The organism is Bradyrhizobium sp. AZCC 2289 (assembly GCF_036924615.1).
Taxonomy (GTDB): Bacteria; Pseudomonadota; Alphaproteobacteria; order Rhizobiales; family Xanthobacteraceae; genus Bradyrhizobium.
Genome location: NZ_JAZHRY010000001.1, coordinates 4408515 through 4869887, shown reverse-complemented (window position 1 = coordinate 4869887; position 461373 = coordinate 4408515). Strand labels below are relative to the sequence as shown.

At 61.3% G+C, this 461373-nt stretch carries 422 protein-coding genes, 4 tRNA genes and 15 pseudogenes (2 of these 441 running past the window's edge); 222 read left to right on the top strand and 219 right to left on the bottom strand.

Annotation, left to right across the window (positions count from 1 at the left end):
* Positions 1-356: the end of a DUF4365 domain-containing protein gene (locus V1289_RS23195; protein ID WP_334399101.1), read on the top strand. The gene continues 547 nt to the left of window position 1, outside the view; only the last 356 of its 903 coding nucleotides appear in the window; its start codon lies off the left edge, out of view; it ends in the stop codon at positions 354-356.
* Positions 357-438: 82 nt separating this feature from the next.
* On the opposite strand, the gene V1289_RS23190 is transcribed toward V1289_RS23195, so the two are convergent.
* The gene (locus V1289_RS23190) at positions 439-792 is read right to left on the bottom strand and encodes a hypothetical protein (protein WP_334399099.1); all 354 of its coding nucleotides are present in this window, start codon (positions 790-792) and stop codon (positions 439-441) included.
* Between the two features lie 124 nt (positions 793-916).
* On the opposite strand from V1289_RS23190, the gene V1289_RS23185 reads away from it, so the two are divergent.
* From V1289_RS23185 to V1289_RS23175, 3 genes are read left to right on the top strand one after another with little or no spacing between them, the layout of a single operon-like run.
* The gene (locus V1289_RS23185) at positions 917-2506 is read left to right on the top strand and encodes a recombinase family protein (protein WP_334399096.1); all 1590 of its coding nucleotides are present in this window, start codon (positions 917-919) and stop codon (positions 2504-2506) included.
* Positions 2490-3377 (top strand): plasmid partitioning protein RepB C-terminal domain-containing protein, encoded by an 888-nt coding sequence (locus V1289_RS23180; protein ID WP_334399094.1) that lies wholly within the window; start codon positions 2490-2492, stop codon positions 3375-3377. Before V1289_RS23185 ends, V1289_RS23180 begins: the two co-directional genes overlap by 17 nt.
* 2 nt (positions 3378-3379) lie before the next feature.
* Entirely contained in the window at positions 3380-4276 is an 897-nt protein-coding gene (locus V1289_RS23175) for a plasmid partitioning protein RepB C-terminal domain-containing protein (RefSeq protein WP_334399092.1), read from the top strand.
* Positions 4277-5233: 957 nt separating this feature from the next.
* Here V1289_RS23175 and V1289_RS23170 read toward each other — a convergent pair.
* Positions 5234-5392, bottom strand: coding sequence for a hypothetical protein (locus V1289_RS23170; protein ID WP_334399090.1), 159 nt, complete (start codon positions 5390-5392; stop codon positions 5234-5236).
* Positions 5393-5557: 165 nt separating this feature from the next.
* Here V1289_RS23170 and V1289_RS23165 point away from each other — a divergent pair, with 165 nt between their 5' ends.
* Positions 5558-7465 carry an ATP-binding domain-containing protein gene (locus V1289_RS23165; protein ID WP_334399088.1) on the top strand — a complete coding sequence of 636 codons (1908 nt, stop codon included), beginning with the start codon at positions 5558-5560 and terminating at the stop codon, positions 7463-7465.
* A 73-nt stretch (positions 7466-7538) separates the two neighbouring features.
* The gene (locus V1289_RS23160; RefSeq protein ID WP_334399086.1) at positions 7539-8231 is read left to right on the top strand and encodes a hypothetical protein; all 693 of its coding nucleotides are present in this window, start codon (positions 7539-7541) and stop codon (positions 8229-8231) included.
* Between the two features lie 204 nt (positions 8232-8435).
* Here V1289_RS23160 and V1289_RS23155 read toward each other — a convergent pair whose 3' ends face one another.
* Together V1289_RS23155 and V1289_RS23150 are read right to left on the bottom strand one after the other, a co-directional pair.
* Positions 8436-8978, bottom strand: a complete 543-nt coding sequence (locus V1289_RS23155; RefSeq protein WP_334399084.1) for a ParB/Srx family N-terminal domain-containing protein — start codon at positions 8976-8978, stop codon at positions 8436-8438.
* 84 nt (positions 8979-9062) lie between these two features.
* On the bottom strand, positions 9063-9239 hold the full coding sequence (locus V1289_RS23150) for a hypothetical protein (protein WP_334399083.1): 177 nt from the start codon (positions 9237-9239) through the stop codon (positions 9063-9065).
* Between the two features lie 104 nt (positions 9240-9343).
* Between V1289_RS23150 and V1289_RS23145 the strand changes: the two are divergent.
* The 4 genes and pseudogenes from V1289_RS23145 to V1289_RS23130 all read left to right on the top strand — a co-directional run.
* Positions 9344-9641 (top strand): annotated as a pseudogene (locus tag V1289_RS23145) (hypothetical protein).
* Positions 9642-9688: 47 nt separating this feature from the next.
* Positions 9689-10138: a hypothetical protein gene (locus V1289_RS23140; protein WP_334399081.1), complete on the top strand. Its 450-nt coding sequence runs from the start codon at positions 9689-9691 to the stop codon at positions 10136-10138.
* Positions 10139-10587: 449 nt separating this feature from the next.
* Positions 10588-11256, top strand: a complete 669-nt coding sequence (locus V1289_RS23135; RefSeq protein WP_334399080.1) for an SOS response-associated peptidase family protein — start codon at positions 10588-10590, stop codon at positions 11254-11256.
* Positions 11253-11833: pseudogene (locus V1289_RS23130) on the top strand (Y-family DNA polymerase); the annotation flags it as partial. The gene V1289_RS23135 and the pseudogene V1289_RS23130, both read left to right, overlap by 4 nt.
* A 46-nt stretch (positions 11834-11879) precedes the next feature.
* Here the strand turns inward: V1289_RS23130 and V1289_RS23125 are convergent.
* Positions 11880-12086, bottom strand: coding sequence for a DUF2188 domain-containing protein (locus V1289_RS23125; RefSeq protein ID WP_334399079.1), 207 nt, complete (start codon positions 12084-12086; stop codon positions 11880-11882).
* Positions 12087-12109: 23 nt separating this feature from the next.
* Complete coding sequence (locus tag V1289_RS23120) at positions 12110-12394, bottom strand: DUF3892 domain-containing protein (protein ID WP_334399077.1); 285 nt, start codon at positions 12392-12394, stop codon at positions 12110-12112.
* A 145-nt stretch (positions 12395-12539) separates the two neighbouring features.
* Here V1289_RS23120 and V1289_RS23115 point away from each other — a divergent pair, with 145 nt between their 5' ends.
* The 5 genes from V1289_RS23115 to V1289_RS23095 all read left to right on the top strand — a co-directional run bounded on the left by V1289_RS23115 (position 12540) and on the right by V1289_RS23095 (position 18271).
* Positions 12540-13100, top strand: a complete 561-nt coding sequence (locus V1289_RS23115; protein WP_334399075.1) for a hypothetical protein — start codon at positions 12540-12542, stop codon at positions 13098-13100.
* Positions 13097-13501 carry a hypothetical protein gene (locus V1289_RS23110; RefSeq protein ID WP_334399073.1) on the top strand — a complete coding sequence of 135 codons (405 nt, stop codon included), beginning with the start codon at positions 13097-13099 and terminating at the stop codon, positions 13499-13501. Before V1289_RS23115 ends, V1289_RS23110 begins: the two co-directional genes overlap by 4 nt.
* A 10-nt stretch (positions 13502-13511) precedes the next feature.
* On the top strand, positions 13512-14270 hold the full coding sequence (locus V1289_RS23105; RefSeq protein WP_334399071.1) for an ImmA/IrrE family metallo-endopeptidase: 759 nt from the start codon (positions 13512-13514) through the stop codon (positions 14268-14270).
* 63 nt (positions 14271-14333) lie between these two features.
* Positions 14334-15935 carry a hypothetical protein gene (locus tag V1289_RS23100; protein ID WP_334399069.1) on the top strand — a complete coding sequence of 534 codons (1602 nt, stop codon included), beginning with the start codon at positions 14334-14336 and terminating at the stop codon, positions 15933-15935.
* Positions 15932-18271, top strand: a complete 2340-nt coding sequence (locus V1289_RS23095) for a hypothetical protein (RefSeq protein ID WP_334399067.1) — start codon at positions 15932-15934, stop codon at positions 18269-18271. Before V1289_RS23100 ends, V1289_RS23095 begins: the two co-directional genes overlap by 4 nt.
* Before the next feature lie 38 nt (positions 18272-18309).
* On the opposite strand, the gene V1289_RS23090 is transcribed toward V1289_RS23095, so the two are convergent.
* The 22 genes from V1289_RS23090 to V1289_RS22980 all read right to left on the bottom strand — a co-directional run bounded on the left by V1289_RS23090 (position 18310) and on the right by V1289_RS22980 (position 40208).
* Positions 18310-19242 carry a hypothetical protein gene (locus tag V1289_RS23090; protein ID WP_334399065.1) on the bottom strand — a complete coding sequence of 311 codons (933 nt, stop codon included), beginning with the start codon at positions 19240-19242 and terminating at the stop codon, positions 18310-18312.
* A 282-nt stretch (positions 19243-19524) separates the two neighbouring features.
* Positions 19525-20313 (bottom strand): enoyl-CoA hydratase/isomerase family protein, encoded by a 789-nt coding sequence (locus V1289_RS23085; RefSeq protein WP_334399063.1) that lies wholly within the window; start codon positions 20311-20313, stop codon positions 19525-19527.
* 53 nt (positions 20314-20366) lie between these two features.
* Positions 20367-21251 (bottom strand): alpha/beta fold hydrolase, encoded by an 885-nt coding sequence (locus V1289_RS23080; RefSeq protein WP_334399061.1) that lies wholly within the window; start codon positions 21249-21251, stop codon positions 20367-20369.
* Between the two features lie 67 nt (positions 21252-21318).
* On the bottom strand, positions 21319-22092 hold the full coding sequence (locus V1289_RS23075; protein ID WP_334399059.1) for an SDR family NAD(P)-dependent oxidoreductase: 774 nt from the start codon (positions 22090-22092) through the stop codon (positions 21319-21321).
* Positions 22093-22100: 8 nt separating this feature from the next.
* Positions 22101-23084 carry an NAD-dependent epimerase/dehydratase family protein gene (locus V1289_RS23070; RefSeq protein ID WP_334399057.1) on the bottom strand — a complete coding sequence of 328 codons (984 nt, stop codon included), beginning with the start codon at positions 23082-23084 and terminating at the stop codon, positions 22101-22103.
* The gene (locus V1289_RS23065) at positions 23084-23920 is read right to left on the bottom strand and encodes a sugar phosphate isomerase/epimerase family protein (RefSeq protein ID WP_334399055.1); all 837 of its coding nucleotides are present in this window, start codon (positions 23918-23920) and stop codon (positions 23084-23086) included. Before V1289_RS23065 ends, V1289_RS23070 begins: the two co-directional genes overlap by 1 nt.
* A gap of 27 nt (positions 23921-23947) precedes the next feature.
* Complete coding sequence (locus tag V1289_RS23060; protein WP_334399053.1) at positions 23948-25087, bottom strand: ABC transporter ATP-binding protein; 1140 nt, start codon at positions 25085-25087, stop codon at positions 23948-23950.
* Complete coding sequence (locus V1289_RS23055; protein ID WP_334399051.1) at positions 25084-26199, bottom strand: ABC transporter substrate-binding protein; 1116 nt, start codon at positions 26197-26199, stop codon at positions 25084-25086. Before V1289_RS23055 ends, V1289_RS23060 begins: the two co-directional genes overlap by 4 nt.
* Positions 26200-26243: 44 nt before the next feature.
* Positions 26244-27080 carry an ABC transporter permease gene (locus tag V1289_RS23050; RefSeq protein ID WP_334399049.1) on the bottom strand — a complete coding sequence of 279 codons (837 nt, stop codon included), beginning with the start codon at positions 27078-27080 and terminating at the stop codon, positions 26244-26246.
* A gap of 1 nt (position 27081) precedes the next feature.
* The gene (locus tag V1289_RS23045) at positions 27082-27939 is read right to left on the bottom strand and encodes an ABC transporter permease (RefSeq protein ID WP_334399047.1); all 858 of its coding nucleotides are present in this window, start codon (positions 27937-27939) and stop codon (positions 27082-27084) included.
* Between the two features lie 32 nt (positions 27940-27971).
* Entirely contained in the window at positions 27972-29165 is a 1194-nt protein-coding gene (locus tag V1289_RS23040; RefSeq protein WP_334399045.1) for a CaiB/BaiF CoA transferase family protein, read from the bottom strand.
* Entirely contained in the window at positions 29162-30487 is a 1326-nt protein-coding gene (locus tag V1289_RS23035; protein ID WP_334399043.1) for an amidase, read from the bottom strand. The genes V1289_RS23040 and V1289_RS23035 overlap by 4 nt, the downstream gene beginning before the upstream one ends.
* Before the next feature lie 97 nt (positions 30488-30584).
* Positions 30585-31448, bottom strand: a complete 864-nt coding sequence (locus tag V1289_RS23030; protein ID WP_334407626.1) for a LysR family transcriptional regulator — start codon at positions 31446-31448, stop codon at positions 30585-30587.
* A gap of 403 nt (positions 31449-31851) precedes the next feature.
* Positions 31852-32223: a cyclic nucleotide-binding domain-containing protein gene (locus V1289_RS49810; RefSeq protein WP_442896062.1), complete on the bottom strand. Its 372-nt coding sequence runs from the start codon at positions 32221-32223 to the stop codon at positions 31852-31854.
* A 60-nt stretch (positions 32224-32283) separates the two neighbouring features.
* Positions 32284-33654, bottom strand: a complete 1371-nt coding sequence (locus V1289_RS23020) for a hypothetical protein (protein WP_334399040.1) — start codon at positions 33652-33654, stop codon at positions 32284-32286.
* Positions 33654-34145, bottom strand: a complete 492-nt coding sequence (locus V1289_RS23015) for a hypothetical protein (RefSeq protein WP_334399039.1) — start codon at positions 34143-34145, stop codon at positions 33654-33656. Before V1289_RS23015 ends, V1289_RS23020 begins: the two co-directional genes overlap by 1 nt.
* The gene (locus tag V1289_RS23010; protein ID WP_334399038.1) at positions 34132-34587 is read right to left on the bottom strand and encodes a DUF7665 family protein; all 456 of its coding nucleotides are present in this window, start codon (positions 34585-34587) and stop codon (positions 34132-34134) included. Before V1289_RS23010 ends, V1289_RS23015 begins: the two co-directional genes overlap by 14 nt.
* Positions 34587-35120: a hypothetical protein gene (locus tag V1289_RS23005; RefSeq protein ID WP_334399036.1), complete on the bottom strand. Its 534-nt coding sequence runs from the start codon at positions 35118-35120 to the stop codon at positions 34587-34589. Before V1289_RS23005 ends, V1289_RS23010 begins: the two co-directional genes overlap by 1 nt.
* 62 nt (positions 35121-35182) lie before the next feature.
* On the bottom strand, positions 35183-38557 hold the full coding sequence (locus tag V1289_RS23000; protein ID WP_442896194.1) for a UvrD-helicase domain-containing protein: 3375 nt from the start codon (positions 38555-38557) through the stop codon (positions 35183-35185).
* Between the two features lie 45 nt (positions 38558-38602).
* On the bottom strand, positions 38603-39193 hold the full coding sequence (locus V1289_RS22990) for a hypothetical protein (RefSeq protein ID WP_334399034.1): 591 nt from the start codon (positions 39191-39193) through the stop codon (positions 38603-38605).
* On the bottom strand, positions 39193-39888 hold the full coding sequence (locus V1289_RS22985) for a hypothetical protein (protein ID WP_334399032.1): 696 nt from the start codon (positions 39886-39888) through the stop codon (positions 39193-39195). The genes V1289_RS22990 and V1289_RS22985 overlap by 1 nt, the downstream gene beginning before the upstream one ends.
* A 179-nt stretch (positions 39889-40067) precedes the next feature.
* The gene (locus V1289_RS22980) at positions 40068-40208 is read right to left on the bottom strand and encodes a hypothetical protein (RefSeq protein WP_442896061.1); all 141 of its coding nucleotides are present in this window, start codon (positions 40206-40208) and stop codon (positions 40068-40070) included.
* Between the two features lie 38 nt (positions 40209-40246).
* Between V1289_RS22980 and V1289_RS22975 the strand changes: the two genes are divergently transcribed.
* From V1289_RS22975 to V1289_RS22960, 4 genes are all read left to right on the top strand, one after another.
* Complete coding sequence (locus tag V1289_RS22975; protein WP_334399030.1) at positions 40247-40423, top strand: hypothetical protein; 177 nt, start codon at positions 40247-40249, stop codon at positions 40421-40423.
* A gap of 926 nt (positions 40424-41349) precedes the next feature.
* Positions 41350-41847, top strand: coding sequence for a hypothetical protein (locus V1289_RS22970; RefSeq protein ID WP_334399028.1), 498 nt, complete (start codon positions 41350-41352; stop codon positions 41845-41847).
* A gap of 35 nt (positions 41848-41882) precedes the next feature.
* The gene (locus V1289_RS22965; protein ID WP_334399026.1) at positions 41883-42200 is read left to right on the top strand and encodes a hypothetical protein; all 318 of its coding nucleotides are present in this window, start codon (positions 41883-41885) and stop codon (positions 42198-42200) included.
* Positions 42201-42997: 797 nt separating this feature from the next.
* Positions 42998-43621, top strand: a complete 624-nt coding sequence (locus V1289_RS22960) for an AraC family transcriptional regulator (protein WP_334399024.1) — start codon at positions 42998-43000, stop codon at positions 43619-43621.
* A 714-nt stretch (positions 43622-44335) separates the two neighbouring features.
* Here the strand turns inward: V1289_RS22960 and V1289_RS22955 are convergent.
* The 5 genes from V1289_RS22955 to V1289_RS22935 form a co-directional block, all read right to left on the bottom strand.
* Positions 44336-44572: a hypothetical protein gene (locus tag V1289_RS22955; protein WP_334399023.1), complete on the bottom strand. Its 237-nt coding sequence runs from the start codon at positions 44570-44572 to the stop codon at positions 44336-44338.
* Between the two features lie 211 nt (positions 44573-44783).
* A complete protein-coding gene (locus V1289_RS22950) occupies positions 44784-45251 on the bottom strand; it encodes a phasin family protein (RefSeq protein ID WP_334399022.1) in 468 nt (155 codons plus the stop codon).
* 695 nt (positions 45252-45946) lie between these two features.
* A complete protein-coding gene (gene kdpF, locus V1289_RS22945) occupies positions 45947-46036 on the bottom strand; it encodes a K(+)-transporting ATPase subunit F (protein ID WP_074274950.1) in 90 nt (29 codons plus the stop codon).
* Between the two features lie 408 nt (positions 46037-46444).
* Complete coding sequence (locus tag V1289_RS22940) at positions 46445-46654, bottom strand: hypothetical protein (protein WP_334399019.1); 210 nt, start codon at positions 46652-46654, stop codon at positions 46445-46447.
* Between the two features lie 17 nt (positions 46655-46671).
* Entirely contained in the window at positions 46672-46848 is a 177-nt protein-coding gene (locus V1289_RS22935) for a hypothetical protein (protein ID WP_334399018.1), read from the bottom strand.
* Between the two features lie 513 nt (positions 46849-47361).
* On the opposite strand from V1289_RS22935, the gene V1289_RS22930 reads away from it, so the two are divergent.
* The 4 genes from V1289_RS22930 to V1289_RS22920 all read left to right on the top strand — a co-directional run bounded on the left by V1289_RS22930 (position 47362) and on the right by V1289_RS22920 (position 48607).
* Positions 47362-47532 (top strand): hypothetical protein, encoded by a 171-nt coding sequence (locus tag V1289_RS22930; protein WP_334399017.1) that lies wholly within the window; start codon positions 47362-47364, stop codon positions 47530-47532.
* A 174-nt stretch (positions 47533-47706) separates the two neighbouring features.
* The gene (locus V1289_RS49805) at positions 47707-48060 is read left to right on the top strand and encodes an ATP-dependent DNA ligase (RefSeq protein ID WP_442896060.1); all 354 of its coding nucleotides are present in this window, start codon (positions 47707-47709) and stop codon (positions 48058-48060) included.
* Positions 47981-48172: a hypothetical protein gene (locus V1289_RS22925; protein ID WP_334399016.1), complete on the top strand. Its 192-nt coding sequence runs from the start codon at positions 47981-47983 to the stop codon at positions 48170-48172. Before V1289_RS49805 ends, V1289_RS22925 begins: the two co-directional genes overlap by 80 nt.
* 276 nt (positions 48173-48448) lie before the next feature.
* Positions 48449-48607: a hypothetical protein gene (locus V1289_RS22920; RefSeq protein WP_334399015.1), complete on the top strand. Its 159-nt coding sequence runs from the start codon at positions 48449-48451 to the stop codon at positions 48605-48607.
* A gap of 265 nt (positions 48608-48872) precedes the next feature.
* On the opposite strand, the gene V1289_RS22915 is transcribed toward V1289_RS22920, so the two are convergent.
* Entirely contained in the window at positions 48873-49229 is a 357-nt protein-coding gene (locus tag V1289_RS22915; protein WP_334399013.1) for a hypothetical protein, read from the bottom strand.
* An 811-nt stretch (positions 49230-50040) separates the two neighbouring features.
* Here V1289_RS22915 and V1289_RS22910 point away from each other — a divergent pair.
* On the top strand, positions 50041-55488 hold the full coding sequence (locus V1289_RS22910; RefSeq protein ID WP_334399011.1) for a trifunctional serine/threonine-protein kinase/ATP-binding protein/sensor histidine kinase: 5448 nt from the start codon (positions 50041-50043) through the stop codon (positions 55486-55488).
* 105 nt (positions 55489-55593) lie between these two features.
* Here the strand turns inward: V1289_RS22910 and V1289_RS22905 are convergent, their stop codons facing one another.
* Complete coding sequence (locus V1289_RS22905; RefSeq protein WP_334407622.1) at positions 55594-56217, bottom strand: response regulator transcription factor; 624 nt, start codon at positions 56215-56217, stop codon at positions 55594-55596.
* Positions 56218-56646: 429 nt separating this feature from the next.
* On the opposite strand from V1289_RS22905, the gene V1289_RS22900 reads away from it, so the two are divergent.
* Entirely contained in the window at positions 56647-58161 is a 1515-nt protein-coding gene (locus tag V1289_RS22900; RefSeq protein ID WP_334399009.1) for an ATP-binding protein, read from the top strand.
* A gap of 345 nt (positions 58162-58506) precedes the next feature.
* Here V1289_RS22900 and V1289_RS22895 read toward each other — a convergent pair whose 3' ends face one another.
* Positions 58507-58656, bottom strand: a complete 150-nt coding sequence (locus V1289_RS22895) for a hypothetical protein (RefSeq protein ID WP_334399007.1) — start codon at positions 58654-58656, stop codon at positions 58507-58509.
* 276 nt (positions 58657-58932) lie between these two features.
* Between V1289_RS22895 and V1289_RS22890 the strand changes: the two genes are divergently transcribed.
* The gene (locus V1289_RS22890) at positions 58933-60723 is read left to right on the top strand and encodes an adenylate/guanylate cyclase domain-containing protein (RefSeq protein WP_334399005.1); all 1791 of its coding nucleotides are present in this window, start codon (positions 58933-58935) and stop codon (positions 60721-60723) included.
* A 259-nt stretch (positions 60724-60982) separates the two neighbouring features.
* On the opposite strand, the gene V1289_RS22885 is transcribed toward V1289_RS22890, so the two are convergent.
* Positions 60983-61660, bottom strand: coding sequence for a hypothetical protein (locus V1289_RS22885; protein ID WP_334399003.1), 678 nt, complete (start codon positions 61658-61660; stop codon positions 60983-60985).
* Between the two features lie 230 nt (positions 61661-61890).
* Between V1289_RS22885 and V1289_RS22880 the strand changes: the two genes are divergently transcribed.
* Both V1289_RS22880 and V1289_RS22875 read left to right on the top strand, forming a co-directional pair.
* Positions 61891-62955: an IS110 family transposase gene (locus V1289_RS22880; RefSeq protein WP_334399002.1), complete on the top strand. Its 1065-nt coding sequence runs from the start codon at positions 61891-61893 to the stop codon at positions 62953-62955.
* 691 nt (positions 62956-63646) lie between these two features.
* A complete protein-coding gene (locus V1289_RS22875) occupies positions 63647-64240 on the top strand; it encodes a hypothetical protein (protein WP_334399000.1) in 594 nt (197 codons plus the stop codon).
* Between the two features lie 370 nt (positions 64241-64610).
* Here the strand turns inward: V1289_RS22875 and V1289_RS22870 are convergent, their stop codons facing one another.
* Positions 64611-65573 (bottom strand): universal stress protein, encoded by a 963-nt coding sequence (locus tag V1289_RS22870; RefSeq protein ID WP_334398997.1) that lies wholly within the window; start codon positions 65571-65573, stop codon positions 64611-64613.
* Between the two features lie 167 nt (positions 65574-65740).
* Between V1289_RS22870 and V1289_RS22865 the strand changes: the two genes are divergently transcribed.
* A complete protein-coding gene (locus tag V1289_RS22865) occupies positions 65741-65965 on the top strand; it encodes a hypothetical protein (RefSeq protein ID WP_334398995.1) in 225 nt (74 codons plus the stop codon).
* Between the two features lie 182 nt (positions 65966-66147).
* On the opposite strand, the gene V1289_RS22860 is transcribed toward V1289_RS22865, so the two are convergent.
* From V1289_RS22860 to V1289_RS22850, 3 genes and pseudogenes are all read right to left on the bottom strand, one after another.
* Complete coding sequence (locus V1289_RS22860) at positions 66148-66363, bottom strand: dodecin family protein (protein WP_074278022.1); 216 nt, start codon at positions 66361-66363, stop codon at positions 66148-66150.
* A gap of 366 nt (positions 66364-66729) precedes the next feature.
* Positions 66730-67026 carry a hypothetical protein gene (locus V1289_RS22855; protein WP_334407620.1) on the bottom strand — a complete coding sequence of 99 codons (297 nt, stop codon included), beginning with the start codon at positions 67024-67026 and terminating at the stop codon, positions 66730-66732.
* Positions 67027-67136: 110 nt separating this feature from the next.
* Positions 67137-67235: pseudogene (locus V1289_RS22850) on the bottom strand (homocysteine S-methyltransferase family protein); the annotation flags it as partial.
* 102 nt (positions 67236-67337) lie between these two features.
* Between V1289_RS22850 and V1289_RS22845 the strand changes: the two are divergent.
* A complete protein-coding gene (locus V1289_RS22845; RefSeq protein WP_334408005.1) occupies positions 67338-67598 on the top strand; it encodes a hypothetical protein in 261 nt (86 codons plus the stop codon).
* Between the two features lie 136 nt (positions 67599-67734).
* Here the strand turns inward: V1289_RS22845 and V1289_RS22835 are convergent, their stop codons facing one another.
* From V1289_RS22835 to V1289_RS22820, 5 genes are all read right to left on the bottom strand, one after another.
* A complete protein-coding gene (locus V1289_RS22835; RefSeq protein ID WP_334395313.1) occupies positions 67735-67875 on the bottom strand; it encodes a hypothetical protein in 141 nt (46 codons plus the stop codon).
* A 70-nt stretch (positions 67876-67945) separates the two neighbouring features.
* Entirely contained in the window at positions 67946-68311 is a 366-nt protein-coding gene (locus V1289_RS22830; protein WP_334395314.1) for a hypothetical protein, read from the bottom strand.
* A 511-nt stretch (positions 68312-68822) separates the two neighbouring features.
* Positions 68823-69278: a group II intron maturase-specific domain-containing protein gene (locus tag V1289_RS49800; RefSeq protein ID WP_442896059.1), complete on the bottom strand. Its 456-nt coding sequence runs from the start codon at positions 69276-69278 to the stop codon at positions 68823-68825.
* Positions 69279-69565: 287 nt separating this feature from the next.
* Positions 69566-69781 carry a hypothetical protein gene (locus tag V1289_RS22825; RefSeq protein ID WP_334398990.1) on the bottom strand — a complete coding sequence of 72 codons (216 nt, stop codon included), beginning with the start codon at positions 69779-69781 and terminating at the stop codon, positions 69566-69568.
* Positions 69782-69932: 151 nt separating this feature from the next.
* Positions 69933-70331, bottom strand: a complete 399-nt coding sequence (locus V1289_RS22820; RefSeq protein ID WP_334398988.1) for a thioesterase family protein — start codon at positions 70329-70331, stop codon at positions 69933-69935.
* 345 nt (positions 70332-70676) lie between these two features.
* On the opposite strand from V1289_RS22820, the gene V1289_RS22815 reads away from it, so the two are divergent.
* Entirely contained in the window at positions 70677-71357 is a 681-nt protein-coding gene (locus tag V1289_RS22815) for a protein-L-isoaspartate(D-aspartate) O-methyltransferase (protein ID WP_334398986.1), read from the top strand.
* Positions 71358-71450: 93 nt separating this feature from the next.
* A complete protein-coding gene (locus V1289_RS22810; protein ID WP_334398984.1) occupies positions 71451-71777 on the top strand; it encodes a hypothetical protein in 327 nt (108 codons plus the stop codon).
* A 996-nt stretch (positions 71778-72773) separates the two neighbouring features.
* Here the strand turns inward: V1289_RS22810 and V1289_RS22805 are convergent.
* Positions 72774-73025: a hypothetical protein gene (locus V1289_RS22805; RefSeq protein WP_334398982.1), complete on the bottom strand. Its 252-nt coding sequence runs from the start codon at positions 73023-73025 to the stop codon at positions 72774-72776.
* 968 nt (positions 73026-73993) lie between these two features.
* Between V1289_RS22805 and V1289_RS22800 the strand changes: the two genes are divergently transcribed.
* The 5 genes from V1289_RS22800 to V1289_RS22780 all read left to right on the top strand — a co-directional run bounded on the left by V1289_RS22800 (position 73994) and on the right by V1289_RS22780 (position 79231).
* On the top strand, positions 73994-74269 hold the full coding sequence (locus tag V1289_RS22800) for a hypothetical protein (RefSeq protein ID WP_334396118.1): 276 nt from the start codon (positions 73994-73996) through the stop codon (positions 74267-74269).
* A 364-nt stretch (positions 74270-74633) separates the two neighbouring features.
* On the top strand, positions 74634-75584 hold the full coding sequence (locus tag V1289_RS22795; protein ID WP_334398980.1) for a M48 family metalloprotease: 951 nt from the start codon (positions 74634-74636) through the stop codon (positions 75582-75584).
* A 518-nt stretch (positions 75585-76102) separates the two neighbouring features.
* Positions 76103-76834, top strand: a complete 732-nt coding sequence (locus V1289_RS22790; protein WP_334398978.1) for a hypothetical protein — start codon at positions 76103-76105, stop codon at positions 76832-76834.
* A gap of 102 nt (positions 76835-76936) precedes the next feature.
* The gene (locus tag V1289_RS22785; protein WP_334398976.1) at positions 76937-77392 is read left to right on the top strand and encodes a hypothetical protein; all 456 of its coding nucleotides are present in this window, start codon (positions 76937-76939) and stop codon (positions 77390-77392) included.
* A gap of 18 nt (positions 77393-77410) precedes the next feature.
* The gene (locus tag V1289_RS22780; protein ID WP_334398974.1) at positions 77411-79231 is read left to right on the top strand and encodes a S8 family serine peptidase; all 1821 of its coding nucleotides are present in this window, start codon (positions 77411-77413) and stop codon (positions 79229-79231) included.
* Between the two features lie 251 nt (positions 79232-79482).
* Here V1289_RS22780 and V1289_RS22775 read toward each other — a convergent pair whose 3' ends face one another.
* Together V1289_RS22775 and V1289_RS22770 are read right to left on the bottom strand one after the other, a co-directional pair.
* The gene (locus V1289_RS22775) at positions 79483-80058 is read right to left on the bottom strand and encodes a LabA-like NYN domain-containing protein (RefSeq protein ID WP_334398972.1); all 576 of its coding nucleotides are present in this window, start codon (positions 80056-80058) and stop codon (positions 79483-79485) included.
* Positions 80059-80219: 161 nt separating this feature from the next.
* Positions 80220-80432: pseudogene (locus tag V1289_RS22770) on the bottom strand (antibiotic biosynthesis monooxygenase family protein); the annotation flags it as partial.
* A 180-nt stretch (positions 80433-80612) separates the two neighbouring features.
* Here V1289_RS22770 and V1289_RS22765 point away from each other — a divergent pair.
* Positions 80613-81467, top strand: a complete 855-nt coding sequence (locus V1289_RS22765) for a hypothetical protein (RefSeq protein ID WP_334398970.1) — start codon at positions 80613-80615, stop codon at positions 81465-81467.
* A gap of 487 nt (positions 81468-81954) precedes the next feature.
* Here the strand turns inward: V1289_RS22765 and V1289_RS22760 are convergent, their stop codons facing one another.
* A complete protein-coding gene (locus V1289_RS22760; RefSeq protein WP_334398968.1) occupies positions 81955-82698 on the bottom strand; it encodes a hypothetical protein in 744 nt (247 codons plus the stop codon).
* Between the two features lie 1306 nt (positions 82699-84004).
* Positions 84005-84154, bottom strand: a complete 150-nt coding sequence (locus V1289_RS22755) for a hypothetical protein (protein WP_334398966.1) — start codon at positions 84152-84154, stop codon at positions 84005-84007.
* Here V1289_RS22755 and V1289_RS22750 point away from each other — a divergent pair.
* A complete protein-coding gene (locus V1289_RS22750) occupies positions 84153-84932 on the top strand; it encodes a DUF3800 domain-containing protein (RefSeq protein WP_334398964.1) in 780 nt (259 codons plus the stop codon). The genes V1289_RS22755 and V1289_RS22750 overlap by 2 nt on opposite strands.
* A gap of 169 nt (positions 84933-85101) precedes the next feature.
* On the opposite strand, the pseudogene V1289_RS22745 reads toward V1289_RS22750, so the two are convergent.
* A pseudogene (locus V1289_RS22745) lies at positions 85102-85668 on the bottom strand (transposase); the annotation flags it as partial.
* 61 nt (positions 85669-85729) lie between these two features.
* Positions 85730-87436 carry a hypothetical protein gene (locus tag V1289_RS22740; protein WP_334398962.1) on the bottom strand — a complete coding sequence of 569 codons (1707 nt, stop codon included), beginning with the start codon at positions 87434-87436 and terminating at the stop codon, positions 85730-85732.
* Between the two features lie 160 nt (positions 87437-87596).
* Here V1289_RS22740 and V1289_RS22735 point away from each other — a divergent pair, with 160 nt between their 5' ends.
* Positions 87597-87806, top strand: a complete 210-nt coding sequence (locus tag V1289_RS22735; protein WP_334398960.1) for a helix-turn-helix domain-containing protein — start codon at positions 87597-87599, stop codon at positions 87804-87806.
* Between the two features lie 258 nt (positions 87807-88064).
* Positions 88065-88946 carry an ArdC family protein gene (locus tag V1289_RS22730; protein WP_334398958.1) on the top strand — a complete coding sequence of 294 codons (882 nt, stop codon included), beginning with the start codon at positions 88065-88067 and terminating at the stop codon, positions 88944-88946.
* 303 nt (positions 88947-89249) lie between these two features.
* Here the strand turns inward: V1289_RS22730 and V1289_RS22725 are convergent.
* Positions 89250-89339 (bottom strand) — tRNA-Ser (locus tag V1289_RS22725).
* 198 nt (positions 89340-89537) lie between these two features.
* Between V1289_RS22725 and V1289_RS22720 the strand changes: the two genes are divergently transcribed.
* Positions 89538-89882 carry a hypothetical protein gene (locus V1289_RS22720; protein ID WP_442896057.1) on the top strand — a complete coding sequence of 115 codons (345 nt, stop codon included), beginning with the start codon at positions 89538-89540 and terminating at the stop codon, positions 89880-89882.
* A gap of 383 nt (positions 89883-90265) precedes the next feature.
* Here the strand turns inward: V1289_RS22720 and V1289_RS22715 are convergent, their stop codons facing one another.
* The 3 genes from V1289_RS22715 to V1289_RS22705 all read right to left on the bottom strand — a co-directional run bounded on the left by V1289_RS22715 (position 90266) and on the right by V1289_RS22705 (position 94261).
* Positions 90266-91726 carry a trehalose-6-phosphate synthase gene (locus V1289_RS22715; protein WP_334398956.1) on the bottom strand — a complete coding sequence of 487 codons (1461 nt, stop codon included), beginning with the start codon at positions 91724-91726 and terminating at the stop codon, positions 90266-90268.
* Positions 91727-91930: 204 nt separating this feature from the next.
* Positions 91931-92767: a trehalose-phosphatase gene (otsB, locus tag V1289_RS22710; RefSeq protein ID WP_334398954.1), complete on the bottom strand. Its 837-nt coding sequence runs from the start codon at positions 92765-92767 to the stop codon at positions 91931-91933.
* A gap of 6 nt (positions 92768-92773) precedes the next feature.
* On the bottom strand, positions 92774-94261 hold the full coding sequence (locus V1289_RS22705; RefSeq protein WP_334398951.1) for an MFS transporter: 1488 nt from the start codon (positions 94259-94261) through the stop codon (positions 92774-92776).
* 185 nt (positions 94262-94446) lie between these two features.
* On the opposite strand from V1289_RS22705, the gene V1289_RS22700 reads away from it, so the two are divergent.
* The gene (locus tag V1289_RS22700; RefSeq protein WP_334398949.1) at positions 94447-94776 is read left to right on the top strand and encodes a DUF3175 domain-containing protein; all 330 of its coding nucleotides are present in this window, start codon (positions 94447-94449) and stop codon (positions 94774-94776) included.
* Positions 94777-94931: 155 nt separating this feature from the next.
* On the opposite strand, the gene V1289_RS22695 is transcribed toward V1289_RS22700, so the two are convergent.
* Complete coding sequence (locus V1289_RS22695; protein ID WP_334398948.1) at positions 94932-96965, bottom strand: methyl-accepting chemotaxis protein; 2034 nt, start codon at positions 96963-96965, stop codon at positions 94932-94934.
* 333 nt (positions 96966-97298) lie between these two features.
* On the opposite strand from V1289_RS22695, the gene V1289_RS22690 reads away from it, so the two are divergent.
* The 5 genes from V1289_RS22690 (at position 97299) to V1289_RS22670 (ending at position 103729) form a co-directional block, all read left to right on the top strand.
* Positions 97299-97784 (top strand): (2Fe-2S)-binding protein, encoded by a 486-nt coding sequence (locus tag V1289_RS22690; RefSeq protein WP_074271780.1) that lies wholly within the window; start codon positions 97299-97301, stop codon positions 97782-97784.
* An 87-nt stretch (positions 97785-97871) separates the two neighbouring features.
* Positions 97872-100211 (top strand): xanthine dehydrogenase family protein molybdopterin-binding subunit, encoded by a 2340-nt coding sequence (locus V1289_RS22685; protein ID WP_334398945.1) that lies wholly within the window; start codon positions 97872-97874, stop codon positions 100209-100211.
* 14 nt (positions 100212-100225) lie between these two features.
* Positions 100226-101026, top strand: coding sequence for an FAD binding domain-containing protein (locus V1289_RS22680; protein ID WP_334398943.1), 801 nt, complete (start codon positions 100226-100228; stop codon positions 101024-101026).
* Positions 101027-101274: 248 nt separating this feature from the next.
* On the top strand, positions 101275-102591 hold the full coding sequence (locus V1289_RS22675; protein ID WP_334398941.1) for an LLM class flavin-dependent oxidoreductase: 1317 nt from the start codon (positions 101275-101277) through the stop codon (positions 102589-102591).
* A gap of 25 nt (positions 102592-102616) precedes the next feature.
* Entirely contained in the window at positions 102617-103729 is a 1113-nt protein-coding gene (locus tag V1289_RS22670; protein ID WP_334398939.1) for a CaiB/BaiF CoA transferase family protein, read from the top strand.
* A 157-nt stretch (positions 103730-103886) separates the two neighbouring features.
* Here the strand turns inward: V1289_RS22670 and hppD are convergent, their stop codons facing one another.
* Complete coding sequence (gene hppD, locus V1289_RS22665; protein WP_334398937.1) at positions 103887-105005, bottom strand: 4-hydroxyphenylpyruvate dioxygenase; 1119 nt, start codon at positions 105003-105005, stop codon at positions 103887-103889.
* Between the two features lie 121 nt (positions 105006-105126).
* Between hppD and V1289_RS22660 the strand changes: the two genes are divergently transcribed.
* Both V1289_RS22660 and V1289_RS22655 read left to right on the top strand, forming a co-directional pair.
* On the top strand, positions 105127-105603 hold the full coding sequence (locus V1289_RS22660; RefSeq protein WP_334398935.1) for an Lrp/AsnC family transcriptional regulator: 477 nt from the start codon (positions 105127-105129) through the stop codon (positions 105601-105603).
* 94 nt (positions 105604-105697) lie between these two features.
* Positions 105698-106009, top strand: coding sequence for a DUF1272 domain-containing protein (locus tag V1289_RS22655; RefSeq protein WP_334398933.1), 312 nt, complete (start codon positions 105698-105700; stop codon positions 106007-106009).
* Positions 106010-106113: 104 nt separating this feature from the next.
* Here the strand turns inward: V1289_RS22655 and fahA are convergent, their stop codons facing one another.
* From fahA to V1289_RS22630, 5 genes are all read right to left on the bottom strand, one after another.
* The gene (fahA, locus tag V1289_RS22650) at positions 106114-107385 is read right to left on the bottom strand and encodes a fumarylacetoacetase (protein ID WP_334398932.1); all 1272 of its coding nucleotides are present in this window, start codon (positions 107383-107385) and stop codon (positions 106114-106116) included.
* A 155-nt stretch (positions 107386-107540) separates the two neighbouring features.
* Complete coding sequence (gene hmgA, locus V1289_RS22645) at positions 107541-108887, bottom strand: homogentisate 1,2-dioxygenase (RefSeq protein ID WP_334398931.1); 1347 nt, start codon at positions 108885-108887, stop codon at positions 107541-107543.
* Positions 108888-108889: 2 nt separating this feature from the next.
* Positions 108890-109846 (bottom strand): MBL fold metallo-hydrolase, encoded by a 957-nt coding sequence (locus tag V1289_RS22640; protein WP_334398930.1) that lies wholly within the window; start codon positions 109844-109846, stop codon positions 108890-108892.
* A 34-nt stretch (positions 109847-109880) separates the two neighbouring features.
* On the bottom strand, positions 109881-110108 hold the full coding sequence (locus V1289_RS22635) for a DUF2783 domain-containing protein (RefSeq protein ID WP_334398929.1): 228 nt from the start codon (positions 110106-110108) through the stop codon (positions 109881-109883).
* A gap of 10 nt (positions 110109-110118) precedes the next feature.
* The gene (locus V1289_RS22630; RefSeq protein ID WP_334398928.1) at positions 110119-111729 is read right to left on the bottom strand and encodes an FAD-dependent oxidoreductase; all 1611 of its coding nucleotides are present in this window, start codon (positions 111727-111729) and stop codon (positions 110119-110121) included.
* Between the two features lie 134 nt (positions 111730-111863).
* On the opposite strand from V1289_RS22630, the gene V1289_RS22625 reads away from it, so the two are divergent.
* On the top strand, positions 111864-112397 hold the full coding sequence (locus tag V1289_RS22625; protein ID WP_334398927.1) for a MarR family winged helix-turn-helix transcriptional regulator: 534 nt from the start codon (positions 111864-111866) through the stop codon (positions 112395-112397).
* 219 nt (positions 112398-112616) lie between these two features.
* Here the strand turns inward: V1289_RS22625 and V1289_RS22620 are convergent, their stop codons facing one another.
* Positions 112617-113498, bottom strand: a complete 882-nt coding sequence (locus tag V1289_RS22620) for an NAD(P)-dependent oxidoreductase (protein ID WP_334398926.1) — start codon at positions 113496-113498, stop codon at positions 112617-112619.
* Between the two features lie 12 nt (positions 113499-113510).
* Positions 113511-114317, bottom strand: coding sequence for an N-acyl homoserine lactonase family protein (locus V1289_RS22615; RefSeq protein ID WP_334398925.1), 807 nt, complete (start codon positions 114315-114317; stop codon positions 113511-113513).
* A gap of 377 nt (positions 114318-114694) precedes the next feature.
* Here V1289_RS22615 and V1289_RS22610 point away from each other — a divergent pair, with 377 nt between their 5' ends.
* The 4 genes from V1289_RS22610 (at position 114695) to V1289_RS22595 (ending at position 121202) form a co-directional block, all read left to right on the top strand.
* On the top strand, positions 114695-116131 hold the full coding sequence (locus V1289_RS22610; protein ID WP_334398924.1) for a caspase family protein: 1437 nt from the start codon (positions 114695-114697) through the stop codon (positions 116129-116131).
* Positions 116132-116280: 149 nt separating this feature from the next.
* Entirely contained in the window at positions 116281-116952 is a 672-nt protein-coding gene (locus tag V1289_RS22605; RefSeq protein WP_334398923.1) for an OmpA family protein, read from the top strand.
* A gap of 162 nt (positions 116953-117114) precedes the next feature.
* On the top strand, positions 117115-118035 hold the full coding sequence (locus tag V1289_RS22600) for an efflux RND transporter periplasmic adaptor subunit (protein ID WP_334398922.1): 921 nt from the start codon (positions 117115-117117) through the stop codon (positions 118033-118035).
* A complete protein-coding gene (locus V1289_RS22595; RefSeq protein ID WP_334398921.1) occupies positions 118035-121202 on the top strand; it encodes an efflux RND transporter permease subunit in 3168 nt (1055 codons plus the stop codon). The genes V1289_RS22600 and V1289_RS22595 overlap by 1 nt, the downstream gene beginning before the upstream one ends.
* Here the strand turns inward: V1289_RS22595 and V1289_RS49795 are convergent.
* Genes V1289_RS49795 through V1289_RS22585 form a run of 3 tightly spaced genes read right to left on the bottom strand, consistent with a single transcriptional unit; the run spans position 121095 to position 122459 of the window.
* Positions 121095-121511 (bottom strand): type II toxin-antitoxin system RelE/ParE family toxin, encoded by a 417-nt coding sequence (locus tag V1289_RS49795; protein ID WP_442896056.1) that lies wholly within the window; start codon positions 121509-121511, stop codon positions 121095-121097. The two genes, V1289_RS22595 and V1289_RS49795, sit on opposite strands and share 108 nt — an antisense overlap.
* Complete coding sequence (locus V1289_RS22590) at positions 121508-121735, bottom strand: hypothetical protein (protein WP_334398920.1); 228 nt, start codon at positions 121733-121735, stop codon at positions 121508-121510. Before V1289_RS22590 ends, V1289_RS49795 begins: the two co-directional genes overlap by 4 nt.
* Before the next feature lie 49 nt (positions 121736-121784).
* Positions 121785-122459: a Crp/Fnr family transcriptional regulator gene (locus V1289_RS22585; RefSeq protein ID WP_074271797.1), complete on the bottom strand. Its 675-nt coding sequence runs from the start codon at positions 122457-122459 to the stop codon at positions 121785-121787.
* Positions 122460-122689: 230 nt separating this feature from the next.
* Between V1289_RS22585 and V1289_RS22580 the strand changes: the two genes are divergently transcribed.
* Complete coding sequence (locus V1289_RS22580) at positions 122690-124753, top strand: AsmA family protein (RefSeq protein ID WP_334398918.1); 2064 nt, start codon at positions 122690-122692, stop codon at positions 124751-124753.
* 178 nt (positions 124754-124931) lie between these two features.
* The gene (locus V1289_RS22575) at positions 124932-127388 is read left to right on the top strand and encodes an adenylate/guanylate cyclase domain-containing protein (protein ID WP_334398917.1); all 2457 of its coding nucleotides are present in this window, start codon (positions 124932-124934) and stop codon (positions 127386-127388) included.
* A 14-nt stretch (positions 127389-127402) separates the two neighbouring features.
* Here V1289_RS22575 and V1289_RS22570 read toward each other — a convergent pair whose 3' ends face one another.
* Complete coding sequence (locus V1289_RS22570; RefSeq protein WP_334398916.1) at positions 127403-128968, bottom strand: winged helix-turn-helix domain-containing protein; 1566 nt, start codon at positions 128966-128968, stop codon at positions 127403-127405.
* A 421-nt stretch (positions 128969-129389) separates the two neighbouring features.
* Between V1289_RS22570 and V1289_RS22565 the strand changes: the two genes are divergently transcribed.
* The 4 genes from V1289_RS22565 (at position 129390) to V1289_RS22550 (ending at position 132712) form a co-directional block, all read left to right on the top strand.
* Entirely contained in the window at positions 129390-130235 is an 846-nt protein-coding gene (locus V1289_RS22565; RefSeq protein ID WP_334398915.1) for a class I SAM-dependent methyltransferase, read from the top strand.
* 102 nt (positions 130236-130337) lie between these two features.
* Positions 130338-131153 (top strand): alpha/beta fold hydrolase, encoded by an 816-nt coding sequence (locus tag V1289_RS22560; RefSeq protein WP_334398914.1) that lies wholly within the window; start codon positions 130338-130340, stop codon positions 131151-131153.
* 945 nt (positions 131154-132098) lie between these two features.
* Complete coding sequence (locus tag V1289_RS22555) at positions 132099-132395, top strand: type II toxin-antitoxin system RelE/ParE family toxin (RefSeq protein ID WP_334398913.1); 297 nt, start codon at positions 132099-132101, stop codon at positions 132393-132395.
* Between the two features lie 8 nt (positions 132396-132403).
* Positions 132404-132712, top strand: coding sequence for a HigA family addiction module antitoxin (locus V1289_RS22550; RefSeq protein WP_334398911.1), 309 nt, complete (start codon positions 132404-132406; stop codon positions 132710-132712).
* Positions 132713-133107: 395 nt separating this feature from the next.
* Here the strand turns inward: V1289_RS22550 and V1289_RS22545 are convergent, their stop codons facing one another.
* The 5 genes from V1289_RS22545 to V1289_RS49790 form a co-directional block, all read right to left on the bottom strand.
* On the bottom strand, positions 133108-133512 hold the full coding sequence (locus V1289_RS22545; RefSeq protein WP_334398909.1) for a PIN domain-containing protein: 405 nt from the start codon (positions 133510-133512) through the stop codon (positions 133108-133110).
* Positions 133509-133739 carry an AbrB/MazE/SpoVT family DNA-binding domain-containing protein gene (locus tag V1289_RS22540; RefSeq protein ID WP_334398908.1) on the bottom strand — a complete coding sequence of 77 codons (231 nt, stop codon included), beginning with the start codon at positions 133737-133739 and terminating at the stop codon, positions 133509-133511. Before V1289_RS22540 ends, V1289_RS22545 begins: the two co-directional genes overlap by 4 nt.
* Positions 133740-133830: 91 nt before the next feature.
* Positions 133831-134826, bottom strand: coding sequence for a type I restriction-modification enzyme R subunit C-terminal domain-containing protein (locus tag V1289_RS22535; RefSeq protein WP_334398907.1), 996 nt, complete (start codon positions 134824-134826; stop codon positions 133831-133833).
* A gap of 50 nt (positions 134827-134876) precedes the next feature.
* Complete coding sequence (locus V1289_RS22530; protein WP_334398906.1) at positions 134877-135014, bottom strand: hypothetical protein; 138 nt, start codon at positions 135012-135014, stop codon at positions 134877-134879.
* Positions 134971-135261, bottom strand: coding sequence for a type ISP restriction/modification enzyme (locus V1289_RS49790; protein WP_442896055.1), 291 nt, complete (start codon positions 135259-135261; stop codon positions 134971-134973). The genes V1289_RS22530 and V1289_RS49790 overlap by 44 nt, the downstream gene beginning before the upstream one ends.
* A 33-nt stretch (positions 135262-135294) precedes the next feature.
* Between V1289_RS49790 and V1289_RS22525 the strand changes: the two genes are divergently transcribed.
* The 3 genes from V1289_RS22525 to V1289_RS22515 all read left to right on the top strand — a co-directional run bounded on the left by V1289_RS22525 (position 135295) and on the right by V1289_RS22515 (position 137575).
* Positions 135295-135615 (top strand): transposase, encoded by a 321-nt coding sequence (locus tag V1289_RS22525; protein WP_334398905.1) that lies wholly within the window; start codon positions 135295-135297, stop codon positions 135613-135615.
* Positions 135612-136196, top strand: coding sequence for an IS3 family transposase (locus V1289_RS22520; RefSeq protein WP_334398904.1), 585 nt, complete (start codon positions 135612-135614; stop codon positions 136194-136196). The genes V1289_RS22525 and V1289_RS22520 overlap by 4 nt, the downstream gene beginning before the upstream one ends.
* 482 nt (positions 136197-136678) lie before the next feature.
* Positions 136679-137575, top strand: coding sequence for an efflux RND transporter periplasmic adaptor subunit (locus V1289_RS22515; protein ID WP_334398903.1), 897 nt, complete (start codon positions 136679-136681; stop codon positions 137573-137575).
* A gap of 104 nt (positions 137576-137679) precedes the next feature.
* Here the strand turns inward: V1289_RS22515 and V1289_RS22510 are convergent, their stop codons facing one another.
* Positions 137680-138519, bottom strand: coding sequence for a caspase family protein (locus tag V1289_RS22510; RefSeq protein ID WP_334398902.1), 840 nt, complete (start codon positions 138517-138519; stop codon positions 137680-137682).
* 410 nt (positions 138520-138929) lie between these two features.
* On the opposite strand from V1289_RS22510, the gene V1289_RS22505 reads away from it, so the two are divergent.
* From V1289_RS22505 to V1289_RS22475, 7 genes are all read left to right on the top strand, one after another.
* The gene (locus V1289_RS22505; RefSeq protein ID WP_334398901.1) at positions 138930-140663 is read left to right on the top strand and encodes a hypothetical protein; all 1734 of its coding nucleotides are present in this window, start codon (positions 138930-138932) and stop codon (positions 140661-140663) included.
* Positions 140664-140893: 230 nt separating this feature from the next.
* Positions 140894-141622 carry a thermonuclease family protein gene (locus V1289_RS22500; protein ID WP_334398900.1) on the top strand — a complete coding sequence of 243 codons (729 nt, stop codon included), beginning with the start codon at positions 140894-140896 and terminating at the stop codon, positions 141620-141622.
* A 199-nt stretch (positions 141623-141821) separates the two neighbouring features.
* Positions 141822-142661, top strand: coding sequence for an LssY C-terminal domain-containing protein (locus V1289_RS22495; RefSeq protein ID WP_334398899.1), 840 nt, complete (start codon positions 141822-141824; stop codon positions 142659-142661).
* A gap of 194 nt (positions 142662-142855) precedes the next feature.
* The gene (locus V1289_RS22490) at positions 142856-144040 is read left to right on the top strand and encodes a pyridoxal-phosphate-dependent aminotransferase family protein (RefSeq protein WP_334398898.1); all 1185 of its coding nucleotides are present in this window, start codon (positions 142856-142858) and stop codon (positions 144038-144040) included.
* A 300-nt stretch (positions 144041-144340) separates the two neighbouring features.
* Positions 144341-145402 (top strand): ABC transporter ATP-binding protein, encoded by a 1062-nt coding sequence (locus V1289_RS22485; RefSeq protein WP_334398897.1) that lies wholly within the window; start codon positions 144341-144343, stop codon positions 145400-145402.
* A 22-nt stretch (positions 145403-145424) separates the two neighbouring features.
* Complete coding sequence (locus V1289_RS22480; RefSeq protein ID WP_334398896.1) at positions 145425-146492, top strand: ABC transporter substrate-binding protein; 1068 nt, start codon at positions 145425-145427, stop codon at positions 146490-146492.
* 121 nt (positions 146493-146613) lie between these two features.
* Entirely contained in the window at positions 146614-148332 is a 1719-nt protein-coding gene (locus V1289_RS22475) for an ABC transporter permease (RefSeq protein ID WP_334398895.1), read from the top strand.
* Between the two features lie 120 nt (positions 148333-148452).
* Here V1289_RS22475 and V1289_RS22470 read toward each other — a convergent pair whose 3' ends face one another.
* Entirely contained in the window at positions 148453-149562 is a 1110-nt protein-coding gene (locus V1289_RS22470; RefSeq protein WP_334398893.1) for a hypothetical protein, read from the bottom strand.
* Positions 149562-150998: an MBOAT family O-acyltransferase gene (locus V1289_RS22465; RefSeq protein WP_334398892.1), complete on the bottom strand. Its 1437-nt coding sequence runs from the start codon at positions 150996-150998 to the stop codon at positions 149562-149564. The genes V1289_RS22470 and V1289_RS22465 overlap by 1 nt, the downstream gene beginning before the upstream one ends.
* A gap of 347 nt (positions 150999-151345) precedes the next feature.
* Between V1289_RS22465 and V1289_RS22460 the strand changes: the two genes are divergently transcribed.
* Positions 151346-153463 carry a S9 family peptidase gene (locus tag V1289_RS22460; RefSeq protein WP_334398891.1) on the top strand — a complete coding sequence of 706 codons (2118 nt, stop codon included), beginning with the start codon at positions 151346-151348 and terminating at the stop codon, positions 153461-153463.
* A 67-nt stretch (positions 153464-153530) separates the two neighbouring features.
* Here V1289_RS22460 and V1289_RS22455 read toward each other — a convergent pair whose 3' ends face one another.
* From V1289_RS22455 to V1289_RS22430, 6 genes are all read right to left on the bottom strand, one after another.
* On the bottom strand, positions 153531-154973 hold the full coding sequence (locus V1289_RS22455; RefSeq protein WP_334398890.1) for an aldehyde dehydrogenase family protein: 1443 nt from the start codon (positions 154971-154973) through the stop codon (positions 153531-153533).
* 56 nt (positions 154974-155029) lie between these two features.
* Positions 155030-155749 carry a ribonuclease activity regulator RraA gene (locus V1289_RS22450; RefSeq protein WP_334398889.1) on the bottom strand — a complete coding sequence of 240 codons (720 nt, stop codon included), beginning with the start codon at positions 155747-155749 and terminating at the stop codon, positions 155030-155032.
* Positions 155750-155852: 103 nt separating this feature from the next.
* Positions 155853-157592, bottom strand: coding sequence for an L-arabinonate dehydratase (araD, locus tag V1289_RS22445; RefSeq protein WP_334398888.1), 1740 nt, complete (start codon positions 157590-157592; stop codon positions 155853-155855).
* Complete coding sequence (locus V1289_RS22440) at positions 157589-158449, bottom strand: ABC transporter permease (protein WP_334398887.1); 861 nt, start codon at positions 158447-158449, stop codon at positions 157589-157591. Before V1289_RS22440 ends, araD begins: the two co-directional genes overlap by 4 nt.
* Before the next feature lie 10 nt (positions 158450-158459).
* Positions 158460-159224: an ABC transporter ATP-binding protein gene (locus V1289_RS22435; protein WP_334398886.1), complete on the bottom strand. Its 765-nt coding sequence runs from the start codon at positions 159222-159224 to the stop codon at positions 158460-158462.
* 5 nt (positions 159225-159229) lie between these two features.
* Positions 159230-160237 carry an ABC transporter substrate-binding protein gene (locus V1289_RS22430; protein ID WP_442896193.1) on the bottom strand — a complete coding sequence of 336 codons (1008 nt, stop codon included), beginning with the start codon at positions 160235-160237 and terminating at the stop codon, positions 159230-159232.
* 114 nt (positions 160238-160351) lie between these two features.
* Between V1289_RS22430 and V1289_RS22425 the strand changes: the two genes are divergently transcribed.
* From V1289_RS22425 to V1289_RS22415, 3 genes are all read left to right on the top strand, one after another.
* The gene (locus V1289_RS22425) at positions 160352-161071 is read left to right on the top strand and encodes a GntR family transcriptional regulator (RefSeq protein WP_334398884.1); all 720 of its coding nucleotides are present in this window, start codon (positions 160352-160354) and stop codon (positions 161069-161071) included.
* A 265-nt stretch (positions 161072-161336) separates the two neighbouring features.
* Entirely contained in the window at positions 161337-161765 is a 429-nt protein-coding gene (locus V1289_RS22420) for a response regulator (RefSeq protein WP_309181165.1), read from the top strand.
* A gap of 69 nt (positions 161766-161834) precedes the next feature.
* Positions 161835-166091 (top strand): PAS domain S-box protein, encoded by a 4257-nt coding sequence (locus tag V1289_RS22415; protein WP_334398882.1) that lies wholly within the window; start codon positions 161835-161837, stop codon positions 166089-166091.
* Positions 166092-166282: 191 nt separating this feature from the next.
* Here the strand turns inward: V1289_RS22415 and V1289_RS22410 are convergent, their stop codons facing one another.
* Positions 166283-166918, bottom strand: a complete 636-nt coding sequence (locus V1289_RS22410) for a response regulator transcription factor (protein WP_309181163.1) — start codon at positions 166916-166918, stop codon at positions 166283-166285.
* Positions 166919-167072: 154 nt separating this feature from the next.
* Between V1289_RS22410 and V1289_RS22405 the strand changes: the two genes are divergently transcribed.
* The gene (locus V1289_RS22405) at positions 167073-167417 is read left to right on the top strand and encodes a hypothetical protein (RefSeq protein WP_334398881.1); all 345 of its coding nucleotides are present in this window, start codon (positions 167073-167075) and stop codon (positions 167415-167417) included.
* Between the two features lie 126 nt (positions 167418-167543).
* Here V1289_RS22405 and V1289_RS22400 read toward each other — a convergent pair whose 3' ends face one another.
* The 7 genes and pseudogenes from V1289_RS22400 to V1289_RS22370 form a co-directional block, all read right to left on the bottom strand.
* Positions 167544-167864: a PilZ domain-containing protein gene (locus V1289_RS22400; protein WP_309181161.1), complete on the bottom strand. Its 321-nt coding sequence runs from the start codon at positions 167862-167864 to the stop codon at positions 167544-167546.
* 3 nt (positions 167865-167867) lie between these two features.
* The gene (locus V1289_RS22395) at positions 167868-168740 is read right to left on the bottom strand and encodes a CheR family methyltransferase (RefSeq protein WP_334398880.1); all 873 of its coding nucleotides are present in this window, start codon (positions 168738-168740) and stop codon (positions 167868-167870) included.
* A 32-nt stretch (positions 168741-168772) separates the two neighbouring features.
* The gene (locus V1289_RS22390) at positions 168773-169162 is read right to left on the bottom strand and encodes a response regulator (protein WP_334398879.1); all 390 of its coding nucleotides are present in this window, start codon (positions 169160-169162) and stop codon (positions 168773-168775) included.
* Between the two features lie 42 nt (positions 169163-169204).
* Positions 169205-169390, bottom strand: a pseudogene (locus tag V1289_RS22385) (chemotaxis protein CheW); the annotation flags it as partial.
* Between the two features lie 440 nt (positions 169391-169830).
* A complete protein-coding gene (locus V1289_RS22380; RefSeq protein ID WP_334398878.1) occupies positions 169831-171069 on the bottom strand; it encodes a flagellin N-terminal helical domain-containing protein in 1239 nt (412 codons plus the stop codon).
* A gap of 211 nt (positions 171070-171280) precedes the next feature.
* Positions 171281-172444, bottom strand: a complete 1164-nt coding sequence (locus tag V1289_RS22375; protein ID WP_334398877.1) for a flagellin N-terminal helical domain-containing protein — start codon at positions 172442-172444, stop codon at positions 171281-171283.
* Between the two features lie 231 nt (positions 172445-172675).
* On the bottom strand, positions 172676-173011 hold the full coding sequence (locus V1289_RS22370) for a response regulator (RefSeq protein WP_334398876.1): 336 nt from the start codon (positions 173009-173011) through the stop codon (positions 172676-172678).
* 63 nt (positions 173012-173074) lie between these two features.
* On the opposite strand from V1289_RS22370, the gene V1289_RS22365 reads away from it, so the two are divergent.
* From V1289_RS22365 to V1289_RS22350, 4 genes are all read left to right on the top strand, one after another.
* Positions 173075-173761 (top strand): Crp/Fnr family transcriptional regulator, encoded by a 687-nt coding sequence (locus V1289_RS22365; protein ID WP_334398875.1) that lies wholly within the window; start codon positions 173075-173077, stop codon positions 173759-173761.
* Positions 173762-173973: 212 nt separating this feature from the next.
* A complete protein-coding gene (locus V1289_RS22360) occupies positions 173974-174693 on the top strand; it encodes a Crp/Fnr family transcriptional regulator (protein WP_334398874.1) in 720 nt (239 codons plus the stop codon).
* A 297-nt stretch (positions 174694-174990) separates the two neighbouring features.
* Complete coding sequence (locus tag V1289_RS22355; protein ID WP_334398873.1) at positions 174991-175383, top strand: response regulator; 393 nt, start codon at positions 174991-174993, stop codon at positions 175381-175383.
* A gap of 138 nt (positions 175384-175521) precedes the next feature.
* The gene (locus V1289_RS22350) at positions 175522-175767 is read left to right on the top strand and encodes a hypothetical protein (protein ID WP_334398872.1); all 246 of its coding nucleotides are present in this window, start codon (positions 175522-175524) and stop codon (positions 175765-175767) included.
* 105 nt (positions 175768-175872) lie between these two features.
* Here V1289_RS22350 and V1289_RS22345 read toward each other — a convergent pair whose 3' ends face one another.
* Positions 175873-176493, bottom strand: a complete 621-nt coding sequence (locus tag V1289_RS22345; RefSeq protein ID WP_442896054.1) for a response regulator transcription factor — start codon at positions 176491-176493, stop codon at positions 175873-175875.
* Between the two features lie 588 nt (positions 176494-177081).
* On the opposite strand from V1289_RS22345, the pseudogene V1289_RS22340 reads away from it, so the two are divergent.
* Positions 177082-177485: pseudogene (locus V1289_RS22340) on the top strand (hypothetical protein).
* Here the strand turns inward: V1289_RS22340 and V1289_RS22335 are convergent.
* The 5 genes from V1289_RS22335 to V1289_RS22315 form a co-directional block, all read right to left on the bottom strand.
* Complete coding sequence (locus tag V1289_RS22335; RefSeq protein WP_074271834.1) at positions 177469-177675, bottom strand: hypothetical protein; 207 nt, start codon at positions 177673-177675, stop codon at positions 177469-177471. The pseudogene V1289_RS22340 and the gene V1289_RS22335 overlap by 17 nt on opposite strands.
* Positions 177676-177738: 63 nt before the next feature.
* A complete protein-coding gene (locus V1289_RS22330) occupies positions 177739-178743 on the bottom strand; it encodes a glycoside hydrolase family 3 N-terminal domain-containing protein (RefSeq protein ID WP_334398869.1) in 1005 nt (334 codons plus the stop codon).
* Positions 178744-178805: 62 nt separating this feature from the next.
* On the bottom strand, positions 178806-180374 hold the full coding sequence (locus V1289_RS22325) for a GMC family oxidoreductase (RefSeq protein ID WP_334398868.1): 1569 nt from the start codon (positions 180372-180374) through the stop codon (positions 178806-178808).
* 1 nt (position 180375) lies between these two features.
* Positions 180376-180936, bottom strand: coding sequence for a gluconate 2-dehydrogenase subunit 3 family protein (locus V1289_RS22320; protein WP_334398867.1), 561 nt, complete (start codon positions 180934-180936; stop codon positions 180376-180378).
* A 108-nt stretch (positions 180937-181044) separates the two neighbouring features.
* A complete protein-coding gene (locus V1289_RS22315; RefSeq protein ID WP_334398866.1) occupies positions 181045-181695 on the bottom strand; it encodes a TetR/AcrR family transcriptional regulator in 651 nt (216 codons plus the stop codon).
* Between the two features lie 98 nt (positions 181696-181793).
* Between V1289_RS22315 and V1289_RS22310 the strand changes: the two genes are divergently transcribed.
* Both V1289_RS22310 and V1289_RS22305 read left to right on the top strand, forming a co-directional pair.
* Positions 181794-183080, top strand: a complete 1287-nt coding sequence (locus V1289_RS22310) for an HlyD family secretion protein (protein WP_334398865.1) — start codon at positions 181794-181796, stop codon at positions 183078-183080.
* A complete protein-coding gene (locus V1289_RS22305; RefSeq protein WP_334398864.1) occupies positions 183019-184635 on the top strand; it encodes an MDR family MFS transporter in 1617 nt (538 codons plus the stop codon). The genes V1289_RS22310 and V1289_RS22305 overlap by 62 nt, the downstream gene beginning before the upstream one ends.
* Before the next feature lie 28 nt (positions 184636-184663).
* Here the strand turns inward: V1289_RS22305 and V1289_RS22300 are convergent, their stop codons facing one another.
* On the bottom strand, positions 184664-186037 hold the full coding sequence (locus V1289_RS22300) for a hypothetical protein (protein WP_334398863.1): 1374 nt from the start codon (positions 186035-186037) through the stop codon (positions 184664-184666).
* On the opposite strand from V1289_RS22300, the gene V1289_RS22295 reads away from it, so the two are divergent.
* From V1289_RS22295 to V1289_RS22275, 5 genes are all read left to right on the top strand, one after another.
* Positions 185991-186803 carry a nucleoside 2-deoxyribosyltransferase gene (locus V1289_RS22295; protein WP_334398862.1) on the top strand — a complete coding sequence of 271 codons (813 nt, stop codon included), beginning with the start codon at positions 185991-185993 and terminating at the stop codon, positions 186801-186803. The two genes, V1289_RS22300 and V1289_RS22295, sit on opposite strands and share 47 nt — an antisense overlap.
* Before the next feature lie 251 nt (positions 186804-187054).
* Positions 187055-188119, top strand: coding sequence for a tyrosine-type recombinase/integrase (locus tag V1289_RS22290; RefSeq protein ID WP_334398861.1), 1065 nt, complete (start codon positions 187055-187057; stop codon positions 188117-188119).
* 1005 nt (positions 188120-189124) lie between these two features.
* A complete protein-coding gene (locus tag V1289_RS22285) occupies positions 189125-189337 on the top strand; it encodes a helix-turn-helix domain-containing protein (protein WP_334398860.1) in 213 nt (70 codons plus the stop codon).
* Positions 189334-189735, top strand: coding sequence for a hypothetical protein (locus V1289_RS22280; protein WP_334398859.1), 402 nt, complete (start codon positions 189334-189336; stop codon positions 189733-189735). The genes V1289_RS22285 and V1289_RS22280 overlap by 4 nt, the downstream gene beginning before the upstream one ends.
* 75 nt (positions 189736-189810) lie before the next feature.
* Positions 189811-191385, top strand: a complete 1575-nt coding sequence (locus V1289_RS22275) for a DNA primase family protein (RefSeq protein WP_334398858.1) — start codon at positions 189811-189813, stop codon at positions 191383-191385.
* Positions 191386-191444: 59 nt separating this feature from the next.
* Here V1289_RS22275 and V1289_RS22270 read toward each other — a convergent pair whose 3' ends face one another.
* From V1289_RS22270 to V1289_RS22260, 4 genes and pseudogenes are all read right to left on the bottom strand, one after another.
* The gene (locus tag V1289_RS22270; protein WP_334398857.1) at positions 191445-191723 is read right to left on the bottom strand and encodes a hypothetical protein; all 279 of its coding nucleotides are present in this window, start codon (positions 191721-191723) and stop codon (positions 191445-191447) included.
* Positions 191724-192445: 722 nt separating this feature from the next.
* Complete coding sequence (locus tag V1289_RS22265; protein WP_334398856.1) at positions 192446-193000, bottom strand: WD40 repeat domain-containing protein; 555 nt, start codon at positions 192998-193000, stop codon at positions 192446-192448.
* Positions 192966-193655 carry a WD40 repeat domain-containing protein gene (locus tag V1289_RS49785; protein ID WP_442896053.1) on the bottom strand — a complete coding sequence of 230 codons (690 nt, stop codon included), beginning with the start codon at positions 193653-193655 and terminating at the stop codon, positions 192966-192968. The genes V1289_RS22265 and V1289_RS49785 overlap by 35 nt, the downstream gene beginning before the upstream one ends.
* Positions 193656-193771: 116 nt before the next feature.
* A pseudogene (locus V1289_RS22260) lies at positions 193772-194881 on the bottom strand (NB-ARC domain-containing protein); the annotation flags it as partial.
* 532 nt (positions 194882-195413) lie between these two features.
* Here V1289_RS22260 and V1289_RS22255 point away from each other — a divergent pair.
* Positions 195414-195659: a recombinase family protein gene (locus V1289_RS22255; protein ID WP_442896192.1), complete on the top strand. Its 246-nt coding sequence runs from the start codon at positions 195414-195416 to the stop codon at positions 195657-195659.
* 310 nt (positions 195660-195969) lie between these two features.
* Here the strand turns inward: V1289_RS22255 and V1289_RS22250 are convergent, their stop codons facing one another.
* The 3 genes and pseudogenes from V1289_RS22250 to V1289_RS22240 form a co-directional block, all read right to left on the bottom strand.
* Positions 195970-197316: a matrixin family metalloprotease gene (locus V1289_RS22250; RefSeq protein ID WP_334398852.1), complete on the bottom strand. Its 1347-nt coding sequence runs from the start codon at positions 197314-197316 to the stop codon at positions 195970-195972.
* A 154-nt stretch (positions 197317-197470) separates the two neighbouring features.
* Entirely contained in the window at positions 197471-198931 is a 1461-nt protein-coding gene (locus V1289_RS22245; RefSeq protein ID WP_334398851.1) for a clostripain-related cysteine peptidase, read from the bottom strand.
* Between the two features lie 2100 nt (positions 198932-201031).
* A pseudogene (locus V1289_RS22240) lies at positions 201032-201250 on the bottom strand (tripartite tricarboxylate transporter substrate-binding protein); the annotation flags it as partial.
* Between the two features lie 541 nt (positions 201251-201791).
* On the opposite strand from V1289_RS22240, the gene V1289_RS22235 reads away from it, so the two are divergent.
* The 8 genes from V1289_RS22235 to V1289_RS22200 all read left to right on the top strand — a co-directional run bounded on the left by V1289_RS22235 (position 201792) and on the right by V1289_RS22200 (position 211622).
* Positions 201792-202058 carry a hypothetical protein gene (locus V1289_RS22235; RefSeq protein ID WP_334398850.1) on the top strand — a complete coding sequence of 89 codons (267 nt, stop codon included), beginning with the start codon at positions 201792-201794 and terminating at the stop codon, positions 202056-202058.
* Between the two features lie 3 nt (positions 202059-202061).
* Positions 202062-202289: a hypothetical protein gene (locus V1289_RS22230; RefSeq protein ID WP_334398849.1), complete on the top strand. Its 228-nt coding sequence runs from the start codon at positions 202062-202064 to the stop codon at positions 202287-202289.
* Positions 202290-202396: 107 nt separating this feature from the next.
* Positions 202397-202813 (top strand): very short patch repair endonuclease, encoded by a 417-nt coding sequence (locus V1289_RS22225; protein ID WP_334398848.1) that lies wholly within the window; start codon positions 202397-202399, stop codon positions 202811-202813.
* Positions 202810-204306: a DNA cytosine methyltransferase gene (locus V1289_RS22220; protein ID WP_334398847.1), complete on the top strand. Its 1497-nt coding sequence runs from the start codon at positions 202810-202812 to the stop codon at positions 204304-204306. The genes V1289_RS22225 and V1289_RS22220 overlap by 4 nt, the downstream gene beginning before the upstream one ends.
* Positions 204307-204444: 138 nt before the next feature.
* The gene (locus tag V1289_RS22215; protein WP_334398846.1) at positions 204445-205803 is read left to right on the top strand and encodes an ATP-binding protein; all 1359 of its coding nucleotides are present in this window, start codon (positions 204445-204447) and stop codon (positions 205801-205803) included.
* Positions 205800-208574, top strand: a complete 2775-nt coding sequence (locus V1289_RS22210) for a Z1 domain-containing protein (RefSeq protein ID WP_334398845.1) — start codon at positions 205800-205802, stop codon at positions 208572-208574. The genes V1289_RS22215 and V1289_RS22210 overlap by 4 nt, the downstream gene beginning before the upstream one ends.
* Entirely contained in the window at positions 208571-209551 is a 981-nt protein-coding gene (locus V1289_RS22205; protein WP_334398844.1) for a PD-(D/E)XK motif protein, read from the top strand. Before V1289_RS22210 ends, V1289_RS22205 begins: the two co-directional genes overlap by 4 nt.
* Positions 209544-211622, top strand: a complete 2079-nt coding sequence (locus V1289_RS22200; RefSeq protein ID WP_334398843.1) for an AIPR family protein — start codon at positions 209544-209546, stop codon at positions 211620-211622. Before V1289_RS22205 ends, V1289_RS22200 begins: the two co-directional genes overlap by 8 nt.
* Here the strand turns inward: V1289_RS22200 and V1289_RS22195 are convergent.
* The 3 genes from V1289_RS22195 to V1289_RS22185 all read right to left on the bottom strand — a co-directional run bounded on the left by V1289_RS22195 (position 211619) and on the right by V1289_RS22185 (position 214354).
* Positions 211619-212797 (bottom strand): restriction endonuclease, encoded by a 1179-nt coding sequence (locus V1289_RS22195; RefSeq protein ID WP_334398842.1) that lies wholly within the window; start codon positions 212795-212797, stop codon positions 211619-211621. The genes V1289_RS22200 and V1289_RS22195 overlap by 4 nt on opposite strands.
* Positions 212798-213376: 579 nt before the next feature.
* The gene (locus tag V1289_RS22190; RefSeq protein ID WP_334398841.1) at positions 213377-213931 is read right to left on the bottom strand and encodes a hypothetical protein; all 555 of its coding nucleotides are present in this window, start codon (positions 213929-213931) and stop codon (positions 213377-213379) included.
* Positions 213932-214129: 198 nt separating this feature from the next.
* Positions 214130-214354, bottom strand: coding sequence for a hypothetical protein (locus V1289_RS22185; RefSeq protein ID WP_334398840.1), 225 nt, complete (start codon positions 214352-214354; stop codon positions 214130-214132).
* 241 nt (positions 214355-214595) lie between these two features.
* On the opposite strand from V1289_RS22185, the gene V1289_RS22180 reads away from it, so the two are divergent.
* The 8 genes from V1289_RS22180 to V1289_RS22145 all read left to right on the top strand — a co-directional run bounded on the left by V1289_RS22180 (position 214596) and on the right by V1289_RS22145 (position 221954).
* Positions 214596-215477, top strand: a complete 882-nt coding sequence (locus tag V1289_RS22180; protein WP_334398839.1) for an ArdC family protein — start codon at positions 214596-214598, stop codon at positions 215475-215477.
* 623 nt (positions 215478-216100) lie between these two features.
* Positions 216101-216607 carry an IS66 family insertion sequence element accessory protein TnpA gene (gene tnpA, locus V1289_RS22175; protein ID WP_334398838.1) on the top strand — a complete coding sequence of 169 codons (507 nt, stop codon included), beginning with the start codon at positions 216101-216103 and terminating at the stop codon, positions 216605-216607.
* The gene (gene tnpB / locus V1289_RS22170; RefSeq protein WP_334398837.1) at positions 216604-216957 is read left to right on the top strand and encodes an IS66 family insertion sequence element accessory protein TnpB; all 354 of its coding nucleotides are present in this window, start codon (positions 216604-216606) and stop codon (positions 216955-216957) included. The genes tnpA and tnpB overlap by 4 nt, the downstream gene beginning before the upstream one ends.
* A gap of 73 nt (positions 216958-217030) precedes the next feature.
* Complete coding sequence (gene tnpC / locus V1289_RS22165) at positions 217031-218566, top strand: IS66 family transposase (protein WP_334398836.1); 1536 nt, start codon at positions 217031-217033, stop codon at positions 218564-218566.
* 385 nt (positions 218567-218951) lie between these two features.
* Entirely contained in the window at positions 218952-219455 is a 504-nt protein-coding gene (locus V1289_RS22160) for a DUF5681 domain-containing protein (protein WP_334398835.1), read from the top strand.
* A gap of 104 nt (positions 219456-219559) precedes the next feature.
* On the top strand, positions 219560-219868 hold the full coding sequence (locus V1289_RS22155) for a hypothetical protein (protein ID WP_334398834.1): 309 nt from the start codon (positions 219560-219562) through the stop codon (positions 219866-219868).
* Positions 219869-220062: 194 nt separating this feature from the next.
* Positions 220063-220500, top strand: a complete 438-nt coding sequence (locus V1289_RS22150) for a hypothetical protein (RefSeq protein ID WP_334398833.1) — start codon at positions 220063-220065, stop codon at positions 220498-220500.
* 80 nt (positions 220501-220580) lie between these two features.
* A complete protein-coding gene (locus V1289_RS22145; protein ID WP_334398832.1) occupies positions 220581-221954 on the top strand; it encodes a site-specific DNA-methyltransferase in 1374 nt (457 codons plus the stop codon).
* A gap of 57 nt (positions 221955-222011) precedes the next feature.
* Here V1289_RS22145 and V1289_RS22140 read toward each other — a convergent pair whose 3' ends face one another.
* Positions 222012-223082: a restriction endonuclease gene (locus V1289_RS22140; protein WP_334398831.1), complete on the bottom strand. Its 1071-nt coding sequence runs from the start codon at positions 223080-223082 to the stop codon at positions 222012-222014.
* 39 nt (positions 223083-223121) lie between these two features.
* On the opposite strand from V1289_RS22140, the gene V1289_RS22135 reads away from it, so the two are divergent.
* The 3 genes from V1289_RS22135 to V1289_RS22125 all read left to right on the top strand — a co-directional run bounded on the left by V1289_RS22135 (position 223122) and on the right by V1289_RS22125 (position 224826).
* Entirely contained in the window at positions 223122-223484 is a 363-nt protein-coding gene (locus V1289_RS22135; protein ID WP_334398830.1) for a helix-turn-helix domain-containing protein, read from the top strand.
* Between the two features lie 533 nt (positions 223485-224017).
* On the top strand, positions 224018-224188 hold the full coding sequence (locus V1289_RS22130) for a hypothetical protein (protein WP_334398829.1): 171 nt from the start codon (positions 224018-224020) through the stop codon (positions 224186-224188).
* Positions 224185-224826 (top strand): hypothetical protein, encoded by a 642-nt coding sequence (locus V1289_RS22125; protein WP_334398828.1) that lies wholly within the window; start codon positions 224185-224187, stop codon positions 224824-224826. Before V1289_RS22130 ends, V1289_RS22125 begins: the two co-directional genes overlap by 4 nt.
* A 277-nt stretch (positions 224827-225103) precedes the next feature.
* Here V1289_RS22125 and V1289_RS22120 read toward each other — a convergent pair whose 3' ends face one another.
* From V1289_RS22120 to V1289_RS22100, 5 genes and pseudogenes are all read right to left on the bottom strand, one after another.
* Entirely contained in the window at positions 225104-225604 is a 501-nt protein-coding gene (locus V1289_RS22120; RefSeq protein WP_334398827.1) for a hypothetical protein, read from the bottom strand.
* A 70-nt stretch (positions 225605-225674) separates the two neighbouring features.
* Complete coding sequence (locus V1289_RS22115) at positions 225675-226583, bottom strand: alpha/beta hydrolase (RefSeq protein ID WP_334398826.1); 909 nt, start codon at positions 226581-226583, stop codon at positions 225675-225677.
* 612 nt (positions 226584-227195) lie between these two features.
* Entirely contained in the window at positions 227196-228728 is a 1533-nt protein-coding gene (locus V1289_RS22110; protein WP_334407614.1) for a tannase/feruloyl esterase family alpha/beta hydrolase, read from the bottom strand.
* A 605-nt stretch (positions 228729-229333) separates the two neighbouring features.
* Positions 229334-232258 (bottom strand): ATP-binding protein, encoded by a 2925-nt coding sequence (locus tag V1289_RS22105; RefSeq protein WP_334398825.1) that lies wholly within the window; start codon positions 232256-232258, stop codon positions 229334-229336.
* A 723-nt stretch (positions 232259-232981) separates the two neighbouring features.
* Positions 232982-233314, bottom strand: a pseudogene (locus V1289_RS22100) (transposase); the annotation flags it as partial.
* Here V1289_RS22100 and V1289_RS22095 point away from each other — a divergent pair.
* The 3 genes from V1289_RS22095 to V1289_RS22085 all read left to right on the top strand — a co-directional run bounded on the left by V1289_RS22095 (position 233262) and on the right by V1289_RS22085 (position 236331).
* Complete coding sequence (locus V1289_RS22095) at positions 233262-233933, top strand: group II intron maturase-specific domain-containing protein (RefSeq protein ID WP_334398824.1); 672 nt, start codon at positions 233262-233264, stop codon at positions 233931-233933. The pseudogene V1289_RS22100 and the gene V1289_RS22095 overlap by 53 nt on opposite strands.
* 285 nt (positions 233934-234218) lie before the next feature.
* Positions 234219-235511 carry a sensor histidine kinase gene (locus V1289_RS22090; RefSeq protein WP_334398823.1) on the top strand — a complete coding sequence of 431 codons (1293 nt, stop codon included), beginning with the start codon at positions 234219-234221 and terminating at the stop codon, positions 235509-235511.
* A gap of 325 nt (positions 235512-235836) precedes the next feature.
* Positions 235837-236331, top strand: coding sequence for a peptidoglycan-binding domain-containing protein (locus V1289_RS22085; protein ID WP_334398822.1), 495 nt, complete (start codon positions 235837-235839; stop codon positions 236329-236331).
* A gap of 185 nt (positions 236332-236516) precedes the next feature.
* Here V1289_RS22085 and V1289_RS22080 read toward each other — a convergent pair whose 3' ends face one another.
* A complete protein-coding gene (locus V1289_RS22080) occupies positions 236517-236774 on the bottom strand; it encodes a hypothetical protein (protein ID WP_074274865.1) in 258 nt (85 codons plus the stop codon).
* A gap of 341 nt (positions 236775-237115) precedes the next feature.
* On the opposite strand from V1289_RS22080, the gene V1289_RS22075 reads away from it, so the two are divergent.
* A complete protein-coding gene (locus V1289_RS22075; RefSeq protein WP_334398821.1) occupies positions 237116-237430 on the top strand; it encodes a hypothetical protein in 315 nt (104 codons plus the stop codon).
* A 187-nt stretch (positions 237431-237617) separates the two neighbouring features.
* Complete coding sequence (locus V1289_RS22070; protein ID WP_334407612.1) at positions 237618-237923, top strand: GlsB/YeaQ/YmgE family stress response membrane protein; 306 nt, start codon at positions 237618-237620, stop codon at positions 237921-237923.
* A 151-nt stretch (positions 237924-238074) separates the two neighbouring features.
* Here V1289_RS22070 and V1289_RS22065 read toward each other — a convergent pair whose 3' ends face one another.
* Positions 238075-238695, bottom strand: a complete 621-nt coding sequence (locus V1289_RS22065; RefSeq protein ID WP_334398820.1) for a hypothetical protein — start codon at positions 238693-238695, stop codon at positions 238075-238077.
* Between the two features lie 469 nt (positions 238696-239164).
* Between V1289_RS22065 and V1289_RS22060 the strand changes: the two genes are divergently transcribed.
* The gene (locus V1289_RS22060) at positions 239165-240727 is read left to right on the top strand and encodes a putative bifunctional diguanylate cyclase/phosphodiesterase (protein ID WP_334398819.1); all 1563 of its coding nucleotides are present in this window, start codon (positions 239165-239167) and stop codon (positions 240725-240727) included.
* A 1046-nt stretch (positions 240728-241773) separates the two neighbouring features.
* Here V1289_RS22060 and V1289_RS22055 read toward each other — a convergent pair.
* Positions 241774-244179, bottom strand: coding sequence for an EAL domain-containing protein (locus V1289_RS22055; RefSeq protein ID WP_334398818.1), 2406 nt, complete (start codon positions 244177-244179; stop codon positions 241774-241776).
* 412 nt (positions 244180-244591) lie between these two features.
* Between V1289_RS22055 and V1289_RS22050 the strand changes: the two genes are divergently transcribed.
* Positions 244592-245440, top strand: coding sequence for an amino acid ABC transporter substrate-binding protein (locus V1289_RS22050; protein WP_334407609.1), 849 nt, complete (start codon positions 244592-244594; stop codon positions 245438-245440).
* 478 nt (positions 245441-245918) lie between these two features.
* Positions 245919-246197 carry a DNA -binding domain-containing protein gene (locus V1289_RS22045; protein ID WP_334398817.1) on the top strand — a complete coding sequence of 93 codons (279 nt, stop codon included), beginning with the start codon at positions 245919-245921 and terminating at the stop codon, positions 246195-246197.
* 99 nt (positions 246198-246296) lie between these two features.
* Here the strand turns inward: V1289_RS22045 and V1289_RS22040 are convergent, their stop codons facing one another.
* Together V1289_RS22040 and V1289_RS22035 are read right to left on the bottom strand one after the other, a co-directional pair.
* The gene (locus tag V1289_RS22040; RefSeq protein WP_334398816.1) at positions 246297-246530 is read right to left on the bottom strand and encodes a hypothetical protein; all 234 of its coding nucleotides are present in this window, start codon (positions 246528-246530) and stop codon (positions 246297-246299) included.
* A 4-nt stretch (positions 246531-246534) separates the two neighbouring features.
* The gene (locus tag V1289_RS22035) at positions 246535-246864 is read right to left on the bottom strand and encodes a hypothetical protein (RefSeq protein WP_334398815.1); all 330 of its coding nucleotides are present in this window, start codon (positions 246862-246864) and stop codon (positions 246535-246537) included.
* A 208-nt stretch (positions 246865-247072) separates the two neighbouring features.
* Here V1289_RS22035 and V1289_RS22030 point away from each other — a divergent pair, with 208 nt between their 5' ends.
* From V1289_RS22030 to V1289_RS22015, 4 genes and pseudogenes are all read left to right on the top strand, one after another.
* Positions 247073-247936 (top strand): tyrosine-type recombinase/integrase, encoded by an 864-nt coding sequence (locus tag V1289_RS22030; protein ID WP_334398814.1) that lies wholly within the window; start codon positions 247073-247075, stop codon positions 247934-247936.
* 9 nt (positions 247937-247945) lie between these two features.
* Positions 247946-249149, top strand: a pseudogene (locus tag V1289_RS22025) (IS91 family transposase).
* A gap of 558 nt (positions 249150-249707) precedes the next feature.
* The gene (locus V1289_RS22020; protein ID WP_334398813.1) at positions 249708-250283 is read left to right on the top strand and encodes a DUF1349 domain-containing protein; all 576 of its coding nucleotides are present in this window, start codon (positions 249708-249710) and stop codon (positions 250281-250283) included.
* A 403-nt stretch (positions 250284-250686) separates the two neighbouring features.
* Positions 250687-256536: an AAA family ATPase gene (locus V1289_RS22015; RefSeq protein ID WP_334398812.1), complete on the top strand. Its 5850-nt coding sequence runs from the start codon at positions 250687-250689 to the stop codon at positions 256534-256536.
* 530 nt (positions 256537-257066) lie between these two features.
* On the opposite strand, the gene V1289_RS22010 is transcribed toward V1289_RS22015, so the two are convergent.
* Complete coding sequence (locus V1289_RS22010) at positions 257067-257252, bottom strand: hypothetical protein (protein ID WP_334398811.1); 186 nt, start codon at positions 257250-257252, stop codon at positions 257067-257069.
* Between the two features lie 203 nt (positions 257253-257455).
* Here V1289_RS22010 and V1289_RS22005 point away from each other — a divergent pair, with 203 nt between their 5' ends.
* The 5 genes from V1289_RS22005 to V1289_RS21985 all read left to right on the top strand — a co-directional run bounded on the left by V1289_RS22005 (position 257456) and on the right by V1289_RS21985 (position 261234).
* The gene (locus V1289_RS22005) at positions 257456-257704 is read left to right on the top strand and encodes a hypothetical protein (protein WP_334398810.1); all 249 of its coding nucleotides are present in this window, start codon (positions 257456-257458) and stop codon (positions 257702-257704) included.
* A gap of 100 nt (positions 257705-257804) precedes the next feature.
* Positions 257805-258470: a DUF3489 domain-containing protein gene (locus tag V1289_RS22000; RefSeq protein ID WP_334398809.1), complete on the top strand. Its 666-nt coding sequence runs from the start codon at positions 257805-257807 to the stop codon at positions 258468-258470.
* A 4-nt stretch (positions 258471-258474) separates the two neighbouring features.
* Complete coding sequence (locus V1289_RS21995) at positions 258475-259038, top strand: DUF2924 domain-containing protein (protein ID WP_334398808.1); 564 nt, start codon at positions 258475-258477, stop codon at positions 259036-259038.
* On the top strand, positions 259031-260761 hold the full coding sequence (locus V1289_RS21990; protein WP_334398807.1) for a recombinase family protein: 1731 nt from the start codon (positions 259031-259033) through the stop codon (positions 260759-260761). Before V1289_RS21995 ends, V1289_RS21990 begins: the two co-directional genes overlap by 8 nt.
* A gap of 161 nt (positions 260762-260922) precedes the next feature.
* Complete coding sequence (locus tag V1289_RS21985; protein ID WP_334398806.1) at positions 260923-261234, top strand: hypothetical protein; 312 nt, start codon at positions 260923-260925, stop codon at positions 261232-261234.
* Positions 261235-261393: 159 nt separating this feature from the next.
* Here V1289_RS21985 and V1289_RS21980 read toward each other — a convergent pair whose 3' ends face one another.
* Together V1289_RS21980 and V1289_RS21975 are read right to left on the bottom strand one after the other, a co-directional pair.
* Entirely contained in the window at positions 261394-262320 is a 927-nt protein-coding gene (locus tag V1289_RS21980) for a hypothetical protein (protein ID WP_334398805.1), read from the bottom strand.
* Positions 262313-264874, bottom strand: a complete 2562-nt coding sequence (locus V1289_RS21975; RefSeq protein WP_334398804.1) for a hypothetical protein — start codon at positions 264872-264874, stop codon at positions 262313-262315. The genes V1289_RS21980 and V1289_RS21975 overlap by 8 nt, the downstream gene beginning before the upstream one ends.
* Before the next feature lie 520 nt (positions 264875-265394).
* Here V1289_RS21975 and V1289_RS21970 point away from each other — a divergent pair.
* The gene (locus tag V1289_RS21970) at positions 265395-266156 is read left to right on the top strand and encodes a hypothetical protein (RefSeq protein ID WP_334398803.1); all 762 of its coding nucleotides are present in this window, start codon (positions 265395-265397) and stop codon (positions 266154-266156) included.
* On the opposite strand, the gene V1289_RS21965 is transcribed toward V1289_RS21970, so the two are convergent.
* From V1289_RS21965 to V1289_RS21935, 7 genes are all read right to left on the bottom strand, one after another.
* Positions 266153-266596, bottom strand: a complete 444-nt coding sequence (locus V1289_RS21965; RefSeq protein WP_334398802.1) for a hypothetical protein — start codon at positions 266594-266596, stop codon at positions 266153-266155. The genes V1289_RS21970 and V1289_RS21965 overlap by 4 nt on opposite strands.
* A gap of 160 nt (positions 266597-266756) precedes the next feature.
* Positions 266757-267497, bottom strand: coding sequence for a TIGR02391 family protein (locus tag V1289_RS21960; protein ID WP_334398801.1), 741 nt, complete (start codon positions 267495-267497; stop codon positions 266757-266759).
* A gap of 97 nt (positions 267498-267594) precedes the next feature.
* Entirely contained in the window at positions 267595-270735 is a 3141-nt protein-coding gene (locus tag V1289_RS21955; protein ID WP_334398800.1) for a type I restriction endonuclease subunit R, read from the bottom strand.
* Positions 270732-272066 carry a restriction endonuclease subunit S gene (locus V1289_RS21950; RefSeq protein ID WP_334398799.1) on the bottom strand — a complete coding sequence of 445 codons (1335 nt, stop codon included), beginning with the start codon at positions 272064-272066 and terminating at the stop codon, positions 270732-270734. Before V1289_RS21950 ends, V1289_RS21955 begins: the two co-directional genes overlap by 4 nt.
* Positions 272063-273886: a type I restriction-modification system subunit M gene (locus V1289_RS21945; RefSeq protein ID WP_334398798.1), complete on the bottom strand. Its 1824-nt coding sequence runs from the start codon at positions 273884-273886 to the stop codon at positions 272063-272065. Before V1289_RS21945 ends, V1289_RS21950 begins: the two co-directional genes overlap by 4 nt.
* An 882-nt stretch (positions 273887-274768) precedes the next feature.
* Positions 274769-275083, bottom strand: a complete 315-nt coding sequence (locus V1289_RS21940) for an amino acid kinase family protein (RefSeq protein ID WP_334398797.1) — start codon at positions 275081-275083, stop codon at positions 274769-274771.
* A gap of 305 nt (positions 275084-275388) precedes the next feature.
* Positions 275389-275478: transfer RNA gene (locus V1289_RS21935), tRNA-Ser, on the bottom strand.
* A 124-nt stretch (positions 275479-275602) separates the two neighbouring features.
* Between V1289_RS21935 and V1289_RS21930 the strand changes: the two genes are divergently transcribed.
* A complete protein-coding gene (locus V1289_RS21930) occupies positions 275603-276460 on the top strand; it encodes an alpha/beta fold hydrolase (protein WP_334398796.1) in 858 nt (285 codons plus the stop codon).
* Positions 276461-276901: 441 nt separating this feature from the next.
* Here V1289_RS21930 and V1289_RS21925 read toward each other — a convergent pair whose 3' ends face one another.
* Positions 276902-278014, bottom strand: coding sequence for an ROK family protein (locus V1289_RS21925; protein WP_334398795.1), 1113 nt, complete (start codon positions 278012-278014; stop codon positions 276902-276904).
* Positions 278015-278379: 365 nt separating this feature from the next.
* On the opposite strand from V1289_RS21925, the gene rplU reads away from it, so the two are divergent.
* From rplU to V1289_RS21910, 3 genes are all read left to right on the top strand, one after another.
* Complete coding sequence (rplU, locus tag V1289_RS21920; protein WP_334398794.1) at positions 278380-278847, top strand: 50S ribosomal protein L21; 468 nt, start codon at positions 278380-278382, stop codon at positions 278845-278847.
* A 92-nt stretch (positions 278848-278939) separates the two neighbouring features.
* Positions 278940-279209, top strand: a complete 270-nt coding sequence (gene rpmA, locus V1289_RS21915; RefSeq protein WP_074271888.1) for a 50S ribosomal protein L27 — start codon at positions 278940-278942, stop codon at positions 279207-279209.
* A 170-nt stretch (positions 279210-279379) separates the two neighbouring features.
* A complete protein-coding gene (locus tag V1289_RS21910; protein ID WP_334398793.1) occupies positions 279380-279976 on the top strand; it encodes a GNAT family N-acetyltransferase in 597 nt (198 codons plus the stop codon).
* A 192-nt stretch (positions 279977-280168) separates the two neighbouring features.
* Here V1289_RS21910 and V1289_RS21905 read toward each other — a convergent pair whose 3' ends face one another.
* Positions 280169-281083 (bottom strand): DMT family transporter, encoded by a 915-nt coding sequence (locus V1289_RS21905; RefSeq protein WP_334407606.1) that lies wholly within the window; start codon positions 281081-281083, stop codon positions 280169-280171.
* 224 nt (positions 281084-281307) lie between these two features.
* On the opposite strand from V1289_RS21905, the gene V1289_RS21900 reads away from it, so the two are divergent.
* Positions 281308-281787, top strand: coding sequence for a MaoC family dehydratase (locus V1289_RS21900; RefSeq protein ID WP_334398792.1), 480 nt, complete (start codon positions 281308-281310; stop codon positions 281785-281787).
* A gap of 141 nt (positions 281788-281928) precedes the next feature.
* On the opposite strand, the gene V1289_RS21895 is transcribed toward V1289_RS21900, so the two are convergent.
* Both V1289_RS21895 and V1289_RS21890 read right to left on the bottom strand, forming a co-directional pair.
* Positions 281929-282801, bottom strand: coding sequence for an ABC transporter substrate-binding protein (locus tag V1289_RS21895; RefSeq protein WP_334398791.1), 873 nt, complete (start codon positions 282799-282801; stop codon positions 281929-281931).
* Between the two features lie 122 nt (positions 282802-282923).
* Positions 282924-283919 (bottom strand): ABC transporter substrate-binding protein, encoded by a 996-nt coding sequence (locus V1289_RS21890; protein ID WP_334398790.1) that lies wholly within the window; start codon positions 283917-283919, stop codon positions 282924-282926.
* A gap of 166 nt (positions 283920-284085) precedes the next feature.
* Between V1289_RS21890 and obgE the strand changes: the two genes are divergently transcribed.
* The 12 genes from obgE (at position 284086) to V1289_RS21830 (ending at position 295261) form a co-directional block, all read left to right on the top strand.
* Positions 284086-285207, top strand: coding sequence for a GTPase ObgE (gene obgE, locus V1289_RS21885; RefSeq protein ID WP_334398789.1), 1122 nt, complete (start codon positions 284086-284088; stop codon positions 285205-285207).
* Positions 285204-285572 (top strand): VOC family protein, encoded by a 369-nt coding sequence (locus V1289_RS21880; RefSeq protein ID WP_074271894.1) that lies wholly within the window; start codon positions 285204-285206, stop codon positions 285570-285572. The genes obgE and V1289_RS21880 overlap by 4 nt, the downstream gene beginning before the upstream one ends.
* Before the next feature lie 92 nt (positions 285573-285664).
* On the top strand, positions 285665-286807 hold the full coding sequence (gene proB / locus V1289_RS21875) for a glutamate 5-kinase (protein WP_309181134.1): 1143 nt from the start codon (positions 285665-285667) through the stop codon (positions 286805-286807).
* Between the two features lie 111 nt (positions 286808-286918).
* Positions 286919-288211, top strand: a complete 1293-nt coding sequence (locus V1289_RS21870) for a glutamate-5-semialdehyde dehydrogenase (protein ID WP_334398788.1) — start codon at positions 286919-286921, stop codon at positions 288209-288211.
* Positions 288212-288301: 90 nt separating this feature from the next.
* Positions 288302-288943, top strand: coding sequence for a nicotinate-nucleotide adenylyltransferase (locus tag V1289_RS21865; protein ID WP_334398787.1), 642 nt, complete (start codon positions 288302-288304; stop codon positions 288941-288943).
* 183 nt (positions 288944-289126) lie between these two features.
* Complete coding sequence (gene rsfS, locus V1289_RS21860; protein WP_309181132.1) at positions 289127-289480, top strand: ribosome silencing factor; 354 nt, start codon at positions 289127-289129, stop codon at positions 289478-289480.
* 49 nt (positions 289481-289529) lie between these two features.
* A complete protein-coding gene (gene rlmH, locus V1289_RS21855; protein ID WP_309181131.1) occupies positions 289530-290012 on the top strand; it encodes a 23S rRNA (pseudouridine(1915)-N(3))-methyltransferase RlmH in 483 nt (160 codons plus the stop codon).
* Between the two features lie 39 nt (positions 290013-290051).
* Positions 290052-291449 (top strand): murein hydrolase activator EnvC family protein, encoded by a 1398-nt coding sequence (locus V1289_RS21850; RefSeq protein ID WP_334398786.1) that lies wholly within the window; start codon positions 290052-290054, stop codon positions 291447-291449.
* A complete protein-coding gene (locus V1289_RS21845; RefSeq protein ID WP_334398785.1) occupies positions 291446-292813 on the top strand; it encodes a S41 family peptidase in 1368 nt (455 codons plus the stop codon). The genes V1289_RS21850 and V1289_RS21845 overlap by 4 nt, the downstream gene beginning before the upstream one ends.
* Positions 292814-292976: 163 nt before the next feature.
* Entirely contained in the window at positions 292977-294176 is a 1200-nt protein-coding gene (locus V1289_RS21840) for a divergent polysaccharide deacetylase family protein (RefSeq protein ID WP_334398784.1), read from the top strand.
* A 78-nt stretch (positions 294177-294254) separates the two neighbouring features.
* On the top strand, positions 294255-294758 hold the full coding sequence (locus tag V1289_RS21835; protein ID WP_309181127.1) for an RNA pyrophosphohydrolase: 504 nt from the start codon (positions 294255-294257) through the stop codon (positions 294756-294758).
* 5 nt (positions 294759-294763) lie between these two features.
* On the top strand, positions 294764-295261 hold the full coding sequence (locus V1289_RS21830; RefSeq protein WP_442896052.1) for an RNA pyrophosphohydrolase: 498 nt from the start codon (positions 294764-294766) through the stop codon (positions 295259-295261).
* Here V1289_RS21830 and V1289_RS21825 read toward each other — a convergent pair.
* The 6 genes from V1289_RS21825 to V1289_RS21800 all read right to left on the bottom strand — a co-directional run bounded on the left by V1289_RS21825 (position 295258) and on the right by V1289_RS21800 (position 302288).
* A complete protein-coding gene (locus tag V1289_RS21825) occupies positions 295258-296892 on the bottom strand; it encodes an adenylate/guanylate cyclase domain-containing protein (protein ID WP_334398783.1) in 1635 nt (544 codons plus the stop codon). The genes V1289_RS21830 and V1289_RS21825 overlap by 4 nt on opposite strands.
* A gap of 195 nt (positions 296893-297087) precedes the next feature.
* Entirely contained in the window at positions 297088-297495 is a 408-nt protein-coding gene (locus tag V1289_RS21820; RefSeq protein WP_309181125.1) for a F0F1 ATP synthase subunit epsilon, read from the bottom strand.
* Positions 297496-297606: 111 nt separating this feature from the next.
* On the bottom strand, positions 297607-299049 hold the full coding sequence (atpD, locus tag V1289_RS21815) for a F0F1 ATP synthase subunit beta (RefSeq protein WP_334398782.1): 1443 nt from the start codon (positions 299047-299049) through the stop codon (positions 297607-297609).
* 59 nt (positions 299050-299108) lie between these two features.
* The gene (locus tag V1289_RS21810; RefSeq protein WP_334398781.1) at positions 299109-299987 is read right to left on the bottom strand and encodes a F0F1 ATP synthase subunit gamma; all 879 of its coding nucleotides are present in this window, start codon (positions 299985-299987) and stop codon (positions 299109-299111) included.
* Between the two features lie 211 nt (positions 299988-300198).
* Positions 300199-301728 (bottom strand): F0F1 ATP synthase subunit alpha, encoded by a 1530-nt coding sequence (gene atpA / locus V1289_RS21805; RefSeq protein ID WP_334398780.1) that lies wholly within the window; start codon positions 301726-301728, stop codon positions 300199-300201.
* Positions 301728-302288: a F0F1 ATP synthase subunit delta gene (locus tag V1289_RS21800; RefSeq protein ID WP_309181121.1), complete on the bottom strand. Its 561-nt coding sequence runs from the start codon at positions 302286-302288 to the stop codon at positions 301728-301730. Before V1289_RS21800 ends, atpA begins: the two co-directional genes overlap by 1 nt.
* Positions 302289-302983: 695 nt before the next feature.
* Between V1289_RS21800 and V1289_RS21795 the strand changes: the two genes are divergently transcribed.
* Positions 302984-303475 (top strand): septal ring lytic transglycosylase RlpA family protein, encoded by a 492-nt coding sequence (locus tag V1289_RS21795; protein WP_334398779.1) that lies wholly within the window; start codon positions 302984-302986, stop codon positions 303473-303475.
* A 270-nt stretch (positions 303476-303745) separates the two neighbouring features.
* Here the strand turns inward: V1289_RS21795 and V1289_RS21790 are convergent, their stop codons facing one another.
* Entirely contained in the window at positions 303746-305956 is a 2211-nt protein-coding gene (locus V1289_RS21790) for a primosomal protein N' (RefSeq protein WP_334398778.1), read from the bottom strand.
* A gap of 151 nt (positions 305957-306107) precedes the next feature.
* On the opposite strand from V1289_RS21790, the gene V1289_RS21785 reads away from it, so the two are divergent.
* The gene (locus tag V1289_RS21785; RefSeq protein WP_074271911.1) at positions 306108-307079 is read left to right on the top strand and encodes a tyrosine recombinase XerC; all 972 of its coding nucleotides are present in this window, start codon (positions 306108-306110) and stop codon (positions 307077-307079) included.
* A 105-nt stretch (positions 307080-307184) separates the two neighbouring features.
* Complete coding sequence (locus V1289_RS21780) at positions 307185-307772, top strand: DUF4337 domain-containing protein (RefSeq protein ID WP_334398777.1); 588 nt, start codon at positions 307185-307187, stop codon at positions 307770-307772.
* A gap of 183 nt (positions 307773-307955) precedes the next feature.
* On the opposite strand, the gene V1289_RS21775 is transcribed toward V1289_RS21780, so the two are convergent.
* The 12 genes from V1289_RS21775 to V1289_RS21720 form a co-directional block, all read right to left on the bottom strand.
* Positions 307956-308486 (bottom strand): hypothetical protein, encoded by a 531-nt coding sequence (locus V1289_RS21775; protein WP_334398776.1) that lies wholly within the window; start codon positions 308484-308486, stop codon positions 307956-307958.
* A gap of 36 nt (positions 308487-308522) precedes the next feature.
* Positions 308523-309923, bottom strand: coding sequence for a dihydrolipoyl dehydrogenase (lpdA, locus tag V1289_RS21770; protein WP_334398775.1), 1401 nt, complete (start codon positions 309921-309923; stop codon positions 308523-308525).
* Positions 309924-309959: 36 nt separating this feature from the next.
* On the bottom strand, positions 309960-310706 hold the full coding sequence (locus V1289_RS21765) for an SDR family oxidoreductase (protein WP_334398774.1): 747 nt from the start codon (positions 310704-310706) through the stop codon (positions 309960-309962).
* Positions 310707-310785: 79 nt separating this feature from the next.
* Positions 310786-312033 (bottom strand): 2-oxoglutarate dehydrogenase complex dihydrolipoyllysine-residue succinyltransferase, encoded by a 1248-nt coding sequence (gene odhB, locus V1289_RS21760; protein WP_334398773.1) that lies wholly within the window; start codon positions 312031-312033, stop codon positions 310786-310788.
* A 138-nt stretch (positions 312034-312171) separates the two neighbouring features.
* Entirely contained in the window at positions 312172-315129 is a 2958-nt protein-coding gene (locus V1289_RS21755) for a 2-oxoglutarate dehydrogenase E1 component (protein ID WP_334398772.1), read from the bottom strand.
* Between the two features lie 133 nt (positions 315130-315262).
* Positions 315263-316147, bottom strand: a complete 885-nt coding sequence (gene sucD, locus V1289_RS21750) for a succinate--CoA ligase subunit alpha (protein WP_334398771.1) — start codon at positions 316145-316147, stop codon at positions 315263-315265.
* A gap of 37 nt (positions 316148-316184) precedes the next feature.
* The gene (locus V1289_RS21745) at positions 316185-316664 is read right to left on the bottom strand and encodes a DUF1579 family protein (protein ID WP_334398770.1); all 480 of its coding nucleotides are present in this window, start codon (positions 316662-316664) and stop codon (positions 316185-316187) included.
* A gap of 4 nt (positions 316665-316668) precedes the next feature.
* Positions 316669-317865, bottom strand: coding sequence for an ADP-forming succinate--CoA ligase subunit beta (gene sucC, locus V1289_RS21740; RefSeq protein ID WP_309181108.1), 1197 nt, complete (start codon positions 317863-317865; stop codon positions 316669-316671).
* Between the two features lie 228 nt (positions 317866-318093).
* The gene (gene mdh, locus V1289_RS21735) at positions 318094-319062 is read right to left on the bottom strand and encodes a malate dehydrogenase (RefSeq protein ID WP_309181107.1); all 969 of its coding nucleotides are present in this window, start codon (positions 319060-319062) and stop codon (positions 318094-318096) included.
* Between the two features lie 251 nt (positions 319063-319313).
* Positions 319314-320498 carry a cell division protein ZapE gene (gene zapE, locus V1289_RS21730; protein WP_334398767.1) on the bottom strand — a complete coding sequence of 395 codons (1185 nt, stop codon included), beginning with the start codon at positions 320496-320498 and terminating at the stop codon, positions 319314-319316.
* Between the two features lie 258 nt (positions 320499-320756).
* Positions 320757-321293 carry an RNA 2',3'-cyclic phosphodiesterase gene (thpR, locus tag V1289_RS21725; RefSeq protein WP_334398766.1) on the bottom strand — a complete coding sequence of 179 codons (537 nt, stop codon included), beginning with the start codon at positions 321291-321293 and terminating at the stop codon, positions 320757-320759.
* Between the two features lie 134 nt (positions 321294-321427).
* The gene (locus V1289_RS21720; RefSeq protein ID WP_334398765.1) at positions 321428-322132 is read right to left on the bottom strand and encodes an arylesterase; all 705 of its coding nucleotides are present in this window, start codon (positions 322130-322132) and stop codon (positions 321428-321430) included.
* On the opposite strand from V1289_RS21720, the gene V1289_RS21715 reads away from it, so the two are divergent.
* The 4 genes and pseudogenes from V1289_RS21715 to V1289_RS21700 all read left to right on the top strand — a co-directional run bounded on the left by V1289_RS21715 (position 322131) and on the right by V1289_RS21700 (position 327083).
* Positions 322131-322850 (top strand): ABC transporter ATP-binding protein, encoded by a 720-nt coding sequence (locus V1289_RS21715; protein ID WP_334398764.1) that lies wholly within the window; start codon positions 322131-322133, stop codon positions 322848-322850. The two genes, V1289_RS21720 and V1289_RS21715, sit on opposite strands and share 2 nt — an antisense overlap.
* Positions 322847-325420 (top strand): ABC transporter permease, encoded by a 2574-nt coding sequence (locus V1289_RS21710; RefSeq protein ID WP_334398763.1) that lies wholly within the window; start codon positions 322847-322849, stop codon positions 325418-325420. Before V1289_RS21715 ends, V1289_RS21710 begins: the two co-directional genes overlap by 4 nt.
* A gap of 244 nt (positions 325421-325664) precedes the next feature.
* The gene (locus V1289_RS21705) at positions 325665-326456 is read left to right on the top strand and encodes a Bax inhibitor-1/YccA family protein (RefSeq protein WP_334398762.1); all 792 of its coding nucleotides are present in this window, start codon (positions 325665-325667) and stop codon (positions 326454-326456) included.
* 86 nt (positions 326457-326542) lie between these two features.
* Positions 326543-327083, top strand: a pseudogene (locus V1289_RS21700) (GNAT family N-acetyltransferase).
* Between the two features lie 124 nt (positions 327084-327207).
* Here the strand turns inward: V1289_RS21700 and V1289_RS21695 are convergent.
* The 3 genes from V1289_RS21695 to acnA form a co-directional block, all read right to left on the bottom strand.
* Positions 327208-327579 (bottom strand): DUF2794 domain-containing protein, encoded by a 372-nt coding sequence (locus V1289_RS21695; RefSeq protein WP_074271927.1) that lies wholly within the window; start codon positions 327577-327579, stop codon positions 327208-327210.
* Positions 327580-328107: 528 nt separating this feature from the next.
* Positions 328108-328869, bottom strand: coding sequence for a DUF1223 domain-containing protein (locus V1289_RS21690; protein ID WP_334398761.1), 762 nt, complete (start codon positions 328867-328869; stop codon positions 328108-328110).
* Between the two features lie 157 nt (positions 328870-329026).
* Positions 329027-331747, bottom strand: a complete 2721-nt coding sequence (acnA, locus tag V1289_RS21685) for an aconitate hydratase AcnA (protein WP_334398760.1) — start codon at positions 331745-331747, stop codon at positions 329027-329029.
* Between the two features lie 222 nt (positions 331748-331969).
* Here acnA and ccmA point away from each other — a divergent pair, with 222 nt between their 5' ends.
* The 6 genes from ccmA (at position 331970) to V1289_RS21655 (ending at position 335528) form a co-directional block, all read left to right on the top strand.
* Complete coding sequence (gene ccmA / locus V1289_RS21680) at positions 331970-332572, top strand: heme ABC exporter ATP-binding protein CcmA (RefSeq protein WP_334398759.1); 603 nt, start codon at positions 331970-331972, stop codon at positions 332570-332572.
* Positions 332569-333237 (top strand): heme exporter protein CcmB, encoded by a 669-nt coding sequence (ccmB, locus tag V1289_RS21675; protein WP_334398758.1) that lies wholly within the window; start codon positions 332569-332571, stop codon positions 333235-333237. The genes ccmA and ccmB overlap by 4 nt, the downstream gene beginning before the upstream one ends.
* Before the next feature lie 161 nt (positions 333238-333398).
* Positions 333399-334130 carry a heme ABC transporter permease gene (locus V1289_RS21670; RefSeq protein WP_074271932.1) on the top strand — a complete coding sequence of 244 codons (732 nt, stop codon included), beginning with the start codon at positions 333399-333401 and terminating at the stop codon, positions 334128-334130.
* 4 nt (positions 334131-334134) lie between these two features.
* Positions 334135-334311, top strand: coding sequence for a heme exporter protein CcmD (gene ccmD / locus V1289_RS21665; protein ID WP_334398757.1), 177 nt, complete (start codon positions 334135-334137; stop codon positions 334309-334311).
* On the top strand, positions 334311-334910 hold the full coding sequence (locus V1289_RS21660) for a DsbE family thiol:disulfide interchange protein (protein WP_334398756.1): 600 nt from the start codon (positions 334311-334313) through the stop codon (positions 334908-334910). Before ccmD ends, V1289_RS21660 begins: the two co-directional genes overlap by 1 nt.
* 255 nt (positions 334911-335165) lie before the next feature.
* A complete protein-coding gene (locus V1289_RS21655) occupies positions 335166-335528 on the top strand; it encodes a ComEA family DNA-binding protein (protein ID WP_334398755.1) in 363 nt (120 codons plus the stop codon).
* Between the two features lie 161 nt (positions 335529-335689).
* On the opposite strand, the gene V1289_RS21650 is transcribed toward V1289_RS21655, so the two are convergent.
* Both V1289_RS21650 and ftsY read right to left on the bottom strand, forming a co-directional pair.
* Positions 335690-336292, bottom strand: a complete 603-nt coding sequence (locus tag V1289_RS21650; protein WP_074271936.1) for a septation protein A — start codon at positions 336290-336292, stop codon at positions 335690-335692.
* A 133-nt stretch (positions 336293-336425) separates the two neighbouring features.
* Positions 336426-337370, bottom strand: coding sequence for a signal recognition particle-docking protein FtsY (gene ftsY / locus V1289_RS21645; protein WP_334398754.1), 945 nt, complete (start codon positions 337368-337370; stop codon positions 336426-336428).
* 28 nt (positions 337371-337398) lie between these two features.
* Here ftsY and V1289_RS21640 point away from each other — a divergent pair, with 28 nt between their 5' ends.
* Complete coding sequence (locus V1289_RS21640; RefSeq protein ID WP_334398753.1) at positions 337399-338121, top strand: RluA family pseudouridine synthase; 723 nt, start codon at positions 337399-337401, stop codon at positions 338119-338121.
* Positions 338122-338282: 161 nt separating this feature from the next.
* On the opposite strand, the gene mtaB is transcribed toward V1289_RS21640, so the two are convergent.
* Together mtaB and dapF are read right to left on the bottom strand one after the other, a co-directional pair.
* Entirely contained in the window at positions 338283-339566 is a 1284-nt protein-coding gene (gene mtaB, locus V1289_RS21635) for a tRNA (N(6)-L-threonylcarbamoyladenosine(37)-C(2))-methylthiotransferase MtaB (RefSeq protein WP_334398752.1), read from the bottom strand.
* 3 nt (positions 339567-339569) lie between these two features.
* Positions 339570-340442: a diaminopimelate epimerase gene (gene dapF, locus V1289_RS21630; protein WP_334398751.1), complete on the bottom strand. Its 873-nt coding sequence runs from the start codon at positions 340440-340442 to the stop codon at positions 339570-339572.
* Positions 340443-340634: 192 nt separating this feature from the next.
* On the opposite strand from dapF, the gene V1289_RS21625 reads away from it, so the two are divergent.
* Together V1289_RS21625 and V1289_RS21620 are read left to right on the top strand one after the other, a co-directional pair.
* On the top strand, positions 340635-341333 hold the full coding sequence (locus tag V1289_RS21625) for a GyrI-like domain-containing protein (RefSeq protein ID WP_334398750.1): 699 nt from the start codon (positions 340635-340637) through the stop codon (positions 341331-341333).
* Between the two features lie 5 nt (positions 341334-341338).
* Entirely contained in the window at positions 341339-342040 is a 702-nt protein-coding gene (locus V1289_RS21620) for an SIMPL domain-containing protein (protein WP_334398749.1), read from the top strand.
* Between the two features lie 92 nt (positions 342041-342132).
* Here V1289_RS21620 and V1289_RS21615 read toward each other — a convergent pair whose 3' ends face one another.
* Entirely contained in the window at positions 342133-343197 is a 1065-nt protein-coding gene (locus tag V1289_RS21615) for an MBL fold metallo-hydrolase (protein ID WP_334398748.1), read from the bottom strand.
* Positions 343198-343644: 447 nt separating this feature from the next.
* Here V1289_RS21615 and ffh point away from each other — a divergent pair, with 447 nt between their 5' ends.
* From ffh to V1289_RS21565, 10 genes and pseudogenes are all read left to right on the top strand, one after another.
* A complete protein-coding gene (ffh, locus tag V1289_RS21610) occupies positions 343645-345195 on the top strand; it encodes a signal recognition particle protein (protein WP_334398747.1) in 1551 nt (516 codons plus the stop codon).
* A 143-nt stretch (positions 345196-345338) separates the two neighbouring features.
* The gene (rpsP, locus tag V1289_RS21605; RefSeq protein WP_074271944.1) at positions 345339-345671 is read left to right on the top strand and encodes a 30S ribosomal protein S16; all 333 of its coding nucleotides are present in this window, start codon (positions 345339-345341) and stop codon (positions 345669-345671) included.
* A gap of 19 nt (positions 345672-345690) precedes the next feature.
* The gene (rimM, locus tag V1289_RS21600) at positions 345691-346236 is read left to right on the top strand and encodes a ribosome maturation factor RimM (RefSeq protein WP_334398746.1); all 546 of its coding nucleotides are present in this window, start codon (positions 345691-345693) and stop codon (positions 346234-346236) included.
* 133 nt (positions 346237-346369) lie between these two features.
* Entirely contained in the window at positions 346370-347452 is a 1083-nt protein-coding gene (locus V1289_RS21595; RefSeq protein ID WP_334398745.1) for a zinc-binding dehydrogenase, read from the top strand.
* 9 nt (positions 347453-347461) lie between these two features.
* A complete protein-coding gene (gene trmD / locus V1289_RS21590) occupies positions 347462-348208 on the top strand; it encodes a tRNA (guanosine(37)-N1)-methyltransferase TrmD (RefSeq protein WP_334398744.1) in 747 nt (248 codons plus the stop codon).
* A gap of 112 nt (positions 348209-348320) precedes the next feature.
* Positions 348321-348701 (top strand): 50S ribosomal protein L19, encoded by a 381-nt coding sequence (gene rplS / locus V1289_RS21585; RefSeq protein ID WP_074277826.1) that lies wholly within the window; start codon positions 348321-348323, stop codon positions 348699-348701.
* Between the two features lie 134 nt (positions 348702-348835).
* Positions 348836-348970, top strand: a complete 135-nt coding sequence (locus V1289_RS21580) for a hypothetical protein (RefSeq protein WP_334398743.1) — start codon at positions 348836-348838, stop codon at positions 348968-348970.
* Between the two features lie 79 nt (positions 348971-349049).
* The gene (gene leuC / locus V1289_RS21575) at positions 349050-350456 is read left to right on the top strand and encodes a 3-isopropylmalate dehydratase large subunit (protein WP_334398742.1); all 1407 of its coding nucleotides are present in this window, start codon (positions 349050-349052) and stop codon (positions 350454-350456) included.
* Positions 350457-350683: 227 nt separating this feature from the next.
* Positions 350684-350887 carry a hypothetical protein gene (locus V1289_RS21570; protein WP_334398741.1) on the top strand — a complete coding sequence of 68 codons (204 nt, stop codon included), beginning with the start codon at positions 350684-350686 and terminating at the stop codon, positions 350885-350887.
* 233 nt (positions 350888-351120) lie between these two features.
* Positions 351121-351285, top strand: a pseudogene (locus tag V1289_RS21565) (DUF1330 domain-containing protein); the annotation flags it as partial.
* Between the two features lie 191 nt (positions 351286-351476).
* On the opposite strand, the gene V1289_RS21560 reads toward V1289_RS21565, so the two are convergent.
* Positions 351477-351761: a hypothetical protein gene (locus V1289_RS21560; protein WP_334398740.1), complete on the bottom strand. Its 285-nt coding sequence runs from the start codon at positions 351759-351761 to the stop codon at positions 351477-351479.
* Positions 351762-351907: 146 nt separating this feature from the next.
* The gene (locus V1289_RS21555) at positions 351908-352120 is read right to left on the bottom strand and encodes a hypothetical protein (RefSeq protein WP_334398739.1); all 213 of its coding nucleotides are present in this window, start codon (positions 352118-352120) and stop codon (positions 351908-351910) included.
* A 249-nt stretch (positions 352121-352369) separates the two neighbouring features.
* On the opposite strand from V1289_RS21555, the gene V1289_RS21550 reads away from it, so the two are divergent.
* Positions 352370-352594, top strand: coding sequence for a hypothetical protein (locus V1289_RS21550; protein ID WP_334398738.1), 225 nt, complete (start codon positions 352370-352372; stop codon positions 352592-352594).
* Between the two features lie 120 nt (positions 352595-352714).
* On the opposite strand, the gene V1289_RS21545 is transcribed toward V1289_RS21550, so the two are convergent.
* Positions 352715-353041 carry a hypothetical protein gene (locus V1289_RS21545; protein ID WP_334398737.1) on the bottom strand — a complete coding sequence of 109 codons (327 nt, stop codon included), beginning with the start codon at positions 353039-353041 and terminating at the stop codon, positions 352715-352717.
* Positions 353042-353144: 103 nt separating this feature from the next.
* Here V1289_RS21545 and V1289_RS21540 point away from each other — a divergent pair, with 103 nt between their 5' ends.
* The 3 genes from V1289_RS21540 to V1289_RS21530 all read left to right on the top strand — a co-directional run bounded on the left by V1289_RS21540 (position 353145) and on the right by V1289_RS21530 (position 355108).
* Positions 353145-353543: a metallopeptidase family protein gene (locus V1289_RS21540; RefSeq protein WP_334398736.1), complete on the top strand. Its 399-nt coding sequence runs from the start codon at positions 353145-353147 to the stop codon at positions 353541-353543.
* A 144-nt stretch (positions 353544-353687) separates the two neighbouring features.
* Complete coding sequence (gene leuD, locus V1289_RS21535; protein WP_334398735.1) at positions 353688-354293, top strand: 3-isopropylmalate dehydratase small subunit; 606 nt, start codon at positions 353688-353690, stop codon at positions 354291-354293.
* A 29-nt stretch (positions 354294-354322) separates the two neighbouring features.
* Positions 354323-355108 carry a hypothetical protein gene (locus V1289_RS21530; protein WP_334398734.1) on the top strand — a complete coding sequence of 262 codons (786 nt, stop codon included), beginning with the start codon at positions 354323-354325 and terminating at the stop codon, positions 355106-355108.
* A gap of 55 nt (positions 355109-355163) precedes the next feature.
* Here V1289_RS21530 and V1289_RS21525 read toward each other — a convergent pair whose 3' ends face one another.
* Positions 355164-356042 (bottom strand): HpcH/HpaI aldolase/citrate lyase family protein, encoded by an 879-nt coding sequence (locus V1289_RS21525; protein ID WP_334398733.1) that lies wholly within the window; start codon positions 356040-356042, stop codon positions 355164-355166.
* A 153-nt stretch (positions 356043-356195) separates the two neighbouring features.
* Here V1289_RS21525 and V1289_RS21520 point away from each other — a divergent pair, with 153 nt between their 5' ends.
* Positions 356196-356852 (top strand): carbonic anhydrase, encoded by a 657-nt coding sequence (locus V1289_RS21520; protein WP_334407602.1) that lies wholly within the window; start codon positions 356196-356198, stop codon positions 356850-356852.
* 5 nt (positions 356853-356857) lie between these two features.
* Here V1289_RS21520 and V1289_RS21515 read toward each other — a convergent pair whose 3' ends face one another.
* Together V1289_RS21515 and V1289_RS21510 are read right to left on the bottom strand one after the other, a co-directional pair.
* Positions 356858-357412, bottom strand: a complete 555-nt coding sequence (locus V1289_RS21515) for a TIGR00645 family protein (protein WP_334398732.1) — start codon at positions 357410-357412, stop codon at positions 356858-356860.
* 147 nt (positions 357413-357559) lie between these two features.
* Positions 357560-358594 (bottom strand): aspartate-semialdehyde dehydrogenase, encoded by a 1035-nt coding sequence (locus V1289_RS21510; protein WP_334398731.1) that lies wholly within the window; start codon positions 358592-358594, stop codon positions 357560-357562.
* 117 nt (positions 358595-358711) lie between these two features.
* On the opposite strand from V1289_RS21510, the gene V1289_RS21505 reads away from it, so the two are divergent.
* Both V1289_RS21505 and V1289_RS21500 read left to right on the top strand, forming a co-directional pair.
* Entirely contained in the window at positions 358712-359515 is an 804-nt protein-coding gene (locus V1289_RS21505; protein ID WP_334398730.1) for a hypothetical protein, read from the top strand.
* A gap of 189 nt (positions 359516-359704) precedes the next feature.
* Complete coding sequence (locus V1289_RS21500) at positions 359705-360091, top strand: hypothetical protein (RefSeq protein ID WP_074271961.1); 387 nt, start codon at positions 359705-359707, stop codon at positions 360089-360091.
* 434 nt (positions 360092-360525) lie between these two features.
* On the opposite strand, the gene V1289_RS21495 is transcribed toward V1289_RS21500, so the two are convergent.
* Together V1289_RS21495 and leuB are read right to left on the bottom strand one after the other, a co-directional pair.
* Positions 360526-361680 (bottom strand): IS110 family transposase, encoded by a 1155-nt coding sequence (locus V1289_RS21495; RefSeq protein WP_334398367.1) that lies wholly within the window; start codon positions 361678-361680, stop codon positions 360526-360528.
* An 86-nt stretch (positions 361681-361766) separates the two neighbouring features.
* The gene (gene leuB, locus V1289_RS21490) at positions 361767-362879 is read right to left on the bottom strand and encodes a 3-isopropylmalate dehydrogenase (protein WP_334398729.1); all 1113 of its coding nucleotides are present in this window, start codon (positions 362877-362879) and stop codon (positions 361767-361769) included.
* A gap of 271 nt (positions 362880-363150) precedes the next feature.
* On the opposite strand from leuB, the gene V1289_RS21485 reads away from it, so the two are divergent.
* Together V1289_RS21485 and V1289_RS21480 are read left to right on the top strand one after the other, a co-directional pair.
* Positions 363151-364350, top strand: a complete 1200-nt coding sequence (locus V1289_RS21485; protein WP_334398728.1) for a YbfB/YjiJ family MFS transporter — start codon at positions 363151-363153, stop codon at positions 364348-364350.
* Positions 364351-364455: 105 nt separating this feature from the next.
* Complete coding sequence (locus V1289_RS21480) at positions 364456-364647, top strand: hypothetical protein (protein WP_442896048.1); 192 nt, start codon at positions 364456-364458, stop codon at positions 364645-364647.
* On the opposite strand, the gene V1289_RS21475 is transcribed toward V1289_RS21480, so the two are convergent.
* From V1289_RS21475 to V1289_RS21450, 6 genes are all read right to left on the bottom strand, one after another.
* Entirely contained in the window at positions 364623-365408 is a 786-nt protein-coding gene (locus V1289_RS21475) for a molybdopterin-dependent oxidoreductase (protein WP_334398727.1), read from the bottom strand. The two genes, V1289_RS21480 and V1289_RS21475, sit on opposite strands and share 25 nt — an antisense overlap.
* Positions 365409-365421: 13 nt before the next feature.
* Entirely contained in the window at positions 365422-366054 is a 633-nt protein-coding gene (locus V1289_RS21470) for a cytochrome b/b6 domain-containing protein (RefSeq protein WP_334398726.1), read from the bottom strand.
* 147 nt (positions 366055-366201) lie between these two features.
* The gene (locus V1289_RS21465) at positions 366202-366756 is read right to left on the bottom strand and encodes a fasciclin domain-containing protein (RefSeq protein ID WP_334398725.1); all 555 of its coding nucleotides are present in this window, start codon (positions 366754-366756) and stop codon (positions 366202-366204) included.
* 1364 nt (positions 366757-368120) lie between these two features.
* On the bottom strand, positions 368121-368876 hold the full coding sequence (locus V1289_RS21460) for a class I SAM-dependent methyltransferase (protein WP_334407600.1): 756 nt from the start codon (positions 368874-368876) through the stop codon (positions 368121-368123).
* A 159-nt stretch (positions 368877-369035) separates the two neighbouring features.
* The gene (locus V1289_RS21455) at positions 369036-369608 is read right to left on the bottom strand and encodes an OsmC family protein (protein WP_334398724.1); all 573 of its coding nucleotides are present in this window, start codon (positions 369606-369608) and stop codon (positions 369036-369038) included.
* A gap of 47 nt (positions 369609-369655) precedes the next feature.
* Positions 369656-370591 (bottom strand): hypothetical protein, encoded by a 936-nt coding sequence (locus tag V1289_RS21450; RefSeq protein ID WP_334398723.1) that lies wholly within the window; start codon positions 370589-370591, stop codon positions 369656-369658.
* Between the two features lie 114 nt (positions 370592-370705).
* Here V1289_RS21450 and V1289_RS21445 point away from each other — a divergent pair, with 114 nt between their 5' ends.
* Positions 370706-371704, top strand: a complete 999-nt coding sequence (locus V1289_RS21445) for an AraC family transcriptional regulator (protein WP_334398722.1) — start codon at positions 370706-370708, stop codon at positions 371702-371704.
* A gap of 58 nt (positions 371705-371762) precedes the next feature.
* Here the strand turns inward: V1289_RS21445 and V1289_RS21440 are convergent, their stop codons facing one another.
* Positions 371763-372524, bottom strand: a complete 762-nt coding sequence (locus tag V1289_RS21440; protein WP_334398721.1) for an SDR family oxidoreductase — start codon at positions 372522-372524, stop codon at positions 371763-371765.
* Between the two features lie 74 nt (positions 372525-372598).
* On the opposite strand from V1289_RS21440, the gene V1289_RS21435 reads away from it, so the two are divergent.
* On the top strand, positions 372599-374125 hold the full coding sequence (locus V1289_RS21435; RefSeq protein ID WP_334398720.1) for a malonate--CoA ligase: 1527 nt from the start codon (positions 372599-372601) through the stop codon (positions 374123-374125).
* Between the two features lie 39 nt (positions 374126-374164).
* Here the strand turns inward: V1289_RS21435 and V1289_RS21430 are convergent, their stop codons facing one another.
* From V1289_RS21430 to V1289_RS21415, 4 genes are read right to left on the bottom strand one after another with little or no spacing between them, the layout of a single operon-like run.
* Complete coding sequence (locus V1289_RS21430; RefSeq protein ID WP_334398719.1) at positions 374165-375145, bottom strand: ABC transporter substrate-binding protein; 981 nt, start codon at positions 375143-375145, stop codon at positions 374165-374167.
* The gene (locus tag V1289_RS21425; RefSeq protein WP_334398718.1) at positions 375142-376095 is read right to left on the bottom strand and encodes an ABC transporter substrate-binding protein; all 954 of its coding nucleotides are present in this window, start codon (positions 376093-376095) and stop codon (positions 375142-375144) included. The genes V1289_RS21430 and V1289_RS21425 overlap by 4 nt, the downstream gene beginning before the upstream one ends.
* Before the next feature lie 16 nt (positions 376096-376111).
* Positions 376112-376972, bottom strand: a complete 861-nt coding sequence (locus V1289_RS21420; RefSeq protein WP_334407598.1) for a sulfite exporter TauE/SafE family protein — start codon at positions 376970-376972, stop codon at positions 376112-376114.
* A gap of 40 nt (positions 376973-377012) precedes the next feature.
* The gene (locus V1289_RS21415; protein ID WP_334398717.1) at positions 377013-377249 is read right to left on the bottom strand and encodes a hypothetical protein; all 237 of its coding nucleotides are present in this window, start codon (positions 377247-377249) and stop codon (positions 377013-377015) included.
* Positions 377250-377355: 106 nt separating this feature from the next.
* Here V1289_RS21415 and V1289_RS21410 point away from each other — a divergent pair, with 106 nt between their 5' ends.
* From V1289_RS21410 to V1289_RS21390, 5 genes are all read left to right on the top strand, one after another.
* Entirely contained in the window at positions 377356-378285 is a 930-nt protein-coding gene (locus tag V1289_RS21410; protein ID WP_334398716.1) for a LysR family transcriptional regulator, read from the top strand.
* Between the two features lie 212 nt (positions 378286-378497).
* Positions 378498-378896 (top strand): succinate dehydrogenase, cytochrome b556 subunit, encoded by a 399-nt coding sequence (sdhC, locus tag V1289_RS21405; protein WP_334398715.1) that lies wholly within the window; start codon positions 378498-378500, stop codon positions 378894-378896.
* On the top strand, positions 378893-379291 hold the full coding sequence (gene sdhD, locus V1289_RS21400; protein WP_309181053.1) for a succinate dehydrogenase, hydrophobic membrane anchor protein: 399 nt from the start codon (positions 378893-378895) through the stop codon (positions 379289-379291). The genes sdhC and sdhD overlap by 4 nt, the downstream gene beginning before the upstream one ends.
* A gap of 3 nt (positions 379292-379294) precedes the next feature.
* A complete protein-coding gene (sdhA, locus tag V1289_RS21395; protein WP_074271978.1) occupies positions 379295-381139 on the top strand; it encodes a succinate dehydrogenase flavoprotein subunit in 1845 nt (614 codons plus the stop codon).
* Positions 381140-381275: 136 nt separating this feature from the next.
* A complete protein-coding gene (locus tag V1289_RS21390) occupies positions 381276-382058 on the top strand; it encodes a succinate dehydrogenase iron-sulfur subunit (protein WP_334398713.1) in 783 nt (260 codons plus the stop codon).
* A gap of 215 nt (positions 382059-382273) precedes the next feature.
* Here the strand turns inward: V1289_RS21390 and V1289_RS21385 are convergent, their stop codons facing one another.
* Both V1289_RS21385 and V1289_RS21380 read right to left on the bottom strand, forming a co-directional pair.
* Positions 382274-383587, bottom strand: a complete 1314-nt coding sequence (locus V1289_RS21385; protein WP_334398712.1) for an ATP-binding protein — start codon at positions 383585-383587, stop codon at positions 382274-382276.
* Positions 383584-384246 carry a response regulator transcription factor gene (locus V1289_RS21380; RefSeq protein WP_334398711.1) on the bottom strand — a complete coding sequence of 221 codons (663 nt, stop codon included), beginning with the start codon at positions 384244-384246 and terminating at the stop codon, positions 383584-383586. The genes V1289_RS21385 and V1289_RS21380 overlap by 4 nt, the downstream gene beginning before the upstream one ends.
* 321 nt (positions 384247-384567) lie before the next feature.
* Between V1289_RS21380 and V1289_RS21375 the strand changes: the two genes are divergently transcribed.
* The 4 genes from V1289_RS21375 to V1289_RS21360 all read left to right on the top strand — a co-directional run bounded on the left by V1289_RS21375 (position 384568) and on the right by V1289_RS21360 (position 387677).
* On the top strand, positions 384568-385353 hold the full coding sequence (locus V1289_RS21375; protein WP_442896191.1) for a COG4705 family protein: 786 nt from the start codon (positions 384568-384570) through the stop codon (positions 385351-385353).
* Positions 385354-385371: 18 nt separating this feature from the next.
* Entirely contained in the window at positions 385372-385776 is a 405-nt protein-coding gene (locus tag V1289_RS21370; protein ID WP_334398709.1) for a hypothetical protein, read from the top strand.
* A 90-nt stretch (positions 385777-385866) separates the two neighbouring features.
* Positions 385867-386640: a COG4705 family protein gene (locus tag V1289_RS21365; protein WP_334398708.1), complete on the top strand. Its 774-nt coding sequence runs from the start codon at positions 385867-385869 to the stop codon at positions 386638-386640.
* A gap of 107 nt (positions 386641-386747) precedes the next feature.
* Positions 386748-387677, top strand: coding sequence for a glutathione S-transferase family protein (locus tag V1289_RS21360; protein ID WP_334398707.1), 930 nt, complete (start codon positions 386748-386750; stop codon positions 387675-387677).
* A gap of 151 nt (positions 387678-387828) precedes the next feature.
* Here the strand turns inward: V1289_RS21360 and V1289_RS21355 are convergent, their stop codons facing one another.
* Complete coding sequence (locus tag V1289_RS21355; RefSeq protein ID WP_334396467.1) at positions 387829-389064, bottom strand: IS701 family transposase; 1236 nt, start codon at positions 389062-389064, stop codon at positions 387829-387831.
* Between the two features lie 252 nt (positions 389065-389316).
* The gene (locus V1289_RS21350) at positions 389317-390255 is read right to left on the bottom strand and encodes an AraC family transcriptional regulator (protein WP_334398706.1); all 939 of its coding nucleotides are present in this window, start codon (positions 390253-390255) and stop codon (positions 389317-389319) included.
* 141 nt (positions 390256-390396) lie between these two features.
* Between V1289_RS21350 and V1289_RS21345 the strand changes: the two genes are divergently transcribed.
* From V1289_RS21345 to V1289_RS21310, 8 genes are all read left to right on the top strand, one after another.
* Entirely contained in the window at positions 390397-390759 is a 363-nt protein-coding gene (locus tag V1289_RS21345) for a hypothetical protein (RefSeq protein ID WP_334398705.1), read from the top strand.
* Positions 390760-391029: 270 nt separating this feature from the next.
* Positions 391030-393171 (top strand): hybrid sensor histidine kinase/response regulator, encoded by a 2142-nt coding sequence (locus V1289_RS21340; RefSeq protein ID WP_334398704.1) that lies wholly within the window; start codon positions 391030-391032, stop codon positions 393169-393171.
* Between the two features lie 52 nt (positions 393172-393223).
* Complete coding sequence (locus V1289_RS21335; RefSeq protein ID WP_334398703.1) at positions 393224-395221, top strand: ABC transporter ATP-binding protein/permease; 1998 nt, start codon at positions 393224-393226, stop codon at positions 395219-395221.
* Between the two features lie 70 nt (positions 395222-395291).
* Entirely contained in the window at positions 395292-396119 is an 828-nt protein-coding gene (locus tag V1289_RS21330; protein ID WP_334398701.1) for an FkbM family methyltransferase, read from the top strand.
* A 174-nt stretch (positions 396120-396293) separates the two neighbouring features.
* Positions 396294-397988, top strand: a complete 1695-nt coding sequence (locus tag V1289_RS21325) for a S53 family peptidase (protein WP_334398700.1) — start codon at positions 396294-396296, stop codon at positions 397986-397988.
* Positions 397989-398007: 19 nt separating this feature from the next.
* Entirely contained in the window at positions 398008-398274 is a 267-nt protein-coding gene (locus V1289_RS49780; RefSeq protein WP_442896190.1) for a hypothetical protein, read from the top strand.
* 59 nt (positions 398275-398333) lie between these two features.
* Positions 398334-398627 carry a hypothetical protein gene (locus tag V1289_RS21315; RefSeq protein WP_334407594.1) on the top strand — a complete coding sequence of 98 codons (294 nt, stop codon included), beginning with the start codon at positions 398334-398336 and terminating at the stop codon, positions 398625-398627.
* Positions 398628-398837: 210 nt separating this feature from the next.
* Positions 398838-400676, top strand: a complete 1839-nt coding sequence (locus tag V1289_RS21310; protein ID WP_334398699.1) for an OmpA family protein — start codon at positions 398838-398840, stop codon at positions 400674-400676.
* Between the two features lie 161 nt (positions 400677-400837).
* Here the strand turns inward: V1289_RS21310 and argG are convergent, their stop codons facing one another.
* The 6 genes from argG to V1289_RS21280 form a co-directional block, all read right to left on the bottom strand.
* A complete protein-coding gene (gene argG / locus V1289_RS21305) occupies positions 400838-402175 on the bottom strand; it encodes an argininosuccinate synthase (RefSeq protein ID WP_334398698.1) in 1338 nt (445 codons plus the stop codon).
* A 96-nt stretch (positions 402176-402271) separates the two neighbouring features.
* A complete protein-coding gene (locus V1289_RS21300) occupies positions 402272-403027 on the bottom strand; it encodes a phosphatase PAP2 family protein (protein ID WP_334398697.1) in 756 nt (251 codons plus the stop codon).
* Positions 403028-403066: 39 nt separating this feature from the next.
* Entirely contained in the window at positions 403067-403549 is a 483-nt protein-coding gene (locus V1289_RS21295) for a hypothetical protein (protein WP_334407592.1), read from the bottom strand.
* 119 nt (positions 403550-403668) lie between these two features.
* Positions 403669-404883, bottom strand: a complete 1215-nt coding sequence (gene rlmN / locus V1289_RS21290; protein WP_309181034.1) for a 23S rRNA (adenine(2503)-C(2))-methyltransferase RlmN — start codon at positions 404881-404883, stop codon at positions 403669-403671.
* A 144-nt stretch (positions 404884-405027) separates the two neighbouring features.
* Complete coding sequence (locus tag V1289_RS21285; RefSeq protein ID WP_334407589.1) at positions 405028-405636, bottom strand: invasion associated locus B family protein; 609 nt, start codon at positions 405634-405636, stop codon at positions 405028-405030.
* A gap of 180 nt (positions 405637-405816) precedes the next feature.
* Positions 405817-406656, bottom strand: a complete 840-nt coding sequence (locus V1289_RS21280) for an SDR family oxidoreductase (protein ID WP_334398696.1) — start codon at positions 406654-406656, stop codon at positions 405817-405819.
* Positions 406657-406793: 137 nt separating this feature from the next.
* On the opposite strand from V1289_RS21280, the gene V1289_RS21275 reads away from it, so the two are divergent.
* The 3 genes from V1289_RS21275 to V1289_RS21265 all read left to right on the top strand — a co-directional run bounded on the left by V1289_RS21275 (position 406794) and on the right by V1289_RS21265 (position 410125).
* Positions 406794-407768, top strand: coding sequence for an NADPH:quinone oxidoreductase family protein (locus tag V1289_RS21275; RefSeq protein ID WP_334398695.1), 975 nt, complete (start codon positions 406794-406796; stop codon positions 407766-407768).
* A gap of 372 nt (positions 407769-408140) precedes the next feature.
* Positions 408141-408932: a hypothetical protein gene (locus V1289_RS21270; RefSeq protein ID WP_334398694.1), complete on the top strand. Its 792-nt coding sequence runs from the start codon at positions 408141-408143 to the stop codon at positions 408930-408932.
* 17 nt (positions 408933-408949) lie between these two features.
* Positions 408950-410125 carry a TAXI family TRAP transporter solute-binding subunit gene (locus V1289_RS21265; RefSeq protein ID WP_334398693.1) on the top strand — a complete coding sequence of 392 codons (1176 nt, stop codon included), beginning with the start codon at positions 408950-408952 and terminating at the stop codon, positions 410123-410125.
* A 174-nt stretch (positions 410126-410299) separates the two neighbouring features.
* On the opposite strand, the gene V1289_RS21260 is transcribed toward V1289_RS21265, so the two are convergent.
* Entirely contained in the window at positions 410300-410686 is a 387-nt protein-coding gene (locus V1289_RS21260) for a YkvA family protein (protein ID WP_334398692.1), read from the bottom strand.
* Between the two features lie 99 nt (positions 410687-410785).
* The gene (locus V1289_RS21255) at positions 410786-411091 is read right to left on the bottom strand and encodes a 4a-hydroxytetrahydrobiopterin dehydratase (protein WP_074271999.1); all 306 of its coding nucleotides are present in this window, start codon (positions 411089-411091) and stop codon (positions 410786-410788) included.
* Positions 411092-411376: 285 nt separating this feature from the next.
* On the opposite strand from V1289_RS21255, the gene V1289_RS21250 reads away from it, so the two are divergent.
* Both V1289_RS21250 and V1289_RS21245 read left to right on the top strand, forming a co-directional pair.
* Positions 411377-412798, top strand: a complete 1422-nt coding sequence (locus tag V1289_RS21250; RefSeq protein WP_334398691.1) for a TAXI family TRAP transporter solute-binding subunit — start codon at positions 411377-411379, stop codon at positions 412796-412798.
* Positions 412799-412981: 183 nt separating this feature from the next.
* Complete coding sequence (locus V1289_RS21245; protein ID WP_309181026.1) at positions 412982-414544, top strand: alkaline phosphatase D family protein; 1563 nt, start codon at positions 412982-412984, stop codon at positions 414542-414544.
* A gap of 3 nt (positions 414545-414547) precedes the next feature.
* On the opposite strand, the gene V1289_RS21240 is transcribed toward V1289_RS21245, so the two are convergent.
* A complete protein-coding gene (locus tag V1289_RS21240; RefSeq protein WP_334407587.1) occupies positions 414548-414934 on the bottom strand; it encodes a response regulator in 387 nt (128 codons plus the stop codon).
* Positions 414935-415132: 198 nt separating this feature from the next.
* On the opposite strand from V1289_RS21240, the gene V1289_RS21235 reads away from it, so the two are divergent.
* From V1289_RS21235 to V1289_RS21215, 5 genes are all read left to right on the top strand, one after another.
* On the top strand, positions 415133-415894 hold the full coding sequence (locus V1289_RS21235; RefSeq protein ID WP_334398690.1) for a Crp/Fnr family transcriptional regulator: 762 nt from the start codon (positions 415133-415135) through the stop codon (positions 415892-415894).
* 290 nt (positions 415895-416184) lie between these two features.
* Positions 416185-418011 carry a translational GTPase TypA gene (gene typA, locus V1289_RS21230; protein ID WP_334398689.1) on the top strand — a complete coding sequence of 609 codons (1827 nt, stop codon included), beginning with the start codon at positions 416185-416187 and terminating at the stop codon, positions 418009-418011.
* A 179-nt stretch (positions 418012-418190) separates the two neighbouring features.
* Positions 418191-419447, top strand: coding sequence for a flavin monoamine oxidase family protein (locus tag V1289_RS21225; RefSeq protein WP_334398688.1), 1257 nt, complete (start codon positions 418191-418193; stop codon positions 419445-419447).
* Positions 419448-419539: 92 nt separating this feature from the next.
* Positions 419540-419776, top strand: coding sequence for a hypothetical protein (locus V1289_RS21220; RefSeq protein ID WP_334398687.1), 237 nt, complete (start codon positions 419540-419542; stop codon positions 419774-419776).
* 35 nt (positions 419777-419811) lie between these two features.
* Complete coding sequence (locus V1289_RS21215) at positions 419812-420645, top strand: DUF3883 domain-containing protein (RefSeq protein WP_334398686.1); 834 nt, start codon at positions 419812-419814, stop codon at positions 420643-420645.
* Positions 420646-420692: 47 nt separating this feature from the next.
* On the opposite strand, the gene V1289_RS21210 is transcribed toward V1289_RS21215, so the two are convergent.
* The 4 genes from V1289_RS21210 to V1289_RS21195 are packed head-to-tail and all read right to left on the bottom strand — an operon-like array spanning position 420693 to position 423818.
* Complete coding sequence (locus V1289_RS21210) at positions 420693-421100, bottom strand: thiol-disulfide oxidoreductase DCC family protein (protein ID WP_334398685.1); 408 nt, start codon at positions 421098-421100, stop codon at positions 420693-420695.
* A 15-nt stretch (positions 421101-421115) separates the two neighbouring features.
* Positions 421116-422447, bottom strand: a complete 1332-nt coding sequence (locus V1289_RS21205; RefSeq protein WP_334398684.1) for an SDR family oxidoreductase — start codon at positions 422445-422447, stop codon at positions 421116-421118.
* 7 nt (positions 422448-422454) lie between these two features.
* The gene (locus V1289_RS21200; protein ID WP_334398683.1) at positions 422455-422922 is read right to left on the bottom strand and encodes a DUF2269 family protein; all 468 of its coding nucleotides are present in this window, start codon (positions 422920-422922) and stop codon (positions 422455-422457) included.
* Positions 422919-423818: a dienelactone hydrolase family protein gene (locus V1289_RS21195; RefSeq protein ID WP_334398682.1), complete on the bottom strand. Its 900-nt coding sequence runs from the start codon at positions 423816-423818 to the stop codon at positions 422919-422921. Before V1289_RS21195 ends, V1289_RS21200 begins: the two co-directional genes overlap by 4 nt.
* Positions 423819-424092: 274 nt before the next feature.
* On the opposite strand from V1289_RS21195, the gene V1289_RS21190 reads away from it, so the two are divergent.
* The 3 genes and pseudogenes from V1289_RS21190 (at position 424093) to V1289_RS21180 (ending at position 426912) form a co-directional block, all read left to right on the top strand.
* Positions 424093-424602 (top strand): GNAT family N-acetyltransferase, encoded by a 510-nt coding sequence (locus V1289_RS21190; RefSeq protein WP_309181016.1) that lies wholly within the window; start codon positions 424093-424095, stop codon positions 424600-424602.
* A 99-nt stretch (positions 424603-424701) separates the two neighbouring features.
* The gene (gene ppa, locus V1289_RS21185; RefSeq protein WP_334398681.1) at positions 424702-425232 is read left to right on the top strand and encodes an inorganic diphosphatase; all 531 of its coding nucleotides are present in this window, start codon (positions 424702-424704) and stop codon (positions 425230-425232) included.
* Positions 425233-425416: 184 nt separating this feature from the next.
* Positions 425417-426912, top strand: a pseudogene (locus tag V1289_RS21180) (M20 family peptidase).
* A gap of 116 nt (positions 426913-427028) precedes the next feature.
* Here V1289_RS21180 and folD read toward each other — a convergent pair.
* The 3 genes from folD to V1289_RS21165 are packed head-to-tail and all read right to left on the bottom strand — an operon-like array spanning position 427029 to position 428571.
* Positions 427029-427913, bottom strand: a complete 885-nt coding sequence (gene folD, locus V1289_RS21175; RefSeq protein WP_334398680.1) for a bifunctional methylenetetrahydrofolate dehydrogenase/methenyltetrahydrofolate cyclohydrolase FolD — start codon at positions 427911-427913, stop codon at positions 427029-427031.
* Between the two features lie 28 nt (positions 427914-427941).
* Positions 427942-428265 carry a DUF167 domain-containing protein gene (locus V1289_RS21170; RefSeq protein WP_334407585.1) on the bottom strand — a complete coding sequence of 108 codons (324 nt, stop codon included), beginning with the start codon at positions 428263-428265 and terminating at the stop codon, positions 427942-427944.
* Positions 428266-428280: 15 nt separating this feature from the next.
* Entirely contained in the window at positions 428281-428571 is a 291-nt protein-coding gene (locus V1289_RS21165; protein ID WP_334398679.1) for a YggT family protein, read from the bottom strand.
* 180 nt (positions 428572-428751) lie between these two features.
* Here V1289_RS21165 and V1289_RS21160 point away from each other — a divergent pair.
* Positions 428752-428827: transfer RNA gene (locus V1289_RS21160), tRNA-Ala, on the top strand.
* 109 nt (positions 428828-428936) lie between these two features.
* Here V1289_RS21160 and V1289_RS21155 read toward each other — a convergent pair.
* The 8 genes from V1289_RS21155 to V1289_RS21120 form a co-directional block, all read right to left on the bottom strand.
* Positions 428937-429749, bottom strand: a complete 813-nt coding sequence (locus V1289_RS21155; protein ID WP_334398678.1) for an enoyl-CoA hydratase — start codon at positions 429747-429749, stop codon at positions 428937-428939.
* Positions 429750-429773: 24 nt separating this feature from the next.
* Complete coding sequence (locus V1289_RS21150) at positions 429774-430280, bottom strand: nuclear transport factor 2 family protein (protein ID WP_334398677.1); 507 nt, start codon at positions 430278-430280, stop codon at positions 429774-429776.
* A 108-nt stretch (positions 430281-430388) separates the two neighbouring features.
* Entirely contained in the window at positions 430389-431180 is a 792-nt protein-coding gene (locus V1289_RS21145) for a glutamine amidotransferase (protein ID WP_334398676.1), read from the bottom strand.
* A gap of 143 nt (positions 431181-431323) precedes the next feature.
* Positions 431324-432103, bottom strand: a complete 780-nt coding sequence (locus V1289_RS21140) for an SDR family NAD(P)-dependent oxidoreductase (protein WP_334398675.1) — start codon at positions 432101-432103, stop codon at positions 431324-431326.
* A gap of 238 nt (positions 432104-432341) precedes the next feature.
* The gene (locus tag V1289_RS21135) at positions 432342-432845 is read right to left on the bottom strand and encodes a tellurite resistance TerB family protein (RefSeq protein WP_334398674.1); all 504 of its coding nucleotides are present in this window, start codon (positions 432843-432845) and stop codon (positions 432342-432344) included.
* A 159-nt stretch (positions 432846-433004) separates the two neighbouring features.
* Positions 433005-434414: an adenylate/guanylate cyclase domain-containing protein gene (locus V1289_RS21130; protein ID WP_334398673.1), complete on the bottom strand. Its 1410-nt coding sequence runs from the start codon at positions 434412-434414 to the stop codon at positions 433005-433007.
* Positions 434415-434478: 64 nt separating this feature from the next.
* Complete coding sequence (locus V1289_RS21125) at positions 434479-435864, bottom strand: cytochrome P450 (protein ID WP_334398672.1); 1386 nt, start codon at positions 435862-435864, stop codon at positions 434479-434481.
* A gap of 69 nt (positions 435865-435933) precedes the next feature.
* Entirely contained in the window at positions 435934-437307 is a 1374-nt protein-coding gene (locus V1289_RS21120; protein ID WP_334398671.1) for a hydrolase, read from the bottom strand.
* Between the two features lie 153 nt (positions 437308-437460).
* Here V1289_RS21120 and V1289_RS21115 point away from each other — a divergent pair, with 153 nt between their 5' ends.
* Positions 437461-439149, top strand: a complete 1689-nt coding sequence (locus tag V1289_RS21115; protein WP_334398670.1) for an MFS transporter — start codon at positions 437461-437463, stop codon at positions 439147-439149.
* A 122-nt stretch (positions 439150-439271) separates the two neighbouring features.
* Here V1289_RS21115 and V1289_RS21110 read toward each other — a convergent pair whose 3' ends face one another.
* A complete protein-coding gene (locus V1289_RS21110; RefSeq protein ID WP_074272020.1) occupies positions 439272-439484 on the bottom strand; it encodes a cysteine rich repeat-containing protein in 213 nt (70 codons plus the stop codon).
* 233 nt (positions 439485-439717) lie between these two features.
* Complete coding sequence (locus tag V1289_RS21105; RefSeq protein WP_334398669.1) at positions 439718-439996, bottom strand: hypothetical protein; 279 nt, start codon at positions 439994-439996, stop codon at positions 439718-439720.
* A 218-nt stretch (positions 439997-440214) separates the two neighbouring features.
* Here V1289_RS21105 and V1289_RS21100 point away from each other — a divergent pair, with 218 nt between their 5' ends.
* Positions 440215-441237 carry a polysaccharide deacetylase family protein gene (locus V1289_RS21100; RefSeq protein WP_334398668.1) on the top strand — a complete coding sequence of 341 codons (1023 nt, stop codon included), beginning with the start codon at positions 440215-440217 and terminating at the stop codon, positions 441235-441237.
* 603 nt (positions 441238-441840) lie between these two features.
* Here V1289_RS21100 and V1289_RS21095 read toward each other — a convergent pair.
* Positions 441841-443010 (bottom strand): annotated as a pseudogene (locus V1289_RS21095) (IS110 family transposase).
* A 127-nt stretch (positions 443011-443137) separates the two neighbouring features.
* A complete protein-coding gene (locus tag V1289_RS21090; protein ID WP_334398667.1) occupies positions 443138-443518 on the bottom strand; it encodes a hypothetical protein in 381 nt (126 codons plus the stop codon).
* Between the two features lie 92 nt (positions 443519-443610).
* Here V1289_RS21090 and V1289_RS21085 point away from each other — a divergent pair, with 92 nt between their 5' ends.
* A complete protein-coding gene (locus tag V1289_RS21085; RefSeq protein ID WP_334398666.1) occupies positions 443611-444987 on the top strand; it encodes a peptide MFS transporter in 1377 nt (458 codons plus the stop codon).
* Between the two features lie 28 nt (positions 444988-445015).
* Here V1289_RS21085 and V1289_RS21080 read toward each other — a convergent pair.
* The 4 genes from V1289_RS21080 to V1289_RS21065 form a co-directional block, all read right to left on the bottom strand.
* A tRNA-Thr gene (locus V1289_RS21080) sits at positions 445016-445091 on the bottom strand.
* 187 nt (positions 445092-445278) lie between these two features.
* The gene (locus tag V1289_RS21075) at positions 445279-447015 is read right to left on the bottom strand and encodes a heme biosynthesis protein HemY (RefSeq protein WP_334398664.1); all 1737 of its coding nucleotides are present in this window, start codon (positions 447013-447015) and stop codon (positions 445279-445281) included.
* Between the two features lie 8 nt (positions 447016-447023).
* Positions 447024-448211, bottom strand: a complete 1188-nt coding sequence (locus tag V1289_RS21070; RefSeq protein WP_334398663.1) for a COG4223 family protein — start codon at positions 448209-448211, stop codon at positions 447024-447026.
* A gap of 146 nt (positions 448212-448357) precedes the next feature.
* The gene (locus V1289_RS21065; RefSeq protein ID WP_334398662.1) at positions 448358-449095 is read right to left on the bottom strand and encodes a uroporphyrinogen-III synthase; all 738 of its coding nucleotides are present in this window, start codon (positions 449093-449095) and stop codon (positions 448358-448360) included.
* 269 nt (positions 449096-449364) lie between these two features.
* Between V1289_RS21065 and tsaD the strand changes: the two genes are divergently transcribed.
* From tsaD to V1289_RS21050, 3 genes are read left to right on the top strand one after another with little or no spacing between them, the layout of a single operon-like run.
* Positions 449365-450438, top strand: a complete 1074-nt coding sequence (gene tsaD / locus V1289_RS21060) for a tRNA (adenosine(37)-N6)-threonylcarbamoyltransferase complex transferase subunit TsaD (RefSeq protein WP_334407583.1) — start codon at positions 449365-449367, stop codon at positions 450436-450438.
* 15 nt (positions 450439-450453) lie between these two features.
* Positions 450454-451431 carry an NAD(P)H-dependent glycerol-3-phosphate dehydrogenase gene (locus V1289_RS21055; protein WP_334398661.1) on the top strand — a complete coding sequence of 326 codons (978 nt, stop codon included), beginning with the start codon at positions 450454-450456 and terminating at the stop codon, positions 451429-451431.
* A 2-nt stretch (positions 451432-451433) separates the two neighbouring features.
* Positions 451434-451847: an EVE domain-containing protein gene (locus V1289_RS21050; RefSeq protein ID WP_334398660.1), complete on the top strand. Its 414-nt coding sequence runs from the start codon at positions 451434-451436 to the stop codon at positions 451845-451847.
* A 128-nt stretch (positions 451848-451975) separates the two neighbouring features.
* Here V1289_RS21050 and V1289_RS21045 read toward each other — a convergent pair whose 3' ends face one another.
* On the bottom strand, positions 451976-453121 hold the full coding sequence (locus V1289_RS21045) for a DNA topoisomerase IB (RefSeq protein WP_334398659.1): 1146 nt from the start codon (positions 453119-453121) through the stop codon (positions 451976-451978).
* Positions 453122-453494: 373 nt separating this feature from the next.
* On the opposite strand from V1289_RS21045, the gene acs reads away from it, so the two are divergent.
* The 3 genes from acs to V1289_RS21030 all read left to right on the top strand — a co-directional run bounded on the left by acs (position 453495) and on the right by V1289_RS21030 (position 458397).
* Positions 453495-455447, top strand: coding sequence for an acetate--CoA ligase (gene acs, locus V1289_RS21040; RefSeq protein ID WP_334398658.1), 1953 nt, complete (start codon positions 453495-453497; stop codon positions 455445-455447).
* A gap of 363 nt (positions 455448-455810) precedes the next feature.
* Positions 455811-457472: a S53 family peptidase gene (locus tag V1289_RS21035; RefSeq protein WP_334398657.1), complete on the top strand. Its 1662-nt coding sequence runs from the start codon at positions 455811-455813 to the stop codon at positions 457470-457472.
* 412 nt (positions 457473-457884) lie between these two features.
* The gene (locus V1289_RS21030) at positions 457885-458397 is read left to right on the top strand and encodes a L,D-transpeptidase (RefSeq protein WP_334398656.1); all 513 of its coding nucleotides are present in this window, start codon (positions 457885-457887) and stop codon (positions 458395-458397) included.
* A gap of 149 nt (positions 458398-458546) precedes the next feature.
* On the opposite strand, the gene V1289_RS21025 is transcribed toward V1289_RS21030, so the two are convergent.
* Together V1289_RS21025 and V1289_RS21020 are read right to left on the bottom strand one after the other, a co-directional pair.
* Positions 458547-459137, bottom strand: coding sequence for a thermonuclease family protein (locus V1289_RS21025; RefSeq protein ID WP_334398655.1), 591 nt, complete (start codon positions 459135-459137; stop codon positions 458547-458549).
* A gap of 49 nt (positions 459138-459186) precedes the next feature.
* Entirely contained in the window at positions 459187-459393 is a 207-nt protein-coding gene (locus V1289_RS21020) for a DUF1674 domain-containing protein (RefSeq protein ID WP_334398654.1), read from the bottom strand.
* A gap of 189 nt (positions 459394-459582) precedes the next feature.
* Between V1289_RS21020 and V1289_RS21015 the strand changes: the two genes are divergently transcribed.
* Positions 459583-460929, top strand: coding sequence for an RsmB/NOP family class I SAM-dependent RNA methyltransferase (locus V1289_RS21015; protein ID WP_334398653.1), 1347 nt, complete (start codon positions 459583-459585; stop codon positions 460927-460929).
* A 116-nt stretch (positions 460930-461045) separates the two neighbouring features.
* A protein-coding gene (locus V1289_RS21010; RefSeq protein WP_334398652.1) for a heparinase II/III family protein crosses the window boundary here: on the top strand, positions 461046-461373 show its start. 1427 nt of this gene lie beyond the right edge of the window; 328 of the gene's 1755 nt are visible here — the first part of the coding sequence; the start codon lies at positions 461046-461048; its stop codon lies off the right edge, out of view.

Sequence of the window (461373 nt, the reverse complement as noted above, 5' to 3'; positions counted from 1 at the left end):
CGACGCCCCACGACTTCCTGTTTTTCGATGAACTGGCTCGCCTTGGAGATGACTTTCTGCTCGTCACCTATCTCTACAAGCCGACGGAATCGTTTGCAGCGTCTGACATACGCCACATCATGGACAAAGCGGAGGAATGCGCGGCGGCATGCGGCTGGAAGATGTATCCAACGAAGTACCGGGTATTAATCGCATTCGTCGGGCATAGCGCGGCGCAACTTGCCCTGCCGTTGGAAGTCGTCGAGGAAATAGCAAAGCACGCGACATTGGAGACGTTTCGCGCAGTTTGTGACTTCAAGTTTGGGGTCGACCTGACTGAAGTCGATCAAGCGGGGAATTTCATTGTTCGGCATTAACAACAGTTTCGGTCCTGAGGCCGTTGGGATGTTGCCTCACCCAAGCCACCGAGGGGAGGGATTTGTGACGATCGGATCGTCCTCACGACTGTCGTTCGATGTATTCTATCGTTTCCAACAGCATCCTGCGCAATTCCGCCACCTTCGCCGCGACCGCCATCGAGTTGCGATCCGCCGCGACTAGAAACACCTTGAGCACCTCATCGGAATGACGTGCCAGCGCGACGAGGTGTTCACCACTGGGCCCATGCGTTCCTGCGAACCAGTGCTTCACCGTCCGCTCGCTCGCCCCTGTCCAACGCATCGCGGTTTTAACCGCCTGATGCGTCGAGTTAAGTTCCGCCCGCAGGGCGCCGGCTATCAGCCTGATGAAATCTAAATCAGACCCGGAGCCAAGCGCCCCGCGGTGTAACTTCTTGCCCTTTTTCGGCAACATGTTTCCGGTGCTCCGCATCTACACTGAGATCGATGCGGTGATGGTAGGACTCAATTGCGCCATTACCCCGATCACGGTATCGCCACGCGTCTGCCCGGCGCCAGGCCGCCGAGGATGACGCATTGTGGCAGATTGGAACCAACATCGCGAGAACGATGCCGACGCGCTGCCGCCGAGGCCGATACGTGCTGCCGAATACGTCCGGATGTCGACCGACCACCAGCAATATTCAACCGAAAACCAAGCCAACGCCATCCGTCGGTATGCCCAAGAGCGCGGATTCGAGGTTGTCCGCACTTACGCGGACGAAGGCAAAAGCGGCCTCCAGATCGAAGGACGGATGGAGTTGAATCGGCTCGTTGAGGATGTCGAGAGCGGCCGTGCGGATTTCTCGGCGATCCTCATATACGACGTGAGTCGGTGGGGTCGGTTCCAGGACCCAGACGAGAGCGCCTATCACGAACTTCGCTGCAAGCTCGCCGGTGTAAACGTCCACTATTGCGCCGAGCAGTTTGAGAACGACGGCAGCCCGGTTTCTAACATCATCAAAAGCGTTAAGCGGATGATGGCCGGAGAGTACAGCAGAGAATTATCAGTCAAGGTTTTCGCGGGGCAACGTCGGTTGATCGAACTGGGGTTCCGGCAAGGCGGCGCAGCCGGGTTCGGGCTCAGGCGCCAATTGATCGATCATACCGGCGCTCGCAAGGGCGAACTCGCGCGCGGCGAGCAGAAGAGCATCCAGACCGATCGCGTCGTCCTTGTCGCCGGTCCGCGCGAGGAGGTGGATGTCGTTCGCAGCATTTATCGTGCATTCGTCGAGGAAAGCCTCCCCGAGCGTCGGATTGCAGAGATTTTGAATGAGCGTGGGATCGTGACGGATTTCGGCCGTCCTTGGACACGCGGCACTGTCCACCAAGTTCTGATCAATGAGAAGTATGTCGGAAATAATGTCTGGAATCGGCAGTCGTTCAAGCTGAAACAGGAGCGCGTGCATAACAGGCCAGAAGATTGGGTTCGGGCTAATGGCGTGTTCGAACCGATCATCGGAAGGCAGATCTTCGAGGCCGCACAGGCAACCATAAAGGCGCGATCTCATCGACTTTCCGATGGGGAAATGCTGGCCATCTTGCGCGAATTGCTCGTTAAGTGCGGCTTCCTGTCGGGCATCATCATCGACGAGGCAGATGATTGTCCCTCGAGCAGCACCTACCAGACTCGCTTCGGTAGCCTTATCCAAGCCTACCAGATGGTCGGCTTCACGCCCGATCGCGACTACCACTATATTGAAATCAACCGGGCGCTGCGGAGGATGCACCCTAGCGTCATTATTGAGACAATCGCCGGCATCGAGGCAGGCGGTGGATGGGTGAAGCAAGACCCCGTTTCGGATCTCATCACCGTCAACGAGGAGTTCTCAGCTTCGATCGTTATCGTCAGATGCCGTCAAACACCGAATGGATCGTTGCGCTGGCAAATCCGGTTGGACCGAGGGCTGTGCCCCGACCTAACGATTGCTGTCCGCATGGACACGACGAACGCAGCCGTGCGCGACTACTACATTCTGCCAAGTATTGATATGGACGCGCACCGTCTGCGGCTTTCCGAACACAATGGCATTTCGTTCGATGCCTATCGGTTCGATTCCTTAGATCAACTCTTCGGCATGGCCGCTCGAACCAACATAATGGAGATTTCGCATGGCCGGGCAGCCTGAACAGGCGGTCGAGCTGATACAGATCGACCGCATTACCATCGCGAATCCGCGTGTGCGGAACAAGCGAAGCTTCCGAGAGCTTGCCGACAGCATTTCAGAGCTCGGATTAAAAAAACCTATCACTGTTACGCTGCGTGATGGTTCCGACGGCCCGCGCTACGATCTCGTCTGTGGTCAGGGGCGGATGGAAGCCTATCAGGCTTTGGGACAGACGGAAATTCCTGCCTTTGTCATTGATGCTGAACCGGAAGACCGGATGGTAAAGAGCCTCGTTGAGAATTGTGCTCGTCGGCATCACGGGGCGATCGACCTTCTCCATGACATCGAAGGGATGAAGCAGCGTGGTCACGTCGAGGCGGATATCGCGCGGAAAACTGGCCTCTCGTTGGAATATGTTCGGGGCGTCACCAGTCTTCTCGAGAAGGGAGAGCAACGTCTGCTCAGGGCTGTTGAATCTGGCAACATGCCTGTAAGCGTTGCTGTCGCGATTGCCGATGCCGATGACAGCATGGTGCAAGATGCTCTGCAGCAAGCTTATGAACAGAAGCTTCTGCGCGGCCGGAAGCTCCTTATTGCCAAGAGACTAGTCGAAAATCGACGACGGCGGGGCAAGGGGTTGCGCGTCGCAATGCCCAAGCGCACAAAGACGCTTTCGTCTGGCGCGCTGGTGAGAGCGTATAAGGAGAGTACCGACCGCAAGCGCCTCCTGGTCCGGAAAGCCGATTCAACGCGAAGCCGACTGATTTTCATGACGGAGGCGTTCAGGAATTTGCTCGACGACGAGAACTTCGTGACGCTCTTGCGCGCGGAGAAGCTCGAAACGTTACCGAGGAATCTTGCTGATCGCATTCAGCGGGGAGAGGCCGCCTGACCATGGCCAGTAAAGAGCGTAGTCGCATCAAGATGGGATTTGAGGAGCGTAAGCTCCGAATCTCTATCGCCAGCATCCAACCGCTTCGACTCGTCGCGAGAGCGGTCGCGAAGACCCCGAAATATGCCCAGATTGCGGCATCGATCCGCGAGGTGGGCATCATAGAGCCTCCCGTTGTCGCGCGGGATCGGGCAGAGCGCGGGAAATACCTGCTGCTTGATGGACACTTGCGCATCGACATCCTCAAGGGTCTCGGCGAAACGGAGGTAGTTTGTCTGGTCGCGACCGACGATGAGGCCTTCACCTACAATAAGCGGGTTAGCAGACTCGCGATCATTCAAGAGCACAACATGATCCTGAAAGCGGTGGAGCAAGGCGTGCCGGAGGATCGAATAGCCAAGGCGCTCAACGTCGACGTCGGCAATATCCGACGTAAGCGTCGTCTTCTGGACGGAATCTGCCCCGAAGCGGCAGAACTCCTCAAGGATAAGCACGTAGCGATCCTCGCTTTCGGCGAGCTTAAGAAGATGTTGCCGGTCCGGCAGGTCGAGGCGGCGCAATTGATGGTAGCCATGAATAAGTACTCGATCAGCTACGCCAGATCGCTCCTTGGGGCGACCCCCCGCGCGCAGCTCGTCGATTGGGCTCAACCCAAGCGGCTGGAAGGCCTGAGTGATGATCAACTCGCTTTGATGGAGCAGGAATCTGCCCAACTCGATCGCGAATTCCGTCTTATCGAGCAGTCATACGGTGCCGACCATCTCGATCTGGTGATCGTCACAGGCTACCTGACGAAGTTGATCGAGAATGCGCGCGTGACGCGCTTTATGACCCAGCACTACCCGGAGCTACTGTCCGAATTTCAGAAGATCGCCGGGCATAGCGCGACTGCCGCCTGACCGTGTTCCGGAGGCACACCGGAGCGATGGTAGATCGCGTACATTAATATGGAGGCCCGGACCCCAGCGCGAGAACCGTCGGAGAAACTGCACGGCGGGACGGAGCGCGGCGACGCAGCGAACCCGGCGGAGCTCACCAAGCCGGCCCGGCCGCAGACGCCCGCGACAATCATGCGAATGATGGCGAAGATCTAGAACCGAACCGAAGAGTGGCGAAATCGTCCGGTCAAGATGCTGCAAAAGTCGAGATTGCGCGCGGCCACCCCCCGGTTGGAGACCCTCGAACATCGATGTGCGAAGGGCATTTTCCTCTCTTGCAACTTCGGGGCGAAAGGGTCTTCATAGAAGCGGGCGTTTGAGGGGGCTTGCGAATTGGATCTGGATGAGAGCCGACTGAAGGTACTGGCTGACCTTGGCGAGGAAATCCTCGCGGCGTTACACACGATATCGGATGCCGCGCATGACGCGCTTGCTTACGGACGCATCGGCCCTTCGCCGGAAACGCTCCTGAGGCAATCCAACATGATGGTCGGCGATGCCAAGCCCGAGCGATTCATCGGGGCTACCGTCTCGGAAGCCAAGGAGGCGCTCAGACGACTGAGTTCGGATCCGTTCGTCGCTCGCGTGGAAATCGACTGGAACGAAGGATCCGGCGGCAGGAGGGAAACCTACTACTTGGCTCGCGGCTCCACGTGCGGCTTCCTCACCAAGATACCAAAAGCCAATTTCATCACGTCACTGTCCGATCTCGGCGCCATCGCCGAGTTCGATGCCGGAGAAATTGCAGATATCACGGTCAATGGACGCGAGCGCAAGGGCCGCATCCTCAAGAAGACGGTCCTATCTCCGAAATTGCAGGAAGCGATCTGGGACGCGTTGATCGCGAGCTTCGAGATCGCGGGATGGGGGACCGTCTCCGAAATCGTGCGTGCGGATTCCTTGCGAGAGGCGCTGGAATCAATCAAAGCGCAGTTGGAGGGCGCGGGTGTCGACGACGACATCGTCGGCGGCCTGATGAAGCAGATCGGCGAAATCCACGCGGAGCGGAGCCGCGCCAGGCGCAAAGTCGTCGAACGCATCGCGCTGCGCGATCAGCCCATCCTCAACAGGTTTCAAGGCGAAGTCTTCCGGCTCCCGCTAAATCGGCAGGTCTTGCTGTTCGGACCGCCGGGATCGGGAAAGACGACGACGCTCATAAAGCGCTTGGCTCAAAAGCGCACGTCCGAAGCGTTGTCGGAGGAAGAGCGCCTATTGGTCTCGGAATATTCCCGTGACAGGTTCATGGGCGCGAACGCCTGGGCCATGTTCTGTCCGTCCGAACTGCTGAAGGCATATCTCGGACGCGCCTTCAACCGTGAGGGCGTTCCGGACGATCGTAACGTCCGCACGTGGGAAAAGGAGCGTCCGTATCTCGCGCGAGACGTCTTGAACATACTGCGATCGGGAAGCTCCGGCAGATTCCAGTTGGAGACCGATCGATCGGTCGTCGCCGACGAGACGAGCCTCGGGATCGTTCGATTGCACGACGAGTTCTCGCGACACGTGGAAAGCGTGTTGCTGGCGCGCTGCGAGGAAGCGCTCGCGGGATTGCTCTCGGTCGACGACAGCACCATCCAGCGCCAGGCGCTCGCGCTTCGGTCTTCGTTCGGAACGGCGGGCAAGCTCACCTTCGACGATTTATTGCGACTAGTCGATGGTGCCGACGATCTGCGCGGCGAGGTCAAGCGGATTGACGATCGGGTCACCACCGAGACCAGCGACATTCTGAATTCGGTTTTGAAGCGCAATCCCGAGGTATTCCGGGAGACCATCGACAAGCTCTCCCAATTGAAAGGCGAAGAAGACGACGGCGGGGAGGATGACGCAGAAGACGATGTCCTGTCGGGCGCGAGCTCCGATCCTCGGGCCGAGGCACTCGAATTGCTGATGAGAGCCATGCGGGACCGCGCCCGCGCGATCGTATTGGATAGACGCCTCGGCGGAAGATCCGCACGGGTCGTGGAACTGATCGGCACCCGGATGCCGGAACCGGCTCGGCTGAGGCGCTTGGGTGCCGATATCATCCTGCGTTCGAGAATACGGTCGCTGATTCAGGCCCCTCGATCGGCCGTGCTTGGTGTACCCACGATTTATTCCCGGTACCGTCGACAGGCTAGTCGGGAAGGCAGCCCGCACTTCAAGCCCGGCGCGGAAACGTCCGGCTTCATCGCGCGCAATCAGATCTCGGGGCACGAAACCGACATTCTATTATTCGTCATGCTTCGCAACGCGCGGCGCATCATCCGACACGCACGCGGCAGCAGGAACGATGCCATAGGCCGGAACGAGTGGCTGGCCCGCATCGAGAGCCGGTATCTGACACAGGTTTTCGTGGATGAGGCCACCGACCTTTCGGCGGTACAGCTCGCGTGCACCATCGAGTTGGCGGATCCGCGCCTGCGGTCATGGTTCGCTTGCGGAGACCTCCGCCAACGCATCACCGTACACGGCGTTTCGGCGCTATCCGAACTCGAGTGGTTGGACCGCTGGACAGACATACGCATCGACGTCCGCAAGATAGACGTGGGCTATCGGCAAAGCCGTCGATTGCGCGAGCTGTCGGACGACTTCGCGGCCCAGATCGACGCGTCTCCCATTGAGCCGACGAAGCCCTCGAAAGGAGATGACGAAGCCGACGTGCGGCCGCTGCTCGCGGAAGGCTTACAGGGAGAAGGTCTGGCGCGATGGCTCGCTGACCGGATCGTCGAGGTCGAAGCCGGGGTGGGATCCCTGCCCTCGATCGCCGTTTTCGTCGACGATGGCGCGTTGGTCGAGCCCTTGGCCGGTGCGGTTCGGGAACTCCTCAAGCAGCATAACATCGCGGTTATGGGTTACAAGGATGGCCTCGTCGTCGGCGACGAACGGGAGGTCCGCGTCTTCGATATCCGGCACGTGAAGGGGATGGAGTTCGAAGCGGTATTCTTCGTGGGCGTCGATGACATGGCCGCCCGAAATCCCGATATGTTCTACCGCTTCGTCTACGTCGGTATTACCCGGGCAGCGACCTATCTCGGTTTGACCTGCGCCAAGCGCCTGCCGCCCGTTCTCGAGCCAGTCAGATCTCATTTTTCCGACGGCTCATGGTCCGCCGGCGATGGCCAAGCCGATCAAAGTGCTCTCGGCGAGACAGAACCCGTGGCGCTGCGATGACGACGCCCTTCGGCGCCATTGACGACATCGGGGCGCGGGCGCTCTGGCCGACAAAATGCCGGAAACTTTAACAATGCGCTTTTTCAGAGGATTGACCGTCCCCGCCGCTAATGTCGATCAGGTTCTTTCGACCATCAGAAATCGAGGTTTAAGCCAAGGCAACCAGTGGAGCATCGAGTACCGGCACCCGGGACCGCTGGACGCGCTATTCGCCAAGCCCGACCTCTCCACGCAGGACACAAGGCCGCACAATCAGGCCGGTGATCCCGCGGTGTGCGCATGCAGCGAAGAAATGGGCGCGGCCTATTATGCGTGGCAGCACAACCGCACCAGCGAGAACGATACCCCGATTATCGTCGAGTTCGAGGCGGACCAAGATGCGGTCGCCATCGACGGGCGGGATTTTCTGGCTACCGTCTTTCAGTTCGGAGAGCCCGCGCTGGCACGCCCCGCTCTCGCGCGGACATGCGGAAACGCCGTTCTACCCTACGCTGAACGCGCATGGGCGACCGACAATCAAAATAGACGCATCGCCCTGTGCGATCTCGCACGTCACCATCCCGACGTGGTCAAGGCGCACCACGCCAACACCGTCGTTCTCGGCGGGCGGCATCACACGGTTTTCAGGAGTGCGTTCATCGTCAAGCTGCCCACTGCGCCGCAGTCCATCATCCGCGCGTGGTCGCCGATCGGGAGGCCGGTTCTGCCCGTTCCTGGAATCACGCTAAGCAGCTTGTTGATTGAATCGTATCGGCCCAAGGGTTGACAGGCGCTTCGGCCCTGCGGGCCGACCCTGGCCGCGCCCCAACGGGCGGCTTAGTTTCCGTCAAAGTTCTCAACCTTTCTGAGTCGATGTGGTCCCTCGTTCTGCCGAGCCTTCTTTGAGTTCTCTACGATCTCGAAAAGCCGGGAAGACTGCAAGGCCTGCCTCAGTGAGATAGGGGCTCCTGTGCTTGATGGTCCGGCCGTTCTACCCGCCTAGCTGCCCCGCAATGATGCTCGCGCGGGAAACTGATGCTCGCGCGGGAAAGAGACTAACGACGGCCGGTTCGTGCTTGTCATGAAAGATAATCGGAACCTCCGTTTCACCCTTGGCGCGAGCCACAGCTAAGCGGTGGTTTCCACCAACGAGACCAAGCTTACCGGGTGCCGTCGGACAGACCCAGACAGGTGAAAGCTTTCGTCCTTCGAAGCAGTGGACTATCACTTTTGCAGCCTTACGCTTGTCGCCTATCGACCAGACCTCCTCCGCCGTGCGCAAATTCCAAGCTTGCAGAACCGCATCAAGCTCGGAAAGCGTCACCCACATCAGGGTAACGTTTGAAACGTCGAGAGCTTCATAATCAACGCCGTCCTGTGAAAAATGATAAAACGATGGGTGCGTGTCCCATTTCACTGCGAACGGCGGCCACGCGTGGATCGGCTTCCCAGCAATCTTTTCTGCTTCTTCATTGATCCGTCTACGTTCTGCAATGCGCGCTTCAGCTTCTTCCTGCGTCGCGCCTCGGATCATCTCTAATGCGACTTCTGAGCTGACCGTTGCTGCCTCCCGCTTTCATCCCGCTCTACCCCATTAGGGCCGTGATACCAGTAAAATCTAGCCCCAGCCGCTCGGTCGTTTGAAGACGAATATCACTTTCTCACTCATGTTTGCGACGCTGACCAACTCCCACCCCTTAGGGCCAGCCTCATCGAGTACACCGTCGATATCGGATTGCTTATCGTCAGAATTGAACACGGTCGTGCTGTATTCCCACTGTTGACGTTCAGCCATTATCTCTCCCATTACCACTCGACAGCCCGCCAGTAATCAGACCGTCATTGTCGAAATAGGAGCTTAGAGGGGCGGCGCGTCCTAGTCGAGTATCCGTGCCCGCAATGGCTCCGGATGCGCCGCTTCCGGCCGAATATTGGGATTCGCTGCTCAAGGATCCTCGCGCTGGCGCCACCGGTGTCCAAATGCGGCAGCGACTGCTTTCGGAGATTCAGCGTCACGTGCTGCGGGTCTCCTGCCGGCGCTGCGAGCGGATCGTGGATTCAGACCGTCGATGCGGTCCGCCTGTACGGCGGGAAGGCCATTTGGAAGGACGTCGGGCAACGGCTTTTGGACGACACCTGTAAGCAGAGGACTGGCAGCCATGAGGACGACGGGTGCTGGCCGAATTTCGAGACATAAGCCGCCCCGGATTGCCGATCCGACCTCTCTGCGTTTGGATGAAACGGATGGCTCCGAAATATCACCCAACGCCCCTGTCGGGTGGCGACCGCAAGGCTCTGACGAAGGAGCTCGGCAAGGCGCGTGCGATGACCAAAATTTTCGCCTCGCAGTCGACCGATATGCGGGCCAAGGGCGAGGCGTTGATCCAGCAGGCCGACAGGCTGCTGTGCGAGAGTTGGAACGAGCGGATGTGGTCCGACGGCGAGCCGATCGATCCGTCACCGACCATCGACCAGGCCGTCAACGGCGGCTTTCCCTGGCTGGAAATCCGGTGCACAAGGTGCAAGACGCCAAGCGACGTCGACCTCGCGGCGATGAAGCATCCGCCGACCACCTTCGTGCACGACCTCGCCAGCCGGCTGCGCTGCCGGAAATGCGCCAAAGCAGGCCGTCGTCCAGCAGCGACCCTGTTACAATTGGCCTGGCAGCCACGTCATTCTCGAACCGAACCCTGAACCATGTGCAACCTCTATTATGCCGACTTCCAGATTATGCCGACCAGTGTCGGAGAACGAGCTTTCGTGGCGGTAACTGCCGCTATAACGTCGGCATAATCCAATCGAGCTGGTACATCTCGGACCGCTGAGAGCGATTGTCGGTTCCTCTGTTGGCGCGAAGCAAAACGGTGGGATAAGGCGAGATCGGGCCAAAAGCGGACCCGAAACTCCAACTCGTGACAGATCAATCGACATGAAAGCCTCCCCTCAATTGGCAAGAAGGAGATCATACGCTGTGAGATCAAACGGATTATGCCGACTCCGACGCAGCGATCACCGCCGCCCGAGCCCGTTCTGAGCCAATGGTCGGCATAATCCAGGGGTCGGCATAATAGAGATTATGCCGATGTCGGCATAATCTCTATTCGATCACGACCAACCAGGCCGCCATCATCGCGCTGTTTCGCGTGGTCAACCGATATGTTGGCAACCTTGCGCCGATGCCGGGTGTGTTTCCGGACTACAAGGCGCCGATCGTGCGCAACGGGGCCGAGGGCCGCGAGCTCGCGACCGCGCGGTGGGGAATGCCATCGTCGTCAAAGGCGCTGATGGATGCCACCAAAAAACGGACCGAAAAGCTGCAGGCCAAGGGCAAGCAGGTCGACTTTAAAGAACTGTTCCGGATGGAGCCCGACGGCGGAACGACCAACATCCGGAACGTGAAAAGCAAACACTGGACGAGATGGCTAGGCATTGAGAACCGCTGCGTGGTTCCGTTCAACTCCTTCAGCGAATTCAACAAGGCCGAAGGCGGCGACATTTGGTTTGCGCTCGATGAGAACCGCCCCCTCACCTGCTTCGCCGGCATCTGGACCAACTGGACGTCCGTCCGGAAGGTCAAGGAAGGCGAGACGACTAACGACCTCTTCGCATTTCTCACAACGGAGCCGAACGCCGAGGTCGGCGCCATTCACCCGAAGGCTATGCCGGTGATCCTGACGACGCCGGACGAAGTCGATGCCTGGATGATGGCGACTTCGGACGAGGCCCTGAAGCTGCAACGGCCGCTTCCGGACGGGGCGCTCAAGATCGTGGCCCGCGGCGTCAAGGAAGATCCGGCCGCGACGGCGCCATGACCGACGGGAACGACGACCAGGCGGAGCCCTCGCCCCGTCAGCGCAAGATTATCCACGTCGACATGGATGCCTTCTACGCGTCGGTCGAGCAGCGGGACAATCCGGATCTGCGCAGCAAGCCGGTCGCCGTCGGCGAATCCCGCGAACGCGGCGTCGTGGCTGCGGCCAGCTACGAAGCGCGCAAGTTCGGCGTGCGCTCAGCGATGCCGTCTGTAACGGCCAAGCGGCAGTGTCCGGACCTGATCTTCGTGAAGCCGCGCTTCGAGCTCTACAAGGTAGTCTCGCAGCAGATCCGTGAGATCTTCGCCGAACATACGCCGATCATCGAGCCGCTGTCGCTCGACGAGGCCTACCTCGACGTCACGGAAAACCTCCAGAACATTCCGCTGGCGCGCAATGTCGCTTTGGCGATCCGCGCCAAGATCAAGGAAGTCACCGGCCTGAACGCGTCCGCCGGCATCTCCTACAACAATCCCTGCCCGTCGGCAAATTCCACGGCATTGGCCCCGCCACCAGCGCGAAGATGAACGCCCTCGGGCTCTACACCGGCCTCGACATGCGCAATCAGTCGCTTGAACAGGCACGATGGGAACAACCTACATCCCAACTGCAGAATTGAACGTCTACGGCTTACGCCACTTGTCCGGATCGCCGACGTTCGTGTGCCGCACCCTTTCGACTAGCGGCTCATGGCCGGGATTGAGCTCCCGCGCGCGCTCGATCGCTTCCTGCTGAGTGGGCGACACCGCGCTGGCCCTCTCGGAGCCGCCGCGCCGCACGGCGTAATCGCCCTGCGGCCTGCGTTCGACAAACAATTGGTCCTTACTCACCATCTATCTCCTTCGGATTGAGTTCAGATCGGGCACCGATCCATCGCCAACAGGTTGTCGTTCCAGACGCCGTCGGCGTAGGTCCTTACATAAGCGGCCCTGCCGGTGGGACGCACGACGCCGACGTTGGCGCGCTTCCCGGTCCGCGGGTCGAGCGTGTAGAAGGTATTGTCCTTGGCATCGATGCTCGAAATGACCCGCTCGCGGGACCATTTCCAGTTCGCGCGCGGGTTTCCGAGCTCCGTGATGTGTTCGTGCGGGCTGCTCGGATGCGGTTTCGTGATACAAGTAACTAGAACATCGGCCATTGTATTCCCTTCTGGGTTGCGGCACATAATCGTGCCTAATGACCTATGCGGAGCCCGAGGGCCTCCACGGACATTCGAAAAAAATATTCCGGGCGTGTCCGCCGAGCTCGCGGCGCGCCGCATAGGCGTTTGAGGGGGCGAACGCTTGCCGGCCGACGACGAGAAGACATCTCGAACGCGCGATGACGTCGAGGCCGCCGTCCGGGCCTTCTCGGTCGCGGACTGGAGCCGGCTGCACAAGGTGGCCAAAGCCTTCTCGTTCAAGACGGGATGGGAGTTCGAGGACCTGCAGCAGGAAGCCATCATGAGAACGCTGCAGGGGACTAGGATTTGCCCCGTCGACGTCGACGTGATGAAGCATCTGATCGACACCATGAGCAGCATCGCTGACGGCGAGCGCGATAAGGCCCACAATCAGGCAACCCACTTGCCAACCGCGCAGCCGGGGATCGAGGATGCCGAGGATCCGGTTTCCCCGGAGTGGTCGGCCGAGGACAACCTTGCCTATGAAGGTGGACGGACGGAGATTCTGGCGATGTTCGATGATGATCCGGTAGCGAGGGACATGGTCGAAGGTATCCTGGCCGGTTTCGACACGGAACAACTCAAGGAGCTTACCGGCCTGCAAGGTACGGCCTACAATACTAAGCGCACTCTGGTGAGGCGTCGACTTCTGAAGCTCTCTCCGAAGGGGAGGATCCCATGACCGAACGCAAAGAAGCAAAGAAGCCCCTTCAGGGCCTCAGACAGGCCATGGCTGACGATATCATGGAGGCTTCGGACGAGGAGATTCTAGCCCAGTTCGCCCAGGACGTCGGCTCGCCGGAGGAAAATGCGGCCCGCATGCGGGCGTTGTTCGAGAAGACGGTGCTTCTCGCCAACAAGGGACGGCTCCAAGCCGCCCGGGCCGGCGCCGCGGCCAGTAAGGTCTCGCGCTCGGTCTCTCCCATCCCGATCGGCGAAGCGCGCGCTCGCCTGCGCCAGGTCCTCGACTCTCACGCTCACGACAAAAGCTTCACTCTGGCGGCCAGGAAGGAAAGCGAACTATCCGACGCCGACGTTCTGGACATGCTGGAAGCCATCCGCGAGCTCGGACTGCTGGAATGAGGGATCGGCCTTGACGCCTGCCGAAGCGCTCTTGCAGGAGCTCGGCATCACCGAGCCCGAAGAGATCGAACTTGAGGCGATCGCCTACCACGTCGGCGCCAAGGTCCGCTTTCGTGCTCTATGCGGCTGCGAAGCCCACATCCTCGGCTGCGACGGCCAGGCGATCATCACGGTCAAGCAGGACAGTTCGGCCCGGCGAAAGCGGTTTTCCATCGCCCACGAACTGGGACACTGGCGTTTCCACCGCGGCAAGACGTTGGTCTGTCGCGTGGACGAATATCGGCCGCGGGACGCCCAGTCACCCGAGAAGGTCGCAGACGGCTACGCTGCCGACCTGCTCATGCCGCGCTACCTGTTCGCCCCGAGGGCGGCGGCAATCGACCGGGTCTCGTTCAAATCGATCGGCCGGCTCGGCGAAGCCTTCAAGACGAGCTTGACCGCGACAGCGATCCGTCTATTCGATCTGGATCAATTTCCTGGTTTCGTCATAAGCCACACCCCCCGCGGCAGGAAATGGTTCACCCGCGCACCGAGCGTTCCCCGCCACTGGTTTCCTCGCGAAGATCTCGATGCGAAGAGCTCCGCGTTCGGTATTCAATTCGGCGGCCGTCCGGACGACGGCGCGCCCCGAAAGATCGGGGCGGATGCCTGGTTCGATCGTCAAGGCGCTGCGCGGTTCATGGTTCGCGAGCAGACGGTCCGCGTCGCCCGCGACGAGACCGTGAGCCTCGTCGTTCTCGATGACAAAGAAATGCTTGATGATCCTTAACGCCCGCTGCGCGACGCTGACCGGCCGCTGGATTGCCGTGCCTTACTTTTTAATAACAAGATCATGTCCTTTAGGGACTACATCTCGACGCATCAAACAGCTACAGCTTCTCGCGAGGAAGATGCCATTTTGGCAGCCGTCGACGATCGGGGCCACATGACCGCGTTGCCGCAATGGACAGAGCCCGCCGAGAAAAGGGGTCTAGATCCCCTTGGAATACAAAATAGCGGCGTCGTTCTATATCAAGCCTTGCTGCCGGGCATCAGCAACGTGACTCTGCGGATACGCTACTACGGATTCTACTGCTGGTTAAGCGATGCCTATGCGCACCACGAAGGCAGCACCAATCTTGAAGACTGGCGCCGCTGGGTACGAAGGGGCGAAGCGCTCTACGCCCTGGTTTCGTCCGCCGCAGGCGGTGAAGGCGGGGTAGGAGGAATCGACTGGGCGAACAGTCGCCTCTCGCTGAAGGAGACCGAAATCGACTTCGCCGAGGCGTCGTCGACCGATGCCAAGGTGAGCCGATACCTCAGACAATCAATGGGGGTTTTTGGGGGTGCCTATTATTCCCAAATGGTGGAAACGGGCCTGTTTGAGCGGGGCTCCCACGGTATCCCGAAAGCAACAATTGGTGCGGGTCTGAAGTCAGCCAATGCCTTCCGCGAAGCCGTCGGGCCCGACGTTGAAGATTTGCTCATTGCAAAGATCCAATCCGCTCGAGTTACATCGGATGAACTGATAGCACTTCGCGCCCTCACGCCTTCCAACATCTCCGATACCTCATCGGAGCGGGAATCTTACGAACAGATCCTGTTCCCCGTCGGAGATGGTGCGAAGGATCAAAGCCGCCGCGCGACTCTTCTCCTTTTACTCCGCGTTTCGGCGGCGCTCAGCAAGCGACCAGACCCCGACGATATTCGCTGGTATCTCTTTAAGAATGCCGACACCGGGTATTCCGATCCACTTGAAAGGCAGCGTCTTCGCTGGGAGACCTACCAGGTGCATGACCTGTTCCAGGTCGCAGCCGCTGGCCTGCTATCTTGGTCTATTGCATTGATGGCGGAGTTGGATGGAGGTCTGGAATTCGGCCAAATATCGGCGCTTGCAACAGACCGGCTGGAAGGTGCCGATCCCAGTTCTTCCCGCGGAAGCTGGAAGAATTTCAGTGACAGTCTGTCTTCGAAGGATGACGACTTTCAAGCCTGGTCGCAGTCCGTCGCGGGAAGGCGCCACGCGCCAGACAAAATCTGGGACGTCATAAAGCTCATAGCCGCCCTGTACGATCGCGTTAACAAACGGCGCGACCTTGCAGCAGAGGTTGACCGCAGCTTCCCGATTCACGCCCATTCCCGGTCGGTTCGGACCGAGCTAATTTGGTTTCGTGAGCGCGAAGACCAACCCCTTGTGGAAGTAATAGCTGATTACCTGATGCAACGCGTGGTTCGGCGCCACACTTGGGTCGCAATGCAAAAGCTCCGCCGACAGAAGGATTATACGTTTTTATTTGAGGTCCATGACGGGCGGCTGTCGCGTCGTGCTGACTACCTGCCCGTCCAAACTACTCCACGCCTTGCCCCTGCTGTTCAATTCCTGGCTGACATAAAGCTTCTTGCTGCTGATGGTCTGACAGCCAGAGGTCGCCGGTTATTAGAGGGCGTTCTGTGAAGCTGCCAGAACGCTTTGCTCGGCGAAAGGGGCGCGGCTTCCACAGTGCGATCGCGACAAGTTTCGCTGTCGAATTCGAGGCTGCCGAGGAAGTGATGCTGCCCCAGATTATGGCGAGTGGGGCGACAAACATACTCCTGATCGCAGACGCACGAATGACAGCGATTTCCCTGAGTGATGGCTCCAGCCTGCCCAAACAACTGGGTCGGGACTATGTGCTCTACGGCCCGCCCGCATCCTCAGGTCTATTTCATCCGAAAATTGTTCTGCAACTGGGCCGCGATGGTGGGCGCGCCTTCATTAACTCGGCGAACCTAACCGCAGCCGGCCTTAGCGGCAACGTCGAGGTTGCCACTGAAATTGAATGCTCTAATGAGACTGGACCCGAACAAGACTTTATCCATTCCGTCTGGAGATATTTGGAACACGTTACGGCCGAGGCGCAAGGCGCAGCTCGAGATGCCTTGCTATGGGCACGCGAACGGACGCCGTGGCTCATGGAAAATGTACCTGACACAGTTCAAACACTAGCCGACGGAAGCGCTATCGCCTTCTTGGCCGCGCCTTCGGATTCCGGGATACTCGAAAGATACGCGGGCCTCGTAAATGCGGCGCCCGTTGAAAGACTGATTATTGTCAGTCCTTATTGGGATGACGCTCTCCAATCAGTGGCCGACCTCCGTACAGCTCTTGCCCCGAAGCGAATCACAATACTTCTGGACACGCATCGGCATGATTTTCCGCGCGTTGTAGATATTCCGTCTGAGGTTGAACTGATTGATATTGGGGACTGGAGTAAGAGCCGATTTACGCACGCCAAGCTTTTCATTGCACTCACTTTCGAGCATGAGCACGTCCTGTCGGGAAGCGCAAATTGCACACCCGCAGCGCTAGGCCGTGCGGGATTCCAAGGGACTAATGCCGAGGCATGTGTCTACAGAAAACTTCCAACCGGAACGTCCATAGAAGCACTCGGGTTGAGCGAGTTGCTAAGCCGTCTGCCAACTCTACCGAACGAACTTCCCCCCATTAAGCATCGTGACCCGATCCCATTGGGACCCATTGCTAATCGGTACCCCGGGGTTTTTGAGGTCGATCACGACTTTCTACTGTGGACGCGTCCAGCCACTCCGGATTGGTCGGGGTACAATATTCAGCTTCTCGACCGCGACGGCAATGTTCTGCATGTCTCAGGCCCCGAAAAGCATGATCCCCGCGGAGATCGATATGCTGTTCTGTGCGACACTGACATCCTCGCTCAAGTCCATTTTGCCCGCGCTGCTGCGGGTGATTTCTCTTCGACTATTGCACCCGTTACCCACCGGGCCTTGGTAAAAGCCCGCCGACGCGAGCCTACGACCGGCCGCGTGGCAAGGTCAGCTTCGCTGTTTGATGACGGCACGGGAATTGAGTTATTTCTATTGGAGGCATTCGAAGACTTGTTCCGCGCTGATACCGGCGAGGACGACGTCAGGACTGAGCTCCATTCATCGCGTGATGGACGAACACGCACGGAGGTCGAACAGAAGCCCAGCCGCATACTCAGCTATGAGGAATTTATGAGGGAACGGGAGGGCCGTCCCGTTAGTGGCCGTAGAGGAGAGAATGCCCTTGCGGGGACGCACTGCGATGGGGTACGCGCTCTTCTGAATCGACTATCCGGAATTGTTGACAAAGAACAGAAGTCAGCCGGGGAAGAAAACGACGATTGGATGGATCTCGGCGACGAAACCGAGAGCACCGATGGTCCCGAGGGAAATGAAACTCCGGCGCCTAACCCGCTTCCTCCCGAGGCTCCCCAGCAGAAGCCGGCTGACCGCAAAGCATTCGAACGGGCCGTGACGAAATATGCTGAGGGGCTCACGAAAATCGCGCGGCCTGTTGGTGCGGCCGATGTCGTGAAACTCCGGCTTCTTTTGATGGCCATACTATGGAATGCGCAATGCGGCGCATTTCCGGGCGGTCTAACTTGCACAATCGACGAACAGGGTTGGCCGCGACTGGCCGTGAGAGCTATTTCCGCCTTCTTTTGGGGAAAACATCCTCCAGTCCGACGGCTGGTACTGGAAGGTGATTTTCAAGAGATGCCGATTGATTTCCTTGAATGCTGGACGACCACTATCTGGACGCTTGACGCAATCATAGTCGCGCTATTCAAGAACCCCAACCATCGTGAATTCATAAGTCGCCTCCCGCAGCTTCGTACCCATATCATCAGGCAACTTGGTCTTAGGGACACCGAACTTGCCGGTGAAGCAATGACAAAGCGGAAGCTTCAATTAGATCAAAGGATGGGCAGCCGTCTTGGGTTCGAATGGCTGCAAAATGTCTCTTAGTCTCCCGACATCTTGGGTCATTTCAGATTTTGAAATTTTTATCGCTGAACTTCATAGATGGGCTGTTGCCGAATGTGGCACGCTGCACTTGGCCTCGAATGCATCCAGGCTCTCACCCTGTCAATAATCTTCTTCGCATCGGGGGACATTTTGCGATGAGCCAGAAACTTCGCCGCTAAATGCCGAAATTGGGCAGTGATTCCCCCGCCCCGCTCCCCAAGGTATTGTGAAGCAATCTCGACCCGCCTCGCGGCCTCAACAGCAGCGCCAATGGTGGGTCTACCCTGCGATTGAGGCAGGTCGACTGACCCCGAGTCGATAAATTCTGTTCGATCACGGACATGGTCGACAACGTTTGCCTTCTCATGATATCTCCGGGCTTCATTGAACAGCGACTCCAGCACCGCCGATCGGGTCGGCGCCATTCTTGGATCTTCCTGACGAGCACGACAGGCGGCATCCAGACGATCGCTCTCGACCACGATCCGCACATCGTGGCGATGGCGCGTGAGAGCCACATAGGTTTCCCGGGCGTCGGCCGCGCTCGCAATATAGTGAACAGTCGCGGATGATGTGCGGCCTTGGACGGAATAGGCTGAACCAGCGACTGCATGAACAATCTTCGGAATGCCGGCATTGCCGCGCCGCCGTTGTTGTGCAAACCCGGACCATTCATCCTCGATCAGTCGACCATCTTCAAGACGGATCGAGACGCGAATGGACCCGCTTACACCACGGGCACATTTTTCGACATTCCCGCGGGTGCCGTTCCGGATCCTGTGCTGTGGCAACGTTTCCCCGAAACGAACCAGGTCGCCTGTTGCCAGCGGCAACAGACCTAAAGCCCCATCTCGATCGATGACGACCGGGCTGAGATCCGGACCATGAATGAGACCCTCTTCTCGGAGAACCTTACGAGCAGCGAGATTAAGGGCGACAGCATCTCTGTTTCGACGGGTCACGACAATCACGTCATCACCATGAGCCTTTCGAAGATTCCTCCACGCCTGGATGGTGTGTGCTTGGGCTGCTTCGCGACCCGCGACCAGAAGCACTGCCGCGCGCCCGGCATCGCGATCAATCTCAGCCGATGGCAGCACAGTTCCGGCTAAAACAGCATAACAAGGGCGCTACTTGGCATCTCCTTCATCGACAGTTGGGCCGCAGCTCGAAACAAGTCTCAAAATGCTAACAATCGAGCAGGGCGGCGAAAAGTGTGGGAGGCTACGAAGCCGCCCGGCTTTCGCCAGTCGTCAACACCCCTGAAATTGGGGAAGACGCTTTTCCAAAAAGGCTGCGCGGCCTTCCCTGTAGTCATTGCTGGCGTAGGCATTTGCTATCAGACGATCAATCTCGTCGTGCCGCGCAGCACTTGTTCCGCCTGCGATAGCTTCCAGAATGACCTTGCTCCCTGCGATGGTGAGAGGAGCATTGTCAACGAGCGTCTTGGCGAGTCGCCTCGCTTCCAGTAGCGCGCGGTCGGATGCGGGAAGGTCGACGAGACCAATGCGAACGCATTCTTCGAACTGAAGCGGCTTCCCCGAGAACAATATCCGCTTTGCACTAGCAAGGCCGACTTGACGATAGAGCAACTCGGTATCGAGCACGCTGTAAACAATCCCCAGTCGCGCCGCCGAGATGCCGACTTTTGCGGTCGAATCGGCAACACGAAAATCGCATGCGAGTGCGAGTCCACAACCACCGCCCATGGCGTAGCCGGATATGGCCGCAACAGTCGGTCCCGGCCAATCCCGGACTGCGAGCGTCGCAGCCTCAGTCGCGCTATCGTACTCTTTCACCGATTGCGGGTCGGACCGGACGGTGCCGAACTCCGAGATATCCGCTCCGGCGCAGAAATGGTCGCCCTCGCCAACAAGGATCGCGACCCGCGCATCGGACCGCTTAGCCAGGGAGTGGAATGTCTCGGCGAGCTGCATCCACATCGCCAGGCTCACAGCGTTTCGCTTTTCAGGACGATTTAACGTAACGACTGCAACTCCATCGCTTACTTCACTTGAAACGTATTTCATATCGACAGGCATTTAACGTCCACATTCTCGAGCAGTCACCCGATTCAAATCAAGTTTTATGGCTATCAATCCTTGATGCCTGTGATTGACTTGCTTTCCGCACGTGGATCGCGGGACGGCCACCTGCCACAGTCGACCTGAGTAAGGAAGTTCAACACAATGCGATTGAATTCGTCCGGCTCCTCGATATTGATCGTGTGGCCGGAGTTCGGGATCACCGCGAGTGCTGCAGTAGGTATGCTCTGCTTCATGAGGACGCCCGGAAGGAGACACGGCCAATCCTCGTCGCCCGTGACGATGAGGGACGGAACGCGGAGAGCTTTCATCTGGTCGACGAGCGAATAGAGCGACGGGCGTTCTCTTTGGACGCCCAGTTGGGTATTCGCCGATCCGACGTCGCTATGTCCGGAAAGCTGCTCCTCAAACTCGCGGAACCCCCGGGGGTCCTTGTTCTCGAACTGCACTCTCGTCGGACCGTAGGCATACCGCGTCGAGAAGATCTTCATGCCCTGCGTTCTGATTGCTGCCGCGACTGCGTCCGCTTCGCCCTTGAACTGGATTTGCTTGTCCGGTTCGGCTCCATATCCGCATCCTGCGATGCATAGTGAGCGCGCCCGTTTGGCATGTCGGAAGCCAAAATGGAGGGTGGCAAAGCCGCCCATGGAGAGCCCGACAACATGCGCGGTATCGATCGAAAGGTGGTCAAGGATCGCCGCAATATCGTCCGCTGCCCTGGCTTGGGAATAGGCTTCTACGCCTTCGGGAACGTCAGAGGGCGGATAGCCGCGTGCTGCGAACGAAATCGCACGAAAACGCCTGCCGAAATGCCGCATCTGAGGTTCCCAGCTGCGGTGGTCGCCGGCAAACTCATGAACAAATATGATGGGCGTACCGCTGCCAGTTTCCTCGAAGTACAGCTTGATACCGTCGTTTGTTGTCGTCTGTGGCATGTCTCACTCAGTCCTTTTTGTTTGGAACAGCAAGGTTGCAATTGAATGTTTTTGGAATTTGGGAGGGTCACATGGCGTTGTATCCACCATCGACCAGGAGATCCGATCCCGTCATGAAGCTGGATGCGTCGCTCAACAGAAAAAGAGCCGCGGTTGCGATCTCCATCGGCTGGCCAATGCGCCCCAAGGCGTGTTTGGGGCCATTATAGGCCTTGGCCGTTGCGAGATCACCGTGGCGCACCAACATCCGCCTGGTCTCGATAGCGCCAGGCGAAAGCGAGTTCACTCGAATGCCTTGATCGGCATGGTCGAGCGCCATCGCCTTAGCGAGTTGGATCAAGGCGCCTTTTGCCGCACAGTAGCCCGGCCTTCCCTTGGCAGCGACGTGCCCCATCTGCGATGCTACATGAACGATGCTGCCGGAACCCGCGCGCTGCATGAAGGGAATGGCCGCACGGCTCACAAGGAACGCGCCATTTACGTGCACCGCAAACGTCTGTTGCCAGTCATGGAGCGGCATATCGACGATGGTGGACGTTGGATCGTCGTTGGATGCGCCGTTGACCAAGCCGTAAATGCCGCCCCATTGGCCAGCCGCCATCGCAATCGCTTCGGCCACGCTGGCTTCGTCGGTCACATCGCACGCAACGGCAAGTGCGACGCCCCCGCTTGACCGGATATCGTCAACGAGTTCGGCCGGAGCAGACCGGTCCAAACACGCGACGCGGCCACCGGCTGTGGCCACTGCACGCGCGATGGCCGAGCAGATGCCGCCCGCCGCGCCCGTCACAACCACGACGCGCCCGTTAAGTCCAAACATTCCCTGGAGAGAATCGTCCATGCCGCACCTCAAAACCCTTGGTTGACCGTAGCCCGATGCCACTCGATGTAATCGTCAAAAGCGCTCGCTTCATCGTATGCCGCAGTGAACGCTGTCGCGCGTCGTATCCGTTCGACCGAGAACGGAGGGCGCGGCGAGGGAGCAGATGCTCCGATCGTCACCCGGCTCGCATCGGCAGTGACCTCGTATGTGAACCCCGGAAAAGCCGATTGCAGTCGATCGCACCATGACGGCACCGACCAGCGACGCCCCGTCGCCAGATGGTATACGGGCTCCCGCAAGTCGGGAGCGTCGAGAAGGGCAGCTACGGCGGAGGCAACGTCCGCGGCGTAGATCCAGTCGTCCGGGACCGTCGGCATGAAGCGCGCCACCTCACCTGCTGCAGCCGCCTTCAACAACTGGAGCGGAATGCTGAGCGTGTCACGGACGCCGGTATCGTACTCCCACTGACCGAACACCACGCCCAACCGTCCGACCGCGACGTCCAGGTTGCGTGTAGCCCGATAGCGCCGGGCAATACATTCGGCCGCATATTTCGTAATGCCGTAAAGGCTTTCTGGAGTCGGATTTTCGTCCTCATCGAGAAGGTCCAGACCCTGCGAGGGCCGTCCAAAAACGGAACCGGTGCCAAGCTGTACGACGCGGGTGAGGTGACATGCGAGAGTTGCCTCGAGTACTTCAATCGTTCCGATCGTGTTGACCATCGCAATGGTTCTCGCGTCCCGTTTTTCGCGATCGAGGCCGGCAGTTATTGCGGCTCCATGTACAGCTTTCGTAACCTTGTTCTCCTCCATCGCGGCGATCACTGCCTTCCGGTCGCACACGTCGCCGATCACAACGCGCAATTGGCCAGGTAGAGACGTCAAATGGCGGTGTGCTATCTCGGGCACCGCCGATCGGTCGAAAAGGACGACGGCATCCCCGCGGGCCAGAAGAACGCTCGCGATGTTTATGCCGACGAAGCCGGTCCCACCTGTTACGAGTACCGACATCATTCTGCCCCTGCGCTAGAGAGATTCGTGAAGTCTGCGACGGCCTGCCGGACCACATCCGACACTTCGCGTCCATCAAGTTCGTGCGAGAAAAGTTCAAACTCGAACGGTCCGTCATAGCCGTTTTCGCGAAGCAAACTGATCATGCCACCGGCGTCGAAGCACCCCTCGCGCATCGGGCAACGCGATGGAGCCATGGCCGGATTTTCGGAAAGTCGGACGCCCGACAACTGGACGCACGAAATGCGAGAAGCGTGTCGTTGAATGAAGGAATCGAGGTCCGGCTCCCACCAAGTATGAAAGGCATCAAGCATGACGGTGAGATCGCCGAAGCGCGAGAGCAACGCTTCTGTTTGAGACAGGGTATTCAATAGGGACTTGTTCGGCATACGGCTTGGATGCATCGGCTCGACCCCGAGCCGGACGCCCTTAATGTTGGCATCGTCGATGAGGGAAGGCAGGGACTTCACCACTCTGTCACGCAGCGTGTTCAAGCTAGTCCCGCTTGGCTCTCCGGCGTCCGTTAGTCCTCCGCCGATGGTCGTAAGCGCCGATGCCTCGAGCGCGCTGGATGCGTCGATCAGGAACGCGTTGACTTCTCGCTGCTTCCGGGATTTCTCCGGCGCGTCCCAAAGAAAGAAGCCGGCACTGTTGACGGATGTCACAGCAAGTTTTCGCTTCGAGAGGTGCTCCTTGATGGTGGCAACAGGCATCTCGTCGAGAGCCCGTTCAGTCAGGCCGACGCCGGTAGCGCCGGAGTCGGCGCAGTCGTCGAAGAATCGTTCAAGAGGATATCCGGTCGGCGCAATATAGTGGTTTATTGATAGGCCGCGCATTGAAGTCTTTCACAGGAAGTGGTGGCGTTACGACGCGGCGAGAACCGTCGGGCCGTCTATGCTCCATCTTACGCAGACACGGCTACCTACGCCCATCGGCGTCTGTCTCCCGTTATTGGCCGTGTCGGAAAGGATCGTTCCCAGCGCACCAAGGTCGACAGTGCGTTGAAGAGTCGGCCCAAGATAGTTTTCCTCCACGAGAGTGCCTTCGATCCCAGCGCACAACTCGCCGGCCGGTACGATCTCCACCCGCTCGTATCGGAGCGCGACGAATACCTTGCTTCCGACGTTGAATTCGGAAGGTATCCGACACGGAAAAGCGCAGCCATTGATAATGACCTCTCCCACGCCATCGGAAGTGCGGGATCCGACCTCTCCGTCATAAAAGTTCGAATGCCCCATGAATTCAGCGACAAAACGACTCGACGGGCGCTCGTAAACTTCACGCGGGGTGCCAATCTGCTGAATTCGGCCGTTACTCATGACGGCCAGCCGGTCGGACATCGTAATAGCTTCGCCCTGGTCGTGCGTAACGAATATGAACGTGCCGCCGATCTGCTTGTGAAGTCGCCTGAGCTCATCCTGCATCTGTAGGCGCAGCCGAAGGTCCAGTGCGCCTAGCGGTTCGTCGAGCAGGAGCACCTCGGGGTCGTTCACCAGTGCTCGCGCCATCGCTATTCGCTGACGTTGGCCGCCAGAGAGCTGATCGATCTTGCGCGATCCGAACTCGGTCAGACGAACGAGCTCAAGCGCCTCACCGACCTTTCGCTTGATCACGTCCCGCGGCTCGCGCTTCATTTCAAGGCCGAACGCGATGTTCTCGGCAACAGTCAGATGGGGAAACAACGCCCCATGCTGAAAGACCATGTTGGTGCGCCTTTCATAGGGCTGGAGACCGGTGACTGACCGGCCTGCAATGCTTACCTCGCCGGAGGTCGGCGTTTCGAAGCCGCCGATGATCCGGAGAAGAGTCGTCTTTCCGCACCCGGAAGGTCCGAGAAGTGAAAAAAACTCGCCTCTCTTTATGTCGAGTGTCACGGGTTCCAAAGCCGTGGTATCCCCGAACGTCTTTCCGATACCGCGCAAGGATACAGCAACCTCGCGTTCATCATCGGTCAAGGGAATCTCCTTGCTTTCAAACATGGTCTTGTGCGCCGCGAACGTCATGAGGAACTCTTCACTTTGCTCCAGGCCTCGATCCACATGTTCATGTTCGAGGGGAAGGCGAGCGGATAATGCTTCACCGAACCATCAAAGAGACCGTATCCGAAGCGCTTGCGCTGTTCGGGCGTCACGTCACTAAGACCAAAGTCAGTAACCGGCAGGTAGCCACTGCCGTCCGCGACTGCCCGCGAGTATCGCTCGCCGAGCATTGCGTTGATGGCTGCGTGTGCTCCGGCGACGTTCTTGCAATCCTTCGGGATGTACGAGGTGCTGATAAGGGACAGTACTCCTTCTTTCGGCCAAGCTCCGGTGATGTTGAAGCCACGCTTCTGAAGTTCGTTGCGCATCGGCGCAATGCCGTAGCAGACGTCGATCTCGCCGTTGCTCAAGAGATTTGAGCCCTGGGCGAACGTGCTGTAAAAGGTACGCACGTTCTTCTTCTTGGCGACGAGGAACTTGGTCACCTCGGCGAGCTGATTGCGATCCATCAGTTCGGGTTTGGCGTGCCCTAGATACAGACCCGCCGCCATCAGCATCTGGTGTGCGACGTCCCACCACCCGATCCGTCCCGCATACTTGTCTTCGAAAAGAAGCGACCATGACTGCGTGTAGGCGTCGTCATCCGGAACTACTGTGCGGTTGTAGAGGATGGAATCGAATCCCCAACTGTGAGGCACCATGTAGACCTTGCCGTCGCGCTGGCCGATCGCGACCTTTGAGGCATCGTTGATATGCTTCATATTTGGGATCAGGGACGTGTCGATCGCCTGCACGCGCTCCTGGCCAGAGCTGGCACCCATCACGACCGGCTGGGAAAAGGCGAACGAGCTGTTCATCAAGTCATAGCGTGCGCCGCCCGGGGCGGTGAGACGGGATACGGTATCCGTCCCGGACATGAAGGCACCTTCCGCGAAGCGGATCTTGGCTTCTTCCTCCACGATGGGCTTGAGCGTTGGCCCCACCATCGCATTCACCATGAGAGCAGTGACTTCCGACGTCTGCGATCGGGCAGACGTTCCAAAGCCGGCAGTCGCGGCTATGGCTACTGCGGCCGCTCCTTTCAGAACTGTGCGCCGAGCGATGAGAGTGTTCTGGTCAATACCATTTGCAGTCATTTTCGTCTCCGTTGCATGAATGTGGCCGAACGAGGTAGCTGCGGTCAGTAACTGCCGGTCGAATTGTTGCTTCGAGCGGACAGCGAAAATCCAATCAATGAAACAATCATTGAGATCATCATGATGATCACGCCCACTGCGGGCAAGAACGGTGCCATTTGGTCTGAGAGAAGCGACCAAAGATGCACAGGAATGGTACGTTGGCTGCCGATCGCGAAAAGCGTCCGGATAAACTCGTCAAACGACAACGTGAAGGCGAACATTGTCGTGGCCACCACGCCGGGCTTGATGATCGGAAGGATGATCCGAAAGAACACGGTCGAGGGTCGAGCGCCAAGATCTGCTGCAGCTTCTTCCAGACTTCGGTCAAGCCCATGCATCCGCGGAAACAAGGTTAGAAACGCGAACGGCAGCACCCAGGTGATGTGAACCGGCAACGCCGTCGTCCATAGGCCAAATGGAATCTGTCCGTAGCCGAAGAATATGAGATAGATCACGCCGCCGACGATTCCCGGAATGAGTACAGGCATCAGGATGATTTTCATCAGGAGGCCTTTGAGCGGGAATTCGTACCGGAAGCCGAGAGCCAGCAGCAGAGCGAGCGTCGTAGCAATCAAGGCGCTCAGGATTCCGAGGGCGACGCTGCTTCCGATCGCAAGCAGCATTTCGGTAGAATTGAAGACCTGAACGTACCAGCGCAGGGTGAGTGCTTTGAACGGCAAGCCGGTTATTTGCGAGTCGTTGAAGGAAAGAGCCACGAGGAGCAGTATGGGGACGTACAGGAAGGCGTAGAACGCCGCTGCGTAGACCAACAACGCCGTACGACGGAGCGAGAAGGAAGAAGTCTTCGTCGTATTTTCGGAAAATGGAATCGAACTCATGTCAACCTCCGATGAAGACGTCATTGAGACGAACTTTCCTGCCGAAGATCATGAGGCAGAGGGACACCACGAGTATGAGGACAACAGACAAGGCGCACCCCAAGGCCCAATTGTTCGTAACGGTGTATTGAGGGGCGATGATGTTGCCGAACATGATGCCCGATGTCCCGCCAAGCATCTGAGGGGTGACATAAGCGCCGCAGGCGAGAAGGAAGACCATGACGCAGCCGGACAGTACTCCCGGCATGGACAGAGGCAGAATAACGCGACGAAACGTGCGCCATGGCCCCGCGCCAAGATCGGCAGCAGCTTCAATCAGCTTCGGATCGAGTTTGTCCAGCGACAAGTAGATCGGCAGCGTCATAAAGAGCGTGTAGACGTAGACGAGTGCGATGTGGGTCGCACCTTCGTTGTAGAGGAGCCAGTCTAGCGGCGCATTGATGATGCCAAGCTTCATCAGAATCGAGTTCACCAGGCCCGACCGCCCCAGCATCGGGAGCCAGACGAAAGTACGAACGACGTAGCTCGACCAGAACGGCAGAAAAAGGAGAACCAGGAAAATGGCCTTGGTGGCTGATGGCCGCGTCGCAATGAAGTATGCCATCGGATAGGAGACGATCAGGGAGATCAGCGTTACGCTCGCCGAAATGCGTATCGTCTGAAACAGCACCTTGAAGTAGATCGGGTCGTCCAGAATGACCCGGTAATTGTCGAGAGTGAGATCCGTTGTTGTTCCGAAGATACTTGATGTCCAGAAGGACATCATGATCAGCAGGACGACGGGAGCTACCGAGAAGACAAGGAGCCAGACCGTGGCCGGCAGAACCAGCAGAATTCCCCGTAAATTCGTCGTCGTCATCCGTGCCCCCAATATCCTGCTCGACCCAACATTCAGATCTCCTGAGCTTTTCTCATGGAACTGATCTCGGTCTCGGCAATGCCGATTTCGCGAAGGATTGCGTTCGTGTGCTCGCCCATGGCCGGCGCTTGAGACCGGACCGATGGGGATGTGCGCGACAACGTCAACGGCGTGGCGACCAGCCGGATCGGTCCCAGCTCGGTATGCTGCAACGGCGCGGCGATCGCCAGATGTTCCACCTGCGGGTCCTTGAATACCTGCTCCATGTCGTTGATGGAGCCGGCGGGCACGTTCTCCACGGTCAATATTTCGATCCACTGTTCGGAGGTCCGAAGACGGAAAACCGCAGCCAGCTCCCCCATCAGTTCGGTGCGGTGCTTGAATCGCAGCTCCTGCACGGAGAAATGCGGATGGCTCTGAAGGTCGGGGCGCTCGATGGCACGACAGAATCCGGCCCATTGACCTTCACCGCCCACGCCGATGTTGATATGCCCGTCGGAAGTAGCCAGGACGCCCATCGGAGTTGAGTAAGGGTGATCGTTCCCTGCCGATCGTGGAACGCGTCCCTCCACCAAATAGCTTGCAGCCTGGAAGTCGGTCATGGCGATCATCGCTTGCAAAAGCGAGGTCTGAACCCATTGTCCCTGACCGCTTCGCTCACGTTCGGCCAAAGCAACCAATATGCCAATGGCTGCGTAATTCCCGGCGGATGAATCTGCGACGGCGATGCCTGCTCTCATCGGACCGCCGTCGAGTTCGCCGGTGACGCTCATCAGGCCGCCCATTCCCTGCGCGATTTGATCGAAGCCGGCACGCTTGGCGTAAGGGCCGGTCTGTCCGAATCCCGAAATCGAAGCGAGAATGATCCGCGGATTGACCTTGGCGAGTTCATCGTACGAGAAACCGAGCCGCTCCTTTACGTCGGGCCGGAAATTCTCAACGACGATGTCTGCCGTCTTGACGAGATCCATCAGCGCCTTGAGGCCGCGCGGCGACTTCAAGTTCAACGTGATCGATCTCTTGTTCCGGTGCAGGTTCTGGCTGTCGGCCGCAAGTCGTGATCCCAGGACGGTCGAATTGGGGTCGGCTCCAGCAGTTGCCTCGACCCGGATCACGTCCGCTCCGAAATCGGCAAAGATGCGGCAGCAGGTCGGTCCGGCTCGCACGCGAGTGAGATCGATTATCCGGAGATGACTGAGAGCGGACGATGAGTGGTTCGTATTCAAGCAGATTCTCCAAGGTCGGTCGCAGCGCAGATCGCCGGCGCCTGCTGCAACCATTTCGTATTTGATTGATAGAGATGCGCGAGCCTCAGGAGCGCGAATTCCGAATCCGGCCGCCCCACGATCTGCATCGACTGCGGGACGCCCCGTTCATCGAATCCGATCGGGACGGCGATCGCAGGCAGCCCAAGTGCATTTACGAACCGCGTCAGACCACTTAGCTCATACAGGGTTCTCGCCCTGAACTGAGCGGACTGAGGATCGACTTCAGTCGCGTCGGGAGGCGGCATCGCCATCACCGGCAGAATCGCCGCACCGCACCCTTGCCAGCTCGAAAGAACGGCTGTCAGCAGATCGTTCCGACGGCCCAACGCGGCGTCCATCTCTGCGTCGGATATCTCTCTTCCCTTGGCGATACGTCTCGAAAGTGCCGGGTCGCCGCCGCTCAGCGACGTGTCGTCATGTATCCGCGCGGCCTCGACTTGCATGATCGTCAATGCATCTCGGTCGGCCTGCGTGATAGCTCGAACGTCAGAAACTTCTCGCTCGCTTATGCCGAGATTTCTCAGTGTCCGGAGTGCCGCCCGTATGGCCGCGCAGACCGACGATGACGATTCAAGCAGTTCTGAGTAGACGGCCACCGATGAAATCGTCATGCCAGCATCGCTGCTCGGGGAGGCGACTTCCCAAACGCGGATGAGATCTTCGGCCCGCCGCGTTATGAAGCCGATGACATCAAGGCTCGGTGCGAGCGGCATTGCTCCGTCCGTTACGAGCTTTCCGTGTCCGGGCTTGAGCCCGACCACGCCACAGCACGCCGCCGGAATCCGGATCGAGCCGCCGGTATCAGAGCCGATACCGAGATATGCGCATCGAGCCGCGACCAAGGCGGCAGAGCCGCTGGATGAACCGCCACTGATGGCATCGGGGTGCCAAGGGTTCATGGTCCGACCGAGGTAGGCATTGTGGCCGGACGGCTCATAGGCAAGGGTCGTCATGCTGGAGACTGCGACCTGACGCGCTCCAGCGGCATCGAGAAGACGCAAAATAGCTGCGTCTGCGTTCGCGGGACCTGGGGATCGTGCACCGCCCCATTGGCCGCGCCTTGCGATGCGATCAAACACGTCTTTTGCGACGTACGGCATACCTCTCAGCGGGAGGTGAGCGACATTTTCGTCCTCATCACCGACGTGGTCTTCACAAACGTCGGTGATTGCATTGAGCTCGGCTCCGATCGACACCACGGCGGCCCGGCAACGGCGAAGTTCCCGCGGTCGAACTTCCTTGGGCAATCGGAACCAGCTATGGCAACTATTTGAAGGCATTATAACACCGCCGAAACCGTCTTTATGACGGTCTCACTCCTAGCGGCATCGATAAAGGCGAATTAGGACAAGCCTGCTTTCGAGTTTCTCGAATTGGTTACTTGTTGAGCAGAAAAGTCATCAATTTCTTCGCGGGTGGCTCCAAGTCAGGCACGGAGCGCACGCACAGCAAGAACTTTCGGCAAGCCCACGGCTCGTCAATTTCAATTCCTTTTAGGCCGTATGAGTTGACGAGCGGCACAAGTGCCGCCTCCGGTAGCATTCCGATCCCCAAACCCTTGCTCGCCATCAAAGCCATAACCTCAAAACTGTTGACCTGAACGCGAACATGCACCGTGGCGCCAAGCAGGCCTGCCTGCTCGAGCAGGATCTTCCGAACCGCCGTACCGTGACCTAGCGTCACGAAATCCTCGCCAACGAACTCCTGAAAGCGAATGCGATCGTGCTTCGCGAGGCTGTGGGTCTGAGGCACCGCAAGGATGAGGCGATCACCACCAAACGGAAATGTAACAAGCGAATGGGCTTCCGTGACACCGACAAACAAGCCGATATCGGCCTCCTTGTTGCGAACCATTTCAAGCGTTCCCTCGGTACCTCGTTCTTCCAGATCAATCTCGATATCGGGATGCATTTCCGCGAACTTCGACAAATCGGATGCAAGGCGCGCAAGCAGGACCGAACTCGACGATGCAACCCGAACATAGCCCCGGGTGCCGGCTTCGTGGCCGGTGAGCAAGTGATCGGCTCTGTCCAGCAAATGAAGGATATCGCGGGCAAAACGCAGGAATGTCTGGCCGGCCGCTGTGGGCAGTACTCCGTGAGGTCTGCGTTCGAGCAATGGCGTGCCCGCGTCATGCTCAAGGAGCTGAATTCGCCGGCTTGCCGCGGAAGAAGCCATGCCAAGCCGCTCCGCCGCGCGCGAGATGCTGCTCAACTCACAAGCGGCGGTGAAAAGCTGCAGCGTCCGGAAATCGTTGCGGTAAATGGCTGGAACCCCTGATTGAAAATGCTTGCGGGCTGCCGTCCGTCAACCCGCATTCCGTGATCCTACCTTTCATAGGTCAGCAACTCTAGGCCTGCGATCGATGAAGCGGGACTTGGCATTGATCTCTTGCCGTCTCTTGGCGATGCGCACGATGTCCAATCCGTGTGGGAGCCTTGGCTGGGAAGGGATGTCGAGCATTGAGCCTGCTTCCGGTCCGCTGGAGGGGCAGAGTCGGCGAGCAGCATGCGAAGCGTGAGGCGAGACAGAGCGGGGTGAGCGGCGAAGGGCCATCGATGAGCATTCACCTCACCTCGCGCCGGGCGGCGCTGCATGTTTTCGTCAACCACAACAAGCCAAGTGCGATGACAGGTTTTGTAATTCAGCTCGCATGCGGAGGGACGAGTGACCTGCAAAGAAAATGATCTCTATGCTTGATGATTTCGCCATTCGTGGCGTGGTCACGCAATCGCATTTGATGGAATCCCATGGATCTGAAAACTTTGTTGCGACGACATTGTCCAACGTGACAACCGCTGTTCACGGAAAGGGTAGCGTCCCAAAAAAGGGCGGCTGGTACCGCACTTCGGCAGATCCCTACGTCTACTGTGGCCGAACGGGGCCCGCCGTCGATCAAGGCGACCTCGCCGAAGTACTCACCCGGGCCGAGGGTAGCGAGGTTGACGCCTTTGCTCGAAACCTTAGCCTCTCCAGAGGAGATGATGAAGAAGGCGGCGCCGCCCGACCCCTCCATGATGACGGTCTCGCCCTTTGCAAAGCGCCGTTCCTTGAGCAGACGGGCGATCTGCTCGGACTAGCCACTTAGGGCCTGAAAGCCTGGATTGAACGTCCGCATCACTTCGTTCCGCACGGCTCGCCTCGACCGAACTGCCCGGAGGTCGAGATCGACAAGAGCATCGGCTTCGTCGCCCGAAAGGAGGCGAAGCACCTGGGCCAACATCAGGCAGCCTGCGACGGTGCCGACGAACGGAGCGCCGACCGCGGTCTCCGCCAGGCGCGTCAGCCCGCAGACGTCGCCCCCCGCTTCCGAGAGCCGGCGATAGCCGGGACGCCCAATGTTGGCCTTATCTTCTCTGGGGCTGCCGGGAAGCCACAGTTTGGCCGCCGCCTTCGATGCGGGAAAAGTATGGACACGCAGAGACCGGAAGTCCTGAGCGTTATCTCCGATACCGGCCTCCACTACCATCGGAAAGCCAGGATCCTCGATCTGCGAGCGAGCCAGCACGTTGTCCACCCCGCAGACGAGCACGGCAGGATCGTCAGCCTCCCTGCGCCGGAAGGCGCCATCGAACGGGCGCTCGATCAGCGTCGTACTGAATCCGTGACGCTCCAGCACGCCGGCGACTGCACGCGACTTCTTCATGCCCAGCATTCCCTTCTGCGTCAGGATCGACGTGCTGTCGGTCGAACCGGTCACCACGTCGATGTCCTGCAGGACGAGCCGCACGCCCGATCTGTCCCGATGCGGACACAACATCAGTGCCCACAGGAAGGCCTGGCCGAGGTGGCCTAGTCCGAGGATCCAAAGGTGATCGGGAAGGGCCTCGAGCGGCGGTCCGTCGCTCCCGGACCGGAGCCAATCGTAGGCGCGGTCAGGCCTCCAGAGCGAGAGCCCGACGGACCGATGGCCAGCCTCGGCCTCTCCGCGGATCATGGCGAACGCCTCCCCTGCTGCCAGCGCACCCGCAAGCACCGCCGCCGGGACCACCGTGGTCCGTTCGGACAATCTGGTTGCGCCCAGCCTCACCACGCCGCCGCGCCAACCTTCGAAAGTCACCGCGACCCCCTTGGCGGGAAGGACATCGGGCGTCCCGATCACGACGCCGGGAAGCGACGCGTCATGTCCGGAAAGCCTTCCGCCCTGCGCCTCGATTTCTCCCGCCAGCGAATTGCCGTCACCGCCCAAGACGAGCAGCGGCACGTCCACATTGCCCGACACGAAGACGCCTCCGAGCGCGTATCGTCGGGCGATGTTCACGACGGTAAGAAGCGCAGCCTGATGGGGCGCGCTTGCGGCGACCTCCGGCCCCACGACGACAGCCAGTCTATGGAGCAGCAGTCGGCCGACGGCCGTCTCGATGTCAGGCGCGGCGCCGCTATCGATGTCGATCTTGGCGATTCGGCTCAGCGAGTCCCTTATCGTGTCCAGGTCTGGCCCGTACATTAAGCACCTCGGATCTGGACGCAGAACCATCCGAACCGCGGCGGCGAGAGGATGTCCCAGCGCTTTGCGCCAAGGTAGTCGTAAACGCCGATCCCTGCGAGATCGAACGCACTGTCCGCAAAGCGGGGGGCAATGAGGGCCAGGTGGCCTCGCATGGCAACCATCGGATGGTCCTGATCGGAGCGGCTCTGGCTGGCACCCGCCGGATGGGTGTGGATGTCGGCGAGGACGATTTGGCCTTTGTCGGCGCAGATCTGCCACACCTCGTTCATGGAGTGCCCTGAGAGGCGGACGATGCCGGTCGACAGAGCACCCGAATCGACGTCGTCGTAGAAAACAAGCGATCTCACCTTCGCGGTGTCGCCCTGCCTCACGCCGAGAAGAAATGCCCCGCTCTCACGCACCCCGGCGCTGCGACGCCGCAGTTCGCGGAACAATTTCCACCAGAGCGCCAAGGAGCAAGTGACGACCGAGGATTCATGCTGCGCCATGGTAGCCTCGCGAATTCAAGTGGCGGTGGACCTCGGTGAGGTACTGGACGACCCCTCTCGCCGGCTCCCATGTCAGATGCGGGTGCGTGCTGGCCCAGTCCGGATGTCCCACCCGGGACAGCCGGTCCAACGGAAAGTACAGCGCTGACCCGGAGTGCCAGTCAGTCCGGAACGTACCGAGGAAGACTTCGTCCCCCCGCGGCCAGGATTGCGGCACCAGGATCGCATTCTGGGCCACGTCCCACAGCCCGCCGGTCGGAGGCTGGGTGGGATATCCGCTGCACTCCAGGCGGAGCGCGAATTCGCGCATATCCTTCGCCGTGACGCCGAAGATCGCGAACGGCCAAGCGACGGTGATCAGACGCCAACGCCGGCGGGCAACCCCCTCTAGGAAGGGGGCCGCCGCGACGTCGCGCTCCAGTTGGGCGAGATCGGGGGTCATCAGATGCCCCCGTTCACGCGGATCGTCGGCAGGAGGTCGAAGACTACCCGGCAATCGGGGCACTTCGCCAAGGAGCCGACATGGACCGTCTCGTCGGGACGGTCCGTGGTGCCCGACAGCTGGAGCGACAGCTCCGCAGCATCAACAGCTCCGATCCCGAACTCGCGTTCCGCCCAATCCTTGATGCGGGCGAGCGTCGAGCCCGGACCGAACGAACGCTCGGCGGGCCGTCCGGCGTAGCGCACGACGACGTGGACGTGGCGGCAACGGCTGTGATGCAGGATCCGCGAACCGTGAACGTCGCCGTGACCCCGGATCTCGTGTCCGTCGTGCAGCGGCTCGTCGCTGTCCTCATCGAAGAGGAAGATGCCGACCACCTCGCCGCCGCCGGCGAGATGGATCTTGAGGGCCTCCACGGTGATGCCCTCATGGACCTGATGGCGCGAAGGATCGCGTTCGTCCTCCCGGCGGATGAAGATGTCGATGTGAGTAGTCATTTTGGCGCTCCGTTCACGGCCCTGATGGCCGTTCATGGAGTCCATCGGCGCCACGCCGAAAAAACCTCCGGACTTGAATGTCCGGCCCCCGATCGGATTCAGATCGCGGGTCGAGCGCCCGTGCCCGGACATGAAACGAAGTGCCCGCACCGCATGCAGGTCTGGAGCTGCGGCTTCGGTTCGAGCCGACCGGCGCGGATCGCGTCCAAGATCGACGCCGCCTGTTCCAGATCGCCCGCCATTTCGGAATCCGTCCGCAAGATGGGCACGGTGCCGCCATCGGCTAGATGGGCGATTTCGGCGGCGACAGGCCTTCCAGCGGCGACCCTGGCGGCCGCAAGAAACAGACCCGCCGTCAATGCCCTGGCGTTCGCCGTGTCCCTTTTGCCGGACATCACCATGCGCGCCATGCGCCCTTTGGCCGGATCGGTGGAGAATATCGGCGGAGGCGCGAGCACGTGGCCGCCCCGGATGGGGAGGCGGACAGGAGCGTTGCCGGATCCGGCATGGGCCTCGATCAGGTTGTGCAGGCCGGAAAGGCTGCGTCGTCCGACCCGCTCGTAGTCCGCGGCCAGCGGATGGTCCGGCGACGGCCCGCGATCAGCCCACGCACGGGCGAACGCAGCGAGCAATGTTTTTTCCAACGCCGGCCCCGCGTCCGCGAGTTCGGAAGCCCTGTCGATCAACTCGTAGATGACGCCGCCGGTCATCAAATGGGGGCTCTCATGGCGCCGGCTTCGGATGGCGAGCTGATGCCGGTACGCCACGCGTAGAGGACATTTCTCGAAGTCGCGTATGTCGTGGAATGTGATTGAGTCGAGCTCGAACGGATCCACGCCGAACGACGGCCCCAAGAACGTGCGGCTCGGAACATCGAGCGTCTCGATCTCGAAGGATCCGAGTTCGGCGATGAACGGCGACGGCTCGCGCGCCTGCTTCTGCGCTCTGCAGGTATGGTAGAGGCGCAGGTGGTCCTCCGCCCTCGAGATCGCGACGAAGAAGCAGCACCGTTCTTCCTCCGCTTGCGCCGTCGCATGGTCCCGACCGTCGCCGATTCCCGGCGGCACCTGGCACTGGTCTGCGGCCGGGCTTTTCGGAAATCCCTTGTAGTGCAGACCGACCAGATGCACCGCGCCGAACTGCAAGCCCTTCGCTGCGTGCACGGTCATCAGCCGGACTGCGTCGACTTCCGGCCCAAGATCGGGCTCGCGCAAGTCACGATCGTCGGCGAGCAACATGACTGTGCGGACCCTGCGAAGCGCCGCCTTCGCCATGAGCGGCATTCCGTCGGGCTCGACCTGGTCGAGGAATTCCACAAGCTGCCTTACAGCCGAGCGGCTCATGTCCGCATCGATGCCGTAGTCCCCGGCAAGGTGACGCAGGTAATCGCTGCGGTCGAGTAGCCACGTGGCAGCCACCTCGAATGCGGGCGTCCACGGCCGCAGATTCTTCAAGCTGATGCCCAGCTTCACGAGCCCGATGCGGCCGCCAACCGACAGCCCCGCGACGTCGGCCGCATCGGGCATGGTCTCGGCAAGCGCCCGCCCGAGCTCGCGGGCGTGCCCGACCGCGCGGGCGACGTCGGCTCCAACGACGTCGATTCCTCGGAACGCCGCGACGCGCGACAACGCAGCCCCGTTCGGCTCGGCTACAATGGCGAGGATCGACAGGATGTCCCGGACCTCGTTCCGCTCGAAGAAGCTACCAAGATGCAGGACCGGGATGCCGTGCCGGGCGAGACGCGCGGCGAGAGTGTCCAGACGGGTGTTTGTCCGCGCCAGCACCGTCTGACGCCCGAAACTCACGCCGGCGCCACACAATCTCCGTATCTCGCCTTCGACCAAATCCGCTTCGCAATCGTCGTCCAGGCCGACGAGAACCCTGCACCGGCTGCCGACTTCCTCGCGCTTAGCTTCGGCCAGATATGGCAGAGTCTTGCCCTCTTCGACACCCGCGGCGCGCCGAAGGTCGTCCGTGACCTTGGCGAAGGTCCGGCAGAGCGCGGTCACATGCTCGGTGGAGCGGTAATTAAACTGGAGAGGACGGCGTGTGCCGCCAGGGAAGTCGCTTTCGAAGCGCTCCATGTTGAGGGCGGAAGCGCCGCGGAAGCGGTAGATGCTTTGCCGGGCGTCTCCCACGACCCAGATGCGGCCCGCGTCGCCCCAAAGCAGCTTGAGCATTTCGGCGCTGGCACGGTTCACGTCCTGGTATTCGTCGACAAGTATCTCACGGTGGCGCGAGCGCAGTTCGGCCAACACCTCGGGATCGCTCCGCATCAGCAGTGTGGGCATCATCACGAGGTCGGCAAAATCGACGAGCTTCCGCTCTCTGAGCATCTTGTCGTAGAATTCGTAGACTGCCGCCGCCTCGAGCGTCTTCTCGGCGACCTCGACGGGCTTCATGGCGGCTTTGGTCTTCTTGCGAAGAGCATCGTATTCGGCGTGCGCCCTATTCAATCCAAGTACCGCCAGTCGCCGGAATTCTTGCGGCCCTATGAGTTCGTCCTTCGCCCTGCTTATCGGCTTAAGGATCTCCTTGAGCTTCGCGCCGGGATTGCTGAGGTCGTGGAAATGGTCGAGCCCCAACAATGGGAGATGCTCCTCCAACATCTCGACAGCCTGCGAGGGGGAGACCAATCGGATCTTCGGATCCAACCCTAGGCGGTCGTAGTGCCGGCGCATGATCTCCAGCCCGAAGGCATGGAAGGTGCCGGTCCAGACTTCTACTACGTCGCCTCCCCGGTCTTCTACAACTCTTGAAGCGAGTTCGGCCGCCGCCTTGTTGGAGAAAGTCAGCGCAAGTATGTGCGAAGGATGGACCTTCGCCAAAAGCCAGTTGATGCGGGCGACCAACGTCTTGGTCTTGCCCGAGCCCGGGCCGGCCTCGACCAGTAGGGCACGTCCCTCATGCTCGACTGCCTTCGCCTGGCTAACGTCGAGCTTCACCGGTTCGCCCCGCGCCTTCACCGCTGGCGGCTCCACGGGGCTTTGCAGGAGCGCGTCGAAGAGTTGCTGGCGGACCATCTGCAGCGGAAGGACGAGAAGATCCGCGATCGCGGAAGCCGAACGTCGCTCTTCAAGGAAAAGCCTCCGGGCCAGATCGCGTGGAAGGAGAAATTCTCGGCCGTAGACGTTCGCCTGCAGCTCGCGGCGCTCACGCGGCCCGTATGCCTCGACCCTGGAAAGCGCCCTCGATCCTGCGGGGCGCAAGTCGGTGTTGTGGAGCTCGCATTCCTCGTTAGGCTTGTGCAAATCGAGATGCCCGAGCTCATGCGCCAAGTGTAGCGCCTTGTCGGCCGGCGAGGCGTCCTTCACTACATAGACAGCAGATGCTTCACGATAAAGTTTCGCGAAGCATCCACCGAGGATCGAGCCTTCGATGCTTTCTTCCAGTATCTGAAAACCCCCGGCGGCAAACGCGTGCTCCACCGCTTTGAGTCCCGAAGCTATCCCTGCAGGGACAAGCGCGCGCATCGCCCTGGCCTGGATCCGAGAGAGCCCGAACGCATCCATGCTCAGCTACTCCGAAAGCCAACGAGCACGAATATCCTCAGGAATATTGGCGCCCCGTACAGCCCCCGCAAAATCCTCGATCCCATCGTTCGCCGGCTTGCCGGAAGCCTTGTGTTCGGCGCCGACCACGCCGCGCGGCAAACCTTCCGAGAAGTGGTCTCGGACCTGCGCGAACGCGACGCCAAGCGCGTCAGCTGCGTAGCGCAGAAATCGGGCAGAGGGCGGCGTCACGTGACGTCCCGCAAGCTTGATGATGAAGGAAACGTCGTTGCCGAAGGCGGATTTGGCGGCGATCCACGTAGGTAGCCGCGAAAGGTCTTTCGGACGTGACGGCGGCGCGCGGCCTCTTTCAGCTTCATAATCAGCCTGGACGCGCGCAATCAGCGAGGCCGATGCAGCCCCATGGCCATCGTCCGTTCCCCTCTCCGAAGCAATGCCCGCAGCGTCACGCAGAGCGGCCCGCGCTGCGAGCCGGCTCAGAAATTCGGATTTGCGGTCGCCCAACATTTCGAGCGCAGCGCCGACTTCATCCCGGTTCGAACCGGCTTCGAAAATGCTATCAGCCAGGGTTCGCGGATCGATATCATCAGCGTTCATCACAGAAATTCCTTATCCAATGCCGCCTCTAGCTTTCGCTTGATGGCGGTCTTCTTCTCCCGCAGCGTTCCGGCCGGAATGTTGAACAAACGGACGAGGTCGATCGTTGCTTTCGCGCTGCTGATGGGAACGCTGCCCAGAAAGAAAGGGTAGAACAGCTCAAGTTCGTCCTTGTCCAGAATCTCCGCGAGCCGAGCGTGAAGGATTTCCTTGTCAATCATCGCCGTCGCCAATCGGCCGCCATCGTCCAGTTCGTCCGCCTGATCGCCGATGTCCGCGGTAGCAGTCTTGAGGCCCTTGTCGAACAGGCGTTGGTACAGGTCAGCCGCGGCATTCGTCAGGTTGTAGAAAAACCTTATCTCCCACCAGTCGATTCCCGCTTGCCGGGCGATCGCCCTCGTCACGCTCAGCATCAAATCCTGGGTCAAATCCTCCTGGTCCGCTACGGAAACCCCGGAATATCGGCGTTCCACCCAGCGGCTCACCCGCCCCAGAAGAGCAACGAGCACGACTCTTTCCAGCGCCGGATTCGTCTCGACGCTGCACCTACGGAGGAGCCTGACAAGTACCTCCGGAGGAACGGCTGGAGGACCGGTCGCGCTGACGGTCGCAAACAATTCGGCCTCGTTCAGCATACCATCGAGCCGAACCAGCTGGCGGTCAACATGATCGGGATGATAGAGGTCTTCGGCCATGACGTCCCATTCGGCGGAGACGCAGCGCCTCCCTACTTTATAGATCGGTCACGGATTGAAAAAAACCTCCGGTGCCGATTCGCAGCGTCAGTCTACCGACTCGGGTACGATTCGTCTTAGGGTTGTGGGCCTACAGCTAGGCATGTGTTTGAGATCAAACTCAGGGCTTTCCCGCGCTTTCATGGGAGCGCGGCGAAATCAGACCGCCTATACGGGTGGACCATTTTGCGGAGGGCTTTCGGAGCCAGCACCTCGACCTGGTCGCCCCATGTGTAAAGGTGCCAGCACATCTCCAAATGTCCGGCAGCCCTAAACCGCACGATCAGGGACGCGCACCAGAATTGATCCGAACCGGCGGATGGTCATCGAAGCGATCAAGGTATGGTCCCACAACGAGTCCGGCTACATGTTCGAACCCGGCGGCGACGACGACGAAGACCGCGACCTGGAGTTCGAGTCTTTGGAAGAGGCAAACAGGTATATCGACCGCAAGCGAAAGGAATACAAAGCTCGCTGGACCTGCGAGTACGTTTGAGGCCGATCCTGGCGCATATTGAAAAGCGTACGGCGCAGAAGCGGTTGGAGATGTTAATAAGCGTCCAAACGTGCCCCCTCCACCACTAGATGCAATAGCCTAGCCGAACAGGTATGGCGCCCGTCGCGCCGGCGCGGCTATGCCTGCCCACCAATTCGAGCGTGCCAAATTCGTTGAGATTCAGGATTGATCGATGCCAATCGATCGCGCCATCGCCGGGGATCGGGCCGTATCGTGACGCCATTTCCACCCGCGCGCCAGACTACCTTCTCACTGAAGCGCGTTTCGCTGTCGTTTTGCGGGGCGCTCGTTAAACTCGCACACCGCCTTACTTCTTGTTTTCTTTATTCAAGTGCAGGAAGAGCGGCTAGAGCATGGGTTTGTTGACGGTTCGCCGCGACGCCGCGACAGGACGCCATAACGGAACGGCAGGGCGACTATACACCACGTATTATCCACCCACACAGTTTTCTAAATCTCCCTGCTCTACCTGCTCTACCCGCTCTTCTGTTTGGAAAACAGCCAATTTGCACGAGCAAGTTGGGGGCGGGTGGAGCACCCCGGCTGCTAGGCCGCTCTCTCGAAGGTGACAGGGTCATACAGTCCAGATGCTCGTCCCCAACCTTGTAGACTTCTCAACACGCATCTTGTCACTGGGCTCTACCCGCGTGCGTGGCTGATGAAGCCCCCGTCGGTGGCGAGATTGATGGCTGCCATAGCCCCAGTCGAGTGCAGGGAGTGTGACACGGTCGCCGATGTTCGCTCTTGTTCGGCGCAACCGTTACACCTTTTTCTGTCACCGAGTGCCCGAGATTATTTGTACATTCTTAAGCTGTTGGACATAGACCGAACTAGACGGATGTCCCCCAAACATCACGCCAACTAGATCAACCAGCGGCATTGCCGATGCCAGACGGGGGGCAGGTATGACATCCGATCACGCTCTTGAGCAATGGATCTTCCGCCTCGAGCACAAAGACTTCGTCGAGGAGTTCATCGATCGCAACCAGGTGCACCTAGCGGACACGTTTGTGCCGTCCGCTAAATATGTTGCAGTTGGCAATCATGAACTCCTCTGGCTGGCTGATCCTATGACTTTCCGCTCCCGCACGCGGCGGTCCAGGAAATGGGTAAACTCCGGGAACAACGGTTCAGTTCAAACGCTTGCAGACGGTCATTTCCTTTGGGTCCACCCGGTCGTCGAAACAGGGATTGGCTCAAAGACACTTTGGTATATTGAGCGCCAACTCATGTGGCAGCAGCCCAGAGCCACCCATGAGGTGCTGGCCTTCAGGCAAGGACCAACTCCAATTGTCTTTCGCGACAGCAAACACGCGATGGCGCTCGTCAAATATTGTCATCCCGCCCCCCGCGATGAGGCAGACTGTATGTGCTGGATACCGATCAGTGGCACGATTGCCTAAGCTGCAATTCGTGACCAGTCCGGAAAGGAATAAGCATGTCATTCCTAGCGAAACTCAGGGCCGCCGAAGCTGAAGCCGTGCCACAGGACACCGATCCGTGGCGGCTACGGCTGGAGCGGCTGCGCGGCAAAGTCGACTTCGACGGCATCGAGCGTGTGTCCACGCAACACCTGTTGGACGTGCTTGAATTACCCCAGCGCGAACGTACAGCCGGTGCGTACCGGCACCTTGCCACGTTGATGCGCGAGTTGGGCTGGGCACCTTTGAGGGTCCGCGATTTCAACCGTTGCGGATTCTTAGAACAAGTTCGTGGCTACTGTCGTCGCGCTAGACTAGCTAACAAGTCGAATTGAGAACGCAAACCTGCCGATTGTGCAGTCGACCCTCATCAATTGGCGGCATGGAGAAAGACGATGACTGACAATTGCGCCCTAATCGAAGGTCCCGTGTGGGGCGATACTTCTATGGCCATTGGCTGTTGGCAGCTTCGAAAGCTAATGAGCTATGGACCGAAGCCCTCAATAATCCCCGGTTCAGTAAGCGGGTCGATAGGCTGTTGATTACTTATATCCCCGACTTCAATTTCTGTGCGACCGTTCTTCTTTCGCGCCTTGAGCAGAATTTCGCTTCCTTGGTGGTTAGCATGCAAAGGTGGCACGATCTCACATCTCAGAGGAGCCAAGCGCTGAGCGAACCCCTCTTATCGCGCGAAACTTGGATTTGACGTGCTTAGACAATTGTAACGGTGACAAGGTTTCACCTTTTTGCGATGTCCGCTCTTGAGCGCATATCGGACTCAAGTCGGACATCGCGTCATGTCCGTTTTGTGCCATGAGCCGACATGAGTTGCCGTGCCGACGACCCATCAGAGACCAAACATAAATTCGTTTTTAGTAGGAAGCGATGCAACGGATTTGTAGCTTCGCTCCACGGTATCTGCGCATGGCTGGTCTCTCTAGGACAGTTCAGTCGTGTCAACGGACGAATTTTGAATGGGTCGAACAGTGCGAGAGCCAAGCGGCGACTTGATGAGCGACATTCGCAGAGAGATCGATCGCCTTGGCGCAGTCGGTGTTGCGGCCGACAAGCTCTGGGGAGAGCGGACACAACGTTCGCTCGAGCATTCATTACGAAACATTAGAGAAAACGGATGGCAGATCTAGCTGCCGCCATTTCAACGTCGCTCAAGGCAGCATTGGAGGCTGAGGTCACAAGGACCAGAGGAACGACTGCGGACCAGTTCAACGACACTCCGTCGCCAACCGACCTGCAGCAGTTCGTCTATCTGGCGAACGACGTGGTCGACCTTCTTGAGACAGCGATGCGTGAGCTCGAGCGCGACCGCGAGGCGGCGAAGGCGTCGCTGGCCAAAGCGTCAATCATCCTGCAATCGGAGACCGCGCGTCGTTCAGGCGCTAACGGGTCGAAAGCGGGCGGGTTGGCGGGCTGGCAGATAGCGCGGGTTCAAGCTTTCATCGACGAGAATCTGCACTGCACCATCCACATACGGGATCTCAGCGCCGTAGCGCGGATAAGCGCAGCACATTTCTCGCGGTCCTTCAAACGAGCGGTCGGAGAACCACCGCATGCCCACCTGATGAGAAAGCGCCTGGAGAGAGCCTGCCACCTGATGATGACCGGTGCGGCATCACTGAGCGAAATAGCCTTCAGTGTAGGCTTTTCAGATCAAGCACATCTATGCAGGCTTTTCAAGCAGGCCTTTGGTCAAAGGCCGGCCGACTGGCGACGCGACTTTGAGAGCCGGCGCGGATGAGGACCATCCAATAATGGGCGCTCAGAGCAGGAAAAGTCACAGGAGGATATTGGTCTGCTAATGTGGGTCAATCGCTACCGAATCGGACTTTCGGGCCATGTCCGGTCTTCCCTCGGTAGCGACCGGATTGCGGGCATCCCGGATTGGCAGCTTCGTGCCGATATTGTTGCAAAAGTCTTTTTCGGGTGGCGAACGAAAATTCTTAGAGCCGCTGATGCGTCTTACGCGCGGCGATGTGAGGGACCTCATCGTTTCGCACAAAAACGATCACGGCCCTTCGTATCGACGCTACAGAGTGCTGCAGTGGTAGAGGCGTCTAAAAATCCGCTTTTGCGAGATTTTCTGTGTCTTTCGATTTTCGACTTTTGCAACAAAATCTGCCAAAAGCGGAAGTGGCAAGCCTTTTGATCGCTTCGTCCCCCTTATTCATCAACCGCGGCCTGCGTAGCAGCCGTCGTCATTCAGGCTTGCTCATCGCCTTAATTGGGTCTGCGTAGCCAACCAACTTCAATTTGTCGCCGCAGCTCGGGCACTCAAAATTGCGAAGCTCATAGCCCGGCCCTATTGGTTCGGCGATGCCGCACAACATTTCGACGCTGCACTTCGAACAGGTTGGCCGGTCGTCGATATTAGGGCTCATAGGCATCACCCCATAGGTGGATAGACATTTCAGTGAAGATTATGCATGTGCGCCATGGTGTTCCTCCATCGCGATCATCGATGAGCTGTGTGGACGATCAGGCCAGGGAGCCCCCGCTGGGACGCCGCGCCCGGGGCGCTCGTCTCGTCGACCCAGGCATCGCGCGCGAACCAGCTGTGATCGGTGTGGCAGATCAGGCAACGGGTGCGCGCGAAAAACACCGGGCTCTGCCGAAAGCTCTCGCGATCGGTCTTGATGCCGGTGGGGATCGCGTGTCCGGTTTGCGGACATTTGACCATGACCATACCCATGTGAGCCTCCCCTGAATTTGGTTTTGCAGCAAAAAAAAACGGCCGGTTGGATTTGCGCCTCTTGTCGGTGCGCCCACTTGGGGGGCATCGCGCACCTGTTGTTTGATCGAGCATCGGGTAGCTTGGGGTAGCTTGCTCGTGGCGGGGCTTATTCCAACCGGCCGGGTCCCCCTCCTGAACGAACGCTGGATATGAATTGAGCGCCCGCCTTCTAGTTGCCCTGGTGGAGAACCTTGGCGACGCGCTTCCTGATCGGCTCGCCGGTTTCGACCGCAAGCTTCTGGGCAAGCTCCCACAAGTCCTTGCTCTGGGCGGATGCGGTGTCGAAAGCCTTTTGCGCCTGGGTCGCCGACAAGCTGAAGGCATCCGTCACCGACTTGCTGCCCAAGAGATGGGCGAAGAAATCGATCGCGGAGGCGGTATTGGCGTTCGAGATCTCGATCACCTTGAGCCCGTAGTCGGTCGTGCTCCTGGCATTGCTCGAATAGGTCTCACGCAACGCCTCCGCCGTCTCCTCCGACGCGGCCTTGATCCTCTCGCAGGCTTCCTTTGCGCGGGCGACGCCCTGCTCGGAAAGCTCGCCGAACATGCTGGGCAACGCGATCTTCGGGAATCCGAACAACGGCATCGCGAAACCGTTCGTTCCGTTCAGTCCGGCTTTCACTTCAGCTTCACTCACGGCATCATCCCTCTTTGCAAGCGACATCTTTTCCCGCGACGCTGGCTAGCGTCACGAAAGCGGTGGAGGCGGAGGCTGTCCGCTTCCGGGTTCGATCAGTTTTGTTTGAGCTTCCATCCAGCCCGGATGCCACTATGTCCCGGCGAAAGGGCAGCTGTCCGTTCGCTTTGCGACTCTCGATTAAAAATTTTGCGAGGATGTCAATACATAAAAACGTCATACGAGATGGCGCAGTGCAGAATGGGGACATCGCGAGGGGCCGCATGATCGATAGTTATCGTTGAGGTTGAGAGAGCGCTTCTTGCCGCGTTTGTGCTGCCGCGCGGCGGAGTCCGATCTGGGTCAAAAACGGTCCTGACGCCCTTGAAATGGGATGTCTGTATTACCCCTGAAAGCAGACATCGTCAGCCAGACCGGCTATGTTCGAAAAGTGCCAAGAGGCGACATTCGAAATGAAGGACGGGCCAACCGAGGTGCCCTTACACGCGCCTGCTTAGGAACGAATGGCATAGAGCGTGGCCGCCACCACTCCAACGCCCAACAAAAGCCACGCGCTAACTCGCGACCGCTTGTCGCCATCGCCCGTCAACCATTGAGCTGCGGCAAGTAGGAATGGGCCGAGGATCGCAATTTTTAGCGCCATACTTCTACGCTCCGAGCAGTGAGGAGACAACAGATGCCGACCGAACGTTCGTTCAGAACCGCTCGGGATGCAGCAGCGCGAAAATCAGATAGCCCAGCAGGCCGAGGGCCACGAGCGCAGCGAGCGAATAATCAAAAACCATGGCTCAACCTCCTCATCTCTCTCCAATGGCATGGGCGTACGCAATCGCAAGTGCGAAGAGGCCGAGCGCGATCCCAATCATAAGAACGTCCATCATGGAGACCTCCCTTGTGCGCTTGATTGTTGCTATTGTTTCGCGCGCTCTTGGGTGACATTTGCGGTAGAGCCTCGGCGCAACGATCACTGACGCCACCCGCATTTCACTGGTTGATGCCTGCCACTCCACGCATAGGTTTTCCAGATGGTCACGGAGGCAATGTTATAGAAATCGCATATGGAGCTGTCCCTCTAAAGGTGCAGCGAAAGAAGTCGGCTCAGGGTCAAAAGGCGAAATGCTCGCTGCGAGCAGATGCTTTCCGCTGTTCACCCAACAACGGACATCGCTCAATAGCGTCGTGTTGTCGTTCCTCTAGATTGGTCGGTCCTTACCCGCCCCAGTGACGCTGCTCAACTTGCCATTTACGTCAAAGCCGAAGGTCACTCCCCAGACCGTAACAGAGCCGCCTCGAACGTCGATGACATCTTTGCTTACGTAGTTATGATCCCATTTCATTCCGCCGCTAACAGCATCGAGTTCGTTGTCTTCGACAACGCGAGTGTTGCTGGTAGGTGTGGCCATTGTCTTCTCCATCGTAGCTACTCCCCACCCTCTTCGGGATCTCCCCCTTTGCGAATCGTCGCAGCAAACTTAATAGCTGTTTCGTTAGCTAAACGGTAACCACCAGCTGCAGCGGCGAGTTCGTTATCATCCAACGGACGGACTTCCTCATTCTCCAACTTGATGGGGGCGGATTCAGTCTTGACTTTGGTCATCTGCTTTTCTCCTGGTTTGACCGGCAGCACCATCGCAGCCGGTGCTCGTTTTATTGCAGAGCGGATGGCGCGCCACTGTGCTGCACGTCACACAGAGGGAGTTTCTGCTAGGCGGCTCCCCGACTGCGGTGTGCGCGAACATCCCAATTCGGACAGATCGGGAAAACCGTTTGTTCCCAGCGGGGGATTTTTCGGCAGTTTGTCTGAGATGCATTGTCTCTGCGGAACGCGGGTTGCGCGACTGTTCAAAGGCCTTGGCGGATACTATTGCCGTCCCTGCTGTGGAAACCCGGTCTATGAGAGCCAGCGACGGAGCGAGAAGGCACGGGGCCTACCCCTGATAGCCGACATCTCGCGACGCTTCAGCCATTCGATGATCTCGTCTCCAACGCAATTCACCGTCGAGGCAAGGTACCTATCGGTGATCCGGGTCACAGTCGCGGCGAGAGTGTTGCACCACAGTGGCCCATCAGCCGCCGGATCGTCCGCGCTGGCTTGGATTGGGAGGATACAATGACCAGCAATACTCAGAGTAAGGACAATCGCATTGTGACAGACGAAGAGTTGGATGGCGTCTCGGGCGGTGTGCGAACCAATGGGGATAATCCGTTCGTGCAAGTGGCCATGTTGGCGACAAAGGAGGCCTTCTATAAGGGCATGTGGTATTCAAGCGAGGGTTGGTAGTCTTGAGCCTGTGATCTTATAGGGCGGATGGCGTTCGCACTGGCGTAACGCCGCCGCTGATGCGCCTGATCGCTCGGGCGATGGATCACAGGCCCGACGCCATCGTTGCCGCCGCCTGCGTCGGATGCCGACAAGCGTGCTTGAACCTCCCGTCCGCTGCCTTATCTTTCCGCCATGGTATCGCGTAAGAACACGTCCCGGCGTTCATCCGGGTTTGTCGAGCCGTGCCGACTGTCGAAGGCGGCGCGGCCTCCGTCCGGTCCCTTGTGGGTCCACGAAATCAAGCATGACGGCTTTCGGCTGATGGTGCGCCGCGAAGGGTCGCGGGTGCGTTGTTATACGAAGGGCGGTTACGACTGGGCCGACCGCTTCCCGGCTATTGTCGAAGCCGCCAGCCGCCGCAAGGCGTCATCGTTCCTGATCGATGGCGAGGCCGTGATCTGCCGGGATGACGGGCTATCGGATTTCAACGCGCTGCGGAGCCGACCTCGCGATCACGACGCCATACTGTTCGCTGATCGAGCATGAGGGCGACGATCTGCGCGACGTGCCGCTGATCGAGCGCAAGCAACGGCCGGCGAAGTTGCTGGGCAAGGCAAGTCACGCCATCCGGTTCAATGAGCATCTGGCAGCACGATGACGGCGCGAGTGTATTCGATCATGCCTGCCGCTTGGGGCTGGAGGGCATTGTCTCAAAGCGGCTGGATGCGCCTATCGCAGCGGCCCATCAAAGCTATGGCTCAATTCGAAGAACCCACTGAGCGAAGCGGTGCGGCGAGAGCGCGAGAAAGACTGGAATTGACGGCCCTGATGCCCGATCCCCTGCCGGGCTGAGCGAAGATGATATCGCGAGTGCACATCAATACGCTGAAAATAGCCGAGTGGCACTCGCCCGATATGATCGGAAGCGCGGAACATGAAATTCAAGGAAGATCGCCCTATCGCCAACCCGGAAGCCGCACTGGCGAAGCTGCTCGAAATTGTCACCGGGATTGAAGCCGATCACGCAGGCCGGATATCGGTCGGTGCGATCAACCATGCGTTCCTGAGCGCGGGCGGCAAAGTCGGCGCATAAGGCGCGGCGATGCATCGCGCGGTTGCCAATGGTTGGTTTGAGACTCATCCATCAGGTGCCTACGTGAAGCTGAAGCGGAAGGGCGCGGATAGGTTCGCTTAGTCGATGTCTGCTTTGCTGCGCATAACGGACTCAAGCCTGACATCGCGCCATGTCCGAAAAGTGCCGCAACCGGACTCATGCACCGCACTTGTGTTGCGCAGCTCAACCTATGAACGGCGCACGTTAAAGTTAGTGGGAGCTCCTGATCGCCCTGCGCTCGCGATCAGCCCATGCTCCCCAGCATGAAGCAGCGCGCCTTCGGATGACCATTTAGGTAGTAAGGCCAGACCATCGTACGGCCAGCGCGGTTCGGTCCATCCACGACAGCGTCGTTCGGAACATCAACCCACTCGCCATCAATGCGTACGCGATAGTGACCATCCTTAGCTTCCCAATCGGCGTCATCAACGCGCTTCGCATCACTGCCATCGCAGCAGGGCCCTTTGCCACTGTGCAAGCTCTCATACCAACTGTTCAACTCAGGGTGCTGATAATCGTGGGCGCGAGCGTGACTGATTGTAGAAGTCGGCAGCATGACAGTGAATACAGCAAGTGTTGCGTGCCAAAAGTGATTCTTCATCTCACACCCAATCCCGGACTCTCTGTGTAGTCAGGCAATTCATCTATGTCGGACGAGACCAAACTTGCCATCACAAACTGCGCATCGCGCGGCTCTGCCAGATCTAAGGCTTTCGAAGCAGTTCGGCATTGCAGTCTCCTCTTAACCGTCGCTGTTCGTCGATCATCCTTTTTTCACCGTCGCACTTGATGAGCCTGTGCGCTTTTCCAACGCATGCAGCCTATGACGATCGCGATCAGCCGCTCAATTGAACGTCGGTAAATCGTCTGGCATCCAAAGGGTTCACGGAACGATACGAAGGTTTATGGCGCTCGGTGCTAAAGCCGACCACTTCCGCAACGGGTCTTGGCTGTGTAACAACGCGTCGCTCCGAGGACTTGATAGAATAGATATTTCTCCGGGTCGCGATTAGGGACACGCGAGTTGTTGAGCGCGGTCGATTGTTATCGGTCCGAGGAAAATCATTCTCCTCGTTTTCCATCGCACGGTGTTTTCACACAGCCAGGGTCAATCGCGACGTTTCGACGGGAGGCCGATCCCTTCCGCTCTTGCCCAAATAGCAGACATTTCAGAGCTGGTCGGCATGTCTCAAAAGTGCCATCACCGGAAGTCAGTTGATTTCTCGATCACTTCGTCGGTACATTCCTCCTTGCCCAAGCATCTCGGCTCTATAAGCAAGAGGCCCGCGAGGTTCTCGTCTAGCCACAATATGGCACCGATCGCATTTTGGGTGCCTGCTTTTGGGTTGACAGTCAAAAGCAAACGTAACCTAATCAATGCCTTAAAGTAGTCCTCCTGCCGGGAGGCCTTTATGAACGAGTTCTCGGGCTACGTATTCTCGCCGCTGCGCGAGGGAGACATCGCTCTCCACCGTGGCTCCGGCAGCGGCTTGGCGCCGATCCTGCTTGTTGCCGCGGATGAAAGCTCGCCCGGTTGCGTCGAGCGGCTTGAAAACGAATATGCGCTCAAGTCCGAACTTGACGCCGACTGGGCGGCGCGACCCATCGCGCTTACGCACGATAACGGCCGTATGACGCTGGTGCTTGAGGATCCCGGCGGTACGCCGCTCGATCGGCTGCTTGGCCAGCCGCTGGAGGTATCGCATTTCCTGCGCATCGCGATCCCGCTCGCGGGCGCGCTCGGTCATGTGCATGAGCATGGCCTCATCCATAAGGACATCAAGCCGGCAAATATCCTGGTGGAATCGGCAAGCGGCGGCGTGTGGCTGACGGGGTTCGGCATTGCCTCGCGTCTGCCGCGCGAGCGCCAAGCCCCCGCCCCGCCAGAGGTGATCGCGGGGACGCTCGCCTACATGGCGCCGGAACAAACCGGCAGGATGAACCGCTCGGTGGACTCCCGCAGTGATCTCTACGCGCTGGGTGTCACCCTTTACGAGTTGTTGACCGGCGCGTTGCCCTTCACCGCAGCTGACCCGATCGAGTTGATCCACTGTCACATCGCGCGAGAGCCCGTCCCGCTGGGCGAGTTTGCAAGGGCGGTGCCGGCCCCACTTTCGATGATCGTCATGAAGCTTCTCGCGAAGACCGCCGAGGAGCGCTACCAGACCGCCGCGGGAGTCGAGGCAGATCTGCGCAGGTGCCTGACCGCCTGGGAGTCGGTCGGCCGGATCGAGCCGTTCCCGCTTGGTCTGCAGGACGCGTCGGAGCGGTTGATGATCCCGGAGAAGCTCTACGGACGCGAGGGCGAGATCGCCACCCTGCTTGCCGCCTTCGATCGCGTCGTGATGCATGGCCGCTCGGAGCTCGTTCTGGTCTCTGGCTACTCGGGCATCGGCAAGTCGTCGGTAGTCAACGAGCTGCACAAGGTCATCGTGCTGCCTCGCGGCATCTTCATTTCGGGAAAATTCGATCTGCGCCTCAGGGACACCCCCCACTCGACATTGGCTCAAGCGTTTCAGGGACTGATTCAACAGCTGCTTAACGGTCAGGCGGACGACATCGCCCGCTGGCGAGATGCGATCAAGGAGGCCGTCGGCCATCAGGGCCGCCTGCTGACCGACCTCATTCCCGACCTCGCTCAACTGATAGGCCCACAGCCGACCGTAGCAGTTCTCTCGCCGGTCGATGCCGAACTGCGGTTTCAGACCGTGTTCCAGCGGTTCGTCGGGGTGTTTGCGAGGGCGGAACACCCGCTCGTCATTTTCGTCGATGACCTGCAATGGCTCGATCCGGCCACGCTCACGCTCATCGAATATCTCCTCCTCCATCCGGACACGCGTCACCTGTTGCTCATCGGCGCATATCGCGACAATGAGGTCGACCCGGCCCATCCGCTGATGCTCAAGCTGGAGGCCTTGCGCCGAGCCGGCGCGAAAGTCGATCAGATCGTTCTCGGCCCGCTCTCGGTCGACAACGTCAACCAACTGCTGTGCGACACCTTGCGGCGTGCGCCCGACGAGATGCGGCCTTTCGCTGAACTGGTGCACAAGAGAAGCCGCGGCAATCCCTTTTTCGCCGGACAGTTCCTCACGAGCCTCGCCGAAGAACGGCTGATCGAGTTCGATCCGTCCTCACGGTCGTGGACGTGGAATTTGGACGCTATCGGCGACAAGAAGTTCAGCGACAATCCGGTGGACCTGATGATCGGCAGGTTGCGCCGTCTTGCTCCGGAGGCCCAGGAAGCGTTGAAACTGCTCGCCTGCCTGGGCAATCACGCTGACTTTGCGACTTTAGCAAAGCTGCGCAGCGAATCCGACAAAGCGATGCATGCAAGCTTTCGCGACGCGGTCCGCGCCGGCACCGCGGTCCCCCGGGAGGGAAGCTACCGGTTCTTCCATGATCGGGTTCAGGAAGCCGCCTATGCGCTGATTCCGACGGATGGTCGCGCCGAACTCCATTTGCGGATCGCACGTCTTCTTGTCGCGGAGACCGAGCAGGCGAGGATCGCGGAGAAGATCTACGACCTCGTCAACCAGCTTAACCTGGGCTCGGCGCTCATTTCCGAGTGGCCAGAGAAGGTGCGCACGGCCGAACTCAATTTTGTTGCAGGGCGGAAGGCGAAAGCTTCGACCGCCTATGCCTCGGCCTCCAATTACCTCGCAGCAGGCATCGCCATTCTGTCGGACGAAGGGTGGCAAAGATCCTACGACTTGATGTTGGGCCTGTTCCTGGAACGGGCAGAATGCGAGATCCTCAAACCGAACCTGGAACAGGCCGCGGGACTCGTCGAGGCGTTGCTGATCAAGGCGCGATCGAAGATCGATCAGGCCGAAATCTGTCGCCTGCGCATCATGCTTCAATTGAGGCAAGGCAACTACGCCCCGGCGGTGCGCACGGCGCTCGAATGCCTGCGAACGTTCGGCGTCGACCTGCCGGACTCGCCGACGCCGGAACAGATGCGAGCAGAATATGAAGAGATGCGGCGCGCCCTCGGCGATCGCCCGATCGAGAGCCTGGTTGACCTGCCGATGATGGACGACCCGGAGATGCGGGCGGTCATGAAGCTTTTCGGTGCATTGGGCGAACTGGCCTATCACGCCGACGGGGATCTGTTCCAGATGATTTCCTGCTGGATGGTCAAGCTGAGCTGTCGTCATGGCACAAGCGAGTACTCCACGATCGGCTACGGCGCGATCGCCGTGGTTCTTGGTCCGGCATTCCATCGCTTCGCAGACGGGGAGGCCTTTGCGCGGTTGGCGGTCGCAGTCGCCGAACGATACGGGTTCAGCGCGCAAAAGGCGGGCGCACATTTCCTCATGCAAATGGCGGTCCTCTGGACGCGTCCAATCGAAGATGCTCTGAGCTGCCTCGAGGCTGCGATCCGATCCGTCGGGGAAACCGGCGAGATGGTTTACGCCTGCTTCAACCGTCAGCATCGCCTCACCGATCTGATGGCGCGCGGCGATCCTCTCGACCAGGTGTGGCTCGAGTCGGTAGGCGCGCTGGATTTCGTCCGCAAATACAAGTTCGGCCAGTTGGTCATTTTGAGCATCCAGGGTTTCGTGCAAAGCCTTCGCGGCGGAGCGGGCAGCGGTGCGCCCCTCGACGAGGCGGCGCTCGAAGCGCGGGTGCTCCGGGGCGGCGTTCCTCTCGTTGCCTGCTTTCACTGGATCCTGCAATTGCAGCGGCACGTCTTATTGGGCAACGCGGAGAGAGCCCTTGAGTTTGCCGCCAAGGCGAAGCCGATCCTCTGGTCGGCGCGTCTCAATCTTCAGTCGATGGATTACTGCTTCTATCATTCTCTCGCCATCGCCGCGGTCTTTGAAGCGACCTCGCCCGAGAGACGGGCAGAGCTTCGCGAGGATCTCATCGAACACCTGGCATCGTTTCAGCGATGGGCGGAGAGCTGCCCGGCGACGTTCGCGCATAAACACGCCCTGGTCTCGGCGGAATGGGCGCGCCTGGAAGGACGAGACATCGAGGCCATGCAGCTGTACGAACAGGCAATTCGCTCGGCCGCGGAGCGCGGCTTCCTCCAGGACCGGGCGCTCGCGGGCGAATTGGCAGCTCGATTCTACCGCCTTCGTGGTCTCGACAAGGTGGCAGATATCTATCTGGACGAGGCCCGCGAGTGCTACGCCCGCTGGGGCGCCAAGGCAAAGGTCGCGCAGCTCGACAAGAGCCATCCCCGGATCCGACCACAGGCATCATTGGCCGCAAAGCCCACTATCGAGACGTCTGTCGAGCGGTTGGATCTGGCCACGGTCATCAAGATGTCCGAAGCCGTGGCCGGCGAGATCGTGCTCGAGAAGCTGATCGAGACGCTGATGGTGATTGCCGTCGAGCATGCCGGGGCCGACCGTGGCCTTCTGCTCCTTTCGCGCGGCAGCCGATACTGGATCGAGGCGGGAGCGACGAGCGGTCGCGATGGCGTCAGGGTCCGTCTTGTCGAAACGCCGGTGACGCCTTCGGATTTGCCCGTGCTGATCATTGAGCAAGTCATCCGCACTCAGAGCCAGGTGATCCTCGATGATGCCCGCGGACAGAGCATGTTTGCCGAAGATGAATACATGAGCCGCAAACGGGTACGGTCACTGCTTTGCCTGCCGTTGCTGAAACAGGCCGAGTTGATCGGCGTCCTCTATCTCGAGAACAGCCTGGTGTCGCATGTCTTCACGCCGGCGCGGATCGCGGTGCTGAAGCTACTCGCCTCACAGGCGGCGATCGCACTGGAAAACGCTCGTTTGTACCGCGACGTCGCGGAACGCGAGGCGAAAATCCGGCGCCTGGTCGACGCCAACATCATCGGGATCCTCATCTCGAGCCGGACGGGCGAAATCATCGAAGCCAACGACGCGTTTCTCAGGATGGTGGGATACGACCGGGAGGATCTCGCCGCGGGCGACATGCGCTGGACCGATTTGACGCCGCCGGAATGGCGCGCCAGCACCGCCAGCGCCCTTGAGGGGATGGACACGACCGGGGCGGTCCAACCCTATGAAAGCGAGTACGTGCGCAAGGACGGCAGCCGCGTGCCCGTGCTGATCGGCTCGGCCGGATTCGACGAAGAACAAGATCAGGGTGTGGCGTTCGTGCTCGATCTGACCGAGCGTAAGCGCGCCGAAGAGGCCTTCCGCAAGGTGGAGATGCAGCTGGCGCACGCCAACCGCGTCGCCACCATGGGTCAGCTCTCGGCCTCGATCACCCATGAAGTGAACCAGCCGATCACAGCGGCAGTCGCATACGCGTTAGCCGCTCGGCGCTGGCTAAGCGCGGAGCCGCCAAATTTTCGCGAGGTGGATGACGCGCTCTCTCTTATTGTCAAGGAGGGGAATCGCGCAGGCGAGGTCGTTGGGCGAATCCGCGCGCTCATTAAGAAGGCGCCCGCACGAAAGGACGCCTTAGCGATCAACGATGCCATCCTCGAGGTCATTGCTCTCACCCGTACGGAGGCCGCAAACAATAGCGTCTCGGTGCGGACGCAGTTGGCGGAGGGCTTGCCGCGTGTCCAGGGAGATCGGGTCCAGCTGCAACAGGTACTAGTTAACTTGATCATCAATGCCATCGAAGCGATGCGCGACGTCGGCGAAGAGGAGCGGGAATTGCTCATCAGCACCCGTAACGAACCGGATGGCGTGTCAGTCGAGGTGCGAGATTCAGGTTCAGGTTTCGCACCGCTGGATCTTGACCGCGTGTTTGAGGCTTTCTACACCACGAAACCGGGCGGTTTGGGACTTGGGCTGTCGATCTGCCGGTCGATTATCGAAGCGCATAATGGACGATTGTGGGCGAGCCCTAACGTGCCACGTGGCGCTATCTTTGGCTTCATCGCGCCGGCTCATCCGGCCGCCGCATCGTGAGTGGAGGATCCGCGAAGTAGCAGACGTCGAGTCTAGCAGGCACCCTGATCCGCCGTGGTGAGACGCAATGGGACCATTACGGAAGATGCAAGCTGAGCGTTTGCGCTAGGCAACGCGACCTGGGCTATGCGGCTTTGTCGGCGTCAGTTGCAATTGGTCGGCCATGCGCGCCAGGTCAGGCAAGGACGATGCCCGCATCTTACGCATTACTTGGCCACGATGAACTTTTACCGTAATTTCGCTTACGCCGAGATCGTGTGCGATCTGCTTGTTTAACCGCCCGGTCACCACGAACGCCATGACCTCGCGCTCCCGCGGCGTCAACGTTTCGAAACGAACTTTCAGCTCCGCCATAGCTCGTTCCTGCTCAAGCCGCGCTCGATCACGGGCATGACCGAGCTGAATCGCTTCAAGCAAATCCTGCTCTCGGAATGGCTTTGTCAGGAATTCGATCGCGCCACCCTTCATCGCCTGCACCGACATTGGAATGTCAGCATGTCCGGTAATGAAGATGATCGGCAGCTGTCTTTTGGCACCTGCCAGTTCGCGCTGCAGTTCGAGTCCGCTCTGGCCGGGAAGCCGCACGTCAAGCACCAGGCAAGCGGGTCCTTCTGGCCGGTCCGCTTCGAGAAATTCGCTCACCGAACCGAGTAGGCTGACCCGAAAGCCCGCCGATTGAAGCAGCTTGCCTAGTGAGTCCCGCACTCCCGGGTCATCGTCGATGACCATCACGGTTGGCGGTTGGTCTTTGGCCCGTTGCTCTACCACATGTGCCTCGTTGACATGCGCATTAGCTTTGCCAGTCCGCTATGGAGCATAGTGAGATTACCGCATGGGCGATAGAGGGAACCACCAGCCCAATTCGGCTCCGACGGATCGCAGCCATCGGCGAACTGGCCGGTTGAAGTCGGCCAGGTTCTGCGTCAGGCGCCAGCTGCCCACAAAGTCGAACCGACTAAGCTGGCAACGCACAACCTTCGTATAGTGCGCACATTCCTATTTGGTACTCGATCTTTCCGCTAGATCAATAGTGAGCGCCAATGCGTGCCGTTATGGTGAAGTTCTCCTCCCTCGAGGCCGATCACTCTCCGCGGCCTCCCTTGCCCCTCCAGCGCGGTCCAAGCTGGAGGGGCTCTTTGTGAGCTAACAGGGGCTAGGGTGATCCGTCGTTTGGCTGACACATGTCTGGCGCCGCTGTTTCATAGAAAGCTGAGGTTCGGCCGTTTCGAACTTTCGATTGGCGAGAGGGTGCTCCGGCACGACGGTCACGTGCTCCCCCTCGGCGGTCGGGCGCTAGATATTTTGATCTATCTTGCCGAGCGTCCGGGTGAGGTGATCGCAAAGAAGGAACTGATCGATCACGTCTGGCCCGATGTGACCGTCGAGGAGGGGAGCCTCCGGGTCCACGTGGCCGCAATCCGCAAGGCACTTGGTGACGGCCAGTTTGGCAACCGCTACATCGCAAACATCAAGGGACGGGGCTACTCGTTCGTCGGTACCGTTGTCCCTCTCGCTGGCGGCACGGAAAGCAGGAGCGATGAGTTCCGGCACCAAGGCAGGCTCCCCGTGCGACCGATCATGATGATTGGGCGCGAAACGGTCGTCAGCGAGGTTAGCGACAAGCTTCGAGACGAGCGGTTTTTAACACTGCTCGGCCCCGGCGGCATTGGCAAGACGACCATTGCCTTGGCTGTTGGCCGCGCCGTTGCCGAGGAGTTTGGCGGGAAAGTCTATCTTGTTGACTTGGAAAGCCTTACCGATTCGCGCCATGTTGCGGGGGCTGTCGCGACGTCCCTGGGACTTGCACTCAAATCGAAAGATCCCGGCTTGGAGCTGGTCGACCTCGTTCGTTCGCGAAAGCTTCTGATCATTCTCGATAGCTGTGAGCATGTGATCGAGGCGGTCGCCTCGCTTGCCGAGCAACTCTATCAGGAAACGGAGCAGGTCCATCTTCTGACCACGAGTCGCGAATTGCTGAAAGTAGAGGGCGAGCATTCCTGCCGAGTTCTTCCCCTTGATTTTCCACCAGCCGGCTCAGAGCAGACGGCAAACGCCGTGCTTCGATATCCGGCAGTGCAGTTGTTTGTACGACGCGTGGCGGCGAGGGCGGGAAGCTTCGTTCTCACCGACGAGGAGGCGCCGTTTGTCGCGGGAATGTGCCGAATGCTGGATGGCATACCGTTGGCAATCGAGTTGGTGGCGGGTCTGGTGGCCGCACTCGGCATAAAGAACACGGTTGCACGCCTGGTGTCTCGGCTGGAACTGCTGAGACTAAGCCATCGGACGGCCGTTCCCAGACACCGGACCCTTAAGGCGACATTGGATTGGAGCTACAATCTGCTGTCTGGCGGAGAGAGGATTGTTCTTCGACGCATTGCTCCTTTCGTCGGCCATTTCACCCTTGAGGGTGCGCGGTATGTCGCAGGCGAACTCGGCATAGGCACCGGAGAAATTTTTGACGCGATCGCCGGCCTGGTCGAGAAGTCATTGATCGCAACCCGGCTCAATGAGGGTCAGGCAGAGTACCGTTTGCTGGATACGACGCGGGCCTATGCACTCAAAAGACTGGAAGAACACGCAGAGCTTGATGCGGTCTCCCGGCGGCATGCTGAATACTTCACCGGGGTGCCTAGAATCACAAAGAGAGGCGCTATTGCCGTTGCCGCAGGCTGAACGAGTTGCAGCCCATTCGCGTCAGTTAAGCGATGTTCATGCGGCGCTGGAATGGAGCTTCGGGCCTCGCGGCGACGTTGAGATCGCGACGAGACTGGCCGTCCGAGCGATTGCGGGTCAGCTTAAGGTCCTTGCCGACACTACCAGCAGCGAGCTGAGAAAGCTTCGCATGTTGATGCGGCCAAAGCATTCGCTCGTTCGGCTGCTAACGCCGAAGGCGCGAGTGGCGTACATACTGATCCAGTCAGCGAGCAGCAGGACAAGGCACCGAAAGTCATCCGGCCAGCGGCGCCAATATCTGTCGATGGGCGCGCTCGCCTATTCTTGACGATGCGTCCGCGATGATCAGCGATTTTCGGAACAAAAAAGCGTCTTTCTAAGAGCTTTCAGTTGCGCCAGCGTGCCTTCTTCGTCGATCCCCATTAAGCGGCAAGAGCCCGCAACATCCGCCGCCAAAATAGCTGCCAGTCGCCGCTCTGCGTGCTCGCTACTCAAGATGCACCCCCATGCTTGGGGAAATTGAATGGTTATATAGCAGGATTGTGGGCCGATGTCCGGCTATGCTCATGTCCGAAACGGGTCATTCGCGACGTTTTGACCGTGCCCCGGCCACTTCCGGTCTTCCCCGGTAAGCAGACATGCCAAGCGGCTGCCGGGATGTCTCAAAGGTGTCAGCAACCGACATCAGCTTGGATGGGCATCCCATCAAAAAGAGGTTTGGCACTCCCCTCTGATCCGCCGTAGAGTGAGCTCTGGGTTGGATTGCATGCCATGGTGCAAGAGCGGCCAGTCCGGGTTGAGCGTAGGTTGGCGGCGATATTGGCAGCCGACGTGGCTGGCTATTCGCGGCTCATGCACCATGACGAAGAGACAACGCACGCCAAACTGACGGCGCTCCTCGCGGGCGGAGTCGAGCCCGCAATCGCGGAACACGGCGGTCGCATCGTGAAGAACGCTGGCGACGGGTTCTTAGCGGAGTTTCCGAGTGCGGTCGAGGCGGTTCGGGCTGCTGTGCAGTTCCAAACCAGCATCCACGAACTTACAACAGGCGACGCGGAAGACAGGCGCATTGCTTTCCGCGTGGGCGTCAATATCGGTGACATAATCGTCGAACCGCACGATATCTTTGGCGACGGAGTTAACATTGCGGCGCGCCTTGAGAGCATCGCAGAACCCGGCGGCATCTGCATCTCCTCCGCTGCTTACGATCAGGTCCGAGGCAAGGTCGGGGTTGAGTTTGCCGATCTGGGCGAGCAGAACCTCAAGAACATCGCCCTTCCAGTCCGAGCCTATTCCGTGGTCCGGGACGGGCCTAGCCTCGCGGCACAGCCTGAGCGCGCGAGGCCGGGTGCGGTTTCACCGCCTCGTCTTTCCATCGTTGTGCTGCCTTTCGCCAATCTCAGCGGTGATCTGAAGCAAGACTACTTCGTCGATGGCGTGACCGAGAGCCTGACCACGGACTTGTCACGCATCAGTGGTTCATTCGTCATTGGCCGACACACAGCATTTACCTACAAAAGCAAAGCGGTTGATCTCAAACAGATCGGCCGCGACTTGAACGTCCGCTATGTCCTTGAAGGCTCCGTGCAGCGTGGTGGCAAACGGCTTCGGGTAAATGTGCAATTGATCGACGCCGAAACCGGCAATCATCTCTGGGCTGAACGGTTTGACAAACCGATGGCCGATCTCTTCGACATGCAAGATGAAATCGTCTCGAGACTCGCCAGTACGTTGAATGCTCAGCTCATCGCGGCTGAGGCGAGGCGAGCCGAATACTCATTGCACCCCGACGCTCTAGACTTGTATTTCCAGGGGATGGCTCGTTGGAACAAGCGCTGGACCCCAGCACATATGACGCAGGCGCGGAGCTTCTTCGAACGCGCTCTGGAGCTCGATCCTGACAATGTCGAGGCGCTGGTGGGCATCGCTGCTGTCGATGCGGCAAGCGCCACCCTTTTTCTGGCCGATGACGCTGACGAGCGCCTTGCAGCGGCCGAAACGGCGTTGATCAAGGCGTTATCTTTGGCTCCGCAGCACGCCTTGGCTCACATGTTCCTGGGTATCGTCCAATTGGCTTCGAACCGTGCGGACCAGGGCATTGCTGAATGCGAGCACGCGTTGGCTTTGAACCGGAATCTAGCCGACGCACATGGTTCTATTGGTGCCGCCAAACTATTTGTCGGTCGCGCCACCGAAACGGAGGCCCATGTACAGGAAGCGTTGCGCTTGTCCCCTCGTGATGAGGGCGTACATCGGTGGATGAGTTATGTGGGTCTAGCTAAACTGCACCTCGAAGCCGATGCCGAAGCCGTTGAGTGGCTACGTCGCTGTTTGAAGGCCAATCCAAATTACCCCTTAGCACATTTTGAACTCGCCGCTGCGCTCGCGCTTCTCGGGAGGCTGGATGAGGCGCGAGCTGCTGCGAAAGCGGGACTTACCCTGGATCCAACTTTCACTATCCGTCGCTTGAAAGCGATTCCATATAGCGGCAATCCGAAGTTTCGTGCCGCAAGCAAGCGCATCCTTCAGGGGATGCGCATGGCCGGGATACCGGAGGGGTGAGGTCTGGCTGACCCGTGACCGAACGGATGAGGTGTCTGCCGTGTGGGCGCGTATGTCCGAGTTGGGTCAAAACCGGTCCTGACGAGCCTGAAACGGGACTTCCGAAATAGCCCAGAAAGCAGACATTGCCGGCGTCAGTCGGCATGTCTCAAACGTGCCAACAACGGACTTCCAATCTGGAAAGCCGTGACCTATTGCCGCTCAGTTTATCAGCCAGTTCACGTTGCGCAGGCCGCATGTATGACTGTCCCTCCGGAAATCACGAATTCTCCCCCACAAACATGTTGTACACGAGCTGAAATTGTCCCGATTTCGAGAGAGTACCTTTGCCCTCTTTTTGTAGACGCCGAAGCTCCGAGAACCAGGGCAACTTGTTCGGGATGTCTACCACTATTGGGTCTCTCGTGATTTCGACGAACGCCTCAGTGAAATGAGCAGTGGGGTCGAAAACACTCGCAACGTTTAAGAAAGTTACCTTCTGAGCCGATTTCATATCGGCCGGGTTCACAAACCACACCAACCGTGGGAGGTTAGACACAGAGAGATTGCGACGGCCAGTTAGGTGCGGGAGCGCCGGCAACTCTTCATTGGTACTGCGGTAGCCAAATGCGCTTGCACAAAGCCAGACCGCGTCGATAGCGCCATCTGGCGTTGGACTTATATTTTCGCCGCTGCGCAGCGTCGCGACGATAACCCCATGAGCGCCAAGATCGATTAAAGTTGCCGGTCCGCCCAAGCTCGGGGCACATCGGCCCAACCCAGCAATCTTCGGTCCGCAATCCCAAACGACTTCGATGACACTCGAGCCAGTGTAAATTTTCTCGTCAACCGCGATGGAAACTTGAAGGCGGTAGCGGTACGAATAGCTCGGGTAATTCACTTTATAGATCACTATCACCGCCACAGCGACCGCCAGCAATACCCCAAGCCACTTCATGTTGCGCTGCTCGCCTAGCGGAGTTCCAGACCACTTCATTCGCACAAAATGCGCGGGGTCAAATTCCGACGTTTCGTATTCAACCCTAACGGGTGAGTGTTTATAGATTGCTACTGAGTTCGTAACAGATTTCTCAACGGCCGAATGTCTGCTAATGGGATGGTCCGGCCGTGCTCCTGCCCCGCCAGCAAGCGAAGCTGGCAAGGGGCGCCAAAGACAAGGAGCACGCCATGTCTCAGACACCTAATACCGCGATCGCCGTGATCGGCATCGATATTGGCAAGAACTCGTTCCACGTCGTGGGCCAGGATGCGCGCGGCGCCATCGTGCTGCGGCAAAAGTGGTCGCGTGGCCAAGTGGAGGCGCGGCTCGCCAATAGACCGCCTTGCCTGATCGGCATGGAAGCCTGCGTCGGCGCACATCACCTGAGCCGCAAACTCGCATCGCTTGGTCACGATGCCAGGTTGATGCCGGCCAAATATGTCCGCCCCTATAGCAAGGGACAGAAGAACGACTTCAATGATGCCGAAGCGATTGCCGAAGCCGTGCAGCGCCCGACGATGAAGTTCGTGGCGACCAAGACCGCGGAGCAACTGGATCTGCAGGCGCTGCATCGGGTGCGCGAGCGGCTGGTGTCGCAACGCACCGGCATCATCAACCAGATTCGCGCCTTCATGCTGGAACGCGGGATCGCCGCGCGCCAGGGGATCGGCTTCCTGCGCACGGAACTGCCCACCATCCTTGCGACGCGCACCGATGCCCTGTCGCCCCGCCTGTTGCGTGCCATCGAGGAGTTGGCAGGCGACTGGCGCCGGCTGGACCAGCGCATCGATGGCCTCTCCGGCGAGATCGAAGCCCTGGCCCGTCAGGATCAGGCATGTTCGCGCCTGATGACGGTGCCCGGCATCGGGCCGATCATTTCGAGCGCCATGGTGGCCGCGATCGGCACTGGAGACGTATTCTCCAAAGGCCGCGACTTCGGCGCCTGGCTCGGACTGGTGCCCAAGCAGATCTCGACGGGAGACCGCACGATCCTCGGCAAAATCTCCAGGCGCGGCAATCGCTACCTGCGCGTTCTGTTCGTGCAGGCGGCATGGGTTGTGCTGGTCAGGATAAAGGACTGGGAACGTTACGGGCTCAAATCCTGGATCGAAGCCGCCAAGAGGCGGTTACACCACAACGTGCTGGCGATCGCGCTCGCCAACAAGCTTGCCCGGATCGCCTGGGCGGTGCTGGCCAAAGGACGCGCCTTCGAGCTGACGAGGACCGATGATGCAGGCGTCCGATCCGCTTGATCCTCGCGCCGCGCTCGGCGCGGTCAAGGCGCAGCCTGGCAACGCCGGCGCCCGCCGCAAGCCAAGCGCGACGGCCGGCCTTGACCGCCCCTGCGCGCGACGCGATCGACGTTCTGCGGGCCGGGACGAAGGAACGGCCCTTGGCTCGAACAAAGGAACTGCGCGACATTAGGAGCAAGCGATGACGTAACCCTATCAACAGTTTCCAGCCGAGGTCTGCGAGAGGATGAGACGAGATGGAGGTTCGGTCTTCCGAGCGCGTGCGAACACTGGTGACCCAAATGGCCCAATCGAGGCCTGTCCGCTAACGAGAACGCACGCGCGCTGATATCCATGATGGCCCGGAGCAAGTGCTCCAATCAAAGGCCGGACACATTGATGCAAGACCGCTCACCGCCAGCTCGGCGAAACCGCTTGCAACGCACGGTCGGACCATACATTGGGTCAAAAGCTGCCCTCACGACCCTGAAATGCGGCTTCCGCTCTTCCCCCGACAGCGGACATCACGCATCAGGGCTGCCACTTCCGAGATGTGCCACAAGCCGACATAGTCGACCTTCGGCCGATGCACCCGATTAACAATAAGTGAAAGCAAAACACCGAAAGGAGTTTGAAAAATGGGCAGTTAGACAACTTGTGCGAGATACACTGTAAGCACTGCAGCGCTAGGCAACTGACTTCGGATACTCCAGTGACCCAAGATCGCAGCTTCGCCGTAAATCGCCTCTGGCCGATCATCTACCTGACCGCGCTCTTGATCGTCATCCTGATATTTACCTTCATGTTCTTGGGACTCGGCGCCGCTTCGTTGATGGGCTTTGCCACGGAGTTCCCGCGCCGCATAGGCGAATCCGTCATGTCGCTTTTTGCGGCCGTCATCTGTGGCGCAATCCTTCTTTACGTGTGCGCGGTCGCTGGAAGCCTCTTCAAAACACTTAAAGTTGGCGGTCCTGCTTTGATGGTATCGTCTGAAGGGTTCAGATACCGCTTCGCTTCGGACGACTTAATTCCCTGGAAGGAGATCAAAGACATCTACATTGACCGTGGCTTGGGAATAAAGGTGGCGATCCGTTTCCAAATTGACTCTGGCTTTGCTGACACTTTGCGTTGGCGGAGTAGGATCGCAAATTCCTTCAAGCCAGAGTATATCGCAGTGCAATTCCGATTCATCAAAGCTCCAAAGGCAGAGGTTGAGGAGGCGCTACTCCGGCCGCTGCAATCGCAGTCCGTGCAAGCTTCGTCCGACTTACTCTCGAAGGCCGACCGACTGCTCGCGGGCCGGTAATGCGGCATGTTGCGTTTGAGTTACCAGTCGCATGCGCGGTTCGCCGTCAATGGCGGAAGTCCGTTAATGGAAATTCGGAAGTGGAGAACCACTCACGGGGAGTCCGCTTTACCCCGATGAACGGACATCGTCAGACCGGACCGACTGGTCCGTTTCGTGCCACAAACCGACATCCGATCAAATCGACCCGACCACGATCTGCCATAAGTGCCGAACTCGGGAGACCCAATTCGCCGGGGAGGAGGGTGATGCGTTTGGCAGCGTCGGTGCGTTAATCGCACGGCCCCCCAACCCGCCTTGGCGAGTGAGCAAGCCCGCCATAGCGTTGGCGTCAGCGGCAACCTGAACTGGGATTGCGCTCTGACGAGGGCTAATGCGCCAAGAGAACGGGGCGTGCCGAAGCGTTCTTAAGGATGTGGCGCGTGGCCCCGCCCAGAAGAATCTCGCGCAGGCGGCTATGGGAATAGGCGCCCATGATCAGCAGGCCGGCTTCATGCTCTGCCCCCTCCGCGAGCAGCGTATCGCCCACCGAGCGCAATTCCGGTGCAACCACCTGCGCGGTCGCACCGATGCCATGACAGCGTAAATAGGCAAGCACCTCCGCCTGCGAGGCTTGGCGATTGCTGGCGTCCCGGTCAACGCTTATGACCCGCACTGATTTGGCAAGTTGCATGAACGGTATGGCAGCCGAGACCGCGTGCCAGCATTCCGGGCTCTCGTCCCAGGCGATCATCACGCTGTCGGTCAGATCACTCTGCAGGCGAGCCGGCGCCAACAGCACGGGGCGACGGGTCCGCAGCAGCGATTGCTCGGCAATGGCCACGAGCGATTCCATCACGGTGGCGCTTGCGGCGACCATTAGGTCGAAGGCAGCGGCCCGTTGCACCGCGATTTCCACATACGATCCCTCGGCTTTGCGCCAGGATGCTGCGAGCGGGCTGCCGGGCTCGTCGTTCGCCGATAGCATCGGGATGCCGACTCGCGCGCAGGCCTGCACGAAAACCTCTCGCGCGTCCCGCGCTGTTCGCTCCCGTTCCTCGGCGTGCCAGTTTATCGATGGGGCGGTCACCGTTCGTCCCATTTCGGCGACCGTTAGGCCGCCAGGCGCACGCGTGACCGCCGGCGGTTGACTGATGAACAGTGCCTGGACGTGAGCCCCCAACGCCTTCGCGGCAGACAGGGCCATTTCAATTTGACCGGTGTGATTGGCTGAGCCGGGAAGTGGAACCAGGATTCGCTTGATACTCATGAGAGCCTCCTGCGATGCCGCCGTTGCGGCGACAGACGGCATATGGGTGTTGAGCCGAAAGCGAAATCGCGCAATACCGCCCAATTCATAACTCCCGGAATCACCCCAAAGTTCCGGAGACCCGCAGGTGTGCCGGTTGCCGACTTTGGTCGTCGATGTCCGGTCAATCGCGTCGTTTTGGCTGCTCACCGATCACTTCCGGTCCACCCCGCAGAACGGACATCGTCAGACCAGTCCAGTTGGTCCGGTTCGTGCCAAAAGGCGACAATCTGACTAACGTCGCACAAGAAAACGGACGCAGTTCATCGGTCAGCTTACTTCTTGCGGCGATAGGGCCCGGTAAAGCTTACCCCGGTCCCGCTGCAACCATTGTCCACTACCTTCAACTGCTGGCCGATGCGCTGCATCCGCACTTGGTATCCTTCTCCGCAGTTGATGCCGTCGTCAGCGGCTGCCCGCTGGTGAAGACGAATTAGTCTTCATTTTACTCTCCCCCTTCTCCCCGCTCGCAAGGTCGAGACGAGCGAAGCTCGCTCTTAGAGGGTTGGGGAGAGGGAGGACTCTCGACTAGCTCGCTCGCGGAGACTCCCCCTCACCCGAATTTCTCGCTGCGCGTAAATCCAACCTCGCCCCGCTTGCGGGGCGAGGTTACTTAAGCTCAGGAGCCCTCGAACTTGAACGACACATTAACCTTGGCGCGATAGGCCTCTACTTTTCCCTTGGCGTCCAGTTGCATATCGAGTTTGACGACCTCTGCGACGCGGAGTTCTCGGAGAGATTTTGCGGCTTGCTCGACCGCGTTGGCGGCGGCCTTTTCCCAGGATTCGTTGCTGGTACCGATCAGTTCAATGACCTTGTAGACGCTCTCGGGCATTTCGTCCTCCCGTTCGGTATGAAGCAGGTGCTCCCTGCCACCGTCCAACCTAGCATCACGATATCGGCGCTGAAAGGACGCTGCCTGATCGCAGGGTGGACCAGGCCAAGCTGCATACCACGGTTTTAATGTCGGCTGTTCCCGCTGCGGGTCATTTTCAACTTCGGCGCGGTCCTGAACAATGACCGCTTTATTTCCTCAACAGGCGACATCGCGCGTGCACTCCTCTGGCCAATTTTCTGAGTGAAGACTTGGCGTTCACGCGCAAAGGTCAAAGTGAACACAACTTTTCTTGTTGGCGAGCGCTACGGCCGCCTCTCGATGCCGTGCTTGCGCACCTAGCTGATGAGTAGCCTTTACGAACAATTACGCATCAGATTCTATATTCACCAAAACTTCCCCGGCGATGATTTCGGGGTCTCCAAGATTAAGGTCAAGCAGGCTTGCTTGAACAAACTCCAGTACCTTATCGTTCGCCGCATTGGCGCTCTCGCGGTCCTCGAATATCATCAGAGCGACACCGACGCCTTCGCCCCCATCCAGTACATAATAAGATCTGAACCCGTGCGATTCCCTTAGGATCTGACCGACGCCGCTTTTGGCGCGGCGGGCAGCATCCGCAACCGAACGAACTTTGGTGTACTTTCGAACGAACATGTACATAAGGCCACCCATGCGTCTCAGTTCCGGCCCCACGCATCAAAGCATATCGGGCCGCTGCCGGACTAGGGCTTACTTCCGAGATGGGTCAGGAACGGAAGTGGCCACAACCTTCATGTGCATGCATTACAGATGGCCACGATGTGTCGATGATCGGTCCCGCAGCATCCGCCAAGAACCGATAGTAGGGGCAGGCGCCTACGCAATTCCCGTTACAGTTGACCGAGTTCTTGCGCGGGTTGCCCGCTCGAGTTCTTATTTGAATCCCAAGCGATACCAGAGACGCAGCTAACCAGCTTAGTTAGGTGCGGACAATGATGAAATATCGAGACATCGAATATACGGTCGTTCAAGGCATCGGGCGGCACTTGTGGAAATGGTCCGCGTCGGTTGCGGACGTGGTGATCACGGGCCAAGCGCACAGTAAATCGGCGGCAGTGGTCGAAGCCGAGAAAGCGATTGACCGGGCACTCGCTCTAAAAAAAGGTGCGACTTGTGCCACCCAAGGGGGAAACGAATATGCCTTAGCCATTTGCTATTCACCCCTGAATGGCAAGCCGCGATTGAGGGCCTGATGCTGGTCGCGGAATTGGGAGGGCCAACGATGTTTGCGCGAATTGGCGTCATGAGAGCCTTGAACCGCCGCGTTGAACGTGTGTTCGACTCGTCGCGGAAGGACAAGCATTGGGGACGCCGGAAGCTGCCGCGGGATCAATGACGAAAGCAGGCGGCCATCGAGGCATCGACCCCGACGGCGTTGCCGAAACCGAGGCCGATCATTTCGGCAATTGCCCGATCTGCGGAGCGTTGCTCGACATGCGCGACCTGACTCAAGTGCTGGCGCATGTTCACGACGCCGAGATTGAGATCGGCGAAGGTCCGGAGCCGCGCGGGACGGTCCGCTTTTATGACAAGGGGGGCGTTAGCCGGTCCGACGCTCGTCGGCCTGTGGCGCTTCCGGCGGTGCGTTCAGCTGAACTCCGGCCCTCAGCACTTGTTGCTGATAGGCCTTCCCATCCTCCGCTAACAGTTCCATCTCTCGCGTGACCCAGTTCTGATATTCCCGGAGTATATCGGAGGGCGTCTCGGCATCGCCAATCTGTTTGGCCGTTTCAAGCGCCGCTTGCATGCCCTTATGACGCCGGGCAAACCAACCGTCCGCAAATTCCTTCAAGCCTTCGAGCGCGGTTTCTTGGTTCTCCCAGAACTTGACGCCTATCGGCGCATAGGCCTTCAAAGCAGCTGCTGGCTGCAAGATGTTCGGAAATAACGTCACGTTATCGCTCATGGTCATTCTCCGTTTGAGTTGACCTGCCCCATGAGTCTTATAGAGACTAATAAAATAACCATCCGCGTGTGACGCCCGATGTTCGATATCGCACAAGAAAAATTCGGCGTCGGGGCCTAGCCGGAAATCCGCTGTTACGCCCATTTAGATTTATCTACGCTTGCGCCTTATGTCGTAGTTGGATCAACTGCGCCCCTGATACAAACCGGAACACCACTGCCCCCTTTGGCGCATTCTACGCTTTGTTTGCCCAGGCTTTCATTACATCGGTGCGGCTATTGTGTGAAAGGGAAGTGCCCTTGACGTGAGGGTTCATCTCATTACGCGGCGTTACATTTTTCGCTTCCGATGTCCGAATTGGTAGAGTCGAGGATGGGCGCGGTAGCTTGGGGCCTATGGCCAACGCCCCGTTTCCCATCCCCGCTCATCAGTAGGGTCGAGGACTGGCGCGCCGGTTTAGGTCGAAGTTTGGGTTCCCTGTTGTCTCGCCCTTTCGTCTGCGAGTGTCCCACTATCTCGACCATGCCACGTCTCCAGCCCCCTCCACGTCGCACGCAACGTGCGGATTTCCCGCATTGCGCGCCCCCATTTGCTTCACGCCAAAGCTTATCGGACCTATCCTGCTGGGGCGACTTTCGGCCCGTCGCGTCGCACTCGATAGGCGTTGAACAGCCCTAGAGAGTGTCGTACAGCCACCGCCTTTTCCATCGTTCCCAGTCGAAGCCCTTTCGTTTCTGAGCATGCGCCAGATGGCGCCTGTGACCTTCTTCTCCACCCAGTCCTTGATGAAGCTGAAGCACTCGCTGGAATGCCCCACCGCGAAGTAGTTCACCCATCCCCGTAGCACCGGATTGATCAGGCCTATCACCCGTTCAATCGGTTGCGACCGGTGTCGGCGGAACACCTCTTTGAGCGCACGCACCAGCGCCGTCCGCTTTTTGAGCTTGGGCGTGTAACGCGGCCGCATCGCCCCGCTTAGACCGCGGAGGTAAGCAAACGAGCACCACAAGCAACATAAGAAGGTTTGCCTATCGGCCGTCGGAAGCAAACTTGTCGATGGCCCAAAAACAGATTGCTCCCACGACCACAATGATCAGAATGCCAATTAGAAGTGAAATGATCGCCCTGTCTCAGTCCTTGGGCATGCCTCTGGCAGGCGAGCATCCCGGGGCATCTGCCGCACGTCAAGGCCAAGCCGCTCTAAATTCGTTGAGTTGAGGCTACGAATTCCGAACTCCATGCTGGCTCGTGCCATCAGTCATCAATTAGCGTGCCGATAAGATTCAGCAGCGCTTGGTGTTCTGGGCCGTTGGCACCATCTCGGAGAAATTTACCGATATCCGTGTAGGATATCTGTCCACCAGAGCTAACGTTTGGCTCGTGTTTCACGGCGGGCATCTTCGAAACCGGGTCGCGCGTCAACAGCCAGGCGTCGCCATTGCTGCTTTGGTAGAGAACTCGTTCGCTCATTCCAATCTAATCGAGCTCGTGCTGTTCGGTTCCTGCTGCCGGTGCGGCATAGCCGCCTGGGTCTCGACAAACGGCACCACCGCACGGGCGACCGCCAGCCCTACTCCGGCTTGCTTCAGGCAGGGTTATTTGGTGTAGAGCCGGCGTCGAGCTAGAGTCTGCTCTTTTTGGCTAGGCGCTCGTTGAACGAACGAAGAACGATCACGACGCGCTCGTGAGTTCCGCTGCCGATCTCTTCTATGCCGTCGCTTGCCGCGACCTTAAAGTGTATTCGTTTTCCCTCAACCTTGACCACCTCGGCCGTCGCGGTCACGTCGCGACCTTCAGGCGTCGCGGCGAAATGTCGTACATCTACGGCCGCGCCGACCGCGCTCTCACCTGCATCCAAAAATGGCCTGATGGCGTTGAGCGCGGCGTTTTCCATGAGCAGAATCATCACGGGGGTCGCCAGCACTTGCGGCAATATGGCATCCTTGAAGCGGTTGGCGAGATGTTCCGGTTGTACATGTAATGTGAACGTTCCTTGAGTTCCCAACGGAATCTGGCGCATGCAATTATCCTCTCTCTGCGGCGCCGCGTTGCGTGCTTCCTCCGTCGCTTGCACCAAAGCATTCTGCGCTGCAGGAGCAGCGCGAGCCTGCGAAATGTAACTGGCATCGCAAGCAAAGGAACGGCGCCGGATTGAGCGTCAAAATGCATCCCGACAGCACGGTCGCTGCCCGCTCCGCCACGAAGATTTCGGCATGCCCCACTTCAAGGGCAGCTGGCGAGATTGTACAATCTTTCCAGGGCGTTTGAAGGCGTCTCGTTGTCCTCAAGGGACCTGCGATGTCGTCAGCGCGTCACGGGCGACCAAGTTCCACTTGAGGAACCTCGTCCGCATTGAAAGTTGCCAATGCGAGCAGAAGATCTTGAGGCCCTGCGCGAACACATGCTCGCGGTCATCGCCGCCGGCGCCTTTGCGCTGCGTGACACAATCGGCAAGAGTGCCTTTGACGAACGCGTCATGACGGCCATGGGCAAGGTGCCGCGGCATGAGTTTGTGCCAATCGAACTTCAGCCCTACGCGTATGCCAATTTTCCACTTCCAATCGGCTTCGCAAAGACGATCTCGCAGCCATTTATCGTCGCCTTAATGACCGATCTGCTCGACATCAAGGCCGACGACAGCGTTCTCGAAATCGGCACCGGTCTTGGCTATCAGGCCGCCATCCTCGCGCAGCTGGCCCGCACGGTATACTCCGTGGAAATCATCGAAGAGCTTGGCCAAGAGGCGAAACGACGACTCCGACAGCAGGGCTGCAGCAATGTCGAACTCAAGATTGCCAATGGCTATCACGGTTGGTCAGACCACGCCCCCTTTGACAAGGTGATCGTGACGGCCGCTCCCGATCTGATTCCTCCTTCGCTGATCCACCAATTGAAAGCGGGTGGGAAAATGGTGATACCGGCCGGCCTGCCCAATACGCAGCAGCTCATTGTGGCCGAGAAGCTCGCCAACGGCAGAATGACGATGAAAGAGATTCTGCCCGTCCGATTCTCTCAACTCGAGGGGACTGAACCCGGCTTATCATAAGCCCCGTGGCGCATCCGTAACGGAGCATAGATGACCACCTCGAAAACGATCGCCGGCCTGATCGGTCCTACCCTTGTCGCTATCGCTGCCGGCATGCTGCTGAACATTGGCTCGTTCCCGACATTGGCGGAACAGGTTTCCCGCGATCCCGCGCTCATCTTCGTGTCAGGCATCCTCTTGTTCGTCGCTGGGCTTGCCATTGTGCGCGTTCACAATCGCTGGACGAACGGATGGCCGGTACTTGTGACCGTCCTTGGCTGGCTGTTCGTCCTGGGTGGCCTTGCCCGAATGCTTTTTCCAACCGGACTCGCCGCGATTGCCGCCGGAATTGGCCAGATCACCGGCGCGATCATTGCAGGGGCCATCGTCCTCCTGGGACTCGGCGGCTTTCTTTCGTTCAAGGCATATCGACGTGATTGAGCACGCGCACCCTTCCCAGCGAGCGTTTTGATGACAGCTGTGGGTCAAACTGAGAAGAACTCAGTACGAGCATATGTTTTCCGTGTTGCCTCTCATAGCGGACATTGGTGCCGGCACTTGCACGATGAATGCCACGTCGCCCATGGCGTCACTCCGTCGCGTCCTTGGATAGCAAGGTGCAACGGCAGAACGCCCTCCACGCGCGATACCTGCACTTGTCGCACCATGACCGTTGCAGACATCCGGGCTGGGTCCGCTCTTCCGCCGATAGCAGACATGCGAGGATTGCGGCCGCAGGTCCGTTTCGTGCCAACGCACTAAATCGCTGCGCGATAGTTCGCCCGTTGAGGCGGTGCGGCTTGCCTGCGAGCATGGTGGCCGCGGGTAGAAACGTAGAACGTCCGCAAATTCCGCATCCGAGATGCGGAAGACCACATCTGCATCGTCAAGAATTTGAATGACGAACACCGTGCAATCGGAGAAGCAGTGATCATCTTGACGAGGAGGTTGAAACAGTTTCGGTTGGACAAAATTGAGGTTTGTTGCAGTCTTCAAAAATTGGTTCGCCCTATGATGCTCCATGGCTGTCGCAAGACTGATCGCGCAGAAGTTGTCGAACGTGACCTTTTTACAACGCCTAACTCTTTGAAATCACATAAGAGGCAAAAGGAGCTTTCCCCACTTGTGCAACACTCGTGCCATAACGCCAAAGTTGTGCATCCCTTCGAGGCCAGTACACTTCGAAAAATTACCCGGCACTCAAATCACGTACCGCGGTTAAATCTCCATAGCGCCCGCGGCACCGCCGGTGCCCCACTTCCCGCGATTTCGTGCCTTGGCGCTTTTCGGACGCCGGTCGTCGGAGCGCGTGGATAGCCTCGTCAAGCCGGCATCCGAAAACCTGCACAACAACGGAAGTGGCCAACCTATCCGATGGCAACTTATTCAGCGCCGCAAATTCCAACGCCAAAAACGGAGCACCACCCCCTAGCGCGGTTAATATACAGCATCGCGTTTAGGCGCTTGATCCGCCATCCGTGCCAGCACGATTGCTTCCTCCGCCGCTATCCGAAAATCCCGCGCCGCCTTCAGCGGGCGCCTAATGTTGGGATCTTCCGAGCTGCTGTCGAAAGTAATCAGCTTCATACAGTTTGGGCACTGCACCTGATAGCCGTTGCGGAGTCGCTGCGCCCGCTCGCCGAAAGTCTTGCGGCATTTGGAACACACAATCTTTATCCGGTCGGTCATGAAATTCTCCCGCAAGGAGAATATCAGGCTGTTTTTTAGGACTTGCTAATCAGTTACCTCAATTTGGAAACATTATTCCCGGCCCTTCAAAGGAGTGCCCGCTCTTACCTCAACAGCGGACATCCGTCCGTCCGCCTGTGAGTCCCGAAAAGTGCCGATTTTGTTGCAAAAGTCGAAAATCGGACGAGGCCGAAAATCTCGCAAAAGCTGATTTTTAGACGCCTCTACCGCTGCAACGCCTTGTAACGTCGATGCGAAGGGCCGTGATCCATTTTGTGCGAAACGATGAGGTCCCTCACATCGCCACAGACGAAACCCATCAGCGGGCCTAGGAAATTTCGTTCGTCACCCGAAAAAAACTTTTGCAACAATATCTGCCAGAAGCAGACTCTCAGGATAGCTGGACGTGTCGCTTTGAAGCCTTGAAAAGGTATCTTAGACCCGTTTGGCTGCTCGGCTCGAGCGGCGTTCGGAAATCTCCCGGTTTCTGAGTGACGCCCCGTGTCGGCCAGTTCTCAGGCGCGCGACGGCGCGTCCGTCAGGTCCTCTCGTCCCCGCTGGCCTCGGTCCGCTCTGCAGCGCACTCCGGACTTAAGGCGGACATCGCGTCAGGTACGATCAATGCCAAGACCTGAAATCTGCCCCAAGGCTAAACCGGTAGACGCGCCGTGCGTCTTCCGCTCGCGGAGGATTCGAGTTGTCGCTTGGCAGGGGCTTTGCGACCTCGCGAGCGCACTTGGAGAACAACAGCGTCAACCCGGCTGATCGACCGATGTCGCTCGACGGAGGAAGTTCCCATCAGTCGCAAGCCCCAGGTGGGCAGATCCTAAACCTAGGTATGCGGTTGTCAGCCAAATCTACCGTTACGGATCAACCTCTGTGCAATGGTTTGGTCCATCTCTTTGTGAGTACGCTTGGGCCGTAACTGCCGATGTGTCGAGCGGCGAGACAACAGGAGGAATTCACCGATGAGAATCATGGATGCAACCGCATTGTCAGGTTTTGCTCGCAAGGCGGCTGAGTCAGCCTCCGACTTCGCCAGCGTTGTTCACAACCTGATCATGGACGTGCGCGACAGCTACCGGCCCGAGCTGCACTACATGCGTGGCCCCGGCCCGAAATGGCGCGCCAAGCATCAGCCCTGGCTAAGATTCGGTTCTGAAGTCCTACCCCCGGCCGGGCAGCACCAGCTTTCGCCGGTTTATGGACGCCGTCGCGACACGGCTAACGCCGCCACCCGCTAGCCGGCTTACGGAATCATGCTCGTGATACGGATGTTCTTGTTTGCTGTCTCGCTCTCGATCGACCTGGCGACAATCTCGAGGGCTTTTCCGGATCATGCTCTAGGCAATCAACCGATGGCTTTCGCTGCAGTGGAACTCTTCGTGTTCATCCCGCAACAATTCTGTGTCTATGGCATGGATCTGGCATGACAAGGCGCAAGTTGATCCGTAACCTTTCGCGTTGGGCGTGGACCAGGGGGCAGGGACAGGGGTGTTTGACGCTGGCCTAAACTGGATGGCTTTGCGTGGTAGTCGGCCGGGGCGGGATGTCGTCGCCGGCCTCGCGCCAGGCATTTCACTCGCTTTGGTGCGCTGTGCGCCGCCGATGCAAATGCTGCGCGTTTCGCAGCACGACACCCTCGTCATCCCGGAAATCCATTGGCCGTCGGGAGAAGCGGGCGTTTTCCTCCGCTGCCGGCTCGAGTGGCAATCCCGGAACCAGGAGGTGCTGCGCCGCCGGCGGCTCGCCCATCAAACCGCGAACCATCAATCATCGGCGTTGGCGATTGTCGCAATGATGACGCTGCTTGCGGTATGCGGCTGGATCGTCGGCGGGCCCGAGGGGGTGCAGCGAGCGTTACAGGGAACCGCGCCCTGCCCCAATGGAACGGTCATCTCGCGCGAGAGCATGCATCGCTGGTTCGGCGCCCGGCTGCTGTCCCACGCCGAGGTGCCGGAGTTGTTCGCCATTCTGACGAAGGTTTGCAGCCGAGCCGGCTTGGCTCGAGTGCCGGATCTTTATTGTCTGCCGGCACCGGGCGATATGAATGCCTATGCACTCGGCGGACCGGAACGCAGCGCCATTGTCTTAACCGAGGGCCTGCTGCGCGGCATGACGCGCGAGGAAATCGCCGGGATATTGGCCCACGAAGTTGCGCATATCCGCAACAATGACGCCTGGACGATGAGCTGGACGACGGCGTTGCGTCGCGCGATCGATTGGACGTCGCTCGCTGGTCTCGCGCTGCTGCGAACGCGACACCATCACGGCAGCTTAGGCCGGCCATTGGCGATCCTACTGAGCGCAGCTCCTGCCCTCGGTCAGTTACTTGGCCTTGCACTGTCCCGCGTTCGCGAACTGGATGCGGATGCAACCGCGCTCGAACTGACCGGCGACTCACGGGCGCTCATCGCCGCACTCGACAAGCTGGAGCGCCATCACACCGGTTCTGCGCCAATGCCTGTGTCTGCATTCGGGCATGATCCGATGCGCTTGCTTCGCAGCCATCCCGCGACCTCCGAGCGCGTCGGTACTTTGCTCAACCTCGCCTATTAGCATTCGCGTAAGCAAAGCGGATGCACCTCGGCAAGAGCGCTGACTAGGCAAAGAGTGCTGACAAACACGACTTGGAATTTGCACCGAGTTGCCACGAAAATATCGCAGCGCCTTCGCGAAACTATTTCGGCTTGGACACGTTTCTTGGGTCCAATTCCTCTTGGGTCCAATTCCGAACGTTGAAGAATCGGAGGAGCGTCTGAGCGGACGTAGGTGGCTGGCCTTTTGGGGTGTGGCCAGCAAGAAACGACAACCCGCTTCCCGCACCTCTCAACGGCTTTTCTTTGCCGCCCAATGTTTTGCCGTTCGCTTGTTGCCCTTGAGGAACACAAACCCGCGCCTCAAACGGGGAGGCATCGCTTATCGCTTCGATTTCGCGTTGAGCATTTGAATTTGAAAAAAATGCAACGCCGTCACATCGCGTGACGGACCGCTGTCGCCACCGAAGGACCTCGAAGGCGGACCGTCTTCGTAGGGTTTTGGGCTGAGGGCACCAACCGTCGCAAGGAGAACGAGCGATGACCTACTATGACACCCCGCAACAGAACCTCGGGCACAGTTCGCAGTTTGGGCAGTTCGGTCCGCAACAATGGGGAGCGTTCGGATCGCAAGCCGGCCAACCGTACGGAGGAGGATTCGGACAAGCGGCCTACGGCCAGCAACACGGGCAATACGGCGGTCAGCAGCCTTTTGGCGCAGTTGGATATAATCCCGGCTGGGGCGGACAACCGATGGGTTGGGGTCAGCAGCAGTGGGGTGGCCAACAGCGCCAGCTGTCGCAACAGGATGTGAACGAGGTCGTGCGTCAACTAATACCGGCGCTGCCTCAAATCCTCGCGCAAGCACAAACTCCGATCGCAGGAATGGGCTACGCGGCCTACGGCCAAGGGCCACGGCAGCTAAGCCCGCAGGACGTGAATGAAGTCGTGCGGCAGATCCTGCCCATCGTTCCCCAGATGGTGGGAACGCTGCAGAGCCAGCAGCAACCTCACTATGCCGCCATGCAGGGCGGCCCCAGCTTGGGCCAATTCGGAGGTCTCGGCCAATTCGGCCTTGGCCATCCTGCGCAGACTTGGGGTACGCAGTTCGGCGCGCCGCAATTCCAGTCGGCGTTCGGCGCTCCTTCAGCCTTTGGCCAGCAGCGGCAACTAACACAACAGGACGTCGCTGACATCACCCGCCAGCTGGTCGGCATAATCCCTCAGGTCATCGCTAACCTTCAGGCCTATAGCCAGCAGCGGATGATCTGACCGCAAGTCAGAGCCGGTCCACACGGCAACCAGCGGCCGCCGCCGAAAGCGGCGGTCGCGCTTACTGCCGCCACGCACGCTTCCCTCCGGAGGAGAATACCCATGTCAGATTGGAATCCTTCTGCCACTACCGCATCACCGCCCCGCCCGTCAGACATTCAGCAGCTCGTAGGCCTGCTCGGTAATTTGATGCCGCTTCTCATGCGCCTGCAGTCGCAGGCTTTCGAGCAACCGTTCCAGACCATGCCCGGCGGCCTGCCGATACCGAACCCGGTACTCGATCGTCAGGCCGCTGAAAACATGATCGGAGACATGATTTCGGAATCGCTGCGCGCGCTTTCCGCCTTTCTCCAAGCCAACGCTGCGCAGCATGCCGGCCTGGAAAACTGTGTCCCGATCGTTACCCAAGCCGCGCACAGGTATGCCGCGCGGGATTATGCGCAGGCCTTCAACCTGATCTGGCTGACCTATCGCACCATCGAAACCATCCGCGCAGCCGACCCCCGCCTTCCGTTGCTGCGGCAGGGTTCGACCGAGACTCAATCCTCACTCCACTGAAAAATGGGAGGCGACGCCATGGCAGCAAGTCGAGATAATCCGCGCTCCACCTCGAGCAGGGACCGGCGCAAATCCGCGCGTGATCCGCGCCCAGCCCCGGGCGGCGATCGACGCAAACCGGCCCGCACCAGTCAGTACATGATCGCATCGGCGGGACCTGGCGTCAGCGGTCAAGCGCTCGCCGAGCGGCTCAACCAGTTCGGCAACATCGAGATCCTGCGGACACATGACAGGCGCGACGCCATTGCGCCGGCGATTGCGGTCGTGCGCATGTCGGACGATGCCACCGCCGCACTGCGCCGCTCCGCAACCGGCACCTTGATCATCGAGCCGGACGGTCACCTGCGAGCTGCATCATTCGTTGGCGCGTCATCGTTTTTCCCGGCGGCCGCGATGATGACTGCGCTCGGGCCGGATTTGAAGGTGACGATCCGGATCGTGAGCGAAGCCGGCACGCCCGTGGAGCAGGCGGCGGTGAGGCTCATTGGCGAGCAGGCGTCAATTCAGGGACTGACGGATAGCGACGGCAGAGTCGATCTGACGCTGCAGGGCGAGCTGCCGGAAACGGTCGCCGCCATATTCGTCAATGCGCGTTCAGGCTTTTGGGGCCTGTGGCAGGATCGGCCTTATCTCGAGACCGATGCGGTGAACACCTTCACCCTAAAACCCTTGTCGCTGCCGGAGGCGTTGGATTGGGGCGGCGCAGCCATGCAGTTCGATCGGATTCCGAACCAGTGCCGCGGCGCCGGAATCAGGATCGCCCTGATCGACAGCGGCGTTGCGACCAGCCACAAGCAATTGACCAGGATCGATCACGGTATCGATATCAGGAGCGCGGAAGGACAATCCTGGTCGAAGGACCCAATCGGCCACGGCACACCTTGCGCGGGCCTCATCAACGCCGCTCCCCAGACAGCTCACGGCATCCGCGGCTACGCCCCGGATAGCGAGCTGCATGTTTGCAAGCTTCCTCCCGATGCCCATTGCAGCGACCTGATCGCGGCGCTTGACTATTGCCTGCAGAACGGCATCGACGTGGCGTGCCTCGGTTTCGGGTGCGAGCGCGGCTCCGCTCTGGTTGAGCAGCGTATCGCGATGGCAAAACAGCAAGGCGTCAGCATCATCGCTGCCTCCGGCAATTCTGCCGGAGCGGTGTTGTTTCCGGCCTGCTCCCCGTGCGTCTTGGCGGTAGGCGCGGTCGGACAGATGGGAAGCTATCCGGAAGACAGTCCACAGGCGGCGCAGGCCGTGGTGGCCACCGCGGTCGCGGGCGGATTTGTGCCGACGTTTTCCTGTCGCGGGCCCGAACTCGACCTGTGCGCGCCCGGCGTCGCGGTCATTGCCTGTCAGTCGCCGGACACCTACGCGATCTGCGACAGCACCTCGCTCGCGGCGGCTCACGTCGCTGCTCTCGCAGCCTTGATCCTCGCCGACCACGGCGATTTCAAGGGAAGCTTCGCTGCCAAGGACTTTCAACGAGTCGAGCGGCTATTCCAGATTCTCAAGGATACTGCGCAGCCAATCGGACATCCATGGCAGACCGGCGCCGGGCTGCCGGACGCAGCCCAGGCGCTTGGCATCTGGTCGGAGCAACGGCCGCTGGTCGTGCCGCTAAATGTCGGCTTGCGCGAGATGCGCAACGCCATTCGGCAGCTCAACGAGATTCAGCTCGGCGCAAGCCAGGCGATGCCGTTCGAGCCGCTGCGCGGTCCGGCCAATGTGACTCGCCTGCCGCTGAATCCGGGACCTCTGCCGTTCCAGGCTGACGGCGGCGGCAAAGCAAGCATCCACGAACTCAAGGCAGCGATGGTGCTCGCAGGTTTGGCGGCAGGACCCTAGCTCGCGAGGGGCGGCATGATCGATAGGTATCGTTGAGGTTGAGAGAGCGCTTCTTGCCGCGTTTGTGCTGCCGCGGCGGAGTCCGATCTGGGTCATTCTCGACTGAAATGGGCAGTCTGCGCCATGTCCGGTTTACCCCCGTTAGCGACCGAACTGCGGACATCGCTGGTGGTCCGGTTCGTGCCATGGGCAGACATCCCCCATGAAGGCCGCACTTTAACTGGCCGCTTTCGGAGAGCCACCAATGCTACCTAGTCGTCTTTCAAGAATGTGGGCTCACGAGGAGTAGCACGTGGGGACGGATCGCGGCCGATTTTGGATTTTAGCTCGACTAAATCGGTGAACACGTCGGCCTGACGTCGTAACTCGTCGGCGATCATCGGCGGCTGGCTTGAGATTGTCGAGACCACGGTGACCCGGACACCGCGGCGCTGCACCGCTTCCACCACCGAGCGGAAATCGCCGTCGCCCGAAAACAGCACGATCTGGTCGACATGCTCCGCGAGCTCCATGGCATCGACCGCAAGCTCGATGTCCATATTGCCCTTCACCTTGCGGCGGCCGCTGGCGTCGATGAATTCCTTGGTCGCTTTGGTAACGACGGTGTAGCCGTTGTAATCGAGCCAATCGACCAAAGGCCGGATAGAGGAAAATTCCTGATCTTCAATGATCGCGGTGTAATAGAGCGCACGCACTAGCGTCCCGCGGCTCTGAAATTCCTTGAGCAGGCGTTTGTAGTCAATATCGAAACCGAGCGTCTTAGCCGTTGCGTAAAGGTTGGCTCCATCAATAAAAATCGCAATTTTGTTGGAGTTTTCATCCGGCATAAGCAATTCCTGTAAAATCAATTCGACAGAAGCAGTTACCGAAAAATGTTTTAAGTATCAAGCTTTGTCGGTCCGTTTCCTGGCGCAAGCCGCCACGTAGAAATACGTGGTGTGGACTTCTGCTGAAGGTGACGATTGTCACCCCCGCCGCATCCCGTGTGCTACTGCGGGTGATCCAGATACAGCGGCTTGTTGTCCCCTGCCCGACTATGCGCTGCCCGGAATGCCTCTGATTTAGTCCATGCCTAGAACGTAGCCCGGTTTTCCCACAGCCTTATGCGACGCAAAAAGCGCGTGATCCTCAGCCTCAGGGCCTTTGAGAAGGTGAAACTCTACAAGCCCGGCACCTTGTCGAGATGACTGTCACGCAACAACAAAGCTGCATAGCGACAAACGGTAGGCGAGCCCCATTTCAAACCCGACCGCCCTATTGGCGTCTCGAACCGAAATGGGGGGCTAAGTGATCAAAGAATTTTGATACTTTTCGAGACTATGCAAGAATCGACTGTCAAACACGAATCGACTGTCACGCTCCAAAAACAACGATGCAAACAATGAAAAATAGCTGGGCCCCTTCCAACCTTGATGGTTCGGGCGAGATCTTTGAGACTTTGCACTCGGGCTTAAAAGTGAAGTTAATCGCTACCCCTCGCAGCGATTTTAGAACCTGTCATGCAAATGAACACGTATCGGCTGTTCTTCGGCGAAACATAGACTCTTATGATTTCATCCCGGTTGTTAGTGACGGCGCAGGTGGCAGCCAACATATAATTGGATTATTTCATGCCGCAAATTACACGGACCATGAAGGCATCGGCGATCGTATTCAGGACCACTTCAACTCTTTATCCGAAGATTTTATAATTGGTGCAGATGCAAGCATTTTGGATTTCATCAAGGACGCGGATGCGAAGCCATGCCGTCTGGTTGTGTCCGGAAGCAATATCATCGGCCTTGTCAGCCTATCTGATCTCCAGAAATTACCTGTTCGCGCCGTGCTGTTTGCGCTCATAACAGGTTTCGAAATTACGATGATGGAGGCCATAAAACGCACATACAAAAGCGAGACGCATTGGATGAACTCTCTGAGCTTGGAAAGACGTCAGAATGTTGAATATCAAAAGAGCAAATCTGAGGAGGCCGATGCTATCGTCGACACCTTATTGTTCACACAGTTCGCCGATAAAAAAACTCTCGTGAAGAAGCAACTCCCCAAAACACGACCAAAAAAATCATTCGAGAAGGCGCTCAGAACGATTGAATCGTTGCGAAACAAAATAGCGCACGCAAACGAATATGCAAACACACCTACGCACGCACGTAGTGTTTGCAAAACGGTGCGAGAATTGCTGCAATTCAGATTAGAGATAGCGGGGCTTCAACCTAATATCCAAGCCCCGAAGCCGTGACTTCGGCAGGGAATGGCTTTTATCGTTCCGCTGCCACACCCAGAATTGTAAACACTTAGATGCGATCGGATCTTTAGGCGGGGCGTCCGTCAGTTCGTTAGCCGCGTGAGCTGCTCGGCCGCTCGCGGCTGGCGGTCGCTTCTCGCACTTCTAATCCACCGCTACTACCCTCTACCCAAGTCAAGAGTTCGGGTTTCTGCGAATCGGCCCGATGCCAGCCTGCTTCTTCGAGCAAGGTGGCCCGCAAAGACGAGGCGACGCTTCGGCACCGCAAACAAACGGAGACTTCTCCAATGCCTGCCAAGACGTTGAAAAGGTTCACGCGAGAAAGAATGGCTCGCCATGGATAAGCGGCTTTAGCCCCACCTCTCTGATGGGTTGTGGAAAATGCCACTTGGATTCTCAACCATCAGATGTACTGTCTGCTAAATGTTCTGGAAAGCATCTGGGGGCGACATGGGCGCGGGCAAGCTTACGCTATTGCCAATCAATAGCGTTGAACTAGATCGGACCAATCCGCGTAATCGTCGGCGGTCTTATCACCCTCTTCGACATAGACGCGCAATTTGCAATCATACGCGCGGGCTCGCTTAGCGGCTCGCTCGCAAATGACGGAAAATGCTGTTTGGCAGAGATTCCAAGTTTGCCTGCCGTACTTGTCTCGATAACGTTTGTTATATCCGGGCCTGTCCACAACTGCGGCATAGCCGATGACGGGGATTTTCGTAAGCATTGCACTCAGATCGCGCATAAATTGACCGCGATCTTCGACTGAAGCTGTTCTCAACCAAGAGAAACGCTTGTCCATCAAACGAATATCATAAGAGTGCAAGGGGTATTTGATGCCCCATTTCTCGCAAAACTCAGCGTGAAGGGTGCGAATAACACCGCCGTCTACTTCCTTCATAAGGAAGCCGCCAAGCGTGAACCAGTCCCGGTAAGTCAGATCCTCGACTACTTTCCTGTCCGGATTCCTTGTTCCAGAATCGTCCATATATAGGCACATTATCTTTGGCATGGCGGTCTCGTGGCAAAAAGACAGGCGCAGGGAGAGAAGTTCAAACAGGCCATTCGCGAGCCAGAAGCGAACGACAACGAAAAGAGCTTGGACGAGAAGCTGGGCAGAATCTCCGGTTGTGGGAAACAGACTCTCACAACTTAGCCGATTCTCATGCTCGCTCGAAGCGTTGGGTTTGTTAAGTGCCGGGTTACCGAAATCCCGGGCGATCAATCTTGATTTTCACCGAGTGAATTGTAACCGCGAGCAATCGCATTCGGCAGTGTCTCGCACACGAGAACAGCTCAGCTTAGTGCGGCTTTTCTTGTGCCGCGAATTCGCGAAGTCGCCGCTGACAAACGCTCGACCGTCCAAACCTTAACAATTTCTTAACGGCCCTTTTTGACCCAGCGATATTTCTCAGCCCCTTCTCGCGCGCGCGGTGACGGGGGGCCTGTCCATGCACCCCCGGGGGGTAGAATTGCGCCCAACCTAGAAGCCTTGCCCGACGCGGCTATGGCATGCGGCCGATGATGGTCGCGTCAACCATAACAGCGAGGCAAGCATGAAGCGTGATCTCTACGCCGAGGTATCGGCGCGCATTGTTGCAGAGTTAGAAGCCGGCGCCGCCGCGGTCTGAGGTTGGGCGCGAGGGTCTGCGGTGATGCGGCGCGGGATGGTTCTGGTGGTATCGTCAGCGTGGCTGTTCGCCAGATGGCTCGCCTACCGGTCCTTTTGCCACGAGCTACGCGGCGGATCGGCACGCGATGAATACAACGACCCAGACCTATTGATGCGCCACGGCCGATCCGCGATTTAACTGGCGCGAGGCGTGCTTGTCGGACCCCGCCAAGTGGATGTGCGAAGCGGCTGTTCACTCGCGGATCGGGATTATGCACTTTGCACACCCAAACAGTGGATAGCTTCGATTTATTAGTGAGATAGCGGAGTTCGACTCCGGGGAATTTCAGGAAATCTGGTATGAGTCCCTCTGGTTGTTACAACCTGATTCGATCAACCGGAGATTCCAATCGTGGGTGCAGATGCATATCTGGCCGCTAGGGCGGCCTTCGAGCGGGCAAACGCTAACGTAAGCAACTTGGGAACAAGGATTGCTAGGATCGGCGAAGCCCTGAAGATAAATCGCGGCTCATTCTGCTTTTCCAACGTGCAGGGTGGCTTCCCTGCCGATGTTGTCATGGGTCGCCAGTCTATTACGGATGACGGCAATACGTGGCCATCAGCTACCGCCATCAACGCTTCGCTAGTGGAATGGCATCAAGCCAAGCAAGCGATGCTCACTGCCTATGGGAGCATTCCGCAGGATCAGCGGTCGGGGGTAGTCCCTCCGGCTCAATAATTCTAATCGTGCCCGACTCCGTTTCGACGGATAGGGACAACGGTGTTCCGGTCACGGCATAGTGCAGCGCGGCGACGGCCTTAAAGGTCGTCACCGCTATTTCGCGGTCGGTCATAGTGGGGTCACCCTTGTGTCCATCGCGCCACGGCAGCTAACCAGCCGCCATTGGCAACGCACCGCCTACTTGGACTTTTTCTTAGGCGGCGGAGGCTTCTGCCGGGCGATCTTGCCCAGCCTCTCGTTGAAGCGCTTTTCGCTGTCGTCCGTTTCGAGTTCACGGGCGGCGGCTCTGAACTTAGCCACCTGACCAGAGGCTTTTTTAACTGCCATGACGTGTCGCCTGTTTATCGATGAGGTTGGCAATGATGATGTCAAAACTCCGGAAGAGCAATTCCTGAGCATTAGTGGCATCATTGCGAAGAAACGTGGCCACGATCATATCATTACGCCAGAGATCGAAAGGCTAAAGACGGACATTTTCAAGCACCATCCGACTACTAACCAGGTCATTCTACATCGTCGCGAAATTGTCCGGAAGGAACCGCCATTTGAAGCGCTTTGGGATCCCGCAATAAATACGGAATGGCAAATCAGGATTCTCGGCCTCATTGAGACTTTGCCGTATATTGCCCTGACTGTCCTAATCGATAAGCACGCCCATGTTCAGAGATATCCAGTTTGGCATTTCAATCCGTACCACTATTGCATGCGGGCAATCGTGGAGCGGTATGTCCTCTGGCTAAACCGCAAGGGTCTGACTGGCGATGTGGTTGCAGAGCCGCGCTTTAAGAAGGTCGATATGGCTCTGAAGAAATCGTTCGCCTACATCTACAACCACGGAACCGAAAATATCCCTCCGAAGATTATCCAGAAGTGTCTCACGTCCCACGAAATCAAATTCGATCCCAAGGTCAATAACGTCTGCGGTCTGCAACTTGTTGAGATGATCGCGCACCCGAGCCATCAGTCACTAAAGGCCGAAGTGACAGGCCATCCAATGATCGCCGAGTTTGGCCTTCGGGTTGTGCAAATCCTGAATCAGAGTCGGTACAGCCGAAATCCAAAGACTGGCGATATCGGTGGGTGGGGTCGGAAACGCTTGCCTTGAAAAAAGTGCGGGGGCCTTAAAGCCCCCGTCGAGGGCGAAACACCCTCTCCCTCCGTTGAAGAATCCTACGGGCCAGCCCCGGTTCAGAGTTCAACGGATTGGCCTTAATATAAGCGATTCTTTCTCAAGAATCAACATGTTAGCTAACCCGTTGTTTCAGAATCGCTTTTTACGAACGGGTCGCTTGGCTGTGATTAGGTGACTGCCGATAGGTAAGCCGCTTGCCAACCATTCCCTTAATGGCCTTATCGGCCCTGTCCTGATCGTCAACGCCAAGCGCAATCCGGTTGCTGTAGCGGAAATCGAACTCCGCCAGATAGCGGTGCAGATGCTTCTCGCTGCAATGCTGGTAGATGCCCTTCATGCCGCGCTTGAAGATCGAATAATAGCCTTCAACCGTATTGGTGGTGATGGTGGTGGTTTCAACAATCGGCTTGCCGTCAGGGCGCTTCTTGTCGGTGACTTCGTTCCAGTAACGAACGTATTGATCCTCGCCGTCGTTCACCGCATCATGGCTGGCATACTCGCGGCCAACTTCCATGTAGTGGCGCGCTTCGTCAGTCATCAGGCCGCTTTCCCGGCAGATATTGGTCCGCAGGATAGGCGCAATGTCCGCAATCGACGTGCTGTCGACATGGAAGCTGCGCGCGGAGCCACCGCGCTCCACCAAGGTAAGCACCACGTTCTTATGCGCCGTGCCACCACGGCGGTTTTTCTTCTGGCCCTGTAGGCGGCCGTTCGACGGTGTTACCCTCGCAGCTAATTGAACGAAGTCTCATCGGAGCCAAATTCGTCAACTACCGCTCTGTCTTTGCCTTCCAAGCGCGGGCCGACCGCAACGCTTCGTCTATTTGCGCTGGTGTCATGAGTTGTGCGACCAAGTTTCGATTTCTAATCGCTTCTTGATTATCCTGCTTCGCAGCCAAATTGTACCACATGTGTGCCGCGACATAGTTCTGCTGCACGCCGCGACCCTCGTCGTACATAAGTCCAAGATTGTACTGGGCTTGGGCGTCGCCTTGGTCTGCAGCCTTCCGCCACCATCTCACCGCCTCGGCATCGTTCTGCTGTAAGCCTCGGCCTTCGTAGTACATAAGCCCGAGACTGGTCTGGGACGCGGAGTTGGCTTGATCGGCAGCGAGCCTATACCACCTCACCGCTTCGGCGTCGTTCCGCGGCACGCCTTTGCCGTTGGCGTACATCCACCCGACATTGAACTGGGCAAGCGCGTTGCCTTGACCGGCAAGCGGACGAAAGAGCCGCAGGGCGGTCGTGTAGTAGCCTTTACCAAATGCAGCGTTGGCAACTTCGAACGATTCTGAGCTGGGCAAGTCATCGAACGACGGAACACCGGGCGGAACCGCTGTCCGCTGAGTATTGGCAAGCCAGACAGCGGCTGAGCCGACCAGGAAAAGGCCGAGCGCGCACGCGATCACCAGCACGGACCTCGATGGCTGCGGCAACATGCGCAGTCCAGTTCCTCCGATCCCTCGCGCCGATAGTGTCGGCGGCGCGGCTACTGCCGGCGTCCCCTGCACATACTCAAGCTGATTGGTGGCGGCTCCCGGCCGGCGCTGCTCGTCCTCCGCCTGTCGCTGAGCCTCCACTTGCCGGGCGGGGGCAACGTCTCGGCCGCAGTAACGGCAGACCTTCGCCGCGACTTTAATCGTTTCGGCGCAGTGTTCACAGACTTTGAAACGAGCAGCATTTCGGCGGAGAATCCGGCCAAACATCCAATAGGCAAGCGGGGAAAAAAATACTGCTGGAAGCAACGCCCCAAAAACAGATGCGATTGGGTGAGCGTTGAGGTTTGCCACCAATTGGAGATAATCATAATTGGAACGCGACGGATGCAAGGCCTCGTAGACCGCAAGCCCACCGACAACAAGCATGAACAGTGCGGTCATTATGATTTGCTGGCTTTGAATACGGTCTAACCTTACCCATTCCCTCCACTTTCCTGTCGCGTACGACATTGCTGAGAAGCTAATGGACCCGACTTCCGATGGCGAATTTGAGCTGATGCCGGCTTCATCGTGATCCAACCTTTGCGCCAGCAAGATCGCGATCGTTCGTGCGCCGAACGTAAGAACCAAACCCAATGCGAGATCACCGACTTGCGACCAAACTGCATGAAATGCTGAAGCCAGCATCCCAACCGGCACAATACCGACACCGGCCAACGTTAGGCCAACTAACACACCTGTCACGCCCCAGTGATCGAACGTCACTAAGAGACCCAAAATCCATGTCGACGCACCGAAAATCACGGACGAAATCAAGAAGCCATACGCAGAAAATTCTCGCGTGGAGCGGAACGACGCGAGCGGCAGAAGTACGAAAACGCAAGCTGCAACGGCAATTGCGGCGGCAACGTTTAAATAGTCGAGTACGTTTTTCGAAACCCACAAGAGCCCTGCAAAGTACACGGCCAGGAGAAATATGAACGCCGCGGCGCCCACAACCCCTGCGAAGATAATGCCCGCGCCCCTTAATGCTCGCATGGTGGTCCTGCCCGCGCTTGCTGTCGCTCTGATACACCGTCGCCGTTTGCGGCCGTGAGGAAGGGTCTGCGCAGCAACTGCCGATCCGTCGTCTCCGCGAAAAGGTCATAGGGACTATAATCCCTAGAGACTATATGCCCGATAGTGCCCCATCCTGCCAATGCAGGATTGGCGTGCCATATTGGGAAAAAACGTTCACCGCCTACGTGTCCAAAAAGGCATGACGCAGGAGGAGCTGGCGTTTGAGGCGGAGATTGACCTCACATACATGGGAGGTATCGAACGTGGGAAGCGAAACCCCAGCCTGCTGGTGATGGCCAGGATTGCGAAGGCGCTGTCGGCCCCGCTTGCGAAGCTACTGAGTGAATGATCTGAGACCTTGCCCGGACCGCCCTCCGCCTCATGGCACATCGGCCCGCTCATCGTTAGCACTTTGTTAACGATTTACTTTTGGCAGGTTCTATCTGCGGGGCACACCTCTTCGCGCGCGCGAGATGGGTGGCCTGTCCAAGCACCCCCGGGGGTAGAATTGCGCCGTTCAGCCTGACGCAAACCTGGAAGCCTTGCCCGACGCGGCTATGGCACGCGGCCGATCGTGGTCGCGTCAGCCATAACAGCGAGGCGGGCTATGAAACGTGATCTCTACGCTGAGGTATCAGCGCGCATTGTTGCAGAGTTAGAAGCCGGCGCCGCCCCTTGGGTTAAGCCATGGTCGGCAACCCCCGGCGCGAATACCCCGTGCAATGCCGTGAGCAACCGGCCCTACTCTGGCTGCAACGTCGTTCTGTTGTGGATGGCGCAGGCGGCCGGTTATCGCACGCCTCGCTTTCTCACATTTAAGCAGGCCTTGCAGTTGGGCGGCAACGTGCGCAAGGGCGAGCACGGCACGAAGGTGTATTTCGTGAAGCAACTCCAAGTTCGGGACGAGGGCGCGGACGATAGCTCCGGAACGCGCCTAGTCCCGATGATGCGCGAGTACACGGTTTTCAACGTCGACCAATGCGAAAACCTTCCCGACAAGGTTATCACCGGGAAGCCCATGCGCGTTCGCAATCCCGACACGCGTGACGAGCTTGCCGATGCATTCCTGCACTCAACGGGCGCAGACATCCGCGAGGGCCACGGCGAAGCCTTCTATGTGCCGAGCCGAGATTTTATCTCAATGCCGGCATTCGCAGGGTTCAAGGGGGCGGATCATTTCTACAACGTGGCATTCCACGAATTAACGCACTGGACGGCACACAAGTCCCGCCTTGATCGAGATTTGAAGAACCGGTTCGGGTCACGCAATTACGCGGCCGAGGAACTGATTGCGGAGTTAGGCGCCGCCTTCCTTTGTGCGGAATTTGGTTTTGATGGTGACGTTAGGAACGCGGGCTACATCGCCAACTGGATTGAGCTTTTGAAAGCCGACAAACGGGCATTCTTTACAGCCTGCAGCCATGCAGCCAAGGCTGCGGACTACCTGCGCGGCTTGGCTCTTGCCGAGCCTTCAGAGAGGGCCGCGTGATGGGCGCCGCCCGTTCGAACCCCAGCCAACGCGCACGCTGTGAGCCGCTCTTCGACGTCGACCCGCGGACCGGCGTCAGTATCGAGGTGTTCTATTCCGACCCCACGCTGGAAACATTCGGCAGGGGCGAGGCTGGTTGGTTTTGGTGGTCTTGCCGGCGCGGCTTCGCGCCAGACGGTTCGCTTCATGGCCCATTTGCTACGAGCTATGCAGCATATCGGCAAGCTTTGTGGGCCGCTTTGGGGACCAAGGTCGACACCCGCTCAAATTTCAAAGCTAAATCAGATGGTTAGTGCGGCTTGCTGGCGGAGAGAGTGGGATTCGAACCCACGGTACGGTTTCCCGCACACACGCTTTCCAAGCGTGCGCCTTAAGCCACTCGGCCATCTCTCCGGAGGCCCTCTCTTGAAGGGGCAGGCCGCATTTTGCAAGGGAGCGCGGGCGCGGGGATTGAAATTTCCCTAATTATTTGAATATGCTACGTAATTTAGAATGGCTGGCGGCCGCGGCCGGGGCGCCTCGTAAATCCATGAACCCGAATCCGGCTGATGCCGACGACCATTAAGGGCAAATCAATTGGCGGAGGGCGGCATGATCATAACCCGGACGATCGTTTTCGCGATTTGCGTGGCTGCGGCCACCGCCGGCGCGACCGGCCCGGCGATGGCGCAGGCCTGCACCAGGCAGGGCGTCGATGTGAACTGCGACGATGGCCGGCGCGGCATCTTCACGGGAGATGCGATCATCTGGGCCGACGGGACCCGCTCGAACCTGGCCTCGCCGCATCCGAGCGTCATCATCGGCAACAAGTCGTCAGTGGTCGTCGGACAGGGCGTGTTCGTCGGCCAGGGCAAGGGCGTCGTGCCGATGGAAAATCCAAGCGACCCGCGCAAGGCGCGTTGCCCGGTGCTCGATGGCGTGTCGTATTGTTACTAGGACGCGAAATCAGATCGAACCGACGAAAACTATCCCCGTCACCCCGGCCGTGTCATCCTTTGAGGCTCGCGGAGCCTGTGATCGGGCGCGCATTCGCGCGACCCGTTGGCTCGCACCTCCAGCGATGAGCGCAATTGCGCTCACGCGGGGATGACGGAGAGTACGAACCTCATCCTGACGAGCTTGCCAACGGGTCCGCGCGAAGCGCGGCCCGATGATAAACTCCGCAAGCGTCTGGAAGGATGCGCACAACACACAGACTCGCGGCCATCCTTCGAGACGCGGCGACGACGACGCTCCTCAGGATGAGGTCCGAGATAGCTTCAGAGCCTCTCAGGATGACGAGCTGAAAACCTGCCGATTCAACTCAAAACCGTTATGCTTCAGTGATATCGCGTGTTGCTATTGATCGAACGAAGCGGCCGTAGCGCCGGTTGCTCCGCCATAATCGGCCCGATCACGCTCCTGTCGGATTGGGTGTCCTGCAGCGCGTCGACGAAATCGGCAAACCAGTCCTGGATGGTATGGCTGCGTAGTTTCGTCATCATCGCTTCCCAGCGCATCCGCCGTTCGGTCAGCGGCATCGAGAGTGCGATCGCGATGGTGCGCGCCATGCCATCGATATCGTGGGGATTTACCAAAAGCGCGGTGTCGAGTTCGTTGGCGGCGCCGGCGAATTTCGACAGCACCAACACGCCGGGATCGGCGGCGTTTTGGGCGGCGACATATTCCTTCGCGACGAGATTCATGCCGTCCTGCAATGGCGTCACCACGCCGACCTGCGCCGTGCGATAGAGACCCGCGAGCACGGCCTGGCCGTAGCCCTTGTTAAGATAGCGGATCGGCGTCCAGTCGACCTCGCCATGGTTGCCGTTGACGTCGCTGACGAGTTTTGCCACCTCGCTCTGCAGATTGCCGTAAGCCTCGATCGCGCCGCGAGACGGGGTGGCGATCTGCAGCAGAGACACCGTGCGCTTGAGCTGTGGTTGCAAGGTCCACATCCGGTCGAATGCCCTGATGCGATTGACCAGGCCCTTGGAGTAGTCCAGCCGGTCGACGCCGATCGCAAGCTTCTCGCCATTCAGGCTCCGCCGCAACCGCGATACGTCCGGATGGGTCGACGCCTTGGCCGCCAGCTGGGCGAACTTCTCCGGATCGATGCCGATGGGGAATACCGCGGCGCGCGTCTTGCCATGACGCGAGGTGACGACACCGTCGTGCACGGCGAGATCAAGATCGCACTGAACGTAAGCCAGGAAATTCTCGCAGTCTTCCTCGGTCTGGAAGCCGATCAGATCATACGCCAGCATCGCTTCGATCAGGTCGCGATGATGCGGCACGCCGCCGATCACGGCGCGCGCAGGCCAGGGCGTATGCAGGAAGAAGCCAACCGGTTGGGTGATGCCGAGATCGCGGAGCTCCGCGCCAAGCGCGAGAAAATGATAATCCTGAACCCAGAACGCGGTGTCAGGTTTCTGGAATCGCAACAGCGCGCGCGCCATGAAGGCGTTCACCTCGCGATACGACAGATAGTCGTCGTGGCAGGCGTGGATCAGATCGGCGCGGGAGTGCAGCGCCGGCCACAGCGCCGAATTCGCAAAGCCTTCGTAATAGCCGCCGTAATGTGCGGCCGGCAGATCCAGCATCGCCAGCGCGCCGGCGCCCAAGGCTTCAATCTCGGCGAATGGTTCCTTCTGGTTCCCGTCGCGGACCCGTCCGCTGGAACCGACCCAGATCGCACCGGATTCCTCGACAACCGGCAGCAAAGCGGCCGCAAGCCCCCCCGTCATGGGCTCGTTGGCCTTGGCGCGCGAAACGCGGTTTGAAACGACGACGAGGTTCACAGGGTCCCCTCCTGTTGAGGCGCGCGTGTTAACAACCATTCATCAATATGGTTCCGCGTCACCCTTTCAACGAATTGAAACCAAAATCGGACCGGATGGAGCGGAACTCACCGGAACTCACGAAAAAGAAAATTTTGCGCGAGACATCGCCCGATACGCAAAGAAACCGCATTCGATTCGACGCGCGGGAAAATCCGGCGCCGATCATGGCAGCGGTACGTCCCTTTCATCATCGAGCAGATGCGCGAGAAATTCCCGCACATCGCTCGGTGCATCGAAATGCCCGGCTACGCCGTGCGCGCGGCGGCCGACGGAAAAGGCGAGACCATCGAGATCCGGCATGATCGCGAACACCGATTCGTCGGTGACGTCGTCGCCGATGAAAAACGGACGTCTGCCCTTGAACGGTTCGCGCGTCATCAATTCCCGTACGCCGCTCGCCTTGGTGAACCCGGAATGCTTGATCTCGAAGACGCATTTTCCGGGCAGCACTTCGATTGGCGCGTTCGGCAGATCGGCCCGGATCAGGGATATCGCTTCATAGATCGCCTTTTCCGCATGCGGCGCCAGGCGATAGTGCAGCGCGAGCGAATACCCCTTGTCTTCCAGCAATATTCCTGGGCTCAGCTTGGCAATCGCCGCGAGGCGCCGTTTCAATTCCTTGTCCATCGGCGGCGCATGGGCGCCCACCGCTTCGCTGTCGGGATCGAGGCGCATCTCCGCGCCATGGCCGCCGACGGCCGGATACTGATCCGGCGCAAAGATCAGGTCGATATCATTCAGCGAACGGCCGCTGACGAGCGCGAGCGCACCGCCCGTTCGCTGCAGCAACCGGTTGAGGGTTTTCGACAGGCCCGGCGGCACCCAGACTTCACGCGGGGTCGGCGCCAGATCGAGCAGCGTGCCGTCGATGTCGAGCAACACGGCGGTCTCGCTCAAATGCGGCACCAGCGAGCGCGGCACCGGAACGGTTTCCGGTGCCGCCTCGTCTTCGGGCGACAGTTCATCTTCCAACGGCATTGCAGCCAGATCCTGATTCATCTCATCTTACTCCACGAATGCGAGCGGCCGTGCGACTGATTCGAGCGACTTCCGCTCGGCCGCGATGGCGTATCGCCACGCGACGACGGCCGCCATGACCATCAGGGCCGACCCAAAGAGGTAGCCGGCGAACACCGAGTTGCGCGATCCGGTATCGATCAGCACGCCGAACAGCGCCGGACCGGCGACGCCGCCAATTCCCGTCCCGATCGCGTAGAACAGCGCAATCGCGAGCGCGCGCACTTCCAGCGGAAATGTTTCGCTGACGGTGAGATAGGCAGCGCTCGCGGCCGGCGATGCGAAGAAGAAAATCACCATCCATGCGATGGTCTGGGTCTGCGCGCTCAAGGCGCCGATCGAGAACAGATAGCCCGACAGCGCGAGCAGCGCGCCAGACACGCCATAGGTGAACACAATCATCGTACGGCGGCCCAGCGTATCGAACAGCCGGCCGAGCAGCAGCGGGCCCAGGAAGTTTCCGGCTGCGAACGGCAGAATGTACCAGCCGACATGGCTTGCCTGAATGCCGAAGAAGTCGGTCAGCACCAGCGCAAAGGTGAAGAAGATCGCATTGTAGAAGAACGCCTGCGCGATCATCAATACCAGTCCAACCAGCGAACGCCGGCGGTAGGCGAAAAACAGCGTGTGCGCCACTTCGCGCAGCGGCGTATGATGGCGCATCCGCAATTTGATCTTCGGCAGCGCCTGATTTTGCAGATGTCCCGTTACCGATTGCTCGATATCGGCAACGATCCTGTGCGCCTCATCCGGATGCCCGTGGATCATCAGCCAGCGCGGGCTTTCCGGTATCCACATCCGCATCACGAACACGACAAGGCCGAGAGCCGCACCGGTGAAATAGGCCAGCCGCCAGCCGAGATCGGGGCCGAGCAGCGCGGGATCGAGCAGGACGATGGCGCTGGTTGCGCCCATCGCCGCCCCGATCCAGAAACTGCCGTTGATGACGAGATCGGTCCAGCCGCGATAGCGCGCCGGCACCAGTTCCTGGATCGTCGAATTGATCGCGGTATATTCACCACCGATGCCGGCGCCGGTCAGAAACCGAAACAGCGCATAGCTTGCGACATTCCAGGACAGCGCCGTCGCGGCGGTTGCCGTGAGATAGAGCGCGAGCGTGATGAAGAATAACTTCTTGCGTCCAATACGGTCGGTAAGCCAGCCGAAGCCAAGCGCGCCGAGCACGGCCCCGGCCAGATAAGCGCTGTTGGAAAGTCCGACATCGAAATTCGAAAAGCGAAGCGTGGGACTTTCCTTCAGCGCTCCGGACAGCGCACCCGCGAGCGTCACCTCCAGCCCATCCAGAATCCAGGTGATCCCGAGCGCCAGCACCACGCGGGTATGGAAGCCGCTCCAGTGCAAATTATCGAGCCGCGCCGGAATGCTGGTTTCGATGATGAGGTCGTTGTCCTGCCGCACCGGCGCGAGAACGCCATGATGTAATGCAGAGCTGCGCCGTATCCGCTGCAAATCCATCGGACCAAATCAATGAGAAACACCCCGGGACACGCGGCGCCCCAAGGTTCCCATTCCCAAACTTGCGGCAAACGGAATGCCCGCCACATAAGACAACGCGTCGGCGAGGCAGGGGTTCCCGCATTGCGGGACAGGAACCGAACCGGAGCACTGTCGTTTTTGGCTCACAACGAAAGGAGTTGACGATGGCTGAACGCCGGAACAAGGCCAAAACGAGCCGCAAAACGACAAGCGTCGGGACGTTATCGAAGCGCTGGTCGCAGCGCGTGACGCAGGAAAGCGACGCGCTCGACCTGAAACAGGGTGTCTTCAAGCTGACGAGCGCGAAGAAGATCGCGGCATCGCTGAAGCGTTCGGCCGAGCAGAGTTCGCGCCGCAAGGCCGGCGCCTATCGCTCGGCGCTGTCGATGCTGACCTTCTATATCAACCGCGCCGGCAAGACGCTGCTTAAGACGCAACGTGCGCGGCTCGAACGCGCGAAGGTCGCGTTGAAACATCAGTTTGGCAGGGAGTGACGATTAAAATCTCCGTCGTCCCGGCCTTGAGCCGGAACCCATACTCCGCGGCCGTGGTAGAGGGCACGCGGTTAGTCGCCATTTCAAATAATTACATCGGTGGTTATGGGTCCCGTCTCCTGATGCGCAATTGCGCATATGGGCCGGGACGACAACTACGCCGCCCTGATGTTCGCCATGAAGCGGTCGAGTTCTTCGCGCAGGCGCGTGCTTTCACTGGACAGCGTGCGCGCCGAGTTCAGCACTTCTTCCGACGCCGAGCCGGTTTCGGTCGCGCCGCGATTGACCCGCATGACGCTGGCGGCGGCTTCCTGGGTTCCTTGGGCCACGTTCTGGACGCTGCGCGCGATTTCCTGCGTCGCCGAGCTCTGCTGCTCGACCGCGCTGGCGATGTTCGAGGCGATGTCCGAAATCTTCCCGATGGTGCCGCCGATCTCCTTGATCGCCGCAACCGATTCCTGCGTCGCGCCCTGCATGCCCGAGATATGGTTGGAAATCTCGTCGGTCGCCTTGGCGGTTTGGCTCGCCAGCGATTTCACCTCGGACGCGACGACGGCAAATCCCCGGCCGGCATCGCCGGCGCGGGCGGCTTCAATGGTGGCGTTCAGCGCCAGCAGATTGGTCTGCTCGGCGATCGCCGTGATCAGCTTGACCACGTCGCCGATCTGTTGCGCTGCGCGCGATAATTTGCCGATCCGGCTATCGGTCTGCTCGGCCTGACGCACGGCGGCCGCCGCGATCTGGCTGGATTCTTTCACGCGCCGTCCGATCTCGTCGACGGAGGCGGAAAGCTCTTCCGTCGCCGACGCCACTGATTGCATGTTGCTGGAGGCTTCTTCCGAGGCGCCCGCAACCTGGTTCGACAGGCTCTGGGTCGTCTCCGCCGTCCGCGTCAGCGTTCCCGCCGCCGCCTCGAGTTGCACCGCGGAGGCCGAGACGTTGGAGACGATGGCGCCGACCGCCGACTCGAACTCGTCGGCAAAACGAATCAGCTCAGTGCGGCGCGCGGCGCTCGCCGCCTTGTTCTGCGCCTCCTGCGTGGCGGCATCGTGCTCCGCCCTCGCGATCGCCTGCACCTTGAATTCTTCCACCGCACCCGCCATTTCGCCGAGTTCATCCCTGCGCCCGAGCCCCGGCAGCACGACGTCGAAATTACCGCCGGCGAGTTCACGCATCGCCCTGCACATCGCGGCAATCGGCCGCGAGATTCCCGTACCCAGCAGGAATGCCCAGACGACACCGAGCAGGAAGCCGCCGGCGGCCAGCATCAGGATCAGCTGCTCGGTCTCGCCGATGGCTGCATGCGACTCGGCTTCAAGCCGCTTCTGATCGGCAAACAGATCCGACTTCATCGCCCCCGAGCCGTGGTCGATGGCGGCCGCGGACTCGGTCATTTCGATGGTTAGTTCGTCGATCTCTTTGGAATTCTCGATCAGCTTGGTAAGCGCTTGCTGGTATTCCTCCAGCAGAGCGGAAGCTTCCTTCAACCCCTGCACGATCTTTTCTTCCTTGGACGAGATCGCGTGCATCGAGTTCTCGACAAACTTGAGCCGCGCCATTGCGCTGGCGGCGACCGCCTTGTCGGAATTGATCACGAAGGTATTGGCAAGCGCCGTCGCCGCCTGAAGCTGGTCGGACACTTTCTTGGCGCCGAACTGAATCGCCTGACGCTCTGAATCGTCGGCATTGCTGGGGAGATCGTCGAGCTTGTAACGCAGCGAGGTGGCGCTACGGGCGAGGCGGTTTTGCGCGATCATCGCGCTCTCTTCCTTCACCTTGAGGATATCGGCAAATATCTTGGTGAAGGCGCGGAATTCCCGCTCCAGTTTGGTGATCTGGTCGAGCCGCGCCGGGTTGGTCGTGCCCTTCATCGACTGGATGATGGCGTCCCTGAGGCTGGCTTCGGCCGCCAGCGCTGCCTTGCCGTCCTCTTCCTTGGCGGTGACGACATAATACCGCGCCAGCGAACGGTACGAGATCAGCTCGCGGTCGATGTTGCGGGCCAGGTCGGCTTCCGCGACGCTCTGGCGGTAGGACCCCACGCCCGCGGACACCCGCTCGAAGCCCATATAGGCAAAACCCATGCTGGCGGCCGAAATCGCCAGCGTAACGGCAAAGCCGAGCATGATCTTGGTGCGGAAACGAAGGGTTGGGAATTTGATCGATCGCGACCCGCTACGTCCTGACAATCCCACCGCAACCCCCGTCTTCGTTCTGAAAACCCAACGGATTCCGGAAGCTTGGCCCCCTGACCCGACGCGCAAAACTAAGGCAGAATGAATAAGGGTGCGTAAATATACCGTGGGTTTCGGGGGTTGTGGGCGCCCAAAATGTGCAGGGGGAGCTGGACACGAAGTCGACTTCACCTCCCCCTCCCCCGGAGGGGCAGGACGGACGCGCCGGCGACCTGGCGCGTGCCAATCACGTCATCACAATGACACCGGCGACCAAAATCCTAGTTGCAAGTTCCCTCGCCCCTGTTTCTAATTGGAATAATTACAAAACATCGGGAGGTATCACGCGTGTCTACAATCAAACTGACGGTGAACGGCAAGGCCGTCTCGGCCGATGTTGAGGACCGGACCCTCTTGGTCCATCTCTTGCGCGAAAATCTGAACCTGACCGGCACCCATGTCGGCTGCGACACCAGCCAGTGCGGCGCCTGTGTGGTCCATATCGACGGCAAAGCGGTCAAATCCTGTACCGTGCTGGCGGGACAGGCCGCAGGCTCCAATGTCACCACCATCGAGGGCATCGCCAAGGGCGACCAACTGCACCCGATGCAGGCCGCTTTCCGCGACAATCATGGCCTGCAATGCGGCTACTGCACCCCCGGCATGATCATGTCGGCGATCGACATCGTGCACCGCTACGGCGGCAAGCTCGACGAGGCGACCGTCCGGCACGAGCTGGAAGGTAATATCTGCCGCTGCACCGGCTACCATAACATCGTCAAATCGGTGCTCGATGCGGCCGGCCGCATGAACGTCTCGCAGGCGGCGGAATAGCCGCCGCAGGCAACCAATACCGAATTCAAGACCGCAGCGTTTCGATGGAAATGGCGGAAACAATAACTCCGGTTGGGAGGACAGGACATGGGCGTTGAAGGCATTGGCGCAAGCGTTGTGCGCAAGGAAGACCGACGTTTCACGACCGGCAAGGGCCGCTACGTCGACGACATCAAATTGATGGGCATGACCCATGCCCAATTCATCCGCAGCCCGCACGCTCATGCCAAGGTCAAGAGCATCGATACGTCGGCGGCGATGAAGATGCCCGGCGTGGTTGCCGTGCTCACCGGCCAGCAGATCGTCGACGACAAGGTCGGCAATCTGATTTGCGGCTGGGCCATTACCTCCAAGGACGGCACCCCGATGAAGATGGGCGCGTGGCCGGCGATGGCGCCGGAGACGGTGCGCTTTGTCGGACAGGCGGTCGCGGTGGTGATCGCCGAGACCAAGAACCAGGCCAAGGACGCCGCCGAAGCCGTCGTCGTCGACTACGAGGAACTCCCGGCCGCCGCCAACATTAGCGCGGCGATCAAGCCCGGCGCGCCGCAGCTTCACCCCGAGGCCCCCGGCAACGTGATCTACGACTGGACCATCGGCGACGAGGCCGCAACCGACGCGGCGTTCAAATCGGCCGCCAACGTGGTCTCGCTCGACATCACCAACAACCGGCTGGTGCCGAATGCGATGGAGCCGCGCGCGGCGATCGGCGACTACAACGAGGCCGAAGAGCATTTCACGCTGTACACGACGTCGCAGAATCCGCATGTCGCGCGTCTGGTGCTGTCGGCCTTCTACAACATCGCACCCGAGCACAAGCTGCGGGTGGTGGCGCCCGATGTCGGCGGCGGCTTCGGCTCGAAGATTTTCATATATCCTGAGGAAATGGTGGCGCTATGGGCCTCCAAGAAGGTGGGGCGCCCGGTGAAATGGACCGGCGATCGTTCCGAGGCCTTCCTGACCGACGCCCATGGCCGCGATCACCTGACCAAGGCCGAGCTCGCGCTCGACGCCGGCCACAAGATCACGGGGTTGCGGGTCAAGACCTACGCCAATCTCGGCGCCTATATGTCGCTGTTCTCCTCCTCGGTGCCGACCTATCTCTATGCGACGCTGCTGTCGGGTCAGTACAACATCCCCAACATCTTCGCCGAGGTGATCAGCGTTTACACCAACACCACCCCGGTCGACGCCTATCGCGGCGCGGGCCGGCCCGAAGCCAGTTTCGTGGTGGAGCGGCTGCTGGAGACCGCGGCGCGGCAATTGAAGGTCGATCCGGCGGAATTGCGCCGCAAGAATTTTATCACCACCTTCCCGCACCAGACGCCGGTGATCATGGCCTATGACATCGGCGATTTCGGCGCCTCGCTCGATGCTGCGATGAAGGCAATCGATTACGCCGGCTTCCCGGCCCGCAAGGCGAAAGCCAAGTCCGAAGGCAAGCTGCGCGGCCTCGGCCTGTCCTGCTACATCGAGGCCTGCGGCATCGCACCTTCGAAAGCGGTCGGCAGCCTCGGCGCCGGCGTCGGCTTGTGGGAATCCGCGGAAGTCCGCGTCAATCCGGTCGGCACCATCGAGATCCTGACCGGATCGCACAGCCACGGCCAGGGGCATGAAACGACCTTCTGCCAGCTGGTCGCGGAGCGCCTCGGTGTTCCCATCAGCCAGGTTCAGATCGTCCATGGCGACACCGACAAGGTGCAGTTCGGCATGGGCACCTATGGATCGCGTTCGGCCGCCGTCGGTTTGACGGCGATCCTCAAGGCGATGGAGAAGGTCGAGGCCAAGGCCAAGAAAATCGCCGCGCATCAGCTCGAGGCGTCCGAGAACGACATTGTCATCGAGGGCGGCATGTTCAAGGTCGCCGGCACCGACAAGTCGATCGCGCTGCCGATGGTGGCGCTCGCCGCCTATACCGCGCACAATCTGCCCGACGGCATGGAGCCGGGCCTGAAGGAAGGCGCGTTCTACGACCCGACCAACTTCACCTTCCCGGCCGGCGCCTATATCTGCGAACTCGAAGTCGACTCCGCGACCGGCAAGACCTCCTTCGTCAATTTCGTCGCGGCGGATGATTTCGGGCGGCTGATCAACCCGATGATCGTCGAAGGCCAGGTCCATGGCGGTCTCGCCCAGGGCATCGGCCAGGCACTGCTCGAAGGGGCGGTTTACGACGATAGCGGCCAGCTCGTGACGGCGTCGTTCATGGATTACACCATGCCGCGCGCTGACGACCTGCCGTCGTTCAAACTGAACCACACCACGACGCTGTGCCCAGGCAATCCGCTCGGCGTCAAAGGCTGCGGCGAGGCCGGCGCGATCGGCGCATCGGCGGCCGTGATCAACGCGATCACGGACGCGATCGGCAACAACAAACTGGAAATGCCGGCGACGCCCGATCGCGTCTGGCATGCCATTCACGGCTGAGAGGGAGCAAAACCATGTACGAGACCACTTATCATCGCCCCTCCTCGGTTGAAGAAGCGGCCGCGCTGTTCGCCAAGGGCTCGGAAGCAAAATATCTCGCCGGCGGCCACACCCTGATCCCCGTGATGAAGCAGCGGTTGGCGGCGCCATCCGACGTGATCGATCTCTGCAAGATCAAGGACCTGATCGGCGTCGACGTGTCATCCGATGCCGTGACAATCAAGGCCGCGACCACGCACAACGACGTGGCCCAGAGCGGCCCGGCGCAAAAGGCGATTCCCGCGCTCGCCTATCTCGCCACGTTGATCGGCGATCCCGCCGTGCGCCATCGCGGCACCATCGGCGGCTCGATCGCCAACAACGATCCGGCCGCGGACTATCCCGCCGCCGTGCTCGCGCTCGGCGCCACCGTCAAGACCAACAAGCGTTCGATCTCGGCGGACGATTTCTTCAAGGGCCTGTTCTCGACCGCATTGGCCGACGGAGAAATCATTACCGCCGTGTCGTTCCCGATTCCGGCCAAGGCGGGATATTCAAAATTCCCGCATCCGGCGTCGCGCTTTGCGCTGACCGGCGTGTTCGTGGTCAAGACCAAGGCGGGCGATGTCCGTGTCGCCGCCACCGGCGCCTCCCAGAATGGCGTGATGCGGGTGCCTGCGATTGAGGCGGCGCTGAAGGCCAATTGGTCGGCGGCCGCCCTCGACGGCGTCAATATTTCCGCTGACGGGCTGATGAGCGATATCCATGGCTCATCGGACTATCGCGCCAATCTGATCAAGGTGATGGCACAGCGCGCGGTGACCGCCGCGGGCTGATAGCGTCTAAACACAAAACCGATGCAAGCGGCGCCTGCGAGCCCGGTTCTGACGAACCGGGCTCGCGTCTTTGTTTTGACGCGTTTTCTTCACGCGAACCGGCGCCCACTTCGCTCAAAAACGCTATAGCGATGCGCGCCGCTCTGCATTTGGTCGGATTCTCGGCAAAAGCCGCTTGCCACGTCAGCCATAAGGCGAGACAATTTAGCTAATCAGCTAATTAAAAAATACCTCTCCCGGGAGCGCCCATGAAGTTCGGCATTTTCTACGAGCACCAATTGCCGCGGCCGTGGAACGACGGCGCCGAGCACAAGCTGTTCCAGGAGGCGCTCGACCAGGTCGAGTTGGCCGACAAGCTCGGCATCGATTACGCCTGGGAGGTCGAGCACCATTTCCTCGAGGAATATTCGCATTCCTCCGCGCCCGAGATTTTCCTCGCCGCCTGCTCGCAACGAACCAAGCGGATTCGCTTGGGCCATGGCATCTGCCTGATGCCGCCGAAATATAATCACCCCGCGCGCGTCGCCGAGCGTATCGCCACCCTCGATCTCGTTTCCAACGGCCGCGTCGAATTCGGCACCGGCGAGAGCGCGTCGCTGATGGAGCTCGGCGGCTTCAATGTCGGCTTCGATCCGGTCGAGAAGCGGCGGATGTGGACGGAGGCCGTCGAGCAATGCACCAACATGATGGTGATGGACCCCTATCCCGGCTTCAAGGGCGAATTCTTCGAAATGCCCTGCCGCAATGTGGTGCCCAAGCCGGTGCAGAAGCCGCATCCGCCGCTGTGGGTCGCCTGCTCCAACCGCGAAACCATCAAGCTGGCGGCGCGGCACGGCATCGGCGCGCTGACTTTTGCCTTTGTCGATCCGCGCGAGGCGCGGCAATGGGTCGATGATTACTACCGAATCTTCAAAGAGGAGTGCGTACCGATTGGGCATGCGGTCAATCCGAACGTTGCGATGGTGACCGGCTTCTCGCTGCATGCCGACGAGATGGAATCGCGCCGCCGCGGCGAAGATGGACTGCGCTTCTTCCGCTATGGCCTCGCCCATCACTATATCTTTGGCGAGCACAGGCCGGGCCGTACCGACATCTGGGCTAATTTCGAGAAGGCGCGCCATGCATTGCCGCCGGCTGGCGCCGATCACGGTATCGGCACGCCGGACCAGTTGCGCACGCATCTGCGGCATTTCGAGGAGTCGGGCGTCGACCAAACCGTGTTCATCCAGCAGGGCGGCCGTAACCAGCACGAGCATATCTGCGAGGCGCTCGAACTGTTCGCCAAAAACGTGATGCCGGAATTCCGGGCGCGCGAGATCGAGCGCGAACAGCAGAAGCAGGCCGAGCTCGCGCCCTACATTGAAAAGGCGATGGCGCGCAAAAAGGCCATGACGCCGATGCGCGACGAGGAAATTCCGGTCTACGTCGCACTCGGCCGCAAGGTCGCGGAGGAAGGCACCGGCACCGAGCGCCAGAAGCAGAACGCCAAATTATGGGCCGACGCGGCCAAGGTGACGCTCAGCGATCCCGCCCGCCACGGCAGCAAGACGCCGGTCAGCTCCTAGATTTCACCATAAATGGAAAAACAACGTGCTCGATAAACCAGCCCCCCAGTCCGCCACCCGCACCTCCGGCCCGCTCGCCGGCTTCCGCATTGTCGAATTCGCCGGGATCGGCCCCGGCCCGTTCGCCTGCATGATGCTGGCCGACATGGGCGCGGAGGTGGTGACGCTCGACCGCGTCGGCGCCAAGAAGAATCTGAAATCGGTCGCCGGCCGCGGCCGCAAGGTCGTCGAGCTTGATCTGAAGGACAAGGCCGCGATCGCGCAGGTGCTCGACCTGCTCGCCAACGCCGACGCGCTGATCGAGGGCTTTCGTCCCGGCGTGATGGAGCGACTGGGCCTCGGGCCCGACGTGGTGCTGGCGCGCAATCCGCGCCTCGTGTTCGGCCGCATGACCGGCTGGGGCCAGGAAGGCCCGCTGGCGCAGGCCGCCGGCCACGACATCAACTACATCTCGGTCACGGGCGCACTCGCCGCGATCGGCACCAGGGAGAAACCGGTGCCGCCGCTCAACCTGGTCGGCGATTTCGGCGGCGGCGCGCTTTATCTCGTGGTCGGCGTGCTCGCAGCACTTTTGGAGGCGTCGAAATCCGGCAAGGGCCAGGTGGTCGATGCCGCGATGTGCGATGGCGCGGCGTCGCTGATGTCGATGTTCTTCGACATGACGGCGATCGGCCGCTGGGTCGAAGGCCGCGAGCAGAACTTCCTCGACGGCGGCGCGCATTTCTACGGCATCTATGAATGCTCCTGCGGCAATTTCATTTCGATCGGCTCCATCGAGCCGCAGTTCTACGCGCTCCTGCGCCGGCATGCCGGCCTTACCGACGCCGATTTCGACGCCCAGATGGACCGCAAGGCCTGGCCGGCGCTGAAGGATAAGCTGACCAAGGTCTTCAAGAGCAAGACCCGCGAGGACTGGTGCAAGATCATGGAAGGCACCGACATCTGCTTCGCGCCGATCCTGACCATGGCGGAGGCGCCCAAGCATCCGCACAACGCCGCGCGAAAAATTTTCGTCGAGCGCCACGGCGTGACGCAGCCGGCACCGGCGCCGCGCTTTTCGCGGACACCATCGGCGATACGGGATGCGGAGACGGCGGATATCGGCGAATTGACGAGCGCGTGGAAGGCGGGAAGGTAATCTCCCCTCATCGTCCCGGCGAACGCCGGGACCCACACCGCGGCTCCTCGGCTAAGAACGGCTTTTCGACGACTTTCGTCTATCATGAACGTCGGTGATTATGGGTCCCGCCTCGCGCTTCGCTTGGCCGGGACGACGGGGTATTTTGACGAACCAACTACGCCGCGTTATCCACCTTCAGCACACCTCTGCGAATCTGATCCTCCTCGATCGATTCGAACAGCGCCTTGAAATTGCCTTCACCAAAGCCGTCGTCGCCCTTGCGCTGGATGAATTCGAAGAAGATCGGCCCGATCGCATTCGCCGAGAATATCTGCAACAGGACCTTGGTGTGGCCGCCATCGACGACGCCTTCGCCGTCGATCAATATGCCATCGCGCTGCAGGCGCGCGACGTCCTCGCCGTGTTCGGGCAAGCGCGCGTCGATCTTCTCAAAATAGGTCTCGGGCGGTGGCGGCATGAACGGCAGGCCGGCATCGCGCAAATTTTCGACCGTCGCGTAGATATCCCGCACGCCGCAGGCGATGTGCTGGATGCCCTCGCCGCGATAGATGTGGAGATATTCCTCGATCTGGCCGGAATCGCCGGCGTCCTCGTTGATCGGGATCCGGATCTTGCCGTCGGGGCTGGTCAGCGCCCGCGAGAACAGGCCGGAAGCACGCCCCTCGATATCGAAGAAACGGATCTGGCGGAAATTGAACAGTTTTTCGTAGAACCCGGTCCAGACATCCATGCGGCCACGATGGACGTTGTGGGTGAGATGATCGAGATAGAACAAGCCCGCGCCAACCGGCCGCGGATTCTGCGCGCCGAGCCATTCGAATTCGGCGTCATAGGCCGAACCCTTGGCGCCGTAACGATCGACGAAATAGAGCAGGCTGCCGCCAATGCCCTTGATGGCGGGAACGTCGAGCGTCTTCTGCGCCGATGAAATGTCTGCCGGTTCCGCGCCGAGCGAGAGTGCGCGTTCATAGGCCTGCCTGGCATCGACCACGCGAAACGCCATCGACGGCGCGCACGGGCCATGCGCGGCGACAAAGCCAAAACCGTGGGTGCCGGGCTCCTCGTTGACGAGATAATTGATGTCGCCCTGGCGATAGACCGTGATCTTCTTGGTCTTGTGACGCGCGACCGGCACATAGCCCATCAGCTTGAACAGCGCGTGCAACTCTTCCGGCCGGGGATGCGCGTATTCGACGAATTCGAACCCGTCGGTGCCCATCGGATTGTCGGCGCTGATGGTGGCGGCCGGCGCGTCGTGCGGAAATGGACCCATGGCGGAATCTCCCTGATCTGCTGCACGGAGTTTCCGCCACATCGGGCGCAAAGTGTATGCAAACTGGCCCGATATCGGCTAGAATGGCGCATACTTCGTGCATTAAATAGACAATTCACGCATGATCTCGGTAGACACCTTCGACCTCAAAATGCTGGCAGCGCTGCAGGACGACGGCCGGCTGACCAACCAGCAACTGGCCGATCTGGTCGGCCTGTCGGCGTCGCAATGCTCGCGGCGGCGGATGCGGCTGGAGGAAGCCAAGGTGATATCGGGTTACCACGCCGACCTTGCCAGCGAGGCGCTCGGCTTCAACCTGATCGCCTTCATTCACATCACGCTGGCGACCCATTCGCCGGACAACGCCAAGAAATTCCGCGCGCTGGTCAATCGCGTCGACGACATCCAGGAGGCCTATGCGCTGACCGGCGACGCCGATTATTTGCTGAAGGCCGTGCTGCGCGACCTCAAGAGCCTGTCCGACATCGTCAACAACGTGCTGATGCCGCACCAGAGCGTCGCGCATGTGCGCTCGTCGATCGTACTGGACCGGCTGAAGGAGAGCGCAAAACTGCCGCTGAAGGAATTGCAGCGGTGACGGACTGGCGCGTCCGAAATTGAGGGATATTCGTCATTCGAACCAAGCGTTCGATTTGCGATGATCGTTGCCAGGAAGACATCGCGAGACGACCATGGCGCTGCAACTTCGACCGAACTGCGAATATTGCGACAAGGACCTGCCGCCGAACGCGACGGAGGCGCGGATTTGTTCGTACGAATGCACGTTCTGCGCAGATTGCGTTGAGACCAAGCTTCACAATGTATGCCCGAACTGCGGCGGCGGTTTTGTGCCGCGGCCGATCAGACCCGCGACCGAGCGGCGGGCCGGGGTCTGCGTCACCAGGCAGTTGCCGTCGGACAAGCGCGTGCATCTGAAATACAGCCTCGAGGACATCACCGCGCATTCGGCGAGACTGCGGGATATTCCGCCGGAGGAGCGGTGAGCTGTCTCACATCGTCATTGCGAGGAGCGTAGCGACGAAGCAATCCACTCTTCGTTTCGCCAAGCCGCGAAATGGATTGCTTCGCTTCGCTCGCAATGACGGTGCTATTCAGCGGGAACAATCGTCCCCTCGACCTCGCCGAAGCCGACGCGATAGCCGTCGCCCTGGCACCAGCCGCGCATCACAAGCGAATCGCCGTCTTCGAGGAAGGTGCGCTTGACACCGCCGGGCAGTTCGAGCGGCTCCGTGCCGTTCCAGCTGATCTCCAAAAGGCTGCCGCGCTGGTTCTTTTCCGGGCCGGAGATGGTGCCGGATCCCAAGAGATCGCCGACATTCATGGCGCAGCCGGACGAGGCGTGGTGCACGAGCTGCTGCACCGACGACCAATACATGTATTTGAAATTGGTGCTTGAGATATTGGCGGCCTCGTTCATCGGCGCCGCGCGCAGGGCCACATCGAGCTGCATGTCGTAGTTGTTCGGCTGCGCCTGCCGCAGATAGGGCAGCGGCACTGGATCCTGGGCCGGACCGCGCATGCGGAACGGCTCCAGCGCCTCGCGGGTCACGATCCACGGGCTGATCGAGGTCGCAAAGGCTTTGGCCTGGAACGGGCCCAGCGGGACATATTCCCACTGCTGGATATCGCGCGCGCTCCAGTCGTTCAGGATCACGAAGCCGAAGATCATCTGTTCGGCCTGCTTCTCGGTCAGCATCTCGCCGATCGGCGATGGCTGCCCGACCACCACGCCCATCTCGAGCTCGAAATCGAGCCGCTTGCACGCCCCAAAGCTCGGCGCGTCGGCGGTCGGCGGTTTCAACTGGCCGCGCGGACGGCGGACGCTGGTGCCGCTGACGACGACGGTGGAGGCGCGGCCGTTATAGCCGATCGGCATGTGCAGCCAGTTCGGCTGCAGCGCGTTGTCCTTGCCGCGGAACATGACGCCGACATTGGTGGCGTGCTCCTTCGACGAATAGAAATCGGTGTAGCCGGCGACCGCGATCGGCAGATGCAGTTTCACATCCGCCATCGGCACCAGCGCGCGCCGGCGAAGCTCATCATTGTCGCGCAGTTCCGGATTGTCGTCGCGCAAGAGTTCGCTGATCCGCGCACGGGTGCGCGACCATACCTTCGGCCCCAGCGCCATGAAGGGATTGAGTGATGGCGCCGAGAACACGCCAAGCGGGCCGACATCCAGCCTGGAGTCCTGCTCGAGTTCCCAGAGATCGAGCACGTAATCGCCGATCGCAACGCCGACGCGGGGGGCGAGACCGTCTTTTGCCGAGAACACGCCGTAAGGGAGGTTCTGGATCGAGAAGTCGGATAAGGGATCGACTGTTATGAAGGAGCGGAGGGTGGGATCGTTGGGGTTGGTCAAAGCATTCTCCAATTCAACCATCGTCATGGCCGGGCTTGACCCGGCCATCCACGACTTTCTTTGCTAGCTCAAGACGTGGATGCCCGGGACATCTAGCGCGAAGACGCGCTTCGCGCTTTTGCCCGGGCATGACGAAACGTAGACAGCTCGAAGCCTCACGGCTTATTCGGATCGAAGCGTTTTTCCAGCCCGTTCCAGCAATCGGCATAATCGTCCTGCAGGGTCGACGACTTCGCCGCATGCGCGGTGACGCGCTGCGGGTATCGCGTCTCGAACATGAACGCCATGGTGCCGGTCAGCTTGACCGGCTTCAGCTCCGAATTGCTGGCGTGATTGAAGGCGTCGCGATCCGGGCCGTGCGGCAGCATCATGTTGTGCAGGCTGATGCCGCCGGGGGTAAAGCCCTGCGGCTTGGCGTCGTAGACGCCGTAGATCAGCCCCATGAACTCCGACATGATGTTCATGTGATACCAGGGCGGACGGAAGGTGTTTTCCGCCACCATCCAGCGCTCGGGAAAGATCACGAAATCGATATTCGCGGTGCCCGGCGTTTCCGAGGGCGCCGTCAGCACGGTGAAGATCGAGGGATCGGGATGGTCGAAGCCGACGGCGCCGACCGGCGAGAAGGTGCGCAGATCATACTTGTACGGCGCGTAATTGCCGTGCCATGCCACCACATCGATCGGCGAATGCGGCAGCGTGGTCTTGAACAGCGCGCCGCCCCATTTCACGAACAGTTCGGTCGGCGTGTCCTTGTCTTCATAGGCCGCGACGGGCGTGAGGAAGTCGCGGGAATTGGCCAGGCAATTGGCGCCGATCGGCCCGCGTTCCGGCAGCGTGAAGGCGCCGCCGTAGTTTTCGCAAGCGTAGCCGCGCGCAGGGCCGGAAGGAATCTCGACGCGGAACTTGACGCCGCGCGGGATCACCGCGATTTCGCCGGGCTCGATATCAATCCGGCCGAACTCGGTGACGAAGCGCAAATTGCCCTGCTGGGCTACGAACATCATCTCACCATCGGCATTGTAGAAATGCTGATCGACCATCGATTTCGTGATCAGATAGACGTGCGCGGCCATGCCGGCCTGGGTGTTGGCGTCGCCGGCGGTGGTCATGGTCTGCACGCCCTGCAGGAACGTCTGATCCTCCTTCGGGATCGGCGCCGGATCCCAGCGCAGCTGCGCGATCGGCAAATCATATTCAAGGCACGGCGCGGTGCGCCACAGTCCGGCGTCGACCTTCGCAAAACGCCCGGAATGTTTCACCGACGGCCGGATGCGATACAGCCACGAGCGCTCATTGGCGCCACGCGGCGCGGTGAATGGCGAGCCCGACAGCTGCTCGGCATAGAGCCCGTAAGCGCAGCGTTGCGGTGAATTGCGCCCCCTCGGCAGCGCGCCCGGCAGCGCCTCGGTTTCAAAGCTGTTGCCGAAGCCGGACAAGTAGCCCGGCGTGACGTTGACGGCATTGCGATTGATCGCATTAGGCGAGGTATTGATATTCATGGTCATCCTCCTCCTTGCAGGGCGGCCCACATTTCCTGGTCGCGCTGGTCGGTCCAGATCACGGGATCGTCGATTCCCGAGGCCTCGTCGAACGCGCGCGAGACGTTGAACGGCAGACAATGTTCGTAGATCGCGAAGCTGGAAAATTTGGGGTCCATCACCTCGCGCGTCGCCGCCATCGATTCCTTGAGATTGCGGCCCCTGGCGACCGATGTTTCGGCCGCGCCATAGAGCGAGGTGACGAAATCGCGCGTCATCGCGATCGCGTCGCGCCCGGTCGAAAGACCTTTCAGCGCGTCGCCACGGCCCGGCGCGATCGCCTTGGGATTGAAGGCGCGAATTTCGTTCAGCGTCGCCGGCCATTCGCGCAAATGCGCGTCGCCGCAATAGCAGGCCGAATGATATTCGATCAGATCGCCGGAGAACATCACCTCGGCGTCCGGCACCCAGGCGACGATATCGCCTGACGTGTGACCTGCGCCGAGCTGCATCAGCCGCACTTCGCGTTTTCCCAGATAGATCGACATCTCGCCTTCGAAGGTCAGCGTCGGCCAGGTCAGGCCAGGAATGCTCTGGGCGTCCTGGAACAGCCGCGGGAAGCGGCCGTATTCGGAATCCCAGTCCTGCTGGCCACGCTCTCCGACCAGCCGATAGGTCTCTTGAGAGGCGATCACCGCCTGCGCCTTGTAGGCGGAAGCCCCGAGCACGCGCACCGCATGATAGTGTGACAGCACCACATATTTGATCGGCTTGTCGGTGACAGTGCGCACCCGCTCGATCACTTTATGGGCCATCGCGGGCGTCGCCTGCGCGTCGAACACCAGGCAGCCGTCGTCGCCGACGATCACAGCGGAATTGGGATCGCCTTCGGCGGTGAATGCATAGAGATCGGTGCCAATCTCGGAGAAGGTGATTTTCTTCTCCGCCATGTCGGTCGTCGACGCGAAACCTTTAGCCATCAAATCAGTTCCTGACTTCGTTAAAGACCGTGATCTATTGTTGTTGCTGTTGTTGCTGCTGGCTGTCATCCAGCATCCGCCGCTTGGCGAGCACAATCGCCTCATTCAGCACGTCGAGATCGCCGATGTGGTTGGCGAGCACCAGCACCAGCGCCGCATCGAGATCAGCGCTTTGCGTGTCGCTCAATCCGCGATGCGCCTCGACGATGGCGCGAAATGCGTCGTCCGGCTTGGCGAAATTCGAACTGGTGGACAGCGTCATGGCAAAAGCCTCAATTCAACCCGGAAGCACGCGCCAGTGCGGCATCGAGTACAGGCCGCGTCGGATGCCGGAAGCGCGCCGCGACATAGCCGTCGGGCCGCAGCAGATAGGCTGTACCGGGCTCGGCATCGTACCGCGCACCGGCAAGGCCGGAGGAATCGACAAAGCCATCGTCGCCGATGCGGATCACGCCCAGGCTCTCCGGCGTATCCGCGGCCGCACCATTGCCGAATTCCAGCAGCGTGAACCGCGTTCCCTGCTTGATGAAGGCTTCGGTCAGGAACGTCGAATCGCCGGATCGTTCGGCGATCGGTGCGTCCAGCATCGACGCACCGGGTCGTGGACCGCCGCGCCAAATGTCATGGTCGGCGGTCGACAGCGGCGAGTCATAGACCGAAGGCACCGACAGCCGCCCGCCATTGACCATGCGCTTGCCGAATTCGGTTTCCTTTGCCAGCGACAGCACGGCCTTGCGCAGCCGCGCCTCCTGGTGGGAGGCGGGCGCCATGAAATCGGTCGAGCGGGTCGACTCCCGGATGTTTTCATCCGCCGCGGCGCTGCGCTCGGCGTGATAGCTCTGCAGCAGCGCCTCCGGCGACCGTCCGCGCAAGACGCGGTCGAGTTTCCAGGCGATGTTCTCGGCGTCCTCCAGGCCCGAATTGGCGCCACGGGCGCCGAACGGCGAAACCTGATGCGCGGCATCGCCGGCAAAAATCACCCTGCCATGGATGAACTTGTCCATCCGCCGGCACTGGAATTTGTACAGCGATATCCATTCGAAATCGAACTTGTCGTGACCCAGCATGCGCGCGATCCGCGGCCGCACGTTCTCCGGCTGCTTTTCGGACGCGGGATCCGCAAACCGGCTGAGTTGCAGGTCGATGCGCCAGATGTCGTCGGGCTGCTTGTGCAGCAGCGCCGAGCGGCCGGCATGGAACGGCGGATCGAACCAGAACCAACGCTCGGTCGGAAATTCCGCCGTCATCTTGACGTCGGCGATCAAAAACTGGTCCTCGAACACCTGGCCGGTGAATTCCGCACCCACCATCTTTCGCAGCGACGAGCGGGCGCCGTCGCAGGCGACGACAAACCTGGCGTGCAGCTTGTAAGGCCCATCCGGGGTCTCGACCTTCAAAACCGCGTGGTCGTTGCGCTGCTCGAGCCCGACCACCTTGTTGCGCCAGCGCAGGTCGATGGCAGCAAGCTCCCCGACGCGATCGACCAGATAGGCCTCGGCATAGAATTGCTGCAGGTTGATGAAGGCCGGCCGCTTGTGGCCCTGCTCCGGCAACAGATTGAACTGGTAAAGCTGCGACGCGCCGTGAAAGATCTTGCCGACGCTCCACACCACGCCCTTGTCGACCATGCGCTGGCCGATGCCGAGCCGGTCCCAGAACTCCAGCGAGCGTTTGGAAAAGCAGATCGCGCGCGAGCCCTCGCCGATCCGGTCGGCGTCGTCGAGCAGCACCACGCTTTGGCCACGCTGCGCCAGGTCGATCGCCAGCGACAGTCCGACCGGTCCGGCGCCGACCACGACGACGGGATATTCCGCAGCATTGCCGCCCGCCCGATCCTGATCGGGGTGGCGGCGATAACCGAACTGGGTCTTGGTCTGCGCCATGATCACCTTGCGACTAGCCAAGGGCGTGCGAACTTGCTAAATTAGTCGCATCTGCAACTATCTTAAACCCGCTGCGGGCCCCGGCGTCAACTCAAATTGGAGCGATTTTGGCAAAGACGTCTTCAGGCGAGAGCATGCCCCGGACCCGATCCGCGGTGGACGCGGATTCCCGCGAGGAAACCGCGGCCCGAAAGCGACGGCTCGACCTTTTCCATTTCGTGCCGTTTCGCCTGAACCGGCTGGCGGCCGAAGTCAGTTCCGCGCTGTCCGGCGAGTATCAGGCGCGGTACGGGCTCGACATCCCGGAATGGCGGGTGCTGGCGACGCTCGGTTTCCGCAATGACGCCTGCAGTGCACAATACATCGCCCACTGCACCCGGACCCATAAGTCGACCATCAGCCGCGCGGTTACGGCGCTGATGGAGCGGCAACTGGTCGAGCGCGTCGAGAATGCAGACGACCGCCGCGAATTCCGCCTGCGCCTGACGCGCAAGGGCAAGACGCTGTACGAGGAACTGATTCCGCGCCTGCTGCGCAAGGAACAGGAGATTCTGTCGTGCCTGTCCGCGCAGGAGCGAAAGGATTTTGCAGCACTGCTCGGCAAGATCGAGCAGAGCTTTGACCTCATCCAGACCAGCCAGGAGGCGGACGCGAAAGAGGCGTATTGAGGGTCGTGCTCTCCCTCCACGTCATTGCGAGGCGCCAACGGGTCCGGCCGTCGGCCGGCCCGATGATAAACTCCGCGACGACTTGTCCGCCGTAGCTCAACGAGCGAAGGCGGAAGCAATCCATTCTTTCTTTACGCGACGAGATGGATTGCTTCGCGGGGCCTGTCATCGGGCGGCGCTTTGCGCCGACCCGTTGGCTCGCAATGACGGATGAGGCGACTACGCCCGATCCAGATGCTTCGCGATCACCGGAAAATACGCCCCGCCCGACCCCGCATCGATCGCTTCCTGCAACACCTCGCCCATCAGTTCCGCGCCGCGGATCCTCAATCCGGCGTCAGCGGCCAGTTCCAGCGCGTAGGACAGATCCTTCAGCGCATATTCGGTCGAGAACGCGCGCTCGGGGAAATTGCCCGGCACGATCGCCTTCATGCCGTGATTGCGCAGCGCAAAGCTGTCGGCCGATCCCTTCGATAACGTATCGAGCAACAGCTTCGGATCGACGCCATTGTGTCTGGCCACCGCAACCGCTTCAGCCAGCGCGTTGACGGTCTCGAACAGCACCATGTTGTTGAGAATTTTGGTCACCTGCCCCGCACCGACCTCGCCGCAATGGGTGACATCGGTGGCGAAACAGCGGATTAGCGGTTCGATCGCGGCGTAAAGCGCGGGCGCCGCACCGACCATGACGCTGAGCGTGCCATCCTGCGCCGCCTGCCGCGTGCGCGCGATCGGCGCATCCGCCCATACTGCGCCCTTGGCCTGTAACTGCGTTGCGAAATCGCGGGTCTGGCTGACCGACGACGTGCCGAGATCGACCACGACCTGGCCGCGTCTGATGTTCTTCAGAATGCCGTCGCCCTCGAACACCGCGCGCACATGCTTGGCACTCGGCAGGCAGAGAAACAGCAGATCGCTCTGTTTGATGACTTCGGCAGCCGAGCCCGCAATTTCAGCGCCTTCCGCGCGCATGCGCGCCAAAGGCCCCGACGCGAGATCGAACACAACCACGCGCCTGCCGCTCTTCTTCACGAGATTACGGCAGATCGGCTCGCCCATCACGCCGAGGCCGATGAAGCCGACCGTCTTGTACTCTGACATGCCTATCTGAACCTACTTCACGAAAGAACGCGACGGCGCGAGATGCAGGGCGAACGCATCGACCTTGTCGCTCGCGCGCGGATAGATCTCGCTCACGATCGGGTCATGGCCGGGGATGAACCGGTCGGGATGACCGGCGAGACGCTCGACGATTTCCCAGCCCTGCACCATGTCGCCGACATTATAGACGATCGGAAACGGGCTGCGGCGCTGCAGATTGGCATAGTAGTGCGCCGCATCGGAGGCCAGCACCACCGGCCCGCGCGTGGTCTCGACCCGCACCACCTGCAGGCCGTCGGAATGGCCGCCGACCCGATGCACGGTCACGCCGGGCGCGATCTCGCCATCGCCGGAATGGAAGGTGACGCGCTCGCCGTAGACATGACGGACCATGGTCGTGACATGCTCGACCGAAAACGGATGCCGGATCGTGCTGTTGCACATGCAGCGTCCGGTCGCGTAGCTCATCTCGCGATCCTGCAGGTGAAACCGGGCGCCGGGGAAGCGATCGAGATTGCCGGCGTGGTCGTAGTGCAAATGGGTGACGACTACGTCCTTGATGCTCTCGGCCTTGACGCCAAAATTGGCCAGCGCGTCGACCGGGTTGAGCGTGAGCTTGCGGGAGCGCGCCTTCGCCTCATCGGCATTGAAGCCGGTATCGACCAGGATCTCGCGGCCATGCCCGCGGATCAGCCAGACGAAATAATCGAGGTCCTGCGCGGTGGTCTCGTGCGGATCTGGCACCAGGAAGTTCAAATGAGGGGTGCGCGGCGACATCGTCGCATAGCGCAAGGCATAGATTTCGTAAGCATTTCCCATCGGTGTCACTTTTCTTGTGGGTCGCGGTTGGCCGACGCCTGCACCAAGCCATCGTCATCCGGAAAGGTCAAACCCGCGGAACGCGCGTGACCGCGGCATGACGGCATGGCGCATTCTATGTGAGACGGGTCACATTGCGGGTCCTCCGTCATCGGCCGCGAGAGCGGGTGGCGACGGTCACGGCAAACCCGATTTATTCCCTCGCCTCCGCCTCGCCTCGTCGCGGTTAATTGTCGCAATTAACGACGGCCTTGCAAGCGGTTGACGGCCTGCAGGCGCGGTTTGATAATGCGGTTTGCGTAGCGTAAAGTCGCCGAGGCGCAAGCTGGGATCGGCGCTGTTTTGGCTGGACCGCCGTGATCTGGATTGCCGCGATTATGAAAATTCGTCTTGCATTGTTTGCTGCGTTGATATTTTCGGCGGCATCGATTGTCCCGTCGCTTGCGGCCGGCGACCGCTTTGCGCTGGTCATCGGCAACGCGAAATATCCGGATGCCGAGGCGCCGCTGAAGGAGCCGATCAACGACGCGCGCGACGTCGCCGACGAGCTCAAGCGCGACGGCTTCAACGTCGATATCGGCGAAAACCTGACCGGCGACGCGATGCGCCGCGCCTTCGACAAGCTCTATGGCAAGATCAAGCCCGGCTCGGTCGTGCTGATTTTTTTCTCTGGATTCGGCGTCCAGTCGAGCCGCCAGAGCTACATGATCCCGGTCGATGCGCAGATCTGGACCGAGCCGGATGTTCGCCGCGACGGCTTTAGCCTCGAAACCGTGCTGGGCGAGATCAACAGCCGCGGCGCCGGCGTCAAGATCGCCCTGATCGATGCCTCCAGGCGCAATCCGTTCGAGCGCCGGTTCCGCAGCTTTTCGGCTGGCCTTGCGCCGGTGATTGCGCCGAACGGCACGCTGGTGATGTATTCCGCCGCGCTCTCGTCGGTGATCTCCGACAATGGTACTGATCGCAGCCTGTTCGTGCGGGAACTGCTGAAGGAAATTCGCACCCCCGACCTGATGGCGGAGGAAACGCTCAACCGTACCAGGGTCGGCGTCACCCGCGCCTCGCGTCAGGAGCAGGTGCCGTGGATTTCATCGTCGCTGGCGGAGGATTTCTCGTTCATCCCCGGCGGCGCGGGCCCGCGGCCCGCGGCTCCCCCGCCCCCTCCGGCCCCGGCGCCGCAGGTGGCCGCTCCGGCGCCTGCGCCGGAACCGCCGCCTTTGCCGCCGCCGCCAAAGCAGGTTGAAGTCGTGATTCCGCCGCCGGCCCCGCCGGCGGTTCCGGCCAAGCCCGCGGAGACCCCGACCGTGCTGGCGCTGGCCGACGATCCGACCATCAAGAGCCTGACCGCCAAGCTCATCGACAATCCCGACGATGCGGCGGCGCTGTACCGGCGCGGACAGGTCTATGCCAGCAAGGGCGCCTACGACCTGGCGATCAAGGACTTCAACAATTCGCTGCGGGTGAACCCCAAGGACGTCGAAGCCTTTAACAACCGTTGCTGGGCCCGCACGGTGATCGGCGACCTGCAGGCCGCGCTAAAGGATTGCAACGAAGCCCTGCGGCTGCGCCCGAATTTCGTCGATGCCCTCGACAGCCGGGGCCTGGTCAACCTGAAGAGCGGGCAGACCAAGAACGCGATTGCCGATTTCGACGCCGCCCTCAAGATCAACCCGCGTTTGACCTCCTCGCTGTACGGGCGGGGGCTGGCCAAGAAGCGCAACGGCTCGATTTCGGAAGGCGATCTGGATATCAACAACGCCAAGGCCATGGACCCGAATATCGCGAAGGAATTCGCCGATTACGGGGTACAGTGACGATATTTCGAGGTGAAGGCCGGCGCCCCTCGAACCCCGGCGGGGCGTCGTAGACTAAAAGTTAAAGTAGTTAGCCCGGGACCGATGGTCCGGCAGTTTATTTGCATCACGTTTGGAACCGCGCGGAACGCGCGCAGGAGGGACTGGCAATGTCAAAGATCTCTGCAACCAAAGGTCTTACCGCGATCCTTTCGATCATGACCATCGGCGCCGCGCTTTCCGTCGGCACAGGAACCGCCCGCGCCGGCGACGACAACGTCACCGAGGATCAGATCGTCCGCGCACTCGCGCCGGCTGAAAAGAAGCCCCTGACCCGCGGCCTGTCGGTCGGCCCGCAGACCCAGACCGATCGGGCCGCAGCCGCCGCCGAAACCAAGTTCGTGCAGACCATCCGTGGCCGCAACACGCGTTCGCTGTCGATCACCGAGCGCGAAGAGATCGCGACCATCGTCAAGGACAAGCCCAAGATCGATCTGGAAATCAACTTCGACTATAATTCGGCCGATATCAGCGCCAAGTCGCTGCCCTCCGTGCAGGCGCTGGGGCGCGCATTGACCAATGCCGATTTGAAGGGCTCGACCTTCGTGGTCGCAGGCCACACCGACGCGGCCGGCGGCGAAGCCTATAACCAGGACCTGTCCGAGCGCCGTGCCGATTCGATCAAGCGCTACCTCGTCGACAAATACGGCATCAACGGCAGCGATCTGGTCACCGTCGGATACGGCAAGACCAAGCTCAAGGACCCGAGCCAGCCGATGGCGGAAGTGAACCGCCGGGTCCAGGTCGTGAACATGGAAAACAAGGCGACCGCGTCCAAGTAAAGCGCGATCAAGCAAACGGCGTGGCGCTGACCAAGATTTTCCGGCTACAATGCGTCCCGCAGCACCCTTGCGGGACGTATTCGTTTTGGGGTTCATTCAGAACTTCCCGGCCGGCCCAATGCGCCCCGCCTCATTTGACTTCAAGTCTGGATTGATCCGGCGATGAACCTCTCCGAATACCTCAAACCTGCGCTCGGAGTAGCGTTCTTTGTCGTCCTGGGCGCCGGATATTACTGGTTCGAGCACCGCTCCCACCCTGAGGAAAAGGAAACTCCGGGCCAGGCGCTGGTCATCGTGACCAAATCCACCAATGCCTGCTTCTCCGACATGGTGCGGGTCACCGGATTTATCGTGCCGCGCCGCGAGGCCCAGGTCGGCGTAGACCAGGAGGGTTCCAAGGTCACCGATCTCTTCGTCCACGAAGGCGACATGGTCACCGACAATCAGGAACTGGCGCGCCTGACCCCACCGCCGCAGCAACAGGGCGGCGGCGCAAGACCAACATCGATCTCGCTGCGCGCGCCCGGCCCCGGACTTGTTACGGAAGTGCGAACCGCGGTTGGCGCACCGGCCTCGCCGCAGGCCGGGCCGATGTTCCGGATTTCGATCAACAACGAAATCGAGCTGGACGCCGAGGTGCCGAGCATCCATCTGCTGAAACTCAATCCGGGCGCGACGGTGCGGATCAGCCGCGACGACGCGCCCGATCTCGTCGGCAAGGTCCGGCAGATCTCGCCGCAGATCGACCGCACCACCCAGCTCGGCCATGTCCGGATATCGCTGACCAACAATCCCTCGCTCAAGGTCGGCATGTTCGCCCGCGCCAATATCGACGCCAAGCGCAGTTGCGGCGTGGCCGTGCCGCGCACCGCGATTGACCGTCTCACCCTGCAGGTGGTCAAGGGCAACGTTGTCGAAACCCGAAAGGTGCGGGTCGGACTGACGTCGGATACGTCTACGGAAATTCTTGAAGGCCTCGACGTCGGCGAAACCGTCGTGGCCGACGCTGGCAGCTCGTTGCATGACGGCGACCAGATCAAGACCATGTTCGCCGACGAACTCGATCGCACGCGGACACGCTAATGGCTTTGAATATCTCGGCATGGTCGATCCGGAACCCGCTGCCCTCGATCGTCTTTTCGATCATCCTTCTGGTGCTGGGCTGGGTCAGCTTCACCAAGCTCGCGGTGACGCGGCTGCCCTCGGCCGACATTCCCGTGATTTCGGTCGCAGTCTCCCAATTCGGCGCCGCGCCGTCGGAATTGGAATCGCAGGTCACCAAGACCATCGAAGACGGCATCTCCGGCGTCGAGGGTGTGCGGCATATTTCCTCGTCGATCACCGACGGCCTGTCGGTGACGACGATCCAGTTTGCGCTTGAGACCAACACCGACCGCGCCCTGAACGACGTCAAGGACGCCGTCACGCGGGTTCGCGCCAACCTGCCGCAGAACGTCACCGAGCCGCTGATCCAGCGCGTCGACGTGATCGGCCTGCCGATCGTGACCTACGCCGCGATCTCGCCCGGCAAGACGCCGGAGCAACTGTCCTATTTCGTCGACGACGTCGTCAAACGCGCGCTGCAGGGCGTCCGCGGCGTTGCCCAGGTCGAGCGCATCGGCGGTGTCGAGCGCGAGATTTTGGTGTCGCTCGACCCTGATCGATTGCAGGCCGCGGGGCTGACCGCGGTCAATGTCAGCCAGATCCTGCGCGGCACCAATGTCGATCTCGCCGGCGGCCGCGCCGAAATCGGCAAGAACGACCAGGCCATCCGCACGCTGGCCGGCGCCAAGACGCTCAACGAACTCGCGGGGACCATGATCCCGCTGTTCGGCGGTGGCGAGGTCCGGCTCGACGATCTCGGCACCGTCACCGACACCATTGCCGACCGCCGCACCTTCGCCCGCTTCAACGGCGAGCCCGTGGTAGCGCTCGGCATCAAGCGCTCCAAGGGCGCCAGCGACGTTGTGGTCGCGGCCGCGGTCCAGAAGCGGATCGATGCGCTGAAGGTCGCCTATCCCGATGTCGACCTGAAACTGATCGACACCTCCGTTGAATTCACGAAGGGCAATTACGAAGCGGCGATCTCGACCCTGTTCGAAGGGGCGATTCTCGCTGTGATCGTCGTGCTGTTGTTCCTGCGCGACATCCGCGCCACCATTATCGCGGCGATCTCGCTGCCGCTGTCGATCTTCCCCGCGTTCTGGGCGATGGACCTGCTCGGCTTCTCGCTCAACCTCGTTAGCTTCCTCGCCATCACGCTGTCGACCGGCATCCTGGTAGACGACGCCATCGTCGAGATCGAGAACATCGTCCGCCATATGCGCATGGGCAAGACGCCCTATCGCGCGGCGCTGGAGGCCGCCGACGAAATCGGCCTCGCGGTGATCGCGATCTCGCTGACCATCATCGCGATCTTCGCGCCGGCCAGCTTCATGTCCGGCATCGCCGGGCAGTTCTTCAAGCAGTTCGGCATCACGGTTTCGGTGCAAGTGTTCTTCTCGCTGCTCGCCGCGCGCTTCGTCACGCCGGTGCTGGCCGCCTACTTCCTCAAAGACACTCACCACGAAGACCCGCCGCCCGGCCGCGTGCTGGCGACCTATACCAAACTCGTGACCTGGTCGGTGCGGCACTATTTGATCACGGTGCTGATCGGTTTTGGCATCTTCGCGGCCTCGATCTGGAGCATTACGCTGCTGCCGCAGGGTTTCCTGCCCGCGCAGGATACCGCGCGCTCGCTATTGGCGATGGAGCTGCCGCCAGGCTCGCAACTCGCCTACACCGAGAAGGTGACCGAGGAGATCGTCGCGCGCCTGCGCAAGCGCCCGGAGGTGCGAAGCGTGTTCGTCGACGGCGGCCGCGTGCCGCCGGGAACGCTGGAGGTGCGGCGCGCCGCGCTGATCATCAATTACACGCCGAAGACTGAGCGCGACAGCGCACACACGCAACGCCTGCTCGAACTCGACATCAGCAAGGAACTCGAGAACGTTCCCGACATCCGCTTCTGGTTCCTCGACGAAAACGGGCTTCGCGCGATCTCGCTGGTCGTCACCGGCACCGACAGCAACATCGTCAACAATGTCGCCAGCGAACTGGCGACCCAGATGAAGCGGATTCCGATCATCGCCAACGTGATCTCGGAAACCGCGCTGGACAGGCCCGAGCTTCGCATTCGGCCGCGCGCCGAACTGGCGGCACGGTTAGGGGTCTCCACCGAAAGCCTGTCGCAGACCATCCGCGTTGCCACCATCGGCGACGTCGGTCCGGCGCTCGCAAAATTCGACGCCGGCGACCGCCAGGTGCCGATCCGGGTCCAGCTCGAGGACAATGCCCGCGGCGACCTGCAGATGCTCGAACAATTGCGCGTGCCGCTGGGCCAGCGCGGCGAACGCGGCGGCGTGCCGCTATCCGTTGTCGCCGACATCCAGCTCGACCAGGGCCCGACCAGCATCAACCGCTACGACCGCGAACGACAGGCGACGGTCGCGGCCGACCTCGTCGGCACCGCAGCACTCGGCGACGCCACCAAGAAGATCTACGAGCTGCCTGTCATGAAAAGCCTGCCGAAGGGCGTCAAGGTCAGCCCGTCCGGCGACGCCGAAAGCCTGAACGAATTGTCGGAAGGCTTTGCCACCGCCATCACCGCCGGCCTGATGATGGTCTACGCGGTGCTGGTGCTGCTCTTCGGCACCTTCCTGCAGCCGATCACCATCCTGTTTTCGCTGCCGCTCTCGATCGGCGGCGCCATTGCCGCATTGCTGTTGACCGGCAAGCAGCTCACCACGCCGGTATGGATCGGCATCCTGATGCTGATGGGCATCGTCACCAAGAACGCCATCATGCTGGTGGAGTTCGCGGTCGAGGCGATCCGCGACGGCAAGCCGCGCGATGAAGCGATCATCGACGCCGGCATGAAGCGCGCGCGCCCGATCGTCATGACCACCATTGCCATGGCGGCCGGCATGATGCCGTCGGCACTGGCGTTCGGCGCCGGCGGCGAATTCCGTTCGCCGATGGCGCTCGCCGTGATCGGCGGCCTGCTGTTCTCGACGGTGCTGTCGCTGGTGTTCGTGCCGGCGATGTTCATGATGATGGACGATATCGGCGCATTTATCTGGCGCTTCGGCAAGATGCTGCTGGTTTCACACGGCGAGACCGAGCACGCGCCGTCCGATCATCACGCCGAGCCGCCGGCCAAGGAGCCGCCCGCGCCGCCGCCACCGGCCATTGTGTCGCCTGCGGCGGAGTAGTCGAGCTGGGCTTGAGCGATGCGAAACTAACCGTCGCGCTTCCATTCCCTTCGAGACGTGCCGAATGTGCAAAATCTCGACCACGTTCCGTACCCGATAGAAAATCTTGTAGGGATAGCGGGCAACGAATGTGACCCGCACATTTGGATCATCCGTCCGATAACCGCTATGCGGATGATCCTTTAGCTGCGCTACCGCCTCGCGAATGCTCGCCGCTACATTCCTCGCACCGGTCTCAGATCGTTCTCTTAAATATTCGAATATTCGCTCCCGATCGGAGAACGCTTCGGGCGTGTAGCGGACCCTCATCCTTCGTGGCGCTTGTCGGCTTCCGCAATCCGCTCGTCCGTCACGAATTCTCCGCGATCGGCCTCAGCCAATCCTTTGGCAACGGCTGCCCGCTCGTCGTCTGACATCGTGTAGATGCCTGTGCGGCGCGCCTCGATTTCCCGGGCGTACTCGGCAAGCTCCTCCTGATCCTCTTGAGGCCAGGTCGCGGCGTGCTCGATCACTTCTTTGAGTGTTCGGTTCATCTGGTCATTGTACCACAACAGGCGACGTCTGGCGACGCGGGAGGGTTCCCTACTCGTTCCGCGCCACCGCCGTCAGCTTGGTCAGGTTCTGCAGTAAAATCCGGCCGCGCTGCAGGTCGAGGATGCCGTCCTTGCGCCAGAGCTGGAGCTGACGGTTGACGCTTTCGCGCGCGGCGCCGACGAAGACGCCGAGTTGCTCCTGCGAGATGTGGACCTCGGAGCCGAAATCGGCCGCCAGCGCACAGAGCCGGCGCGCCAGCCGCACCGGCAGCGGCTGCAGCATGGATTCCTCCATCCGCTCGCTCTGCCAGCGGATGCGCTGGCACAGCAGCATGATGATCTTGATCGCCACCTTCGGCTCGCGTTCGAGATGCGACAGAAAATCCTGCCGCCGCAGCACGAACAGTTCGGTCGGCTCGCCCGCGGCGGCGTCCGCGGTGCGGCTCTGGCCGTCCAGGACCGCGACCTCGCCGAACAGGTCGCCCGGACCCATGAAGTTCAGCGTCAGCCGGCTGCCGTCGGAGGCGCCGGTCTCGATGCGGATCTGGCCGCGGCGAACCCCATACAAGGCGTCGCCGGGGTCCCCCTTCTGGAACAGCATTTCACCAACCCCAAGCTGCTGGGTGTGGCAAAGGCTGGAAATCCGCTGCAGTTCGTCGGTCCCCAAGTCCGCGAACATCGGGTTCATTTTCAGGATGACCGCAAATTCGGCCTGTTTACTCATTGTATTGCCTTCGTATTGCCTTCCAGATCGACCCCGACCCCCCGAGGACGGCGGTAGCAAGATTCAGCGCTCTGGAAGTGTGTCATAAGTCACATAACTTTGCAGTACCCTCGGATTATTTTTAGCCGCTTTGAGCGATATCCCCTTTCCGGGATAAGCTCGCGCAACCGCCCGCGCGCGCTTATGGCGCCGCCGAATTCGATGCCGCTTGCCCGGTCTGGAATGTCGAAATGAGAGCTTTGAAAATCGCCGGGGCCGCCATCGGCGCCGTGATCGTCGTCCTGGCGCTGCTGCTGGCGATCGGCGTCCCCTCCAGCTTCCTGACCTCGCAGATCCAGGAGCGGGTCGAACGCCAGACCGGATACAGGCTCGCCATCAACGGCGGAGCCAAAATAGGTCTCTGGCCGTCGCTCAACATCACCTTGAGCGACATCGCGCTGCAGGATCCGAACGACCGCGACATCAACAACCGTCTCACCGCCAGCAGCATCCAGGCGGATGTGACGCTGGCCAGCGTGTGGTCGGGCCGTCCCGAGATCACCGAACTCGTGATCGTTCGCCCGGTCCTGAACGTGCCGCTGCAACGCGAGCGGCTGAGGGACGCGAAGCCAGCTTCCAAACCTGCAGCGTCCGGCCCAGCCGGCGCTTTTTCAATCGAGCATGTCAGCGTCACCGGCGGCACCGTGGTGTTTTCCAATCTGCACGACCGCGTCGAAGATCGAGTCGAGACCATCAACGCCGACATCGCCGTCGCCGGCGACCGCAAGGTTCGGATTTCCGGCAATGCGCGCGCCGCCGAGCACGCGCTCAAATTCGACATCAAGGCCGCGCCGCCGGCCCCGCCGATCGAGCGGCAAAACATCCCGACCGAACTCACGTTTGAAGCGTCGGGCCTGTTGCAAGCGCCGTTGACGGCCAAGGCGGAGGTGCGGCTCAACGGCTCGGTGGTCATGATCAACGGCCTGACCGGCGCGCTGGGCGACGGCGCGTTCAACGGATGGGCCTCGGTGGATCTGGCGAGTAAGCCGCTGGTGAAGCTCGATCTCGACTTCCAGCGGCTGGATGTCGCGATGTCGCGTGGCGCCGCAGGCGCCGCTGCGCAGCCCTGGAGCAATGCATCGATCGACCTGAACGGCCTGAATTATGTCGATGCGCAGGCGCGGATTTCCGCGGCCGAGCTCAATCTCGGCGACGGTCATTTCGCGCCGGCCGCAATCGACGCCACGCTCGCAAGCGGCGTACTGAAATCCCAGATTTCCAATCTCGGAGCCTATGACGGCAATGCCAATGGCGACGTCACCATCGACGTCTCGACCGGCAATCCGGCCTTCGCGCTGCGGGCCGACCTCACCGGGGTGCGCGCCTTGCCGCTGCTGCGCAGCCTCGCCGATTTCGACAAGCTCGACGGCAAGATGCAGGCAAAGATCAGCGTGCGTTCCACAGGCACAAGCCAGCGCACCATCATGTCGAACCTGTCTGGAACGGCATTCGTGGTGTTCCAGGACGGCGCCATTCGCGGGCTCAACGTTGCCCAGATGATCCGCTCGCTGACATCGAGCACGCTGTCGGGGTGGCAGGAGAACAAGGAGCAGGCCACCGATCTCACGCAGCTTTCCGCCTCGTTCAAGATCGACAAGGGCCAGGCCCAAACCACCGACCTCAATCTGGTCGGCCCGCTGGTCAAGCTGACCGGCGTCGGCACCATCGACCTCGGCACCAAGCAGATCGGATTTCGGGTCGAGCCGAAGCTCGTGATGACGACCGAAGGCCAGGGCCGCGCCGGCGACCCGGTCGGACTCGGCATTCCCGTCATGATCGACGGTCCCTGGGCCGAGCCGCGCATTTATCCGGACATGCAGGGTATCCTGGACAATCCCGACGCCGCCTACGCCAAGCTGAAGGAGATGGGCAAGGGCCTGTTCGGCGCCAATGGCGCCGGGCTCGGCGGGCTGAGCGGGCTTGGCGGGTTGATCCCCGGACAAGGCCAGGGAACAGCCGGCGCGCCGGGCAGCGGCGGCAAGCCGGCCGATCCGCTCGGCGGCCAGCTAGGAGAGACCATCGGCAATCTGCTGCAGCAGGGATTGAACGGCGGTTTGGGCCAAGGCGGCGTAAATCAAGGCGGAACCGGTCAAGGCGCACGGACCGGGGGCGCGGGCCAGGGTCGCAACATTTCCCCCGCGCCTCCCGCTCAAGCGGCCCCGCCCGCCCCGTCGGCGCCGGCGCCGAACAATGCCTCACCGCAGCCGGACAACCAGCCCATGAACGAGGTTCTGCGGCAGCTTTTCAACCGCTGACCTACCCAAAATCGGGGCTAACCATGGTGGGCGTACCCCCGGCCTGCCGCCACCAAATTGTGCTAAGCAGATGATGGTTGAGACGGCCGCCATTGAACGCGGCTGCTGCGCCGTGGAGCCGTGCTCCGCGGCGATGACAGCGGATGCGCGCACCCGGAGGTGGCGCACGAGGGTCTGGATGAACGGGGTCAAGGACAAAATCTGGTTCCTGCGCGAAGGCCTGTTCGCCAAATACGTCATCGCGCTGGTCGGCCTCGTCGTGTTCGTGCTGGCCGTTAACGGCGCGCTGGAAACCTGGATCAGCTATCGCGGCATCAAGAGCACGCTGACGGATGCGATGTCGGAAAAGGCCGAGGCGACGGAACGGCGGATCGAGCAGTCGATGGCCGACCTCGAGCGGCAGATCGGCTGGGTGACGCGTGCCTCCACCACCAAGATCGAAGATCGCCGCGCCGACTATGCGCAGCTCTTGAGCCAGGTGCCGTGGGTCAGCCAGCTCTCCCAGATCAGCGGCAACGGCCGCGAAACGCTGCGGCTGTCGCGCCTGGGCGGCGTCTCGTACGGCAGCAATCTGGATTTTTCCCGCGATGCCACCTTCACCGAAACCCGCGCCCGCGGCACCAGTTTTGCGCCGGCCTATTTCCGGGACCAGCAGCCGTTCATGTCGATCGCGGTGTCGCATTCCGGCTTCAATGCCGGCATCACCGTCGCCGAAATCGACCTCCGCTTCCTGTCGGACTTTTTGGGCGATGCGCAGGTCGGCAAGGCCGCCTTCGCCTATATCGTCGATGCCAAGGGCCAGGTGCTTGCAAGCTCAACCAAGGGCCCCGAAATCGGCAAGGATCTCTCGGGCCTGCCGCAGGTCGCAGCCCTGCTGGCGCCTGATGGCGTGCCGCTGGCCTCGGGCACCGATGCCGATGGCCAGTCGGTGCTCACCACCTCGAGCGCGGTGCCGAAACTCGGCTGGAACGTGTTCTTCGAGCAGCCCACGGCGCAGGCGCTGTCGCCGATCCGCGATCAACTGGTGCGGATCGCGCTGTTGATCGGCCTCGGCCTCGTGGTCGCGATCATTGCAGGTTCCGTACTGGCGCGGCGGATGCTGGTGCCGATCACGGCGCTGCGCGCCGGCGCGCGGCGGCTCGGCGCCGGTGAATTCGACCACCGCATCGACGTGCACACTTCCGACGAACTGGAAGAGCTCGCCACCCAGTTCAACAGCATGGCCGGGCAGCTCGCCCAAACCTATTCCGACCTCGAATGGAAGGTGAAGGAGCGGACCCGGGATCTGGCGCAGTCGATCAACGAACTCAAAGTGCTCGAGGAAGTCGGCCGCGCGGTTTCCTCCTCGCTCGATCTCAACGCCGTGCTGCCGACGGTGGCGGCGCGCGCGCTCGAAATCACCCACGCCGACGCGGTGCTGATCTACGGCTATGACGCCGCCAACCATCAATTCAACCTGACCGAAGCGATCGGTATCGACAAATCGGCCGAAGGCGGGCACCTCGCCATCGACGAGGACGACAGCCCGCTCGGCGAGGCCGCCGCGCGCGCCGAGCCGATCGCGATCCCCAACCTCGACGCCAGCGCAGATCATCCGCTGCGCGAAGCGGCGGTGGCGGCCGGTTTCCATTCGGTGCTGGTGGTGCCGCTGGTCGACCAGAAGGGCGTGCTGGGATCGCTGGTGGTGCTGCGCAAGAATGCCGGCGAATTTTCCGAAAACCTGATCGGGCTGATGAAAACCTTCGCGCACCAATCGGTGCTGGCGATGCGCAACGCGCGGCTGTTCTCCGAGGTCGACCACAAAAGCCGGGAACTGGAGGCCGCGAACTCGACCGTGCGCCAGCAGGCCGACAAGCTGCAGGAGCAGACCGACCAGCTCAAGGACTGGAACAAATCGCTGGAGGAACGGGTCGAGACGCAATTGGGCGAAATCGAACGCATCCGCCGGCTCGAACGTTTCCTGGCGCCGCAGGTGGCGCATCTGATCGCCTCCTCCGACAGCCATGAAGGGCTGCTCGACAGCCACCGCCGCGAGGTGACGGTGGTGTTCTGCGACCTGCGCGGCTTCACCGCGTTCACCGAGCAGACCGAGCCGGAAGAGGCGATGAACGTCCTGCGCGAATATCACGCCGCCCTCGGCGAACTGATCTTCAAATATGAGGGCACGCTCGACAAATATGCCGGCGACGGCGTGATGATCCTGTTCAACGCGCCGATCCAGTTCGAGGACCACACCAAACGGGCGGTGAAGATGGCGGTGGAGATGCGCGACAGCATTGGCCCGCTGACCGAGCGCTGGCGCAACCGCGGCCACAATCTCGGCTTCGGCATCGGCATCGCGCTCGGCTATGCTACGCTCGGCCAGATCGGCTTCGAGCATCGGCTCGAATACGCCGCGATCGGCAGCGTCACCAACCTGGCCTCAAGGCTGTGCGACGAAGCCAAGGCCAACCAGATCGTGGTGAGCCGCCGCGTCCTCGGCATGGTCGAGGCGTTCGTCGAGGCCCGGCCGATCGACGATCTCAACCTGAAAGGTTTCAATCATCCGGTGCTCGCGGCGGAGATTCTGCGCTGGCGCGAGGTTGCGGACAATGTCGTCGCGGTCCCCGCCCGGGAACGCCGCCGAATACAGTGAGCGCGGCGCTATCGTCAGCTCAAGCCCGCGCGCCGGAATCCGCTTAAGTAATGCTGGCGCTCGGTATCGCATTGGAACGGCATTTCGCTGGCGATCCAGGCCAGCGAAATATTGGGCTGGGCGCGGCGCAGCTCCTGCAGTGCTGCTTTCGCCACATCATCCCGGCCCGCCAGCGCTGCCGCCGCGGTCAACACCCGGTGCGCGCCGACAAAATCGCTGCGCTGCCGCAGCGCCTCGCGCGACAGCCGGATGGCTTCCTCGTAATGACGGCCGACGAACTGCGAATAGGCCGCGACGCCGCAATAGATCGCGGCAAAGGGATCGCGCGGTGAGAACCGCAACGCCTGCCGCGCGGCGCGGTCGCCCTCCTCCCAGCGCCCGCAATAGGCAAGGGCCACGCCGTAATAGCCGCGGGCGGGCGAAAAATTGGGATTGAGCCGCAGCGCCAGCTCGAACTCAGCGAGCGAGTCCTCGAACCGGCGGTTGAACAGATAGACGCTGCCCAGCGCATAGTGCGCCCAGGCATCCTCGGAGTCGGCGCGAATCGCCGCCAATGCGGCGCGTTCCGCAATCGGGATCGCCTTCGGCATGGCCGCCCAGCCCATATGCGCGCTGAAGATGTGGCTGGCCGCGAGCAGGCCGAGCGCCTGGCCGTAGCCGGGATCGAAGTCGATGGCCTTTTCCAGCAGCGCCTGCGCCACCAGATTGTCCTGCCGCGTCACCCGCCAGTAATGCGACAGCGCGCGCATCACCAGGTCCCAGGCGTCCATATTGTCCGGCGCCTTGCGCCGGGCGCGAAAATTCTCGGCGGCGTAGAGTTGCGGCTCGATCGCGGCGACCACGGCCTGGGTGATCTCGTCCTGCACGGCGAACACATCGGCGAGATTGCGGTCGTAGCGCTCCGCCCAGATCTGACTGCCGGTGACGACGTCGTTGAGCTGCGCCGTGATCCGCACCTGGTCGCCGTCCTTGCGGACGCTGCCCTCGACGACATAGCCGACCCCGAGCTCTTCGCCGATCTGTTTCAGATGGACCGACTTTCCCTTGTAGATGAACGACGAATTGCGCGCGACCACGTAGAACCAGCGCAGTTTCGACAGCGCGGTGATCAGATCCTCGCTGATGCCTTCGGAAAAATAGGCCTGCTCGGGATCGTCGCTCAGATTGGCGAACGGCAGCACCGCGATCGCCCTGCGATCGAGCGGCGGCGCCGTTTCGGCCGGCTGCTCCGGCGGCTGAGGCGAATTGTCGCGCGTCACGAGCGCGCCCGGCTGCGGGCGCACCTCGCCGACGAAGCGAAAGCCTTTTCGCGCAATGGTGCGGATCACGCCCTGGTCCTTGCCGGTATCGCGGACCGCCCTGCGCGCCGCGTTGATCCGGGACGTCAGCGTCGATTCGGACACGATACGGCCGTTCCAGATCGTCGCAATCAGATCGTCCTTGGTGACGACGCGATCGCGATGTTCGACCAGATAGATCAGCAAATCGAACACCTGCGGCTCGACGGCCACGTGCTCGCCATCCCGGCGCAGCTCGCGGAGATCGACATCAAGCACATGGTTGGCGAACAAAAATTGCACTTCGTTATCCCGGTTGGAGCGCATTCCGCCTGGATGAAATCACGATCGACCATCCCGCGGCCTCATGGTTCGAGACGCGGCGAAGACGCCGCTCCTCACCATGAGGGTTCGAGACGCGCGGCTTTGCCGCGCTCCTCACCATGAAGATCTGAGACCTCATCCTGAGGAGCGGCGTATTCGCCGCGTCTCGAAGCCTCATCCTGAGGAGCCCGCGCGAGCGGGCGTCTCGAAGGATGAAGCCACCGAACTGGAAACCGCTCCTGTTACAGCTCCTATCACAATTGTCACATCTCATTGAAAAATCAGGCTGTCCTCAAGGTAAAATCGCCCCGCCCTCAGAGTCATTAGGTCTGCGCAGGCCCATGTTTGGTTCATCGCGGCCGCCCTCAAGGCCGCTTTGCGATCTCGAAAGGAGACACCCATGTCCAGCACGGCAGCCGCCGCTCAAGCAACCCCCGCTCCCGCCCCCGACCTTGCCGCGCTGAAAACGAAGCAGCAGGCGGCCTGGACGTCGGGCAATTACGCCATCATAGGCTCCACGCTGCAGATCGTCGGCGAGGAACTCTGCGAGGCGCTCGACCTCAAATCCGGCTCGAAAGTGCTGGACGTCGCCGCCGGCAACGGCATGGCGAGCCTCGCCGCAGCACGGCGCTGGTGCGAGGTCACTTCGACCGATTACGTGCCCGCGCTGCTCGAGCGCGGCCGCGCCCGCGCCGTCGCCGAAGGCATGGAAATCGAATTCCGCGAGGCGGACGCCGAGAACCTGCCGTTCGCCGATAACAGTTTCGACAGCGTGATCTCCACCTTCGGCGTCATGTTCACGCCGAACCAGGACAAGGCCGCCGCCGAGCTGCTGCGGGTCTGCAAGCCCAAAGGCAGCATCGGGCTCGCCAACTGGACGCCCGACGGCTTCATCGGCCAGGTGTTCAAGACGCTCGGCAAATATCTGCCGCCGCCCGCGGGCGCCAAATCGCCGGCGCTGTGGGGCACGCGCGACAGGCTCGGCGAAATGTTCGACGCCGGCGCAAGCTCGGTCAAGGCGCAACCCCGCCTGTTCAATTTCCGCTACCGCTCGCCGGATCATTTCCTCGAAATGTTCAAGACCTATTACGGCCCGGTGCTGAAGGCGTTCGCCGCCCTCGATGCCGGCAAGCAGGAAGAGCTGCGCAACGATTTGCATGCCCTGCTGGTGCGCATGAACCGCGCCACCAACGGCAGCCTCGTGGTGCCCAGCGAGTATCTCGAAGTCATCATCACCAAACGCTGAGACGCGCGTCGATCGCGACAGCGTCACCGATCCGGGCTGCGGCAATCGCCTGCGGCCCGGATCGTCACCATCAGGAACCATCCGATGACATCCGTGATTCAAATGCCTCATGCCGAGCGCGCCACCAGTTCCGTGATCGCGCTGCATTGCTCGCTCGGTTCGGGGCGGCAGTGGAGCAAGCTCGCGATCGAACTCGGCAGCCGCTATCAGGTCATCACGCCGGATATTGCCGGCTACGGCGACCATCGCGGCCCGGCCACGCTGCCGAGCACGCTGGCGCAGGAGGTCGAACTGCTGGCCCCGCGCCTCGATGAGGCCAAGGGGCCGATCCACCTGATCGGCCACTCCTATGGCGGCGCGGTGGCGTTCAAGATCGCAACCTGCTCGCCCTATGCGCGCCGCGTGCGCAGCCTGACCTTGATCGAGCCGGTGCTGCCGACGCTGCTGCGCGACGTGGCCGCGGACCGGCGGCTGCACGACCGCTTCGAGCACCTCATGCAGGAGGTGTGCGAGGACCTGTTCAATGGCCTCGCGATGGAGGCGATCGACAAGTTCACCTCGTTCTGGAACGGCTCCGGCCCGCCGGCGCAACTGTCCGACGATGCGCGGCTGCGCCTGATCGCGCACGCCGACAAGCTGCCGTTCGAATTCACCAGCCTGTTCGCCGAAGCCGACATATCTGCCGCGGCCGCCACGCTGCGGGTGCCGACGCTCTTGGTGTCGGGCGGCCTGTCGCCCTACCTCACCCAGCGCATTGTCGGCCGGCTCATGACCGGCATCGGCGGCGCCGAGATCCGGCATCTGACGGGCGCCGGCCACATGCTGCCCATGACGCACGCGGCGACCATCAATCCGGAGATCGTCGCGCATATCGCGCAGGCGGAGCAAGGCGCGGGGATGTCGCTGGCGGCGGGGTAGGATGAAAGCCGTCCAGAGCTCGGACACCGACCGGGCCTCATGGTTCGAGACGCGCGCAAGAGCGCGCTCCTCACCATGAGGGTTCGAAAGCCGGGTCCTGGGATCGGAGACCTCATCCTGAGGAGGCGCGAAGCGCCGTCTCGAAGGATGTAGCCCCGTGGCTCATCCTTCGAGGCTCGCTTCGCTCGCACCTCAGGATGACGGTTGAACACACACCTTCGCATTCCCGCGGCGCGATTCGCCCGAGTGCTGCCCCTGGTTTCGCGCCCTGAATAATCAGAGGGCGCAGGGAATGCCGGATGCGCGCTGCACCCGCGGTCTCGTGTGCAAGGCTGTGCGAAAAAACGCACACGAGCATACAGGTTCAGCGGAGGCACTCCGGCATTCCCTGCGCGATGGCTTTACGGCTTATGGCGCGCTCTCCCCGGCGACGAATTCGTCTTGCCACCGTCGTCGGCGAATTGGCGATCTTGCCGAACCCGGTCGGGCCAACAAAACCTCCGCCGACTTGACACCAGCAACGGGTGCCAGAACCACACGCTTTTGCCGTACGCAGCCACCCGTCTTCGCCAAAAGGCTTCGCCGGGCTTCGGCGCCGTCGTCAGCGCGCGGCCTGATCGCTCACGAACCCCTGACGGAGCCGCCCTGCGATTGCCTTGCGCGCCCAACGCTGCCGCGTCCACCGCATCCCATGCCCAACGTTCGTGACGATCATGATACGCCCCTCTGAGAGGGCCGGGATGGGGCGAGCTGGTAGCGCTGATTTGCCCGACGGGACAAGCGGGATATTTTTTCCGGCAGGTCTGGACAGCCCAAATCACGTTGAATTCCCTGGCTGATTTCGATTGTACGAGCAGGCGCTCAGGCCACGCTCGATCACCCCGTGCGGCTCGCCATTGCATGATGAGCTATAGCGTGGTACAGTATCTCATACGGGGTTGCGGCATGATTGTGAGCTTCCGGGACGACTGGTTGCGGGAGTTCTTCGTCAACGACGTCAGGTCGAAGAAAATCCCGTCCGACCTGGAAGACCGCCTGTTCCGCAAGATCCAGATGATCGACGATGCGGCGACGGATCGCGATTTGAGATCGCCGCCGAGCAACCATTTCGAGAAGCTGCGGGGCAATCTCGACGGCTTGCACTCGATCCGGGTCAACAAACGATGGCGGTTGGTTTTTCGATGGGATAGCGGCCGGGGTGAGGCGAAGGACGTATATCTGGACGACCACAGCTACGTATGAGGCAAGCCATGTTGATGACGAAACGCAAGCCGGCGACAATTGGCGAAATCCTGGTCGAGGAATTCATGAACCCGATCGGGCTGACGCAAGGCGCGCTGGCTGAAGCCATGGGCGTGCAGCGCAAGCACGTCAATGAGCTGTGCAACGATCGCCGCAATGTCACCGCGGCGACCGCGCTCATTCTCGCCCGCGTGTTCGGCAACGGCCCGGATTTCTGGCTCAATGTGCAGCGGCGAACCGATCTGTGGGAAGCGATGCATTCCCCACGCGAGCGCAAACGGATCGAACGCGCGCGGCCTCTGACAAAAGCGGCGTGAGTTCCGCCACCTCGTGCACGGCCGGGACATTCGGCGGCCCACGGCCCGGGTAGCGCCCCGCCGAAGCTTTTGCGAAATGGTTTTAGCGCCGTTCGTCAGCGCGCGGCCTGATCGCTCACGAACCCCTGACGGAGCCGCCCTGCGATTGCCTTGCGCGCCCAACGCTGCCGCGTCCACCGCATCCCATGCCCAACGTTCGTGACGATCATGATACGCCCCTCTGGGGGCCGGGATGGGGCGAGCTGGTAGCGCTGATTTGCCCGACGGCGAAAGCGAAATATTTTTTCCGACAGGTCTGGACAGCCCAAATCACGTTGAAGTTTCAGCAGAAAATCGTCCCTGCGCGCACGTCGTTTTGGGGCGAAAACGGTCGATCTGCACCAGGGTTTGGGCGCTCACGGTGCGCGTTCCAGAAACGGATTGACGATGGCGAGGCCTGCGATGGCTCGGCCATGCTGCATGTCTTCGCTATAGAGCGTGTCGCATCCTGCCTCGATTGCGGCGGCGACGATCAGTGCATCATAGAACGATAGTCCGTGCTCTCTGGCGAGCGATACGGCTGCAGTATGCGTGTTCAAAGTGACAGGCACGACGTCATCGAGCGAAGCACGGAACAAGCCAAGCGCCAGCTCAATCTGCGGCCAGTCATGGCGGAGCTTGCGTCGGGCGACGTGGACGAACTCGTTGAGCACCTGAACGCTGACGCAGCCGCCGCGAGCAAGGCAGTCAACCGCCTTTTGTTTCTTGGCGTCCGAGGTCGCGGTGTAGACGAGAATGTTGGTGTCGAAAAAGGCCTTCACCGCTCGTTCGCCTCGTCCCGATCGAATTTGTAATCGGGAGGGAGCGTCCAGTTGAGGGAGGCCAGACGTTCAAGCGCAGCCTTGCGCCGGTCTTCCTTCTGAACGATCAGCGTTCGTTCGGCCACATCGACGATGTTGAGTTCGTCGCCGGCATTCAAACCCATCTTCTCGACCAGGGCTTTGGGCAGCCTCACGGCCAGGCTGTCGCCCCATTTCGAAACCTGCATGGCAGTCTCCAAGGGTATATGTCAATATGATATCATTAATATGATATCATTTCAAGGTCGATTGGCCTCCCCGGCCTGTGACACATCAGCCTCATGCCACGGCGCTGTCGTTGATGGCCTGAATTTTCGTGAAAAGCCGCGTCACCTTTTCTTCATCGAAGAGCTTTTCCGGCCCGGTCGGCGCCAGGTCGGTGAACGGCGGTTCGTAAAGCAAGGCAGGGTCCATCACGCCCTGATCGGTCAGGTGCTCGATGACCATGTTGATGAACTCGATCTGGCTTGCGGTTGCCACACCGGCCGCGAGGAACTCGCCGAAGGCGTCACGAACCGCTGCGCGGTCGAGTCCGACGATCGAGCGAACGAAACGCCCAAAACCCTTGCTGGTCTCGCGTGCGCGCTCGATATCGCCGGCCTCGCCGATACCGGCGTCCAGCAACATCTTTTCGAGTTCGCTCAGGTCGGTTGGCGTGAGCGGTCTGCCCTGCCGCAGCTTGTGAAGCACGATGTGGTCCTCGTGCGCCTTCAGGAAATGCCGGGCATTCTGCTTGAAGCGGGCAAAGTCGGCCTCGCCGACCTGCGGCAGTTCGTGTTCGACGCCATCACCGATCTCGTCGGCAAAGTTCGAATAGACGATGGCCTTTCTCGACTTTTCGATATGCTGGACCAGATCGCGCAAACGCAATCGGACGAGTTCGAGCAGCGGAACGGTGACGCCTTCCCACCATTGATCGGTCTGAATCTCCTCGATCAGCACCGCCTGATGCGCGATAGCCGGGATGCCGGTCTGATCTTCCAGCGCGGAAGCAATCTCAAGGAGCTGCTTTTGCAAGGTGTCGAAACGCTTCGAACCTTTCATGAGTGCGAGTTGCAACGAAAACATCAGGAGATCGAAGCGCTTTGCTTCCTCGGTTCCGAAGCCGCGTTCGGACGGCAGCGGCGCGATCTCCTCGACCAGTTCCTTGCGCTTTTCATCGTTGATGCCGACCCACTCTTTCGGCTCTCGGTATTTCTCGACCGCACGGCGATGCTGGCGGACCAGAAAATTATCGAGGTTGAGGCCGATGACGGTGTCTTGCAACGTCTTCAATGCGCCTTCGCGGATCACGGCTTCGGCCGGCGGACGCCGCCAACCCTGCCTCACTGCTGAGCGGCGAAGCCAAGACAGACAAGATCGCGGTCGAGCACCGTATCTACTGCATGGTGGAGCAATGGATTGAAGGCCGCTCCGCGCTCATCTAGAAACGGACGCTCGTATAGTGAGCCGGTACTCTGCATCGATTTCTCCAAGAACGTGAATCGATTTGTTCAGAGCGCCGATTATCAACTGATAGTGCTTGATATCATCAAGGCTAAGGCACTCGCCTTTTCTGTCTCCCAACCACTTCTGAAGAGGAACGTATCCACCAACCCGCATAGACCATAGCGCTTCTGGCACATGATTGAAGTACTGCTCGCTGTTGATCCAGATTTTCTCGTCACTCCAGAGAATTCGACCGTGAACCTCCTCCGAATTGATGGACACCTGTAGTAGGCTCGAGGAGCCAGGAGGTGTCGGATGGAAGCACGTCAACGTCGGTCGTTTACGAACGATTACAAGCGGCAAGCAGTCGATCTGGTGGCTTCGAGCGGTCGCTCGATCGGATCGGTGGCCAAGGAACTTGGCCTGCGCGATTCCGTATTGCGGCGCTGGGTGGAGCAGCGTGGGGCTGGGCGGGAGCCGACGGCACCGGCGCGGCGCCCCACAACGCAGGCGACGGTGCCGTCGGCGGACCACGCGGCGGAGATCGCTCGTTTGCAGCGAGAGAACGAACGGCTGCGCATGGAGCGCGACATTTTAAAAAAGTCGATCGCGATCTTTGCTGGGACGCGGACATGAGATTCCGTTTCATTGAAGATCGCCGCGCTGACTACCCGGTGTCACTGATGTGCGACGTGCTCGGTGTCTCGCCGGCCGGCTACTATGCCTGGCGAGCGCGCCCGGAGAGCCGGCGATCCGCCGCCAATCGTGCGCTCGTCGACGACATCGAACGGGTCCACCGCGAGGCCTGCGGACGCTATGGCAGCCCGCGCATCCATGCCGAGCTGAAGGCCCAGGGCCGCGGGGCGAGCCGCGGTCGCATCGAGCGACTGATGCGCCGTCACGGGATCAGGGCCATCATGGCGCGGCCACGGCGGGTGCGCACCACCGACAGCCGTCACGACTTCCCGATTGCCCCGAATCTGCTCGAGCAGAACTTCACCGCCGCCGCGCCGAACCGGATCTGGCTCGCCGACATCACCTACGTCGAGACTGATCAGGGCTGGCTCTATCTGGCCACCGTCATGGACCTGTACAGCCGCAAGATCGTCGGCTGGGCGATGGCGGATCACTTGCGCGCCGACCTGCCATTGGCGGCTTTGCGGATGTCCTTTGCTTCGATGTATCCAACCGGAATATCGCCCTTCTCGAGGATATAGTCAGGCGCACCGCATTTCTGGCGCTTGGGCTCATTCGTTAGCTCAAATTCCACACCGAGCAAGGCATCAGATAGCGAGACAAACGAATCTCGATAAGTGTGCTCGGTCGCGTTGCCCTTTTCGAACTTCCGCGCAATATCCCTAACGTAGGCTGATACGTCCTTGTTCATCTCAAGCTCTTTAGAGGTTCAGGTCAGCGCACCCACGCGTTCGCCATCAAAATGATCTCGCGAAGATAGCGAGCCATTTATGAAAGCTCTCCTAGCAAAAACTCGCTCATGGCACCAACGCAAGGTTGTACTTGGCTTCTCGTCTCGGCTTACACTAAGCTCGTGCCAATTGCGACAGCGAGCGGATCAAGAGGCCGGCCAGACTTTTCGATCCCAACCTAACCCAAATGCCTGATCGCCATCCTGATGCCCGCTTTCCTCCCCCGCCACCCCTCTGCTATCCCTAATCCCGAAACCGGGAACGCACCGCCAATGCCCTCCTTCCCCCCTTCGCACCTCCCCACCCTGCTCCTCACCGGCCTGCTCACCCTCGCCGCCCAGCCCTCCCTCGCCGCCGACGACACCGAGGCCGCGCCCAAGGGTGCGGCGGTCACGGTGCTGAAGGCCACGAAGTCCTGTTTCGCCAATATCGTCGAGGTGACCGGCACCATCATTCCGCGCGAGGAGACCCAGGTGCGGCCCGAGCGCATGGGGCTGAAGGTCGCCGAGGTGCTGGCGGATGCCGGCGACACCGTCAGCGCCGGCCAGGTGCTGGCGCGGCTGACGCTGCCGGAAGGCGGCTCGGTCGCGGTGCAGGCGCCGGTCCCCGGCACCATCGCGGCCACGACGGCGGCGATCGGCGCCACGGCGTCGGGCAAGGGCGAGCCGCTGTTCTCGATCATCGCGCGCAGCGAGTTCGACCTGGTCGGCCTGGTGCCGACGCGCGATATCGCCAAGCTCGGGGCCAACCAGACGGCGCGGATCAAGATCATCGGCGCCGGCGATGTCGACGGCAAGGTGCGGCGCGTGTCGACCACGGTCGAGCCCAACAGCCAGCTCGGCCAGGTGTTCATCGGCATCACCACCAACCGGCGGCTGCTGGTTAATTCGTCCGGGCGGGCGCAGATCAAGACCGGGCAGAGCTGCGGCGTCGCGGTGCCGCTCACCGCGATCCTCTATTCCACCGCCGGCACCGTGGTGCAGGTGGTGCGGCACAACCGCATCGAGACGCGGCGGGTGGAAACCGGATTGATGTCGGCCGGGCAGGTCGAGATCACCGGCGGCGCCACCGGCGGCATCCAGGAAGGCGACATCGTGGTGGCGCGCGCCGGCGCCTTGTTGCGCGAGGGCGATCCGGTGCGGCCGGTGACGAGTGCGGAGGGGAAGTAGGGGGGCTGTCATTGCCGGGCTTGACCCGGCAATCCATCCTTCTTGAGAAGAAGTGCTTTTTTCCGATGGATGCGCGGGTCAAGCCCGCGCATGACGAGCGGAAATTACCCGCCGATGCGGACGTCTTCCAGCAGCGAGGACGACACCGACGGGACCTGCTCGCCTTCGCTGGCGCGGGAGATCGCGACGCGGGTTTTGTTAAAGGCGCTTTCGGCACCGGCCTGGGCGGTCAAATTATTCAGGAGCTCGGCGACCAGCACGCTGTACTGGCCCCTGGAATCGTCGGCCACCTTGCCCGGCGTTGCCGCGCTCAGCACAATCGTGTTTTCCGGCGGGCTGATCGGGGCCAGCCCGTGGGAGAACGAACGGAAGCGGCGCTCATAGGGGTTGCGGCGCGAGGCGTCGAGCACGACCAGTTTTGCTTTCGCGCCCTGCTCCATCATCGCGTCCAGCACGGACTCGACGCTGACGCCGTCGCGGCGGACATCGGCTTCCTTCCAGATCGCGGCATCGACCGGGATCATAAAACTCTCGCGGCCGACCTGGACGCCGTAGCCGCCGAAGAACAGCATCACCACCGTGTCCGGCCCGATCTTGCCCTTGAGGCGGCCGATGGCGCGGGCCATGTCGTCCCTGGTGGCGTCCTCGACCACGTCGACGTCGAAACCGTTGCCGCGCAGCGCCGCGCTCAGGCCATGGGCGTCATTGATCGGCTGCGCCAGCGGCGCGGACGCGTCGGGATAATGGCCGTTGCCGATCACCAGCGCGAGGCGGGAGGTCTTCCTGGCGGAATCGCTGTTCTGTTCGGTCGCGATCGCCTTGGCGGCGTCGAGCGAGCGCTTGTTCAGCGCGGCATGGGCGCCGATCGCCAGCGACACCATGCCGACCAGCGCGGTCGCAATGGCGACCGAGCGGCGGGAAATGCGGAGCTGCCTGACATTCATCGCGTTTCATTCCCAATCGTTATCCAGAGGCACTTCTCAAGACGCGCGCCAAGTTAGTCGCGCCAGTACCGTCCGGGGTTTTAGGGGTTGCAAAGTGTGTGCCGTCGAATTGTGAGCAATTTGCGGCATCGCAACAAACGAACCCTTAACCCCATCAGCCCCGGAGGGCAACACCGATCTGTATTTTTAAGTTAAGCTATTGATATTACTTGATAAAGATTGCCGCCAGCGAACCCCTGACGGGCCACTACACGCCAAAAACGGGGGGCTTTTCCGTGACCTCGATCACATTTGTATTTCCCTGCTGTTCGTATAATTTTTGAAGCGCTTGCAGGTTCCGAAAAGCCGGCACCGGTTCCCGGTCCGGCTTGGCGGGGGCGTGCGGAACGGCGAGTGCGGAATTTGACTTCATGGGCTTTCACACCATCGCCGGCGCCGCCTTTCGCGCGCTGACCGCCCGGAAGGACGGTCCCTCGCTGTACGACGTCTGCGATCCCCTGCTGCTGGACTACGGCGACGCCCATCTCGGCAAGTTCTACAAGACCGCGCTGGGCAATCCGGCGCTGCGGTCGCTGCTGCGCCGCACCGGCCTGCCGCAATTGCGCGACGAGGGGAGGCTGCAGCGGCTGCGCGCGGCGCTGCTTTCTGCCCGCGACGACGACGCGCCGGACTGGGCCGCGATCGGTCAGCCGGTGGCGGAACTGATGGACACGATCGATGTCCGGCACCCGCAGCCAAAGCCCGCGCCCGCGAACGGTCACGCACCTGATCTTGGCGAGATCGAAAAAATCATCCGGACCTGCGGGGCGCATCTGTTGCGGTCGTTCTCCAGGAACGGCTTCATCCCGACCTATGCCGCGTTCAACCTGATCGGCGATCCCGACATGGGCGGGCGCGAGATGGTGATGGCGCTGACGGGGCTGAATTCGCGCGGCTACAAGAACTCGACGCTGCTGTTCAATCTGGCGCGGATTTTCATCGCGCATTCGCCGGCCCGCGCCCTGATCAATCCGCCCTGGCGAGGGATTGCCGAGCCGATGTGGCAGCCGATGCAGATCCGCCATCGCTCGGCCTATTACGACGCGTTCTTCACCGAGGCGCTGCTCGGCTTTGTCGAAACCGGACTGGCCTCAGTGGATCAGGCCGGCGCCGCGCGCCGCGCGATATCGGAGATGGTGGATTTCTGCCTCAAGGTGAGCGCGGAAGCAGTGCCCTCGCATGACGGCTCGACCGTCAACGTCATCACCGCGCTGGCGCCGCTGCCGCATCCGCGGTTCTCGAAGTTCTTCTCCCAGATCAAGCAGGATCTGGGTTTTGGCATCTACGTGCCGGATTGCGACACCACGGCGTGCGCGTTCTCGGCCGCCACGCAAGCCGGCTCCGACGATCCGATCCTCGAACAGCCGCTGCTGGATTTCTACAGCGGCCTGCAGGTGCGCAAGGGCGCCAATGAGCCGCGCGTCACCGTGCCGCTGAACGACAATGTCGATTACGAGGGCGGCGTCGTCACCTGGATCGACAATCTCAGGGGCGACCGGCCCTATGGCAACGACCTCGATCCGACGCTCAATCTCGACATCCTCGAAGTCAGCTTCCGCAATCTCAGGCGCTGGAAAGTCATCGAGACCCCGCAGCGGCTGACGACCGTTCACCGCATCATCGGCTTCCAGAAGCGGTTGGTCGAAAGCGGCGCGTTCACAAATCCGCGCTCGCATATCTATTATCTGCCGGAATTGTATTCGGCCTATTTCGGCCGCTGCTATGCCGCCTTCATCGCGTTGCCGACGGCCGCGCGGCAGGCGATCGATCCCGACGGCACCTTCGAGTTCATCCGCATCCGGGTGCTGGCCTATGTGCAGACCGAGCTCATCACCCACGAGATGAACGCGTTCGACGCGGCGCTGGCGCTGATGGCGCTGGCGCATCTCGGCGCCGAGCTGGCGAGCTTTGCCGCGCCGCTCGCCTGCATCGTCGCGCAAACAGGCGAAGGCGGCCGCCATGGCCCCTACAAGGCCTATGAATGGAACAAGATGAAGACGCCGACGCGGATCCTGGTGGGCGGGCCCGAAGTGACCTCGGCCTTCGTGCTGATGGGGCTGGCGTTGGCAAGGGGCGTGATGATGCGGGGTGGGAGGGGCGGCTGAACCATCAGCCGTCATTCCGGGATGGTGCGCTAGCACCAGACCCGGAATCTCGAGATTCTCAGGTGCGCAATTGCGCACCTAGTTCGATGCTGTCGCATCGCCCCGGAATGACAACTCACTTACAATGACGGGAAGTTGAAAGCCGTGCGGCGGTCTGGCTCTGGCAAGACCGCCTCATTGTCCGCACAATTCGCCCAACACGTGTGCATTATCCTGTATCGGTATTGCCGATGAAACTGAAGACGCTGCTCACAGCCATTCTGCTCATGCTGCCGCCGGCTATCGCCGGCGCGGCCGATATCACCGGCGTGCCGAAGATCCGCGAGGGCGACCAGATCCAGATCGGCAACAGCCGCATCCGCCTCGGCGGCGTCGACGCGCCGTCGACCGACCAGCTTTGCCTCAACACCCATGGCGAACGCTGGACCTGCGGGGTTGCGGCGCGCGACGAGCTGATCAAGCATACCAGCGGCAAAAGCTGGACCTGCCATACCCGCACCACCGATCGGCGCGGCCGCATCGTCGCGCACTGCGAAGTTGACGGCGAGGACATCCAGAAATGGCTGGTGGCGAGCGGCTGGGCGCTGGCCTATGCGCGGTTTTCCCACGATTACGACGCCGACGAAAAGGCCGCGCGCGAGGCCAAGGCCGGGATGTGGCAGGGCGCGTTCATCGCGCCGTGGGACTGGCGCGCCCGCAACAAGAAGACGACGATTTTGGGCGCCGCCAAGCCGCCGGAAAATGCCTCGACGATCCTGCTGGCCTCGGCGTCCGGATCGGTCGCGCCGTCGCCCGATTGCACCATCAAGGGCAACGTGAACCGCTCCGGCGAATGCATCTACCATCAGCCGACCAGCCGCTGGTACGCCAAGATCGAGATGAAGATCAGCAAGGGCACACGCTGGTTCTGCTCGGTCGAAGAAGCCGAGGCCGCCGGCTGCCGCGAGACCAGGCGATAGCGCTGTCTGTGGCCTCATGGTTCGAGACGCGCGAAGACGCGCTCCTCACCATGAGGGTTTAATATCTGGTCCTGTGGGTAGAGGACCTCATCCTGAGGAGCGGCGTAAGCCGCGTCTCGAAGCCTCATCCTGAGGAGGCGCGCAGCGCCGTCTCGAAGGATGAAGCCCCCGCACTCAAAGAATGCGCTAATCTCCATTCATGAGCGACCTCTACGACGATCTGCTGGCCCCGCTACCTCCGGAACATTCGCGGCTGGAGCGCTTTCTGCTGGTCGCGCTCGGCGTCGTGCTGGCGTACACCCTGCTCGCCTATCTGGTGCTGCCATTGTTCTGGACCCACTACGAACACCAGAAAGGCCTTGAAAATCTGCCGATGGTGACGCGGACCGGGCAGGGCATTCCCGGCGACCCGATCAATGTCGGCCTGGTCGGCGATCAGCATGACGTGGTCTGCGCCATGCACGAAGCGGGCTGGTATCCGGCCGATCCGATCACGCTGAAATCGTCGATCGAGATCGTCGGCAGCGTGCTGCTCGATCGCCCCTACAAGGACGCGCCGGTCAGCAATCTCTATTATCTCGGCCGGCGGGAAGACCTCGCGTTCGAAAAGCCGATCGGCGCCAGCGCCGATCGCCGCAATCACGTCAGGTATTGGAAGGTGCTGGACCATGGCGCGGAGAAGCGCCCGGTATGGCTGGGCGCCGCGACCGAGGATCGCGGCGTCGGCGTCAGCAAATATACCGTCGCGGTGACGCATCATATCAACCCCGACCTCGATGCCGAACGCGCCGTGCTCACCGCCGACCTGGAAAACGCAAAAATGGTGGACGCGAAATATCAGGTGACCGGCATCGGCCCGACCCTGACCGGGCGCAACGGCGGCGGCGACCTCTATTATACCGACGGCGAGATCTGGGTGCTGCGGCTGGTCGAGGCCTGCCGCAAGCGCGACGGCCCCGCGGTGACGATCCCGAGCCCGCCGGCGACCGAGATCAAGGATCAGATCTGGCATGCGGTCGCCGAAGCGATGGGGAAATAGGGTGCTCTATCCCCGTCATTGCGAGGAGCGCAAGCGACGAAGCAATCCATAGGCCGTCATTTTGGCACAGATGGATTGCTTCGCTGCGCTCGCAATGACGGTCTCGATCCAATATGATGATGCTCTCACTTGAACCCTCGCAATTACCTCCAACCACCTAGCGTCCGCCTTCCACCGACTAAGGAATAATGAAAATGACCGTTCGCGCGGGCCGGGAGTTTCTGGCCATCCCCGGACCCACCACCATGCCCGACGAAGTGCTGCAGGCGATGCATCGTCCGGCGCTGGATATCTATTCCAGGGAGATGGTGGAGCTGACCGAAACCCTGCTCGCCGATCTCAGCAAACTGTTCGCCACCAAGGGACAGTCCTACATCTACATCGCCAACGGCCATGGCGCCTGGGAAGCAACCCTGAGCAACGTGCTGTCGCGCGGCGACAAGGTGCTGGTGCTGGAAAGCGGCCGCTTTGCGATCGGCTGGGGCAATGCCGCAACCGCGATGGGCGCCGATGTCGAAGTGCTGAAAGGCGACTGGCGCCGCGCGATCCGCCCGGCGGAAGTCGAGGCGCGCCTCAAGCAGGACAAGGATCACACCATCAAGGCGATCCTCGCGGTGCAGGTCGATACGGCCTCCGGCGCCTATAACGACATCGAAGCGATCGGCAAGGTCATCAAGGCATGCGGCCATCCCGCGCTGTTCATGGTCGACACCGTGGCGTCGCTGGGCTGCATGCCGTTCGAAATGGATAAATGGGGCATCGACGTCGCGATGTCCGGCTCGCAGAAGGGCCTGATGACGCCGCCGGGCCTCGGTTTCGTCGCCGCCAGTGACCGCGCCCGCGAGGTGCACAAGACGGCCAACATGCGCACGCCCTATTGGGACTGGACCGAACGCGAGGGCTCCGAGCACTACCGCAAATATGCCGGCACAGCACCAGTGCATCTGCTGTTCGCGCTGCGCCAGGCCGTCAATATGCTGTTCGCCGAAGGGCTGGAAAACGCCTTTCTGCGTCATCGCCTGCTCGCCGAAGCGGTGCGGCGCGCGGTCGCGGTCTGGGCCGAAGGCCAGGAGCTCGGCTTCAATATCGCGGAGCCGCATGAGCGCTCGAACACGGTCACGACGGTGGTGATGAACGGAAACGATCCGGTGTCGCTGCATAAATATTGCAAGGAAAAATGCGGCGTGGTGCTCGGCGTCGGGATCGGCGACCTGCAGGGCCAGGCGTTCCGGATCGCCCATATGGGCCACGTCAACGCCCCGATGATCCTGGGCACGCTCGGCGTGATCGAAACCGGCCTCAAGGCGCTCAACATTCCGCACGGCAAGGGCGGAACCGAGGCCGCGATCGATTTTCTCGGCGAAAGTGTCGGTGCGTGAGCGTTCCCCGCAGCCTGCGTCTTTCGTAGGATGGGTAGAGTGAAGCGAAACTCATCGAGAGCGTCCATGATGGTGATGGGTTTCGCAAGTGCTCTACCCATCCTGTACGCTGAAACCCGCCCTCTCTCACAATGTGAGAGATTCCCGAAATATCGCGCCGTTGCTCAGACTTTAGCAGTGCAAGCCTTTTCGGCGCGTCATTTTTAGTGCTTATATTGATCCTGCGATAAATAAGGCAGCCTGCAACGGCGCGCGCGTATTCATTAAAAATTGAGTGCGCGAATATAGGGAGTGACAGGATTGGCGTCCGTTGATTTGCGCGGCCTGACCAAGCGCTTTGGATCGCTTGCGGTGGTGGATAACGTCTCGCTGCGGATCGATCACGGACAGCTGGTCTGCCTGCTTGGGCCGTCCGGCTGCGGCAAGACCACGACGCTGCGGCTGATCGCGGGCTTTCTGGAACCCTCCGACGGCGAGATCAAGGTCGGCGATCGCCTGGTCTCGTCGAAAGCGCGGACGCTGCCGCCCGAGCAGCGCAGCATGTCGATGATCTTTCAGAGCTACGCGCTGTGGCCGCATATGACGGTCGCGGAAAACATCGTATACGGCCTGCGCCTGCGGAAGATGGACCGCGATACCATCGCGAAAAAACTCGCGGCCATCCTGGGCACGACCAAGCTTGAAGCGCTCGCGCAACGCTATCCCGGCGAACTGTCCGGCGGGCAGCAACAGCGCGTGGCGCTGGCGCGCGCGCTGATCGTCGAGCCCGAGACGCTGTTGCTCGACGAGCCGCTGTCCAATCTCGACGCCAATTTGCGCGAAGAGATGCGGTTCGAAATCCGCCGGCTGCATGACGAATATCGCTACACCACGGTTTACGTCACCCACGACCAATCGGAGGCGATGACTACGGCCGACCTGATCGCGGTGATGAATTCGGGCCGGATCGACCAGCTCGGCACGCCCGAAGACATCTACGCCCGGCCCGAGTCCGAATTCGTCGCGCGCTTCATCGGCGCCAGCAATGTCATCAAGGGCACTGCCTTGGACGAAAACCACGTTTCGTTTGCGGGTGCGACCCTGCAGGTGGTCGGCGCAAAACTTGCCGCCGGCCAGAGTGCGCCGGTGGCGATCCGCCAGCATGACGTCCAGCTCTCGACCCAGGCGCCGCCGTCGCCGCAGAACGTGGTCAAGGCCACCGTGACGCGCCAGGTCTATCTCGGCGCCGCGCGCGACTACATGGTCGAAACCGCCGACGGCACGGCCTTGCGCATCACCACACCGACCGAGACCGCGGTCGCCAAAGGCAGCGAGGTCTGGCTGACCTTGCCGCCCGACCGCTGCCGGGCGCTGAGCCGATAACAAGAAACGAACCGAGGACGCGATGAAAAGGCAAAGACCTTCCAGGCGGGACATTCTCAAAGGCGCGACCACGGTTGCGCTTGGCACCGTATTTGCGGCGCCGGTTCGGGCCGAGCCGCCCCCGCCGGTTGCGATCACGCCGCAACTGATCGAGGCCGCGAAGAAAGAAGCCAAGGTAATCCTGTATTCGTCGATGGACCTGCCGGTCGGCGAAAAGCTCGGCAAGGCGTTCGAGGCGGCCTATCCCGGCATATCCGTCCAGATCGAGCGCTCCGGCTCCGAGCGGCTGTTCCAGCGCGTTGCCCAGGAATTCGATAGCAACATCCGCGCCGCCGATATCATCAACTCTTCCGACGCATCGCATTTTATCTCCTGGAAGAAGAACGGCTGGCTGATGCCGTTCGTCCCCGAAGACGTCGCGCAGCATTTCCTCCCCCAGTTTCGCGATCCCGACGGCATGTCCGCGACGTCGCGAATCTATTTGTCGTCGATCGCCTACAACACCAACATGGTGAAGCCCGACGACGCGCCTCGGAGCTTTGCGGATTTGCTCGACCCGAAATGGGCCGGCAAGATGGTAAAAGGTCATCCCGCCTACAGCGGCACCATCATGACCGCGACCTTCCAGATCGTGCGCGAACTGGGATGGGAATACCTGGAGAAGCTGTCGAAGCAGCGCGTGATGCAGGTGCAGTCGTCGACCGACCCGCCGAAAAAGCTTGCGCTCGGCGAGCGCGCGGTGATGGCCGACGGCAACGAATATGGCGTGGTGCTGCTCAAGGAAGCAGGCCAGCCGGTCGAGCCGGTCTATCCGACCGAAGGTGCGCCGACCATATCGGGGCCGACCGGCATCTTTGCAACCGCGCCGCATCCGAATGCCGCGCGGCTGTTCCAGGCCTGGCTGCACACCCGCGAAACCCAGCAATTCTTCACCGACTACACAGCGCAGTATTCGGCGCATGCACAAGTGCAGTCGAAGCCCGGACGCCGCAAGCTTTCCGACATCAAGCTGATGAAGGAGGACGCCGCCGGGGTGGAAGCGATGACGGAAGAAATCAAGACGCGCTATGCGAAGCTGTTTCGGGTGTGAGAATGCGTTCGCCTAACCACAGTCGTCATTCCGGGATGGTCCGAAGGATCAGACCCGGAATCTCGAGATTCCGGGTTCGATGCTTCGCATCGCCCCGGAATGACGACGAGAAAGCTTTCACATGACCCTCGCCACCAGCATTGCCCCCAAACCGCGCATCGACTGGACCAGGCCGGTGCTGTGGCTGTTTGCGGCCGTGTTGATCGCGCTGATCGTGCTGCCGCTGTCGTGGCTGGCGGTCTATGCCTTCACCGACCGCGCGCGGCATCCGACGCTGCAAAATTTCGTCACCCTGTTCACCAATCCGGATTTCCTCGATCCGCTGTTGACCACGGCGATCATCGCCACCACGTCCGCCTTCATCTGCTGCATCGTCGCCGCCCCGATCGGATGGCTGGTATCGCGGACCGACATGCCCGGGCGTCAATTCATCCGCGCGCTGGTGACCGCCTCGTTCGTGACGCCGCCGTTTCTCGGCGCGGTCGCCTGGGAACTGCTGGCGGCGCCCAACAGCGGGCTGCTGAACCAGCTTTATCGTTTCATGACCGGCGCCGAATCGGATGCGCATCTGTTCGACATCTATTCGATGACCGGAATCATTTTCGTGATTTCCTGCTACACCTTTCCGTTCGTGTTCGTGCTGGTCGCCAACGCGCTCGACAACATGCCGGGCGAACTCGAGGATGCTTCCGCCATTCTCGGCGGCAAGGCCTGGACCACGGCGCGCCGCGTCACGATTCCTCTGGCACTGCCGGCGCTGGTCGCCGGCGCGCTAATCGCGTTCCTGCAGGCCATGACGCTGTTCGGATCGCCCGCGATCCTGGCGCTGCCCGCTGGTTTCCACACCATGACCACGAAAATCTGGAGCCTGTTCCAGTATCCGCCAAAACTGGAGCTCGCCGCCGCCGCCGCGGTGCCGCTGTTGCTGCTGACGATATTGCTGCTGCAGGGCCAGAAATTCCTGCTGGGACGCCGCGGCTATTCCGTGGTCGGCGGCAAATATGGCGCGCCGCGCAAGGTCGAATTGAAGGGCTGGCGCTGGGCGGCGCTGGCGCTGTGCCTCGTCGTGCTGCTCAACCCCGTGTTCCTGCCCTACTTCGCGCTGCTCAATGCGGCGTTTTCGCCGAACGCCACCACGCTGGTGACGCCCTCGACACTGACGCTGCATAACATCGTATTCGTGTTCACCGAATTGTCGTCGACCCAGCTCGCGCTCAAGAACACGGTGATCCTGGGCGCCTCGACCGCGACCATCGGCACCATCCTCGCGCTCGTCATCGCCTATGTAACGACCCGCCGCGTTATCGGAGGCTACCGCGTGCTCGGCTTTCTCGCGACCGCGCCGGTGGCGGTGCCCGGCATCGTGCTCGGCGTCGGCCTGTTCCTGAGCTACACAAGGCCGCCCTTTGTGCTGTATGGCACGCTGTGGATCCTCCTGATCGCGTTTCTCACCATCAATCTGCCGTCGGCCTATCAGCAATTGCAGGCGGCGTTCGCGACCATCCACCCCGAACTCGAAGACGCCAGCCGCATTCTCGGTGCGACCCGGCTGCAGTCGCTGCTGCAGATCACGGCACCCCTGCTGCGCACCGGCGTGATCGCGACCTGGTGCTTCATCTTCATCGGCGTGATGCGCGAACTGTCGGCGGCGATCGTGCTGTTCACCTCGCAGACCAAGGTGCTCAGCGTGCTGATCTACGATCTCAACGAAAGTGGCGATCTCGCCGCGATTTCGGTGCTGGGTATTGCGATGCTGGTCATCACCTTCGCGGTGGTGCTCGCGGTGAACCGGATCCCGATGTTCGGCGGCAACGCCAGCGCGCGGTTGCGGAATAGCTGACAATGTCTCCCCTCATGGTGAGGAGGCGCGTTAGCGCCGTCTCGAACCATGAAGCCACGATCTTTCCGCTCATCCTTCGAGACGCGCGCAAGAGCGCGCTCCTCAGGATGATGTCCGCTGTCAGGGCTTTTCCATCCTGTAAGCCTCGACCTGCGCCTTCAGCTGCTGCAGCGACGCCAGCGGCGCGGCGCGGTCGACGACATATTGCCCGCTCGCCAGCCACGACAGCACCTTCAGGTCGACCGCCGGTGAATGGTGGATCACGTCGCCGTAATTGCCGAGATCGTGAGTGACTTCCTTCACGACGCGGAAATCGTGCAGGGTGACGTTGAGAAACTGCGTCAGGCGTGGAAACGCATAGGCGCTGAAATCGTAGACGATCTTCAGCGTCGCCACTGAGGCGTCCCGCATCGCCACGAATTGCAGGATCGAGTAGGGCGGGAAATAGATATCGAATTTCACGTCCGGATTTTTCTCGATCAGGCCAATGGCGTCACGTTCGAACGTCTTCACCATCGCATCATAGTCGAAACCTTCGGCGAGGTAGGAACTGCGCACCGGATCGGTGATGCGCCTGAAGGCTGCGATCGACGCTTGCGCGTTGTAAAATCCCGCCGCGTCAAAATCGGGCCGGAGCGTATTGATGTCGTCAACCCGGGAGATCGGGAATTTGAATATGACGCCGTTGGTCAGCCGCGCGACAACAGGCTCAAGCGGCGGGATCGAGCGCGCCAGAATCCACAGCGATTCGCGCGCCATGGCGCCGCTGAAGAGATAGCTTGCGATGCCCTTGGCGTTGCGGCGATAGAGATCGGCCGGAAGAAAGATGTCCGCATCGATCTCCGGCGCATCGCGAAAGATCCAGTCGTCCATTTGCCAGATCACCCGCCTGGGGTGGCGCGCCATCGCCGCCGCCAGCACAAAGCTCTGCTCGTGCGAATTCGACCCAGTCATTGACAACTTCAGCGAGCGGCCGCCGACGATCCTGTCGATATCGCTTTGCCGGAAATGGATCGCCAGCGACGTCCCCATGAATATTGTGTCGAATGGCTGGCTCTGGATCAGGCCGGCGTCCTGCATGCGGCTATCCGGCGAATACATCGCGGCAAACAGCCGCGCGGGGCGGAAGTATTGCAGGGGATCGACGACGAAGTTGAGCGCCGCGGCCAGCAGAATAATCGCGACGGCCGCGCTCAAGAACTGGATCAGGCGCTTGGCTGAGGCGCTCATCAGAATCTGAAATAGATGAATTCGCTGTGCTGCTGGATTCCGAGAATCCCGAAAGCGAGCACCGCGGCGCTGGCATAGAGGAACAAGGGTCGCATCCGCAATCCGCGCAGCTTCTCACCAACGGTTCGCTTCGCGTGGTCGTAGCCCATGATCTCTTGCGTGTTGGGCGCGAACCAGACCACCATGGCGTAGATCGCGACGAACAACGCATAGGCCATCTCGCCCTTGCCGAATGCGATATGGGCGGGATCGGCCATTTTCGACAACACGTACTGCGCGGTGTCGATGCTGTCGGCCCGGAAGAACACCCAGGCGATGACGACGGCCAGGAACGTCAGAATGGACCCTGCGTATCTCGTCAAAGGCTCAAACCGGGGCGCGAGTTTGGGTCCATAATTGTTCCAGGCGTGATTGATACAGAGATAGGCGCCATGCAGTGCCCCCCAGGCGACGAAGGTCCAGGCGGCGCCGTGCCAGAGGCCGCCGAGCAGCATCGTGATGAGAAGGTTGACGTAGCGCAGGATGCGGCCGTGCCGGTTGCCGCCGAGCGGTATGTAGAGATAGTCGCGCAGGAACTGCGACAGCGTCATGTGCCAGCGCCGCCAGAAATCGATGATGTTTCGGGCCTTGTAGGGCGAGTTGAAATTCAGCGGCAGAAAGATGCCGAACATCAGCGATATTCCGATCGCCATGTCGGAATAGCCGGAGAAATCGAAATAGAGCTGGAAGGTGTAGGCCAGCGCGCCGATCCAGGCCTGATCGAAGCTCGGCGCGTTCGGGCCGAACGCGAGGCTGACCAGCGGTTGGATGCCGTCGGCGAGACAGGTCTTCTTGAACAGGCCGATCGCGAAGATGATCAGGCCGCACAGGATCAGATGGGCGTCCGGGCGCTTGGTCTCGGCGCGCTCGAATTGCGGGATCATATCCTTGTGATGGAGAATCGGTCCCGCGATCAGATGCGGAAAATAAGTGACGAACAGCGCGTAATGCGGCAACGCGTAGCGCGCGACGTTACCCCGGTAGGCGTCGACCAGAAACGCGATCTGCGTAAAGGTATAGAAGGAAATGCCGACCGGCAGCAGGATGTGGAGGGTGATCCCGGTGGAGAACAGCGCGTTGAAATTGGCGGCAAGAAAGCCGGCATATTTGAAGATGCCGAGCACGAGCAAATCGCCGGCGACCCCGGCCGTGAGCACCACGAAGCGCAGCGGCGGCCGCAACTTCCGTGCGATCAGCAAATATCCGATGCCGTAATTGAACGCGACCGAGCCGACCAGCAGCGCCACGAATTGCCAATTGCTGAACGAGTAGAACGCCAGCGACGCCAGCGCCAGCCAGATCACGGGGGCGAGATTGCCAAGCCGGCCCAGCGCGAAATAGCCAAGCAGGACGACCGGCAGGAACAGGAAGATAAAGGGATAGGAATTGAAGAGCATCAGGCCTTTCTCTGGCGTTCCCAAAAGCCTAACCATACAACGCGGCGGCCAACAACCCTGCGGTTTGGTAACCACGCTACATCTGGCAATCCGCGCATTCGAGCCGATATAAGCGACGACCGGCTCTTCTCGCTCGCCCCGCTTGCGGGGAGAGGGCATAGGCGGCCTCGGCCGCCGTTATTAACGAAGGACGCCGATGCGAAGCATCGGCTATGGTGAGGGGACTCTCCGCGAGCGTGACTCGTGGAGAGTCCCCCTCACCCGGCGCTTCGCGCCGACCTCTCCCCGCAAGCGGGGCGAGGTATCACGCGCACATTTCGATTCACGCGCATCAGAACGAGGATTGAGTGACCCAAGCAGCAACCAAGACGCCTTCAAAGCCCGTGCCGGTGGCCCCGCGCCGCCCGCATTCCTTCACCACCCACGGCATCACGGTGACGGACGATTATGCCTGGTTGAAGGACGCCAGATGGCAGGAGGTGCTGCGCGACCCCTCGATCCTGGACGCGGATATAAGAAAATATCTGGAAGCCGAAAACGACTACACCGAAAGCCTGCTCGGCCACACCGCATCGCTGCAGAAGAAGCTGGTCAAGGAGATGCGCGGGCGGATCAAGGAGGACGATTCCAGCGTCCCCGCGCCGGACGGCCCTTACGCCTATTTGCGCAAGTTCCGCGAGGGCGGGCAGCACGAACTGTTCGGCCGCTGCCCACGCGATGGCGGCGAGGCGACAATCGTGCTCGATGGCGACCAGCTTGCGGCCAGCCACGACTACTTCAAGTTCGGCGGCGCGCGCCATTCGCCGGATCACCGGCTGCATGCCTGGAGCGCCGACACCAAAGGCTCGGAATATTTTTCCATTCGCGTGCGCGACTGGGCCGATGGCACCGACCTTGGCGATCTCGTCGAGGAGACCGACGGCGGCGTGGTCTGGAGCACGGACGCAAAGAGCTTCTTCTACGTCAGGCTCGACGACAATCATCGTCCGATGCAGGTCTGGCGTCATCGGCTGGGCACCAAACAGGCCGACGACGTGCTGGTTTATGAGGAGCATGATTCCGGCTGGTTCACCCATCTGCATGAGAGTTCCAGCGGCCGGTTCTGCGTGATCGCGGGCGGCGACCATGAAACCTCGGAGCAGCGGCTGATCGACCTCGCCGATCCCGAGGCGCCGCCGCGCGTGGTCGCGGCGCGCGAGGAAGGCGTGCAATATTCGGTCAACGACCGCGGCGACCAATTGTTCATCCTGACCAACGCCGATGGCGCGATCGACTTCAAGGTGGCCACCGCGCCGCTGGCGTCGCCCGAGCGCGCCAACTGGCGCGATTTGATCCCCTATCGCGAAGGCATCTATCTGCTCGATGTCGAGCTTTACGCCGACCATATGGTGCGGCTGGAGCGCGCCAATGCGCTGCCCGCCATCATCATCCGCGACCTCAATTCGGGCGAAGAGCACGCCATCGCCTTCGACGAGGCGGCCTATTCGCTCGACACCATGGGCGGCTATGAATTCGAGACCACGAATTTGCGGTTTTCGTATTCGTCGATGACGACGCCGTCGGAAGTCTATGACTACGATATGGCGACGCGAACGCGGGTGTTGCGCAAGCGCCAGGAGATTCCCTCCGGCCACGACCCGGCCGATTACGTCACCACGCGGATCATGGCGACCGCGCATGACGGCGCAAAAGTCCCGGTCTCGATCCTGCACCGCAAGGACCTCGTGCGCGACGGCCGCGCGCCGCTCTTGCTCTATGGCTACGGCTCCTATGGCATGGCGATGCCTGCGTCGTTTGCCGCCAACCGGCTGTCGCTGGTCGATCGCGGCTTTGTGTATGCGATCGCGCATATCAGAGGCGGCGCGGACAAGGGGTGGGGCTGGTATCTCGACGGCAAGCGCGAGAAGAAGACGAACTCGTTCGATGATTTTGCCGCTGCCGGCCGTGCGCTGATCGAAGCCAAATACACCGGCGTGAAACGCATCGTCGGCCATGGCGGCAGCGCCGGCGGCATGCTGATGGGCGCGGTCGCCAACCGCGCCGGCGAATTATTCGCCGGCATCGTCGCCGAAGTACCGTTCGTCGACGTGCTCAACACCATGCTCGACGACACCCTGCCGCTGACGCCGCCGGAATGGCCGGAATGGGGCAACCCGATCGAGAGCGAAGCGGACTTTCGCACCATTTTGTCGTACTCGCCCTACGACAATGTCGCGGCGAAGGACTACCCGGCGATTCTGGCGATGGGCGGGCTGACCGATCCCCGCGTCACCTATTGGGAGCCGGCCAAATGGATCGCACGGTTGCGCGCGACTATGACCGGCGGCGGCCCGGTGCTGCTCCGGACCAACATGGGCGCCGGCCATGGCGGCGCGTCGGGCCGGTTCAATCGCCTCGACGAAGTCGCGATCGCCTATGCGTTCGCGCTGTGGGCGGTGGGATTGGCGGACAAAAGCGAGGTGTGAGCTGCCCCCTCGCCCCGCTCTTGCGGAGCGAGTTCACGAAGAGGGATTCGCGCAACGCTCCGGCAGGTTACGGCATCGTGTAGGCGGTCTTGATCGTCGTATAGAATTCCGCCGCGTATTTGCCCTGTTCGCGCGGTCCGAAGCTGGAGCCCTTTCGGCCGCCGAACGGCACGTGATAGTCGACGCCGGCGATCGGCAGATTGACCATCACCATGCCGGCTTCGGCGTTGCGCTTGAAGTCGCTGGCATATTTCAGGCTGGTGGTGCAGATGCCGGCGGACAGGCCGAACTCGGTGTCGTTGGCAATGGCCAATGCTTCCGCATAATCGTTGACGCGAATGACGGACGCGACCGGCCCGAAAATCTCCTCGCGCGCGATCCGCATATTGTAGGTCACCTCGGTGAATAGCGCCGGCTGCAGGTAGAAGCCGGGCGCGTCGCGCTTGAGGCGCTCGCCGCCGAAAGCGAGCTTGGCGCCCTCTTCCTTGCCGATCGCGAGGTATTTGAGGTCCTGATCGAGCTGGCTTTGATCGACCACCGGGCCGATGTCGGTGCCGGCTTTCACGGCGTCGTCGATCTTCAGCCCGCTGATGCGCTCGGCGAGCGCGGCGACAAATTTGTCGTGAATGCCCTTGGTGACGATCAGCCGCGAGGCGGCGGTGCAGCGCTGGCCGGTGGAGAAGAACGCGCTGTTGGCGGCGCATTCCACCGCGACCTTCAAATCGGCATCGTCGAGCACGACCAGTGGATTCTTGCCGCCCATCTCGAGCTGGAATTTCTTCATCGGCCGCGAGGCGACGCAGGAAGCGGCAACCTTGTGGCCGGTTGCGACCGAGCCCGTAAAGCTGATCGCGGCAACATCGGGATGCTCGAGCAGCGCAGCGCCGACCTCGGAGCCGCGGCCGATCACAAGGTTGAGCACACCCTTCGGCAGGCCTGAGCGATGCAGGATATCGACCAGCGCCCAGGTCGAGCCCGGCACCAGATCAGCAGGCTTGATCACGACGGTGTTGCCATAGGCCAGCGCCGGCGCGATCTTCCAGCCGGGAATGGCAATCGGAAAATTCCACGGCGTGATCAGCCCGACGACGCCGAGCCCCTCGCGGGTGATCTCGATGTCGATGCCGGGGCGCACCGAGGCCAGCTTCTCGCCGGCCATGCGCAGGCATTCGCCGGCGAAGAACGCAAAAATCTGTCCGGCACGCGCGACCTCGCCGATCCCCTCCGGCAGCGTCTTGCCTTCCTCGCGCGACAGCAGGCGGCCGAGTTCATCCTTGCGCGCCAGAATCTCGTCCGAGGCCTTTTTCAGGATGTCATAGCGGAGCTGCGGCGTCGCGCGCGACCATGCCGGGAATGCCGCCTTGGCGGCGGCGACCGCAGCATCGGCCTGCGAGCGGGTGCCGCGTATGGCCTGGCCTACAACGTCATTGGTATCCGACGGATTGACGTTGGGCGACCGCACGCCGTCCGAAATCCACTCGCCGTCGATCAGATTGTTGAACATCAGCATGGCGTGTTCCTTTATCGTTAGAGCGGTCTTGTACTTTTCGGCGTGTCCGGGGAATCTTATCGCTTGTTCGCCTTCCGCCAAGCTGCGAAATCGACCAGCGTCTGCGGATCGGTCGCGGGATAGAGCCCGAGAATGGAGCGGCCGCTCTGCACCTGCTCGGTGACGAAATCCTCGAACGCGGTCATCTCGACGGTCTCGTCGGCGATCTCGTCGGCAAGGTGCGCGGGGATCACGATCACGCCGTCGCTGTCGCCCAAAATGACGTCGCCGGGGAACACCGGCGCGTCGCCGCAGCCGATCGGCACGTTGATCTCGATCGCCTGATGCAGCGTCAGATTGGTCGGCGCGCTGGGCCGGTGGTGATAGGCGGGGAAGCCAAGCTTGGCGATCTCGGCGGAATCGCGAAAACCACCGTCGGTGATGACACCGGCGCAGCCGCGCTTCATCAATCGCGTCACCAGGATGGCGCCGGCGGAGGCCGCGCGGGCGTCTTTCCGGCTATCCATGACCAGCACCGCGCCAACCGGGCAATCCTCGATCGCTTTGCGCTGCGGATGGGCGCGGTCGCGGAATACGTCGATCTTGTTGAGGTCTTCGCGCGCCGGCATGTAGCGCAGCGTAAAGGCCTCGCCGACCAGGGTCGGCTGGTCGGGGCCGAGCGGATGCACATCCTGGATCATCTGGATGCGAAAGCCGCGCTTGAACAGCGCAGTCGCCACCGTCGCGGTGGAAACGGTCTTGAGCTTGTTGCGGGTTGCTTCGCTGAGTTTTGACATTGGTTTTATCCCGGTTTGTTTGTCATTCCGGGGCGCGCGAAGCGCGAACCCGGAATCTCGAGATTCCGGGTCTGGTCCTTCGGACCATCCCGGAATGACGGGGTCAATAAATCGACGGCTCGCCGACCGGCGCGCCGAAGCCGGTTTCGAGGAAATCGAAGTCGCAGCCTTCATTGGCTTGTTTGATATGCCTGGTGAACATCCAGCCATAGCCGCGCTCGAAGCGGCGCTCCGGCTGCTTCCATTCGGCGCGGCGTTTTGCCAGCTCGGCCTCCGGCACATCGAGATTGATGGTGCGCGCGGCGACATCGAGCGTGATGCGGTCGCCGTTGCGCACCAGCGCCAGCGGTCCGCCGATATAGGCTTCCGGCGACACGTGCAGGATGCAGGCGCCGTAGCTGGTACCGCTCATGCGCGCGTCCGACAGCCGCACCATGTCGCGCACGCCCTGCTTCACCAGTTTGGTCGGGATCGGCAGCATGCCCCATTCCGGCATGCCTGGACCGCCTTGCGGGCCGGCGTTGCGCAGGATCAGCACATGATCGGCGGTAACGTCGAGATCGGGATCGTCGATCGCCTTTTTCATCGAGGGATAATCGTCGAACACTAGGGCCTGCCCGGTGTGCTTGAGGAAGCGCGGCTCGCAGGCACTGGGTTTGATCACGCAGCCATCCGGCGCGAGATTGCCCCGGAGCACGGCGAGCGCACCCTCGGCATAGATCGGATTGTCGACCGTGCGGATCACGTCATCATTGTAGACTTCGGCGCGCGCGATGTTTTCGCCGAGCGTCTTGCCGGTCACGGTCATCGCATCGAGATGCAGATGCGGCTTGATCCGGCTCATCAGCGCCGGCAATCCGCCGGCATAGAAGAAATCCTCCATCAGATAGGTATCGCCACTGGGCCGCACATTGGCGATCACGGGCACCTTGCGGCTCGCAATCTCGAAATCGTCGAGCCCGATGTCCTGGCCGGCGCGGCGCGCCTGCGCGATCAGATGGATGATCGCATTGGTCGAACAGCCCATCGCCATCGCCACCGTGATGGCGTTCTCGAACGCCTTGCGGCTCTGGATCTTTTGCGGGGTCAGATCCTCCCACACCATCTCGACGATGCGCCGGCCGCATTCCGAGCTCATGCGGATGTGACCCGCGTCGGCGGCCGGAATCGACGACGCGCCCGGCAGCGTCATGCCGATCGATTCGGCGATCGCGGTCATGGTCGAGGCGGTGCCCATGGTCATGCAGGTGCCGTAGCTGCGGGCGATGCCGGCCTCGACATCGACCCAGTCCTTGTCGGAGATTTTCCCGGCGCGGCGCTCATCCCAGTATTTCCAGGCGTCCGAGCCGGAGCCCAGCGTCTTGCCCTTCCAGTTGCCGCGCAGCATCGGCCCCGCCGGAAGATAGATCGTCGGCAGGTTCATGCTGGTGGCCCCCAGCAACAGGCCCGGCGTGGTCTTGTCGCAGCCGCCCATCAGCACCACGCCATCGACGGGATGGCCGCGCAAAAGTTCCTCGGCGTCCATCGCCAGCAGATTGCGGTAGAGCATGGTGGTCGGCTTCTGCAGCGATTCCGACAGCGACAGCGCCGGCAATTCGACCGGAAAGCCGCCGGCCATCAGGATGCCGCGCTTGACGTCATCGACCCGGCTCTTGAAGTGCATGTGACAGGGCTGCACGTCCGACCAGGTATTGAGGATCGCGATCACGGGGCGGCCCTTCCACTCCTCCGGCGCATAGCCCATCTGCATCGCGCGCGAGCGGTGGCCGAAGGCGCGGAGATCGTCGGGCGCGAACCAGCGCGCGCTGCGGAGTTGATCGGGGGTCTTGTTCTTGCCGGTCATGACTGGGTGCCCCATTTCTGGACGGTATTGCGTTCGATGGTGCGGAAGATCAGGTTTTCGACGATCAGGCCGATCACGATCACCGTCAACAGGCCGGCGAACACGGCAGGAATGTCCAGCAGGTTGCGGTTCTCGAAGATGAACCAGCCGAGCCCGCCCTGCCCCGACGAAACGCCGAACACCAGTTCTGCGGCGATCAGCGTGCGCCAGGCGAATGCCCAGCCGATCTTCAGGCCGGTGAGGATCGAGCCGAACGCGGCCGGGATCAGGATCCGCGCGACATAGGGCAGCCCGCGCAGGCCGTAATTGCGGCCGACCATGCGCAGCGTATTCGATACGCTCTTGAAACCGGAATGGGTATTGAGCGCGACCGGCCACAGCACCGAATGGATCAGCACGAAGACGAGGCTGCCATTGCCGAGGCCGAACCAGATTAAGGCCAGCGGCAGCAGCGCGATCGCCGGCAGCGGATTGAACATCGCCGTGACGGTTTCGAGGAAATCAGTCCCGATCCGGGTGGAGATCGCCAGAATGGTGAAGATGGCGGCGAGCACGATCCCGGCGCCATACCCCATGAACAGCACTTTCAGCGACGCCCACGCCCGCAACGGAATGGTGCCGTCGCGCACCTTTTCGAACATCGTGATGATGGTGTCATGGAAGGTCGGGAACAGCAGCGGATTGTCGAGGAACGCGCCGTAGGCTTCCCATACCACCGCGAGAAAAATGATGATCGCGGCCTTGCGGACGAAGCCGTCGTTCCACACCAGCTCCAGCACAGCCAGCTTGCGCTCGACCTCCGCCGGAACCGCCGTTGCCGCGGCGTCGTCGCGCAGCAAAATTCTCGCTTCGCCCATCGCGCGCTCCCTAATGTGCGGTCGCCGTATCGGCGAACAGCAGATCGTGGATCTGCTTTTCCAGCCGGGCGGCGCTGCCGTCCTCACCCGAGATCTGATCGACATCGACGACCTCGGCCTTGACCCGGCCGGGATGCGGCGACAGCAGCAGAATCCGGTTGCCGATCTTGATCGCTTCCGCGATCGAATGGGTGACGAACAAGACGGTGAACTTGGTTTCGGCCCAGAGCTGCAGCAATTCGTCCTGGCAGGTCCGCCGCGTCAGCGCATCCAGCGCCGCGAACGGTTCGTCCATCAAGAGAATATCGGGCTCCATCGCCATGCCGCGCGCGATCGCGACGCGCTGCTTCATGCCGCCGGACAGCGTATGCGGATAGCTGTCGACGACGCGGGTGAGGCTGACTTTCTCGATATAGGCGCGGGCGCGGGCTTCGGCTTCCTTTTTCGGCAGCCGCCGCGTCATCAGCAGCGGAAACATCACGTTTTCCAGCACCGACTTCCACGGCAGCAGCTGGTCGAACTCCTGAAAGATCATCATCCGGTCGGCGCCGGGCTCTGATATCTCACGCCCCGAGATCCGCATCTTGCCTTCGCTCGGCGTCATGTAGCCACCGACCGCCTTCAACAAAGTCGACTTGCCGCAGCCGGAGGGACCGAGCAGCACGAAGCGATCGGAACGATCGACCGAGAAGGAGACCCGCTCGGTTGCGGTAACGACCGCGCTGGAAGTCTTGTAGCGCAGGGTCACGTCACTGACATCGAGGAGCGGCGCCATCTGCTTCAGCTGCCTTTCAGATCGTGTGCGACCGGCAGATAGTAATCCGTCCATGCCTTGGGTTGGGATTTCAGCGTCCCGGTCTTGAACAGATGGGTCGCGAACTTCATCGTGCCCTGCGGCTCGAGATTCCACTCCATCATGCCGGGTTCCTTGAGCCATGCCAACAGATCCTCGACGCTGGTCTTGTCGCCGGTAACTTCCTTGTAGATCTCGACCGCCGTCCTGGTGTCGTTGCGGATCAGGTCCTGCGCCTCCTTGGTGGCGTCGCGCACCGCCTGAATGATCTTCGGATTAGCGTCGGCGAATTTTGTCGTAGTGAAGAACTGCGCCTGGCTGAGCGGCCCGCCCATCACGTCGGGTGAGTTGAGCACCACATGGGCGCCGGGCACGTTCTTCATCTCGAGGAACGTGAACGGCGGGATCGAGAAGTGATTGTGGACCTCGTGCTTCGAATTCGACAGCGCCGCATAGGCATCGGGATGGCCGAGCTGCACGGTGTTGGCATCCAGCTTCGACCATTGGTCGGCGCCGAAGGCTTCGGCGGCCGCGATCTGCAATACGATCGCCTGGGTCGAAATCTTCACGGTCGGCACCGCGATCTTGTCGCCTGGGCCGAAATCCCTAATCGACTTGATGTTGGCGTCACGGCTGATCAGCGTCATCGGCTGCGCCGAGCAGGCGACGATGCCCTTGACGCCGCCGCGGGTGCGGTCCCACAGCAGCAGCAGATTGCCGGTCCCGGTGTTGAGGATATCGACGCCGCCGGCCAGCAGCGCATCGGTCTGCGCCCCGCCGCCGGAGAAGGTGATCCATTTGGTGGTGATGCCGGGCACGCCGAGCGCCGCCGCGTGCTTCTCGATCAGCTTCTGCTTCTCGATGATGTGGGTCGGCATGTAGAAAATGCCGGGCTGCCGCGACAGCGAGATTTCGGTCTTCTGCTGCGCCGACGCCGGCAAACCCGACAGCGCGACACCGAGTGCGGCGATGGCGCCTGCGCAACTGCGCCACATCATCCTGTTCATTGAGCTTCCTCCGGCGGTGGAACCTGTTGACTTGAGGTTTCGGAAATGCACTAATGCATTAGTGCATTTGATGCAAGTCCCTTTCGATCCGACGGCTGTTTGATGGACTCACCGCGCGTCGCCTCCCGCCGCACCGCCCAGCGCTCGCTCGGGCGACTCGACCGCGACCGCCAGGCCGCGCCGCAAGTATTCGAGCGCCTGCGCGGGATGATCATTTCACTCGAATTGCCGCCGGGATCGCCACTGTCGCGCGCCGCACTGGCGGAGCAGTTCGGAGTCAGCTCGACGCCGATCCGCGACGCGTTGATGCGGCTCGAGGAAGAGGGCCTGGTCGACGTCTTCCCGCAATACGCCACGGTGGTCAGCCGGGTCGATGTGCGGCTGGCCCAGCAGGCGCATTTCCTGCGGCAGGCCGTCGAGCTGGAAATCGTGCGCGGGCTCGCCATCAGCCATGATGCCGCGGTTGCCGCCGACCTCAACCGGACCATTGCGCTGCAGCAGCAATTCGCCAAGGCCGGCGACTTCGAAAAGTTCATGGCCGCCGACAACGAGTTTCATGCCCAGCTCTATGCGGCCTGCGACAAGCAGGACATCTGGGTGCTGGTGAAGAGCCGCAGCGGGCATATTGACCGGCTGCGCCGGCTTCATCTGCCGTCGCCCGGCAAGGCGCAGGATATCGTGCGGCATCACAAGCTGATTGCGAAAGCGATCGGCGCCGGCGAACCCGACGAGGCGCAGAAGTATCTGCGGACCCATCTGTCGGGCACGCTCAGCGAGCTCGCGCAGATTCGCGCGCGCCATCCGGAATATCTCAGCGATTGACCGAACTCAGTCGCGCCGCTTGCGAAGGCGGACCGGCGCACCTGTTGCAAGAATTTGCGCCTAATCCGATTTGCCGCTGCATCGCCCACGATCCCGTCTGCCCACAACCATGCATATGACGCGAATTTGACGTAGCGCTTTAACTGTTCCGACGGAACGCCTGTGGCAGGAACAGGTTGCACCTGAAGGTAGATTCGCAGAATCTGCCTTGGCGTGGTTCCTTGGCGTGGTTCCTTGGCGTGATTCCAGGCTGGAGAAGGCTGAGTTGGCGAAGATCCTGATTGTGGACGACGACAGCGCCGTGCAACTGACCATCCGCCTGCTGCTCGAACGCGCCGGGCACAGCGTTGTCACTGCCAGCGATGGCCGCAACGGGTTGGCGCAATTCGAATCCGGCGATTTCGACCTGCTGTTTCTCGACATCTTCATGCCGGGAATGGACGGGTTCGAGACGATGCGGCTGGTGCATCAGCACAAGCCGCTCACTCCGATCGTCGTGATCTCCGGCCGGCCGATGCCCTCGGATTCAGGCCCGGATTTCCTGACCATGGCAATGAAGCTCGGGGCTGTCTCGCAGTTGCAAAAGCCTTTCAAGCCGGCGGAGCTGCTGGCGGCCGTGGCGGGGTGCCTTGAAGCAGCAAAGCGTCTGTCGGCCTCATCCCGGCCCGCCAGTGGTGTTGCCTCCAGCCCCTAATGCGAAATAGCATTGTTGCGTTTCGTCCGGCTCATTGCCTGAGGCGAACGGGGGGCCGCCACAGCCAAAATGACGCTCACAACCAGGCTTGCCATCGCGATGATTGCGTTGGTCGCGATCGCGGTATCCGCGGTCGGATGGCTGAGCTATCGCAACCTGGAACAGGCGCTGCTGCCACGTGTGCTGGATCGGATCGAGACGCATTCGCGTTTCATCGCCGCCGAACTGGATTCCCACGTTCGCAGCGGCCACGGCGACATCACCACCTTTCAAGGCCTGGCGGCGGTCGCCGGCTTGATGCGCGCGCGTCTCAATGGCGGGATCGATCCCGTCGATCAAACCACCGAGGCGGTTTGGCGCGAACGGCTGGCGGGCCGGCTGGCCGCCCAGATGGCGCTCAAGCCGGCCTATTCGCTGCGCTTTATCGGGGTAGCGGACGGTCACAGGGAAATCGTTCGCGTCGACCGCTCCGGACCGAACGGCGCGGTGCGCATCGTCCCGGAAGCAGAGCTGAAGCGGGTCGGCGATGCGCCTTATTTCCGGGACACGATCAAGTTGGCCGCGGATGAAATATACGTCTCGCCGGTCAGCTTCAGCGAAGAGAACGGTGTCATCGAAACGCCGCACGCGGCGATATTGCGGATCGCCAAGCCGGTTCTGGCAGCCGACGGCAAGCCGTTCGGGATCGTCATCGTCAATGTCGACATGCGTCCCGCGCTCGACCGCGTCCGGTCATCGGTGCGGCCGGGCGAAAAAGTGTATGTCGTCGACGGCAGGGGCGACTATTTGGTTCACCCCGATCGCTCGCACGAATTCGGCTCGCAACTAGGCGCTCCGACCGACTGGCGGCGCGACATGCCGTATTTGGCTGCATCGCTGGGCGCGGCGCAAGGTTTCGCGCGCATCATACCCGATCAGGCCGCGCCGCCGAGCGCCGTGGCGTTCGCGCCAGCCGTGCTGTCCGGCAGCGAGTGGGTCGCGGTCATCGAAGCGGTGCCGAACGCCGCCTTCATGGCGCCGGCGGCGGCGATCCAGAATAGTTCGATACTTGTCGGGTTGATCGCGGTGCTCTGCGCCGCGGCGCTGGCGCTATTGATCGCGCGGTCGCTGACCCGGCCGATCGTCGAGTTGACCCGGGCTGTCGAAGCGGCCCCCCGGGATGGCATGGCCGCCATTCCCGTCGCCGCGGGCGGCGAGACCGGCGTACTCGCGCGCGCGTTCGCGCATGTGATGGAGGAAGCGAACGCCAAGACCGTCGCGCTCGAACGCGAAGTCGAGGAGCATCGTCGTACGGTCGCGGCACGCGACCACCATGCGGAGCGCGAGCGCCTTTTCAGCGCCGCGGTCGAATCATCCAACGACGCCATCATTACGATGTCGCTCGACGGCACGATAACCGGCTGGAACTCGGCCGCGGAACGCCTGTTCGGCTACGCCGCGGCAGAAGCGGCGGGCAAGAACATCAGCCTCATCATCCCCGCCGATCGGCTGTCGGAGGTGCAGGACACCGTGCGCCGGATCGGCTGGGGCGAAAGCATCGAGCACAACGAGACCGTGCGTTTGCGAAAGGACGGCAGTCTGGTCGAGGTCTCGCTCAGCATATCCCCGATCAAGGCCCCCTCGGGGGCGACCATCGGCATATCGAAGGTCGCCCGCGACATTACCGACAGCAACAAGACCAGACTGGCGCTCCGGCAACAGGCCGAGGAGCGCCGCCGGATCTTCGAGACCTCTCAGGATCTGATCCTGGTGATGGACGCCAGCGGCATTCTGGTTCAGGTGAGCCCCAGTTCCCAATCCATCCTGGGATACTTGCCGCAGGAAATGGTCGGTCGCGACGCGCTCGAATTCACCTATGTCGAGGATATCGCGAGGTCCAACGAGGAAGTCCGCGCGGAACGGCGCGGGCAACGAACGCGCAACTTCAGCTCGCGTTGCGTCCACAAGGACGGCAGAGTCGTAACGCTGTCATGGATGGGGGTGTGGTCCGAGCCGGTCAGGCGATTTTTCTATATCGGCCGCGACATGACCGAAAGCCAGCAGGCGCAGGAAACCTTGCGCGAGAGCGAACAACTGGCGCGCGGCATCATCAACAGCGCGATCGACGCCTTCGTCCAGGTCGATCAGCGCGGCATCATCCGGGACTGGAATCCGCAAGCCGAGATCATGCTCGGATGGCCGCGCGAGGACGTGCTTGGGAAGAATGTATTCGAATTGATGGGCCGGCAAGATGGGCCCGGCCCCGTGAGAGTAGCTCTGGAACGCTTCCTGCTTTCCGGGCGGGAGCAGGTCCAGCAGCCGCGCCGTGAAGTCCAGATCAAACGGCGCGACGGAACGGTATTTACCGCGGAATTGAGCATCACCGCGCTGAGGACCCGCGATGGTTTTGTGTTCAACGGGTTCATCCGCGACGTTACCGAACGAAACCGCACCCAGCAGACGCTGCGACAGCAAGCCGAAGAACTGCGGCGCATTTTCGAAACGTCGCAGGACCTGATCATGGTGATGGATTCAAGGGGGTCCCTGGTTCAGATCAGCCCGGGCTGTGAAACCATATTGGGCTATTCGCCAAATGAAATGATCGGCCGCACCGGGGTCGACTTCATCGATCCCGGCCACCTGGAGAACTCGCGCGAGGAGATGCGCGCCCTGCGGCGCGGGGAGCGTCCGAAGATTGCGGACACACGGTGCGTCCACAAGGACGGACGGAAGGTGTGGCTGTCCTGGCTCGGGGTCTGGTCCGAACCGGTGAAACGCTTCTTCTTTGTCGGCCGCGACATGACCGAAAGCCGGCTGGCGCAGGAGACGCTGCGCGAAAGCGAGCAGCTGGCGCGCGGCATCATCGATACCGCGCTCGACGCCTTCGTCCAGTTGGACGAGCAGGGCGCGATCCTGGACTGGAACTCCCAGGCGGAAAGGCTATTCGGGTGGTCGCGCACCGAAGCGGTGGGAGCGAAACTCGGCGAACTGATCATTCCGGAGATCAACCGCGACGCCCACAAGTCCGGCATGGAGCGCTTCCTGCGCACCGGAGAAGGCCCAATCCTCGGCCGCCGCTTCGAGGTCGAGGCGCTCAGGCGCGACGGAAAAGAAATCAAGGTCGAGCTGAGCGTCACCGAACTGAGGCGCCGCGACGGCTTCGTGTTCAACGGGTTCATCCGCGACCTCACCGACAAGATCGCCGCCGAGGACCGGATCAGACAATCCGAAAAGATGGAAGCCGTCGGCCAGCTCACCGGCGGCATCGCGCATGATTTCAACAATATCCTGACCGTCATCACCGGAACGATCGAAATCCTGGCCGATGCCGTCAAGGGCGAGCCGCAACTCGCCGCCATCACCCGGATGATCGACGAAGCCGCGACGCGCGGCGCGGATCTCACCCAGCATCTGCTGGCGTTCGCCCGCAAACAGCCGCTCGAGCCAAAGGAAACCGATGTCAACACGCTGATCATCGAGACCGCCAGACTGCTGCAGCGAACGCTCGGCGAGCAGGTCGAGATCGAATCGGTATTCGAAGACGAAGCCTGCCTGGCGATCGTCGATCCCAATCAGCTCGCCACCGCAATCCTCAATCTCGCCCTCAACGCCCGCGACGCCATGCCCGGTGGCGGCAAGCTGATCATCGAAACCGGCACGGTCGTGCTCGATGAGAACTACACCAGGACCCATGGCGACGTGCGGCCGGGCCCCTACGCCATGATCGCGGTCAGCGATACCGGCAGCGGCATTCCGGCGGCGATCCTCGACAAGGTGTTCAATCCGTTCTTCACCTCGAAGCGTCCCGGCAAGGGTACCGGCCTCGGCTTGAGTATGGTCTACGGCTTCATCAAGCAGTCGGCCGGCCACATCAAGATCTACAGCGAGGAGGGCCACGGAACCACGGTCAAGATGTATCTGCCGCCGGCCGCCGGCGAGTCAGCGCCGGTCGCGACGGCGCCGGCACCGACTATGGTGGGCGGACACGAAACGATCCTTGTCGTTGAGGACGACAAGCTGGTGCGGGACTACGTGCTGACGCAACTGCATTCGCTCGGCTATGTCACGCTCGACGCGGCGAATGCGACGGAGGCGATGGCGATTGTCAACGCCGGTCATGAATTCGATCTGCTCTTCACCGACGTCATCATGCCCGGCCTCAATGGCCGCCAGCTCGCCGACGAGATGTTGAAGGTCAAGCCCGCGTTGAACGTTCTGTTTACCTCCGGCTATACGGAAAACGCGATCATCCATCATGGCCGGCTCGACGAAGGCGTGCTGCTGCTCGCCAAGCCCTATCGCAAATCGGATATGGCCATCATGATCCGCAAAGCGCTCGCCGACTAGATTTCGTCGACCGTTTCGCTGCTTGTCGTCGCCCGGCAAGAGCGCGAAGCGCGTCTCAGCCCGGCAAGCGCGAAGCGCGTCTCACACTGGACGACCGGGCGATCCAGTACTCCGTGGCGCGCGTTTGTGTGAATAACGAGCGACATGGATTACTGGATGCCACGCTTGAAGCGGGGCATGACGGTGGAGGATCAGGCCTGGCGCGAGCTGGTCATCACGATCCGGACCAGATCGGCGGCATTCCGTGCCCCCAGCTTTTTCATGATGTTGGCGCGGTGATCCTCGATCGTGCGCGGGCTGATCCCGAGCTGGCGGCCGGCTTCCTTGTTGGAAGCGCCGGCGGTGAACTGTTCCAGCACCTCACGCTCGCGCCGCGTCAGCGGTTCACGTCCGGGAAAATGCAGCGACGCGATCCGGGACGCGGAGTCCTGCGCGTGCCGCCGGGCATAGGCCTCGATCGCCTCGTTCAGCCGGGTGACGATCTCGCTGCCGCGGAACGGCTTTTCAATGAAGTCCAGCGCGCCGTTCTTGATGGCGCTGACCGCCATGGTGATGTCGCCCTGGCCGGAGATCATGAAGATCGGAGCGGGATAGTCCTCGCCGTGAAGCTCCTTCAGAATGTCGAGGCCGGATTTTCCGGGGATATGGACATCGAGCAGGATACAGGACGGCGTCCGTGTCCTTGCCACCGCGAGCAATGCGGCACCGTCCGCAAAGCAGATCACCTCGTAGCCGCCGGCCGACAGCACCATCGAAAGCGTGTCGCGAACGGCGGGATCGTCGTCGACTACAAAGATCTCCCCGCGGGAGTCGGGCTTTTCAGCCATATGTCATCGTCCATGAGTGGTGAAACGTGACGCCCACCTGAATCAGGATACTTGACGCGATACCCGGATCAGAACGCACCCGTATTTGTACGGGACGACGGCTTAACGCACAAGTAGCAGCGCACACCTAAAAAGTAGAGTGAGGAGTGCACTTATGCAGAACGCAGCACGCGACGGCAGCGAAATTCGGCCCGGCGATCACGCCTACCGTTTGGTCCTGTCGGACCTTGTCTCCCTGCTCGGGCATGTCCAGGCGAGCCTGAAGCTGATCGAATTGGCGGTCGCCGGCGAAACCTCCCCCGGCAATCATGACGCTGCCCCCAACCTCATCGTGCCGGATGACGTGACGCCTTGCTACGCGCAGGCGAGCGCGGCTTTGAAAGCCTGCGACGCAAGCCTTGGCATGACCCTTCATTTCCTGCTTGATTCCGGGACATCGATGCACGTCGCGGAAGCGTTCGCGGCAAGCCCGCCGGCGCTTTCGGTGGTCCGTGCGTAAGCGGATAACGGCGCCCTGAGGGCGCATCGGCGTGCAACCGCTTTCTCGTTGAGGTCGGCCGACGGCTGGCGTCGGTTTGCGACGGGGCGTTCCTGGCGCGGCTGGGGGCGGACCGGCGCGATGGCCTCAGGCCGTCAACTCGTCTTTTTTTGACGCGGCGCGCGGCTTTTTGCCGTTCTTGCCCCTGAGGAACCGAATATCCATGTCCGTGCCATTGACGCGGACCAGTTCGCATCGGCGATAGGCCAGGCCCGTCGACGACAACAGAAGAAAGAACTCCTTGAGATTGAGGCCCTGGATCGAGCCTTCCACGGTCAGCGTTGCGTCGTTGTCCGAGATGGCGTTGAGCTGACAGTCCCGGCGCCAGGTTCCGTCGATGGCCATGATGCAAACGTCATAACCCCGGCTGAAGGTGACCCGTTCCGTTCCCTTGCTTTCCTCTGTCATCCCTCAATGTCCCGCCATCGCTGCGATCTTTGGCATCGCCAAAGCGCCCGCCCCGGATGCCGGCCGGGCGCCGCTTGGCTGGTAAAGACCGCGCTTGTCCGGAAACGGCTTGAACACATCCGTCAGACCGACGACCGTTTCCGCCGCACCCAGCACCAGGAAGCCGTCCGGCTCCATCGTCCTGGCGAGACGGTTGAAGATGTTGATCTTGGTCTCCTGGTCGAAATAGATCAGAACGTTGCGGCAAAAGATGACGTCGAAAACCCCGAGCTGGGAAAAGTCGTGCAGCAAATTCAGCTGCCGATGCTGAACCATGGCGCGGATGTCGGCGTTGATCTGCCAGAGCTCTCCGTTTTGCTTGAAATATTTGACAAGCATTTGAATCGGCAGGCCGCGCTGAACCTCGAATTGACTGTAGATACCTGCCTTGGATTTCTCGAGCACCTCCTGGGAGAGGTCGGTAGCGAGGATCTCGATGCGCCAGCCGGCGGTGGCCGCGCTCATTTCCTTCAGGCACATGGCCAGCGAATACGGCTCCTGTCCGGTCGAACCGGCAGCGCACCAGACCCGGATGCTCTTGCGAGCCGCCCTTGCCTTCAGCATCTCGGGCATGATCGAATCGCGGAAATGCTCGAACGGCACCTTGTCGCGAAAGAAGAAGGTCTCGTTGGTGGTCATGGCTTCGACCACCTGGGCGATGATGGAAGCCGAGCCGCCTTTCATTTTTTGCACGAGTTCGCTGATGCCGGGCAGCCCGCATTTGCGCGACAGCGGAAGCAGGCGGCTTTCGATCAGATATTGCTTGTCTGCGGACAGGTCGAGACCGGAATTATCCTTCAGGAGCTTACGCAGATACTCGTAGTCGGGCGGGTTCACTGGGGGCCTCTCAAGGGCAAGCGGACAAGATTCTAGACGGATGTCGGTTCTGCCAATTCGATCAGGCCGACTTCCTGGAATTTGGCAACGATGATATCCTTGTCGAATGGCTTCATGATGTATTCGTTGGCACCTCCGTCGATCGCGCGCGTGATATGGTCGATGCCGTTCTCGGTGGTGCAGAATACCACCTTGGGCACATCGCCGCCGGGCATACGGCGCAGATGACTAAGGAAGTGGTAGCCGTCCATCACGGGCATGTTCCAGTCGAGCAGCACCGCTTCCGGCATGGCACGTTTGCAGACGACCAGAGCATCCACACCGTCTTCGGCTTCGATGACCTGAAAATTGAGCCCTTCCAGGATACGGCGTGCGATTTTTCGCACTATGCTGGAATCATCGACAACGAGGCACGTTTTCATTTCCAGGCTCCTTCTTTGACGAGCGGCGGATGCCAATCGGAGTTATGCCGCGAGCGCGGTCTTGGGCACGATTTCGAGGACGCGATCGACATCGAGGACGACCATGAGCTGTCCGTCCAGTCTGTGGACACCGCCGGCCAGTTTGGCCATGCGGGGATCGAGATTGACGGGGTTTTCCTCGCGGCTGTCGTCGGGCAACCTGAGAGCCTCGCCGATGGGGTGAACCAGACGGAAGATGTTATCCGGAATCTTGGCGTCGCTGGGGTCCTGCTCGAACTTCACCAACTGATTGTCGACCGCATCCAGGCTCTCGTTGGTTTCCGTCTGGAACTCCCGCAGAAGATCATCCATCTGAGCACGCCTTCCAAATTCGTGTAACGGTCGCCCTCAAGGGATACCTTCAGGGCTTCACGACCTCGTTAATTTCGCTATCCGTGCTAATACGGAGAACGAACACGCCCGCTCGCCTCGCGGCCCGATACAGGATGATGATTGCAGAAGGTCACTTTCAGACAGGCGCGCGCAAGCGCGACCGTTCACGACGCCTTGGCAACGTCGTTCGTGCAGATGCGCGGCACGCAAGCCGCCATCCGGTGTTCAGGGATTTGGAATCGAGCGTGGCGGCGGGGTTTTCCCCGCCGCCTGGATCGTTGCCTTCGAAGCCGGGCTCAGCGCAGCAGCTGCAGCACGCTCTGCTGGCTCTGGTTGGACAGCGCAAGCGCCGACACCGCAATCGACTGCCGGGTGGACAGCGCCTGGCTGTTGGCCGCTTCTTCGTTGGTGTCAGCCAACGTCAGGTTGGCCGAGCCGGTCTGCAGCACGTTGATCAGGTTTTTGGCAAAGTCCTGGCGGATCTGCACGATCGACAGGTTAGAACCGAGCGCCGAGGCTTCCGACCGCAACTGGTCTGAAGCAGCGCTCACCTTGGCAATCACCGCGTTGGCCGAGCTGTTGTCCAGGAAATCGGTACCCGCGGTCAGCGGAGCAAGGCCGAGGCCGGCCGCATCGTAGGTGACGCCGGGGATGGTGAGCGTGGACTTGCCGGTTTCGTTGAAGGTCAGCTTCAGGTCGTCGCCGAACAGCAGGTTGATGCCGTTGAACGAAGCGTCCTGCGACGTCGTCGTGATCTGCGCGATGATGTTGTTGTACTGGTTCACCAGATTGGCACGCGTAACCTGCGAGTTCGCATCGGCAAGTGGCTGGCCCGCGGCGCCACCGGCCGGAGTGACAAGGGTCGCTGTATCGGTGCCGCCGATTGCAATGTTGTCCGCGGCTGCGGCTGCGCCCGTTGTCAGCGTCTGGCTTGCATTGTCGTTGACGGACGTGAGCGTGATGGAGCCGTCGCTGGCGAATGATGCCGTCAATCCAAGGCCGGCGGCGGACAACGCAGTATTGAAAGCATTGATTGAGTTGACGTTGCCGGCGCCGGTGCCGAGCGTGATCGTGGTGGCGGCGCCAGTGGCCGGCGTAAATATGAAGGTCTTGGCGTTGAGCGAATTCGTGCCGCCAACGGTCAAGTCTGCGGCAGTACCAACAACGCCCAACGCGCCTGCGCCGGCCGGCGCCAGGCTCGTCGCCGAAGACTTCACCGTATAGCCGGTGGTGGTCTGCAGGACCTGGTTGGCGATCGACTTGGCGGTATCGACCAGCTTCTGCAGCGAAGTGAGGCCGGTGTTGGCCGCTTGCAGCACCTGCACGCCGTTGCCGATGCTGTCGAGCAGGTTGTTGATGTCGCTGGCTCGGTTGTCGAGACCCTGCGCGGTGAAGAAGTTGGTCGGATTGTCGAGCGCGGTGTTGACCTTCTTGCCGCTAGCCAGACGGTTCTGGGTGCTGGAGAGAAGCTCCGCGGTAGACTGCAACGAGAGCAGGTTCTGGCGAACTGCCGCCGAAAGAACAATACCGGACATATCACTGACCCTTCCGTAATTTTACCTCCCCAGCACTACTCGGTTTCCTTTAAATTAAGGTTAATGCCGGCTTAAGTTGTTTGGTTAACGCGTTCTTACCCGAGGCGTGCCCACAACGTTTGCCACCAGGGGCTTCGCCTGATCGCGGCCCCACAACGAAAAAGCGGCGGGGTTTCCCCCGCCGCCTTGCTTGATAGTCTCTTTCGAAAGATCAGCGCAGCAGCTGCAGCACGCTCTGCTGCGAGGTGTTGGCCAGCGCCAGCGCGGACGTCGCGATCGACTGGCGGGTCGACAGCGCCTGGCTGTTGGCCGCTTCCTCGTTGGAATCGGCCAGCGTCAGGTTGGACGCGCCGGTCTGCAGCACGTTGATCAGGTTCTTGTTGAAGTCCTGACGCAACTGCACGACGGACAGGTTCGAACCCAAGGCCGACGCTTCGGTGCGGAGCGTGGTGCTGGCCGAGCTGAGCTTGGTGAGCGCCGCGTTGGCTGAGGCGTTGTCCAGGAAGTCCGTGCCCGTGGTCAGCGAACCAAGGCCGAGGCCGGCCGCGTCGTAGGTGACGCCGGTGATGTTGAGCGTGGACTTGCCGGTTTCGTCGAAGGTCAGCTTGAGGTTGTCACCATTCAGCAGGTTGATGCCGTTGAACGAGGAGTCCTGCGACGTCGTCGTGATCTGCGTGATGATGTTGTTGTACTGGCCCACCAGGCTGGCGCGAATGGCCTGCGAGGCCGCATCGGCGACCGGCGCGACTGCGGCTCCGAACGTCGTAGTACCGGGAGTTGAACCGACGGTAACCGCACCGATCGTTTGCCCGGCATAGTCGTTGGTTGTGGTGAGGACGAGCTTGTTGGAGCTGTCCAGGCTGGCTGTCACGCCGCCGGCCGCCAAAGCGGTGTTGAGCTGGTCGAGTGTCTCGGTGGCGCCGAAGGTGACGGTGACTGCCGGGAGTTCCCCGTTTGCGGCGACGCTGAGAGTCTGACCGCTCTTGATATCGGTGCCGTCAACCAGATTGGCCGCGGTGCCAGCGATGGCTGCTGCCGAAGTAACCGTCGACTTCGCCGTATAGCCGGCGGGCGCCTGCAGCACCTGGTTGGCGATCGACTTGGCGGTATCGACCAGCTTCTGCAGCGAGGTGAGGCCGGTGTTGGCCGCCTGCAGCACCTGCACGCCGTTACCGATGCTGTCGAGCAGGTTGTTGATGTCGCTGGCACGGTTGTTGAGGCCCTGCGCGGTGAAGAAGTTGGTGGGATTGTCGAGAGCCGAATTAACCTTGTTACCGGTGGCCAGACGATTCTGGGTGGTGGACAAGAGCGCGGCGGTGTCTTGCAGCGAGAGGAGGTTCTGACGAACCGACGCGGAGAGAACAATACCTGACATTTGGATTACCCTTCTGGATGAACACAACTGACGCAACGCCGCCACATTCGGGCGACGTGCCACCCTCTTCCTTACACGCTACCCATTCGTTAACTTGGTGCCTCGTAAAAATACTCGAACGCGATAATGCGGCCGCAAAAGCCCAATCGATGTGGTTATGGTGAACAGAGTCTTACCGGCGCCTGCGGCCGAGGCATATGCTCGGCTCCGCAACGGCTCTTGCGGTGCTCGCTATCTCGACGGCATGGCGTCTGCGTAACGCAATCGGCCTTCGGCAAGGCATTCGTTGACCACCGTCAGCAATGCGACCGGCGTGAACGGCTTGCACAGGCATCGCATCGCGCCGAGATCGAGAGCCATTCGCAGGAAGTCCGGCGCCGGCGCGTCGAGGTTTGCAAAGGCGTATCCCGACATCGCAACCAGCGGAATTCTCGGCGCGCGTTCGTGGAATATCCTGATCGACTCGAAGCCGCGCATGTGCGGCATGAAGATGTCGACAATCATCAGGTCGAAGAGGCTGTCCTCGAGTGCGCGAAGTCCGGCTTCGCCGCCATCGGCTATCGTCACTCCAAATCCGTGAGCGAGGGGACGCTGAGTCCAGTTGAGCTCCCGCCTTCGGTTGGAGAAGAAATGCCAGCGATATCGCGCCCTCCCAATCGCCTGTTGCAGGTTCTGCCTACGGCGGAATTCCTGTCATTGCATCCGCGTCTCGAAACCGTCGAGTTGGCCAACGAAGCCGTTCTGGTCGAAGCCGGCGCACCGGTACAACAGGTCTACCTGCCCCACAGCGGCGCCGTTGCGATGATGGTCAGCCCTTCGCAAGGGCAGGCGGTGGAAGTTGCGATGGTCGGCCGCGACAGCGTTGTCGGCGTCTCCGCAGCCCTCGATAGGGGAGTATCATTGACTAATGCCTCCGTTCTCAAAGCGGAGGATCTTCGGGTCGCCGCCGGCCGGAGCAGCACGCTTCGAAATCTCCTGGCTCGACATCAGCAGGCTCTGTCCGCGCACGCCCAGCAATCCGCGGCATGCAATGCCTCACATTCGGTCGAAGCGCGCTTGTCGCGCCTGCTGTTGCGCGCGCGCGGTTTGTGCGACAGCGAAGGGTTGCCGCTGACCCAGGAATTCCTCGCGCAAATGATCGGCGCGCGGCGTAACGCGGTTTCGATCGTGGCGCATGCGTTTCGGCAGGCGGGCATCGTCAACTACAGCGGCGGCCAAATCGAAATTACGGATATCGATGGTTTGCGGAAAACCTCCCGCGAATGTTACTGGGCAGTCCAGCGGCAATGCGACCGGTTGCTGCCGGCGAGAGCCTGACGCCTCACGGCTTCGCGCAATCAAGGTCATCGACCATCGAATCCTCGCACCTCGGCAAGCGTCGGACACAAGATGCTGATCGAATGCGTCTATTTGTCAGTTTTTCTTGCCAACAACCCGTGCCACAATCATCCTGCAATTCGGATAGTGGTTTCGCGTGCCAGGCGCCCAGAGACCGGCTTTGCCCATAAGAGCAGGAGACTGCTTTGGATATGGCTCCTCGTTCACCGAATGGCTTCCTGTCCTCGCTGACCGCGGACGATTTTGAATTGGTCCGCCCTCATCTGCGCACCGTCGAACTGCCCCAGGAACTGGTGCTCGTCGAAGTCGACGAACTACTCAAGCGCGCGTATCTGCCACATCGCGGCGTGATCTCGCTCGTCGTCAAGCTGGCGCGAGGCGAAAACGTGCAGATTGCGATGGTCGGCCGCGACAGCATCTTCGGATCGTTCTCCGCGCTCGGCGACGCCGTTGCACTGAACAGCGCGGTGGTGCTGGTACCCGGCATGGCTTCGACGATCGACATCGATCAGCTTCGGGCGGCCGCCGACCAGAGCCCGACGTTCCGCGCCACGCTGGCGCGGCATGGACTGGCGGTCTACGCGCAGATCCAGCAAACCGCCGGCTGCAACGCCTCGCATACGGTGGAGTCACGGCTGGCACGGTGTCTGTTGCAGACGCGTGATCTATCCGGCAGCGACAAGCTCGTGCTGACCCAGGAATCGATGGCGCAGATGATCGGCGCGCGCCGCAACAGCGTATCGCTGGTGGCCAACACGCTGCAGCAGGCGAATTTCATTCACTACAGCCGCGGGCATATCGAGATCACCAATCTGGATGGTCTCATCAAGACCTCCTGCGAATGCTACGCGACGGTCAAAGCCCAGTACAACAGGCTGCTTCACCCTCAGATACATTGCACGGCCGCCTGATCGCTTGCCGCGACCGGGTGACCGGTCTATCGCGGTAGTATTCCTAGGCATCGGGCGGCAATGCGCGCGCTGATTGCGCAAATTCGTCATTCGTGCCACGAAAATCTCCCCGTATAGTTACGGCCAATCGCGACACTGCGCAGGGTTTATTCGGCCCGGAGTTAACGCGCTGTTCAATGACCCCTGATAATTGTCACGGTGCTGACGGGTGCGGGTTCGAGAACAGCAGCGGAGACTTTCGTATGCTACGCGCGATCACCCTTGTTCGGCAATTTGCGAATCGCGCGGAGTTGATACATGGCTTTTGATTTGTCGATGCCGATCCTGGTGGTCGATGACTACAGCACCATGATCCGCATCATCCGCAATCTTCTCAAGCAGCTCGGATTCGAGAACGTCGACGATGCCGGCGACGGCTCGGCGGCGCTCGCCAAGCTGCAGGGCAAGCGATACGGCCTGGTGATCTCCGACTGGAACATGGAGCCGATGACCGGCTACGACCTGCTCAAGGAAGTCCGTGCGAGCCCCGAATTCTCGCAAACGCCTTTCATCATGATCACGGCGGAATCGAAGACCGAAAACGTCATCGCCGCGAAGAAAGCCGGCGTAAACAATTATATCGTCAAGCCGTTCAATGCGGCGACGTTGAAGGCCAAGATGGAAGCCGTGTTTCCCGGATCGGCCGAGTAATACTCGCCAGGGCAAAGAGCGCGGGAGCCGGCCCTGATTGAAGCAGAGCCCGGACGCCGGCCGTACTACTACGGTTGACGATTTTCATCGACCGATAATGTTGAATGGTGATAGTTGCGTGGACGAAGGAGTAGTCCCATGTTCACGTTTGAAACGAGCGATCAGAAAGTAGTGCGGCGATTCCGCATCGCCCAATTCAACGGCAGGACCGCAACCTTCCGGTCAGCCGACGCGGCGATCACCGGGCATGTTCGATCGATCGTGGAAAACAAGTCGAGCATTCCGGCTGCGTGGGTTATCACGATCATCCCGGAAGGGCCGAAGCCCGGCATCGCCCTGCGGCCAGCGCCTCGCGTTCGCGCATTCGCGGAAGATTATTTCTGAGCTGCAGAGTTGTCGGCCATCGCCGGCGCTTCCACCGACAAAGCCTGACGGCGCGGCGTTCGCCTGCGAAGCATCGGCGCCCGGGAAAAATTGCTGAAAGAGATCTCAGGCCGGCTGCAGCAGCGCCTTGCGGACAAGATCCGCGGTGTTGCGGGCGCCAAGCTTGCGCATGGCTTCGGCGCGATGGCTTTCGAAAGTCCTCGGGCTGATATTCATCCGCGAGGCGCCTTGCTTGTTGGAGCATCCTTCGCTGATCAGGCTGAGCACCTCGCGCTCGCGCTTGGTCAGCGGCTTGCGGCCGGATTCCGACGAAATCACCACGCCCGGCGCCCGACCACCATCCTTGGCGCAGTCAGCTTGACCTTCCGTTCCCTGTTTGCGATCGGAGGCAGGGCTTGCCTGAGGATGACTATCCGAAATCTGCTTCAGCATGGCGCAGACGCGTTCGGTTTGTTGAAACGCGTTCTCTACCACCTGCTGCAGGTAAGTGCGATTGCCCGATGCTTGCGAAAGCTGTTGGCTGTGCTGCTTGATCTCGTTCAGGTAGAGCAGCAACGCCGTCAACGGGCCGTTGAGCTGACGCGCGATTGCAGCTCCGGCCTCCTCCATCGCCCGGGCGCGAGCAAGGGACATCTGCACGATTTCAAGGTTGTCTTCGAGAGACGTGCTGTTTTCCATCCACTTCGAAAAGTGCGAATCACCGGCGCGATGTTCTTGCTGAGACATATAAGGTTTTTATCGGTTCCGGGCTGGTTCAAAGGTTAATTTTTCAGACGGTAAGAATACGGGGGGACCACAGCCACCCGGGGGCAGGAATTTCCGGACATCACCAGCAAATTTGCGAAATGCGACGGCGGCGGGCCAAGCCACCGTAGTTTTACGGATCGGAGAAATGCGCAGATCGAGGCGGGTCGGCTCACGATTTCACGGGGGACTTCATTTGCTTTCTTAATAGCTGACGTCCGTTTCTTTATGGCTGAGCGGACTTGCGGGAGGCAACCGTGATGCAGCGCAATGCCTGCCGGCCAATCGACCGCGATTGCTCGAACGTCATTCGGCGGAAGCCGTGAGCGGTGGTCGAAAATGGCCGCGACGGGTCAGGAGCGCCGCAGCGTCAGAAATTTTTCGAGGAATCGACCCGAAGTGACAAACCTGAACCACCAATATGCCAGCCGGCGCGTGTTCATCAGTCCCATCCTCGATCCCGAGATGGCCCCGCACGCCGTGATTAGCGCCGAAGCCGGCGCTCGCCTGTGACCTGCTTCACATTCGCTGCAGAAGCGTCGGGCGTTGACACGGGATTGATCGCGCCCCATGGCACAAACGGCGGCAGCGCCTGCGGAAAACGCCGCGCCCGCGGCCGACGATGCGGTGATGCTCACCGTGTTTTGAAGCACGACCAGTCGCGCCCGCTCGGCGAACTCAATGCCCAGTTCGAGCGGCAGGGTTCCTACAAGGCCTTCCCGCAAGCCCGCATCGAAGTCGTCAGCTGGTATGTGATGATGGGGATCGATCAGATGGTGACGCTGCGGCTGCGGGCGTCGCGGCTTCGCGAGGTCAACCGCCTGTTCGAAAACATGGCCTGCGGCGCCTATCGCACCGAGTTCTATCCGACCTATGATTGCAGGGCGGTCGGCATCGCCGCGCACGACAAGGCGCAACAGGCAGGCGCCGAGCCGTCAGAATGGCAATGGCGGCGGATCAGCCGAGCCGGCTGATCTGCTCCTCGGTCACGACGCGCTCGACGTTCTCGGTCTTGCTCTTGATGCGGTAGCGCGGGCGACCGTCCGCCTCAATCGGCAGACAGGTGACAATGGTGTAGACGCTCCGCTCCTTGACCGTCGCGCGGCCCTGCGGCCCCTGCAACTGATGATGAACGTCGTCATTGATCGCGAAGTTGTGGGCCATCGTCTGTCTTCCGGTTGAAAAAAGGCTTTTAGTCTCAATGGCCTCGTAAGGCAACAGCCGCAGCTAGGCAATTAGAAGCGCCTTTCGTTTCCGCACCCGCTCGATCGACGCTTCTGCGGCCGAAACACCCCAGGTTCCATCGTGCAGCGACTGTTGAATGGACGCCGCGACCCCGGCCATTTCCTGCTCCTGGTCGAGCAGATTGTTGCCGATGCACAGCATGTCCATGCCGGCTCTCAGCGATTGCAGGCTGGCCTCCCGGGTTCCAAGCGCCTTCTGCAATCCCTGCATCTGCATGTCGTCGGTGATCAGCAGCGTATCGGGCAGCCGCCGGCGCAAACGGCCGAGGCCTGCCGGCGACAGCGTCATCGGATGGTTGGGATCCCATTGCCGGACGATGGCGTGGCTGACCAGAACCGCGTCGCCGAACATTTTCGGCGCCAGCGAGTAGAACAGCGCTTCCTGTTCGGGGCGCATCGCGTCCGAAATGTCCATGAACTCCTGATGCGAATCCACCACCGCGCCGCCGATGCCGGGAAAATGCTTCAGGCAGAGGCCGATGCCGGCCTCGCGGGCGATTTCGCTCATCAGCAACGCATTGGCTTCGACTTCGCCAATGTCGGCGGAGAAGGCGCGCTTGATCTTGCCGATGTTGGGATTGTCCGGATTGTAATCGACATCGATCACCGGCGCGAAATCATAGTGGATGCCGAGTTGCCGCATCTCGGCAAAGCTGGCGGCCAGCGTTTTGCGCTTTTCGGCCGCGGCGAGACGATTGAATTCCCTGGCACTGGGAAGCGGCTTGAATCCAAGGCCCTCTTTGAGCCGCCGCACCAATCCGCCCTCCTGGTCGATGAACACCATCGGACCGGAAGGCAGCCGCGAGATCTGCTCGCACAGACCGCGCAACTGGTCGGGCGATTCGATGTTGTTGTCGTATTGCCGGGTCTGGCAGGAGTAATCGAACAGGATGACGCCGCCGAGACCGTAGCGGGCGGCAAATTGCTTCAGCCATTCCGGGATGACCTTGCCGAAGAAGCCGAGGATGAAGAGTTCGCCGATGGGCATCTGCTGCTCAGCAATGGAATGCCCTGATGTCGCCGGGCGGAGATCTATTAAACCCGATCGCGCTAGTTGGTCAGCGTGCTCCATTGCGACGCCATGTGCTCGGCGCCGCGCTGCGACAACGCAAATATCGTGAACGTCGGATTTGAGGCGCCCGCCGTCGGGAAAATGCTCGGCCCCGCGATCCAGAGATTCGGGATTTCATGGCTTTGACCAAAACTGTTGACCACGGAGTTGTCGGCCCTCGTCCCCATGATGGTGCCGCCCATCAGATGACTGGTCGGGATCGCGCCCCGCGCCGACCACGCCTCCCTGGCGCCGGCTGCCTTGGCCACTTTCAATCCCTCTTCGAGGTTGGCGTTCCAAAGCGCGACCGCATCTTCGTCGTAGCTGTGGAACAGCTTTCCAAGCGGCATACCGAATTCGTCTTTTTCGCCCGTCAGCTCGACGCGATTTTCCATCCTCGGCTGTTCCTCGCCGAAGGCCTTGATTCCCGCGAGATGGCGCGCCGCCTGCTTCATGTAATCGGCGAGTTCGGGCCCGAACAGATCGGCGCGGGAAACCGCGAGATCGGTGGTCTTCAGTGCGAAACCGGCGGTGATGAAGGAGCTTCCGAACGCGCCGGGATGGCTCGTCTTGGGGTAATGCTCGTAGGACATGTACTGCACGGCAATCGTGCCCATGTGGTTCTGGGTGTCTTCGTCGAACATGCCCCAGGTCGAGGCGACGTGATGCGACATCATGAACTTGCCGACCAGGCCGCTTGAGTTGCCGAGTCCTTTTGCATGCTTGTCGGTTGCGGAATTGAGCAGCAGCCGCGGATTTTGCGCCGACCAGGCCGCCAGCACGACGACGTTCGCTTCCTGAACCTGCTTGCCGTGCTTGTCGTCGTAATATTCGACGCCGGTGACGCGGGTGCCGGCCGGGTTGGTCAATATACGCGTCACCGTGGAAAGCGCGCGAACTTCGGCGCCGGCGCTGCGCGCATTGCCGAGATAGGTGATTTGCGGATTGGCCAGCGCGCCGATCGGACAGCCGACGTGACACCAGCCGTCATAAAGGCACGCGGGCCGCCCATGATACTCCACCGAATTCATTCCGACCGGCGCCGGCACCATGCGGATGCCGGCCGCGTCAAAACCCTTCAGCCAGATGTCGCCGTTCCTGAACGTCTTCATCGGCGGCATCGGATAGGCCTCGCCGGCCGGCCGCCATTTCTCTTCCGCCCTGGCATCGCCGGAGACGCCGGTGTCGCGCGCGACCTTGTCGTAGAACGGCGCGACGTCTTCGTAGGCGATCGGCCAGTCGTGGGCCCGGTTGTGCTCGCTCTTGACCCTGAAATCGGTCGGCAGCAGACGCGGAAAGTTCGCGAAATAGTGCAAGGCCGCGCCACCGACGCCCCAGCCGCCCTGGGCGGCGTAGGTCATCGGGTTCTTGCCTTCGAGAAGGATGGGTGCGCCGGCAGGCTTGATACGCCGCCCCCAGATCTCGGAACTGATGAGATCCGAGAGCTCCCAGTCCGGACCGGATTCCAGCAGCACGACTTTCTTGCCCGCTTTGGCCAGCACCGATGCATAGACCGAGCCGGACGCGCCGGCGCCAACGATGACGACGTCGACTTTTTCGTTGCTCATCTCACCACCTCTTCTCAGGTGGAATATGCGGCATATAGGGAATGCCGAGCGCTTCGTAGCCTTCCATCGTTCCGTAGACGACGTCGACCGCGTCGGCGCGCAGCACGGCGTAGACCAGCGCGCCCGGCCGTCCAGTCCAGCCTTCGACCTTGTTCTGGCGCATCAGATCGACGAAGGCGCGCTGATCGGCCGTCGAAAGCAGCACGAAGTCACGCCCGAACATCTTGTTGCTGCCGGCATCGACCGCCACGATCGCAGAGCGATAGAAATCCGCAAAGGGCGGACGGAAGTTGAAGATGCGCGCCTGCAGCAGCGATTCGGTCGGCGGCACCGAGAGTTGCTGATCGATGAAGTGGGCAATGCCGGCCTCGCGGGCGGAAGGCACCAGCGTCTCGCCGAGCGCTTCCAGGGCTTCGCCTTGATGACCGTCGAGCAGCCGGAGCGGAACGCCACGGGCCCTTGCCTCCTGGGCCGTCATGATGATTTCGACGCCACCGACCGCAAATGCCAGCGCGCCCACGGTCGCGCCTTTCACGAAGCCGCGCCGGCCAATGCCTGCCATCGCCATCTCCTCCCGGAGTGATCTTTTTGTTTTTCGCAAAGGTTGCAAAACCCTCGCGTCAATACTGGACGGCTTCAGCCCGGAGTCAAGCGATCGATGGCGAAACCATCATACCCGGCAGCCCCGCAAAAACAGTTTTGCGCAACGACGCAGCCTTGCTTCGGTCTGCGAACGCGGCGGCAGCGGCTGACCGCCGAAGATCGCAGCGCGTTGCGGTGCCGAAGTCGCCATGCCGAGCAGCATGCCGGCGGCCTCGTCGACATCGTCGAGAGCAATCAGCCCACGCTTCTGCTGCACCCGCAGCCAATCCGCCAGCGCGGTGAGCGTGCGCTGGGGGCCGTTCCGGTAAAACGTTGGCGCAATGTCGGGAAACTTGCCGGTCTCCTGCAGCACCATGCGCTGAAGCGCGACGACTTCCGGATCGAGCGCCAGATTGGCGCAAGCCATCAGTGCGGCATAAAGCGCCTCCTCGATATCGGCATGATCGACGGCGCGCAGATTGACGTCGGCGAGAAAGTGATCGAGCCGATCGGCGACCATGGCTTCGAACAATGCCGCCTTGTTCGGGAGCAGCCGATACAGCGTTTTCGTCGATACCCCGGCGCGGCGCGCGACCGTGTCCATGCTGGTCGCGGCATAGCCGTTGCCGGCGAATTCGTGCCGCGCCGCCTCGAAGATGATCTGGCGTGTCTCGTCGTCGGAGCGGACCTGCGGACGGCCCCGGCAGCGGCGTTCCCCGTTGGTGTCGATCTCAGCCATGCTTTTAGATGATGCCTGTCATTCTATTGACAGTCCCAAGGTAAGCTCTATTTTGGAAAATATCAAGTTTCCTAAATCGGACTGCAGGAGCAAGCGCCATGAACCAGCACTCCCCCACTTTCGAGATCGAGCGTCCCGTTGCCGCCGAAAACGTGGCGCGGGGCTTGCCGGGCCTGCTTGAAAAGGAGGGCGCCGAAGCACCGGCTCCCGCCCCGGCTCACGCGAAAAAGTTCAATTTTCGCAAGCTGTTGATGGCCAGCGCGGCGGCCGCTGTGCTGGCCGGCGCCGCCTGGTACGGCTGGGACTATTGGACGGTCGGGCGGTATCTGGTTTCGACCGACGACGCCTATGTCAAAGCGGACAACACCACCATCGCGCCGAAGGTTTCAGGTTACCTCCACCAGGTGCTGGTCGGTGACAACGAGCACGTCACCGCGGGCCAGATATTGGCACGGATCGACGACCGCGACTTCACGGTTGCGCTCGATCAGGCCAAGGCCGACGTAGCGTCGGCCGATGCCACGATCGCCAGCAAACAGGCCCAGCTCGGCGTTCAACAAGCTGTAATCGACGCAGCCAAGGCGACCATTGAGGTCGACAAAGCGACGTCGACTTTCGCTGCCCAGGAGAACAAGCGCTACACGGATCTTGCCAGCACCGGTTACGGCAGCGTGCAAAACGCTCAGCAGGCGCAATCGCGCAACGCCGGTGCCCAGGCCGTGATCGCGCGCGACACCGCCAGCCTTGCCTCTGCGCTGAAGCAGGTTGATCTGCTCAAGGCCGAGCTGGTTCAAGCAAAGGCAGCGCTTGCGCACGCGGAAGCGGCGCAGAGCCAGGCCGAACTCAATCTCGGTTACACCACCATCGTTGCGCCGATCGACGGCGTCGTCGGCAACCGTTCGCTGCGCACCGGACAATTCGTGCAGGCCGGCACCCAACTGATGTCGCTGGTCCCCGCCACCGACGCTTACGTCGTCGCCAACTTCAAGGAAACGCAGCTCACCGATGTCCGTCAGGGCCAGGCGGTCGATATCGCCGTCGACATGTTTCCCGGCCAGATCGTGCACGGCCACGTCGACAGCATTGCTCCTGCGAGCGGCCAGGAATTTGCGCTGCTGCCGCCGGACAACGCCACCGGCAATTTCACGAAAGTCGTGCAACGCATCCCGGTGAAGATCGCGCTCGACGGCAGCAATTCCCTGGTCGAACTGCGGCCGGGCATGTCGGTGATCCCGACCATCGAAACCCACTCGCAAACAGAGAACCGCCGCGCTGCGGTCGCCGCATCGAAAATATCAGCCACGGTTTCCGGAGTGTCATGCCATGTCAAATCCGATCCAGTCAGCCTCAATATCCGCGCTTCCGACCTCGCCCGCCAGATCTGAAGCGGCTTCCGTCGATCGCGCCAGCCTCACCACCTGGATCGCCGTGTTCGCCGCCATGATCGGCTCGTTCATGGCGATCCTGAACATCCAGATCACCAACGCCTCGCTGCTCAATATCGAGGGCGGCATCGGCACCGGGGTCGACAATGGTTCGTGGATATCGACCTCGTATTTGATCGGCGAGATCGTGGTGATCCCGCTGACCGACTATCTCAGCCGCGTGTTCTCGTTCCGCCGCTACATGCTGGCCAGCGCCGCGCTGTTCGCCCTGTTCTCGGTCGCCTGCGCCTTTACCCACGATCTGCCCTCCATGATTGCGATGCGCGGCCTGCAAGGCTTTGCCGGCGGCGTGCTGATCCCGATGGCGTTCACGCTGGTGCTGACCAAGCTGCCGAAACCGCAGCAACCGGTCGGGCTTGCGGTATTCGCGCTGTCCGTCACTTTCGCACCGGCGATCGGTCCCACCATCGGCGGCTATCTCACCGAAAATTACGGCTGGCGAACGATTTTTTTCGTCAACGTGATCCCGACCGCGGTCATGGTGAGCGCGCTCTATCTGACGCTGGAGCGGCAGCCGATGCAGCTCAAACTTCTCAAAGAGGGTGACTGGGCCGGCATTTTCACGATGGCGATCGGGCTGTCGGCGCTGCAGACCGTGCTCGAGGAAGGCAACAAGGACGACTGGTTCGCTTCCCCCTTCATCCAGCGCCTGGCGGTAATCGCGCTGGTCAGCCTGTCGCTGTTCATCTGGATCGAACTCACCACGGCAAAACCGCTGATCCGGCTACGGCTGCTGAAGCAGCGCAATTTCGGCTTCGGCACCATCGCCGTGACGCTGTTGGGCTTCGCGCTGTTCGGGTCGGTCTACATCCTGCCGGCCTATCTGGGCCAGGCGCAGGGTTACAATGCCGAGCAGATCGGCGAGGTGCTGGCCTGGACCGGCCTGCCGCAGTTGCTCCTGATTCCGCTGGTGCCGAAGCTGATGCAGCGCTTCGATTCGCGCTACATCGCGTTCACCGGGCTGATGATCTTCGCCTATAGCTGCTTCATGAACACGGCAATGTCGCCCGACTACGCCGGCGATCAGCTCTGGATTCCCAACATCGTGCGCGCGATCGGCCAGGCCATGGTGCTGACCCCGCTGACCTCGGTGACGACAGGCGACACCGCACCGCAGGACGCGGCGGCGGCGTCCGGCATCAGCAACATGCTGCGCAATCTCGGCGGCGCGATCGGCACTGCGGTGCTCGCGACCGTCATCACCAGGCGCGAGCAGTTTCATTCCAACATTATCGGCCAGTCCGTCACGCTCGGCCGCGAAGAGGTCCGCAACCGGATTGCGCAGACGACCGATTTCTTCATGGCTCACGGCGTACCGGACCCGGCGGCGGCGCATCAACAGGCGATCATCGCGCTCGGCAAGGCGGTGAAGCATCAGGCCCTGGTGATGGGTTTTAGCGATACGTTCGCCGTGATCGGCGTGGTTCTGGTGCTGGCCGCGATGGCGGTTACGCTGACGCGCAAGGCAAGAGGAAGTGCCGCCGGAGCGCATTGAGAGGCTCCGGAGGTCCGTCAGATGTCGCTCATTCCACCTTGCGCGACATCAGGCGCACATGCGTTGGTTCGTCGAGTTCCTGCCGCAGCGCCGGCGCGATGTCCTCGACCTTCAATTGGCTGAGCGTGCTCAACGACATCTGACTGCCGATCGAGCCACCCTTGAAGTTCAGCCTGCCCCACTCATTGGGTATCGCGCTCAGAACGGTACGCGTGCCGTCGTTGTTGATATCGGCCGACACTGTCGCAGTGTCGATAACGTTGCTCCGGTTCCAGTCGATGCTGCCAAACGCCGGCACTTCGACGAATGAACCGGCATTGACGTCGAAGAAGATCGTCGTCGATTGCGCCAGCAGCGGGTCGTGTCCCAGACCGTTCGGCTCGCTCAGTCGGTTCTCGTCCAGCGAGGGAAGCGCGAACGGCTGGTAGCTGAACACCCGGCGGCCGTTCAGCATGATGCCGATGGTCTGAAAGGAATAGTTCATGACGCTGAGGTGATTGGGTTTGTAATTCACGTCATCGACGCTGCCGTGGTGGAGGCCCAGATCGTGCCCGAGCTCATGGATGAAGGTTCCGATTTTCTGATCGTTGGTACCTCCGGCACCATTGTTCCACCTGCCGAGGGTGACGACGAAATCCGAATTGGGAATGTTGAGCGCATTGCCGCTCGATGTTCCCTGGTCGTAGCCGTTGGCCCAGATCATGTAGTGGAAGACCGGTGCCTGCTTGACGTCGAAACTCCCAGCTTTCACCGCGGCAAAGGCCTGCGCCAACGGAATCAGATCGTCCTGATAGTCGATCTTGTTCCCCGTCATCAAATGGATGGCGATCCCCGGCCGGCCGTCGGGATTTTGAACGGGAGCGGCCGCGAACGCAGCGGTGATTCCGGCCGTGACCACACTGTTGGGACCAAGCCCGTTGGTCGCGGTCGACCGCTCCATGTAGTCCATGACGACGAACAGATCCTTGTGCAGGGGGCTTGCGCCCAACGCGCGCAGGTCGATGCCGTTCACGCCATGGACCTCCCATCCGTCGGGCAGGCCATCGCCGTCGGTGTCGGGATTGTTGGGATCGGTGCCGAGCGCGCGCTCTTCCACATCGGTCAACCCGTCGCCGTCCGAATCCACATTGGCATCGGCTTTGGCCGCGTCCGATTGCAGCGTCTTGAGCTGGAATCCCTCAGGCAGTGCGAACAGACGGGCGCCCGATCCACCGCCCGGCGGCACGATAGTTCTATTCTCTAACTGACGCGCCGCCGGCTCCGAGATTCCCTGGGCCATCGCCGGGCCGCCGATCAGAGCCATCAGCGCGAAGCCGGTTGCGAGATATGGCGGGCGGAGATTTGGGAGACAGCGGATGTATCGGCCGTTCTCGTTCACGTGGAAAACAAGAGATGCAAGCATGCTCTTCCTCCATCGATGGCGCCGCGATCGGGCGGCGGCGACCTTTGGAATATCAACTTGCGCGGGTGCCGACAAGAGACTGACGACCAACGCCTATTGTTGGAAGCACCACAAAGGCTTTCGAGAAATCCGGCGTAGAAGCTGCCCGATGGCGCCGTTGTGCTTCGGACCGCCGGGTTTTCGCCTATGCTCGGCGGTGCGGATTCTTTTTGTGAGATTTGTCATGACAGCGATAGCCTATCTGGCCGGGCCCGATGTGTTTCTTCCCGACGCGGCCGCGCACGCCGCAAGGAAGGTGGAGATATGCCGGCGATCAGGCTTGCGCGGTCTGCCGCCCCTCAATGGGGACGTAGCGACGGCCGCGAAGCACCTGGAGGTCTGGCAAACGATTTATGAAAAGGACCTCGCGATGATGGAACGATGTGACATCATCATCGCCAACCTCACGCCGTTCGCAAGCACGTCCGCCGACGCCGGCACCTTGATCGAGGTCGGCTGGTTTCTCGGCAAGGGCAAGCCGATCTTCGGCTATTCGAACTCTCCGGAGAGTTTCGAGTCCCGGATGCGGCGGCAACTTGGCACGGGGCATGCGGAGTTGGGCATCGAAGGCTTCCATCTGCCGGACAATCTCATGATCGTCGGCGCGGTCCAGAGCGGCGGCTACCCGATCTTCGTTCCCTCGGATGGCAAGGCGCGCGGCCTCGAGGCGCTGGATGTGTTCGAGGCATGCGTGGAGGCGGCCGGGCGCGCCGCGCAGAAGTGCTAGCGAACGGGTGGCGGAGAGGGAGGCCGACGAACGACGGTCCAGATGCGTCCGTCCATGACCGCTAAGCTTCTAAATACATTAATAGTTTCTGGGGCGAAAGCGTCAACCTGTCCGTGGCCGTCTGGCGCTGTTCACCTCTAACCGCATCTTACTTGGGGACTGAATTGGGGACCGGGCTGTTCGACGCGGCAGAGGGGCGGACCTTTCATGAGCAGGCTCATCCAGACCTGGGGTCCGTATAGGACCCTGTCATGGCCGCCCACCTCACCGCTCGAAAAGTCGAAACTGCCAAGCCCGGAAAATACGGCGACGGCGCGAACCTTTACCTGGTTGTTTCCAAGACTGGCGCCAGGAAATGGGTACTAAGGTTCACCTGGCGCGGTCGGGCGAAGGAAATGGGCCTCGGAAGCGCCGCCAGCGTCACCCTCGCCGATGCCCGCGAGAAAGCCGCCAGCGCACGGCGCAAGATTGCTCAAGGCCTGAACCCCATTGACGAACGCAAGCGCGACGATGGCATTCCCACCTTCGGCGAGATGGCCGATGACGTGCGGGAAACGCTCTCTGCCGGTTTCCGGAACGAGAAGCACAGGGCTCAATGGAAATCCACGCTGGAGACCTACGCCGATCCGTTGCGCGCCAAGCCGGTGGACACCATCGCTACCGATGACGTGTTGGCAGTCCTAAAGCCGATCTGGACGACGAAAGCCGAAACCGCCTCGCGGGTGCGCGGGAGGATTGAAAAGGTTTTGGACGCGGCCAAGGCTAAAGGCTTCCGCGATGGCGAAAACCCCGCCCGCTGGCGTGGCCATCTAGACCACCTGTTACCGCGACAGTCGAAACTGGCACGCGGTCATCACGCCGCAATGCCGTATGAAAATGTTGCGGCCTTCATCGCAAAACTTCGGAAGCGGGAAGCATTAGCTGCGCTGGCGTTAGAGCTGTGCATCCTAACGGCGGCCCGGTCCGGCGAAATCCTGGGAATGCAATGGTTCGAAATCGACCTCGATAAGAAAATCTGGACCGTCCCCGCTGCCCGCATGAAGGCAGGCCGCGAACATCGCGTACCTTTGTCGCCGCGTGCCGGCGCGATCTTGTGCCAACTTGAAAAGCTTAGGGAAGGCGATTTTGTGTTTCCCGGACTGGCCCCGCAACAAGCCGCTTTCAAATATGTCCATGGAGATGGTCCTCCGCCGGATGAAGGTCGAAGACGCGACGGTGCACGGATTCCGCTCCAGCTTTCGCGATTGGGCTGGCAACGTTTCCAATTTCCCGCGCGAAGTGGTGGAGACGGCGTTGGCCCACGTCATCGGGGATAAGGCCGAACAGGCGTACCGCCGCAGCGACGCCTTGGAAAAGCGGCGAAAGCTGATGGACCAATGGGCTGCTTATTGCTCTACGCTCAGGACCGGCAAGGTCGTTGCGCTTCGGCGTTAACTCCGGCCCCCTGGGGGCTGGAGGATGATCGGGCTGCTAACCGGGCTTGGCGCCGCGCTTAAACTATCCGTAGCCGACATTTTTCAACGGATCGCATCGCAATCACACTTTGGTAACAAACCAAGTTAATCTCCGTTTAACACCCTGGATGCTCCATCCCTGCACGTACGCGGATGCGGACGTGTCCGCGAAGTTCGTGGAGGTCAATATGAGGTTTACGGCAGATCAAACAGTGTCATCAATGGTCGGCCATGCTGACGCGATGGCTTTGGTCGACTGGATCGAACCAATAAACACAATGGATGCAGGTCAAATTCTAATTAACCGACTTACGTCACGCGAAGCCGAGGTATTAGAGCGGCGCATTTACGACATACTTTCCGATCCTACCGGACTTCCAAACGGTAAGAATAGGCGCGAAAAGTTGACTGCAGTCGAAGTCCGAAAGTTTAAGTCGGCACTCATTTACGCGGTCGAACATGCTGCGGTTTGGGCTGCTCACGGACCACTACCCAATCGCTTGCAAGGGGCTGGAAGACCCCCGGACAACGCTGTCCTTCTATTAATTGATGACATTATTGATGCGTGCAAAGCGAGTGGCCTGAAACCCGGACTCCGCTACGTCGCGGGCTCGGAGAGCCTACCCGTGCATTTGTTCATTGAATTGGCCCCACTACTATGGCCGGGCTCCACAAGGGCTCCGCGCAAGCTTTTCGAGCGATGGCAGCGCGTGCGGCCGTCTCTGTTCCGCAGATAGCGGCATCGGACTGAGGTCCTTCGTTTGAGGTCAATCTGCCTTGGGAATTAGGTGCATCTATTCCGTCCGTCCCAACGTGTAGACACGCCTGTATCCGCCGGGATCACCCCGGCCAACGTAGGATATCATTATGGAAAGATCACTCGCATACAGCATCGCCGAGGCGTGCTCGCGATCTGGCATCGGTCGCACAGCAATCTACGACATGATTAATGCCGGGCAACTTACCGCCCGCAAACGCGGGCGCCGAACTCTGATACTCGCCGATGACTTACGGCGATGCTTGGAGTTGCTTCCCCCGATCAAGACAAAACCAGTCTGCGCGCGGGAGAAACAGTCATGACCCAATCAAAAATGAAACGCGAGATAGACGAGGCGGAGCGAGCTATGATCGCGACGGACCGCGCCGGCGAATATCTGTACCAGAACCACCGCGATCATGCCGCTGAGATCGCGATGAGGGTGATGTATAGGTTGGCCCTGATCTGGAAAATTGAAAGGGACTGTAGGCTCATTCGAGACCGAGACGATCCAAGACTCGCTTTCCACATCACCAACGAATACGTGCACAGGGTTCACAATAAGGTCGCCGAGCTTCCCTCACCATCGCAATCAGACGCCATTGCTGAATACCACGTTATGGCACTACTGGCTGAGTTTGAGCCTGACCGCGCCTGGTTAACTGCACACAATATTTACCATACCTCAGTGCGGTTTCCGCCCCACAGATTTCCGTTTTGAGCTCGGGCCTTATTTGGCGGCCCCCAAGAGAATATGAGCGATGCCGATCCTCGATAACTGCAAAAGAGTCCACCAATGGAAAATAGCGTACCAAACCAGACGAATGCATCTCAACAAACATCGGCGATCAATGTGGCGGGCGACTTCCGCACCGACTGGGGAAATGCACGCCGCCTTAAAGCCCGACACGGCGCTGATATTCACTACGTCGACGAATGGAACACCTGGATTGTTTGGAATGATACAACAGGGCGATGGGAAATTGACCGCAATGGCGCCGTGATGCGTCTCGCAGAAGAGACGGTTTTTGCCATTTTCAATGAGGCGCTGACCCTCAACAGTCAAGCCAATCGGAATGAGTTGCTTAGACACGCAATGCGAAGCCAGTCCGAAGCCCGCCTAACGGCGATGATTAATTTGGCGCGAGCCGAGGAGGGTGTGACCGTTTCTGCCGAGGTGCTTGACGCGGACCCATGGCTTCTCGGGGTTCAGAACGGCGTGATAGACTTAAGGCAAGGAACGTTTCGGCCGGCCCTCCGAGAGGACCTGATTACCAAATGCGCCGGCGCGTCTTTCGATCCTAATGCTGTTTGCCCCAATTGGGCGCAGTTCCTGCAAACAGTCACCGGCAACGATGCTGATTTACAATCATATTTGCAGCGCGTGACGGGTTACGTGCTAACCGGCTCAGTTCGGGAAGAGGTCATCTTCATACCCTACGGCACAGGCCGAAATGGGAAATCCACCTACCGCGAAACCGTGCACTCTTTGATGGGCAGCTACGCTCTTGCCGCTGACGCTAATCTGCTGGTTGAACGAAAAGTGCAGGGCGGAGCGACAGAGGAGATCGCCCGCCTCAAAGGCAAACGCTTTGTCGCCGTCAACGAGACAGCGGAAAATGATCAGCTCAATGAGGCCCGCGTGAAGTTCATAATCAGCCAAGACATGATCACCGCGCGAAATCTGTATGGCCACTTCTTTGATTTCTCTCCGACGCACAAGGCGTTCGTCACCACCAATCATAAGCCCATTATCCGCGGCGCGGATGAAGGTATTTGGCGGCGCGTACACCTCATTCCCTTCCTGATTGCAATTGCCGCAAGCGCCGTTGAAAGGGATTTCCGGGAGCGCCGCCTGGTGCCCGAGCTGTCCGGTATCTTGAACTGGGCGCTTGCCGGGCTGGCAGCGTACTTGAAAGAGGGCCTTAATCCGCCAAAATCAGTGCTCGCGTCCACGCAGGAATATCGCTCGGATATGGATGTGGTCGGTCAATGGATGCAGGAACGCTGCGAACCAGACGCCCACGCGACCATTGCGACCGGCGCAGCCTACAACGATTATAGCTTTTGGGCTAATGAAGAGGTCGGCTGGGCACTTAGCAAACTCAAATTCCGGCGGCACCTGGGCGACCGCGGCTTCACATCGGCAAAGGGCACCGGAGGAGTAAGGCTGATTGCCGGCCTGCGCTTTAAGCTAATTAACGGTCCCGGCCCGATCGGGACAACAGACGATGGAAGCCAAGTCTACGACGATGGCATTCGCCCTGCACTCGTCGAGGAAGCCAACAGTTCTTCAACCGGTTCGACCGAATTAGAGCGCGGCCAGGATGATCCTTCCCCCGGTGACGGTGGCGGTAGTGGCGGTCCATGAGTCTTTTTGCAGATCTTTTCCAGATAACTCTCACATGGGGAATTTCTGTAAAATCGGCATTAAGCGCCACTCGCGCCACTCATACGGTGCAAGCCGCCCGCTTCTATTTGCGCCTTGTTAAGGGGTTGGACGGAAACCTCGCGCGACAGATGGTTGCTGAACAGCAGAAAACTTTGGATAAGAGGACGGTCATGTCTTGGATAGGCAGGCTGAGAGCAGCAGACGCCGAACTTGCAGCCAGAAATTCGGAACCCTGGCTTGTTCGACTTGTGCGCGTGCGCGGCAAAGCTGGCAGCGATGGTGTCGAAAGGATCGCCACGCAGGCGCTGTTTGATCATCTCGAAGTCCTTCAGCGCAATCGAGGAGCGGGAGCGTGCCGCCGCCTGGCCCGGGTTATGCGAGAGCTAGGCTGGACTGCCGTGCGAGTTCGAGACCTCTCGCGCGGCGGCTATGTCGAAAATATTCGCGGGTACTGTCGAAAACCGTAGCTTCCGCGGCGCGGTCAACCAAGGCGTGCCTCAAGGAAAGGTGAAAAGGTGACTGTGGCGCAACCAGCCTAGGCCACTTGGCAAAGCGTTGCGAAGCTGGTCGCAATTTGCTCATGCCAAAGGAGGCCGGACGTGTTGAAGAGGAATCCGGAGTTTGCGGGGAGCCTGAATTGATCCAGCGTGAATGGGTGAGTAGCAACGCAATAATTCCAAGGCAACTATCAAGTGGGCTGATCGGTGGCCGCAACCCATTAAATCATCAAACCCCGACCCATCGAAGTGACGCCGTTGAACGGTGTTGTGGTTCGATGGCTCTCCACCTTCGCCGCAAGCCGAGGACGACGTCGATGTCTGATGAGCATCCGACGGGCTATTTCTCCGGGGACGGCGTCCGATGGTGCTATGGTTTTATAGGCATGCAGGCCCACGTGGCGACTGGCTTTGCCAGGTCGACTTACTGGCGGTGGTTGGTCAATGTCCGCTTCGGTGGCGCATTACTCAAGTCGGACGTTGCACTACGCCGGCCTCCCATGAGCAGACTAATGTCGGCTACTGGCGGAGGTCTCGGGGTCTCAATTCACTATCTCCAGCCAGTGCAAGCCCCCAACGGCGTCACCAGCAACGAGGCGCCCGTCGTGCAACGCGACAATTCCTTCGATCGGGGCGTCGACCTCCAGGCGTGTGACCTCACGGAGTGTGCTGACGTCCCAAATTCGGATCGTGTTGTCCCGGGAGCCTGAGGCGAGCCACCCGTCGGGCAGCGGACTAAGTGCGGTGACCCAATCCCGGTGCCCCTCGAGGCGACCGGTTTCGGCACCGGTGTTAACGTCCCAGAGCCGGATCGTGTTTTTATCTACAGCAGCGAGACGTCCATTTGACAGCACGCACAAGACGGGACATCCGCAATCAGGCACATCGATACGGGCGGTCTCGGTACCGGTACTGAGGTCCAACAATCTAATAGGATTTTGCTGGTGGCCCGAGACGAGCCGCCCATCGGGCAGCATGCACAGCGCGCAAACCCTACCGAAACCCGCCCCAAGACTGGCGGTCAGAGTGCCCGTCTTCACGTCCCATAGCTGAACTGTGGTGTCATCTGAGCCGTAGATCGATTCGCCGTCCCACATAAATCGGTCCGCTTGGAGAGCCCGAGGCGAGCCCGCCGTCGGGCAGCACGCACAGCGCGCCGATACTGCTCGAACACCCTACCAGGCGGGTCTCGCCGGCGGTCTGTGCTTGCCAAAGCCGGATCGTGCCATCATCCTCGGAGCCTGACGCAAGCTGCCCGTCGGGCAACACGCACAGTGCGCTGACCGAACCCGTGTGCCCCTCGAGGCGACCTGTCTCCGCACCGGTCTCGATGTCCCATAGTCGGATCGTCCTGTCGCGAGAGCCCGTCGCGAGACGCCCGTCGGGTAAAACGCACAGCGCGACAACACGGTCCGAATGCCCTTGGTGTTTGACGGTTTGAGCATTTCTGACGTCCCATAGTCGGATATCTCGGCCGCTAACGCCTGAGGCTAGCCGTCCGTCGGGCAACACGCACAGCGCCTCCACACCAGGCAAGTCCCCATGGAGTCGGGCGGTTTCGGCACCAGTCTCGACGTCCCACAGCCGGATCGTGTTGTCTTGACCGCCGGAGGCAAGTCCTCCGTCGGGCAGTGCGCAGAGCGCGCTGACCAAACCCGTGTGCCCTTCGAGGCGACCGGTCTCCGCACCGGTCTTGACGTCCCATAGCTGGATCGTGTCGGAGCCGGTGGCAAGCCGCCCGTCGGACAGCACGCACAACGCGACCACAGCAGCGCCCACTCACCAAGACGAGCGACAAGATTGCCCAGATCAAGACTCCGAGCCGCCGATTGGTCCACGGGTAAACCCCAGGCGAGCAGATTCAGCGCCTCTTGCTCCTGCATCGCATCGACGGGTTGGCGGACCGTGCCAGCAGGCAGAACCTTGTCAATGCGTGTGGTAACGAGCCGAGTCGTGTTGGGACCGCCCTGAAGGAACGGGCGCAAATCCTGCTCACGCCAGGCGTCATCGACGATCATGAGAATATGCCGGTCGCCTAAAGCCTCGTCGAGGGCGGAGGCGGCGGCGTCAATCGTCTCGAGTCCTGGCGGCACGCCCGTCAGGCGCGTTATGAGATCGGAGATGATCGACAGCAAATTTTCGGGCTTCGCGCCCAGCTCGACCCAGAGAATGCCGTCGAAGTAGGCGTGCCGGATGTCGGGATCATGCGCAAGTACCTTAGCTAAGGTCGTTTTGCCGTAGCCGCCGGCACCCTGCAGCGCGGCGGTGATAGCGACAGCATTGCCCTTTTCATCGAGGAGCTGTTTCTTGAGTGCCTCAAACTCTAACGGCCGCTGCACGAAATCGGCCGGTGGCTTGGGCGCCATCATCGGGCTGCGCTTCTGTAGCGCGGGGGCGGAAATCTCTGCGTCTGAAGTCGTCGGAGGTGACTGCATAAGCTTGCTGATGAAGTCGCGCGTGCTCTTGTAAATCAGAGCCTCTCGGCTTTCCGGCTTGCAAATCTGAATGTGGTCAGCGTCTATGGCGATCGGTTGTGCACTGAACAAACCAGGGTCGGCCGAACCGGAATCGACTGTTGTCACGCCATGTAGGGCAATAGTTTCAAAAAATACGCGGTGCTGGATGGAGCACCGCAGGGACCAATCACGATACCAAGTGTTGAGGTCCCGAAGCGCCGGGTCGTTTTTGATTAGGCTCTGTGTCGCCGACGACACCCTGAATACTGTTTTGAATAGACCCAACACGTTAGCTAATTGCGAGCCGGTGTGCGGGGTCGCCATAAACGCGACTCCGCGCACTCTCTTGAGAAGTTCGGCAGCCTCTCGGCGGCCTTGTTGCATGTCGTTGGCTTTGCGCAGCAGCTGCTTGACGACCAGCCCACCAAGGCTGTGGCAGACAAAAACAATCGGGGCATGTAACTGTTCAAGATCGACAAATAGTCCTTCCAAAACGTTTCCCGCCCCATCCTGCAAGGGCATCGACGTGCCTTGCCAGTTTGAAACGGCGGCCGGATAACCGACGGAGAAGACCGCCAGCCCTGGGTTGTCTTCCGCCAGCCAGCGAGGCCACGACGCCTCTTCGCCGGGCCTTGCGCGCCAAGTCCCGAAAGCGTCACCCCCAAGCCCGTGCACAAAAATTGCCGTTCCACGTGGCGTACCAGAAGGGGCTGCAATCTTGTGGAGTTGGCTCATTCGGTCAGCATGCCATTTCGTGGGATCCAAGACAAAACGAAGCTTAGCAATCTTCACACGAAGTATGCGCGCGATGATGATCTAGATACAGCGGATTCGCGCCCGTTTTGCGATGTCCGAACTGAGACCGGTCACTCCCTCGAGCGGCCATCCATCTTTTACTAGTCATGCGCTTCTCTTCGGGCAAAACTGTCGAGCGGGTCTTGAACGATGGCCGAAAAATATTTCACCATAACACCATCCGACCATAGGTTACCCCAGAGGTAACTGCGTTTGATGGTGTTATGGGTTTGATGCCCACGGGCCCCCGTGGCGACGAATTCGTACCAGCGGCGCGTCCGCTGCCAACCGCAAGGAGCTTGCCAAGGTGTTGGCTAAGCTGGAGCCAGGCGACGTGCTTCTAGTCACCAGGCTCGATCGTCTCGCGCGATCGACACGCGATCTTTTGAATGTGCTCGACAGCGTGAGCAAGGCCGGCGCGCGGGGTTTCCTTCCTAGAGCCCGGCTCGCGCCGCGTCGGTGTCTGCTGCCGACACGGCCGGCCGGGGAGGACGCTCCGCCCTGAACGTCGACCCACACAGCCTGCACGCTAGAGGCAGGCCATCTCTAGGACATGGCCCCTGCGCGTCATGAGCAGCCTGGTGGACAGGCGGCACAGCTGGGACCGGCCAAGCCCGCGAAGCTTTGAGCGGGCAGCGATCGAAAGACACACCTCGCCCGTCAATTCAGGTGCGGGGTGCGAGCTTCGATCCCCCTACTCCGAATGGACAGGGCCCGCCACCCGGCCGGCGGGCGTTCGGATGTTTCGGAAATATGGAGTCTAAAAAAGTCGATGTAACTTTCGGATAACCTTCGGCGCGCTAAGGCTCAGTCTGTCAACGGACGTACGGATGCGAACGCTTGGATCGATTCGCGCCGCTCGAAGCTCTTATTCTTTTCCCGCGCCGATCGTGCAGGAGAAATGACTCTGATCCTGCCGGCGTGGTGGATCGATTCCTCAGCAGTTGCCCGATGGTGTTCTCATCGATGCATCGAGCTCTTTCGGCGCTCGATGCCATGATACTTTTGCCCCCATCGAGGTGCCTCAACCCGATCCAGTGTCCCATTTCGTGAACCAGCACTCGTACAAAATCGATTTCTACGGGCCCCATCCCCACGTTGCTAACTCCCTTCCCCATTCGAAAGCGGAAATCGCGCGTGTTGAATTCCGTCAAGGTGGAATCTGCCCGGCACGCAATGATCTCCGGGTCGGAGCCGCAGTAAGTTGCACCGTTGGGCCGGAATTCGATGGCGATTCTTGCACGTCTTTCCCTAGGCAGTAGATTGGGTCGACACAGAGCTTTGTGTATCGATGTGAGGACGGCCGAGTCGGCAATCCGAGCTGGATCGATGGCACAAAACGTCTTTATGGCTTTGTCGAACGACTTGGCCGACACATACGGCTCTAGGCTTTTGACGCCTTCGACATTCGAATTCAAGGAGGGACGGCGTTGTAAGAGTTCCTCGAAAGACTTGGGTCTTGCGTCCGGGAAGTACTGACGGTTTTGGATGCTGGAGACGAGCGTCTCCTCGGCATGCTTGGCATTCGACACTGCAATCGCCGCCTCAGACGAATCCAGCCAGAAACCAATGGAAGAACGAACGAACGCCTCGTTACCGATCCAGATCACTGCAAGATGATCCGGAGGACATTCGCGGCAAGCTGCGACCCAGAGGGCTGCCGCCCCCGTGATTAGGTCCTTGACGGCATTTCGCTGCAGGGAGTCCAGGTCTTGATCGCCGCTGGGCAAGGAGACCTCAAGAGCGACGCGTCCTGCAAAGCCAACCTTGCGTTTGGGAGGCGGCTTTCCCACCCAATTCTCGCAAAAGAGTGCACTGATCGCAGGCGCGAGCGGCGGCCACAAGCCCGCAGCCGCGTCCGAGGGGTCGAAGGATGGATCTTCGATCGCTACTCTGTTCCCAGCGGCTCGCGGAGCTCCGACCAGCTCGATTTGCCAGACCGAACGCGGCGGAAGTCTGTCGTCCTTAGCTACCAACACGCCAGCGCGTGGCGACCATGATATGGGACCGCAGATAGGAGAGCTGTCCGAGCTTGCGCGTTCAAATTTGGAGCGGATCGTGACCTCATATGTATTCTTGTCCATTGGTGATCCAGCCAAGAGGATTTCGGCGCCAGCCTGGACCACACGCAAATGGGTAATCGCCCGCTTCGCCGTCGGCAAGACGATCTCATCTATCGCAGACGGCGTACGGAGCTCGGTCGGAGATACAGCGCAGCTAGGTTTCGACTTGGGAATGACTGAGCTTGGGATTAGTTGTCCAACAGCCGGGCCGGCAGCCGCCACACAGACTAAAAGCACTGCACTCAAAGCCGGACTATTTCGTGCCCAATAGCGCATACAGAAGGTCCGACCAACTTTCATTGCGTACGAATTCAATCGGCCGATCAGTGTTGTTTTTCAGATAACCGGTGTGGAAGTAGTCATCGTGGAAATCCTCCAAAGTGCGCGGGTAGTATATCGCCAGACCCTGTGAGCCGTAGAATTCGTCCCCCAGCTTTCCTTGTGAGCGCGTGCTGGCGTAATTCGCCAATATCGAGCTGCGAATAGCCCCCATCACCTTTTCGGCCTGCAACTGCAGTTGCGGCGACCCGGTTTTGGACCGGAAGCGCTGCAAGAGCGTCATCAGATCGATGGACAGATATGATGGAGGATCGTCCCACTCCGCATACGAAGAAAGATCACGACGCGCAGATCGCATTGCCGACAATGCCGAAGGGCCGCTCGCGCGAATCATGTTCGACAGCTTCGTCATCTCCGATGCGGCCTCTCCGATATGGGACAGATCCAGCGCCGAAAGCGTGGTGTAATAGCTGTTGCCGTAATGTGTCCTGTAGCTGTCGACGATCTTGCTGCCCAGATCGGCTGCACTCATCGTCGGCGAAGAGACCAGCTCGCTGACCCATTTTGCATATTGCCATCCGTCGCCGGGTTCCAGCTCTTCGCTGGCGATCATGACCTTCGACGATCGCTGGAGCGCATAAGCCGTCTCCATCATCGACATCAGGCAAGCATCGAAACCGACGACGTCCAGTTTGTCGGATCCTTCGAAATTGGCAGCGATCGCACGCTGTACGTCAGCATTGTAGAGGATCGAACCGGTGTCTTGATCGCTTGAAACCGCCCGGAAGCCGCCGATAGCGCCGCGTCCGGGCGTCGGAATTGGTATCTTCGTCGGGACCGCGCCGGTAACGGCAGTTGCTTTTCTGACAGCCAGCATCGCGAGCATCAGTCTATAACCTTGGCCGTGATTCCAGACGATGAGCATGTATCTCTTTGCTGGATATCTTCCCTTCGCCCATCGGATAAAATCTGAAAGCACCTCCGGTCGACCCATATCGCTTGCGGCGCCGGCCGGGACCTTTTCTATGGCGGCGCGAGGCTGAGGTGCCATGTCCTTGTCTATGAGAAAGCGATAAACGCCGGCCCAATTGCCATCGCCTCCTTTCGGTGTGCTGGGACGCCCCAATTCAGCTGCGAGGGCCACCTTGTCAGAACCCCCGACGCTGGCCATGGCATGGAAATTGTTGAGAGCGTCCTGTTCAAGATTATTCTTACCGTTCATATAGATCATCACCGTCCATTCGCGAGCCGACGCTCGATCCGGCTCGGCAGATACGGCAATCGGCGCCGTGAGCACCAGGAACAGCAGCGCCAACCAAGAGGAACGTTTGGCGGCGCGCCGCGAACGAGCCGCTCCGCCCGTTGCTCGCGCCGGCAGTGGGAAATACCCGTCCGCCCCCTGAACGGCTTTGTGTCTTGGATGCCGGGCGCTCACGATTTTCTCCCTCCTTTGGCTTATGATCGTTGAGGCGCGGCCTGCGATCACGGTTGTTCGCCGGATTCGGCCATCCGAAGACCGTCAACCTTGACGAAAATTAAATTGCGTGTCTATTTTAGAGATAGGCCGTGAGGTTTCCAGAAAAGGGCTTATGCGAACCCTTTTACGGCATGCGGTGGCGACTTCTTTCATTTGTTGCCCGGCCTCGTGCGTGCACTGGGTCGGGGATGTGCCGGTGGTCGATGATCAAGTAACTGCCGCCAAAGCGACCGGGTGCAATGGTCCAGGGGACAAAATCGGCAACTTCTACATGCAGGTGGGGTTCGCGAACGTCTATTCGGCATGCGAAGTGCTTTTACATTCCAGCAGGATTCCCGGCCGCCATCTTATTCTAAGCCGCCGACGAATTCCACCGTGTTGCCATTGCACTGAGCCGAAGAGGGACCATGCTTGATAGGCGATCGTTAATGACGGGCGTCACGGCGCTGCTAGCGAGCCCTGCCTGCGCGGTTCCGAGCCCGGACTACCGAGAGTACTCGTTCCAGGATTACTTCTCCCCTGGGCGGCGCGGTCCGTACCCCGGCGATCCCGCCGACATCACGAAGGCAGAGAGGATTGCGACCTCCCTGCCTACGCAGGGCCATTTCGAGATCATGCAAGCGCTATCGCAAATCAACGATGTGGGCTCGACGGGAGAGGCCTTCAATGAGAGATGGAAGCGTTTCGCCAATCCGCTGATCGTCTTATTCTTCCATGAGATAGGTTATAAAAAGACTCCATATCCGGGAGATTGCACGCCTTGGTGCGCCGCGACGACTTCCTTTTGCTTGAAGCGGGCCGGACGTTCTATTCCGCACGATCCTGCGTCCTCTCAAAGCTTCCTTCACTACGGCGACCCGGTCTCCGAACCTCAGCATGGCGACTTGTGTGTATTTACGGATATCGGGGACCCCGTCCACGGACATGTCGGGATGTTCGTGAGCAGAACTGTCGACAGCGTATCCGTGTTAGGCGGCAATCAGAGTGGTCACTCGGCAACTGGGTGCGGCCCAGGATACCGGCAGAGCAAAATCGCACCTGTAGAGTATCCAATTAATCGAGAGAGGAAACGGTCCGTCGGTGTTCACTATCTGGCCGCCTACGTACGACCCAAATAGCGACAGTGCCTTCGGATTTTTGCGCTTCGTTCTGATGTCTGCAGCCGAGCACGTAACGTTCGATTTGGCTGTCCGCGTTGCCTCCGTCTCCATTGCACCGACTCGGTGAACGCGTTGCTGCGCGACTTCGGCATGCAGTTATCGAAGAAGACGCGATGAGATCTTGCCGGCAAGGCGGAAATCCCCGATAGGGGGCGATCTTATTATTGTCTGCGACAGCAAATGCCCGGTTTCGGTGTTCGAGCGAGCTTTCGATCTCCCAGTATCTGGATCTGGCCCGTCTGAGACATGCCGCTATTTCGCTTTTCGGCCGTTTTGGGGCCCACAGCGGATATCAGACTACCGGCATAGCCTTTGACCATATCACCATCACACTTAACGATCACGGCGAGCTGTACGCGCTGTCATGGTTTGATGGTCTAGAGAGGGGTGCTTGTCAGTACCGTTTGAAGCGCTTTGGCTCTGCACCATCGTTGATCAATTTCAGCATCCAGCCTTCGCGATTGAGCGAGGGGTCCGATACAGGTTCAAACCCCAGCCGCCTCTGATAAAGTCGAACGAGAGCACGCTGCCGGCGTTCAAAAGCTGCCTCGTTCTCCTTCGTTGTGTTGCCCTCATATTCGAGCGGGAAAGCCTTGAGGATGATTGCAGCCACGCCGCGACGACAAACACGCTGCAGCAGGCTATTTACGATCGTCCATGTGGCCTGGCTATGTGATGCGGTTTGGGCATCAATCGCGAGCTGCTCGAAAATGCAGAGATCCCCAAAGCAGAAGGGTGCCGGCTCGAGCAACCATGTCTCACTGCTTTTACCGCCCCAAAGTGTGGCGACGGCACAGGCAATATTGTACTCGTTTTGTGAGTCAAGATCAGCTCGCTCGACGAAGGTGTCCAGTCCGAAGCTAACGCCATCGTCATAGACTCCGCGCCAGATTTTCAGATCGGCCAGCCGCGCCACCAGCTTCGGATCCTTCAGGGCCACATTGACCGCCTTGTTGAGGATATCGATGATTTCCGGCGGCGTGCCCCTGGGCGCGGACATGCCGTAGAACACGCTCGACTCATATCCCGGCACGGTCTCGGCGATGGCGGGAATGTCGGGCACGCTGGGCCAGCGCTGCGGCGAACTGACGCCGAGTGCGCGCACGCTGCCGCCGCGTCCGCCAGCGGCTATGCGCCTCTCCTTGTGCTCAACCGCAAAAAAGACGCTGCGCTTTACGAATCCACAATGCGCAGTTTCTGCATCATCGGCGAGTTTCGAAAATCTATTGATCCAACCACAGCCGGTCAGTTCGCCCTGCGACGCCGTCCAGTTTGGCCTGCGGCGAGGCTGGCAATCTAGCTCGTATCGCTCGATGCGCGGGAGAGCGGCTGCTTTTCCCGCCATCTCACCAATTTGTTCAAGTCCTACCATTGGCAAACCTGGGCGGGGTTATGGCCAGTCGGGCGCGGCACCTATGGCCGCCCGCCGGGCGAAGTTGATTATCATTCCCTCATGGTAGAGAGTTGTCAAAAGCTCCACGAGCCTTTGATCGTCTTACCTTGTGAGGTAACCGTCGCGGACAGCTCACCGCGATGTTATGGTTTGATGGTTTGCTCGGTACAGGCCAATGATCGCTGGTCAGCTGAAAGTTGCGAGCACCTGCTGGAGCTGTGGCGGAAGCTAAAAGGTTCAAAGACGCCCAAGGCCAAGGAGGGTGATGGAGAGCAAAATGACCCCAAGCAAGACCATGTTTCTGGAAATCGGCCGCAAGCGGTTCCAGATCGCCTCTTTCGAGGAAGCATCTCGCTTGTTCTGCGCCGCCCGCGATAAGATGGGCGAAGGCGCTTCCCGTACGCCGTCCCCAAAAATCGTTGACGAGCGCGGCGAGGTCATGGGCCACGTTTCTTACAATGGTCGCGTATGGGCTGGAGCAACCTACGTGCCGCACGCAACTCCTCTGTACGACAACCGCGCGGAGGCTTGAACCTTGACCACTTGGATTCACAACGCCGCCGAAGAGAAGGGTATTCCGCTTCGCACGCTGGATCAGGTCCGCGAATCTCTGGCGCAGGCCAAGCAGCGGGATGCCGACGAATCTATTGCCCGCTTGATGATTTGCCATGGTCGCCTGACTGACGAAGCGATCCTTTACATCGGCGACAACTACCCCTCGGTGTGGGAATGGCCCCGGACGATTACCGCGAAGCTCCCTTGAAGCCCGCGGCCTGACGCAGGTTGTGGGTGCTCGGGATCACCAAGCTGTAGAAGTGCGGTTTCTTTCTGTAGTCCAAACGCAAGTACAGTGAACGACCAGATGAGGTTATGTTGGTAGATATTGTTTCACCGGCACGACGTTCGGAAATGATGAGCCGCATTCGCGGCAAAGGCACCAAGCCTGAGCTGCTGGTCAGGAGCGTGGCACATCGGCTGGGGTACAGGTACAGACTCCATGTCAGGAACCTTCCCGGATCACCCGACCTAGTTTTCCCCCGCAGAAAGCTTGCGCTGTTCGTGCACGGCTGTTTCTGGCACCGGCATGAGGATTGCCCTTATTGCTATACGCCTAAATCAAATATACAATTCTGGCGCGAGAAATTTAAGAACAACGTGGCACGAGATAGAAGCGCGCAGACGGGGCTGGAGGGGATGGGTTGGCGCGTCGCAGTCATTTGGGAGTGCGAAACGACGGATTCTGACGGCCTCCGCAAGAAGTTGAAGGAATTGCTGGGTCGCCGATGATTACCGCAGATGCGCTGCTGATTCGCCAAAGGAAACTTGCCCGGCTGCGCTTGGGCGGAAGCCCGCGCGCCCTCGAAATCTGTTCCGGCTGTGGCGGCTTGTCCCTGGGCCTCCAGACCGCGGGATTCGAGCTTGCTGCCCACATCGAGATCGATCCCGAAGCAGCAAAGAGCTACGCGCTCAACTTCGCCAACGGTCGCGACCTGGAAGGCCCCTGGGCCGCGCCGCGTAACATGGAAAGCGTATCAGCAGATCAGCTGGTAGCCGAACTTGAGCTGCCGACCGCCACCGCCGAATCGTTTGATGTTCTGGCCGCCGGTCTGCCCTGCCAAGCCTTTGCCCGCATCGGCCGATCGAAACTTCGCTCTGTGTCTGGCGGAGAAGAGGATGCTTTCCAGAAGGACCCGCGCGCCGCGCTCTATCGTCGATTTCTGAAATACGTCGAGGATACGCAACCTCTCGCAATCGTCATCGAGAACGTTCCAGACATCCTCAACTTCGGCGGTCACAACGTGCCGGAGGAGATTTGCGACCATCTGGAAGCTGCCGGATATTCGACGGCCTACACGTTGCTCAACGCCGCCTATTTCGGCGTACCGCAGATCAGAGAGCGGCTTTTCATCGTGGCCCTCGCCTGTGGTCTTGGAGAGAATCCTAGTTTCCCCGTGCCCACTTGTTTCGCCGAGCTGCCGAGCGGTTATCAGGGGACGCGACGCGTAGCCCTCAAGCACGTCGATCAGACCAGCGGGCGCTTCCACCAGCTTCACGAACCGTCAGACACGTTGAAACCGGCGGTGGGGACGAGGCAGGCGCTCGCAGACCTCCCTCGCATAACCGAGCATGTCAACGACCCTCGGGTCATCCGCCGGCGCAAGCTCACTGAAGAACTGCCTTATCGCAAGAGCAAGAAGGCGCTCTCGGAATATGCTGGCATGATGCGGAGCTGGGATGGCTTCGCCAGAGACGCCGGTACGGACGGTCACCTCGTCCGCCTTACACCGCGCGACTTCCCCATTTTTGAAGCCATGGATCATGGCGCCGATTATCCTGTGGCGAGGAAGCTCGCCGAAGATATGTTCGAGCAGGCTCTTCGCAAAAAGCGGCTGGGCAGCGTTTCCAAGAACTCGACGGTTTACCGCAACCTCAGAGCCGAAATGGTCCCGCCTTACGACCCCGAAAAATTCCCGAACAAGTGGTGGAAGCTTGATCCCGCGAAGCCGTCACGGACGCTGACGGCTCACATGGGCAAGGACACCTATTCTCACATCCATTATGACAGTCGGCAATGCCGGACCGTCTCCGTCCGCGAAGCTGCACGCCTCCAGTCATTTCCCGATGGTTTTGTCTTTGCAGGCGCGATGAATGCGGCCTTCCGGCAGATCGGGAATGCAGTGCCACCGCTGCTGGGCCTGGCTGTTGCCCGGGTCGTTCGCGAGCAGCTGAATCAGGCAGCACAGTCCGCAGATCAGACTGATGATCGTCAGGTTGCCTAGGGATGGCAAAAGAACGGCCCGTCGAAATCACTCCGTCGGCAGCAGCTCTTGTGGAGTCCCTCAGGGGTCTCGGTTACTCGCCAGAAACGGCAATCGCCGACCTGATCGACAACAGCATTGCGGCAGAGGCCGCAACCATTGAAACTTGAACTCGAGTGGAACAACGGCCATCCGCAGGCCGCGCTGCTCGATAACGGCAACGGCATGGATCGCCTCACGCTGGCCGAGGCGCTGCGCTTCGGAGGGACGGGTCCAAATTCTACGCGGACGGCCAGCGATCTGGGCAGGTTCGGACTGGGGCTGAAGACGGCGTCGCTGTCCCAGTGTCGCCAGCTTACAATCATCAGCAGGACAGCCAGCAAAACATCAGCCCTGGTCCTGGACGTTGACGAGATTGCGAAGCGTGGATGGTTCGCGACCGTTTCGGCAGCGTTGCCACAGCACCCTCTGGCCACCAAGCTGCTCCAGCTCGAACATGGCACCCTCGTTCTGTGGGATCGCATGGACTCCCTGGGAGGCCTGTCGGGACTTGAGAAGAAGACCTTCTACCTTCGCCTTGAGGACATCCGCGCCCACCTCGGCATGGTCTTCCATCGGTTCATCAACGGTGATGCAACTAGGCTTGAGATCATCCTCAATGGGCGTCCGATAAAAGCCTGGGACCCGTTTCAGACCGGGCATCCTTCGACGCGGGAGCTGCATTCGGAACGGGTTCGCCATGCGGGCTCCGCCTTGACCATCAGACCCTATGTGCTCCCGCACCGCGATCGATATGCAAACGAAGCGGACTATGAGGCCGCCGGAGGTCCCGGCGGCTGGGGAGCGCGTCAAGGCTTCTACGTCTATCGCGGAAAACGGCTGCTCGTCGCAGGCAGCTGGCTGGGCCTCGGTGGCGTCCGCACGTGGACCCGGGACGAAGCCAGCCGTCTGGCTCGTATCGAGGTTGATCTTCCCACTGACCTGGACAGAGACTGGCGCATCGATGTCCGTAAATCTCAGGCACGTCCGCCCGGCGCACTCCGAGCACGCTTGACAGCCATTGGCGGCCGCTGTCGTCAGGAGGCCCGTGAAGTCTTTGCGTTCCGAGGTCAGGGCTCTCGCGCGCGTGGGGTGCCACACACTGCGCCTACGGTCTGGCTGGCCCTGAAAGGGCCGAGAGGACTTCAGTACAGGATCAATCGCGACCATCCTGTAATAGCGGCCTGCCGAGACAGCGCAGGAGACGCTCGTCCTCTGAATGCTGTCCTGTCGATCATTGAAAGAAGCGTACCGATTGAGCGTATCTGGCTCGACGTATCCGAAACCGAAGCTACCGCATCACCGCCAATGGATGCGGACGAGATTGCGCAGCTGGGCAATCAGCTGCTCGAACTTGGCAAAGTTCTGCCAGCATCCATGACCCCTGATCAGCGTGCAGACATGCTTCTCGTCAATCTTCCCGGCGACCTGACGAAGCTAAGAGCGGAACTCGTGCGCAAGATGGGGCAAGCGACGTGACGGACATCGTTGAAGCGCTCGCGCTCAGAGCGAGAAAAATCCTGCAGGTTCAGAAGGAATCCGGCGAGGTAATCAATCGGGAGGGCATCGCCAAGATTGTGGACCTGGACGCTCAGACGTTCACGTTGATGACCAGGCAGGCCGTTACTGCCGAGCAGAAGGAGGCTGCCGAACGGATGCTCTGGACCATCTTCGTGACAGAGCAGGGTCCGGCGCTGGCGTTGCAGGACAAGGAAAGACCTGCCCCCTGGTATCTTGGAGGACGTCGTCAGCCAGGCCCATTCATGCAACGCTACCTTTACAAGCTGGAGGAAGATGGCTGGCCTGTCGAATCGATTCAGCGGCTTCAGGAAAGCACCGCAAGAATTCTGGAGGTCATGGACGACCCGGAGCGCCCGGGAAGCTGGGACTGGCGAGGGCTTGTTGTCGGCGACGTGCAGTCAGGAAAGACGGCCAGCTATGCCGGGGTCGTGAACCGTGCGGCGGATGCGGGCTACCGCATCATCATCGTGCTTGCCGGCATGCACAAGATACTGCGTCTGCAGACCCAGAAGCGTTTCGACAAGGATTTTCTCGGCTACGACACGAATCCCAAGACGCGTCAGCCCAATCAGCCTCTGCGCATCATCGGGGTCGGTAATTTCAATCCCCAGCTTACCGTCGACAGTCTCACGATGGCTGATCCGAATGGCGACTTCAATCAACGTGCAGCTGACCAGCTCAACTTTTCACCTGTCAGTCAGCCTTGCCTGTTCATCGTCAAGAAGAACGCAAAGGTTCTTGAGAACCTGAACAACTGGATTGCACGGCTGCCCGGACCTGCAAAAGCGGCGCCGGTCCTCGTCATCGACGACGAGTCCGACCAGGCGTCGGTTGATACCGGCGACCAGCCTATTCTGGAGGATGGGACATTCGAGCAGGACTACGATCCGAAGCGCGTCAACGGAGAAATCAGACGCCTGCTGATGTCATTCGATCGCAGAGTATATGTGGGTTACACGGCGACGCCCTTTGCGAACATCCTCATTCACGATGAGCGGCAGGCAAACGACTTCGGGCCAGACCTCTTTCCATCGACCTTCATCGTTTCCCTTACGCCGCCAGATGATTATTTCGGCCCAGCCGCTGTCTTCGGCACCAACGATGACGCAGACAATCCAGGCCTGCCCCTGGTCCGGCCCATAGATCAGACATTGGAGGACTGGATACCGTATCCGCACGACAAGTATCTCAGACCGCGCTTCAACAATCAGGATATCATCCCGCCAAGTCTGGAGGAAGCCATCGACGCCTTTCTCCTGACCTGCGCCGCCCGTGCGGCGCGAGGACAGGAGCGCGAACACAACTCGATGCTCGTTCACGTCTCACGTTTTGTCGATGTTCACGGTGAGGTCCACCGTCAGGTCGAGAAGTACGTGCGCGAAACGCGCGCGATGATTTCCAACGGTGATCGCGAAACCATGCAGCGCCTGAAGGCCGTGTGGGAATCAGACTATCTTCCGACAACGGAAGCAGTCCGGTCCACCGTGTACGGGCGAAATACGATTCCCGTGACATGGGATCAGGTTGCGGAAACCCTCGCTGAAAGCTCCGACAAAATCCAGGTCATCACGGCGAACGGCAAAACGAAGGCAGACATCGACTACGATGCCTACAAGGACACCGGCTATTCGGTCATTGCAGTAGGTGGCGACAAGCTCTCGCGCGGTCTGACCCTTGAGGGGCTTTCGGTCAGTTATTTTCTGCGCGTCTCGCGCCAGTACGACAGTCTCCTCCAGATGGGCCGCTGGTTCGGCTACCGCCGTGGCTTTGCTGACCTGTGCCGTTTGTTCACGACCCCTGATATGGAAGACTGGTTCCGCTATGTCGCGACGGCCCAGAAGGAACTGCGGGCGCAGTTCTTCGAAATGGCCCAGATGAATGCCACCCCGAAGGATTTCGGGCTCAAGATCGCCGTTCACGACATTCTGGAAGTGACCGCGAAGAACAAACAGCGACACGCCGAACTTCGTCAGAGCAGCTATGCCGGCGAAGGCAAGGTGCAGACCGTCATGTTTCGCGACCGCCCGACCGTCGACCGCAACGCGGCAATCTCCGACGACTTCTTATCACGCCTTGGTGCCGGGACAGACAATCCGCGACGACCAGGCGTGGGGGATACGAGAGCTGACGGCACTCTCTGGACTGGCGTGGCTGGCAGAGAAGTTGCCGAATACCTGAAGAATCTGACCTTCCCGCCGGAAAGTCAGCAGGTGGATGGAAACAAGCTCTCGACCTTCATCAACGGCCAGCTGGCCATGCAGCCCCCGGAACTGACCGACTGGACCGTGTTTCTTGCCACCGGCAGCGAAAAGGAAGTCGACCTTGCAGGCCGCCGACGCAAATGCGTTCTTCGTAACCCAAGGAAGCCGCGAAACGGTCAGCAATCACCAGACGATCGATTCATCATCGGTACGACCCTCAGCCCCCTGGATCAGGCGATTGATCTGACCGATTCCGAATTTGAAGAGGCACTCTTCAGAACGAACCGGGAAAGAAAATCCCGTACTGACTCCGAGACCAACGTGCCGTCCGGCGAGTTCATTCGCAAGGTTCGCGGCGGGCGCCCGCAGAACGGCCTTCTGATCATCTATCCCATCGATCCGGACAAGGCTGGGGTTGAGCCTACCAACCGTCCCGTCATCAGCGTCGTCGTCAGCTTCCCGGACAGCGATGCAGCAGATTCCCGCGTATACCTCATCAACAGCGTCCAACAGCGCCAGGAGTCATGATGACTTGGCTGGAAGCGCTCAATGGTGCGTGGGACGAACTGGCGAGGACAGCGCCTCTTGCACGTCAGTTCAGGACGAAGCTGATCTCGACGGAAGTGCCGCTGGACATCCTTGCCGGGATGCGAGCCAGCGACAGTGCACCTTGCCTGATGCTCCAGACCACCCCTGCTCCCGAGGCTCTGTTCGAACTTGGCGGAATGCGACTGAGCACCGTCCCCGACCAGTCTGGACCGTTTCTCGTTCTGTCCCTGGAGGACAGTGGCAGACGCGACCTCTTTTCTACCATCTGCGCAGATGTTGTGTCGGCCGCGGCACGAGCCGGGACAGCGGACGCGTTGGAACAGTTTCTCGCACGCCTGGATGCCTGGAGACAGTTTCTTCGAGACAGACGCGATGGACTTTCACGATCGGAAACGATCGGCCTGATAGGTGAGCTTCTTGTTCTGGAGCAGCTGCTCGCTGCCGACCCTTACGTCCTGGCAACCTGGCAATCGCCCAACGATGGCCTGCACGACTTTGAGAGCAACGGTCATGCGCTCGAAGTAAAGGCCGGACTCGGGCCTTCGTCTTTAATCACGATCTCGGCGCTCGACCAGCTTGACGTAACAGGCCTTCGCCGGCTTGACCTGCTTCATGTCAGGCTTGTCGAGGTACCCAGCGCCCGGTGTCTGCGAGACATCCTAATCGCGATCAGCAGCATCCTTCCGAATGACGCTTCGCGCCGTGCATTCGAGAATGCACTTCTACGGCGCGGTCTGATGCCGGATGACGATGCAGCGAGGTTCACACCGAAAGTTCAGCAGCGTTCCATCGACGCCTATTCCATATCTGAAGCCTTTCCTCGCCTGAGCCGTGCGGCTCTGCCGGTAGCCATCACCGAAGCAACCTATATGCTTGAAGTTCGAGCCATCGCAGCCTTTGCCGCTGACACGACCGCCGCCCTTGATGCGTTTGTCGAGGGAGGCGCCAATGACTGACGATGCAGTTGCCAAATTCGCCGAAGAACTCTCCGGTGAAGTAGAAGACGCATTGTCGGCTGATACGCCGTTCTCCCAGGAGATATTTACAGAGCTGATCCTTGAGCGCCTTGAAGAAGCCGGACATCTGGTAGGCACTTTCCCGCTGTTTCAGCAGGGGCGCGTCAGAAATGCGATCTATCGCATTGATGGCTACTCGTTCGACGAGGAGCGCTCCCGGCTCGAGCTGTTCACCACGATCTACCGTGAGGATCTTCCGCCGACCCGGGTACCCCAGGCCGAAGTGACGCGCGCCTTCGAGCGTGCCATCCGTTTCGTGAACGCCTCCATTGAAGGTCTTGCCGCGCAGCTTGAACCTTCCAACAGCGACGCCAGCGACCTTGCGAGACTCATCGAGGCTCAGGGGCCGACGCTTGGAAGCGTCAAGATCATCCTGCTCACGAACGGCATGGTCGACAAGACGACCGGATCAACCGACTGGCGGGATCGCAAGGTCGAGTTTGACACCTACGATATCGCGCGGCTGCAGAGAATCCTTGGCGGCGGCGAGACGCGCACCGACATCACCGTCGACCTGCAGGCTCTGACAGGCGCTCCTGTCCCCTGTCTGCACGTTCCCAGTCAGACAGGAGAGTATGACGCTTATCTTTCTGTGCTGCCCGGCGAGGCACTTTCACGCATCTATGACCGCTATGGCGTGCGTCTGCTCGAATTGAACGTGCGTGCGTTTCTGGGCCTTCAGGGTCGAAAGAGTGTCAACTCAGAACTCAGACGCACCATCGCCGACCAACCATCAATGTTTCTGGCCTACAACAACGGCATCGTTGCAACGGTCGATGACCTTGAGATCGTGAACGATCGGGCCGGACGGCCGTCAATCAAGTCGCTCAAGGGCCTGCAGATCGTCAATGGCGGACAGACGACCGCCTCACTCCACCGGGCGCGTCGCAAGGACGGCCTCAATCTTGGAAACGTTGCCGTTCCTATCAAGATCATCAAGGTTGGCGGTGCCGACCTGAGCGAGATGGTTGCTTCCATCTCACGAGCTGCAAACCGGCAGAATACCGTCCAACTCGCGGACTTCTCAGCCGGCGATCCCTGGCACCAGCTGATCGAGACGCTGGCGAACAACACCTGGCTCGACGACGGTAAGGGGCGCTGGTTCTACGAACGCGCCCGAGGTTCCTACCTGGCCGCGGAGGCGAAGGCAGCCTACCGGAAGTCCGACCAGCAGACATTCCGCGCACAGACCCCCAAGCAGCGGCGGCTCAGCAAGCTTGATGTGGCCCGCTATCTGACCGCCTGGGACGGTCTACCGTACCGGGTCTGCCTGGGCGGACAGAAGAACTTCCAGCACTTCATGCAGCGGATGAAGGACGCCGCGCCGCCGCCGCCGGACACGGCCTGGTTCAAGCGGCTCGTTGCAAAAGCCATTTTCTATCGCGCCGCGGAGAAGAAGATCCGGGCCATGAAATTTCCTGCCTACGGCGCGCAGATCACGGCCTACGTGGTCTCCGGTCTGGCTCAGAAGACCGGAGGCCGCATCGACTTCGAGGGGCTGTGGTCCCGCCAGTCCGTCAGCGCCGAGCTTGAGAGGCTGGTCGAGGCCTGGGCTCCGCAGATCGACGCGCTTCTGCGCCAATCCGCCGGCCAGAAAAATCCAAGCGAATGGTTCAAGAAAGAGGAGTGCTGGCTGGATATCGTGAACCGGTTGCCTGCGCTTTCTGACCCTCTCCCGCCGGAGCTGTCTTATGCCGGTGTAGCCGACGGCGACAAAGCCGCAACAGCGCAACCCAGAGCCCATTCGGTTGCCGACTATGAGCGGATCGCGCGGTGCATGAGCATCAACGCGGCAACGTGGCTTGAGGTCGCGGAGCGAGGGTACAAAGCAGGTGTGGTCCACTGGAAGGTCGCAGCCATCTGTCGAACGCTCGCCAGCTACGCCGCCGGAGGTTGGGACAAGAAGCCATCTGCTAGACAGGCCAAGCCCGCGCTTGAGGCTTTTCAGGCGTGTCAGAGTGCCGGCGTGATCGCAGGCACCGCGGCGGCGGAAGCCGGGACCATTTCCTAGGTGGCTTTGGGGAATTCCTCGGCTAGCCAGGTGGCGACTATCGCAGCGCTACCTTTCCCGTTTCTGCGAAGCAGATCGACAATGTCAGCAGCGGAAACGACGACGATCGGGTGCTCGTCTTCCTTGATTTCTTTGTAGGCCTGCAGATCAACCCAGCTGGTGGTAACAAGAACACCGAACTGACGATGTCTGAGCCGGGAAATGAGGCGCGACATCTCCCGGACCCCGACCGAGTTTGACGACGAGTAGCACTTCGCTTCCAGAGCAAAATCGACAAGGATGCCGCTCGGCCCGGTGCCGACGCGAAGCTGGCCGATACCGTCGCGTCCGCCGTCACGAGAGGGCCGCGTTACGTCCAGCGCCACCACATCCGGCATCATGAACCGCACGATGGCGGCAGCGCAGTGTTCGAAAGCGTGAGGACTTTCCCTGAAATGGTCCCGGATAACCTGGACCATGGCCTCGCCGTCCTTGTCCGCGGGCAGCTGTTCTATCTTGGGCCGATACTCCAGAGAGCGCGTCGACATGAGCGCTCGACGACGGCCGGTCTTTACCCATGTCTGCCAAGCGTCCGGAGCAACCGCGTCATCGGGCTTTCCCGCAATCAGACTGTCTATCCACGCTCGGGAAATGACCGACGCATTCAGCACTGTGAACCTGGCGCGATAGTTCTGGAATCTCTGACCTCCCGCCGTTCGCCAGATCGCAACCAGCTCCTCTGACGAGTCCAGGTCTGATGCACCCGGCACTGCCAGTCCGAGGAAGTCCATGTCGCGCCAATTGCGCGCCCCGCTGAAGATGAACGTAGGCGGTACCTCACTCCGTCCCTCCACCCCGGAACGAGCCGCGGTAAATATCTTCTGCAGGATGAGATTGCCATCGCGGCCAGTATCGTGGAGTTCACGGCCGGGCTTCTTGTTGTCACCGTAATAGGTGAATACGCCGGTCTCGCGATCGAGCGAGTCCGGCCAGTCCGCGTCGGCGAGACTTGAGGTCAGGACGAGCAGGTGGAGCTTGCCCGTCACCTTGCCGCGGTAGCGAAAGCCACCCTGGCTATCAACGCGAAGCAGCCGTGGAAGCGGATCGTCACCAGCGTTACCGGACCGGCCCCCTTCGTAACGTGCATCGACGTAAAGATCGGAAGTGGAGAGCTGCTCAAAAGAGATTGTTTTCACCAACCCACTCCATGAGAATTTCTGAGACTTTGTCGCTCGTCTGGTTCGAACCCGACCGCCATGCAACAGCAAACTAGCCTTACCTATAACACCATCACACCATGTCACCGTTACTTGAACCGGGGAACCGCGAGGACCGTAGCCAGCACAGTCGCTGCGCAGATCATGTTTAGGAGATTTGGGGTAACGGCGGGAAAAACCCTGACCACTGCGTCGCGCTCAATGGCTCCTTTGCGACTTGCGCAGTTGTCGCATCGCCGGCTCTCTTTTCGCCATCGTTATTCCAGTAAGCAAGAAGCTCAGGCACTTGGATGCCTGAGCTTCTGGTAGCCTTCCCTGTCGAGTCTTGGTGCCCGTGTTTCCACAACATCGCAGATACGACCGACGAAACGCTTAACAGCGGTGGTTAGCAAGCTCTCAACAGTCCATATGATTGACGAATGATCACCACAACTTCCGCAGACGTCCCGTTCAACCCCGTTCTAAGACGAAAGCAAACCGGCTGGATACGCTCGCACCGCCTTGGTGTTCGTCGGGTTCGAGGGTTTTACCTTGCCACCTTGCCCGATCGGACAACCTCTAGGTGAAGCCAAAGTGATGGATTTGACAGGAACGGTCCCTCTTGCCCGTCGGTATATATTCAGTCCCGTCGGGCCCCAGTATCCCACCTTTGATCTCTAACTCGCCGCCTCTCGGAGTTCGACGCCACATGCCCTTATTGATCGACGCGTGCGGTTCGTTCTCCTCCCAGCGCAACACCAAGAGTTGATGATCAGCCAGAAGCGAGTTGCCATTGTCGTCCCGCTCCCGCGGCCAGATTTTTGCGGACGGCGCATCCAACGACGCCTTGATTTCCTCCGATGCCATTGGGGCGGCTTTTCCGACAGGGATCGGGACATTGTTCTCTGCAAATGAAATGAGCGACGACATCAAATTGCCGATTAGATACCTGGTAGCGCCAAAGCCGTGATCCGGGCTTTGCCAGTATCGGGCACGTAACCCATCCCGGCCGTTGTAGAAAAGGTCGCAAGTCTCATCGCCGACACAAATAAGGAAAAGGGCTTGGCGAGCATTCTTCGGCTCGCCCGGTGCTGGCGTCCTGTAGGGTTCGACCGCGACACGAATGATTTTCATTTCTTTTCGTACTCGGGACGCAATCTCCTCAAAAGACACTGCGGCATCGAGACACGTCCGCCTTTTGGCGGGCAACTCAGACATGTCCCACTCAGCTTTGGACAGACTTCTAGTCACTGATGCGCCATTTTAGGGGCGGCTGTACATGTCGGAATTGCTGCTGGCGACGTTGGCGACCCGAGAGATGGCAGGGCGAAGTCAGCCCTTCAAATCATATTCAGCTTTGAGCCGCGCAGCGATTTGCTCGATCATTTCCCGGCGTTCGGCGTCGTCTTCTGATCCTTCTTGCGAAACGGCCACCTTCCAACTGTCACCGTCAGGCTGAACGGAAATCGTCATCTCGGTAGGCCAATCGCAGATGTCCTCCATTTCCACCTTGATAGAGGCTTCGAGTTCGGCGGCTGTCTTGCTCGGTTTTTTCATTGGACATCTCGCCACGGTTAGGGACGCATTGGTTATAGTGCACGTCCGTCAAACCTTAATACCTTCTTAACGGCCCTTTTTGACCCCGGGATATTTCTGAGGTGGGTCTCACGCGCGCGAGCGGGGGTGGCCTGTCCATGCCCCCCGGGGGGTAGAATTGCACCCAACCTAGAGCCTTGCCCGACGCGGCTATGGCATGCGGCCGATCGTGGTCGCATCAGCCATAACAGCGAGGCAAGTCATGAAACGCGATCTCTACGCGGAAGTCTCTGCACGCATTGTTGCAGAGTTAGAAGCCGGCGCCGCCCCCTGGGTCAAGCCATGGTCGGCAACCCCGGGCGCAAACACCCCGTGCAATGCTGTCAGCAACAGGCCCTACTCGGGATGCAATGTCGTTCTGTTGTGGATGGCGCAGGCGGCCGGCTATCGCACCCCGCGCTTTTTAACGTTCAAGCAGGCCTTGGAGTTGGATGGCAACGTGCGCAAGGGCGAGCGTGGCACGAAGGTCTTTTTCGTGAAGCAACTCCACGTTCGGGACGACGTTACAGACGATAGCTCCGGAACGCGCTTAGTCCCTATGATGCGTGAATACACGGTTTTCAACGTCGACCAGTGCGAAAACCTGCCCGACAGCATCAGCACGGGGAAACCCATCCGCGTTCGCAATCCCGACACGCGCGACGGGCTTGCCGATGATTTCCTGCGCTCAACTGGCGCGGACATCCGGGAAGGCCATGGCGAGGCGTTCTATGTCCCGAGCCGGGATTTTATCTCAATGCCGGCATTCGCGGGGTTCAAAGGCGCCGATCATTTCTACAATGTGGCGTTCCACGAGCTAACGCATTGGACGGGGCACAAGGCGCGCCTCGATCGGGACTTAAAGAACCGGTTTGGTTCACGCGACTACGCAGCGGAGGAACTGATTGCGGAACTGGGTGCCGCGTTCCTGTGTGCCGAATTTGGCTTTGACGGTGACGTTCGGAACGCGGGCTATATCACCTCCTGGGTTGACCTTCTGAAGGCCGACAAGCGGGCGTTCTTTACGGCCTGCAGTCAGGCCTCCAAGGCTGCTGACTACCTGCGCGGCTTGGCCCTTGCCGAGCCGGGCGAGAGGGCAGCGTGATGTCGCCCCAAACTCCTGCGCTGGGCCCTGGAAAGCGCGCAGGACGTGAGCCGCTGTACGACGTCCACCCGCAGACCGGCGCCACCATCGAGGTCTTTTATTCGGACCGAACGCTCGAGACGTTCGGCAGGTGCGGCGCTGGTTGGTTCTGGTGGTCTCGGCGACGCGGGTCTGCGCCGTCAGGCCCGGCCGCTGGGCCCTTCCCTACAAGCTACTCAGCATACAGGCACGCCTTGGGGACTGATTTGGGGACTGGTGGTATTTACTTTTAAAATTACAAAGTAACATCAAAATGATGCGTCGACTTATTGGCGGTGGAAGCAGTCAGATACGAACCGGTCTCGGCCTGTTTTTCCCTGTTATCAGGGAATTAACTGGGAAAATTTCGCGATTCTGCGACTTTGGACCGCTCGAAAAGGCCATTAAGCTCGTAGATTCCGTCGGTTAGCCAATTCTCAGCGTTTCGCCTAACAGGGAATTTCCGTCGTGTGATCAGGGATTTGTTTGGACTCATCAGGGATGGCCGCCTTGCAGAGTAAGCGTCCATTTCTCACACACTTGTCTCTTTAAGGTTCGGACGCGATCTGTTCTCACCGACAAATTTTAAAAGTGAGGACGACGAGATGTCCGACAAATTCCGAACCCGTGAGCGTTACGGCGAGGCTTTCTGGCGCAAGCACCATGAGACGTGGCAGCAGAGTGCGTTGAATCAGCGGGAGTATTGCGAGGCACACGGGATTCCGCTGAAGGCTTTCGGCAACTGGCGAGCGAGGTTCAAAGCCGAGCCGCAGCCACCGGTCCGCAAACTGCTCTACCGGCGCCGGGGCTTAAGTCATACCCTTGGTCATAGCGTTAGTCATAGCCTTAGTCATATGACTTACGACCTCCCAGGCCCGATCGTGCCGCCGGCCCGCGAGGGCCGCAGGCGGACGTTTAGCGAGGTCGATAAACGCCGGATCGTCGAGGAGACGGGGCGCCCGGGCGCCAGCCTGTCGGAGGTAGCGCGCAGCTATGGGATCGCGGCGCGTGTCCTGTTCCGTTGGAAGCAGGACCTGACTCAGGTGGCACCGCTGTTCGTGGCGGTAGAGATTGTGGATGCGACCCCGCCCACCGAGGAGCACACATCATGACGCTGCTTCCTGCGGGCGTGAAGGTGCACCTGGCCTTCGGCTATATCGACATGCGCAAGGGCATCAATGGCCTCGCGATGCTGGTCCAGGGCGTGCTGCGGCAGGATCCCTTCTCGGGCCATCTCTTCGTGTTCCGGGGTCGGAAGGCCAACCTCATCAAAATTGTGTTCTGGGATGGCACCGGCCTTTGCCTCTTCACCAAGCGGCTCGAGCACGGCGTATTCCTCTGGCCGTCGAACGTCGACCCGGGTGGGACGCTGATGCTGAACTCGGCGCAGTTGTCGATGCTGATTGACGGCGTCGACTGGCGCGCACCCGAGCGGCAGTGGCGACCGGCTGTGGCGGGATGATCACTGCGGCCGATTGACTCACGGGCATGTTGTTCGGTGAGGAAGCGCGCGAGTCGGCGTAAACTTCCGGCTCATGGACATCGATCTTGCCGCCTTGCCAGATGATGTAGAGACGCTGCAGCGGATCGTCCGGACGCTCGCGACCGAACGCGCCAGCCTCACCGAAGCGCAGGCGGAGATCGAACGCCTCCGGCTCATCGTTCAGAGGCTACAGCGCAGCCAATTTGGTCGGCGTGCCGAACGGCTGGATGACGACCAGTTGCAATTCGGTTTTGAAGACCTCCACGCCGATATCGCGCGGGTCGAAGCCACGCTTCCATCAACGACGGTCAAGACGCCGAGATCGCGGCCCGATCGACCAAGCCTGCCGGCCCATCTGCCCCGCGAGGACATGCGGCTCGATCTCGAGCATCAAGCGTGCCCGTGCTGCGGCGGTGAACTGCATGTGATCGGCGAGACCGTCAGCGAGATGCTCGATCATGTGCCCGCGCGGCTTCGAGTCATCCGCATCTGCCGGCCGCGCTATGGCTGCCGGGCCTGCGGGACTATTCATCAGGCGCCCGCCCCGGAGCGTCCGATTGCCAAGGGCCTCGCCAGTCCCGGTCTTCTCGCCCATGTCCTGGTCGCCAAATACTGCGATCACCTTCCGCTTTACAGGCAGAGCCAAATCTTCGCCCGGCACGGCGTCGAGATCGACCGCTCGACCCTGGCGAACTGGGTGGGCGGCACTTGTTGGTGGCTGGAGCCGCTGCAGGCCCGCCTCGCAGCCCATGTGTTTGGATCGACCAAGCTGTTTGCTGACGACACGCCGATCCCGGTGCTCGATCCCGGCCGCGGCCGCACCAAGACCGGTCGGTTGTGGGTCTATGCGCGCGACGATCGACCATGGTCCGGGCCCGAACCGCCGGCCGCCGTCTACTTCTACAGTCCGGATCGCAAGGCAGAGCGTCCTGCCGCTCATCTCCAGGACTTCCGTGGTGTGCTGCAAGTCGACGGCTATGCTGGCTTCGAGCGGCTGACCGCGCCGGGCGACATCGTGCTGGCAGCGTGCTGGGCCCACGCACGACGCAAGTTCTACGACCTGCACGAAGCGACCGGTTCACCGATCGCCGCCGAGGCCTTGCGGCGGATCGCCGAACTCTATGCGATCGAGGGTTCGATCCGGGGCCGCACGGCAGAGCAACGTCGCCATGTGCGTAACACCCGCGCCCGGCCACTCATCGACATGATGAAGCCCTGGCTCGAGATGGAGCTTGGCCGCGTTCCACCCGCCGGCCCCCTCGCCGAGGCCATTCGTTATGCGCTGGCGCGCTGGCCAGCCCTCACCCGATTCCTCGACGACGGCCGCATCGAACTCGACAATAACCCGGTCGAGCGCGCCATCCGGCCCATCGCGCTCGGGCGCAAGAACCATCTGTTCGCCGGATCCGACGGCGGCGCGGCCCGCTGGGCAGTCGTCGCTTCGCTGCTAGCCACCGCAAAGCTCAATAACGTCGAGCCGTTCGCCTACCTCAAGGACGTGTTGGAACGCATGTCCAACGGCCATCCGATGACCAAGCTCGGCGAGCTCCTCCCCTGGAATTGGACCCCGTCAAAAGCTAAAGTCTGACCGACGTGTAAGAAATGGACGCTTACCTTGCAGACAGCGGGGCAGGATTTGCTGTTGGTCGCTTCGCCAGATGGTTGGAGAGCATTCCTGAACAGAATTTCTTCATAATAATAATGCCAATTTTTTTGTGAAAGAATTGCATGTAGGCGGCGCTTAGGATGGCAGCTAGTCGCGAAATAGTTCGAACCACCAGCTTTTTAAATTACCTCCCTCGGTCTTGACGCCGTCCGAGATTGTTCGCGCCAGGTAATTGTGCTCGATGTTTGATGTTCGTTTCGCCGCCTCCGGTTGTGTCAGACGCGCGGCCTCCGAGCGGTTTCGACGAAGTTAAGTTTGAGGGCAGCGGAGAGGCGAGAACAAGTATGAGAGCGGCAGGAGGATGCTGGTGACTGACCAAGCCAAAGATGGCGAACCTGCAGGTTATAAACGCCCGCCCAAATCTGGCCAATTCAAGAAGGGGCAGTCGGGCAATCCAGGCGGGCGGCCAAAACGCAACGGGCCGATCGACATCGATTTCGATCAACATCTCGACGAGGTTTTCGACGTAAAGATTGACGGAAGAGAGAAAAAAATGTCGGCGAAGGAAATCGAACTTCGTCGCGTGCTAATGAAAGCGATGGACAAGAATAAACCGGATTTCAAGTCGATCGCCTATTTGCTGGATCTGTTTGAAAAATACGACTGCATCAGCCGGCCGGTGCAGAGCAGTGGCGGCGTCCTCACGATGCCGACCAATCAGTACCCTATGCGCATGTGCCTGCTCATAGCCGAGCGTTATGGCGCACCGGAGACCTGGACCAAGGCGCAAATCGCTTGGGGGCGAAAGCAGTACGAAGCGACGAAAACCGATCGCGAGCGGCTTGAGGAATCGGTAGGGGTATTCAACTGATGAAAGATAATCAACCGCGGGTCGGGCGCAATTCACCACCTGTTCGTCGACAGTTCGGACAAGGGCAGAAGCGAGGCAAAGGTCGCCCGAGGGGCGCGACTGGAATGAAGACCATTGTGCGGAATCTAGCAAGGCAAATGCACCACGTCCCCCAGTTTGAATATCAGATTACCACGGTAGATCTATTGCTTTTGCAGCTGCGCAACCTTCGTCTAAAAGGCGACATTCGAGCGCTGAAGTTCAGCGACCTTTATTTCGCGAAATTTCAGCCGCTGGAAAGCGAAGCTGGCGGCCTGTTAGTGGTGCCGGAAACTATGCCTGCGGAGGCCTTTCACGACCGGGAAATGAAGTTGAACCAGCTGCGAACCGATCCAACTCTAAATGACCCCTTTCTAAACCGTCCGGTCGATTAGCCAGCCGAAAGCAACACAGACTCGATGCGGCGTCCGATAAAGCATTTTGAACGGGATCTCTTCATAATAATAGCGGCTGCATTATCCTGAATGATCTCCAAGGTCAGTTTGCCCTAAGGCCAACGGCGGGGCCCCGCTCTAAGAGCACCTCGCCCAGTCACCGGATCCGCAACGGACCAAAGGACGTATGCCGAATGCCGAAACTTCCAAGCCTTTATGATCTCTATGGCCCCACCAGCCTGCTAAATTTGGAAAGGTCGATTGCGGAAGGAAAAATCCCAACAGCCTCGGAACTCGCCGCTATACTTGAAGCCAATTCCGAAAAGCCGTTACCCCCGTGGTTTATTGCGACGGTCGTCAAGAGTCTGCGCGGCGAATTAAAGAAGCGGCCGGGCCGCCCCAAAGCGAGCCCATTGGCAGACATTCGCTTCGCAATAGCGGAAGCGAGATACCCGCTTTACCTAGCATGGCTGCAGAAACGTCAGAGCACGTCCGGCTTGGATGGGTGGTCGGCGGTTCGCGGGAAAGATTGGTGGGATGGTCCACCGCACGAGCGCGCTGCACGAATTGTTACTAAGCAATGGCTCAAACATGTGAGCTGGAAAGCGTTCTTGAACCGGGTCTCTTCATAATAATTACGGCTGCTTTATCCTGAATGATCTCCCGGCCAGCCGGCGCTACTCCCTCCTCCAACCTAACCATGGAGGACGAAATGGCGTTAATTGAACCAAATCACAGAAGGCTTGCGGTTGTTTACCAGGACATAGCCGCCTTGAAGCCGCGGCCGGGCAATCCCCGCACCCATTCGAAGAAGCAGATTGCCCAAATCGCCAACGCCATCCGGCGATTCGGTTTTACCAATCCCGTCCTGGTCGATGACGCTAACGGCATTATTGCGGGCCACGGCCGCGCAGAAGCTGCCAAAGCGGTGGGACTGGATCAGGTCCCCACGGTGCGCCTGTCTGCTATGAGCGAGGCCGAGATTCGGGCCTACGTGATTGCAGATAATCGGCTCGCAGAAAACGCTGGCTGGGACCGCGCTTTGCTCGGTCTTGAGCTGCAATACCTGACCGAGCTCGAAATCGATTTCGACGTTACCGTGACGGGCTTTGATCTGCCTGAAATCGACCTGTTGATTGGCGAGCTTTCGCTTGCCGCGAACGATAATGATGCTGCAGACGCCGTTGTTGAGGTCGCGGCTGGCCCTGCGATCAGCCGTCCGGGCGACATCTGGCAAATCGGCAACCATCGCCTGATCTGCGGCGATTCCACTAAGCTCGAGACCTATCAGCAGCTACTCGGCGATGTCCGGGCGCAAATGGTGTTCACCGATCCGCCCTATAACGTACCGATTTCCGGGCATGTCGGCGGCCTCGGCGCGATCCAGCACCGCGAGTTCGCCATGGCCTCCGGCGAGATGTCGCCGGTCGAGTTCACGGCTTTCCTGCAGTCGGTATTTGGCCATCTGGCAGCCTTTTCCGTGGATGGCGCGATTCATTTTCAGTGCATGGACTGGCGCCATGTCTCGGAAATAATGGCTGCCAGTACTGCCGCCTACACAGAGCTAAAAAATATCTGCGTCTGGGCCAAAAACAATGGCGGCATGGGCTCGCTGTACCGATCGCAGCACGAGTTTGTGTTTGTATTCAAATCAGGCACAGCACCGCACATTAACAACGTCGAGCTGGGTAAACACGGGCGATACCGCACTAATGTCTGGAACTACGCGGGCGTAAACAGCTTCGGCGAAGACCGCGGCGACCTTAACCTGCATCCGACCGTAAAGCCCGTGGCAATGGTTGCAGATGCCATCCGTGACTGCTCAAATCGAAAAGGCATTGTGCTCGACGCTTTTGTCGGCTCGGGCACGACTCTGATTGCGGCCGAAAAGACCGGGCGCCGGGGCTACGGCATTGAGATAGATCCGGCCTACTGCGATGTCACCATTCGCCGCCTGCGCTCTGTGTGCGGCCTGGAGGCCATTCTGGAGGCTACCGGGCAGCGCTTTGGCGAAGTGGAGGCCGAGCGAGCGGCTGCGGCGGAAAACCTTGGAGAGGCCGCGCCGAGTCAGGAGGGCGTCGCATGACTGCGAGCTAACGCCGCTGCTAGCATTGCGACATCAGCCGATTGCTGCTGCGCTCCGCTATCGCGTCCGGTCAATCAGCCAGCTGAACAGCCCGGCGTCGATCGCGGCGTCCGATAGACGCTCGGCTGCCCACAGATGCAGCCGCGGCTGGGCAGGCAGGCTGAGGGCGCCGGCAACGCCATGGCAGACGAAGAAGAAGCGGTCACAGCTACCGTCCCGTTGAAATCGGCCGACGTAATCGTCAAGTTCGGCCTGAGACGTCCCGGATTTAATCTGCACCCAGGCCGTCTCTCCGATTGTGGGTTGGCTGAGGATCAGGTCCACGTCCGCTTGATTCTTGCCCAAGACACTGCTGCGCTGCCAACCGCCCCGCGAGAAAATCAAATCGACTAACGTCTCAAAATCTCGCCAATCGAGCTGCCGGATCATGCGAAGGCCAATTTCGCGCATCTCGGACCTGAGGGCGGTCGCCTGCGCATGGACCGGGTCAGGTTCATCGCGAATGCGGCGCAGCAAATAATCCGCGTGCTTAATGGCGCAGATCGTCATTTGATAGCTGGCGGTGCTGGTCAGCGCCGAACTCAGGCTGCGCACGGTGAGCGGCTCTCCAGTCAAGCTTGTTTTGGACCACCCCGCCCGGGTTCGACGGTAACGCGCCGGTTCATCCGAATTGCCCTGCTCGACCCCAACAACCGGGCCTTCCGCGAAGGCCCACCGAAAATGCCCATCGGCCATGGTCACCCACAAGGTATTCTCAGGCAGGTCATAGAAATCCTTCAGCTCGCGCAGACCCTGGCTCACGCCCCGCGCCGTTCGCCCCATTCCGAGAAGCTGACGCCGCACCTTATCCCAATTGCCGGCTAGGCAAGCACGATGGTCGACCGAGCGATAACCGAACGGAATTATCCCCTGTTCCAAAGCGTTGGTGGCCCACTTTCCGTTCTCACCGAGTTTGATGTACCTGATCGCAGCCGGTTCAAACGTCTCGTCCGGTCCCCCACACCCCATTGTCGCAATCTGGCCTGGAACATCCCCGGGGATAACATTTGACGGACGAATTGCGGGCCGGGGCGGCGGAGCGCCCAGAGTACTGATTGGCGCCATCGCCGGCGATTCGATATCTTCCACAGCAAGCCTCCGAATTGACTTGACGGCAATTCACTTCCTTTGCCCGGCAAGTCCACGGGGTGGCCGGAGAATGCGACAACAGGGTTAAGATATATCCCTTTTTGGGATAATCCGATCATCGGATCAGCCTCCGCGCCGATGGCTACTCGCGCGCGCAAACTCGACAAATCGGTCCATTCCGTAGGGCAAGCTGCCTTCTGCGAGTTGATGGTCAGGGCGCGCAAAACCGCCGGGCTGACACAGCACCAGCTCGCCAAACGCCTTCGTCGGCCGCAATCGTTTGTCGCCAAATACGAAGGCGGCGAAAGGCGGGTCGACGTGGTGGAATTTATCGAGATTTGTAAGGCCATCGAAGCAGACCCCAACAAGCTGCTGAAGGTGCTCATTCAACGCGTGGCATAGCCGCCACTTTGGCCCTAACCTTCACAGGGTTGAGCTCGGGGAAGCAACATACTGGGGACCCCCTTGCTCGTCACCTGAGTGCCATCGGTTTAGGGCCCACTCTCGCCCATAGATGATCTTCAGCTCTCTCGTTTTAAGTCATCCCTGACCCTGCGCTGGTTGAGCTAGCGTGTCTGAATGTTATGCCATCTTCCTAGGCATTACCCTCTGAATACGCTCGAAATAGGCGAGCAATCCACTTATAGTCGCGCTAAACAAGTGAGTAGGGGCATTTTAGTGAGAGCGGATTCGGTCGAAAATACAAGGAGCGGCTTATTGCGATTTCTTCTCTTGCGCAGCCAATGTGTTGTCTTGGGCAACATCCAAAGGGGTCCAAATACACGATGCGGCTCCCGGTCGGAACCAGCTACGTAGAGCCGCTCCTGATGCGCGCAAGCGCGCCACGTATAGGCCGAGCAAGAGCTTCGATTTTCTGAACGGCTCTTCTTCCGGCATTCAACGGCAGCCTTGCAGTTTTTTCTTTGGCGCAGAGCATGCTCGAGCGGACTCAGCATGAGGCAACGGTGACCGGAACTGTAAAAATTGCCTCTACCACTGCGGATAACGTCAACGTCGCGTTCTACCAGAACGCCGTACCGATCATCCGAGACCTGGCGGTCGAGAACGCGCTGAGCCGCGATCTGTCCGAGATTTCGGTCATTTGACGGCTGAACCGCCGTTTCTTGCGCCCGGCGTCTGGCGCATTGAGCGTATCGCAAACCAAGCGGTCCACCATATCCGCAGCCTCGACCTCAAGCTCGATCCGGCGTTTCTCGCCGGCATCAACGCATCCAGGCGAGGCGAACTGCGCATCCTGGTCGAAGCCGCGGGCGCCGTGCTCGCCGAGCAGGCCGTCGAGATCAACCTTTTACCGCCCTCGCATTGGGGCGGCGTCAATTCGGCGCCAGAACTGCTGGCGGCCTTCGTGCGGCCGACCGATCCGAGCATCGACGTCATCCTGCGCGAGGCATCCGACAAGCTCGCCGCCGCCGGTCGCGACGAGGCCATGGACGGGTATTTCACGCCGGAGCCGGACCCTGCGCAGGTTGAGCTCCAACTGGGGCTCGTTTATGCCTCCAAGAACATCCCTAGCAGGCTGGCCTTCGGATTCCGGTTGAAGTCGATGGTTCGGCGCCGTTTCGTCCTCACTGAATGTCTGTTGTGGTGGCTAAAGCGGACGTCAGCTGCGCGCCCGACGAGGTCCGAGTCTGGCACTTTTGAGACATGCCGGGGCGGTCTGACGATGTCCGTTGTTCGGGGTAGACCGGAAATGGTGTTTCGGGGCTGTTCGGACCGTTTTTGACCATTGCATCAGCACGGCTCGTTGGCGCGGCAATCGGTGTACGGCTCGTGGTGTTGTTCCAGCCCGCTCGGGTCATGGTCCCTCGCGTCGGGCTGTAGGCCCTATGCCAGCCTCTCAGGTTCGTCCTAACAAATTTCGAGCAGCGGTAGGTTTCTCAGGCTTACCGCATCAGTGAGGCTGCCATAGGTCGGGGCGACCCATAGTCATCGAAGCCGATAAGACGCGACGTTTATGGTTGTTGCTGCTAACTACTCCCATAACAACACTGCTCAAAACCTCAAAACAAAAACGGATTGACTGAAACGATGCTCTTCCCATCCGCCGTCTGTTTCACCTTAAATTCTACCTCTTTTTGCGCAGTCGCATCCGCAACGGTCACATACAATAGCCCAATGCAAGTAACCTCTTGCGCTGATCGATTTCTTGAATTCATGAGTATTGTATCATCCAACCTATATACTGCGGCTTGTCTCGCTTTTTCCCAAATCGCCGATTTCTCAGCTTCCAATTTATCATCCACCATTGCCGCAACCGAACTCGAATTTTTGGCGGCGTAATTCACAAGTGCATTATTATTATCATCCGAAACGATCTTAACTACTGAATTGCGGGTATCCAAAGAATCGCACTCAGGTTCCGTCCCTCCACAACCGCTTAATAAAAGAAAAACGGAAAAACACCCTAAAACTAGAGGCCGCGCGAGCGCCGCCTGTGCGGCGGGCGGGCCGCTCGCACCGCTCTCTGGGAGCTTGCGCGTGAAAATATTGACAAAGTGCATCTTACTGACGACGACAAGCCGCTCGCTGAAATACGCGGGCCCGCGCTCATGCCGATTTTGACACATAGCTTCAGCTATGCTGCGCAGCGGATGACGCTGAACCGACGCGTTTGCCCATTTGGGGCGTCGGTTCGACCGGCACGTAGGGCGCAACCGGCCCAGGATCGGTCAAATCCGGTGACGCTTTTATCTCGACTGGCCTAAGGGGACTTTCGTCTTCGAGAAATTTGTCGAGCATGCCTTGGATCGACGCCTTTGCCACATCGGGGCCAGTATCGCGCATGTCGTTGTGTTGGAAGCCGGTTTGTACGACCTCAATACCAGACTTCTCACGGACCTCTTTAGAAGGCATGACGCCGGGATCAGTCTTGAAGACGGGATCCTTCGAGCGGAACGAAAGGATCTTGAACCTGCCGTCGGTGATAAACGGCACGCGCAGATTGTCGAGGGTCACGACCCTCTTAGCTAGCTCGGGATGCAACTTGGCGAAATACATCGAGATGTCGGCACCAGCGGAATGTCCCACCACAGTCAGGTGGTCATAATCCGCATTCGGCTGGACGTTTTTCATTTCCCCGACGGCAAACTTGATGTTGGCAACGCCGCGCAGGTACTGCGGCTGACGGCCGACATAGAGCTCGCCGACTTTCGTCACCATAGGTGGATCGGTCGGCAGATCGTGCTGGATGCTGATCGCTATATAGCCGCGGGCGGCAAAAACGTTCGCCAGGAAAGAGTACTCGGTGAATTTGACGGTGTTGCCGTGATTGAGGATCGCCACCGGCAGCTTGATCATGCCGGCATTCGCCTGCATTTCCTTGTCGCGTCGCACGGCGATGTCCACCGCCACGGGGCGGTTATCGCGCGCCGGATCGTTGAAGGTCAGCGTCTCGTGGCGGATCGCCCATTTGGTCGTGGTGAAGTACGTGACAGTCAACACCGCGGAAAGCGAAACCAGAACAGTAATTCCACGTTTCATGTTCGTCCTCGGCGCACCGACCTCGGGGGGCCAGATTCCAAGCTTCGAGGCTCTGCGGTTCCTAATCCTTAAGATATGTCACAGCGACAGGAAGATTAGAGTTGTGAATTGACCGCCTGACCATTGTGCGGCGCATCCTTGTGCCGATGCACAATCAAGGGATACGGGCGGTTCGTCCTCACTGTGGGACGGCACAAATCAAGGTTTGGTTCAGGTCTTGGATAAAGGGCTTGGTAAGAACGGCCCTCTGGGCAGTTCGTTCCACCGGGCGCTGTCAGGCGCGGTTGGCCACGCGGCGGCGGCCCGCGCACGACCTCGTTGCGCGCCGTCACAACGCTCCCAATTCCGAAATTGGCACCTTTGAGACATGCCGGCGGGCGCTGAGAATGTCCGTTGATCGGGGCAGACCGGAAGAGGCCGCCCGACCGCCAAGACGACGCTTTTGACCCGAAGGCGACGTCAGTTTCGAGTGTGGTCACTTCTTTTTCTTTTGGGCGCGGAACGGTTGGCCAGGCTTGGATTGATCAATTTGCCGCGCCGGGGCGACATGCAACGCGTTCCGGTGAACGCGCAGACGCGGCATGCACTGGAACAAGAATCTGCTCATGAACCTCACGGCCCGTATTGCGGCGCCGGGGTTTCGTTGAAATCGGCCTCGTCAGTTACGCACGCGAAGCTCGCGGCGCTGTTCGTGTCGCCAGAGCCCCGATACACCGGGATTTGCGGATAGACGCAGAGCGGGCGCTGCATCTGAATCCCCAGTTGCGGATTGTCGCTGTTGTACTTGGTCGCAATCACCGAGTTCGGTGCGACACCCTTCTCGACCCACTGCGTCAGCGCGCTCAAGAGATCATGCTGCGGGTCGGAGCTCGGGGCCGGCTGCTGAATCATGCCGCCGAACGAACTGGGGCCGGGGCCAGGACCGATGGATGCGCCGCAGTGCCACATGCCGGGCGCCATGAAAACGCGGGCAAAGCCCTGGATCTGCTTGAACGCTCCGGGCGACTGGCTGCCGACCATCGTTTGGGCGAGCGCGTTGAAGTAATTGATGGTGCTGGGCGAGGGTATCAGCGGGTCCGCCCAGCCGTGATAAAGGATGAGCTTGCCGCCGCGGCCGGCGAACGGCCGCAGGTCGGTGCTGGTGGCGTTGAGGTCTGCGGCAAGTACCTGATCCACGGTGGCCATGTTCGTGTTGAAGTCGAACGTCTGCCACATCCAGCTCAGACCGAACACCCACTTGAACAGGCTGTCGAACGCCGGCTCGGTAGAGCTTTCGTTGAACGCGAAGCCGAGCGCGAGGGGGTTGCTGGTCTCCGAACCGGGCATGTTGCCGGGATTGATGATCGCGCCGTTGCTCGGGTTGACCGAGCCCTTGTAGTAGACCTTCATGGCGTTGACTTGGTCCGTCGTCAGACAGGTCGCACCATCGACGTTACCCGGGCATTGCAGCTGCGCGGGGTCGAATGTGCAGTTGCGCGGATCGGTGAGGAAGGCATCGCTCTTGAGCGCGCCATCCTGACCGCCGCGCTGCGCGAGCACCGCCTTGTTGACCATGTCGAACTTGGTCGCCGGGATGAACCCCGTCGGCGGCAGGTGGGTCGCGCGATAACTCGCGATCAGCACGGTGTGCAGGTGCGTGCGGTTGTGCGCCGGCGCCCCGGCAAGGATCCCGTTGTAATCGTCCGGGAAGCGCTGCGCTTCCATCAGCGCCTGCTGGCCGCCCGTCGAGCAGCCGGCGAAGTACGAGTGATGCGCCGCATTACCGTAGAAGGCCTCGATCAGCGCCTCGGAGAACGTCGTCATCAAATGCGTGGCGCGCCAGCCGAAATCCTTCCACTTTTCCGGATGACCAGTGAGCGCATCGCCATTGACGCCGGCGGCGCCGGTCGCTCCCATGTCGGTATTCGCGGTGGCGAAGCCGTTGTTGATGCCTTGAGCGAGCTCGCTCTGGAAAAAACCTCCCGCATAGCCGCCATTGCCGGTCCCGAGATAACGGCCGTTGTACCGTTGCGTGGGCATCCAGACCTGCACGCCGATGCTGGAATCCGCCGTCGGCGCGATGGTCGCGCTGACTTGGCAATAGGGCGGCAGATTGGTGAAGGCGAGGTGCCAGGTATCCGGCGCCACATACGGCCCTCCCGGCATCGAGGTCGCCGAGTTGATGGTTGTGTTCGGATAAGAGAACGAAGTCAAATTCTCGCAAGTCGTCGGCGTAAGGGCGGCGGCGGGCAGCGCAGCAAGGGTGCCGAAGCCCAGCACTGCCGAGATGGTGCGGCCAACCCGGGTGCGCCGGATGTGTGGGAATGGGATCGGAAGCCTGGCTGCCCTACATTTCATTGATACCTCCCTGGCTGTGCACTCATCCACTGCGCTACGCCAAACAGTCAGTTCGCGGTGGCTGACGCGTTTAGGTTCCATTCATAATAGCGGCACAGCTATTCGGTTCCAATGCCGTTCCAAAACTGGAACCACCGCACGGTTTCATCGTTCCGCGGCGACGTGGGGATGGAAAAGAACTAGGACCCAGAGCAACGCTCGGTGCATTGCACAATGAAGCTCTTCGGCGGGAGATAGCAGGAAGGCCGCCTTGCGTCGGTTCTGCTTGTGGCACAACTCGGACATGCCGCCGTGGTCGCTCTATGTCCGTTGTTGGGGGCGGAGCGGAAAACATATGCTCACATTGAGCTTTTCCGGTTTTGACCCGGAACGGTCATGGGCGCGTGTTCATCGATCCGGGTTAAATGACGAAGTCAAAGTCTCGCTAATTCTACGCGCGCGGATTTTCCTTTAAGCATTTCCTTCGCCAAAACGAGATCTGGTGTGCTGAAACCCTCTGTGAACTGACCGTAAATTGGCCCGATTAGATCTTGGGCTCTCTGAACTTCGCCGCGCTCGATCCAAATGTGCGCGAGTTCCAATCCTGCTCTCAATTCGAACGAAAGTGCCGATTGTTGCCGGGCAAAGGTCATTGCTTTCTCAAAGCCCTCTTCGGCTGACGGGGTGTCGGGCTTATCGCCGGACGCGAGCGCCTGGCCCTTTGCCAAGAATAATGCTGGAAGATAGAGAGCCGCGTTGGCTTCGACTTGGACTGCGATCGACTTGTCCAGAAGAGCCACCGCTTCCGCGCGCGAGTTTTGCTCCGCCAAGCACAACGCAAGCGCGGGCACTAAATCTGGCACATGAATTTCGTACCGCTGAGTTGCCAGTTTCTCCAGACTGTCGCGCAAATGTTGTATGCCGTCGCTTGTTTGACCAGTACGGATCAAGTATCGGCCCTTAAATCCCAGCGCAACTGCATCGAATGGCTCTAACGATTGCTTCTCAGCAGTGAGTTCGAGCCTCGACAGCCGCCGTTCCACCTGCTCCAAATTGTCAACCCAAAAATAGATCGCCATCGTCTGGATAAGCGTGCCACACAGCGCGATCATCCGCCCTGATTTCTCCGCCTCCTCGATGGCCATTTCAGCATAACGAAGGGCCTGATCGACCTTGCCAGTGAACCACTGTGAACGGCTAGTGCAGACAAGCGCCAAACTTCGTGGATCGAAAGAATATTGGCTCGCATTGAACGGTCGGAAACCAGACCGGCTACGCAGTACCCGTTCACTATACTTTTGCGAGCGGACGTGGTCACCAAGAAGATAGTACGCCGCACCAAGCAAGGAATCGGCGATAGCGGCATCGTCGGGGTTGCCCGTCTTCTTTGCGACAACCTCGCTTCGGAGTGCGAATTCAAGTGTTCCGGCCACGTCGACCATGCGAAGAGAATAAATCGACAGTGCAACAATCAGCCGCAATTGCTGTCGCGCATCTTCGTACCGCTGCGCAAAGTTTAGCGCCGTATCGAAGGCATCGCGGACTCGCTTGCTATCCCCCTCGATAAACATGAGCGAGGAAGCAAATGACGCATGAATTTCTATCTGATATTGCGGGTCGCAGTCCGACGTTATCCGATTGATCGCCTTCTCCATCCAATTTCGGCATTCCAAAAAGAGCGACATGGACAGAAATAGTTGGGCAGCAGCAGCCGCCAATCTGAGGGCGGTGCGGTCACATCCGCTAGGACCAAAGCTCCACTCAAGGGCGGCTCGGACATTTCCCAGATAATCTTGCAGAGAATTTGGTACCGCCTCCGCACTCCTCAATTTGAAAAGGTCCGGGCCGTTGGCTTCCAGCAACTGAATCGAGAAGTTCGCGTGACGCGCCGCAACGAATTCATAATCGTTGCTGCCCACAAGTTTCTCGAAAGCATATGAGCGCGTCGTATCGAGTAAACGGTAGGACGCTTCCCGCGAGTCGATCCGGGGTTCGATGAGAGATTTGTTAACCAGACTTCCTATCGCGTCCGTAACATCTGTCTGGCCTGTACCTTTTTCTTCCGCCACCGCGAGTGCCGCCTCCAGCGTAAAGCGTCCCCTGAAAATCGCCATTCGGCGCAATACCACGCGCTCGACCTCTGAAAGGAGATCGTGGCTCCAGTCCAACGTGGCGCTAAGCGTTTGATGCCGTGGATTCGCTGTCCGTCGACCGAACTTCAGCAGGTCGAGTCGCGAGCCCAATCTCGTTGCAATGTCCTTTACGCCGAAGAGTGCGGCCCTTCCGGCGGCGAGCTCGATTGCGAGCGCTATGCCGTCGAGCTTGCGGCAAATTTCGGCCACGAGGGGGGCTTCGTCGTTGCCAAGCGAAAAATCATTACCACGCGCTTTAACGCGCTCTACAAACAACCGTGCAGCCGGATAAGAAAGAACCTCAGCCGCCGTCTGCCTTGGTTGTTCTGGCGGGCAATCCAGCGAAGGAAGCCGAAATACATGTTCACCACCTGTCTGCAATGCCTCTCTGCTGGTTGCAAGCACGTGGATGTCGGACGCAAATTGAAAAATGCGATCGGCGACTTCTGCGGCTTTTTCGATGAGATGCTCGCAGCTATCAAGGAGAAGGAGAGCCTTTCGGCGGCATAAAAAGTTGAGCAACGCATCTTCCGGATTGGCAAACTGCGCGGCGTGCCCAATAGCGGAAGCTATGGCGCTGACGACCTGCTCCTTGTCTTTCACAGTTGAGAGATCGACGAAAAACACAGCGTCTCCGAAGTCAGCCAACGCAGCGTGGCCGACAGCCAGCGCGACCGTGGTCTTGCCTATGCCGCCAACACCCAGAATGGTGATAAACCGCTCCGTCCGCAAACGTGATCCAATCTCAAGAACAGCATCGTCGCGACCGATCATGCGACTGAGTGCCGGTGGCAGATTTGACGACCGAACAAATAAGCTGGTGTCATGGTCTTCTGCCGCTCTGCGCGTGACCGGCGCCATAAAGCAATAACCGCGTCCCTTCACATTTGCGATATATCTGCGACCGCACCCGCCGTCCCTCAGCGCCTTGCGCAGCATCGACAAATGAACACGCAGGCTGATTTCCCCGACCATGACGTTCGGCCATACCTTCGCCATTAGTTCGCTATTGCTGACAACCTCGCCGGCCCGGTCGACAAGAGCTAAAAGGATGTCAAAGGCTCTCCCGCCTAGCGGAATGACTTCGCCCGCCTTCCTCAGGGAACGCTCCGTTACGTTCAGCTCGAATGGATCGAACATAATTCTGAACGCGCTCGGTGAGCCGCGTTTTTCGGCCGAATGACTAGCTCCGTCCAGACCAATGGGCTTTCCGTCGGTTGGATGCAAAGTCGCCCCTGGTCAAAGTCAAGTTAAGATCGAAACCTTTTGCGGCTCAGGTGTGTCGCCTAGACAAATCAGGTCAGCACAGGAAGTTGAAAAATTGCTCACGGCTTTGGCATCAAGAACGAGACGGGGCAGTTACAGGCGTGACAGCGTCCAGCTGACACACCCGGATAACACCGCCGAACACGGTATATTCCGCTGCTAACTGAGCGCCCCGAGTTGATGACGTAAGCATGACAGTGCGGGCACCCGGCGCCTCGGTCAACGGACCACCGTCAATCTCAAGACGGCCAAACTGCTTGGCAGTACCAGAGACGTTCCTGCTGCGGGCTGACGCTATTATTGAGTAACATTGGCAAATGTCCGCTTCTGTGAAGGGTTTCGGATGACGGGCCATCGCGACGATTGGGCTTGCACCGGGGCCGTCGTCCGAAAGCCTCCAGTGAAGGAACGCGCGGGAGATGAGGCGGCGACGGTGACGCGCGGGCTATGTGGATTTGATCGCGGTGCTGGCGGCGGACGCAAGGCGCGAGAGCGTGCCGGTGAAGTGAAGGCGGGCGCTGGTGGGTCTCGGGCTCTCTTTAGCAGCGATGAGCATGACTTTCGGGACCAATTGCGCTGTGGAACGCGCTGACGGGCATCTGTCCGGTCGAGCGTCGCCGTGGCCGGGTTGTGACCAGCGAGAAACGCGCTTGACGATGCGGGTGGGTGGTGTGGCGGCCGCGCTCATGAGGTGTCGATCCTGATTGCGACGAGAGCCGCCGTCGGCCGGTGGCGTGGTTGGCAGCCGGCCTCGAAGGTCTCGATCACGAACATACGGCCGCCACATCAGGGACAAGGCTTTGCGAGTGGCTGCGCCGCCGCCGGATCGATTTCGACCGCCGCTTCTGCCGCGGACGTTGCCAGTCCCAGGAGTTCATGCGCTCGCACGATCGTCTCGGCCCGGTTCGCGCTGGCGAACAAGCCGTAGTGGCGGATGCGATGGAAGCCTTTGGGCAGCACGTGAATGAGGAAGCGGCGGATGAACTCGCCGACATCGAGCGTCGATGAACTCGACCGCGAGCTGGAGCGCCGCGGACACCGCTTTGTTCGTTATGCGGACGACTGTAACATCTACGTTCGCAGCGAACGCGCGGGTCAGCGGGTGATGGAGAGCATCTCGCGCTTCATCACCCAAAAGCTCAAGCTCAAGGTAAATGAGGCCAAGAGTGCGGTGGCACGACCGCAGGAACGAAAGTTCCTCGGGTTCAGCTTTACGGCTGGTCCGGACATCAAGCGCACGATTGCGCCGAAATCGCTGGAACGGTTCAAGCAACGAATCCGGGACATTACGCGAAGGGCCAAGGGCGTCAGCATCAAGACGATAATGGAAGAACTGGCCACCTATATGCGGGGCTGGCGCGGCTATTTCGGCTTCTGCGAAACGCCCGAGGTGCTGATAGCCCTCACTCGCTGGGTCCGACTGCGACTGCGGGCCGCTCTGTGGCGCCAATGGAAAACCCCACGGCGCCGCCGCGCGGCACCCATCGCAAATGGGATCTCAGAGTGGGCTGCAAGGAACACGGCCGGCAGCGGCCGCGGTCCTTGGTATCTCGCCCGCAGCCGAGCTCTCTCTACTGGGCTCTCAAATGCATACTTCAAATCGCTCGGCCTGCCATCCTTGTTCCAATCGTGTTAGCGCAACCTCTCGAACCGCCGTGTACGGACCCGTACGCACGGTGGTGTGGGAGGGGCGGAGCTGCGAGGCTCCCCCCGATCTTTGGCACGAAACGGACCAAGCGCGCCGGTCTGACGATGTCCGTTGTCGGGGGAGGACCGGAAGTCATCGGCCTACGTCCAAACCGACGCGAATGACCCACAGCCGACGTTGGATGTTTGGCCGCATGTTCGGTTTGGACTATCGCAAACTGCGGCTGGGGCCGTTATGTTGCCCTCACCCCTCTAAGCTGAGGAACCGTTCCGCATGAACGAGAGCATCCACGGAGAAAGGACCGCTTCTGAGCTGCAAGATCGGGTGACCGAACTCATCGAGCAACAGACGGCCATCTCGGAAGTGCTGCGCGCCATCGCGAGCTCGCCGCACGACTTGCAGCCCATCTTCGACGCCATCCTCGACAGCGCCACACGTCTCTGTCGAGCAGAGATAGGCAGCTTACGTCTCTCCGAAGAAAGCGGCCTTCGTCGCGTGGCGATGCGAGGGGACCCCCTTATGGTTAGTCACTTTCGGTCATCAGTTGCAGTGCTCGCTGAAAAGGGGAGCCTTCCGTATCAATTAGCCGCAAGCAGGTTACCCACCCACATCCCCGACTTGACAGCACTTGAAGGCGATTATCGGGATGATGTTTTTAACACGGTGGTGGTGAAGGCAGGTTTCCGAACGGGCCTGTTTGTGCCGTTGCTCAAAGACAATGAGATAGTCGGGATGATTAGTCTGGGCCGCACACATGTGCAGCCGTTCACCGACAACCAGATTTCCTTATGCAGGGACTTCGCTGCGCAAGCCACCATTGCCTTGGAGAGCACCCGTCGCGAGCGGCAATATCGCGAGATGCAGAGCGAGCTGGCGCATGCCAACCGCGTCGCTACCATGGGCCAGCTCACCGCCTCGATTGTGCATGAAATCAAGCAGCCCATTACGGCGGGACGCACATATGTCGCTGCTGCACTGCGGTTTTTAGACAAAAGCCCACCCGATGTGGCAGAGGTGAGGGCGACGCTCGCCTGCATTATGAACGAAAACGGTCGAGTCAGCGACATCGTCGACCGGATCGGGGCTCTCATCAAAAAAGCGCCACCCCGGAAGGAGGTCGTCGACCTCAATGCGGCGATCCTGGAGGTGACCGCGCTAAGTCACAGCGAAGCGATCAAGACCCACGTCACGGTGTGCACGCAACTGGCGGACGAGTTGCCACGCATCCAATGTGATCGGGTGCAACTGCAACAAGTGATGTTGAACTTGATCGCCAATGCCATCCAGTCGATGAGTGGCGTAGCGGACGGCAACCGCGAATTACACATCAGCACCGCGAGTATCGAGCCGGAGGGCGTGTGCGTTGCGGTGCGGGATACCGGCCATGGACTGCGCCCGGAGAGCCTGCCGCGTCTTTTTGAACCCTTCTACACGACGAAGCCCGACGGCATGGGTATGGGCCTCTCGATCTGCCTCTCGATTATCGAAGCCCATGGTGGGCGGCTGTGGGCGACCAGGTGCGAGCCGCGGGGTGCTCTCTTTCAGTTTACGATCCCCGCTGACTGAGCCGCCATCCGTGATCGATGTCGCTTATTGGCACGAAACGGACATGGCGGGTTGGCCGGACGATGTCTGCTCTCGGGGGTAAAACAGACATCCCATTTCATAGGGCGTCACGACCGTTTTTGACGGTGGTCTCAACCCGGTTGAGCCGGCAACCCAATTCGGACAGTCGGGCGCGCAACTGCCCTCTCTTGTTGGGCAGTCTCAGTGTAATGCGGTGTAACATTCGACGCGCGATAAGGAACAAGTGACCCGGATAACAGTTGCCCGACATTAGCTCTCAAAGCGAAATCACTGAGAGACTTTAAGATCAGGGAAGAATAAGCCATTGCGTGTCTTCATCATCGCATTGTCAGTCTTGGGATTTTTCGTCAGTGCAAATGTTGCCAAAGCCGGCCCCAGCACGACCGACCGCGAACTGTTGGCATCCGTCGATCCGGCGACCTTTGCCCACGAGGCAACTCAGGAAACCGAAGATCAGATAGGCCTCGACAAGGGAAAGCGTCGCGACGTGCAGCGCCGGCTGACCGGTCTCGGCTTCGACACCAAGGTCAACGGTCGGTTCGACGAGTCGACCCGGTCCGTCATCACGCGCTGGCAGGCGGCACGCGGCTATCCCAAGACTGGCTTCCTCAACACGCTGCAGCATCAGGCGCTACTGACCGAGTCGGTCTCAGCGGCGCACGCCAGCTCTAGCAGCAGCGACAAATCCGATGACGGACATCTGGCCCGTCGTCACGGTGGGGGTGGTGCTCACCCTCACCGCAGCGGTCCAGGTGGACTGATTGGCGGCGTGGTGGGCGGACTGTTCGGACGCAGGTGACCCGACAAATTGTACGAAGCGTGAGTTCTCAAACTTCTTCGGTCCGCGCGATCAGCAATGCCCCAAAGGCGCCGATGCGCGCTGCGACTTGATCGTACGACATAGATGCCCCCAATCGCTGACTGGGGCGGGCCAGTAGTTTTTCGAACCAATAGACCCGCCCCTGTACTCGCGCCCTCACTTCATTACTTGATGCAAGTCTTGTCGGCCGTCAAAGCCGTTTCCGCTGATGCATGTGTCGGATGAGCGGCACCGATAACCTTCATGTTGCCACCAGCGGCAGGCTGGGCATTGACAACTTGACATTTCATCGTCGCGGTATCCTGAGCCACGTAGAACGAGGAAGCACCTGATGGCGGCGCTTGACCGACAGTTTTGTCCTGCGCGAACGAAGGTGCAGCGAATGCGAGAATAGCAGCCGTCGCTAAAAGAATTTTCTTCATGGTGTCTACCAGTTGTCGTGCGTCCAGTATTGGACAGGGAGCAAACAGAGTCAGCCGATAAAGGTTCCAGCAATAATGGATTTATTTTTATATCACTATCTAAGATTGCAGTCCTTCCTCTGAGTGGATTATTTCTCGTAGCGCAGCGATCCGATCCATCCGCAACCCCGAATACATTTGGGAGTCGCTCGCAGCGAGATACGGGTGAGGTCTTTTGTTCGGTCAGCTGTGCTTCCGCAAATGGGCTCGCATCAGGCGAGCAACGGCATTTCGCGTGCTCCTGGAACCATTGGCTCGCGAGCCTATTGGCTTCCTGACACAATCACTTTTGGAGAAATGCTATGAACAATCTCGCGATCTCTCTCGCAGTCGGCGCAAGTGCGCTTTTCATCACTGCTGCTTCTGCTGCACCACTTTCCGCCGATTTATCAGTCACACCGGAGAGCAACATTCAAAACGTCCGCATGGTCTGTGATGAAAATGGCCGATGCTGGCGCGAACGCGGTGAACGCCGCGTCATCATCCGTGAGCCCAGTGATTCATACGGATACGCTCCTCGTGAGCGTTATATCGAACGCCGCGGATATGAAGAACGTGGCGGTATCGGATTCCGCGCTCCCGGCGTGAGCGTGGGCATCGGCACCGACCGCTACTGAAGAAACTGAGGATATGCAAAAGGCCGTGGAGAGGGTCTAGGCGCAATCTCAAATGGCGTAGACCGATTGCGTCAGCCGTACTTGGCGCCAAATGCGAAACCGCAGTAAACCGATCAAATTTGTACAGACAGCAGCAGATCAGTTGGTAATGCTGCATCTGAACCAAAAAAAAGCCGGAGGTGACATAATGAATATGTCGAGTGAAAGCCTGTTGGTCATATTGTTTGTGGGTCTCGTTGCAGGCTGGTTGGCAGGTCAAATCGTGCGAGGGACCGGTTTTGGGATCATTGGTGACCTCATTGTGGGAATTTTGGGCGCCTTTATCGGAAGTTGGCTGTTGCCTCAGCTAGGCATCCATCTCGGTACGGGAGTGATCAGTGCAATCGTCAACGCTACCGTTGGTGCGATATTGCTACTCGTCGTCGTGCGACTCGTTCGAGGTGGCGGCGGCTGGGGAAGTAGGTGGAGTGGCGGCTGGGGTCGGCGCTGGTAACGTATCGCTACGCTCCCCTTCGGCTCCCCCAGCGCAATTTCGTTGGCAATGCCGCCTCGCTTCCTAGAGTAATCTTCCGCGCGGCTCTAACCTTCACAGGGGTGAGATCTTAAGGTTCATGCAACATCCATGCATCTTATCGTTCTTGGAATTAGTCGTCCTCGCCATCAGCCCCGGAAGCGAGGGTAGGCATGGCGGGCGAATTTGGGATCTGCTCCCAATGGACAAACATGAATCGTACGATGGCATTCTCCGTTTCAATCACTCTCGCTGAATTGATCCGGTAGAGCAGGAAGCAGGCGCCGAACAAGGCGACAGTACCTAAGGCAAACCCTAATACACTATGGAGGCTTGTGAAGAGTACCGCTGCAGCCAAGGCCGTAGGAGCTACAAGCCCGATGACTATATTGATCTCAATCTCCGCGCCCTGTGTGGAAAGGGCAGGAGCCTTGCCCTCCAGCCAAAGTTTGCAGAATTCTCGCAGGTAGGATTCGGGTAAGCGAGGCAACTTACGTGCCGTTTCAGCAGACACGTCGACCAAGCCAAACACGCCGTATTTGGTGATCACTCGGTTGACCGCGTCTTCACCGTAAATAAAGCGGAGTCGCTGGAATAAGTCGGGAAGCGGCCGCGCAGGAGGCCAACCCATGCTCAGCCAAAAATTACTAACTGCGAAGCTGCCATCACGATTCAGGTATCCGACAGCACATGAGACCGCCAATCCCAAGGCAATAAAAACTAACGCGGGCAGCGGCTTAAAATCAGCTAACACACCCACTATGATTGGTAGAATAGGTTGTGTGGGAAGACTCCAAGAGAGATACAGCCAAATGACTTCACCGGATGGCCGTCATCCGAAACCCTTCACAAAAACAGACATCGCAGATGCGGTCCGAGGGCGCTCGGTCCTCATGGTGAGGTGTCCCTGCAGATCACAGGGAAATCATGGAATTAGAGTTCTGGCTTCTTCGTCTTACCAGACATTTCAGCTCGTCAGAGCTCCGGTTGCGCAACTTTGACTCACGAATTTACAGATCGTTAAACATCCTAATTGTCGCAGCCTTAAGAGAGCGGCGCTACGGTGCCGAGCCGAAGTTGAGAAAACCCGGAGTAGTTTCCAGAAGACGAAATTGATCAACAGCAATATTGGTTCACGGTTAATTTTACCGACCGCTGCAATCGGCGGAGATCTTGTCTCATCGTGGCTTATTCCAGAGTCCGGCGTTTGAGTGAGGTGTCGCTTGAGTAAGGCCCTGAAGCGTTTCTTCGCGATAAGTTTGTCGGAAGTGATCTTTCGAGAAATTACCGATGGCTTGGTGATTTTCTCGATGTCGTTTCTGACGTATATGTTGATCGCCGAATGGGGCGGACTTTCGATTCTTCGAAACGTCCTCCGCCTTGAGATCGAGACCCCTTCGCTACTCTATTTCTGCGGCGTCGCGTTGGTAGTCTTTAGCATGCGACGCATTGGCGACCAAAGACGGGAACGCGCAAAGCGGGTTGCCGCCGAACAAAACGCCTATCTGGCGTCGACGCGGGATCCTTTAACTCAATTGCCAAATCGGCGGCAGTTCCAAATTGAGGTGAGTACTGCGCTGAAGAAATCAAATAAAACAATGAGCGTCCTGTTGCTCGGCCTCAATCATTTTAAAGAGCTCAATGAAGTATATGGGCACCTAGGGTGTGACGAAGCGCTGTCCCAAATCGGCTCGCGGATACGCGATAGCGCCAATCCAGACGACCTCTTTGCGCGGATCGGTGACGATGAATTCGCGCTGTGTTTGGCAGGCATGGACCCGGAAAACGCTCTGAGGGTTGCCGGCGGGTTGCTCGAGGTCGTCAAAAAGCCGGTCCAAATCGGAATAGAACATCACAGCATCAGCGCCAGCATTGGCATCGTGCAGGTAGGCCGTGGCCACACGACCGTCGATGAGCTCCTCCGATGCGCCCACGTCGCGCTTTCGCGGGCGAGAAGTGGCCAAGTCGATTGCTGCTTTTTTGATCCAAAAATGGATGCACATGTCCGCGCGAGGGCCCTTTTAGAGAAGGATCTGCGCGAGGCAGTTGGGCGCCGCGACATTCGACCCCACTATCAACCCATCCTCGATTTAAAAACGCGGCGGATTGTCAGTTTTGAGAGCTTGGCGCGCTGGCACCATCCGATAAACGGCCTAATCGCCCCATATACGTTCATTCCGCTTGCGGAAGAGTTGGGGCTGATGGACGTACTGTCTGGGCAATTGTTCGGCGATTCTTGCCGCGATGCGGCGAACTGGCCAGAGGATGTTTCCTTGTCGTTCAATTTTTCGGCGACGCAACTGAGCGGCAAGAATTTTGCGCAAAATGTCCTGACGATCCTCGCCGATAACGGGCTGCCGCCCTATCGCCTCGAGGCTGAAATTACCGAAAGTGCGGTTGTCTCGGACTTCGAAGCGACACGTCACGCCATTCGGACCTTGCGCAATGCCGGAGTCCGAATCGTTATTGACGATTTTGGCACCGGATATTCGGGTCTCTCCCAACTATATGAATTGAGGTTCGATAAGCTCAAGGTCGACAAGCGGTTTATCCAGGAGATCGGGAAAAGCTCCGAAAGCGATATCTTCATGCGAGCTATATTCGGTCTCTGCAAGGGTCTCGATCTGTGCGTGACCGCCGAAGGCATTGAAACTGTCGCTCAAGCCGATGCTGCATTTGCGTATGGTGCGCACCAGGGCCAGGGATTCTTATTCAGCGAAGCTGTGCCCGCTGACAGAGTTCCGCAGTTGCTCATTGGCTTTCCGCAGGCAAAATTCGTTGCGTGACAAAAAACTACACGACGGAAAGTCCGTTATGGGTGTGCGCCGTGCAAAGGCGGCGCTTTCCAGTGGGTGCAAGCCCCACCCGGCAACCGCTCCAGCCGGAAGCAATCGGAGCAGTCATGGAGGTAACGAAGTGGCTGAAGCCTTCGATTAGCGTGTCACGAATTGGTGACAGCGCGAGTGTGCAGGCCGCAACGCGAGTGAACGCCGAGCAATCCTCGAAAAGGACAATGCGCAGGTCGACCCGACAACCCTATCGGGGAAGACTGATACGTCTGGATGAAATGAGCGAAGCGATACGTTCAGACGCTGCGCCGGGGTAGTGGCGGCGGCATGTACACAAGGAAAGCGCACGAAACACGGGAAGCCCCAAGGGCGTGGTCAGCGATGACCAACCGGAAGCCCGTGAGGGACAGGCTGGGCGCCCTGGGGTGGCGGAGAGGTTCGTAGTACCGCGGAAGCCGGGTAACGCCGGTGGAGGGAAGGGACCTCAGTTCAAGACGGACGCAATACGTGGTGAAGGACCTGGAGATTGGGCAACCTATCAACTCCAATAAATGTCCGGAAGCTGCAGTGGATGTGGAAACGGAGCCATGGTGGAACCACTAAGGCACCGCCAGACGAAAGGGGCGGCAACAGATATGTTCTACCTAACGCCACCGCGCCACATCTCGACTCTACCAATCGCGTCGTCTTCACCTCCGCCGATGACTTCGGATCTACCCCGGGGAACGGACATCGTCAGAGCCGGCCGGCATGTCTCAAAAGCGCCATATCAGACGTCAATGTGGGCTAAATATCAGACCAGGCGGTCATCGCTTACGTTGGCACGCACGCTTGGCGAAAGGCTCCCGACAGCCTCGCGAGGTCTTCATCGCCATGTAGTGGAAATCGCTGCCCGAATGGTGAATTGGGAGCAAGACGATTGGCGAACAACTTCTTCGCCACGGGTTCGATGTGATGCATCAGGCATTGGTAGAAGTCGTCAGACAGATCGACCTCGAATTCAACTGCACCGGCGATAAAGGAGACGTGGCGCAGGGGAATGTTCAGGCGCTGAGCTGCTTTGCCTTCGCCGCGTCATTGCAGCCGACGAGTTCGGAATATTCCAAGATCGGGTGCGGCCGTCCCATCAGGTAACCCTGCACTTCATTACACGACTCGGCTGCAAGAAACTCGAGCTGAGCCTTTGTCTCGACGCCCTCCGCCAGCACTGGCAGATCTAGCCCGTGCGCCAACCCAATGACGGCACGCACAATGGCCGCCGACTGGGGATTGCTTTTCAGATTCGAGATGAATGACTGGTCGATCTTGATCTTGTCGAACGGGAACGATTGCAGATAGGACAACGACGAATAGCCTGTGCCAAAGTCGTCCATTGCAATGCGAACGCCAAGTGCCTTCAGGCGGCGCAGGATCGAGAGGCCGCGGTCGAAATCCTCGACCAGCACGCCCTCGGTGATTTCGAGTTCCAACCGCCTCGGCGCGAGGCCAGTTTCTAGCAGCACCGAATGTACCAATCCCGGCAGGTCACCGTGGCGGAATTGGATTGGCGATAGATTGACCGCAATTTGCAGCGGGTGTGACCATCCCGCCGCTTCGCGGCAGGCCTCGCGAAGGACCCATTCGCCTATTTGCATAATGAGACCGCTTTCCTCGGCAACCGGAATGAAGGTTGCGGGAGAAACCATGCCTCGCTGGGGATTGTGCCAACGGAGCAATGCCTCGAACCCGATCACCTCGCCATCGATCTTCGCCAGTGGCTGATAGTGAAGACGGAGTTCGTTCCGCTCGATGGCGGAGCTGAGTTCGTGCTGGATAGCGCGTCGCTCACGCAGTCTGTTGTCCATTTCGATTTCGAAGAAACGCGTCTTGCCGCGGCCAGCGGCTTTAGCGCGGTAGAGTGCGGCATCAGCATTGTTGAGTAGTGTCGTTGCGTCAATACCGTCGGCTGGAAAGATCGCAATTCCAATGCTGATTCCGATGTGCAAATGCTGGCCGTTCACTTCCCGATCGATTGCGACGGCCGAATGAAGACGTTCGGCGAGGATTTCGGCGAGCGCCGGATGATCGCCGTTCGGCGTGATGAGGGTAAATTCGTCGCCCCCAAGCCGCGCCAGGAAAGCCTCACCAGCTAGCGCACTCAGCTGTTGCGCCAGCTCGCGAAGCAAATCGTCGCCGATTGCATGGCCAAACGTATCGTTGACCTCCTTGAAGCGGTCGAGATCGATGCTCAGCACGGCAAACGATTCTTCACTCTCCCCTGCGGTATCGATTGCGCGGGCGAGACGCTCCACGAAAGCGGCACGATTGGGCAAGTCCGTCAGAGCATCATGGTGTGCCATATGCTCGATACGGGCCTCCGCCTCCTTACGCTCGGTAATATCTTCCGAGAGGCTTAGGAGGTAGCGCTGTTCGCCGGTCTCGTCCGGTATCGAAAGGTTCTTGGTTGTCAGGATACGCGTGCCGTTGTGCTGGGTGCGAACCGTGTGCTCGGCGATGGTTTGCAGGTCTCCTGTGCGTAAAGCCTCATCAGCGAGCGGGAACAAGGTTTCTGCGGGTTCCCTGGAGGACGGGTCATGCGCGCGTCTGCCTATCAAGTCGCCACGCGCTATCCCGAAAATTGCTTCGGCGGTCCGGTTGATGAGGACATAGCACCGATCCCGGGCATCCTTAACGACAACCGACACGGGCATGTTCTCGATGATGTTATCGAGAAATTTTTGGGTACGACCGAGCGTTGCAGCGGATGCATCAAGAGCTTCCAGCTGTCGGAAATGAATGAGAGAAATCGTCAGACCCGCGAGTGCCAGTGCAAGGAAGAGTCCCAGTCCGATGCCGATGCTTTGCCACATTACGGTATGGAGAAAGGGCGAGATCGGAACGTCGATCGCGAACGCACCCATAAGTTCATTGAGATGCCAATGCGCTTTGTTCGGCTGGAGAGCGTTATGACAGTTAACGCAACTCTGTTCCTGCGCGACACTCGGATAGACCGTGCGGAACATCAGCTCCCCATTGACATCGAGTATCTCTGATATGGGTTTTGGGTTTGGGGTCGCGACGAAAGCTTCGATGGTTCGGGCCATCTGGGCATCTGTTGGAGGCGTTACGATCTCTCGTCCCGGGCGACCGACCCAGGCCAGCCGAAACTCGGAATTATTGCCGTTCTTCTTGTTGAAAGCCTCGATCGCATGGGCCCGGAACGACGCTGGAACCGGCGCAGCTTGTCCGAGTTGTGATCGGATTGCCGAATAATTGGTGACAAAAGCGTCAACCAGCTGAAGGGCGGTGATCTTTTCGTTGCTCTTATGTTCCTTGAACCAGTTCACGCTGAAATAATAGAATCCATAGCCAATCGCCACAGACAGCGCTGCACAGAGACCCAGATGCACGAGAAAGCCGCGACCGGATCGCGACCGTACGAAGCGCCAGGACCGCGATAGGTCATTCATCCGTCATCCCCTCCGTTGCGAACGGATGATCCGCTAAATGACTTAAAGGGACGTTTCTCCTCGGTTGCAGGAAGAGCGCACAACGCGAACTCCCGACGCCAGATCCGTAAGGGCTGGCACTCTGAGTCCGCTTCGGGTCCGGCCGCATCAGTTTGGCCAGGTGCCGACCACTTCCGGTCTTCCCGAACTACGGACATAGTCAGGCCGGCCTGACATGTCGCAAACGTGCCAGGAACCGGCTTCAACGCACCTATTCGATCACGTCGCCGATCTTCCATTCGACGACTTGATAAATTATCCAATATCGCCAAGCATTGCCGTGAACAGCAATTGACGATGGAGAATCCCCGTGCGGAAAGACCTATTCGTGGCGCTGACGCTGGCAACGCTTCTTTCAGGACACGCAACCGCGATGGCGGACGAACTCACAGGCACGCTCGCGAAGGTGAAGGAGCTCGAATATATCACCATCGGGCACCGCGAGGCGTCGGTGCCGTTCTCCTACCTCGACGACAAGCGGCAGCCGGTCGGCTTCGCCATAGACATCTGCGCCAAGATCGTCGACGCGGTGAAACGCGAATTGAAGCTGGACAAACTCGAAGTGCGGTATCAGCTGGTGACGGCTTCGACGCGCATTCCGCTGTTGGCCAACGGCACGATTGACCTCGAATGCGGCAACACCACCAACAACGCCGAGCGGCAACAGCAGGTCTGGTACACCAATACGCACTTTCTGACGGCGAGCCGCTTCGTCTCGAAGGTCGAATCGAAGATCGGCTCGATCAACGACCTCAAGGGTAAGACGATCGTCTCTCCGGCCGGCTCGACCAACATCAAGCAGGCGCTCGAATTCAATAGCAGATTGAATCTGGGGATGACGATCATCCCGGCTCAGGATCAAGCCGAAGCGTTCCTTATGGTCGAGACCGGCAGGGCAGTGGCCTTTGTCCAGGACGATATCGTGATCGCGGGCCTGATTGCCAACGCGAAGGATCCAAAGGCTTACGTGATCTCGGAGGACGCGTTCTCCAAGCCTGAACCATATGGAATCATGCTGCGCAAGGACGATGTGGCGTTCAAGGCGATTGCCGATGCCGCGACCGCAAGCCTCTATCACAGTCCCGAGCTTGCGGCGCTCTACGCCAAGTGGTTCACCCAGCCAATCCCGCCGAAGGGGGTCAACCTGGATATCCCGATGAGCCCGGCGATGAAGCGGGCCTTTGAGACGCCAACGGATTCGCCGGATCCGTCAACCTACTGATCGGCAATGCCCGTTGGATGCGATGGCTACTGCCACAATACACTCATTTCGTGACCCCGCAGGTTCCGGCTTCGGTCGGCGTAACCACTTGGTTCGGACCGCCTGCTGCGGCGGTAGCGATTTGCCGTGGCCTATCGCCGATCGCGCGCTGATGCGGACGTCACTTCAGGTCCGCTTCCGGTCATTCGCGTCATTTTGAGCCTCCGCCGATGACTTCGGGTCTTCCCCGATAAGCGGACATACTCCGAGTCAGTCAGCATGTCTCAAAGGAGCCAAACTCTGACACCAAAAAATTGAACAAGTTTTCTCGCTCTGTTCAGATATTACTGGCGCTGTTGAGCCTTTCTCGCGCTCCACGGGGCTCGGGGCCGTGATGCGCTGCTAGCATCACGCGATGCAAACGCAGTGACTGCTAAGTGTGGGAAGCTGCCGTTATACTCATCCGACAAAAAAGTGACGCGAGTGGCGAAGAGACATCATGCAGAAGCCTCCGCTCGATCCTGACGTGGCCGACACAGCGCCGGAATCCGATACGCTCACGACCTATGATGAGCAGCACATAATCACTTATCTGCGCCTTCTAGACGCTGATAGTGATGGCGCAAATTGGCAAGAAGTTGCGAAGATCGTCTTACATATCGATCCCCGCCTTGAGCCTGATCGGGCACGACGAGCCTGGGTGACGCATCTTGAACGCGCCCGGTGGATGACGAGGACCGGTTATCGCCATCTGTTGCGAGGCGGAGCGCCCCACTGACCCGTGCGTGGCGCAGAGCTAATCTTGCACTAAACCGCTATCGCGGTAGGGAGCACGCGGCACCGCCACGGATAGGGGAGCGGCGCAGAGTCTGCGGTATCAACCCCTCGTTGCCGCGCGTCGCGCTGCTCCAGCGGTCGCCTCACTGAATAGATGGCGGGGGATATTAATTATGGCAAAGCGTCGCCGTTCTTCCGCGTGTATTTCGAAGTCTGCTTCTACAAAAATCTCGATCGTCTCCTCGCTGGCATGAACTTCGACCCGCACCGGCGAATCTTCAAAATCCACTTCGTATCGGCGACCGTTCTTTCCTCGGATAATCGCGTGCGCCATTTTGCTATCTCTGCCCTTGTTTCTTGAGCTTCTTCACTCGATGTTTCTGATAGTCGGCGACGGCCCGTGCAAGCGGCATCGAACGCGGCACGCGAACATGAGTCAGAGAGACAACGAGTGCTCTTCCTGTTTCTTGCGGGCGAGCCATATGGCACATGATGCCACCTTCGTCGCCGGCGTACGACAAATCCCAGACGGGGTGCATCCGATCAGAGTTGTCAAGATTTTCGTCTTTAAGATGGTCAATTAACGTTGGCGCCAACTCGACTTCGAACGGCGCAGCTGCCTTGAGCGCGGCCAGCAGTCGAGTAGTTTTCTCCGGATGATCGAGCATCGGCGCCATCCCTTCCACAATTGAGCTTGGTGATTCGACGATTACCGATGATAGGGAATATGGCTCAACAGAGCCATTCCTCATGCGTCGGGAAATATCTGTTTTCCGACCCTTGCGAATGGCTGACGATGGGGAAGTGCCCGTGGCCGTCGAACATCCTGTCTGAGAAGATTGCACGTTCGTGCAGTTCAACAGACAGGAGTATTCGATGTCCCAGCAAATCTCAGCGCTGCGGCAACGCATGATTGATGACATGACGATCCGCAACATGTCGCCATTGACCCAGAAGGCTTATGTGCGCGCAGTCAAGAACTTCAGTAAACATTTTGGCAAATCGCCGGACCAGCTCACGTTCGAGCATGTGCGCGAGTATCAACTGCATCTTGGTTCCCGCGGCCTCGGAGTGCAGGCCATCAATCAAAATATGTGTGCCCTGCGGTTCTTTTACGGAACGACGCTCGGCAAGGCCGCAGTGTCCGAGCAGATACCACTGGGGCGCAGGCCCGATGCACTGCCACCCGTTCTTGCGCCAGATGAAGTCGAGCGCTTCTTGAAGGCCGTGAGCGACCTTGAGTTCCGAACCGCGTTTGTGACGATCTACGCCACCGGGCTGCGCGTGTCGGAAGCGGTGGCGCTCACCATCAAGGATATCGACAGCGCTCGGATGGTGATTCACGTCCGTAGCGGCAAGGGCCGGAAGGATCGCTATGTCATGTTGTCCGAGCATCTGCTCGGCATTCTTCGCGCCTATTGGAGGTGCACTCGTCCGCAACACTTCCTGTTCCCTGGCCCCGACCCGGCCCGTCCCATTACGGTGCGCTCCCTGCAACGCGCCTGCCGCCTGGCCGCCGAGACTGCCGGCTTGGATAAGATGGTCACCGTCCACACGTTGCGGCACAGCTTCGCCACGCACCTGCTTGAGCAAGGGGTGGACATCCGCGTCATCCAGGATCTGCTGGGACACCGGCATGTCGATTCCACCGCTCGGTATGCCCGGGTCGCAATCAATACGATCCGACAAGTCAAAAGTCCCCTTGACGCCTTGAACATCGGCAAGCCGCCTCCGGCATAGTCGCCGGACATGTCCCGGCCGAAGCTGGAGGTGGCGGATATCTTCCGCCGCCACGGTGAAGCCTGGCGCAGGGACAGCGTCGGGCATGTGAGCTGTGCCCAGCTACGCGTCATGTCGGCGATCGAGGCCTGCCGTACCGCCGCGCTCGGCGGTCATGTCGAGCGCTGTGAGGACTGTGCCCACACGCGCATTGCCTACAATTCTTGTCGCAACCGGCATTGTCCCAAATGCCAGTGGGCTGCCGCCGCCCAATGGCTGGCGGCGCGCGAAGCCGAGCTGTTGCCAGTCCCCTATTATCATGTGGTGTTCACCCTACCGGCGCAGATCGGCGCCATCGCGTATCAGAACAAGGCCAAGGTCTATGGCCTGCTGTTCACAGCCGCGGCCGAGACTCTCATCACCATCGCGGCCGATCCCAAACACCTCGGTGCCAAGTTCGGCTTAACGGCTGTGCTCCATACGTGGGGGCAGAATCTCGATCACCATCCCCACGTCCATTGCGTCGTGCCGGGCGGCGGAATATGCCCTGATGGCAAGCGTTGGGTTGGCTGCAGATCGGGCTTCTTTCTGCCGGTGCGCGTGCTGTCGCGCTTGTTTCGGCGATTATTCCTGGAAGGACTGGTAGCGGCGTTCAAAGCTCGCGAGTTGCAATTCTTCTCTGACCTGGCTGGTTTGAAGGATCCGGACGCCTTCGCGGCGTATCTCGCGCCGCTGCGTAAGAGCGAATGGGTGATCTATGCTAAACGTCCGTTCGCCGGCCCCGTCCCAGGTCCTCGCCTACCTCGCGCGTTACACTCACCGCGTCGCCATCGCCAACAGTCGGCTGGTCTCGCTGTCTGCCGGCAATGTCAGCTTTCGCTGGAAGGATTATCGCCAGGACGGCAAGGGCAAAACGATGACGCTTCAAGCTGGCGAGTTCATCCGGCGCTTTCTGATGCACACCCTGCCGGACGGCTTCCACCGCATCCGGCACTATGGTCTGTTTGCAAACGGCCACCGTGCCGACATGTTGAACCGCTGTCGAGCACTTCTCGACACGCCATCCTCCAGCACTGCAGCCAACAACAGCGACGACGGTGATCCACCCGACACCACACAGGATCTCCATCTCTGCCCTTGCTGTGGCGGCCGGATGAAGATCATCGAGACGTTCGAAAGAACTTACGGAAGCCGAGGTGAGGCGAGAGACCCAAAAGGGTTTGACAGCTCATGATCGCAAGAACTCTCGCGTCGCTCCCACATGTGTTTGACTGCTGCCGTGTCAACGGCCACGGCGGCGCTCACCACCAACATCATGCCGCACACCATTTGGGACACGATCTCGATTCCACCATCTCCTTGCTTCACAATAACAAGCTCTCCAGCGAGCAGGGCTCCTCTCGTATTTTGCTGTCATCGCGCCTCAAGCTGACACCGTCGCTGCCAACGACGGCAATCATCAGCGCAAAATCCCCATAGCCTGACTCGCGGACCGCGGTTTCGTGCAACCAGGTTTCTGCAACGCCGCTCGACGGCATATGCGCGGTCCCCCGCTCGGTGCACGGCGTCGCAGAAACCTCTATCTTGTGCGACGTATATTATGCGGCTCCGTTGAGCCGTTTCCTCTCTAGTGCTGGTCGCACACTGTTTGCGTGGTGTTGCCCATTGACTCCTAGAGACTCTGTCCCTTGCCCGTCGCGATTTTCACGCTTTCATTATGACGAGGGCTCTCAATATCTGATTTACGAAGCGATGATTGCGACTACTACTCAGACAAACCACGGAGGATGCTATGTTCGAACAATGTGTCTGGATGAACGAACCTCGCGTCTGGAACCTGGACGCTGGTGTTTTGAATTTTGTCACCGACCATAAAACAGATTTCTGGAGAGAGACATACTACGGTTTTACGCGGGACAACGGCCATTTCTTTCACTGCAAAACGACTGGCGATTTCACTGCCGAACTCAGGGTGCAGGCTCGGTATAGTGAGCTTTACGATCAGGCCGGAATCATGGTGCGCCTGGATGAAGCGCGCTGGATCAAGGCCGGAATCGAGATGTCAGACGATAAGGCGCTCGTGAGCAGCGTTCTAACTGATAGACAATCAGATTGGGCAACCGGGATTTACTGGAATGATCCGGCTGATTTTCGGATGCGCGCGACCGTCTCGGCCGGAGTGCTCAGATTGCAGGTGTCATCAGATGGCCGCACTTGGAATCTCGTTAGATTGTCGCCATTCCCAAGAGCCGCATCTTACGCAGTCGGACCGATGTCCTGTACCCCGGAGCGCTCAGGCCTGAAGGTCTTGTTTTCCGATTTTCGTATCGGCCGTCCCTTAAACAAGGAATTGCACGACCTGTCCTGAGACGATCTAATTTCTCGGGTGTTGATTCCTTCCCGTTAAGAGCCGGTTGAACGCAAAGAATGGCCGTGGTCGCCGTCTTACATATGGCTCTGTTGAGCCGTCCCCTTACTAACATTGCCGTTTGGCGAATGTCCGCTTTTGAACGCGTAACGGACTCAAGTCAGACATCGCACCAAGTCCGAAAAGTGCCATCACCGGAAGTCAGTTGATTTCTCGATCACTTCGTCGGTGCATTCTTCCTTGCCCAAGCATTTCGGCTCTATAAGCAAGAGGCCCGCGAGGTTCTCGTCTAGCCACAATATGGCACCGATCGCATTTTTGGGTGCCTATTTTTGGGTTGACGGGCAAAAGCAAACGTAACCTAATCAATGCCTTAAAGTAGTCCTCCTGCCAGGAGGCCTTCATGAACGAGCTCTCGGGCTACGTATTCTCGCCGCTGCGCGAGGGAGACATCGCTCTCCACCGTGGCTCCGGCAGCGGCTTGGCGCCAATCCTGCTTGTTGCCGCGGATGAAAGCTCGCGCGGTTGCGTCGAGCGGCTTGAAAACGAATATGCGCTCAAAGCCGAACTTGACGCTGAGTGGGCGGCGCGACCAGTCGCGCTGACGCACCACAACGGCCGCATGACGCTGGTGCTTGAGGATCCGGGCGGGACGCCGGTCGATCGACTGCTTGGCCAACCTCTGGACGTATCGCATTTCCTGCGCATCGCGATCTCTCTCGCGGGGGCGCTCTGCCGAGTGCATGAGCGAGGCCTTATCCATAAGGACATCAAGCCGGCAAATATCCTGGTGGACGCGGCAAGCGGCGGCGTGTGGCTGACCGGGTTCGGCATTGCCTCGCGTCTGCCGCGCGAGCACCAAGCCCCCGCCCCGCCAGAGGTGATCGCGGGGACGCTCGCCTACATGGCGCCGGAACAAACCGGCAGGATGAACCGCTCGGTGGACTCCCGCAGCGATCTCTATGCTCTGGGCGTCACCTTCTACGAGATGCTGACGGGGACACTGCCCTTCACGGCCGCCGATCCGATGGAGTGGGTGCACTGCCATATCGCGCGGCAACCGATGCCGCCGGATGAGCGGGTCGCGGGCGTCCCCGAGCCGCTCTCGGCAATCGTGATGAAGCTTCTCGCCAAGACCGGCGAGGAGCGCTACCAGACTGCCGCCGGTGTCGAGGCCGATCTTCGGCGCTGCCTGGCGGAGTGGGAGTCGCATGGCCGGATCGAGCCCTTCTCGCTCGGCGGTTGCGACGTATCGGACCGGCTGCTGATCCCGGAGAAGCTCTACGGCCGGGAGCGCGAGATCGACACTCTGCTCGCTTCCTTCGACCGGGTCGTGGCGAACGGCACACCGGAACTCGTGCTCGTGTCCGGCTATGCCGGCATCGGCAAGTCCTCGGTGGTGAACGATCTGCACAAAGTGATGGTGCCGCCGCGTGGCCTGTTCGCATCCGGCAAGTTCGACCAGTACAAGCGCGACATCCCATACGCGACGGTGGGCCAAGCCTTCCAGAGCCTTGTCCGCTCGCTCCTCACCCAGAGCGAGGAGGCGCTCGGCCGGTGGCGGGACTGCTTGCTCGAGGCACTGGGCCCAAATGGACAGCTCATCGTGAACCTCGTTCCCGAGCTGGAGCTTGTGATCGGAAAACAGCCGCCCGTTCCAGACCTCCCGCCGCGAGATGCGCAGAACCGCTTCCAGACGGTGTTCCGGCGATTCCTCGGGGTGTTCGCGCGCAAGGAGCACCCGCTCGCGCTGTTCCTCGACGATTTGCAATGGCTGGACGCCGCAACGCTCGATCTCCTCGAGCATCTGGTCACGCATTCGGAAGTGCGGCATCTGCTTCTGGTCGGAGCCTACAGGGACAACGAGATCGGTCCTGCCCACCCGCTTCCGCGGACCCTGGAGGCGGTCCGCAAGGCTGGAGCGCGGATTCAGGAGATCGTGCTGGCGCCTCTTGGACTCGACGATGTCGGCCAGCTCGTCGCCGATGCCATGCATTGCGAGCCCGAAAGTGTGCGGCCCCTAGCGCAACTGGTGCAGGAGAAGACCGGCGGAAATCCGTTCTTCGCGATCCAGTTCTTCATAGCGCTGGCCGAAGGAGGACTGCTCGCGTTCGACCCCGCCACGCGGGCTTGGCAATGGAACATGGATCGCATCCGTGCCAAGAGCTACGCCGATAACGTGGTGGATCTTATGGCCGGGAAGCTGAAGCGCCTCTCCGCCGCCACCCAGGAAGCCCTGAAACAGTTCGCCTGCCTGGGCAACACTGCGGCAATCGCCGCTCTCACTCTGGTGCACGGCGACACAGAAGAGGCAGTGCACGCGGCACTCAGGGAAGCCGTCTACGCTGGCCTCGTCATCCGCATGGACGGCGTCTACCAATTTTTGCACGACCGGATTCAGCAGGCGGCTTATTCCCTGATTCCCGAAGAACACCGCGCCGGAGTTCACCTGCGTATCGGTCGCGCGCTGCTGGCGGGCATGAGGGCGGATGAACTCGCCGAGAATCTGTTCGAGGTCGCGAACCAGTTCAATCGAGGCGCTACCGGCCTCATCGATCGTGACGAGAAAGCGCAGGTGGCGACAATCGATCTACGTGCCGGGCGAAAGGCCAAGGCGTCGGCGGCCTATGCGTCGGCGTGCGCGTATCTGACGGCCGGCATGGCGCTGCTCGACGACAGCGACTGGGGCAGCCAGTACGAACTCATGTTCAGCCTGTGGCTCGATCGCGCGGAATGCGCGTTTCTGACCGGCGACTTTGACGAGGCCGAGCGACTGATTGCGGAGTTATTGCAGCGTGGGACGTCGAAAGTTAACCTTGCGGCCGCCTACCACTTGAAGATCCTGCTCCATGTCGTGAAATCGGAGAACCCGCAAGCCGTGGCCAGCGCGCTCACGTGCCTGCGCCTGTTTGGCATCGACCTGCCAGCACACCCGAGTTGGGAACAGGTTCAGGCCGAATACGAGACGTTCTGGCGCAACCTGGACGGGCGCCCGATCGAGGACCTAATCGATCTGCCGCTGATGACGGATCCGGAGCTTCTGGCGGCCATGCGCTTGTTGTCTGTCCTTTGTGATCCTGCCTATGTCACCGATCAGAATCTGCTTTGCCTGGAACTGTGCCGCGCAGTGAACCTCGGCATACGGCACGGAGTGAGCGGTGCCTTCGCGCACGCCTGCGGCTACCTCGGGTGGCCTCTCGCAACGGTCTTTCGGCGTTACCCAGAGGGTTTTCGTATCGCCAAGCTCGGATATGACCTGGTCGAGAAGCACGCCTTCCTCGCCTATCGACCCAAGGTTCAGGACGCGACGGGAATCGCTGCCTTCTGGACGCAGCCGATGGCGACCTCGATCGATTTCGTCCGGGCGTCGTTTCGCACCGCGCTCGAGACGGGAGATCTGACCTACGCGTGCTACGCCATGTACCACACCGTCACGCTGCTTCTCCTACGGAACGAGCCGCTCGACGCGGTGTGGCGCGAGGCGGAGATCGCACGGGACTTCGTCCGGGACGCCAAGTTCCGCGACATGGAGGACACCATCGTCCCCCAGCAACGTTTCATCGCGATGATGCAGGGCCGCACCGCGAGCATCTCCACGTTCAATGACGCGCAGTTCGACGAAGGGGCGTTCGAGGCGCAGCTGATGGGCGGCCGGATGCCCACGATGATCTGCTGGTACTGGACCATGAAGGCGAAGGCGCGGTTCCTGGCCGGCGAGCATGCCGAGGCGCTCGCAGCCGTCGACAAGGCGACGGCGCTGCTCTGGTCCTCGACCGGCCACTTCCCCCTGATCGACTATTACTACTACGCCGCATTGACGCTAGCGGCTCTCTACGAGAACGCGTCGGCCGTCGAGCGGGCGCGATGGCGCGAGCTCCTGGAACTACGCGACCAGCTGCGCGAGTGGGCGGACGTCAATCGGCCGAGCTTCGGCGACAAGCACGCCCTCGTATCGGCCGAGATTGCCCGCCTCGAAGGCCGGGAGCTGGACGCGATGCGCCTCTACGAAGCGGCCATCCACCTGGCGCGCGAGCACGGCTTCGTGCAGAACGAGGGCTTGGCCGATGAGCTAGCCGCGCGGTTCTACGCGGCGCACGGCTTCGATACGACTGCCCAAGCGTATCTGCGGGAGGCACGGCGTTGCTATCTTCGCTGGGGCGCGTTCGGCAAGGTGCGGCAACTCGAGCAGCTTCATCCGCATCTCCGCGATGCGCCAGTCCCTGCATCTCCTACCACTACCATTGGTGCGCCGGTCGAGCGGCTGGATGTCGGGACGGTGCTCAAGGCTTCGCAGGCCGTGTCGGGCGAGATCGTCCTCGGGGATCTTATTAAGGTGCTGCTCCGGATCGCGGTCGAACATGCCGGCGCCGAGCGTGGCCTGCTCATCCTGTTCCCAGGCGACCAGCCAAAGATCGCGGCGGAAGCGACGACCGGCAGCGGCCAGGTTGAGGTTACGCTGAGCCGGACGGCCGTGTCACCGGGCGAGCTTCCCGAATCCGTGCTCCACACCGTGATCCGGACGCGGGAAAGCGTGATCCTTGATGACGCCTTGGCGCAGAATCCGTTCTCGGCTGATGAGTACATCTGCCAGAAGCGTGCTCGGTCGGTCCTCTGCCTGCCCCTGGTGAAGCAAGGCAAGCTGATCGGGGTGCTCTATCTCGAGAATAACCTGGCATCGCACGTGTTCACGCCCGCCCGGATCTCGGTGCTGGAGCTGCTGGCGTCGCAAGCGGCGATCTCGCTGGAGAATGCGCGTCTTTACAACGATTTGAGGGAACGGGAGGCGAGGATCCGCCGCCTGGTTGACGCCAATATCATCGGGATCATCATATGGGATCTTGACGGTCGTATTCTCGAGGCCAACGAAGCTTTTCTCCACATGTTGGGATATAGCCGCGACGAGTTCGTTTCGGGTGACCTGCGCTGGACCGCGCTGACACCCGACGAATGGAAGTACACCCACGAACAGGGTATGGTAGAGCTCAGGGCGATCGGAAGCCACACACCTTTCGAGAAGGAGTACTTTCGCAAAGACGGCAGCCGCGTGCCCGTGCTTATCGGCGGAGCGATCCTCGACGAAGGCGGAGACCAGGGTGTCTCCTTTGTGCTCGATTTGACCGAACGCAAGCGGGCCGAGGCGGAGCTGCGCGAGAGCGAGCAGCGCTTTCGCACGCTGGTACAATTCTCCTTCGACGTGTACTGGGAATCCGATGCGCAGCATCGCTTCATCCGTCAGGATTTCGCCGAAGGCCTTGCAGACCCGCCGGCGCCGGGCTCTGAAATCGGCAAGACAAGATGGGAAGTGCCCTACTTGGAGCCTGACGCGGAGGCCTGGCGCAAGCACCGGGAGACCCTCGAGGCCCACCTGCCTTTCCGTGACTTTGAGCTCGCGCGACCCGCCGCCGACGGCGGCAAGCGTTACATATCTGTTTCGGGCCTGCCGGTGTTTGATAAGGCGGGGCGCTTCATCGGCTACCGAGGCGTCGCGCGGCACATCACCGAGCGCAAGCGGGCAGAAGAGGCGCTGCGGCACATGCAGATGGAGCTGGCGCACGCGAACCGCGTCGCGACGATGGGCCAATTGACGGCCTCGATCACCCATGAAGTGAACCAGCCGATTACAGCGGCAGTCACGTACGCGTTAGCCGCTCGGCGTTACCTAAGCGCGGAGCCGCCAAATTTTCATGAGGTGGATGACGCGCTCTCTCTTATTGTCAAGGAGGGGAATCGCGCAGGCGAGGTCGTCGGGCGTATCCGCGCACTCATTAAGAAGGCGCCCGCACGAAAAGACGCCGTAGAGATCAACGATGCCATCCTCGAGGTTATTGCTCTCACCCGTACGGAGGTCGCAAACAATAGCGTCTCGGTGCGGACGCAGTTAGCGGAGGGCTTGCCGCGTGTCCAGGGAGATCGGGTCCAGCTGCAACAGGTACTACTTAACTTGATCATCAATGCCATCGAAGCGATGCGCGACGTCGGCGAAGAGGAGCGGGAATTGCTCATTAGCAGCCGTAACGAACCGGATGGCGTATCAGTCGAGGTGCGAGATTCAGGTCCAGGCTTCGCGCCGGCGGATCTTGACCGTGTGTTCGAGGCTTTCTACACCACGAAACCGGGCGGTTTGGGGCTTGGGCTGTCGATCTGCCGGTCGATTATCGAAGCGCATAACGGACGATTGTGGGCGAGCGCGAACCTGCCCCGCGGCGCCAGCTTTCAATTCGCCCTGCCGGCGATCGCAAACACTGCGTCGTGATGCTGCACTCGTGAGCCGTCCTAAAGAACAGGCAACCCGACCGCGAGTTCTGCTGTGGGTCAGACTCGGACCTCAGGCAATGAAAACGCTGAGTTCGTTCTACCCTCAATAACGGACCTAGGCGAGATGCGACGGCGAGTCGTTTTCTCCTCAATTTGTCTTGCAAAACTCGTCAAGCCTCGATTGCAGGCGTTAACTGGCCTGGGGCCCCCGCTACTCTTCGCCGCTCCCCCCTCGCTCCCCCGTGCAATTTCAAACGGCAATTCCTGCTTGGGTTCAACAACTATCTGCGCGCGGCCCTGACCTTGAGAGGGGTGAGCTCTCTTCCCGTCAGCTTGGTAAACGAACCGCGTGTTCACGACGCGGCTCCGCTTAAGCCATGCATGTCCGCTATAGAGCGCGGCGAGCGAACTCGTTTGAGCTCGGCCTTAATCACGCGGATGTCGATGTCTCGATGCCGATCCGCACCGCATCCAATCGATGACCGCGCTGCTGCGGGATCGGAGTGGGTGAGATGATCCGCCTCTCAATTAACGCTGATGACCGAGACCAATGCCAAGTTTAAGCGCCTTTTGGCGCAAAGAGCCCACGGTTCTCTTGGTCAACTTTGCAATCTTGTCGACAGGTGTTCTCGCTTTGGAGTGAGCTCGAAGCTCTCTGACATCGGCTTTCGAATACTCACGACGAGCGATTTTCTTTTTGAACTTCTTAGCCAACTTCTACTCCCGATTTTGGAAAGTTCTTTGTAGCACAGGGGATTTGCTTCGCAACAATCCGACACTCAGGCGCATTTTTGAAGTTTTCCTCGCTTTAACGAAGACATTCTTGATTTGGATCCAGAGATGCTTGGTATGCGCTAAAATGAGCAACAAGATTGCTCTGGTTTCGCTCGACTTCGCCGGCACGGGAAGCATGTGTGGTGGCAACAAAGGAGTTGGCTGCGATGGACGCACAATTAGTCGAAGCAACAATCAAGACCTACCTAACCGAAATCCGTAGCCGGCTCGATAAAGCCGCGGGAATAGGACGCGCAGCGGACGCTTGCGCGGGCGCCGGGTTTCACGAGAAGGGCCTCGAAGTCGCACTCGACATGGAGCAACTTTTGTATGAGGCAACAACGCTGCTGAATGCCGCGAGCCTGATCAACCGGATCGCTCAACAAAGCTGAGGGTCATTTTGTTAAGCCTCCTCCCCGCCGGCGCTTGCGCCTCCCGCGGGGTTGCGGTCGTGGCGGCGATGATGCCGCACGACCTTTGAAGGAGGATTTTATGAAGCTCTCCGATACTCAACTACTGATTCTGTCTTCGGCTTCGCAACGAACCGACCATGCGGCGGTTCTGCCAGCAAACCTCAAAGGCAGTGCCGCAAAGAAGGTGGTCGACAGGCTCTTGAGCGAAAAGCTCCTGCAAGAGCTTCGCGCCAAGGATGACATGCCAGTATGGCGGCGCGGCGACGACAAGAGGCCTTATTCATTGCGGATTACCAAGGCCGGCCTAAGAGCGATCGAGATCCAGGATGTTGCCGAGGCGCCGGACAATAATGCCGCGGCCGATCCCGGTGAAGTCGCAGCCGCCGATGTGTCCACGGAAGCCAAGTCGAGCGAGTGGCCGGGCCGCGCCAAGCGATCAGACGCAAAGAAGACTACTGCCGTTTCCAAGAGGGCGACCAAATCATCGTCCGATCAAATCAAAACAGACTCCAAACAGGACAGGATCGTAGCCCTGCTTCAGCGCCCAGGCGGCGCGACATTGGATGCCCTGGTCAAGGAGACGCAATGGCAGAAGCACTCGGTGCGGGGATTTCTCGCCGGCACGGTGCGCAAGAAGCTGAAACTCCCGCTCCTGTCCGAGAAAATCGACGGTGTCAGAACCTACCGCATCGGCACGGCCAACGCCGCCAAGACCAAAAAGACGGCGGCGGCGCGAAAGGTTTGATCGGATGTCGCGTGGCACGATCGATGATGCCGCTTTAGAGGCTGAGATCGGGCAATTGCCCGCTCTCAGCCTTCTTGAACTGCGGAATCGCTGGAAGACGCTGTTCAGCCATCCCGCTCCCAAGTCATTGCGCCGGAATTTTTTGGCTCGGGCCGTGGCATATCAAATGCAGGTCGAGGCCTATGGTGGACTATCGGTCGCGACAAAACGTCGGCTCCGGGAAATCGCCCACGCCGTGCGAACTGGTGATGCGAATGCCATGCTTGGCAGCAACCGCATTAAGCCCGGCACGCAGATGATCCGGCAATGGCAAAACACCACCTATGCCGTCACGGCATTGGCGGAGGGATTCGAGTGGAACGGTCGGACTTACAAGTCACTCTCCGCCGTTGCCAATGCCATCACCGGTACCAACTGGAACGGGTTTGCCTTCTTTGGCATCAAACGGGCGCCATCTGGGAACAAGAACGCGTCGGGGCCGCGGCGAACCAGCTCGCGTGCAAATCCTGACGTCGGCACCGTGCCTGTTTCAAAAGTGAAGTCTACGAGGAGCGGACGAAATGCGTAACCCGGCCCCGCCCTGGACCAAGGTTTTTCGCTGCGCCATTTACACCCGGAAATCCTCCGAAGAGGGACTGGAACAGGATTTCAATTCCCTGCATGCGCAACGCGAGTCCTGTGACGCATATATAAAGAGTCAGCGGCATGAGGGCTGGACTCCCCTTCCCGCTCTTTATGACGATGGTGGATATTCCGGGGGATCGACGGAACGGCCGGCTCTCAAGAGGTTGCTGGCCGATATCCAGTCCCATTTGATTGACGTGGTCGTGGTCTACAAGGTGGACCGGCTTACCCGGTCATTGGCGGATTTCGCGAAAATCGTCGAAATCTTCGACGCGGCCGGCGTCTCGTTCGTCTCGGTCACCCAGCAATTCAACACCACAACGTCGATGGGCCGCCTGACCCTCAACGTCCTCCTTTCCTTTGCGCAGTTCGAGCGCGAAGTGACGGGTGAGCGGATCCGCGACAAGATCGCCGCGTCCAAGCAGAAGGGCATGTGGATGGGAGGCTGGGTACCCATCGGCTATGACCGAAAGGAACGCACCCTCACCATCAATGAAACGGAGGCCCAGACCGTCCGAACGATCTTTGACCTGTTTCTCAAACTCAAAAACGTCCAGCGGGTCCAGGCCGAACTCGTTCGCCTCAATCTCACGACCAAGCCATATGCGACGCCCCGAGGCCGCGCGGTCGGCGGCTTGTCCTTTGCCCGTGGTCACCTCTACAAAATCCTGTCGAACCCTCTTTATATCGGGGAGATCGAGCATAAAGGTGTCCGGTATCCTGGCCAGCATCCGCCCCTGGTTGACGCCGCGACATGGGACGCCGTCCAGGCCCAGCTTGCGGCCAACCATCACGAAAATCGGACCAGGACCAACGCAAAGAGTAAAAGCCTGCTCGCGGGGCTCATTTATGACGACGCCGGCAATCGGCTCGTCTCCAGCCATGCGACCAAAAACGGCAAGCGTTACCGATATTACGTGACATCAGAGGGGACCGGGCGTTCTGTCGCAGCGGCTAGCGTCCCAAGACTCTGGCTTCCTGCCGCCACGATCGACGAGCTGGTGCTGACGAAACTGCAAAGCTTTCTGACGGATAAAGCTCAGATATCACGCTTGCTTCGCGAAACGCAATGTCGCCCGGCGGAGATTGGCCGTGCTCTTGGGATGGCAAGCATGCTTGCGGATTCGCCGACATCCGCCGTACCCATGGCGCAAAATGTTGCCGATCTTCTTGCGCGCGTAACTGTCAATCCCACAAGCCTAAATATCTCCATCAAGCGAGACCGGTTACTGGCGATGTTGACTGACACATTCGTGGAGCCATCCCAGGACGACGGCCAAGATAACATCATTTCACTCGAGGCGGCTGTTCCAGCCGCGCCCGGTGGCGGGTCCGGCAAACTCGTTTTCGAGGAAACTGGCAAGACACCTGACGCCGTTGTCGTAAAGGCCGTCGCACGCGCCTCGATCTGGTTCGAACATCTCACGACGGGCAAATCGCAGTCTATGGCGCAAGTTGCAATTGGTGAGAACATCACCGACAACTACGTCAGCAACCTGATCCATCTTGCCTGGTTGTCACCCGATCTGGTCGGCCGGGTCTTGGAAGGTGATCCAGAGGCGACCGCGGTGGCGAGGGGCGCAATGCTCACGCGCAAATCCGATGCTGTGTGGAGACAGAGCTGGAAAGCCCATGCCGAGCGACATCTCCATCCGGGCCAACAGTAACTCTCTGCTGCCCTCCGAAGGCAAAGGTCATAGGTTCGACTCCTATCGGGTGCGCCACCTACTTAAACCCGATGTATCAACGACTTATCTCGTTGATGATGGATTCTCAAAAGCTCCTCAGAACGGCCGGTCACACGCTGGTCACAACAGAGGAGTTTTCAATGGCGACCCTACGCTTTCGTAACGGCAAGTGGCAGGTTCAAGTCCGACGCCTAGGCTATCAAGCCCGTACCCAATCCTTCCTAAACAAGATTGATGCTCAACGATGGGCGCGGCATATTGAGACCGAGCTCGATCGGATACTCATACCGAACGACGTGCGGGCGCTCGCCAAGGTCACTCTGGCAGACCTCCTCCTGATTCGATACCGCGACACCGTAACAATAAACAGGCGTGGGCTATTGCCCGAAACGAAACGCATCGACGCATTCCTTCGCCAAGGCTGGTGCGCCTATCGTCGGCGCGAACGCTGAGCGAATTGGTCGCACTATGCCATTTCAGCAATCTTCAGCCGCTGTGGCGAAGCGAGAACCTACGGAAGGGCGGGCCTAGCGCCCCGTCCTCGAACACGAGCGCGCATCTGTCTTTATTTCAAACGCGATACATCAATCCAAGTCGCCTCTTGATGACCACTATATTGACATCATTTCATAAGCCTTAGAATAAGAGACGTTGCCAAATACCATTTCGCTCCTAAGACCAAGGATATTTTCGGGCGTCGGCAACCCGGAGACTTTGATCTTCGCTTTGATGCGGAGTTGGCTCAATAGCAGGTTCAATTCGAGCAGAATATGTTCTCTTAGTGTTGCTTGAGCCCATCTAAACGTCATAACTCGATAAAACAGTGCAAACTCAGTCCAGTTTCGTGAACTAAAATCACGACGATTCCAACCCCAGCGCCGCGTTACTCGACATTCGTATATCTCCACCTCTCGTCTATATTCAACGAAGTTGAAATGAGAGTCCGTCTGGCGCCGCTCCAAGTCCTTCATCCAGAACTTTGGGGTCGTGTCACGAAATCGAGCCAACTCCCGAAGAATCTTTCGGTAACCATGGTATCCGCCCAGCGCCTTAGGCACCTCCACGACCCAGAGATCGCGCCTCGGAATAAGAATGAAAGCTTCTTTCCAACTCTCTCTGTCAGTACGGGGCACGGCTTGCACGCAAAGCCAAGGCGTTACAAAAAGACGGCGCGGTGTGAAGCTCGTCAAGCGAACGTCGTCACGATTCGAAATCTCGTAGGGAGCCCTTCCATACCAAGCGACATTTGTCGCTATCTCCGTTATGGCGTCGCCAACTAGCTCCTTTAAGTTGGTACGCGCGTACCGAGTTAGAGATTGCAGTAAAGCGGTCGCCCGTTCTACTTCGTGGTTGGTGCCTATGATCCTTGCGTTGTATGTACCCGCATCCCTTGCCCTAATCGGCATAATTGATAACGGAATGTCTCGCATGAACATCGAGGCGCCTGGACCCAAATCCTCTCGCAGGCTAGGAAAATGCCGCGCGACGCGCAATGTTGAGCGCTTAATCGATTTTGGTCTCTGGGCCAGTCTAATCATGATTGTTCTCTGGTTCGTGCGCGCTATCAAGATCAACAGCGGCCCTACTCATTCGCTGCTCTTCCCGAGCGATGGCCTCACCCAAATCACAACGGCGAGCCTTACTCGCAAAGTTTGCTCCATCATCTCTTTTCCTAACGAGCATCTCAATGAAAACGTCGATGCCATCGTAGAACGTGCCGTATTCATCTTCTGCAAGGACCCTGACGAGAGGGCTTTTGTGGTCTGCTACGCTTCGATCTGAAAAGAACTGTCCTCGATCCCGAATGTTGCGTCTCTTGATCTTACGAAGCTCCTGCGAAACCGATAGACCCCACGCCGTCCTAATAAGCGACCGGTGTGCTATCTCGAACGCGGTATCAGTTATTGAGATTGCCGACGTCAAAAGCCCGAGCATATTTTGACCGCTACCTTTCGACCTATCCAAATATTCATTCCAGACGCGAGCGATGGTTCCTGAAAGCCTAGGGTTTTCGTGAACCTCTGCCAGAAGGAGGCCATATCCACTTAAACTCATAAGATCCAAGATCGGAGCAATCGCGACTTTGATCGCGGCCAATCCTCGCCAATCGTCGAAATTCGCCTTGGCTCTGAGTTGATCGTATTGCATCAAGCTGCTCGCAAAAAAATAGCCAAAGCTTTCATCGACCATATCAGCGTCGTTACCAATGAGAGAGGCCAGCAGCTTCTCGCCAACCGCATGAAGGAATTGGCCCGCGAAATCGGGGAAGGAATTTGGCCGTGTCACAGCCCCCAATCGGGTGGCCTCTTCCGCCATTAGTTTCAGGAGGAAATTGCTACGGCGCGTCTTGCTATCCTCAAGTAACTTGAAATCAATCTTCGGCCAAGGAAGATCGTCTATTCGCCGGTCGGCACTTAGTTCATTCCAATGCTGGCGCAGCCGATAAAACTGGTATTCAACCTTTGCCCAATATTCTGTTTCTCGGTTGATAATCGTGGCTTTAACCCAATAGAGCTCGTTCGTGGTTGCGAGGGCCAACCATTTGTCAAACATTTCCTGTGCCGTCATTATCAGAACGTTGAGAGCGACCTTCAGATTCTCAGAAGAACTCCGGCGCACCAATTCAAATAAATACCAATCTGGACTGATCCTGAAAGACTCTGAGCGATACTCAAAGTTAACTCGGGGGTATGACCATTCAAGTTGAACGAGAAGGTGTCGCGGGAGACCGCGCTCGTATATGCCGCTGCGCGATTTCCAATTTATCGCTTTCATGTTCGCTGCAAGAACGGCGCAACTATCTCTTATGACGGCCTCGGCATAGGCGAGAAATATAGTTATTGGGATGGATGCCATGGCATCCGCGAGTGCTATTACCTCCAGAGATTCAAATTCAGTGTTTTCGAGCTTCTTACTGAATAATGTATCAGCGCACTTTGTCGTGAGATCGTTGAGAACGTTAAACGCTATGTCCACTTCATGCGCAGTTGCGAGCGAGCGTGCATAAGAATCGATTCGTCGAATTAGCAGAGAGGCAAGGTCGTAGCGACTATCACTCACGTTCTTGGCGAGGCAGGAATGCGTGATTGAAAGGATTGATGACTCAAGCCACTGCGTGTCGCTCACCTCTTTGGGGTCAAGTCGTCCAGTTCCTTGGTAAGTTAGAGAAGTACTACTGTCATCGGTCTGGTACCAATCGGCATGTGTATATTGTCTCGGATACCACCGGCTATCTGTAGGGATTTTCTTTTTTGATGAGTTGTAGTCTCCGAGCAAAAGAAGGAGATGCTGACAGAGGGTGACATAGGGCTGTCCGCTGAGCCGGCCTTCCTTGCCGGTAATTTCGGTCAATGTTTCGACGGTATCGAGAGCTAGTCTTGCTGTTTGATAGGCATGACTTTGGAAGGATGGGTCCAGCCAACGAAATTGGCGGGGACCGACTAGAACGTATGACCGCCTAATTTGCTCAACAAGTTCGCTCGCCAAGCTCGTCGGGTCGAAAAGATAGAAAGCACGCGCACCAAGTTTTACGAATGCAATCACTGAAATGCCTGCCCCAAGCAACACCAATATTGCTGCTAGTTTGTTAGGTGCGAAGCCCGCGGCCTTCATTGAGAGCAGTATTACGCTTGAGTAAGTTAACAACGCTAAGAACCGCATGTACACGTTGCCGACACGCTCTTTAGCCAGCAAGTCCCTAATATTGTTGGGTACGCGAGCATAAATCGCACCTGAAATCGCAATGGTCGCTGCATAATACAACCCGATGAACACGCCACCCATTCCCGCTATGGTAGCGAGAAGTGTGGAATATGTGTCGTTCAATATCGTTAGGCCCGTGCGCTTGTAGAGATCGTCAAATAACGAGTCCAACGATTGAGTGATTGCAGCGAATGAAACAGTGACGAATATGGCTAGGAACGTGGATGCGCTGAGCCGCAGAAATGTGCCTGTCTCAGTTTTGTTTTCATTCAATCGAAGCTTGGCGCCGAACGCGCTACGGCGAACGAGAAAATCTAAATAGGTAAACTGAAAGCGCAGTTTCCAGAATACTCGCGTCATCCCAAGGAATACGATGAGTGTATTGCGCAAAGCGACAGTCTCACTGTTTAGCGTTATGGAAAGCGCACCTATTACGTTAGGTTGTGCAAGATAGCAGACACCCTACCGAATTTGGTAGTGGTAGCTACCACTTGTTTCTTGAATAGAATCACCCATGACACGCCTCGGCGCCGGTGATCGCATTCCGAAAATTGTAAAATTTTTCGAGTGGGTATCTAACAGGGTTGGGGCCGTGGTTTTCCCCGGCCCCCTGAGCTTGACCGCATTCGTCACATCTCGGTCACGCGCAACGCTGACTATCTGGCCTTGACCTGGGGGTCGGGCGTACCCTATCGTTTCTCGCAGTCGGCTATTCTATTGAGTTTTAGGGTCGGGAGTTGGTAAACCCCACGAAACTTGGCTTAGTTGCCCTCCGAAGGCAAAGGTCACACGTTCGAATCGTGTCGGGTGCGCCAATATTTTCAACGATTTAGCCTTTCGACGCTTTCTCTGCTTTGGGGCAGGTAAGCACCGGGTAAGCAGCTGAAGTGTCAATTAGAGGCCACCGCACGTGACGGCCATCGTGGGTATTCGCTGTAAAGACGGCGTCGTCATTGGTGCAGATAGTTCAGCCACTTTCGGAGACGGTGGCGGCAACCGATTCATTGAGCAATCCACTCGCAAAAAAATAGAGATCGTTGGAGAGAATGTCATTGTGGCCGGCACAGGAGCCGTAGGCCATATGCAGCGTTTTTCTGCGGTGACCCAGAAATTGTGGGACGGCAAATCATTTTCGGGAAAGTCCGAGATAGAAATCGGGAAGATTCTCGCGAGCGCCGGCATCGCCGACTTCCATCAGACCCACGCTATGAACAATTTGGAATTTGCGGCGATGGTCGCGTATCCCGCCAACGATCAACCGTCGCTTTGCGAGTTTCCAGGTGGCCGGGGACTATTCCAACCCGAGATCAAGAAAGTTGACGATCTGTGGTTTGCATCAACTGGCAGCGGTCAATCGATAACCGATCCGTTCCTTGCACTGCTCAGGAAGGTCTACTGGCGCGATGAAGCGCCGGCTCTTCAAGGCGGCATCTTCACCGCCCTATGGGCGCTTCAACATGCGTGCGAGGTAAATCCAGGGGGAATTAAAGAGCCTGTTACGATCGCTGTGCTTGCCCGCGAAAAAGGAAAGTTGAGGGCGCGAATGCTCGACGACGCGGAACTGGCTGAACACCAGAACATGGTAGCCGAAGCTACAAAGCATATGGCGTCGTTTCGAGACATACTCGAAGGAAAGGGCAAACCGAGCGACGTGCCGATGCCAAAGGCTTAGCCTCGGAATACAGAATTGGCTTTCATGCTCGGATACTGCTTGTAGATCGAACCAACCAACTCAGCGAAGCTAAGCGAGCGGACCCAAGCGGACACCCTCGTCAAGTATTCCTGCGCTCGATCGCTAAGCTGAGCGAAGGCGGCCCGCCCGGCATCGTATCCGGCCGCTGTTAGTGAAAATTTCCGCCGACTGGCGCCGGGCGCCGCCTCAATGGCCACGAGGCCCTTTTGAGCAAGCGCTTCCAATTCGGAGTAAACGGCGCGATCGAACGGACCGTAGTCATATGGCTCGAAACTGAATTGCGGGCCGCCAAAATCAGCGGCGATGTTCTGATCTAGGAGGAAAAACAGCTTCTGCACCTGCACTGGCGCAAACGAGCTGGACTGTTCCGCGGCAAGAGCCGCGAGGACAACCTTTTGGCGTGGTGAGATATCGTTCATTCAGTCCTCTGAAGTCGGCAAATACTGCCGGGCTGATTTGGTGATTCTAACACAATTTTCCAGGAAAGTATTTGACAAATTGCCGGAACGGAGTCCTCCGATCGAGTCGGGGGCCGCTTCACCGGCTTCCGGCTGACAAGCCCGGCGGGACCGGCAGAGGCTATTTGTTAGTATTGACCGCGGCGACCAATGCCCTACGGCTGTCAATGACCCGCAAAAGGTGACTAGCAACTATCAGCATCTCAGCCGCCTCTTTCGGATCAGCCAAGTCAACATTGCGGTGGCTTCGTGGGTTTTTGAACACACTGACCGCGCCAGCCGCAAACTGCTGCATACCCTGCCGTTCACCGGCCGGATCTGTCGATAGCGTCAAAGGCCCCGTCTCAGCATTGAAGGCCTTAGCCACCATTGCCATGCCATGAGATTCCGGGGCAAAGCCAGCGGCCTCTCGCACTTCGCTCTCTACAACCTTGAACGCTTCGAAAACGGCGGCGTCGTAGCGGCCTATTTTGAAAATCTCGATTGAGGCGTCCCTGATTTTCGGATGCATCATGAATGCAGGCAGAAGGCGTTCGAGGCTTAGGCGTTCAATGTCGCGACCTGGGTCGAACTCCGCGCCGGCTCGGCTTAAGACATACCATGACCCGGCCATTTGGCTTAGGTCCGGTACGACTAGCAAGAATTGCAGTGCCCACTGCATCCCTTCGGATACGCGCTGCATCAGCCAACTCGGTGAACCCTGATTGCCGTACCAATTATTTATGCTGCCTTGAAAATTATGAGGAGAGAAGCGGTTGCCTTCCGTCTGCATATGCAGAACCAAGGCTACACCGACTTGCTCCGGTGTCGCTGTGTTCAATTCGTCGATAGATGAAAATGATTCTTTGAACGCCTTGGCCACTAGCACAGAACCTTCAGTTCACAATTCGAGGGAATAACTGTCTGATGAGCGGCTATGCCATCGTAATTTATTGGCCATCGGGTAATTTGATCTCCTCTTATGAGCTGCCTTTTGGCATTTCGTGACCTTGCTGGCCGCCCCGATCTCTCAATGCCTCGTAAAGTTGCGCTGGTCCGAGCAATACGTCCTTCAAACCCTCTCGTACTTTCTCTGAATCGATGGCCTGCTTGCTCATGGTGCTGTGAGCCGCTAGCGCGTCCATGACGGCGTTCATGATCTCCTTAGAGAGCGTCGGAGAGTTGGCGAACTGCGCCTTTGTATTGTTGCTCGCCTGGAGTACTAGTTCTTCGGATTCCAGCAGCTTCCCCTTAATCACGTTGTTCACGTACACTAGCTGATCGTCATCGGTCAGATCACCCTCGAACAGATCGTTCACCTTTGCGATGATCTCTTCGAGCCGCGCTTTCTCCTTTTCATGCAGCGAGCCCGAACCGGCCTCCGACAGCGGCGGCAGTTTGGGTGCTTCACCATCTCCAAGCGGCAACTGTCGTTTACCCTGATCCTTCAGGCTATGATGGGTAAGCTTCACCTTCGACAGGTCGATACCTTCGCGCTCCCGTCCGAACTCCAACAGCGGGATCAACCGCCGATAGAACATGAAACGCTTCTCGATGGCGGTGTTGCCGTAGTCAAATATCTGCGACAGAAAGCTGTACGTGCGCTGGAATGCGCCCATGTCGGCCTTGAACAGGATTAGCGCACTGATCTCGCCGTTGGCCTCCTCGCCCGCCTTGTCGTCCTTCTTCGCTCGTGCCGTCAGCAGCTTTTCCTGCGCTTGCTTGAACCGCTTCAGGAGACGGTCCGCAACGGGCTCCAATGCGGCAATCAGGTCACCTTGCTTGGCCTTGGGGTTCATCTCAACGGCCGCGACACGGTCTACCTCAAATTCATCGTAGTGGCCCGACGCATCGAGCTTCGCCCGCAAATCGTAAACTAGGTTTGGGTCGGTGACCCCTTCCAGTTCCGCCGTGTCGTAATAGGTCTTGAACGCGGCCAGCACTTCCTCGGAACTGTTGACGAAATCCAGCACGTAGGTGGTGTCCTTGCCGGGATGGGCACGGTTGAGCCGCGAGAGTGTCTGCACAGCTTGGATGCCGGCGAGACGCCGGTCCACATACATGCCGCAGAGCAGCGGCTGGTCGAACCCTGTCTGAAACTTATTAGCCACCAGCAGGATTTGAAACTCTTCGCCCTTGAAGGCATCGCGGATGTCCCGCCCGTTCAGGCCGGGATTAAGTGCCTTGCTGGTCTCCGTGAAGGCATCGGGGCCGGACTGGCTGTCATTCACCTCGCCCGAAAAGGCCACAAGTGTTCCGATTTTGTAGCCTCGCGACTTGATGTATTTTTCTATGGCAAGCTGCCAGCGCACCGCCTCGACGCGGCTTCCCAGCACCACCATCGCCTTGGCACGCCCCTCCAGCAAAGGTGCAACGTTCTCGCGAAAATGCTCGACGACGATCTGGACCTTTTGACTGATGTTGTAGGGATGCAGCCGGACCCAGCGCATGATACCTTTTAGCGCCGCGTCACGCTCGACCTCCTTGTCGTCCCATTCCTTGCCGTTGTTAGCGAGGCGGAAGGCAAGTCTGTAGGGCGTGTAGTTGCTCAACACGTCAAGGATGAAGCCCTCCTCAATGGCCTGACGCATCGAATAGACATGGAACGGCGCGGGCAGATTGTTCTCGTCAATCGGCTGGTCAGACTTTGGTGGCCGCCCGAATAGTTGCAGCGTCTTGGCCTTCGGGGTGGCGGTGAAGGCCACGTAGGTGATGCCCTTGTCACTGGCGCGGGTCGTCATTTGGGCCGCCAGCATGTCTTCCGTGCTGACCTCGCCGCCGTCTCCGAGTTCGGCAAGTTCCTCCGGCGACAGCACCTGCTTGAGTTTTGCGGCCGCTTCACCTGTCTGCGAGGAATGCGCCTCGTCGGCAATCACCGCAAACCGCTTGCCCTCGGTGGCCGCCAGTTTGCGAACCTCCTCCAGCGCAAACGGGAAGGTTTGGATGGTGCAGACGATGATCTTCTTGCCCGCCGCAAGCGCCTCCGCGAGCTGCCCGCTCTTGCTAGCTCCTTCGGACTTGATAGTGGCAACGACGCCCGTAGTCCGCTGGAAGTCGAACAGCGCGTCCTGGAGCTGGGCGTCTATCACATTGCGGTCGGAGATGACGATGACGGTGGAGAACAGCTTCTCGTTTTTGGCATCGTGGAGGTCGGCGAGGAAATGCGCGGACCACGCAATCGAGTTGGTCTTGCCCGAGCCTGCCGAGTGCTGGATCAGGAACTTGCCCCCTGCGCCTTCCTCCAGAACCTTGGCTTGCAGTTTCCTAGTAGCGTCGAGCTGGTGATAGCGCGGGAAGATGATGTTGGTGATCTTCTTCTTGTCGTCGCGCCGGGTGACCAGATATCGCCCGATAATTTCCAGCCAGCTGTCGCGCTGCCAGACCTCGGCCCAGAGGTAGCTGGTGCGGTGACCGGCTGGATTGGGTGGGTTGCCCTTCGCGCCATGGTCACCCTTGTTGAAGGGCAGAAAAGCGGTCGGAGGACCGGCAAGCTGCGTCGTCATGTGGACTTCGTTATTGCTTACCGCGAAGTGCACCAGCGCCCCGCTGGGGAAGTTCAGCAGCGGCTCGACCCCCTGTCCTTTCGGTCGCGGGTTGCGGTCGAAGCGATACTGGTCGATGGCGTCGTCGATGCTCTGGGTAAAGTCGGTCTTGAGTTCGACAGTGGCGACCGGCAGCCCATTCAGGAATAGCACGAGGTCGAGGCAGTTCTCATTCGCTAACGAATACCGAACTTGCCGCACCACGCGCAGCCGGTTCGCCGCATAGCGAGAGAGGATGTCCCCGTTCATCGCCAGAGCGGGCTTAAACTGAGCCAGCGCAATCGGCTGGCGCAACCCGATCAGCTCCACGCCGTGTCGCAGCATATCGAGTGTGCCGCGATCATCGAGCTGCTTGCGGATGCGGTCGAGCAACACGGCCTCCGCGCTGGGACCGTGGTTCTTGGCAAGCGTCTGCCACGCGGTGGGCTGAGTGTTCTGTACCCACGCCATCAGATCAGCAGGAAAGACAGCGCGAGCACGGTCGTAAAGAGCCGCATCACCTTCAGCATAGAGCCAGCCGTGCGCGGCGAGATGTCCGCATATCTCGTCCTCGAAGCTGATCTCCTTATGCAGGCTCATGCGGCGACCACATCAGGAATGGGCACATGGGCTTCCACCAACCCGCGTACATCGATCTTGCCCGTGACGGCGGCGGAGATAAGCGCGCCACGGCGCTCTTGGAGGAGCGCAATGACCTTCTCCGCCTCTTCCGCCAGCGCGTTGAGGCTATGGGTGGTCGCACCTAGAAATTCCACGATTGCACTTTGCTCAGATAATGGTGGAACAGCCAGAACAACTTCCTTAGTCTTTTCTTGGTTCATGATGCCAATAGTCGATGCGTTAGAAAGAAAACGCATCATCTCCGCCTTTACGGAAAGGGAATAGGCAAGGAATAGGCCCTTCATCGCGTCACATGGAGGCACAGCATTTATCTGCTGATTTCCGGAGCACAAGCGGTCAGAAAATCCGACGCGACCCAACGTCGCCCCTATGCTGACAATCAATACACTCCCCGGTGGGAACAGATTGGCGTCATTTGCTTCCACACAAGCGTGAGAGATGTTCTTCGCTGCCGTCGATAGCCTTAAGTCGCCTCCAAAATCTCCCGGAGTGAACCAAGGTAGGCCTTCCGTGTCTGCGGCAGGATTTTCTGTCGTTGGAGTTCGGCCCGTTTGAACTCTTGACGAAAGCCGACGTAGTGTCATGACGTCCCAATGCTCTGGCACCTCGCCGAGCCACTCGACGCCAGGGTCCTTCATAGTTTCGTTCGGGTCGATACCCTTGGTAACCGCGCGGGAGATGACGGCCTGCCGCTTCTCCTTCAACAGTTCTATTAGCTGTTGCTGCTCCTCCACCAGCGCATCAATCTTACTCGTCTCATGATCGAGGAAAGTTGCAATAGCGGTTTGTTCGGAAAGCGGTGGGACAGGAAGAATAAAGTCGTTGAAGCTATCCGTCGGCATTCGCCAACGTCCAAGCCCGGACGCCCCCTGCCCGAAAGCATAGAAAATCCTTTGCCGATAGCCATTTTGAAACAAATATAAGAAGAACTTTAATGAGACTTCTTTCTTTCGGGCAGTGAAAACTCTGTAGTCTGGGCTCGTTACACCATGGAATTTCGATACATCGACGTACCCGGTCAGAAGGTCCATGTGGTTCATGACAAAGTCGTCAGGCTCAACAAGCTGATACTTTGAGTAGTCCATGGACAGTTGCCCGTCGTTGCTGTCTGTGTTTCGAATTTTCAGTCCCTGCTGTGTTACCGACAAGACATCGTGGCCGAGCTCCCCAGCGATCCTCTTTCGGATTTCAAAGACAGTTTTGACACGCACGGCTGACCAATGGTCAGGGATGATGCCGAGCCAATCAGCACCACTTTGCCGGTACCTCTTGTATTGAGGTAAGCTCATGCTGCCAGCCCCTCAATCATCGCCGTGATACGGGCAGTTACTTGCGCCAGCTCGGCATCAATCTCGGCCAGCGGGCGCGGCGGCTCGAATACATAGAAATGCCGATTGAAGGGGATTTCGTACCCTGTCTTCGTCTTCTCGTGATCGATCCACGCATCGGGCGCATGGGGCAGCACCTCCCGCTTGAAGTACGTATCGACGTCTTCCGAAAGTGGCACATTCTCAGTGTCACGAAGTGCACTATTGCTTTTCTGTTTGCCTTTGCTACCGATCACGACTTCGCCCTTCTCGTCGCGCAACGGCCGCTCCACTGTGATCGTGCGATAGCCGAAGGTCTCGTTCGGGAAGATACGGGATAGCGGCGCAAGCTTTACGCGGCTACCTTCGGGAGCGAGCGGCGGATTGCCGCCCTCTCGCACTACCTGCCGCTTAGTCTCCTTGCCCTCAGCGTCGAACACCGTCGCTAGCTGAGCCTCGACAAAGGAGCCGAATAGCGTCGTCACCTCGGCGATATGCGTCTCACTCATCTCCTTGCGCTTGGAGCCAAGGCTCTTGCGTATCCTTTGCCAGAACGAGGATGCGTCAATCAGCTGCACCCTTCCCTTGCGCAGGGCCGGTTTACGGTTGGAGACAATCCAGACGTAGGTGGAAATACCAGTGTTGTAGAACATATCAGTCGGCAGACCGATGATGGCTTCGACCAGATCGTTCTCCAGCAGATATCGGCGGATTTCGCTCTCGCCGGACCCCGCACCGCCTGTGAATAGTGGCGAGCCATTGAGTACGATGCCGAAGCGGCTGCCGCCGTCTTGCGCCGGGCGCATCTTGGAGAGGAGATGCAGGAGGAAGAGTAGTGAACCGTCGGACACACGCGGAAGACCGGGACCAAAGCGACCATTGAAACCTTGGCTCTCGTGCTCCTTGCGGACTTCCTTCTCTACCTTCTTCCACTCCACCCCGAACGGCGGATTAGAGAGCATGTAGTCGAACTTCGCTTGAGTGTGGCCGTCTTCGGATAGGGTGTTGCCAGCAACAATGTTGGCTACATCCTGACCCTTGATAAGCATGTCCGCTTTGCAGATCGCATAGCTCTCGTCGTTTAGCTCCTGCCCAAACATCGTGAGGCGGGCCTGTGGGTTCAGCGCCGCGAGGTGTTCGCCAGCCACGGACAGCATTCCACCGGTCCCTGCGGTGGGGTCATAGATGGTGCGCACCACGCCGGGCTTGGACAGAATGTCGTCGTCCTCGACGAAAAGCAGATTGACCATCAGGCGGATGACTTCCCGGGGCGTGAAGTGCTCGCCGGCCGTTTCATTGGACAACTCAGCGAACTTGCGGATCAACTCCTCGAACGCCAGCCCCATCTCATGGTTGTCAACGGCCTCGGGATGCAAATCAATGCCAGCGAACTTTTCAGTGACAAGATAAAGCAGCCCGCTCTTCGCCAGTTTGTCGATCTGGGTTGAGAAGCTAAACCGCTCGAAGATGTCACGCACCGCAGGCGAGAACCCCTGAACATAGGCATAAAGGTTCTGGCTGATGTGGTCCTGATCGCCCATCAGCTTGCGGAGGTCCATATCGGACGTGTTGTAGAAGCTCTGGCCCGAAGCGCGGAGTAGGAACGGGTCGGGATTTAGACCCGCCTTCTTTTTCGCCTCGAACTCAGCGAGCACCTTCGCCTTGGTGGGCTCCAGAACGCAATCCAGGCGCCGAAGCACCGTGAAGGGCAATATGACCTTGCCGTAGTCAGACTGCTTGTAATCGCCCCGCAGCAGATCAGCCACGGACCAGATGAAGGAAGACAGATTTTGGTGGTTCACGTTTTGAGGTTCCCCGAATTGCCCGAAGCAGTGCGGACACTCTGCCAACGGCTGTCGGCCTGGACAACCCCCACTTGCAGTTAATGGGCACCACTAGAGCGCGGTTGGCCGGCTCCCCCGCCCTCGCTTATTACAGAGCCCTTCGGGACCTCGCCGCTCAAGTCGATGGACTGAGGAGGCAATCCCATTAGGGCAGACGAACGCTCTTGAGCCGATCTCGCCGGAATGGACGCTCCAAACACCCTGTTAGGGATCCCGTCCTCTCAAAGCACCTGAGGTTCGCGAGATAGGTAAACAGAGCGCGTCAGTAGCCGAACTGCCTGATGTATTCAGCTTCGTTGATCATGTAGAGCGGTACCGGCAGTGACTGACTTCGAGTGATCGCGGGGGTTTCTCGTCTTGCCACCCTAGTCGGGGATTGCCCAGCGGACGGCGCACTTACAGCCGCTGACTTAGGGGCGGTCGTTTTTGGTTTTGTGGGAGCAGAATTGATGACCATACCCAGGACACGACGCGAGAACTCCGCATCGAAGGCTTTGAGAACGCTCGGAGCGCCGCTTTGAGTTACCTGAGTGGCTGTCATACAATCAATCTCCCCAGATGACGTGCTTGTAGGACGCGAACAAATGCTGTTCGCGGTCGGTCTTTACCGAATTTTTGGTGGTCTCCTCCTATGCGTGGCGGCAGCGCGTTGGGAAACATTTAGATTTGGGATTGGACGAAAGGCCGTAGATGAGCCGAGGGCCCGGGCTGATCAGCCAACGACTGCAAGCGGTTTTCCGACAGCACCCGGAAGAAATGTTCACGACCACTGACCTGTGTCAGCGGTCTATAAGATGAGGAATATTCAGAAGAAGCACAGAGTGGCGGTTCTACGAGCCCTCAGGAGGCTGGGGACCACTTCGATGCCCTTCCTGTGGCGCTGGGTAGCCCGTTTCGAGAAATCGGATGACGTCTGGTTCGATCATCGGATCCATCCCAAGCGGCTAGACTGTGCGCCAGTATCTGAGAAACGCCCTCGTCTACAGTAGCTGAACCGTCGGAGCGTTCGAGGCTACCCATCGCTGAAACGATCGCCACGACCCGATGACCACGGCTATGCAAATCGGCCAGACTGCTCGCGACCGCGCGGATTTTTGCCGGTGTTTCAAGACAGGCGCCGCCGTATTTTTGCACGATGATGGGATTGTTGCGCATTCTACTTACAGAAATACCTTGAGAGCGGCCTACATCCTAGCGCGAACGAACTGCGACACGCGCGGCTGCAAGCCTTTCGGAATGCGAATGCGATGGCTGTGCACGCCCGACCTATAATCAGCACCATCATTCGCAGAAAAGGCCACTGGCAAAGTCGCCTTCTGAGAAACGACCTCGACTGGTCGCAGAAATCGCACCGAATTCGCTCTCTCAGTGGCCAGTTGCCGTAAGTTCGGCCGCTAACCCACGGAAGTCGCCGCACAATTTCACTAGAGGTATTTTATCTAATTATATCAGAGACTTACTGGCGGAGAGGGAGGGATTCGAACCCCCGATAGGCTTGCACCTATGCCGCATTTCGAGTGCGGTGCATTCGACCACTCTGCCACCTCTCCAGGCGCCATGGCGGCTGATTCCTCAGCCGCGGTCGGGGCGAGTTCTAGGCGAGGATGGCTGGCCAGACAAGGCACGGAATCAAGTTTTCCGAGCGCCCCGGGGGAAGCGAAAAGGAGCCACAAAATGGAGCATTTGAGGGTTCGGGCCAACGGCGCGACGTTCCATGTCACGCGGGCCGGCACGGGCAAGCCGCTGCTGTTGCTGCATGGCTGGCCCGAATTCTGGCTGACCTGGGAGCCCGCGATGGCGCGGCTTGCCGACCGCTTCACGCTTCTTGCCCCTGATCTGCGTGGCTTCGGCGACAGCGACAAGCCCGACGGGCCGTTTGGACCTGACCAACATGCCGCCGACATGCTGGCGCTGATGGACGCGCTCGGCGTGAGGCAGGCCGGTATTATCGGGCACGACGTCGGCGGCGCGCTGATGCAGCCGCTGGCCCGCCATGCGCCCGACCGCGTCGCCGGATTATTCTTCTTCGATTTCGTCTATCCCGGCATCGGGCCACGGATGGCGGAGCCGGATCGGCTGAATAACATCTGGTACCAGTCGTTCCATCAGATGGAGATGGCGCCCGCCTTGATCGGCGCGACGCGCGAAAGCTGCCGCATTTATATCGGACATTTCTTGCGGCAATGGTCATACCGCAAGCATGCGTTCGACGACGTGCTGGAAGCCTTCACCGATAATTTCCTGAAACCCGGAAACCTCGCCGGCGGTTTTGCGCATTACCGTGCGGCCCATGCCGGCCGGATCAGGATGATGAAGGGCGAGGCGCCGGCATTGCCGCCGATCACGGTGCCGACCTGCATCCGCTGGGCCGAGCACGATCCGCTGTTTCCCTACGCGTGGACCGATCGGCTGAGCGAGACTTTTACAAATCTCGATCTCAAGATGTTTCCCGGCGTCGGGCATTTTCCACATCGCGAGGATCCCGATCGCGCGAGCGAGGAGATCGCGGCGTATTTTGAGCGCATCGATTAGGCTCTTTTGGTTGACGCGTTTTCTACCGCAGATAAGTCTACGCAATCTGCGTAAACTTGATTGCTATGCGAACCAGCGGCCACCCCGGATCAAGTCCGGGGCAGGCTTTCGCTTGAAACGCTTTGGAAAGGGTGGGACCGCCAGACGCGACAAAACACTGGCGGCCCCGTGCCGCTTCATTGAAATTCTGGCCGGGAAGTGCGGCTTCGCCGGTCAGCCGGAGCGACAAAATGACGTTAGCAACGCGCACGGAATCGGCAATGCGATCTCGATCTTAACCTAACCAGTCAAGGTTACTGGGGCTCACGGGAACAATTTCCCCCGTGTTTTCCCGTGGGATTTGGCAATCGAGCACCGGAGAATCCCGGGATATTCAGTACGCGCTCACGCGCGCTGAAACGAAAACCTGCTGAAACGAAGATTTGCGGCGACGTAACTATCTTAATCCTTCGCCTTCTTTTCCTTGGTCTTCTTGTCGTCCTTGTCCTTGCCGTTTTCTTTTCTGCGGTTGGTATAGCGTGCGTTGCCCAATCCGGTGCCGATGGTCAGCACACCCCAGCGCTCGACGTCCTGCATGAAGGGCACTTCCGAAAGACCCTGGGCGACGCCGTCATTGTGCATCAGCACGGCGGTATCGTGATCGCCGATCTGCGGGATCGCTTCCACCAGGCTCGCCGGTAAATTGAACTTGCTGCTCTCCCAATTGCCCGGCAGGTTCTGCGCGCCTTTCGCGATCGATCCGTCCTCGTTGATGACGCCGGGACAGGCGATGCCGATGAACGGCGCGAGCTTCAACCCCTCGGCCTCGGCCGCGGCGATCAGATCCTTCAGCATCTTGACCAGTCGTTTCACCGCGCCCTCGCGCGTCGGCTCATCGTCAGCGTGGCGCCAGAGTTCGGATTTCCACACCGCGGCCTTGGAAAGGTCGGGCGCCTTCTTCCAGCGCGTCTCCACCACGCCGCAGCGGATATTGGTGCCGCCGATATCGACCGCCAGAATGCTGTCATGGGCCTCGAAGATCCATGACGGCGCCAGATGCAGCGTGCCGATCAGGCCGGCCTCGTCGGGATGAAGGCGGATCGGCACCAGATCGACCTTGAGGTTTTCGTCCTTGAGGATGATCTGGGTGCGCGCGATCGCGAGTTCGCCCAACCGGCTGTCGCGAAACCCGCCGCCGACCACGATGCGCTCGGTCTTGTCCCACGCCTTGGTCTTGAGGAATTTTCGCGTCACATAGGCCAGTTCCTGCGCAAACTCCTCGATCGCGCTATGCAGGACGGCGGAAGCCTCGAGATCGTCCCCGACCAGAATGGCGTCGAGCTTCTTCTTGCTGATCTCGTCAGACGGCTCGTCACCGAACGGGTCCGTGTCTGACTCGCGCAGCGGTTTGCGCCATTTGTCAAAAATCGCGCGAAACGCGCCCTTGCTGGCGCGGTCGCCGAGAAAGCCGTCTTCGTCCTTCAGTTCGATATTGAAACTGTCCACGTCCACCGACGGCAAGCGGGTTGCGCCGTGGCGGGCGATGCCCGTGGTCGTTACGATATCGTCAGCCATTTTGCCCTTGCCCAGCCGGAATTTGGGGTACAACGGACGGGCAACCCATTGGTTTCACGGGTGGGCGAGTGGCGAATGACGCGTGGCGAATGGCCCTCCCCATTCGCTATTCGCCACTCCCAATTCGCCCTTTTGGCCCCAAATCCCTCATATTTGGCGGTTTTTCGGGCTCCTTTGCCTTGACTCCGGACGCTCAGCGGCTATAAGTCCCCGCAATCCGGCGCGGGATTTTTCTCGCGCTGTTTGTTTTTGCGCAATTTCACGGGATCGCTCCCTGATCGCGCGGAAATTGAACCCATAACGACTGACCAAAAAGCCGGCCCGGACCTGTCCGAGGCCGGGATCGAACACGAAGGAATAAAACGATGTTCGCAGTCATCAAAACCGGCGGCCGGCAATACCGCGTCGTTCCGGATGATGTGCTCGAGATAGGCAAGATCGCCGGCGATGTCGGTACGATCGTGCAGCTTGGCGAAGTTCTCCTGCTCGGCGCCGATACGCCGGTGCTGGGCGCTCCCACCGTGGCCGGCGCCTCGGTTGCGGCCGAAGTGCTGCAGCACAAGCGCGGCCCCAAGGTGATCGCGTTCAAGAAGCGCCGCCGCAAGAATTCGCGCCGCAAGCGTGGCTATCGCGACGAGATCACGGTGCTTCGCATCACCGAGATCCTGGCCGATAACGCAAAGCCTTCGATCGGCCCGCGTCCGAAGAAGGAAAAGATTGTTGCAGCGCCCGCCGAGGGCGACGACGAGGCCCCGGCCGCGAAGAAAAAGGCGCCCGCCAAGAAGACCGTGGCGAAGAAGGCTCCGGCCAAGAAGGCCGCCGCCAGGAAGTGATCGTCACGCTTCAAAAATTGAAACGTGACAAAAAGTGAAATGATTCCGTCAAGGAATTGATCTAGAGATCAGAGCGAAGTTGGAGACGGGCTATGGCTCATAAAAAAGCAGGCGGTTCATCGCGAAACGGACGCGATTCAGCGGGCAAGCGCCTGGGCATCAAGGCCTATGGCGGTGAGCGCGTGATTCCCGGCAACATCATCGCGCGTCAGCGCGGCACCACCTGGCATCCCGGCCTTAATGTCGGCATGGGCACCGACCATACTCTGTTCGCCAAGGTTGAAGGTCATGTCGAGTTCCGCGCTAAAGCCAATGGTCGCACTTTCGTATCGGTGGTTCCGATGACGGAGGCGGCCGAATAGACGGTGGACAAATTGAGTCCGCCGGGTCCTGTTGAACCGGCGAGCTCGAGAAGGCTCCAAGGGGAGGCGGGAAACCGGCCTCCCCTTTTCGTTGCGCGAATTCCTGTGAGGGAACCGCGCGCAACGAGTCCCAAGCGTTGCGTATTGTTTTCGCATCCCAGGAGCCCGACATGCTGCAGGACATCCCGACACCGACCTTGCGCGAGGCGAGAGCCTGCGTCCTCGAGACCGAACGGCTGACGTTGCGCCGGCCGACGCTCGCGGACGTAAAAGCGATTGCGCGTCTCGCCAATGATCGCCGCATTGCGGAAAACACCCGCCGCCTGCCACACCCCTATTCCCAGGACCACGCCGTCGAATTCGTGCGCGCGACTGCCGAGGATCGGTGCGAGACGGTATTCCTGATCGAAAACAATCATGTGCCGATCGGCATGGTCGGCATCGACCGCCGCGACCCGGATGCGCCGGAACTCGGCTATTGGCTCGGCGTCGACTATTGGGGCCAGGGCTTTGGCACCGAGGCCGCACGCGCCGTGATCGATTTCTTTTTCGAGGAATTCGATTGCGACCACCTGATCTCGGGCGCCCGCGTCGCCAATCCGTCGTCGCGCAACATTTTGGAGAAATGCGGCTTCCAGTGGAGCGGCGTCGAGCTGCACCGCTTCGAGGCGCTGGGATCGTCGACCCCGGTCGATTGTTTCCGCCTGTCGCGCGGCGTCTGGTCCTCGCTAAAAAACTGGGGCAGTTCGACGCGGCGAGAGCGGTAATCACGCCGCAATAACAATGTCGTCCCCGCGAAAGCGGAGGCCCATAACCACCGTTGTTTGTTGTTACACTAAGCTGTAGCTCCAACCTTTTAAAATAAAAGACATCGGTGGTTGCAGGTCCCGACTCGCGCGGAGCCTGTCATCGGGGCGCGCATTCGCGCGACCCGGTGGCTTGGCCGGGACGACGATGTTTTACACCGGCGGACTGGCCATCGGGTCCTCGCGCCCCAACTTCTGCTCGCGCAGAAAGATGTAGAGCCCGGCGCCGATGATGATGGCGGCGCCGACGATCGTCGCCACCGACGGCACATCGCCGAACACGACGAAGCCAAAGATCACCGCCCACACGATCATCGAATATTGGTACGGCACCACCACGCTGGCCGGCGCGAGTTTCAGCGAGCGATTGACGCATAATAACGCGGCGACCGAGATGATCCCCGCCGCGGCAAACAGCCCGAGACTGCCGGCGCTCGGCGTAACCCAGCCGAATGGCGACATGATCGCACCGAGCAGGAATGTACCTGCGAATTGCGACGAGGCCAGCACGATGTCCGGCGTCGCCCGCAGCGAGCGCGTGATCAGCATCAGCACCGCGAACGAGGTGCTGCCGCCGAGCGCGATCATCGCCGGCCAGCTCACGGTTTGCGCCGACGGCCGCAGCGCGATCAACACGCCGCAAAACCCGATCAGGATCGCAGTCCAGCGCCGCCAGCCGATGCGCTCCCCCAGCACAATGCCCGAAAGCGCCGTGACGAAAATCGGACAGGCCAGATAATAGGTGATGACGTCGGCAAGCGGCAGGTAGACGGTGGCGAGAAAGAACGCCGCGACCTCGAGCGTGGAGAGCGTCACCCGCAGCAATTGCAGCCATGGCCGTTCGAGGCGCGTGAACTCGGCCCGCTGTTTCCAGATCATCGGCAGCAGCACCAGCAGCGCCGCGCAGGCGCGCAGCAGAAGCAATTGCCCGACCGAATAGGTCGCGACGATGAACTTGCCCATCGCATCGCCGAACGAGAACATGAAGATCGACAGCAGCATCAATCCGATGCCGGCAAGCCGCGCGGAACGCTCGTCGTAGGTGGAAAGCTTTGCGAAGAGACCCATTGATGCGTGACGCTTTTTGTTTCCCGTCATGGCCGGGGATAGCCGTCCGGAAGGACGGCGTCGCTTCCGCCCGCCTATGTCTCGGCCAACCACGTTCTTTGCCGCGACGTTTTAACGACGTGGATGCCCGGGACAAGCCCGGGCATGACGAATTGAACGGATTGTCGCAGTACCCTCCGTGCGATACCGGTACGCCATTGGGAAAACACTCAGGAACATCCGCCATGACCGACTTCGACCCCGCCCAGCATCGTATGGTGCCGGAACAACGCTGGTTCGAAGATTTTGTCGTCGGCGAGCGTTTCGTGATCCCGAGCCGGACCCAGACGTCGGCCGTGTTCGCCGCGTTCCAGACCGCGAGCGGCGATACCCACCCGATCCATTACGACGTCGAATATTGCCGCAGCCGCGGCATGCCCGACCTGCTGGCGCATGGCTTCCAGACCCTGGTCCACACCGCGCCGGGCGCAGGCCTGTTCCCCTATATCGTCGAGGAATCGCTGGTCGGCTTTCTCGAACAGTCGAGCCGTTTCTTGAAGCCGGTCTATGCCGGCGACACGATCTATCCCGCGCTCGAAGTGACGGAGCTGGTGCCCGGCCGCAGCACCGGCGTGGTGACATTGCGCTCGACCGTCCACAACCAGCGCCGCGAACTGGTGCTGGAAGGGATGCAGAAATTCTTGATCCGGCGGCGGCCGGCCTAGTCGATTACGTCGTCGGCGAGCCCGCATGCAGAAAGCCGGTCACCGGCATCGCGGACGTTTGCGCGCGCGGCGCGAATGGCCAAAGGGATGGAGACGCCGCGACCGCGCCGCCGAGCACGCCAAGAAATTCCCGCCGCTTCATTAGATCACCTTGTCGGCGCTGGCGAGCAACGTCGCCGGTACATTCAGTCCCAGCACTCTCGCGGTCTTGAGGTTGATGGACAATTCGAATTTGGTGGCCTGGTAAAACGGGATCTCGCCAGGATTGGCGCCGCGCAGGATGGCATCGATGTCGTTGGCCACCCGTTTGTTCAATTCCACGAGGTCGAAGGCGTAGGCCATCAGCCCCCCGGCTTCGACCAGCTCGAAAAACGGATAGATGGCGGGAAGCTTAACTGCGCCTATCAATTCCGGAATCAGCAAACGATTCCTCATGACATCAGGGGTATCTCCAATCATGATCGCGTCGGCGCCCTCGCGCAAAGCTTGCGCGATCGCCGATCGATAGTCGGCCTCGCTGGCCGGAAAATCCAGTCGAAGCGGGATGAGCGAAATGCCTGCCGCCTCGGCCACCGCGCGCACCGCCGGACCCTGAATCCCATCCCAGGCAATGCGCAATGTCAGGAAAGCGAGTTTCGACATCGCGGCATACATTTCATGCAACAGCGAGATTCGTTTGCCATGAATCGACGGACCGGTATCAACACTGACCCCCGTGATGTTCCCGCCCGGCCGCGCCAGACTCTGCGCAAGGCCTTGTGCGATCGGGTCGGCCGTGAGGGTTACGACGGGGAACTTCGCATTCGCTTTTTTGAAAATTGTCGCGCCGGGTCCGACGACGTAGACGACATCTGGATTGCTGCTGATAATTTCGGCCGCCAACGCCGCAGGGCCGGACCTGTTTTGCTCGCTACCATATTTTTCGACCGTGAGGTTTTGTCCCTCGGCATGGCCCAGGCGGCGTAGCTCCTCGAATAGGGCCCGGTAGTACCGGTTGTCGCTCTTCTCGTGCATTAGCGCCGCGGGCTCAGAAGGACTGAAGATCGCAAGGCGCGGGCTGGCCCCAGCCGGCTGTGCCGAAACTCGCGATGCGCCCGCGACAATCGAGATCGCGCCGGCGATAAACTCCCGTCGCCTCATTCGATCACCTCGTCGGCACGCGCAACCAGCGTCGCCGGAATCTCGAGGCCGATCGCCTTGGCGGTCTTCAGATTGATGATCATCTGGAATTTGCTGGGCTGATAGAACGGAATATCGCCCGGCTTTGTTCCGTTGAGGATCTGATGAACGTCGCTCGCCATGCGTTCGGCGAGTTCTCCAAGATCGGGTGCCAGGGCGATCAGCCCACCCTGCTCCACATAGTCGCGATAGGGATAGATCACGGGCAGACGATATTTCTCCGCCAGATCGGCGATCGCAGCACGCTGCGCCAGAAAACTGCCTCCCTCGTCGACGACGACGGCATCGAGTTTCTGCTGCGCCATATCGGCAAAAGCGCGCTGCAGCTGAGCGTCGTCGACCACCGCCAGCAAATTGCGCGTGACCGATATGCCAAGGCGTCGCCCCGCTTCATCAAGGTCTCTCGCACCATTAGTGTCCCAAACGCCTGACAGCAGATGAACGACCCTGGCCACCGACGGTATTGCCTCCTTCAGGATCTGCAGCCGCTTGGCTTCGATTTCGATCCCTGCATTGATGCTGACACCGGTGACGTTGCCTCCGGGGCGCGCAAGATTAGTCACTAGCCCACCTGCAATTGGATCCCCCGTGATCACGACAATCGGTATCTTGGTGGTGGCCGTCATGAAGGCTTTGACGAGATCGTTGAGGTTCGAAACGATGACATCAGGGTTGCGGCTCACGACTTCGGCAGCAAGTGCCGCAAAGCGTTCGGATCGGCCTTCGGCAGAAAAACGCTCGACGACGAGGTTGCTTCCCTCGACATCGCCAAGACCGCGCAAGGTTTCGAAGAACCGCCGCACCCAGAACGGCCCGGCCTTCTCTGTCAGGTGATCGGCCGGAATGCCGGAATGAGCGAACGCGATCCGGTGTGGCTTCTGCTGCGCGCGCAACGCCTGAGGCCAGGCGGCGACAGCCCCGACGGCAAGCCCGATAAATTCCCGCCGCTTCATTCTTCCCCTCAAACCCCACCCTTTGGCGCGAGCCAGCTATATCACACCAAGCAGCGCCGAATATCGTCGGGGAGCCGCAAAAAGGCCCGAAAATTAAGGCTTTTCGTCAATCTTGGGCCGCTTGAGGGTTGCCGCACCGGCCCCCCTGCCTTACCTAGTAGAAATCATGAAATTCCTTGACGAAGCAAAGGTCTATATCCGCTCCGGCGATGGCGGTAACGGCTGCGTGGCGTTCCGCCGCGAGAAGTTCATCGAGTTCGGCGGTCCCTCCGGCGGCAATGGCGGCCGTGGCGGCGACGTCGTCATCGAGGTGGTCGATGGATTGAACACGCTGATCGACTATCGCTACCAGCAGCACTTCAAGGCGCAGAAGGGCACCAACGGCATGGGCAGCGACCGCCATGGCGCCAACGGCAAGCCGATCGTGCTCAAGGTGCCGGTCGGCACGCAGATCTTCGACGAGGATCGCGAGACCCTGATCCACGACTTCACCATGCTCGGCGAAAAATTCACCCTGGCCGAAGGCGGCAATGGCGGCTTCGGCAACGCGCATTTCAAATCCTCCACCAACCGCGCGCCGCGCAATGCCAATCCCGGGCAGGAGGGCGAGGAACGCTGGATCTGGCTGCGGCTGAAATTGATCGCCGATGCCGGCCTCGTCGGCCTGCCCAATGCCGGAAAATCGACGTTCCTCTCCGTCGTCAGCGCGGCCAAGCCGAAGATCGCCGATTATCCCTTCACCACCTTGCATCCGCAGCTTGGCGTGGTGAATTCCGATGGCCGCGAGTTCGTGCTGGCAGATATTCCGGGCCTGATCGAGGGCGCGCATGAAGGCGCCGGCCTCGGCGATAGATTCCTGGGCCATGTCGAGCGCTGCCGTGTGCTGCTGCATCTGATCGATGCGACCTGCGAGCATGCGGGCAAGGCCTACAAGACAGTCCGCACCGAGCTCGACGCCTATGAGGGGCATCTCGCCGAGAAGATCGAGATTGTCGCGCTCAACAAGATCGACGCCGTGACGCCGGACGAATTGAAGAAGCAAAGAGACCGCCTGAAGCGCGCCGCGAAGAAAACCCCGCTGCTGATGTCGGGCGTCACCGGCGACGGCGTGCCGGAAGCGCTGCGGGCGCTGGTCGAGGTGATCGGCGAAGCCCCGGTCTCGGCCAAGGCCAAGGGCAGCCCGGCGGACCCGTGGTACGCCGAAGCCTGCCTCAAGGCTGACTTGCGCGTGTTACGTTCGGCTGCGAGACTTCGGCACTTCCAAAAAAATGCCAGGAGGAAATCATGATCGGTTACGTCACGGTTGGTACCAACGATCTCAAGAAATCCGGCGAATTCTACGACAAGATTTGCGGCGAATTGGGTATGGGGCGCTTCATGACCATGGATCGGCTGATCGCCTGGGGCGGTCCGGGCGGTGGCGCGGGTTTCGGCGTCGCCCTTCCCTATGACGGCAAACCGATGACGGTCGGCAACGGCGTGATGGCGGCGTTCGGCGCCAAGGACAAGGCCCAGGTCGACCGCGTCTACAAGCTCGCTCTGTCGCTCGGCGGCACCTGCGAAGGCCCTCCCGGCCAGCGCAGCGAAAACTTCTACGCTGCCTATTTTCGTGATCCCGAAGGCAACAAGCTCAACGCCTTTGTGATGGGCTGACCCGACGGCACTTTCACGCTGCCGCGCCACTTCCAAATCATGGAGGTGGCGCGTATTGCTTCCCATCCAATCCGCTCCATTCGACCGAAACCATGGCCCGCCCGAGCTTAAAAAACTTCCGCCGCATCGTCGTCAAGGTCGGCTCGTCGCTGCTGATCGACTCGGCTGCAGGCGAGGTCCGGGCATCGTGGCTGTCGGCGCTTGCCGCCGATATCGCAAAGCTGCACGGCGAAGGCCGCGATGTTCTCGTGGTCTCGTCGGGCTCGATTGCGCTCGGGCGCAGCCGCCTGAAATTGCCGCGCGGTCCGCTGAAGCTCGAAGAGAGTCAGGGCGCAGCCGCGGTGGGGCAAATCGCGCTGGCGAGGATCTGGTCCGAGGTGCTCGGCAATCACGGCATCGGTGCCGGGCAGATTCTGGTGACCTTGCAGGACACTGAAGAACGCCGCCGATATCTCAACGCCCGGTCGACGATTGCAAAACTGCTGGAATGGCGCGCGGTACCGGTCATCAACGAGAACGACACCGTCGCCACCAATGAGATCCGCTACGGTGACAATGATCGCCTGGCCGCGCGCGTCGCCACCATGGCGAGCGCCGATCTGCTGATCCTGTTGTCCGACATTGACGGACTTTATGATGCGCCGCCCGGCGCCAATCCGAACGCGAAACTGATTCCGATCGTGGAATCCGTCACCTCTGAAATCGAGGCGATGGCGGGCGCGGCTGAGTCCGAGCTGTCGCGCGGCGGCATGTACACCAAGATCGAGGCGGCGAAGATCGCGACCACGTCAGGCACCCACATGCTGATTGCCTCCGGCAAGATCGAACATCCGCTTGCTGCGATCGCCGACGGCGGGCGCTGCACCTGGTTCCTGACACCCGCAAACCCCGTGACTGCGCGAAAACGCTGGATCGCGGGCTCGCTGGAGCCAAAGGGCACGCTGACCATCGACGCCGGCGCGGTCAACGCGCTGCGCGCCGGAAAAAGCCTGCTGCCGGCCGGCGTGATCCGGATCGACGGCCAATTTGCCCGCGGCGACGCCGTGGTGGTGCGTGGCCCCGACACCCATGAAATCGGCCGCGGCCTCGTCGCCTATGACGCCGAGGACGCCGAAAAGATCAAAGGCCGTTCCTCGCCGGACGTGATGGCCATTCTGGGCATCAGCGGGCGCGCCGAGATGATCCACCGCGACGACCTGGTGGTGGGCCCGGCCGGGGCTATTTCTGCAAAATAGGCCATTGGCCGAGCCGCCATGGCCCTTCCCGCCCGCCAGCCATGCCGGTTCCGCACCTCGCAAATGGTGGATTTCCGTGCTAGCACATGGCCTTAACCGGGACTAAACGACATGAGCGCGCCGCTGAAGGCGATCGACGGTAACGCCGATTTGCCTCACTTGATGACTGAACTCGCCAGCCAAGCCCGCGCCGCTGCGCGGGTGCTGGCGCTCGCCTCGCCCGAGCAGAAGAATCGCGCGCTGGACGCGATCGAACGCGCGATCCGCACCAACGCGCCGGCGATTCTCGCAGCCAATGCCGAGGATGTCGTGGAAGTGCGCGCGGGCGGCGCGACGTCGGCCTTCATCGATCGCCTGACGCTGACGCCGGCGCGGGTCGCGGCGATGGCCGACGGCGTCGCCACCGTGCGCGGGATCGCCGATCCGATCGGCGCCATCACCGAGAGTTGGCAGCGGCCGAACGGCATGATCATCGAACGTGTGCGCGTGCCGCTCGGCGTGATCGCCGTGATCTTCGAAAGCCGCCCCAATGTCGCGGCCGACGCCGGCGTGTTGTGCCTGAAATCCGGCAATGCCGTGATCCTGCGCGGCGGCTCCGACAGTTTCCGCTCCTGCCGCGCGATCCATGATTGCCTGGCGCAGGGTCTTCGCGAGGCCGGCCTGCCCGAGGCGGCGATCACGCTGGTGCCGACCCGCGACCGTGCGGCGGTCGGCCTGCTCTTGACCGGATTGAGCGGCGGCGTCGATCTGATCGTGCCGCGCGGAGGAAAAAGCCTGGTCGCGCGTGTCGAGGCAGAAGCACGAGTGCCGGTGTTCGCGCATCTTGAAGGCGTCAACCACGTCTATGTCGATCATTCCGCCAATCTCGAAATGGCGAAGTCGATCGTGCTGAACGCCAAGATGCGCCGCCCCGGCGTCTGCGGCGCCGCCGAAACGCTGCTGGTCGATCGCGCCGGCGCGTCCAACAGCCTGAAGCCGCTGGTCGAAATGCTGATCGATGCTGGCTGCGAAGTGCGTGGCGACGATTCGGTGCAGCGCGTCGACAGCAGGGTAAAACCCGCTTCCGACGAGGACTGGGACACCGAATATGAGGACGCGATTATCGCAGCCCGGGTGGTCGATGGCGTCGACGAGGCCATTGCGCATATCCACAATCACGGCTCGCGTCACACCGACGCGATCGTGACCGAAGACGCAGGCACCGCGCAAAAATTCCTCAACGAGGTCGATTCGGCGATCGTGCTGCACAACGCGTCGACGCAGTTCGCCGATGGCGGCGAATTCGGTTTCGGCGCGGAGATCGGCATCGCCACCGGCAAATTCCACGCCCGCGGCCCGGTCGGCGCCGAGCAGCTGACCAGCTTCAAATACCGTATTCACGGCACCGGGCAGACGCGGCCGTGAACGGCCATAGCGTTTTCAAGCGAAGTGGGAACCGGTTCGCGTGAAGAAAACGCGTCAAAAAAACAAAGTCCGGCGCTTGCGGTGGCTCAGTTGAAGCCAGTTTCGGTCGCGTCGCAATCTGTCGCTCAAACCATACCGTTCTACGCCAACGGCATGCGCATTGGCCTGCTCGGCGGCTCGTTCAATCCGCCGCACGCCGCGCACCGCGCCATCAGCCTGTTTGCGATCAAGCGATTGAAGCTCGATCGCGTCTGGTGGCTGGTGACGCCGGGCAATCCGCTCAAGGAGAATGGCGCCTTGCGCGATCTCGACGAGCGCGTCGAGGTCGCCCGCAAGCTGGCCAACGATCCGCGTATCGACGTCAGTTGTCTCGAATCCGTCATCGGAACGCGATATACCGTCGACACTATCACCTATCTGCGCCGGCGCGCTTCCGGCCTGCGCTTTGTCTGGATCATGGGCGCCGACAATCTCGCGCAATTTCATCGCTGGCAGAACTGGCGGCGCATCGCGGCCGAGGTTCCAATCGCCGTGATCGATCGCCCGCCGCAAAGTTTTCGCGCGCTCGCCGCGCCCGCAGCCCAGGCGCTGGCGCGCTGTCGCCTGCCTGAGAATCAGGCTGCCCGGCTAGCGGATCAGCACGCGCCTGCCTGGGTGTTTCTCACCGGCATGAAGCTGAACCTGTCGTCGACCACCCTTCGGAACCCGGACGGGAGCTGGAGGACGAAGTGAAGATGGGGCAAACTGGAATATTGAAACCATTAACCCCACATGCGTAATATAGCCCGCGGACGTCAGGATTCGGCGTTCGCGATACAGTGAAAGGAATGGTCCCTGGCCACATCTGTATTGTCCAAGTCTGTTTTACCCAAGGTTCCCAAGACTGCGCGTAAAACATCGACTGAAGCTGCGGCCTTGAAGGCGCAACCCGACGCCGACAAGACGCTGAATATGATCCTCTCCCGCCTCGACGATATGAAGGCGGAAGAAACGGTCACCATCGACCTTCGCGGCAAATCTGCCTTTTCCGACTACATGATCGTCACCACGGGCCGGGCCAACCGGCACGTCGGCGCGATCGCGGAAAACGTCACGAAAGCCCTGAAGGAAACCGGCATCAAGAGCATCCACGTCGAGGGCTTGCCCAATTGCGACTGGGTGCTGATCGATTCCGGCGATGTGATCGTGCACGTATTCAGACCCGAGGTGCGTGAGTTCTACAATCTCGAGCGATTGTGGACGCAAAACCCGGCAGTGGCGGCGGTCTGAGTTTACGGAGCCGATGCGAATCGGCGAGAGCGCATGCTAGCGTGCGTTGATGCGTCTCGTTGTCGTTTGCATAGGCCGGCTGAAGCAGGGTCCGGAGCGGGATCTGGCCGAGCGCTATCGCGAGCGGTTCGACGATGTCGGCCGCAAGCTTGGGTTTCGCGGCCTCGAGATTCATGAAATTCCGGAAAGCCGGGCGCGTGATGCGGCCAGCCGCATCGCTGAAGAGGCCGCCGCGATCTCGGCGCTGATACCGGAGAAATACGTACTCGTGGCGCTCGACGAGCGCGGCCAGAACGTCGATAGCGCCACATTTGCCCGCCATCTCGGCCGCTGGCGCGACGAGGGAAGCGCCAACACTATCTTCATAATCGGCGGCGCCGACGGACTTTCGCCCGATTTGCAGCGCAAGGCTAAACTGCGCATCGCGTTCGGCACGGCGACCTGGCCGCATCAAATGGTCCGCGTCATGCTTCTGGAACAGATTTATCGGGCCGCGACCATTCTGGCCGGCCACCCCTATCACCGCGCCTGAGCCCGGTGACGTGAACACAGAGAGCGCTGATTGAGTCGAATGCAGCCAACGCGGGACATTTTGTCTTACCCCAGCACCGCCAGCCGCGATCGGCATCTGGTGTCCCCTGTCCCGCTTTCCGTCGTTTTGCTGTCCGCGAGCTTTGCCGGCCTGTCGCTTGCGCCGGCGGCGGCGCAGGTAACGGCGCCCTCTCAGCAAACATCCGCACAGCAAGCGGCGGCCGCTTCGCCCGACGCCATCAAGCAGCGCGAGCAGGAACTCGAAGCCGCCCGCCTGCAGCAAAAAAACGCAGCCGAGTTGCAACAGAAATTGAAGGCCGATATCGCGGCGATCGGTCAGGACCGCAGCAAGCTCAATCAGCAGCTGATCGACATCGCAGCCCAGGTGCGCAGCGTCGAGACGAGGATCGGCGACGCCGAAGCGCGGCTGCGCCCGCTCGACAGCCGCGAGCAGCAGATCCGCTCCTCCCTCGATTCGCGCCGCGCCGAGATCGTCGAGGTGCTGGCGGCGCTGCAACGCGCCGGACGGCGCACGCCGCCCGCGCTGCTGGTGCGGCCGGAAGACGCGCTGCAATCGCTACGCACCGCAATGCTGCTCGGATCGGTGGTTCCCGAGTTGCGCGGACGCGCGGAAAAACTGGCCGGCGACCTCGGCGAACTGGTCGCGCTTCGCAAAACCATCGCGACCGAGCGCGATGCGATGGCGCAGGACCGCGACAGGCTGAAGGACGACCAGGTCAGGCTGGCCGCGCTGGTCGACGAACGGCAACGCAAGCAGAGCGCGATCGAGAAGGACATGGAGGCGGAAGGCGCCCGCGCCATCACCCTGTCCAAACAGGTCGACAGCCTGCAGGGCCTGATCGCGAAGATGGAGCAGGACCTCAAGAGCGCCGCAAAAGCGGCCGCCACCGCCAGCCTGCAGGGCTCTCCTGCCAGCCTCAATGGCAAGCCGAATCTGGGGGCGCTGAAAGACCCCGCCCGGCTTAGCCCGGCCATTGCCTTTGCGTCGGCCAAGGGGCTATTCGCATTCCCGGTTAATGGCACCAAGATTCGCGATTTTGGCGGTTCCGACGGTGCCGGCGGGGTAGAAAAAGGCATTTCTTTGGCCAGCCGGGCCGGCGCCCAGGTCACAACCCCGTGTGACGGATGGGTTGTTTACGCCGGACCCTTCCGCAGCTACGGACAACTCTTGATCCTCAATGCCGGGGGCGGGTATCATGTCCTGATCGCCGGGATGGAGCGCATTTCGGTAAACATCGGCCAGTTTGTACTTACGGGGGAGCCGGTCGCGACCATGGGGTCGACGTCCCAGGTCGCATCGATTCTCGCAACCAATGCGAGCCAGCCCGTGCTCTATGTCGAGTTCCGTAAGGACGGCACTCCAATCGATCCAGGTCCATGGTGGGCCGCAAATGAAGGCGAAAAGGTTCGCGGATGATGCGCAAGACTTCTGTAATTCTCCTGAGCGCCGCCACCGGCGCAGCACTGACGCTGTTCGTGACCCAGCCGCGCGCGGTGTTCATGGGATCGAGCGCGCGTGCCGCGACGTCCGACACCTATCGCCAGCTCAATCTGTTCGGCGACGTGTTCGAGCGGGTGCGCAGCGACTATGTCGAGAAGCCCGACGACTCCAAGCTGGTCGAATCCGCGATCTCCGGCATGCTGGCCGGCCTCGATCCGCATTCCAGCTACATGGACGCCAAGAGTTTTCGCGACATGCAGGTGCAGACCCGCGGTGAATTCGGCGGGCTCGGCATTGAGGTCACGATGGAAGACGGCCTGATCAAGGTGGTCTCGCCGATCGACGATACGCCGGCTTCCAAGGCCGGCATCATGGCCAACGACATCATCACCAATCTCGACGACGAAGCCGTGCAGGGCCTCACCCTCAACCAGGCCGTCGAGAAAATGCGCGGACCGGTCAACACCAAGATCCGCCTCAAGATCATCCGCAAGGGCCAGGACAATCCGATCGACGTCACGCTGGTGCGCGACAATATCCGCGTCCGCTCGGTGCGCGCCCGCGTCGAAGGCGACGATATCGCCTATATCCGCATCACCACCTTCAACGAGCAGACCACCGAAGGCCTGAAGCGTGAAATCGGCAATTTGTCCAACCAGCTCGGCGACAAGCTGAAGGGCTACATCATCGACTTGCGCAACAATCCCGGCGGCTTGCTGGAGGAAGCGGTGACGGTCTCCGACGCCTTCCTCGAGCGCGGCGAGATCGTCTCGACCCGCGGCCGCAACGCCGAGGAAACCCAGCGCCGCGCCGCCCATCCGGGCGACCTGACCAAGGGCAAGCCGGTGATCGTCCTGATCAATGGCGGCTCGGCCTCAGCGTCGGAAATCGTCGCCGGCGCATTGCAGGACCACAAGCGCGCGACGCTGGTCGGCACGCGCTCGTTCGGCAAGGGCTCGGTGCAGACCATCATTCCGCTCGGGAGCGGCAACGGCGCGCTGCGTCTCACCACCGCGCGCTATTACACGCCGTCGGGCAAGTCGATTCAGGCCAAGGGCATCGTGCCCGACATCGAGGTACTGCAGGACGTGCCGGATGAGTTGAAGTCGCGCACCGACACCAAGGGCGAAGCTTCGCTGCGCGGCCACCTGAAGAACGACGGCGACGAAAAAACCGGTTCGCAATCCTACGTGCCGCCGGACGCCAAGGACGACAAGGCCCTGAAGACGGCCGCCGACCTGCTGCATGGCATCAAGTCTACGGCCGTGACGACGCCGCCGGCACCGGCGACCGGCGACAAGGCCGCGATCGAGAAGCCTGCCAACAAGGCGGCGAACTGATCCACCCGACTTTGGGTTTTCGCGAAAAGGGCGGCCTTCGGGCCGCCCTTTTTGTTGCCGGTTCCAACCGCGCGCGGGCAGCCCCCGCGGGCTTTTGCGCGTGCAAAGGGGCTCGAATCCACCCCGTCGTGGTATCGTCGGCACAGTTGATTCGGGGAGGTTCATGGCAGAGACGGCCGACGAACTGAGCGCACCACTCGGACAGAAAGCGGCGCGCAAGAAGCGCTGGTTCCGGCTGCCGTTCACGGCCACGCAGGCGGTGGCCGTGTTGCTCGGCCTGTTTTTGGTCGCCTTTGCCGGGATCGCCCTTTTCACCGACAATCCGCTCGGCGGCGAGCCGGTCGCCCACATCGCCTTGCGCAAGGCGCCGGCCGACGAAAAGCCGGCCATGGCGGCGGCGGGTCATGGCGAGCCGGCCGCGAAAGCCGCGCCCAAACAGGCACCGTCGGGCGAGAACAAGACCGTCACCATCATCGACGGCTCCAGCGGCAAGCGCCAGGACGTCGTGATCGGCGGCGAAGCCACCGACAAGGCCGAGGGCGACGCCGCGCCCGGGATGATGGCAGGCATCGACGCGCGCCTGCTGGAGAAGTCGCGCTACGGCATGATCCCCGTGGTCGCCGACGGGCTAAAGCCGTTCACGGTCTATGCGGCCGATGCCGACCGCGCCAAGGCGGCCAAGATGCCGGTGGTTGCCATTGTCGTCGGCGGCCTTGGTGTGGGCGCCGCCAAGACCACCGACGCCATCATGAAGCTGCCGCCGGCGGTGACGCTGGCATTTACGCCTTATGGGGCGGATCCGACCAAGCTCGCCGAACGGGCCCGGGCGCAGCGCCACGAGATCCTGTTGCAGATCCCGATGGAGCCGTTCGATTACCCCGATAACGATCCAGGTCCCCAGACCCTGCTCACGACGCTGGCCGCCGAGCAAAATCTCGACCGGCTGTACTGGCACCTCAGCCGGTTCCAGGGGTATGCCGGGATTGCCAATTTCATGGGTGCACGGTTCGTTGCCACCGAAGCGGTGATGCAGCCGATCATCCGCGAGGCGGCCAAACGTGGCCTCGGCTACCTCGATGACGGCGCCACGCCGCGCAGCGTCGCCCCCTCATTGGCAGCCGGCCAGGCCATGCCCTTCGCCAGAGCCGATCTGGCCATCGATGCGGTGCCGACATCGGCGGAAATCGACCGGACGCTGATCAAGCTTGAAACCCTGGCCAAGGAACGCGGGGTCGCCGTCGGCGTGGCTTCGGCCTTGCCGGTTTCGATCGAGCGGATCGGCGCCTGGATCAAGACCCTCGATAGCCGTGGCATCATGCTTGTGCCATTGACAACGGCAATGTTGAAATCAAAATCGGGCTAAAGATCAATCTGATGGCGCGACTTCGGACCCGCCGGGTCTTAAGGGTCAGCCCCCCTGAGTATGCGAGGTTTTGACGGCATGGCGCGCTACGAAGACCTGCCCTACCGAACATGCGTCGGCATGATGCTGATCAATGCAGCGGGGCTGGTCTTCATCGGTCGCCGCGCCGGCGGCATCGAACATGTCGATGAAACCCACGTCTGGCAGATGCCGCAGGGCGGCGTCGACCCCGGCGAGGACACCTGGGCGGCGGCCAAGCGCGAGCTCTACGAAGAAACCAGCGTCCGCTCGGTGGAGAAGCTCGGCGAAGTCGCCGACTGGCTGATCTACGACATCCCGCGCACCGTCGCCGGCCGCACCTGGAAGGGCCGCTATCGCGGCCAGCGGCAGAAATGGTTCGCGGTTCGCTTCACCGGCGCCGATAGCGAGATCAACGTCGCCAGCCCCGGCGGCGGCCACAAGGCCGAATTCGTGACGTGGCGCTGGGAGCCGATGAAGAACCTTCCGAACCTGATCGTGCCGTTCAAGCGGCCGGTCTATGAGCGCGTGGTGAAGGAATTCTCCAGCCTCGCGGGCGGCTAGTCCTGATGGAAGCCAAGCCCTATCGCCCCAATGTGGGGATCGCCCTGTTCAACGCGTCCGGCCAGGTGCTGATCGGCCGGCGGTTTCGGGACGATGGACCGGAAATCATTCTCCCCGGCCTCGAATGGCAGATGCCGCAGGGCGGCATCGACGCCGGTGAGGACCCGCGCGAGGCGGTCATGCGCGAGCTCTGGGAAGAAACCGGTGCAGTCAGCGCCGACCATCTCGGCGAAACCGACTGGATGACCTACGAGTTTCCGCCCTACGACGGGCCATCGTCGCATCGCCTCGCCAAATTCCGCGGCCAGCGCCAAAAGTGGTTCGCGCTGCGCTTCACCGGCCGCGACGACGAAATCGACCCGCTGACGCCGCGCAACGGACAGCCCGCGGAATTCGACTGCTGGCGCTGGGAGCGTCTCGATCGCGTCGCCGACCTCGTGGTTCCATTCCGGCGCGAAGTGTACCGGACTGTGGCGCAGCGCTTTGCGAAATTCGCGCTTTAATTCGGCCCAACCGCGAACGGGCCGATCGCGATGACGTGGCAATCGCTGTCGTGCTTGACGCAGTTGCCGAGCGCCTCATTGACCGCGTTCTGTTCGGTCGCCGCCTTGAGAGCCAGTCCGGGACGCCCCGAGGTGCCGACGGCGACTGCGTTCCAGCCGGATGACGCATCCGCCAGTTTACGGGCCACGTCATCCTTCGCATCCACGGCAATGGAAGGATTTCGTTCCGGCCGAAAGAAGCCGATGGCCTTCAAGGTGGTCGGCACCGGAACGACGAAGACATCGTCGGCAGCCACGATCATGCAGGCAATGCCGACGACCGCGCCGCATGTTTCCAGAATTCGGCGCGCCGATTCCTCGACGCTTTCCGCGTTCGAATTGAAGAAGTAAGCCCCACCAGGTCCAATCGCGATCGTCTTGCTCTTTCGGGCCGACGGATAGACGCTCTCAAGCTTGGCCTTTCCGGGGTCACGCACAATCGGCACATCCTTGGTCACGAACGGCTTCTCGGTAGACGGGTCGTGCCTGATCCAGGGCATCGGTGGCAGCGGCGGGCGGGGATGCGGGTAGACCATCGCGTTGCCGACCGCGTAAAGCTCGCATTTTCGCACCGGCTGACTGTTGTCGGCGCGTTTCTGACATTGCTCGAGCACGGCATTTTTCGCCGCTTCTTCGTTCGGCTGGCCGGCGACGAACACGTTGACGCCGTTGGTGTTCAGAGCGAACGCCTTGTAATCCGCCGCCGGCACATATTCGTTGGTCAAAACAACCCGGGTGCGATCAGAAACGAACGGCACGGTCTCCGCAGCAAACTTCTCGCCGGATGGAATCGGTGGTGGCGAAGGTGGTGGAGGTGGCGGCGCCGGTGCGGCCATGGTTGGAGTCGGGGCAGGCGTCGGAGCAGTCGACGCCGAAGGTGCGGGGCTCGCGTCCTTGCTGCTCGAAGACGCGACCTTGGTCGCAGAGGTTTCCAGCTTGGTGAAATACAGGAAGCCGCCAACACCGATCGCGGTCAGGCAGACCAGCGTGACCGCGACCGGCCACATCCAGTTCGGCACCGTCGTGGCCCCAGCCTTGACGGGCTTCTTGACCTGCGGCGTCGCATAGGTGCCGTCCTCGCGCCGCATCGCCACCATGTAGGCATGCACCGGCGTCGGGATGTTCTTCACTTCCTGCGCGCCGATATCGGCGAACTGTACCGACAATTTGTTGGCGACCTGCTCATGCACCGCGCGCGAGATGCAGATGCCACCGACCTCGGCCAGCCCTTCGAGGCGCGCCGCGATGTTGACGCCATCGCCGAGCAAATCGCCGTCGCGCTCGACCACGTCGCCGATCGTGATCCCGATGCGGAAGCTCATCTGGCGGCTCGGCGGATAGGCCATATTCCGGGTGCGCAGGCTTTCCTGGATGTCGATCGCGCAGCGCACGGCCTCGACCGCGCTTGGAAATTCGGCGAGCACGGCATCGCCCGCGGTGTTGAAAATCCGGCCACCGCCCTTGGCGATGAAATCGTCGGTCACCAGCCGATAGGAGGCGAGCCGCCGCAGCGTCTCCTCTTCGTCTTCGGCAACCAGTCGGCTGTAACCGGCTATATCGGCCGCAAAAATCGCCGCGATCTTGCGTTTCATCAATGCCCGCCCTGGACAACCATCTGCCGGGGGCAGAATGCCGCTAGAAGTTCCCGAGCGCAACCATAGCGTTTTCAAGCGAAGCGGGTAGCGCTTCGAGAACAGGCCTCCCAACAAAAATCAACGCCCGTCACCGTGTGACGAGCGCTGAATTTATTCAGGTTTTTGTCGAGCCCCGGCGCGGTGCACCGGGGCTTAGTGCATAGCCGTCGTGTTGAGCTCGTGCTGGATGCCCTTGAAGTGATCGAGCCGCTCGATCGCGCGGTCGAGTTCGGAGCCTTCCTTCTCGGCGAGCTTTGCTTCCATCTCCGCGATCGACTCGGCGAATTGAGCGCGGTCGAGCTCCTGTATCGAGGTGGCGACGTCGGCGAGCACGGTGAGGCCCTTCTCCGAGACTTCCGCCAGACCGCCGAGCACGATGATCTTCTGATGCGTGTCGCCTGACGTGATGGTCAGGATACCCGGGCGGACCGCAGCAACAACCGGCGCATGACCGGCGAGCACGCCGAATTCACCCTCCACGCCGGGAACGTCAACCTGATCGACCTCGCCGGAGAAGGCGAGCTTTTCGGGAGAGACGAGATCGAAGTGGAAGGTGGCCATGGTCTTTCCGTTCTTTCCGCTGTCACCCGCGGGCTTGACCCGCGGGTCCATCAGCAAAAATTTTGTAGCGATGGATTGCCGGGTCAAGCCCGGCAATGACACATCAAAAGCTTAGGCGGCTTCAGCTGCGAGCTTCTTGCCCTTCTCGACGGCTTCTTCGATGGTACCGACCATATAGAAGGCAGCTTCCGGCAGGTGATCGTACTTGCCTTCGCAGATGGCGCGGAAGCCCTTGATGGTATCGGCGAGTTCGACGAACTTGCCCGGCGATCCCGTGAAGACTTCGGCCACATGAAACGGCTGCGACAGGAAGCGTTCGATCTTGCGCGCGCGTGCCACCGCGATCTTGTCCTCTTCCGACAACTCGTCCATGCCGAGAATGGCGATGATGTCCTGCAGTGACTTGTACTTCTGCAGTACCTGCTGAACCATTCGCGCAGTGTTGTAGTGATCTTCGCCGACGACGAGCGGCGACAGCATGCGCGAAGTCGAGTCGAGCGGATCCACCGCCGGATAGATGCCTTTTTCCGAGATCGCGCGGTTCAACACCGTGGTCGCGTCCAAATGCGCGAACGATGTCGCGGGCGCCGGGTCGGTCAAGTCGTCGGCCGGCACGTAGATCGCCTGCACCGAAGTGATCGAGCCCTTGTGTGTCGTGGTGATGCGTTCCTGCAGCGCGCCCATGTCGGTGGCGAGCGTCGGCTGATAACCCACGGCCGAAGGAATACGGCCGAGCAGCGCCGACACTTCGGAGCCTGCCTGCGTGAAGCGGAAGATGTTGTCGACGAAGAACAGCACGTCCTGGCCCTGATCGCGGAAGTGCTCGGCGACGGTCAGACCGGTGAGGCCGACGCGGGCGCGGGCGCCGGGCGGTTCGTTCATCTGGCCGAACACGAGAGCGCATTTCGACTTAACGTTCGGATCAGGATGGTGCGGGTCGGCGTTGACCTTCGATTCAATGAACTCGTGATAGAGGTCGTTGCCTTCACGGGTACGCTCACCGACGCCGGCGAACACCGAGTAGCCACCATGGGCCTTGGCGACGTTGTTGATCAGTTCCTGAATCAGCACGGTCTTGCCAACGCCGGCGCCGCCGAACAGGCCGATCTTGCCGCCCTTGGCGTAAGGCGCCAGCAGGTCAACGACCTTGATGCCGGTGACGAGAATTTCAGCTTCGGTCGACTGGTCGGTATAGGTCGGCGCTTCCTGATGGATTGCGCGCAGGCCTTCCGAAACCACCGGGCCGGCTTCATCGATCGGCTCGCCGATGACGTTGATGATGCGGCCAAGCGTGCCGGCGCCGACCGGCACCATGATCGGGTTGCCGGTGTCGGTGACCTCCTGGCCGCGGACCAGACCCTCGGTGGTGTCCATCGCGATGGTGCGCACCGTGGATTCGCCGAGATGCTGCGCCACTTCGAGCACCAGACGGTTGCCGCCGTTCCTGGTCTCGATCGCGTTCAGAATGGCGGGCAGATGTCCCTCGAACTGCACGTCGACGACGGCGCCGATGACCTGCGTGATGCGTCCGGTCTGGTTGGCGGGTGTGGCCATAAACTCTCTCCTTCGAATTCGTATCTAGACAACCGTCAGTTTGATCGCGCCTGTCGCCGTTACATCGCCTCGGCGCCGGAGATGATTTCAATCAGCTCCTTGGTGATCATGGCCTGACGGGTTCGGTTGTAAATCAGGGTCTGCTTGCGGATCATGTCGCCGGCGTTGCGGGTGGCATTGTCCATCGCGCTCATCTGCGCGCCGTAGAACGAGGCGTTGTTTTCCAGCAGCCCACGGAATACCTGCACGGCGAGATTGCGCGGCAACAGGCGCGTCAGAATCTCGTCTTCCTCGGGCTCGTATTCGTACGAGGTCGCGGGACCTGCATTGGCGGCGGGCGCTTCCACTACCAGCGGAATGATCTGCTGGGCGGTCGGCACCTGCGAAATGACAGACTTGAAGCGCGAATAGAACAGCGTGCAGACGTCGAATTCACCGGCCTCGAAACGGGCGATAACCCTCTTGGCGATATCTTCGGCATTGACGAAGCCGAGCTGGCGGACCGAGCGTAATTCGAGGTGTTCGACGATCTGCCTGTCGAAGTTACGACGCAGCTGCTCGTAGCCCTTGCGGCCGACGCAGAAGAACTTGACCTCTTTGCCCTGGTTGATCAGCGACAGCGCGCGCTCGCGGGCGAGACGCACGATCGACGAGTTGAAAGCACCCGACAGGCCGCGCTCGCCGGTGCAGACCAGCAGCAGATGCACCTGATCCTTGCCGGTGCCGGCCAGCAGCGCCGGTGCGCCGGGCGATCCCGCGGCAGCGGTCGCGATGTTGGAAATCACCGAGTCCATTTTTTCGGCGTAGGGCCGCGCGGCTTCGGCGGCGGTCTGCGCGCGGCGCAGCTTGGACGCCGCAACCATCTGCATGGCCTTGGTGATCTTTTGCGTCGCCTTGGTGGAGGCGATGCGGACCCGCATGTCTTTCAGTGAAGCCATTCTTAGTTCACCCTAGCGACCTGTTTTTCAACCCGGTCGCGAACCCCTCGTTCGTCATGCCCGGCCTTGTGCCGGGCATCCACGTCTTAATTCTTGCCACGCGCGAAGACGTGGATGGCATAGGAACTCGTTTCACGAGTTCCGTCCTTTTATCTAATTTGCGCAAGTCGGGTAAACCCGACTTGCGGTGTCAAGCCCGGCCATGACGGCGTTACGCAAACGCCTTGGCGTGACCTTCAACGACGCTTTTCAGCTTCCCGGCGAGATCGTCGGAGAGATCGCGGCTGTCACGAATGCCGTTGAGGATCTCGACGTGCTTGCCGCGCAACAGCGACAGCAGGCCGTCTTCGAAACCGCGCACCTTGTTGAGCGGCAGCGCATCGAGATAGCCGTTGGTACCGGCCCAGATCACGCAGACCTGCTCTTCCATCTTCAGCGGCGAGAACTGCGGCTGCTTCAGGAGTTCGGTCAAACGAGAGCCGCGATTGAGCAGGCGCTGCGTCGAGGCGTCGAGGTCGCTTCCGAACTGCGCGAACGCCGCCATTTCGCGGTACTGCGCGAGCTCGCCCTTGATCTTGCCGGCGACCTTTTTCATCGCTTTCGTCTGCGCCGACGATCCGACGCGCGACACCGACAGACCGACGTTCACCGCCGGGCGGATGCCCTGGAAGAACAGGTCGGTTTCCAGGAAGATCTGGCCGTCGGTAATCGAGATCACGTTCGTCGGAATGTAGGCCGACACGTCGTTGGCCTGGGTTTCGATCACCGGCAGCGCGGTCAGCGATCCCGATCCCTGATCCTTGTTGAGCTTCGCCGCGCGCTCGAGCAGGCGCGAATGCAGGTAGAACACGTCGCCCGGATAGGCTTCGCGGCCCGGCGGACGGCGCAGCAGCAGCGACATCTGGCGATAGGCGACGGCCTGCTTGGACAGATCGTCATAGATGATGACGGCGTGCATGCCGTTGTCGCGGAAATACTCGCCCATGGTGCAGCCGGTGAACGGCGCGATGTACTGCATCGGCGCCGGATCCGAAGCGGTCGCTGCGACGATGACCGAATATTCCAGCGCACCCTGCTCTTCCAGCACCTTGACGAACTGGGCAACGGTAGAGCGCTTCTGGCCGATCGCGACATAGACGCAATACAGCTTGATGTTCTCGTCGGGCTGCGCGTTGAGCGGCTTCTGGTTCAGAATCGTGTCGAGCGCGATCGCGGTCTTGCCGGTCTGGCGATCGCCGATGATCAGCTCGCGCTGGCCGCGGCCGATCGGGATCAGCGCGTCGATGGCTTTGAGGCCGGTCGCCATCGGCTCGTTGACCGATTTGCGCGGAATGATGCCGGGCGCCTTGACGTCGACGCGCATGCGCTTGTCGGCCTGGATCGGACCCTTGCCGTCGATCGGATTGCCGAGCGCGTCAACGACGCGGCCGAGCAGGCCCTTGCCGACCGGCGTATCGACGATGGCGCGGGTGCGCTTGACGGTCTGGCCTTCCTTGATCTCGCGGTCGGCGCCGAAGATCACGATACCGACGTTGTCGGTTTCGAGGTTCAGCGCCATGCCGCGGGTGCCGTTCTCGAACTCGACCATTTCACCGGCCTGGACGTTGTCGAGGCCGTAGACGCGGGCAATGCCGTCGCCGACCGACAACACCTGTCCGACTTCGGTAACTTCAGCCTCCTGGCCGAAATTCTTGATCTGGTCCTTGAGGATCGCGGAAATTTCCGCGGCGCGGATGTCCATCAGCCTGCCTCTTTCATCGCGTGCTTGATCGAATTGAGTTTGGTGCGAAGCGAACTATCCACCATGCGGCTGCCGAGCTTGACCACAAGGCCGCCGATAATGGAGGGATCGATTTTCACGTTGAGCGCGACGTCCTTGCCCGTCACCGTTTTCAGTGCGGTCTTGAGGGCGTCGAGATTCTTGTCGCTGAGCGCTTCGGCGACGGTCACGTCGGCGGTCGCCTCGCCCTTGAACTTCGCCACCAGCGCGCGGAAGGCGCGGATCACGTCGGTGACGGCGAACAGGCGCCGATTGGCGGTGAGAACCTTCAGGAATTTTGCAGAAGTGCCGGTAATTTCGGCCTTCTCGAGCACGGCGGCGATCGCCTTCGACTGCGAATCCGCCGAGAAAACCGGGCTGCGAACCAGCCGCTTCAAATCGGCGCTGTCGGCCAGCATGGCCTCGAATCGATCGAGATCGGCCCTTACTGCGTCGACGGATTTCTCGTCGCGCGCCAACTCGAACAAGGCCGTTGCATAACGACCTGACACTCCCGAAACCGACGGATCTTCAGCAGCCACTGACGCGCTCTTTTTTTGCTGTCAAACTCGCAAGGGAAAAACCGTCGCCACGAAGCGGCGCCTAGCGATCCAAGCCCTTGGAATTCAAGCGGGACTTCGATTTTCGACCGGCACTGGAAGTCCCGGGACCGTTAAAATCGCGGCTTTGCTAACATAGCGAGACGCGCAGGTGCAACATGACGGCGCGTGCCGGCGATGCCTTGTCGCACGCGCTGTTTTCGGTCCGGCCGCGCCCTGTCCAACCGCCATTCTGGGTCACGAAAATTGCGGCCTGGATCGCGGCCTTCTCGCTGGAGCGTCATCGCTGATCCCCGGATCGTCATCGATTCCTGGAGCGCCGTCGCTGAAGAGAATCGTTCCACCAGCGATTGCATGGCCGCCATGAGCCCTCGCCCCGGAACCGAAGCGGCCGGTTGATTCCATTTACGCATTACTTGCGCAAACCTCGCCGGCGGCGGCCGATGACTTTATTCGTCAGTAATAACAAGTACAGCATTGGTTAATAATTCGTTAAAGTGAAAGATTACGGAATATCTCCCGACTACTTGCACTAGGTAACAAGATATTGCAGCCGGATACAATCCAGATTTACTGCCCAATTCATGCCTCATTGCGCAACCAAACGGCAATCACGCAAGACGGGACGGGGGTTCCACTTGTCACGTGTGTGGCAATACTGTCTGAGGGACAATTTAATGCTGAATACCAATAATGTTGCGCTGGGAAATGCAACCCGGTCGCGCACGGCGCTTGCTTTTGTCGCCGCAACTCTCCTGGTCGGCGGCAGCGTCACCGAAGCTTCCGCCAAATCCAGGCACCATTACCGCCACCATCACCACCAGGCCGCATCCGAGGGTTCTTCCTGGCGCGACGCCAATGCCTCGATCGCCTCGTCATCCGGCGGGCACAGCTTCTCGGGCATGGCCTCCTTTTACGGCAATGAATCCGGCAGCCACACCGCCTCAGGTCAGCGCTTCAACCAGAACGCCATGACCTGCGCCCACCGCTCGTTGCCATTCGGCACCGAGCTCCGGGTGACCCATGGCGGCCAGAGCGTCGTCGTCACCGTCAACGACCGTGGCCCGTTCGTCCGTGGCCGCATCCTCGATCTGTCCACGGGCGCCGCCCGTGCCATCGGCCTGACCGCCGCCGGCGTCGGCCGCGTCACCGCTGAAGTCGTCTCCTAAAGGCGTCTCACCCGCCGCTTTCGATCCAACCATTTCGGTAAGCGTTGCGTTGCGTAGCGTAACGATCGCGGAACTTTTCGCGCATCGATAAAGGCCTGCCGTCGCGAATGACGGCAGGCTTTTTGTTTCGGATGGGCTCTCAACGTCATTGCGAGGAGCGACGCGACGAAGCAATCCACACTTTCTTTGTCGAACGATGGATTGCTTCGCGGAGCCTGTCATCGGGCGCGCATTCGCGCGACCCGTTGGCTCGCAATGACAGGAGGGGATTTACAAAAAGCTCTGCGGATCGACGTCGACTTCGAGCTTGAGATTGCCTTTGGTCTTCGGCCCGGCCGCGAGCCATTCGCGCAAATAGTCCGAGAGGTCGACATTGCGCAGCGACTTCACCAAGAGCCGAAAGCGATAGCGGCCCTTGATGACCGCGAGCGGCGCTTCGGCGGGGCCCAGCACCTGGATCCGTTCATCGATCGGCGCCACCGCGGCAAGGCGGCGCGCAAAACCCTCGGCGGTCGGCCGATCGCCCGCGGAAATAATCAGGCTGGCGAGCCGGCCGAACGGCGGATAGCCGGTTCGCTCGCGCGACCCGATCTCGCTGGCGTAAAACGCCTCGCGATCACCAGCGACCAGCGCCTTCATCACCGGATGTTCGGGCTGATGGGTCTGCATGTAGCCGACGCCGCGGCCCTGATCGCGCCCGGCGCGCCCGATCACCTGGTTGAGCAGCTGAAACGTCCGCTCGGCCGCGCGCGGATCGCCATTGCCGAGGCCGAGATCGGCATCGACCACGCCGACCAGATTGAGCCGCGGGAAATTATGCCCCTTTGCCACCAGTTGCGTGCCGATGATGATGTCGACGCGGCCTTCCGCGATCTCGTTCAGTTCGCTGCGCATGGTCTCGATCGAGGTGATCAGATCGCTCGACAGCACCATGGTCCGCGCTTGCGGAAACAACGCGGCCGCTTCCTCCTGCAGGCGCTCGACGCCGGGACCGACCGCGACCAGTGATTGTTCCGCCGCACAATGCGGGCAAACATGCGGGCGCGGCATCGAGAAGCCGCAATGGTGACAGACCAGGCGCTGGCGAAATCTGTGGTCCACCAGCCAGGCGTCGCAGATCGTGCAGGCGAAGCGATGCCCGCAGGCCCGGCACAGCGTGAGCGGCGCGTAGCCACGGCGATTGAGGAACAGCAGCGCCTGCTCGCGCCGCTCGATGGCGATTCCGATATATTCGGCGAGCCGCGGCGAAATGAAGCGGCCGCGCGGCGGCGGTTCGCGGCGCAGATCGATCGCCTCGATCTGCGGCATGTGCTGGCCGCCGAAGCGCGACGGCAATGCGACGCGCTGGTAGCGCCCCTTGCGCGCATTGACCTCGGTCTCGATCGACGGCGTCGCAGACGCAAGGATGATCGGGATTTTGGCAATATGGGCGCGCACCACCGCCATGTCGCGGGCATGATAATGCGCGCCGTCATCCTGCTTGTAGGCCTGGTCGTGCTCCTCATCGACGATGATCAGACCCAAATCAGCATAGGGCAAAAACAAGGCGGAGCGTGCGCCGACCACGACCGGCGCCTCGCCGGCCGATATCGCGGCCCAGTTGCGCGCGCGGGTGCGCGGGGTCAGTTCGGAATGCCACTCCAGCGGACGCACGCCGAAACGCTGCGCGAACCGATCGAGGAATTGTCCGGTCAGCGCGATCTCCGGCATCAGGATCAGCGTCTGCTTACCGCGCCGGATGATTTCGGCGATCGCCTCGAAATAGACTTCGGTCTTGCCCGAACCGGTGACGCCGTCGAGCAACGCGACGTGAAAGCTGCCGTTCGCCGCCAGCGCCCGCAAGGCATCGACGGCCGCGCGCTGCTGGCGCGAGAAATCAGGCTGCGCAAACTGAGGATCGGGCAGTGGCGGCGCCAGCGGCGGCGGCATCGTCTCAATCGTCAGCGTGCCCTCGTCGACCAGGCCGTCGATCACCCCGGCGCTGACGCCGGCTTCCCGCGCCGCCTCCGATTTGCCGTGCAGCAATCCGTCGGACAGGATTTCGACCAGCCGGCGTCGCGCGGGGGTCATCCGCCGCGGCGGCTCGCCTGTCAGCCGCACGCCGATGCGCATCCGCTCGGGTCCGAGATTCTCGCCCATCCGCAGGCACATCCGCAGCACCATGCCGCGCGCCGAGAGCGTGTAATTGGCGACCCAGTCCACGAGACTGCGCAGTTCCTCTTTCAGCGGCGGCACGTCGAGCTTTTCGCCGACATCCTTGAGGCGGTTGTGCAAGCGCGGGTCGGGCTTTGCATTTTCCGCCCACACCACCGCGACCACTTCGCGGGGGCCGAGCGGCACGCAGACCACGTCTCCCGGCTTCAGCTCCATGCCGCGCGGCACGCGATAGGAATAGGCATGGTTGAGCGCAACCGGCACCAGCACATCGACGACCCGGGTCGCGGAAGCGGTGGAAGTGTCGGGGCGCGTGGCGTGGTCCATTGGGAGGCTGATTCGATGCCGGAGGAACGAGCTAACTTAGGGGCGTGCCGGGTTCGGGGCCAGCCTTTGACTGCACCGGTTTGCGCAAGTTAGCGAACGGTAAACGAAACCGGTGCGATATAATCGTCAGAATCAGGGCGCCGATAGCTCCATGACCAAACCGGCCACGTCACTTCAACCGATCGAACTCGATTGCGCCGACGAGACCGTCACGCTGGAGATGACGCGCTGGCTGTCGCATCTGCGCGCCGAGCGGCGGCTGTCACCCAAGACATCCGAGGCGTATGCCCGCGATGTCCGCCAATGTCTTACCTTTCTGGCCGAACACTGGGGCAGGCGGGTGACGCTCAAGGCGTTCGCCGCGCTGGAAGCCAGCGACATCAGGGCATTCATGGCGATGCGCCGCGCCGATGAGATCGGCGGGCGCTCGCTGATGCGGGCGCTGGCGGGCTTGCGTTCGTTCGGCCGGTTTCTCGAACGGGAGGGCAGAGGCAAGGTCGGCGCGCTCTCTGCCATCCGCGCGCCCAAAGTTGCAAAAAGCCTGCCGAAGCCGATCCAGATGGCTGCGGCGAAACGTTTGACGGATGCCGACGAGCGCGCCGGCGAGGACCGCGATCCCTGGATCTGGGCGCGCGACGCCGCCGTGATGGCGCTGCTCTACGGCTCGGGCCTGCGTATCTCCGAGGCGCTCGGCCTGAAGCGCCGCGACGTGCCGTTGCCCGGCGAAGGCGACGTCCTGATCGTGACCGGCAAGGGCAACAAGACCCGCATGGTGCCGGTGCTGCAAAATGTGCTGCAATTGATCCAGGATTATACCGCGATCTGCCCGCATCAGCTCGCCCCGGCGGGGCCGATCTTCGTCGGCGCCCGCGGCGGCCCGCTCAGCCCGCGAATCATTCAGCTCACCATGGAAAGATTGCGCGGCGCGCTCGGCCTGCCCGACAGTGCAACGCCGCATGCGCTGCGGCATTCGTTCGCCACCCACCTGTTGAGCCGCGGCGGCGATCTGCGCGCGATCCAGGAGCTGCTCGGCCACGCCTCGCTCTCGACCACGCAGATTTATACCGGCATCGACAGCGAACGGCTGCTGGAAGTCTATAGAACGGCGCATCCGCGCGGCTGATCTGCGGCGTTTTCATCCTGACACGCTCCCGTCACATCCGCTTGCCACTTGCGTAAGCCATGCCGTTCGGCAATCGTGGACAGGGTCTCATTCGGGGAGAGAATCATGAGCGCACAAGAGAGCATGGAGCAAGCGGACCACGCCAAGGAAGCCGCCGGCGAGAACAGGAAGATCGCGCTATTGATCGCCGTGATCGCGTTGTGTCTTGCGCTATCGGAAACGCTGGGCAAAGGCGCGCAAACCGAATCCATCAGCAAGAACGTCGAGGCGTCGAACCTGTGGGCGTTTTTCCAGGCCAAGAGCATTCGCCGCACCACGGTCCAGACCGCGGCAGAACAGGCCAAACTGAGCCTCGGTGCCGGCGACGACGCCACCAAGGCGGCGGTGCAAAAGCAGATCGACGACTGGCAGAAGACCGCGGCGCGTTACCGCTCCGAGCCGGAGACCGGCGAAGGCTCGGAACAATTGTCCGAGCGGGCCAAGCACGCCGAGGAGGAGCGTAACCTCGCGGAGGCCAAGTACCATCACTTCGAACTGGCCTCGGCGGCCTTTCAGATCGGAATCGTGCTGGCCTCGGCAACCATTATCACCGGGATTATTGCGCTGGCCTGGATCTCCGGCCTGCTGACGCTGGCGGGCATCGCCGTTACCGCGCTCGGCATCTTCATGCCGCACCTGCTGCATCTGCCTTGATACTTATCGCTCATAGCTGAGACAGCGCGGCGGACTCCGCTTCACCTCTCCCATCGGGAGAGGTCGCGCTGAAGGCGCGGGTGAGGGATTACGGTCTGTCGATAGAGCTGAGCCCCTCACCCGGCGCTACGCGCCGACCTCTCCCTGTGGGAGAGGTAAGGACAGAGCGCGTGGCGCCAGCAATCAGCGCGCCTCGTGCACGCTTTTGCGAAAGCGCTGGATCAGCCGCAGCATCCGCGACGACCAACCGCCGCCGTCGCCGCGCAATATTTCCAGGATGCGCCGCTTGGTCGGCTCGACCAGCGCGGCCGCCTTGGCGCGCAGGTCCATGATGAATTCATAGAGCCTTTCGAACCACGGCATTTCCAGGAGCTTCGAGCGTGTCACGTCGAAGATGAACGCGGTGACACCGACGCCGACGAGTTTCGCGAAGATGATGGTAACGATGGCGCTCAGCCAATATTCATGCATCATCAGCCACAGGCCGACCAGCTTGAGCGGAAACAGCGGGATCACCGGCACGATGAATACGATCAGCGTCATCGCCGGCGACAACGTATCGACGCGATCGGACAGCCATTGCTTGAACGCACGCAGCGGAATCAGCGCCACCACGCGCGCCACGATCGGCTCGAGATGATCCCACAGCCATGCTTCGATCAGGAAGATGACCGCGAGCAGAACCCAGATCGGTTGAAGAAGGCGGCGCATCATGGACGTGGTCTCTACCCGGCGCGTGCCGGATGTCGATCACATATGGATCGCCCGCTTGCCAACCGCAAGCGCGGCTTCCTTGATGGCTTCCGATCGTGTCGGATGGGCATGACACGTTCGCGCCAGATCCTCCGCCGAACCGCCAAACTCCATCAGAACGGCGGCCTCATGGATCATTTCGCCGGCTTCGCGGCCGATAATGTGCACGCCCAGCACCCGATCGGTCTTCGCATCTGCGAGAACCTTCACGAATCCGTCAGTGGTCTGGTTGACCTTGGAGCGGCCGTTGGCGGTGAAGGGAAATTTACCTGACGTGTAAGCCACGCCGGCCTGCTTCAATTCTTCCTCGGTCTTGCCGACCGACGAAATTTCCGGCGTGGTATACACGACGCCAGGGATAACGTCGTAGTTCACATGCCCGGCTTGCCCGGCGATGATTTCCGCGCAGGCGACGCCTTCATCTTCCGCCTTGTGCGCCAGCATCGGACCCGCAACCACGTCGCCGATCGCATAGACGCCCTTCACGCTGGTCGAAAAATGCTGGTCGATCTGCACGCGGCCGCGATCGTCGAGGGCTATGCCGGCCTCCTTCAGGCCGAGACCTTCGGTGTAGGGCACGCGGCCGATACAGACCAGCACCACGTCGGCTTCCAGCGTTTCCGCAGCCCCGCCCGCGGCCGGCTCGACCTTTGCGATGAGCGTCTTGCCCGAGGTATCGACGCCGGTGACCTTGGCGCCGAGCTTGAACGCAAAGCCCTGCTTTTCGAGGACGCGCTGGAATTGCTTTGCAACTTCGCCGTCCATGCCGGGCAAGATGCGATCGAGGAATTCAACCACCATGACCTGCGCGCCAAGCCGCTGCCATACCGAGCCGAGTTCGAGCCCGATCACGCCGGCGCCGATGATCAACAGTTTTTCCGGCACCTTGTCGAGCGACAGCGCGCCGGTCGACGACACGATGCGCTTCTCGTCGATCTCGATGCCTTTCAGCCGCGCGATATCGGAGCCGGTGGCGATGACGATGTTCCGGGTCTCGACAATCTCGGTCTTGCCGTCGCCGGAGACCCCGACCTTGCCGGCGCCGAGGATCTTGCCGGCGCCCTTCAGGACATCGATCTTGTTCTTCTTCATCAGGAAGTCGACGCCCTTGACGTTGCCGTCGATGCCCTGCTGCTTGAAATTCATCATCGCGGGCAAATCGAGTTTCGGCGTGGAGACGCTGACGCCCATCTTGGCGAAGGAGTGCTCGGCTTCCTCGAACATCTCGGAGGCATGCAGCAATGCTTTCGACGGCATGCATCCGACGTTGAGGCAGGTGCCGCCGAGCGTCGCGCTCTTTTCGACCACGGCGACCTTCATGCCGAGTTGCGCGGCGCGCACCGCGCAGACATATCCGCCGGGACCGGTGCCGATGATGACGAGATCGTAGGTGGCCATGATTGAAGTCCTGTAGCTGAATAGTGTGACAGGTGTTTACCGACCACCCGACACATCGAGGATGGCGCTGGTGACGTAGGACGCATCGTCCGACATCAGCCAGACGATGGCGTTGGCGATTTCCTCCGCGCTGCCGACACGTTGCATCGGCACCATATGCGCAAGCCGATGCGCGCGGTCGGGCTCGCCGCCGCTGGCGTGAATTTCGGTGTCGATCAATCCCGGGCGGATCGCCGCGACGCGAATGCCTTCGCCGGCGACTTCATGGCCCAGTCCGATGGTGAAGGAATCCACCGCGCCCTTGGACGCCGCGTAATCGACATAGGTATTGGGCGCGCCAAGTTTCGCCGCGACCGAGGACAGGTTGACGATGACGCCGCCCTTGCCGCCGTTCCGCGTCGACATTCGTTTCACGGCTTCACGCGCGCAAAGAATGCTGCCGGTCACGTTGACCGCCATCATGCGCTGGATGCGCTCGGCCGACATGTCCTCGACCCGCGCCGACGGCCCGACGATACCGGCATTGTTGACCAGTGCGCCCAGCGTTCCGAATTCGTCGGCAGCCTTGAACAGCGCGAGAATGTCATGCTCGCTGCCGACATCGCATTTCACCGCGATGGCCTTGCCGTTCTTGGCTTCGATGACGGATACAACTTCCTGCGCCGCTGCGTGATTGCTGGCGTAACCGACCACAATGCGAAAGCCGCGCGCCGCAGCGCCAATGGCGGTGGCGCGGCCGATGCCGCGACTTCCGCCGGTGATGACAGCAACTTGATCAGTCAAAATCGCCCCCAAAGCTCAACGCAGATGATCAACGCCCGCCGGTCGGCTGAGGTCCTCGCAAACGGGCCCCGGGATTGCATCAGAGATCCAGCACCAGCCGTGCCGGGTCTTCCAGGCTTTCCTTGACGCGGACCAGGAAGGTGACCGCTTCCTTGCCGTCGATGACGCGGTGATCGTAGGACAACGCCAGATACATCATCGGGCGAATCTCGACCTTGCCGGCAACCACGACCGGGCGATCCTGGATCTTGTGCATGCCCAGAATGCCCGACTGCGGCGCGTTCAGGATCGGCGTCGACATCAGCGAACCATAGATGCCGCCATTGGTGATGGTGAAGGTGCCGCCCTGCATCTCGTCGATCTTGAGTTGGCCGTCGCGGGCGCGGCGGCCGAAGTCGGCGATACTCTTTTCGATGTCGGAGATCGATTTGTGGTCGCAGTCGCGCACGACAGGCACGACCAGGCCCTTGTCGGTTCCGACCGCGACGCCGATGTGGTAATAATTCTTGTAGATCAGATCGGTGCCGTCGATCTCGGCATTGGCCGCCGGGATATCCTTCAGCGCCTGCACGCAGGCCTTGGTGAAGAAACCCATGAAGCCCAGCTTGCTGCCGTGCTTCTTCTCGAACACGTCCTTGTACTGCGCCCGCATCGCCATGATGTGGCTCATGTCGACCTCGTTGAAGGTCGTGAGCATCGCGGCTGTGTTCTGCACGTCCTTGAGCCGCCGCGCGATCGTCTGGCGCAGCCGCGTCATCTTCACGCGCTCTTCGCGCGCGGCATCGTCGGCGGGCGACGGCGCACGCACCTGGACGGCGGCGGCCGGCTGATTGACCGGCGTCGGCGCCGAGGCCGCCTTCTCGATCGCAGCCAGCATGTCGCCCTTGGTGACACGGCCATCCTTGCCGGAGCCGGGAACCGTGGCCGCATCGATGCCGCTTTCGGCGGAGAGCTTGCGCACCGACGGCGCCAGTGGCGCGTCGGCCGGCGCAGCCTTCGGAGGCGCGGCGGCAGCGGGCGCAGCGGCCGGCGGCGGCGCAGCCGGGGCTGCGGCCTTGGCGGGCGCGGCCGCCGGTTTGGCGGCGCCCGCCGCACCGTCATTGATCTGTCCGAGCAACGCGCCGACCGCGACGGTCTCGCCGTCCTTGGCGGAGATCTCGCCGAGCACGCCCGCCGACGGCGCCGGGACTTCGATGGTGACCTTGTCGGTCTCGAGCTCGACCAGGGGCTCGTCGACCGCTACGGCATCGCCGGCCTTCTTGAACCAGCGGCCGATGGTGGCCTCGGTCACGGACTCGCCGAGCGTCGGAACACGAATTTCAGTCATTGTGTGTTTTCCTCAATCGCTTCTGCAGTCATCGTCCGCGAGGGCGAACGATCCAGTACCCCGTAACGTTCGTGATCGGATTGAACGGTGCGGGTCACCGGATGCCCCGCTTTCGCGGGGCATGACGAATGAAAATTTCTAGTTCAGTGCCTCATCCAGCAGCGCCTTGAGCTGTGCCAGATGCTTCGACATCAAACCGGTGGCGGTGGCGGCCGACGCCGCGCGGCCGGCGTAACGCGGACGCTTGTTCGGCGCGTGGATCTGGTTCAGCACCCATTCGAGATAGGGCTCGATGAAGTGCCACGAACCCATGTTGCGCGGCTCTTCCTGGCACCAGACCAGTTCGGCGTTCTTGAAGCGCCCGAGCTCATGCACCAGCGCCTTCAACGGCACCGGATAAAGCTGCTCGACGCGCATGATGTAGATATCGTCGATGCCGCGCTTCTCGCGCTCGTCATAGATATCGTAATAGACCTTGCCGGCGCACAGCACGACGCGACGGATCTTGTCGTCCGGCACCAGTTTGGTCTTGTCGTCCGGCAGCATCTGCGCGTCATCGTAGAGAATGCGGTGGAACGTGGTGCCCTCGCCCAGTTCGTCCAGCCGCGATACCGCCCGCTTGTGTCGCAGCAGCGATTTTGGCGTCATCAGGATCAGCGGCTTGCGAATTTCGCGATGGAGCTGACGCCGCAGCACGTGGAAGAAATTCGCCGGCGTCGTGGCATAGACCACCTGCATGTTGTCTTCGGCGCACATCTGCAGGAAGCGTTCGAGCCTTGCGGAGGAATGCTCCGGTCCCTGACCTTCATAGCCGTGCGGCAGCATGCAGACGAGACCGGACATGCGCAGCCATTTGCGTTCGCCCGACGAGATGAACTGGTCGAACAACACCTGCGCGCCGTTGGCGAAGTCGCCGAACTGGGCTTCCCAGATCGTCAGCGCGTTCGGCTCCGCCAGCGAATAGCCGTATTCGAAGCCGAGCACCGCTTCTTCCGAGAGCAGCGAGTTGATGACTTCGTAATGGCCCTGGTCGCCGCCGAGATGATTGAACGGCGTGTAGCGGCCCTCGTCTTCCTGGTCGATCAGCACCGAATGCCGCTGCGAGAAGGTGCCGCGCTCGGAGTCCTGTCCCGACAGCCGCACGTGATGGCCTTCCTGCAGCAGCGTGCAGAACGCCAGCGCCTCGCCGGTCGCCCAATCGATGCCGACGCCACCGTCGATCGCCTTGGCGCGGCTGTCCAGAAACCGCTGCACCGTGCGATGAACCCGAAAGCCATCGGCTACTTTGGTGATCTTGCGGCCGATATCCCTCAAGACCGCGACATCGACGCCGGTGACGCCGCGGCGTGGATCTTCTTCGGCGTCGGCCGACTTGAAGCCCGCCCATTTGCCGTCGAGCCAGTCGGCCTTGTTCGGCTTGTAGCCGGAGCCGGCCTCGAGCTCGGCATCGAGCCGCGCGCGCCAGTCGGCCTTGGCCTTGTCGACCTCGCCCTCGGTCATCACGCCCTCGGCAACCAGCCGCCTGGCGTAGATCTCCAGCGTGGTCGGATGCGAGCCAATCCTCTTGTACATCACCGGCTGGGTGAACGCCGGCTCGTCGCCCTCGTTGTGGCCGTGACGGCGATAGCAGAACATGTCGATGACGACCGGCTTGTGGAATTTCTGCCGGAACTCGATCGCGACCTTGGCGGCGAACACTACGGCCTCCGGATCGTCGCCGTTCACATGGAAGATCGGCGCGTCGATCATCTTCGCCACATCGGAGGGATAGGGCGAGGAGCGCGAATAGCGCGGATAGGTGGTGAAGCCGATCTGGTTGTTGACGATGAAATGCAGCGAACCGCCGGTGCGGTAGCCCTTGAGGTCGGACAGGCTGAAACACTCCGCCACCACGCCCTGGCCTGCGAACGCCGCGTCGCCATGCATCAACAGCGGCAGCACCGAAATGCGCATGTCCGGCGGATCGCCGTGCTGGTCCTGCTTGGCCCGCACCTTGCCGAGCACCACGGGATCGACGATTTCCAGATGCGACGGGTTGGCGGTCAGCGACAGATGGATCTTGTTGTTGTCGAACTCGCGGTCCGATGAGGCGCCGAGGTGATATTTGACGTCGCCGGAGCCTTCGACCGCGTCCGGGTTGGCCGAGCCGCCCTTGAATTCATGAAACAGCGCGCGGTGCGGCTTGCCCATCACCTGTGTCAGCACGTTGAGGCGGCCGCGGTGCGGCATGCCGAAGACGATTTCCTTCACGCCGAGATTGCCGCCGCGCTTGATGATCTGCTCCAGCGCCGGGATCAGCGACTCGGCGCCGTCGAGGCCGAAGCGCTTCGTTCCCGTGAATTTCAGGTCGCAGAATTTCTCAAAGCCTTCGGCTTCGACCAGCTTGTTGAGGATCGCGCGCCGTCCCTCGGGGGTAAAACTGATTTCCTTGTCGGGACCTTCGATGCGTTCCTGGATCCAGGCCTTTTGCGCGGCATTGGTGATGTGCATGAACTCGACGCCGAGCGTCTGGCAGTAAGTGCGTTCGCAGATCGCGACGATTTCGCGCAGCGTGCCGTATTCGAGGCCCAGCACGTGGTCGAGGAAGATCTTGCGGTCGAAATCGCTCTCGGTGAAGCCGTAGGAGCGCGGATCGAGTTCTTCGCGATCGCGCGGCGCCTCGATGCCGAGCGGATCGAGCTTGGCATGGAAATGGCCGCGCATGCGGTAGGCACGGATCAGCATCAAAGCGCGGACGGAATCGCGGGTGGCCTGATTGACGTCGGCGGCCGAAACCTCGGCGCCCCTGGCCTGTGCCTTGGCCGCGATCTTGGTACCGACCGCCTTCTCGACCGTCGCCCAGTTGCCGTCCAGCGCCGAGGTCAGATCGTCGCGCGGTGTCAGCGGCCAGTTGTCGCGGCCCCAGGAGGCGCCTTCGGCGTTCTTCTGGACGTCCGCGGGGGTGTCCTTCAGGCTTTTGAAGAATTCCTGCCATTCGGGATCGACCGAAGCCGGATCCTGCTCGTAGCGGGCGTAGAGGTCGTCGATGTAGGTGGCGTTGGTGCCCTGCAAAAACGAAGAAAGGGCAAAAGCGGCATTCGCGTCCTGGCGAGACATGGTGGCTTCCTGGTGATTTTCGGTTCGCGCGTGGAAGACGGCGCAACGCCGATCCGGAAACCGGATCAGCGGGATAAAGAACCCTTACCCTATTTGGGACGAATATTCCCGCCGAAAAGAGCCAAGAATTGAATTAGGACCTCAATTTTTCGACAAGGGTGTGTCCTAGCCGAGCAGGCGACGGAGAGACCGTGATTCCGGCCGATTCCATCGCCGCAGTCTTGGAACCGGCGTCGCCCTTGCCGCCGGAAATGATGGCGCCGGCATGGCCCATGCGGCGGCCGGGAGGGGCGGTGACGCCGGCGATGAAGCCGACCATCGGCTTCTTGCGACCACGCTTGGCCTCGTCCTTGATGAACTGGGCGGCGTCCTCTTCGGCCGAGCCGCCGATTTCGCCGATCATGACGATCGAGGTGGTCTTGGGATCGGCCAGAAACATCTCCAGCACGTCGATGAATTCGGTTCCCTTGACCGGGTCGCCGCCGATGCCGACCGCCGTGGTTTGGCCGAGCCCCTCCTGGGAGGTCTGGTACACCGCCTCATAGGTCAGGGTGCCCGAGCGGGAAACGATACCGACATTGCCCGGCGTGAAAATGTTGGCCGGCATGATGCCGATCTTGCATTCGCCCGCCGTCATGACTCCCGGGCAGTTCGGTCCGATCAGCCGCGATTTCGATCCCGACAACGAGCGCTTCACCCGCACCATGTCGAGCACCGGAATGCCTTCGGTGATGCAAACGATCAGCGGAATTTCCGCATCGATCGCTTCACAGATGGCATCCGCCGCACCCGGCGGCGGCACGTAAATCACGCTGGCGTTGGCGCCGGTCTTGTCGCGCGCTTCGGCGACCGTGTCGAACACCGGCAGATCGAGATGCGTCGACCCGCCTTTACCCGGCGAAGTGCCGCCGACCATTTGTGTGCCATAGGCGATCGCGGCCTCGGAATGGAACGTGCCGTTCTTGCCGGTAAAACCCTGGCAGATGACTTTGGTGTTTTTGTCGATCAGAACGGACATGGTTGATGTTGCTTTCGTAGATGATCGGGAAATGGAGTCAGTGCACGCGCCGATACACGCCGGTGAGCACGTCGGCCCATCCTTCCGCGTCGGGCGAGAACTGGATTTTCATGGTGTAGTTGTTGTCGTCAACGACTTCATAGACATGCCGCGCGTTGCCGCGCAGCGAGCCGCGCACCAGGATCAACGTCTTGCCGGTCCAGCCGCCGGAGGCCGGCGCCGGCGAGTAGTAGCCGAGTGAATCGTGCCAGAACAGTTTGTAGTGCCGATCCTCGCGATCGTAAGTGAACACGCCGTGGGTGGCGAAGCTCTCCTTGCCGTCGCGCATCTGGCGCGTGTCCTGGATCAGATAGAGGCCGTTGAGATCCATGCGAGCGACGACGTGCGAGGTGGCCGGTCCGCCCGCGGTCCAGCGCGACGGGAAAACCACCTCTTCGCCAGCCCACTCGCCGGCGAACACCGCGAGTTTGCGGTGCTCTTCCAACGCAGTCGGTGCGGCGAGATGGTCCTGGGGCATGGGACTAGCTCCCTTTGACGGCTTTCACGATCTTCTGCGCTGCGTCGTCGAGATTGTCGCCGGCCACGACGTTGAGGCCGGAGTCCTCGATGATCTTCTTGCCGGCTTCAACGTTGGTGCCTTCGAGCCGCACGACCAGCGGCACTTTCAGGCCGACTTCCTTGACCGCGGCGACCACGCCTTCGGCGATGATGTCGCATTTCATGATGCCGCCGAAAATGTTGATCAGGATACCCTTCACGTTGGGATCGGCGGTGATGATCTTGAACGCCGCGGTGACTTTTTCCTTGTTGGCGCCGCCGCCGACATCGAGGAAGTTCGCCGGCGCCAGGCCGTAGAGCTTGATGATGTCCATGGTCGCCATCGCAAGGCCGGCGCCATTGACCATGCAGCCGATGGTGCCGTCGAGCGTGATGTAGTTGAGATCGTATTTCGACGCCTCGATTTCCTTGGCGTCTTCCTCGCTCTCGTCGCGCAAAGCCACCACTTCGGGATGCCGGAACAGCGAGTTGTCGTCGAACGACACCTTGGCGTCGAGCACGCGCAGATCACCATTCTTGGTGACGACCAGCGGGTTGATTTCCAGCATCGCCATGTCCTTGGCGACGAAGGCCGTATAGAGCTGGCTCACCAGCTTTTCCGCCTGCTTGGCGAGAGGACCAGACAGGTTCAGGGCCTTGGCGACCTTGCGGCCATGGTGGGCCATGATGCCGGTGGCGGGATCGACCGAGAAGGTGACGATCTTTTCAGGCGTATTATGCGCGACGTCCTCGATGTTGACGCCGCCTTCGGTCGAAACCACGAACGACACTTCAGAGGTTTCGCGATCGACCAGGATCGAGAGGTAAAACTCCTTGTCGATATCGGAGCCTTCCTCGATGTAGAGGCGGTTGACCTGCTTGCCGGCCGGCCCGGTCTGCACGGTAACCAGGGTTGCGCCGAGCATCTGCTTGACGAATTGATTGACCTCGGCGGCGGACTTGGTGACACGGACGCCGCCCTTGTCGCCAGCGGAGGCTTCCTTGAATTTGCCCTTGCCGCGACCGCCGGCATGGATCTGGCTCTTCACCACCCAGACCGGACCGCCGAGTTCGTCGGTGGCAAGATCGGCGTCGGAAGGCTTGAGAATGGCCACCCCGCGCGGCACGGCCACGCCGTATTCACGTAGCAACGCCTTGGCCTGGTATTCATGGATGTTCATGTGGACGCTCCCCGAAGTCTCGTGCGGTGAATTATTTGGGTTTCACACCGATTTTGTGACTGGTATACCATATACCACAGAACCTGCAAATCCGAAATCACCAGGAATTTGATCGCATTAGTGCTGTCTCGATGCCGAGTCCGCACCGGATTGGGTGCGAACCTTGGAAATTGGAGTGCCGAGGAACGATTTGCCTGATCGATCCGTCGGCTGATCGTCGGGGCGCGATCACTTGCCGAGCAGATCGGGCGCGATCTTCTTGCAGGCATCGACCAGGCCCTGCACCGCGCCGACCGATTTGTCGAAGGCTTCGCGGTCCTTGCCGGCCAGTTCGATCTCGACAATGCGCTCGACGCCTTTCGAGCCAATGACGGTTGGCACGCCGACATACATGTCCTTCACGCCATATTCGCCGTTGAGATAGGCCGCGCAGGGCAGCACGCGCTTCTTGTCGCGCAGATAGCTCTCGGCCATCGCGATCGCGGAGGCGGCCGGCGCGTAGAAGGCCGAACCGGTCTTCAGCAGGTTGACGATCTCGGCGCCGCCGTTGCGGGTGCGGTCGACGATCTCGTCGATGCGCGCCTGCGAGGTCCAGCCCATCTTGACGAGGTCGGGCAGCGGAATGCCGGCGACGGTGGAGTATTTCACCAGCGGCACCATGGTGTCGCCATGGCCGCCGAGCACGAAGGCGGTGACGTCCTCCACCGAGACGTTGAATTCGTCGGCGAGGAAATAGCGGAAGCGCGAGGAATCCAGCACGCCCGCCATGCCCACCACCTTCTTGTGCGGCATGCCCGAGGCCTTCTGCAGCGCCCAGACCATCGCATCCAGCGGGTTGGTGATGCAGATGACGAATGCGTCGGGGGCATATTTCTTGATGCCGGCGCCGACCTGCTCCATGACCTTGAGATTGATGGAGAGGAGATCGTCGCGGCTCATGCCGGGCTTGCGCGGCACGCCGGCGGTGACGATGCAGACCTTGGCGTTGTCGAGCGCTTCATAGGAATTCGCGCCGGTCATATGCGCGTCAAAGCCGTCGACCGGGGAGGACTGCGCGATGTCGAGCGCTTTGCCCTGTGGCACGCCCTCGGCGATATCGAACATCACGACGTCGCCGAGCTCCTTCAGGCCAACGAGGTGAGCCAGCGTTCCGCCGATCTGACCGGAGCCAATCAAAGCAATCTTGTCGCGCGCCATGGGAAATCTGTCCTTATGAGACGAAGAGGAAGGGTGGAAAGTCGCTTGGAGGGCTGGTTATCCCTTTCGAATGATACGTTCAAGTCGCGGCGTGCCCAATTGTCGGTCTCTTGCGGGCCTTGCCTCGATTTCGACCAGGGGCGACGCTACGACCGCCGTCATTCCGGGGCGCGAGTGAAACGAGCGAACCCGGAAATCTCGAGATTCCGGGTCTGGTCCTTCGGACCATCCCGGAATGACTGCAGCGACGATTAAGTCTCCACCAATCCCGTGCTCGACCCGCTTGCCGCGGAGTCTTTCCGTCCATGCGGGAGCGCCAGATAGGATTCCGAACTCATTTCGATCAGCCGCGACGAGGTGCGCTTGAACTCGTTGGCCTCATTGCCCTCGGTCGCCAGATACAGCGACACCGGATTGGCCGCGGCCGACGCCATCAATTTCACGGCGTTGTCATAGAGCGTGTCGATCAGCGAGATGAAACGCTTGGCGGCGTTGCGCTCGGCATAGTCCATGACGGGAATGCGATCGATCAGGATGGTGTGGTAGTCGTGCGCCAGCCGCAGGTAATCCGACGCGGCCAGCGGTTTTTCGCAGATATCCGCAAAACTGAATCGGGCGACGCCGTGCGACGAACAGGGCACTTGCAGGATCCGGCCCTTGATCGCGATATCGCGCGGCTTGCATGGCGCGTTGCCGGTCATCCTGATCCAGGCCTTGTCGAGCGCGGTATGGGCGTCGTGATCCGCCGGCACCAGCCACATCTTCACGCCCACGAGTTTTTCCAGCCGAAAATCGGTGCGCGCATCGAGCCGCAGCACGTCCATATGGTCCGATATCTGCGCGATGAACGGCAGGAACAGCGCGCGGTTCAGTCCGCCCTTGTAGAGATCTTCGGGCGCGACGTTGGACGTCGCCACCACGACGGTGCCGAGCTCGAACAGTTTTGTGAACAGACGGCCCAGGATCATGGCGTCGGCAATGTCGGTGACATGGAATTCGTCGAAGCACAGCAGCCATGCCTGCTCGAAGATCGCATGAGCCGTCAGCGTGATCACGTCGCCATCGGCGATCTCGCCGCGCGCGATCTCCTGGCGATAGCCGTAGATCCGCTCATGCACCTCGGCCATGAATTCATGGAAATGGGCGCGGCGCTTGTGCTCGACCGGGCTCTGCTGAAAAAACAGATCCATCAGCATGGTCTTGCCGCGGCCGACTTCACCGTGAACGTAGAGACCGCGCGGCGGCGGATCGCCCTTGTCGGCGAATAGCCGGCCGAGCAGGCTTTGTTTGCGGAACGGCTTGTAGCTCGACAGCCGCTCTTCGAGGCCGGCAAAGGCCTCGACGGCGCTGGCCTGGGCGGGATCGGCCTCGATCGAGCCGAAGTCGACCAGAGCCTGGTAATGGGCGCGGAACGAGTTGGGCGAGGTGGACAGCATCGCCCTCTTACGGCCCAGCGGGAGGAAAATTGCAAGCCGCGAATTGGTGGTGGGGGTATGCGCGGCCGGCGCTGACCCAGCCGCAAATCGTCATACCCGCGAAAGCGGGTATCCAGTACGCCGCGGCTTCTCGGTTAAATCATGGCAGCTCTGGAATACGGGATCGCCCGGTCATAGGTTAGCGGAAGCGACGCCGTCCTTCGGACGGCTATGCCGGGCGATGAGAGCGGTGGATGTGACGAGCGGGCGCTCCCGCCCTCAGGCACTCAACGCGTAGGAATCCTCGACCACATAGGGCCCCCCGCCGGTCGAGGCGCGGGACGAGAACAACACGAAGCGCGAGACGGTGAAGGCGCGGCTCGGAAAATAACCGCGCACCGAGAGATAATCGGCGACGTCCTGGCTCGAGGCGTCGTACAGCCGCGCCAGCGTCACATGGGGCGTGAATTTGCGGCCCTCGGGATCGAGCCCGATGCGTTGCATCAGCCGTTCGAGTTCGGCCTGCAGCTCGATCAGCGGCCGGCACGGCTCGACGGAGGCGACCACCGCGCGCGGCTTGCGGCCGCCAAAACTCGACAAGCCCTGCAGCCTGACCTCGAACGGCTTGCGGTTGACCCGAAACAGCATCGAGGCGATCTCATTCGCCGACATGCCGTCGATGTCGCCGATGAAGCGCAAGGTGACGTGATAATTTTCGGGATCGATCCAGCGGGCGCCTGGGAGGCCGCCACGCAAATTGGAAAGCGTTTGGCCGATCTCGGCCGGAATTTCCAGACCAGTGAACAGACGCGGCATCGCTCGACTCCCGATGCTGAAACCCGGTAACGAATCACCGATCGCTAATTTCTACCTGACTTATGTGACTCTGCGAAGCATGCGAGGCGAAAGTCCGGGAAAACACGGTGCTTAAGGTTATCACTGCTGATTTTTCAACTCCGTTGCCCGGATAATTTGCCGAGAAATGCCTCCACCGTGGGCAAGATATTTTTCACCACGACGTCCACGCCCTCCGCGGTCGGGTGCATGCCATCCGCCTGATTGAGCCGGGCGTCGGCGGCAACGCCGTCCAGAAAGAACGGGTAGAGCGGCACGCCGAATGATTTCGCGAGCTCCGGGTAGATCGCGTTGAAACGGGCCGCATAATCGCTGCCATAATTTGGCGGCGCGACCATCCCGCAGAGCAGAACCGTTACCCCGCGCGCCTTCAGCCGCGTCAGAATATCAGACAGCGCCGCACGCGTGACCGCGGGATCGGTGCCGCGCAGGGCGTCGTTGGCGCCGAGTTCGACGATCACGGCGTCGGTTCCCTCGGGCACCGACCAGTCGAGCCGGTCGCGGCCGCCGGAGGCGGTATCGCCGGATACCCCGGCGTTGATCATGTCGACCTTTATCCCCTTGGTATCCAAGGCTTTTTGCAGGCGAACCGGGAACGCCGCCCCGGCCGGCAGGCCGTAGCCGGCGCTCAAGGAATCGCCCAAAACCACCATCTTGACCGGCTTTGCCGTTACCGCCACAGCCCCTTGCGCCAAAACCGTTCCCGCCGTCATCAAGGCCATAATCAACACGAGTATGTGCGCTGATATCGCGAACCGACCCTCGACCCGAGCGGCGGAAGTGCCATATGACCGAGCCATGGACAGTCTCATCGAACCCTCTTCACTGGCCGGCCTCGAGCCGGACACCATTTCAATCGCCAACGTCAATCTCTCACTCGGCACCGGCGCTGCACGCGTTCATATCCTGAAAGATATCAGCCTTCGTGTGGCACCGGGCGAAGCGATCGGACTGATCGGACCGTCAGGCTCGGGGAAATCGACCTTGCTGATGGTGATGGCGGGGTTGGAACGTCCTGACAGCGGAGAGGTGGTGGTCAACGGCACGCCGTTCAATGCCCTCGACGAGGACGCCCTCGCCCGCTTTCGCGGCCGGCATGTCGGCATCGTATTCCAGTCGTTCCATCTGATACCGACCATGACGGCGCTGGAAAATGTCGCGGTGCCGCTGGAACTCGCCGGCAATCCCGATGCGTCCGCGCGCGCCGCGCAGGAACTGCAATCGGTCGGCCTCGGCGACCGCCTGCATCATTATCCCACGCAATTGTCCGGCGGCGAGCAGCAGCGCGTCGCGCTGGCCCGTGCGCTGGCACCCGATCCCGCGATCCTGGTCGCGGACGAGCCGACCGGAAACCTCGATGAAGCCACCGGCAAGCAGATCGTCGATCTGCTGTTCACCAAGCACGCCGAGCGCAGCATGACGCTGGTGCTGGTGACGCACGACACCTCGCTGGCGCAGCGCTGCGACCGCGTGGTGCGGCTGCGCTCGGGCCGGATCGACGGGCATTCAAGTACATGAGCATCGCATCCGAGGCCGCTGACCGCGGCAGCCGCGCGTCGTCGCTTGCGCTGCGCTATGCGCTTCGCGAGTTGCGCGGCGGCTTGCGCGGCTTTTACGTCTTCATCGCCTGTATCGCGCTTGGCGTGATGGCGATCGCCGGCGTCGGCTCCGTTGCGGCCAGCCTCAGCGAAGGCCTTGCGCGCGAGGGCCGTACGCTGCTCGGCGGCGACGTCGCATTCTCTCTCATCCAGCGCGAAGCCAAGCCCGACGAGATCGCGTTCCTGCGTTCGCGCGGCGACGTTTCGGTCGCGGCGACGTTGCGCGTCATGGCCCGCAGCGCCGACGGCAGGCTGGCGCTGGTCGAGCTCAAGGCGGTGGACGGCAACTATCCCATGCTGGGTGAGCTGACGCTCGATCCGGAATTGCCGATAGCGGATGTGTTGGCCGAGCGCGACGGCGCGTTCGGCGCGGCGGTGGATTCCACTCTTTTGGCGCGGCTTGACCTCAAGCTCGGCGACCGCGTCACCATCGGCAGCGCCAGCTTTCAGATCCGCAGCGTTGACAGCGCCGAGCCCGACAAGCTCGCCGGCAATGTCGGCCTCGGCCCGCGTTTCCTGGTCAGCGAAGCCGGCCTGCGCGCGACCGGGTTGTTGCAGCCCGGCAGCCTGGTGCGCTGGATCTACCGCTTGAAACTACCCGACAACGCAGCGACCGACCGCGCCGCGACCGCGCTGATCGACAGCGCGCGAAGCGCGCTGCCGGCAGCCGGCTGGGAGATTCGAAGCCGCGGCAACGCCTCGCCGCAGCTCGAGCGCACCATCAGCCGTTTCACCCAATTTCTGACCCTGGTCGGCCTTGCCGCGCTGTTGGTCGGCGGCGTCGGCGTCGCCAATGCCGTCAAGAGCCATATCGATCGCCGCCGCGACGTCATCGCGTCGTTCAAGGCGCTGGGCGCCACCGGCCGCGATGTCTTCACGATCTATTTGACCCAGGTGGTCGTGCTTGCCGGGATCGGCTCGGTGATCGGCCTTGCCGCCGGGGCGGCGCTGCCTTTCGTTATTGTCGGCCTGTTCGGCAAGCTGCTGCCGTTGCCGGTGATCCCCGCATTGCACGCGGACGAACTTGCGCTGTCGTTCATCTACGGCCTGCTCACGGCACTGGCCTTCGGCCTGTGGCCGCTCGGCCGGGTGCATGACGTGCCGGTCGCGGCGCTGTTCCGCGACGAAGTAGCCCCCGAATGGCACCGCCCGCGCTGGAGCTATCTGGCGCTGATGGCGGTGGTGATTGCGCTGTTGATCGCGGTTGCGATCGGGCTTGCCTATGACAAGCGCGTCGCCGCGGTGTTCGTCGTCTCCTCGGCCGCGGTGTTCGCGCTGCTGCGCGGCGTCGCCGCCGGGCTGATGGCGCTGGCGCGCCGCCTGCCCCGTAGTCGCATCACCATGCTGCGGCTGGCGATCGCCAACATCTACCGGCCCGGCGCACTGACGCCATCGGTCGTGATGTCGCTCGGCCTGGGGCTGGCGGTGCTGGTCACCATCACCCAGATCGACGGCAATCTGCGGCGGCAGTTCCTGGCGGCGCTGCCGGATCGCGCGCCGTCGTTCTACTTCATCGATATTCCCACAACCGAAGCCGACCGCTTCGCCGCCTTCCTGAAACAGACCGCGCCCGGATCGACCGTGGAGGACGTGCCGATGCTGCGCGGGCGGATCGCCGCCGCCCGCGGCGTCAAGGCCGAAGACCTCAAGGCTTCGCAGGATTCCGAATGGGTGCTGCAGAGCGACCGTGGCCTTACCTATACCGGCGAGATTCCCAAGGGCTCGAAGATCGTCGAGGGCGAGTGGTGGGGGCCGGATTACAGCGGTCCGCCACTGGTCTCGATGGAGAAGAAGATCGCCGACGGGCTCAAGCTCAAAATCGGCGACGAGATCGTCGTCAACGTGCTCGGCCGCGACATTTCGGCCAAAATCGCCAATTTGCGCAATATCGACTGGCAGGGCCTCGGCATCAATTTCGTGCTGGTGTTCTCGCCGAACGCCTTCAAGGGCGCGCCGCACAGCCATGTCGCGACCCTGACCGAGACCCATCCGGACGCCGCCGGCGACGCCCGCATCATCAAACAGGTGGCCGACGCCTTCCCGACGGTAACCAGCGTGCGGGTGCGCGAGGCGCTGGAAACCATCGGCAGCGTGGTCACCAACCTCGTGATGGCGATCCGCGGCGCCAGCGCGGTGACGCTGATCTCGGCCATTCTGGTGCTGAGCGGCGCGCTCGCCGCCGGCCATCGCCACCGGGTCTATGACGCGGTAATCCTGAAGACGCTCGGGGCCACCCGCGCGCGGCTGCTCGGCGCCTATGCGCTGGAATATCTGATGATCGGCTTTGCCACCGCCGTGTTCGGCGTGATCGCAGGCTCGATTGCGGCCTGGCTGATCGTGACCCGGCTGATGACGCTGAGCTTCATCTGGCAGGCCGGCAGCGCCGCCGGCGTGGTCGTGGCCGCGCTGATCGTCACGGTGGGGCTGGGACTGGCCGGCACGCTTTTGGCCCTGAACCAGAAACCGGCCACGGTGTTGCGGAATTTGTGACAATTTGTAGCGGCAGAGCGAGCAGGGTTAACGCCGTTTTTGCCCCTAAATCGCGGTTTAGAGCGACATTCAGCCGCGCGTGGAAGCTTGCAGCGAATGTGGTAGTTTCCCACATATCGGATGGGAAGAGAGCCGGTTTGATGACGCAAAATTAATGTCAGCAAAATCGCGCTATCTGAGATAGATTTCTAACCGGCGTCGCAAACCCCTTGCGCTCCGCCGGGCAACCAACGGGAATTCGACCATGTCGGACCTAGACCGTAACTACGCTTCTCCTTTCGGCCGGGCCGCCGGGCGCGTTGACGCTGCGGCCGTCGACGCCGGTCTGCGCGCCTACATGCTGCGCATCTACAATTACATGAGCATCGGGCTGGCCATCACCGGTCTCGCGGCGCTCGGCGTCTATATGGCGGCGGTGACCGGCGATCCGGCGGCCGGCGCGGCCAAATTCGGCAACGCCTTCCTGACGCCGTTCGGCTATGCGATGTATGTGAGCCCCCTGAAGTGGCTTTTCATCTTCGCGCCCTTGCTGATGGTGTTCGTGATCTCGGCCGGCATCAACCGGCTGCAGCCCGCTGCCGCCCAGATGCTGTTCTGGGTGTTCTCGGCGCTGATGGGCGTTTCACTGTCGTCGATTTTCCTGGTGTATACGCACACCTCGATCGTGCGGGTGTTCTTCATCACCGCGGCGACCTTCGGCGCTCTGAGCCTCTACGGCTACACTACCAAGCGTGACATGAGCGGCATGGGGTCGTTCCTGTTCATGGGCCTGATCGGCATCATCATCGCGAGCCTGGTCAATTTGTTCCTGGCGAGCACGATGCTGCAGTTCATCGTCTCGGTGGTCGGCGTGCTGGTATTCGCGGGCCTCACCGCTTGGGATACCCAGCGGCTGAAGAACGACTACATCTACGGCTATGCCTCGCAGGGCGGCGTAGTGGCGGAGCGTGCGGCCATCCTTGGCGCACTCTCACTCTACCTCAACTTCATCAACCTGTTCACGCTGCTGCTGCAACTGCTCGGCCAGCGCGACTAGCCCAAACGCCTCAGGCGCACGAATTGAAGCCCCGGCCTTACCGCCGGGGCTTTTCTTTTGGCTGAAGCAAAAATAATCTGGCGTCCATGTCACCCGCCGAAATCAGGCCCGCTACCGAGGCCGACCTCCCCTCTGTCACCGAAATCTACGAGCACGCCGTGCTCTACGGCACCGCGACGTTCGAGCTGATGCCGCCGGACCTTGCCGAGATGACCCGGCGGTTCAAGGCGCTGCTGGACGGCGGTTTTCCGTATTTCGTGGGCGTCCTGGAAGGCCGCGTGGTCGGATATGCCTATGCCGGCCCATACCGTCCGCGGCCGGCCTACCGCTTCACGGTGGAGAATTCGGTCTATCTGAGGCCTGCGATCCACCGCCGCGGCATCGGCCTGCAATTGATGCTGCGGCTGATCGCCGAATGCGAAGCGCGCGGCTACCGGCAGATGATCGCGGTGATCGGCGATTCCGCCAACGCCGGATCGATCGGCGTCCACACCCAAAACCGGCTTCCAGATGATCGGGACTCATCCCAGTGTCGGCCTCAAATTCGGCCGCTGGCTCGACACCGTGATGATGCAGCGCACGCTCGGCGACGGCGCAACGACGGTGCCGGGGGATAATGCAGAATAGCGCTAGTTGTCAGGTGTCATTCCGGGGCGCGAAGCGAACCCGGAATCTCGCGCCGCAGATTGCGCCTAGCTAACCTCTGGATTCCGGATCCAGCGCTACACGCTGGTCCGGAATGACAGCATGGCTAAACCACCGCCAGCTTGCGATCGATCACCAGCAGCACGCGCTCGAGTTCCTGGCCGCGGCGCAGGATCAAGCCGGTCGCGGAGATCACGCTGTACATGCCCTGCTTGCGCGCGAGCCGCGGATCTTTTTCGATGCGGTAGATCGGGACTTCGGAAGCGCGGCGGAACACCGAGAACACCGCGCGATCCCTCAAGAAGTCGATGGCATAGTCGCGCCATTCGCCATCGGCAACCATGCGGCCATAGAGATTGAGGATACGATTGAGTTCCAGACGATTGAACGTAACGCGGCTTTGCTGGGGGCCTGCAGCGGCGGTGCGCGCCGCCGCGCGATTCTCGCTTGGATCAGTGTCCTCCGATAGCGAACTCATGGAGCGCCTCCTGTCATCCAGGCATCATATGATCCCGAAAACCGGTGCCCACTTTTCGGGATCATGCCGAGACGTACATGATCGCGCCAACCGCCGGACGCTGCAAGGGGCCCTTGAGAAATACCGCCGCAGGCCCGGCCGATTGCCCGGCCTCCGGAGTCCGGGGGTCACGGGATCGTTAGCGGAATCATATTGCTGCCCCACTTCCGCCCATCGACCGCCCCGCTGCCTTGCGAAAAGAAAATCCTGCGTTGGCCCGGTCCTTTCGGTTCCGGATTCCTCAGCCCCCAGCCCCCCGGGGCCGTCGGGATCGGGCCTGTTCGCAGGGGAGCTAATCCCCGTACTGGGCCAACGAAAGTTGGTCCTTTTTCTTTTTTGGGGGGTACTTCATCACTGCCGTCATTCCGGGGCGCGCGAAGCGCGAGCTCTGATGTGCAATTGCACATCAGAGAATCGATAACCACGATAATGAGCATGGATTCCGGGCCTGCGCCAAGAGGCGCATCCCGGAATGACGGGAGAGCAGAATCAGTGCAGCGTCGTGAACGCCGCGCCCAGCATCGGGCCGGGTTTGTCGCGATTGCCGTCCTGGACATAGACAACCGCGGCATCGACGCCATCGCGGGAGATATTTTCCAGCGGCACGGTCCAGCTTCCGGAACTGCCGTTCCAGTCACCCACCTTGAGAAGATTGCGCACCACATTGTGGTAGGTAATTTCCTGGCCGCGGTTTTCGCCGCGCCCGATCGCGATCGGAATGGCCTTCGAGACCGAGCAGATCCAGACTTCGCCGTGCGCGGCGTTCGGCGCCTTGCTGGCCGCGACCGAAACATTGATCTGCTTGCCGGACAGCGTCATCGTGACGGGTACCGACATCACGCCATCGGCCTTGCTCGTATCCTTGATCGCACCTTCGATGCCGGCGCGATCGCTGCCGATCAGATGCGCCGATCCATTGACGACAACTTGCGGCGTGTAGACATCGCGATCGCCACGCACATGCGAATAGGCCTTTTGCCGCGCGCTGAAGCGGGAGTCGGCGAGCGTATCCTTCCAGCCAAGATAGTCCCAATAATCGATCGGCATGCTCAGCGCGATGACATTGGGATCCTTGGCGAGCTCACCGATGATCTTGTCGGCCGGTGGACAGGACGAGCAGCCTTGCGAGGTGAACAATTCGACGACCGCACGCGGATCGGCATGGGCCGGACGGATAATTGCGATAATCGCGCATACGCTGAGCGCACCGGACCACCGCGAGATACAGTTATAGGCCATCATCGCTGTCATACTGCGAACCGGTCGTGACGATTTCTATCCGTATTTGTACGGGGCATGATCTGATCCCAAAAGCGCGCCCCAAACGCCCGAAAGCGGCCTTTGTGATAGGCCGCCTTCTTTTTACCTGCCACTCACTAAGCAGTGAGCCACCGATCACAAATCCGCGTTATGCCGCCAGTTTGCGCAGCACATAATGCAGAATGCCGCCATTCCGATAATATTCGAGTTCGTCGAGCGTATCGATGCGGCACAGCAGCGGCACGCGCTGCAGCGAACCGTCACCGGACTCGATCTCTGCCGTCAGCGTTTGACGCGGCTTGAGATCGCCCTGCAAGCCCCGGATCGTCACCTTCTCGTCGCCCTTGAGGCCCAGCGACGTCCATGACGTGCCGTCCTCGAAGGTGAGCGGCAGCACGCCCATGCCGACCAGATTGGAGCGGTGGATGCGCTCATAGCTCTGGCAGATCACGGCGCGGACGCCGAGCAGCCGCGTTCCCTTGGCGGCCCAGTCGCGCGACGAGCCGTTGCCGTATTCGGCGCCGGCGAAAACCACCAGCGGCACTTGCTCCGCCTGGTACTTCATCGCGGCGTCGTAGATCGACATCTGTTCGCCGTCGGGCCAGTGCTTTGTCAGGCCGCCTTCCGGAATGTTGCCGTCGGCGCCCTTCAGCATGAAGTTCTTGATACGGATGTTGGCAAACGTGCCGCGCATCATGATCTCATGATTGCCACGCCGGGTGCCGTACTGGTTGAAGTCAGCCGGACGCACCTGATGCTCTGAGAGGAATTTTCCGGCCGGCGAGGTCAGCTTGATGGAGCCTGCCGGCGAGATGTGGTCGGTGGTGATCTTGTCGCCGAACATCGCCAGAATCCGCGCACCGACGACGTCGACGATCGGGTCCGGCTCTTTCTTCATGCCTTCGAAATAAGGCGGGTTCTGCACATAGGTCGAGCTCATGTTCCAGCGATAGGTTTCGCTCTCCACGGTCTTGATCTTGCGCCAGTTGGTGTCGCCCTTGAACACGTCGGCGTAGCGCTTCTTGAAGATCGTGGCGGTGACGAACTTCTTCATCACGGCGTTGATCTCTTTGGTCGTCGGCCAGATGTCCTTCAGGTACACCGGCTTGCCGTCCTTGCCCTCGCCGATCGGCTCGACCGCGAGATCCTTGGTCACCGTTCCCGCCAGTGCGTAGGCCACGACCAGCGGCGGTGAGGCCAGATAGTTGGCCTGCACGTCCGGGCTGACGCGGCCTTCGAAGTTGCGGTTACCCGACAGCACGGCGGCGGCGACGATGCCGTTGTCGTTGATCGACTTCGAAATATCCTCCGGCAGCGGGCCGGAATTGCCGATGCAGGTGGTGCAGCCGAAGCCGACCAGGTTGAAGCCGACCTTGTCGAGATCGGCCTGCAGGCCGGAATTGGCGAGATATTCCGCTACCACCTGGCTGCCCGGGGCCAGCGACGTCTTCACCCACGGCTTTGCCTTCAGGCCCTTGGCCGCGGCGTTGCGCGCCAGCAGGCCCGCGCCGATCAGCACGCTCGGATTGGAAGTGTTGGTGCAGGAGGTGATTGCCGCGATCACGACGTCGCCATGGCCGAGATCGAAATTGTGGTTCTCGACCGCATAGCGCTTGGCGGCATCGTCCGCCTTCTTGTATTCGCTGGTCATCGCGGTGGCGAAGCCTGCGGCGACCGCCGGCAGCGCGACGCGGCCCTCGGGACGCTTCGGGCCGGCCATCGACGGCACGACGTCGGCGAGATCGAGCGTCAGCGTCGCCGTGAACACGGGATCGGCCGACCTGGCGGTGCGGAACAGACCCTGCGCCTTGGCGTAGGCGGTGACCAGCTTGACGCGGTCAGCCTTGCGGCCCGAGGTCTTCAGATAGTCGATGGTCGCGGCATCGACCGGGAAGAAGCCGCAGGTCGCGCCATATTCCGGCGCCATGTTGCCGATGGTCGCCTTGTCCGCGACCGAGAGAAAATCGAGGCCTGGGCCGAAGAATTCGACGAATTTTCCGACCACGCCCTGCTTGCGCAGCATCTGCGTCACGGTCAGCACGAGGTCGGTGGCGGTGACGCCTTCCTTGAGTTGGCCCTTGAGCTTGAAGCCGATCACTTCCGGCAGCAGCATCGACAGCGGCTGCCCGAGCATGCAGGCTTCCGCCTCGATGCCGCCGACACCCCAGCCGAGCACGGCGAGGCCGTTGACCATGGTGGTGTGCGAGTCGGTACCAACCAGCGAATCCGGATAGGCGACTTCAAAGGTGCCGGTCTTCTTGCCGACCGTCATCTTCTCCTTCTTGGTCCACACCGTCTGCGCGAGATATTCGAGATTGACCTGGTGGCAGATGCCGGTGCCGGGCGGCACCACGGAAAAATTCGAAAACGCCTTCTGACCCCATTTCAGGAATTCGTAGCGTTCCTGGTTCTGCTTGTATTCCTCGACCACGTTCTTGCCGAACGCCCTGTTGTCACCGAAGAAGTTCACGATCACCGAGTGATCGATGACCAGATCGACCGGCACCAGCGGATTGATCTTTTCCGCATCGCCGCCGAGCTTCTGCATCGCATTGCGCATCGCGGCGAGATCGACCACCGCCGGCACGCCGGTGAAATCCTGCATCAGCACGCGCGCGGGACGGAACGCCACTTCATGCTCGAGCGCGCGCTTCTTTAGCCATTTCGACACCGCGACGATGTCGGCCTTCTTGACGGTGCGATCGTCCTCGTTGCGCAGCAGATTTTCCAACAGCACCTTCATCGAATAGGGCAGTTTGGAAATTCCCTTCAGACCGTTCTTCTCGGCGGCGGGCAGGCTGTAATAGACATAGGACTTGCCTCCGACCTTGAGGGTCTTGCGGCATTTGAAGCTGTCGAGCGAGGTCATGTGAGGAAATCCCAATTATCAGTTATACCCGGCAAGGGTATTTAAACACCGTCCGCGAGGCCGGCCTTTGGCTTGCAGTCGCCGATTGTGTGCTGCATCAAGTTCGGGGCTTATAGAATCTTTCCAGAAGCGCCGCCACACTGACAATCGTGCTGCAGCAATGCGGCACCCACAAATTCCGATGCGGTACCCTTAGTTTCCAAAGGGCTGTAAAGGGGCAAAATGCAGCTCTTGGGACGCAGTATCTGTTGTGTGCGAGGCGGCCGTGCGGTGTTTTCCGGCCTCGATTTTGAGGCCGCCTCGGGCCGGGCGCTGGCCGTCACCGGCCCCAATGGATCCGGCAAAACCTCGCTGCTGCGGCTGATCGCGGGCCTGCTGGTGCCATCGGCCGGATCGATTGATCTGAAAGGCGGCGGGACCGAGCTGACGCTGCCCGAGCAGTCGCATTATCTCGGCCACCGCGACGCCCTGAAGCCCGCGCTGAGCGTGCGGGAGAACCTGTCGTTCTGGCGGGATTTCCTCGGCGGCGATGCCGGGGATGGGGAACAAACCCTCGCTCAAATCGGCCTCGGCCACGCCGCGGATTTGCCGGCGGCCTATCTGTCCGCCGGCCAGCGGCGGCGGCTCTCGATCGGCCGGCTGCTCGCGGTACGGCGCCCGGTCTGGCTGCTCGACGAGCCGACCTCGACGCTCGATGCGGCCGGGCAGGATTTGTTCGCGGGCCTGATGCGCGACCATCTTGGAAGCGGCGGAATCATCATCGCAGCCACCCACGCCCCGCTCGGGATCGAGACCAGGGAACTTCGGATGGGAGGCGCGACATGACCGCCCTCGCCGCGCTGATTCGGCGGGACATCAGAATCGCGCTGCGCGTCGGCGGCGGGGCGCTGATCGGCGTGCTGTTCTTCCTCACCGTCACCGTGCTGATGCCGTTCGCGGTCGGCCCCGATCTGGCGCTGCTGACACGGCTGGGGCCGGCCATTCTTTGGCTCGGCGCGCTGCTGGCCAGCCTGCTGACGCTCGACCGGCTGTTCACGGCCGACCATGAGGACGGCTCGCTCGACCTGATCGTGATGAGCCGGATGCCGCTGGAACTGGCCTGTGCGGCCAAAGCGCTGGCGCACTGGCTCGCGGCGGGGCTGCCATTGATTATCGCCACGCCGGTGCTGGGGCTGCTGCTCAATCTCGACACCGCATCGACTTCGGCGGTGGCGCTGACGCTGCTGGCGGGCACGCCGGCGCTGACTTTTACCGGCATGATCGGTGCAGCCCTTGCCGTGACCTTACATCGCGGCGGCTTGCTGCTCGCGGTGCTGGTGCTGCCGCTGTCGATCCCCGTCCTGATCTTCGGCGTCGCGGCCTCGCAGGCCGCGATCACCGGCCCGCTGTCGTTCGGAACGCCGTTTTCGATTCTGTGCGCGCTTTCCCTCGTCAGTTTCGTGATCGGACCGTTCGCCGCCGCCGCCAGCCTGCGGCACGGGCTGGACTAGGCATGATCCCGACCCGCAGGGCCGCGTCGTCAGCGCACTTCCGGTTTCCGGACAAGATCATGCCAAACTTGCCAATTTGACGCCGATCAACTCTCGCGGAGGCCAAATGAAACAAAGCATGCCACATTGCCTGCCCCGCCGCTGACGACTATCAGGGTGCCATGACGCTGATCGACCTCGCCAACCCCACGAAATTCCTGTCGCTGACGGCGCGGGTGCTGCCGTGGCTTGCAGGTGCAACTGCAATCCTGCTGCTGATCGGTTGCTATCAATCGGCTATGGCGCCCGACGACTATCAGCAGGGCGCCACCGTCAAGATCATGTTCATCCACGTGCCGAATGCGTGGCTGTCGATGTTCGTGTGGGGCGTGATGAGCCTGGCCGCCCTGGGCACGCTGGTGTGGCGGCATCCGCTGGCGGATGTCGCGGCCAAAGCGGCAGCCCCGATCGGCGCCGCGTTCACGTTCCTGGCGCTGGTCACGGGTTCGCTGTGGGGCCGGCCGATGTGGGGTACCTATTGGGAGTGGGATGCGCGGCTGACGTCGGTGTTGATCCTGTTTTTGATGTATCTCGGCCTGATCGCGCTGTGGCGCGCGGTGGACGATCCGTCGCGCGCGGCGCGGGCCGCGGCGATCCTGACCCTGGTCGGCGCCATCAATCTGCCGATCATCAAATTCTCGGTGGACTGGTGGAACACGCTGCATCAGCCAGCCTCGGTGATGCGGCTGGGCGGGCCCTCGCTCGACCGCGCCTTCCTGATCCCGCTGCTCGTCATGGCCGTCGCCTTTTCGCTGCTGTTCGTCACGCTGCATCTGGCGGCGATGCGCAACGAGATCCTGCGCCGCCGCGTGCGCGCCTTGCAGATGATGCAAGCCAGTCAGCAGGCGGCGTGACGCGATGTCGCTCGGTCCCTACGCCCCCTTCATCGTGACCTCGTATGCACTGGTAACGGGGGTGGTGTTGATTTTGATTGTCTGGATCGCCATCGACTATCGCCGCCAGAAGGAGCGCCTGCGCGACCTCGAGGCCAGCGGCGTGGTCAGGCGTTCCGGCCGCAGCGCGGCGGATATCTGATGAGCGAGCCCGCATCCACCAACGACGCATCACCGCGGGGCCGGCGCTGGCTGGTGAGCCTGCCGCTGCTCGGCTTCATCGCGTTGGCCGGACTGTTCCTGCTGCGGCTGCACGGCGGCGACCCCTCGAGAATTCCCTCCGCCCTGATCGGCCGCCCGGCGCCGCAAACCGTGCTGCCGGCGCTCGAAGGCCTCGTCGTCAACGGCGCGCAGGTGCCGGGCCTCGACCCAGCCGCGTTCAAGGGCAAAGTCAGCATCGTCAATGTCTGGGCGTCCTGGTGCGTGCCGTGCCACGACGAGGCGCCGCTGTTTGTCCAACTGGCCAAGGACAAGAGGCTGCAAATGGTCGGCATCAATTACAAGGACGGCTCCGACAACGCCCGCCGCTTTCTTGGCCGCTACGGCAATCCGTTCGGCATCGTCGGCGTCGACGGCAACGGCCGCGCCTCGATCGAATGGGGCGTCTACGGCGTGCCCGAGACTTTCGTGGTCGGCCGCGAAGGTACCATTCTCTACAAGATGGTCGGGCCGGTGACGCCAGAGAATATCGACGGCGTGCTCAAGGTCGAGATCGAGAAGGCGCTGAAGGCGGGGACGTGAGCACAGCCTCATCCTGAGGAGCCGCCAACGGGTCCGCGCGAAGCGCGGCCCGATGATAAACTCCGCGGCGTCTCGAAGGATGAGGCATCGGGGCCTCATGGTTCGAGACGCGCGCAAGAGCGCGCTCCTCACCATGAGGGACAAATAATAATCTTCAGCTTTTATCTGCCGTTCATTTCGCGGCCATGGCGCCGCCACGAATCCGAAGCTAGCTTGATCGCGTTACTTAAAACCGTCCTTGGAGGGACACACCCAATGCGTCATTTCACGCTCGCTTCACTTCTCGCTACTGCGCTCACTTTAGGTCTGATGACGGCGACGCCGTCGATGGCCCAGACCGCGCAGCCCGCGGCCAAATCCGACAGCAAAATGGCGCCCGCGCCGAAGCCGGCCACCGAGTCGAAGATGGCGCCGGCCCCGAAAGCGGACCTGCTCGACATCAACTCCGCGAGCGCCGACCAACTCGACGCCCTGCCGGGCATCGGCAAGGCCTATTCGGCGGCGATCATCAAGGGCCGTCCCTATAAGGGCAAGGACGATCTGGTGCAGAAGAGCATCGTTCCGCAGGCGACCTACGACAAGATCAAGGACAAGATCATCGCCAAGCAGAAGAGCTGATCTTCGTGCCCCGGACGCGGCGCGCCGCGACATAAGCGCGTTTACGCGCGTCTTCGACACGCTATGGGTGCGCTGCAGAGCCGGGGCCCACGCTTGGGCTGCGACATGGGTCCCGGCTCTGCGGAGCGTCACTTCGTGCCGCACCGCGTCCGGGACACCAACTACCCCTTCGACACATCGCCCGCTTCCGCCTCGCTCGCCTCGAGCGTGGCCGGCTCCAGATGGTAGCGCTTCGTCAGCGGCATCTGGGCGATCGCAAAGATCATCGTCAGCGGAATCACGCCGAACGCCTTGAAGCCGACCCAGAAATCGGTCGTCTGGGTGCGCCAGACGATTTCGTTCAGGACCGCCATCGCGAGGAAGAACAGCGCCCAGCGCATCGTGAGGATGCGCCAGCCATGCGGCGTCAGGTTGAACATCTGGTCAAACATGATGGCGATGAAGGAGCGGCCGAACAATAGCCCGCCGCCCAGCACGGCCGCGAACAGGCCATAGATGATGGTCGGCTTGACCTTGATGAAGGTCTCGTCGTGCAGCACCAGCGTCAGCGTGCCGAACACGATGACGATGATGCCGGTGACGATTGTCATGACAGGCACGTGCCGTGTCACAACATAGGACGCGATCATCGCCGCCACGATCGCCACCATGAACGCGCCGGTAGCGACGAACAGATGGAATTTGGCGTTTGCGACAAAGAATACGAGCAGCGGACCGAGCTCGGTCGCGAGTTTGAACAACGGATGCGGCTGGGTCTTGTCCATCACTTAATCCATCAAACCTTACTTGCCGCCATCCTTCGAGACGGCGCTTCGCGCCTCCTCAGGATGAGGACTTCCCGTATCTCTCCCCTCATCCTGAGGAGCGCGCACTCGCGCGCGTCTCGAAGGATGAAGCCTATTCAATTCCCGCAATCGCCTGCGCGAAATCGCGTGCGGTGAACGGCGCGAGATCGTCGACGCCTTCACCGACGCCGATGAAGTGCACCGGCAATTTGAATTTCTCCGACAGCGCCACCAGAATGCCGCCCCGCGCAGTGCCGTCGAGCTTTGTCATGACGAGCCCCGTGACCCCCGCGGTACGATGAAACGCCTCGACCTGCGACAGCGCATTTTGTCCCACCGTGGCATCGAGCACCAGCAGAACGGCGTGCGGCGCCGAGGCATCGACCTTCTTGATGACACGAACGACCTTTTCCAGTTCGTTCATCAGTTCGGCCTTGTTCTGCAGCCGGCCGGCGGTGTCGATCAGGAGCACGTCGAGCTTTTGCTCTTTCGCGGCCGTAAGCGCATTGAAGGCCAGGCTCGCCGAATCCGAGCCCTGCGCGCCCGCGATGACCGGCGATTTGGTGCGCTCGCCCCAGATCTTCAACTGCTCGATGGCGGCCGCGCGAAACGTATCGCCGGCGGCCAGCATGACCTTGCGGCCCTCGGCAGAGAGTTTCGCGGCGAGCTTGCCGATGGTGGTGGTCTTGCCGGAACCGTTGACGCCGACCACGAGAATGACGAACGGCTTTTGCGCCGCATCGATCTCCAGCGGTTTTGCCACCGGCGCCAGCACTTTTTCGACTTCGGTCGCGACCACCGTCTTCACGTCGTCCGCCGAGATCGCCTTGTCGTAACGCCCCTTGCCGACCGCGTCCGCTATGCGGACGGCAACCTCGGTCCCGAGATCGGCGCGCAGCAGCACATCCTCGATATCGTCGAGCATGGCACGGTCGAGCTTGCGCTTGGTGACGAGATCGGCGACCGCGGTCCCGAGCGAACTCGAGGTTCGCTTCAGGCCGCCGGACAGCCGCCGCCACCAGCTCAGTTTGGGGGTTCCCGCAGTGGTATCGTTCATGGCGTGGCTGTGTTAGCGGTTTCGCGCCATGAGCGAAAGTCTCGAACGATTGATCGATGTTCCCGAATTGACCGCGGAGGAAATCCAGGCGCGGGTGCTCCACCGCGACGGATTGATGCTGGTGATCGACAAGCCGGCGGGGCTGCCGGTGCATCGCGGCCCCAAGGGCGGCGCCAATCTGGAGGCGTCGTTCGACGGCTTGCGATTCGGCCTGCCGCGGCCGCCGGTGCTGGCCCACCGGCTCGACAAGGACACATCCGGCTGCCTCGTTTTGGGGCGCCATCGCAAGGCGACCGCATCGCTTGGGCTGCTGTTCAAGCACGGCAAAATTTCAAAGACCTATTGGGCCGTCGTTGAAGGCGGGCCTGCCGAAGATCAAGGCACCATCGACATGCCGCTCGGCCGGCTGAATGTCGAACGCGGCTGGTGGCAGAAGCCGGACCCCGACGGTCAAAAGGCCGTCACAAACTGGAAGGTGCTGGGGCGCGGCGATGGTCTTGCGTGGCTCGCGCTCGAACCGGTCACCGGCCGCACCCATCAGCTGCGCGTCCATTCCACTGCGACCGGCTGGCCGATCGTTGGCGACAATATTTACGGCAACGGCCCGCGGTTCGGCGAGCCGCGGCTACATCTGCATTCCCGCGAGATCGGGATCCCGATTTCGAAAAACAAGGAACCGGTACACGTGATCGCGCCGGCGCCGCCGCATATGCACGAGCGGCTCAGGGCGTGCGGGTGGAACGGGGAATAGGCGCCGAACGAGCGCAACTCTCTTGCCGCAAACTCCACTCGTCATCATCCGCGAAAGCGGATGATCCAGCATTCCAGAGAAATTCGTAGTCGACCGAGAGGCCGCGGCGTACTGGGTCGCCCGGTCATAGGCGAGCGGAAGCGACGCCGTGCTTCGGACGGCTATGCCGGGCGATGACCGTCTGGGATCAGCCGCACACCATCATGTCCGGCGATCGTCAGCGCCCGCACTGCGCCCGGCGTTTCGCCGCTGATCGCCACCGGCAGGAAATGTTCCGTCCGCCCCTGCTTGCCGCTCTCGATCAAGACCTGACGCGTTGCACCGATCTCGGCAGCGAGCCGCTTCCGCAGCGCGGCCTCACCCGTCGCGCGCAACCGTTTCGCACGTTCCTTGATCGCGCCACCCGCGACCTGCGGCATGCGCGCGGCCGGCGTGCCCGGACGTTTCGAGTAGGGAAACACGTGCAGGAAGGTGAGGCCGCACTCCTCCACCAGATCCTGCGAACGCGCGAACATCTCTTCGGTTTCGGTCGGAAAACCCGCGATGATATCGGCGCCGAGCGCGATGTCCGGCCGCAGCCGCCGCACCTGGGCGCAGAATTCGATGGCGTGCTTCCGCGAATGCCGCCGCTTCATCCGCTTCAAAATCAAATCGTCGCCGGACTGCAGCGACAGATGCAGATGCGGCATCAGCCGCTCATCGTCGGCCATGACATCAATCAGGTGGCGGTCGACCTCGATGGAATCGATCGATGAAATCCGCAGGCGCTTCAACTCGGGCACGTGCCGCAAAATCTGCTTTGTCAGCTGACCGAGTTTCGGCGTGCCCGGCAGATCCGCGCCGTAGCTGGTGAGGTCGACCCCGGTCAGGACGATCTCGGCATGGCCGCGTTCGACCAGCGCGCGGACCTGGTCGACCACCGCGCCCATCGGCACCGAGCGCGAATTGCCGCGGCCATAGGGGATGATGCAGAAGGTGCAGCGGTGGTCGCAGCCGTTTTGCACCTGCACGAACACCCGCGGCAGGCCGTTCTGAAAGCCTTCCAGCAGATGCGGCGCCATCTCCGTGACCGCCATGATGTCGGCGACCGCGATCTTCTCGCTGGCAGCGATGCCAAAACCGGCGTCGAACGCCGCGCGGGCGTTGCGCCACGCCTCGCCCCGCATCTTGTCGTCATTGCCGACGACGCGATCGACCTCCGCCATATCGGCGAACATTTCGGCCTGCGTCTGCGCCGCGCAGCCGGTGACGACAATTCGCAGCCCAGGCCGCTCGCGCTTCAGCCGCCGGATTGATTGCCGCGCCTGGGCTACGGCCTCATTGGTCACCGCGCAGCTATTGATGACGATGGTGTCGGAAAGCCCCGCCTTCTCTGCCTCGAGCCGAATCACTTCGGATTCGAAGGCATTGAGGCGGCAGCCGAAAGTGAGGACGTCGACGCTCATGATTTAGGCGACGGACGCAAACAGCGCCGGATCAAATCGCCCTTCATATTCGAAATCAGCGGTGCCCGTCATCAGCACATGGTCGTCGCGCTCGCGCCATTCGATCGAGAGCTTTCCGCCCGGCAGCGTAATCTCGACCAGACGATTGGCGCGCTTCAGCCGCGCCGCCGCAACCGCGGTGGCGCACGCCGCCGAGCCGCAGGCCCTGGTCAGCCCGGCGCCACGCTCCCAGGTGCGGATCGTGATGCGATCGCGATCGACGATATGGGCGAGCGTGATATTGGCGCGCTCCGGAAAAATCGGATGATTTTCCAACAACGGTCCGAAGCGGTCGAGATCATAGGCGTTGACGTCATCGACCCAGAAGATCGCGTGCGGATTGCCCATGCTGACCACGGACGGTGAATGCAGCACCGGCGCATCGATCGGACCGACCTGCAATTCGATGTAGCGGGTGTCGCGAAACTCTTCGGCCAGCGGAATATCCTGCCAGCCGAATTTTGGCGCCCCCATGTCGACGGTATACAGATCGGGCGCCGGGCCCTGCCAGCAGTTCAACAGCCCGGCCCGGGTCTCGAAGGTGACCGCCGTCTGGCCGGTCTGCTCGAACAGGCGGCGCACCACGCAGCGCATGCCGTTGCCGCAGGCGCCGGCCTCCGAACCGTCACTGTTGTAGATGCGGATGAAGGCCTCCGTGCCCTGTAGCCGCGGCGGCTGCAGCACCATCAACTGGTCGTAGGGCACGCCCGCCGGCGAGGCGACCGCACGCGCCTCCTCCGCCGTCACGGCGGCCGGCCTGTCGCGCAAATCGACCACGACGATTTCGTTGCCAATGCCGTTCATCTTGGCAAATGCGTGGTTGGCGAGCGCGCTCATCGAATTTCCCAATTTATGCCTGTCTTATATGGCGAATGATGGCGGATTGGCCAGTCCGCCGGGGCCGCAAGGCCCCATGACGCATCTGTCATGGGACGAAAGCGGAACTTGCGTGTTAGGAATGGCAGCGTCTTTGCGGGCGTGAGCCGGGACCTACCGCGACCGCTTGGAATGGGGATGGAGAATATCGAAATGAACCGTATCGGCACCTTCCGAGCCGCCCTGGTCGCGCTGATCCCGATCGTGGCAATCGCGTTTGGCAGCGCGGCGCTGGCGCAAACGCCCGCGCCGGCGGCCTCGCCCACCGCAACGCCTGCGCCGGCCCCGTCCGCGACGCCGGTTCCGCCGCCCGCCGAAACCAAATCGCCGGCCGATACCCCCGCGGCCGCCCAGACGCCGGCGCCGCCGCCGATCGCACCGGTCCAGACCGCCGACCCCTTTGGCGAGCAATTCACGCTGGAGCCCAAAAAGGTGGTGGTCATGAAGGGCACGGCCAACTGGGATGCAGCCTTCGACACCCTGATCGAGTCGTTCAAGGCACTGACCGCACTGCTCGACAAGCAGGGCATCAAGGCGTCAGGCAATTCGATGATCGTCTACACCTCGACCGACGATACCGGCTTCACCTTCCTGGCCGAAATTCCGGTCGAGCAGGATCCGAAGAACCTGACCAAGGACATGAGCATCGGCAAATCGCCCGACGGCAAGGCGCTCAAGTTCGTCCATCGCGGCTCCTACGACAATATGGACAACACCTATGAGGCGATCACCAATCACCTCGACGACAAGAAGCTGGAAGCCAAGGACACGTTCATCGAGGAATACATCACCGATCCTCTGAAGACGGCGGAGGACAAGCTGGTGATCAACGTCTACGTGCCGTTGAAGTGAGACCCATGAAGCATTCCTTCGCTGTCGTCCTCGCTGCGGCGACGCTGCTGGCCCCATCCGTGCTGGCGCAGACGACGCTGCCGACTGCGATTACGGTGAGCGGTGAAGCCACCGTGTCGGTGGCGCCGGATCAGGCGCAGATCGAGGGCGGCGTGACATCTGACGCCAAGACCGCGCGCGAGGCGTCCGATGCCAACAACGCAGCGATGGGCAAGGTGCTGCTGGCGCTGAAGGGCGCGGGCATCGACGAAAAGGACTACCAGACTTCTCGGCTCTCGCTGCAACCGCAATACGCGCCGAACCGCAGCGGCCCTTCGCCCGTTGTCGGTTACCACGCCAGCAACCGCGTCACGGTCCGGATCCGCGACGTCACCAAGGTCGCCAACACCATCGACCTGCTGGTCGGCGCCGGCGCCAACGACATCGGCGGCATTAATTTCATGGTCTCGCAGGCCTCGAAACTGCTCGATGACGCCCGCGAAAAGGCGATCGCCGATGCCCGCCGCAAGGCCGAGATCTACGCCAAGGCCGCCGGCGTGACGCTTGGCGAGCCGCTCAGCATTTCCGAGGAAGGTTCAGGCGCGCCGATGTTCCGCAGCGGCAAGATGGTTGCCGGCGGCATGGCCGCCGCAGCGCCGGTCGCCCAAGGCGAAGAGACGCTGTCGGTGACGGTGAGCGTGTCCTGGGCGATCAGGGCCAAGGAATAGTACTCACGTCATTGCGAGGAGCGAAGCGACGAAGCAATCCATTCTTTCTTTTTGTGGCGAGATGGATTGCTTCGCTTCGCTCGCAATGACGTTCAAATCTCCACCACCTGCCCCGGCTTCAGCACCGAAAACCGCTCCCGCGAAACCTTCGCTTCGTCAAGCGCCTCGCCCAACCCGATCACCGGCGCGTCGATCGCCTCATCGGTCAGTTGAAACGTGCCGTGATGATGCGCCAGCGCCTGCTGCGCGCCGCAATCGGCCAGCGCTTTCACCGCGTCTGACGGATTCATGTGCTGGTCGCGCATGAACCAGCGCGGCTCATAGGCGCCGATCGGCAAGATCGCGAGCCGTAGCGGACCGTGCGCCTCGGCGACACGGCGGAAATGCTTGCCCTCGCCGTAACCGGAATCGCAGACGATGTAGAGTTTGCCTACGGGAGTCTCCAGCACAAAGCTCGCCCACAGCGCCTTGTTGCGGTCGAACAGGCCGCGCGCCGACCAGTGCCGCGTCGGCACTAGCGTCACCGCGACGCCGCCTCCGAGCTCGACACGATCCCGCCAGTCGAACGCCTCGGCCTTGATCGCGGCATCGGCATCGCGCATCGTCACATCATTGCCAAGCGGCGTGATCACGCGCGGCGAAAACTTTTCCGCAAGCCTCGACAGCGTCGCAAGGTCGAGATGATCGTAATGGCCGTGCGAGACCAGCACGATATCGATCGGCGGCAGCGCGTCGAAGGCAATGCCGGGATCGTTGTGCCGTTTCGGCCCGGCCCATGCGAAGGGCGAGGCGCGCATCGACCACACCGGATCGACCAAAATATTCAGCCCCGATGTCTGGATCAGCCAGCTCGCGTGTCCGACGAATGATAGCCGCACCTTGTCGCCCTCGACGCGTGGCGGCGGTGTATCGGCGTGAGGGCTCGGCACCCATGTCGGCCAGTTCGCACGCTGCCGGCCGCTTCCGAACTGCCAGCGCAGCACCTCGCCCAGTGATTTCGGCGGCGAGCCGTCGGGATCAAAAAAATGCAGGCCGTCGAAATGATCGGAAACGGGGCCGTCATAGGTTTTCATGCGGGAAATCCAGATCGATGGCACGCCGACCGCCGCGGCGGCGCCGGCGAGCAGTCCGAGAACTTTGCGGCGGGTGATTGGCACGAGGTGAGATCGCTAAGCGGCCGACAGGGCGGAAGGCATGAGGCGTTATATGGAGTCGGCAGGGCTAACATGGAACCTGCGACAGAATTTGTGCCGTCGCCAAACACAGTAGATTCTTCGATTGGGAAAAGATCAGCATTTCCAGCTGCTTGATCAATTGAAAAGACTGGAACCGGGCAAGTTTCCTTGACTTTCCGCCGCCATGGGGGTTTAACCCCGGCACTTCTCGGAAAGACGTTCTTTTCGACCCGCCGCCCGGCCCTTGAGACCGGAGGCCAACGCCCGACAGCGCGATGCGCCCTCGGGCGCAAAAGTGTTTGGACGACCCTCATCCTGAGGAGCCGCGAAGCGGCGTCTCGAAGGATGAGGCCACGGTGGTCGCCGCCACCCTTCGAGACGCAGGCTCCGCCTGCTCCTCAGGGTGAAGGCAGCAACAGGACAACGGCATTGTTCGACAGTCTGTCGGAAAAGCTTGGTGGGATCCTCGATCGGCTGACGGGGCGCGGTTCGCTGTCGGAAGCCGATGTCGACGCGGCGATGCGCGAAGTCCGCCGCGCGCTGCTCGAGGCTGACGTCTCTCTCGACGTGGTCCGCAGCTTCACTGACCGCGTCCGCGAGCAGGCGGTCGGCGCCACCGTCGTCAAGTCGGTCACGCCCGGCCAGATGGTGGTCAAGATCGTCCATGACGAACTGGTCGCCACCCTCGGCTCCGACGGCCAGACCATCGACCTCAATGCGGTGCCGCCGGTCGCGATCATGATGGTCGGCCTCCAGGGTTCCGGTAAAACCACCACCACCGCCAAACTCGCCCGCCGCCTGACCCAGCGCGACAAGCGCAAGGTGCTGATGGCTTCGCTCGACGTCTATCGTCCCGCGGCGATGGAGCAGCTTGCGGTATTGGGGCGCGATCTCGACATCCCGACGCTGCCGATCGTGGCGGGCCAGAAGCCGGCGCAGATCGCGCGCCGCGCGCTCGAAGCCGGAAAACTCGGCGGCTACGACGTGGTGCTGCTCGACACCGCCGGCCGCACCACGCTCGACGAAGAGATGATGGCGGAAGCGGCCGAAATCAAAACCATGGCCAATCCGCACGAAGTGCTGCTGGTCGCGGATTCCCTGACCGGCCAGGACGCGGTCAATCTCGCGCGCGCCTTCGACCAGCGCGTCGGCCTCACCGGCATCGTGTTGACCAGGGTGGACGGCGACGGCCGCGGCGGTGCTGCGCTGTCAATGCGCGCGGTCACCGGCAAGCCGATCAAGCTGATCGGCACCGGCGAAAAGACCGACGCACTGGAGGATTTCCACCCCAGCCGGATCGCCGGCCGCATCCTCGGCATGGGCGACGTGGTGTCGCTGGTCGAAAAAGCCGCCGCCAACATCGACGCCGAAAAGGCTGCGCGCACCGCTGAGCGGATGCGCAAGGGCCAGTTCGACCTCAACGACATGCGCGAGCAATTGCTGCAGATGGCGAATATGGGCGGCATCAGCGGGCTGATGGGCATGATGCCCGGCATCGCCAAGATGAAGAATCAAATCGCGGCGGCCGGCATCGACGACAAGATCATCAAGCGTCAGGTCGCCGTGATCGATTCGATGACGCGGCAGGAGCGCAAGCATCCCGACATCCTCAAGGCCAGCCGCAAAAAGCGCATCGCCGCAGGCGCTGGCCTGGAGGTCCAGGAGGTCAACAAGCTCCTGAAGATGCACCGGAACATGGCCGACATGATGAAGGCCATGGGCTCCGGCAAGCGCGGCCCGATGGCCGGCATCGCGCAGGCGATGGGCTTTGGCGGCGGCATGAAGCCGCCCTCGGCGGAAGAGCTGAAGGCGATGGCGGAAAAGATGCAGGGCGGCGCAGGTCCGGCCGGCATGCCCGGTCTGCCGAAGGATCTTCCCGCGGGTCTGCGCCAGGGATTGCCGAATTTGCCGGGGCTCACGGGCTTGAGCGGCAAGCCGACGCTTCCGGGCCTCGGCGGTTTCCCGGGCAAGAAGAAATGACCTTTTTCGTCATGCGAGGAGCAAAGCGACGAAGCAATCCAGCTTTCTGCCTCGCGGCCACATGGATTGCTTCGCTTCGCTCGCAATGACGCGAATTCAGACCAATCCACTCACTTAAGTTTCGTATTCAACAGGAGAACCAAATGTCAGTCGTTATCCGCCTCGCTCGCGCAGGCACCAAGAAGCGTCCCGTTTATCACGTCGTCGTCGCCGACTCGCGCTTTCCCCGCGACGGCCGTTTCATCGAGCGTCTCGGCCATTTCAATCCGCTGCTGCCGAAGGACAATGAGGCGCGGCTGAAGCTCGACATGGACAAGGTCAAGGCCTGGCTCGCCAAAGGCGCGCAGCCGTCGGATCGCGTCACCCGCTTCCTCGACGCCGCCGGTGTCGTCAAGCGCGCCGCACGCAACAACCCGGAAAAGGCCGTGCCGCGCAAGGAACGCAAGGCCGCTGCCGAAGCCGCCGCCAAGGCGTGAGCGTTAACGGCGCGTGACGGTGACAACACCGATTTGCGTCGCCCGTATCGGCGCCGCGCATGGCGTGCGCGGCGCGGTAAGATTGTGGGCTTTTACCGAAGACCCGCTGGCCGTGACACGTTACGGCCCGCTGACGACAAAGGACGGCGCGCGCCAGTTCGAGGTGACGCACGCACGCGAGGCAAAAGATCATCTGGTGGCGACGCTGAAAGGCATCGCCACCCGCGAAGACGCCGAGCGGCTCAATGGAATCGAACTCTACATCGCGCGCGAGAAGCTGCCGGCCACCGATGACGACGAGTATTATCACGCCGACCTGATCGGGCTTGCCGCGGTCAATGCCGCGAACGAGCCGATCGGGCGCGTGATCGCGATCCATAATTTCGGCGCCGGCGACATCATCGAGATCGCGCCGCCGCAGGGGTCGACCATGCTGCTGCCGTTCACCAACGCGGTCGTGCCCACGGTCGACCTTGCGAACGGGCGCGTGGTGATCGAATTGCCCGCCGAAATCGACGGCGACGAACCCTCCCCGAGTCGTCCCCGCGAAGGCGGGGACCCATAACCACCGATGGCGGGTATCGGATTGGATGGCGCGCCAGCTTCACACTACATTGGCAGTCGTGGTTATGGGTCCCGGCTCCTGATGCGCAATTGCGCATATGGGCCGGGACGACGAAGAATTGGAATGATCGCCGATGCCAAACACCCACAAAGCCTGGCGCCTGCACGCGCATAATGATCTCAGGTTCGACGAGGTCGAGACGCCAAAGCCCGCGCCTGACGGCGTCATCGTCCGCATCGAAGCCGGCATGGTGCTGTCCTACACCGGCAAGGTGCTGGCGGGTTCGGTACCTTACAGCCTGCCGCCGATGCCGTTCGTGCCCGGCACCAACGCGATCGCGCGCGTGGTCGCGGCCGGCAACAGCGTCACCCATGTTCGCAGCGGCGACCGGGTTTTCCTGAGCCCGCATTTGCGCGGCGATGTGCCCGACCGCGAGCCGCCGCAGATCCTGATCGGTCTGACCGCAATGGCGACGGCGCCGGAAGCGCTCTCGCTGCAAGCGCGCTGGCGTGACGGCGTGTTCGCCGAAATCGCGCACTGGCCGGCGGCCTGCGCCACGCCGCTGACGGGTCTCGACGACAGGCCGGCGACCGAATTGATCGGGCTCGCCAAACTGATCGTGCCGTTCGGCGGCTTGCAGCGCTCAGGCCTGCGCGGCGGCCACACCATCATCATCAACGGCGCGACCGGCTATTTCGGCTCCGGCGCCGTCATGCTGGCGGTCGCGATGGGTTCCGCGCGCGTGGTCGCGGTGGGACGCAAGCAGGCGGCGCTCGAATTGCTGCGCGAGGCTTTTGGCCCGCGCGTGATTCCGGCCGTGGTTACCGGCGACGCCGCGAAGGATCTCGCGGTCATCCGCCACGCCGCCGGCGGCGGCGCCGACGTCGCGCTGGATTTGCTCGGCGCCGCCAAAAGTACCTCGACCACGTTGTCGAGTCTGCGCGCGCTCAAACGCGGCGGCCGCCTGTTGCTGATGGGCAGCGCCGAAGTGCCGCTCGAGCTTTCATTTCGCGAGATGCTGGCCAACGACTGGGAGGTGGTCGGCCAGTTCATGTACGATCGGACGGCGCCGGGTCAGCTTGCGGCGCTGGCCGCCGACGGCCTGCTCGATCTCGGCAAGATCGTGGTGACGACCTTCAAGCTCGCCGACTTCAGACAGGCGGTCGAGGCCGCCGCCCTGATGCAGAGCCTCGATCTCACCGCCATAGTGCCGTAACAACGCTCCATGGCCTCCCAGGCGACGATATGGCGCGCGACCGTGCTGACGCTATTCCCGGACATGTTTCCGGGGCCGCTTGGCGTCAGCCTGGCCGGCAAGGCGCTGGCGTCCGGCCTGTGGGCGCTGGAGGCGCGCGATATCAGGGATTCGGCGACCGACCGTCACCGCAGCGTCGATGACACCCCGGCCGGTGGCGGGCCGGGCATGGTGCTGCGCGCCGACGTGCTGGCGGCGGCAATCGACGCGGCCGATGCCGCGCGGGACCAGCCAAAAGTCCGCCCGCGGCTCCTGATGAGCCCGCGGGGTCGGCCATTGACCCAGTCGCGGGTGATGGAACTTGCCGCAGGGCCTGGTGCCCTGATCGTCTGCGGCCGGTTCGAGGGGATCGACGAGCGGGTCATTACCGCCCGCGGCCTCGAGGAGGTCTCGATCGGCGATTATGTGCTTTCGGGCGGCGAAATCGCCGCCATGGCGCTGATCGACGCCTGCGTGCGGCTGCTGCCGGGGGTGATGGGAAAGCAGGCCTCCGGGGCGGATGAGAGCTTTTCCGAGGGACTACTTGAATACCCGCAATATACCCGCCCACAGGAGTTCGAGGGCCGCCCGATCCCGGAAATCCTCACCTCCGGCGACCATGCCAAGGTGGCGGCCTGGCGCCAGGCCGAGGCGGAAGCCTTAACCAAGGCACGAAGGCCGGATTTGTGGACGATAAAGGCCAAGCAAAAACGCCCAAAAACCACGACAGACGGGTGACAAAGCTCAGGGATTGCCTTATACGAGCGCCAAATCCGCGCAATGGCAGGATCGATGGACGTTCGCGCAGCCCGCGCCGGACTGGCTGGGCGCGCCGCCGATGGAGATTTCAATGAACCTCATTCAACAGCTCGAAAAAGAGCAATTCGACAAATTGGCCGCAACCAAGGTGATTCCGGAGTTCGGCCCCGGCGACACCGTGATCGTCAACGTCAAGGTGGTCGAAGGCGAGCGCACCCGCGTGCAGGCGTATGAAGGCGTCTGCATCGGCCGTTCCGGCGGCGGGCTCAACGAGAGCTTTACCGTTCGCAAGATCTCCTACGGCGAAGGCGTGGAACGCGTGTTCCCGGTGATGTCGCCGATGATCGACTCGATCAAGGTGGTGCGCCGCGGCAAGGTGCGTCGCGCAAAACTGTATTACCTGCGCCAGCTGCGCGGCAAGTCGGCCCGCATCGTCGAGAAGCAGGACCGCGCCACCGCCGTCGGCGAGTAATTTCGTCCTTCAAGGATGTGACGAAAGGCGCGGGGTTTGGCCCCGCGCTTTTTTGTTGCGCCATGCCTATCTAGGCAAATGCCCTGCCGATCGATTGATTGTCGCAGGTGCAGGCCCTGTGTTAGAAATTCTAGATGGTTCCAGATCAGACCAGCCCTGCCAGCCGGCGCGTCGCACCCATCGTGATCGACGATCGCTCGCGGCTGCCTGGCCGCTTCTTCGGACGCTTTGCGACCTCGGCGACGTCAGCGCTTACGCGCGCAGCCTGATGGCTGCGCTGACCTCCGCTTTTGCTCGCGCATAGCTGCGCTAATCGCTCACACAGAATTCTCATTGGAGCTTACGCTCATGTCCAAACCAACCACGCTGTACGACAAGATCTGGAACGACCATCTGGTGCACGAAGCCGATGACGGCACCTGCCTGCTCTATATCGATCGCCATCTGGTGCACGAGGTAACCTCGCCGCAGGCGTTCGAAGGCCTGCGCGCGACCGGGCGCAAGGTGCACGCGCCGGAGAAGACGCTGGCCGTGGTCGACCACAACATCCCGACCACCGACCGTTCCAAGCCGAATCCCGACCCGGAAAGCATCGAACAGATGCGGGTGATGGCGGAGAACGCCAAGGAATTCGGCATCGAATATTACAACGAGCACGACAAGCGCCAGGGCATCGTACACGTGATCGGCCCCGAGCAGGGCTTTACGCTGCCGGGCACCACCATCGTCTGCGGCGACAGCCACACCTCGACGCATGGCGCGTTCGGCGCGCTGGCGCACGGCATCGGCACCTCGGAAGTCGAGCACGTGCTGGCAACCCAAACGCTGATTCAGAAAAAAGCCAAGAACATGCGCGCGGTGGTCGACGGCAAATTGCCCGACGGCGTCACCGGCAAGGACATCATCCTGGCCATCATCGGCGAGATCGGTACCGCGGGCGGCACCGGCTACGTGCTGGAATATGCCGGCGATGCGATCCGCGCGCTGTCGATGGAGGGCCGCATGACGGTCTGCAACATGTCGATCGAAGGCGGCGCCCGCGCCGGCCTGATTGCGCCGGACGAAAAGGCGTTCGAGTTCCTCAAAGGCCGGCCGAAATCGCCGAAGGGCGAGGCCTGGGACGCCGCGATGCGTTACTGGGAAACGCTGCGTTCCGACGAAGGCGCGCATTTCGATCACGAGATCAGGCTCGACGCGGCAAAGCTGCCGCCGATCGTGACCTGGGGCACCTCGCCCGAGGACGTGGTGTCGATCACCGGTTTCGTGCCGGATCCCGACAAGATCGCCGACGAAGCCAAGCGGCTGTCGAAACATCGCGCGCTACATTACATGGGCTTGAAGGCGGGTACCAAGATCACCGACATCAAGCTCGACCGCGTCTTCATCGGCTCCTGCACCAATGGCCGCATCGAGGATCTGCGCGCGGCGGCAAAAGTCGCCGAGGGCAAGACCGTCAACGGCCACGTCAATGCGATGATCGTGCCGGGCTCCGGCATCGTGAAGGAGCAGGCGGAAGCCGAAGGCCTCGACAAGATCTTCATCAAGGCCGGCTTCGAATGGCGCGAGCCGGGCTGCTCGATGTGTCTCGCCATGAACCCCGACAAGCTGGCGCCGGAAGAGCGCTGCGCCTCAACCTCGAACCGCAATTTCGAGGGCCGTCAGGGATTCAAGGGCCGCACCCATCTGGTGTCGCCGGCGATGGCGGCAGCCGCGGCGATTGCCGGGCATTTCGTCGACATCCGGGAATGGAAGTAGCGTTTTCGGGCGGAGCCAGTCCCGCACTTGATGCGGGACGGGTACCGGTTCGCATAGCAATCGAGTTTACGCCGATTGCGTAGACTTATCTGCGGTAGAAAACGCGTCAAACCTGGAGACTTTAACCCTGCTTGCCTCAACAGCGAGGCGTTCTGGAAACGCCTCGTTAAGGTGGTGGGGGCAGACTGGCCGCTTGCGGAAAGAATTCTTTCGCGAGGGAGCGTGCCATGGCCGACAAGCCGGAATTCGTCGATATGATCAGCGAGGCGACGCGCCAGAGCAGGCGCAAGTTGCCGCGCATCGTCGACCTCGCGCCGGTCAAGGAAACCTCGCGCCTCAGCCACTGGCCTCCGGATCGCTGGGAACAGTGGCGGATGGAGACGCTGACGCCGTGGAAACTGAAACGCTGGAAATTCAAGAATTGGGATTGAACCCGCGTTTCGGATTCGAGCGCCCGCAAAGCAAATAGTCGTCATGGCCGGGCTTCGTCCCGGCCATCCACGTCTTAGCCTCACCAAAAAACTTAAGACGTGGATGCCCGGGACATCTAGCGCGAAGACGCGCTTCTGCCCGGGCATGACGAAGAGTAAGTAACAACCGTTCCCGCGCTCTCGTTAGTCTCGCCAATAGCGGTAATGGTGCCAGCGGTGGTGCCGCCTATGACCGTTACCAGGCGCGGTTCTTCGACGTGTTCAGGAAATTCAGCGGCCGGCTGCTCTCGGCGGACGAAACGCCTTCCGTGCTGGAAGGCGTGTGGGACCGCGACAAGCTTGTCCTGATGTCGTTTCCCGACGAGGCCGCGTTCCACGCGAGCGCATTTTCCGGCTAAGTGGAAGCCGGTTAGCCGCCCGAAAATGCGCTCCTTAATTTATTTGCGCGTATTCTGGTCGCAAAACCGACGTCCACTTTTGCGGAATACGCGCTAGCAGACTCGCCGGAATATCTCGAGATTTCGAAAGATCGCAAAGCCGGCGCGCAAGGCGTCGTGCTGTTGGCGAAGGGATTTGCAATCCTAATCCATCACCACCAGAACGGCCCAAACCCGAAGCCGAACACGAACGGCGCCGGGGCGTAATACGGGTACGGGCGATAGTAGTAAGGCCGCGCGTAATAGGAAGGATAGGGCCGGTAATAGCCGTAGTGATGATAACGCCGGTAATGACGGCGCGCGCTGATATCGGTCGCTCCGGATGCGCCGGCGGTTTGCGCCTTCATCTGCGGCGCCGCCGCCGCCGGATTGATTGCTGCCGGGCCGGCAAACGCCAGCACGCCTGCGACAACCGCCGCTCCGATCAAACTCCTCATGAACGAGTTCCTCATGCTGATACAGGCTCTAATTCAAATCGCCGAATAACGTGCATCAATCGTGCCGGATTCATCGCAGCGATGCGCGAGACGAAAACAGGCCCGCGTCGAACGGGCCTGTTGATCTTATGCGCGCAAGGAAGCGATCACCAGCGGCGCCAGTGCCGATGATGGTGCCCGTGATGATGATGATGGTACCGCCCCCATCGCACCTCGGTGGTTGCCGGTTTGGCATCCTGCTGGACCGCCGCGGCGGCGCCGGGATTGCTGAGCGACAGCGCTTGGGCGCGCTCGGTCGGAGCGGCCAGGACGAGCAATGCGCCAACGGCGGCAAGCCCCAGAACTTTCGTCACCTGCATATGTAGCCTCCTTGGGTCCACGGATGTCACGCCGGCGCCGAACAGCTCTCATCGTGTAAGCTGCATCGACGCGACGCGGATCACAGACTGAGGTAAGCGACGTGAATGTGGAGTGAACGACAGCGCCGTGAAGATGAATGCGGATCAGGCGAACCCGTTCCGATTTCCGGCCAGCATTTTCGCCTGCGTGCTAAAATCGGCGTAGACTGTCGTCGTATCTTCTGCAGTTCGTTGGCACAGGAGATTGTCATGACGTCTTTTGGCATCTGCGATTGGATATCGCGGGCGGGCTCCGCCGTGATACCGGCCATGGCCGTTTCGCTATCAACCGACACAGCGTTCGCGTCACAAGGCCCCGGCGGCGGTATGGGAACGGCCAGCCCTCTCACCCAACTGGCGATGGCCATCATCGTCTATGGCGCGTCGGCGATCGTGGTGGGCGCGGGGCTCATCGGCGCCGCGCGCGGGCGATAGAGCATTATCCTTTGACGCGTTTTCTACCGCAGATACGTCACCACAATCAGCGTAAACTTGATTACGCGAACCGGTATCCATCCCGCATCAAGTGCGGGACAGTCTTCGCTCGAAAACGCTCTAGCCGGGACGCCAGTAGCAGTTCATGCGCGGCGTGATTACGGTGCCGCTCGGGCGGTATTCCTGAACATAGGTCGCGGTGCAGTCGCGCACGGCGTTCGGGCCGGGATTGTAGCGGGGATAGACATCCGGTTCCCATTGGTTCGACCGGTAGATCGGCACGCGCCGCAATGGACGCCGGCGCTGTGAGGAGGCATCCGTGACCGCCGGTGTCGACGCCTGCGTGGTCCGGACCCCCGCCGGCGGCATCTGGGCCTGCGCGGCCGCCGCCGGCAGCAAGAAACCCGCCAGAGCCGCCGATAGCGCAACCTTCCCAATTCGCTTCATGACGCCCACCATAAACCCGTTATCGGGCCGCAACGTCTCCGATTGCAGCGCCAAGGTCAACTGCGCGCGTGAGTCCTTGTCGAACTCAGGCTAAACAGGCCCCATGTGGACATCAGCAAAAGCGCCCTCGCTCGCCGAGATGGAGACGATGGCGCACGAGGTATTTGAGCGCCTGCCGAAGGGTTTTCGCGACCTGTGCGAAGGCGTGATCATCCGCGTCGATGATTTTCCGACCGATGAAGTCCTCGACGAGATGGAGGCCGAGAGCGAATTCGACCTGCTCGGCCTGTTCCAGGGCATCGGCCTGCCGTTCCGCAGCAATGACGACATCGCCCGGCTGCCCAACATGGTCTGGTTGTATCGCCGGCCGATCCTGGATTACTGGGCCGAACACGACGAGACGCTGGGCCATATCGTCCGCCACGTGCTGATCCATGAAATCGGCCACCATTTCGGCCTGTCGGACGCCGATATGGAGGCGATCGAGTCAAGGGCAGGCTGAAGCGTTTTCCAGCGAAGTGGGCACCGGTTCGCGTCAAGAAAACGCGTCAAAACAAAGGCCCCATGCGCAAATTAGCCTTTTGCCCGGGCCCCATTCGCGATAAATAGCGGCCCCTATCCCCTCATTTGGCCGGGAAGTGCATCGATGGACAAGTTCACCACACTGGAAGGCGTTGCGGCGCCGTTGAAGATCATCAATGTCGACACCGACATGATCATCCCGAAGCAGTACCTGAAAACCATCAAGCGCACCGGACTCGGCAAGGGCCTGTTCTCGGAGCAGCGCTACAAGGATGACGGCAGCGAGAATCCGGACTTCATCCTCAACAAGCCGGCCTACCGGAATTCCAAGGTGCTGGTCGCCGGCGACAATTTCGGCTGCGGCTCGAGCCGCGAGCATGCACCCTGGGCGCTGTTGGATTTCGGCATCCGCTGCGTGATCTCGACCTCGTTCGGCGACATCTTCTACAACAACTGCTTCAAGAACGGCATTTTGCCGATCCGCGTTACCCAGGACGACCTCGACAAATTGTTCGACGACGCCGAGCGCGGCGCCAACGCGACGCTGTCCATCGACCTCGCCAAACAGGAAATCCGCGGCCCCGACGGCGGCACGGTGAAATTCGAGATCGATCCGTTCCGCAAGCACTGCCTGCTCAACGGCCTCGACGACATCGGGCTGACCATGGAGAAGAAGTCCTCGATCGACGCCTACGAGGAAAAGGCCAGGACCGCGCGCGCCTGGGCTTAATTCCAATACCCCTTCTTGGAAGGTGACGCATGCGTCCTGACGTCGTCACCTTCTGGCATGGGCCGCTCGACAGGCTCCGGCAAACCTGCCTGCGATCGCAGGTCGCCGCCGGCCACAAGGTCACCGTTTACAGCTTCGATACCATCCCGGGCCTGCCCGACGGCGTCGGCAATGCCGAGGCCGAGGCGATCCTGCCGCACGCATTTTCCGAAAGGCTGCGCCCGCCGCAACCCGACGGCTCGTGGCGCGACTGGACCACGTTGCAATTCAGCGATTTTTTCCGGATGCGGCTGATGGCCGAGAGCGCCGGCCTGTGGCTCGATGCCGACGTGCTGCTGCTCAAACCGGTCGAGCTTGATGTGACAAAACCCTATTTCGCCTGGGAGCGGCCGCGCCAGCTCGGCAATTCGGTTTTGTATCTGCCGTCCCGCGATCCGATCGTGACGGCGTTCGAAAACCTGCTGGCGCAGGACGAACTGACGCCGGACTGGCTGGCGCTGCGCCACCGCCTGACCTTCGCGCTGCGACGCTTGGGCGGTGGATCGAACCGCCTCTCCGACATTCGCGTCGCGATCTTTGGTCCGGCCGCGCTCACCGCGCTCGCCCGTCGCGCCGGTGAATTGCAGTACGCGTTGCCGAAACAATCGTTTTACGCCGTGCATGCCGAGCCGGGATTGTTTTTCGAGCCAACGGATTTTTCGAAGTTGCTCGCTGACCTCGACATCATCGGCCTGCACGTCTCCCCAAAAGGCCGCGGCGGCCAAAGGCCGGTTGCGGGCAGCCTGTATGCATGGGCGGCGGAGAAATTTGCTTGATCCCGTCGTCCCGGCCCATATGCGCAATTGCGCATATGGGCCGGGACGACAGGGGTCAACTCGCCATCGCGGCGATCGCATCCGCGATCGAGATCGTGCGCCTGGCCATATCGGCGTGCAGGCGCTCCACCATCCGCCCGTCGAGTTGGATCGCGCCGCGGGCGGCGTTCTCGGGCAGTTCGAATGCCGCGATGATCTTGCGCGCCTCCGCGACTTCTTCGGCGGGCGGCGTGAAGATCGCATTGCAGGCCTGGATGTGGCTCGGATGAATCAGCGTCTTGCCGTCGAAGCCGAGGTCGCGGCCCTGCGCGCATTCTGTGGCAAATCCGTCGATGTTGCTGATATCGCTGTAGGGTCCGTCGAGAATTTCGAGGCCATGCGCCCGCGTCGCCAGGATGCAATGGGTGATCATCGGGATCATCGCGGCGCGGCCCGGCTGCATGCGTATCCGCGTCTCCCGCGAAATGTCGTTTGGCCCGAACACGAAGCCCGCCAGCCTTGTCTTCGAATCCTTGGCCGCGGCGGCCAATTGATCCGCGTCCAACACCGCGCGTGCGGTCTCGATCATCGCCCAGACCCGGATCGACGCGTCCGCGTTGATGTCGCTGAGCCGGTCGGCGACCGCGTTGAGGTCCGCGACGCTGGAAGTCTTGGGAACCAGGATGCCGTCGGGCCGGGCCTGGCCTGCCATGGTGACGTCATCGACCCACCATGGCGTGTCCAGGCTGTTGACCCGGATCAGCACCTCGCGTTTGCCAAAACCTCTTGCGGCGACCGCCTTGGCGATCTGGTCGCGGGCCAATGCCTTGCCGTCCGGTGCCACCGAATCCTCGAGGTCGAGGATGATGCCGTCAGCCGGCAGGTTGCGCGCTTTTTCCAGCGCCCGCGCGTTGGATCCCGGCATGAACAACAGGCTGCGGCGCGGACGGATCATGGGCTGGTTCCTCGGGGTTTTTTTGAACAAAGCTTATTGTTTGGGCACGATCTTGTCGGGAAATCGCCGCCCGTTTCCGGACCATGCCCCTAACATTTCGGCTTCCGGTCCGAAAGCCTTGTTCCTCTCATCGGCTTATGGTTAGGCATGGCGATGGCATCATTCCCGCAACACCTTATCGACGGCTACCGGGCCTTCACGACACAGCGGCTGCCGACCGAGCAGACGCGCTACCGGGAACTGTCCGAGCGCGGCCAGTCGCCGGCAGTGATGGTGATCGGCTGCTGCGATTCCCGGGTGTCGCCGGAAGTGATCTTCGATGCCGGCCCCGGCGAATTGTTCGTGGTGCGCAACGTCGCCAATCTGGTTCCGGTCTACCAGCCCGACGGCGGCGCGCACGGCGTTTCGGCCGCGCTGGAATATGCGGTCTCGGTGCTGCGTATCAAACATATCGTGGTGCTCGGCCACGCCCAGTGCGGCGGCATCCGTGCCTTCATCGACAATATCGAGCCGTTGTCGCCGGGCGACTTCATCGGCCGCTGGATGTCGATGTTCATCAAGCCCGGCGAGGTCGTCGAGCAGCGCGAGCGCGAAACGATGCAGGAGTTCACGGTCCGGATCGAGAAGGCCGCGATCTTCCGCAGCCTGGAGAATTTAATGACGTTTCCGTTCGTCCGCGCCCTCGTCGAGCGCGGCGAGATGAATTTGCACGGCGCCTATTTCGGCGTGGCCGAAGGCTCGCTGTTCGTGCTCGATCCGGCGGCGAAGGAATTCCGCAGCGCGCGGGAAGAGCTGCAGGCCGGCGAATAATTTCGTTACTCGCCGCCGTGATCGCCGCCGCTCCAGCGGTCGGACATCGCCAGCATGAACGCCGAGACCACGAACACCAGATGCACGCCGACCAGCCAGGCCAGCTTTGAGGGCTCGAACACGGCATCGATGTTCATGAAGGCCTTCAGCACCTGAATCGCGGAAATCGCGACGATCGAGGCCAGTAGCTTTTGCTTCAAGCCGCCGAAATTGACCTTGGTCATCCAATCCGGCCAGTCCGGATGGCCGCCGGGATCAATCTTCGAGACGAAATTCTCGTAACCGGAAAACACCACGATCAGGATCAGATTGCCGGTCAGGGAGATGTCGATCAGCGACAGCACGCCAAGGATGATGTCGGATTCCCTGGAGCCCGGCGCGTGGACGATGAACTCCCACAGCACCATGCAGAATTTAAGCAGCAACACCGCGAGGCTGACGACGAGGCCGAGATAAAACGGCGCCATCAGCCAGCGGCTGTTGAAGATCAAGCTCTCCAGCCCGCTCTCGACGCGCTTCAGCTTCGGATTGGGCTGATAAGGAGCCGGCTGGTCCGTCATTGCAATTCCGGTTCCGTGCGCATTATCCGCCAAAGTGTGAGCGGTTTGGCGGAAAGATCATGCGGTCTATTATATTTTAGAGCGCGATCGGACGCAAAACCAGCTGCCACTTTTGCTGATCGCGCTCTGCTGTTCTCAGGCCGCCTTTTACGCCGCCTTTTTCTTGGCGCTGATCAGCTTGCGGTTGATCAGGCATTCGGCGATCTGCACCGCGTTCAGCGCGGCGCCCTTGCGCAGGTTGTCCGAGACGCACCACAGCGACAGGCCGTTTTCAACGGTATTGTCCTCGCGGATGCGGCTGATATAGGTCGCATCCTCGCCGGCCGCCTCGTAGGGCGTGACGTAGCCGCCGGGCTCGTGCTTGTCGATCACGAGGCAACCCGGCGCGTTGCGCAGGATGTCGCGCGCTTCATCGGCGGTGATCGGATTTTCGAATTCGATATTGACGGCTTCGGAGTGGCCGACGAACACCGGCACCCGCACGCAGGTCGCGGTCAGCCTGATCTTGGGATCAAGAATCTTCTTGGTCTCCATCATCATCTTCCACTCTTCCTTGGTGTAGCCGTCCTCCATGAACACGTCGATCTCGGGGATGACGTTGAAGGCGATACGCTTGGGGAACTTCTTATTGATCAGTTCGCTGTTGGTGTAGACGGCCTTGGTCTGCGAAAACAGTTCGTCCATCGCGTCCTTGCCGGCGCCCGAGACCGATTGATAGGTCGCGACCACGACGCGCTTGATGGTGGCCTTGTCGTGCAGCGGCTTCAGCGCGACCACGAGCTGCGCGGTCGAGCAATTCGGATTGGCGATGATGTTCTTCTTGGTGAAGCCACCGACCGCATCCGCGTTCACTTCGGGCACGATCAGCGGCACATCCGGGTCCATCCGCCAGGCCGACGAATTGTCGATCACGACCGCGCCGGCGGCGCCGATCTTCGGCGACCATTCCTTCGACACCGCGCCGCCCGCCGACATCAGGCAGATATCGACGTCGGAGAAATCGTAATGCTCGAGCGCTTTGACCTTCAGGGTGCGGTCGCCATACGAAACTTCCACGCCCACGCTGCGGCGTGACGCCAGCGCCACCACCTCGTCGGCGGGGAATTTACGTTCGTCGAGAATGTTGAGCATTTCCCGCCCGACATTGCCGGTCGCTCCGACCAGCGCGACTTTGTAACCCATCGTTCACTCTCCGAAGAAAAATGCCTCGCCTCCGCCGGCAGCGGAAAGGGAGAAGGCAGCGCTTCTATGCGAGAAACGCGCTTAAGACAACGTTTGACCTTGGCGTTTGGGCGTTTGATGCATTCGTTTGAGGCCGATCCGGCCAATTTCCATTATACGACCAGAATTCACCCGGCGCTCACCAGCTTCACCGACGAAGTCTGCGGCACGCTGGCGCGGCTGATTGCCTATGTGGTGATGCTGGCGCTGCTTGCCATCGGCGGCATCTATTTCTGGGAACAGTTGCCGGATGCGGTGGCGACGGAGCCCCCCGCAAGGGGTAGCTGGGGCCTGGCCAGCCGTTCGGCGCCGGTGTTCGCCATCAGCAGATTCGATTCGCAAGATAAGACAGAGGCTTACGCGATTTTTCGGCATCCCGAGGGCGGCCGCAAGGACCTGTTCCGCTGGACTCAGGACAAAAAGCCGATTGCTGAGCTCGAAATCTACCGTCCGGGCGGCGAATTGAATCAGGCGGGACCCGCGATCGCCGAAATCGCCGCGCGAATGGATTCGGAAGGCACGCGCCAGCTTGAGGCCGCCGGCATCATCGACAGCAAGTTCGGCACCGTGACCCTGCTTCGCCTCGTCGGCGGCGTGGATACCGCACGCTCCTGCCTCGGATACATCAAACGCGTCGATGATCCCAATTTCCGGATCTCCGGCTGGTCGTGCCAGGGCGATAATTTGGCGGCCCGCCGCGCCGCGATTTCCTGCATGCTGAACCGGCTGGTGCTGCTGACCGCCGGAAATGACCCGAAACTGGCCGAATTATTTGCCCATGCCGAACTCAGGCGCAGCGATTGTTCGCTCTCGGCCGCGCCGGCCCTGTCGGCTGATTGGGTGACCGGCGCTGAAAACCCGCGGTTGCGGGGCGCCTTCTAGCCTTTATTTTGACGCGTTTCCGTCGGCCAAGATACTGGTTTTCATGCAACTTTTTCGCTTCACCCGTCATTATTGTGATCCGGTGTGGCGCAATTGACCTAGTGCCGATAGGCCCGCCGCGGCTACAATGAACGCCAATCGGCTTTTGGCGATCTGCCAGCCCCCAAAGGGCTAAACGACGAGGATGCGATGACTTGGAAATTCACTGCTGCGAGCAAGCTCGCGGTGTTCGCTGCAGCAGCAGTCGTTGTAGTTGGATTTAGCGTTACCCCGGCCAGCGCGCAGACCAAGCATCAGTACGACAAGGACGGCCGCCCCTATTACGGCGCCAACGGTCCCAACCGGTCCTACCAGCAGGGGCCTCGCACCCGCGTCTACATCACCACGCGCTCGTGGCTTGACGCCGGCACCGAAGTTTTGCCGGGCGACCGCAAGTTCACCGACTACGCCTTCCCGCCGGCGATCGGGTACCCGTCGTTCGCGCGCGAGAACCGCAACCGCCCGATCGACCGCCAGCCGCTCAACCCGCCGTCGGACCTTGGCGGCTATTATCCGACGACGTTCCCGCTGTATTGAGTTAGCGAAAATGTAGGGTGGGTAAAGCGAAGCGTGCCCACCGCCGACGATTGATGGTGGGCACGGCGCAAGGGCGCCTTTGCCCACCCTCATATGAGGCCTTTTGAGTCAAGCGTCGCGCCGGAGGCTCGGGTTTAATTTTTGGTGTTCGGCGTAGAGGCGGCGCGCGGAGCCATGCGTAGCGCAGCGTGCCGCCGCGGTCGAGGCGCTCAGGGACTGGCTTCCGGCGATTTATGCAGCAGCTCACTGCATCACCTCATATCCGGTCGGACCGCTTTGGCCCGTACCCACATTCCGCATACTTGCGGCGAGGAAGCCATGAGGATGAGACCCATCTACGAAACAGCCTGTTTTTGGCCCAAGGGTGGCACGGTCACCATCCATCCCGCGCTGACCGCGGCAGATGCCGCGACGCCGACGCGTTGGTTGAAAGTTTAGACCTCTGCCGTCTTGAGCATCGCTCCCTCGGGTACAAGGCCGGTTGTGAGATAGTGCCAGAGCGCCACGATCAGCTTGCGCGCCAAGGCCACGATGGCGACGCGCTTGATGCGCTTGCTGGCATTGAGTGTGCGTCGCCGATACTCCTGGGTGAGTTTGCTGTCCGGCTGATGTCGCAGCCACAGCCAGGCCATCTCGATCGCGGCGCAACGGGCGCGCGGGTTGCCCGCCTTGCTGATCCCTTGGTCGCGATCGATCCCGCCGCTCTGCCATGGACTGGGCGTTAGTCCGAAATAGCTCGCGACCTCACGCCGATTGCGAAAGTCCTTGTAGAACACCTCGTTGGTCAGCGTCGTTGTGAACGCCGGGCCGAGGCTTTTGAGCCGGAGCAAGAGTTCGCTGCGCTGTGCCATCTGAGCCGCCGCTGAGGTCAGATCCGCCGGAGCCTGCGCCAGCGCATCAAGCTGCTCGCGCACCAGCATCAGCCGCGCGTGTTCGCGCTTGATCTCGGCCATGATCTGCGGCGGTACCGCCTGGCCTTGCCAGTCCCGCTGCTTCACCAGCCAGGTCAGCCAGTCGTGTCGGCGCGGGTTCCCCACCGCCATGCCCAACAGCCGCAGCAGCGCCTTGATCCGGGTGGTGTGAGCCGTCTGTTCCTTGGTCAGCCGGCCGCGTTCGCGGCTGGCGCGGCGGGCGTCCTCCTGCTCGGGGGTCGGCACCCGCACGATCCGCACCACCCGCGGCTCGCCGCGCAGGTACGCCATCAGCGTGCGCAGCATCTTCTCGCCATCGATCCGGTCGGTCTTCACCCGCCGCGCCCGCTGATCCACTGCAATACTCGCAGGGTCGAACACGTGGTTCGTGATCCCCGCCGCCATCAGAAGCCGATGCAGCCAAAACCCGTCGTAGCCCGCCTCATAGCAACTCACCACCGCCGGGACCGCTCCCAGCGTTCGCGCTGCCCGCTCACGCATCCGCTCGATCAGCGTCAGCAAGCCGACATGATCGCCGCCCTCCAGCTTATGGTGGGATATCTTATCCTTGTCCGGGCAGTGCATCGTCACTAGCCAACTCCTCTGGCTCAGTTCGATCGCTACAAAAATCGTGCTAACATTGCTCTTGATGGGCGTGCTTACGTGGGATGCTTGCATCTGACGTCTCCGCGGGTTCGAGTGTGGAAACCCAAACCTAGCGGATGCACGCCCATCGCCACATGGAATCTACGACCCGTATGCTCCTACGCGTGCAGCTTCTGCAATTCTTTCAAGATCGCCTCGCCCATCTGCGTGGTGCTGGCAGCCGTCGTGCCCTCGGACTTGATGTCCGCGGTGCGCAAACCGCTGGCGAGCACGGCGGCGATCGCGGCATCGACCTTGTCGGCCAGCGCGCCCATGTCGAAGGAATAGCGCAGCGCCATGCCGAACGACGAGATCATCGCGATCGGATTGGCGAGGCCTTTGCCTGCGATATCCGGCGCCGAGCCGTGCACCGGCTCGAACAGCGAGCGGCGCTTTTTGGTCTTGGCATCGACTTCGCCGAGCGAGGCCGACGGCAGCATGCCGAGCGAACCCGTCAGCATCGCCGCGATATCCGAGAGCATATCGCCAAACAGATTGTCGGTGACGATGACGTCGAACTGCTTTGGTGCCTTCACCAGATTCATGCCGCCGGAATCAGCGAGCTGATGCTCCAGCGTGACATCCTTGTATTCGCGCGCGTGCACCTGCGTCACCACCTCATTCCAGAGCACGCCTGACTTCATGACGTTGCGCTTTTCCATCGAGGTCACCTTGTTGCGGCGCTTGCGCGCCAGGTCGAAGGCGACGCGGGCGATGCGCTCGATCTCGTAGGTGTCGTAGACCTGGGTGTCGATGGCGCGCTTCTGGCCGTTGCCGAGGTCGGTGATGGTTTTCGGCTCGCCGAAATACACGCCGCCGGTCAATTCGCGCACGATCATGATGTCGAGGCCTTCGACCGCCTCGCGCTTCAGGCTCGAGGCATCGGCCAGCGCCGGATAGCACACCGCCGGGCGCAGATTGGCGAACAGCCCGAGATCCTTGCGCAGCCGCAACAGGCCGGCTTCGGGCCTGACATCGTAGGGCACGCTGTCCCATTTCGGCCCGCCGACCGCACCGAAGATGATGGCGTCGGCGGCCTTCGCCTTGGCCATATCGCCTTCGCTGATCGAGACCTTGTGCGCGTCATAGGCCGACCCGCCGACCAGCCCCCGCTCGGTCTCGAAATGCGCAATGCCCTGCGCGTTGAGCCAGTCGATCAGGCGTTGCACCTCCCCCATCACTTCGGGGCCGATGCCGTCGCCGGGCAGAAGCAGCAGTTTATGGGTCGCCATTGATTATTCCTCATATAACTCGTCATGGCCGGGCATAGCCGTCCGAAGGGACGGCGTCGCCTACGCTCGCCTATGCCGGCCATCCACGTCTTGTTTGCAACGAGCGAGAAAGACGTGGATGCCCGGCATAAGGCCGGGCATGACGAAAACGGTGGAAATCCGCGCGGAGTGCTAAAGCGGCGTTGCGCAATTGGCAAGACACCATTGCTGCATGCGCGCCTGTGCAAGCCCGCCCTCGCCTGTCACAATGCGGTTCCTGCCGGAGTACCCCGTGAGAGCCCCCGACCGTCCACCGCCCTATGCGCATCCCGCCCGGCTGATCCTCATTCTGTCGCTGGCGCCGATCATCGGTCTTGGCATCGGCCGCTTCGCCTATGCGCTGGTGCTGCCCGACATGCGCGATTCGCTGCAGTGGTCGTATTCGGCGGCCGGCTTCATGAACACGATCAACGCGGTCGGTTATCTCGCCCGCGCGCTGCTCGCTTCGCGGATGATCCGCCGCCTTGGACTGCCCGGGACCGTGCGCTGGGGAACCCTGGCCGCCATCGCCTCGCTGGTGCTGTGCGCCAGTTCGGGCAATTTCATCGTGTTGAGTTTTGCGCGATTGCTGGCGGGTGTCGGCGCCGCGGGCGGATTCGTCGGCGGCGCAGCACTTGCGGCAACCATCGCGCAGTCGCGTCCCGAACGGGCGAATTTCCTGCTCAGCCTGTTTTACGCCGGGCCCGGGCTCGGCATCCTGTCGTCGGGACTGCTCGCGCCGTTTGTGCTGCAAGCTTTTGGGCCGGGATCGTGGTGGATCGTATGGTGGGCGATGACGCTGTTATCCGCCGTCATGATCATCCCGTTGTTGCTGGCGCCGCTCGATAGCAAAGCCGTGACCGGCCATACGGCGTCGACGCAATTTTCGATCCGGCCGGCGCTGATCTATCTCGTCGGCTATTTCCTGTTCGGCGCCGGCTACATCGCCTACATGACTTTCATGATCGCCTATGTCCGCGACGCCGGCGGCGGTGCGGCGGCGCAGAGCGCGTTCTGGTGCCTGATCGGCCTGAGCGCCTTCGTGACGCCCTGGGTGTGGCGCCGCGTGCTCGCGCTCGACCGCGGCGGGCTGGCCACCACGATCATCCTCGGCGTCAACGCGATCGGCGCGAGCTTACCGATCTTCGGTCACTCGCCGCTATTGCTCGCGATCTCGGCGCTGGTGTTCGGCGTCGCGTTCTTCGCGGTGGTCGGATCGACCACCGCCTTCGTGCGCTTCAACTATCCGCCGTCGTCCTGGCCGACGGCGATCGCGGCCATGACGATTTCGTTCGGGATCGGCCAGACGCTGGGCCCGATCGTGGTCGGCGCGATCACGGACGCGGTGGGCAGCCTGTCGTTCGCGCTGAACGTTTCGGCGGCGATGCTGGCGGCCGGCGCGATTCTGTCGGCGTTTCAACGCAAGCTGGGGCAGACAAAAGTGTCGATCTGACCCCCTCACCCCTTGTCGTGGGGCGATTGAATTAGATCCGAGGCCCGCTATCGTTGGTTCCGGTATACCGCTCGCCGATCCCCGCGTGCCGATGACAACGAGATCATGAAGTCCGTCGCCCAAAGCCGCCGTTTTCTCGCCGGATTGCTCGGTGCGCCGATCGCGAACTCGGCCGCTGAGCGGGCGGCCGAGGCGCTGGATCTGCGCTGCCATTATCAGTTGATCGAGGTGGCTGGCGCCACGCGCGAGGACCTGAAGGTACTGACCGGACTTCAGCTTCCGCTGAACGAATTGTAACCCTGATCTTCCCAGTAGCCGCCCTTGTAGTCGTTGGTGACTTCCATCGAGATCACGTATTTCGGATTCTTGAACCCGAGCTTGGTCGGCACCCGGATCTTCATCGGAAAACCATAGGCGCGCGGCAGGATCTCGTCGGCGAATTTGAACGTCATCTGGGTCTGCGGATGCAGTGCGGTGCGCATGTCCAGCGGCGAGTTGTAGCCGTCCTTGTCGGCGCACTGGAACCAGACATAGTTGGCGCGGGTGTCGGCGCCGACCAGTTTAAGGAAATCGCGCAGCGGCGTGCCGGTCCAGCTTCCGATCGCGCTCCAGCCCTCGACGCAGATATGGCGGGTGACCTGCTTGACCTGCGGCAGCTTGTACAACTCCTCCAGCGTCCACGGCTTCTTGTTGTCGACGAGGCCGCGCACTTCCAGCTTCCATTGCTTGCCGTCGATTTCGGGCGCTTCGTCGACGTCGTAATAGCCGTTGAACGGAAACGGCCTTGTGATCGCGCTTTCCGGGAAAGTGGGGGCCAGCGCGTCGGGATTGAACATCCAGGCCTGCACCCCGTCATTGAACTTCGAGACTTTCTTCAGCATCTCTTCGGCCGAAAAACTGTCCGAGACGTCGCAGCCGGTCAGCAGCGTCAGCGCACCCAGGCTGGCGCCGCTGGTAATGAAACGCCGGCGCGTCAGGTCCGGCATCGCCTTGGCGGCGTCCCTGACCAACAACTTCTTGTCGACCCCGGGGATCAACAGCGATCGCATACGGCCCATAACGATTCTCCTCTTAGCGTCCGATGATCATGGCGCGCAGGCTCTTCGGCACTAGCACCGCGAGCGCGACATGGACCACCAGGAAAGCGACGATCAAAGACATGCAGATGAAGTGGACGTAGCGCGCGACGTCGTAGCCGCCGAACAGCGCCGTCAGCCATTGCAACTGCACGGGTTTCCAGATCGACAGGCCCGAGAGCACGATGACGACACCGACCACGATGATGCCGGCATAGAGCAGCTTCTGCACATTGTTGTATTTGCTGAGGTCATCATGCGCGAGTTTGAACGTCAGCGCGGCCTTGGTATCCGAGATCACGCCCGCCGGCGTGATCGGCAGCAGCTTCTTGCGGAAGCGGCCGGTGGCAAAACCCAGCGCAAGATAGATCAGGCCATTGACCATCAGCAGCCACATCGCGGCAAAGTGCCACAGCAGCGCGCCGCCGAGCCAGCCGCCGAGGGTAATGCTGCTGGAAAACCGGAAATCGAACAGCGGCGAGGCGTTGTAGATCTGCCAGCCCGACATGATCATCACCACCATCGCCACCGCATTGGTCCAATGCAGGGCCCGCACCCAGGCCGGCTGAATGATTTTGGCGGCCTTGGCGGCGCCGACTTGCTCGTCGCTGACTGTGAGGCTGGACATGGCTTTTCCGTCGCTATCGTCGATACCGGTTTATACGCCGGGAACCGGGTTTCCGTTACTGCCTTGCAGGCTATCAGTTTGATACATGGGGCCTATCGTGGTCACAAAAAAGCGAGCCGGGCTGCCCCGGCTCGCTTCCTGCCGGGATCAGGACGCCGGCATCAGCACGGTGTCGACCACATGGATCACGCCGTTCGACTGATTGACGTTCGAGATCGTCACCATCGAGGAACCGCCCTTGGCGTCGATGATCCAGACCTTGCCGTCCTGGTGCTTCACCGTCAGTTCCTCGCCCTCGGCGGTCTTGAGCTTCTTGCCGTCGGTGAGGTCGGAAGCCGCGAGCTTGCCGGGCACGACATGGTAGGTCAGGATCTTGGTCAGGGTCGCCTTGTTCTCCGGCTTGACCAGGCTGTCGACGGTGCCGGCCGGCAGCTTGCCGAAGGCGGTGTTGGTCGGCGCGAACACCGTGAACGGGCCCTTGCCTTCCAGTGTTTCGACCAGGCCGGCGGCGTTCACCGCGGCAACCAGCGTGGTGTGGTCCTTCGAGTTGACGGCGTTCTGAATGATGTTCCTGGAGGGGAACATCGCGGCGCCGCCGACCATCACGGTCTTTTCCTGCGCGCTGACCGGCGCGGTGATGGTGGCCGTGAGCGCCAGCACGCTGAAGGCGGCGGCGGACAAAAATGCAATACGCTTTGACATGGGTCGTCTCCCGATGAGTGAGGTGACCGGCGGGTCATCCGCCGGTATTGAAACAACGAGGCTGGTCGATTGACCTTGCGTCGTCGTTGGCCGAGCTACGGGAGGGTTTCGGGGCGGTTTCGGCGAATAAATTATCGTGATCTCTGAAACTATTTTTCGGGGAGGCCGTGGGGCCGGCCCCATTTGAGGGAGCCGTCATTGCGAGCCACCGGGTCGCGCGAACGCGCGCCCGATGACAGGCTCCGCGAAGCAATCCATCGCGCCGCGCAAAGGAAGAATGGATTGCCGCGTCGCTTCGCTCCTCGCAATGACGGTGCCCATATATGACCTCGCGATCCCGCGGCGCGATGCACCCGGGTTATGCATGAAAGCTCCCTCGAAAAAGAGGGAGCGGGGAATGCCGGATGCACGCTGCACCCGCGGTCTCGTGTGCAAAATTGTGCAAAGAAAACGCACACGAGCATACAGGTTCAGCGGAGGCGATCCGGCATTCCCTGCGCAATGGCTTTACGGCTTATGCCGTGCTCTCCCCGGCGAGCGAATTCGTCTTGTCACCGTCGCTGCCGGCTTGACGGCACTTCCGATCCGGCTGGATCGAACTCACCACCGACAGCTTGGCACCAGCAACGGGTGTCGGGACCACACGGTTTTGCCGTACGCTGAAAGCGCCGTTCGTCCTGCGCGCTGTTGTTCACTCGCGACAGATCGCCCTGTGAACAAACCTGCGCGCCCGACGCTGCCGCGTCCACCGCATCCCATCCCAACGTTCGTGACGATGGCCAACGCCCCTCATAAGGGATGAGACGGCGGGGTTTATAGTTTTGATTTGCCCGACGTGTTAAGCGAAATATTTTTGCGAGAAGGGCTAGACAGCATTTTGCTGATTTGCCCGTCGGGCAGTGAGTAGGATGGGTAGAGCGAAGCGAAACCCATCATCTTCACAAACTGCATCTGAATCTCTCGAACAGCTGCGCGGTAGGCAAGGCGATCAAGACACAGGGAGGCCACGGGCATCGAGATGCATGACATTGCCCCTGGCCGATATCCCGTCTGTCTCATCCCTGCGATGGAGCCGCTGGGCAAATTGATCGCCGCATCTGCCTTGCGAGGCTGCCAAAGAGTTTTGCGTTTTCGGACATTTCGCGGATGTGGGTTTGAAGGAGGGCAAGGCCCTCCTCGAGCGCCGCAAATTGCTCAAAGAACTGTTCCTCGGTGATCTCCTGTTCCGGGAAACTGCCCCTGCTTTTGACGTGAGCGTCGAAAAAACATTTCATGATGATACTCCTTTGTATCGGATTGAGCCGTGTGCCTACACGTCCCGGCAAACCGAACTCTGCACGCTCGGCCGCGTGTGTGCGCCTGTGTCAGGCCGTCACGGTCACGCGCAGGAATGTCGCCGGAATGGTGGTGGCATCCTTGCCTGGGCTTGTGTTCTGGCTGTTAAACAGCACTTCCAGCTCCTTCTGCAGATCACCGGCCCGACCGTTGTTTTCTGCGGCCTCGAATGCATTCATGGTTGGTCCGTAGTATTTTCTGAATGCATCGACGAACTCTGACGGTGCGGCAGGAAAGTTGAAGGTATAGGTGTCTCTGACGAAAGATATTCTTTCTTTTGGTATCCCGGCGCCTGCAAATCGCTCTGTCACGTTATTCTCGATCCCCCACGTCGCAGGGCTGATGAAACCTTCCGGCGGTGGCGGCGAATATGCCGCACTGATCTTCAGGATTTGCGCCACCAATGTGGGATCATCCGGAATCCAATTCCCCATAACGATTCGCCCTCCGGGGCGGGTGACGCGCACCATCTCCCTGGCGACATCAAACGGCTTTGGCGCAAACATGGCCCCAAACACGCTGACGACGAGATCGAAAGAATTATCCTTCCATTCGTGCAGATTGGATGCGTCGCCTTCCTGAAACCTGCAGTTCGCGAGGCCTGCCTTCCTGGCGCGGATGTTGCCGGCCGCAACGAGGTTCGCTGCAATATCGACGCCCAGGACATCGGCTCCGAGCCGCGCCTCCGGCAATGCCGTCGTTCCATCGCCGCACCCAAGATCAAGCACTTTGAGCCCTTTTGTAATTCCGAGGCTCTTGACGAAAGCTTCTCCGCTCTCGCGCATGCTCGCCGAAATGCGGGTAAAGTCGCCTTTTTCCCACAGCGCTTTATTTGGATTCATTGAAACCCTCCTTCTCTGTCGCTGAACGACCGCCTGGCCCGGCGAGATCTCGGTTTTGCCAAGACCACGCCGCGACCAAGATGCCGGTCGTGGCCGATTCGATTACTCGACGATCAGGGCCGGCTTGAGAGCCACCGGCCGAGCCATGTTGTAGAAGTTCGGCGAGGTCGCCATTACCGCCTCGTGGATTTCGGCGAACTGGGCCTTGGTGCCGCTGCCTTTGATGCGAACGGTGTAATTCAGCTTCTCGTAGCCCCGCGGCACCGCAGGATCGACGCCCAGGAAGCCACGGAGATCGATCTCGCCATCGGTCTCGATCGCCAGGCTTTCGAGGCTGATTCCGCGCACCGCGCACTGCGCCACGTATCCGACCGTCATGCAGGCGTTCAGTGCCGCAATCAGATGCTCCTGCGGATTGGCGAAACGGTTCGATCCGCCGAGTTCGCGGGGCTCGTCGATGTCGATCGAGAACCGGCGCGGCACCTTTTCGCCGCCGATCTCGTAACTCTCGATTTCTGCGCGGCTCCGTGCCTGGCCCTGCCAGGTCGTGGCGACGCGCCAATTCGTCTTGCCTTTGGCGGGTTCGCGCCTGACCCCCTCGATAAGGGCAAACAGGTCGTCGACATTGATGCCGTTGACGACGTTGGGTTCGGGAGTCTTCGGTTGAGCACTCATGATGGATCGCCTTTGCATGGTTTGGGTGAAAATTTCAGCGGATTGAACTATTGCAGGGTTGCGAGCGCCGACTGAATTCGCTGGCCCTGCTGCTCGGTGATCAGGCTGGTGAGTACCTTGCCGAAGTGCGGGTGCTGGGCGCCTGAGTGGATGTATTGCCAGCGATAGGCTTTGAGAAATGCGGCCTCGATGGCGCGCGCTTCCGCCTCGTGGACCACGCGGCCGCACGTTCGCGTGAAGTAGCCTGCGTCGGCTTTGGCCTGGGCCTGCAGGATGCCGTCTACCGCGGCGACCAACTCAATGAATTCGTCGACCGCGGAATCGCGTTGCTCTGCCGTTAGCCCGGCATCGTGGCGCACCCATTCGAGTTCGTCGAGAATCGCATGCTGGCTTTCCTCTTTCCAATGAAAAAGGAAGATGTCCTTGAACAGCTCGGAGAGCTTGGGATCGGCGTCGATGCTCTGGCGATAGTGGAGCTGGGTGAACAGCTCGATATCCAGCGTCAGTGCCAACACCGCCCAGGTGCTCTTGCCAAGAACCGCATGGGCAACTGCGTTGTGATCCACGTCGAAGCGATAACCGCCGGGCAAGACATCGTCGACCATCGCATCGACAAGGCGGAACAGCGCCTGATGTTTCAACTCCTCGTCGCTGAACCGTACCAGCGCCTCGAGCGCAACCTGGTCGCCGAACCAGTGATCCTCGCTGAGCTCCAAAACCTTGGCGTTGATGAAGCGCTCGACCAGACCAAAAATATTGGCGTAGGTGCGGCCCTGGATCTGGCTGACGAACCGTTTTTCGTCAGCCGACAAGGTCGTGAACGCATCCGCCAGAGAAAGCCCGTCTGGAAGAAACTTGTTGGCGGTATCGAACTTGCGCCCCCGGATCACATCCTTGTTGATGTCCCAGCGAACCCGCTTGGACGTTTGAATGCAGCGTGCGTAGCGTTCGCTGCTGTCAGAAATATTGCTGATCACGTTCATTTAAGTCTCCTTTCGCGGAGCGGTGCGCCGATGGCGCAGACCAACCGATCGGCTGATACAGCGATTTTTAGGTCGCCGGACCGGCGAGGGTCTATGACCGGCGCACCTTGAGACATGACCAAAGCACCGGCTTCTGATAGGAAGGCCGGTATGGATGCATTGTCCGACGTTCTGAGAGTGGCGCATTTGACTGGCGGCGTTTTCCTGCACGCCGATTTCTTCGCGCCATGGTGTATGGCCGCCCGCGTCGGTCCAGAACATTGCGCGCCCGCTCTCGGGCCCGCATCGCACCTGATTCTCTATCACTACGTCGTCGAAGGTGAACTCCGTATCCGGGTCGATGGCGACGATGGAGAGGGCCTCGTGCTTGGAGCCGGCGACGTCGTTTTGTTGCCGCGCAACGACCTGCACCTTGTGGGTAGCGATCTGACCCTGCCGCCGGTAGCTGGTAGTGATATTATCCAACCGCCCAAGGACGGCGGGCTGTTCTCGATCCATCACGGCGGCAGCGGAAAACGCACGCGGATGATCTGCGGATTCCTCGGCTCCGATTGCGCCGCAGACAATCCAGTGATCTCGACCTTGCCGTCGCTGCTAAAGCTTGATGCCGAGCAAGGCGGGGCAGCCGAATGGATCCGCTCCACCTTCCAATATGCTGCCGAGGAGGTCGCCGCTGGCCGCCCTGGTTCGGAGACCGTGCTGGCGAAGCTCTCGGAGCTATTGTTCGTTGAAGCCGTGCGGCGCTACGCTCAAGCACTGCCGCAGGGGCAGACCGGTTGGCTCGCCGGCTTGCGCGACCCACACGTTGCGCGGGCACTGGCACTGGTGCACCGGGACATCGCGCGGCCCTGGAGCGTGGATGACCTCAGTCGCGAGGTCGGCCTCTCGCGTTCAGCGCTGGCCGACCGCTTCATTGATTTGATCGGCATGCCACCGATGCACTACGTCGCCAGTTGGCGCATGCAGGTTGCGACCCAGAAGCTCCGCAGTACCGGCGCCTCGCTGGCGCAAGTTGCCGACCTGGTCGGTTACGGTTCCGAGGCCGCTTTTTCTCGCGCCTTCAAGAAGACATTCGGGACGGCGCCGGCAACGTGGCGGCGCTCCAACAGATAGGCTACGTCCGATTGAAAGCTTCATCGAACCGCTCGACCGGCTCGCGAATGCATCGAATTTAATCGCGGCTCGCCGGCGTCTGGATAAACCCGCGATTGTGAGTCGGGCTGATCAGAATCTCGTTCATGCAGACGCGCGGCGGCATGCTGGCAACGAAGGCGATGGTGCGGCCGCAATCCTCGGGCTGCAGCATCCGCGCCTGCTCCGCCTCAGACGGCACCACCGGCCGCAATTTCAGGATCGGGGTCGCGACCTCGCCGGGCGACAGGCAGCAGGCGCGCAGGCCGTTGACGCATTCGTCCATGTTGAAGGAATGGGTCAGCGCCAGCACCGCGTGCTTGGTCGTGGTGTAGGCCGGGCCCGGCATTTTCGAGACATGGCGGCCGGCCCAGGACGCGACATTGATGATGCAGCCGTCCTTTTGTTTCCTCATGGCCGGCAGCACCGCGCGCATGCAATACAAGACGCCGTTGAGATTGACCTCGACCAGCTTGTCCCAGCCTTCCAGTTCCATGTCGGCCCAGCTGCGCTTCGGCACATTGATGCCGGCGCTGTTGACCAAAAGGTCGATCCGCCCGTGCCTGGCCAAAATCTGCTCGGCGGCCTTGTTGACGTCGGCCTTGTGGCTGACATCGAGCGGGATCGCCTCGGCCTTGCCGCCCGTTTTGGTGATGTTGGCCACGACCCGGTCCAGCTCCGCCTTGCGGCGGCCGGAAACCACCACGATCCAGCCGTCCGCCGCGAGAAATTCCGCCCCGGATTCACCGATTCCGCTGCCGCCGCCCGTCACCCAGGCCACGCGTTTCCCGTTATTTGTCATGCAAACTGTCTCCGTTGCTTTTTGAAGGGCGTTTTTGCTAATGCAGCGCTCAGCCGCCCCTTTGGGAATGATGCATGAACACGACCGCTAACGCCAACCTGTTTTGCCGCCTGTTCGATAATCTCGACGACCCCTCCCGGCTCGCGATCGAGATGCTCGATGGCGTCCGCATCAGCTATGCCGACCTGATCGCCCGCGCCGGGCAGATGGCGAATGTGCTGGTTTCCCGGGGCGTCAAGCCCGGCGACCGCGTTGCGGCGCAAACCGAGAAATCGGTGCCGGCGCTCGTGCTGTATCTCGGCACGGTGCGGGCGGGCGCCGTGTATCTGCCGCTCAACACCGCCTATACGCTCAACGAACTCGACTATTTCATCGGCGACGCCGAACCGTCGCTGGTGGTGTGCGACCCCGCCAAGGCCGACGGCATCGGCACGATCGCCGCAAAGGTCGGCGCGAAGGTCGAAACGCTGGATGCCAACGGCAAGGGATCGCTGACGGACGCCGCCGCCAAGGCGAGTGCGGAATTCACCACCGTGCCGCGCGCCGACGATGACCTCGCCGCGATCCTCTACACCTCGGGCACCACCGGCCGTTCCAAGGGCGCGATGCTCAGCCACGATAACCTCGCGTCGAATTCCTACAGCCTGGTCGACTATTGGCGTTTCACCAAGGACGACGTGCTGATCCACGCGCTGCCGATCTATCATACCCACGGCCTGTTCGTGGCAAGTAACGTGACGCTGTTCGCGCGCGCCTCGATGATCTTCCTGCCGAAATTCGATCCCGAATTGATCATCAAGCTGATGGCGCGCTCAACCGTGCTGATGGGCGTGCCGACCTTCTACACGCGGCTGCTGCAAAGCCCGGCGCTGACCAGGGAATCCACCAAACATATGCGGCTGTTCATTTCGGGCTCCGCGCCGCTGCTCGCCGACACCCACCGCGAATGGGCCGCGCGCACCGGCCACGCCGTGCTCGAGCGCTACGGCATGACCGAAACCAACATGAACACGTCCAATCCCTATGACGGCGAGCGGGTGCCCGGCGCCGTCGGCCATGCGCTGCCCGGCGTCACCGTGCGCGTCACCGATCCCGAAACCGGCAAGGAACGGGCGCCCGACACCATCGGCATGATCGAGGTCAAGGGCCCCAACGTGTTCAAGGGCTATTGGCGGATGCCGGAAAAGACAAAAGCCGAATTCCGCGACGACGGTTTCTTCATCACCGGCGATCTCGGCAAGATCGACGACAAGGGCTATGTGCACATTCTCGGCCGCGGCAAGGATCTCGTGATCTCCGGCGGCTTCAACGTCTACCCGAAAGAGATCGAGAGCGAGATCGACGCCATGCCGGGCGTGGTCGAATCCGCCGTGATCGGCGTGCCGCATTCCGATTTTGGCGAGGGCGTCACCGCGGTCGTGGTCTGCAACAAGGGTGCTGATGTCGACGAGACGTCGGTGCTGAAGGCGCTCGACGGCCGGCTGGCGAAATTCAAGATGCCCAAGCGCGTCTTCATCGTCGACGATTTGCCGCGCAACGCCATGGGCAAGGTGCAGAAGAATATTTTGCGGGACACCTACGCGAAGATTTACGCGAAGTAGAATCGTGTGTCGTCTCGGCGCAGGCCGGGACGACGACCTTCATTCGATCACTTCATCCGCACGCAGCAGGAACGACTCCGAGATCGTGAGGCCGATGGCCTTCGCGGTCTTGAGATTGACGACCAGTTCGAATTTGGTCGGCTGGATCACCGGCAGGTCGGTGGTTTTGGCACCTTTCAATATCCTGCCGGCATAGACGCCGGCCTGACGGTATCCTTCCTCGAACCGGGCGCCGTAGCTGAGCAGGCCGCCGACCTCGGCGAACTCGCGGCGAAACGACATCGCGGGCAGCTTGTCGCGGATCGCCAGCGACGCGATCCGTTCACGCGCGGAACCGAAGAACGGATCGTTGCAGACCAGCACCGCGCCGGCCTGTTGCTGGACAAAATTCGTGAAGGCGGCTTCCACTTCCCGTTCGGTACTGGCGTTCTGCGACACCAGCTTTGTCCCGAGCCGAGCCGTCGCCTCCTCTGCTTCCTGAAGCTGTGCCTTCGCGGCCGGATATTTGGGATTGATAAGGACGCCGATGGTGGAGGTCTGCGGCAGCATCTCGTGCAGAAGTTCGAGCCGCTTCGCCTCCAGCGTCGAGCCGATCATGCTGATGCCGGTGACATTGCCTTCGGGCCGGTTGAGGCTGGCGACGAGACCGGTCTTGATCGGATCGGCTGCGGTGACGAACACGATCGGAATGGTCGACGTCGCGTTTCTGGCCGCGCGGGCCGGGTCGCTGCCGCCGGCCGCGATGATCAAAGCGACGTGAAGGTTGAGGAGTTCCGCGGCCAAACCCGGCAGCCGGTCGTATCGACCTTCGGCCCAGCGATACTCGATCTTGAGGTTTTGACCTTCGATATATCCGGCTTCCTCGAGGCCACTGCGCGTTGCGTTCACGAGACTGACCTGATCGTCGGGCGAGCCGCTGTGCAGAAGTCCGACGACAATGCCGTCCGCCTGCTGCGCAGATGCCGCCAGCGGCCAGGCCGCTGCGCCGCCGAGAGCCAGGATAAACTCCCGCCGCCTCATTCGATCACCTCGTCGGCGCGAGCCAGAAGCGTTGGAGCAATTTCGAGGCCTAGCGCCTTGGCAGTCGCCAGATTGATCGCAATTTGAAACTTGGTTGGTTGCTGCACCGGAAGATCGGCGGGCTTGGCGCCTTTGAGCAGTTGGTCGACATAGCCCGCGATCTGGCGACCGCGCTCGGCGGAGCTGGCATTATACGCCAGCAGATGTCCGGCAGGCACGGCGCTGACTGCCGCGCACAGCGATGGCAATCGGTATTTCAGAGCCAGATCGGCCGTCAGTTTGACCGGGAGACTCGGCTGCACGACAACGGCATCCGCTCGTTCGCGGGCCATGGCGGCGAAGGCGCTTTCGAGATCGTCGCCACTGCGAACCAGGGTAGGCCGGATTTCAAGACGCAGCGCCGGGGCGCTTCGCATGACTTGCTCAAGGAGAGGTTTTACAAACGGATCGTTGGCATTGCCCAAAAAACCGAGGTGCCTTGCCGTCGGCAGGAATTCCGGGATCAATTCCAGGCTCTTGGCCGCGAGCTCGGCGGTGAGGGTGGACACACCGGTGATGTTGCCACCTGGTCGTGCGAGGCTCGCGATGAATCCCAGCGCGACGGGGTCGCCGCCCGGCGCCATGACGATGGGAATGTCGGAGGTGGCGCTCTTCGCCGCCGTAATGGCCGGCGCTTGCGAAGCCACGATGATATCAACCTTGCCGCGCGCGATATCCGACGCCAGTTCAGGCAGGCGATTGACCTGCCCTTCCGCCGACCGGACCTCGATCAGGATGTTTTTTCCCTCGACGTAACCGAGATCGCGAAGCGCCTCGCGATACGGCCCCATTAGTTCCGGCCCGGCGATGAGAAGAACGGCGATGCGAGGCATCGCTGATTGCAGCGCGCGCGCCGCGAACGGCCAACTCGCCGCGGCACCGAGCAGTGCCATGAACTCCCGCCGCTTCATCAAGAACAGCTCCCGCCTATTGCCCGGACAACAGGCTTATCACAAACCGGCTGCCAACAATGAACAGGTAAGCGCCAAACGCGATCTCCAGCTTGCGCTTCGACAACGCATGCGCGGCCCTGACCCCGAGCGGCGCGGTCAGAAGGCTGGTCGGCATCACAAGAATAGCACCGATCAGCGAGACGTAACCGATCGCGAACGGCAATTGCAGCGCGGCCACATCAGGGTAGCGCGCGGCCGCGGGCCAGCCGGCATAGATGTAGCCGAGCGCGCCGGGGATCGAGATCAGCACCGCCAGCGCCGATGAGGTCGCGACCGCCTGATGGATCGGCCGGCCGTAGAATGTCATCAGCAGGTTCGAGAACAAGCCGCCGCCGATCCCCATCAAGGTCGACAGCAATCCGACGACGAAGCCGTAGAGCCGCATCAGCGGCCCTTTCGGGAGATCGTCTCCGAATTTCCAGTTCTCCTGCGCCAGCAACAACCTTGCCGCGGCGGACCACGCCACCATCACGAAAACGATCTTGAACAGCCGCTCCGGCGCGTAGCGCGCAATGACGCTGCCGGCGACGACGCCGATCACGATCGGCGCCCACCACAATCTGAGGATTTGCATGTCGACCGCGCCTCTGAGGTAATGGGCGCGAAACGATCGGATCGAGGTCGGGATGATGATGGCGAGCGAGGTGCCGATGCAGAGTGGCATCCGCGCCTCCAGCGGCACGCCGGCGAGCCGGAAGCATTCATAAAATACCGGCACCAGGATCGCGCCGCCGCCGATGCCGAAAATGCCGGCGAAAAATCCCGACAGCGCGCCGACCGCCACCAGCATCAGCGCCAGTTCGACAAGCTCCGCGGGATTGAGCCCGGCCATCATCATTCCCGCATCTGCCTTCAGGGTACGAATTCCCCAAGCTTTACCGATAAATTCGCAGCGCCACCAATGCCGCGACCGGCGCGGCACCCATGATCAAGATAGCCCTGAGTGCATCCAGCGATGGTTCATCCTGGATCGCCAGCGCGAGGCAGTTGGCGAGCAATCCCGCCGCGGAAAAAGCCAGTGGGCAGGTCAGCCGATCGTCGGCGTCGCGGCTGGAATCCGTAGGCCGATGGATGATCCTCGAATGCGAGGTGGGGTTGAACATCCAAGCCATGTCGAACTCCCGGGTTGCGGAGATTTTGGGTAGTCTAGACCCTTCCCGAATACGGCAGTATTACTTAATATCGTAATCTCTCTTGCGGAAAGCGGAAGGATTAGATTTGGACCAGCTCGCCGCCATGGCGACCTTTGTGCGGGTGGTCGACGCCGGCAGCCTGTCCGCTGCGGCCAGATCGCTGCCGAGTTCGCTGACGTCGGTCAGCCGCCAGATCTCGGCGCTGGAAGAGCATTTCGGCACGTCATTGCTGCTGCGGACGACGCGCCACCTCGCGCTGACGGACGATGGACGCATCCTCTACGAGCGCGCCAAATCGATCCTGGGCGAGCTCAGAGAGGTCGAAACGACGCTGTCGCGCGGCTGTCACGCGCCGTCGGGACGGATCCGCATCAGCGCGCCAACCCTGATCGGCCGGTTGTTGATTGCGCCATTGCTGGCGGAGTTCTTGCGCCGCTATCCCTTGCTCACGGTCGACCTTCTGCTGGTCGACCGCGCCGTCGATATGGTCGAGGAAGACATCCACCTCGCGCTTCGCGTCGGACATTTGCCGGATTCGCAATTGGTCGCGCGCAAGCTTGCCGACTTGCGGATGATCGTCTGCGCTTCGCCCGCCTATCTGCAACGCCGCGGGGTCCCGCAGATACCCGCCGATCTCAGCCATCACGATTGTCTGGTGTTCTCCGATGCACCTGACATCGCCGAATGGCGCTTCAAGGAGGGCGTCAAGGCGGAACGCAGAATCCGCATATCCGGCCGGCTCTGGGTGAATAGCCTCGACGCTGTGGTATCGGCGGCGAAAGAGGGCGCCGGAATCATCCGGGTGCCGTCCTGGCAAATTGAGGCGGATATCGCTGATGGCGCCTTGCAGCCCATCCTCGTCGAGTTCGAGCCGACGCCCGCGCCGCTGCAGCTGTTGTTTCAGCCGTCCAGGCTGACATCGCCAAAAAGCAGGGTATTCGTCGATTACCTGGTCGAGCGATGGCGTGCCGCCAATCCTTTTGGCGTGCACGCGATCGCCCGTTCGAAGCAATAACAGAACACGGATTCGATCTTTCAACAGCGTTGTGCTAGCTGGTATACCAAGCCGCGGATCGATTTCGCTTCGTCATCGATCTAGTAATGAATGCGAGTTCGATTTCCCGGCATTTGGTCGTTGCACTGGCTGTTTCGACTACGTAAATAGAATTCATCAACCGCGATCCCCAAAGGGCCATTCGCGGCCCCGCAAACCGTCAAAAGCCGCCGATGACCGCCAGGATCGAACGACCGCTTTCTCCGCATCTGCAGACCTATCGCTGGACCCTGACGATGGCGCTGTCCATCGTCCACCGCGCCACCGGCGTCGCGCTGTATTTCGGCACCTTGCTCCTGGCCTGGTGGCTGATCGCCGCCGCCTCCGGTCCCACCGCCTACGCCCATGTGCAGGCCTTTACCGGCAGCATCATCGGGCGGCTGATCGTGTTCGGCTACACCTGGTCGCTGCTGCATCATCTCCTCAGCGGCCTGCGCCATTTCGTTTGGGACCTCGGCTACGGCTTCAAGGCGAGCGAGCGCGAGGCCATGACCTGGGGCGCGCTGATCGGCGGCATTTCGCTCACGGTGCTGGTGTGGATCATCGCCTACACGATCGGAGGCGGACGATGAGCGCGCCAAATTCTCCCTCGATGCGCACGCCGCTGGCGCGCGTCCGCAACCTTGGCGCGTCGCATTCCGGCACCAAGGATTTCTGGCGCCAGCGCCTCACCGCGGTGGCGATGACGCTGCTAATCGTACCGGTCATCGTGATCGTGCTGATGCTGCTTGGCCGCAACCAGGCCGGAGCGGCGCAAATCCTCGGCTCGATGCCGATCGCCATCATCCTCTTGCTCTTCATCATCGCCAGCTGTTGGCACATGAAGATCGGCATGCAGGTCGTGATCGAAGACTACGTGCATGGCGAGAAGGTGAAGCTCGCCAGCGTGATGGCCAACAACTTCTTCTGCATCGCGGTGGCGCTGGCCTCGATCTACGCGATTCTCAAACTGTCATCGGGAGTTTAGCGCATGGCCGCTGATGGCAATGGCAAGGCGACGAATGGCAGCGGCGGTCCCGCCACCAAGGGAAAAGCCTATCCAATCGAAGATCATACCTACGATGTCGTCGTCGTCGGCGCTGGCGGCGCCGGCTTGCGCGCCGTGGTCGGCTGCAGCGAAGCAGGCCTGCGCACCGCCTGCATCACGAAGGTGTTTCCGACCCGCTCGCATACGGTAGCTGCGCAGGGCGGCATCTCCGCGTCGCTCGGCAACATGCATCCAGACGACTGGCGCTGGCACATGTATGACACCGTCAAGGGGTCGGACTGGCTCGGCGACCAGGACGCCATCGAATATATGGTGCGCAACGCGCCCGAAGCGGTCTACGAACTCGAACATTGGGGCGTGCCGTTCTCGCGCACCGAGGACGGCAAGATCTATCAGCGCCCGTTCGGCGGCATGACGCTGGACTACGGCAAGGGCCAGGCGCAGCGCACCTGCGCCGCCGCCGACCGCACCGGCCACGCCATGCTGCACACGATGTACGGCCAGGCGCTGCGCCACGCCGCGGAATTCTACATCGAATTCTTCGCCATCGATTTGATCATGGACGACCAGGGCGTCTGCCGCGGCGTGATCGCGCTCAAGCTCGATGACGGCACGCTGCACCGCTTCCGCGCCCAGACCACCATCCTCGCCACCGGCGGCTACGGCCGCGCCTACGCTTCCTGCACCTCGGCGCATACCTGCACCGGCGACGGTGGCGGCATGGTGCTCCGCGCCGGCCTGCCGCTGCAGGACATGGAGTTCGTCCAGTTCCACCCGACCGGCATCTACGGCGCGGGCTGCCTCGTCACAGAAGGCGCGCGCGGCGAGGGCGGCTATCTCGTCAATTCCGAGGGCGAGCGCTTCATGGAGCGCTATGCGCCATCGGCCAAGGACCTCGCCTCGCGCGACGTGGTCTCGCGCTCGATGACCATCGAGATCCGCGAAGGTCGCGGCGTCGGCAAGAAGAAAGATCACATCTACCTGCACCTCGATCATCTCGATCCGAAGGTGCTGCAGGAGCGGCTGCCCGGCATTTCCGAATCGGCAAAGATCTTCGCCAATGTCGACGTCACCCGCGAGCCGATCCCGATCGTGCCGACGGTGCACTACAACATGGGCGGCATCCCGACCAACTATCACGGCGAAGTGCTGACCAAGCGGAACGGCGACGACAACGCCACGGTGCCGGGCCTGATGGCGCTCGGCGAAGCCGCCTGCGTCTCCGTGCATGGCGCCAACCGGCTCGGCTCGAATTCGCTGATCGATCTGGTCGTATTCGGCCGCGCCGCGGCACTGCGTTGCGCGGAAAAACTGACCCCGAACGGCAAGCAGCCGGAACTGCCGGCAGGCTCCGCCGACAAGGCGCTCGGGCGGCTGGATCATTATCGCTATGCTTCCGGCGGCACGCCGACGGCAAAGCTGCGCGACAGCATGCAGCATGTGATGCAGACCAATTGCGCGGTGTTCCGCACCGGCGAGATTCTGAACGAAGGCCAGAACCTGATCCACAAGGTGCATGGCGGCATCGGCGACGTCTCGACTTCGGACCGTTCGCTGGTCTGGAATTCCGATCTGATCGAAACCCTCGAATTCGACAATCTGATCATGCAGGCGGTGGTGACGATGGACTCGGCGGCGAACCGCACCGAGAGCCGCGGCGCGCATGCGCGGGAAGATTTCTCCACGCGCGACGACAAGAACTGGATGAAGCACACGCTGGCGTGGATGGACGATGGCGGCAAGTCCAGCATCGATTATCGCCCGGTGCACGACTACACGATGACGAACGACGTGCAGTACATCCCGCCGAAGGCGCGGGTGTATTGATCTCTACTTGTCATGCGCGGGCTTGACCCGCGCATCCATCTTTCTTCGAAGAAGATGGATTGCCGGGTCACTAATGCAAAGACGCGCTTTGCGCTTTTGCCCGGCACTGACGAACTGAACCGCAGAGGCAAGGCAGATGGTTGAATTCGCGCTTCCGAAAAATTCCAAGATCGCCGGCGGCAAGACCTGGCCGAAGCCGGCAGGCGCGACCGAGACGCGCGAGTTCAAGGTGTATCGCTGGAATCCGGACGACGGCAAAAACCCGAGCGTCGACACTTACACCATCGACACCGCCGAATGCGGGCCGATGGTGCTGGACGGCCTGATCTGGATCAAGAACCATATCGATCCGACCCTGACCTTCCGCCGCTCCTGCCGCGAAGGCGTCTGCGGCTCCTGCGCCATGAACATCGACGGCCAGAACACGCTGGCCTGCACCAAATCGATGCACGACGTCAAAGACGGCGCGGTCAAGGTCAATCCGCTGCCGCACCAGCCGGTGGTGAAGGATCTGGTGCCCGACCTCACCAATTTCTACGCGCAATACGCCTCGATCGAGCCGTGGCTGAAGACCACGACGCCGACGCCGCAGAAGGAATGGAAGCAGAGCCACGAGGACCGCGAAAAGCTCGACGGGCTCTATGAGTGCATTCTGTGCGCGTGCTGCTCGACCTCGTGCCCGAGCTATTGGTGGAACAGCGAACGCTTCCTCGGCCCCGCCGCATTGCTGCAGGCGACGCGCTGGGTCAAGGATTCCCGCGACGAGGCCACCGGCGAGCGGCTCGACAATCTCGAAGACCCGTTCCGGCTCTACCGCTGCCACACCATCATGAACTGCGCCAAGGCGTGCCCGAAGGGCTTAAATCCCTCGGAAGCGATCGCCGAGCTCAAGCTGAAGATGGTCGAGCGGCAGATCTAGAGCGGGATGATTTTTGATTGAATCTAGCGTGCGCGCACTCGCTTCACCTCTCCCGCTTGCGGGGGAGGTCGTATCGCATCCGAAGGATGCGATACGGGTGGGGAACTCTCTCCACACGGGCAGTGTGACTCGCGGAGACACCCCCACCCCAACCCTCCCCCGCAAGCGGGAGAGGGAGCGCAGCTTCATCGTGGACACACCTCCGTTTAATCTCATCAGACTCTAGATTCATCGGCAGCGGGCAAACGCACCGTCGCCCGAAGTCCGGTTTGCTCGGCACCGCTGATATTTTTGAGCAGCACCGATCCCTCGAGGCGGTCGACCGTTCGCTTTACGATGGACAGGCCGAGGCCGGTTCCCTCCTCGCTCGGCCGGCTGCCGCGGAAGAACGGCTCGAAGATTCGATCGATATCGCCTGACGGGATCCCCGGTCCGGTATCTTCGATCTGGATGATGGCATCATTGCCCTCGCGATAGACCCCGATATCGACGCGACCGCCCCGGGGCGTGAAGCGCACCGCATTATCGATCAGGTTGCGGATCATCGCGGCTATCATCACGGGTTCGCCCCTGGTCGCGACCGGCTCGATCATCTCGAAGCCGAGATCAATGCCCTTGCGCGCCGCGTCGGGCAGCAAATCGGCCACCAGATCCTTGACGGTGCGGTCGAGCGGCACCACGGCCGCCTCGCTGCAAGGGCCGGCCTCATGCCGCGCCAGCGCGAGCAATTGTTCGAGCAGGTGCTTGGTGCGGCGCATGCCTTCGCTGAGCGCGGCCAGACGTTCGCGAGCTTCCGCGGGCAGATCGACCGGCGCGAGATTCTCGGCCTGCAGGCTGAGGGCGGTGATCGGCGTCCGCAATTCGTGCGCGGCATCGGCGACGAAACGCCGTTGCTGATCCATCATCAGCGTCATTCGTTCCAGCAATCCGTTCATCGATGCGATGAACGCGTGAAGCTCGCTGGGCGTCCCCGCCAGCGGAAGCGGGGTGGTGTCGTCGGCGCGCCGGGCGTCGAGATCTTCAGCCAGCCGGACCATCGGGCGCAGCGACCGCGCGATCACCAACGCCGTGACCAGCAGCAGGCATGGAATCAGCGCGGCGATCGGCAGCAGCGTGCGCAGCGCCATATTGCGCGCGATCTCGTCCCTGATCGCCGTGCGTTGCGCCACGGCAAACCGGCTCCCGTCAGGTCGCGTCCGCAACAGCACCCGCATCGATCCACCCTGGCGCGACGCCAGGTGCAGGCCGTCCTGGAAACTCCAGAGTTGACGCTCCTCGGCCGAGCCGCGAGGCGCCGTCCCCAATTCCACGACATCAACCTGCGCGTCCGCGTCAACGCCGCGAAGTGACTGCTCGCTCTTGACGCTGCCGTTCTGCAACAGGCTGCCGAGCTGGATCAGGATCGAATCCTGCATCTCGATCGCCTCGTCGAACGCCCAGATATAGGCAAACACGCCCCCGACGCAGCCCGCCAACAGGATGATGGCGGTCAAGCCGATGAAGAGGCGCGCGCGCAACGACCTTGTCATGACGGGCGGTCCACCATCCAGCCAACCCCGCGGACGTTGCGGATGGCCGTCGCTCCCAGCTTCTTGCGGATGGTATGGATCAGGAACTCGATCGCGTTGCTCTCGACCTCTTCGTTCCAGCCGTAGATTTGCCGTTCGAGCTCGCTGCGCGACAGGATGGTACCCGGCCGCGTCAGCAGCGCCTGCAGCAAGGCGAACTCGCGGGCGGTCAATAGCGACGTCTCGCCGGAAAACTGAGCCTCCCGTGTTGCCGGATCGAGACAGAGGTTGCCGTTGCTGAGCAGCGCCGGCGAGCCGCTGCCTTCGCGGCGAAGCACCGCGCGCATGCGCGCCAGCAATTCGCGAATTTCGAATGGCTTTACCAGATAATCGTCCGCGCCAAGGTCGAGGCCGTCGATGCGGTCGTCGACGCCGTCGCGCGCGGTCACGATGATGATCGGAAGCTTGCGGCCGAGGGAGCGAATCCGGCGCAACACCTCGCGGCCGTCGGCTACCGGCAGCCCGAGATCGAGCAGCGCCACCTCATACGCCTCGTTCTCCGCGGCATGGATCGCAGTCTCGCCGTCGGTCACCCAATCGACCGCGTAGGCGGCATCCCTGAGCGCCTGCGCGACGGCCGCCCCGACCATCCTGTCGTCCTCGATCAGCAAAACCCGCATGCCCGATTCCTCGTCCCGCGCGCAAGGCGAGTTTCGCGCCTCACATTTCCGCCCTGCACCGGGGTGTCACCGTTCCGTGCGCGGTGATTTTTGATTTGGCACCGGCACCAATTCTCCCGCGCCCGACTTAGCGCAGACTTAGAACGCGCGAACAGGCGTTTTTGCATCGCCGGCACGCGCCAGCCGCGGCTTCGGAACATGCTCCTCCTAAGGAGCGCCTAAGTCGACGCCGCCAGGGTCCGGTATCGGCTTTCAAGCCACCCGAATTTGCCTTCAGGGAGATACCACGTGCCCGTCATCGCAATCCCGCGCCTGCAGCGGATGCTCAACAAGGTCCCGGAAGTCACGGCGGTGTTCTGGATCATCAAGATCATCTCGACCACCGTTGGCGAGACCGGAGCCGATTATCTCGCGGTGCATGTCGGCCTTGGCGCCATCGTGACCGCCGCGAACATGGCTATCCTGCTTGCCGCCGCTCTGGCGCTGCAACTTCGCGCGCGGCGCTACGTACCCTGGATCTACTGGCTGACGGTGGTACTGGTCAGCGTCGTCGGCACAGAAATCACCGACTTGCTGACCGACAAGCTCGAGATCAGCCTCTATATCAGCACGGCTGCGTTCGCGTGCGCGCTGGCCGCCACTTTCGCGATCTGGTACGGCGTCGAGCGAACCCTTTCAATCCACACCATCGTCACCCAGCGGCGCGAGCTGTTCTACTGGCTCGCCATTCTTTTCACCTTTGCGCTCGGAACGGCGGCGGGCGATCTGGCGACGGAAGCCCTCGGCCTCGGCTTCCAGCTCGGCGTCATCGTGTTCGGCGCCCTGATCGCGCTGATCGCGGCCGCCTGGCATTTCGGCGCCAATCCGGTTCTCACCTTCTGGCTGGCCTACATTCTCACGCGCCCGCTTGGCGCTTCGCTCGGCGATTTGCTGTCGCAATCGAGAGGCTATGGCGGCGTCGGTCTCGGCACGATCTACACCAGCATCGCATTTCTGACCGTCATCATCGCGCTCGTCATTTGGTTAACTTTTGAAGGCGACCGCGCGGGCAGCGCGACGATTTCCAATCTCAATGTCCACCGGAAACCCACGCGATCGCGCGGGTGAACCACGAGGAGAATAGGCATGAACAAGATAATTTTGGCGCTGGCCGTCGGCGTTCTGACGGTGTCGACCAGCGAACCACGCCTGCACACGTATGATCCAATCTCATTCGTCTCGCTCGTCGAAGCGGCGATGTCGTCAAAACTCGGCGACCTGACGTCCTTCCGCACCATCGTCATCGACGTCTCCGCCCTGCTCGACAAGGGCGATCTGGCCGGCGCCAAAACCCGCATCAAGGACCTCGAGACGCAGTGGGACGACGCGGAAGCCGCGTTGAAACCACGCGCCGCCGCCGACTGGCACACTGTTGACAAGGCGATTGATCGCGCGCTCGAAGCGCTTCGCGCCAGCACGCCGGACGCCGCCAAGTGCAAGCAGACCGTCGCGGAATTGTTATCGATCATGGATTCGGCGGCAAAATCCTGACGCACAAGGCGTTGTATCCAAAGATGCGCAAAGCGCGGCTGACGGCCGACAACAAGCTTGGCCGTCGTCATCAAGTGAAAGTGAAGCAGCATGGATGAGTACTACAATGAGCTGGTCGCCGGCGAAGACACCAGCAAGATTCCCCAGGTCACTCTGGGCTTCTGGATCGTCAAGATACTTGCGACGACCCTCGGCGAGACCGGCGGCGACGCCGTGACGATGTCGATGAATCTCGGCTATCTGGTCGGGACGGCGATCTTTGCGGCGATTTTCGCCGCCGCCGTCGCCGCACAGATGGGCGCGCGACGGTTTCATCCGTTTCTTTACTGGACGGTGATCGTCGCCACCACCACGGTCGGAACCACGCTAGCCGATTTCGTCGATCGCTCGCTTGGGATCGGCTATCTCGGCGGCTCGTCGCTGCTCGCCGCGCTGCTGATGTTTTCGCTGGCGATCTGGTATCGCACGCTGGGAACGGTTTCGATCGCCTCGATCAATTCGCGGCAGGCGGAGACCTTCTACTGGGTCACGATCATGTTTTCGCAGACCCTGGGCACCGCGCTCGGCGACTGGATGGCCGACTCCACCGGGCTCGGCTATGGCGGCGGCGCGCTGGTGTTTGCCGCCGGGCTTGCGGTCATCACCGCCGCCTATCTCTGGACCAACACTTCGCGCACCGTGCTGTTCTGGGCCGCGTTCGTGCTGACCCGGCCGCTCGGCGCCACGGTCGGCGATTTCCTCGACAAGCCGCTCGACCATGGCGGCCTGGCGCTCAGCCGGTACACGGCATCGGCCTCGCTGGCGATGGTCATGGTGCTGTTGATCCTGCTGTTGCCGCAGCGCGCCGGCGAGCATCCGGCCTGACCCCGGCCCCCGCGCCGGGTCGCGGATCGGACGCGGGATTGGCGCTGGCGGGCATTCGATCGATTCGCGGATTACGCTTTCCGCGAACCCCAGCCTTGAAGGATCGCATGCCCGCCACGTCTCCGATCATCCTGCATCATTTCGACGAGTCGCCGTTCTCGGAGAAGGTCCGCATCGCCTTCGGCCTGAAGGACATTGCGTGGACCTCGGTGCGAATTTCGCGGATCATGCCGCGGCCGGACCTGATGCCGATGACCGGTGGCTATCGGCGTACGCCGGTGATGCAGATCGGCGCCGACATCTATTGCGACACGCAGTGCATCCTTCGTGAGTTGCAACGGCGGTTCCCCGAGCCGACGCTGTTTCCGGCCGGAAACCAAGGTATCGCCTGGGCCACGGCGATGTGGACCGACCGCTCGTTCTTCCAGAACACCGTCAACCTCGTGTTCGGCTCGCTCGCCGACAAGGTTCCGCAGGAATTCATCGCCGACCGCGAAAAGCTGCGCGGGGCCAGGTTCGACGTCGCGGCCATGAAAGCGGCGATCCCGCAGATGCGGGATCAGTTTCGCGCGCATTTGCAGTGGATCGAAACCCAATTAAGTGACGGACAGAAGTGGATGAGCGGCGACAGGGCCGGCCTTTGCGACGTCCACGCCTATATGAACGTCTGGTACGTACGCCAGAACCTGCCTGACGCTGACGGAATGTTGGCAGAATTCGGAAGCGTGCGGGCGTGGGAAGCGCGAATGCGCGCGATCGGGCACGGCCACCGCAGTGAAATGTCGACCTCCGCGGCACTCGACATCGCCGCGGCCGCCACACCACAAACCGCCATCATGGCCGATCCCAATGATCCGAACGGCCGCAAGCCCGGCGACCGGGTCGAGGTGATGCCGGACGATTACGGCAAGGTCAAAGTCGCTGGCGAGATCGTGGCGCTGTCGCCGCAGCACATCGCCATTCGCAGGCACGATCCCCGCGCCGGCGAGGTCGTCGTGCACTTTCCGCGCGCCGGCTTCCTTGTGCTTCCGGCTTAGCATTACAGTTGTCGTTTTTTGAAGTGGGCCCGTTGGGCGGCGGCCTGGTGAGTTCTGCGCCAGAGTGACCATGCGATGATGTGTGCGGGTTGGATCCGCTTTCGGGCGAGCCTGATGGCGATGCGGCGGACTTCCTGGATTGACCAACGGATCAATGACGGATTGGTGATATTTTGAGTTTTGCCGTGGTTCGGCGTTTCGTTTTTTTGGGCGGCGGCGAATTGGCGCGATGGCGGATCACCGCCATCATGGCGAAGGCGAGCATCACCAGGGAAACGTGGCGATGCCACCCATGCCAGGATCTGCTCTCGTTGTGATCGAGCCCGAACTCGTTTTTCGCGGTCTCAAAGCTGTCCTCGATCGCCCACCGATGGCCTTCGACCGCCACCAGCGTTTCGATGGATGTTCCCGCTGGACACCAGGTGGTGAAGAAGGCGAGATCGCCATCGGCGATACGACGACGGATCAGCAGACCTCGTGTCCAAAGACCATGATTTGCGCTGTAAAATTCTTCGACCTCGAGATCGGCCAATTCGAGATAGCACCAATCGTGCAGCCGCGGTCCTTTGGTTCCGGCCCCTGCCGACAGGCGTTTCCAATCGGACGCGCGCCGCGTCCGAGCGATGTCCGCGGCCTTGCCGGCGACCGATCGCCGCTTGCCCCAGGATTGAAATACATGAGCGCTGCTGACCCCGAGCACGTAGCCTTTGCCTGCCCGGCGTAATTGCTGTTCGATATCGCCAACACCGTAGACAGTATCACCGGCAACCCACTTGAATGGTACAGACGCGGCTATGGCGCGTGCGATCATGCTCGTTGCAAGCTTTGGCTTGGTCGCAAAGCCGGCACCGGGAGGCACATATGCGGCTTCCAGACGATCTGGATCGTCGGTCCATTCCTTCGGAAGATACAGCGCGCGATCGATGAACGCATGACCGTGGCGCGACACGTAGGCGGCGAAGACGCCGATCTGGCAGTTCGTGATCTTGCCGGCGGAACCAGTGTATTGCCGCGCCACCCCGCACGACGCCTTGCCTTGCTTGAGAAAGCCGGTCTCGTCGATCACGAGCACCGCATCGTCATCCGCCAAATGCTCGATGACATAATCGCGGACGATATCGCGCAGACCATCAGCATCCCAATCCCTGCGACCCAGGATCGCCTGTTGCCGCCAAGGACCGGGATCGCCAGCTGCCTCCGCGCGCATCCAACCGGTCTTGCGTTGCTCATCTCCGAGCAGGCTTTCCAGAAACAAGCCTGCATTCCTCGCAACACGATCTTGATTGAACAACGGACGTATCCGTTGCTTGATCTCACGAAGCGACGCCGCCCACAGCGCAAGCGTCTCTTCAATCGACGCTGGCCGCGTCCACGATCTTCGAATCATGGTTGCCCATGGATTCAGAAAACTGCATAAAAGGCAACTGTAGTGTTAGGCCGCCGCCCGCGCATTTCCGCCGCAAACTGCGTCGTCATCCTGCTGCGAAGCTGGCTCGGACCTCATCCTGAGGAGCGGCGTCTTCGCCGCGTCTCGAAGGATGGCCGCGAGTCCGCGTGTTGCGTCCGAGCTTGCGGAGTTTATCATCGGGCCGCGCTTCGCGCGGACCCGGTGGCAAGCTCCTCAGGATGAGGTCGGGCATCAGGCTGCAGCTTTTCTTCCGCTCGCCTCCGCGTTCTGCCTACGGAACGCGCCGGGCGCCATGCCGACGACGCGGTGAAACGCCTTGCTCAGCGCCGCGTCGCTTTCATAGCCGACCTCATTGGCGATTTCGGCCAGCGAGCGCTCGGTGTGCCGCAGCAGCACGCCGGCGCGGAACATGCGCCAGCGCGTCAGATACTCCAGCGGGGCTTCGCCGAGCTTTGCCTTGAAGCGCGCGGCAAATGCCGAGCGCGACATGTTGGCGCGCGCCGCCAGCTTCTCGACGGTCCACGCGTCGGCCGGACTGCCGTGCAGCACGCGCATCGCCGCACCGATGCGCTTGTCGGACAAGGCCGCGAGCCAGCCGACCTCGTCCTCGTTGGCGTGGTTGAGATGGCTGCGGATCGCCTGCACGAACAGGATATCCGCAAGCCCCGAAATGACGACGCCGGAGCCGACGCCGGGGCGCTCGGTCTCCTTCGCCAGCAATTCGAGCGTCGCTTTCAAAATCTCGGTGCGGTAGCCATCGACGCTTGTATGCAGCACGCGCGGCAGCAGCGCCGTCAGCGGGCGGGCGCCGAGTTCGTCATAGACGAACCAACCGGTCACGACGGTGGCCGCCGCCCCACCGCCGCCGATGCCGACCGCGCCATCGACCAGTTTTGGCATCACGTCAAAACAATTCAGCGGCGCCGAGCGCGGATCGTCGCCGAGCGTGTAGGTCGAGCCATCCAGGATCACGTAGCAATCGCCCGCCGCAAGCGGGATCGATTTCGCCGGCTGCTCCGTCGTGAGCCAGCAGGAGCCTGCGATCAGCAGGCCAAATCGCGCGGCTTTGCCTTCCCGGAACCGTATCGCCCAGGGCGCGCCGGCATCGACCCGCGCATAGAGCGATTGGCGCACCCGCATGACCGAAAATGCGTCGTCGAGGGGATCCATGTGCTCTTCCTCACCCACCGCTGGTCTGGACGCCTGGACAATAATCTAGGCCAAATAGCCATTCATCGTCCAGTTTTCCATCCCTATCCTCTCTTCATCGCCGGTCAGCCGGCACGAAAAATTCGAGAAGAGATAGGTCCCATGTCCCACGCCGAAGACCTTGCCAAGCGTTACATCCAGATCTGGAATGAAGCCGATCCGGCCGCCCGCCGCGCCGAGGTCGCAGCCCTCTGGATCGAGAATGGCACCCATTATGTGCGGGAGCGCGAGGTGCACGGCCACGCCGCTCTGGAGACCCGCGTCGCCACCTCGCACCAGACCAATGTCGCCGAACGCAATTACAGGTTCGAACCCAACGGCGGCGTCGAGCAGCTCCGCGACCTGGTCAGGTTCAACTGGCGCATGGTGCCGAAAGGCGGCGGCGCGGTTGCCGCGACCGGACTGATCGTCTGCCTGCTGGCCGCCGATGGCCGGATCCGAATTGATTATCAGTTTATCGATTGATCGCAGGCGCTGAGAGCTACAGGCTCCGCCGTCATCCCAAGGCGCCGTCGCAATTGCGACGGCCTCGAAGGATGGCCACATCCGACCTGGTCATGCTTCGAGGCTCGCCGAAGAGGCTCGCACCTCCAGCGATAACGGCAAAGCCGTTACGCCGGCGATAACGGAACGGCCGTTACGCCGGGATGACGGAAAGGCTGGTGTTCCGTCTCATCACTTGGCTTTGTGACGCGGGAAAGATTGCAGTAAGCTCTGCGTGGAGCAGGAGCGCCCGTGCAGACTGCGCAACCCAATTCGCTAAAACTGCTGCAATGGATGATGGCCGCCTCGCTGGCCCTCCCACTGGCGCTGTTCGTCTTTGCTTCCGCCGTCTCCTGGGTTTCCACCAACGAGACCGCCGACCGGGAAATCGAGCGCGCGCTGGATGTCGCGCACGAACACGCGCTGAAGGTGTTCGAGACTATCGACCGCAGCCTGTCGGAAATCGCCGAGATCGTCCGCGGCATTCCCGACGCCGGCATCGCCTCCCGCGAGGAGACCCTGCACCTGCGGCTGAAACAGCTCGCCGATTCGCTGCCGCAGATGAAATCGGCCTGGATCTTCGACGCCAGGGGCCGGGCGCTTGTCAACAGCCTGGTGGTACCGGCACCCGCCATCGATTTCTCGGACCGGGACTATTTCAGCGCCCATGTCGAGCGCAATGTCGGCACCTATATCGGCGAGGCGTTGAAACCGAGGCCGCCCTACCAGGGCGCGGCGTTCTTCGGCGTCAGCCGGAGGCGGGAGAACGAGGACGGCAGCTTCGCCGGCGTGTTTCAGGCTTCCGTGCTGCCGGAATATTTCGAGAATTTCTACGCCCGGATCGGTCGCGAGCCCGGCAGCTTTTTCGCGCTCGTCCGGACCGATGGCGCGGTGCTGGCCCATTTCCCCGCCCTCGACCGTAATTTCCGATTCGAGCCGACCGGGCCGCTCGGGCAACAGATCGTCGCCCACCCCCAAGCCGGGGTAATCACCGTAAATTCGCCGGCTGACGGCATCGAGCGCCGCCTCGGTTATCAGCGGCTTGCGGAATATCCGATCTATGTCAGCGCGGGGCTGGAGACATCGGCAATACGGGCGCGCTGGCTCGCCACCATGAGCCAGCATCTGATTTTCGGCGCGCCGGCCACCGCGCTGTTGTTCTTCCTACTCTCGCTGGCGCTGCGGCGAACGCGGCACCTTCATGCCGAAGCCGCCAAGCGCGCCGAAGCCGAGGAGGCGCTCAAGCACGGCCAGCGGCTGGAGGCGCTGGGGCAATTGACCGGCGGCGTCGCGCATGACTTCAACAATCTTCTGACCGTCATCAGCGCCTCCGTCGATATGTTGCGGCGGCCGGATCTGCCGGAGCCGCGGCGGCTGCGCTACATCGACGCGATCTCGGACACCGTAACCCGCGCCGCAAAACTGACGGGCCAGTTGCTGGCCTTCGCGCGGCGGCAGACCTTGAAGCCGGAACTGTTCGACGTCGGTCAAAACGTGCAGATGCTCGGCGAAATGATCGCCACCCTGATCGGTTCACGGATCGAGATCGTGATCCACGTGCCGGACGAGCCTTGCTTCATCAATGCCGATGCGGGCCAGTTCGAGACCGCTGTCATCAACATGGCGGTCAACGCCCGCGACGCCATCGACGGCGCTGGGCGGCTCACCCTTACGGTGCGGATGGTCGCCGAATTGCCGGGTGCTGCCGCACCATCCAAAAATCCGCACGGCTATGTTGCGGTGTCCGTCGAGGATACCGGCATCGGGATCCCCCAGGACCGGTTCGGGATCATCTTCGAACCGTTTTTCACCACCAAGGAAGTCGGACAGGGTACCGGACTCGGCCTGTCGCAGGTGTTCGGGTTCACCAAACAGTCCGGGGGCGAAGTGATCGTCGCCAGCGAGCTTGGCAAGGGCAGCATCTTCACGCTGTACCTGCCGCGCGCCGCCGGCGGCGGCCGGCCGCGGCAGGTCGCGGCGGAAGACGCGCCGCCGATCGATGGTCAGGGCATGTGGGTGCTCGTGGTCGAGGACAATGCCGAGATCGGCAAGTTCGCGACCGACGCGCTGGCCGGGCTCGGCTATCACACCACGCTGGTCGGCAACGCGACCCACGCGCTCGAAGAGCTGATGAGCGATGCCAGCCGTTTCGACGTGGTGTTTTCGGACGTGGTGATGCCTGGCATGAGCGGCATCGAACTGGCGCAGGAAATCCGCCGCCGCCATCATGACCTGCCCGTCGTGCTGACCAGCGGCTACAGCCACGTGCTGTCGCAAAACGGCAGCTACGGCTTTGAGCTGCTGCAAAAGCCCTATTCGATCGAACAGCTCGCCGAGGTCCTGCAGAAGGTCGGCCGCTGGCGCAACGTGAAGCGTGATGCCGCGCCGGCGTGACCATGCCCCGGAACGTCAGGGAACCTTTTGATTTCTCTCACGTTATCCGACCATGGCCAAACCAGATGTAAAGTCCAAAGCGTCCACCAACGAATCGTCGGCACAGAAGCCAGCTTCCAAGAAGAATCCAGAAATCGTCGAAGTGGTCGCCGAAGACGGCGACCATGTCGAACCATCCCCGCCGGAAGTCGTCGAACCCGACCCGGAATGGTCGCCGGAGGAGGCCGAGCAGGCGCGCAAGGATTATCTGCTGACGCGGTTCTGGATCAGCGCGCGGGGATTTTGGGGTGAGGGCGGCGACCGGCTGGCGTGGCTGTTTTCGATCGGCCTGCTGATCCTGATCGTCGCCAATGTCGGATTTCAGTACGGTATCAATGTCTGGAACCGTGCGATCTTCGACGCCATCGAGAAGCGCGATTCGGCGACGGTATTCCATCTCACCGCAGTGTTCTTTCCGCTTGCGATCGGCAGCGTGCTGCTCGGCGTCGCCCAGGTTTTCGCGCGCATGGGCATCCAGCGCCGATGGCGGGCATGGCTGACCAATTCCGTGGTGTCGCGGTGGCTGAGCAATGGCCGTTATTATCAACTCAATCTGGTCAGCGGCGATCACCAGAATCCGGAATACCGGATCGCCGAGGATTTGAGGATCGCGACCGATTCGCCGGTGGATTTCATGGCCGGCGTGACCTCGGCATTGCTGTCGGCCGCGACCTTCATCGCGGTACTCTGGACCATCGGCGGTGCGCTGACGGTGACGGTCGCGGGATCGGCCATCAGCATTCCCGGCTTTCTCGTTATCGCAGCCGTGCTCTACGCCGCGATTGCCTCGGGTTCGATCATGACGATCGGACGGCGATTTGTGCAGATATCCGAGGACAAGAATCAGGCGGAGGCCGAATATCGCTATGCGCTGACCCGCGTGCGCGAGAACGGCGAGAGCATTGCGCTGCTCGGCGGCGAAGAGGAAGAGCGCGACGGCATCGACAAGACCTTTACAAAGGTTCTCCGGCAATGGGCGCGGCTCGCCGGCCAGCACATGCGCACGACGCTGGTGTCGCAGGGATCGAGCCTGATCGCACCTGTCGTGCCACTGCTGTTGTGCGCGCCGAAATTTCTCGACGGCAGCATGACGCTGGGACAGGTGATGCAGGCCGCATCCGCCTTCACGATCGTGCAGAGCGCATTCGGTTGGCTGGTGGACAATTATCCGCGCCTCGCCGACTGGAACGCCTGTGCGCGCCGCATCGCCTCGCTGATGATGTCGCTCGACGGACTGGAGCGCGCCGAGCGCGGCGACGGCATCGGCCGCATCAAGCGCGGCGAGACCGAGGGCGACGCCATGCTCAGCCTGAACGACCTGTCGGTGACGCTCGACGACGGCACCGCCGTGGTCGGCGAAACCGAAGTGGTGATCGAGCCCGGCGAGCGGCTCTTGGTGGCCGGCGAATCCGGCACCGGCAAAAGCACGCTGGTGCGCGCCATCGCCGGGCTGTGGCCATGGGGTGGCGGCAGCGTCAACTTCCATCCCGATCGGCGGCTGTTCATGCTGCCGCAGAAGCCCTATGTCCCCTTCGGCACGCTGCGCCGCGCGGTCGCCTATCCCGGCGCCGCCGAGGACTGGACCGTCGAACAGCTCGCCGATGCGCTGCACAAGGTCGGGCTCGATCATCTCAAGGAAAAGATCGAGGACGAGGCGCCATGGGATCAAACCCTGTCCGGTGGCGAAAAGCAGCGGCTGGCGTTCGCCCGTTTGCTGCTGCACAAGCCCGACATCGTCGTGCTGGACGAGGCCACCTCTGCGCTCGACGAAAAGAGCCAGGACAAAATGATGGAGATCGTCACCAAGGAGCTTCCCAAGGCGACCATCGTCAGCGTCGCCCATCGGGTCGAGTTGGAAGCCTTCCATAGCCGCAAGATCGTGCTGGAACGGCGCAAGGGCGGCGCCAAACTCGTCAGCGACGTCGATCTGATTCCCCGCAAGGTCAAACGCCGCCTGCTCGGTCGCTTCCTGCGCCGGCGCACGACGCCGCCGCCGGAAAAGGCGACCTAACTCCTCGTTGGAGTCATCCGTAAAGTCGGCTATGCATGCGCCGCTTTCGCCGTCTTTCGAGGACCCCGGTTTGACTCCCGATAACGATCCATCACCGCCGCCGTTCGGCGCGTTCGCACCCAATGCCGCCCAGGCCGCGATCATCGCGCTGGCGCAGCGCTCGCGGCTGAAGCGCGGCGCGTTCCGGCCGATGCTGTCGCGGCTGGTCAATCTGCTGCGCGCGGGACCGGTCGACGTGCAGTATCAGGGCGCCTCGTTCCGCTTCTATCATCAGGCCAGCGCCACCGAACGCGGGGCGCTGTTCAATCCCGACTACAATCTCGAAGAGCTGGACTTTTTGCGGGCGCATACCCGCGCGGGCGGCGTGTTCGTCGATGTCGGCGCCAATGTCGGCACTTATGCGCTTGCGCTCGCGCGGCACGTCGGCGCGGGAGGCAAGGTGATCGCGATCGAGCCGCATCCCGTCACCCATGCCCGGCTTGCCTTCAACAATTCGGCGTCCGGCTATACGCAGGTGAGGCTGGTGGCGGCGGCGGCCGGCCCCGCCGATGGCGATCTGATGATCGAAACCGACGGCGACAACCTCGGCGCCAGCCACATCGTGTCGGGCAAAGCTTCGGGCAAAGCCATCAAGGTGCCGTCGCTGCGGCTGCAGCGGATTCTCGAGGAGGCCGGCGTATCGCGGGTCGATGCTTTGAAGATCGACGTCGAGGGTTTTGAGGATCGCGTGCTGACCGGCTTCTTCAAGGAAGCGCCGCCATCGCTGTGGCCGCACGCGGTGGTGATCGAACATCTGTCGAAGAACGAATGGCTGGAAGACTGCATCGCCGACATGCGTGCGCGCGGTTATGTCGAGACCGGCAGAACCCGCAGCAACACCTTGCTGGCGCGCGAATAGAGCGTCGCGTCCAGCTTCGCCTCCGGCGTCGTGCCGCGTGACGTATGCGTGCGGCAGGACCGACCGGCGCGCCGGCGTGCCCTGGTCAGCGCCCCGAAAGCCATTGACCTGATTTACCTTGGGTTGCAGGATTGCCGTCCCACCACGTCAGCCGCTTGAACGGAGGGATGCACCATGGCCCGCAAACCAAGCCTGCAATTCGCAACCACGTCCGGACAAAACTCGCACGAAAATCTACGGCGGGTCGCCGGCAGCGAGAGGTTGCCGCTGCCGAACGCCCGTGTGATCGGTCCGGCAGATCCCGAGCGGCCGATCAGGCTGACCGTCTATGTGCGATCCCGTCCTGCTCACGCCCACATCCCCTCGCTCAAGGAAATCGGGCATAGTCCATATGAGTGGATGCATTCGACGCAAAGCGCCCAGGTGTTGAGCGCCTTCGAGGCCGACGCAAAGGACATCAACGCGGTAAAGAAATTTGCCACGGCAAACAAGTTGAAGGTGATTGAAGCCAGCGAGGTCAAGCGAAGCGTTCTGATTGAAGGAAAGATCGGCGATGCCGCGCGGGCCTTCGGCGTCGACCTGCAAATCTGGGAACATCCGGGCGGCCGCTATCGCGGCAGGGTCGGGCCGGTCCACACCCCGGACTCGTTGCGCAGCATCGTTGAAGCGGTTTTCGGCTTCGACAACCGGGTGATGGGACGCCCTTATTTTCGGCGCAGCCGGCACCGCTTTGTGTCCCGCGCTGCGCAGCCCCTGACCTACCTTCCGACCGAGATCGCGGATTTTTATAGCTTTCCGGATGCAGACGGCAGCGGACAGACGATCGCCATCTTCGTATTCAACGGCGCGCTCGGCGATTCCGGCCAGACAGCGGTCGGTGGTTATTCGCAGAAACTCGTGAAGAGTTACTTCAAGGATACGCTTCACTTGGCGCCGCCAAAACTCACCGACGTCGTCGTCCACGGCCCGGGCAACAAGCCCGGCGACGGCAGCCAGGACACCGACGTGACCGGCGAGGTGCTGCTGGATATCTGCATGGCCGGCGCGGTCGCGCCGAAAGCTAAGTTCATGATGTACTTTACCGAGTTCACCGAGCAGGGCTGGGTCGATGCGCTGACCTCGGCGGTGACGGCGACGCAAAACCGGCCGTCCATCATCTCGATCAGCTACGGCAATCCCGAGGACGGACCGACGGGCCAAATCCTCTGGACCCAGCAGGCGATCATGAAGGTGAACGAGGCGTTGCAGCGCGCTGCGCTGGCCGGAATCAACGTCTGCGTCGCCGCCGGAGACCAGGGCTCGACCGAGGAAGTAACTGACCAACGGCAGCACGTCGATTATCCGGCCTCGAGCCCCTGGGTCTTGGCTTGCGGCGGCACCCGGGTCGTCGCTGCAAACGGCGTGATCAACCGCGAGACGGTGTGGAATGACGGTCCATCGAGCGCAACCGGGGGAGGGGTAAGCAGCCTGTTTGCGTTGCCGACCTATCAGACTTCGGCGAGCGTCCCGGTGTCGGTCAACCCCGGACATCGCATTGGCCGCGGCGTACCCGACGTCTCGGGAATCGCCGACCCCGATACGGGAGTCCTGGTCATGGGCCCCGACGGCACCGTCGGGGGCATCGGCGGAACGAGCGCCACGGCGCCGATGTGGGCGGGCCTGATCGCACGTCTCAACCAGTTGCTGGGAACGCCGCTCGGGTTCCTCAATCCGATCCTGTACAAGAATTTGGCCTCTGGCGTTCTCCGCGACGTCAGCGAAGGCGACAACGGCGCGTACCGCGCCGGCGTCGGCTGGGATGCGTGCACAGGGCTCGGCAGTCCGAATGGCACGCGCATATTGGCGGCGTTGAAAGGGCTGGTGAAGTAGATCAGCGAAGAGTTGCTATATCTGCCGAACGGCTCCGGCGAAGCACACCTCCACCACTGAGGAGGCATCGCCGTGGCCGCACAGCGCAGGAGATTTTGATGATCGACCACATCGGTTTTCCGGTCTCGGATTACTAACGCACACCTTCTACAAGGCGGCCATCGCGGCCGGCGGACGCGACAACGGCGCGCCCGGAATACGCGCACATTATCACCCCAATTATTACGGTGCGTTCGTACTCGATCCCGACGGTCATAACATTGAGGCGGTGTGCCATACGCCGTAGGGACGGTTCCAGCTCCGGTAGCGGCGCGGAACATCGCGGCGATCTCGCCGTTGTCGTCGATGCCAATCGAACCACCGGAAATTCCACCGGCAACGCCGGGTACGCCGACTGAACCTCCGCCGGGGATTCCTCCGGGCAATCCTCGCCCGGAAGTGCCTACCCCGATACATGAACCCGGCGAGCCGTCGCGGCCGGAAGAGTTACCGGGCAAGATGCCGGACGAACTGCCGGTCCGCGGACCGAACGGTCCGACCGCACCTCCGCCTGGAACCGATGCCGGCAGTTTCGGCTTTTCAGGCACGCAGCCGAAACTCCATACCGGCGCCTCAGAGATGCCACAGGGGACAATGTAAAAGTTCGATTTGAAAGCATCGTCTGAATGCGTAATGAACAATTGCGTATGCAACCCGTTATGCTGTCGAAATAAATAGCGTTCGCGTTTTGTAGCCCGCCACAATCCGGCCTAACGATTAGCCGTTGATCGACCCGCCGAAACGTTCGGCGAAAGCCACTCTTTTTCTCGCCAACCTTGCCGCCAGATTTTTCCGGGGATCCAGGACATCATGACAAAACTTCGCATCGTGCTGCTTGCCACGTCTGCTCTGACCGTGACGCAGCTCGCAACCTTCGCATCGCATGCGCAGACCGCGCCGCTCGTTGTGGCGCAGGGAACCAAGGAAGAATTGGGCCCCGACGGAAAACCCAAGGCGCCGCCGAAGGGCGCGCCGCCGCCGGCCGCAGCGCCTCAGCGTCCCGCACCGCCGCCGCCACCCCCTGCTGCGGCACCGCCGCCGCGTCCGACGCCGCCACCTCCTCCGGCGGCAGCACCGCCGCCGCGTCCGACACCGCCACCTCCTCCGGCAGCAGCACCCCCCGCGCGTCCGACGCCGCCCCCGGCGCCGCCTCCGCATGCGCCGCCGCCACCCGCGGCCGCACCGCCCGTGCATACCGCTCCGCCGGCTCCCCCGACCGCGGCGCCACCCGCACACGCGCTCCCGCCGGCACCTCCGGCGGCGACGACGGCGCCTGCTGCGCCCAAACAACCGACGGCGCCGACTCCGCCATCGTCGCTCCAGAAGGGCACGCCATCGCAGGTGCCGCCGCCCCCACCGCCGGCGGGCGCCAAGCAATTGCCGTCGACCACAACGCCGGCTCCTGCGCCGCAAACTCAAACTGCGCCGCCGGCTGCCGGAAGCCCGACGGCGCCGCCGCGTCCCGGAGTATCGCCGACACCGCCGGCTGGCGCAGCCGCTCCGACCACAACTCCCACCGCGCCGCCGCCGCGCGGCGGACCGCCTCCGGGCGCTGCTCCGACCGCGCCCGGCGCCACACCGCCGCCCGGCCGGGTACAAAACACGCCTCCGACGGTCGCGCCTGCGTTCCAGCGTGCGCCGACGGTGACCGCGCCGCTTCCCCCGCCGCCACCGGCGCTGGGAACCAAGGCGCTTTCAGCGGGCGCACCGGCTCCGGGACCGCGCAACATGGATCAATTCCGCAGCGAACGGCACGAAGTCCAGGAAGGCGGCCGTACGGTCATCACCGAGCCCGGGCGCGTCATCATTCGCGATCCCGGCGGCCAGGAGTATATTCGCCACAACGAGGAGGATCGCTTCCGCTACGGCGCGCGCGACATCCAGACCCAAACCGTGGGCGGGGAAACCCGCACCATCGTGATCCGTCCGGACGGCACGCAGATCATCACGGTGGTCGGCCGCGACGGCGAGTTGCTGCGCCGGATCAGGCGCGATGAGGGCGGTCGCGAAGTCGTCATCATCGACAACAGCTATCGCGATCCGCGCGCGATCGGCGGTTTCTATGTCGACCTGCCGCCGCCGGTGATTCGCATCCCCTATGATCGCTACATCGTCGATTCCGAGGATGCGACACCGGAGGTTATCTACGACACCATGGAGGCGCCGCCAGTGGACCGGATCGCGCGGCGCTATTCGCTCGATGAAATCCGCTACAGCCCGTCGGTTCGGCAGTTGATGCCGAGCATCGACCTCAACACCATCACCTTCGAATCCGGATCGTGGGAAATTCCCCCCGATCAGGCGGCGAAGCTGCAGGTGATTGCGGACGGACTCAACCGCGCCATCCAGCGCAATCCGCGCGAGGTGTTCTTGATCGAGGGTCACACCGATGCGACCGGAAACGACACCGACAATCTGTCGCTGTCCGACCGGCGCGCGGAATCTGCGGCCGAGCTTTTGACGCAGCAGTTCGCCGTGCCCGCGGAAAACCTGACCTCGCAAGGCTACGGTTCGCAATATCCGAAGGAACAGACTTCAGGACCGAGCCGCATCAACCGCCGCGTCACCGTCCGCCGCATCACACCGTTGCTCAATGGTGGAACGGCATCGCTGCCGCCGCCCCCGCCCGGCATCGCGCCGCCGCGGTAAGGCAATCGCTCCATGAAAATGGCCGGGAGAAATCCCGGCCATTTTTTTAGCCCGTCATTGCGAGGAGCGTAAGCGACGAAGCAATCCATTCTTCCTTTTATGTGGCGAGATGGATTGCTTCGCTTCGCTCGCAATGACGCGGAAAGACGATTTGAAAACGCTCAGCTCTTGTCGCTCTCGAGTCTGAAGATCTGGGAGCCTTCACCGCTCGATAGCAAGCCTGTCTTTCCATAGAGATTCAGCTTGCCGCGGGTATCGGCTATGTCGAGGTTGCGCATCGTCAGCTGGCCGATGCGGTCTGCTGGCGTGAACGCCGCGTCTTCCACCTTCTCCATGCTCAGCCGCTCCGGCTGATAGGTCAGATTGGGGCTCTCGGTGTTCAGGATCGAGTAATCGTTGCCGCGGCGCAGCTCGAGCGTCACCTCACCGGTGATCGCACGAGCCACCCAGCGCTGGGCGGTTTCTCGCAGCATGAGGGCTTGAGAATCGAACCACCGTCCCTGGTAGAGCAGTCGGCCAAGGCGCATGCCGCCGATCCGGTATTGCTCGATGGTGTCTTCGTTGTGGATGCCGGTGACCAGACGTTCGTAGGCGATGTGCAGCAGCGCCATGGCGGGGGCTTCGTAGATGCCGCGGCTCTTCGCCTCGATGATCCGGTTCTCGATCTGGTCGCTCATGCCAAGGCCATGTCGACCGCCGATGGCGTTGGCCTCGAGGAACAGCGCGACCGGATCGGCGAACGTCTGGCCGTTCAGCGCGACGGGCTGGCCCTCCGTAAAACGCACGGTGACCTTTTCCGCCCTGACGACGCAGTCGTCGCGCCAAAACGGCACGCCCATGATGGGATTGACAATCTTGATGCCACTGTCGAGCTGCTCGAGATCCTTGGCCTCGTGGGTTGCGCCGAGGATATTGCTGTCGGTCGAATAAGCCTTTTCGGCGCTCATCTTGTAGCCGAATCCATGGGCGGTCATGAACGCCGACATTTCCGCACGGCCGCCCAACTCGTCGATGAACTGCTGGTCGAGCCATGGCTTGTAGATTCGCAAGCTCGGGTTGGTCAGCAGGCCGTAACGGTAGAAGCGCTCGATATCGTTGCCTTTGTAGGTGGAGCCGTCGCCCCAGATGTTGACGCCGTCCTCCTTCATCGCCGCTACCAGCATCGTGCCGGTCACGGCGCGACCAAGCGGCGTGGTGTTGAAGTACGCGATGCCGCCGGTCGAGACGTGGAAGGCACCGGATTGGACGGCGGCAATACCTTCGTGCACCAATTGCGTGCGGCAATCCACGAGTCGGGCTTTTTCGGCGCCGTACTCCAGCGCCTTGCGCGGAATCTCGTTGTAGTCGGCCTCGTCAGGTTGGCCGAGGTTGGCGGTATAGGCAAAGGTGCGGGCGCCTTTTTGCTTCATCCACAGCAGCGCCGCGCTGGTGTCGAGACCGCCCGAGAAGGCGATGCCGACTTTTTCGCCTTTGGGCAGGCTTTTCAGGATCGTACTCATAGAGCTTCCAATCGGTCGAAGTGCCAGATGTCGTTTTGCGGGTTGAGTGCGCGATTACCAAATTTCACGCTGATGGGCACGCGTTTAAACGACGGATTACCCCAGCGGGCGCCAGCGCCGCGTCAAGCGGGACCAGGTTGAGGCCAGCCGCGCCAGGCCGGCGTCAACCTGCGCGTCGGTCATGCGGGTGGCCGGCCAGCGGTAGATGAAGGCATAGGCCAGCCAGATCACCAGAAAGCTCACCAGGCCTGCGGCCGCGACGTCGGTGAAGAAATGCCCGCCGAACGCCATCCGCAGCACAGAGGTCGTGATCCCGAACAGGGTCGCCGCCGCATAGGCCAGCGGCCGCCACGCCGGCGGCGTCAACGCCGCGGGCGCATAGGTCCAGAACGCGGTGGCGCCCTCGCCGGAGAAGAACGAGCAGTTCTTTCCGCAAGCCCCGCGCGGATCCCACCACGGCACGAATTGCCAGGGGCCGTTGAATTCCGTCACCATGACCGGCCGCGGCCGGCCCCAGTAGGACTTGAAGGTGAAATTGGTCAGAATGCCCGCGGACAGAATGATCGTGACCAGCAGGAAGATCGCCGCGCGTCCCGGGATCAGCATCGGCCGGTCCGGCCGCGCCAGTTTTACCACGAACGCCACGATCGCCGGCAGTGCGAAAGTCCATGCGATCCACATCGCGGCGTCGCGCGCGAATTCGGCCACCGCATCGAGTTTTATCGGAAACGATTTGATGGCGGGATCATAGAACAGCGCCGCCAGCTTCAGGTCGAGTTCGGGATAAATCCCGAACAGCAATCCGATGACGAGCGCCAGTCCCAGCGCGATGAAAAGTCCGGTCCGGTTCATGGCGCGCGGTTTAGCCGAGGCGGTTGGCGATGAAAAGGCTCACAGCGGCTGCGACGGCAGCGGCGGAGGCGGCCTTGAGGGTCGCGGCGGCTCGCGCCACGCGCCGGCGGTGCGGCCCGCGATCATCCAATAGACGAGCCCCGAGACGATGCCCGCACCGGTCATGATTTCGAGATGACGGCGGACGATACCGTCGAAATGCAATGTTTCGGGATCGAACGGGATCAGGCCGAGATAGCAGGCGGCTCCGACGATCGCACCGCCGACCGCATAGGTCAGCACGCCCCGGACATAAAAGGCCTCGGTGATCAACACCACGATCAGCGCCGGCAACAGCGCAAAGCCGGAGATGAAGATGAAGCCGAAGCCGAGCACGACGTTGATCGCGCTCTGATCGATCGGGCCGGTGCCGAGATCGGAGAATTCCGGATACAGCACCGCGCCGACCACGATCATGCCCGCGACCAGGCACGCGAACAGGAAGGCGAAGCAGATAACAAACAGACGGCCGATCAGCGCCATGGCAGCACCGTCATTGCGAGGAGCGAAGCGACGAAGCAATCCATCTCTCAGCAAGCGGAGAGATAGATTGCTTCGCTTCGCTCGCAATGACGGCCTGAGTGACAGATCGCGCCATCGGATCAATCCGTCATCGCCATCGCGCGCAGCGCCTGGCGCTCGCGCACGGACAATTTTTCCGTCTCCGATTTCAACTGGCCGCAGGCGGCGAGAATGTCGCGGCCGCGCGGCGTGCGCACCGGCGAGGAATAGCCGGCGTTGAAAATATATTCGGAGAATTTTTCGATCTGGTCCCAGTCCGAGCATTCGTAACGCGTGCCCGGCCACGGATTGAACGGAATCAAATTGATTTTCGCGGGAATGCCCTTGAGCAGCTTCACCAGCAGCTTGGCGTCATCGAGCGAATCGTTGACGCCCTTGAGCATCACATATTCGAAGGTGATGCGCCGCGCATTCGACGAGCCCGGATAGTCGCGGCAGGCCTGCAGCAATTCGGCGATCGGATATTTGCGGTTGAGCGGCACCAGTTCGTTGCGCAGCTCATCGCGCACCGCATGCAGCGAAATCGCCAGCATGACGCCGATCTCGTCGCCGGTGCGGATGATGTTGGGCACCACGCCTGAGGTCGACAGCGTGATGCGGCGGCGGGAAATGCCGATGCCTTCATTGTCGGCGACGATCAACAGCGCATCGCGCACCGCGTCGAAATTATAGAGCGGCTCGCCCATCCCCATCATCACCACATTGGTGACGAGGCGGCTGCCGGTCGGGGTCTCGCGGTCGGCCCAGTCGTTGAGGCGGTCGCGCGCCACCATGATCTGGCCGACGATCTCACCGGCGGTCAGATTGCGCACCAGCCGCTGCGTGCCGGTGTGGCAGAACGAGCAATTCAGCGTGCAGCCGACCTGCGAGGAGACGCACAGCGTGCCGCGGTCGGTCTCGGGAATATAGACACACTCGACTTCATGCGGCCGCTCGACCTTGTCGCCGCTCGGTAACCGCAGCAGCCATTTGCGGGTGCCGTCGTTGGAGATTTGTTCGGCGACCACCTCGGGACGATCGACCGTGAAGTGCTGCACGAGCTGGCTGCGCATTTCCTTGGAAATGCTGGTCATCTCGTCGAAATTCCGGGCGCCGCGCACATACATCCAGTGCCAGAGCTGCTGCGTGCGCATCTTGCGTTGCGCAGGCGCGACGCCGATTTCGCCGAGCCGATCGGCGATCTCGGCGCGCGACAGCCCGACCAGCGACGGCTTGGCCGGCGGCACGTAGGTTTCGAGCGCGATCTTTTCCAAGGGCGCGCTGGAAGCGGAACTGGTCTCGGTCGTGCTGGTCATGGTGTCTGTCATGGAACATCAAATAGGCCCTCCAGAAGCTGCTGGAAAGCCGGGAAATGCAGCAACGGGCGCCAAACACCTCTCCCATCGGGAGAGGTGACCCGGAACTTGCCTCAAGGCATGGCTCAAAAACCAAGATTGAGTTTAGCGCTTGCAATCCTGCGCCAGTTTGTCGAGCGCCTGCGACAGCCCCTTTAGCGAGAAGGTGTCGGTGGTCTCGGTGCCCTTGGCCGAGACGCCCTTGACGGTGACGTCGGCGGATTTGCGCATGGCCTCGACCATCCGCTCTTCCTCGGCGGCGTTCTTGATCCAGAGTCCGTCGCCCTGGGTATACATCGTATACGACGCGCCGCCGACCTCGAGCGAGGATTCGGAACCCGGCTTCAGCGTGTAGCCGATCATGATCGAGACTTCGTTGGTGACTTTTTCCGCCGGACGCGTCGAGACGAAGGCATAGGCCGGATCGCGCGGACGATTCGGCGGATTGGTTTTCGAGGACGACGGCTTTGCCAGCGCAAAGCACACCTTCTTGCCGTTCGGCGTCGCCGTATAGGCGCCCCAGGTGCCGAACTGCCCGATCAGGGTCGGCTCCGCCCCACCTGCCGCTGCCGCGGCCGCCGCTTCAGGTTTGGCCGCAGGCTTCGCCGCTGTCGCAGGCTTGGTCGTCGCGGCCGCGGGCTTGGCCGCGTCCTTGGTGGCCTTCGGCGCAGCACTTTGCGCCTGCGCAAGGGACATCGTCCCGCACACCAGCATACCCGCAACCAGCGATGTCAGTATTTGCCGCACGGACAACTGGTTCCCTCATCATTGTGACTGGAAGATGGCCCGACGGCGTCGTCCCACCGCCGATGGATAGCCGGAAAATGCCTTTTTGGGAAGGCAGTTACGGGGTGGGTGCAGTTCGCGTGCGGCGCAAATCCGCCGCTGCCGCGCTTAGCCCTTCGCGCGCCCCTCGCGCTGCTTCGCCCACTGCGCGTCGGTCCATTGCAGCAAATCCTCGGCGCCGGAACTGCGCAAATGCGAGCCGCCGTCCTGCACCACCATCTCGCCATTGATATAGCCGGCCTGATCGGAGATCAGGAAACTCGCGAGGTTGGCGAGTTCGCCGTGCTCGCCGGCGCGGCCGAGCGGGTTGCGGTGCGCCCAGCTCTCGTCGCGGCCCTCGGGGCGGAGTTGGCCCGCAGCGCCCGGGGTCGGAAACGCGCCCGGCGCAATCGCGACGGTGCGGATGCCTTTCGGGCCCCACTCCACCGCGAGGCTTTTGGTCATCGCCAGCACCGCGGTCTTCGCCATCGCCGAGGGCACCGTGAAGGCGCGGCCGGTGATGGTCGAGGTCGAGAGGATGCTCAGTACCACGCCTTTGTGTTTGCCCTCGATCCAGCGGCGGCCGGCGGCCAGCGTGCAATACATCGTGCCGTGCAGCGTCGGCGCCAGGATCGCGTCGGCCGCACGGAACGACAGATGTTCGCTCTGCGCGATGAAGGTCGCCGCCGCGTTGTTGACGAGCACATCGATCGGCGCCTCGCGCCAGACCGCATCCATCATGGCATCGACCGCCGCACCATCGCGGATGTCGCATCTGGCCACGGTGACCTTGCCGCCGAGCGCGCTGCGCAATTCTGCCGCGGTTTGTTCCAGCAATTCGAGCCGTCGGCCGCAGATGATCAACTCCGCGCCGAGTTCAGCAAAACGGCGTCCCATCGCGGCGCCAAGCCCGGAACCGCCGCCGGTGACCAATATGCGCTTTCCCGCCAGCAGGCCTTTTTCAAACATCGTTTGAATCCCTTTCAATCGCGACCTTTGGCGTTCCGCACCATAAGGGGCATGCATCCGAATCGGATTGTAGCCCGGCGTCAAATCCGGCAAGAAGCGTCCAGCCTTCCTTGTGCGTCCGAAAATCAGGTGTGTCCATGAAAGCCATTCTCTGCTCGCAATATTGCCAACCCGACGATCTCGTGCTGGCCGACGTGCCCGATCCGGTGGCCGGGCCCGGCGAGGCCGTGATCGCGATCAAATCCGCGGCGCTGAATTTCTTCGACATCCTGATGATCCAGGGCAAGTACCAGATCAAGCCGCCGTTCCCGTTTTCGCCGGCCGCCGAAGTCGCAGGCGTGATCGAGAGCGTCGGCGCCGGCGTCACCGATCTGAAAGTCGGCGACCGCGTGGTGGCGTCCTGCGGCCATAACGGCGCCCGCGAAAAGATCGCGCTGCCGGCGAACTCGATCGTGAAAATTCCCGACAATCTGGATTTCGATCGCGCCGCCGGGATCATCATCATCTACGGCACCGCGCTGCACGCGCTGGAAGATCGCGCCAGCCCGAAACCCGGCGAGACGCTCGCGGTGTTGGGCGCGGCCGGCGGCACCGGGCTGGCTGCGTGCGAACTCGGCAAGCTGATGGGCCTGAAGGTGATCGCCTGCGCCTCGTCGGATGAAAAGCTGGAATTCGCCAAGGCGCATGGCGCCGAGCTTGGCCTGAACTATGCCAAGGAAGATCTCAAGGAAGGCTTGCGGCGGCTGACCGGTGGCAAGGGCGCTGACATCATTTTCGATCCGGTCGGCGGCACCTATGCCGAGGCGGCGCTGCGTTCGATCGCATGGGAAGGCCGCTTCCTCGTGATCGGCTTCGCCGCCGGCGACATTCCCAAAATGCCGCTCAATCTGGCGCTGCTCAAAGGCTGCGATATTCGCGGCGTGTTCTGGGGCGCCTGGGCCCGGCTCAATCCGGAGAAGAACCGCGCCAATCTGGAAAAGCTCGTGAGGTGGACTGCGGAGGGCAAGATCTCCTCGCATGTCGACCGCACCTTCCCGCTGGCGCAAACCGCCGAGGCGTTAAAGGTGCTCGCCGGCCGCAAGGCGATGGGCAAGGTGATTTTGCATCCGTAACCGCCGTGTGCCTTCGTCATCCCCACAAAAGCTGGGATTGATCACGTTCGAAGTGCAACACCTCCAGCCGGAAGTGTTGCACTTCGTTTGTGAACTCAGGTGACATCCTGATGGTCGGTTGAGACGGACGATCGCAGCAAGCCCGGTTTCAACGCGCAAAATGTTCCCGTTCACCTTTAAATTCATTGAATAGGGCAATCCCGCCCCAATCAAACCAAAATAAGTCCCAATTCGTGCCGGCCGGGGCCGTTTTTTGGGCCTATTCGGCATGCGAGTTAGCGCCCGAAGTAACGGGCGTTCTTCGACAACGACAATAAAAACCAGAAGCCGGGATGCCCGATCGTTGCGTAGTAGTAGCGGGGAAGCGTCACCATGGTGGGGAATTCGACACATTTGCACTCCAGCGATCCGCCCGTCGCGGCGCTTGAGGAAGACATCAACGATCCCGGATTTGCGCATTATCGCTATCGGCGATCGCATGCGGCGGAAATCAGTTCAGACGGGCCAGCTCCGCTGTTTCTTTCCGGCGATGCGGATGACAACGCGCCGCAAATCCGCAAAAGACGGGCGATATCCCCGTCGCGTATCCTGACAGTAATTTCCGCGGCATCGGCAGCAGCCATGGTGCTCGCCCTGTTTTCCGTCGACGCCACACGCGCGGTCATCGTCAGCGCCGCAGCGTCGTTTGCCGGGGCATCACTCGCTCAACTCAGCGCGCCGCCGCCGGAGCCGGTTCAAACCGTTGCGCTTGCGCCGCCGGCCGGCACCGACCTGCCATCGCGCGACGAGATCGCGGCCGCCTATCAGGCCGCGATCAAAAGCCTGGTTGCGGTAGCCGAGACGCCTGCGACACCTGCAGTTCCGGCTCCGCCGCCGGCAAGACATCTCGATCCCGACGACCTCGCCGCATTGCTCAAGCGGGCAAAGGGCCTGCTCGCGAACGGCGACATCGCGTCCGCAAGGCTGCTGCTCGAACGCGCCGCGGACGCACGGGAGGCCGATGCAGCGCTGCTGCTGGCGCGGACCTATGATCCTGCGGTGCTGGGAACAGGTGATGCGCGCAGCGTCACACCGGATCCGGCGCGGGCGCGCAACTGGTACCAGAAGGCAGCCGAATTCGGCTCCTCCGATGCGCAAGCGCGCGTCGCGGAAATGCAAAACTGATTTCGATCGGGGGACAGATGAGACGTTTATGGGGAGTGGCGTTATTCGCCACGATGATGGCCTGCGGCTTCGCGGCGCGGGCCGAGCAGGCCGAATACGATCCGGCCAAGGTCAGCGAAAGCCTGAAAGCGATTTTCCAGTTCGGCTCGAACAGTACCAAGCAGAGCCTGAACGCCAACACGGTGACGTTGATCTCGGGCACGATCGGCGGCACGTATGTACAGTTCGGCGCCGATCTCGCTTCCGTTCTCGATGACGGCAACAAGCTGCGCATCCTTCCCATTGTCGGGCGCGGCTCGGTGCAGAGCGTCGCCGACATCCTGTTTCTCCAAGGCGTCGATCTCGGCATCGTCCGATCGGACACGCTGGATTATCTCGAGCGGAAGGGCTTTGCGAAAGACATCAAGAAGCAGTTCACTTACGTGACCAAGCTCTACAACGAAGAGGTGCACGTGATCGCGTCGAAATCGATCCGCAATCTCAGGGATCTCGAGGGCAAGACCGTCAGCGTCGACCTGCCCAATGGCGGCACCTTCGTCACCGCGCTGACTGTGTTCGAGCGACTCGGGATGAAACCAAAGGTCGTGTATATTGAGCAACGCATCGCGCTGGAGAAATTGAAGGCCGGCGAAATCGACGCTGTGATCGTTTGTGGGGGCAAGCCGTATAAGTCCGTGAGCAGTTTCAAGGACGATCGGTTCCATTTGGTGACGGTCAACTACGAGAAGCCGTTGCAGGGCGACTATCTGCCCGCGAGCCTTTCGGCGAAAGACTATCCCAACCTGATCGAAGGTCAGGAGCAGGTCGATACGATCGCCGTTCCCGCGGTGCTCGCGGCCTATAATTGGGCGCCCAACACCGAGCGCTATCGCAAGCTCGCAGTATTCGTGGACGCCTTCTTCACGAAATTCCCGACATTCCAGAATCCGCCGTTCCATCCGAAATGGAAGGAGGTTTCGCTGTCGGCACCGCTTCCCGGCTGGCAGCGCTTGCCCGTCGCGAAGCAATGGCTGGAGCAACATGGCATCGAATCCGTCGCGCGCAACCGGTTCGAGGATTTCCTGAAACAGAGCCCTGCGGCCGGAAAGCTGCAGTCCGATGCCGAGAAGGAAGCGCTGTTCAGACAATTCCAGGCCTGGGACGCCGAGAAAAATGCCCGCGCGCAGGTTCGCCCGGCAGAGCGGCAGCGATGAAACCCAGGATGTCATCGCCCGGCATAGCCGTCCGAAGGACGGCGTCGCTTCCGCTCGCCTATGACCGGGCGACCCAGTATTCCAGAGACGCCAGTGATCGAATCGAGAAGCCGCGGCGTACTGGATCCCCGCTTTCGCGGGGATGACGACGGGGTGTGACGCAACTCGCGTGGGTTACTCTGCTGCTTCGCCCCGGTCGATCCCGCGCTTCAGCGCGGCGCGCGCGGCGTCGCGATGTTCCGGCGTGATGTGGCTTGCGACCATGCGGATCGCGGTGGCCAGCACCGCCGCGTCATCAGTGAAGCCGAGCACCGGCAGCATGTCCGGGATGAAATCGAACGGCAGGATGAAATAGGCGATGGCGCCGAGTAGCGCCGCCTGGACGCGGAGCGGCGTCTGCTTGTCGAAGGCGCAGTAATAAGCCGCGAGCAGATCCTCGGCGAAGGGAAGTTTTGCGACCACCTGCTTCAGCTTGATCCAGAAGCGCCGGCGCTCGCTTTCGCGGTCCTGCGCCAGCCGGTCGGCAGGCTCAAAACCCACGGTGTGTTCGGATGAAGCCATCGCGGCGCTCCTTCAAAGCCGGCGCGGCCGTTTCGCCGCGGCGGGCATGGCAAGAATTGGGGGCGCGACGTCGCTGCCGCAAGATCGGCTGGCCGCCCTTTAGACCACGCCGAGCTGTCTGGCGATCCCGTTCATGGCCTTGGCAAGCTCGATATCCAGCCTGGTGACGCCGCCGGAGTCATGGGTCGCGAGCACCACCTCCACCGTCTTGTAGACGTTCTTCCACTCCGGGTGATGGTCGTTCTTCTCGGCCACCAAAGCGGCGCGGGACATGAACCCGAACGCTTCGTTGAAATTCTTGAAGGTGAAGGTCCTTGCAATCGCCTCGCGGCCGGGCACCTCGGACCAGCCGGATAGCTCTCCCAGCGCCGCCTGACGCGCCTCCGCCGACAGCCGTTCCACCATGATCGCCTCCCGTTTCATGCGCACTCTACCCTAACACCGGACGCCGCGGCTGGGGTCCATGGCGAAAATATAGGTTTTCGAGCGAAAGCGCGCCCCGCAATTGATGCGGGGTGGATGCCGGTGCGCACAAGGAAAACGCATCAAATCATGGCTGAAAGCCGCGTCCAATGGCCGCCGGTAACCATGACGGAGATGTAACCCCGGCTAGGCAGGAAATTTGCTAGAATGTCCGTGTAAGCGCGTTGGCAATGTGAAATTGAACCTCGAACGATCGTTTAGAGATCGATGACCGACGGCCCGGATCAGGACAATGCCGAACCGATAGCTTCGCCCCGCTCGGCGCAGCGGCGGGCGGCATTCGTCGTGCTTGCCGGCGTGCTGGCCATCATCGGGGCGCTGGCGGCCGGCTATTACTTTGCGATGCGGCCGGTCACCTTGCGGATCGCGGTCGGCCCGGCCAGCAGCGACGACCTCAAGGTGGTTCAGAGGCTGACGCAGGCCCTCAACAACCAGCCGCACAGCCAGGTCCGGTTGCGGCCGGTGCAGACCGACGGCGCCGCCGCAAGCGCCACGCTGCTCGGCGAAGGCAAGGCCGATCTCGCCATCATCCGCGGCGATCTCGAGGTGCCGAAGAACGCCCAGGCCGTAGCAACGCTGCGCAAGAACGTCGTGGTGCTGTGGGTGCCTCCGGCCGCCAAGGCCAAAGGCAGGAAGGCCGGGCCGAAAATCACCAAGATCGCGCAGCTTGCCGGACATCGCATCGGTGTCGTCGGCCGCACCCAGGCCAACGTCAATCTGCTCAAGGTGATCATGCAGCAATATGGCGTCGATCCGGCCAAGGTCGATATTATCCAGTTTCCGGCCAACGAAGTGGTTGAAGCGATCCGCAACCAGAAGGCGGACGCGTATCTCGCCGCCGGGCCCGTCAACAGCAAGATCACGACGGACGCGATCGCGGCATCGACGCGCGACGGCGGCACGCCGACCTTCCTGGGGATCGATTCGGCGGAAGCGATCGCGCAGAACCATCCCGCCTATGAGGCGTCGGAAATTCCCGCCGGCTCGTTCGGCGGCTCGCCCGCCCGGCCGGACGACGAGGTCAAGACGATCAGCTTCGCGCATCATATCGTGGCGCGAAAAGGCGTCTCGGAATCGACCATCGCCGCCTTCACCCGGCAGTTGTTTGCGGTCCGGCAATCGCTGAAGGCCGAATTTCCGCTGGCCGCCAAGATCGAGACGCCGGATACCGACAAGGACGCCACGATCCCGGTGCACCCGGGTGCTGCCGCCTTTGTCGACGGCGAGGAAAAGACCTTCCTCGATCGCTACAGCGATTACATCTGGTGGAGTCTGATGGCCTTGTCGGCGATGGGCTCGGCCGGCGCGTGGTTCGCAGGCTATTTGAAGAAAGACGAGCGTAGCAACAACTCTTCGCAGCGCGAGCGGCTGCTGGACATGCTCACGGCTGCCCGCCATAGCGATTCGATCGAAGAACTCGACCAGATGCAGTCCGAAGCCGACGACATCCTGCGCGACACCCTGCGCTGCTTCGAGCATGGTACGATCGAACAGGGAACCTTGACCGCTTTCAATATCGCGCTCGAGCAGTTCCACAACGCGGTGGCCGACCGCAAGTCGCTGCTAATGAGCATACCGCAAAGCCTGCAACGTGCAGGCGCGCAGTTCCGGGCAGCCGGCACGGCGTAAGCGGCCGTCGCTGTAATCGGGTCGTCACAGAGTTTTCCTATAGCGTGTCCGCACCAAGCCGACATTCCGGGATGGTACGCCAGCACCAGACCTCAGATGCGCAATTGCGCATCGGGGAATCTCGAGATTCCGGGCTCGATGCTTCGCATCGCTCCGGAATGACAGAGGCAAAACGAGGCACGCATGACGACCGGTTTTTCCTCCAAGATTTCCCGCCGACGATTCCTCTCGACCGCCGCAGCGACCGGCGCCGGCGTCATCGCGATGCCTTATCTCAGCCGCGCCGCCGACCGTCCGCAGATCACCCATGGCGTGCAGTCCGGCGACGTCGGCGCCGATGGCGGCGTGGTGTGGGCGCGCGCCGACCGTCCGTCGCAGATGATGGTCGAGGTCGCCACCACCGAATCGTTTGGCAACGCGCGGGCCTTGCCGCCGATCGCGGCACTCCCGGAGAGCGACTTCACCGCAAAAATGCTGCTGGAAAACCTGCCTTCCGGCCAGGACATCTTTTATCGCGTCCGGTTTCGCGACCTGGCGCACACTGACATCCAGAGCGAGCCGGTGGTCGGCCGCTTCCGCACCGCGCCCGGCGACCGCCGCGACGTCAGTTTCGTCTGGGGCGGCGACGTCGCGGGACAAGGCTGGGGTATCAATCCGGATGATGGCGGCATGGTCACCTTCGCCACCATGCGCAAGCACAAACCGGATTTCCTGCTGCATTCCGGCGACACCATCTATGCCGATGGCGTCATTCCCTCCGAAGTGAAATTGCCCGACGGCAAGGTCTGGAAGAACGTCACGATCCCGGAAAAAGCAAAAGTCGCCGAGACGCTCGACGAATTCCGCGCCGCGCACAAGTATAATTTCATGGACGACAATGTGCGCGCCTTCAACGCCGAGGTGCCTGTCTTCGTGCAGTGGGACGACCACGAAGTGATGAACAACTGGTCGGCCTCGAAAGAAATTCCGGCCGCCTACAAGGTGCGCGACATATCGCTGCTCGCCGCGCGCGCTGGCCGCGCGTTTCACGAGATGTATCCGATGCGGGAAAGCATCGTCGAGCCGGGCCGTGTCTATCGCACGCTCAATTACGGCCCGCATCTCGACGTCTTCATGCTCGACGAGCGCAGCTATCGCGGCCCCAACGGTCCGAACCTGCAGACCGCTTACGGCCCCGACAGCTATTTCATCGGCCCCGACCAGCTCGCCTGGCTGAAGCGCGCGCTGCTGAATTCGCGCGCGACCTGGAAGGTGATCGCGTCCGACATGCCGCTCAGCATCATCGTCTATGACGATGCAGCCAACAAGAAGGGCTCGGAAGCGTTTGCGCAAGGCGACGGCCCGCCGCGCGGCCGCGAGCTGGAAATCGCCGAGATCCTGCGTTTCATCAAGACCTCCGGCGTCGTCAACACGGTGTGGCTGACGGCGGACGTGCACTACGCCGCCGCGCATTACTACAACCCGGACAAGGCGCAATTCCAGGAATTCGATCCGTTCTGGGAATTCGTCTCGGGCCCGCTGCACGCCGGCACGTTCGGTCCGAACGAACTCGACAACACCTTTGGGCCCGAAGTGAAGTTCATCAAGGCGCCCGGCCTGGACAAGCAGAACCTGCCGCCGTCGGCCGGCATGCAGTTCTTCGGCCACGTCAAGATCGACGGCGCCAGCGGGCAGATGACGGTGACCTTGCGCGACCGCGCCGATGTCGCGCTGTGGTCGACGACGCTCGACCCGAAGCGGGTGTAAGAACTAGCACGCGGCGGCGCCTGGACGCCGCCGCAACGCTGCTTCCAGCGCCGCGCTGGAGCATGGTTTCGGCAACCGCGGCTTGCCGGCGAGCGCGGCCGGGAGCCTGACGTCGGCGCCATAGCCGGTGACGAACACGTACGGAATCTTCAGCGCATCCAGCCGCTCGGCGAGCGTAAAGGTCTTTTCGTGGACCAGCCCGACATCCAGCAGCGCAAAATCCGGCGGGTGATCGGCGATCATGTCGAGCGCCTTCGCCACGCTCCCCGCGCTGCGTACCGTCTTCACCCCGAAGCCGAGAATCGTGTCCTCGAAGTCGAGCGCGATGATCGGATCGTCCTCGACGATCAAGACGTCATCGGGCATGCCGTCAGAAGAGGCGGGTTCCATGATCGCGCCAGCACAGGTATTGAGAGGCATTGAGTTCCCCGGTGTAAGCCCAGAGGACGGCCGCTGCCGGCGTCCGGATGGTGCGCCGACGGTTCCGGAACTGAAGCCACCACATCGGCGTTCTAACGTCTGTTCACTTGTGGACATATCAACCGGGCCGGATCGATTATTGTCGCGGCCTGGACCCGAGGATTTTCGATGCTCACCCGGCGTGAAAATACCGCCAAGGCCGGCGAGCGGCCGTTCAACAATCTATTGCGACGTTTGAACGACGCCGATTTCGCGTTGATTGCGCCGCATCTGGCGCAGGAAGAGGGCAATCCCAACGATCTGCTCTATAGCCCCGGCGATAATGTCGAGATCGTGCATTTTCCCTGCGGTCCAAGCCTTGCGTCTTACCTGGTGCCCAGTGAGGACGGCCGTGACGTCGAGACCATCCTGATCGGGCGCGAGGGCGCCGTCGGCGGTATTGTGAGCCAGGGCTATCTGCCGGCCTATACGCGGATCATGGTCAAATTCGCCGGGCCTTTCGTGCGGCTGCCGGTCGGAAAGCTGGACGCTGCGAAATCAAAGTCGGCGACGCTGAGCAATATCTTCGCGCGTTATGCCGATTGCTTGCTGGCCCAGATGTTCCAGTCCACCGCCTGCAACGCGATCCATTCGATCGAACAGCGCACGGCCAAATGGATCATGTCGGCGATGGAGCGCACCGATGGCGACGAAATCGTGCCGCTGACTCATGAGCAGCTGGCGACCCTGCTCGGGGTCGGCCGCAGCTACACCAGCCGGGTGATCCACACCTTCAAGGCGGAGGGCATTTTGCAGACCCGCCGCGGCTCGATCCTGGTGCTCAATCCGGATGCGCTCCGCAACTGGTCCTGCCGGTGCAATGAGGCGGTCAAGGGCCACTTTGAGGAGGTGCTGCGGGGTGTCTATCCCGACCCCGAAAAGGGCAATTGAGGCGGGTGCCAACCGAAAAACGGCTAACCAAATGCCAAACAAACCATTGTTTTTTGGCGTTTTCTGACTATATTGCGGCGCAACGCGTAGGATGTGCCCGGTCCTTTTGGCCGGGCTTCCTTTTTGGGCCGCGGGCCCAGAGCGTGATCCGGAAAAGTGAGAAGCGGTTTTCCGAAAAGATCACGCTTAAACGAGAGAGAATTCCAGGTTTTTGAGCGCGATCCGGAAAAGTGGGTCCCGGTTTTCCGGCGAGATCGCGCTCCAGCCATTGCACGACCAGAAGAAGAGCCATGAACCTTCGTAACGTCGCTATCATCGCCCACGTCGACCACGGCAAAACCACGCTGGTCGATCGCCTGCTGCAGCAATCCGGCACGTACCGGGACAACCAGCGCGTGGTCGAACGCGCGATGGATTCCAACGATCTGGAGCGCGAGCGCGGCATCACCATTCTGGCCAAAGCGGCCTCGGTGCAGTGGAAGGATACCCGCATCAACATCGTCGACACCCCCGGCCACGCCGATTTCGGCGGCGAGGTCGAGCGCATCCTCAACATGGTCGACGGCGCGCTGGTGCTGGTGGACGCCGCCGAGGGCCCGCTGCCGCAGACCAAATTCGTGGTCTCCAAGGCGCTCAAGGTCGGACTGAAGCCGATTGTCGTCATCAACAAGGTCGACCGCCCCGACGCGCGCCCGACCGAAGTCATCAACGAAGTGTTCGACCTGTTCGCGGCGCTGGATGCCACCGAGGAGCAGCTCGACTTTCCAATCCTCTACGGGTCGGCCAAGCAGGGCTGGATGGCCGACAGCCCGGATGGTCCGCAGGACGCCGGCATGCAGCCGCTGTTCGACCTGATCGTGCGCCACGTTGCGCCGCCGACCGTCGAGGAAGGGCCGTTCCGGATGATCGGGACCATTCTCGAAGCCAACCCCTATCTCGGCCGCATCATCACCGGCCGCATCACCTCCGGCTCGATCAAGCCGAACCAGAGCGTCAAGGTGCTGAGCGGTGACGGCAAGCTGATCGAAAGCGGCCGTATCACCAAGATTCTCGCCTTCCGCGGCATCGAGCGCACGACGCTGGAGGAAGCCGAAGCCGGCGACATCGTCGCCATCGCAGGCCTCACCAAGGGCACTGTCGCCGACACCTTCTGCGATCCGACCGTGGAGACGCCGCTGGTTGCGCAACCGATCGATCCGCCGACGGTGTCGATGTCGTTCATCGTCAACAACTCACCGCTGGCCGGCACCGAAGGCGACAAGGTGACGAGCCGCATGATCCGCGACCGCCTGCTGCGCGAGGCCGAAGGCAATGTGGCGCTGCGGGTGGTCGAGGCCTCCGACAAGGATGCGATGGAAGTTTCCGGCCGCGGCGAATTGCAGCTCGCGATCCTGATCGAGACCATGCGCCGCGAAGGTTTTGAGCTCTCGGTGTCGCGCCCGCGCGTGGTGCTGAAGAAGGATGAAGCCACCGGCCAGTGGCAGGAGCCGATCGAAGAGGTCGTGATCGACGTCGACGAGGAGCATTCCGGCGTCGTCGTGCAGAAGATGAGCGAACGCAAGGCCGAGATGATCGAGATGCGCCCGTCCGGCGGCAACCGCCTGCGCCTCGTGTTCTACGCGCCGACCCGCGGCCTGATCGGCTATCAGGGCGAATTGCTCACCGACACCCGCGGCACCGCGATCATGAACCGGCTGTTCCACGGTTACGCGAACTACAAGGGCGACATCCAGGGCCGCCGCAACGGCGTTCTGATCTCCAACGATCAGGGCGAAGCGGTGGCTTACGCGATGTTCAAGCTCGAAGACCGCGGCCCGATGATGATCGAGCCCGGCTGCAAGGTCTACAAGGGCATGATCGTCGGCGAGCACACCCGCGACAACGACCTTGAGATCAACGTCCTGAAGGGCAAGCAACTCACCAACATCCGCACCACCTCCAAGGACGAAGCGGTGCGCCTGACCCCGCCGATCCGGATGACGCTGGAAAAGGCGCTGGCCTATATCGAGGAAGACGAACTGGTCGAAATCACCCCGAAGTCGATCCGCCTGCGCAAGAAATTCCTCGACGCCAACGACCGCAAGCGCGCGGAAAAGTCCAAGGAAGCTGTAGCGTAAGCGGTGGCGTAATCCACCCCTTCTCGTCATGCCCCGCGAAGGCGGGGCATCCAGTAACCGCTGGCGCCTGAGATAGAGCCGAGATGGCGCGGCGTACTGGATCACCCGCTTTCGCGGGTGATGACAGTTATGCTTTGGGTGGCTTCAGCCTCTAACGCGAACATGCTAGAGGCAAAAGCATGTCCTCCCTCCCCTCCTCAGTCGACGTCGCCATCATCGGCGCGGGCGCCGCAGGCCTCGGCGCCGCGCATGCGCTGAATAATTCCGGTCTTGCTACCATCGTGCTGGAAGCGCGGGACCGCGTCGGCGGCCGGGCGCATACCATCCAGGCCGCGCCCGGCATCACCTTCGACCTCGGCTGCGGCTGGCTGCATTCGGCGGACCAGAACACCTTCGTTGAGATCGCCGAGCGACTGAATTTCGAGATCGACAAGACCCTGCCGCCGTGGCGCGAGCGCGCTTACGGCAAGGCGTTTCCGCAAAGCGAGCGCGACGCCTTTGTCCGGGCCCTCGACGAATTCTACGGCCGTGCCGATGCGGCCGCGCAGCAGGCCAGAACAAGCGGCCGCGACAGCGCCGCCGATCTGTGCCTTGAGCCCGGCAACCGCTGGAATCCGATGATCGATGCGATCTCGACCTACATCAATGGCTGCGGGCTCGACCAGGTCTCGATCCTGGACATGGACGCCTACGAAGACACCAACATCAATTGGCGGGTGCGCCGCGGCTATGGCGCGCTGATCGCAGCCTACGGCGCGTCCTGCCCGCTGGCGCTCAATTGCAAGGTCGCGCTGATCGATCATTCCGGCAAGCGGGTGCGGATCGAAACTTCGCAGGGCACGCTTAGCGCCGACAAAGTAATCGTCACCGTGCCGACCAATCTGATCGCCGATGAAGCGATCCGCTTTCACCCCGCGCTGCCGGCGAAAGTGGACGCCGCGCGCGGCCTGCCGCTCGGCCTTGCCGACAAGGTGATGCTGGCGCTGGATGAGCCGGAGCAGCTTCCGAAGGACGGTAATCTGCGCGGCGCCACCATGCGCACCGAAATGGGCACCTTTCATCTGCGGCCGTTCGGTCAGCCCTGCATCGAGGGCTTTTTCGGCGGAAAGTTCGCCCAAGCGCTGGAAGACGCCGGCGATGGCGCCATCGCGGCGCAAAGCATCGACGAAATCGCAGCCTTCCTCGGCAACGACTATCGCCGCAAACTAAAGCCGCTGTCGGAATCGCGCTGGGCCCACGACCCCTTCGCCCGCGGCTCCTACTCGCACGCGCTGCCCGGCCACGCCGGGATGCGCGCCGTGCTGGCAGCGCCGGTGGATGGGCGATTGTTCTTTGCCGGCGAAGCGACCTCGCCGGGATTTTTCTCGACGGCGCATGGGGCGAGGGATTCGGGGGAAAGGGCGGCGGGGGAAGTGATCGCCGCAAGAACAGCCTAGAATTCCCGATTAGCGATTATTGCCCGACTCGAACGAGCACTCTATTCTCGATACACGTTGCTTGCTGCCTTTCGGATTGCGGAGGCTTAAGGATGAAAAAAGCCAATGACGATTGGGCTTGGGTCGAAATTAACTTTACCGATTGGCGCGAAGCCGTGGACCGGCGAATGCTTGATGTCTACGCGATTACAATCGACGATTCAGGCTTCGAGGATGATGATCTTCGTTCGCATTGGGAGGATAAAGAATCTCCTTTTGAGTTTGTGTTATGGTTCGGAAACAAATACGACCTTGATCCAAAAGAAGCTTTCGGACTCGTTCTAAAGTAGAACGATATGCCGTCATCTTCGCCAATCGAGAGCAAATGGCCCAAGAAGATCGATTCGGATTAGATTGGAGCGATGACGAGCTCGACGCTATAATTGCCGACTATTTTGCAATGCTGCGTTCGGAATTGAACGGTCTCGAATATAACAAATCCGCACATCGCCGCTCACTAGTGAAGCTCACAAGAAGGACCGAAGGCTCGGTTGAGCGCAAGCACCAAAACATTAGTGCAGTTCTTGGTGAGCTCGCACTTCCAACAATTTCTGGATACAAACCGCTTCCGAATTTCCAGAAATCAATTATTGACGCGGTTGATCGCTATCTCACTCTAAAACCAGAGAATCTACATCCGGAGCAATCTATCCAACACCTCAGTGAGGCACCGCACCTATTCATCGAGCCACCACCCGTCCTTCAACTCGCCTCTCACAAGGATAAGGAATTGGTGCGATTGATCAGAAAATTTGAGCCCGTTGAGCGGGACTTCCAAAATAGGTCGCTGGGGAAGGCGGGTGAAGAAATGGTCTTCTCTTTTGAGCGCCAGTACCTGACCGCCCAGGGTCGCTCAGACCTAGCACGTAAGGTTAGATGGGTTTCTCAGGAGGATGGAGACGGCGCCGGATACGACATTCGGTCGTTCGATCCCAAGGGCTCAGAACGGCTGATCGAAGTCAAGACAACTAATGGCCTTCAGACGACCCCATTCTACTTAACGAGAAATGAGCTTTCTTTTTCTAACGAGAGGCCGAAAGAATTTCGAATTTGTCGCCTTTACGACTTCTCAAAGAGGCCAAAGATGTTCGAACTTGCCCCTCCGATAGAAAAGCTTGTTCGTCTCGAACCACTGTCGTTTGAGGCGTCCTTTAGTTAATCCCGCAGCAGCGCTGTCCCGCGGCCTACCTAACCCACTCGGTGCCCCTACTCCATCACCCTCGCCCTCATCTCCGCATCCGGCACAAAGCACGCGTCATACTTCCCGAAAATCCGATACCGATTGCGGGCGACGAGATTGTAGACGGGATCGCGAACGGCCTTCGGGATCAGCAGCAGCGCCCGTGCCCAGCGCCATCCGGGCAGCAGACTCAAGGTCGTCAGCGCGCCGTCGGATTTGAACCAGGCGATGCCGCCGTGGATGACGGCGTTGGTGTCGGGATCGTTGGGATCGATGTTGAAGGCCTGCGCCAGCCGCGTGCCGTAATCCGACTGGATCGCGGTGAAGCGGAAGCGGCGGCTGACGTCGTGCGTGGCGATGTAGCGGATCCAGCGCGAGCAGAACACGCAGACGCCGTCGTAGAGGATCACGTCATCGTCGGGCCATCGGTTCATCTTGCGATCATACGCCTATCGGTTATCGAGCGTCAGCAGCGCCACCAGCATCAGCACGATCGCAGGTCCGGTCTTGACCAGCGCGCCGAGCGGCTCGATCCAGAGATCGGGCGTCAGGATTGCCGCGCCCGCCATGTAGCCCAGCGATGCCACGATGCCCGCGATCAAAGCGAACGCCGAGGTACGGCGGAACGCGATCAGGACGCCGATACTCATATCCATCAGGCTGGTGATAACAGTCACGGGCGCGACCAGGTCAGGCGGAAAGCTGTGCGCGCTCAGGATATATGTGGCGGCCGAATAGGAAACGAACAGCGCGATAAAGCCCGACACGGTCCAGAACAGTGCCAGACTCGCAATCATCAGCGCCTTGGCGAGGTAGAGCCGCGCGAACCATTTGTCCTGAATGGTGGCGGGGCGCTGGCCGACCGCTTCGGTCAAGGTTTTCGGCACAATGCCTGATACCGCCATCCAGGAAGAGGGATCGCCGCTGACGCCACGGCGCAGTTCGGCGATCGCGGTCGTCCGTATCGGCGGCATCCAGCCGAGCCGGCTGACCAGATCGCCCAGTTTGGCACCGAGATCGAGCAGCAAGCCGGGCAGCGTGACGCGCGGCATCTCCGACGTGCCGAACGACGCGCGGAATTGCCCGATGACACGGCCCAGCGTGACCGGCTGCGGCTGCATCAGGTCCCATGTCACCGCGCTTGCCACAGCGTCGGCGACGTCGCGGCCGGCGAGCCAGGCGATGGTCGCGGCGATGTCCTCGATTGCGACCGGCTGAAACGATGTCGCGGATTCCCTCTTCGGCAATTCAAACGGCAATGCCGCCAGCGCCCGCAGCAGCGCGCTGCCGCCATAGGCGGACGGTGCGATCACAAAACCGGGCCGCAGGATCGCAAAGGCAATGCCGGATGCCGCGATCAGCCGTTCGGCCTCCCGTTTGGTCACGCTGAAGGTGGTGCGGTCTTCGCCGGCGGCGCCGGGAATCGAAATGTGAATCAGCCGGATTGCACGGCCGCTGCCGCGAATCGCGTCCAACAGCCGCGCGACGAAATCGCGATGCACGGCGCGGGTGTCGCTGCCGGGGCCGTCCTGCAGCACGCCGAGGCAATTGACCACGACATCGATCTCGTGATCCCGGAGCAGGCACGCCAGCGCCGGCGCATCCATCGACATCACAGGCCATTCGAGATCGAACGCCGTCGCCTTTTGCGCAGGCGAAAACTGCCGGGCGATGCCGACCGCATGAAACCCCCGGGCGCGCAGATCGTCCGTGACGAAGCGTCCGATCAGGCCGGAGGCGCCGAGCACGAGAATTTTGCGCGCTGGTATGGGCTCGCTCATCAGTCCCCTAAAACGGCTTTGCGATCATCAGCCACAGGATGATCATGACCGAACCAAAGCCGGGAATCCCGAACAGGCACCAGCGGCGGAACAGCGAAAAATATCGCAGCGGCAGCGGCCCGCTCTGGTTCGCCGCCATCCGCGCGAGATCGCGCATTTCGATCTGCATGAAGATCACGGGCACCCAGAACAGTCCGGCGACGGCGTAAAGCCCGAGCGAAGCCATCAGCCAGCGCTCGGTAAAGCCGGTCGCCGACAGCATCATCAGCCAGCCGCCGGTGAGCGGCTGCAGCAGCACCGCCGTCAGCGTGAACACCATGTCGGCGATCACGACGGTCGTCGCGGTGCGCGCGATGAAGCCGGCGTCACCGCTGTGATGCGCCATCAGCATGAAGAACGCGATCCCCGAGCCGGTGCCGAGAATGACAATGGCGCCGAGCACATGCAGATATTTGACCAGGAAATATAGCGTCATCGTTGTTTGGCTGCGGCCGGGGATCGCAACTTTAAGGCGCGATCGAGTTCAGGTGCGGCCAGTCTTACACCGCTTTCGGTTTCCGGCAGCCAGTGGCCCTCGCCGCCGTAAGCCGCCAGCACGCGAAAAACGACCTCGCCGCCGCCGGCGCGAAACGCATCGGCCAGTTGGCGCGACAGCGCGGGCGAGAAATAGCTGTCATTGGCGGCCACCAGCCAGGCCACCGGCACGCGCGCGGCTTTGCCGAATTCGGCCGCCGCGGCAATCAGCGTATGCGGCGCGCAGACCTGATTGGGGAAATCATTGGCGTGGCCGCCACGCCCCGGCGCGAAGGCGACGATGGCGGCGACGTCCGCCGGGTTTTCGCCGGCCAGCGCCAGCGCGCCCCAGGCGCCCGCGGAGTGGCCGACAATCACGGCGCCGTCCGGCTTGATGAAGGGTTGCTTGCGGACAAAGCCGAGCGCCGCTGCGATCTCGTCGGCGGTGGCGCGGCCGGCGTGCAAATAATCGGCTTCGTCGCAGCCGCCCTGGTCCTCGAGATATTTCCCGCCGGTGGCGCCATGCCCTAAGCGTTCCGGCACCAGCACGGCAAAGCCGCGCGCCACCAGCCACGCCGCCAGCGCGCGGTATTCGGACTGCGGCATCTGCGCACGCCGCAACACGTTCTGCGTCGAGGCATGCGCGATCAGCGCCAGCCGAAACGGACCATCGCCGGGCGGACGAAACAGAATTGCATGCGCCGGGGTACCCGGATCGGGTGACGGCACCAGCCATTGCTGCAGGCGGTACGGCTCGCCCTCGGCGCCCTGCGCGCCGAAGCCGGGTTGCGCCGACACGCTCCGCGAAGCCAGCGCTGCAAGAACAACCAGCGCGAAAAACACTTTAACCGGGGGCATGAATTGGCCTGGCGCAGCCGAAGGAGGGAAACCGGAGTAGCCAACAGAATACCGGCGGCGAATCAAATCCAGCGCATTTTTCCGTGAACCGGATTTCGCCGCGGCCCGGTCGGGAACGATTTGCCGTTCCAGGCCGCAGCGAAATGCCGGTTAAGGCAGCTGTCTGTCCTCTTTCGGTACAATTGGGCAGAAAACTGATGCAGAAAATCCACAGGTTAACCGATAATTAAGGATGGACCTTGAAGACCGCGCGCTGACTTGCTTTGATTGGGTCATGAGCACAACCCTGATCGAGGTTCGACCGGCCAAAGCTGCGGATGCAGCCGCGGTGGCGTCTACCCATGACGAAGCCTGGCGTTCCGCCTATCAGGGCATCATTCCCGGCGCCGAACTTGAAAAGCTGATCAACCGCCGTGGCCCGCAATGGTGGGACAGCGCGATCCGCAAAGGCAGCCGCGTCAGCGTGCTGGTGTTCGGCGACAAGGTCGCAGGCTATGCCAATTACGGCCGCAACCGCGCCCGCAGCCTGCACTTCGAAGGCGAGATTTACGAACTCTATCTGCGGCCGGAGTTCCAGGGCCTCGGCTTTGGCCGCCGCCTCTTCACCGCTGCACGGCGCGATCTGGTCCAGAGCGGCCTGAAGAGCATGGTGATCTGGGCGCTTTCCGACAACGATCCGGCGACCGCGTTCTATCGCGCGCTCGGCGGCCGCATGGTTGCGCGCTCTTCGGAGAAGTTCGGGCCGAAATCGCTCGACAAGGTCGCCTTCGCCTGGACCAACTAGAATCTGGGCTTTTCGCGCGCTAGCGGCCGGTCTAAACCGGTCTCGCCTCGTGCTGTATCCCGTCGCACGATTTTATTCTAACGCCCCGCGGAGCAGTTCATGCGTATTGACGCCATCTCGATCGGAAAAAGTCCTCCGCACGACGTCAATGTCATCATCGAAGTGCCGGTCGGCGGCGAGCCGATCAAATACGAAATGGACAAGGAGGCCGGCACGCTGGTGGTCGACCGCTTCCTCTATACGGCGATGCGCTATCCAGGCAATTACGGCTTCATCCCGCACACCCTGTCGGGCGACGGCGACCCCTGCGACGTGCTGGTCGCCAATACCCGCGCCATCGTGCCGGGTGCGGTGATGAGCGTGCGGCCGGTCGGCGTGCTGCTGATGGAAGACGAGGCCGGCGGCGACGAGAAGATCATCGCGGTGCCGTCGTCAAAACTCACCCAGCGCTATGACAAGGTGAAGAACTACAACGACCTGCCCGACATCACGCTGCAGCAGATCCAGCACTTCTTCGAACATTACAAGGATCTCGAACCCGGCAAATGGGTCAAGGTGCTGCGCTGGGGCGACGCCGACGACGCGCGCAAACTGATCATGGAAGGCATCGCGCGGGCGAAGGCGAAGTAAGTTTAGCGAATAGATAGCGCCCTTACCGCGAGTCTCGTCATGCCCGGCCTTGTGCTGCCTTGTGCCGGGCATCCACGTCTTTAATAGCATCTAGCAAGAAAGACGTGGATGGCCGGGTCATAGGCGAGCGGAAGCGACGCCGTCCTTCAGACGGCTATGCCCGGCCATGACGAAGGGGATATCCATGCGCCGGCTGATCAAGATCATCCGCAACATCCTGCTGCTCGCAATCGCTTCGATCATCATCCTCGCGGCCGTGCTGGCCTTCAACGTCGTCAGCCATGGCTCGCGGCAGATGCGGGTCGCGGCGGTGCCGCGCGCCGCGGTCGACGCACAGGCCGCCGCAACGCGGCTCGCCGAAGCGATCCGCTTCAAAACCATTTCGAGTTACGAAAAGCCCGATCAGCACGCCGAGGCGCTGCGCGGCATGCAGGCGCATATCGGAAAGAGCTTTCCGGCGTTCCATGCCGCGGCGAAACGCGAGATCGTGGCCGATTACAGCCTGCTCTACAGCTGGGAGGGTTCGGACCCCAATGCTTCAAACCCAAAGGCGCAGCGGATCGCGCTGCTGGCGCATCAGGACGTGGTGCCGGTCGCACCGGGCACCGACAAGGACTGGCAGCAACCGCCCTATGACGGCGTCATCGCCGACGGTTTCATCTGGGGCCGCGGCTCCTTGGACGACAAGAGCAACCTCTATTCGATGCTGGAAGCCGCCGAGGCGATGGCGAGAGAGGGATTTCGGCCGAAGCGGACGATCTATTTCGCGTTCGGCCATGACGAGGAAACCGCCGGCACCGCCGGCGCCAAAAACATCGCCGCCCTGCTGGCGTCGCGCGGCGTGAAACTCGATTTCGTGATCGACGAGGGGCTCCTGATCACCGAAGGCATCATGAAGGGCCTTGAAAAGCCGGCTGCGCTGATCGGCGTCGCCGAGAAGGGCTACGCCACGCTGGTTTTGACGGCGCATGCCACCCCGGGCATTCGTCGATGCCGCCGCGCCAGACCGCGATCGGCATGATGAGCGCGGCGCTGGCGCGGCTGGAAGACCATCGCCTGCCGATGCAGATCCGCGGCACGGTCGCGGAAATGTTCGATACGCTGGCGCCGGAGATGAGCGGCTTCAACCGCGTGGTGCTGTCGAATCTCTGGCTGTTCAAGCCGCTGTTGCTGCGCGAATTCGAAAAGAGCGGGCCGACGGAAGCGATGATCCGCACCACCACGGCGCTGACGATCTTCAACGCCGGCGACAAGGACAATGTGCTGCCGGGCAATGCCGCGGCGTCAGTCAATTTCCGTTTGATCCCGGGCGATACGCAAGGGAGCGTGATCGATCACGTCCGCGACACGATCGACAACGATCGCATTTCGATCGCGCCATTCGCCGGCAATACCGATCCGCCGCCGGTGACGGCGACCGCGAGCCCGTCCTATCAGATGCTCAACAAGACCATTCGCGAGATCTATCCCGACGTCATCGTCGCCCCCGGCCTGATGATCGCCGCGACCGACTCGCGCCACTATGTCGGTATCACCGACAGGATTTTCCGCTTCTCGCCGGTGCGTGCGAACGCCGACGACCTGAAGCGGTTTCACGGCACCAACGAGCGCCTCAGCATCGAGGGCTATGCCGACATAATCCGGTTCTACCGGCGGCTGATCGAGAATAGTGCGGGGTAGTCTCCTCTTCCGTCATTGCGAGCGAAGCGAAGCAATCCATGCCGCAACACGAGGAAAGAATGGATTGCTTCATCGCTTCGCTCCTCGCAATGACGCTGTGAGAATTGGGTTGAGCCTCACACCCCCGGCTTCGGCAGCCCGCGAATCGCGCACGCCGCGCGCAGGGTATTCACCAACAGGCACGCGACCGTCATTTGCCCGACACCGCCGGGCACCGGCGTGATCGCGCCGGCGACGTGGAGCGCTTCCTGGAAGGCGACATCGCCGACCAGCCTTGTCTTGCCGTCGGCGGCCGGCATCCGGTTGATGCCGACGTCGATCACGGTGGCACCGGGCTTGATCCAGTCGCCGCGCACCATCTCCGGCTTGCCGACGGCGGCATAGACCAGGTCGGCGCGGGCGCAGAGTTTTGCGAGGTCCCGCGAGCGCGAATGCGCGATCTTCACCGTGGCGTGTTCGTTCAGCAGCAATTGCACCAGCGGACGGCCGACCAGATTGGAGCGGCCGATGACGATGGCGTCGAGCCCTTCCAGCGAGGCATGCACGCTCTTGGTCAGGATGATGCAGCCGAGCGGCGTGCACGGCGACAGTGCGGCAAAACCGCCGGCAAGCCGGCCGGCGTTGTGTGGATGCAGCCCATCGACGTCCTTGGCGGGATCGATGGCATTCATGATGGTTTCGGTATGCAGCGATTTCGGCAGCGGCAATTGCACCAGGATGCCGTGTACCAGGGGATCGCGGTTCAGCCGCGCGATCAGCGCCAGCAGATCGGCCTCTGCGACGTCCGCCGGCAGCTTGTGCTCGAAGGAAGCCATGCCGGCTTCCTGCGTCTGCTTGTGCTTGCTGCGGACATAGACCTCGCTGGCGGGGTCGTTTCCGACCAGCACCACGGCGAGACCCGGGCTTAGCTGATGCTCGCGCTTGACGCGGGCGACCTCGTCCGCCACGCGGGCGCGAAGTTCGGATGCAATGACCTTTCCATCGATGATGCGGGCCGTCATTTCAATCCTTCGTTTGCTCTCAAGCGCACTAATCCGCCTTGGCCGAGGTCAGTTTTCGTAAAGTCTCGCCAAGCAGTTTTGGATCGCCGTCGACCGCGACCTGCTTCAGCCGCGACGTCACGCCGGACAAGATCTTCACCCTGGCCTTGGGCACGCCGAGTGCCTTGGCCAACAGCTCCGTGACCGCACGGTTGGCCTCGCCGCCATCGGCAATGGCACGGACGCGCACCTTGAGCACGATCCGGCCATTGGCGAGCGTCTCGATCCCATCGATGTCGTCCCGGCCGCCGCGCGGCGTCACGCGCAATGCGACACTGATGCCCTCGGTGGAATATCGCCAAGGATCTGTCAGGTGCCGCTACTCCGATCAGAACACGCTGGGATAGATGTAATAGGTGATCACCCGCTGGATAAACATGATGATCAGGATGGCAATGATCGGCGAGATATCGAGCCCACCCAGATTGGGCATGATCCGGCGGATCGGCGCCAGCACCGGTTCCGTGATCCGATACAGGAATTCAGCGACCGCCGAGACGAACTGGTTGCGCGTATTCACGACATTGAACGCGATCAGCCAGGACAGGATGGCGGAGGCGATCAATAACCAGACATAGAGGTCGAGGACGATGAGGACGATGTCGAGGACAGCGCGCATGTGAGGGGGGCTCGCAGGAGGGGTACAGCTGCTAGATATCGGTTCATCCCCCCGCAAACAAGGGAAGTTCCCGGCCAAAGACGCCTAAAACGGCTCTTTCACCGTTCTTGACTTGACCTTGGGGCGGACTGTAAATGGCGCCGATTGTCGGCCGGATTCACGTTACGAACCGGCCGCGACGGGGCCATAGCTCAGCTGGGAGAGCGCGTCGTTCGCAATGACGAGGTCGGCGGTTCGATCCCGCCTGGCTCCACCACGCTTCGCCCTTCGGGCTACGCGTGGCGCAGCCGCGTGTAGCCCGAAGGACGAAGCGTGGTGCCCGGCGAAGCCCGCAGGGCGAAGACGGGCTTTAGAGAACTCCCCCCTCACTTCCCCGTAAATCGCGGCGGCCGCTTCTCCATGAAGCTTGCCACCCCCTCCCTGAAATCGCTGCCCTTCAGCGCCACCTGCATTTCCCGGTTGGCGTCGATGGTCGCTTCCGCCAGCGTCTGGAACGGCACGTCGTAGAGCTGGCGCTTGATCACCGAGATCGCGCTGGGCGAGACGAAATCGGCCAGATCGCGCGCATAGGCATAGGTCTGCTCGCGCAACTGGTCCGGCGGATAGATCCGGTTGACCAGACCGATGCGCAGCGCCTCGTCACTATAAACCCGCCGCGCCGACATCAGGAGATCGAGCGCGTTGGCGTGGCCGATGATGTGCGGCAGCATCCAGCTGATGCCGTGTTCGGCGATCAGGCCGCGGCGCGAGAACGCGGTAGTGAACACGGTGTTGTCGGCGGCAAAACGCAGGTCGCAATAGAGTGCATGGACCAGCCCGATGCCGGCGGTGGCGCCGTTCAGCATGCCGATCACCGGCTTCGGGATCGCCGGATAATAGGCGTAACGGGTCTGCCAGTCCGGCCGGCGGTTCATGTCGAACGACGGCGTGCTTTCGCCGCGCCTGATCTCGTTGGGGTCGATCGCCTTCAACCCTTCCATATCGGCGCCGGCGCAGAAGGCGCCGCCCGCACCGGTCAGCACGATGACGCGCACATCGTCATTGCCGGCGGCGGCCTCCATCGCGTGGCGCACATCGCGCTCCATGATCGCGGTCCAGGCGTTCATGCGGTCGGGCCGGTTGAGCGTAATGGTCGCGATCCTGTCGCTGACCTCGTAGAGAATATGCTGATAGTCCACCGCGACCTCCCGTTACATTTTCTGTTATTGATTTTTCGCGCGCGAACCTTTCGGCCGCGCCAGATAGTTTTTCGTTTCCGGCCGCTCCTTGAGCCATCCGGTCCAGCGCCTGAACACTTTGGTCATCCGCTCCGGCTCGACGCCGAGCTGCGCCATCGCAACCCCGCCGTTGACGGATTCCCGGTATTCGGCAATCAGGCCGTCCCGCACGATGAAGCGGCTGATGCCGTCGATCACCACATGCCGGCCTTTGAACTGCGGAATGGTCGAGGTGAAACTCGACAGCGACCAGGCATAGCCCTGGCGGCCGTCGAACACAGGGTCGAACATTCCCCAGCGATAATCGGTGGCATCGCGATGAAACAGATCCTGCATCATATGCGCGATGTCGGCGCGGCCTTTATGAGGGCCATAGATGTAGTCGTGATAAACCGCATCTTCGGTGAAATGATTGGCAAAGCGCGCGCCGTCGCCGGATTCCGCCGAGCGCGTGAAATCATTCAATAGCCGCGCGAATTCATCGCCGGTCATGTCGCCTCCCGTTCACCCGCTTGTACCGATGCGGGCTTGCGTGTGCAGACTATCACATCTCTGAATTTGGAAAGGCGATTGAAGCGGCTGCGATATTCCGTGCGGCGGCTATTCGGCGGCTTCCGACATGATCACGCGCGGCATGCGCGTGAGCCAGCCATCGATGAAATTCTTCAGCCATGCGCGTTCGGCGACGTCGCGCACGGCACGATCTTCGAAGTGAAGATGACGCGGCCGGGCACCCGGCGAATCCATCCGCACGCAACCGCGCGTGGTCCAGCGATGCATCATCGCGTAGGTCACATCAGGGTGAAACTGGAGACCGAACGCATTGCCGGACTGGAATGCCTGTACCGGAAAATCATCGCCCTCGGCGAGCAATTCGCAGCCGGCAGGCAGTTCAAAGCCCTCGCCATGCCAGTGATAGACACGGTCCGGCCAGTTCGGGCAGAGCACATGTCCGGCTCGCGTCGGGCGGATCGGGTAGTATCCGACTTCGACGCGGCCTTCGGGATGCGGTGCGACCGGCGCGCCCAATTGTTTGGCAAGCATCTGCGCGCCGAGGCAGATGCCGAGAAACGGCCGCTGCTCGCGCAAGGGGACCTCGATCCAGTCGATTTCCCGGCGGACGTAATCATCGCCATCATTAGCGCTCATCGGGCCGCCGAAGATGACCGCGCCGGCATGCCGGTCCAGCGTTTCCGGCAGCGGGTCGCCAAAACGCGGGCGCCTGATGTCTAGGCAATAGCCGAGCGCGCGCAAGGCATTGCCGACCCGGCCCGGCGTGGAGGTTTCCTGGTGCAGGACGACCAAAACCGGCAGCAAGGGCGGCGTAACCGCTATTGGCCTTCCCCCGGGGAAGGGCAGTACGACATTGGTTTGGTTCGACCGGAACGACATCGATTTTGCCAAGAACCCCGCGAGGTAGGCGGCACGCAAGCTGCCAGCATACCTAAGTGATCCTTAATTTCAGGTGAGTTCACGCGAACCCATCTAAAATTTGGAAGCAAATCACGGGCCAGATATGCCCTTGACGGGATTTGTCAGCGCCGACCCAGCTGAAGGCGGCCCACCACCGCCAAAATGAACCGGCGCGGGAACAGGCGGAGCAGGAACGGCACAATCTTGATGCCAAGGCCCGGCAGCACCGCCCGCTTGTTGGCCATCAGCCCGCGGTAGCCTTGCTGCGCGACATCCCGCGACGAAACGCTCAGGATCGCCGAATCGAGTCCGGGCACGAACCCGGCACGGGCCTGAAATTCCGACGGCACAGGACCCGGACACAACACGGTCACGCGCACGCCCTGCGGGGCCAGCTCGCGGCGCAGCGCCTCGGTGAAGGACAGCACATAGGCCTTGGAGGCGTAATACACTGCCATTCCCGGCCCCGGCAGAAAGCCGGCGATCGAACCGACATTGAGGATGCCGCCGCGATTGCGGATCAGGGAATCGGAAAATCGCAGCGACAGATCGGTCAGCGCGCGGATGTTGACCGTGATGATGTTGAGCTGCTCGGCGCGGTCGCGTTTGACCGCGATACCGAACACGCCGAAGCCTGCATTGTTGACGACATACTCGACGTCTGCGCCGGCCGCGCTCAAGGCTTCCGCGATCTTGTCACAGGCGTCGGGCTGCGTGAGATCGCAGGGAATCACAATCGGCGCAGCACCACCGGCGGCGGTGATTTCTCCCGCCAACGTCGCCAGCCGATCCGCGCGCCGCGCCACCAGCGCCAGGCGGTGACCATGGGAGGCGAAAACGCGCGCCAGCTCGGTGCCTATGCCCGCCGATGCACCGGTAATCAGCGTCACACGCTCGGTCACGATTGAATGCTCTTAAATCAATTGCAGAGATGCCGCGAACGCGGGACGAGAGCATAGGCCCATAGTGGGACGCAAGCCACCCGCGGGCATGTCGGCATGCAAACGAACGGCATTAGCGAATTGAAATGCAACATTTTCAGGCTAATCGCGCGCGAAGGCGCTGTATTGCGCCGCACATTAAAATTTCGTCATCTGTGACAAAGTACGCTCGGCGACAGAGCCCCCAATCAGAGGCGTGTCAGATTGCCGCGTCTGCGACGCCCCAGGGACCTCTCGGCAGGGTGGATTGCTTCTCCGCCACCCGATGCTTGAGATCGATGCGGTCGCGCGAGGATACGCCGAGCAGGTCGGCGGCGCGCCAGACCACATTGTCCTCGAATTCGCTGACCTGGCCGTCGGCATAGACCAGCTCCCACATCATCTCGACGATGCGCAAGCGGCCCTCTTCATTGACCGAACGCATGATGACGCTCGTGAAATGATAGAGATCGACCGCCTCGCCTTCGATCCGGGTCGCCGACGCGATCAGCTTGTCCGCGGCGCCGGGATCGAGCTTGAAGCGGCTTTCGATCAGGCCGTGCAGCTTGCGCTTCTCGATCTCGGTCGGCTCGCCGTCGAGCGAGACGACGTGGACCAGGAGTGCGGTCGCGGCCAGACGAAAATCGGTGTCGTCGAAGCTGCGATCACCATTCGCATCGGGTGAGACAATATCGGCAATGAATTGGCGAAGTCCGTCGAGCATCGAGGTCTCTGTCGATTGAGGTTTGATCACGGATATATGGCGCGGAAGATCGACCGGCGCAATCGGCGCGGGTATGCCGATTGATTACCTTTCGGCAATCTGTCGTAGCTGTCATTCCGGGGCGCGCTTAGCACCAGACCCGGAATGACGGAACATCTCTCAAGGTATCTCGTACACCACGATCTTGTCGGCGATGCCGCGCAACGCCGCCTGCTTCTGGATCGGCTTGATCGCCTCCCGCTCCAGGATCGTGGCCACCGCAGGCGAGTCGATGATCGGGCCGGTGATGTGGATCTCCTGCGAGGTCGACAGGCTCTGCACCCGCGCTGCGATATTGACCGTCTGGCCGAAATAATCCTGCCGCTCGTTGAGCATCACCGCGAGACACGGGCCCTCGTGAATTCCGATCTTGACGATCAGATCCTCCTTGCCGCGCGCGTCATTGAGCGCGGTCATCGCGGCCCGCATCCGAAGCCCCGCCGCCAGCGCGTGCTCGGGCCTGATGAAAGTCGCCATCACGGCATCGCCGATGGTTTTGACCACCGCGCCTTTTTCCGATGAGATGATCTCCAGCAGCGCGTGGAAATGCGCGCGCACCAGATCGAAGGCGGCGAGATCGCCGACCCGCTCGTAAAGCGCCGTCGATCCCTTCAGGTCGGTGAACAGGAACGTCAGCGAGGTGATCTTCAGCCGCTGGTCGATGTTGAGGTTGTCGGCCTTGTAGACGTCCCGGAACGTCTGGTTGGTCAACATCCGCTTGGCGGTGAGGAACGGCTTGCGCTTGCCGATCAGATGATGAAGCGCTTGCGCCGCTACAAACACCGACGGCAGCACCCGCACGCCGGCCTGGTTGTCGAGCGACAGCCGCAACGGGCCGGGCCGCATCGTCATGGTCCCGGTCGGCGCCTCAATCCTGTTGTACATCAGCGACAATTGCTGACGCTCCTTGGTCGGCTCACCCTGGACATCGATGAATTGGGCCGAGTGGGTCACCGGCTCGAACACGATGATGAATTCCTTCGGCAGCTGCAGCGACAGCACCGCCTTCTCGCCGGCCGGCAGTTCGAGCGCGTCAAGCACGACGTCGTTGGAGAGCGATGCGAACGACTCCTCGTCAAAATCGACGCCGGAACTCCAGAATATCTGCTTGAAATATTCCCAGATCGGCAGCGTGTTCGGATCATGCGCCGCGATACGCCGGACCCGCGGACTGACGGTGAACGCGACCTCGACCTGTTCGTCGACGGAAGCCTCATAGCCGCAGGCGCACAGCCCGCAATGATAGTCGTCGTGGCGCAGCGACTTCAGCGTCGAGTGGGCATCGAGCACGCCGCCGCAGCCCGGACACAGCACATTCCAGGTCAGTTCGAACAGACCGAGCCGCGAGGCATGGAGAAAGCCGGAAATCACCCGTTCCTCGTCGAGCCCGGTTCGCCGGGAGAAATCCAGCACGTTGACCCGATTGAGCTCGTGGTCCTTGCCCTGCTCGATCAGCTGCAGGATGGCATCCGCCACCGCGGGATCCGCGGTCTGCTTCAGTACCGAAAATTGTGCCTGGATATCGCTCATGCCGGAACCTTAGATGAGATTGCCGGAGCCACAAAACAAGGCCTTTCGCCCGAACCCTCAATACCTATCGGGCTGTGATCGCAAACATCGGCGAGCGATCGGGCTGCGTCGTCACCACGCCGACCGGCATGACGGGTTCCCTGTCGATCAGGCTGACGCGGAACGCGCCGATCATCTTGGCCAGCGCCAATGTCGCTTCGACGAGCGCGAAATGCGCGCCGATGCAGACCCGAGCACCGACGCCGAACGGCAGATAGGCAAAGCGGTCGGGCGGCGTACCCGTCATGAAGCGGGACGGCACGAACGCGCCGGGATCGCGCCACAGCTTTTCGTGCCGGTGCAGCAGCCACGGCGCCACCAGCACGATATCGCCTTTCTTGACCGGCATGCCGGCGATGGTGTCGGGTCCAGCCGCCGAGCGCGCGATCAAGAACGCCGGCGGATAAAGCCGCATGGTCTCGTCGACCACCGCGCGGGTGAATTTCAGCCGCTCGATATCGAGCGCGCTGTTCACGCTTGCGCCCTGCACCTCGGCCGCCAGTTCTTCCTGGGTGGCGGGATCGAGCGCCAGAAGATACAGCGACCAGAACAGGGCGGTCGCGGTGGTCTCGTGACCCGCGAGAATCATGGTCGCGATCTGATCGCCAAGCTGTTCGTCGCTGAAGGCATCACCGGTCTCCGGATCGCGGGCGGCGCCCATCAGGTCGAACAGATCGCGCGGCGGCGCGCCCTCGTTCTTGCCGGCGGCGCGGCGCTCGGCCATCAGCATGGCGACGAAGGCCGTCCAGCGCTTGCGGAAGCGGGCGCGGGCGAAATCCTGCGGACTCGGCCAGCCAAGCGGCAACAGCAGATCGAGAACATGCGGCTTCGCCAGCCCTACGCCATATTCCATGACGAAATCACGCAAGGCTGCGCCGTGGCGATCCATTCCGAACGAGAACATCGTGCGTCCGGCAATCTCGAGCGTCATCCGCTGCATCGCCGCGCGCAAATCCACCGGCGCGTTGCTGGCGGCCTTCAGCTTTGCGATCGTCGCGTCCGTCGCTGTCAGCATGTGCGGCACCAGCGTCATGACCGCGCGTGGCGTGAAGGCCGGCGCCAGCGTTCGGCGCTGGTGCTTCCAGGCGCGCCCTTCCGATATCAGCAGGCCTTCGCCGAGCACCGGACGCAACACCCGGATGCTCGCCGGGGTGCGGGCGTAATTCTCGTAATTGTCGACCAGCACATGCCGGATCGCATCCGGCGCGTTGAGGATGAAACTGCTGCGCCCGAAAAAGCGGCCGCGGACGATGTCCTCCTGATAGGCCCGCTGGCCCCAGCTGCCGATCGCGCTCTCGCGGATCGCCATCATCCGCCCGAAGGCAGTCATGTTGTCGGGCGCACGCGGCGGGCTCGGCGGCACCAGCGGCGCGCGCGATACCGGCATGTCGAAGACTTCGGCTATGCTCATACGTCCCTCGCTCGGACTTTATCACAGCCATCGGTCCGGGCGCCATGAAGGCATGGGGTTCAGGGAGAACTAGTAGGTCAGTTCGGCCACCGCAATCCGGTTCTCCGATGCCGGCCATGCCCGCGCCACGATCCGTTCCTCATTGAACAGCGCCACCACGGGACGGCCGGCCTCCGCCGCCGAAAGCCGCAGCGTCGTGACCGAATCGGTCGGCACACCCGGCTTCACGTCCGAAGGCTCCTTGCCGTCGATCAGCACCACATCGCGCGGCAGCCCGAAATATCCGCGCGGCCGGGACATCAGGACCACCGCACCGGCGCCGGCATCAGCCGGTCCGAGCGGGCGCGCGGCGCGCAGATGCACGATGTCGGAGGAGCGCGGAAACGGCGAGCGATAGAAATGCGTGGTGACCGAACCCGTCGATGTCAGCTCGATTTCAAGATACCAGGTAGGATCGGCCTGCGCCGGGCCCCAGTGGCCGTCGGCGCCGGTCTTTGAGCTGTGGATCGGACCGCCGACCCGTTCGCCGGTCTCGGCGGAAACACGAAACACATCGACCGAAGCACCCAACACCGGGCGATTGGTCTGGACGCCGCCCGGCGTGCCGGTGACGAGGCCGCTGAGTTTGACTTGCGTTTCCGGCACAATCTCGATGCGCGACGGCTCGCGGCCGGCGATGAATTTGTAGACCTCGCGGAACGCGCGCGGGGAATAAGCGGTCTCGCGATGATCGACCGCACCCAGCACGAGATTGGTCGCGCCGTTCAGCGCCGGGCCTTCCGACGTGATCCCGGTCGGCGTGCCCGGCTTACCGACGAAGCGGCCGTCTGCTTGCGCATATTTGTCGATGCCATCGCTGCGCAAGGTGAGGAACGCCGTGCCCGGGGTAACTTCGCTTTCGCCCTCGTTCAATCCGCGCAGGAACGGGCCGCGGCCGTTGAACTCGCCGCCGAGACCCTCGTCCCAATCATAGACGCCGTGGTTGGGAACGCCGCACAGCACGGCGTGACTGACGTCGGCGCCGCCGCCGTTCTTGATATAATTGCGGATCGGATAGCCGCCGCGCGAATTGCCGACCAGCGCGATGCGCGACGCACCCGTGCGTGACTTCAATTCCTTGATGGCGTCACCGAGTTCGCGGCGCTGGTCTTCGGTCGACGAACGGTTTGCTTGCTCGACCTTGTCGTCGGTGCGCGCCAGCGGATCGGCGAAATTGATCGCGAACATCCGGTCGCGCGGAACACCGTTCGATTCCATCCGCCACAGCGTCGTGATCCACAGCGCTGCCTGCTCACCATTGCCATGCACGAGCAGAATAGGCGGAACCTCCGTGGCGGCAGGCGCGGTCGGCGCCGTCTGCGCCAGCACCGGAAAGCTGAAGTTCCCGGCCACCAGAGGCAGGATACCGGCGCTCCTGAGGATCGTCCGCCGCGATAGGCTCATTTTGTAACCCCTCGTTATTTTTCAGTACTTTAGCTTGTGCCTTGGCCCACCTGATAGGGGCACAATGGCTGGACAGAACAGGACTTTCGCGGGCATCACTGGAGGACCGCGGGAATCATCGGCCAGCCATTAGCAGGTCAAACGGAACCGGATATGACTGAACCGTCAAATCGCCCGCCTTTTGCCGCCGACAGCATCATGGCACCGTTGCGCCATTCGGTGTTCCGACGCATCTGGCTGGCCAGCCTGGTCTCCAACCTCGGGATTCTGATCCAGGGCGTCGGCGCGGCCTGGGCGATGACGCAAATGGCATCCTCGGCGGACAAGGTCGCGCTGGTGCAGACCGCGCTGATGCTGCCGGTGATGCTGATCTCGATGCCGGCCGGCGCCATTGCCGACATGCATGACCGGCGCATCGTGGCGCTGGTCTCGCTGGCGGTCGCGCTGAGCGGGGCGACCGCGCTGACGGTGCTGGCGTGGCTCAACCTGATCAGCCCGAATATCCTGCTGGCACTGTGTTTCGTGGTCGGCAGCGGCATGGCGCTGTTCGGGCCGGCCTGGCAAGCCTCGGTCAGCGAGCAGGTGCCGGCGGAGACGCTGCCGTCCGCGGTCGCCCTCAACGGCATCAGCTACAACATCGCGCGGAGCTTCGGGCCCGCGATCGGCGGCATCGTGGTCGCAACAGCCGGTGCGGTGGCGGCGTTTGCGGTGAATGCGCTGCTCTATCTGCCGCTGGTGGTCGTGCTGTTCATGTGGAACCGGACCAGCGAACCGTCGCGCCTGCCGCGCGAACGGCTCAACCGCGCCATCGTCTCGGGCGTGCGCTACATCGCCAACTCGCCGTCGATCCGCACCGTGCTGGCGCGAACACTGGTCACCGGCCTGCTCGGCGGCTCGGTCTCGGCGCTGATGCCGCTGGTTGCGCGCGACCTGCTGCATGGCGGCGCGCAAACCTACGGCATCATGCTGGGGGCCTTCGGCATGGGCGCGGTGCTCGGCGCGCTGAACATCGCCGAAGTGCGCAAACGCCTCAGCGGCGAGGCCGCGGTCCGCGCCTGCGCGCTGTCGATGGCGGGCGCGATCGCGGCGGTGGCGATGAGCCGGCAACCGGTCCTGACCGCGGCAGCTTTGGTGCTGGCCGGCGCGGTGTGGATGCTGGCGGTAGCTTTGTTCAACATCGGCGTGCAGCTCTCGGCGCCGCGCTGGGTCGCGGGCCGCTCGCTGGCGGCATTCCAGGCGTCGATCGCCGGCGGCATCGCGCTGGGCAGCTGGGGCTGGGGACATCTCACCGACCTCACCGGCGTCGAAACCGCGCTATTGGTTTCCGCCGGGCTGATGGGCCTCTCGCCGCTGCTCGGGCTGTGGCTGCGCATGCCGCCGGTCGGCGCCCGCAACGAGGCGGCCTCAGAGGTGCTCGCCGATCCCGAGGTACGGCTGTCGCTTACCGGGCGCAGCGGGCCCCTGGTGGTCGAGATCGAATACCGCGTCGCGCCGGACAACGCCCGCCTGTTCCACAATGTGATGCAGGAAGTGCAGCTCAGCCGCCAGCGCAACGGCGCCTATGGCTGGTCGATCGCGCGCGACATCGCCGATCCCGAATTATGGACCGAGCGCTATCACTGTCCGACCTGGCTGGATTATCTGCGCCAGCGCAATCGCGCGACGCAGTCTGAACGCGCTCTGCATCAGCGCGCGATCGATTTTCACCTCGGGCCGGATCCGATCCGCGTGCGACGCATGCTGGAGCGGCCGTTCGGCTCGGTGCGCTGGAAGGAAGACACGCCCGATCGCGCGGCGAACGAAGTATTGCCGGTCGCGACAGCTGCGGGCAGCAGCACGTAAATCTATCCCCCGTCATTCCGGGGCGCGCGTATGCGCGAACCCGGAATCCATAACCACGATCGTGAGTATGGATTCCGGGCCTGCGCCAAGTGGCGCATCCCGGAATGACGGGGGGTTGAGAATTACTGCCCGTGCTCGGCCAGGGTCTTCTGGCAGGCCTTGCTGAGCCGGGGGCGGTTCTCCTTCAGGCACGCCAGCACGACGCTGTCGCCGTCCTGCATGTGGGCCCGGCAAAACCGCGAGACGTCGCGCGCGCAGGCGTCATGTCCCTGCTGCTGGGCCGAGGCCGCCGATGCCATCAGAACCAGCGGAATGACGAAAAGAAATCGGGTCATCTTGCTATGCCTTACACTCATCAATGAACGCTACACAGGCGTTCTAGAGCGTTTTCGAGCGAAGTGGAAACCGGTTCGCGTCAAGAAAACGCGTCAAAGTAAAAAGCTAGAGTGCCCAAATTGGCGTCGCAATGCATTTGTGGCGAGGCGACGCCGAACGCGGATGCCAGTTCCTAAGTCCGCTGGCGCGCGGGAGCACCCGCGTCGCATCGCCGCAAGCGCTGCAACGAGACTTACTGCGCGGCGACCTTGCGGCCCTGCGCGGCCAGATCGCGGTCCAGCACGACGCGACACCCGCTGGAGAGGCTCGCGCGCTGCCTGATCATGCAGGCGGTGATCTTCGGGATGTTGGGAATTTCCGAACTGCACAGGCGGAACGCGTCGCCCGTGCACATCTGCTGCGCCTCCGCGCTGAAGGCAAAGCTCGACGTCGACGAAACCGCCGACAGGGAGGCGACGAAAACCAGGGCTAAACTAACCTTGCGAACATGGCTGCTGAAGAAGGCGGTCATTGCTCCCATTGGCCCCGGGGGCGGGCCCGTTGTTTGATGGTCCCGACCTTGCGCCGCATTCGCTTTGCCGACTGTGACGTCCGTCACTTAGTCGCCGTAGGCCAAATCTGAAGCCAAATTTTGTTGGTCCCCCCAGCCGGCGTTGGTGCGGCGTTAAGACCTTGTTCGCATTAATGACCCGTCGCCGAAATACCCTTAGTTTTCTGGAAAGTGTAGCGATGCGTAATGCGTTAGGCCTGATGCTGGCCAGTGTTGTTGCGGCGGTTGTAATCGCCGGAGTGTGGTTCTGGACCTCTTCGCCGCGCGCCGACGCGGGCCCGCCCCGGACCGTTGCCGCCAAACCGGCCGAGCCCGCCCCGGCTGCGGCCAAACTGGCCGCCAAGGATGACGTCGAGGTCACCGCCGCGCTGTCGAAGCCGGCGGCTCCGCCCGCTCCTCCGCCGGCGCCCGCGAAATCGACCTGCGCCAATCCCGATGCGCTCGGCGTCAGCCGTACCGTGGTGATCGACACCACGGGCGGACCGGGTTTCGGCTTCCTGCAATACAAGCAGTTTGACTTTCTGGCCGACAAGGAGGTCGTGCTGACCTTCGACGACGGCCCGTGGCCGACGACGCCTTCGGTGCTCAAGGCGCTGGCGGACGAATGCACCAAGGCGGTGTTCTTCCCGATCGGCTTGCACACCACCTATCATCCGGAAATCCTGCGCCAGGTCGCCGCGGCCGGTCACACCATCGGCGCGCATACCTGGTCGCACGCGCATCTCGACAGCAAGAAGCTGACGGAACAACAGGCCATGGACGAAATCGAGAAGGGTTTTAGCGCCGTGAAGCTGGCGCTGGGCTCGGCACCCGCACCGTTCTTTCGCTTCCCGGCGCTGGTCCATACCCAGGCGACGACGGAACATCTCGGCAACCGGAATATCGCGATGTTTTCCTGTGACGTCGATTCCAACGACTTCAAATCCAGTGGTCCCGACCATGTCATCCAGACCGTCATGACCAAGCTGGACAAGCAGGGCAAGGGCATCATCCTGATGCACGATTTGCAGAAGCACACCGCAGCTGCCTTGCCGACGCTGCTGCGCCGCCTAAAGGCCGGCGGCTACAAGGTCGTGCAGATGAAGGCCAAGACCCCGCTCGAAACCTTGCCGGAATATGACGCGATGCTGGTCAAGGACATGAAGGTGCCGACCGCCAGCAGCCGCCCGGTCGGCAGCGTGGTGCAGACGGTGACGGATTAAGACACCTGACAGATACGGCCTTCGTTGAGGGCGTCATTGCGAGCGAAGCGAAGCAATCCAGAGCGACATGCGCGGCTCTGGATTGCTCACATGGGGAATGTGTGTGTCAAGGATTGGCAGTCACCTTTTGTTCGACTGCGGCCACCTCTTCGTCCCGACCGCGGGCTGTGCAGGATGGCGCGCGCAGATCAAGTCAAGGCCGGCCCTTTAGGGCCGCCGCGCAGCGGCTTGGCCTTGAGTTGAGCGAGCACGCCATCATGCTTGGTCGGTCGGGACCGATAGGGGCTCCTCGCGTTGGCGGTTCGGTCAGGGCATCTGCAATCCTCGCATTTGCGATCCAAGGTTCGAGCCGGTTCGGCGATCTGGGTTGTTTGCCAGATCAAACTCACATTCGGTCGTCGCGCGAGGCGACTGCACCAGGATTCCGCTTGCGGCGGGCAGGCTCGAGAGGACGAGGCCATTCTTCGTTGCGGCGTTTTGAAGCCATGCAATCCATCGGTTCGTCCACCCGGATCTTCCGAGGCTGATCGGGCCTCGGCAGATGGGTTATGGTTCTTTCGTCGCGCGCGGGCGGCGAAGCACGCCGCTCGGTGCGGTCCAGGATCAGGCGGCGGGCTTCATCACGGCCCCCTCGATGACGACGCCCTGGGTGACATACTTCCACAATGCCACGAGAAGCTTGCGCGCCAGCGCCACGATCGCGCGCTTGCGGCCTTGCGGGCTTCGCTCCTTGAACCAGCGCGTCAGGGCCGACTGCGGCTGATGACGTATCCAGAGCCGGGCGAACTGGATCATCGTGGTCCGCAGCCTTGGATTGCCGGCCTTCGACACGCCCTGCTCGTGCCGGATGCCTCCGCTTTGCCAGGGCGTCGCCGCAAGGCCCGCATAGGCGGCGACCTGGCGGCGGTTGGAGAACTGCCGGTAGAACGCCTCCGACCAGAGTACGGCAGCGAAGTTGGCGCCCATTCCCTTCAAGGCGAGCAGCATCGTGACCGCGTCCGGCGCGGCCTCTTCGCTTGCAGGCTTTCTCGCCGCCGCCAGCAGGGCATCCCGCTCGGTCTCGACCGCCTCGATCTGTTCCAGAAGCAGTTCGGTCCGATCGAGTTCGCGGCCGATCTGCGCCTTCAAATGCGCCGGCAGCTCCCGCCCGTCGCCCGTGCGCAAGGCCTCAAGCCGCGCCCGCCGATCGCGCCGCAGCGGCTCGTAATCGGATATCCCCTGCGCGAACAGAAGACCCTTGATCCGGTTCACATGCGTGATGCGCTCGGCGATCAAGGTCCGTCGTTAGCGACAAATCCGCCGCCGATCCTCCTCTTCAGGCGAGGGCGCAACTACCATCGCACAGACCCGTGGTTCGCCGCGCTTGTAGGCGAGAAGCGCCCGCAGCAGCGTCTCCCCGTCAAGCCGGTCCGTCTTGACCCGCCTGCGCCGTCGCGGCGTCGCGATCGAGGCGGGATCGACCACATGGCTCTCAATGCCGTTCTGTTGCAGAACACGGTGCAGCCAGAACCCGTCCAGCCCAGCTTCCTGGATCGTGATGATCGGATAGCTCTCGCCAGTCCTGGCCTCCGCCTTGCGCCTGAGGTCTGCGAACAGCTTCATCAAGCCGGCAACATCGCCGGCCGTGACGCTATGCTTGGACATCTTCTCGCCTTTGCCAGGCGAAAGCGACGTTATCAGCCAATTCGAACGACTCAGTTCCAACGACACAAAAATTGCGCCAAACTGCGTGCGGATAGCGGTCGGTCCGTCGGAAGGATGATCGAGCAACATCGTTGTCTCCAGGTTGAGGGCTCAGCAACCTCAGTCTGGCTTCAGACCTGGTCGCTATCCACTCCCCATGGAATCTTCGTCGCTTCGCTCCTCGCAATGACGAGGACCTAGTTCCAGCCGCGCCGCCCTACCAATAAATGCCGTGCCGATGCAGTTCGCCGATGATGCGCGATTCGGTCCAGTAGTGCTTGCGCCGGGGTTTTTCCGGCTTCGGCGCTGACGCCGTCTTTTCGGCGACCGGCTTCGCCGGTTCGGCGTTCGGCTGCTCGGTTTTGGACGGCTGGCTGCTGGTTTCGACCGGCGCGGGCCGCTCAACATATTTCGGCGCCTCGGCGGCCTGCGATGCTTCCGCCGTCATCGGCGTTTCCGCCACAGGTACGGCGGCGACGGCGGGTGCGGGCGCTCCGACCAACGGTGCCTCGCTTGCCAGCGACAGGCTGCGCGGCTCGCCAGCCTGCGCGGCGGCGGATGCCAAGACGAACCCTGCGATCAGAATGAGTTTGCGCATGTGGTGTCTCCCGTTGTTCGATCGGGAAATTAGGGCATCGGCAAAATTGCCTATGTGAGAAAGATCACACAAACAGGGATTCCGGGGACAAAATGACGGACGGGCGTTCGGGTGCGGGTGGGCGGGACGCCGAGCTATTCGGCCATCCGCGGCGGCTGACTTCCCTGTTCGCGACCGAGATGTGGGAGCGGTTTTCCTACTACGGAATGAGGGCGCTCCTCATTCTCTACATGGTCGACTATCTCCTAAAGCCGGAGCATGCCGACAAGGTGCTGGGACTGGCCGAGCTGAAGCGTGCGCTCACGGCACTGTCCGGTCCGCTCGAGATCCAGCCATTGGCGTCGCAGATCTACGGCCTTTACACCGGCTTTGTGTATCTGACGCCGATTTTCGGCGGGATGCTCGCCGACCGCCTGATCGGCCGGACACCGACGATCGTGATCGGCGCGGCCTTGATGGTCGCCGGCCATTTCATGATGGCGTCGGAACATCTCTTTCTGTTCGCGCTGTGCCTGCTGGTGTTGGGCAATGGCGCGTTCAAGCCCAATATCGCAACCCAGGTTGGCGAACTCTACGCGCCGGAGGATCGTCGCCGGGATCGCGCCTACTCGATCTTTTACGTCGGCATCAATATCGGCGCCTTCTTCTCGCCGCTGGTATGCGGCGCGCTCGGCGAAAAGATCGGCTGGCACTACGGATTTGCCAGCGCCGGGATCGGCATGGCGATCGGCCTCGTGACCTATCTCGTCGGCCTTCCGCGCGCACCGGCAAGCCGCACCAGGCCCGAGCCGGCAAAACCCGAGCCGCTCGACGTCGCGCGGCTGCGGGCCGCCCTTCTCGGCATGATGATCCTGTTCATATCGACCGCATTGTTCTGGGCCGCCTACGAACAACAGGGCAACACGATCGCGCTGTGGGCGGAAAACGCGACCGACCGCGCGGTGAATTTGCTGTTCTGGCGCGGCGAAATTCCCGTCACCTGGTTTCAGGCCTTCAATCCGCTGATGATCTTCCTGTTCACGCCGCCCTTGATCGCCTTCTGGTCGCGGCCGGGACGCGAGCCTTCGACGGTCGGAAAACTGGTGCTCGGATGCCTGCTGTTGTCGGCTTCCTATCTGATCATGGCGGCTGCGGCACTGCTGAGCGGCGCGACCAACGCCAGCTGGCTTTGGCTGTTGTTGTATTTTGTAGTGCTGACGATCGCGGAACTGAATTTTTCGCCGATCGGATTATCGCTGATCTCGAACATCGCACCCGGGAGCTCGCGCTCCACCGTGATGGGGATATGGTTTTCGACCAGCTTTGTGGGAAATCTGGCCGCGGGCTGGCTCGGCGCCCTGTGGTCGCATTTTTCGCACGCCGAATTCTTCCTGCTGCTGGCCGCGGTCGCAGCCGTCGCCGCCGGCATGATCCAGCTCGCGCGACCGTATCTGGGCGGTCTGTTGCCTGCGACGAATTCGGCTCGGTAGCAGGCCCAATGTTGCTGTGTGAGAAGGCTGGTGCCGCAAACAGGACTCGAACCTGTGACCCCGTCATTACGAATGACGTGCTCTACCAACTGAGCTATTGCGGCGGACCAAACGCAGCGTCCGGTGAGTGCCCGAAAACGCGTGCCACCTGATATCGGGCACGGCCCCGATTGGCAAGAAAAACGGGGTGCCTGGGCTCTGATTGATGCTGATCCAATCAGAACCCAGGCCCTAAACTTTTGTTTTGACGCGTTTTCTTCACGCGAACCGGCACCACTTCGCTTGAAAACGCTATGGCTCCCCGCCCCAGCGGGACAAAAATCCCCGCCAGCCGCCGGCCTGCGCCTTGGGCGGACCGATTTGTTCTGAAAATTCATCGCGGGCGCCGTCCTCGTCGATCCCGGGGTCGTCGGGGGCGCGGACGATGGGAATGACCGCTGGAATGCTGGAAGGGTTCACCTTGGGCAGATCCTGGCGGGCGCGGAACAAGGGGGCGGCGGTCACCGGGGCCGATTCGGCGGGCGCTGCGGAAGGCGCAGGTGCCGGCGTGGCCACCGCGGCGGGGGCCGGATCGGCGGCGGCGAGCGGCGGCGCATTGTCCTGTTCGGCCGCAGGAGCGGGCTCGATGACGGTCGCGGCCGGCTCATTAGCGGCCTCGCGCGGCGGCTCGACGCGCCGCGGCGCGGGCGGCGCCAGCATCGCTTCCTCGAAGGCTGAGGATTCGATCGTGCTGCCCTTGTCGGACGGCAGTGCCGCCACCGGCGTCTGCCATTGGAAGGCGTCAAGGCGCCCGGTGACCGGCGACACCGGCCGCCAGCGATCCGAGACATAGCCATCCGCGGTCCAGGCCGGATCGTGCAGCGCGCGCACGGCCCGCAAAGTCCACGCCCGGGCGCGACCGCTGTCGCCATGTTCGGTGCGTTCGATCTCCGCCATCAACAGCGCCACCCGCTGCGTCGGCGCCGCGACGAACGGCGCCAGCGCCGCGCGCGCCTTGGCGAATTCCGAGGCATCGATCGCGGCGCGCGCGATCGCCAGCGCGCCCTCGATATGACCGGGGGCCTTCGCCGCCAGCGTCTCGACCCGCACCAGCCGCTGCCGCGCGGAATCGCCGAGTTTTACATGCGCATAGGCATCGGCGAGATCCGGATGCGGCTGCGCCAGCCACGCCGCTTCGACGATGCGCATCGAGCGCCGCACCTGATGCGCCTCGCTCTCGAACTTGCTCGCCAGCACCGCAGCCGGCACCAGCGTCGGCGCGAGCTTGATTGCCTCCATCGCGCTCTCGCGCGACAGGTCGCGGTCGACTTTCTGCAGTTCCAGCGCGCGCGCCGTCAGCAGCACGCCGCGCTGCCGCCGGTAGGTCGGCTTGTCGATCAGCCCGGACGATTGGTTGTTGTCGAGGATGGTCAGCGCGCCGGTCCAGTCGCCCTTGGCGCAGCAGAAGCCGAGCACGGCGTGCGAGGCCCAGGACGACGACGGCGCGAGCTTCAGGGCTTCCTCGGCGATCATCACGGCGGCGACCGGATCGTCGGCGCGCTGCGCCTCGATGAACAGGCCGCGCAAGCCCAACAGCCGCGTATCTTCGCGTTCGGCCATGGCGCGGAAGGCGCGCTGCGCGCCGTCGCGGTCGCCGTCGAGCTGCGCCGATTGCGCGTGCAGCAGCAGGGCCAGCGGATCGTGCGCGGCCTGTTTGCGTGCGACTTCGGCATGCGCCCGGGCAGCGCTGGAATCGCCGTGTCCGATCGCCAGCAAGCCTTGCGTGATCGCATTCCGGCCGCGGGCGTGACGCCGCTCGCGCCGGCCGCGCCGGATACGCTCAGGCGTGCGCCACAATCCGCGCAGGATCGCCCACACCATCACGGCTGCAACCACGGTAACGCCGAGCGCCAATATGAACACCGGCAGCGTGGTCGTGATCTTGGTGCCGCCCCAGGACAGCACGACATCGCCGGTCTGCTCGGCAACCCAGGCGGCGCCGAAGGCTGCGAGCGCGATCAGCACCAGAAACAGAATGATCCGGACCATCGAAATCCTTATTGCGCCGGTTTGGCGAACGCAGCCATGGCGTCAGCCGCGAATTGACGGGATGCGGCCAGCGCCGCGTCGCGGGCATCGGCCATGTCCAGCCATGATTGGGCATCGGCGCGATCGGCCGGCGCAAGCGTCATCAACTCGCGCCTGGCTTCGTTGGAATCGTTTCGCAGCGCGGCCTTGGTCGCCCGCGCCAGCACGGCGCCGCGATCGCTGCCGACAGTGTCGGTTCGCTCGATGCGGATCAGCTTGGCGGCGCCGGCCTGCAGACGCTCGACGATTCCCGAGCCAGTCGTGGCGTTGTCCGGCGGCAGCGTCGACGACAGTTTCGGCACCAGCGCCAGCAATTCGCCGCTGAGCCTGGCGGCGCTCGGCACGCCCTTGGCCGCAAAGTCGTCGAGCGGATTCAGCGCCTTGGTATCGGGCGCCAGCGATTTTGCCGCCGCCAGCGCCACCGGATAGGGATCGCCGCTCCGAACCAGAACGTCGAGCAAGGCAGCCGCCACGACGCGGCGGAGTGTCACATCATCGGCCGGCCTGGCGTCGGCGGCCTTGGTGTCCGCAATCTCGGCGGTTTGCGCCCGCACGGCGCCTTCGATTTTGGCGATGCGGTCGTTAATCCCGGAAAGATCCGGCGACGGGCCACCGGCGCGCGGCGCGGCCTTGACGTCGTTGACGGCAGCAGCAAGCTTTTCGCCTTGCGCGCGGGACGCTGCCAGTTCGCCGCGCAGCGCGGCAAGTGACTTTTCCAAAGATTCAACGCGCGCGGCGGCCGCGGGATCGGCGGCGGGCTTGCCGGTTTTGGACTCGAGGCCGGCGACACGGGCGGTGAGATCGTCGACGGCGGCGGCATTGAGTTGCGGCGCGGCCGGTGAGGCCGGCTGGACCGCGGGCCATCCCAGCATCCAGCCGACGCCGATCACCAGCGCGGCCGCGACGGCGCCCGAGACCGGTGCGACGATCCAGGGAGAAATTGGTGCAGAAATTGGTGCAGAAACCGGCGCGGAACCTGGTGGCGAATCCGGCGACGTCGATGCGGCCTCGGCTGCCGGCTCGGCCGTCGCATCGGCGGCGACAGGCTGCGTTTCGCTCGACACGTCGGTGGCGTCGAGATCGATCGTGGGCGGCTCGCGCCGGGGCCGGCCCGAATCGGGCGGCGATCCAGTGTCTTTGGGCCTGTCATCGACCATCGCAGCGGTTTCCTCAGCAGTTGGACGCTCAGAACTCTAGCAGAATCGGCAAATCTTTTTCGGCAGGTCGTTTTAGAGCATGAACTTTCGAAAGTGGGCACCGGATTTGGGGCAAGATCATGCGCAAATAGACCAATTGCGCCCGATCAGGGCCGCAAAGCACGGCCCAGGGCTTCGAACAGGGCATTTTCGTCGGTGGACGCCGCTACCGTGACCTGGGTGGCGCCGGCGTCGCGAAGGATGGAGGCAACGGCAGAGGAAATGCAGTATTGCGGCAGCGCCAAGGCCGATATTTCGAGGCCGCCGGTCCGCGCCGCGTCCAAAAATGCGCGGGCGCTTCGACGCGAGTAATGCAGCACCGCCTCGACCTCGTTCGCCACGAAAGCGTCACACACCTCGCGCGGCAGGCTGGGCACCGGAATCATCCGATAGGTGGTGTGGGTAACGACGGTAAAGCCTTTTTCGCCCAATTCGCCGGCGAGATCGCGGGCGAGATCGGCGCCGGCCAGATACAAAAGCGTGCTGCCGCCCTTCAATTGTTTTGACTTCACGGCGGCCAGCACGAGTTCGCGCAACGCCGCAGCATCGCCCTTGGCCGCGATCACCTGGCCGAATCCGGCGCTGCGCGCCGCCGACGCCGTATGTTCTCCGACGGCAAACAGCGGCAGTTCGAGCAACCGGCTGCCCTTGAGCTGAGGCTCGATCGCGCGCAATGCGTTGGCGCTGGTGACGATGACGGCGCCGTAGCGCGCGTCCGCATCATCCTGGAACGGGACGGCTGCGAACCGCAGCATCGGCGCCTGCAGCACCCCAAAGCCCCTGGCGCGAAGGGCGTTGGCCGTGGCCTCATCGTCCGGATGCGGGCGCGTGACGAGAACCGCCATGTCTCAGATCTCCGCCGACAAAACTTCAGCCCTACCGGACGATTGCACTTTGAGACCTCGTAATGCTAGTTCCTGATCGGGTCAGAACCGATCAGGGACTAGCCTTTATCTTTTTTGACGCGTTTTCTACCGCAGATAAGTCTACGCAATCTGCGTAAACTTGATTGCTATGCGAACCGGGATCCACTTCGCTCGAAAACGCTCCGCTGGTTACGGAAGCGTTGCTTTAACCGATAGCACAAGGGCCGAAATTGGGTAACGACACGCCGATGCTGGTGCTGGGGATCGAGACCACCTGCGACGAGACCGCCGCCGCCGTGGTCGAGCGCCAGAGCGACGGCAGCGGCAAAATCCTGTCCAATATCGTGCGTTCGCAGACTTCCGAGCACGCCCGTTTCGGCGGCGTGGTGCCGGAGATCGCGGCGCGCGCCCATGTCGATCTGCTCGACGGCATTGTCGACAGCGCCATGAAGGAAGCAGGCACAGGCTTTGCGCAATTGTCGGCAGTGGCAGCCGCTGCCGGTCCCGGCCTGATCGGCGGCGTGATCGTCGGTCTCACCACGGCGAAGGCGATCGCGATGGTGCATGATACGCCGCTGATCGCGGTGAACCATCTCGAGGCCCACGCGCTGACGCCGCGGCTGACCTGCGCGCTGGCGTTTCCCTATTGTCTGTTTCTGGCCTCCGGCGGCCACACCCAGATCGTGGCGGTGGTCGGCGTCGGCAAATATGTGCGGCTCGGCACCACCGTCGACGACGCCATGGGGGAAGCCTTCGACAAGGTGGCGAAAATGCTGTCGCTGCCCTATCCCGGCGGACCGGAGGTCGAACGCGCCGCCAGCGGCGGCGACCCAAAACGATTCGCCTTTCCGCGGACGATGCTCGGGCGCCCGGACGCGAATTTCTCGCTATCGGGATTGAAGACCGCAGTGCGTAACGAGGCCTCCAGGTTGCAGCCGCTGGAGCCGCAAGACATCAGCGATCTCTGCGCCAGCTTTCAGGCCGCGGTGCTGGAATCAACCGCCGACCGGTTGAGCGTTGGCTTGCGGTTGTTTCACGAACAGTTCGGACCGCCGCGCGCGCTGGTCGCCGCCGGTGGGGTTGCCGCCAATCACGCCATCCGCGACGCGCTGCAGGACGTTGCCGCCAAGGCCGAGACCACGCTGATCATTCCGCCACCGGCCCTCTGCACCGACAATGGCGCGATGATCGCCTGGGCCGGGGCGGAGCGGATGGCGCTCGGACTGACCGATACCATGGACGCGCCACCGCGCGCCCGCTGGCTGCTCGACGCCAACGCCACGGCGCCGGCGGGTTATGGCAACACAAGGGCCGGATTTTAACGGGAGATCTGGTCGATGGCGTACGAATCGGTAGGCGTCATCGGTGCCGGCGCCTGGGGGACGGCGCTGGCCGGGGTCGCCGCGCGCGCGGGACGCAAGGTCGTGCTCTATGCACGCAATGCCGAAATCGCCGCCCGGATGAAATCCGGGCATGCAAATCCGCGCCTGCCGGACATGCGCCTCGACGAGCGTATCGAGGTCACCAACCGGATCGCCGCCGCCGCCAGCGCCGAAATTATCCTGATCGCGACGCCCGCACAGAATCTGCGCGAAGCGGCGACCGCACTGGCGCCGCTGCTGAAGCAGGAAACGCCGGTGATCGCCTGCGCCAAGGGCATCGAACGCGGCACCCATAAATTCATGACCGAGGTGATCGCGGAAACCGCGCCGCACGCCACACCCGCGATCCTTTCGGGGCCGAGCTTTGCAGAGGACGTGGCGCGCGGGCTTCCCACGGCGGTGACGTTGGCGGCACCGGATGAAGCGCTCGCGCGCGCGCTGGTGCAGGCGCTGGGCTCGTCGACATTCCGGCCCTATCACACGTCAGATGTCCGCGGCGTCGAGATCGGCGGCGCTGCGAAGAATGTGCTGGCGATCGCCGCCGGGATCGTTTCGGGGCGCAAACTCGGCGCCTCGGCGCTGGCGGCGCTGACCACGCGCGGTTTCAGCGAACTCGCCCGGCTTGGGCGCGCCTGCGGCGCCCGCGGCGAGACGCTGATGGGATTATCGGGGTTGGGCGACCTGATCCTGACCTGCTCCAGTCCGCAATCGCGCAACTTTGCGCTCGGCATCGCGCTCGGGCGCGGCGAACGGCCGGCGCCCGGGAGACTCGCGGAGGGTGAATTCACCGCACCCGTACTGGTCGAACTGGCGGCTTCGCAAGATGTCGATATGCCGGTATCAAATGCGGTGGCGGCGATCTTGAGCGGGAAGATAACGATCGACGCCGCGATCGAAGGCCTGCTGACGCGGCCGTTCAAGGCGGAGGAGTGACGATGGCGTACTGGCTGGTGAAATCCGAACCGTCGACCTGGTCGTGGGACCAGCAGGTTGCAAAGGGCGCCAAGGGCGAGGCCTGGACCGGGGTGCGCAATTTCACCGCCCGGCAGAATCTCGTGAACATGAAGAAGGGCGACCGCGCCTTCTTCTATCATTCCAACGAAGGCAAGGAGATCGTCGGGATCGCCGAGATCATCAAGGAGGCCTATCCCGATCCGACCGACAAGACAGGCAAATTCGTGTGCGTCGACATCAAGGCCGACAAGCCACTGAAGACGCCGGTGACGATGGCCGCGATAAAGGCCGACAAGAAGCTCGCCGCCATGGCGCTGGTGAAATATTCACGGCTGTCGGTACAGCCGGTCACGGCGGAAGAGTGGAAGATGGTCTGCAAGATGGGTGGATTGTAACTGTGCGAGCCACCGGGTCGCGCGAACGCGCGCCCGATGACAGGCTCCGCGAAGCAATCCAACTTGGCACGAAGCGAGGACTGGATTGCTTCGTCGCAAGCGCTCCTCGCAATGACGGAGGAAGTCTGTTACGCCGCAGCCGCCGTCACGACCTGCGCCAACAGCGCCTCGCGCTTCGACTGCGAACGGTAGCCCTTCATCGTCGCCGCGAAACGCTCGAGGATGCCGTCCTCGAAGGCGGTGACGATGGTGTCGTGGACGTAGCTCTTGCGGCAGATCGCGGGCGTATTCGACAGCTCATCCGCTGCGGCGCGAACGGCGTCCAGCACCTGCTTCTTGCGGCCGCGGGCGCTGGCCGCGGGCGAAATCCGCGACAACGATTCCAGCACCACCGCGGACGCCATCAGGGTGCGGAAGTCCTTCAGCGAAATCTTGATGCCGGCGATCTCGCGCAGGAACCCGTTCACCGTCGTGGTCGAGACCGCGCGCACGGTGCCGGAATTGTCGCGGTACTGGAACATCCGCTTGCCCGGCACGCCGCGCAGGATACCGATGGCGCGCACCAGCTTGGCCGCGTCGCATTCCTTGCGTACGGCCTTGCCGCCCTTGGCCTTGAAGGTCAGCACCACGCTATCGTCTTCCAGCGTGACGTTGGACTTCAACATCGTGGTGGCGCCGCGGGTGCCGTTGAGACGGGCATAGGATTCATTGCCCGGCCGGATCGCGGTGCGCGCGATCAGTTCGATCACCGCCGACAGCGCGAATTCGCGCGTCGGCTCGTCACCCGACAGGTGCATCGAGACGTGACGGCGAATCTTCGGCAGTGCCGCGACCAGCTTGGCCAGGCGATGCGCCTTGCGGTGCTCGCGGACCTTTTCCCAATCGGCATGATAGCGGTATTGCAGCCGGCCCGCGGCATCGAGGCCGACCGCCTGCAGATGCGAATTCGGATCCGGCGAATAGCGCACGTCCTTATAGGCCGGGGGAACCGCCATCGAGTTCAGGCGGCGGATGGTGCCGACGTGACGGATCGGGGTGCCGTTGGCCCGAATGAATGAATAGCTCTTTCCGCGCTTGATGCGGCGGATGGTGAGTTCGTTCTGGTCGCCGAGCGTGAGGCCGTGTTCGCTGGCCAGCGCCTCGACCGATGTCTTGGCGGCGATCTGGGACTTGGTTGCGGAGGCCTTGGGCAGTTGGCCAAGCGCGTCCGCCAGAGCCACGGCAGGATCGGCGGAAACGGGCCGCGTAGCCTCGAAATTCAGCTGATCCATCATGCTCGTTGACGCCTTGCTCCGCCTGTTCGTCCGGTAATGCCTGTTGTTGTGGCTTGGTTCCGGAGGGCCGCCGGGCCCCGGGTTCGCCATTTAGGGGGTAACCGGCGTCATTGCGAGTCACGATTCGACTAGTAACGGTTATTAGGTACCGGTCATGGAGCCATTCGCTCGATAACGTTGATTTTTGAGGTGGGTCAAAACGCGATCGTGATTGCCGGGTCAGGTGAAACCGGGACTGGGAGGGTTGCCCCGGACCAAGGTCGGAGACGTTTCCGCCTTGTCCGGGGATCGCCTAGCGACGCATAATCGTCGTAACGATCAAAACGGCTTGCGGCCGTCGCTGGTTCGGCGCCGCAACGAGTGGAGGGGACCGATGACTGAGAAAATCTATGACGTGTCCGCGGACTGGGCCAAGCGCGCCTTCGTCGACGACGCCAAGTACCGCGAAATGTATGCCCGCTCGGTGTTGGATCCCAATGGCTTCTGGGCCGAGCAGGCCAAGCGTATCGGCTGGATGAAGCCCTTCCACAAGGTCGAAAACGCCTCCTTCGCCCCCGGCAACATCTCGATCAAATGGTTCGAGGACGGCGTCCTGAACGTTGCCTGGAACTGCATCGACCGGCATCTCGAGAAGCGCGGCGACCAGACCGCGATCATCTGGGAAGGCGACGATCCCTCGCAGTCGAAGCACATCACCTACCGGCAATTGCACGACGAGGTCTGCCGGATGGCCAACATCCTGCGCACCCGCAACGTCAAGCGGGGTGACCGCGTCACGATCTATCTGCCGATGATCCCGGAGGCCGCCTACGCGATGCTGGCCTGCGCGCGGATCGGCGCGATCCATTCCGTGGTATTCGCCGGCTTCTCGCCCGACAGCCTGGCCCAGCGCATCACCGATTGCCAGTCCAAGGTGGTCATCACCGCCGACGAGGGACTGCGCGGCGGCAGGAAGGTGCCGCTGAAGGCCAACGTCGATGCGGCGCTGGAAAAGGCCGGCGACGTCGACTGGGTCATTGTGGTCAAGCGCACCGGCGCTGCCGTCGACATGAAACTGTCGCGCGACCTCTGGTATCACGACGCCGCCAAGGTGGTGACGACGGAATGTCCCTGCGAACACATGCACGCGGAAGATCCGCTGTTCATTCTCTATACGTCGGGCTCGACCGGCCAGCCCAAGGGCGTGCTGCACACCTCAGCCGGCTATCTGGTGTTCGCGGCGATGACGCATCAATACGTGTTCGACTATCACGACGGCGACGTCTACTGGTGCACCGCCGACGTCGGCTGGGTCACCGGCCACAGCTACATCCTCTATGGGCCGCTGGCCAACGGCGCCACCACGCTGATGTTCGAGGGCGTGCCGAATTACCCTGATAATTCCAGGTTCTGGAGCGTCGTCGACAAGCACAAGGTCAACACCTTCTACACCGCGCCGACCGCGATCCGCGCGCTGATGCAGGGCGGCGACGAGCCGGTGAAGAAGACCTCGCGCAAATCTCTGCGATTGCTGGGTTCGGTCGGCGAGCCGATCAATCCGGAAGCCTGGGAATGGTATCACCGCGTAGTCGGCGACGAGCGTTGCCCGATCGTCGATACCTGGTGGCAGACCGAAACCGGCGGCATTCTGATCACGCCGCTGCCGGGTGCTACGAAACTCAAGCCGGGCTCGGCGACGCGGCCGTTCTTCGGCGTGGTGCCGGAAATCGTTGATGCCGACGGCAAAGTGCTGGAGGGCGAAACATCGGGCAATCTCTGCATTGCCAAGTCATGGCCGGGGATGATGCGCACGGTCTATGGCGACCACGCCCGCTTCGAGCAGACCTACTTCTCGACCTACAAGGGCAAATATTTCACCGGCGACGGCTGCCGCCGCGACGCCGACGGCTATTACTGGATCACCGGCCGCGTCGACGACGTCATCAACGTTTCCGGCCATCGCATGGGTACCGCCGAAGTCGAAAGCTCGCTGGTGGCGCATGAAGCCGTCTCGGAAGCGGCCGTGGTCGGTTACCCCCACGACATCAAGGGCCAGGGCATCTATGCCTATGTCACGCTGATGACCGGCCAGCAGCCGACCGAAGCGCTGCGCAAGGAACTGGTGGCGTGGGTGCGCAAGGATATCGGCCCGATCGCCTCGCCGGATCTCATTCAATTTGCGCCGGGCCTGCCCAAGACGCGCTCGGGCAAGATCATGCGCCGCATCCTGCGCAAGATCGCGGAGGATGAACCGTCCAGCCTCGGCGACACCTCGACCTTGGCCGATCCTGCCGTGGTCGATGATCTCGTGCAGAACCGGCAGAACAAGAAGGGGGCTGCGGTTTAGAGCCCGATCGGTTCCGATCGCATCAGAACCGAGCTTCGCGTTTTCTGTTGGACGGGCTTCCGGCCGCACGGCTTTCCGCCGTGAGAGTTCATGCGGGCGCGTGACCGTCTCTGCGCCGCGGCCTTTATCGTGCCGCGGCGTTCGCGTCCGCTCGACGTGACCTGTGGCGGGCCCTGACAAAAAATAGTGTGCGGTATGCTGCTCGGCTGCCGGCGACACCGGTTCCGGTCGCATCGATGATGCTCGCCCGCGTCGAATAGTTGCAGCGCCAGACGAAGCACAACCCGCGTTAGCGATTGTTTCGCGCAATCTCGCGTTGTATTATTTGCCTGTCTCCCGCCCCCAACCCAGAGGAGAATTATCATGGCCGACGGCCGAAAAGTTTTTTCAGACAGCGTTACTCCGCTCCCAGCTGCAGAAGGCCCCACCCATCTTGGTCTCATGGTGGCCGCCGCCAAGCCCGAAAATAAAACAGAGCAGATGAAGGTCGTTTTTTCGCTCGCGATCCCCACCGATGCACAAGCCAAGCTGCAGCAGATGGTTGCGGAGGGGAAAGTGGCGTCGCCGCAAGACATCGCCAAGAATTTCTCTGCCGACCCTGCCGACGCAAAGGCCCTTGCCTCCTGGTTGAAATCCGAGGGCTTCAAGGTCGACAAGATTTCTGCGGACCGAACCAGCCTTTACGCGCATGGCACGGTCGACCAGATCCAGAAGAGCCTCAACGTCAACATGGTGCGCGTCACCAAGGACGGCATCACCTACACGGCGGCGCAAAACGCCCCCAGCCTGCCAGCGGATGTCGGAAAGAACGTCAGCGCGATCGTCGGGCTGCAGCCGTTCCGGCGCGCGCACAAACAATTCCGCATCTGCACCCCGCAAAGCGGCGTGACCGCGCCGCTTCGCCACACCAAACGCGGCGCGACCAAGAAGACTGCCAAGACCGGTGGCAAAGCCAAGGCCGCGGCCCCCGCCGCAACCGCCTCCGTTCAGGACGGATATCTCGTGTCTGAAATATTGAAGGCCTATAACGCCGACGGGCTTTCGGTCACCGGCAAGGGCCAGACCATCGCGATCCTGATCGATACGTTTCCGACGGCTGCGGACCTGAAGGCATTCTGGAAGCTGAACGGACTGAAGACCACCATCAAGCAAATCGAGATGATCAACGTCAACGGCGTCAGCATGCCGCCGCAGGAAGGCGAGGAAACCCTCGATGCGCAGTGGACCTCGGGCATCGCGCCGGGAGCCAAGATCAAGATCTATGCCAGCGGCACGCTGTCATTCGCCGATCTCGACAGCGCGCTTGACCGCATCATTACCGACCTCGCCACCGAACCCGGGATGCGCCAGCTCTCGATCAGCCTGGGCTTGGGCGAAACATTCATGGCCCCCGACGAGATCAAGGCTCAATCGCAAAAATTCCTGCGATTGGCGGCGTCCGGGGTCAATGTCTTCGTCGCCAGCGGCGATGCCGGTTCGAATCCCGACGTCACCGGGCACAGTTCGGGCGGCCCCACCCAGGTCGAATATGAATCTTCCGACATCAACGTGATCGCCGTCGGAGGCACCACCCTCAACCTGGCGCCCGACGGCAGCGTCGACAGCGAAACGGCCTGGGTCGGCAGCGGTGGCGGACGCAGCGGTGTCTTCATCCGTCAGCCCTGGCAACAGGGAGCGGGCGTGCCTAATGGCAACGAACGCCTGGTGCCGGACGTCAGCCTCGCCGCCGATCCGAATACCGGAGCCTGCGTGATCCTGCACGGCGTTCGACGGCAGATCGGCGGAACGAGCTGGAGTACGCCGGTGTGGGCCGGATTCTGCGCCTTGATCAACGAAGCGCGGGCCAGCACCGGCAAGCCGGCGCTCACCTTCCTGCCTCCGCAGATCTACAAATTATCGGGCAGCGCCAATTTCCGCGACGTCACCGATGGCAGCAACGGGGCGTTCAATGCCGGCCGCGGATACGACATGGTGACCGGCCTCGGCGTGCCCAACGTAAAACAGCTGGTGGCAACGCTGGGATAGAGCGTTTTCGAGCGAAAGCCTGCCCCGGACTTGATCCGGGGTGGACACCGGTTCGCGTAAAGAAAACGCGTTAACAAAAAAGACGGGGCAGCGCCTGTCCGGGTTGAATCGATCGCCGTGCGGCGGGAGCCTTGCTCCTGCCGCCGGCGGTTTGAATGCTCGCGCAATCGTCAGGACCATCGGCCCCCGGCCGGCACGTTTCCCGACGAGTGTTGTTTTCAAGTCATTTACTTTAATTCGAACATTTCCTCTCCTGCTCCCATCGAAACGAGTCTCGGACCGGGTGTCGAAACAACCCGGTTAATACACGCGGTTAATATTGCGCGGGTGAGACGGCAAACCGGCATTTCCTTTGGGTTTGCGTGAAATTTGAGGGCCCCCGAGAGGGGCGGTTGGGAAACTGGAGAGACTGATGTCGATGAGGATTGCGGTGGCGCTGGCTGCCACCATCGGGGCTGCCGTGTTGATGTCGGCGGCGGCCGAAGCGCGGCCGGAAATGGTCGGCGTTCACGGCGATTACACGCCAGGCACGATCGTGGTGAAGACCAACGAGCGCAGGCTTTATCTCATTCTCGATTCCGGTCACGCCATGCGGTACCCGGTCGGCGTCGGCAAGTCCGGCAAGCAGTGGGCCGGCACCACCCAGATCGACGGCAAATACCGCAACCCGGCCTGGTCGCCGCCGCGGGAAGTCAAGCACGACAAGCCGAACATGCCGGACGTGATCCCCGGCGGATCGCCGCGCAACCCGATGGGCGTCGCCGCCATGACGCTCGCCGGTGGCGAATACGCCATCCACGGCACCAACATGCCGGGCTCGGTCGGCGGCTTCGTGTCGTACGGCTGCATCCGCATGCTGAACGACGACATCACCGACCTCTATCAGCGCGTCTCGGTCGGCACGACCGTGACGGTCACGCGCTGATCTCGTCATTCCGGGATGGTCCGAAGGACCAGACCTCAGATGCGCAATTGCGCATCGGGGAATCTCGAGATTCCGGGTTCGCTCGTTTCACTCGCGCCCCGGAATGACGACGTAGGATGCAAGCCGTGCCACAGCGCGGCTTTTTATTTTTACCGGCCAGCGTTCGCGCACCAGCCGCTGCGGCGGCCGCCGGTGTAGCTGCGGGCATGACCGGAAGCCAGCAGCGCGGCTGAAACATTCCCGGTCCTTCTGGTGGCGACATCGGCAACGACACGGCCTTGATATTTGTCCGGGCCGATATTGAAGATCGTGACTTCGCCCTCGCCGAGCAGGCCGCGCAGGGCATCGCTCGCGGCCTCGGCCATTTGCAATTCCTGTGGACAGGCCGCTTTCAGCTCCGGCGCGTCGATACCGCGTAAGCGGACCCGCGTGGTCAGGTCGAGGCCGGGTCCCACATGCACCCGCGCCTCGAACGTATCGCCATCGATGGTCCGGATCACATCGACGGGGTGGCGGACATCCGGATTGCCGGCGCGCCGCCAGATTATTTCGGAATCCTGCCCGGGTAGGCCATTGGCCGAATGCGGGACAGGTAAATGGATCCAGCGCCGCACCGGCAGCATGGTCCCCGCCGCGACGCCGAGCACGAACACCCAGGGCAACGCTGCCGAAAACCGGCGCCGCCAGGGTCCCCGGCTCAGGGGCGGTCGATGAGTATTTATTCTCTCATATGGGGACATATTCCCAGACTAGAACTGAGTCGCGCCGGCGGCAAGGACCGATTCGCACTCAAAAATCCGAGGCGATGCCTTTTCGCTCCCAATCGCCATAGCGGGTCGGCTCCGGGCCGTTTGGACCCTGAAACTCCTTCGGCTGAGGTTTTGCATTTGCCTCGGCGGCCTTGCGCCGCGCTTCGGCTTCGGCGAGCGCACGCTGCGCGGCCGGTGTCAGCGGCTTGCGTTCCGCGGCGGGAGATGAGGAGGGATCGTCGGTCATCTCAAACTTTCCGGCAGCATAATCCGGCAGCATAATGTGTATCTCAAGTAGGAGCGCCGAGATCGCATCACAATCGTGAAATAGTCGGGGCGATTCTTACATTTGGCATATTCGCATGCCAAAGCTGTTTCTCATTTCAATGGCATGCGCCGAAACCCTGCTCAGCACCTTCCGAGATATTCCCGCGCCATGCCTCCTTCAAGATTTGCAGTTCCTGCCGAAGTGCCCGGCCTCGCGGCGCGACGGATCGCCGCCGACATTCTCGACGGCGTGCTGCACAAACACCGCACTCTCGACGATCAGCTCGATGGCACCGGCGCCCATCCCGGCCTGAAGTCGCTGGCCGATCGCGACCGCGCGCTGATGCGGCGTCTGGTGGCGACGATCCTGCGGCGGCTCGGCACGCTGGGTCACGTGCTGTCACGGCTGCTCGATCGCGGCATCCCGACCGACGCGCCGCGCGCGCAGAGCGCGCTTCTGATCGGGGCTGCGCAGATTCTCTGGATGGATGTGCCCGATCATGCCGCCGTCGATCTCTCGGTGCGGCTGGTGCAATCGGACCGCAGGGCCGCCAAATATGCCGGTCTCGTCAACGCAGTGCTGCGCCGTTGCGCGCGCGAGGGGCAACCGCTGATCGACGAGGTCAAGGCGCAGACGCTGGATATTCCGCCCTGGCTATTGGCGCGCTGGATCGCGCATTATGGCGAAGCCTCCGCGCGCGAGATGGCGCTCGCGATCGGCCATGAGCCGTCGCTCGACATCACCGTGAAATCCGACCCGCCGCAATGGGCAACCCGCCTGCACGGCGAAACGCTGTCGACTGGAACCGTGCGCACCTTGCTGCAGGGATCGGTGACGATGCTGCCGGGCTTCACCGAGGGGCACTGGTGGGTGCAGGACGCCGCCGCCGCGTTGCCGGCGCGGTTGTTCGGTGACGTCAGCGGCAGAACCATCGTCGACCTCTGCGCCGCGCCCGGCGGCAAAACCGCGCAGTTGGCGCTCGGCGGCGCCCGCGTCGTTGCGGTCGACCGTTCGCCGGCGCGGATGGCGCGGCTGCGCGACAATTTTACGCGGCTTTCGCTGCAAGCCGAGACGGTCGTGACCGATGCGGCCGAGTGGCCGAGCCAGGGCGGTTTCGACGGCATCCTGATCGACGCGCCCTGCACCTCGACCGGCACCATCCGCCGCCATCCCGACGTGGCCTGGCTGCGGCAGGAGACCGACATCGCGGCGCTGACGGCCTTGCAAAAACGATTGCTGCAGAAGGCCGTGACGCTGCTCAAGCCGGGCGGAACGCTGGTCTATTGCACCTGTTCGCTGGAGCCGGAAGAAGGCGAGCAGGCGGTGGCGGCGCTGCTGGCCACCGAGCCTTCGGTGCGCCGCGCGCCGATCGAGGCCGGCGAGATTGCGGGCCTGACCGAAATCATCACGCCGGACGGCGACCTGCGCACCCTGCCCTGCCATTTGCCCCACCACGCCGACCCACGGCTCGGCGGGCTGGATGGATTTTACGCGGCGCGGCTGGTTAAATCCTGATTTTACACCGGAATTTTGCGACACCCAGGTGATTCGCGGGGTTTCAAGGTGGTGTCTTGTCGGCGTTTCCGGATTAAAAGGATTCGCCACAAGATCCTCCTCCCCCAAGGTTAGGCGTGTCGGTCGCTCAACGCAGACGCATCTCGACGCTGATCGCAGGCCGCTTTGCGCGGAGCGTACTCGCGCGCGCCAGCGGCGGCACGGTGGCGCTGTCGCGGCTGTGGCCGGGCCGTACCGATCGGCTGATCATCGCGCCGCACGATCTGCGGACCGCGGACGCCACCCGCGCGGCCGAAATCTATGCCGGCCGCTTCGTGTTCGCCGGCAAGATCGTGACCTGCCATGGACGCTCGATCTTCGATCTCGAGCCGCCCTCGGAAGATTGGGAAGTGGCGCTGCTCGGCTTCGGCTGGCTGCGGCATCTGCGCGCCGCCGATACCGCGC

Coding starts and splice junctions, on each gene's coding strand:
- V1289_RS23190 (WP_334399099.1), bottom strand. CDS start 792: ATGTTGCCGAAAAAGGGCAAGAAGTTACACCGCGGGGCGCTTGGCTCC.
- V1289_RS23180 (WP_334399094.1), top strand. CDS start 2,490: ATGGCCGGGCAGCCTGAACAGGCGGTCGAGCTGATACAGATCGACCGC.
- V1289_RS23175 (WP_334399092.1), top strand. CDS start 3,380: ATGGCCAGTAAAGAGCGTAGTCGCATCAAGATGGGATTTGAGGAGCGT.
- V1289_RS23165 (WP_334399088.1), top strand. CDS start 5,558: ATGGGCGCGAACGCCTGGGCCATGTTCTGTCCGTCCGAACTGCTGAAG.
- V1289_RS23160 (WP_334399086.1), top strand. CDS start 7,539: ATGCGCTTTTTCAGAGGATTGACCGTCCCCGCCGCTAATGTCGATCAG.
- V1289_RS23155 (WP_334399084.1), bottom strand. CDS start 8,978: ATGATCCGAGGCGCGACGCAGGAAGAAGCTGAAGCGCGCATTGCAGAA.
- V1289_RS23150 (WP_334399083.1), bottom strand. CDS start 9,239: ATGGCTGAACGTCAACAGTGGGAATACAGCACGACCGTGTTCAATTCT.
- V1289_RS23140 (WP_334399081.1), top strand. CDS start 9,689: ATGGCTCCGAAATATCACCCAACGCCCCTGTCGGGTGGCGACCGCAAG.
- V1289_RS23120 (WP_334399077.1), bottom strand. CDS start 12,394: ATGGCCGATGTTCTAGTTACTTGTATCACGAAACCGCATCCGAGCAGC.
- V1289_RS23110 (WP_334399073.1), top strand. CDS start 13,097: ATGACCGAACGCAAAGAAGCAAAGAAGCCCCTTCAGGGCCTCAGACAG.
- V1289_RS23100 (WP_334399069.1), top strand. CDS start 14,334: ATGTCCTTTAGGGACTACATCTCGACGCATCAAACAGCTACAGCTTCT.
- V1289_RS23085 (WP_334399063.1), bottom strand. CDS start 20,313: ATGCCTGTCGATATGAAATACGTTTCAAGTGAAGTAAGCGATGGAGTT.
- V1289_RS23080 (WP_334399061.1), bottom strand. CDS start 21,251: ATGCCACAGACGACAACAAACGACGGTATCAAGCTGTACTTCGAGGAA.
- V1289_RS23075 (WP_334399059.1), bottom strand. CDS start 22,092: ATGGACGATTCTCTCCAGGGAATGTTTGGACTTAACGGGCGCGTCGTG.
- V1289_RS23070 (WP_334399057.1), bottom strand. CDS start 23,084: ATGTCGGTACTCGTAACAGGTGGGACCGGCTTCGTCGGCATAAACATC.
- V1289_RS23065 (WP_334399055.1), bottom strand. CDS start 23,920: ATGCGCGGCCTATCAATAAACCACTATATTGCGCCGACCGGATATCCT.
- V1289_RS23060 (WP_334399053.1), bottom strand. CDS start 25,087: ATGACGTTCGCGGCGCACAAGACCATGTTTGAAAGCAAGGAGATTCCC.
- V1289_RS23055 (WP_334399051.1), bottom strand. CDS start 26,199: ATGACTGCAAATGGTATTGACCAGAACACTCTCATCGCTCGGCGCACA.
- V1289_RS23050 (WP_334399049.1), bottom strand. CDS start 27,080: ATGAGTTCGATTCCATTTTCCGAAAATACGACGAAGACTTCTTCCTTC.
- V1289_RS23045 (WP_334399047.1), bottom strand. CDS start 27,939: ATGACGACGACGAATTTACGGGGAATTCTGCTGGTTCTGCCGGCCACG.
- V1289_RS23035 (WP_334399043.1), bottom strand. CDS start 30,487: ATGCCTTCAAATAGTTGCCATAGCTGGTTCCGATTGCCCAAGGAAGTT.
- V1289_RS49810 (WP_442896062.1), bottom strand. CDS start 32,223: ATGGAGGGGTCGGGCGGCGCCGCCTTCTTCATCATCTCCTCTGGAGAG.
- V1289_RS23020 (WP_334399040.1), bottom strand. CDS start 33,654: ATGTACGGGCCAGACCTGGACACGATAAGGGACTCGCTGAGCCGAATC.
- V1289_RS23015 (WP_334399039.1), bottom strand. CDS start 34,145: ATGGCGCAGCATGAATCCTCGGTCGTCACTTGCTCCTTGGCGCTCTGG.
- V1289_RS23010 (WP_334399038.1), bottom strand. CDS start 34,587: ATGACCCCCGATCTCGCCCAACTGGAGCGCGACGTCGCGGCGGCCCCC.
- V1289_RS23005 (WP_334399036.1), bottom strand. CDS start 35,120: ATGAACGGCCATCAGGGCCGTGAACGGAGCGCCAAAATGACTACTCAC.
- V1289_RS23000 (WP_442896194.1), bottom strand. CDS start 38,557: ATGCGCGCGCTTGTCCCTGCAGGGATAGCTTCGGGACTCAAAGCGGTG.
- V1289_RS22990 (WP_334399034.1), bottom strand. CDS start 39,193: ATGAACGCTGATGATATCGATCCGCGAACCCTGGCTGATAGCATTTTC.
- V1289_RS22985 (WP_334399032.1), bottom strand. CDS start 39,888: ATGGCCGAAGACCTCTATCATCCCGATCATGTTGACCGCCAGCTGGTT.
- V1289_RS22975 (WP_334399030.1), top strand. CDS start 40,247: ATGGTCATCGAAGCGATCAAGGTATGGTCCCACAACGAGTCCGGCTAC.
- V1289_RS22970 (WP_334399028.1), top strand. CDS start 41,350: ATGACATCCGATCACGCTCTTGAGCAATGGATCTTCCGCCTCGAGCAC.
- V1289_RS22965 (WP_334399026.1), top strand. CDS start 41,883: ATGTCATTCCTAGCGAAACTCAGGGCCGCCGAAGCTGAAGCCGTGCCA.
- V1289_RS22960 (WP_334399024.1), top strand. CDS start 42,998: ATGGCAGATCTAGCTGCCGCCATTTCAACGTCGCTCAAGGCAGCATTG.
- V1289_RS22955 (WP_334399023.1), bottom strand. CDS start 44,572: ATGGGTATGGTCATGGTCAAATGTCCGCAAACCGGACACGCGATCCCC.
- kdpF (WP_074274950.1), bottom strand. CDS start 46,036: ATGGTTTTTGATTATTCGCTCGCTGCGCTCGTGGCCCTCGGCCTGCTG.
- V1289_RS22940 (WP_334399019.1), bottom strand. CDS start 46,654: ATGGCCACACCTACCAGCAACACTCGCGTTGTCGAAGACAACGAACTC.
- V1289_RS22935 (WP_334399018.1), bottom strand. CDS start 46,848: ATGACCAAAGTCAAGACTGAATCCGCCCCCATCAAGTTGGAGAATGAG.
- V1289_RS22930 (WP_334399017.1), top strand. CDS start 47,362: ATGACCAGCAATACTCAGAGTAAGGACAATCGCATTGTGACAGACGAA.
- V1289_RS49805 (WP_442896060.1), top strand. CDS start 47,707: ATGGTATCGCGTAAGAACACGTCCCGGCGTTCATCCGGGTTTGTCGAG.
- V1289_RS22925 (WP_334399016.1), top strand. CDS start 47,981: ATGACGGGCTATCGGATTTCAACGCGCTGCGGAGCCGACCTCGCGATC.
- V1289_RS22920 (WP_334399015.1), top strand. CDS start 48,449: ATGAAATTCAAGGAAGATCGCCCTATCGCCAACCCGGAAGCCGCACTG.
- V1289_RS22915 (WP_334399013.1), bottom strand. CDS start 49,229: ATGAAGAATCACTTTTGGCACGCAACACTTGCTGTATTCACTGTCATG.
- V1289_RS22910 (WP_334399011.1), top strand. CDS start 50,041: ATGAACGAGTTCTCGGGCTACGTATTCTCGCCGCTGCGCGAGGGAGAC.
- V1289_RS22905 (WP_334407622.1), bottom strand. CDS start 56,217: ATGGTCATCGACGATGACCCGGGAGTGCGGGACTCACTAGGCAAGCTG.
- V1289_RS22890 (WP_334399005.1), top strand. CDS start 58,933: ATGGTGCAAGAGCGGCCAGTCCGGGTTGAGCGTAGGTTGGCGGCGATA.
- V1289_RS22885 (WP_334399003.1), bottom strand. CDS start 61,660: ATGAAGTGGCTTGGGGTATTGCTGGCGGTCGCTGTGGCGGTGATAGTG.
- V1289_RS22880 (WP_334399002.1), top strand. CDS start 61,891: ATGTCTCAGACACCTAATACCGCGATCGCCGTGATCGGCATCGATATT.
- V1289_RS22860 (WP_074278022.1), bottom strand. CDS start 66,363: ATGCCCGAGAGCGTCTACAAGGTCATTGAACTGATCGGTACCAGCAAC.
- V1289_RS22855 (WP_334407620.1), bottom strand. CDS start 67,026: ATGTACATGTTCGTTCGAAAGTACACCAAAGTTCGTTCGGTTGCGGAT.
- V1289_RS22845 (WP_334408005.1), top strand. CDS start 67,338: ATGATGAAATATCGAGACATCGAATATACGGTCGTTCAAGGCATCGGG.
- V1289_RS22830 (WP_334395314.1), bottom strand. CDS start 68,311: ATGAGCGATAACGTGACGTTATTTCCGAACATCTTGCAGCCAGCAGCT.
- V1289_RS49800 (WP_442896059.1), bottom strand. CDS start 69,278: ATGCGGCCGCGTTACACGCCCAAGCTCAAAAAGCGGACGGCGCTGGTG.
- V1289_RS22825 (WP_334398990.1), bottom strand. CDS start 69,781: ATGAGCGAACGAGTTCTCTACCAAAGCAGCAATGGCGACGCCTGGCTG.
- V1289_RS22820 (WP_334398988.1), bottom strand. CDS start 70,331: ATGCGCCAGATTCCGTTGGGAACTCAAGGAACGTTCACATTACATGTA.
- V1289_RS22815 (WP_334398986.1), top strand. CDS start 70,677: ATGCGAGCAGAAGATCTTGAGGCCCTGCGCGAACACATGCTCGCGGTC.
- V1289_RS22810 (WP_334398984.1), top strand. CDS start 71,451: ATGCTGCTGAACATTGGCTCGTTCCCGACATTGGCGGAACAGGTTTCC.
- V1289_RS22805 (WP_334398982.1), bottom strand. CDS start 73,025: ATGACCGACCGGATAAAGATTGTGTGTTCCAAATGCCGCAAGACTTTC.
- V1289_RS22800 (WP_334396118.1), top strand. CDS start 73,994: ATGAGAATCATGGATGCAACCGCATTGTCAGGTTTTGCTCGCAAGGCG.
- V1289_RS22795 (WP_334398980.1), top strand. CDS start 74,634: ATGCAAATGCTGCGCGTTTCGCAGCACGACACCCTCGTCATCCCGGAA.
- V1289_RS22790 (WP_334398978.1), top strand. CDS start 76,103: ATGACCTACTATGACACCCCGCAACAGAACCTCGGGCACAGTTCGCAG.
- V1289_RS22785 (WP_334398976.1), top strand. CDS start 76,937: ATGTCAGATTGGAATCCTTCTGCCACTACCGCATCACCGCCCCGCCCG.
- V1289_RS22780 (WP_334398974.1), top strand. CDS start 77,411: ATGGCAGCAAGTCGAGATAATCCGCGCTCCACCTCGAGCAGGGACCGG.
- V1289_RS22775 (WP_334398972.1), bottom strand. CDS start 80,058: ATGCCGGATGAAAACTCCAACAAAATTGCGATTTTTATTGATGGAGCC.
- V1289_RS22765 (WP_334398970.1), top strand. CDS start 80,613: ATGAAAAATAGCTGGGCCCCTTCCAACCTTGATGGTTCGGGCGAGATC.
- V1289_RS22750 (WP_334398964.1), top strand. CDS start 84,153: ATGACGTGTCGCCTGTTTATCGATGAGGTTGGCAATGATGATGTCAAA.
- V1289_RS22755 (WP_334398966.1), bottom strand. CDS start 84,154: ATGGCAGTTAAAAAAGCCTCTGGTCAGGTGGCTAAGTTCAGAGCCGCC.
- V1289_RS22740 (WP_334398962.1), bottom strand. CDS start 87,436: ATGCGAGCATTAAGGGGCGCGGGCATTATCTTCGCAGGGGTTGTGGGC.
- V1289_RS22735 (WP_334398960.1), top strand. CDS start 87,597: ATGCAGGATTGGCGTGCCATATTGGGAAAAAACGTTCACCGCCTACGT.
- V1289_RS22730 (WP_334398958.1), top strand. CDS start 88,065: ATGAAACGTGATCTCTACGCTGAGGTATCAGCGCGCATTGTTGCAGAG.
- V1289_RS22720 (WP_442896057.1), top strand. CDS start 89,538: ATGATCATAACCCGGACGATCGTTTTCGCGATTTGCGTGGCTGCGGCC.
- otsB (WP_334398954.1), bottom strand. CDS start 92,767: ATGAATCAGGATCTGGCTGCAATGCCGTTGGAAGATGAACTGTCGCCC.
- V1289_RS22705 (WP_334398951.1), bottom strand. CDS start 94,261: ATGGATTTGCAGCGGATACGGCGCAGCTCTGCATTACATCATGGCGTT.
- V1289_RS22700 (WP_334398949.1), top strand. CDS start 94,447: ATGGCTGAACGCCGGAACAAGGCCAAAACGAGCCGCAAAACGACAAGC.
- V1289_RS22685 (WP_334398945.1), top strand. CDS start 97,872: ATGGGCGTTGAAGGCATTGGCGCAAGCGTTGTGCGCAAGGAAGACCGA.
- V1289_RS22680 (WP_334398943.1), top strand. CDS start 100,226: ATGTACGAGACCACTTATCATCGCCCCTCCTCGGTTGAAGAAGCGGCC.
- V1289_RS22675 (WP_334398941.1), top strand. CDS start 101,275: ATGAAGTTCGGCATTTTCTACGAGCACCAATTGCCGCGGCCGTGGAAC.
- hppD (WP_334398937.1), bottom strand. CDS start 105,005: ATGGGTCCATTTCCGCACGACGCGCCGGCCGCCACCATCAGCGCCGAC.
- V1289_RS22660 (WP_334398935.1), top strand. CDS start 105,127: ATGATCTCGGTAGACACCTTCGACCTCAAAATGCTGGCAGCGCTGCAG.
- V1289_RS22655 (WP_334398933.1), top strand. CDS start 105,698: ATGGCGCTGCAACTTCGACCGAACTGCGAATATTGCGACAAGGACCTG.
- hmgA (WP_334398931.1), bottom strand. CDS start 108,887: ATGAATATCAATACCTCGCCTAATGCGATCAATCGCAATGCCGTCAAC.
- V1289_RS22640 (WP_334398930.1), bottom strand. CDS start 109,846: ATGGCTAAAGGTTTCGCGTCGACGACCGACATGGCGGAGAAGAAAATC.
- V1289_RS22635 (WP_334398929.1), bottom strand. CDS start 110,108: ATGACGCTGTCCACCAGTTCGAATTTCGCCAAGCCGGACGACGCATTT.
- V1289_RS22630 (WP_334398928.1), bottom strand. CDS start 111,729: ATGGCGCAGACCAAGACCCAGTTCGGTTATCGCCGCCACCCCGATCAG.
- V1289_RS22625 (WP_334398927.1), top strand. CDS start 111,864: ATGCCCCGGACCCGATCCGCGGTGGACGCGGATTCCCGCGAGGAAACC.
- V1289_RS22620 (WP_334398926.1), bottom strand. CDS start 113,498: ATGTCAGAGTACAAGACGGTCGGCTTCATCGGCCTCGGCGTGATGGGC.
- V1289_RS22615 (WP_334398925.1), bottom strand. CDS start 114,317: ATGGGAAATGCTTACGAAATCTATGCCTTGCGCTATGCGACGATGTCG.
- V1289_RS22610 (WP_334398924.1), top strand. CDS start 114,695: ATGAAAATTCGTCTTGCATTGTTTGCTGCGTTGATATTTTCGGCGGCA.
- V1289_RS22605 (WP_334398923.1), top strand. CDS start 116,281: ATGTCAAAGATCTCTGCAACCAAAGGTCTTACCGCGATCCTTTCGATC.
- V1289_RS22600 (WP_334398922.1), top strand. CDS start 117,115: ATGAACCTCTCCGAATACCTCAAACCTGCGCTCGGAGTAGCGTTCTTT.
- V1289_RS22595 (WP_334398921.1), top strand. CDS start 118,035: ATGGCTTTGAATATCTCGGCATGGTCGATCCGGAACCCGCTGCCCTCG.
- V1289_RS49795 (WP_442896056.1), bottom strand. CDS start 121,511: ATGAGGGTCCGCTACACGCCCGAAGCGTTCTCCGATCGGGAGCGAATA.
- V1289_RS22590 (WP_334398920.1), bottom strand. CDS start 121,735: ATGAACCGAACACTCAAAGAAGTGATCGAGCACGCCGCGACCTGGCCT.
- V1289_RS22585 (WP_074271797.1), bottom strand. CDS start 122,459: ATGAGTAAACAGGCCGAATTTGCGGTCATCCTGAAAATGAACCCGATG.
- V1289_RS22580 (WP_334398918.1), top strand. CDS start 122,690: ATGAGAGCTTTGAAAATCGCCGGGGCCGCCATCGGCGCCGTGATCGTC.
- V1289_RS22575 (WP_334398917.1), top strand. CDS start 124,932: ATGAACGGGGTCAAGGACAAAATCTGGTTCCTGCGCGAAGGCCTGTTC.
- V1289_RS22565 (WP_334398915.1), top strand. CDS start 129,390: ATGTCCAGCACGGCAGCCGCCGCTCAAGCAACCCCCGCTCCCGCCCCC.
- V1289_RS22560 (WP_334398914.1), top strand. CDS start 130,338: ATGCCTCATGCCGAGCGCGCCACCAGTTCCGTGATCGCGCTGCATTGC.
- V1289_RS22555 (WP_334398913.1), top strand. CDS start 132,099: ATGATTGTGAGCTTCCGGGACGACTGGTTGCGGGAGTTCTTCGTCAAC.
- V1289_RS22550 (WP_334398911.1), top strand. CDS start 132,404: ATGTTGATGACGAAACGCAAGCCGGCGACAATTGGCGAAATCCTGGTC.
- V1289_RS22540 (WP_334398908.1), bottom strand. CDS start 133,739: ATGCAGGTTTCGAAATGGGGCGACAGCCTGGCCGTGAGGCTGCCCAAA.
- V1289_RS22530 (WP_334398906.1), bottom strand. CDS start 135,014: ATGCAGAGTACCGGCTCACTATACGAGCGTCCGTTTCTAGATGAGCGC.
- V1289_RS22525 (WP_334398905.1), top strand. CDS start 135,295: ATGGAAGCACGTCAACGTCGGTCGTTTACGAACGATTACAAGCGGCAA.
- V1289_RS22520 (WP_334398904.1), top strand. CDS start 135,612: ATGAGATTCCGTTTCATTGAAGATCGCCGCGCTGACTACCCGGTGTCA.
- V1289_RS22515 (WP_334398903.1), top strand. CDS start 136,679: ATGCCCTCCTTCCCCCCTTCGCACCTCCCCACCCTGCTCCTCACCGGC.
- V1289_RS22510 (WP_334398902.1), bottom strand. CDS start 138,519: ATGAATGTCAGGCAGCTCCGCATTTCCCGCCGCTCGGTCGCCATTGCG.
- V1289_RS22505 (WP_334398901.1), top strand. CDS start 138,930: ATGGGCTTTCACACCATCGCCGGCGCCGCCTTTCGCGCGCTGACCGCC.
- V1289_RS22500 (WP_334398900.1), top strand. CDS start 140,894: ATGAAACTGAAGACGCTGCTCACAGCCATTCTGCTCATGCTGCCGCCG.
- V1289_RS22495 (WP_334398899.1), top strand. CDS start 141,822: ATGAGCGACCTCTACGACGATCTGCTGGCCCCGCTACCTCCGGAACAT.
- V1289_RS22490 (WP_334398898.1), top strand. CDS start 142,856: ATGACCGTTCGCGCGGGCCGGGAGTTTCTGGCCATCCCCGGACCCACC.
- V1289_RS22480 (WP_334398896.1), top strand. CDS start 145,425: ATGAAAAGGCAAAGACCTTCCAGGCGGGACATTCTCAAAGGCGCGACC.
- V1289_RS22475 (WP_334398895.1), top strand. CDS start 146,614: ATGACCCTCGCCACCAGCATTGCCCCCAAACCGCGCATCGACTGGACC.
- V1289_RS22470 (WP_334398893.1), bottom strand. CDS start 149,562: ATGAGCGCCTCAGCCAAGCGCCTGATCCAGTTCTTGAGCGCGGCCGTC.
- V1289_RS22465 (WP_334398892.1), bottom strand. CDS start 150,998: ATGCTCTTCAATTCCTATCCCTTTATCTTCCTGTTCCTGCCGGTCGTC.
- V1289_RS22455 (WP_334398890.1), bottom strand. CDS start 154,973: ATGCTGATGTTCAACAATCTGATCGACGGCGAGTGGATTTCGGACGGC.
- V1289_RS22450 (WP_334398889.1), bottom strand. CDS start 155,749: ATGTCAAAACTCAGCGAAGCAACCCGCAACAAGCTCAAGACCGTTTCC.
- araD (WP_334398888.1), bottom strand. CDS start 157,592: ATGACCGGCAAGAACAAGACCCCCGATCAACTCCGCAGCGCGCGCTGG.
- V1289_RS22440 (WP_334398887.1), bottom strand. CDS start 158,449: ATGGGCGAAGCGAGAATTTTGCTGCGCGACGACGCCGCGGCAACGGCG.
- V1289_RS22435 (WP_334398886.1), bottom strand. CDS start 159,224: ATGGCGCCGCTCCTCGATGTCAGTGACGTGACCCTGCGCTACAAGACT.
- V1289_RS22430 (WP_442896193.1), bottom strand. CDS start 160,237: ATGTGGCGCAGTTGCGCAGGCGCCATCGCCGCACTCGGTGTCGCGCTG.
- V1289_RS22425 (WP_334398884.1), top strand. CDS start 160,352: ATGGACTCACCGCGCGTCGCCTCCCGCCGCACCGCCCAGCGCTCGCTC.
- V1289_RS22415 (WP_334398882.1), top strand. CDS start 161,835: ATGACGCTCACAACCAGGCTTGCCATCGCGATGATTGCGTTGGTCGCG.
- V1289_RS22410 (WP_309181163.1), bottom strand. CDS start 166,918: ATGGCTGAAAAGCCCGACTCCCGCGGGGAGATCTTTGTAGTCGACGAC.
- V1289_RS22405 (WP_334398881.1), top strand. CDS start 167,073: ATGCAGAACGCAGCACGCGACGGCAGCGAAATTCGGCCCGGCGATCAC.
- V1289_RS22400 (WP_309181161.1), bottom strand. CDS start 167,864: ATGACAGAGGAAAGCAAGGGAACGGAACGGGTCACCTTCAGCCGGGGT.
- V1289_RS22390 (WP_334398879.1), bottom strand. CDS start 169,162: ATGAAAACGTGCCTCGTTGTCGATGATTCCAGCATAGTGCGAAAAATC.
- V1289_RS22380 (WP_334398878.1), bottom strand. CDS start 171,069: ATGTCCGGTATTGTTCTTTCGGCGGCAGTTCGCCAGAACCTGCTCTCG.
- V1289_RS22375 (WP_334398877.1), bottom strand. CDS start 172,444: ATGTCAGGTATTGTTCTCTCCGCGTCGGTTCGTCAGAACCTCCTCTCG.
- V1289_RS22365 (WP_334398875.1), top strand. CDS start 173,075: ATGCCAGCGATATCGCGCCCTCCCAATCGCCTGTTGCAGGTTCTGCCT.
- V1289_RS22360 (WP_334398874.1), top strand. CDS start 173,974: ATGGCTCCTCGTTCACCGAATGGCTTCCTGTCCTCGCTGACCGCGGAC.
- V1289_RS22355 (WP_334398873.1), top strand. CDS start 174,991: ATGGCTTTTGATTTGTCGATGCCGATCCTGGTGGTCGATGACTACAGC.
- V1289_RS22350 (WP_334398872.1), top strand. CDS start 175,522: ATGTTCACGTTTGAAACGAGCGATCAGAAAGTAGTGCGGCGATTCCGC.
- V1289_RS22345 (WP_442896054.1), bottom strand. CDS start 176,493: ATGTCTCAGCAAGAACATCGCGCCGGTGATTCGCACTTTTCGAAGTGG.
- V1289_RS22335 (WP_074271834.1), bottom strand. CDS start 177,675: ATGGCCCACAACTTCGCGATCAATGACGACGTTCATCATCAGTTGCAG.
- V1289_RS22330 (WP_334398869.1), bottom strand. CDS start 178,743: ATGCCCATCGGCGAACTCTTCATCCTCGGCTTCTTCGGCAAGGTCATC.
- V1289_RS22325 (WP_334398868.1), bottom strand. CDS start 180,374: ATGAGCAACGAAAAAGTCGACGTCGTCATCGTTGGCGCCGGCGCGTCC.
- V1289_RS22320 (WP_334398867.1), bottom strand. CDS start 180,936: ATGGCAGGCATTGGCCGGCGCGGCTTCGTGAAAGGCGCGACCGTGGGC.
- V1289_RS22315 (WP_334398866.1), bottom strand. CDS start 181,695: ATGGCTGAGATCGACACCAACGGGGAACGCCGCTGCCGGGGCCGTCCG.
- V1289_RS22310 (WP_334398865.1), top strand. CDS start 181,794: ATGAACCAGCACTCCCCCACTTTCGAGATCGAGCGTCCCGTTGCCGCC.
- V1289_RS22305 (WP_334398864.1), top strand. CDS start 183,019: ATGTCAAATCCGATCCAGTCAGCCTCAATATCCGCGCTTCCGACCTCG.
- V1289_RS22295 (WP_334398862.1), top strand. CDS start 185,991: ATGTATCGGCCGTTCTCGTTCACGTGGAAAACAAGAGATGCAAGCATG.
- V1289_RS22300 (WP_334398863.1), bottom strand. CDS start 186,037: ATGCTTGCATCTCTTGTTTTCCACGTGAACGAGAACGGCCGATACATC.
- V1289_RS22290 (WP_334398861.1), top strand. CDS start 187,055: ATGGCCGCCCACCTCACCGCTCGAAAAGTCGAAACTGCCAAGCCCGGA.
- V1289_RS22285 (WP_334398860.1), top strand. CDS start 189,125: ATGGAAAGATCACTCGCATACAGCATCGCCGAGGCGTGCTCGCGATCT.
- V1289_RS22280 (WP_334398859.1), top strand. CDS start 189,334: ATGACCCAATCAAAAATGAAACGCGAGATAGACGAGGCGGAGCGAGCT.
- V1289_RS22275 (WP_334398858.1), top strand. CDS start 189,811: ATGGAAAATAGCGTACCAAACCAGACGAATGCATCTCAACAAACATCG.
- V1289_RS22270 (WP_334398857.1), bottom strand. CDS start 191,723: ATGATCAAACAGCGCCTGCGTGGCGATCCTTTCGACACCATCGCTGCC.
- V1289_RS22265 (WP_334398856.1), bottom strand. CDS start 193,000: ATGTGGGACGGCGAATCGATCTACGGCTCAGATGACACCACAGTTCAG.
- V1289_RS22235 (WP_334398850.1), top strand. CDS start 201,792: ATGGAGAGCAAAATGACCCCAAGCAAGACCATGTTTCTGGAAATCGGC.
- V1289_RS22225 (WP_334398848.1), top strand. CDS start 202,397: ATGTTGGTAGATATTGTTTCACCGGCACGACGTTCGGAAATGATGAGC.
- V1289_RS22220 (WP_334398847.1), top strand. CDS start 202,810: ATGATTACCGCAGATGCGCTGCTGATTCGCCAAAGGAAACTTGCCCGG.
- V1289_RS22205 (WP_334398844.1), top strand. CDS start 208,571: ATGATGACTTGGCTGGAAGCGCTCAATGGTGCGTGGGACGAACTGGCG.
- V1289_RS22200 (WP_334398843.1), top strand. CDS start 209,544: ATGACTGACGATGCAGTTGCCAAATTCGCCGAAGAACTCTCCGGTGAA.
- V1289_RS22190 (WP_334398841.1), bottom strand. CDS start 213,931: ATGAAAATCATTCGTGTCGCGGTCGAACCCTACAGGACGCCAGCACCG.
- V1289_RS22185 (WP_334398840.1), bottom strand. CDS start 214,354: ATGAAAAAACCGAGCAAGACAGCCGCCGAACTCGAAGCCTCTATCAAG.
- V1289_RS22180 (WP_334398839.1), top strand. CDS start 214,596: ATGAAACGCGATCTCTACGCGGAAGTCTCTGCACGCATTGTTGCAGAG.
- tnpA (WP_334398838.1), top strand. CDS start 216,101: ATGTCCGACAAATTCCGAACCCGTGAGCGTTACGGCGAGGCTTTCTGG.
- tnpB (WP_334398837.1), top strand. CDS start 216,604: ATGACGCTGCTTCCTGCGGGCGTGAAGGTGCACCTGGCCTTCGGCTAT.
- tnpC (WP_334398836.1), top strand. CDS start 217,031: ATGGACATCGATCTTGCCGCCTTGCCAGATGATGTAGAGACGCTGCAG.
- V1289_RS22155 (WP_334398834.1), top strand. CDS start 219,560: ATGAAGACCATTGTGCGGAATCTAGCAAGGCAAATGCACCACGTCCCC.
- V1289_RS22150 (WP_334398833.1), top strand. CDS start 220,063: ATGCCGAAACTTCCAAGCCTTTATGATCTCTATGGCCCCACCAGCCTG.
- V1289_RS22145 (WP_334398832.1), top strand. CDS start 220,581: ATGGCGTTAATTGAACCAAATCACAGAAGGCTTGCGGTTGTTTACCAG.
- V1289_RS22130 (WP_334398829.1), top strand. CDS start 224,018: ATGCTCGAGCGGACTCAGCATGAGGCAACGGTGACCGGAACTGTAAAA.
- V1289_RS22120 (WP_334398827.1), bottom strand. CDS start 225,604: ATGCACTTTGTCAATATTTTCACGCGCAAGCTCCCAGAGAGCGGTGCG.
- V1289_RS22115 (WP_334398826.1), bottom strand. CDS start 226,583: ATGAAACGTGGAATTACTGTTCTGGTTTCGCTTTCCGCGGTGTTGACT.
- V1289_RS22110 (WP_334407614.1), bottom strand. CDS start 228,728: ATGCCGGGAGGGCCGTATGTGGCGCCGGATACCTGGCACCTCGCCTTC.
- V1289_RS22095 (WP_334398824.1), top strand. CDS start 233,262: ATGAGGAAGCGGCGGATGAACTCGCCGACATCGAGCGTCGATGAACTC.
- V1289_RS22090 (WP_334398823.1), top strand. CDS start 234,219: ATGAACGAGAGCATCCACGGAGAAAGGACCGCTTCTGAGCTGCAAGAT.
- V1289_RS22080 (WP_074274865.1), bottom strand. CDS start 236,774: ATGAAGAAAATTCTTTTAGCGACGGCTGCTATTCTCGCATTCGCTGCA.
- V1289_RS22075 (WP_334398821.1), top strand. CDS start 237,116: ATGAACAATCTCGCGATCTCTCTCGCAGTCGGCGCAAGTGCGCTTTTC.
- V1289_RS22070 (WP_334407612.1), top strand. CDS start 237,618: ATGAATATGTCGAGTGAAAGCCTGTTGGTCATATTGTTTGTGGGTCTC.
- V1289_RS22055 (WP_334398818.1), bottom strand. CDS start 244,179: ATGAATGACCTATCGCGGTCCTGGCGCTTCGTACGGTCGCGATCCGGT.
- V1289_RS22050 (WP_334407609.1), top strand. CDS start 244,592: ATGGCGGACGAACTCACAGGCACGCTCGCGAAGGTGAAGGAGCTCGAA.
- V1289_RS22045 (WP_334398817.1), top strand. CDS start 245,919: ATGCAGAAGCCTCCGCTCGATCCTGACGTGGCCGACACAGCGCCGGAA.
- V1289_RS22040 (WP_334398816.1), bottom strand. CDS start 246,530: ATGGCGCACGCGATTATCCGAGGAAAGAACGGTCGCCGATACGAAGTG.
- V1289_RS22035 (WP_334398815.1), bottom strand. CDS start 246,864: ATGCTCGATCATCCGGAGAAAACTACTCGACTGCTGGCCGCGCTCAAG.
- V1289_RS22030 (WP_334398814.1), top strand. CDS start 247,073: ATGTCCCAGCAAATCTCAGCGCTGCGGCAACGCATGATTGATGACATG.
- V1289_RS22020 (WP_334398813.1), top strand. CDS start 249,708: ATGTTCGAACAATGTGTCTGGATGAACGAACCTCGCGTCTGGAACCTG.
- V1289_RS22015 (WP_334398812.1), top strand. CDS start 250,687: ATGAACGAGCTCTCGGGCTACGTATTCTCGCCGCTGCGCGAGGGAGAC.
- V1289_RS22000 (WP_334398809.1), top strand. CDS start 257,805: ATGAAGCTCTCCGATACTCAACTACTGATTCTGTCTTCGGCTTCGCAA.
- V1289_RS21995 (WP_334398808.1), top strand. CDS start 258,475: ATGTCGCGTGGCACGATCGATGATGCCGCTTTAGAGGCTGAGATCGGG.
- V1289_RS21990 (WP_334398807.1), top strand. CDS start 259,031: ATGCGTAACCCGGCCCCGCCCTGGACCAAGGTTTTTCGCTGCGCCATT.
- V1289_RS21985 (WP_334398806.1), top strand. CDS start 260,923: ATGGCGACCCTACGCTTTCGTAACGGCAAGTGGCAGGTTCAAGTCCGA.
- V1289_RS21980 (WP_334398805.1), bottom strand. CDS start 262,320: ATGATTAGACTGGCCCAGAGACCAAAATCGATTAAGCGCTCAACATTG.
- V1289_RS21965 (WP_334398802.1), bottom strand. CDS start 266,596: ATGAACGATATCTCACCACGCCAAAAGGTTGTCCTCGCGGCTCTTGCC.
- V1289_RS21955 (WP_334398800.1), bottom strand. CDS start 270,735: ATGAGCCTGCATAAGGAGATCAGCTTCGAGGACGAGATATGCGGACAT.
- V1289_RS21950 (WP_334398799.1), bottom strand. CDS start 272,066: ATGAGCTTACCTCAATACAAGAGGTACCGGCAAAGTGGTGCTGATTGG.
- V1289_RS21940 (WP_334398797.1), bottom strand. CDS start 275,083: ATGCGCAACAATCCCATCATCGTGCAAAAATACGGCGGCGCCTGTCTT.
- V1289_RS21930 (WP_334398796.1), top strand. CDS start 275,603: ATGGAGCATTTGAGGGTTCGGGCCAACGGCGCGACGTTCCATGTCACG.
- V1289_RS21925 (WP_334398795.1), bottom strand. CDS start 278,014: ATGGCTGACGATATCGTAACGACCACGGGCATCGCCCGCCACGGCGCA.
- rplU (WP_334398794.1), top strand. CDS start 278,380: ATGTTCGCAGTCATCAAAACCGGCGGCCGGCAATACCGCGTCGTTCCG.
- rpmA (WP_074271888.1), top strand. CDS start 278,940: ATGGCTCATAAAAAAGCAGGCGGTTCATCGCGAAACGGACGCGATTCA.
- V1289_RS21910 (WP_334398793.1), top strand. CDS start 279,380: ATGCTGCAGGACATCCCGACACCGACCTTGCGCGAGGCGAGAGCCTGC.
- V1289_RS21905 (WP_334407606.1), bottom strand. CDS start 281,083: ATGGGTCTCTTCGCAAAGCTTTCCACCTACGACGAGCGTTCCGCGCGG.
- V1289_RS21900 (WP_334398792.1), top strand. CDS start 281,308: ATGACCGACTTCGACCCCGCCCAGCATCGTATGGTGCCGGAACAACGC.
- V1289_RS21895 (WP_334398791.1), bottom strand. CDS start 282,801: ATGCACGAGAAGAGCGACAACCGGTACTACCGGGCCCTATTCGAGGAG.
- V1289_RS21890 (WP_334398790.1), bottom strand. CDS start 283,919: ATGAAGCGGCGGGAATTTATCGGGCTTGCCGTCGGGGCTGTCGCCGCC.
- obgE (WP_334398789.1), top strand. CDS start 284,086: ATGAAATTCCTTGACGAAGCAAAGGTCTATATCCGCTCCGGCGATGGC.
- V1289_RS21880 (WP_074271894.1), top strand. CDS start 285,204: ATGATCGGTTACGTCACGGTTGGTACCAACGATCTCAAGAAATCCGGC.
- proB (WP_309181134.1), top strand. CDS start 285,665: ATGGCCCGCCCGAGCTTAAAAAACTTCCGCCGCATCGTCGTCAAGGTC.
- V1289_RS21870 (WP_334398788.1), top strand. CDS start 286,919: ATGAGCGCGCCGCTGAAGGCGATCGACGGTAACGCCGATTTGCCTCAC.
- rlmH (WP_309181131.1), top strand. CDS start 289,530: ATGCGTCTCGTTGTCGTTTGCATAGGCCGGCTGAAGCAGGGTCCGGAG.
- V1289_RS21850 (WP_334398786.1), top strand. CDS start 290,052: ATGCAGCCAACGCGGGACATTTTGTCTTACCCCAGCACCGCCAGCCGC.
- V1289_RS21845 (WP_334398785.1), top strand. CDS start 291,446: ATGATGCGCAAGACTTCTGTAATTCTCCTGAGCGCCGCCACCGGCGCA.
- V1289_RS21840 (WP_334398784.1), top strand. CDS start 292,977: ATGGCAGAGACGGCCGACGAACTGAGCGCACCACTCGGACAGAAAGCG.
- V1289_RS21835 (WP_309181127.1), top strand. CDS start 294,255: ATGGCGCGCTACGAAGACCTGCCCTACCGAACATGCGTCGGCATGATG.
- V1289_RS21830 (WP_442896052.1), top strand. CDS start 294,764: ATGGAAGCCAAGCCCTATCGCCCCAATGTGGGGATCGCCCTGTTCAAC.
- V1289_RS21825 (WP_334398783.1), bottom strand. CDS start 296,892: ATGAAACGCAAGATCGCGGCGATTTTTGCGGCCGATATAGCCGGTTAC.
- V1289_RS21820 (WP_309181125.1), bottom strand. CDS start 297,495: ATGGCCACCTTCCACTTCGATCTCGTCTCTCCCGAAAAGCTCGCCTTC.
- atpD (WP_334398782.1), bottom strand. CDS start 299,049: ATGGCCACACCCGCCAACCAGACCGGACGCATCACGCAGGTCATCGGC.
- V1289_RS21810 (WP_334398781.1), bottom strand. CDS start 299,987: ATGGCTTCACTGAAAGACATGCGGGTCCGCATCGCCTCCACCAAGGCG.
- atpA (WP_334398780.1), bottom strand. CDS start 301,728: ATGGACATCCGCGCCGCGGAAATTTCCGCGATCCTCAAGGACCAGATC.
- V1289_RS21795 (WP_334398779.1), top strand. CDS start 302,984: ATGCTGAATACCAATAATGTTGCGCTGGGAAATGCAACCCGGTCGCGC.
- V1289_RS21790 (WP_334398778.1), bottom strand. CDS start 305,956: ATGGACCACGCCACGCGCCCCGACACTTCCACCGCTTCCGCGACCCGG.
- V1289_RS21785 (WP_074271911.1), top strand. CDS start 306,108: ATGACCAAACCGGCCACGTCACTTCAACCGATCGAACTCGATTGCGCC.
- V1289_RS21780 (WP_334398777.1), top strand. CDS start 307,185: ATGAGCGCACAAGAGAGCATGGAGCAAGCGGACCACGCCAAGGAAGCC.
- V1289_RS21775 (WP_334398776.1), bottom strand. CDS start 308,486: ATGATGCGCCGCCTTCTTCAACCGATCTGGGTTCTGCTCGCGGTCATC.
- lpdA (WP_334398775.1), bottom strand. CDS start 309,923: ATGGCCACCTACGATCTCGTCATCATCGGCACCGGTCCCGGCGGATAT.
- odhB (WP_334398773.1), bottom strand. CDS start 312,033: ATGACTGAAATTCGTGTTCCGACGCTCGGCGAGTCCGTGACCGAGGCC.
- V1289_RS21755 (WP_334398772.1), bottom strand. CDS start 315,129: ATGTCTCGCCAGGACGCGAATGCCGCTTTTGCCCTTTCTTCGTTTTTG.
- sucD (WP_334398771.1), bottom strand. CDS start 316,147: ATGTCCGTTCTGATCGACAAAAACACCAAAGTCATCTGCCAGGGTTTT.
- V1289_RS21745 (WP_334398770.1), bottom strand. CDS start 316,664: ATGCCCCAGGACCATCTCGCCGCACCGACTGCGTTGGAAGAGCACCGC.
- sucC (WP_309181108.1), bottom strand. CDS start 317,865: ATGAACATCCATGAATACCAGGCCAAGGCGTTGCTACGTGAATACGGC.
- mdh (WP_309181107.1), bottom strand. CDS start 319,062: ATGGCGCGCGACAAGATTGCTTTGATTGGCTCCGGTCAGATCGGCGGA.
- zapE (WP_334398767.1), bottom strand. CDS start 320,498: ATGCTGTCCACCTCGCCCAACTCGTTCCGCGCCCATTACCAGGCTCTG.
- thpR (WP_334398766.1), bottom strand. CDS start 321,293: ATGCCGCGTCTGTTCACTGGTCTGGAAATTCCGGCCGAGATCGGCCAA.
- V1289_RS21715 (WP_334398764.1), top strand. CDS start 322,131: ATGGACAGTCTCATCGAACCCTCTTCACTGGCCGGCCTCGAGCCGGAC.
- V1289_RS21720 (WP_334398765.1), bottom strand. CDS start 322,132: ATGGCTCGGTCATATGGCACTTCCGCCGCTCGGGTCGAGGGTCGGTTC.
- V1289_RS21710 (WP_334398763.1), top strand. CDS start 322,847: ATGAGCATCGCATCCGAGGCCGCTGACCGCGGCAGCCGCGCGTCGTCG.
- V1289_RS21705 (WP_334398762.1), top strand. CDS start 325,665: ATGTCGGACCTAGACCGTAACTACGCTTCTCCTTTCGGCCGGGCCGCC.
- V1289_RS21695 (WP_074271927.1), bottom strand. CDS start 327,579: ATGAGTTCGCTATCGGAGGACACTGATCCAAGCGAGAATCGCGCGGCG.
- V1289_RS21690 (WP_334398761.1), bottom strand. CDS start 328,869: ATGACAGCGATGATGGCCTATAACTGTATCTCGCGGTGGTCCGGTGCG.
- acnA (WP_334398760.1), bottom strand. CDS start 331,747: ATGACCTCGCTCGACAGCTTCAAATGCCGCAAGACCCTCAAGGTCGGA.
- ccmA (WP_334398759.1), top strand. CDS start 331,970: ATGCAGCTCTTGGGACGCAGTATCTGTTGTGTGCGAGGCGGCCGTGCG.
- ccmB (WP_334398758.1), top strand. CDS start 332,569: ATGACCGCCCTCGCCGCGCTGATTCGGCGGGACATCAGAATCGCGCTG.
- V1289_RS21670 (WP_074271932.1), top strand. CDS start 333,399: ATGACGCTGATCGACCTCGCCAACCCCACGAAATTCCTGTCGCTGACG.
- ccmD (WP_334398757.1), top strand. CDS start 334,135: ATGTCGCTCGGTCCCTACGCCCCCTTCATCGTGACCTCGTATGCACTG.
- V1289_RS21660 (WP_334398756.1), top strand. CDS start 334,311: ATGAGCGAGCCCGCATCCACCAACGACGCATCACCGCGGGGCCGGCGC.
- V1289_RS21655 (WP_334398755.1), top strand. CDS start 335,166: ATGCGTCATTTCACGCTCGCTTCACTTCTCGCTACTGCGCTCACTTTA.
- V1289_RS21650 (WP_074271936.1), bottom strand. CDS start 336,292: ATGGACAAGACCCAGCCGCATCCGTTGTTCAAACTCGCGACCGAGCTC.
- ftsY (WP_334398754.1), bottom strand. CDS start 337,370: ATGAACGATACCACTGCGGGAACCCCCAAACTGAGCTGGTGGCGGCGG.
- V1289_RS21640 (WP_334398753.1), top strand. CDS start 337,399: ATGAGCGAAAGTCTCGAACGATTGATCGATGTTCCCGAATTGACCGCG.
- mtaB (WP_334398752.1), bottom strand. CDS start 339,566: ATGAGCGTCGACGTCCTCACTTTCGGCTGCCGCCTCAATGCCTTCGAA.
- dapF (WP_334398751.1), bottom strand. CDS start 340,442: ATGAGCGCGCTCGCCAACCACGCATTTGCCAAGATGAACGGCATTGGC.
- V1289_RS21625 (WP_334398750.1), top strand. CDS start 340,635: ATGAACCGTATCGGCACCTTCCGAGCCGCCCTGGTCGCGCTGATCCCG.
- V1289_RS21620 (WP_334398749.1), top strand. CDS start 341,339: ATGAAGCATTCCTTCGCTGTCGTCCTCGCTGCGGCGACGCTGCTGGCC.
- rpsP (WP_074271944.1), top strand. CDS start 345,339: ATGTCAGTCGTTATCCGCCTCGCTCGCGCAGGCACCAAGAAGCGTCCC.
- V1289_RS21595 (WP_334398745.1), top strand. CDS start 346,370: ATGCCAAACACCCACAAAGCCTGGCGCCTGCACGCGCATAATGATCTC.
- trmD (WP_334398744.1), top strand. CDS start 347,462: ATGGCCTCCCAGGCGACGATATGGCGCGCGACCGTGCTGACGCTATTC.
- rplS (WP_074277826.1), top strand. CDS start 348,321: ATGAACCTCATTCAACAGCTCGAAAAAGAGCAATTCGACAAATTGGCC.
- V1289_RS21580 (WP_334398743.1), top strand. CDS start 348,836: ATGGTTCCAGATCAGACCAGCCCTGCCAGCCGGCGCGTCGCACCCATC.
- leuC (WP_334398742.1), top strand. CDS start 349,050: ATGTCCAAACCAACCACGCTGTACGACAAGATCTGGAACGACCATCTG.
- V1289_RS21570 (WP_334398741.1), top strand. CDS start 350,684: ATGGCCGACAAGCCGGAATTCGTCGATATGATCAGCGAGGCGACGCGC.
- V1289_RS21560 (WP_334398740.1), bottom strand. CDS start 351,761: ATGAGGAGTTTGATCGGAGCGGCGGTTGTCGCAGGCGTGCTGGCGTTT.
- V1289_RS21555 (WP_334398739.1), bottom strand. CDS start 352,120: ATGCAGGTGACGAAAGTTCTGGGGCTTGCCGCCGTTGGCGCATTGCTC.
- V1289_RS21550 (WP_334398738.1), top strand. CDS start 352,370: ATGACGTCTTTTGGCATCTGCGATTGGATATCGCGGGCGGGCTCCGCC.
- V1289_RS21545 (WP_334398737.1), bottom strand. CDS start 353,041: ATGAAGCGAATTGGGAAGGTTGCGCTATCGGCGGCTCTGGCGGGTTTC.
- V1289_RS21540 (WP_334398736.1), top strand. CDS start 353,145: ATGTGGACATCAGCAAAAGCGCCCTCGCTCGCCGAGATGGAGACGATG.
- leuD (WP_334398735.1), top strand. CDS start 353,688: ATGGACAAGTTCACCACACTGGAAGGCGTTGCGGCGCCGTTGAAGATC.
- V1289_RS21530 (WP_334398734.1), top strand. CDS start 354,323: ATGCGTCCTGACGTCGTCACCTTCTGGCATGGGCCGCTCGACAGGCTC.
- V1289_RS21525 (WP_334398733.1), bottom strand. CDS start 356,042: ATGATCCGTCCGCGCCGCAGCCTGTTGTTCATGCCGGGATCCAACGCG.
- V1289_RS21520 (WP_334407602.1), top strand. CDS start 356,196: ATGGCATCATTCCCGCAACACCTTATCGACGGCTACCGGGCCTTCACG.
- V1289_RS21515 (WP_334398732.1), bottom strand. CDS start 357,412: ATGACGGACCAGCCGGCTCCTTATCAGCCCAATCCGAAGCTGAAGCGC.
- V1289_RS21510 (WP_334398731.1), bottom strand. CDS start 358,594: ATGGGTTACAAAGTCGCGCTGGTCGGAGCGACCGGCAATGTCGGGCGG.
- V1289_RS21505 (WP_334398730.1), top strand. CDS start 358,712: ATGCATTCGTTTGAGGCCGATCCGGCCAATTTCCATTATACGACCAGA.
- V1289_RS21500 (WP_074271961.1), top strand. CDS start 359,705: ATGACTTGGAAATTCACTGCTGCGAGCAAGCTCGCGGTGTTCGCTGCA.
- V1289_RS21495 (WP_334398367.1), bottom strand. CDS start 361,680: ATGCAAGCATCCCACGTAAGCACGCCCATCAAGAGCAATGTTAGCACG.
- leuB (WP_334398729.1), bottom strand. CDS start 362,879: ATGGCGACCCATAAACTGCTGCTTCTGCCCGGCGACGGCATCGGCCCC.
- V1289_RS21480 (WP_442896048.1), top strand. CDS start 364,456: ATGAAGTCCGTCGCCCAAAGCCGCCGTTTTCTCGCCGGATTGCTCGGT.
- V1289_RS21475 (WP_334398727.1), bottom strand. CDS start 365,408: ATGGGCCGTATGCGATCGCTGTTGATCCCCGGGGTCGACAAGAAGTTG.
- V1289_RS21470 (WP_334398726.1), bottom strand. CDS start 366,054: ATGTCCAGCCTCACAGTCAGCGACGAGCAAGTCGGCGCCGCCAAGGCC.
- V1289_RS21465 (WP_334398725.1), bottom strand. CDS start 366,756: ATGTCAAAGCGTATTGCATTTTTGTCCGCCGCCGCCTTCAGCGTGCTG.
- V1289_RS21460 (WP_334407600.1), bottom strand. CDS start 368,876: ATGCGCGAGAGCGGAGAAGCTTTCGTCAAGAGCCTCGGAATTACAAAA.
- V1289_RS21455 (WP_334398724.1), bottom strand. CDS start 369,608: ATGAGTGCTCAACCGAAGACTCCCGAACCCAACGTCGTCAACGGCATC.
- V1289_RS21450 (WP_334398723.1), bottom strand. CDS start 370,591: ATGAACGTGATCAGCAATATTTCTGACAGCAGCGAACGCTACGCACGC.
- V1289_RS21445 (WP_334398722.1), top strand. CDS start 370,706: ATGACCAAAGCACCGGCTTCTGATAGGAAGGCCGGTATGGATGCATTG.
- V1289_RS21440 (WP_334398721.1), bottom strand. CDS start 372,524: ATGACAAATAACGGGAAACGCGTGGCCTGGGTGACGGGCGGCGGCAGC.
- V1289_RS21435 (WP_334398720.1), top strand. CDS start 372,599: ATGAACACGACCGCTAACGCCAACCTGTTTTGCCGCCTGTTCGATAAT.
- V1289_RS21430 (WP_334398719.1), bottom strand. CDS start 375,145: ATGAGGCGGCGGGAGTTTATCCTGGCTCTCGGCGGCGCAGCGGCCTGG.
- V1289_RS21425 (WP_334398718.1), bottom strand. CDS start 376,095: ATGAAGCGGCGGGAGTTCATGGCACTGCTCGGTGCCGCGGCGAGTTGG.
- V1289_RS21420 (WP_334407598.1), bottom strand. CDS start 376,972: ATGATGGCCGGGCTCAATCCCGCGGAGCTTGTCGAACTGGCGCTGATG.
- V1289_RS21415 (WP_334398717.1), bottom strand. CDS start 377,249: ATGGCTTGGATGTTCAACCCCACCTCGCATTCGAGGATCATCCATCGG.
- sdhC (WP_334398715.1), top strand. CDS start 378,498: ATGACCGCCAGGATCGAACGACCGCTTTCTCCGCATCTGCAGACCTAT.
- sdhD (WP_309181053.1), top strand. CDS start 378,893: ATGAGCGCGCCAAATTCTCCCTCGATGCGCACGCCGCTGGCGCGCGTC.
- sdhA (WP_074271978.1), top strand. CDS start 379,295: ATGGCCGCTGATGGCAATGGCAAGGCGACGAATGGCAGCGGCGGTCCC.
- V1289_RS21390 (WP_334398713.1), top strand. CDS start 381,276: ATGGTTGAATTCGCGCTTCCGAAAAATTCCAAGATCGCCGGCGGCAAG.
- V1289_RS21385 (WP_334398712.1), bottom strand. CDS start 383,587: ATGACAAGGTCGTTGCGCGCGCGCCTCTTCATCGGCTTGACCGCCATC.
- V1289_RS21380 (WP_334398711.1), bottom strand. CDS start 384,246: ATGCGGGTTTTGCTGATCGAGGACGACAGGATGGTCGGGGCGGCCGTC.
- V1289_RS21375 (WP_442896191.1), top strand. CDS start 384,568: ATGCTCAACAAGGTCCCGGAAGTCACGGCGGTGTTCTGGATCATCAAG.
- V1289_RS21370 (WP_334398709.1), top strand. CDS start 385,372: ATGAACAAGATAATTTTGGCGCTGGCCGTCGGCGTTCTGACGGTGTCG.
- V1289_RS21365 (WP_334398708.1), top strand. CDS start 385,867: ATGGATGAGTACTACAATGAGCTGGTCGCCGGCGAAGACACCAGCAAG.
- V1289_RS21360 (WP_334398707.1), top strand. CDS start 386,748: ATGCCCGCCACGTCTCCGATCATCCTGCATCATTTCGACGAGTCGCCG.
- V1289_RS21355 (WP_334396467.1), bottom strand. CDS start 389,064: ATGATTCGAAGATCGTGGACGCGGCCAGCGTCGATTGAAGAGACGCTT.
- V1289_RS21350 (WP_334398706.1), bottom strand. CDS start 390,255: ATGGATCCCCTCGACGACGCATTTTCGGTCATGCGGGTGCGCCAATCG.
- V1289_RS21345 (WP_334398705.1), top strand. CDS start 390,397: ATGTCCCACGCCGAAGACCTTGCCAAGCGTTACATCCAGATCTGGAAT.
- V1289_RS21335 (WP_334398703.1), top strand. CDS start 393,224: ATGGCCAAACCAGATGTAAAGTCCAAAGCGTCCACCAACGAATCGTCG.
- V1289_RS21325 (WP_334398700.1), top strand. CDS start 396,294: ATGGCCCGCAAACCAAGCCTGCAATTCGCAACCACGTCCGGACAAAAC.
- V1289_RS21315 (WP_334407594.1), top strand. CDS start 398,334: ATGCCAATCGAACCACCGGAAATTCCACCGGCAACGCCGGGTACGCCG.
- V1289_RS21310 (WP_334398699.1), top strand. CDS start 398,838: ATGACAAAACTTCGCATCGTGCTGCTTGCCACGTCTGCTCTGACCGTG.
- argG (WP_334398698.1), bottom strand. CDS start 402,175: ATGAGTACGATCCTGAAAAGCCTGCCCAAAGGCGAAAAAGTCGGCATC.
- V1289_RS21300 (WP_334398697.1), bottom strand. CDS start 403,027: ATGAACCGGACCGGACTTTTCATCGCGCTGGGACTGGCGCTCGTCATC.
- V1289_RS21295 (WP_334407592.1), bottom strand. CDS start 403,549: ATGGCGCTGATCGGCCGTCTGTTTGTTATCTGCTTCGCCTTCCTGTTC.
- rlmN (WP_309181034.1), bottom strand. CDS start 404,883: ATGACCAGCACGACCGAGACCAGTTCCGCTTCCAGCGCGCCCTTGGAA.
- V1289_RS21285 (WP_334407589.1), bottom strand. CDS start 405,636: ATGCTGGTGTGCGGGACGATGTCCCTTGCGCAGGCGCAAAGTGCTGCG.
- V1289_RS21280 (WP_334398696.1), bottom strand. CDS start 406,656: ATGTTTGAAAAAGGCCTGCTGGCGGGAAAGCGCATATTGGTCACCGGC.
- V1289_RS21275 (WP_334398695.1), top strand. CDS start 406,794: ATGAAAGCCATTCTCTGCTCGCAATATTGCCAACCCGACGATCTCGTG.
- V1289_RS21270 (WP_334398694.1), top strand. CDS start 408,141: ATGGTGGGGAATTCGACACATTTGCACTCCAGCGATCCGCCCGTCGCG.
- V1289_RS21265 (WP_334398693.1), top strand. CDS start 408,950: ATGAGACGTTTATGGGGAGTGGCGTTATTCGCCACGATGATGGCCTGC.
- V1289_RS21260 (WP_334398692.1), bottom strand. CDS start 410,686: ATGGCTTCATCCGAACACACCGTGGGTTTTGAGCCTGCCGACCGGCTG.
- V1289_RS21255 (WP_074271999.1), bottom strand. CDS start 411,091: ATGGTGGAACGGCTGTCGGCGGAGGCGCGTCAGGCGGCGCTGGGAGAG.
- V1289_RS21250 (WP_334398691.1), top strand. CDS start 411,377: ATGACCGACGGCCCGGATCAGGACAATGCCGAACCGATAGCTTCGCCC.
- V1289_RS21245 (WP_309181026.1), top strand. CDS start 412,982: ATGACGACCGGTTTTTCCTCCAAGATTTCCCGCCGACGATTCCTCTCG.
- V1289_RS21240 (WP_334407587.1), bottom strand. CDS start 414,934: ATGGAACCCGCCTCTTCTGACGGCATGCCCGATGACGTCTTGATCGTC.
- V1289_RS21235 (WP_334398690.1), top strand. CDS start 415,133: ATGCTCACCCGGCGTGAAAATACCGCCAAGGCCGGCGAGCGGCCGTTC.
- typA (WP_334398689.1), top strand. CDS start 416,185: ATGAACCTTCGTAACGTCGCTATCATCGCCCACGTCGACCACGGCAAA.
- V1289_RS21225 (WP_334398688.1), top strand. CDS start 418,191: ATGTCCTCCCTCCCCTCCTCAGTCGACGTCGCCATCATCGGCGCGGGC.
- V1289_RS21220 (WP_334398687.1), top strand. CDS start 419,540: ATGAAAAAAGCCAATGACGATTGGGCTTGGGTCGAAATTAACTTTACC.
- V1289_RS21215 (WP_334398686.1), top strand. CDS start 419,812: ATGGCCCAAGAAGATCGATTCGGATTAGATTGGAGCGATGACGAGCTC.
- V1289_RS21210 (WP_334398685.1), bottom strand. CDS start 421,100: ATGAACCGATGGCCCGACGATGACGTGATCCTCTACGACGGCGTCTGC.
- V1289_RS21205 (WP_334398684.1), bottom strand. CDS start 422,447: ATGAGCGAGCCCATACCAGCGCGCAAAATTCTCGTGCTCGGCGCCTCC.
- V1289_RS21200 (WP_334398683.1), bottom strand. CDS start 422,922: ATGACGCTATATTTCCTGGTCAAATATCTGCATGTGCTCGGCGCCATT.
- V1289_RS21195 (WP_334398682.1), bottom strand. CDS start 423,818: ATGCCCCCGGTTAAAGTGTTTTTCGCGCTGGTTGTTCTTGCAGCGCTG.
- V1289_RS21190 (WP_309181016.1), top strand. CDS start 424,093: ATGAGCACAACCCTGATCGAGGTTCGACCGGCCAAAGCTGCGGATGCA.
- ppa (WP_334398681.1), top strand. CDS start 424,702: ATGCGTATTGACGCCATCTCGATCGGAAAAAGTCCTCCGCACGACGTC.
- folD (WP_334398680.1), bottom strand. CDS start 427,913: ATGACGGCCCGCATCATCGATGGAAAGGTCATTGCATCCGAACTTCGC.
- V1289_RS21165 (WP_334398679.1), bottom strand. CDS start 428,571: ATGCGCGCTGTCCTCGACATCGTCCTCATCGTCCTCGACCTCTATGTC.
- V1289_RS21150 (WP_334398677.1), bottom strand. CDS start 430,280: ATGACCGGCGATGAATTCGCGCGGCTATTGAATGATTTCACGCGCTCG.
- V1289_RS21145 (WP_334398676.1), bottom strand. CDS start 431,180: ATGTCGTTCCGGTCGAACCAAACCAATGTCGTACTGCCCTTCCCCGGG.
- V1289_RS21135 (WP_334398674.1), bottom strand. CDS start 432,845: ATGCTCGACGGACTTCGCCAATTCATTGCCGATATTGTCTCACCCGAT.
- V1289_RS21130 (WP_334398673.1), bottom strand. CDS start 434,414: ATGAGCGATATCCAGGCACAATTTTCGGTACTGAAGCAGACCGCGGAT.
- V1289_RS21125 (WP_334398672.1), bottom strand. CDS start 435,864: ATGAGCATAGCCGAAGTCTTCGACATGCCGGTATCGCGCGCGCCGCTG.
- V1289_RS21120 (WP_334398671.1), bottom strand. CDS start 437,307: ATGAGCCTATCGCGGCGGACGATCCTCAGGAGCGCCGGTATCCTGCCT.
- V1289_RS21115 (WP_334398670.1), top strand. CDS start 437,461: ATGACTGAACCGTCAAATCGCCCGCCTTTTGCCGCCGACAGCATCATG.
- V1289_RS21110 (WP_074272020.1), bottom strand. CDS start 439,484: ATGACCCGATTTCTTTTCGTCATTCCGCTGGTTCTGATGGCATCGGCG.
- V1289_RS21105 (WP_334398669.1), bottom strand. CDS start 439,996: ATGACCGCCTTCTTCAGCAGCCATGTTCGCAAGGTTAGTTTAGCCCTG.
- V1289_RS21100 (WP_334398668.1), top strand. CDS start 440,215: ATGCGTAATGCGTTAGGCCTGATGCTGGCCAGTGTTGTTGCGGCGGTT.
- V1289_RS21090 (WP_334398667.1), bottom strand. CDS start 443,518: ATGCGCAAACTCATTCTGATCGCAGGGTTCGTCTTGGCATCCGCCGCC.
- V1289_RS21085 (WP_334398666.1), top strand. CDS start 443,611: ATGACGGACGGGCGTTCGGGTGCGGGTGGGCGGGACGCCGAGCTATTC.
- V1289_RS21075 (WP_334398664.1), bottom strand. CDS start 447,015: ATGGTCCGGATCATTCTGTTTCTGGTGCTGATCGCGCTCGCAGCCTTC.
- V1289_RS21070 (WP_334398663.1), bottom strand. CDS start 448,211: ATGGTCGATGACAGGCCCAAAGACACTGGATCGCCGCCCGATTCGGGC.
- V1289_RS21065 (WP_334398662.1), bottom strand. CDS start 449,095: ATGGCGGTTCTCGTCACGCGCCCGCATCCGGACGATGAGGCCACGGCC.
- tsaD (WP_334407583.1), top strand. CDS start 449,365: ATGCTGGTGCTGGGGATCGAGACCACCTGCGACGAGACCGCCGCCGCC.
- V1289_RS21055 (WP_334398661.1), top strand. CDS start 450,454: ATGGCGTACGAATCGGTAGGCGTCATCGGTGCCGGCGCCTGGGGGACG.
- V1289_RS21050 (WP_334398660.1), top strand. CDS start 451,434: ATGGCGTACTGGCTGGTGAAATCCGAACCGTCGACCTGGTCGTGGGAC.
- V1289_RS21045 (WP_334398659.1), bottom strand. CDS start 453,121: ATGATGGATCAGCTGAATTTCGAGGCTACGCGGCCCGTTTCCGCCGAT.
- acs (WP_334398658.1), top strand. CDS start 453,495: ATGACTGAGAAAATCTATGACGTGTCCGCGGACTGGGCCAAGCGCGCC.
- V1289_RS21035 (WP_334398657.1), top strand. CDS start 455,811: ATGGCCGACGGCCGAAAAGTTTTTTCAGACAGCGTTACTCCGCTCCCA.
- V1289_RS21030 (WP_334398656.1), top strand. CDS start 457,885: ATGTCGATGAGGATTGCGGTGGCGCTGGCTGCCACCATCGGGGCTGCC.
- V1289_RS21025 (WP_334398655.1), bottom strand. CDS start 459,137: ATGTCCCCATATGAGAGAATAAATACTCATCGACCGCCCCTGAGCCGG.
- V1289_RS21020 (WP_334398654.1), bottom strand. CDS start 459,393: ATGACCGACGATCCCTCCTCATCTCCCGCCGCGGAACGCAAGCCGCTG.
- V1289_RS21015 (WP_334398653.1), top strand. CDS start 459,583: ATGCCTCCTTCAAGATTTGCAGTTCCTGCCGAAGTGCCCGGCCTCGCG.